The organism is Pseudomonas sp. R4-39-08 (assembly GCF_003852275.1).
GTDB lineage: Bacteria > Pseudomonadota > Gammaproteobacteria > Pseudomonadales > Pseudomonadaceae > Aquipseudomonas.
The window spans coordinates 4,682,419-5,143,791 of sequence record NZ_CP027733.1; the positions used below are offsets into that span (position 1 = coordinate 4,682,419).

General features: G+C 59.5%; 405 protein-coding genes, 5 tRNA genes, 3 rRNA genes, 1 other RNA gene and 9 pseudogenes (2 of these 423 cut by a window edge). 177 read left to right on the forward strand and 246 right to left on the reverse strand.

What is annotated here, in order from left to right; all coding sequences use genetic code 11:
- Together mprF and C4J88_RS21635 are read left to right on the forward strand one after the other, a co-directional pair.
- Positions 1 to 1,136, forward strand: the 3' end of a protein-coding gene (gene mprF, locus C4J88_RS21630) for a bifunctional lysylphosphatidylglycerol flippase/synthetase MprF (protein WP_124408071.1). Its footprint begins 1,507 nt before the window's first position; 1,136 of the gene's 2,643 nt are visible here — the last part of the coding sequence; its start codon lies off the left edge, out of view; it ends in the stop codon at positions 1,134 to 1,136.
- A complete protein-coding gene (locus C4J88_RS21635) occupies positions 1,136 to 2,416 on the forward strand; it encodes a virulence factor family protein (protein WP_124408072.1) in 1,281 nt (426 codons plus the stop codon). The genes mprF and C4J88_RS21635 overlap by 1 nt, the downstream gene beginning before the upstream one ends.
- A 146-nt stretch (positions 2,417 to 2,562) precedes the next feature.
- Here C4J88_RS21635 and recJ read toward each other — a convergent pair whose 3' ends face one another.
- From recJ to C4J88_RS21650, 3 genes are all read right to left on the reverse strand, one after another.
- Positions 2,563 to 4,272 carry a single-stranded-DNA-specific exonuclease RecJ gene (gene recJ, locus C4J88_RS21640; protein WP_124408073.1) on the reverse strand — a complete coding sequence of 570 codons (1,710 nt, stop codon included), beginning with the start codon at positions 4,270 to 4,272 and terminating at the stop codon, positions 2,563 to 2,565.
- A 267-nt stretch (positions 4,273 to 4,539) separates the two neighbouring features.
- Positions 4,540 to 5,082 (reverse strand): YaeQ family protein, encoded by a 543-nt coding sequence (locus tag C4J88_RS21645; RefSeq protein ID WP_124408074.1) that lies wholly within the window; start codon positions 5,080 to 5,082, stop codon positions 4,540 to 4,542.
- 280 nt (positions 5,083 to 5,362) lie between these two features.
- Positions 5,363 to 5,647 carry a DUF3509 domain-containing protein gene (locus tag C4J88_RS21650; RefSeq protein ID WP_124364253.1) on the reverse strand — a complete coding sequence of 95 codons (285 nt, stop codon included), beginning with the start codon at positions 5,645 to 5,647 and terminating at the stop codon, positions 5,363 to 5,365.
- Between the two features lie 312 nt (positions 5,648 to 5,959).
- Here C4J88_RS21650 and C4J88_RS21655 point away from each other — a divergent pair, with 312 nt between their 5' ends.
- Positions 5,960 to 6,160 carry a hypothetical protein gene (locus C4J88_RS21655; protein ID WP_057723913.1) on the forward strand — a complete coding sequence of 67 codons (201 nt, stop codon included), beginning with the start codon at positions 5,960 to 5,962 and terminating at the stop codon, positions 6,158 to 6,160.
- Between the two features lie 87 nt (positions 6,161 to 6,247).
- Here the strand turns inward: C4J88_RS21655 and thrC are convergent, their stop codons facing one another.
- The 4 genes from thrC to xerD all read right to left on the reverse strand — a co-directional run bounded on the left by thrC (position 6,248) and on the right by xerD (position 10,926).
- Positions 6,248 to 7,657, reverse strand: a complete 1,410-nt coding sequence (gene thrC / locus C4J88_RS21660) for a threonine synthase (RefSeq protein WP_124368229.1) — start codon at positions 7,655 to 7,657, stop codon at positions 6,248 to 6,250.
- Between the two features lie 66 nt (positions 7,658 to 7,723).
- A complete protein-coding gene (locus tag C4J88_RS21665; RefSeq protein ID WP_124368230.1) occupies positions 7,724 to 9,028 on the reverse strand; it encodes a homoserine dehydrogenase in 1,305 nt (434 codons plus the stop codon).
- A gap of 129 nt (positions 9,029 to 9,157) precedes the next feature.
- The gene (locus C4J88_RS21670; RefSeq protein ID WP_057723916.1) at positions 9,158 to 9,889 is read right to left on the reverse strand and encodes a thioredoxin fold domain-containing protein; all 732 of its coding nucleotides are present in this window, start codon (positions 9,887 to 9,889) and stop codon (positions 9,158 to 9,160) included.
- A 140-nt stretch (positions 9,890 to 10,029) separates the two neighbouring features.
- A complete protein-coding gene (xerD, locus tag C4J88_RS21675; protein WP_124368231.1) occupies positions 10,030 to 10,926 on the reverse strand; it encodes a site-specific tyrosine recombinase XerD in 897 nt (298 codons plus the stop codon).
- A gap of 108 nt (positions 10,927 to 11,034) precedes the next feature.
- Here xerD and C4J88_RS21680 point away from each other — a divergent pair, with 108 nt between their 5' ends.
- Complete coding sequence (locus C4J88_RS21680) at positions 11,035 to 12,834, forward strand: sodium:proton antiporter (RefSeq protein ID WP_124408075.1); 1,800 nt, start codon at positions 11,035 to 11,037, stop codon at positions 12,832 to 12,834.
- Between the two features lie 75 nt (positions 12,835 to 12,909).
- Here C4J88_RS21680 and rplS read toward each other — a convergent pair whose 3' ends face one another.
- The 5 genes from rplS to ffh all read right to left on the reverse strand — a co-directional run bounded on the left by rplS (position 12,910) and on the right by ffh (position 16,483).
- Entirely contained in the window at positions 12,910 to 13,260 is a 351-nt protein-coding gene (gene rplS, locus C4J88_RS21685; protein ID WP_003175895.1) for a 50S ribosomal protein L19, read from the reverse strand.
- 45 nt (positions 13,261 to 13,305) lie between these two features.
- A complete protein-coding gene (trmD, locus tag C4J88_RS21690) occupies positions 13,306 to 14,079 on the reverse strand; it encodes a tRNA (guanosine(37)-N1)-methyltransferase TrmD (RefSeq protein WP_177412756.1) in 774 nt (257 codons plus the stop codon).
- Positions 14,061 to 14,597, reverse strand: a complete 537-nt coding sequence (gene rimM / locus C4J88_RS21695; RefSeq protein WP_124364258.1) for a ribosome maturation factor RimM — start codon at positions 14,595 to 14,597, stop codon at positions 14,061 to 14,063. The genes trmD and rimM overlap by 19 nt, the downstream gene beginning before the upstream one ends.
- A gap of 5 nt (positions 14,598 to 14,602) precedes the next feature.
- Positions 14,603 to 14,854, reverse strand: a complete 252-nt coding sequence (gene rpsP, locus C4J88_RS21700) for a 30S ribosomal protein S16 (RefSeq protein ID WP_003175899.1) — start codon at positions 14,852 to 14,854, stop codon at positions 14,603 to 14,605.
- Between the two features lie 252 nt (positions 14,855 to 15,106).
- Complete coding sequence (gene ffh / locus C4J88_RS21705) at positions 15,107 to 16,483, reverse strand: signal recognition particle protein (RefSeq protein ID WP_124364259.1); 1,377 nt, start codon at positions 16,481 to 16,483, stop codon at positions 15,107 to 15,109.
- Between the two features lie 234 nt (positions 16,484 to 16,717).
- Here ffh and C4J88_RS21710 point away from each other — a divergent pair, with 234 nt between their 5' ends.
- The 3 genes from C4J88_RS21710 (at position 16,718) to C4J88_RS21720 (ending at position 20,465) form a co-directional block, all read left to right on the forward strand.
- A complete protein-coding gene (locus C4J88_RS21710; protein WP_124364260.1) occupies positions 16,718 to 17,530 on the forward strand; it encodes an inner membrane protein YpjD in 813 nt (270 codons plus the stop codon).
- A 12-nt stretch (positions 17,531 to 17,542) separates the two neighbouring features.
- Positions 17,543 to 18,781: a transporter associated domain-containing protein gene (locus C4J88_RS21715; protein ID WP_124368234.1), complete on the forward strand. Its 1,239-nt coding sequence runs from the start codon at positions 17,543 to 17,545 to the stop codon at positions 18,779 to 18,781.
- A gap of 373 nt (positions 18,782 to 19,154) precedes the next feature.
- Positions 19,155 to 20,465 (forward strand): MFS transporter, encoded by a 1,311-nt coding sequence (locus C4J88_RS21720; protein WP_124408076.1) that lies wholly within the window; start codon positions 19,155 to 19,157, stop codon positions 20,463 to 20,465.
- A 117-nt stretch (positions 20,466 to 20,582) separates the two neighbouring features.
- On the opposite strand, the gene purT is transcribed toward C4J88_RS21720, so the two are convergent.
- The 5 genes from purT to C4J88_RS21755 form a co-directional block, all read right to left on the reverse strand.
- Positions 20,583 to 21,764, reverse strand: coding sequence for a formate-dependent phosphoribosylglycinamide formyltransferase (gene purT, locus C4J88_RS21730; RefSeq protein ID WP_017139720.1), 1,182 nt, complete (start codon positions 21,762 to 21,764; stop codon positions 20,583 to 20,585).
- A 69-nt stretch (positions 21,765 to 21,833) separates the two neighbouring features.
- On the reverse strand, positions 21,834 to 22,301 hold the full coding sequence (locus C4J88_RS21735) for a VUT family protein (RefSeq protein WP_124368235.1): 468 nt from the start codon (positions 22,299 to 22,301) through the stop codon (positions 21,834 to 21,836).
- A 108-nt stretch (positions 22,302 to 22,409) separates the two neighbouring features.
- Positions 22,410 to 22,613, reverse strand: a complete 204-nt coding sequence (locus C4J88_RS21745) for a DUF1289 domain-containing protein (protein WP_124408078.1) — start codon at positions 22,611 to 22,613, stop codon at positions 22,410 to 22,412.
- Positions 22,610 to 23,134, reverse strand: coding sequence for a gamma carbonic anhydrase family protein (locus C4J88_RS21750; protein ID WP_124408079.1), 525 nt, complete (start codon positions 23,132 to 23,134; stop codon positions 22,610 to 22,612). Before C4J88_RS21750 ends, C4J88_RS21745 begins: the two co-directional genes overlap by 4 nt.
- Positions 23,135 to 23,170: 36 nt before the next feature.
- Positions 23,171 to 23,773, reverse strand: a complete 603-nt coding sequence (locus C4J88_RS21755) for a CoA pyrophosphatase (RefSeq protein ID WP_033898592.1) — start codon at positions 23,771 to 23,773, stop codon at positions 23,171 to 23,173.
- Positions 23,774 to 23,919: 146 nt separating this feature from the next.
- Between C4J88_RS21755 and C4J88_RS21760 the strand changes: the two genes are divergently transcribed.
- The 9 genes from C4J88_RS21760 (at position 23,920) to C4J88_RS21800 (ending at position 43,342) form a co-directional block, all read left to right on the forward strand.
- Positions 23,920 to 24,468, forward strand: coding sequence for an NUDIX hydrolase (locus C4J88_RS21760; protein ID WP_124408080.1), 549 nt, complete (start codon positions 23,920 to 23,922; stop codon positions 24,466 to 24,468).
- A 37-nt stretch (positions 24,469 to 24,505) separates the two neighbouring features.
- Entirely contained in the window at positions 24,506 to 25,009 is a 504-nt protein-coding gene (locus C4J88_RS21765) for a murein L,D-transpeptidase family protein (protein WP_124364269.1), read from the forward strand.
- Between the two features lie 261 nt (positions 25,010 to 25,270).
- Positions 25,271 to 26,002, forward strand: a complete 732-nt coding sequence (locus tag C4J88_RS21770) for a GntR family transcriptional regulator (RefSeq protein ID WP_124364270.1) — start codon at positions 25,271 to 25,273, stop codon at positions 26,000 to 26,002.
- 36 nt (positions 26,003 to 26,038) lie between these two features.
- Positions 26,039 to 27,145, forward strand: a complete 1,107-nt coding sequence (gene nagA, locus C4J88_RS21775; protein WP_124408081.1) for an N-acetylglucosamine-6-phosphate deacetylase — start codon at positions 26,039 to 26,041, stop codon at positions 27,143 to 27,145.
- Positions 27,138 to 28,148 carry an SIS domain-containing protein gene (locus C4J88_RS21780; protein ID WP_124408668.1) on the forward strand — a complete coding sequence of 337 codons (1,011 nt, stop codon included), beginning with the start codon at positions 27,138 to 27,140 and terminating at the stop codon, positions 28,146 to 28,148. Before nagA ends, C4J88_RS21780 begins: the two co-directional genes overlap by 8 nt.
- A 36-nt stretch (positions 28,149 to 28,184) precedes the next feature.
- The gene (gene ptsP / locus C4J88_RS21785) at positions 28,185 to 30,698 is read left to right on the forward strand and encodes a phosphoenolpyruvate--protein phosphotransferase (RefSeq protein WP_124408082.1); all 2,514 of its coding nucleotides are present in this window, start codon (positions 28,185 to 28,187) and stop codon (positions 30,696 to 30,698) included.
- A gap of 26 nt (positions 30,699 to 30,724) precedes the next feature.
- Positions 30,725 to 32,431 (forward strand): N-acetylglucosamine-specific PTS transporter subunit IIBC, encoded by a 1,707-nt coding sequence (gene nagE / locus C4J88_RS21790; protein WP_124408083.1) that lies wholly within the window; start codon positions 30,725 to 30,727, stop codon positions 32,429 to 32,431.
- Between the two features lie 78 nt (positions 32,432 to 32,509).
- On the forward strand, positions 32,510 to 38,509 hold the full coding sequence (locus C4J88_RS21795) for a membrane-targeted effector domain-containing toxin (protein ID WP_177412926.1): 6,000 nt from the start codon (positions 32,510 to 32,512) through the stop codon (positions 38,507 to 38,509).
- A gap of 159 nt (positions 38,510 to 38,668) precedes the next feature.
- On the forward strand, positions 38,669 to 43,342 hold the full coding sequence (locus tag C4J88_RS21800; protein WP_124408084.1) for a dermonecrotic toxin domain-containing protein: 4,674 nt from the start codon (positions 38,669 to 38,671) through the stop codon (positions 43,340 to 43,342).
- 65 nt (positions 43,343 to 43,407) lie between these two features.
- Here the strand turns inward: C4J88_RS21800 and C4J88_RS21805 are convergent, their stop codons facing one another.
- Both C4J88_RS21805 and purL read right to left on the reverse strand, forming a co-directional pair.
- Positions 43,408 to 43,719: a YqfO family protein gene (locus tag C4J88_RS21805; RefSeq protein ID WP_124368244.1), complete on the reverse strand. Its 312-nt coding sequence runs from the start codon at positions 43,717 to 43,719 to the stop codon at positions 43,408 to 43,410.
- 4 nt (positions 43,720 to 43,723) lie between these two features.
- On the reverse strand, positions 43,724 to 47,620 hold the full coding sequence (purL, locus tag C4J88_RS21810) for a phosphoribosylformylglycinamidine synthase (RefSeq protein WP_124408669.1): 3,897 nt from the start codon (positions 47,618 to 47,620) through the stop codon (positions 43,724 to 43,726).
- Between the two features lie 287 nt (positions 47,621 to 47,907).
- On the opposite strand from purL, the gene mltF reads away from it, so the two are divergent.
- The 3 genes and pseudogenes from mltF (at position 47,908) to C4J88_RS21825 (ending at position 52,906) form a co-directional block, all read left to right on the forward strand.
- Positions 47,908 to 49,368, forward strand: coding sequence for a membrane-bound lytic murein transglycosylase MltF (gene mltF / locus C4J88_RS21815; protein WP_124369020.1), 1,461 nt, complete (start codon positions 47,908 to 47,910; stop codon positions 49,366 to 49,368).
- Positions 49,369 to 49,537: 169 nt separating this feature from the next.
- Positions 49,538 to 49,712: pseudogene (locus C4J88_RS21820) on the forward strand (UTRA domain-containing protein); the annotation flags it as partial.
- A 65-nt stretch (positions 49,713 to 49,777) separates the two neighbouring features.
- On the forward strand, positions 49,778 to 52,906 hold the full coding sequence (locus C4J88_RS21825) for a membrane-targeted effector domain-containing toxin (protein ID WP_124408085.1): 3,129 nt from the start codon (positions 49,778 to 49,780) through the stop codon (positions 52,904 to 52,906).
- 187 nt (positions 52,907 to 53,093) lie between these two features.
- Here the strand turns inward: C4J88_RS21825 and C4J88_RS27475 are convergent, their stop codons facing one another.
- Positions 53,094 to 53,264: a hypothetical protein gene (locus C4J88_RS27475; protein ID WP_164485270.1), complete on the reverse strand. Its 171-nt coding sequence runs from the start codon at positions 53,262 to 53,264 to the stop codon at positions 53,094 to 53,096.
- A gap of 652 nt (positions 53,265 to 53,916) precedes the next feature.
- On the opposite strand from C4J88_RS27475, the gene C4J88_RS21830 reads away from it, so the two are divergent.
- From C4J88_RS21830 to C4J88_RS28170, 3 genes are read left to right on the forward strand one after another with little or no spacing between them, the layout of a single operon-like run.
- Positions 53,917 to 54,966, forward strand: coding sequence for a DUF262 domain-containing protein (locus C4J88_RS21830; RefSeq protein WP_124408086.1), 1,050 nt, complete (start codon positions 53,917 to 53,919; stop codon positions 54,964 to 54,966).
- Between the two features lie 26 nt (positions 54,967 to 54,992).
- Positions 54,993 to 55,391 carry a hypothetical protein gene (locus C4J88_RS27850; protein ID WP_124408087.1) on the forward strand — a complete coding sequence of 133 codons (399 nt, stop codon included), beginning with the start codon at positions 54,993 to 54,995 and terminating at the stop codon, positions 55,389 to 55,391.
- 20 nt (positions 55,392 to 55,411) lie between these two features.
- Entirely contained in the window at positions 55,412 to 55,663 is a 252-nt protein-coding gene (locus C4J88_RS28170) for a hypothetical protein (RefSeq protein ID WP_372238024.1), read from the forward strand.
- Position 55,664: 1 nt separating this feature from the next.
- On the opposite strand, the gene C4J88_RS21840 is transcribed toward C4J88_RS28170, so the two are convergent.
- The gene (locus C4J88_RS21840; RefSeq protein WP_124408670.1) at positions 55,665 to 56,963 is read right to left on the reverse strand and encodes a DNA methylase; all 1,299 of its coding nucleotides are present in this window, start codon (positions 56,961 to 56,963) and stop codon (positions 55,665 to 55,667) included.
- Between the two features lie 347 nt (positions 56,964 to 57,310).
- Between C4J88_RS21840 and C4J88_RS21845 the strand changes: the two genes are divergently transcribed.
- The 7 genes and pseudogenes from C4J88_RS21845 (at position 57,311) to C4J88_RS21880 (ending at position 62,496) form a co-directional block, all read left to right on the forward strand.
- Positions 57,311 to 57,898 carry a hypothetical protein gene (locus tag C4J88_RS21845; RefSeq protein ID WP_124408088.1) on the forward strand — a complete coding sequence of 196 codons (588 nt, stop codon included), beginning with the start codon at positions 57,311 to 57,313 and terminating at the stop codon, positions 57,896 to 57,898.
- A gap of 497 nt (positions 57,899 to 58,395) precedes the next feature.
- On the forward strand, positions 58,396 to 58,770 hold the full coding sequence (locus tag C4J88_RS21850; protein ID WP_124408089.1) for a TraK family protein: 375 nt from the start codon (positions 58,396 to 58,398) through the stop codon (positions 58,768 to 58,770).
- Positions 58,771 to 58,875: 105 nt separating this feature from the next.
- Positions 58,876 to 59,084, forward strand: a pseudogene (locus tag C4J88_RS21855) (TraC family protein).
- A gap of 2 nt (positions 59,085 to 59,086) precedes the next feature.
- A complete protein-coding gene (locus C4J88_RS21860) occupies positions 59,087 to 59,311 on the forward strand; it encodes a hypothetical protein (RefSeq protein WP_081095871.1) in 225 nt (74 codons plus the stop codon).
- Positions 59,312 to 59,565: 254 nt separating this feature from the next.
- Positions 59,566 to 60,360, forward strand: a complete 795-nt coding sequence (trbJ, locus tag C4J88_RS21865) for a P-type conjugative transfer protein TrbJ (RefSeq protein ID WP_080153553.1) — start codon at positions 59,566 to 59,568, stop codon at positions 60,358 to 60,360.
- A 193-nt stretch (positions 60,361 to 60,553) separates the two neighbouring features.
- Positions 60,554 to 62,173: a P-type conjugative transfer protein TrbL gene (gene trbL / locus C4J88_RS21875; RefSeq protein ID WP_124408091.1), complete on the forward strand. Its 1,620-nt coding sequence runs from the start codon at positions 60,554 to 60,556 to the stop codon at positions 62,171 to 62,173.
- A 2-nt stretch (positions 62,174 to 62,175) separates the two neighbouring features.
- Positions 62,176 to 62,496, forward strand: coding sequence for a hypothetical protein (locus C4J88_RS21880; RefSeq protein WP_124408092.1), 321 nt, complete (start codon positions 62,176 to 62,178; stop codon positions 62,494 to 62,496).
- Positions 62,497 to 63,295: 799 nt separating this feature from the next.
- Here C4J88_RS21880 and C4J88_RS21885 read toward each other — a convergent pair.
- From C4J88_RS21885 to C4J88_RS21895, 3 genes are all read right to left on the reverse strand, one after another.
- The gene (locus C4J88_RS21885; RefSeq protein ID WP_124371595.1) at positions 63,296 to 64,042 is read right to left on the reverse strand and encodes an AAA family ATPase; all 747 of its coding nucleotides are present in this window, start codon (positions 64,040 to 64,042) and stop codon (positions 63,296 to 63,298) included.
- Positions 64,043 to 64,366: 324 nt separating this feature from the next.
- Complete coding sequence (locus tag C4J88_RS21890) at positions 64,367 to 66,010, reverse strand: GMC family oxidoreductase (RefSeq protein ID WP_124408093.1); 1,644 nt, start codon at positions 66,008 to 66,010, stop codon at positions 64,367 to 64,369.
- 256 nt (positions 66,011 to 66,266) lie between these two features.
- Entirely contained in the window at positions 66,267 to 67,226 is a 960-nt protein-coding gene (locus tag C4J88_RS21895) for a LysR substrate-binding domain-containing protein (RefSeq protein WP_256657781.1), read from the reverse strand.
- A 149-nt stretch (positions 67,227 to 67,375) separates the two neighbouring features.
- Between C4J88_RS21895 and C4J88_RS21900 the strand changes: the two genes are divergently transcribed.
- The 3 genes from C4J88_RS21900 to C4J88_RS21910 all read left to right on the forward strand — a co-directional run bounded on the left by C4J88_RS21900 (position 67,376) and on the right by C4J88_RS21910 (position 69,683).
- Positions 67,376 to 68,233 (forward strand): SDR family NAD(P)-dependent oxidoreductase, encoded by an 858-nt coding sequence (locus C4J88_RS21900; protein WP_124367216.1) that lies wholly within the window; start codon positions 67,376 to 67,378, stop codon positions 68,231 to 68,233.
- Positions 68,234 to 68,235: 2 nt separating this feature from the next.
- Entirely contained in the window at positions 68,236 to 68,979 is a 744-nt protein-coding gene (locus C4J88_RS21905) for an SDR family NAD(P)-dependent oxidoreductase (RefSeq protein ID WP_124367217.1), read from the forward strand.
- A gap of 122 nt (positions 68,980 to 69,101) precedes the next feature.
- Positions 69,102 to 69,683, forward strand: coding sequence for an NADPH-dependent FMN reductase (locus tag C4J88_RS21910; RefSeq protein WP_065883890.1), 582 nt, complete (start codon positions 69,102 to 69,104; stop codon positions 69,681 to 69,683).
- A 599-nt stretch (positions 69,684 to 70,282) separates the two neighbouring features.
- Here C4J88_RS21910 and C4J88_RS21920 read toward each other — a convergent pair.
- The 8 genes from C4J88_RS21920 to C4J88_RS21955 all read right to left on the reverse strand — a co-directional run bounded on the left by C4J88_RS21920 (position 70,283) and on the right by C4J88_RS21955 (position 78,873).
- A complete protein-coding gene (locus C4J88_RS21920; RefSeq protein WP_225926956.1) occupies positions 70,283 to 70,870 on the reverse strand; it encodes an ABC transporter ATPase in 588 nt (195 codons plus the stop codon).
- Positions 70,871 to 71,021: 151 nt separating this feature from the next.
- Entirely contained in the window at positions 71,022 to 71,900 is an 879-nt protein-coding gene (locus tag C4J88_RS21925) for a helicase RepA family protein (RefSeq protein ID WP_124408095.1), read from the reverse strand.
- A 3-nt stretch (positions 71,901 to 71,903) separates the two neighbouring features.
- Positions 71,904 to 72,134: an AlpA family transcriptional regulator gene (locus C4J88_RS21930; protein WP_024777066.1), complete on the reverse strand. Its 231-nt coding sequence runs from the start codon at positions 72,132 to 72,134 to the stop codon at positions 71,904 to 71,906.
- Between the two features lie 303 nt (positions 72,135 to 72,437).
- The gene (locus C4J88_RS21935; RefSeq protein ID WP_124408672.1) at positions 72,438 to 73,646 is read right to left on the reverse strand and encodes a site-specific integrase; all 1,209 of its coding nucleotides are present in this window, start codon (positions 73,644 to 73,646) and stop codon (positions 72,438 to 72,440) included.
- A 308-nt stretch (positions 73,647 to 73,954) separates the two neighbouring features.
- The gene (guaA, locus tag C4J88_RS21940; protein WP_124408096.1) at positions 73,955 to 75,532 is read right to left on the reverse strand and encodes a glutamine-hydrolyzing GMP synthase; all 1,578 of its coding nucleotides are present in this window, start codon (positions 75,530 to 75,532) and stop codon (positions 73,955 to 73,957) included.
- Between the two features lie 81 nt (positions 75,533 to 75,613).
- Positions 75,614 to 77,083, reverse strand: a complete 1,470-nt coding sequence (guaB, locus tag C4J88_RS21945) for an IMP dehydrogenase (RefSeq protein ID WP_015885726.1) — start codon at positions 77,081 to 77,083, stop codon at positions 75,614 to 75,616.
- 234 nt (positions 77,084 to 77,317) lie between these two features.
- Positions 77,318 to 77,866 carry a sugar ABC transporter ATPase gene (locus C4J88_RS21950; protein ID WP_124364282.1) on the reverse strand — a complete coding sequence of 183 codons (549 nt, stop codon included), beginning with the start codon at positions 77,864 to 77,866 and terminating at the stop codon, positions 77,318 to 77,320.
- Between the two features lie 257 nt (positions 77,867 to 78,123).
- Positions 78,124 to 78,873, reverse strand: coding sequence for a sulfite exporter TauE/SafE family protein (locus C4J88_RS21955; RefSeq protein ID WP_124408097.1), 750 nt, complete (start codon positions 78,871 to 78,873; stop codon positions 78,124 to 78,126).
- 140 nt (positions 78,874 to 79,013) lie between these two features.
- Between C4J88_RS21955 and xseA the strand changes: the two genes are divergently transcribed.
- The 3 genes from xseA (at position 79,014) to leuA (ending at position 83,222) form a co-directional block, all read left to right on the forward strand.
- On the forward strand, positions 79,014 to 80,393 hold the full coding sequence (xseA, locus tag C4J88_RS21960; RefSeq protein WP_124408098.1) for an exodeoxyribonuclease VII large subunit: 1,380 nt from the start codon (positions 79,014 to 79,016) through the stop codon (positions 80,391 to 80,393).
- Positions 80,394 to 80,396: 3 nt separating this feature from the next.
- Positions 80,397 to 81,218, forward strand: coding sequence for a M23 family metallopeptidase (locus C4J88_RS21965; protein ID WP_124408099.1), 822 nt, complete (start codon positions 80,397 to 80,399; stop codon positions 81,216 to 81,218).
- Between the two features lie 324 nt (positions 81,219 to 81,542).
- A complete protein-coding gene (gene leuA, locus C4J88_RS21975; protein ID WP_124408100.1) occupies positions 81,543 to 83,222 on the forward strand; it encodes a 2-isopropylmalate synthase in 1,680 nt (559 codons plus the stop codon).
- A 144-nt stretch (positions 83,223 to 83,366) separates the two neighbouring features.
- On the opposite strand, the gene C4J88_RS21980 is transcribed toward leuA, so the two are convergent.
- The 21 genes from C4J88_RS21980 to trmJ all read right to left on the reverse strand — a co-directional run bounded on the left by C4J88_RS21980 (position 83,367) and on the right by trmJ (position 102,399).
- Positions 83,367 to 84,158, reverse strand: coding sequence for an amidohydrolase (locus C4J88_RS21980; protein ID WP_124408101.1), 792 nt, complete (start codon positions 84,156 to 84,158; stop codon positions 83,367 to 83,369).
- Positions 84,146 to 85,294, reverse strand: a complete 1,149-nt coding sequence (locus tag C4J88_RS21985; protein WP_124364289.1) for a pyridoxal phosphate-dependent aminotransferase — start codon at positions 85,292 to 85,294, stop codon at positions 84,146 to 84,148. Before C4J88_RS21985 ends, C4J88_RS21980 begins: the two co-directional genes overlap by 13 nt.
- 115 nt (positions 85,295 to 85,409) lie before the next feature.
- Positions 85,410 to 86,879 carry a ribosome biogenesis GTPase Der gene (gene der / locus C4J88_RS21990; RefSeq protein WP_076949869.1) on the reverse strand — a complete coding sequence of 490 codons (1,470 nt, stop codon included), beginning with the start codon at positions 86,877 to 86,879 and terminating at the stop codon, positions 85,410 to 85,412.
- A 272-nt stretch (positions 86,880 to 87,151) separates the two neighbouring features.
- On the reverse strand, positions 87,152 to 88,303 hold the full coding sequence (gene bamB, locus C4J88_RS21995) for an outer membrane protein assembly factor BamB (RefSeq protein ID WP_124368254.1): 1,152 nt from the start codon (positions 88,301 to 88,303) through the stop codon (positions 87,152 to 87,154).
- Positions 88,296 to 88,937, reverse strand: coding sequence for a YfgM family protein (locus tag C4J88_RS22000; RefSeq protein ID WP_124364292.1), 642 nt, complete (start codon positions 88,935 to 88,937; stop codon positions 88,296 to 88,298). The genes bamB and C4J88_RS22000 overlap by 8 nt, the downstream gene beginning before the upstream one ends.
- A 41-nt stretch (positions 88,938 to 88,978) precedes the next feature.
- Positions 88,979 to 90,268: a histidine--tRNA ligase gene (hisS, locus tag C4J88_RS22005; RefSeq protein WP_124368255.1), complete on the reverse strand. Its 1,290-nt coding sequence runs from the start codon at positions 90,266 to 90,268 to the stop codon at positions 88,979 to 88,981.
- A gap of 23 nt (positions 90,269 to 90,291) precedes the next feature.
- Positions 90,292 to 91,401, reverse strand: a complete 1,110-nt coding sequence (ispG, locus tag C4J88_RS22010) for a flavodoxin-dependent (E)-4-hydroxy-3-methylbut-2-enyl-diphosphate synthase (RefSeq protein ID WP_124368256.1) — start codon at positions 91,399 to 91,401, stop codon at positions 90,292 to 90,294.
- A 2-nt stretch (positions 91,402 to 91,403) separates the two neighbouring features.
- Entirely contained in the window at positions 91,404 to 92,375 is a 972-nt protein-coding gene (locus C4J88_RS22015) for a RodZ family helix-turn-helix domain-containing protein (RefSeq protein WP_124368257.1), read from the reverse strand.
- Complete coding sequence (pilW, locus tag C4J88_RS22020) at positions 92,375 to 93,133, reverse strand: type IV pilus biogenesis/stability protein PilW (RefSeq protein ID WP_124368258.1); 759 nt, start codon at positions 93,131 to 93,133, stop codon at positions 92,375 to 92,377. The genes C4J88_RS22015 and pilW overlap by 1 nt, the downstream gene beginning before the upstream one ends.
- Positions 93,134 to 93,145: 12 nt before the next feature.
- Entirely contained in the window at positions 93,146 to 94,294 is a 1,149-nt protein-coding gene (rlmN, locus tag C4J88_RS22025) for a 23S rRNA (adenine(2503)-C(2))-methyltransferase RlmN (protein ID WP_124371765.1), read from the reverse strand.
- A 29-nt stretch (positions 94,295 to 94,323) separates the two neighbouring features.
- Entirely contained in the window at positions 94,324 to 94,749 is a 426-nt protein-coding gene (gene ndk / locus C4J88_RS22030) for a nucleoside-diphosphate kinase (protein ID WP_003175956.1), read from the reverse strand.
- Between the two features lie 91 nt (positions 94,750 to 94,840).
- A complete protein-coding gene (iscX, locus tag C4J88_RS22035; RefSeq protein ID WP_017846180.1) occupies positions 94,841 to 95,041 on the reverse strand; it encodes a Fe-S cluster assembly protein IscX in 201 nt (66 codons plus the stop codon).
- 14 nt (positions 95,042 to 95,055) lie between these two features.
- The gene (gene fdx / locus C4J88_RS22040; RefSeq protein WP_057723961.1) at positions 95,056 to 95,397 is read right to left on the reverse strand and encodes an ISC system 2Fe-2S type ferredoxin; all 342 of its coding nucleotides are present in this window, start codon (positions 95,395 to 95,397) and stop codon (positions 95,056 to 95,058) included.
- A gap of 3 nt (positions 95,398 to 95,400) precedes the next feature.
- Positions 95,401 to 97,263: a Fe-S protein assembly chaperone HscA gene (hscA, locus tag C4J88_RS22045; protein ID WP_124408102.1), complete on the reverse strand. Its 1,863-nt coding sequence runs from the start codon at positions 97,261 to 97,263 to the stop codon at positions 95,401 to 95,403.
- Between the two features lie 51 nt (positions 97,264 to 97,314).
- Entirely contained in the window at positions 97,315 to 97,836 is a 522-nt protein-coding gene (gene hscB, locus C4J88_RS22050; protein ID WP_014719822.1) for a co-chaperone HscB, read from the reverse strand.
- Positions 97,837 to 97,844: 8 nt separating this feature from the next.
- Positions 97,845 to 98,168, reverse strand: coding sequence for an iron-sulfur cluster assembly protein IscA (iscA, locus tag C4J88_RS22055; protein WP_003209680.1), 324 nt, complete (start codon positions 98,166 to 98,168; stop codon positions 97,845 to 97,847).
- A gap of 28 nt (positions 98,169 to 98,196) precedes the next feature.
- Complete coding sequence (iscU, locus tag C4J88_RS22060) at positions 98,197 to 98,583, reverse strand: Fe-S cluster assembly scaffold IscU (protein ID WP_003175965.1); 387 nt, start codon at positions 98,581 to 98,583, stop codon at positions 98,197 to 98,199.
- A 99-nt stretch (positions 98,584 to 98,682) separates the two neighbouring features.
- Positions 98,683 to 99,897 carry an IscS subfamily cysteine desulfurase gene (locus tag C4J88_RS22065; RefSeq protein ID WP_057723964.1) on the reverse strand — a complete coding sequence of 405 codons (1,215 nt, stop codon included), beginning with the start codon at positions 99,895 to 99,897 and terminating at the stop codon, positions 98,683 to 98,685.
- A gap of 50 nt (positions 99,898 to 99,947) precedes the next feature.
- Positions 99,948 to 100,439 (reverse strand): Fe-S cluster assembly transcriptional regulator IscR, encoded by a 492-nt coding sequence (iscR, locus tag C4J88_RS22070; protein WP_003194020.1) that lies wholly within the window; start codon positions 100,437 to 100,439, stop codon positions 99,948 to 99,950.
- Positions 100,440 to 100,843: 404 nt separating this feature from the next.
- Positions 100,844 to 101,626 carry a serine O-acetyltransferase gene (gene cysE / locus C4J88_RS22075; RefSeq protein WP_124408103.1) on the reverse strand — a complete coding sequence of 261 codons (783 nt, stop codon included), beginning with the start codon at positions 101,624 to 101,626 and terminating at the stop codon, positions 100,844 to 100,846.
- A 2-nt stretch (positions 101,627 to 101,628) separates the two neighbouring features.
- Positions 101,629 to 102,399: a tRNA (cytosine(32)/uridine(32)-2'-O)-methyltransferase TrmJ gene (trmJ, locus tag C4J88_RS22080; protein ID WP_124408104.1), complete on the reverse strand. Its 771-nt coding sequence runs from the start codon at positions 102,397 to 102,399 to the stop codon at positions 101,629 to 101,631.
- A 145-nt stretch (positions 102,400 to 102,544) separates the two neighbouring features.
- On the opposite strand from trmJ, the gene suhB reads away from it, so the two are divergent.
- Complete coding sequence (gene suhB, locus C4J88_RS22085) at positions 102,545 to 103,360, forward strand: inositol-phosphate phosphatase (protein WP_003175971.1); 816 nt, start codon at positions 102,545 to 102,547, stop codon at positions 103,358 to 103,360.
- 221 nt (positions 103,361 to 103,581) lie between these two features.
- Here the strand turns inward: suhB and C4J88_RS22090 are convergent, their stop codons facing one another.
- From C4J88_RS22090 to queA, 6 genes are all read right to left on the reverse strand, one after another.
- Positions 103,582 to 104,124, reverse strand: a complete 543-nt coding sequence (locus C4J88_RS22090) for a glycine zipper 2TM domain-containing protein (RefSeq protein ID WP_005791197.1) — start codon at positions 104,122 to 104,124, stop codon at positions 103,582 to 103,584.
- A gap of 123 nt (positions 104,125 to 104,247) precedes the next feature.
- Positions 104,248 to 105,162 carry a protein translocase subunit SecF gene (gene secF / locus C4J88_RS22095; RefSeq protein WP_124408105.1) on the reverse strand — a complete coding sequence of 305 codons (915 nt, stop codon included), beginning with the start codon at positions 105,160 to 105,162 and terminating at the stop codon, positions 104,248 to 104,250.
- 9 nt (positions 105,163 to 105,171) lie between these two features.
- A complete protein-coding gene (secD, locus tag C4J88_RS22100) occupies positions 105,172 to 107,043 on the reverse strand; it encodes a protein translocase subunit SecD (RefSeq protein ID WP_124371768.1) in 1,872 nt (623 codons plus the stop codon).
- A gap of 62 nt (positions 107,044 to 107,105) precedes the next feature.
- Complete coding sequence (gene yajC / locus C4J88_RS22105) at positions 107,106 to 107,444, reverse strand: preprotein translocase subunit YajC (RefSeq protein WP_003175975.1); 339 nt, start codon at positions 107,442 to 107,444, stop codon at positions 107,106 to 107,108.
- Between the two features lie 43 nt (positions 107,445 to 107,487).
- Positions 107,488 to 108,603: a tRNA guanosine(34) transglycosylase Tgt gene (tgt, locus tag C4J88_RS22110; protein ID WP_164487749.1), complete on the reverse strand. Its 1,116-nt coding sequence runs from the start codon at positions 108,601 to 108,603 to the stop codon at positions 107,488 to 107,490.
- Positions 108,604 to 108,608: 5 nt separating this feature from the next.
- Positions 108,609 to 109,658 (reverse strand): tRNA preQ1(34) S-adenosylmethionine ribosyltransferase-isomerase QueA, encoded by a 1,050-nt coding sequence (queA, locus tag C4J88_RS22115; protein WP_124408107.1) that lies wholly within the window; start codon positions 109,656 to 109,658, stop codon positions 108,609 to 108,611.
- Positions 109,659 to 109,766: 108 nt separating this feature from the next.
- On the opposite strand from queA, the gene C4J88_RS22120 reads away from it, so the two are divergent.
- Positions 109,767 to 109,851 (forward strand) — tRNA-Leu (locus C4J88_RS22120).
- Between the two features lie 164 nt (positions 109,852 to 110,015).
- Here the strand turns inward: C4J88_RS22120 and C4J88_RS22125 are convergent.
- Entirely contained in the window at positions 110,016 to 110,324 is a 309-nt protein-coding gene (locus tag C4J88_RS22125) for a DUF3077 domain-containing protein (protein WP_076949885.1), read from the reverse strand.
- Between the two features lie 554 nt (positions 110,325 to 110,878).
- On the opposite strand from C4J88_RS22125, the gene C4J88_RS22130 reads away from it, so the two are divergent.
- Positions 110,879 to 112,393, forward strand: a complete 1,515-nt coding sequence (locus C4J88_RS22130) for a HEPN domain-containing protein (RefSeq protein ID WP_124408108.1) — start codon at positions 110,879 to 110,881, stop codon at positions 112,391 to 112,393.
- 82 nt (positions 112,394 to 112,475) lie between these two features.
- On the opposite strand, the gene C4J88_RS22135 is transcribed toward C4J88_RS22130, so the two are convergent.
- A complete protein-coding gene (locus C4J88_RS22135) occupies positions 112,476 to 112,676 on the reverse strand; it encodes a retron Se72 family effector protein (RefSeq protein ID WP_256659054.1) in 201 nt (66 codons plus the stop codon).
- A 37-nt stretch (positions 112,677 to 112,713) separates the two neighbouring features.
- Positions 112,714 to 113,895, reverse strand: coding sequence for a reverse transcriptase family protein (locus tag C4J88_RS22140; RefSeq protein WP_124408109.1), 1,182 nt, complete (start codon positions 113,893 to 113,895; stop codon positions 112,714 to 112,716).
- 1,087 nt (positions 113,896 to 114,982) lie between these two features.
- Between C4J88_RS22140 and C4J88_RS22145 the strand changes: the two genes are divergently transcribed.
- The 4 genes from C4J88_RS22145 to C4J88_RS22160 all read left to right on the forward strand — a co-directional run bounded on the left by C4J88_RS22145 (position 114,983) and on the right by C4J88_RS22160 (position 120,478).
- Positions 114,983 to 116,110 (forward strand): AAA family ATPase, encoded by a 1,128-nt coding sequence (locus C4J88_RS22145; RefSeq protein WP_124408110.1) that lies wholly within the window; start codon positions 114,983 to 114,985, stop codon positions 116,108 to 116,110.
- A complete protein-coding gene (locus tag C4J88_RS22150; RefSeq protein ID WP_124408111.1) occupies positions 116,107 to 116,787 on the forward strand; it encodes a DUF4276 family protein in 681 nt (226 codons plus the stop codon). Before C4J88_RS22145 ends, C4J88_RS22150 begins: the two co-directional genes overlap by 4 nt.
- Positions 116,788 to 116,940: 153 nt before the next feature.
- Positions 116,941 to 119,298 (forward strand): FdhF/YdeP family oxidoreductase, encoded by a 2,358-nt coding sequence (locus tag C4J88_RS22155; RefSeq protein WP_124408112.1) that lies wholly within the window; start codon positions 116,941 to 116,943, stop codon positions 119,296 to 119,298.
- A gap of 847 nt (positions 119,299 to 120,145) precedes the next feature.
- The gene (locus tag C4J88_RS22160) at positions 120,146 to 120,478 is read left to right on the forward strand and encodes a hypothetical protein (protein WP_124408113.1); all 333 of its coding nucleotides are present in this window, start codon (positions 120,146 to 120,148) and stop codon (positions 120,476 to 120,478) included.
- Positions 120,479 to 120,571: 93 nt separating this feature from the next.
- Here the strand turns inward: C4J88_RS22160 and C4J88_RS22165 are convergent, their stop codons facing one another.
- Complete coding sequence (locus tag C4J88_RS22165; protein ID WP_124408114.1) at positions 120,572 to 121,258, reverse strand: tetratricopeptide repeat protein; 687 nt, start codon at positions 121,256 to 121,258, stop codon at positions 120,572 to 120,574.
- 13 nt (positions 121,259 to 121,271) lie between these two features.
- Complete coding sequence (locus tag C4J88_RS22170; protein ID WP_124408115.1) at positions 121,272 to 121,949, reverse strand: hypothetical protein; 678 nt, start codon at positions 121,947 to 121,949, stop codon at positions 121,272 to 121,274.
- Positions 121,950 to 122,168: 219 nt separating this feature from the next.
- On the opposite strand from C4J88_RS22170, the gene C4J88_RS22175 reads away from it, so the two are divergent.
- Positions 122,169 to 122,537, forward strand: a complete 369-nt coding sequence (locus tag C4J88_RS22175) for a cupin domain-containing protein (RefSeq protein WP_124408116.1) — start codon at positions 122,169 to 122,171, stop codon at positions 122,535 to 122,537.
- Positions 122,538 to 122,755: 218 nt separating this feature from the next.
- The gene (locus C4J88_RS22180) at positions 122,756 to 123,085 is read left to right on the forward strand and encodes a hypothetical protein (protein WP_124408117.1); all 330 of its coding nucleotides are present in this window, start codon (positions 122,756 to 122,758) and stop codon (positions 123,083 to 123,085) included.
- Here C4J88_RS22180 and C4J88_RS22185 read toward each other — a convergent pair.
- The gene (locus tag C4J88_RS22185; RefSeq protein ID WP_124408118.1) at positions 123,047 to 123,694 is read right to left on the reverse strand and encodes a LysE/ArgO family amino acid transporter; all 648 of its coding nucleotides are present in this window, start codon (positions 123,692 to 123,694) and stop codon (positions 123,047 to 123,049) included. The two genes, C4J88_RS22180 and C4J88_RS22185, sit on opposite strands and share 39 nt — an antisense overlap.
- Before the next feature lie 214 nt (positions 123,695 to 123,908).
- Here C4J88_RS22185 and C4J88_RS22190 point away from each other — a divergent pair, with 214 nt between their 5' ends.
- A complete protein-coding gene (locus tag C4J88_RS22190; protein WP_256659055.1) occupies positions 123,909 to 124,652 on the forward strand; it encodes an NBR1-Ig-like domain-containing protein in 744 nt (247 codons plus the stop codon).
- 1 nt (position 124,653) lies between these two features.
- On the opposite strand, the gene C4J88_RS22195 is transcribed toward C4J88_RS22190, so the two are convergent.
- Entirely contained in the window at positions 124,654 to 125,289 is a 636-nt protein-coding gene (locus C4J88_RS22195; protein WP_124408119.1) for a LysE family translocator, read from the reverse strand.
- Between the two features lie 136 nt (positions 125,290 to 125,425).
- Between C4J88_RS22195 and C4J88_RS22200 the strand changes: the two genes are divergently transcribed.
- Positions 125,426 to 125,797 (forward strand): PH domain-containing protein, encoded by a 372-nt coding sequence (locus tag C4J88_RS22200; RefSeq protein ID WP_124405218.1) that lies wholly within the window; start codon positions 125,426 to 125,428, stop codon positions 125,795 to 125,797.
- Positions 125,798 to 125,889: 92 nt separating this feature from the next.
- Here C4J88_RS22200 and C4J88_RS22205 read toward each other — a convergent pair whose 3' ends face one another.
- The gene (locus C4J88_RS22205) at positions 125,890 to 126,351 is read right to left on the reverse strand and encodes a helix-turn-helix domain-containing protein (RefSeq protein WP_124408120.1); all 462 of its coding nucleotides are present in this window, start codon (positions 126,349 to 126,351) and stop codon (positions 125,890 to 125,892) included.
- A 183-nt stretch (positions 126,352 to 126,534) separates the two neighbouring features.
- Here C4J88_RS22205 and C4J88_RS27855 point away from each other — a divergent pair.
- From C4J88_RS27855 to C4J88_RS22220, 3 genes and pseudogenes are all read left to right on the forward strand, one after another.
- Positions 126,535 to 126,803: pseudogene (locus tag C4J88_RS27855) on the forward strand (detoxification); the annotation flags it as partial.
- 52 nt (positions 126,804 to 126,855) lie between these two features.
- Positions 126,856 to 127,143: a colicin E3-like toxin immunity protein gene (locus tag C4J88_RS22215; RefSeq protein WP_124408121.1), complete on the forward strand. Its 288-nt coding sequence runs from the start codon at positions 126,856 to 126,858 to the stop codon at positions 127,141 to 127,143.
- Between the two features lie 145 nt (positions 127,144 to 127,288).
- On the forward strand, positions 127,289 to 127,630 hold the full coding sequence (locus C4J88_RS22220; RefSeq protein ID WP_305955142.1) for a hypothetical protein: 342 nt from the start codon (positions 127,289 to 127,291) through the stop codon (positions 127,628 to 127,630).
- A 48-nt stretch (positions 127,631 to 127,678) separates the two neighbouring features.
- On the opposite strand, the gene C4J88_RS22225 is transcribed toward C4J88_RS22220, so the two are convergent.
- Positions 127,679 to 128,053 (reverse strand): cytochrome c family protein, encoded by a 375-nt coding sequence (locus C4J88_RS22225; protein WP_124364321.1) that lies wholly within the window; start codon positions 128,051 to 128,053, stop codon positions 127,679 to 127,681.
- 223 nt (positions 128,054 to 128,276) lie between these two features.
- Between C4J88_RS22225 and C4J88_RS22230 the strand changes: the two genes are divergently transcribed.
- The 3 genes from C4J88_RS22230 to C4J88_RS22240 all read left to right on the forward strand — a co-directional run bounded on the left by C4J88_RS22230 (position 128,277) and on the right by C4J88_RS22240 (position 131,704).
- Complete coding sequence (locus C4J88_RS22230; RefSeq protein WP_124408122.1) at positions 128,277 to 128,657, forward strand: response regulator; 381 nt, start codon at positions 128,277 to 128,279, stop codon at positions 128,655 to 128,657.
- 192 nt (positions 128,658 to 128,849) lie between these two features.
- Entirely contained in the window at positions 128,850 to 129,464 is a 615-nt protein-coding gene (locus tag C4J88_RS22235; protein WP_124408123.1) for a biliverdin-producing heme oxygenase, read from the forward strand.
- Entirely contained in the window at positions 129,461 to 131,704 is a 2,244-nt protein-coding gene (locus C4J88_RS22240) for an ATP-binding protein (RefSeq protein ID WP_124408124.1), read from the forward strand. Before C4J88_RS22235 ends, C4J88_RS22240 begins: the two co-directional genes overlap by 4 nt.
- Positions 131,705 to 131,722: 18 nt before the next feature.
- On the opposite strand, the gene C4J88_RS22245 is transcribed toward C4J88_RS22240, so the two are convergent.
- Complete coding sequence (locus C4J88_RS22245) at positions 131,723 to 133,042, reverse strand: HAMP domain-containing sensor histidine kinase (protein WP_124408125.1); 1,320 nt, start codon at positions 133,040 to 133,042, stop codon at positions 131,723 to 131,725.
- The gene (locus C4J88_RS22250; protein ID WP_124371787.1) at positions 133,039 to 133,749 is read right to left on the reverse strand and encodes a response regulator; all 711 of its coding nucleotides are present in this window, start codon (positions 133,747 to 133,749) and stop codon (positions 133,039 to 133,041) included. Before C4J88_RS22250 ends, C4J88_RS22245 begins: the two co-directional genes overlap by 4 nt.
- Positions 133,750 to 133,913: 164 nt before the next feature.
- Between C4J88_RS22250 and C4J88_RS22255 the strand changes: the two genes are divergently transcribed.
- From C4J88_RS22255 to C4J88_RS22290, 8 genes and pseudogenes are all read left to right on the forward strand, one after another.
- Positions 133,914 to 134,702 (forward strand): VacJ family lipoprotein, encoded by a 789-nt coding sequence (locus tag C4J88_RS22255; RefSeq protein WP_124408126.1) that lies wholly within the window; start codon positions 133,914 to 133,916, stop codon positions 134,700 to 134,702.
- Between the two features lie 129 nt (positions 134,703 to 134,831).
- Entirely contained in the window at positions 134,832 to 135,038 is a 207-nt protein-coding gene (locus C4J88_RS22260; RefSeq protein ID WP_124408127.1) for a hypothetical protein, read from the forward strand.
- Positions 135,039 to 135,151: 113 nt separating this feature from the next.
- Positions 135,152 to 137,043, forward strand: a pseudogene (locus C4J88_RS22265) (alkaline phosphatase D family protein).
- A 117-nt stretch (positions 137,044 to 137,160) separates the two neighbouring features.
- On the forward strand, positions 137,161 to 138,174 hold the full coding sequence (locus C4J88_RS22270; RefSeq protein ID WP_124408128.1) for a diguanylate cyclase domain-containing protein: 1,014 nt from the start codon (positions 137,161 to 137,163) through the stop codon (positions 138,172 to 138,174).
- Positions 138,175 to 138,279: 105 nt separating this feature from the next.
- Positions 138,280 to 139,530 carry an aspartate aminotransferase family protein gene (locus C4J88_RS22275; RefSeq protein WP_124408129.1) on the forward strand — a complete coding sequence of 417 codons (1,251 nt, stop codon included), beginning with the start codon at positions 138,280 to 138,282 and terminating at the stop codon, positions 139,528 to 139,530.
- A 93-nt stretch (positions 139,531 to 139,623) separates the two neighbouring features.
- On the forward strand, positions 139,624 to 139,878 hold the full coding sequence (locus C4J88_RS22280; RefSeq protein ID WP_124368289.1) for a type II toxin-antitoxin system prevent-host-death family antitoxin: 255 nt from the start codon (positions 139,624 to 139,626) through the stop codon (positions 139,876 to 139,878).
- Positions 139,875 to 140,129, forward strand: a complete 255-nt coding sequence (locus tag C4J88_RS22285) for a Txe/YoeB family addiction module toxin (RefSeq protein ID WP_124408130.1) — start codon at positions 139,875 to 139,877, stop codon at positions 140,127 to 140,129. Before C4J88_RS22280 ends, C4J88_RS22285 begins: the two co-directional genes overlap by 4 nt.
- Positions 140,130 to 140,231: 102 nt before the next feature.
- Positions 140,232 to 140,948, forward strand: a complete 717-nt coding sequence (locus C4J88_RS22290; protein ID WP_124408131.1) for a hypothetical protein — start codon at positions 140,232 to 140,234, stop codon at positions 140,946 to 140,948.
- A gap of 9 nt (positions 140,949 to 140,957) precedes the next feature.
- Here the strand turns inward: C4J88_RS22290 and C4J88_RS22295 are convergent, their stop codons facing one another.
- From C4J88_RS22295 to hmpA, 16 genes are all read right to left on the reverse strand, one after another.
- Positions 140,958 to 142,079 carry an aminotransferase class V-fold PLP-dependent enzyme gene (locus C4J88_RS22295; protein ID WP_124408132.1) on the reverse strand — a complete coding sequence of 374 codons (1,122 nt, stop codon included), beginning with the start codon at positions 142,077 to 142,079 and terminating at the stop codon, positions 140,958 to 140,960.
- Position 142,080: 1 nt separating this feature from the next.
- The gene (locus C4J88_RS22300; RefSeq protein WP_124408133.1) at positions 142,081 to 143,283 is read right to left on the reverse strand and encodes an MFS transporter; all 1,203 of its coding nucleotides are present in this window, start codon (positions 143,281 to 143,283) and stop codon (positions 142,081 to 142,083) included.
- Entirely contained in the window at positions 143,283 to 144,533 is a 1,251-nt protein-coding gene (locus C4J88_RS22305) for an ATP-grasp domain-containing protein (protein WP_124408134.1), read from the reverse strand. Before C4J88_RS22305 ends, C4J88_RS22300 begins: the two co-directional genes overlap by 1 nt.
- A gap of 13 nt (positions 144,534 to 144,546) precedes the next feature.
- On the reverse strand, positions 144,547 to 145,518 hold the full coding sequence (locus tag C4J88_RS22310; RefSeq protein WP_124408135.1) for a proline dehydrogenase family protein: 972 nt from the start codon (positions 145,516 to 145,518) through the stop codon (positions 144,547 to 144,549).
- Between the two features lie 4 nt (positions 145,519 to 145,522).
- Positions 145,523 to 145,708, reverse strand: a complete 186-nt coding sequence (locus tag C4J88_RS27860) for a hypothetical protein (RefSeq protein ID WP_256659056.1) — start codon at positions 145,706 to 145,708, stop codon at positions 145,523 to 145,525.
- Positions 145,708 to 146,586, reverse strand: coding sequence for a fatty acid desaturase family protein (locus C4J88_RS22315; RefSeq protein ID WP_256659057.1), 879 nt, complete (start codon positions 146,584 to 146,586; stop codon positions 145,708 to 145,710). Before C4J88_RS22315 ends, C4J88_RS27860 begins: the two co-directional genes overlap by 1 nt.
- Before the next feature lie 250 nt (positions 146,587 to 146,836).
- Positions 146,837 to 147,550, reverse strand: a complete 714-nt coding sequence (locus C4J88_RS22320) for a helix-turn-helix transcriptional regulator (RefSeq protein ID WP_124408136.1) — start codon at positions 147,548 to 147,550, stop codon at positions 146,837 to 146,839.
- A 197-nt stretch (positions 147,551 to 147,747) separates the two neighbouring features.
- Positions 147,748 to 148,833, reverse strand: coding sequence for a pyridoxal phosphate-dependent aminotransferase (locus C4J88_RS22325; protein WP_124408137.1), 1,086 nt, complete (start codon positions 148,831 to 148,833; stop codon positions 147,748 to 147,750).
- Positions 148,834 to 149,442: 609 nt separating this feature from the next.
- Positions 149,443 to 150,141, reverse strand: a complete 699-nt coding sequence (gene queC, locus C4J88_RS22330; protein ID WP_124408138.1) for a 7-cyano-7-deazaguanine synthase QueC — start codon at positions 150,139 to 150,141, stop codon at positions 149,443 to 149,445.
- Between the two features lie 101 nt (positions 150,142 to 150,242).
- Positions 150,243 to 151,130: a heme o synthase gene (cyoE, locus tag C4J88_RS22335; protein WP_124364341.1), complete on the reverse strand. Its 888-nt coding sequence runs from the start codon at positions 151,128 to 151,130 to the stop codon at positions 150,243 to 150,245.
- Between the two features lie 11 nt (positions 151,131 to 151,141).
- Positions 151,142 to 151,477, reverse strand: coding sequence for a cytochrome o ubiquinol oxidase subunit IV (gene cyoD / locus C4J88_RS22340; RefSeq protein WP_003194051.1), 336 nt, complete (start codon positions 151,475 to 151,477; stop codon positions 151,142 to 151,144).
- Positions 151,477 to 152,103 (reverse strand): cytochrome o ubiquinol oxidase subunit III, encoded by a 627-nt coding sequence (locus C4J88_RS22345; RefSeq protein WP_057723999.1) that lies wholly within the window; start codon positions 152,101 to 152,103, stop codon positions 151,477 to 151,479. Before C4J88_RS22345 ends, cyoD begins: the two co-directional genes overlap by 1 nt.
- A gap of 3 nt (positions 152,104 to 152,106) precedes the next feature.
- On the reverse strand, positions 152,107 to 154,125 hold the full coding sequence (gene cyoB, locus C4J88_RS22350; protein WP_124364342.1) for a cytochrome o ubiquinol oxidase subunit I: 2,019 nt from the start codon (positions 154,123 to 154,125) through the stop codon (positions 152,107 to 152,109).
- 3 nt (positions 154,126 to 154,128) lie between these two features.
- Positions 154,129 to 155,070, reverse strand: a complete 942-nt coding sequence (gene cyoA, locus C4J88_RS22355) for a ubiquinol oxidase subunit II (RefSeq protein WP_124359764.1) — start codon at positions 155,068 to 155,070, stop codon at positions 154,129 to 154,131.
- 791 nt (positions 155,071 to 155,861) lie between these two features.
- Positions 155,862 to 156,368, reverse strand: coding sequence for a disulfide bond formation protein B (locus C4J88_RS22365; RefSeq protein ID WP_124408139.1), 507 nt, complete (start codon positions 156,366 to 156,368; stop codon positions 155,862 to 155,864).
- 220 nt (positions 156,369 to 156,588) lie between these two features.
- Positions 156,589 to 157,770, reverse strand: coding sequence for an NO-inducible flavohemoprotein (hmpA, locus tag C4J88_RS22370; RefSeq protein ID WP_124408140.1), 1,182 nt, complete (start codon positions 157,768 to 157,770; stop codon positions 156,589 to 156,591).
- Between the two features lie 147 nt (positions 157,771 to 157,917).
- On the opposite strand from hmpA, the gene norR reads away from it, so the two are divergent.
- Positions 157,918 to 159,462 carry a nitric oxide reductase transcriptional regulator NorR gene (norR, locus tag C4J88_RS22375; protein WP_124408141.1) on the forward strand — a complete coding sequence of 515 codons (1,545 nt, stop codon included), beginning with the start codon at positions 157,918 to 157,920 and terminating at the stop codon, positions 159,460 to 159,462.
- A 109-nt stretch (positions 159,463 to 159,571) separates the two neighbouring features.
- On the opposite strand, the gene C4J88_RS22380 is transcribed toward norR, so the two are convergent.
- Positions 159,572 to 160,474, reverse strand: a complete 903-nt coding sequence (locus C4J88_RS22380) for a DMT family transporter (protein ID WP_124408142.1) — start codon at positions 160,472 to 160,474, stop codon at positions 159,572 to 159,574.
- 136 nt (positions 160,475 to 160,610) lie between these two features.
- Between C4J88_RS22380 and C4J88_RS22385 the strand changes: the two genes are divergently transcribed.
- Entirely contained in the window at positions 160,611 to 161,486 is an 876-nt protein-coding gene (locus tag C4J88_RS22385) for a helix-turn-helix domain-containing protein (protein ID WP_124408675.1), read from the forward strand.
- Here C4J88_RS22385 and C4J88_RS22390 read toward each other — a convergent pair.
- The 7 genes from C4J88_RS22390 to C4J88_RS22420 all read right to left on the reverse strand — a co-directional run bounded on the left by C4J88_RS22390 (position 161,483) and on the right by C4J88_RS22420 (position 171,248).
- On the reverse strand, positions 161,483 to 163,984 hold the full coding sequence (locus C4J88_RS22390; RefSeq protein WP_124408143.1) for a LuxR C-terminal-related transcriptional regulator: 2,502 nt from the start codon (positions 163,982 to 163,984) through the stop codon (positions 161,483 to 161,485). The two genes, C4J88_RS22385 and C4J88_RS22390, sit on opposite strands and share 4 nt — an antisense overlap.
- A gap of 246 nt (positions 163,985 to 164,230) precedes the next feature.
- Positions 164,231 to 165,589 (reverse strand): DUF1329 domain-containing protein, encoded by a 1,359-nt coding sequence (locus tag C4J88_RS22395; protein WP_124364348.1) that lies wholly within the window; start codon positions 165,587 to 165,589, stop codon positions 164,231 to 164,233.
- A gap of 25 nt (positions 165,590 to 165,614) precedes the next feature.
- Complete coding sequence (locus tag C4J88_RS22400; RefSeq protein WP_124405242.1) at positions 165,615 to 167,396, reverse strand: DUF1302 domain-containing protein; 1,782 nt, start codon at positions 167,394 to 167,396, stop codon at positions 165,615 to 165,617.
- A 483-nt stretch (positions 167,397 to 167,879) separates the two neighbouring features.
- A complete protein-coding gene (locus C4J88_RS22405; protein ID WP_124408144.1) occupies positions 167,880 to 168,791 on the reverse strand; it encodes an SDR family oxidoreductase in 912 nt (303 codons plus the stop codon).
- Positions 168,792 to 168,921: 130 nt separating this feature from the next.
- On the reverse strand, positions 168,922 to 169,824 hold the full coding sequence (locus tag C4J88_RS22410) for an alpha/beta fold hydrolase (RefSeq protein WP_124368306.1): 903 nt from the start codon (positions 169,822 to 169,824) through the stop codon (positions 168,922 to 168,924).
- Entirely contained in the window at positions 169,824 to 170,606 is a 783-nt protein-coding gene (locus tag C4J88_RS22415) for a class II aldolase/adducin family protein (RefSeq protein WP_124408145.1), read from the reverse strand. The genes C4J88_RS22410 and C4J88_RS22415 overlap by 1 nt, the downstream gene beginning before the upstream one ends.
- Positions 170,607 to 170,795: 189 nt before the next feature.
- A complete protein-coding gene (locus C4J88_RS22420; RefSeq protein ID WP_124408146.1) occupies positions 170,796 to 171,248 on the reverse strand; it encodes a flavodoxin in 453 nt (150 codons plus the stop codon).
- Positions 171,249 to 171,377: 129 nt separating this feature from the next.
- On the opposite strand from C4J88_RS22420, the gene C4J88_RS22425 reads away from it, so the two are divergent.
- Positions 171,378 to 171,845 carry a PAS domain-containing protein gene (locus C4J88_RS22425; RefSeq protein ID WP_124364354.1) on the forward strand — a complete coding sequence of 156 codons (468 nt, stop codon included), beginning with the start codon at positions 171,378 to 171,380 and terminating at the stop codon, positions 171,843 to 171,845.
- 57 nt (positions 171,846 to 171,902) lie between these two features.
- Entirely contained in the window at positions 171,903 to 172,508 is a 606-nt protein-coding gene (locus C4J88_RS22430) for a hypothetical protein (protein ID WP_124368309.1), read from the forward strand.
- A gap of 2 nt (positions 172,509 to 172,510) precedes the next feature.
- Here C4J88_RS22430 and C4J88_RS22435 read toward each other — a convergent pair whose 3' ends face one another.
- Positions 172,511 to 173,470, reverse strand: coding sequence for a MerR family transcriptional regulator (locus C4J88_RS22435; protein WP_124408147.1), 960 nt, complete (start codon positions 173,468 to 173,470; stop codon positions 172,511 to 172,513).
- A gap of 211 nt (positions 173,471 to 173,681) precedes the next feature.
- On the opposite strand from C4J88_RS22435, the gene C4J88_RS22440 reads away from it, so the two are divergent.
- The 6 genes from C4J88_RS22440 to C4J88_RS22465 are packed head-to-tail and all read left to right on the forward strand — an operon-like array spanning position 173,682 to position 176,608.
- Positions 173,682 to 174,239 (forward strand): antibiotic biosynthesis monooxygenase, encoded by a 558-nt coding sequence (locus tag C4J88_RS22440; protein ID WP_124371811.1) that lies wholly within the window; start codon positions 173,682 to 173,684, stop codon positions 174,237 to 174,239.
- Positions 174,240 to 174,296: 57 nt separating this feature from the next.
- Positions 174,297 to 175,007, forward strand: coding sequence for a dihydromonapterin reductase (gene folM, locus C4J88_RS22445; protein ID WP_124364358.1), 711 nt, complete (start codon positions 174,297 to 174,299; stop codon positions 175,005 to 175,007).
- A gap of 19 nt (positions 175,008 to 175,026) precedes the next feature.
- Positions 175,027 to 175,587 (forward strand): GTP cyclohydrolase I FolE, encoded by a 561-nt coding sequence (gene folE / locus C4J88_RS22450; RefSeq protein WP_124364359.1) that lies wholly within the window; start codon positions 175,027 to 175,029, stop codon positions 175,585 to 175,587.
- Positions 175,588 to 175,589: 2 nt separating this feature from the next.
- Positions 175,590 to 175,961 (forward strand): dihydroneopterin triphosphate 2'-epimerase, encoded by a 372-nt coding sequence (gene folX, locus C4J88_RS22455; RefSeq protein WP_003194073.1) that lies wholly within the window; start codon positions 175,590 to 175,592, stop codon positions 175,959 to 175,961.
- 16 nt (positions 175,962 to 175,977) lie between these two features.
- A complete protein-coding gene (locus C4J88_RS22460; protein WP_124364360.1) occupies positions 175,978 to 176,274 on the forward strand; it encodes a DUF1244 domain-containing protein in 297 nt (98 codons plus the stop codon).
- Positions 176,267 to 176,608, forward strand: a complete 342-nt coding sequence (locus C4J88_RS22465; RefSeq protein WP_124408148.1) for a HopJ type III effector protein — start codon at positions 176,267 to 176,269, stop codon at positions 176,606 to 176,608. The genes C4J88_RS22460 and C4J88_RS22465 overlap by 8 nt, the downstream gene beginning before the upstream one ends.
- 125 nt (positions 176,609 to 176,733) lie before the next feature.
- Here C4J88_RS22465 and trxB read toward each other — a convergent pair whose 3' ends face one another.
- Both trxB and C4J88_RS27485 read right to left on the reverse strand, forming a co-directional pair.
- On the reverse strand, positions 176,734 to 177,696 hold the full coding sequence (trxB, locus tag C4J88_RS22470) for a thioredoxin-disulfide reductase (protein WP_003194076.1): 963 nt from the start codon (positions 177,694 to 177,696) through the stop codon (positions 176,734 to 176,736).
- A gap of 127 nt (positions 177,697 to 177,823) precedes the next feature.
- Positions 177,824 to 177,991 (reverse strand): hypothetical protein, encoded by a 168-nt coding sequence (locus tag C4J88_RS27485; RefSeq protein ID WP_164485271.1) that lies wholly within the window; start codon positions 177,989 to 177,991, stop codon positions 177,824 to 177,826.
- On the opposite strand from C4J88_RS27485, the gene cysZ reads away from it, so the two are divergent.
- Both cysZ and C4J88_RS22485 read left to right on the forward strand, forming a co-directional pair.
- On the forward strand, positions 177,990 to 178,754 hold the full coding sequence (cysZ, locus tag C4J88_RS22480; protein ID WP_124368314.1) for a sulfate transporter CysZ: 765 nt from the start codon (positions 177,990 to 177,992) through the stop codon (positions 178,752 to 178,754). The genes C4J88_RS27485 and cysZ overlap by 2 nt on opposite strands.
- Before the next feature lie 54 nt (positions 178,755 to 178,808).
- On the forward strand, positions 178,809 to 180,011 hold the full coding sequence (locus C4J88_RS22485) for a glycosyltransferase family 1 protein (protein ID WP_124408149.1): 1,203 nt from the start codon (positions 178,809 to 178,811) through the stop codon (positions 180,009 to 180,011).
- Here C4J88_RS22485 and C4J88_RS22490 read toward each other — a convergent pair.
- From C4J88_RS22490 to rplU, 7 genes are all read right to left on the reverse strand, one after another.
- Positions 179,980 to 181,083, reverse strand: coding sequence for an NADH:flavin oxidoreductase (locus C4J88_RS22490; RefSeq protein ID WP_124408150.1), 1,104 nt, complete (start codon positions 181,081 to 181,083; stop codon positions 179,980 to 179,982). The two genes, C4J88_RS22485 and C4J88_RS22490, sit on opposite strands and share 32 nt — an antisense overlap.
- A 218-nt stretch (positions 181,084 to 181,301) precedes the next feature.
- Positions 181,302 to 181,784, reverse strand: a complete 483-nt coding sequence (locus C4J88_RS22495) for a glutathione peroxidase (protein WP_124408151.1) — start codon at positions 181,782 to 181,784, stop codon at positions 181,302 to 181,304.
- Positions 181,785 to 181,886: 102 nt separating this feature from the next.
- The gene (locus C4J88_RS22500; RefSeq protein WP_124364367.1) at positions 181,887 to 182,351 is read right to left on the reverse strand and encodes a CreA family protein; all 465 of its coding nucleotides are present in this window, start codon (positions 182,349 to 182,351) and stop codon (positions 181,887 to 181,889) included.
- A 15-nt stretch (positions 182,352 to 182,366) separates the two neighbouring features.
- Entirely contained in the window at positions 182,367 to 183,485 is a 1,119-nt protein-coding gene (gene proB / locus C4J88_RS22505) for a glutamate 5-kinase (protein WP_124369024.1), read from the reverse strand.
- A gap of 110 nt (positions 183,486 to 183,595) precedes the next feature.
- Entirely contained in the window at positions 183,596 to 184,819 is a 1,224-nt protein-coding gene (gene cgtA, locus C4J88_RS22510) for an Obg family GTPase CgtA (RefSeq protein WP_124364368.1), read from the reverse strand.
- A gap of 193 nt (positions 184,820 to 185,012) precedes the next feature.
- A complete protein-coding gene (gene rpmA / locus C4J88_RS22515; RefSeq protein WP_003176049.1) occupies positions 185,013 to 185,270 on the reverse strand; it encodes a 50S ribosomal protein L27 in 258 nt (85 codons plus the stop codon).
- Between the two features lie 34 nt (positions 185,271 to 185,304).
- Positions 185,305 to 185,619: a 50S ribosomal protein L21 gene (gene rplU / locus C4J88_RS22520; RefSeq protein WP_003176051.1), complete on the reverse strand. Its 315-nt coding sequence runs from the start codon at positions 185,617 to 185,619 to the stop codon at positions 185,305 to 185,307.
- A gap of 239 nt (positions 185,620 to 185,858) precedes the next feature.
- Between rplU and C4J88_RS22525 the strand changes: the two genes are divergently transcribed.
- The 3 genes from C4J88_RS22525 to C4J88_RS22535 all read left to right on the forward strand — a co-directional run bounded on the left by C4J88_RS22525 (position 185,859) and on the right by C4J88_RS22535 (position 187,774).
- Positions 185,859 to 186,827 carry a polyprenyl synthetase family protein gene (locus tag C4J88_RS22525; RefSeq protein WP_124364369.1) on the forward strand — a complete coding sequence of 323 codons (969 nt, stop codon included), beginning with the start codon at positions 185,859 to 185,861 and terminating at the stop codon, positions 186,825 to 186,827.
- A 188-nt stretch (positions 186,828 to 187,015) separates the two neighbouring features.
- Complete coding sequence (locus C4J88_RS22530) at positions 187,016 to 187,357, forward strand: zinc ribbon domain-containing protein YjdM (RefSeq protein WP_017254008.1); 342 nt, start codon at positions 187,016 to 187,018, stop codon at positions 187,355 to 187,357.
- A gap of 159 nt (positions 187,358 to 187,516) precedes the next feature.
- Positions 187,517 to 187,774 (forward strand): hypothetical protein, encoded by a 258-nt coding sequence (locus tag C4J88_RS22535; RefSeq protein WP_003194088.1) that lies wholly within the window; start codon positions 187,517 to 187,519, stop codon positions 187,772 to 187,774.
- A gap of 29 nt (positions 187,775 to 187,803) precedes the next feature.
- On the opposite strand, the gene C4J88_RS22540 is transcribed toward C4J88_RS22535, so the two are convergent.
- A complete protein-coding gene (locus C4J88_RS22540; protein WP_124364370.1) occupies positions 187,804 to 188,421 on the reverse strand; it encodes an FKBP-type peptidyl-prolyl cis-trans isomerase in 618 nt (205 codons plus the stop codon).
- A 105-nt stretch (positions 188,422 to 188,526) separates the two neighbouring features.
- Positions 188,527 to 189,750, reverse strand: coding sequence for an OprD family porin (locus C4J88_RS22545; protein ID WP_124408152.1), 1,224 nt, complete (start codon positions 189,748 to 189,750; stop codon positions 188,527 to 188,529).
- Between the two features lie 183 nt (positions 189,751 to 189,933).
- Between C4J88_RS22545 and C4J88_RS22550 the strand changes: the two genes are divergently transcribed.
- The 5 genes and pseudogenes from C4J88_RS22550 to C4J88_RS28180 all read left to right on the forward strand — a co-directional run bounded on the left by C4J88_RS22550 (position 189,934) and on the right by C4J88_RS28180 (position 196,296).
- Positions 189,934 to 190,830 (forward strand): LysR family transcriptional regulator, encoded by an 897-nt coding sequence (locus C4J88_RS22550; RefSeq protein ID WP_124371821.1) that lies wholly within the window; start codon positions 189,934 to 189,936, stop codon positions 190,828 to 190,830.
- Positions 190,831 to 190,937: 107 nt separating this feature from the next.
- Entirely contained in the window at positions 190,938 to 192,365 is a 1,428-nt protein-coding gene (locus C4J88_RS22555) for a YfcC family protein (RefSeq protein WP_124408153.1), read from the forward strand.
- Between the two features lie 19 nt (positions 192,366 to 192,384).
- On the forward strand, positions 192,385 to 194,211 hold the full coding sequence (locus tag C4J88_RS22560; RefSeq protein WP_124408676.1) for a CocE/NonD family hydrolase: 1,827 nt from the start codon (positions 192,385 to 192,387) through the stop codon (positions 194,209 to 194,211).
- Between the two features lie 300 nt (positions 194,212 to 194,511).
- Positions 194,512 to 195,393 (forward strand): annotated as a pseudogene (locus C4J88_RS28175) (methyl-accepting chemotaxis protein); the annotation flags it as partial.
- 198 nt (positions 195,394 to 195,591) lie between these two features.
- Positions 195,592 to 196,296 (forward strand): methyl-accepting chemotaxis protein, encoded by a 705-nt coding sequence (locus C4J88_RS28180; protein ID WP_372237510.1) that lies wholly within the window; start codon positions 195,592 to 195,594, stop codon positions 196,294 to 196,296.
- Between the two features lie 47 nt (positions 196,297 to 196,343).
- On the opposite strand, the gene C4J88_RS22570 is transcribed toward C4J88_RS28180, so the two are convergent.
- From C4J88_RS22570 to C4J88_RS22585, 4 genes are read right to left on the reverse strand one after another with little or no spacing between them, the layout of a single operon-like run.
- Positions 196,344 to 196,712, reverse strand: coding sequence for a glyoxalase superfamily protein (locus C4J88_RS22570; protein WP_124408155.1), 369 nt, complete (start codon positions 196,710 to 196,712; stop codon positions 196,344 to 196,346).
- Positions 196,713 to 196,741: 29 nt separating this feature from the next.
- A complete protein-coding gene (locus C4J88_RS22575; RefSeq protein ID WP_124408156.1) occupies positions 196,742 to 198,205 on the reverse strand; it encodes an amidohydrolase family protein in 1,464 nt (487 codons plus the stop codon).
- Position 198,206: 1 nt separating this feature from the next.
- Positions 198,207 to 199,067 (reverse strand): MurR/RpiR family transcriptional regulator, encoded by an 861-nt coding sequence (locus C4J88_RS22580; RefSeq protein WP_124408157.1) that lies wholly within the window; start codon positions 199,065 to 199,067, stop codon positions 198,207 to 198,209.
- 25 nt (positions 199,068 to 199,092) lie between these two features.
- Positions 199,093 to 200,442 (reverse strand): gluconate:H+ symporter, encoded by a 1,350-nt coding sequence (locus C4J88_RS22585; RefSeq protein WP_256657813.1) that lies wholly within the window; start codon positions 200,440 to 200,442, stop codon positions 199,093 to 199,095.
- 245 nt (positions 200,443 to 200,687) lie between these two features.
- Here C4J88_RS22585 and C4J88_RS22590 point away from each other — a divergent pair, with 245 nt between their 5' ends.
- The gene (locus tag C4J88_RS22590) at positions 200,688 to 201,062 is read left to right on the forward strand and encodes a lysozyme inhibitor LprI family protein (protein WP_124408158.1); all 375 of its coding nucleotides are present in this window, start codon (positions 200,688 to 200,690) and stop codon (positions 201,060 to 201,062) included.
- A 2-nt stretch (positions 201,063 to 201,064) separates the two neighbouring features.
- On the opposite strand, the gene C4J88_RS22595 is transcribed toward C4J88_RS22590, so the two are convergent.
- The 4 genes from C4J88_RS22595 to C4J88_RS22610 form a co-directional block, all read right to left on the reverse strand.
- Positions 201,065 to 202,510: a SulP family inorganic anion transporter gene (locus tag C4J88_RS22595; RefSeq protein WP_124408159.1), complete on the reverse strand. Its 1,446-nt coding sequence runs from the start codon at positions 202,508 to 202,510 to the stop codon at positions 201,065 to 201,067.
- Positions 202,511 to 202,882: 372 nt separating this feature from the next.
- On the reverse strand, positions 202,883 to 203,776 hold the full coding sequence (locus C4J88_RS22600) for an NAD-dependent epimerase/dehydratase family protein (protein ID WP_124408160.1): 894 nt from the start codon (positions 203,774 to 203,776) through the stop codon (positions 202,883 to 202,885).
- A 103-nt stretch (positions 203,777 to 203,879) separates the two neighbouring features.
- Entirely contained in the window at positions 203,880 to 204,776 is an 897-nt protein-coding gene (locus tag C4J88_RS22605; RefSeq protein ID WP_124408161.1) for a LysR family transcriptional regulator, read from the reverse strand.
- Positions 204,777 to 204,805: 29 nt separating this feature from the next.
- Positions 204,806 to 205,573 (reverse strand): sulfite exporter TauE/SafE family protein, encoded by a 768-nt coding sequence (locus C4J88_RS22610; protein ID WP_124408162.1) that lies wholly within the window; start codon positions 205,571 to 205,573, stop codon positions 204,806 to 204,808.
- 92 nt (positions 205,574 to 205,665) lie between these two features.
- Between C4J88_RS22610 and C4J88_RS22615 the strand changes: the two genes are divergently transcribed.
- Positions 205,666 to 206,562, forward strand: coding sequence for a LysR family transcriptional regulator (locus tag C4J88_RS22615; RefSeq protein ID WP_124408163.1), 897 nt, complete (start codon positions 205,666 to 205,668; stop codon positions 206,560 to 206,562).
- Here C4J88_RS22615 and C4J88_RS22620 read toward each other — a convergent pair.
- Positions 206,508 to 207,914 (reverse strand): amino acid permease, encoded by a 1,407-nt coding sequence (locus C4J88_RS22620; RefSeq protein WP_124408164.1) that lies wholly within the window; start codon positions 207,912 to 207,914, stop codon positions 206,508 to 206,510. The two genes, C4J88_RS22615 and C4J88_RS22620, sit on opposite strands and share 55 nt — an antisense overlap.
- A gap of 156 nt (positions 207,915 to 208,070) precedes the next feature.
- On the reverse strand, positions 208,071 to 209,321 hold the full coding sequence (gene kynU / locus C4J88_RS22625; protein WP_124408165.1) for a kynureninase: 1,251 nt from the start codon (positions 209,319 to 209,321) through the stop codon (positions 208,071 to 208,073).
- Between the two features lie 143 nt (positions 209,322 to 209,464).
- Here kynU and C4J88_RS22630 point away from each other — a divergent pair, with 143 nt between their 5' ends.
- The gene (locus tag C4J88_RS22630) at positions 209,465 to 209,938 is read left to right on the forward strand and encodes an Lrp/AsnC family transcriptional regulator (protein ID WP_124364384.1); all 474 of its coding nucleotides are present in this window, start codon (positions 209,465 to 209,467) and stop codon (positions 209,936 to 209,938) included.
- Between the two features lie 123 nt (positions 209,939 to 210,061).
- Here the strand turns inward: C4J88_RS22630 and catA are convergent, their stop codons facing one another.
- The 3 genes from catA to C4J88_RS22645 are packed head-to-tail and all read right to left on the reverse strand — an operon-like array spanning position 210,062 to position 212,463.
- Positions 210,062 to 210,991, reverse strand: coding sequence for a catechol 1,2-dioxygenase (catA, locus tag C4J88_RS22635; RefSeq protein ID WP_124408166.1), 930 nt, complete (start codon positions 210,989 to 210,991; stop codon positions 210,062 to 210,064).
- A 41-nt stretch (positions 210,992 to 211,032) separates the two neighbouring features.
- Positions 211,033 to 211,323: a muconolactone Delta-isomerase gene (gene catC / locus C4J88_RS22640; RefSeq protein WP_124368332.1), complete on the reverse strand. Its 291-nt coding sequence runs from the start codon at positions 211,321 to 211,323 to the stop codon at positions 211,033 to 211,035.
- A 12-nt stretch (positions 211,324 to 211,335) separates the two neighbouring features.
- A complete protein-coding gene (locus C4J88_RS22645) occupies positions 211,336 to 212,463 on the reverse strand; it encodes a muconate cycloisomerase family protein (protein WP_124408167.1) in 1,128 nt (375 codons plus the stop codon).
- A 114-nt stretch (positions 212,464 to 212,577) separates the two neighbouring features.
- On the opposite strand from C4J88_RS22645, the gene C4J88_RS22650 reads away from it, so the two are divergent.
- On the forward strand, positions 212,578 to 213,453 hold the full coding sequence (locus tag C4J88_RS22650; RefSeq protein ID WP_124405269.1) for a LysR family transcriptional regulator: 876 nt from the start codon (positions 212,578 to 212,580) through the stop codon (positions 213,451 to 213,453).
- Between the two features lie 130 nt (positions 213,454 to 213,583).
- On the opposite strand, the gene C4J88_RS22655 is transcribed toward C4J88_RS22650, so the two are convergent.
- The gene (locus C4J88_RS22655; protein ID WP_124364389.1) at positions 213,584 to 214,576 is read right to left on the reverse strand and encodes a helix-turn-helix domain-containing protein; all 993 of its coding nucleotides are present in this window, start codon (positions 214,574 to 214,576) and stop codon (positions 213,584 to 213,586) included.
- A gap of 312 nt (positions 214,577 to 214,888) precedes the next feature.
- Between C4J88_RS22655 and antA the strand changes: the two genes are divergently transcribed.
- The 4 genes from antA to C4J88_RS22675 all read left to right on the forward strand — a co-directional run bounded on the left by antA (position 214,889) and on the right by C4J88_RS22675 (position 219,400).
- Positions 214,889 to 216,280 carry an anthranilate 1,2-dioxygenase large subunit gene (antA, locus tag C4J88_RS22660; protein WP_124408168.1) on the forward strand — a complete coding sequence of 464 codons (1,392 nt, stop codon included), beginning with the start codon at positions 214,889 to 214,891 and terminating at the stop codon, positions 216,278 to 216,280.
- The gene (antB, locus tag C4J88_RS22665) at positions 216,280 to 216,771 is read left to right on the forward strand and encodes an anthranilate 1,2-dioxygenase small subunit (protein ID WP_124405272.1); all 492 of its coding nucleotides are present in this window, start codon (positions 216,280 to 216,282) and stop codon (positions 216,769 to 216,771) included. Before antA ends, antB begins: the two co-directional genes overlap by 1 nt.
- A gap of 149 nt (positions 216,772 to 216,920) precedes the next feature.
- Entirely contained in the window at positions 216,921 to 217,928 is a 1,008-nt protein-coding gene (antC, locus tag C4J88_RS22670) for an anthranilate 1,2-dioxygenase electron transfer component AntC (RefSeq protein WP_124408169.1), read from the forward strand.
- A 71-nt stretch (positions 217,929 to 217,999) separates the two neighbouring features.
- Positions 218,000 to 219,400, forward strand: coding sequence for an amino acid permease (locus tag C4J88_RS22675; RefSeq protein WP_124364393.1), 1,401 nt, complete (start codon positions 218,000 to 218,002; stop codon positions 219,398 to 219,400).
- 44 nt (positions 219,401 to 219,444) lie between these two features.
- Here C4J88_RS22675 and kynA read toward each other — a convergent pair whose 3' ends face one another.
- Both kynA and kynB read right to left on the reverse strand, forming a co-directional pair.
- Entirely contained in the window at positions 219,445 to 220,317 is an 873-nt protein-coding gene (kynA, locus tag C4J88_RS22680) for a tryptophan 2,3-dioxygenase (RefSeq protein WP_124408170.1), read from the reverse strand.
- Positions 220,314 to 220,964, reverse strand: a complete 651-nt coding sequence (gene kynB / locus C4J88_RS22685) for an arylformamidase (RefSeq protein ID WP_124408171.1) — start codon at positions 220,962 to 220,964, stop codon at positions 220,314 to 220,316. The genes kynA and kynB overlap by 4 nt, the downstream gene beginning before the upstream one ends.
- Before the next feature lie 336 nt (positions 220,965 to 221,300).
- On the opposite strand from kynB, the gene C4J88_RS22690 reads away from it, so the two are divergent.
- Positions 221,301 to 221,645, forward strand: coding sequence for a cupin domain-containing protein (locus C4J88_RS22690; protein WP_124364396.1), 345 nt, complete (start codon positions 221,301 to 221,303; stop codon positions 221,643 to 221,645).
- A gap of 62 nt (positions 221,646 to 221,707) precedes the next feature.
- Here the strand turns inward: C4J88_RS22690 and C4J88_RS27490 are convergent, their stop codons facing one another.
- From C4J88_RS27490 to C4J88_RS22705, 4 genes are all read right to left on the reverse strand, one after another.
- A complete protein-coding gene (locus C4J88_RS27490; RefSeq protein ID WP_164487730.1) occupies positions 221,708 to 221,881 on the reverse strand; it encodes a hypothetical protein in 174 nt (57 codons plus the stop codon).
- Between the two features lie 212 nt (positions 221,882 to 222,093).
- Positions 222,094 to 222,456, reverse strand: a complete 363-nt coding sequence (locus tag C4J88_RS22695; RefSeq protein WP_124408172.1) for a hypothetical protein — start codon at positions 222,454 to 222,456, stop codon at positions 222,094 to 222,096.
- Positions 222,457 to 222,759: 303 nt separating this feature from the next.
- On the reverse strand, positions 222,760 to 223,647 hold the full coding sequence (mmsB, locus tag C4J88_RS22700) for a 3-hydroxyisobutyrate dehydrogenase (RefSeq protein WP_124364398.1): 888 nt from the start codon (positions 223,645 to 223,647) through the stop codon (positions 222,760 to 222,762).
- A gap of 15 nt (positions 223,648 to 223,662) precedes the next feature.
- Positions 223,663 to 225,180 carry a CoA-acylating methylmalonate-semialdehyde dehydrogenase gene (locus C4J88_RS22705; protein ID WP_124408173.1) on the reverse strand — a complete coding sequence of 506 codons (1,518 nt, stop codon included), beginning with the start codon at positions 225,178 to 225,180 and terminating at the stop codon, positions 223,663 to 223,665.
- 125 nt (positions 225,181 to 225,305) lie between these two features.
- On the opposite strand from C4J88_RS22705, the gene C4J88_RS22710 reads away from it, so the two are divergent.
- The gene (locus C4J88_RS22710; protein ID WP_124408174.1) at positions 225,306 to 226,253 is read left to right on the forward strand and encodes a LysR family transcriptional regulator; all 948 of its coding nucleotides are present in this window, start codon (positions 225,306 to 225,308) and stop codon (positions 226,251 to 226,253) included.
- 147 nt (positions 226,254 to 226,400) lie between these two features.
- Here C4J88_RS22710 and C4J88_RS22715 read toward each other — a convergent pair whose 3' ends face one another.
- From C4J88_RS22715 to mrcB, 20 genes are all read right to left on the reverse strand, one after another.
- A complete protein-coding gene (locus C4J88_RS22715) occupies positions 226,401 to 226,892 on the reverse strand; it encodes an OmpA family protein (RefSeq protein ID WP_124408175.1) in 492 nt (163 codons plus the stop codon).
- A 4-nt stretch (positions 226,893 to 226,896) separates the two neighbouring features.
- On the reverse strand, positions 226,897 to 228,159 hold the full coding sequence (locus C4J88_RS22720) for a diguanylate cyclase domain-containing protein (protein ID WP_124368350.1): 1,263 nt from the start codon (positions 228,157 to 228,159) through the stop codon (positions 226,897 to 226,899).
- Positions 228,156 to 228,722, reverse strand: coding sequence for a YfiR family protein (locus C4J88_RS22725; RefSeq protein ID WP_124368351.1), 567 nt, complete (start codon positions 228,720 to 228,722; stop codon positions 228,156 to 228,158). Before C4J88_RS22725 ends, C4J88_RS22720 begins: the two co-directional genes overlap by 4 nt.
- A 142-nt stretch (positions 228,723 to 228,864) precedes the next feature.
- On the reverse strand, positions 228,865 to 230,934 hold the full coding sequence (gene recD, locus C4J88_RS22730) for an exodeoxyribonuclease V subunit alpha (protein ID WP_124408176.1): 2,070 nt from the start codon (positions 230,932 to 230,934) through the stop codon (positions 228,865 to 228,867).
- A complete protein-coding gene (gene recB / locus C4J88_RS22735; protein WP_124408177.1) occupies positions 230,931 to 234,602 on the reverse strand; it encodes an exodeoxyribonuclease V subunit beta in 3,672 nt (1,223 codons plus the stop codon). Before recB ends, recD begins: the two co-directional genes overlap by 4 nt.
- Positions 234,599 to 238,051 carry an exodeoxyribonuclease V subunit gamma gene (gene recC / locus C4J88_RS22740; protein WP_124368354.1) on the reverse strand — a complete coding sequence of 1,151 codons (3,453 nt, stop codon included), beginning with the start codon at positions 238,049 to 238,051 and terminating at the stop codon, positions 234,599 to 234,601. Before recC ends, recB begins: the two co-directional genes overlap by 4 nt.
- A gap of 135 nt (positions 238,052 to 238,186) precedes the next feature.
- Positions 238,187 to 238,302 (reverse strand): 5S ribosomal RNA (rrf, locus tag C4J88_RS22745).
- Between the two features lie 168 nt (positions 238,303 to 238,470).
- A 23S ribosomal RNA gene (locus C4J88_RS22750) occupies positions 238,471 to 241,362 on the reverse strand.
- A gap of 239 nt (positions 241,363 to 241,601) precedes the next feature.
- A tRNA-Ala gene (locus C4J88_RS22755) sits at positions 241,602 to 241,677 on the reverse strand.
- Positions 241,678 to 241,687: 10 nt separating this feature from the next.
- Positions 241,688 to 241,764, reverse strand: a tRNA-Ile gene (locus C4J88_RS22760).
- A 122-nt stretch (positions 241,765 to 241,886) separates the two neighbouring features.
- Positions 241,887 to 243,423: ribosomal RNA gene (locus C4J88_RS22765) — 16S ribosomal RNA — on the reverse strand.
- The 16S, 23S and 5S rRNA genes sit together here with 2 tRNA genes alongside, the layout of an rRNA operon.
- A 489-nt stretch (positions 243,424 to 243,912) precedes the next feature.
- A complete protein-coding gene (gene msrQ / locus C4J88_RS22775; RefSeq protein WP_124368355.1) occupies positions 243,913 to 244,533 on the reverse strand; it encodes a protein-methionine-sulfoxide reductase heme-binding subunit MsrQ in 621 nt (206 codons plus the stop codon).
- Positions 244,533 to 245,546, reverse strand: coding sequence for a protein-methionine-sulfoxide reductase catalytic subunit MsrP (gene msrP / locus C4J88_RS22780; protein WP_124368356.1), 1,014 nt, complete (start codon positions 245,544 to 245,546; stop codon positions 244,533 to 244,535). The genes msrQ and msrP overlap by 1 nt, the downstream gene beginning before the upstream one ends.
- A 63-nt stretch (positions 245,547 to 245,609) precedes the next feature.
- The gene (pssA, locus tag C4J88_RS22785) at positions 245,610 to 246,467 is read right to left on the reverse strand and encodes a CDP-diacylglycerol--serine O-phosphatidyltransferase (protein WP_070994366.1); all 858 of its coding nucleotides are present in this window, start codon (positions 246,465 to 246,467) and stop codon (positions 245,610 to 245,612) included.
- A 146-nt stretch (positions 246,468 to 246,613) separates the two neighbouring features.
- Complete coding sequence (gene ilvC / locus C4J88_RS22790) at positions 246,614 to 247,630, reverse strand: ketol-acid reductoisomerase (RefSeq protein WP_003212125.1); 1,017 nt, start codon at positions 247,628 to 247,630, stop codon at positions 246,614 to 246,616.
- Positions 247,631 to 247,676: 46 nt separating this feature from the next.
- Positions 247,677 to 248,168: an acetolactate synthase small subunit gene (gene ilvN, locus C4J88_RS22795; RefSeq protein ID WP_003176102.1), complete on the reverse strand. Its 492-nt coding sequence runs from the start codon at positions 248,166 to 248,168 to the stop codon at positions 247,677 to 247,679.
- Positions 248,169 to 248,170: 2 nt separating this feature from the next.
- Positions 248,171 to 249,895: an acetolactate synthase 3 large subunit gene (locus C4J88_RS22800; protein WP_124364410.1), complete on the reverse strand. Its 1,725-nt coding sequence runs from the start codon at positions 249,893 to 249,895 to the stop codon at positions 248,171 to 248,173.
- 431 nt (positions 249,896 to 250,326) lie between these two features.
- On the reverse strand, positions 250,327 to 250,656 hold the full coding sequence (locus C4J88_RS22805; RefSeq protein WP_124364411.1) for a YqcC family protein: 330 nt from the start codon (positions 250,654 to 250,656) through the stop codon (positions 250,327 to 250,329).
- Positions 250,656 to 251,390: a M48 family metallopeptidase gene (locus C4J88_RS22810; RefSeq protein ID WP_124364412.1), complete on the reverse strand. Its 735-nt coding sequence runs from the start codon at positions 251,388 to 251,390 to the stop codon at positions 250,656 to 250,658. The genes C4J88_RS22805 and C4J88_RS22810 overlap by 1 nt, the downstream gene beginning before the upstream one ends.
- 16 nt (positions 251,391 to 251,406) lie before the next feature.
- Entirely contained in the window at positions 251,407 to 253,731 is a 2,325-nt protein-coding gene (mrcB, locus tag C4J88_RS22815; protein WP_124408178.1) for a penicillin-binding protein 1B, read from the reverse strand.
- Between the two features lie 118 nt (positions 253,732 to 253,849).
- Here mrcB and C4J88_RS22820 point away from each other — a divergent pair, with 118 nt between their 5' ends.
- The 3 genes from C4J88_RS22820 to C4J88_RS22830 all read left to right on the forward strand — a co-directional run bounded on the left by C4J88_RS22820 (position 253,850) and on the right by C4J88_RS22830 (position 256,312).
- On the forward strand, positions 253,850 to 255,406 hold the full coding sequence (locus C4J88_RS22820) for a bifunctional aminoglycoside phosphotransferase/ATP-binding protein (RefSeq protein WP_124408179.1): 1,557 nt from the start codon (positions 253,850 to 253,852) through the stop codon (positions 255,404 to 255,406).
- A gap of 92 nt (positions 255,407 to 255,498) precedes the next feature.
- Positions 255,499 to 255,843 carry a pentapeptide repeat-containing protein gene (locus tag C4J88_RS22825; protein WP_124364415.1) on the forward strand — a complete coding sequence of 115 codons (345 nt, stop codon included), beginning with the start codon at positions 255,499 to 255,501 and terminating at the stop codon, positions 255,841 to 255,843.
- Between the two features lie 196 nt (positions 255,844 to 256,039).
- Positions 256,040 to 256,312, forward strand: coding sequence for a TfoX/Sxy family protein (locus tag C4J88_RS22830; protein WP_124364416.1), 273 nt, complete (start codon positions 256,040 to 256,042; stop codon positions 256,310 to 256,312).
- 208 nt (positions 256,313 to 256,520) lie between these two features.
- On the opposite strand, the gene C4J88_RS22835 is transcribed toward C4J88_RS22830, so the two are convergent.
- From C4J88_RS22835 to C4J88_RS22845, 3 genes are read right to left on the reverse strand one after another with little or no spacing between them, the layout of a single operon-like run.
- Positions 256,521 to 257,288 (reverse strand): heme ABC transporter ATP-binding protein, encoded by a 768-nt coding sequence (locus C4J88_RS22835; RefSeq protein WP_124368361.1) that lies wholly within the window; start codon positions 257,286 to 257,288, stop codon positions 256,521 to 256,523.
- A complete protein-coding gene (locus tag C4J88_RS22840; RefSeq protein WP_164487693.1) occupies positions 257,288 to 258,271 on the reverse strand; it encodes an iron ABC transporter permease in 984 nt (327 codons plus the stop codon). The genes C4J88_RS22835 and C4J88_RS22840 overlap by 1 nt, the downstream gene beginning before the upstream one ends.
- Positions 258,272 to 258,321: 50 nt before the next feature.
- Positions 258,322 to 259,200 (reverse strand): hemin ABC transporter substrate-binding protein, encoded by an 879-nt coding sequence (locus tag C4J88_RS22845; RefSeq protein ID WP_124408180.1) that lies wholly within the window; start codon positions 259,198 to 259,200, stop codon positions 258,322 to 258,324.
- 155 nt (positions 259,201 to 259,355) lie between these two features.
- On the opposite strand from C4J88_RS22845, the gene C4J88_RS22850 reads away from it, so the two are divergent.
- Positions 259,356 to 259,673 carry a Rieske 2Fe-2S domain-containing protein gene (locus C4J88_RS22850; protein ID WP_124368364.1) on the forward strand — a complete coding sequence of 106 codons (318 nt, stop codon included), beginning with the start codon at positions 259,356 to 259,358 and terminating at the stop codon, positions 259,671 to 259,673.
- Here C4J88_RS22850 and sfsA read toward each other — a convergent pair.
- On the reverse strand, positions 259,670 to 260,383 hold the full coding sequence (gene sfsA, locus C4J88_RS22855; RefSeq protein WP_124368365.1) for a DNA/RNA nuclease SfsA: 714 nt from the start codon (positions 260,381 to 260,383) through the stop codon (positions 259,670 to 259,672). The two genes, C4J88_RS22850 and sfsA, sit on opposite strands and share 4 nt — an antisense overlap.
- A complete protein-coding gene (locus C4J88_RS22860; RefSeq protein WP_124408181.1) occupies positions 260,383 to 261,555 on the reverse strand; it encodes a pyridoxal phosphate-dependent aminotransferase in 1,173 nt (390 codons plus the stop codon). Before C4J88_RS22860 ends, sfsA begins: the two co-directional genes overlap by 1 nt.
- A 318-nt stretch (positions 261,556 to 261,873) precedes the next feature.
- On the opposite strand from C4J88_RS22860, the gene dksA reads away from it, so the two are divergent.
- The 5 genes from dksA (at position 261,874) to C4J88_RS22885 (ending at position 267,919) form a co-directional block, all read left to right on the forward strand.
- Positions 261,874 to 262,317: an RNA polymerase-binding protein DksA gene (gene dksA / locus C4J88_RS22865; protein ID WP_003194150.1), complete on the forward strand. Its 444-nt coding sequence runs from the start codon at positions 261,874 to 261,876 to the stop codon at positions 262,315 to 262,317.
- Between the two features lie 84 nt (positions 262,318 to 262,401).
- The gene (gene gluQRS, locus C4J88_RS22870; RefSeq protein WP_124408182.1) at positions 262,402 to 263,289 is read left to right on the forward strand and encodes a tRNA glutamyl-Q(34) synthetase GluQRS; all 888 of its coding nucleotides are present in this window, start codon (positions 262,402 to 262,404) and stop codon (positions 263,287 to 263,289) included.
- 62 nt (positions 263,290 to 263,351) lie between these two features.
- Positions 263,352 to 263,528 (forward strand): hypothetical protein, encoded by a 177-nt coding sequence (locus C4J88_RS22875; protein ID WP_003176118.1) that lies wholly within the window; start codon positions 263,352 to 263,354, stop codon positions 263,526 to 263,528.
- The gene (locus C4J88_RS22880; protein WP_164487731.1) at positions 263,512 to 266,466 is read left to right on the forward strand and encodes a sensor histidine kinase; all 2,955 of its coding nucleotides are present in this window, start codon (positions 263,512 to 263,514) and stop codon (positions 266,464 to 266,466) included. Before C4J88_RS22875 ends, C4J88_RS22880 begins: the two co-directional genes overlap by 17 nt.
- A gap of 22 nt (positions 266,467 to 266,488) precedes the next feature.
- Positions 266,489 to 267,919, forward strand: a complete 1,431-nt coding sequence (locus tag C4J88_RS22885; RefSeq protein ID WP_124364425.1) for a sigma-54 dependent transcriptional regulator — start codon at positions 266,489 to 266,491, stop codon at positions 267,917 to 267,919.
- Positions 267,920 to 268,083: 164 nt separating this feature from the next.
- Here C4J88_RS22885 and C4J88_RS27495 read toward each other — a convergent pair whose 3' ends face one another.
- On the reverse strand, positions 268,084 to 268,419 hold the full coding sequence (locus tag C4J88_RS27495) for a hypothetical protein (protein WP_164487674.1): 336 nt from the start codon (positions 268,417 to 268,419) through the stop codon (positions 268,084 to 268,086).
- 193 nt (positions 268,420 to 268,612) lie between these two features.
- On the opposite strand from C4J88_RS27495, the gene C4J88_RS22890 reads away from it, so the two are divergent.
- From C4J88_RS22890 to C4J88_RS22925, 8 genes are all read left to right on the forward strand, one after another.
- The gene (locus C4J88_RS22890) at positions 268,613 to 270,016 is read left to right on the forward strand and encodes a polynucleotide adenylyltransferase PcnB (RefSeq protein WP_124368369.1); all 1,404 of its coding nucleotides are present in this window, start codon (positions 268,613 to 268,615) and stop codon (positions 270,014 to 270,016) included.
- A 2-nt stretch (positions 270,017 to 270,018) separates the two neighbouring features.
- On the forward strand, positions 270,019 to 270,501 hold the full coding sequence (gene folK, locus C4J88_RS22895) for a 2-amino-4-hydroxy-6-hydroxymethyldihydropteridine diphosphokinase (RefSeq protein WP_124368370.1): 483 nt from the start codon (positions 270,019 to 270,021) through the stop codon (positions 270,499 to 270,501).
- Between the two features lie 322 nt (positions 270,502 to 270,823).
- Positions 270,824 to 271,624, forward strand: a complete 801-nt coding sequence (gene panB / locus C4J88_RS22900; protein WP_124368371.1) for a 3-methyl-2-oxobutanoate hydroxymethyltransferase — start codon at positions 270,824 to 270,826, stop codon at positions 271,622 to 271,624.
- A complete protein-coding gene (gene panC / locus C4J88_RS22905) occupies positions 271,621 to 272,472 on the forward strand; it encodes a pantoate--beta-alanine ligase (protein ID WP_124408184.1) in 852 nt (283 codons plus the stop codon). Before panB ends, panC begins: the two co-directional genes overlap by 4 nt.
- Positions 272,473 to 272,696: 224 nt before the next feature.
- Positions 272,697 to 274,361 (forward strand): glucose-6-phosphate isomerase, encoded by a 1,665-nt coding sequence (gene pgi / locus C4J88_RS22910; protein ID WP_124408185.1) that lies wholly within the window; start codon positions 272,697 to 272,699, stop codon positions 274,359 to 274,361.
- A 104-nt stretch (positions 274,362 to 274,465) separates the two neighbouring features.
- A complete protein-coding gene (gene acs, locus C4J88_RS22915) occupies positions 274,466 to 276,403 on the forward strand; it encodes an acetate--CoA ligase (RefSeq protein ID WP_124408186.1) in 1,938 nt (645 codons plus the stop codon).
- Positions 276,404 to 276,527: 124 nt separating this feature from the next.
- A complete protein-coding gene (locus tag C4J88_RS22920) occupies positions 276,528 to 277,544 on the forward strand; it encodes a class I SAM-dependent rRNA methyltransferase (protein ID WP_124408187.1) in 1,017 nt (338 codons plus the stop codon).
- Positions 277,545 to 277,631: 87 nt separating this feature from the next.
- Positions 277,632 to 280,565, forward strand: coding sequence for a DUF748 domain-containing protein (locus C4J88_RS22925; protein WP_124408188.1), 2,934 nt, complete (start codon positions 277,632 to 277,634; stop codon positions 280,563 to 280,565).
- Positions 280,566 to 280,859: 294 nt separating this feature from the next.
- Here C4J88_RS22925 and C4J88_RS22930 read toward each other — a convergent pair whose 3' ends face one another.
- The 16 genes from C4J88_RS22930 to rlmE all read right to left on the reverse strand — a co-directional run bounded on the left by C4J88_RS22930 (position 280,860) and on the right by rlmE (position 297,073).
- A complete protein-coding gene (locus C4J88_RS22930) occupies positions 280,860 to 281,480 on the reverse strand; it encodes a BON domain-containing protein (RefSeq protein WP_124371891.1) in 621 nt (206 codons plus the stop codon).
- Between the two features lie 295 nt (positions 281,481 to 281,775).
- On the reverse strand, positions 281,776 to 283,881 hold the full coding sequence (pnp, locus tag C4J88_RS22935) for a polyribonucleotide nucleotidyltransferase (protein WP_124408189.1): 2,106 nt from the start codon (positions 283,879 to 283,881) through the stop codon (positions 281,776 to 281,778).
- 194 nt (positions 283,882 to 284,075) lie between these two features.
- On the reverse strand, positions 284,076 to 284,345 hold the full coding sequence (rpsO, locus tag C4J88_RS22940; RefSeq protein ID WP_003176135.1) for a 30S ribosomal protein S15: 270 nt from the start codon (positions 284,343 to 284,345) through the stop codon (positions 284,076 to 284,078).
- 114 nt (positions 284,346 to 284,459) lie between these two features.
- Entirely contained in the window at positions 284,460 to 285,377 is a 918-nt protein-coding gene (truB, locus tag C4J88_RS22945; protein WP_003176136.1) for a tRNA pseudouridine(55) synthase TruB, read from the reverse strand.
- Positions 285,378 to 285,380: 3 nt separating this feature from the next.
- Entirely contained in the window at positions 285,381 to 285,776 is a 396-nt protein-coding gene (gene rbfA, locus C4J88_RS22950) for a 30S ribosome-binding factor RbfA (RefSeq protein ID WP_003176137.1), read from the reverse strand.
- Between the two features lie 159 nt (positions 285,777 to 285,935).
- On the reverse strand, positions 285,936 to 288,452 hold the full coding sequence (gene infB, locus C4J88_RS22955) for a translation initiation factor IF-2 (RefSeq protein WP_124364436.1): 2,517 nt from the start codon (positions 288,450 to 288,452) through the stop codon (positions 285,936 to 285,938).
- Positions 288,453 to 288,479: 27 nt separating this feature from the next.
- Positions 288,480 to 289,961, reverse strand: coding sequence for a transcription termination factor NusA (nusA, locus tag C4J88_RS22960; protein ID WP_057725019.1), 1,482 nt, complete (start codon positions 289,959 to 289,961; stop codon positions 288,480 to 288,482).
- A 47-nt stretch (positions 289,962 to 290,008) separates the two neighbouring features.
- The gene (rimP, locus tag C4J88_RS22965) at positions 290,009 to 290,467 is read right to left on the reverse strand and encodes a ribosome maturation factor RimP (protein ID WP_164484568.1); all 459 of its coding nucleotides are present in this window, start codon (positions 290,465 to 290,467) and stop codon (positions 290,009 to 290,011) included.
- 140 nt (positions 290,468 to 290,607) lie between these two features.
- Positions 290,608 to 290,684: transfer RNA gene (locus tag C4J88_RS22970), tRNA-Met, on the reverse strand.
- Between the two features lie 96 nt (positions 290,685 to 290,780).
- A tRNA-Leu gene (locus tag C4J88_RS22975) sits at positions 290,781 to 290,866 on the reverse strand.
- A gap of 21 nt (positions 290,867 to 290,887) precedes the next feature.
- On the reverse strand, positions 290,888 to 291,271 hold the full coding sequence (gene secG, locus C4J88_RS22980; protein ID WP_010206600.1) for a preprotein translocase subunit SecG: 384 nt from the start codon (positions 291,269 to 291,271) through the stop codon (positions 290,888 to 290,890).
- Positions 291,272 to 291,275: 4 nt separating this feature from the next.
- Complete coding sequence (gene tpiA / locus C4J88_RS22985) at positions 291,276 to 292,031, reverse strand: triose-phosphate isomerase (protein WP_003194193.1); 756 nt, start codon at positions 292,029 to 292,031, stop codon at positions 291,276 to 291,278.
- 66 nt (positions 292,032 to 292,097) lie between these two features.
- Entirely contained in the window at positions 292,098 to 293,435 is a 1,338-nt protein-coding gene (gene glmM / locus C4J88_RS22990) for a phosphoglucosamine mutase (protein ID WP_124368380.1), read from the reverse strand.
- A 16-nt stretch (positions 293,436 to 293,451) separates the two neighbouring features.
- Complete coding sequence (gene folP, locus C4J88_RS22995; protein WP_124408190.1) at positions 293,452 to 294,303, reverse strand: dihydropteroate synthase; 852 nt, start codon at positions 294,301 to 294,303, stop codon at positions 293,452 to 293,454.
- Between the two features lie 8 nt (positions 294,304 to 294,311).
- Positions 294,312 to 296,222 carry an ATP-dependent zinc metalloprotease FtsH gene (gene ftsH, locus C4J88_RS23000; RefSeq protein WP_124364440.1) on the reverse strand — a complete coding sequence of 637 codons (1,911 nt, stop codon included), beginning with the start codon at positions 296,220 to 296,222 and terminating at the stop codon, positions 294,312 to 294,314.
- A gap of 200 nt (positions 296,223 to 296,422) precedes the next feature.
- Entirely contained in the window at positions 296,423 to 297,073 is a 651-nt protein-coding gene (rlmE, locus tag C4J88_RS23005) for a 23S rRNA (uridine(2552)-2'-O)-methyltransferase RlmE (RefSeq protein WP_032862906.1), read from the reverse strand.
- Between the two features lie 105 nt (positions 297,074 to 297,178).
- On the opposite strand from rlmE, the gene C4J88_RS23010 reads away from it, so the two are divergent.
- Entirely contained in the window at positions 297,179 to 297,487 is a 309-nt protein-coding gene (locus tag C4J88_RS23010; RefSeq protein ID WP_124364441.1) for a YhbY family RNA-binding protein, read from the forward strand.
- 9 nt (positions 297,488 to 297,496) lie between these two features.
- On the opposite strand, the gene C4J88_RS23015 is transcribed toward C4J88_RS23010, so the two are convergent.
- From C4J88_RS23015 to grpE, 8 genes are all read right to left on the reverse strand, one after another.
- Entirely contained in the window at positions 297,497 to 297,901 is a 405-nt protein-coding gene (locus tag C4J88_RS23015; RefSeq protein WP_124408191.1) for an MFS transporter, read from the reverse strand.
- A gap of 28 nt (positions 297,902 to 297,929) precedes the next feature.
- Positions 297,930 to 298,406 carry a transcription elongation factor GreA gene (greA, locus tag C4J88_RS23020; protein WP_124364443.1) on the reverse strand — a complete coding sequence of 159 codons (477 nt, stop codon included), beginning with the start codon at positions 298,404 to 298,406 and terminating at the stop codon, positions 297,930 to 297,932.
- Positions 298,403 to 301,624 (reverse strand): carbamoyl-phosphate synthase large subunit, encoded by a 3,222-nt coding sequence (gene carB / locus C4J88_RS23025; protein WP_124364444.1) that lies wholly within the window; start codon positions 301,622 to 301,624, stop codon positions 298,403 to 298,405. The genes greA and carB overlap by 4 nt, the downstream gene beginning before the upstream one ends.
- A gap of 105 nt (positions 301,625 to 301,729) precedes the next feature.
- The gene (gene carA / locus C4J88_RS23030) at positions 301,730 to 302,866 is read right to left on the reverse strand and encodes a glutamine-hydrolyzing carbamoyl-phosphate synthase small subunit (protein ID WP_124408192.1); all 1,137 of its coding nucleotides are present in this window, start codon (positions 302,864 to 302,866) and stop codon (positions 301,730 to 301,732) included.
- A 259-nt stretch (positions 302,867 to 303,125) separates the two neighbouring features.
- Positions 303,126 to 303,932 (reverse strand): 4-hydroxy-tetrahydrodipicolinate reductase, encoded by an 807-nt coding sequence (dapB, locus tag C4J88_RS23035; RefSeq protein WP_053137815.1) that lies wholly within the window; start codon positions 303,930 to 303,932, stop codon positions 303,126 to 303,128.
- A gap of 10 nt (positions 303,933 to 303,942) precedes the next feature.
- On the reverse strand, positions 303,943 to 305,067 hold the full coding sequence (gene dnaJ, locus C4J88_RS23040; RefSeq protein WP_124364447.1) for a molecular chaperone DnaJ: 1,125 nt from the start codon (positions 305,065 to 305,067) through the stop codon (positions 303,943 to 303,945).
- A gap of 318 nt (positions 305,068 to 305,385) precedes the next feature.
- Positions 305,386 to 307,302, reverse strand: coding sequence for a molecular chaperone DnaK (dnaK, locus tag C4J88_RS23045; RefSeq protein WP_124364448.1), 1,917 nt, complete (start codon positions 307,300 to 307,302; stop codon positions 305,386 to 305,388).
- Between the two features lie 102 nt (positions 307,303 to 307,404).
- Complete coding sequence (gene grpE / locus C4J88_RS23050; RefSeq protein ID WP_057725007.1) at positions 307,405 to 307,965, reverse strand: nucleotide exchange factor GrpE; 561 nt, start codon at positions 307,963 to 307,965, stop codon at positions 307,405 to 307,407.
- Between the two features lie 254 nt (positions 307,966 to 308,219).
- Between grpE and recN the strand changes: the two genes are divergently transcribed.
- Positions 308,220 to 309,893, forward strand: coding sequence for a DNA repair protein RecN (gene recN, locus C4J88_RS23055; protein WP_124408193.1), 1,674 nt, complete (start codon positions 308,220 to 308,222; stop codon positions 309,891 to 309,893).
- A gap of 86 nt (positions 309,894 to 309,979) precedes the next feature.
- Here recN and fur read toward each other — a convergent pair whose 3' ends face one another.
- Positions 309,980 to 310,384, reverse strand: coding sequence for a ferric iron uptake transcriptional regulator (fur, locus tag C4J88_RS23060; RefSeq protein WP_003194220.1), 405 nt, complete (start codon positions 310,382 to 310,384; stop codon positions 309,980 to 309,982).
- Between the two features lie 98 nt (positions 310,385 to 310,482).
- On the opposite strand from fur, the gene C4J88_RS23065 reads away from it, so the two are divergent.
- Complete coding sequence (locus C4J88_RS23065) at positions 310,483 to 311,010, forward strand: outer membrane protein assembly factor BamE (RefSeq protein ID WP_124368386.1); 528 nt, start codon at positions 310,483 to 310,485, stop codon at positions 311,008 to 311,010.
- A gap of 55 nt (positions 311,011 to 311,065) precedes the next feature.
- Here the strand turns inward: C4J88_RS23065 and C4J88_RS23070 are convergent, their stop codons facing one another.
- Both C4J88_RS23070 and C4J88_RS23075 read right to left on the reverse strand, forming a co-directional pair.
- Positions 311,066 to 311,368, reverse strand: a complete 303-nt coding sequence (locus tag C4J88_RS23070) for an RnfH family protein (protein WP_124408194.1) — start codon at positions 311,366 to 311,368, stop codon at positions 311,066 to 311,068.
- Positions 311,361 to 311,795, reverse strand: coding sequence for a type II toxin-antitoxin system RatA family toxin (locus C4J88_RS23075; protein ID WP_124368388.1), 435 nt, complete (start codon positions 311,793 to 311,795; stop codon positions 311,361 to 311,363). The genes C4J88_RS23070 and C4J88_RS23075 overlap by 8 nt, the downstream gene beginning before the upstream one ends.
- 169 nt (positions 311,796 to 311,964) lie before the next feature.
- Here C4J88_RS23075 and smpB point away from each other — a divergent pair, with 169 nt between their 5' ends.
- Entirely contained in the window at positions 311,965 to 312,447 is a 483-nt protein-coding gene (gene smpB / locus C4J88_RS23080) for an SsrA-binding protein SmpB (RefSeq protein WP_003176160.1), read from the forward strand.
- 37 nt (positions 312,448 to 312,484) lie between these two features.
- Here smpB and C4J88_RS23085 read toward each other — a convergent pair whose 3' ends face one another.
- Positions 312,485 to 313,252 carry a GntR family transcriptional regulator gene (locus C4J88_RS23085; protein WP_124364453.1) on the reverse strand — a complete coding sequence of 256 codons (768 nt, stop codon included), beginning with the start codon at positions 313,250 to 313,252 and terminating at the stop codon, positions 312,485 to 312,487.
- 250 nt (positions 313,253 to 313,502) lie between these two features.
- On the opposite strand from C4J88_RS23085, the gene C4J88_RS23090 reads away from it, so the two are divergent.
- The 5 genes from C4J88_RS23090 (at position 313,503) to C4J88_RS23110 (ending at position 320,425) form a co-directional block, all read left to right on the forward strand.
- Positions 313,503 to 315,197: a lactate permease LctP family transporter gene (locus C4J88_RS23090; RefSeq protein ID WP_124408195.1), complete on the forward strand. Its 1,695-nt coding sequence runs from the start codon at positions 313,503 to 313,505 to the stop codon at positions 315,195 to 315,197.
- Between the two features lie 70 nt (positions 315,198 to 315,267).
- Positions 315,268 to 318,078, forward strand: coding sequence for an FAD-binding and (Fe-S)-binding domain-containing protein (locus C4J88_RS23095; protein ID WP_124408196.1), 2,811 nt, complete (start codon positions 315,268 to 315,270; stop codon positions 318,076 to 318,078).
- Positions 318,079 to 318,213: 135 nt separating this feature from the next.
- A complete protein-coding gene (locus C4J88_RS23100) occupies positions 318,214 to 318,492 on the forward strand; it encodes a hypothetical protein (RefSeq protein WP_124408197.1) in 279 nt (92 codons plus the stop codon).
- Between the two features lie 93 nt (positions 318,493 to 318,585).
- Positions 318,586 to 318,982, forward strand: a transfer-messenger RNA (tmRNA) gene (gene ssrA / locus C4J88_RS23105).
- Positions 318,983 to 319,168: 186 nt separating this feature from the next.
- Positions 319,169 to 320,425, forward strand: a complete 1,257-nt coding sequence (locus tag C4J88_RS23110) for an integrase domain-containing protein (protein WP_042956729.1) — start codon at positions 319,169 to 319,171, stop codon at positions 320,423 to 320,425.
- 101 nt (positions 320,426 to 320,526) lie between these two features.
- On the opposite strand, the gene C4J88_RS23115 is transcribed toward C4J88_RS23110, so the two are convergent.
- Positions 320,527 to 321,981 carry an alpha/beta hydrolase gene (locus C4J88_RS23115; protein ID WP_124408198.1) on the reverse strand — a complete coding sequence of 485 codons (1,455 nt, stop codon included), beginning with the start codon at positions 321,979 to 321,981 and terminating at the stop codon, positions 320,527 to 320,529.
- Between the two features lie 195 nt (positions 321,982 to 322,176).
- On the opposite strand from C4J88_RS23115, the pseudogene C4J88_RS27865 reads away from it, so the two are divergent.
- From C4J88_RS27865 to C4J88_RS23150, 7 genes and pseudogenes are all read left to right on the forward strand, one after another.
- Positions 322,177 to 322,377: pseudogene (locus tag C4J88_RS27865) on the forward strand (integrase); the annotation flags it as partial.
- Between the two features lie 908 nt (positions 322,378 to 323,285).
- Positions 323,286 to 324,653: a YfjI family protein gene (locus tag C4J88_RS23125; RefSeq protein ID WP_124408199.1), complete on the forward strand. Its 1,368-nt coding sequence runs from the start codon at positions 323,286 to 323,288 to the stop codon at positions 324,651 to 324,653.
- Entirely contained in the window at positions 324,637 to 324,996 is a 360-nt protein-coding gene (locus C4J88_RS23130; RefSeq protein ID WP_124408200.1) for a hypothetical protein, read from the forward strand. Before C4J88_RS23125 ends, C4J88_RS23130 begins: the two co-directional genes overlap by 17 nt.
- Positions 324,974 to 325,954, forward strand: coding sequence for an integrase domain-containing protein (locus tag C4J88_RS23135; protein WP_124408677.1), 981 nt, complete (start codon positions 324,974 to 324,976; stop codon positions 325,952 to 325,954). The genes C4J88_RS23130 and C4J88_RS23135 overlap by 23 nt, the downstream gene beginning before the upstream one ends.
- Positions 325,951 to 326,229, forward strand: a complete 279-nt coding sequence (locus C4J88_RS23140; RefSeq protein WP_124408201.1) for a hypothetical protein — start codon at positions 325,951 to 325,953, stop codon at positions 326,227 to 326,229. Before C4J88_RS23135 ends, C4J88_RS23140 begins: the two co-directional genes overlap by 4 nt.
- Positions 326,230 to 326,383: 154 nt before the next feature.
- Positions 326,384 to 328,951, forward strand: coding sequence for a hypothetical protein (locus C4J88_RS23145; RefSeq protein ID WP_124408202.1), 2,568 nt, complete (start codon positions 326,384 to 326,386; stop codon positions 328,949 to 328,951).
- Positions 328,896 to 330,359, forward strand: coding sequence for a hypothetical protein (locus C4J88_RS23150; RefSeq protein ID WP_124408203.1), 1,464 nt, complete (start codon positions 328,896 to 328,898; stop codon positions 330,357 to 330,359). Before C4J88_RS23145 ends, C4J88_RS23150 begins: the two co-directional genes overlap by 56 nt.
- 107 nt (positions 330,360 to 330,466) lie before the next feature.
- Here C4J88_RS23150 and C4J88_RS27545 read toward each other — a convergent pair whose 3' ends face one another.
- Complete coding sequence (locus C4J88_RS27545; RefSeq protein ID WP_218567109.1) at positions 330,467 to 332,278, reverse strand: hypothetical protein; 1,812 nt, start codon at positions 332,276 to 332,278, stop codon at positions 330,467 to 330,469.
- 549 nt (positions 332,279 to 332,827) lie between these two features.
- Here C4J88_RS27545 and C4J88_RS23160 point away from each other — a divergent pair.
- A pseudogene (locus C4J88_RS23160) lies at positions 332,828 to 333,260 on the forward strand (integrase arm-type DNA-binding domain-containing protein); the annotation flags it as partial.
- Positions 333,261 to 333,551: 291 nt separating this feature from the next.
- On the forward strand, positions 333,552 to 334,247 hold the full coding sequence (locus tag C4J88_RS23165) for a hypothetical protein (RefSeq protein WP_124408204.1): 696 nt from the start codon (positions 333,552 to 333,554) through the stop codon (positions 334,245 to 334,247).
- A gap of 822 nt (positions 334,248 to 335,069) precedes the next feature.
- Here C4J88_RS23165 and C4J88_RS28185 read toward each other — a convergent pair.
- A complete protein-coding gene (locus C4J88_RS28185) occupies positions 335,070 to 335,192 on the reverse strand; it encodes a hypothetical protein (protein ID WP_372238025.1) in 123 nt (40 codons plus the stop codon).
- A 158-nt stretch (positions 335,193 to 335,350) separates the two neighbouring features.
- Between C4J88_RS28185 and C4J88_RS23175 the strand changes: the two genes are divergently transcribed.
- Complete coding sequence (locus C4J88_RS23175; RefSeq protein ID WP_124408206.1) at positions 335,351 to 335,563, forward strand: hypothetical protein; 213 nt, start codon at positions 335,351 to 335,353, stop codon at positions 335,561 to 335,563.
- Positions 335,564 to 335,824: 261 nt separating this feature from the next.
- On the opposite strand, the gene C4J88_RS27870 is transcribed toward C4J88_RS23175, so the two are convergent.
- The 3 genes from C4J88_RS27870 to C4J88_RS23190 form a co-directional block, all read right to left on the reverse strand.
- A complete protein-coding gene (locus tag C4J88_RS27870; RefSeq protein ID WP_256659058.1) occupies positions 335,825 to 336,358 on the reverse strand; it encodes a DUF4238 domain-containing protein in 534 nt (177 codons plus the stop codon).
- A 1,068-nt stretch (positions 336,359 to 337,426) separates the two neighbouring features.
- Complete coding sequence (locus tag C4J88_RS23185; protein ID WP_218567110.1) at positions 337,427 to 338,869, reverse strand: hypothetical protein; 1,443 nt, start codon at positions 338,867 to 338,869, stop codon at positions 337,427 to 337,429.
- Between the two features lie 71 nt (positions 338,870 to 338,940).
- Complete coding sequence (locus C4J88_RS23190; protein WP_124408208.1) at positions 338,941 to 339,549, reverse strand: hypothetical protein; 609 nt, start codon at positions 339,547 to 339,549, stop codon at positions 338,941 to 338,943.
- Between the two features lie 1,027 nt (positions 339,550 to 340,576).
- Between C4J88_RS23190 and C4J88_RS23195 the strand changes: the two genes are divergently transcribed.
- From C4J88_RS23195 to C4J88_RS23215, 5 genes and pseudogenes are all read left to right on the forward strand, one after another.
- Positions 340,577 to 340,837, forward strand: coding sequence for a DUF6124 family protein (locus C4J88_RS23195; RefSeq protein WP_124408209.1), 261 nt, complete (start codon positions 340,577 to 340,579; stop codon positions 340,835 to 340,837).
- A 265-nt stretch (positions 340,838 to 341,102) separates the two neighbouring features.
- Positions 341,103 to 342,083 (forward strand): GTP 3',8-cyclase MoaA, encoded by a 981-nt coding sequence (moaA, locus tag C4J88_RS23200; protein WP_372238026.1) that lies wholly within the window; start codon positions 341,103 to 341,105, stop codon positions 342,081 to 342,083.
- Between the two features lie 37 nt (positions 342,084 to 342,120).
- Positions 342,121 to 343,020, forward strand: a complete 900-nt coding sequence (locus C4J88_RS23205; RefSeq protein WP_124408211.1) for a bestrophin family protein — start codon at positions 342,121 to 342,123, stop codon at positions 343,018 to 343,020.
- Between the two features lie 132 nt (positions 343,021 to 343,152).
- Positions 343,153 to 344,048, forward strand: a pseudogene (locus tag C4J88_RS23210) (LysR family transcriptional regulator).
- Between the two features lie 113 nt (positions 344,049 to 344,161).
- Positions 344,162 to 345,601: a glycosyltransferase family 39 protein gene (locus C4J88_RS23215; RefSeq protein ID WP_124408212.1), complete on the forward strand. Its 1,440-nt coding sequence runs from the start codon at positions 344,162 to 344,164 to the stop codon at positions 345,599 to 345,601.
- A 15-nt stretch (positions 345,602 to 345,616) separates the two neighbouring features.
- Here C4J88_RS23215 and C4J88_RS23220 read toward each other — a convergent pair whose 3' ends face one another.
- Entirely contained in the window at positions 345,617 to 346,105 is a 489-nt protein-coding gene (locus tag C4J88_RS23220) for a TIGR00645 family protein (protein ID WP_057724985.1), read from the reverse strand.
- Positions 346,106 to 346,268: 163 nt separating this feature from the next.
- On the opposite strand from C4J88_RS23220, the gene C4J88_RS23225 reads away from it, so the two are divergent.
- On the forward strand, positions 346,269 to 348,074 hold the full coding sequence (locus C4J88_RS23225; RefSeq protein ID WP_124408213.1) for a hypothetical protein: 1,806 nt from the start codon (positions 346,269 to 346,271) through the stop codon (positions 348,072 to 348,074).
- 5 nt (positions 348,075 to 348,079) lie between these two features.
- On the opposite strand, the gene C4J88_RS23230 is transcribed toward C4J88_RS23225, so the two are convergent.
- Both C4J88_RS23230 and C4J88_RS23235 read right to left on the reverse strand, forming a co-directional pair.
- Positions 348,080 to 348,397 (reverse strand): hypothetical protein, encoded by a 318-nt coding sequence (locus C4J88_RS23230; protein ID WP_124368408.1) that lies wholly within the window; start codon positions 348,395 to 348,397, stop codon positions 348,080 to 348,082.
- A 423-nt stretch (positions 348,398 to 348,820) separates the two neighbouring features.
- Complete coding sequence (locus C4J88_RS23235; RefSeq protein ID WP_124368409.1) at positions 348,821 to 351,259, reverse strand: Lon protease family protein; 2,439 nt, start codon at positions 351,257 to 351,259, stop codon at positions 348,821 to 348,823.
- 265 nt (positions 351,260 to 351,524) lie between these two features.
- On the opposite strand from C4J88_RS23235, the gene C4J88_RS23240 reads away from it, so the two are divergent.
- The 4 genes from C4J88_RS23240 (at position 351,525) to C4J88_RS23255 (ending at position 355,177) form a co-directional block, all read left to right on the forward strand.
- Positions 351,525 to 352,013 carry a DUF3015 domain-containing protein gene (locus C4J88_RS23240; RefSeq protein ID WP_124364474.1) on the forward strand — a complete coding sequence of 163 codons (489 nt, stop codon included), beginning with the start codon at positions 351,525 to 351,527 and terminating at the stop codon, positions 352,011 to 352,013.
- A 92-nt stretch (positions 352,014 to 352,105) separates the two neighbouring features.
- Complete coding sequence (locus C4J88_RS23245; protein WP_124408214.1) at positions 352,106 to 353,959, forward strand: DUF4105 domain-containing protein; 1,854 nt, start codon at positions 352,106 to 352,108, stop codon at positions 353,957 to 353,959.
- 291 nt (positions 353,960 to 354,250) lie between these two features.
- Positions 354,251 to 354,607, forward strand: coding sequence for a hypothetical protein (locus C4J88_RS23250; RefSeq protein WP_124405327.1), 357 nt, complete (start codon positions 354,251 to 354,253; stop codon positions 354,605 to 354,607).
- 81 nt (positions 354,608 to 354,688) lie between these two features.
- Positions 354,689 to 355,177: a GreA/GreB family elongation factor gene (locus C4J88_RS23255; RefSeq protein ID WP_124408215.1), complete on the forward strand. Its 489-nt coding sequence runs from the start codon at positions 354,689 to 354,691 to the stop codon at positions 355,175 to 355,177.
- On the opposite strand, the gene gdhA is transcribed toward C4J88_RS23255, so the two are convergent.
- From gdhA to C4J88_RS23290, 7 genes and pseudogenes are all read right to left on the reverse strand, one after another.
- Complete coding sequence (gene gdhA / locus C4J88_RS23260) at positions 355,174 to 356,511, reverse strand: NADP-specific glutamate dehydrogenase (RefSeq protein WP_124408216.1); 1,338 nt, start codon at positions 356,509 to 356,511, stop codon at positions 355,174 to 355,176. The genes C4J88_RS23255 and gdhA overlap by 4 nt on opposite strands.
- A gap of 210 nt (positions 356,512 to 356,721) precedes the next feature.
- Positions 356,722 to 357,612, reverse strand: coding sequence for a phosphoenolpyruvate mutase (aepX, locus tag C4J88_RS23265; RefSeq protein ID WP_124408217.1), 891 nt, complete (start codon positions 357,610 to 357,612; stop codon positions 356,722 to 356,724).
- A 46-nt stretch (positions 357,613 to 357,658) separates the two neighbouring features.
- Positions 357,659 to 358,504 carry a hypothetical protein gene (locus C4J88_RS23270; protein WP_124408218.1) on the reverse strand — a complete coding sequence of 282 codons (846 nt, stop codon included), beginning with the start codon at positions 358,502 to 358,504 and terminating at the stop codon, positions 357,659 to 357,661.
- 23 nt (positions 358,505 to 358,527) lie between these two features.
- Complete coding sequence (locus C4J88_RS23275) at positions 358,528 to 359,757, reverse strand: pyridoxal phosphate-dependent aminotransferase (protein ID WP_124408219.1); 1,230 nt, start codon at positions 359,755 to 359,757, stop codon at positions 358,528 to 358,530.
- 39 nt (positions 359,758 to 359,796) lie between these two features.
- Positions 359,797 to 361,025 (reverse strand): annotated as a pseudogene (locus C4J88_RS23280) (MFS transporter).
- Positions 361,026 to 361,057: 32 nt separating this feature from the next.
- Complete coding sequence (locus C4J88_RS23285; RefSeq protein WP_124408220.1) at positions 361,058 to 361,882, reverse strand: hypothetical protein; 825 nt, start codon at positions 361,880 to 361,882, stop codon at positions 361,058 to 361,060.
- Between the two features lie 34 nt (positions 361,883 to 361,916).
- A complete protein-coding gene (locus tag C4J88_RS23290) occupies positions 361,917 to 363,110 on the reverse strand; it encodes an MFS transporter (RefSeq protein WP_124368418.1) in 1,194 nt (397 codons plus the stop codon).
- Between the two features lie 95 nt (positions 363,111 to 363,205).
- Between C4J88_RS23290 and C4J88_RS23295 the strand changes: the two genes are divergently transcribed.
- A complete protein-coding gene (locus tag C4J88_RS23295; RefSeq protein WP_124408221.1) occupies positions 363,206 to 364,126 on the forward strand; it encodes a LysR family transcriptional regulator in 921 nt (306 codons plus the stop codon).
- An 87-nt stretch (positions 364,127 to 364,213) separates the two neighbouring features.
- On the opposite strand, the gene ettA is transcribed toward C4J88_RS23295, so the two are convergent.
- A complete protein-coding gene (gene ettA / locus C4J88_RS23300; RefSeq protein ID WP_124368420.1) occupies positions 364,214 to 365,878 on the reverse strand; it encodes an energy-dependent translational throttle protein EttA in 1,665 nt (554 codons plus the stop codon).
- Between the two features lie 159 nt (positions 365,879 to 366,037).
- Here ettA and C4J88_RS23305 point away from each other — a divergent pair, with 159 nt between their 5' ends.
- The 3 genes from C4J88_RS23305 (at position 366,038) to glyA (ending at position 372,090) form a co-directional block, all read left to right on the forward strand.
- Positions 366,038 to 366,649, forward strand: coding sequence for a LysE family translocator (locus C4J88_RS23305; RefSeq protein WP_124371922.1), 612 nt, complete (start codon positions 366,038 to 366,040; stop codon positions 366,647 to 366,649).
- A gap of 115 nt (positions 366,650 to 366,764) precedes the next feature.
- Complete coding sequence (locus tag C4J88_RS23310; protein WP_124408222.1) at positions 366,765 to 370,616, forward strand: bifunctional diguanylate cyclase/phosphodiesterase; 3,852 nt, start codon at positions 366,765 to 366,767, stop codon at positions 370,614 to 370,616.
- Positions 370,617 to 370,836: 220 nt separating this feature from the next.
- Positions 370,837 to 372,090: a serine hydroxymethyltransferase gene (gene glyA / locus C4J88_RS23315; protein WP_124408223.1), complete on the forward strand. Its 1,254-nt coding sequence runs from the start codon at positions 370,837 to 370,839 to the stop codon at positions 372,088 to 372,090.
- A 126-nt stretch (positions 372,091 to 372,216) separates the two neighbouring features.
- Here glyA and yjiA read toward each other — a convergent pair whose 3' ends face one another.
- The 6 genes from yjiA to katB all read right to left on the reverse strand — a co-directional run bounded on the left by yjiA (position 372,217) and on the right by katB (position 379,543).
- Positions 372,217 to 373,176, reverse strand: coding sequence for a GTPase (gene yjiA, locus C4J88_RS23320; RefSeq protein WP_124408224.1), 960 nt, complete (start codon positions 373,174 to 373,176; stop codon positions 372,217 to 372,219).
- Between the two features lie 150 nt (positions 373,177 to 373,326).
- A complete protein-coding gene (locus C4J88_RS23325) occupies positions 373,327 to 373,524 on the reverse strand; it encodes a YbdD/YjiX family protein (RefSeq protein WP_003176208.1) in 198 nt (65 codons plus the stop codon).
- 15 nt (positions 373,525 to 373,539) lie between these two features.
- A complete protein-coding gene (locus C4J88_RS23330) occupies positions 373,540 to 375,606 on the reverse strand; it encodes a carbon starvation CstA family protein (protein ID WP_124364489.1) in 2,067 nt (688 codons plus the stop codon).
- A 305-nt stretch (positions 375,607 to 375,911) separates the two neighbouring features.
- The gene (radA, locus tag C4J88_RS23335; RefSeq protein WP_124368425.1) at positions 375,912 to 377,279 is read right to left on the reverse strand and encodes a DNA repair protein RadA; all 1,368 of its coding nucleotides are present in this window, start codon (positions 377,277 to 377,279) and stop codon (positions 375,912 to 375,914) included.
- 35 nt (positions 377,280 to 377,314) lie between these two features.
- Positions 377,315 to 377,863: an ankyrin repeat domain-containing protein gene (locus C4J88_RS23340; RefSeq protein WP_124408225.1), complete on the reverse strand. Its 549-nt coding sequence runs from the start codon at positions 377,861 to 377,863 to the stop codon at positions 377,315 to 377,317.
- A gap of 138 nt (positions 377,864 to 378,001) precedes the next feature.
- Positions 378,002 to 379,543, reverse strand: coding sequence for a catalase KatB (gene katB / locus C4J88_RS23345; protein WP_124368427.1), 1,542 nt, complete (start codon positions 379,541 to 379,543; stop codon positions 378,002 to 378,004).
- A gap of 287 nt (positions 379,544 to 379,830) precedes the next feature.
- Between katB and mscL the strand changes: the two genes are divergently transcribed.
- Positions 379,831 to 380,247, forward strand: a complete 417-nt coding sequence (mscL, locus tag C4J88_RS23350) for a large-conductance mechanosensitive channel protein MscL (RefSeq protein WP_124368428.1) — start codon at positions 379,831 to 379,833, stop codon at positions 380,245 to 380,247.
- Between the two features lie 43 nt (positions 380,248 to 380,290).
- On the opposite strand, the gene C4J88_RS23355 is transcribed toward mscL, so the two are convergent.
- Positions 380,291 to 381,067, reverse strand: a complete 777-nt coding sequence (locus C4J88_RS23355) for a ferredoxin--NADP reductase (protein ID WP_124408226.1) — start codon at positions 381,065 to 381,067, stop codon at positions 380,291 to 380,293.
- 428 nt (positions 381,068 to 381,495) lie between these two features.
- On the opposite strand from C4J88_RS23355, the gene C4J88_RS23360 reads away from it, so the two are divergent.
- Positions 381,496 to 382,206 carry a LuxR family transcriptional regulator gene (locus C4J88_RS23360; RefSeq protein ID WP_124408227.1) on the forward strand — a complete coding sequence of 237 codons (711 nt, stop codon included), beginning with the start codon at positions 381,496 to 381,498 and terminating at the stop codon, positions 382,204 to 382,206.
- Between the two features lie 142 nt (positions 382,207 to 382,348).
- The gene (locus tag C4J88_RS23365) at positions 382,349 to 383,473 is read left to right on the forward strand and encodes a class I SAM-dependent methyltransferase (RefSeq protein WP_124408228.1); all 1,125 of its coding nucleotides are present in this window, start codon (positions 382,349 to 382,351) and stop codon (positions 383,471 to 383,473) included.
- Positions 383,474 to 383,539: 66 nt separating this feature from the next.
- Here C4J88_RS23365 and C4J88_RS23370 read toward each other — a convergent pair whose 3' ends face one another.
- The 3 genes from C4J88_RS23370 to C4J88_RS23380 are packed head-to-tail and all read right to left on the reverse strand — an operon-like array spanning position 383,540 to position 386,168.
- Positions 383,540 to 383,707 carry a DUF2474 domain-containing protein gene (locus C4J88_RS23370; RefSeq protein WP_065886906.1) on the reverse strand — a complete coding sequence of 56 codons (168 nt, stop codon included), beginning with the start codon at positions 383,705 to 383,707 and terminating at the stop codon, positions 383,540 to 383,542.
- Between the two features lie 12 nt (positions 383,708 to 383,719).
- On the reverse strand, positions 383,720 to 384,727 hold the full coding sequence (cydB, locus tag C4J88_RS23375) for a cytochrome d ubiquinol oxidase subunit II (RefSeq protein ID WP_124364495.1): 1,008 nt from the start codon (positions 384,725 to 384,727) through the stop codon (positions 383,720 to 383,722).
- A 1-nt stretch (position 384,728) separates the two neighbouring features.
- Positions 384,729 to 386,168, reverse strand: coding sequence for a cytochrome ubiquinol oxidase subunit I (locus C4J88_RS23380; RefSeq protein WP_124408229.1), 1,440 nt, complete (start codon positions 386,166 to 386,168; stop codon positions 384,729 to 384,731).
- Between the two features lie 318 nt (positions 386,169 to 386,486).
- On the opposite strand from C4J88_RS23380, the gene C4J88_RS23385 reads away from it, so the two are divergent.
- The gene (locus C4J88_RS23385; protein WP_124364497.1) at positions 386,487 to 387,737 is read left to right on the forward strand and encodes an MFS transporter; all 1,251 of its coding nucleotides are present in this window, start codon (positions 386,487 to 386,489) and stop codon (positions 387,735 to 387,737) included.
- A gap of 309 nt (positions 387,738 to 388,046) precedes the next feature.
- Here C4J88_RS23385 and C4J88_RS23390 read toward each other — a convergent pair whose 3' ends face one another.
- The 4 genes from C4J88_RS23390 to C4J88_RS23405 all read right to left on the reverse strand — a co-directional run bounded on the left by C4J88_RS23390 (position 388,047) and on the right by C4J88_RS23405 (position 392,280).
- Positions 388,047 to 390,230: a xanthine dehydrogenase family protein molybdopterin-binding subunit gene (locus C4J88_RS23390; RefSeq protein WP_124408230.1), complete on the reverse strand. Its 2,184-nt coding sequence runs from the start codon at positions 390,228 to 390,230 to the stop codon at positions 388,047 to 388,049.
- Complete coding sequence (locus tag C4J88_RS23395; protein ID WP_124408231.1) at positions 390,227 to 391,216, reverse strand: xanthine dehydrogenase family protein subunit M; 990 nt, start codon at positions 391,214 to 391,216, stop codon at positions 390,227 to 390,229. Before C4J88_RS23395 ends, C4J88_RS23390 begins: the two co-directional genes overlap by 4 nt.
- Positions 391,213 to 391,737 (reverse strand): (2Fe-2S)-binding protein, encoded by a 525-nt coding sequence (locus C4J88_RS23400; RefSeq protein WP_124408232.1) that lies wholly within the window; start codon positions 391,735 to 391,737, stop codon positions 391,213 to 391,215. Before C4J88_RS23400 ends, C4J88_RS23395 begins: the two co-directional genes overlap by 4 nt.
- A gap of 96 nt (positions 391,738 to 391,833) precedes the next feature.
- The gene (locus C4J88_RS23405; protein WP_124368436.1) at positions 391,834 to 392,280 is read right to left on the reverse strand and encodes a DUF4879 domain-containing protein; all 447 of its coding nucleotides are present in this window, start codon (positions 392,278 to 392,280) and stop codon (positions 391,834 to 391,836) included.
- 188 nt (positions 392,281 to 392,468) lie between these two features.
- On the opposite strand from C4J88_RS23405, the gene C4J88_RS23410 reads away from it, so the two are divergent.
- Together C4J88_RS23410 and trmA are read left to right on the forward strand one after the other, a co-directional pair.
- On the forward strand, positions 392,469 to 393,764 hold the full coding sequence (locus C4J88_RS23410; protein ID WP_124408233.1) for an NCS2 family permease: 1,296 nt from the start codon (positions 392,469 to 392,471) through the stop codon (positions 393,762 to 393,764).
- Positions 393,761 to 394,840 (forward strand): tRNA (uridine(54)-C5)-methyltransferase TrmA, encoded by a 1,080-nt coding sequence (gene trmA, locus C4J88_RS23415; protein WP_124408234.1) that lies wholly within the window; start codon positions 393,761 to 393,763, stop codon positions 394,838 to 394,840. The genes C4J88_RS23410 and trmA overlap by 4 nt, the downstream gene beginning before the upstream one ends.
- Positions 394,841 to 394,874: 34 nt before the next feature.
- Here trmA and C4J88_RS23420 read toward each other — a convergent pair whose 3' ends face one another.
- Positions 394,875 to 395,342 (reverse strand): DUF2442 domain-containing protein, encoded by a 468-nt coding sequence (locus tag C4J88_RS23420; RefSeq protein ID WP_124408235.1) that lies wholly within the window; start codon positions 395,340 to 395,342, stop codon positions 394,875 to 394,877.
- The gene (locus C4J88_RS23425) at positions 395,339 to 395,767 is read right to left on the reverse strand and encodes a DUF4160 domain-containing protein (RefSeq protein WP_124408236.1); all 429 of its coding nucleotides are present in this window, start codon (positions 395,765 to 395,767) and stop codon (positions 395,339 to 395,341) included. Before C4J88_RS23425 ends, C4J88_RS23420 begins: the two co-directional genes overlap by 4 nt.
- Before the next feature lie 332 nt (positions 395,768 to 396,099).
- Here C4J88_RS23425 and aroQ point away from each other — a divergent pair, with 332 nt between their 5' ends.
- The gene (gene aroQ, locus C4J88_RS23430; protein ID WP_124364504.1) at positions 396,100 to 396,546 is read left to right on the forward strand and encodes a type II 3-dehydroquinate dehydratase; all 447 of its coding nucleotides are present in this window, start codon (positions 396,100 to 396,102) and stop codon (positions 396,544 to 396,546) included.
- Positions 396,546 to 397,400, forward strand: coding sequence for a shikimate dehydrogenase (locus C4J88_RS23435; protein WP_124408237.1), 855 nt, complete (start codon positions 396,546 to 396,548; stop codon positions 397,398 to 397,400). The genes aroQ and C4J88_RS23435 overlap by 1 nt, the downstream gene beginning before the upstream one ends.
- A 121-nt stretch (positions 397,401 to 397,521) precedes the next feature.
- On the opposite strand, the gene C4J88_RS23440 is transcribed toward C4J88_RS23435, so the two are convergent.
- Together C4J88_RS23440 and quiC are read right to left on the reverse strand one after the other, a co-directional pair.
- Positions 397,522 to 398,187, reverse strand: a complete 666-nt coding sequence (locus tag C4J88_RS23440; protein ID WP_124364506.1) for a TetR/AcrR family transcriptional regulator — start codon at positions 398,185 to 398,187, stop codon at positions 397,522 to 397,524.
- 74 nt (positions 398,188 to 398,261) lie between these two features.
- On the reverse strand, positions 398,262 to 400,160 hold the full coding sequence (gene quiC, locus C4J88_RS23445) for a 3-dehydroshikimate dehydratase QuiC (protein ID WP_124364507.1): 1,899 nt from the start codon (positions 400,158 to 400,160) through the stop codon (positions 398,262 to 398,264).
- A 210-nt stretch (positions 400,161 to 400,370) separates the two neighbouring features.
- Here quiC and C4J88_RS23450 point away from each other — a divergent pair, with 210 nt between their 5' ends.
- Positions 400,371 to 401,705 (forward strand): MFS transporter, encoded by a 1,335-nt coding sequence (locus tag C4J88_RS23450; protein WP_124408238.1) that lies wholly within the window; start codon positions 400,371 to 400,373, stop codon positions 401,703 to 401,705.
- Here C4J88_RS23450 and C4J88_RS23455 read toward each other — a convergent pair whose 3' ends face one another.
- Positions 401,706 to 402,584 carry a DMT family transporter gene (locus C4J88_RS23455; protein WP_124408239.1) on the reverse strand — a complete coding sequence of 293 codons (879 nt, stop codon included), beginning with the start codon at positions 402,582 to 402,584 and terminating at the stop codon, positions 401,706 to 401,708.
- 186 nt (positions 402,585 to 402,770) lie between these two features.
- On the opposite strand from C4J88_RS23455, the gene C4J88_RS23460 reads away from it, so the two are divergent.
- The 3 genes from C4J88_RS23460 to C4J88_RS23470 are packed head-to-tail and all read left to right on the forward strand — an operon-like array spanning position 402,771 to position 405,105.
- Entirely contained in the window at positions 402,771 to 403,184 is a 414-nt protein-coding gene (locus C4J88_RS23460) for a lipoprotein (protein ID WP_124408240.1), read from the forward strand.
- A 55-nt stretch (positions 403,185 to 403,239) separates the two neighbouring features.
- A complete protein-coding gene (locus C4J88_RS23465; RefSeq protein WP_124408241.1) occupies positions 403,240 to 404,130 on the forward strand; it encodes a neutral zinc metallopeptidase in 891 nt (296 codons plus the stop codon).
- Positions 404,131 to 405,105 carry an alpha/beta hydrolase gene (locus C4J88_RS23470; protein ID WP_124408242.1) on the forward strand — a complete coding sequence of 325 codons (975 nt, stop codon included), beginning with the start codon at positions 404,131 to 404,133 and terminating at the stop codon, positions 405,103 to 405,105.
- Between the two features lie 129 nt (positions 405,106 to 405,234).
- Here C4J88_RS23470 and C4J88_RS23475 read toward each other — a convergent pair whose 3' ends face one another.
- Genes C4J88_RS23475 through C4J88_RS23485 form a run of 3 tightly spaced genes read right to left on the reverse strand, consistent with a single transcriptional unit; the run spans position 405,235 to position 407,296 of the window.
- Entirely contained in the window at positions 405,235 to 405,822 is a 588-nt protein-coding gene (locus tag C4J88_RS23475) for an HAD family hydrolase (RefSeq protein WP_124408243.1), read from the reverse strand.
- Complete coding sequence (gene tesB, locus C4J88_RS23480) at positions 405,819 to 406,688, reverse strand: acyl-CoA thioesterase II (protein WP_124364513.1); 870 nt, start codon at positions 406,686 to 406,688, stop codon at positions 405,819 to 405,821. The genes C4J88_RS23475 and tesB overlap by 4 nt, the downstream gene beginning before the upstream one ends.
- Positions 406,689 to 406,726: 38 nt before the next feature.
- The gene (locus tag C4J88_RS23485; protein WP_124405360.1) at positions 406,727 to 407,296 is read right to left on the reverse strand and encodes a GNAT family N-acetyltransferase; all 570 of its coding nucleotides are present in this window, start codon (positions 407,294 to 407,296) and stop codon (positions 406,727 to 406,729) included.
- 75 nt (positions 407,297 to 407,371) lie between these two features.
- Between C4J88_RS23485 and C4J88_RS23490 the strand changes: the two genes are divergently transcribed.
- Entirely contained in the window at positions 407,372 to 408,292 is a 921-nt protein-coding gene (locus C4J88_RS23490; protein ID WP_124408244.1) for a histone deacetylase, read from the forward strand.
- 171 nt (positions 408,293 to 408,463) lie between these two features.
- Positions 408,464 to 409,690, forward strand: coding sequence for a TIGR03862 family flavoprotein (locus C4J88_RS23495; RefSeq protein WP_124408245.1), 1,227 nt, complete (start codon positions 408,464 to 408,466; stop codon positions 409,688 to 409,690).
- A 121-nt stretch (positions 409,691 to 409,811) separates the two neighbouring features.
- Here C4J88_RS23495 and C4J88_RS23500 read toward each other — a convergent pair whose 3' ends face one another.
- Together C4J88_RS23500 and yedA are read right to left on the reverse strand one after the other, a co-directional pair.
- Positions 409,812 to 411,146 carry a DEAD/DEAH box helicase gene (locus C4J88_RS23500; RefSeq protein ID WP_124408246.1) on the reverse strand — a complete coding sequence of 445 codons (1,335 nt, stop codon included), beginning with the start codon at positions 411,144 to 411,146 and terminating at the stop codon, positions 409,812 to 409,814.
- 48 nt (positions 411,147 to 411,194) lie between these two features.
- Entirely contained in the window at positions 411,195 to 412,091 is an 897-nt protein-coding gene (gene yedA, locus C4J88_RS23505; RefSeq protein WP_124405362.1) for a drug/metabolite exporter YedA, read from the reverse strand.
- A gap of 506 nt (positions 412,092 to 412,597) precedes the next feature.
- Between yedA and C4J88_RS23510 the strand changes: the two genes are divergently transcribed.
- Complete coding sequence (locus tag C4J88_RS23510) at positions 412,598 to 412,906, forward strand: DUF3077 domain-containing protein (protein ID WP_124408247.1); 309 nt, start codon at positions 412,598 to 412,600, stop codon at positions 412,904 to 412,906.
- Positions 412,907 to 413,031: 125 nt separating this feature from the next.
- Here C4J88_RS23510 and C4J88_RS23520 read toward each other — a convergent pair whose 3' ends face one another.
- The 3 genes from C4J88_RS23520 to C4J88_RS23530 all read right to left on the reverse strand — a co-directional run bounded on the left by C4J88_RS23520 (position 413,032) and on the right by C4J88_RS23530 (position 415,012).
- Positions 413,032 to 413,643, reverse strand: a complete 612-nt coding sequence (locus C4J88_RS23520; RefSeq protein ID WP_124371950.1) for a PolC-type DNA polymerase III — start codon at positions 413,641 to 413,643, stop codon at positions 413,032 to 413,034.
- Between the two features lie 42 nt (positions 413,644 to 413,685).
- Positions 413,686 to 414,162: an NYN domain-containing protein gene (locus tag C4J88_RS23525; protein ID WP_124364522.1), complete on the reverse strand. Its 477-nt coding sequence runs from the start codon at positions 414,160 to 414,162 to the stop codon at positions 413,686 to 413,688.
- Positions 414,163 to 414,280: 118 nt separating this feature from the next.
- On the reverse strand, positions 414,281 to 415,012 hold the full coding sequence (locus tag C4J88_RS23530) for a DUF2076 domain-containing protein (protein ID WP_124408249.1): 732 nt from the start codon (positions 415,010 to 415,012) through the stop codon (positions 414,281 to 414,283).
- A gap of 180 nt (positions 415,013 to 415,192) precedes the next feature.
- Between C4J88_RS23530 and C4J88_RS23535 the strand changes: the two genes are divergently transcribed.
- Together C4J88_RS23535 and C4J88_RS23540 are read left to right on the forward strand one after the other, a co-directional pair.
- Entirely contained in the window at positions 415,193 to 415,852 is a 660-nt protein-coding gene (locus C4J88_RS23535; RefSeq protein WP_124408250.1) for a YciC family protein, read from the forward strand.
- Between the two features lie 41 nt (positions 415,853 to 415,893).
- Entirely contained in the window at positions 415,894 to 416,982 is a 1,089-nt protein-coding gene (locus C4J88_RS23540; protein WP_124408251.1) for an endonuclease/exonuclease/phosphatase family protein, read from the forward strand.
- Between the two features lie 123 nt (positions 416,983 to 417,105).
- Here the strand turns inward: C4J88_RS23540 and hrpB are convergent, their stop codons facing one another.
- Positions 417,106 to 419,613, reverse strand: a complete 2,508-nt coding sequence (gene hrpB, locus C4J88_RS23550) for an ATP-dependent helicase HrpB (protein ID WP_124408253.1) — start codon at positions 419,611 to 419,613, stop codon at positions 417,106 to 417,108.
- A 247-nt stretch (positions 419,614 to 419,860) separates the two neighbouring features.
- Between hrpB and C4J88_RS23560 the strand changes: the two genes are divergently transcribed.
- Both C4J88_RS23560 and C4J88_RS23565 read left to right on the forward strand, forming a co-directional pair.
- Entirely contained in the window at positions 419,861 to 420,280 is a 420-nt protein-coding gene (locus C4J88_RS23560; RefSeq protein ID WP_124368458.1) for a polyribonucleotide nucleotidyltransferase, read from the forward strand.
- Positions 420,281 to 420,290: 10 nt separating this feature from the next.
- Complete coding sequence (locus C4J88_RS23565; RefSeq protein ID WP_124405367.1) at positions 420,291 to 421,184, forward strand: cation diffusion facilitator family transporter; 894 nt, start codon at positions 420,291 to 420,293, stop codon at positions 421,182 to 421,184.
- Here the strand turns inward: C4J88_RS23565 and C4J88_RS23570 are convergent.
- Positions 421,181 to 422,200 (reverse strand): DUF6515 family protein, encoded by a 1,020-nt coding sequence (locus C4J88_RS23570; protein WP_124408254.1) that lies wholly within the window; start codon positions 422,198 to 422,200, stop codon positions 421,181 to 421,183. The two genes, C4J88_RS23565 and C4J88_RS23570, sit on opposite strands and share 4 nt — an antisense overlap.
- A 418-nt stretch (positions 422,201 to 422,618) precedes the next feature.
- Here C4J88_RS23570 and C4J88_RS23575 point away from each other — a divergent pair, with 418 nt between their 5' ends.
- Both C4J88_RS23575 and C4J88_RS23580 read left to right on the forward strand, forming a co-directional pair.
- Positions 422,619 to 423,098: an Lrp/AsnC family transcriptional regulator gene (locus C4J88_RS23575; RefSeq protein ID WP_003194418.1), complete on the forward strand. Its 480-nt coding sequence runs from the start codon at positions 422,619 to 422,621 to the stop codon at positions 423,096 to 423,098.
- A 197-nt stretch (positions 423,099 to 423,295) separates the two neighbouring features.
- Positions 423,296 to 423,505 carry a DUF2788 domain-containing protein gene (locus C4J88_RS23580; RefSeq protein WP_025999909.1) on the forward strand — a complete coding sequence of 70 codons (210 nt, stop codon included), beginning with the start codon at positions 423,296 to 423,298 and terminating at the stop codon, positions 423,503 to 423,505.
- Here C4J88_RS23580 and C4J88_RS23585 read toward each other — a convergent pair.
- The 4 genes from C4J88_RS23585 to C4J88_RS23600 all read right to left on the reverse strand — a co-directional run bounded on the left by C4J88_RS23585 (position 423,500) and on the right by C4J88_RS23600 (position 429,985).
- A complete protein-coding gene (locus C4J88_RS23585) occupies positions 423,500 to 424,135 on the reverse strand; it encodes a pseudouridine synthase (RefSeq protein ID WP_124408255.1) in 636 nt (211 codons plus the stop codon). The genes C4J88_RS23580 and C4J88_RS23585 overlap by 6 nt on opposite strands.
- Before the next feature lie 71 nt (positions 424,136 to 424,206).
- Entirely contained in the window at positions 424,207 to 425,679 is a 1,473-nt protein-coding gene (amn, locus tag C4J88_RS23590) for an AMP nucleosidase (protein WP_164484569.1), read from the reverse strand.
- A 185-nt stretch (positions 425,680 to 425,864) separates the two neighbouring features.
- Positions 425,865 to 427,517: an acyl-CoA dehydrogenase family protein gene (locus tag C4J88_RS23595; RefSeq protein WP_124408256.1), complete on the reverse strand. Its 1,653-nt coding sequence runs from the start codon at positions 427,515 to 427,517 to the stop codon at positions 425,865 to 425,867.
- A 68-nt stretch (positions 427,518 to 427,585) separates the two neighbouring features.
- The gene (locus C4J88_RS23600; protein ID WP_124408257.1) at positions 427,586 to 429,985 is read right to left on the reverse strand and encodes a hybrid sensor histidine kinase/response regulator; all 2,400 of its coding nucleotides are present in this window, start codon (positions 429,983 to 429,985) and stop codon (positions 427,586 to 427,588) included.
- 275 nt (positions 429,986 to 430,260) lie between these two features.
- Here C4J88_RS23600 and C4J88_RS23605 point away from each other — a divergent pair, with 275 nt between their 5' ends.
- The 4 genes from C4J88_RS23605 (at position 430,261) to C4J88_RS23620 (ending at position 433,813) form a co-directional block, all read left to right on the forward strand.
- Complete coding sequence (locus C4J88_RS23605) at positions 430,261 to 431,058, forward strand: hydroxymethylpyrimidine/phosphomethylpyrimidine kinase (RefSeq protein ID WP_124368463.1); 798 nt, start codon at positions 430,261 to 430,263, stop codon at positions 431,056 to 431,058.
- A gap of 49 nt (positions 431,059 to 431,107) precedes the next feature.
- Positions 431,108 to 431,737, forward strand: coding sequence for a thiamine phosphate synthase (gene thiE, locus C4J88_RS23610; protein WP_124408258.1), 630 nt, complete (start codon positions 431,108 to 431,110; stop codon positions 431,735 to 431,737).
- Positions 431,738 to 431,748: 11 nt separating this feature from the next.
- A complete protein-coding gene (gene hemL / locus C4J88_RS23615; protein WP_124364539.1) occupies positions 431,749 to 433,032 on the forward strand; it encodes a glutamate-1-semialdehyde 2,1-aminomutase in 1,284 nt (427 codons plus the stop codon).
- 226 nt (positions 433,033 to 433,258) lie between these two features.
- Positions 433,259 to 433,813 (forward strand): tetratricopeptide repeat protein, encoded by a 555-nt coding sequence (locus C4J88_RS23620; RefSeq protein ID WP_124408259.1) that lies wholly within the window; start codon positions 433,259 to 433,261, stop codon positions 433,811 to 433,813.
- A 12-nt stretch (positions 433,814 to 433,825) separates the two neighbouring features.
- Here the strand turns inward: C4J88_RS23620 and C4J88_RS23625 are convergent, their stop codons facing one another.
- Complete coding sequence (locus tag C4J88_RS23625) at positions 433,826 to 434,152, reverse strand: DUF1820 family protein (RefSeq protein WP_003194436.1); 327 nt, start codon at positions 434,150 to 434,152, stop codon at positions 433,826 to 433,828.
- Between the two features lie 132 nt (positions 434,153 to 434,284).
- On the opposite strand from C4J88_RS23625, the gene miaB reads away from it, so the two are divergent.
- The 5 genes from miaB to lnt all read left to right on the forward strand — a co-directional run bounded on the left by miaB (position 434,285) and on the right by lnt (position 439,700).
- Complete coding sequence (gene miaB / locus C4J88_RS23630; protein ID WP_124371962.1) at positions 434,285 to 435,613, forward strand: tRNA (N6-isopentenyl adenosine(37)-C2)-methylthiotransferase MiaB; 1,329 nt, start codon at positions 434,285 to 434,287, stop codon at positions 435,611 to 435,613.
- Between the two features lie 216 nt (positions 435,614 to 435,829).
- Positions 435,830 to 436,834 (forward strand): PhoH family protein, encoded by a 1,005-nt coding sequence (locus tag C4J88_RS23635; RefSeq protein WP_124364541.1) that lies wholly within the window; start codon positions 435,830 to 435,832, stop codon positions 436,832 to 436,834.
- On the forward strand, positions 436,827 to 437,318 hold the full coding sequence (ybeY, locus tag C4J88_RS23640) for an rRNA maturation RNase YbeY (protein ID WP_124408260.1): 492 nt from the start codon (positions 436,827 to 436,829) through the stop codon (positions 437,316 to 437,318). The genes C4J88_RS23635 and ybeY overlap by 8 nt, the downstream gene beginning before the upstream one ends.
- A gap of 10 nt (positions 437,319 to 437,328) precedes the next feature.
- Positions 437,329 to 438,168 carry an HlyC/CorC family transporter gene (locus C4J88_RS23645; protein WP_122483878.1) on the forward strand — a complete coding sequence of 280 codons (840 nt, stop codon included), beginning with the start codon at positions 437,329 to 437,331 and terminating at the stop codon, positions 438,166 to 438,168.
- Between the two features lie 8 nt (positions 438,169 to 438,176).
- Positions 438,177 to 439,700 (forward strand): apolipoprotein N-acyltransferase, encoded by a 1,524-nt coding sequence (gene lnt / locus C4J88_RS23650; RefSeq protein WP_124408261.1) that lies wholly within the window; start codon positions 438,177 to 438,179, stop codon positions 439,698 to 439,700.
- A gap of 121 nt (positions 439,701 to 439,821) precedes the next feature.
- Here the strand turns inward: lnt and C4J88_RS23655 are convergent, their stop codons facing one another.
- Positions 439,822 to 440,583 (reverse strand): YdcF family protein, encoded by a 762-nt coding sequence (locus tag C4J88_RS23655; protein WP_124408262.1) that lies wholly within the window; start codon positions 440,581 to 440,583, stop codon positions 439,822 to 439,824.
- 92 nt (positions 440,584 to 440,675) lie between these two features.
- A complete protein-coding gene (locus C4J88_RS23660; RefSeq protein WP_124408263.1) occupies positions 440,676 to 440,993 on the reverse strand; it encodes a hypothetical protein in 318 nt (105 codons plus the stop codon).
- A gap of 261 nt (positions 440,994 to 441,254) precedes the next feature.
- Here C4J88_RS23660 and leuS point away from each other — a divergent pair, with 261 nt between their 5' ends.
- The 5 genes from leuS to C4J88_RS23685 all read left to right on the forward strand — a co-directional run bounded on the left by leuS (position 441,255) and on the right by C4J88_RS23685 (position 447,397).
- Positions 441,255 to 443,861 (forward strand): leucine--tRNA ligase, encoded by a 2,607-nt coding sequence (gene leuS / locus C4J88_RS23665; protein ID WP_124408264.1) that lies wholly within the window; start codon positions 441,255 to 441,257, stop codon positions 443,859 to 443,861.
- 90 nt (positions 443,862 to 443,951) lie between these two features.
- On the forward strand, positions 443,952 to 444,557 hold the full coding sequence (gene lptE / locus C4J88_RS23670) for an LPS assembly lipoprotein LptE (RefSeq protein ID WP_124368472.1): 606 nt from the start codon (positions 443,952 to 443,954) through the stop codon (positions 444,555 to 444,557).
- Between the two features lie 39 nt (positions 444,558 to 444,596).
- Positions 444,597 to 445,634: a DNA polymerase III subunit delta gene (holA, locus tag C4J88_RS23675; protein ID WP_124364548.1), complete on the forward strand. Its 1,038-nt coding sequence runs from the start codon at positions 444,597 to 444,599 to the stop codon at positions 445,632 to 445,634.
- Between the two features lie 210 nt (positions 445,635 to 445,844).
- Positions 445,845 to 446,009, forward strand: a complete 165-nt coding sequence (gene arfA, locus C4J88_RS23680) for an alternative ribosome rescue factor ArfA (protein WP_003176285.1) — start codon at positions 445,845 to 445,847, stop codon at positions 446,007 to 446,009.
- A 62-nt stretch (positions 446,010 to 446,071) separates the two neighbouring features.
- The gene (locus C4J88_RS23685) at positions 446,072 to 447,397 is read left to right on the forward strand and encodes a lytic murein transglycosylase (RefSeq protein WP_124408265.1); all 1,326 of its coding nucleotides are present in this window, start codon (positions 446,072 to 446,074) and stop codon (positions 447,395 to 447,397) included.
- Between the two features lie 128 nt (positions 447,398 to 447,525).
- Here the strand turns inward: C4J88_RS23685 and C4J88_RS23690 are convergent, their stop codons facing one another.
- From C4J88_RS23690 to C4J88_RS23750, 13 genes are all read right to left on the reverse strand, one after another.
- Positions 447,526 to 448,446: an LD-carboxypeptidase gene (locus tag C4J88_RS23690; RefSeq protein ID WP_124408266.1), complete on the reverse strand. Its 921-nt coding sequence runs from the start codon at positions 448,444 to 448,446 to the stop codon at positions 447,526 to 447,528.
- A gap of 151 nt (positions 448,447 to 448,597) precedes the next feature.
- The gene (gene lipA / locus C4J88_RS23695) at positions 448,598 to 449,599 is read right to left on the reverse strand and encodes a lipoyl synthase (RefSeq protein WP_164484599.1); all 1,002 of its coding nucleotides are present in this window, start codon (positions 449,597 to 449,599) and stop codon (positions 448,598 to 448,600) included.
- 25 nt (positions 449,600 to 449,624) lie between these two features.
- Positions 449,625 to 450,272, reverse strand: a complete 648-nt coding sequence (lipB, locus tag C4J88_RS23700) for a lipoyl(octanoyl) transferase LipB (protein WP_124368475.1) — start codon at positions 450,270 to 450,272, stop codon at positions 449,625 to 449,627.
- Positions 450,272 to 450,547, reverse strand: a complete 276-nt coding sequence (locus C4J88_RS23705) for a DUF493 domain-containing protein (RefSeq protein ID WP_048724650.1) — start codon at positions 450,545 to 450,547, stop codon at positions 450,272 to 450,274. Before C4J88_RS23705 ends, lipB begins: the two co-directional genes overlap by 1 nt.
- A gap of 84 nt (positions 450,548 to 450,631) precedes the next feature.
- Positions 450,632 to 451,789 carry a D-alanyl-D-alanine carboxypeptidase family protein gene (locus C4J88_RS23710; protein WP_003237030.1) on the reverse strand — a complete coding sequence of 386 codons (1,158 nt, stop codon included), beginning with the start codon at positions 451,787 to 451,789 and terminating at the stop codon, positions 450,632 to 450,634.
- 177 nt (positions 451,790 to 451,966) lie between these two features.
- A complete protein-coding gene (locus tag C4J88_RS23715) occupies positions 451,967 to 452,971 on the reverse strand; it encodes a septal ring lytic transglycosylase RlpA family protein (RefSeq protein WP_124408267.1) in 1,005 nt (334 codons plus the stop codon).
- Positions 452,971 to 453,981 carry a lytic murein transglycosylase B gene (gene mltB / locus C4J88_RS23720; RefSeq protein WP_124364555.1) on the reverse strand — a complete coding sequence of 337 codons (1,011 nt, stop codon included), beginning with the start codon at positions 453,979 to 453,981 and terminating at the stop codon, positions 452,971 to 452,973. Before mltB ends, C4J88_RS23715 begins: the two co-directional genes overlap by 1 nt.
- A 17-nt stretch (positions 453,982 to 453,998) precedes the next feature.
- Entirely contained in the window at positions 453,999 to 455,102 is a 1,104-nt protein-coding gene (gene rodA / locus C4J88_RS23725; protein WP_065952056.1) for a rod shape-determining protein RodA, read from the reverse strand.
- A gap of 31 nt (positions 455,103 to 455,133) precedes the next feature.
- Positions 455,134 to 457,032 carry a penicillin-binding protein 2 gene (gene mrdA / locus C4J88_RS23730; RefSeq protein ID WP_124364556.1) on the reverse strand — a complete coding sequence of 633 codons (1,899 nt, stop codon included), beginning with the start codon at positions 457,030 to 457,032 and terminating at the stop codon, positions 455,134 to 455,136.
- A gap of 15 nt (positions 457,033 to 457,047) precedes the next feature.
- Positions 457,048 to 457,515, reverse strand: a complete 468-nt coding sequence (gene rlmH, locus C4J88_RS23735; protein ID WP_003176297.1) for a 23S rRNA (pseudouridine(1915)-N(3))-methyltransferase RlmH — start codon at positions 457,513 to 457,515, stop codon at positions 457,048 to 457,050.
- Positions 457,516 to 457,524: 9 nt separating this feature from the next.
- Positions 457,525 to 458,019 (reverse strand): ribosome silencing factor, encoded by a 495-nt coding sequence (rsfS, locus tag C4J88_RS23740; protein ID WP_003176298.1) that lies wholly within the window; start codon positions 458,017 to 458,019, stop codon positions 457,525 to 457,527.
- Between the two features lie 69 nt (positions 458,020 to 458,088).
- A complete protein-coding gene (nadD, locus tag C4J88_RS23745; RefSeq protein WP_124408268.1) occupies positions 458,089 to 458,733 on the reverse strand; it encodes a nicotinate-nucleotide adenylyltransferase in 645 nt (214 codons plus the stop codon).
- Positions 458,733 to 459,998, reverse strand: coding sequence for a glutamate-5-semialdehyde dehydrogenase (locus C4J88_RS23750; protein WP_124408269.1), 1,266 nt, complete (start codon positions 459,996 to 459,998; stop codon positions 458,733 to 458,735). The genes nadD and C4J88_RS23750 overlap by 1 nt, the downstream gene beginning before the upstream one ends.
- Positions 459,999 to 460,173: 175 nt before the next feature.
- On the opposite strand from C4J88_RS23750, the gene C4J88_RS23755 reads away from it, so the two are divergent.
- Entirely contained in the window at positions 460,174 to 460,857 is a 684-nt protein-coding gene (locus C4J88_RS23755; protein WP_124368482.1) for a DNA-3-methyladenine glycosylase, read from the forward strand.
- A gap of 146 nt (positions 460,858 to 461,003) precedes the next feature.
- Positions 461,004 to 461,373: the 5' portion of a bifunctional DedA family/phosphatase PAP2 family protein gene (locus C4J88_RS23760; protein WP_124408270.1), read on the forward strand. It continues 947 nt past the right edge of the window; the window shows 370 of its 1,317 coding nt (coding positions 1–370); the start codon lies at positions 461,004 to 461,006; its stop codon lies off the right edge, out of view.

Consider the following 461,373-nt stretch of genomic DNA (forward strand, 5'->3'; position numbering starts at 1 on the left):
CTTACAGCCATCAACTCTGGTGGCAGTTCACCCTCGATGCCAACGCCCCGCGCGGCTTGCGCTCGTTGCTCGGCGCCGCCGTATTGCTGGTGATCGTGTCGCTGACCTGGCTGCTGCGGACCGCGCGCCCGGTGATCCACCTGCCGACCCCGGATGAGCTGGAACGCGCCAGCAAGATCCTGATGGCCTCTTCCCAACCCGACGGCGGCCTGGCGCTGACCGGCGACAAGGCGTTGCTGTTCCACCCCAACGATGAAGCCTTCCTGATGTACGCCCGTCGCGGGCGCAGCCTGGTGGCGCTGTATGATCCGATCGGCCCGACTCAACCGCGCGCCGAGATGATCTGGCAGTTCCGCGACCTGTGCGACATTCACCACGCACGGCCGGTGTTCTATCAGGTACGCGCCGAGAACCTGCCGTACTACATGGATATCGGCCTCACTGCGATCAAGCTGGGCGAAGAAGCCCGGGTCGACCTGAAACGCTTTGACCTGGAAGCCAAGGGCAAAGAGATGAAGGATCTGCGCTACACCTGGAACCGTGGCACCCGGGACGGCCTGTCCCTGGAGATCTGCGAGCCGGGCACGGCGCCGATGGATGAATTAAAAGTTATCTCGGACGCCTGGCTAACCGGTAAGAATGTGCGTGAAAAAGGCTTCTCCCTGGGCCGCTTCAGCGACGACTACCTCAAGCACTTTCGGATCGCGATCATTCGCTTCGAAGGGCGTCCGGTGGCCTTCGCCAACCTGCTCGAGACGTACAACCATGACCTGGCCAGTCTCGACCTGATGCGCGCCCACCCGGACGCGCCGAAGCTGACCATGGAGTTCATGATGGTCGGCCTGATTCAACATTATAAAAACCACGGCTACGCCCGCTTCAGCCTCGGCATGGTGCCGTTGTCGGGCCTGCAACCACGGCGTGGCGCGCCACTGACCCAACGCTTGGGCTCGATGGTGTTCCGCCGTGGCGAGCAACTGTATAACTTCCAAGGTTTGCGCCGCTTCAAAGACAAGTTCCAGCCTGACTGGGAACCCCGTTACATGGCCGTGCCCGCAGGACTTGATCCGCTGGTGGCACTGGCCGATACCGCCGCCCTGATCGCGGGCGGCTTGACTGGATTGGTGAAACGCTGATGATTCGACGCTCCTGGCGGTATGTATTGGCCTTTGTTGTGCTGCTCGCGCTGATCCTGGGCGGCGGCTATTGGTACTGGAACCGCCCTGCCCCACAGCCGACCCTGGAGCAATTGCCCCAGGCCGACGGTTCGATGATGACCCGCGTGACCCCGGCCAGCGCCGCCAAAGCCCGCGTGGCGGTGGCCGTGATGGCCGACGAAACCCTCACCGACAGCCAACTGATCGCCCTGAGCCAGGGGGGCGCGGCGCAGATCGTGCAAGTGGTGCTGCCTAAAGATGACTGCGCCCTGCAGGAGAAGGCGCTGCAAAGCGCCCTGGCCCAGCTTAAAGGCCCGGCAACCCTGGTCAGCGGCATCGGCCCTGGCGCGGCGCTCGCCTGGCGCTGGCTGGCCACACAGAACGACGACAAGGCCAATGCCATCTCCGTCGGCTTCGCCCTGAAACAGGAAGGCTGCAACGACCCGCTGCCGAAAACCGCCGCCCATGGCAACTGGCTGGTGGCGTGGAACGACAACCCTGACGATGAAAGCGCCAGTTTCGTACGCGACACACCGCGTGCCACCACCAGCATCAGCGACTACGACATTCATTACCCGCAAGTGCTGAACAACGAGCTGCGCAAGCAACTGGTGGGTTCGGACAACGGCGGCCTGGCGATTCCGGTGGTGGAAGTGCCGGCAGGCCAAGCCAAGGACACCGTGACCCTGTTCCTCTCCGGTGACGGCGGCTGGCGTGACCTGGACCGCGACGTGGCCGGCGAGATGGCGAAGATCGGCTACCCGGTGGTCGGCATCGACACCCTGCGCTATTACTGGCAGCACAAGACCCCGGAACAAAGCGCCAAGGACCTTACCGAGCTGATGCAGCACTACCGGCAGAAATGGGGCACCAAGCGCTTCGTGCTGACCGGTTATTCGTTCGGCGCCGACGTCCTGCCGGCCATCTACAACCGCATGCCGGCAAACGAACAGCAACGGGTCGACGCAATCATCCTGCTGGCCTTCGCCCGCACCGGCAGCTTTGAGATTGAAGTGGAAGGCTGGCTGGGCAACGCCGGCAAAGAAGCCGCGACCGGCCCGGAAATGGCCAAGCTGCCAGCGGACAAAGTGGTGTGCATCTACGGCGCCGAGGAAGTCGACGAGAGCGGCTGCACCGACAAGACCGCCGTGGGCGAAGCCATCAAGCTGCCCGGCGGGCATCACTTCGATGAGAACTATCCGGCGCTGGCCAAGCGGCTGGTGGATATCATCGTCAAGCATCAGGCCAAAGCCGAATAAGCAGTACACAAAACCAAATGTGGGAGGGGCGGTGCGACGATTCGACTTGCTCCCGATAGCGGTGGATCAGTCATATGAACAGTGACTGACACTCCGCCATCGGGAGCAAGCCCCCTCCCACATTTGTATCCCGGTGTCAGTTGGATCTAACGCGGTTCGATATGCGCAATCATCAACTGCACCGTTTCATTCCCGCGATACTCGTTCACATCCAGCTTGTAGGCCAACTCCACCCAACGCACCGTCGGGTTCGGCCAGACTTCACGGTCGACCCCAAACGCAATGCCATCGAGCTTCACCGAGCCACATTCGCTCTTGAGCACCACCTTCAAGTGCCGCTCGCCGACCACCCGCTGCTCCACCAACTGGAACACGCCGTGAAACAATGGCTCGGGAAAGTGCTGCCCCCACGGGCCGGCATGGCGCAGTGCGCGGGCCAGTTCCAGGTGAAACTCTTCCACCGCCAGGGTGCCGTCGGAGAGCAGCCGACCGGTGAGGTCTTCTTCGCGCAGTTGCCGACGCACTTCGGCATCGAAGGCTTGCGCAAATAACGGAAAATTCGCTTCGGGCAGGGTCAGGCCTGCCGCCATCGCGTGACCGCCGTACTTGGCGATCAGGTTGGGATGCTGGCTGGCAACTACCGCCAGCGCGTCCCGGATATGAAAGCCCGGCACAGAACGCCCAGAGCCCTTGAGCAGGCCATCACCGGCATCGGCAAAGGCGATGGTGGGACGGAAATAGCGCTCTTTCATGCGCGACGCCAGAATCCCGATCACCCCTTGGTGCCACTCCGGATCAAACAGGCACAAGCCGTACGGCATCGATTCGACCGGCAAATCCTTGAGCTGGGCCAGGGCTTCGCGCTGCATGCCTTGCTCGATGGATTTGCGGTCCTGGTTCATGCCATCCAGTTGCGCGGCCATTTCCCGTGCGGCAGCAATGTCCGTGGTGAGCAGGCATTCGATGCCCAGGCTCATGTCATCCAGGCGCCCGGCCGCATTCAGGCGCGGGCCAAGGATAAAGCCGAGGTCGGTGGAGGTGATACGGGCATGGTCGCGCTTGGCCACTTCAAGGATCGCCTTGATCCCCGGGCGCGCCCGACCGGCACGAATACGTTCCAGGCCCTGATGGACGAGGATGCGGTTGTTGGCGTCCAGCGGCACCACGTCGGCAACGCTGCCCAGGGCCACCAGGTCGAGCAACTCACCAATGTTCGGCTGCGGGCTGTTGTCGTACCAGCCCAGACTGCGCAAGCGCGCGCGCAGGGCCATCAACACGTAGAAGATCACGCCGACACCGGCCAGCGCCTTGCTGGGGAAGGTACAGCCCGGCTGGTTCGGATTGACGATCGCGTCCGCCGCCGGCAGTTCATCGCCCGGCAAGTGGTGATCCGTCACCAGCACCTTCAACCCCGCCGCCTTCGCCGCCGCCACGCCCTCGACGCTGGAGATGCCGTTATCCACGGTGATCAGCAACTGCGGCTCGCGCTGCAGCGCCACCGCCACGATCTCCGGCGTCAGGCCGTAGCCATATTCGAAGCGGTTGGGCACCAGGTAATCGACGTGGGCCGCACCGAGCAAACGCAGGCCCAGTGTGCCGACGGTACTGGCGGTGGCGCCGTCGGCATCGAAGTCACCGACGATCAGGATGCGCTGGCGCTGCTCCAGCGCCGTGACCAGCAGGTCGACAGCGGCATCAATGCCCTTGAGCTGCTGATAGGGAATCAACCGCGCCAGGCTCTTGTCCAGCTCGGCTTCCGATTGCACCCCGCGCGCGGCGTAGAGACGGGTCAGCAGCGGTGGCAATTCACCGAGGAAAGGCAGGACGGCAGGCAAGGGACGGGGTTCGATACGCATACGGTGGGGATAACTTCTCTACTGATTCAACGGATAAACAACAGTTCTTCAAACAACACAAATCACTGTGGGAGGGGGCTTGCCCTAATGCCAGTCAGTTAAGCGTACACCGCCGTCTGTAGGAGCGAGCTTGCTCGCGAAAAACGTCAACGATAACGCGTGCTTTCTGAATGAACGCGGTGCCTGTGAGCTTTTCGCGAGCAAGCTCGCTCCTACAAAAAGCCTTAACTGACTGGCATTAGGGCAAGCCCCCCTCCCACACTTGTTTCAACCGCGCTCGCCAACCAGCCATTCCAGCTGCACTTCATGCTGGCCACGGTCATCGGTGACGAAGATCGTGCCTTCGCTGATCATCACATCCCACTTGATCACGCGCGGCATGTCCTTGGCCAGAACCTCAAGGATTTCCTGGGGCACGGCAGCGATGTGCACGTTTTTCAGGTTTTTCGCCACCGGCACGACCTTGCCTTCCCACACGCGCAGGCTGCCATACGCCAGCAGGCTGGTACGTTCGGTACGGCGCGAGCACCAGGTCAGGCGGTCGGCATCCGGCTGGCCGACTTCGATCCAGTGCAACACCCGGTCATCCAGGCTCTTTTCCCACAGGGCCGGCTCGTCGACGTCCGACAAGCCACGGCCGAACGCCAATTGCTCGTTGTACCAGAGGGCGTAGGCCAGCAGGCGCACGGTCATGCGTTCTTCGGTTTCCGAAGGGTGGCGGGCGATGGTCTGCTTGACGCTCTCGTACACCGAACGGTCAAGGTCGGTGAGGTTGAGTTCGAATTTGTAGGTCGTGGACGGCTGGGCCATGAACGGGCTTCTAGGACAAGGAAAGGCGACCAGTCTAACCGATGGCGAGGTCATTCAACGAATACTGCGCGCCAGCCATGACCCGTTTGCGTTCGCAGGGCGCGCTGTGCCAAATCCCAGGCAAAAAGAAACCCCGAGGAGTGGGGAGACAACTCGGGGTTAAACGTGATCTACAAAGACCAGTACAACAAGCCACAAACACCGGAGCACAATGTTTGCTCTTGCTGTTACAAACTCTGACCGGCCGTGTTGTAGGAAGTTTCGAAGGATAAATAATTCTTCATGCGCAGACCGGGTTTCGTGTCATGGCGGCATTTCGCAAGGCTGCGATGACCGAGGGTTCGAGTCGACCTTCAGCGATTTTCAAATCGCGCAGCAGACAATCCACCACATCCACCAGCGCGCGCTTGTCGGTCAGCTGAGCGCGGTTGACTTCGCGCTCGACCATGATGGCGCCGCCGGGGTTCTTCACGGTCACCAGGCATTCGCCCTGCACACCAGAGGTGGTCAGCGTAACCAGATAAGGGCTCAGTGCTTCTTCGAGCAATAGGCTGATACTTTCCATCTCGATCACCACTCAATAGTTCGGGAACAATCGTTTCAACGGGTGCTGCATCTCTCCTAAGTGACTGGTCGTAACGTAGGAAAGTTCGCTTTTTCGTCTTTCAAGGGTTGTGCGGGGATGACGTATCCAGCATGCGCTTGCAACATGACAGGTAAAAAACGGCAGCACATAACTGCTTACGCAATGGGTTGCGGTTTTGGGGTAAGCCGAGCGCGCAGGCGAGGAGTGAATCCTATACTCGGTGAGCGCTGTTCACCCTGCCGTGCGGGCAGAGTGCATGTCATGAGACCCTTATCACGAAGGATGAAGAGGATGCTGGAACACAATGAACAACAAGCGTCGATCGAGAAAATTCACGCGGACATATCACGCATCTATGCCGAACAACGCAAGTTCAATGCTGAAGTCCACAAGATAACCCGTGAGATCTTCTGGTACCCCGTGGGCATCGCAATAGGCTTCTTTACGGCTGTTGGCACAGTAATGGCGCTGGCCCATAAGCTACTCACGTAGACGATATTACTGGCGGGCCTGCCAGAAACAAAAAAACGCCGCTGACCCTGGGAAGGGAAAGCGGCGTTTTTGTCTATGCGGTGCGCCTTACAGCGGCTTACCCCGATTGCCATGCTGGCTGACAAACGCCTGCACCGCCTTCAGGTCGTTGGCCAACACCGTGTAACGCTCTTCGCGCTCAAACAGATCAGTCAGGTGCTTGGGCAGCTCCAAGGCCTTGCCGACACCGGCCTGCTCCACCGCTTCCGGGAATTTGACCGGGTGCGCGGTGCCCAGGATCACCATCGGGATATCCAGGCTGCGACGGCACTCGCGGGCGGCTTTCACTCCGATGGCGGTGTGCGGGTCGAGCAGCTCGCCGGTCTGGGCATAGACTTCAGCGATGGTTTCGCACGTCTGCGCGTCGTCCACTGCCAAGGAGTCGAACAGCTTGCGAGTTTCGGTCCAGCGCTCTTGCTCGACGCTGAAACCGCCACCTTGCTTGAAGCTGTTCATCAGCTCGGCCAGCGCCGCGCCATTGCGACCGTGCATGTCGAACAGCAGGCGTTCGAAGTTCGACGAGACCATGATGTCCATCGACGGCGACAGCGTGGCGTGCAGGGTTTCCTTGACGTACTGGTTGCCGCTCATAAAGCGGTGCAGGATGTCGTTGCGGTTGGTCGCGACGATCAACTGATTGATCGGCAGGCCCATGTTGCGTGCCAGGTAGCCGGCGAAGATGTCGCCGAAGTTGCCGGTCGGCACCGAGAACGACACCGAACGCGCCGGGCCGCCCAGCTGCAGGGACGCGTGGAAGTAGTAGACGATCTGGGCCATGATCCGCGCCCAGTTGATCGAATTCACCGCCACCAGGCGTGTACCTTTGAGGAAGCTCTGGTCGGCGAAGCTGTTCTTGACCATTTCCTGGCAGTCATCGAAGTTGCCGTCGATGGCGATGTTGTGGATGTTTTCACCAAACAGGGTGGTCATCTGGCGACGCTGCACTTCCGACACGCGCTTGTGCGGGTGCAGGATGAAGATGTCGACGTTTTCGCAGTGCTTGCACCCTTCGATGGCCGCCGAGCCGGTGTCGCCGGAGGTGGCGCCGATGATCACCACGCGCTCGCCGCGTTTCTCCAGCACGTAGTCCAGCAGGCGACCGAGCAATTGCAGGGCAAAGTCCTTGAACGCCAAGGTGGGGCCGTGGAACAGCTCAAGCACCCATTCGTTGCCGTTCAGCTGGCGCAGGGGCGCGATGGCGCTGTGGGAAAATACGCCGTAGGTTTCTTCCAGGATCTTCTTGAAGTCCGCATCCGGAATGCTGCCGGTGACGAACGGGCGCATCACCCGGAACGCCAGTTCGTGGTACGGCAGGCCGGCCCAGGAAGCGATTTCTTCCTGGGTGAAGCGCGGCAGGTTTTCCGGCACGTACAGGCCGCCGTCGGTGGCAAGGCCTGCCAGCAGAACGTCTTCGAAATTCAGGGCCGGTGCCTGGCCGCGGGTGCTGATGTAACGCATGACTGGCTCCTCTAAAACATTCTCGAACAGGGGCCGCCAAACGCTCGGGGCCCCTGGAACAATCGGTTAGTTCAAGTGCTCGACGCGGATACGAACGACCGGGCCCACTACACCTTGCAAGGCTTCCAGTGCAGCGATGGCATCGTTGATATGCTGCTCGAGCACGCGATGGGTCAGCAGGATCATCGGCACCTGGCCGTTCTGCTCCTCGACTTCCTTCTGCATGATCGATTCGATGTTGATGCCGCGCTCCGACAGGATGCTGGCCACCTGGGCCAACACGCCCGGATGATCCTGGGCCTGGATGCGCAGGTAGTAGGCACTTTCGCAGGCTTCGATCGGCAGGATCGGGTGGGCCGACAGCGAATCCGGCTGGAAGGCCAGGTGCGGCACGCGGTTTTCCGGGTCGCTGGTCATGGCGCGAACCACGTCCACCAGGTCGGCGATTACCGATGAAGCGGTCGGCTCCATGCCGGCGCCGGCGCCGTAGAACAGGGTGGAACCGGCGGCGTCACCGTTGACCATCACCGCGTTCATCACGCCATTGACGTTGGCGATCAGGCGGTCGGCCGGGATCAGCGTCGGGTGCACACGCAATTCGATACCGGCCGGGGTGCTGCGCGCCACACCGAGGTGCTTGATGCGGTAGCCCAGGGCCTCGGCGTAATTTACGTCGGCGGTGGTCAGCTTGGTGATGCCTTCGGTGTAGGCCTTGTCGAACTGCAGCGGGATGCCAAAGGCGATGGACGCCAGGATGGTCAGCTTGTGGGCCGCATCGATGCCTTCCACGTCAAAGGTCGGGTCGGCTTCGGCGTAACCCAGGGCCTGGGCTTCGGCCAACACGTCTTCGAAGGTACGGCCCTTCTCGCGCATTTCGGTGAGGATGAAGTTACCGGTGCCGTTGATGATACCGGCCACCCAGTTAATGCGGTTGGCAGACAGGCCTTCACGGATCGCCTTGATCACCGGGATGCCGCCGGCCACCGCCGCTTCGAACGCCACGATCACGCCCTTCTCACGCGCCCTGGCGAAGATCTCGTTGCCGTGCACGGCGATCAGCGCCTTGTTGGCGGTGACTACGTGCTTGCCGTTGTCGATGGCCATGAGCACCAGCTCGCGCGCCACGGTGTAGCCGCCCACCAGCTCGATGACGATATCGATTTCAGGGTTGGTGGCCACGGCGAACACATCGTGGGTAATCGCAATACCGGTCGTTTCGAACTGAGGCTTTGGCGAACGCGTGGCAATCTGCGCCACTTCAATCTCACGCCCTGCACGGCGGGAAATTTCTTCAGCGTTACGCTGAAGTACGTTGAAGGTGCCGCCACCGACGGTCCCTAACCCACAGATGCCTACTTTGACCGGTTTCACTGAAGAACTCCCCATGAAACGGCCGACTCAAGGTCGGCCGTGGAACACAGCCGCCCAACGGCGGCTCTCAATTAATGACCCGTCGACGGTTCGGCGGGCGATGCTCGTCAAAGGCTCGACGATAAATGCTTACTTGGCACCCAGTGCCAGTTTGGCAACTTGTGGTGCCGGCTGGTAGCCCGGAATTACCTGGCCGTCGGCCAAAACGATGGCCGGTGTGCCGTTCACGCCGATGGACTGGCCCAGGGCGAACTGCTTGGAAACCGGGTTGGCGCATTTGGCCGCCTTGATTTCCTTGCCGTCGACCATCTTGTCCATGGCCGCCTTCTTGTCGGCCGAGCACCACACCGCTTGCAACTGCTCATCACCCGGCGAGCCCAGGCCCTGGCGCGGGAACGCGACGTAGCGCACTTCCACCCCCAGCTTGTTCAGCGCAGGCACTTCGGCGTGCAGCTTGTGGCAGTACGGGCAGGTGGTGTCGGTGAACACCGTGATGTGGGTCTTGGTTTCACCGATGGCCGGGTACACCACGGTTTCAGCCACGGGAATACCGTTGATCAGCTTGGACACGCCAAGGCGCTCGGCTTTCTCGGTCAGGTTGACCGGCTTGCCGTCCTTGAGCTGGAACAGGTAGCCCTGGACGATGTACTGGCCGTCGGCACTGGCGTACAGCACGCGGCTGCCCTTGAGCTTGACTTCATACAGGCCGGCCATCGGGCTGGCGCTGATGCTTTCGATGGGAGTGTCGAGCTGCAGGTTGACCAGACTCTTGCGAATGGCCTGCTCGGCTGCGTCATCAGCGACGGCAAAGGTGGAAACCAACGCAATAGCTGCGGCGGCAATAATCTGGGTCAAGCGCATGGGAACTCCTGAAGGCAGATGCAGGGACGGTGCAGGTACGCCGATTGGAAAATGGGGGTGTGACCGTCGCCTTTGCGAACCGACAAAGCCTACCACAGTTGGGCCGCAGGGCAGCCCGTGGCAGGGTAAATTGGGATTTTTCAGCCGCGCGGATGGTGCTTGGCGTGCATATCCTGCAAGCGCGCCCGCGCGACATGGGTGTAAATCTGCGTGGTGGACAGGTCACTGTGCCCGAGCAGCATCTGCACGACACGCAAATCCGCGCCATGGTTGAGCAAGTGCGTGGCGAATGCATGGCGCAGAGTGTGCGGCGACAGCGTCTTGCCGATCCCGGCGACCTTGGCCTGATGCTTGATGCGGTGCCAGAAGGTCTGGCGGGTCATCTGCTCGCCGCGCAGGCTGGGAAACAGCACATCACTGGGGCGGCCACCGAGCAATTCGTTACGCGCATCACGCATGTAACGCTCGACCCACACAATCGCTTCCTCACCCATCGGCACCAGGCGCTCCTTGCTGCCCTTGCCCATCACCCGCAACACACCCTGGCGCAAGTTGACCTGCTCCAGGGTCAGGCTGATCAACTCGGTCACCCGCAGCCCGCAGGCGTAGAGCACTTCGAGCATGGCGCGATCGCGCTGGCCGATGGCTTCACTGAGATCGGGAGCGGCCAACAGGGCCTCCACGTCAGTTTCCGACAAAGATTTAGGAAGAGGCCTACCTAATTGCGGCATATCGACTTGTAGAGTTGGATCGATCGCGATGAGTTTTTCACGCAACAGATAGCGATAAAAGCCGCGCACACCGGAGAGAAATCTCGCGGTGGATCGCGGCTTGTAATGTTGCTCGAGGCGCCAGGCCAAGTGATCGAGGATCAGCTCTCGCCCGGCATTGATCAACTCCAGGTTTTTCTCCTGCAACCAACCGTTGAACAGGGCCAGGTCGCTGCGGTAAGCCTGGCGGGTGTTGTCCGAGAGGCCTTTTTCCAACCAAAGGGCGTCAAGGAAGCGGTCGATCAGCGGGTGGTCAATGGCAGGCATGGTTACTCAGGCGACGCGGCAAGGGGCTTGGCGCCATTTTATTTAGTGAACTGTGGCAAGGGCCACCAGTCTTTCATAGCCCGCTACTTCTAGGAACAGGAAGCTTTAATGAACGAACAACAGATCTTGTTGGCTTTCGGCGGTATCGGTGTGGCCGCGCTCGGCTGCCAATGGCTGGCCTGGCGCCTGAAGTTGCCGGCGATTCTGTTTCTGTTATTGAGCGGAATTCTGGCGGGGCCGGTACTCGGCTGGCTCGACCCGCAGGAAATGTTCGGCCCATTGCTGATGCCATTGGTGTCGCTGGCCGTCGCATTGATCCTGTTTGAGGGTAGCCTGACGCTGCATCTGTCGGAATGGAAGGAAATCGGCAGCGTGGTGCACCGACTGGTGACCCTTGGCGCACTGACGACCTGGGCGGTGATCACCCTGGCAACCCACTGGCTGTTGGGTTTCGACTGGCTGCTGGCGCTGCTGTTCGGCACCCTGACGCTGGTCACAGGCCCGACCGTCATCGTGCCGATGTTGCGCGTGGTACGCCCCAAGGCGTCCATTGCCAACATCCTGCGCTGGGAAGGCATTGTCATCGACCCCATCGGTGCGCTACTGGCCGTGGTGGTCTACAGCTTTATCATCGCCAGTGCTTCGGGCGATGGCCTGAGTCACAGCCTGCTGACCTTTGGCGGCGTCATCCTCTGCGGCAGCCTGTTCGGGATTGTCGGGGGCTGGGTGCTAGGCCTGGTCATGCGCCGCCAGTGGTTGCCGGAATACCTGCATAATCTGGCCACCCTGGCGGCGGTGCTGGGGGTGTTCATCGCCTCCAATCAGGTCATGCATGAGTCCGGCCTGCTGGCGGTGACCCTGATGGGCATGTGGATGGCCAACATGAAGGGGGTGGACGTGCGTCACATCCTGCACTTCAAGGAGAACCTCAGCGTACTGTTGATTTCCGGCTTGTTTATTCTGTTGGCGGCGCGCCTGGACCTGAACGCATTGGTTGCCCTGGGGCCGTTCGTACTGATTCTGCTGCTGATCATTCAGTTCATTGCGCGCCCGCTGAACGTTGCAGTGTCGACCGTCGGCTCGAAACTGAACTGGCGCGAGCGCGCACTGCTGGCCTGGATCGCCCCGCGCGGGATTGTGGCCGCGGCGGTGTCGGCCATTTTTGCGATTCGCCTGGATGAGGCCGGCCACGAAGGTGCGTTGTTGCTGGTGCCGCTGACATTTGCGGTGATTATCGGCACGGTGGTGCTGCAAAGCGCGACTGCGCGTCCTCTGGCCCGCTTGCTGAAAGTAGCCGAGCCCGCGCCAAGCGGCTTTCTGATCGTCGGTGCGAACGGCCCGGCACGCATCCTCGGCAAAGCCCTGCAACAGCTTGGCAGCCGAGTGCTGCTGACCGATTCGAGCTGGGAAAACATTCGGGCCAGCCGCATGGAAGGGCTGCCGACCTACTTCGGCAACCCGGCATCACAGCATGCCGAGTCGCATCTGGACCTGGTCGGTCTCGGGCATTTGCTCGCGCTTTCCCCTTCCGGCGAGTTGAATGCGTTGGCCACCATGCGCTTTCGTCATGACTTCGGGCATCGCCTGTTCGCCTTGGCCAACAGCCAGGAAAGCCGTCGCACCGACAAGCACCGGGCCAGCGGCGAGCATCGCGGGCACTTGCTGGGCAGTCAGCCGCTGAGCTACACCAAGCTTGCCAGCCTGTTGGGGCAAGGCGCCGAACTGTATACCACCCACCTGACCGATGGGTTTGGCTGGAGCGATTATCAGGCACTGCACGGGGAACGGGCGACACTGCTGTTTGCCCGCGATAGCAGCGGCTGGGTGCATGTGGTCACGCCAGAGAGCGATATGAAACCGCTGGCGGGATGGACATTACTGGCAGTCATTCAGCCTGGTCAGGCCTAGCAGGGCGCACTGCACAAATCGCAGGCACAAAAAAGCAGCCCGTAGGCTGCTTCTTTCTGCATCGGGAAGCTGGACTTAAGCCAGTTTTTCCTTGATGCGAGCTGCTTTACCGGACAGGTCACGCAGGTAGTACAGCTTGGCTTTGCGTACGTCACCGCGACGTTTCACAGCCATGCTGTCGATCTGCGGGCTGTAGGTCTGGAAAGTACGCTCTACGCCAACACCGTTGGAGATTTTACGAACAGTGAAAGCACTGTTCACACCACGGTTACGCTTGGCGATTACCACGCCTTCGAACGCTTGCAGACGCGAACGGTCGCCTTCCTTCACTTTCACCTGAACGACAATGGTGTCGCCCGGGGCAAAGGTAGGGATCTCTTTGGTCATCTGCTCTGCTTCGAGTGCAAGGATGATTTTGTTAGTCATGCTGTGCTCCTAAGGTAAGTCAATGGACCTACCATCGATACGTTGTTAACTATCGTCCCGCGCGAGGATGTATTCCTCGAGCAGCTTCTTCTCTTCTCCAGAAAGCGAGCGGCTTTCCAGAAGATCGGCGCGTCGTTCATAGGTCCGACCAAGGGACTGCTGTAAACGCCAACGCCGGATGTGTGCGTGATTGCCACTTAGCAATACGTCGGGAACACGCTGATCCGCATACACCTCCGGACGGGTGTAGTGCGGGCAATCCAGCAAACCATCCGTGAAGGAATCTTCCTCCGCAGAGTCCGCATGCCCTAAAGCTCCAGGCAGCAGTCGTGTAACCGCATCTATCAGGACCATCGCCGGCAGCTCACCGCCAGACAGGACATAGTCCCCAATCGACCACTCTTCATCGACATGAGCTTCAATAAACCGCTCGTCAATGCCTTCATAGCGGCCGGCAATCAGGATCAGTGCTTCCTCATTTGCCAGTTCGCGTACCGCAGCCTGTTTCAGCTGACGGCCTTGAGGGGACAGGTAAATTACCTTCGCCTTCTCCCCGGCGGCGGCCTTGGCCTCAACCAACGCGTCTTCCAGGGGCTTGATCTTCATCACCATGCCCGGGCCACCGCCAAATGGGCGATCGTCCACAGTGTGATGCCGATCCGTCGTGTAGTCTCGCGGGTTCCAACAGGTAAGCTGCAACAGCCCCTGCTTCACCGCCCGACTGGTGATGCCGTACTCGCTGATGGCGGAAAACATCTCGGGAAACAAACTGATCACTTCAATGCGCAAAGTAGCCACGCTTAGAAGTCCGCGTCCCATTCCACCTTCATCTCGCCCGCTGCCAGGTCGACGGCCAACACGCACTGCCCGGTATAGGGCAACAGGCGTTCGCGATCATCCAGGCTGCCAGCGCAAGGCTTGACCACCATTACATCATTGGCGCCAGTTTCCAGAAGATGATCGATTTTCCCCAGCAATTGCCCGAGTTGATCAATAACCTTCAGACCTTCCAGCTGGTACCAGTAGTACTCGCCGTCGGTCAATTCAGGGAACAGGTTGCGCGGCACGCAGATCTCATAACCGGCCAGAAGACGCGCTTCTTCACGGTCATCAAGACCCTTGAGCTTTGCGACCAGGAACTTGTCGTTCCCGCGTCCACTGACCAGCTCGACCTGTTTCACACTACCTTCGCGCTTGAGCGTCCAGGTTTTGTACTGCAACAGGTTTTCAGTCGGATCAGTAAAGGAATACACCTTCACTTCGCCGCGAACGCCATGAACAGAGTAAATCTTGCCGATAACGATCAAATCATCAGCAACAGCTGGCGTCGCGTTCATATTGCTCAGGCTGCGGCCTTAGCCGAGTCCTTCAACAACTTTGCAACGCGCTCGGATGGCTGTGCACCCACGCTCAGCCAGTAGGCTACGCGCTCTTGGTTCACGGACAGACGAACTTCTTGACCACGAGCAACAGGGTTGAAGAAACCAACCTGTTCCTTATGCGAACCGTCGCGCGGGTTGCGGCTGTCGGTTACGGTCAAGTGGTAAAACGGGCGCTTTTTGGAGCCGCCAAGGGCAAGACGGATTGTTAGCATGTGAACATCGTTCCTGTAGTCGGTGCTGCAAATCTAAATGCACAGCGGGCATAGGTGCCCGAAAGGCCGCATATTCTAAGGAATATCCGGACTTTTGCAAATGTCTTTTTCTGGCGCCTATCAGCGTGCCATTCAGATCTGCTATAGAGCCGTCGGTTAAAACGGCAAGTCAGCGCCCGCCAACGGCGGGTTTGCTGGAGATCCCACATCCCTGTGGGTCGGAGCGCAAGCGAAGGCTTGCGCTCGAATACTTTACATTTTCGGCATACCGCCGCCGGGCAACATACCGCCCATGCCGCGCATCATCTTGGCCATACCGCCCTTGGCGGAGAACTTCTTCATCATCTTCTGCATCTGCTTGTGCTGCTTGATCAAGCGACCGATGTCCTGCACCTGGGTGCCGGAACCCATGGCGATCCGACGCTTGCGCGAACCGCTGATCAGCTCAGGGTCGCGGCGCTCGGCCGGGGTCATGGAGTTGATGATGGCTTCCATCTGCTTGAATTGCTTCTCTGCCGCGCCCTGGGCGTTGCCCATTTGCGCCAGGTTCACGCCGCCGATGTTCGGCAGCTTGTCCATCAGGCCGCCGAGGCCGCCCATGTTCTTCATTTGCTGCAGCTGGTCGCGGAAGTCTTCGAGGTCGAAGCCCTTGCCCTTCTTCAGCTTTTTGGCCAGTTTGTCGGCCTTGTCTTTATCGAGCGTGGCTTCGGCCTGTTCGATCAGGCTGAGCACGTCGCCCATGCCGAGGATACGCGAGGCGATACGCTCCGGGTGGAACGGTTCGAGCGCTTCGCTCTTCTCGCCCATACCGATGAACTTGATCGGCTTGCCGGTGATGGCGCGTACCGACAGCGCGGCGCCGCCACGGGCGTCGCCGTCTACCTTGGTCAGGATCACGCCGGTCAGCGGCAGTGCGTCACCGAAGGCCTTGGCGGTGTTGGCGGCATCCTGGCCGGTCATGGCGTCGACCACGAACAGCGTCTCGACCGGGTTGATCGCGGCATGCAGCGCCTTGATCTCGCCCATCATCTCTTCATCGATGTGCAGGCGACCGGCGGTATCGACGATGACCACGTCGATGAATTTCAGCTTGGCTTCTTTAATAGCCGCAGTGGCGATATCAACCGGCTTCTGGCTCAGGTCCGACGGGAAGAAAGTCACGCCCACTTCGCCCGCGAGCATTTCCAGCTGCTTGATCGCGGCCGGACGGTAGACGTCGGCCGACACCACCATCACCGACTTCTTCTTGCGCTCTTTAAGGAAGCGCGCCAGCTTGCCGGCGGTGGTGGTCTTACCCGCGCCTTGCAGGCCGGCCATCAGCACAACGGCCGGTGGCACGGCGCTGAGGTTCAAATCTTCGTTGGCCGCGCCCATCAGGCTTTCGAGTTCGGCCTGGACGATCTTCACGAACGCCTGGCCCGGGGTCAGGCTGCGCGACACTTCAGTGCCGACCGCACGCTCCTTGACCGAGTTGACGAAGTCCTTCACCACCGGCAAGGCCACGTCGGCCTCCAGCAACGCCATGCGCACTTCACGCAGGGTGTCTTTAATATTGTCCTCGGTCAGCTTGGCCTTGCCGGTTACGTGGCGCAGCGTCTGCGAGAGACGGTCAGTCAAGTTTTCAAACATGCGCGATCCTTTCAGGCCCTATTCATCGAAATGCATTGGTAGACCGAGGTAATGGCGGCCCAGGCTGTGGTAAATCGCTATTAAAAACAGCGCTCGGCGAGCCTGCGGCGTGGGCAGGTCGCGGATTATAGCGAAGACTGCGTCCATGCACACCCGCTGTCTGGCCCAGGAGTCTTTCGTGCAGCGCAGGTGTGTGCCAAACTCAGCGCCTTTCGGGCTTGCCTATCAGGATTTATGCTCCCCTTGTCACCCAGTTTGCTACCCAGCCTCGCCGCCGCCATCGTGTATGCCGCTGCGACTCTCTATCAGGGCTCTCGTCTGGCCCAAGGCACCAAAGCGGACAAACGTCTGCTGGTCGGCCTTGGCGTGCTGGCCCTGCTGGCCCATGCGGCCAGTCTGTTCACCCACCTGCTGACCCCGGTTGGCCTGGGCCTGGATTTTTTCAGCGCTGCCAGCCTGATCGCCGCCGCCGTGATCGCACTGACGCTGCTGGCGTGCTACCGGATTCCGGTCGAAAACCTGCTCGTTCTTTTATTCCCGCTGGGCATGCTCACGGTGCTGCTGGCGCAGTTCGCGCCCACCGGCACCGTCCAGGTGATCGATGAAGAGCCGGGCATCCTCGCGCATATCCTGCTGTCGATCCTGGCCTACGGCATGTTCACCATCGCGGTGTTCCAGTCGCTGCTGGTGCTGTTGCAAGACCACCAGCTCAAGCACAAGCACCCGTCGGGGCTGATCAAGAACTTCCCGCCGCTGCAAACCATGGAAAGCCTGCTGTTCGGTTTTCTGTGGGCCGGCTGGACCTTGTTGTCGCTGTCGCTGATTTCCGGCTGGCTGTTCGTCGAAAACCTGTTCGCCCAGCATCTGGTGCACAAAACCTTGCTGGCCTGCCTGGCCTGGGTGGTGTTCAGCGTATTGCTGTGGGGCCGCAACCGCCTCGGCTGGCGCGGGCACAAGGCCATCCGCTGGACCCTGGCCGGTTTCTGCCTGCTGATGCTGGCCTATTTCGGCAGCAAGCTGGTTCGCGAATACATCCTGCATATCTGACGGGCGGCGATCATGGACAACTTGCCCCTTGGGCCGATGCTCGCCGTAATTGCCCTGCTGATTTTATGGGCGGCACTGTTTACCGCCATCGAAGCCGCGCAACAACACCTGCTGGCCCTGCGCCCCGGCACACGCCAGGGTGACAAGGCGGCCGCGCGCCTGAGCTTCCCGCGCCACAGCCTGATCCTGTGCAACAGCCTGTGTCGTGCAGCCGTCGTGATTCTCTGCACGCTGCTGGCGATCTATGCCTGGGCCCAGAACGGGCCGTGGCTCGGCTGGCTGATCTCGTGCGCATTGCTGCTGATCCTCGCCGACTACCTGCCCCGCGCCCTGGCTACCCGTTATCCACAGGCCATACTGGGCTTCGGTAACGCCCTGCTGGGCGTGCCGCTGAAAATCCTCTATCCCGCCGCCTGGCTGCTCAATGGCATCAGCCTGCTGTTGCTGCGCCCGTTCGCGCGCAAGCCGGGCATAGTGAAAAAGAGCGACGAACCTTCGTCCGACCACGACGACGAGCCGCAGCACGACGCCGACCAAGAGCGCATGCCCAGCATGCCGGGCATCCATGCCCTGGACAACATCACCGTCAACGACATCCTGGTGCCGCGCAGCGACGTGGATGGCATCAACCTGGATGACACGATCGAAGACATCATCGAGCAACTGCGCACCTCCCAGCGCACGCGGCTGCCGGTGTTCCACAGCGATATCAACCAGGTCGAAGCGGTGCTCAACACCCGGCAGGTCCAGCATCTGCTGCCCGATGCCAGCCTGACCAAGGAAGCGCTGCTCGCCGCCTGTCACGAACCCTACTTCGTGCCGGAGAGCACGCCTCTGCAGCTGCAACTGCTGAATTTCCACAAGCAGCAGCGGCGCCTGGGCATGGTGGTGGACGAGTACGGCGAAGTGCTGGGCATCGTGACCCTGGAAGATATCCTCGAAGAAATCGTCGGCGAATTCGAAAGCGACCAGGCGGTGGATAACCCCCATGTCGAAGCCCAACCCGATGGCCGCTACATCATCGACGGCGCTGCCTCGATCCGCGAACTGAACAAAAGCCTGGGCTGGCACCTGCCCAGCGACGGCCCCAAGACCCTCAACGGTTTGGTGACCGAAGCGCTGGAGACCATTCCGGACTGCGCGGTGTGCCTGAAGATTGGCCGTTATCGCCTGGAAATCCTCGAGACAGAGGACAACCGGGTGAGCAAGGTGCTGATCTGGCATACCAGCCACGTGCCCGTCGCCGCATAACCTCCTGCTGGACACAGTTCAAACTGTGGGAGGGGGCTTGCTCCCGATAGCGGTGGATCAGTTATAGATAAGCTGACTGACACACTGCAATCGGGAGCAAGTCGAATCGTCGCACCGCCCCTCCCACATTTAGATTTTCAGCGTGTCAGCCCCCTTGTTGTATGTTCAAACCCCTTCCTATAATCCCTGCGGCTTACCCAAGCCCCCGCCCGACCGCGTGCTACCCGCACTCAGCGCGTCCAGGCAGCGCTTCACCCTGTCCGAGCGGTGTTTGCTCCCATCCCGAGCCACCCCGCGCACAACCCTGATCCATGGGTGTTCGACCAATAATAATCCGCGTCCAAACGCGCAATGACCAATCCGGGATACCGCCATGAGCACCACGTATAACGAGGCCGCAACCGCCGCCCCGACCAACTCGACGGCCCGTGTGGCCACCGCGAGCATCGTCGGCACCGCCATTGAGTTCTACGACTTCTATATCTACGCCACAGCTGCGGCACTGGTCATCGGCCCGGTGTTCTTCCCGCAAACGTCCGGCACCGCGCAGATGCTCGCGTCGTTCCTCACATTCGGTATCGCATTCATAGCGCGCCCACTGGGTTCGGCGCTGTTCGGCCACTTTGGCGACCGTATCGGCCGCAAGTCGACGTTGGTGGCCTCCCTGCTGCTGATGGGCGTGTGCACCACCCTGATCGGCTTGCTGCCGGGCTACGACAGCATTGGCGCCTGGGCACCGATTCTGTTGTGTGTATTGCGCTTCGGCCAAGGCCTGGGCTTGGGCGGGGAATGGGGCGGCGCGGCATTGCTGGCCACCGAGAATGCCCCCAAGGGCAAGCGCGGCTGGTTCGGCATGTTCCCGCAACTGGGCCCGTCGATCGGGTTCCTGGCGGCCAACGGCTTGTTCCTGATCCTGGCCATGAGCCTGAACGACGAGCAGTTCCGCAGCTGGGGCTGGCGCATTCCGTTCATCCTCAGCGCGGCGTTGGTGATGGTGGGCCTGTACGCACGGCTCAAGCTGCACGAGACGCCGGTGTTCGCCAATGCCGTGGCCAAGGAAAAACCGGTGAAAGTGCCGCTGGTGGAACTGTTCAGCCAGCATTGGCTGCCGGTGCTGCTGGGCGCTGCGTCGATGGTGGTGTGCTATGCGCTGTTCTATATCACCACCGCGTTTTCCCTGAGCTACGGGGTGTCGACCCTCGGCTACAGCCGTGAAACCTTCCTCGGCCTGTTGTGCTTCGCAGTGCTGTTCATGGGCCTGGCGACGCCGCTGGCAGCGCTGGCCAGCGACCGCTACGGGCGCAAGCCGGTGCTGATTGTCGGCGCGGTCCTGGCAATCCTGTCGGGCTTTACCATGGAGCCGCTGCTGACCCACGGTTCAACCTGGGCCGTGGCGCTGTTCCTGGCGCTGGAGCTGTTCCTGATGGGCGTGACTTTCGCGCCGATGGGCGCGCTGCTGCCGGAACTGTTCCCGACCCGCGTGCGTTATACCGGCGCGTCGGCGGCGTATAACCTGGGTGGGATCGTGGGGGCGTCGGCCGCGCCGTTCTTCGCGACCAAGCTGGTGGCGATGGGCGGGCTGAGTTATGTCGGTGGGTATGTGTCGGCGGCGGCGTTGCTCAGTTTGATTGCTGTGCTGTGCCTGAAGGAGACGCGGGATAATGATTTGAATCGCGTCGCTTGATGATCGTTCCCACGCTCTGCGTGGGAATGCAGCCCAGGACGCTCTGCGTCCCAAAGCATGACGCAGAGCGTCACAAGAGGCATTCCCACGCGGAGCGTGGGAACGATCAAGCTGAGGTTACAGCTCTACCACAACCGCCTTGGAAGCCCGGGTCGCCTTGGCTCGAGCCGCTTCAATCGACTCATCCCGCGCCAACGCCACGCCCATGCGGCGCTGACCATTGACCTCAGGCTTGCCAAACAGACGCAACGCCGTATCCGGCTCGCTCAAGGCCGCGCCCAGATTGGCGAACGCCGTCTGCGTCGACTGCCCTTCCACCAGGATCACCGCCGATGCCGAAGGCCCGAACTGACGGATCAATGGGATCGGCAGCCCCAGGATGGCACGAGCGTGCAGCGCAAACTGCGACAGGTCCTGAGAAATCAGGGTCACAAGGCCGGTGTCATGCGGGCGCGGTGACACTTCGCTGAACCACACCTGGTCACCCTTGATGAACAGCTCAACGCCAAACAAACCACGGCCACCCAGGGCCTCGGTCACCGCTTTGGCAACCCGCTCGGATTCGGCCAGGGCAATCGGGCTCATGGCTTGGGGCTGCCAGGATTCCTGGTAGTCGCCCTTCTCCTGCCGGTGGCCGACGGGCGCACAGAAAGTGGTGCCCCCGATGTGGCGCACGGTCAGCAGGGTGATTTCGTAGTCGAAGTCGATAAAGCCTTCGATGATCACTCGGCCCTTGCCGGCCCGCCCGCCCTCCTGGGCGTAATCCCAGGCTTTCTGTACATCGTCCGCGCTGCGCAGCAGGCTCTGGCCCTTGCCCGAGGAACTCATCACCGGCTTGACCACGCAGGGAAAGCCCAGGTCTTGCACGGCCTTGCTGTAGTCCTCGAAGGTGTCGGCGAAGTGGTACGGCGAGGTCGGCAGGTCCAGCTCTTCGGCGGCCAGGCGACGGATGCCTTCGCGGTTCATGGTCAGCGATGTGGCACGCGCGGTCGGGATCACGGTGAAGCCTTCAGCTTCCAGCTCGACCAGGGTAGCGGTGGCGATGGCTTCGATTTCCGGCACGATGAAGTGCGGCTTCTCCGCCTCGATCACGGCGCGCAATGCGGCGCCATCGAGCATATTGATCACATGGCTACGGTGCGCAACCTGCATGGCCGGCGCATTGGCGTAGCGATCCACGGCAATCACTTCAACGCCCAGGCGTTGCAGTTCGATTACCACTTCCTTGCCCAGCTCACCGCAGCCACACAGCAAAACGCGGGTCGCGGTTGGCGACAATGGAGTTCCGATTCGGGTCATCTCAGGTCCTCAGGGGAGCGGATCAGGGGGAGAAAGGCCGGCATTTTACATGAACTGCACACGTTGGCCTCAATTGGCGACGGCGCGCCGGCGGATGCGCCAGGCCATGATCAGCCACACCACGGTGACACCGGCGAATTTCGACACCAACGCCGTGCCCGCCACGGCCGGCGTCAGCGCACCGATCAAGCCGAAGAAGATAAACGTATCGAGGGGAATGCTCAGCGCCGAACTTATCCACAGGCGGTCGTGCAGCGGGCGCCGGGTGATGCTGAACACCAGCCAGTCGATGCATTCGGACACCGCAAAGGCCGTGGCGCTGGCCAGGGCGATGGACGGGTCGGAGGTGATATACGACAGCACCAGCGCCGCCAGCATGGCGATGATCGCGCCGTGGCCGAAGCGGGTTTGCACCATGTCACGCAGGATAAACACCAGGCCGCCCCAGGCGGACCAGATGACGTCAAGGTGCGGCGCGGTGGAAAAGGCAAAGTTGATCAGCACGACGCTGCTGATGTAGGCGATCAGGAAGAGCATGAGGCGATAGAACCTGTAGGAGCGAGCTTGTCGCGAAAAACGTCAACGATTACGCGGGAAGCCTGACTATACGCGGTGTTCTTGCGTTTTTCGCGAGCAAGCTCGCTCCTACAGAGGCATCATCCACACCACCCCACTCGCCACCGCCCGCTCATGGCACAACCCCAGCACCACCCGGCGCTCGGCATTGTCCATGCGGCTCCACCGCGTAATCTCATCCACGCTGCGCTGGCAACCGGTGCAGATATCGTCATCATCCAGCGCGCAAATGCTCACGCACGGCGAGGCGACCGGGCGTTCAACCGTACTCATTCTGCCTGCTCAACCAGGTCACGCGCATACCGCTGCGCGTTATGCACATAGTGCGCGGCACTGGCTTCAAGCATGCGTTTCTGCGCCTCGGTCAGCTCACGCACCACCTTGCCCGGCGAGCCCATCACCAGCGAGCCATCAGGAATTTCCTTGCCTTCGCCGATCAGCGAATTGGCGCCGATGATGCAGTGTTTGCCGATCTTCGCGCCGTTGAGGATCACCGCGTTGATGCCGATCAGGCTGTAGTCGCCTACCGTGCAGCCGTGCAGCATGGCGTTATGGCCGATGGTCACGCCGGTGCCGAGGGTCAGTGGGTAGCCCATGTCGGTGTGCATCACGCTGCCGTCCTGCACGTTGCTGTTCTTGCCGATCAGGATCAGTTCGTTGTCGCCGCGCAATACCGCGTTGAACCACACGTTGGCGCCCTCCTCCAGCTTGACCTTGCCCACCAGCGTGGCATTGGGTGCGACCCAGCTCTGCGGATGGGTCTCGACGCTGGCATCGCCCAGGCGGTATTTCATGATTTTCCCTCACGGCTTTGCCATTCAAACGACGGCTTAGATATTGATGAAGCTCTTGGGTGGCTGGTGCAGGCTGATCTGGGCATCGTCATAGAGCAGGTTGATCAGCTCGACGATCATGATTGCCGTCAGGCCCCAGATTTTGTATTCGCCGAACCTGTAGCTTGGCACATACCAACTGCGGCCCTGGTAGTCGATGCGGTGGGTGTGCTCGCGCGGGTCCTGGCGGAAAAAATCCAGGGGCACGCTGAAGACCGCTGCGATCTCGGCGTCGTTGGCCAGGTATTCGACGTAGTCGGGGATGACGCCCACGTACGGCGTTACGCGGATGCCGTGCAGAGAGATCAATGGGCTCAATGGCCCGATGACCTCGACCAGCCCCGGCGGCAGGCCGATTTCTTCTTCGGCTTCGCGCAGAGCAGTAAAAATCAGGTCTGGGTCTTCGGGGTCGCGGCGCCCGCCGGGAAAGGCCACTTCGCCACCGTGGGTCGACAGGCCGCTGGCGCGCAGGGTCAGGATCAGCTCGGGTTCGTCACTGCGAGTAATCGGCACCAGCACCGCGGCCTCGGGGAAACGCCCGTCAGTCTCCAGGGTGTGGGGAGTGTGATTGCTTACCCGGCGAAGTAGCTCGTCCAGCATGAGTCATCTCGGTCTGTTGGCTACCTTGCATCATGCACCAAAGCGGGCGGGCGCCCAACCCCAAAACCAGCGGCATGTCGCTAAACGACAACTTGCAGCGTCCTGCCTGCCAAGCCAAGATAGGCCCACTCTCCAGGAACCCCAGCATGAACTTCTGCAGCCAGTGCGGTAAACCGGTTATCCAACGCATCCCCGAAGGCGACGCACGCCTGCGCTATGTCTGCGATCACTGCGCGACCATTCACTACCAGAACCCCAATATCGTCGCCGGTACCCTGCCGGTATGGGGCGACAAAGTGCTGCTGTGCCGCCGCGCCATCGAGCCGCGCCTGGGTTACTGGACCCTGCCCGCAGGCTTTATGGAAAACGGCGAAACCGTGGCCCAGGCGGCCATGCGCGAGACGCTGGAAGAAGCCTGCGCCCGCGTGCGCAACCTGAGCCTCTATACGCTGATTGACGTACCGCACATCAGCCAGGTGCATATTTTCTATCGCGCCGAGCTGGTCGACCTGGACTTCGCCGCAGGCCAGGAAAGCCTGGAAGTGAAGCTGTTCGCCGAAGCCGATATCCCTTGGTCCGAGCTGGCTTTCCGCACGGTCGGGCGTACCTTAGAATGCTTCTTCGCTGACCGTCGGCAACAGCTGTTCCCGGTGCGAAGCGAGTCGGTGCCACCCCTGTCCAAGCCCGCCCAATAACAAGCCGGCCACTCATCGCCAAAGGGAAACCGTTTCAATGCGTTGGTTGCTTGCTCTTCTCTGCCTGTCGTTCGCTACCCTGTCCTCGGCCTCCACGGTGGAAACACTCGGCGGCAAACCCGTCGAAAAAGTCCTGGTGCTCAAATCCGCCCACCAGTTGCAGTTGATCAACGACGGCAAGCCCCTCAAGACCTATCGCATTTCCCTGGGTAAAAACCCCAAGGGCCACAAGCTGTTCGAGGGCGACCGCCGCACGCCCGAAGGCCTCTACTGGATCGACTGGCGCAAGACCAGCGAGCGTTTCAACCTTGCCATGCACATCTCCTACCCCAACATCAGCGACGCGGCCCGCGCCCGTCGCGAAGGGGTGAAGCCGGGCAGCATGATCATGATCCACGGCACCCCGGACACCGAGGATTACCCGGAACAGTGGTTCCACACCCTGGACTGGACCGACGGCTGCATCGGCATGCGCAATGTGGATATGCGTGAGGTCTGGAGCCTGGTCAAGGACGGCACCCTGATCGAGATTCGGCCCTGATCTGCGACCACTCGTAAAATAATTCGAAAATATTTCCTGCCCCGAGCAGCACCTGCCGGTGAATACCAGTTCACCGTGCGGGCTGCGCCGTCGTGCGCGCCATGAAGACCTTTCTAATACCACTTTGTGCCAGGCACCGTTGCGGTGCCTTGATCCATTGAATGCACCGTTGTGGCTGCATTGACATGGTATTTAAGTGGTATTAATTTTTGACCCATACCGGGCGACAACACTCCAATAACCGCATCGGAAACCTGACAGATGAATCCCATTCTGGCCTTGCGCCCCGACGACAAACAATCCACGCCGCTGTACCTGCAATTGGCGCGCAAGCTCGAAGCGGCGATCCATGCCGGCCAGTGGACATCCGAGCAAGCCCTGCCGTCGGAGCGTGCGCTCAGCGAGCAGTTGAGCATTTCTCGGGTCACCGCCCGCAAAGCGTTGGAAGTGCTGTTTGAGCAGGGCCTGATCCGCCGCAGCCAGGGCTCCGGCACCTTTATCACGCCACGCCTGGAACAGCCGCTGTCGCGCCTGTCGGGGTTCAGCGAGATGTTGCGCCTCAAGGGCTTTGTGCCCGGCTCCCAATGGCTTGAACGCGACATCACCCCGCCGACCCATGAAGAACTGATCCGCCTGTGCCTGTCGACCAATGACAAAGTGGCGCGCCTCAAGCGCCTGCGCAAAGCCGACGACACGGTCATGGCCATTGAAATGACCGCTGTCCCCGCTTCGGTGCTGCCACAGCCGCAGGCCTTGGGCAGCTCGCTGTACGAATACTTCGACAGTATCGGCAAGCCCATCGTCCGTGCCCTGCAGCACGTACAGGCGATCAACGCATCGGATGAATTCGCCAAGTTGGTGGGCATCGCCCCCGGCACCGCCATGCTGCTGATGACCCGGGTCGGCTACACGCTCGATAACACCCCCATAGAAATCACCGACACCTATTGCCGCAACGACTACTACGACTTTGTCGCAGAGCTGCGTAGGTAAGACTTGCCGCCGCGTTGCGGCTTTAGAGAACTGCCCATGTCCGAAGACAACATCCTTACGCCCAGCGGCTGGATCCGCGGCCGCCTGGTGCACGAGCACGGCAAGGTCGTCGCCATCGAAGGCACGCCTTGCAATCCGGCCGACAACGACCTGCCCTACCTGCTGCCGGGCTTTATCGACCTGCATGTGCACGGCGGCGGTGGCAAAGACATCATGGAAGGTGTCGAGGCCTTCGAGACCATCACCCGCACCCATGTGCGATTTGGTACCACCTCGCTGCTGGCCACGACCATGACCGCGCCGGCCGACGAAATCTCCCGCGTGCTCGGCCAGCTCGGCACCTTCTGCGAGCAGCGTCCTACCGGCAGCGCCCGCGTGCTCGGGGTACACCTGGAAGGCCCCTACATCAATCCGGGAAAACTTGGCGCCCAACCCAACTTCGCCCACACTGCATTGATGGCCGAAGTTGAAGCCTACCTGCGCCTGGCGCCGATCCGGGTGATTACCATTGCGCCGGAAATCGCCGGCCACGACAGCCTGATCCGCGCCCTCAGCCAACGCGGCGTGCGCATGCAGATCGGCCACACCCTGGGCAGTTATGAAGAAGGCGTGGCCGCCCTCGCCGCTGGCGCCACCAGCTTTACCCATTTGTACAACGCCATGAGCCCGCTGCATCACCGCGAGCCGGGCATCGTCGGCGCCGCGCTGGCCCACGCCACCTACGCCGAGTTGATTCCCGACCTGCTGCACGTACACCCCGGCGCCATGCGCGTGGCGCTGCGCTCGATCCCGTGCCTGTATTGCGTCACCGACTCCACCGCCGCCGCCGGCATGCCCGATGGCGAATACAAGCTGGGCAGCCACACCGTGACCAAGTGCCTGGGCGGCGTACGCCTGGCGGACGGCACCCTGGCCGGCAGCACCCTGACCATGGACCAGGCACTGCGCAACCTGGTGAAGATCGGTCTGCCGATCAGCGAAGCCTCACAACGCCTGTCGCAATTTCCTGCGGACTACCTGGGCCTGGAAGAACGCGGTCGCCTGCAACCCGGCAGCTTTGCCGACTGCGTGCGCCTGGACCGCGCCCTGACACTCACCGACGTAATGGTCGAAGGAGAAACCATTGACTTCAAAAATGCTTGAAGAGGCGCTGGCCTCCTGTGACGCCGTCGCGGCGCAACTGCAACGCCTGGAGCCGATACTCGAAGACGTCGCCGGTCGCCTGCGCCGCCAGCCACCGCAAGTGGCAATGACCGTTGCGCGTGGCAGTTCGGACCATGCCGCCAGCTACTTCGCCTACCTGGCCATGCAGCATGTGGGGATTCCGGTGGCGTCGCTGCCGATGTCGGTGGTGACCTTGTTGCAGGCGCCGATGAAAGTCAGCGGCCAGGTGGCATTTGGTTTCTCGCAATCGGGGCAAAGCCCGGACTTGGTCAACAGCCTGCGCCTGCTGCGCAAACGCGGGGCCTTGAGCATCTCGATGGTCAACGCCGAAGACTCGCCGCTGCAAGCCGCCTGTGAGTTCCATGTGCCGCTGTGTGCCGGGCCGGAACTCAGCGTGGCCGCCACCAAGAGCTTCATCGCCACGCTCAGCGCCAGCGCGATGCTGGTCGGCCACTGGAACCGGGAAGCCGACCTGCTGCAAGCCTGCAACGCACTGCCCGACGGCCTGCGTGACGCGGCCAAACAGGATTGGCGCGCAGCCATCGAGGCGCTCAAAGGCAGCCAGCGCTTGATGGTGATCGGCCGTGGCGCCGGTTTTGCCGTCGCCCAGGAAGCCGCACTCAAGCTCAAGGAAACCTCGGCGATCCAGGCCGAAGCCTTCAGCAGCGCCGAAGTGCGCCACGGGCCGATGGCCTTGATCGACGCAGACTACCCCTTGCTGGTGTTCGCCCCACGCGGCGCCGAGCAGGCCGGCCTGCTGACCCTGGCCGCCGATATGCGCCAGCGCGGCGCCCGCGTATTGCTGGCGGCGCCGGACGATGTCGCCGAACGCGACCTGACCTTGAGCCGCGCCGAACACCCGAGCCTGGACCCGATCCTGGCCATTCAGAGTTTCTACGTGATGGCGGCAGGCCTGGCGCAGGCTCGGGGCATGAACCCCGACCAGCCCCGTCACCTGAGCAAAGTCACTCGCACTCACTGAGTCGATTGCCGTGTTTTCCTGATGAGTACCGTGCCCATGTCCAACAACAATAACCGACTGACCCTTAGCGCCCCCTTGAGTGGGCCGGTGCTGGCCCTGGGCAGCGTCCCCGACGAAGTGTTCGCCAGCGGCGCGATGGGCGACGGTATTGCCATCGATCCGTTGAATGACTGCCTGCACGCGCCGTGTGACGGGGTGATTATCCACGTCGCCCGCACCGGGCACGCGCTGACCCTGCGCGCCGACAACGGTGCCGAAGTGCTGATGCATGTCGGCATCGACACCGTGGAACTCAATGGTGAAGGTTTTGCCTTGCTGGTGAAGGAAGGCGCGCGGGTGAGCCAGGGCCAGGCGTTGGTGCAATTTGATCTGGACCGCATTGCGCGCCAGTGCAAGAGCCTGGTGAGCTTGATCATCCTGACCAACAGCGACCGCTTCGAACTGACGCCCTGCCCGCTCAGCACGGTCAAGGTCGGGGAGCCGTTGATGCAGGTAACGCTGCGCTCGAGCGCCCCCGCTCAAGCGGCTGTGGATAACTCGAGCGCCGAAGCCAGCGCCAGCGTACGCATCACCCATCGCGGCGGTTTGCATGCGCGCCCTGCTGCGCTGATCCGCAAGACCGCCCAGGGTTTCAGCAGCCAGGCGCAACTGCACTTCGCTGACAAGTCGGCATCGTGTGACAGCCTGATTGGCTTGATGGGATTGGGCATTGGCGAAGGTGACGAAGTACGCGTGACCTGCCGTGGCAACGATGCCGATGCGGCGCTGCAAGGGTTGATCGCGGCGTTGTCCGTGGCGATCCGCGAAGATCACCACGCTCCTGCAGTGGCGGCCGTACCACGTCGCGTCAGTGTGGAAACCGATGTGTTGCAAGGCGTGTGCGCAGCCCCCGGCCTGGTGTGCGGCCCACTGTTTCGCCTGACCGGCATCGAGCTGCCGGAAGACACCGGTAACCATTCCGCCGACGAACAAAAGCAGCGTTTCGACACGGCACTGGAGCAGGTGCGCGGCGAAATCCGCAGCACCCTGGACCACGCCCGCCAACGCAAAAACGTCGACGAAGAAGAAATCTTCGCCGCCCACCTCGCACTGCTGGAAGACCCGGCGTTGCTGCAAGCCGCCGCCGACGCCATTGCCCAGGGCAGCGCCGCCACCCATGCCTGGCGCGATGCGATCCAGGCCCAGTGCGCGGTATTGCTGGCACTGGGCAAGCCCTTGTTTGCCGAACGCGCCAACGACCTGCGCGACCTGCAACAACGCGTATTGCGCGCATTGCTGGGTGAAGCCTGGCACTTCGAATTGCCCGCCGGATCGATTGTCGGCGCCCATGAACTCACCCCCTCGGACCTGCTGCAACTGAGCGAGCAGCAAGCCGTGGGGATCTGCATGGCCGAGGGCGGCGCCACGTCCCACGTCGCGATTCTGGCGCGGGGCAAAGGCTTGCCGTGTGTGGTGGCGCTGGGTGCCGAGCTGCTTGAGGTGCCCCAGGGCCAGCGCGTGGTGCTGGACGCCGCCAATGGCCGCCTGGAACTGGCGCCCAGCGATGCTCGCCATGCTGAAGTCCACCAGATTCGCGATGCGCAGAAAGTCCGCCGCCAGCAGCAACAGGCCCAGGCCCGACTGCCGGCGCGCACCCTCGATGGCGTGAGCATTGAAATCGCCGCCAACGTCGCCTCCAGCGCCGAAGCCCGGCTGGCGTTTGAAAACGGCGCCGATGGCGTCGGCCTGCTGCGCACCGAATTCCTCTTCGTCGACCGCCGCACCGCGCCGGATGAACAGGAGCAGCGCCAGGCCTATCAAGCCGTGCTGGATGCCATGGGCGACAAGTCGGTGATCATCCGCACCATCGACGTGGGCGGCGACAAGCAACTGGACTACCTGCCGCTGCCTGTCGAAGCCAACCCGGTGCTGGGCCTGCGCGGTATTCGCCTGGCCCAGGTGCGCCCGGAACTGCTCGACCTGCAACTGCGCGCGCTGCTGCAAGTCAGCCCGCTGCAGCGCTGCCGCATCCTGCTGCCGATGGTCAGCGAAGTGGATGAGCTGCTGCAGATACGCCAGCGCCTGGATCAATTGTGCGAGGAGCTGGCACTGACCCAGCGCCCCGAACTGGGCGTGATGATCGAAGTGCCCGCCGCCGCGCTGATGGCCGAGCAACTGGCCGAGCATGCGGACTTCTTGTCCATCGGCACCAATGACCTGTCCCAGTACACCCTGGCCATGGACCGCGACCACGCGGGCCTCGCCGCCCGCGTCGATGCGCTGCACCCGGCCTTGCTGCGGCTGATCGCCCAGACCTGCGCCGGTGCGGCGAAACATGGGCGCTGGGTCGGCGTGTGTGGCGCCCTCGCCTCCGACCCATTGGCCACGCCGGTGCTGGTCGGCCTGGGCGTCAGCGAGCTGTCGGTGAGCCCACCGCAGATCGGCGAAATCAAGGACCGCGTCCGCCACCTGGACGCGGCGCAATGCCGGCAATTGAGCCAAGGGTTGCTCGACCTGAGCAGCGCCAAAGCCGTTCGCCACGCCTGTCAACACCACTGGCCGCTGAGCTGAAAACAACAAGAATAGGGAGACACGCCATGTATCAACATTTCATCGAAGGCCTGCAACGCCTGGGCCGCGCACTGATGCTGCCGATTGCGATCCTGCCGATCGCCGGCCTCTTGCTGCGACTGGGCGACACCGACTTGCTCAACATCGCGGTGATGCACGATGCCGGGCAGGCCATCTTCGCCAACCTGGCATTGATCTTCGCCATCGGCATCGCCGTGGGCTTTGCCCGCGACAATAACGGCACGGCCGGCCTGGCAGGGGCGATTGGCTATCTGGTGATGATCTCCACGCTCAAGGTGATGGACGCCTCCATCAACATGGGCATGCTCGCCGGTATCGCCAGTGGCCTGATGGCCGGTGGGCTGTATAACCGCTTCAAGGACATCAAGCTGCCGGAGTACCTGGCGTTCTTCGGCGGGCGGCGATTCGTGCCAATTGTCACAGGCTTTTCGGCTGTGGGACTGGGCGTGATTTTTGGCCTGATCTGGCCGCCGATCCAGCACGGCATCAACAGCTTCGGCGTGTTGCTGATGGAAAGCGGCAGCCTCGGCGCGTTTGTCTTCGGGGTATTCAACCGACTGTTGATCGTCACCGGTCTGCACCACATCCTCAACAACATGGCCTGGTTTGTGTTCGGCAGCTTCACCGATCCTGCAACCGGCGCGGTAGTGACCGGCGATCTGACCCGCTACTTTGCCGGCGACCCGAAAGGCGGCCAGTTCATGACCGGCATGTTCCCGGTGATGCTGTTCGGCTTGCCCGCCGCGTGCCTGGCGATGTACCGCAACGCCCTGCCGGAGCGCCGCAAGGTGATGGGCGGGATCTTCCTGTCGATGGCCCTGACCTCGTTTCTTACGGGGGTGACCGAGCCGATCGAATTCGCCTTCATGTTCCTCGCACCGTTCCTGTATCTGCTGCATGCGCTGCTGACCGGTCTGTCGATGGCCATTACCAACCTGCTGAACATTCACCTGGGCTTTACCTTCTCCGGTGGCTTCATCGACATGGTTCTCGGCTGGGGCAAGTCCACCAATGGCTGGCTGGTGATACCGGTGGGCCTGGCCTATGCGGTGGTCTACTACACCGTGTTTGATTTCTGTATCCGCCGCTTCAACCTGAAGACGCCCGGCCGTGAAGACATTCAGGTCGTGCAGACCGAAGCCATGACCGACAACCAGCGCGCCGGTGCCTACATTCGCGCCCTGGGCGGTGCCGCCAACCTGCTCAGTGTCGGTGCTTGCACCACGCGCCTGCGCCTGGACATGGTGGACCGTAACAAGGCCGTGGACGCCGAGCTCAAGGCCCTGGGTGCGATGGCGGTGGTTCGCCCCGGTAACGGCGGCAGCTTGCAGGTGGTAGTCGGGCCGATGGCTGACAGCATTGCCGACGAGATCCGCCTGGCGATGCCGACCTCCGGCAATACGCCGGCCCCGGTCGTGGCTACGCAACCTCCAACCTCGACCGTCGCAACCGCTCAGGCCGAGCAATGGCTGAGCGCCTTGGGTGGCAGCGACAATGTGCTGCAACTGGACTGCGTGGCCATGACCCGTATTCGCTTGCAACTGGCCGATGACCAGGCGCTGTCGGAGCAGCAGCTCAAGGCTCTGGGTTGCCAGGGTGTGAGTCAGCTCGACGGTGGTATCTGGCACCTGTTGGTGGGTGATTCGGCCCAGGGTTTAAGCGCCGCTCTCAAAGCGCTTTCCAGCCGCAGCTCGGTAGGCTCCAGCGTCTGACACCGCTACCTATCTACCGCCCGACCACGGGCACGACTCTCCATGCTGGACTCTTGTCCCAACATGGAGAGCGTTCCTGTGAGCACCACCACCCAGGCCGTTGAAGGCATCAAAGGCAATCTCAACCAGATCGGCAATCACCTGCTCAAGATCGAAAGACCGCTTCTGCCAGAGCAAAAAGCTTCAACCGAACTGGCTTATCTGGAAACACTGAACGGCGTCCTGAAAAGCTATCGGCAGCAGTTTCTGACCAAGAGCCGAGCGTTTTATCAAGCACTGGAGCCGCATGATTTACCGCAAAAACTTGCGCTGCTCAAGACGACGCTGAACGCTCATCTACAAGACCTCGATCTCTCCGAGCAGATCGGCGGTAAGTCACGCAAATCCTTCATGACCTATAACGCAGGCTTCACCGCGCTTGAGCATGAAGCCGCCCTCGGTGTCCGGGATCGCCTGTTACACCCGCTGGAACAGAAAATCCTCGAAAAGGTGTCGCGGGGACCAGCGCTACGTCCCGGCGTTTACGCACTGACTTTCCGCTACCAGGAACAGGTCGTCGAACTGGCCGGCGCCTTTGTACTCACCGAAAAATCCAGCCCGCTGGCGACCGACCTGTCGCCAGGCCAGGCAGTCGGCGCAGTGATGCTGTTCACCCCTGCGCATGGAATCGAATCATTCGACTCGCTGGATAAACTCAACAATCATTTGCTGCAAGGCATGGATGACACGGCTCAGCATCGCGACTTCATGAGTCTGCTGCCTATGCGCTATCACGCCCTGACACCCGCTGGGATCTGGCCGCTGGAACTGTCGCCCATAACCGATGAACCGCTGTTCGAACACACGTACAACGCCCTGATCGACAAACGCACCCAGGACATCGACCGAGCCTTGAGCCTGGTCGACAACCCGACACAAGACGCGGCGCAGTTGATCGATGCCCTTGATCTCGCCATCACCTGCGCCCTGCCCGACCTCAACGCCCGTCTGGAGTGGCGCGCTCAGCGCTTGCTGGAGCGCCACCTGCGCAACAGCGCCCCGGACTGGTATCGCAGCGCCAGCGAAACCCGGCGAGCCACCCTGGCCGAGCATCTGGCCCGCTATAACGAAGCGCGTCAGGACATGCTCGACCTGCTCAACCCTGTCGCCACGCCTGAAACCCTGGCCCGTTATCAACTGCTCGAACGCCTGAGCGATGACTTGGATATTCACCACCTGAACCCGGAACACCTGCAGGTCATCACCCGTCGCCATGTCTCCCCTATCGGCGAGTATGAACACGACCGCAATCTGATCGACCTGGCCCTGCGCGGCCTGCACACCGGTGATGAGCTGCCCGGTTCCGACTTCCTGGAAAAAACCACTCTCCTCTATAATGGCGCGCCCCTGCCCGAAGACTACGACGACCTGACACCGGCCTGGCTGGCGCAGCAGCTGAGCACACTGCAACCGCGCATCGCGTTTGGCGATATACAAATACAACTGCACAAGAAGCCCGAACTCAGACACGCCATCGAACAGATGCTCGATCAGCGGATCAACGCACTGGCCTATACCGCAGTGCTCCAGGGCCACCTGCGCGAGGACGACTTCCAACTGGTTCAAAGCCTGCGCCAGGGCAGCGATAGCCAACTGAGCGCCGCGACACTTTCACTTCATGAGGCACAACTTCAAGACTTGTGGGTATTGCGTCAGAGCGATGCCAGCGGCGTGGTCAAGCGCATGTTGCTGTGTACTCCCGAGGCGCCTCAAGAGCAGCAATTTCAAGCATTTGACAGCGAAATCGCCTGCCAGAACCATATCCTCGGCTGGAGCCTGGACAACGGCCACAGAGAACCGCCAGGCACGCTGACCGACTATCTGATCCAAAGGGTCCCCCTGCGTTTTCGCCCGGCCATGAAACGTGTCTTGAACGGCCTGAGCTTCAAGCCCCACGCCCAGGAATACAACGAGGTGGCTTTCAACAATATCGGCAGTCATGCCGATTGCCTCAAGGCAATGTCAGCCCACGTCTTGGCAACCCGTATCGACGACTACGCACTCGGCACACCGAACTGGTTTCGCTCCACCAGCACCGACAACCGCCGGAAACTGTTGCAACTGGCCGAAGATTCCCGCCACGCCTTGCGCATCTACAACGATTTGCCGTTGTCCGAAGCCCGCTACCCAAGCTTTTCCGACTACCTGCATGAACAGGCGAAAAAGAAGCTGAACGAGCTGCTGGGGCGCAGGCAAAACGATGTTGATCCCGATACGGTGTGGGCCTACTCACCTGCGGCAGTGCTGGGCAAGTTGACCCCACCCCCCCTGACTTACACTGAACTTTATCGCGACGGCTACAGCCACGGCGTGGGTTTTCTCGACCAGAAATTCTCTCGATCAGCCCGTTTCAAAGGCCCGCAAGGCATTGATATCAGCCCACTGACCGCCGAAAAGGTCGCACGCTCGGTCACTGGCGTGTGGATCGGCGCGCGCTACATCAACGAACTCAAAGCGAAATTGCTCGACAGGGCCAGTGCGGGCTACAGCTTTCGGCGTAACGCGACACTGGCCATCACCCAATTGCAGTTGCAAACCGCCGCCCTTGAAAGCCGCCTGCAAGGAGATATTGCCGACGTTGACCTGATATGGCTGAACCAAAGTATCGCCAGCATGGGCGAGACTTCGACACAAACACGCGGCAATTATGCGATCCACCGACTTCTGATCGACGGCGAATGGATCATCAATACCTACCTGTTCAGCCACGGCGATAACCCCGTGCTGCTCTACACACCGCAAGCGCCAGATGGCATCAGCTTTCGCGAGGCCCGGCAGTTCAACTACCTGCTGAAAAAGCTACCCGGCATGATCACCTACCTCACCAGCCGCGTCGGTGTGCCGTCCCGGACACGCGTGCGCACATTCCTGGAGGAAGCGCAAAAACAGCTGCCTGAAAACCTGGATAAAACCACCGCCAGCCCAGCGCGTTACGACTCGACCCGCGCCATACCTCCAGTACTTGACCTGCGCCGGCTGCTGTATGACATGAAGCTGCAGCGCAAAATCGATGACGTGCAAGCAACCACCGTCAATCGTACCCAAATGATCGCCGGCATCCTGTGGACCTGCGTGGAGTGGGTGAGCGCCGTTGCCACGGCCCCGTTTCCGGTGCTGAGCCTGAGTTTGGGGATGCTGCTGGCTTTCAAGGACGGCATGCTGGCCTTGCACGCTTACCATCAGGGCGATGACGCAGGTGCCCTGGAACACTTGATAGGCTATCTGCTCAACAGTGCCGGCGCAGCCTTCACCGATCTGCGCCCGGCCCTCGCATCACTGAAGCAGCTAAGCAAACCGGCCTTGCGCCAGGTCGCGAAAAGAGCCCCACAGAACCCGGTCATGAAGCTGATCCAGCAATTGGAACCTGCGCCACTCCCAACCGCTGACATGCAAAGAGTGCTGTTTGACAGCGAATTCCTTTGGGCCAAAAAGACGCCGGATGAGATCGGTCGCTACTTGTTGTATCGCCTCGACCCGATCAGCGGGCAACTGGTCTCTACCACCCGTGTGGCAGCGCCAAACGCACAAGGGGTCTGGACACGTACCGGCGTCACTGGCGGAGCACCCAAGTATGAAAAACTGCCTGAAGCACCTGACACGCTGAAAAACTATGAGATGCCAGCCAAACACTGGCGCGATGTTGAACGCGTACTGGACCCGGACATCGGTGCCGCCATGCAGCAACGCGCAGATGAGTGGTTCAGCGATCCTGGCCTGCTCCCCAGTGTCGCCGCAGCACAGCTGGCACCTGCACTCAACATTTATAAACAACAAGTCGAACGTTTGACGAAGGACGCCCAGAATTTCTTCAAATACCTCGACCCTCTTGCGCCACGAGCCGACGCCCTTGCTGTCGAGGCCAACACTCAGTTCCCACAATTGATTGCCAGCGATGCCTTTGCCGCAAACCAGAACCTGGTCATCGGCGCGGTCCCCGGCTCTATCGCCAGCAAGCAATTGCTGATTGAGCAGATGGATGCGTTGATCGAAAACGGTTTCAAGCGTCTCTATGTGGAATACCTGCCCGGCGATGTGTTTCGACCCAAGCTGGAGAAGCTTAATCGCGGCAAATCATGGAAGCATATTGAGCGGCACTTGAAGAACTGCGACAAAACCGTGGGCTTCGCCGAGAACGCCGAATACTCCTACCTGGCCCTGGTACGCAAGGCGCGCGAGAAGGGCATCAAGATCAAGGCGCTGGACGCCTCGACCTCCTACCACCTGGAGGATGCCCTGCAAATGGGCGATACCTCCCCGACCACGCCGCGGGACAACGCCATCAGAAACTTCTACTCCCACCGCGCCATCGAAGCGGATGCCCTCACCGAGCCCGACGAGCGCTGGGTTGCACTCGTGGATTCATCCCGCCTGCGTACGTTCAATGAAACACCTGGCCTGGCGGACCTGCAAAATGCCGTCGCCCTGCGGGTTGAGGACGTCGGCCCGAACCAGCCCGTGGGTATCTGGACAGACACCCCCGGATCGATACCGGGTGACCCGTCAGCCAGGGGAGACTATCGGATGACACTGCAAACACCCTACAAAGCGCCCGCCCCTATCGAGCCGAAGGCTGGCGGCGTCAGCGCAGGACAAGTCGACCCGGTGGCCGGCACATCATCCTCGGTGCTCAATGCCAACGAGTTTGACATCCCTGTCTCCATGAGAGATGAAATTATTCGCCTGGATTACAGCAGCCGCCGTGGCCTGGATCCCGTTTACCGTCCTCGTGGCGGGGTAAAGGGGGCTGCTTTCGACACCTTTATCGAGGCGCGAACCCGGCTGCACGCCAAGGCTGAAGAGTTCTTTACCGACTACACGGCCCCCTCTCGACCGACGTTGCCCACCATAACGGACAACACCACACCTGAATCCTTTCTGGAACAGATCAGCGACAGTTCCTTGCCAGGGCTTGTGCTGGGTGAACCCCACGGCATGGAGTCGAGCAAAAAACTGCTGATAACACAGATGGAAACCATCAAGAAATTGGGTTTCAAGACACTCTATGTCGAACATCTGTATACCGACCTTCATCAGGCCGAACTGGAGGTGTTTCTCAAAACCCAACAGCTTCCTGACAACCTCAAGAGATACCTGAAACAACAGGACATAGGCCACATGCACTTCCGTCATGCCGGCCCTCACACCTACACAGAGGTCTACCAAGCCGCCAGCAAATACGGCATCCGTATCAGAGCCCTGGACTGCGTCGCCAGCTATAACCTCAAGGGAATGCCCGACGACGCCCGGACCAAGATGTTCAATTATTTTGCCTCACGGGTCATACACGCTGACCAGGCGGCGCATGGGCCGCATAAATGGATCGCTTTCGTCGGCAACTCACATGCCAATTACTACGCAGGGGTACCTGGGCTGGCAGAGTTACTGGAGGCGGTCAGCCTGAACGTCCGTGATGTCGCGCCTGGCCTGGGCAAAAAAATTCACCTCGGTCACTGGGAAACACTGGATAGCATAAAGGGCCGGAGCGCATTGCGTAACGACTTCAAACTGGAGGAGGTCATTGTCGGACAGCCAGCACGTATCCCCGATGTTCCTGTCGACAGGTCAACGTTGAATGACCCGCGCCACTACCTGATCGAACGCCTATCGGACCCTGAGACCAATCTGCTGCGCTACTCCGACGCGCAGGGCATCATCTCTACGCCTATTCAGATAGACGATACCGGTCTGTTCTTTATTGATCTGGAGGGTATGGCCCATGAGCGCTTCAAATACCAGAAAGACCTGATCTACAAAGTGACAATGGACCTGCAACTGACGCCGGCGCCTGTTGTACCTGCAAAAAGGACATGGTTGAAAAAAACCGGGCACTACGTGATCGAACGGCCATCGGAAACCGAGGCTAATTTGATACACCTCTCCCGTAACGATGGCGTTATGGTCACAGCCATTCAGAAAGACGATGCAGGGAAGTATTTTATTACTCGATGGAATATGGAGCAGCGACGCTTCGACTCCGAGGACGCCCTGATCAAGTCACTCCAAATATATCCAGGTCTGAGACCCGCACCAGCACCGTAACCTGCTTTTTCGATTGCTCTCCGCTGTCTGGAGAGCAATCGTCGGCAACATCGACCCTACAAATATCCGCCATCTGCGCCTTTGCCGAGTATCTATCTACCGCTCGATGCGCTATCCGCCCGTCTACGTTAGACGCATCAACCAACAGGGAAGATTGGCATGCGCACTACGTTAGAACTCTCTCCAGCGATTCAACAGGCCAGCGCATCACGCGACTATCTATCACCATTATTTGCCGCCCGACCGCGGCTGACGGCGGTGGCTCAGTCATTGCTCCAGGAGTGGATCAAGGACTGGGCCATGGGCAACTCGTTACAAGCGAGCGACCTGTGGGTGGGGGTGCAAAGGGAGGGCGAGGGACCAGGCTTCACTCAGCTTCAAACCTTGAGTGATGCCCTGATTCGGCGCTGCATGAGTCGAGAGCCGTTGAATTACACGCCTGGGCACCATCGTTTGCTAGCCAGTTCGACAACCTCGGGACCGGTGTCAACGACGGGGACCGAAGCCGTGTCGATTGACGACATCGAACTCATGCTCAACACCTTGGCACCCGAGTTGGGAAAGGCGTTTACCTCCCATTTGGTAGCGTATTGGAACGCTGCAGTGCCTGCGAATGCCTCACTGACACGCTGGCGGGCCGTAAGCAATCATCTGCACTTGGGTTTACAGCGGGCACGGCAGAATCCGCCGTTAAACGCGTTGGAGCGGGAGATGCTGTTGGGGGACGAGGCGTACGTCACACGTCAGGCAAACCGCACAGGAACGACGTGGGACAGTAACGGGCTGCGGTTCTATCAGGTGTATGCCGCCAGTGAAGGGCAACCCGGCCAGTGGCCTCCCCTGCTGGTACTGCGCCGACAGGTAAACCAGCAGGAGGTTGTCCTCGTCTACATCCCGCCCATTCAGCTGTTGAAACTCGATCAATTGGCGGATGTGGGCGCCTTGCTACCCCGCTATATGAGTGAATACACCCCGGGGCTGTCGATCCAGTGGGTCCTCAAGGAGATTGATAGCAACCCCTTCGATTACCTGGCGCAAAGCCTGTTGGAAAAGCAACTCAGGGACTTGGCCCGCATTGACTGGTCGCAATACGCCGAAATCGCCGACTATGAGCAACTGTTCAAGGACCTCACCGACCCACTGGCCTGGTTCGATCCCGACCGCAACACCCGGTTGATCAATGAGGAGCAACTACCTCTCTGGTTGCAGACCGCCTCGACCGCTGATCGCCTCACCTATGGTCAGTTGCTTTCCCGACTGACTCAGGTGCAACAACGCACAGCCGGGGCCGGATTCATGGATGGGCTTGACCCGATTGATGTGTATGCCCGCAAGGCCCTGCAACGCCAGATGGCGCTGGATTATCCACAGGAAGTACTCATTAACCCGGACGACTACCGGCTGACCTTTACCCGAACCCAGGGTGGGACGGTGGGCTGGACGCAGCAAACTGTTCTGACCCTGACGCAATCTGCGCTGGAAAACCCTTTCGCCACGCCCTATGCCCGTGTAGAGATCAGCAATCAGGCAGAACCCGGTTACGTACCCGATTGGTGGATCAAGCCGACCTACCTCAAGAAACTGATCGAAACCGTCAATGTAGGCCGGCACTATCCGGCACTCCTCAAGGACCGCTTGATTATGAACGCTGTCGAGTCCGGTCGGCGCCGGCGGTTGTTTATCGACCAAATGACCGTCCAGTTGCCCTTGCAGGCGCTGGAGTATTGCCTCAGCAAGCGGCAAGGCGTCACGTTTTCCGGCTTTCAGGTAGTCCGGGCGCTGCTGGCGGATGAACCGGCACAGCGTCAGGTCGACGGCGAAGCCATCGTCGTGCGCCCCCTGGCATTCCTGACCCACGAGGGAAGTGCTGCACACAGGGCCGGCAATATGTTTGTGATTGGCCCCCGTGACAACAGCACGCTGCCGCATATTCTCTATCGCCCTGGCCACACTGAAGCCCTGCGCCAATTTCCCAGCCGGGAAGCACTGCTCCAGGCAATTGCTCAAGGCGATAGCACATTACAAGGGGCGGTATTGGAGAGCTTCTCCGAGCAAGATCGAGCGTTGTTCCGTAACGGCGGGTTTATGCAGCCCCACACCCAGCGCTTTCTGCAAGGCGATGAACATGAGCCGTTATATACCCCCAGCCCGGTATTGCTCAGTGATACACCCGTGTCGGGGGATTTCCTGGCCAGCGTATTTGATGAAAACGCCAGGAGCCTGTGGCAGCGCGCGGAAAAACAGTCGACCTCCAATGAAGCGTTGCGCTGGACACTCTTCACGAATGATCTATGGCAGGTGTTCGGCGCCTTTTTACCGCTGATAAGGGGCCTGGTGGCGACGGCTGGATGGCTGTACACATTGCTGAGCAGCCTGCACACGTACGTGAGATTACCGCAAGAGGCTGATCCAACAGCCCGGGCCGATGCACTGGCAGAGCTGCTCTCCAGTGTATCGGCGTTGCTGCTCAATCATGCACTGACGCTGGACGAGCGCCTGGCGGTGAATCCCGCAAAAATGCCCATCAGGCCCAGACTTATAGAAAGCGACTTCAGTCCGCCCGTGCTTCATAAAAAAACTCCATCGACAATTGCGTGGCAGCCTCTGCATGCAGACATAACAGAAATGAATTTGTCCTGGTCCGATCCATCCGGTCAACCGACGGGGAGGCTGAAAACAGCATTGGAAACCTTCAAGTGGCGACCGGCCGCGGGTGAACAGTCGCCGGACATTCTCAAAAACGTTGAAAGAACCGGGCCACTGAGAGGTCTGGTCAGCAGACCCGTTACCGGAGCTGAGCCGCATCATCTCGCAGTCCTTCAAGGGGCACTGTACGCCGTCAAGAAGTTCGAGGGGTGTTTACGAGTGGTCGACCTCAAACAACCGGGACGCTGGGGCCCTTGGATCAGGCGCAATAACAGGGGGGTGTGGACCATTGATTTGCAAATGCGCTTGCGAGGCGCTGGGCCGAAAAAAACAGTGGCGGCCCGGCGAGCGCAAATCCAGCACTACAATCAAGAGCTGCAAAACAAATACCACGATGTGACAGCCCGGTTGATGACGGCTGAACGGGCCGTGCAGATAGCCTCCACACTCAATGAAAACCCCGCGCTTTCCATACAGCAACGGCCGGCAATCAGGGCAAGCCTCGTCAGCAAGCTCGAGGAACAGATGCGTTTTCAATTTGAGAAGTTGGATCTGCTGTACGCAAAAAACCACAACCAGCCCCTCCCCGGGTTCGAGCAGGAACTGATACAGCAACAGGAAGCCCTGGTAGACAACCTCCGGCATCAAATGGCTGTAGTCATTCAGGAGCGCCACGACGCTGCTCCGTCGAAAGCCGTTCAGAATCAGTGGCTGGCACAACTCGATGAGACCGACGAGGGCACCGCCCAGGCGGCTCATAAAAACATACAGGACTACCTGGGCAAGGTTGCGGGTTTTAACGACCGACTGATTGAGTTGAGCACGCTGGAAAAAAACAACCTGCAGCAGCTGATGTCCGTCCCCGGTTTTGATCTGTCACGCAGCACGTTGGCACAGGATCCAGTACAGGCAGCACCGCTTGACTGGATGTTCGCACAATTGGACGTATACAAGAGCCTGATTTTGAGGCGGCCGCCGCTGCCCGAGGAGTTTGATGATTTTGTGCACCTCAAGCAGTTATGCGACAGCGTGATGCTGGCCACCGCGTCGCAAAAGTACGTGCAAGCCCCTGGCCTCGTCTCGCCTGAGCTACGGATTAGCGGGCTTGAAAAACTCATTCATGAGTACACGGATACCCAGTCCTGGCTGATTTACTATAAGCAGGCCCAATCGGGACTGATAGACCCTGAGCATTTAATGGGGCTCTGGCGCCAGATCGACAAAGTAAGGCAGATGGCGGAACAGAATCTGGCCTTAGCCATCAGTGAGCAATCGCACATCCCTGAACGGCAACCGACACCAACTCCGAGCCTGAGCCCAGGCAAGCGAGTGATACGTGACCGTATACAGCGGGTCTGGGTCGGCCAGGAGCGCGAGCGCACCCCGGAGTTGGACGTAGAAATCATGGATGTTATCGGACCTGTCGATAACCAGCCGGTGATCAGTTTTCGCAAGAACGCTACGACGGAGGAGTGGGAGGAGAATATCGAGCCCAAAAAACCGTCCTTCAGACCCGCTCGGTCGCTGAAAAAACTGCTGGCTGACGCAAGAGATTTGCTGTCCAAGGCCCCCTCCACGATAAGTCGAGAGCAAAAAGAATCACTGAAGTCCAAAACACCAAACAGTACCGAGGCACACCTGGCTCGCCTGGCCGACGCAATGGATGAGGTGGCAGGGAAAATTCGTGACATCTGGGCGCAAGATCCTGCAAGAAAAAAAGCGGCCGACGAACAGCTGGTCGATAAGCTGACCCAGGAGGCCACCGGCCTGCGGGAGCAAGGTCGATTGCTTCGAGTTGCCATCATCGAGCGCAATCTACCTAACGAAGCGGGGATTGAATACTTGAAGGCTCAAGGGGAAATCGACATTTCCCTTATAGAAGGACGGGTCAAACTCAAGTCAGAAAACGACTACCTGCAAGAGTATGTGATTCATAAAAAAAACCGGCAGGTGCTGGCCTATGCTCACTTCCACTATTCAGCGGCTGATACCGCCAACCCTCAGTTCAACGCCGCCCATCTGAAATTGCCGGAACAGCGCTACCTGAGCTTTGCTAGCCTGGCCGTACAACCGAAGGAGAATATTCTCCCAATCTACTACAGCCGTATCAGCCCCAGGCTGGCCGAACCGCTGTTTCTGAGCGTCACTCGTTCAATCAAGCGCCACGGGAGGAAGGACTATTGGTAAATGACGCCTAATAAAAAACCACTGGCCAATCAGGCCAGTGGTTTTTTGTTTTTACAGCTACCGGATCAAAAATCCGCCAACTGCCACACCTCATACGCGGGTGTTTCATAGGGATGATTGAGCTTCAACGCGGCCACTACCGCCACGATCAACTCATCCGCCACTACCAATTCAACTTTCCATTCCTGGACCACTTCAACCTGCCCGACCTGACCGATAAACGGCTGGCTGCCGTCCATTGGCCGGAACTGGCCGCGGCCCAGCACCTGCCAGGCGCAGCTGTCGTAGGTGCCGATGCGCCCGCCGCCGGCGGCGAAGACGGCGGTTTTCACCGTCTCCACATGGCTGTCGGGAACAAAGAAGGCAAGCTTGTACACCGCCTTAGTTCACCCACACGCGAGCGTTACGGAACATGCGCATCCAGGCGCCGTCTTCGTTCCACTCTTCCGGGCGCCACGAGTTCTGCACGGCGCGGAATACGCGCTCCGGGTGCGGCATCATGATGGTCACGCGGCCGTCGCGGCTGGTCAGGCCGGTGATCCCGCGCGGCGAGCCGTTCGGGTTGGCCGGGTAGTTCTCGGTGACCTTGCCGTGGTTGTCGACGAAACGCAGGGCCACGGTGCCGGACAGGTCGGCTTCGAGCAGGGCTTCTTCGCTGGCGAACTCGGCATGGCCTTCGCCGTGGGCGATGGCGATCGGCATGCGCGAACCGGCCATGCCTTGCAGGAAGATCGAGTTGGACTCCTGCACCTGCACCATGGCGACACGGGCTTCGAACTGCTCGGAACGGTTACGCACAAAGTGCGGCCAGAACTCGCTGCCCGGGATCAGTTCGCTGAGGTTGGACATCATCTGGCAACCGTTGCACACACCCAGGGTGAAGCTGTCGTTGCGCTCGAAGAAGCCCTGGAACGCATCGCGGGCACGGCTGTTGAACAGGGCCGACTTGGCCCAGCCTTCACCGGCACCCAACACGTCGCCGTAGGAGAAACCACCGCAGGCCACCAGACCTTTGAACTCATTGAGGTCAACGCGACCGGCGAGGATGTCGCTCATGTGCACGTCGATCGCATTGAAGCCGGCACGGTCGAACGCCGCCGCCATTTCCACCTGGCCGTTGACGCCCTGCTCGCGCAGTACGGCAACCTGTGGGCGAATGCCTTTCTTGATGTAGGGCGCAGCGATGTCCTGGTTGACGTCGAAGCTGAGCATGGTGCTCAGGCCCGGGTTGTCTTCTTCCAGGACCACGTCGAATTCCTGCTCGGCGCAGTCGGCGTTGTCGCGCAGGCGCTGGATCTGGTAGCTGGTCTCGGCCCACTGGCGTTGCAGCAGGCGGCGCTGGCCGGTAAAGACCGTGTCACCGTTGAACGAGATATTCACTTCGCCGTTGTTGATCGGCTGACCGATCACCGCCACGCACTCGGCCAGGCCAGCGGCGCTGAACTGTGCCAGAACGTCTGGAGTCGCGTCCTGACGCACCTGGATCACCGCACCCAACTCTTCGTTGAACAGGATGCCGTTGATTTCGGCAGCATCCTCGGCAACGCTGTCGAGCACGATGTTCAGGCCGCAGTGACCGGCAAACGCCATCTCGACCACGCTGGTCAGCAAGCCGCCGTCGGAACGGTCGTGGTAAGCCAGCAGGTGGCCGTCGGCATTGAGGCCCTGGATCACGGCGAAGAAGGCTTTCAGGTCTTCAGCGTCGTCGACATCCGGCGCGTGCTTGCCGAGCTTGCCGTGGGTCTGCGCCAGGATCGAGGCGCCCATGCGGTTCTGGCCACGGCCCAGGTCGATCAGGATCAGGTCGGTGGTGCCCTTGTCCATGCGCAGTTGCGGGGTCAGGGTCTGGCGAATATCGGTGACCGGTGCGAACCCGGTAACGATCAGCGACAGCGGCGAGGTGACGCTCTTGTCGGTGCCGTCTTCATTCCAGCGAGTGGCCATGGACATGGAGTCCTTGCCCACCGGAATGGTGATCCCCAGTTCAGGGCACAGCTCCATGCCGACGGCCTTGACGGTGTCGTACAGGCGCGCGTCTTCACCGGGGTGGCCGGCAGCGGACATCCAGTTGGCCGACAGCTTGATGTCGGACAGCTTGCCGATGCGCGAGGCCGCAATGTTAGTGAGGGTTTCGCCGATGGCCATGCGGCCCGACGCCGGCGCGTCCAGCAAGGCCAGCGGCGTGCGTTCGCCCATGGCCATGGCTTCACCGGTGTAGACGTCGAAGCTGGTGGCGGTGACGGCAACGTCGGCCACCGGTACCTGCCACGGGCCGACCATTTGGTCACGGGCCACCAGGCCGGTGATGGTGCGGTCGCCGATGGTGATCAGGAAGCTTTTGCTCGCCACGGCCGGGTGGTGCAGCACGCGTTCGATGCTGTCGGCCAGTTCCAGGGCGCTTGGGTCGAAATCATCGCCCAGCTCGGCTTCACGTACCGCCGAACGGTGCATGCGCGGGGCTTTGCCCAGCAGCACTTCCAGCGGCATGTCCACCGGGCTGTTGCCGAAGTGGCTGTCGGTCACCGTCAGCTGCGGCTCGGCAGTGGCTTCGCCGACCACGGCAAACGGGCAGCGCTCGCGCTCGCAGATGGCCTGGAAGCGCGCAAAGTCTTCAGGGCCGACCGCCAGTACGTAACGTTCCTGGGATTCGTTGCTCCAGATTTCGTGCGGGGCCATGCCCGGCTCGTCGTTTGGAATGTTGCGCAGTTCGAAACGGCCACCGCGCTCGCCATCGTTGACCAGTTCCGGGAACGCGTTGGACAAGCCACCGGCACCGACGTCGTGGATGAAGCTGATCGGGTTCTTGTCACCCAATTGCCAGCAACGGTCGATGACTTCCTGGCAGCGACGCTCCATCTCCGGGTTTTCGCGCTGTACCGAGGCGAAGTCGAGGTCGGCCGAGCTGGTGCCGGTGGCCATGGAGGAAGCCGCGCCGCCGCCCAGGCCGATCAGCATCGCCGGGCCGCCGAGCACGATCAGCTTGGAGCCGACCAGAATCTCGCCTTTCTTGACGTGTTCTTCACGGATGTTGCCCATGCCGCCGGCCAACATGATCGGCTTGTGGTAGCCGCGCACTTCGTCGCCACGCGGGGTGGTGATGGATTGTTCGAAGGTACGGAAGTAGCCGGTCAATGCCGGGCGCCCGAATTCGTTGTTGAACGCGGCGCCGCCGAGCGGGCCTTCGATCATGATGTCCAGCGCGGTGACGATGCGCTCGGGCTTGCCGTACGGCACTTCCCACGGCTGTTCGAAGCCTGGAATCTGCAGGTTGGACACGGTGAAACCAGTGAGGCCCGCCTTGGGCTTGGCGCCACGGCCGGTAGCGCCTTCGTCGCGGATCTCGCCGCCGGAACCGGTAGCTGCGCCGGGGAACGGGGCAATCGCAGTCGGGTGGTTGTGGGTCTCGACCTTCATCAGGATGTGCACCGGTTCCTGCACCGCGCCGTACTGGCGGGTTTCAGGGTCCGGGAAGAAGCGGCCGGCGACGGAGCCGACGATCACCGAGGCATTGTCCTTATAAGCCGACAGAACCCCTTCGCTGTGCATCACGTAGGTGTTCTTGATCATGCCGAACAGGCTTTTTTCCTGGCTTTGGCCGTCGATGTCCCAACTGGCGTTGAAGATCTTGTGACGGCAATGCTCGGAGTTGGCCTGCGCAAACATCATCAGCTCGATGTCGTGCGGGTTGCGCTTCAAGCCGATGAAAGCGTTGACCAGGTAGTCGATCTCGTCTTCGGCCAGGGCCAGGCCCAATTCGGTGTTGGCCTTCTCGAGGGCGGCGCGGCCACCGCCCAGCACGTCAATCGCGGTCAGCGGCTTGGGTTCGGCGTGGCTGAACAGGCCGGCAGCCTGTTCCAACTGGCTGACGATGATCTGGGTCATGCGGTCGTGCAGGCTGCTGGCGATCAGCTCGGCCTCGGCGTCGCTGAACTGCCCGGCAACGTAGAACGCGATACCACGCTCCAGGCGCTGGATGCTCGAAAGGCCGCAGTTACGGGCGATGTCGCTGGCCTTGCTCGACCAGGGCGAGATGGTACCGAACCGTGGCAGAACCAGGAACAAGCGGCCGGTCGGCTCTTGAACGGGAACGCTGGGGCCGTACTTCAGAAGGCGTGCGAGCACTTGCTGTTCGTCGGCGGTCAAGACGCCGGCTACGTCGGCGAAGTGAGCAAATTCAGCATACAAGCCTGTAACAGCTGGAACCTTCTGGCTCAGTTGCTTGAGGAGTTTGCTGTGGCGAAAGGCAGAAAGGGCAGGAGCGCCGCGCAGGATCAACATCTTCGGGACAGCCTCGGGAAGGGGGTGTGCTTTGAGGCCGTGCATTCTAGCGTAAACCTTCGCCAACGGCACCCGAAACGCTACCGTTGGCCGCTGCCGAACGTCAGTTGGCACGGTTTGCACGGGGCCCTGGGGTGTTCCCCGGCACCGGGCGCAGATATTTTAACCGTCACAATCGGGCGCCAAGCCACGTTTCTGCGGGGTGCAGCACAGTTTTGGCGGCGCTAGCAGACAAGTCCACCGCTGTCGAGATATGGCGCCGTGGGCCGTTTGCGTATACTGCGCAGATGTTCTCCCCAACTGTTTTGCGCCCGCGATGCGCCAAATGGCTCATCGCCACCGGACTCTTCCTGATGCTCAGCGCCTGTGTTGATAAACCCAGCACGCTCGAGCGAATCAAGGAGGATGGCGTATTGCGGGTGGTTACCCGGAACAGCCCGGCGACGTATTTCCAGGACCGCAACGGTGAAACCGGTTTCGAATACGAGCTGGTCAAGCGCTTTGCCGATGACCTGGGCGTTACGCTTAAAATCGAAACCGCCGACAATCTCGATGACCTGTTCGGTCAGCTGGGCAAGCCCAACGGCCCGGTGCTGGCCGCCGCCGGCCTGGTCAGCAGCGAACAGCGCCAGCAACAGGTGCGCTTCTCTCACCCGTACCTCGAAGTCACGCCGCAGATCATCTACCGCAACGGCCAATCGCGGCCCACCAACGCGGCGGATCTGGTCGGCAAGAAGATCATGGTACTCAAGGGCAGCACCCACGCCGAGCAGTTGGCGGCGCTGAAAAAGCAGAACCCTGCCATCGAATACGAAGAGTCCGACGCCGTCGAGGTGGTCGACCTGCTGCGCATGGTCGACGAAGGGCAAATCGACCTGACCCTGGTGGACTCCAACGAAGTCGCCATGAACCAGGTGTACTTCCCCAACGTGCGCGTGGCGTTCGACCTGGGCAACGCCAGCAACCAGAGCTGGGCCGTGGCCGCCGGTGAAGACAACAGCCTGCTCAACGAAATCAATAGTTACCTGGACAAGGTCGAGAAGAACGGCACCCTCCAGCGTCTGAAAGATCGCTATTACGGGCACGTCGATGTACTCGGCTACGTCGGCGCCTATACCTTCGCCCAGCATCTGCAGCAGCGCCTGCCCAAGTATGAGAAGCACTTTCGCGCCTACGCCAAGGAAGAAAAGGTCGATTGGCGACTATTGGCGGCCATCGGCTATCAGGAATCGCTGTGGCAACCTGCGGTCACCTCCAAGACCGGCGTGCGCGGCTTGATGATGCTGACCCAGAACACCGCCCAGGCGATGGGCGTGTCCAACCGCCTGGATGCCAGGCAAAGCATCATGGGCGGCGCCAAGTACCTGGCCAAGATCAAGGACGAGCTGGACGACAAGATCGCCGAGCCCGACCGCACCTGGTTTGCCCTCGCCGCCTACAACGTCGGCACCGGCCACCTGGACGACGCGCGGCTGCTGGCGAAGAAGGAAGGCCTGAACCCGAACAAGTGGCTGGACGTGAAGAAAATGCTACCGCGCCTGTCGCAGAAGCAGTGGTACAGCAAGACGCGCTACGGTTATGCCAGGGGCGGCGAGCCGGTGCATTTTGTGGCGAACATCCGGCGCTACTACGACATCCTGACCTGGGTGACCCAGCCGCAGCTGGAAGGTAACCAGGTGGTCGAAGGCAATTTGCATGTGCCGGGTGTGGATAAGACCAAGCCGCCGGAAGACACCCCGCAGCTCTGATGATCGTTCCCAGGCAGCGTGTGAGAATGATCAATAAAAATATTGGTTTGGCTTTCTGTAGAAGCGAGCTTGCTCGCGTTAACGATTACGCAGCAATACTGGTTTAACGCGGCGCTCTCAGTTTTTTCGCGAGCAAGCTCGCTCCTAAAGAGCCACGACGCCAACGGCCATCGAAGCCGTGCCTCGCAGCAAGGACGACCAGGCACATTTAGACCTCGATGGCCAAAGCCATGTGATCGTGGTGAGTAACCAGACGTTTTTTGCAGGATGGCCGGCAGTTCGAGTACACCGAATCACGACACACCCTGGATAAGTTCTACTTCTGCGATATCGCCAGGCGATAATTATCTACCCGCCGCCCTTCTGAAGCGCTTGGCATGCTCGGCTCTCCCCCCTCAAGGAGAGCAGCATGCCGCTTACCGACACATCCCCCGCCGCCCAGCAACAACTCAAGGCCCTGGCTCCCGTGGTGCTGGATGCCTACCCGAATATGCAGACGATGGCCATCGAAACCGCCCGTGAGATTCTCGCCAAACATGGCCTGGCGGATCTGGACCCCGATCATGTGTACTGGCACCGCTTCAACGGCGGCTACAGTGACCCGGCGACTTATACCGGTTGGAGCCATAACGAAAAACCGCAGGAGTCGATGACGCTGACGCAGTTGGTCATTCACCGCTTCAATGTGCATGACCAGGACAATGCCGACCTGCTCGACGGCGACGGTGGCTTCTATCTCGACGGGCCCGAGGCGCGGCTGTTCGATCACCACAACGAAGTGCGGCTATCGGCCCGAACAGTGCTCGACGATTTCTGGGCGATCAACTTCTGTGATCGCTACACCACCCGCATGGAGGACTTCTGGAGCGCCCACTTCGACGACTTCCGTACCCTGGCCAAGGTCAACTGCCTGGCCCAGGCGCTGCAAGCCCGCCAGGCCGGGCACCTCACCGAGCCCCAGCTGCAAACGGTCCTCCAGGCTTTGGCCAGCAACTTGCCCTGGCCCCCGACCCTGTCCAATCTGCACGCCGAGTCACCTACGGTGGATGGGCTGCGTGTGGCGGCGCTGGATATCGGTGGGCATATCGCCACGGACATCCTGCGTATCGTCGACCACGCTGGCCGGCAAATCCTCTACGTCCCCGGCGACGCCCAGGCTTTCCATTGTTGCGAGACACCCGCCGACCTGCATTTCTGGCTGCTGAACCAGACCAATCATCCGGACAACCGCGCCCGGTTCATGGCCCACTTCCCGCTGTCAGCCCAAGTCCAGCAGGACGACACCGACGCCGTGACGTGGAAGCAGATGCTGCTCACCCCCGTATTGATCTATCGCACCGCCCAGGCTCTGACGGGTACCCTGCCGCCGGACTGGGTGGACAAGGGCCTGTACCACCAACTCGACCAGCTGTTTATCGACTGGGGCACCTGGAATCACCATCTGATCAACCAGACCGACCAGACGATTGAAGGCGATGCGTTTACCTGGCTGGCACAATCGAGCCAGGCACGCATGCACAACGATGCGGACTTCTCGCTGCGCAGCAACGGCGACCTGCGCAAGAAACTGTGGATCGGTTACTTGAATGCCTTTGGCAAAACCTTCGGCCCGATGGCGGTGGCGGGCTGGCCGGTGGCCTTGGTGGTCGTGGGGGCGAGCGTGGCGAATCTCGGCCTGAATATCGACCAGGCCATCAACGGTAAAACCCTCGCCGAACGCCGCGCCGGGGCGCTGGGCGCGATACTCAGCGCCATCGACACCCTATTCAACCTGGCGCTGCTGAAAGCCGACGGGGTCATGCCGGATATCGTCGAAGCGACCGAAACCCTGGCGGTTGAAACCCCGCTTCCCGCAGCCCCCCTTGCGCCACCGCCGATACCCGAACCTACGGTACCCGCCGCCTACCAGACCAACCTGATACTGGAAGGCGAAACCCTCGATACCGCCCCGGGAAAGTTTCAGCAGGTTTACTCCCTCAGGTCCACAGGCGGCATGCCCCAGCACGCCATCCTGCTGGACGATCAGGCCTATTACGTACGTTATGAAGGCGATCCCAATGGCCGTGGTTACTGGGCCATCGTCGACCCGAACAACCCTCATGGTTTTTCCGGATCACTGCCGGTGCGCCTGAATGAGTTCAATGAATGGGAGCGAGTGTCCGGCGGCACGGGCCTCAAAGGCGGTGGCGGCAACTCCAGTAAAGCGGCAAAGGAAGCGGCACCCTCGCGCCACACACCGCCGCAACCTGTGGCTCAGCCGCCTGACGACGTGCGCAGGGTCACCACCCAATTCGATACCCCGCCATCGACGCGCCCGGAAGTAAAACGCTGGGCAATGGGGCTCAATGAAACTCACGTTCAAAGCCGTTTCGGCCGCATCGACCGTTTCACTCACTATTACGGCGCAACCCACCGCAAACTGCTGCAATTGGCGCAAGACTTCTACAACGAACTGCCCTGGACCCGCTTGCCGGCTCGCCCGAATATTCCTGCCTTTGAACCCACCGCCACCCTTGATGAAGCCCTCGAGCGCCTGCCCGACGAGATACCCGGATACGTCATCGGCGAAACCCTCGATCGTGTCGCCAGCACCCGCCTGGTCATCGAAAAAATGCCACTCTTTGCACGCAAGGGCGTCAAAACCCTGTACATGCGCCGCCTGCTCAATGACTTCGCCCAGGATGATTTGAACCTCTACTTCCGCACAGGGGTTATGTCCGAGGACCTGGAAAATCATCTGAGCCAATTGGGCACTGACCCGTCCGGGCAATTCAACGAACTGGAACTGGTCAAGGTCGCCAGGGACAACGGCATACGTGTTCAGGCAATCGACTGCGCAGCCCATTACAAATACCCCAACCCTGTCGCCGACCTGTCAGAACAAGTCACGAGCAATTACCTCGCCCACACCCTTATCCAAACCGATAGGGCCCTGAACGGTGGCGGTAAGTGGCTGGTACTGACGGGCGCGAGAAACATCAACACCTTCAATGGATTCGCCGGCCTCAGTGAGCTGGAAGGTGGCGGTAAGTGGCTGGTACTGACGGGCGCGAGAAACATCAACACCTTCAATGGATTCGCCGGCCTCAGTGAGCTGGAAGGTGGCATCGGGCTGCGTGTCGAAGAGGTGCTGCCTGGGCAAGGTCACGATGTACGCCTGGACCCCGGTGTCGCCATAGATCGCGACAATGCGCCCCAGCTTGAAAGTACCGACGATAGCTTCGACACCTTCCATGCCGACCTGCGAGTACAAGTAGAGGCGCCTCTGGTGCGGCGCACTGTGCAGCAAAACCATCGGCTGTTGTTTCGCAAGGGCATGTACCTGATAGATGAAAGCCAGGGCAACTACACCCTGCTGCACCACAGCAGAGACAGGGGCATCGTCAGCACACCCATCAATCGGCTGGCCGATGGCAGCGTCTACATCGACCGGCCGGCCTGGGCTGCCGTCCATAACGTGCACTTCCCAACGCTGGAAAAGCTGTCCAGCGCCCTCACTAACATGGGCATGAGCCTGCAAAGCCGGCTGCCCATCTGACAGACAATAAAAAACCTGGCCTCGGCCAGGTTTTTTAGTCACTCAACGCTGGCCATGTCGGCCAATGTTTATTCCCACTCTATTATCAATATTAAATAAAAACCCATATATTTCATATAGTTAAAAATCCAAATGTTACCTATACCATGGAATATACCATTCCATCATACCCGCGGGGATTTGTGAATCAGCTTGACTGGCCCACTTCCGGGACGAACGCCTTGGCGATCTGCCTTAGTAGAATGGCCAGCTCGGCAGGGTCGCCATTACGGCGTACCTCAGTCAGTAACTCGGCCGCATAGTCAGGACAGGACGCGAACAGCTCGGCCATTGCCTCGTCGTGGGATCGATCTTTCATCTGTTACCCCTCTCTCAGCTAAGCATGCGATTCAAGTTTACATCCGCAATCCTGGGGCTCGAGCGGGTCATGGATAAGCGAGCAGTTGAACCAATCCAGCAAGACCTGAGCTTAATCCTACGAAGAGTGCAATTCTGAAACGCTTCTGGTATGGCCGGTAATGAGAGCTCTCGATCTTCTTGAACTCGTCTTCTCCGATTCCAGCGTCGTTCCTCGCGTACAGGGCCATTTGCAAATAACGCTTAGCACTGTCCGGATCACGTTTCGCGTCAATGTAATGTGAATAGTTCCAGTACGAAATGCCAAGCGCTGTCGCGCAAAGCGTCCATGAAACGGCCTGAGCGACCAATCCTGATGTCGACACGTTGTTCTTTCCTACCTAGACAAGCCGCCAATGGCGACGCGAAAAACGCGGCTTTTTTATAGCCTTGGCCCCGCGTTGGACCGAGGGCTTGAGCTTACCTGGGAACGGTGTCAGATCTCCACCGGGGATGTCAAAATGTTCAGATTGGTAACGATTAGCAGGGCGTGCCATTACATCGTTATACTGAGGCGTGAGCAGTCGATATGTGTACGAAAATACATACAGACGCTTGTCTTGGCATCACATAGCTCATGTCAGCTGGACGACTGGTCCACGAAAGGGATAAAAATGGCACTTGCAACGAAAAAACTCGGCTTAATGCAATCTCAGCTTGAGACAAAACGAAAAACTGTTTCGTTTGATAGCTATGACCTGTCAGTTAGACAAGTTTTAGATATGGTCGAGTCTGGAGATATATTCGTGCCACCAGAATACCAGCGACAGTTCATTTGGGACGCTGATCGACAATCAATACTCGTAGAATCTGTACTACTGGGAATTCCCGTACCAAGTCTGTTCATGGCGATGAACTCAGACTCTACTTGGGAGGTTGTTGACGGAGTACAACGACTAGGATCACTCAGCCACTTTGTAGGAAGCCAAGAGCTTTTAGCTAAAATACATCGCGCCAACCCACTCATAGTGAATGGATTAGAAAAGCTGAGCGCATTCAACGGTACAGGTTTTATAGACTTTCCAAAATCTATGCAATTGCAGTTTCTAACTCGGCCAATCCGCGTCACAGTACTAAACGACAGGAGCGATCTTGCAGTACGCTTCGATCTTTTTGAACGCCTCAACACAGGGGGCGTATCGTTAACCGATCAGGAAATCAGGAACTGCGTCTATCGCGGGCCATACAATGACGATCTTAAAACACTATCGACGCTCGCTGACTTTAAGTCTTCAGTTAAAATAACAGCCAAGAACGAATCTAACGGCACTTACGAAGAGCTAGTACTACGGTTTTTTGTTTATCTTTATCGTTACAATGACTTCAACCACGCAGTCAAGGAATTCATGAATGAATATATGAATAGCGTCCGACACAGCGTAATCCCACTGTCAGACAAAAAGCTATTTGGCGACGTGATGGAAATATTAGCAAAGGCCTTCCCTAACGGTATAAACAGAGGCCGAGGCGGGTTGACGCCTGTAAACTTATTTGAAGCACTTTCCGTTGGAGTTGCCTTAGCTTTAAAGCAAGGCAAAAAAATCGACCTTTTGAAGCTACCAGTACTAGCTAATGACGAAAATCTAAAAAAATTTACAGGTGCCGGCTCTAATCAGAAAAAATTTGTAGTTGGGCGTATCGAATACGTACGTGATGCTTTATGACAATTTGCCAACTTGCACGAGAAGGGATGAATGATCGACTATCAGAATCGCGCTTACTTTATTCAAGCATTAAGAATTTAGAAGTGATAGACGGCACACCTCAGCCGATGGGACCTATGTCACTGACGTTACGTGGTTTAATCTATGTATCTTTATATGGCGCAATCGAATATTCAGCAACGCAAGGAGTACAAGCATTCATCAACCACCTTTGTGGCCTCAACATACAGACAAAACATCTCGAACAATCATTATTTACCATCGCCCTTGACTCGCAATTAAGCTCAGCTCGAGCTGGGTCAGAGAAAAAAAATGGGAAGCACGACGAGATATATTTTCACACCAGCAGTCTACGTCTTTATGCGCTATACCTGACACCGTTTTTGGAAGCTACTTACACAATGTCTATCCGAAAACAATCTTAGAAATTTTCTGTTGCTTAGGAATCGCAAAACCGGCGACTCAAAATCCTAGTGAAGTAGGTTACTTCAAAGAGATAACTGAAAAGCGCAACGCGGTTGCTCATGGTCGCGAATCCGCAAGCGAGGCGGGTAGAAACTTATCATTGAATGAGCTGGAAATACGATTAAATGCCGTATATAGCATCTGCTCCTACTTCTTTGATTGCTTGGAAGAGCAGGCAGACAGCTTGAAATTTGTAAAGGCTAGACATCGCGCTATTTACAGACAAGCATAAATCAGTTCTTTTCGAGCACTAATACGCTTTCCACCGTCTGACGTTTTTTAATATAAACTTTTGATTTTTTATTCAAATCTACCATCGAGCGAGCCGCTACGAAATCTGCGTGATAGTTCAGCCCCAAGCCAACATGACGGGCCATCTCTTCGATAATAAGCGCAACATCATTCCTAACCTCTTTATAGTAGGAATTCTGAACAACCAATACAAACGGAGCGCCATGCTTGAGTACACGCGCTGCCTCTGCGACAGAATTATACAAAGAATCAAAATACTGAATGTGACTCTTCAAATAATAAGTACCTGATGCTTTAGATCGATGATTTTTAACTTTATCTAGAAATTCCAAACAAGTCTCCCCCCACTCAACTCTTTCTTCCGAACCGGTTCTCGGAACAGTTGAGCTTCCAGTAAGGTCTCGGCGAAGCTGTGCGAACTTCTGGCCTCCAACCCGAATCACTGCAAGCTCAACGTAGGTAGCAACAGCATAGTCAATACGAGTGCAATATGGCGGAGAAGTCAAAATGGCATCAACAGAATTTTCTGACAATGGCAAGTTTTTCGCATCAGAAAGAATCAACTGTACCTGGTCGAGATTGAGGTCTCTATCCCGAGGAGAGATGGCCTGATGAACACTTAATTGCTCGACCTCCTTGATAAAAAGCCCGAACACCTCCTCCTTTGGCACATACTTTCTCTCCTCTGAGCTCTTACTGACTTTTATCCAAGTAGGATTCGAAGCAACAAAATTTGCAGTTAGCCTCCGCACCACTCTAAATAAGGCTAGATAAAAAAATGCCGAGAGCGGTGTTAGCTTTTGAAGCCCCTCCGAGGTATTCAGCGGAACATAGGTGGCATGAGAGATCAATGTTGAATTTATGCTTTCTTCAACGCGTCGAATATTCGAAGAAGAAGCCGAGTCAAACCAATGGAAAAGGGGGTCAGAATCGAAATCAATCTTCAGACGCTCAGCTTTTTTTACAATAGACACAGCAAGCGGCAACAGACTTTTTAAATCCAGCACGGAAACTAAAGCCGCTTTAGCCACAATAATCATTGCGGGATTTAGGTCCGAGCCAACTACATTAAACCCACACTTCAAAGCTGTACTTGTTGTAGTACCACTTCCGTTCCATTGATCTAATATTACTGACTCTGGGGCAAGATCCAAAACCCCAAGCACACTCTCCACAAATGACTCTGAAAACCCAGCATAATAAGGAAACAGCTTTCGCGCCTCTGCTTCAAGCGGATTCAAATGCCTTTTGGGGTTAGTTATGGATGAGTATTGAGGCATATTCTGCAAAACAACTCTTAATAAATCATGACCGAATCTCCTCACATTTTACATTATCCAAGAACAATATGCGAGCACTATAATAAATAACATTTTTAGCCCAACATAAATAATTCAATAACGGGCGTTAACCGGCCTGCCAACCTGTTCTTAGTTAATTCTTCGAGGTCTCAACGAGTACGTTTTTAAAACGCTTCAACTAATGGAGAAATCATGCTCACCATCACAACTCGGATAGTTCTCGCTCAACCGTAGGTACCTTTCAACTGGCTAGAGACGCATTGCTCATGCACCGAGAGAGTGAGACTCTAAGCCAAAATAACGTGGCACCGAGATCGAGACATAGTATGGATGACGATTACAGACAGTTTATTGCAGACCGGCCGACACTTACTGAGGACAGAAACCACCCGAATCATTGGCGAAACCGTGCTGCGGATCTTAAAGCCTCAGCAGGTGCCCTTTGGCATTCCATGGGTCCGCAAGACTCTGCCATCGCCTCCGAGCTTGGCTATGCACCTGGGTATCGCATGGCTGTTGCTTGCTGGCCCGTTTATCACATGCTCTGCGGGCTCTCTCTCGAACTCATTATGAAAGCTGTTCTTGCCCAACGCGGCTTTTCGCCAACGGAGTTCAAGGGGCACAAATTCGAAAACCTTCATCAGCTGCTTGGCGTGCCCTTGAAAAAAGATCGAGCCAAGTTAATCGCATTCTACGAGGCATCACTGGTATGGGCCGGGCGCTACCCCACACCGCTTTATACGGATGATGAGAAGCTTCTGACCTACTACGATCTCGCCAGTGATGTACTGACGAAGCCAATCGACTTGGGGTCCACTGGCGTTTTGAATTTCAAGACATCGAGTGGCGCAACAGATTGGGAGCATTTTTTAAAACTATGGAATAGCTACGCCATCCTTTTCGACGAAACGTAATTTTTACACCTGGCATCTCCCCAAATTGGGTGCTTAACGCATCGCAATTTAAAGTGCGGATCAATAGCCCAAACCACGACTGGCTTACCGCATCGACGGGCTGGGGCCTTTCTTTGGTGCCGCCTGTCGTGGTTGACCCTGTTTTTGCGCTGCGCTTTTGCCTTTAGACGCGGAAGCGGCTGTGCGCCTCGCAGAGCAAGATCCGTCGAGCTGAAGGCGAGTAAGGGTAGGTGGTGGAGGCCCTAGCTGCGGAGCAGCGTAGGCCTACAACACACATCTTGCCGTCTGATCTTCTGCAATTCTAGGCAACTTGCCCGCCTTAGGTTCGCCTTACCGCACTTTCGGTTATCTCTGACCCAGAATTGCCCTAAATCTCTTTGAGTTGCGTTAAATTGCGTTACAAAGATGAAAAATCTCCTTTAATTTCCTAGAATTTCCTTGAGTTGCCTAAAGCAAATGCTGACCACTAGTGCGACCACATAAACAGGAGACGCCAAATGACAGACGGGCCGAAAAAGGTCTATCGCGGCGCAGGGCGAGTTGCCTTTCTGGCCAGGCTTGATGACTTTCGTAAGCTGATAGATGCAGGGCATCCGCTACGTGCGATCTATGACGATTACGCTGAACAGCTTGGCATTGGCTACCCGCAATTCACCAAATACGTCGGCAGGTATGTACGAAAGGAAAAAGACGATGGGCACCAAAGGAAAGGCTCTGGGCAATTCACATCGCAAAGCCTCTCACCAGCCCCGACAGGAGTCGTAAGAGGACATCCTGAGCACAGCGCCACACCGCCTTCCAAACCCGGCTCAAAACGTGCGGGATTCGACCACAACCCAAATAGTGGAAACACTCGGGACGACCTGATATGACGCTCCACGAAACAGCGAGGCCGTGTAGCCCCTTTAATTTGGGCGAGAAAATGAGGTAGAACTTTTCAGTCTGTCTAAATTTACCTCATTAAAAACGGTGAACCCATGGCTCGAAAAACTCTAGCAGAACGCCGTTCTGACGCCCTTTCAGAGCTGGAAACAGCTAAAGCAAGATTGGCGAAATTGGATATGAGGCGGCTGAAAGAATTGGAAGAATTGCAATCAAATCAGGATTGGTTAATCTTAAAATTACAGACGATCAGATTCGGGAAGAATTCGACAATATTGTAGAAAGGATCAGAAAGGGGGATTGATCATGAAAACCGCTCACCGCATCAGCTCATTGGCCAACCAACTCAACGAACTGCAAGCCTACCTCGGTCAAGCCAGCGGGCGACCTAGTAAAGCCGTTAGAGAAGCCCAACGCATTGCGGCAGAGTTGGCTTCCTCGCTCGAAAACTGGCACCTAGAAACGCTACACATCCCTGAAACGGAGCGTGGTCACTATCGGACCCAGAACCCCTATTACTCAGCTCACTAATGCGTTATGCCATTTCATCAAAAGCCCACTTCGGTGGGCTTTTTTTTGGCCGTGAAAACACATCCCGCTGGAAAGACAGACAGGTCCATGCCTAAAGAAAATGTCAGCAAAATCAGGTTGCTACGTGTCAATCTCACCCAGCCAGCGCCCGCAAGTCATTGATTTCTATGCGGATAGATACTTATCCGCATGTTCCAAACCACCATATCAGCCAATAATCAGACCTCGAACCATGACAAAACGAGGTGTTCGGCATGAATACGGAATTGCTGAAATCGCCGATTTCATCGGCTCGAAAATCGAGAATACGTACTGCCCTTGTTTTAGCAATGAAAAGCACAAGCCTTAGCGTGGGTCTCTACCTGGCACCACCCCCCGCATATGCCATCTACTGCTCAAACTGCTCGACGTTCTATCAACAGATGTTTGAGTACGCCGAGGCAGTCAACACGGCGCTGAACACTGCAGAGCAGCTTCAGACGCAGATTCAGCAGTATCAGAATATGGTCACCCAAGGCACGGGCTTGCCAAGCACCATGTTTGGCAGCATCGCGGCCGATCTTAAAAACGTGGCCAACCTTTACACCCGTTCGCAGTCCCTAGGCCGCCAGATCCAGAATATGGACTCTCAGTTCAACACCGCTTTCCCCGGCTTTCAGTCCTACCTAAATCAAGCCGCGAACTCAGCAGAAGTACCAGCTCATGAGCGCTATCAGAAGTGGTCGGAACAAGGCAGCAACAACGTAAAGACGGCACTCGAGGCGGCAAACCTCAATACCAGCAAGTTCGAGTCTGAAGACATCCAGCTTGATCGCATGGTGGCCCGTTCGCAGTCAGCCGTAGGCCGCATGCAAGCTATACAGGCGGGCAACGAAATCGCCTCCCAGAATGTGCAGCAACTCCAAAAACTGCGCGATCTGATGGCCACCCAAATCAACATGCAGGGCAACTACATGGCTCAGCAAGGCGACCGGAAGGCCGCTAGCGAAGCCGCTGAACAGCAGTTTGAAGCGCGCAAAAATACACGCGGCGGCGTGAAGGAGTACTGAGAATGACTATTTCGAGATGGCTCATCGCGTTGATGTGTGCCGGGTCCGTACTGACCGGTTCCATGGTCACCATGATGGTTCAAAGCAATAGCGAATGTACTGCTGTGGCTGAGCAACAACGGCAACAGCGTGACGCTGATCTCTCATTTGAGGCGCGCCCGAATACTCGCGGCGGCGTGAAGGGGTACTAGCTATGGATCCTCGTCTATTGTTGTTCCTCACCTTGGCTGGTGTGTTCGTGGGCGGAGATGCTGTGGCGGCGACCGACCTCTCCCATGCCGATACATCGATTCAGGGTCTACTCGACCTCGTTTTGCAACAGTCGCACCAGTGGTCAGGGAAGCTGTATGACTATGCGATCAGACTGTTCTGGCTGCTGGCCTCGATCCAGTTCATCTGGACGTTCATGCCTCTGGTCATGAAGCAAGCCGATTTCGGCGAGATTCTCGGCGAGCTGCTGCGCTTCATTCTGGTGATCGGTTTCTTCCTTGCAGTCATGAAGTACTCGGTGGAATGGTCGACGGCCATTGTCGATAGCTTCCGTGATGCGGCGGCATCGGCGAGCGGCCTCGGGCGTGCATTAGAACCCGGCGATATGCTGGCAGTTGCGCTGGATTTTGGCCGCACCATGGTGGAGGGCATTTCAGTGTTTTCTCCAGCCAAGGGACTTCTAATCGCTGTATGCGCAATCCTTGTGTTGGCATGTTTCGCCTTCATCGCTGCATTCATGTTTGTCACGCTCGTAGAGTCTTACGTCATCATCAATGCTTCCGTGCTGTTCATCGGCTTTGGCGGTTCGCAATGGACGCGGGATTTTGCAATTGCGCCGATGCGCTTCACCGTTGCGATTGGCGCCAAGCTATTTGTACTAACCCTGATTGTCGGCCTGATCATACAGTCGGCAAAGCAGTGGTTGTCCGCCTACACCAATGACGAAGCGTCATTGATGACGATGGTCGGTTTGGCCTTGGTGTGCTGTTACCTCACGAAAACAATTCCTGACCTGATCGGTGCCATGATTAGTGGCACGTCAATGGGCGGCGGCTCGGCCATTGGCGGGATGGCAGTGGCCGGTGCTGCCGGGGCGGCGGCTGCGGCGGCCACCATTGCCACAGCCGGGGCCGCGGCTCCTGCTGCCGCCCTCGGAGCTGCCGGTACTGGTAGCGCTGCCGGGGCTGGGGCGGCGGGTATCGGTGGACTGGGCGGCGGCGGTCTGGCGGGGGCGATTAACTCCAGCTTTGCCGGTGCCAACTCCGCAGGCGGTGCCGCGTCGGCTATGGGTGCAGCGGCGTCCTCCGGCGTGGGTGCCAGCACCGGCGGCGCAGCGGTCAAGGGTGCGAGTTCCGCAGGCGCGAAGGTCGGCGGCAGCTCCGCCAATCTTGCCGGGCAGGCGTCGGCCCCTCCGTCTTCTCCAAGCAGCGGCGTACAGCAGGCCGCCAAGCAGGCCGGAAAGACCGCGCGGGGAAACGACAACGAAGACCAGCAGACAACCCCAAACGGGGGAGTTGTCAGCTCCGGCAGCGCACTTGCCCATGCGGCCGACGGTGGCGCAAAGATGCTCGGCGTGATGGCCTCGATGGCAGTGCCAGGTATGGAGAATGCGCACGCCTTGTCTCTTGGTGCAGGATCTCCGCCATCAGTTTCCGACGATACCAACTCGACCACTCCAACCAATGGAGCAGAACCGGTCACGGAAGCTTCACAAGCTGAGCCTAACGTCATCCGTCCGGCCTCGAATACTAACTCTACTTCCGGTCGCCTCGCCTCGCTCAAAGTGCCGGGAATGACCTCGAACGATCAACCGGAGAAATAACCATGATGGACGTTCTGATGTTCGCTGGATTTGTAGTATTTGCCTCGACGTTCGCCATCGGCATGTGGGCGCTCAGCAGATGGCTACGCAGCAAGGGCTATGGGCCGCAACTCGATAGGCTGGATCGCCAATTCACGGCCTTGCAGCTACGAGTAAGCCCGCTGGCCTTGTCGGCTTCTTATCGCATGTTTGCCGGGGCGCATACCATGAATCGTTTACCTCTGCTGGGCAGCAAGAGTAGCGCCACTCTGAACCAGCAGGTGTTGATGGCCATCCAAGCCGCGCAGGAAGCACAGAAGCAAGATAAGCGCGGTGAGCACTGATCGCTGGCCAGCCCCACAGAACCCCGCCTCAGTGCGGGGTTTTGCTTTCTCCCCCTTTGGTGTTACGAACACTCCGCACCTTCGGTGCTGCGCGTCCCGTGGACAACGCTTCGCGTTGACACACCGGACTTGCGGCTACTCGTGATATTTCATCACGGGGCTACTCCCGGCTATGCCGGACAAAATCCCGGGAGGCTTCGCCACTAGTAATACGCACGGACATTGAACACCTGCACCTGGCATTGCCGATACCGATACGGATGGGCTTATGCCAGCCACATGACAACCCTCGAAATCACCGCGAGCGGGGCACCGTCAAAAGCGCGGGGGCTTCTCCATTAGTAATACGCACGGACCTGTCTCAGTTCCGTCTATTACACCCTGTAAGGCCCTGTGCTGTATCAGCACAGCATCCCGTTACCACCCGCTAAAAAGCGCCTTACGGCCTGTCCTGCGGCATTTTGGCGAGCTCGAAAGGCAGGATGTCCAAGGTGGTTGAGGTGGTGTGTATTCGACTGAGCGAATCTGCCTGCGTAATTGCATAGACTTGACCACTCATTTGCATCCGTGCTGACCAGCCGTTTGCATTCGACTTGACCAGCACGCGCCGTTGTGAAGATCGGCAGAGAACGGCCAGAAGCGGCCATTCTCCTCGAAATCGGCGGCATCTCGATCTACGCTAAACAAGGCAGTAATGCCGTCGTATCTATTAAGTCGCGATCGGCAACAATTCATTTTTTTTGCGCCAGCGAACTTGATAAACGCTCTAACCATCGATGTTATTTAGTGCCTGGACTAACTAAAAATCATGCTTTTCATCAAATAGCTTGCTCATAAAGCTTTCAGGGTTAGCAAAGTAACTTTTCATAATTAGGTAGTTTTCAGTTTCTGAATATTCCTTCTCTTCCAATCCACTATTGGTAAACTCCCAAATTCTGGCGCCCGGGTAAGCAATTAAAATTGGTGAGTGAGTTGCAATTATGAACTGCGAATTTTGTTTTGCGAGTTCCGCTATACGTACCAGCAGAGATAATTGGCGTTGGGGAGATAGCGCAGATTCAGGCTCGTCTAGTAAATACAATCCGTTTCCTCCGAACCGATGTAAAATCAGATCCATAAAAGCCTCCCCATGAGACCTCGTATGAAGATCGTTCCCCCCGTATGAGTCCTTAATAGCTGGCCCGCCAGGTCCGCAATCCAACTTATTCATCTCTGTAATTACATTATAAAAACTTTCTGCGCGATAAAAATAGCCATCTCGAGGTCGCTTTGCGGTGCGTGACAAGCGCAATGCCTTGGACAGTAGGGATTTTTCATCGCTGGAAGAAAACTTGAAATTCTTACTGCCTCCCTCATGATTAAAGCCACATGAAACTGCAATAGCCTCTAAGAGGGTTGACTTACCGCTACCGTTTTCTCCAACGAAAAAATTTATCACGGGGTGAAGCTCGATTTTGCTAATTGATTGAATTGAAGGCAAATAGAAGGGGAAATTATTCTCTTCTCTATAGTTCTCTAAGATTTCAATTCTCTTAATGTAAGGCATTAACTTCCTAGCTGTAGTTATCTTATTTAATGGTTATAGCTATATGTATGATAGTTAAGGTAATTATAAATGGTCTTTCTGTGGTTTGACTCTTTTTTATAAGCACTAGATATGTCTGACATAAAAGTAAACCATTCTTGGCTCGCGCCGCAGTTGCGCCGCTGTTTCGGTCAAACTCCTAATCTCCAATTTATCGTCTATTGACTGCGTTTGCTCAACGGTCTCCGTATATTTTATTCAATTTCAGATTGTGGTTCTTATTGCAGAGTTCGGCTTTAGCGATCCAATGATTGATGCTCCAGTTTTACGCTGCGTTCGGGGAAATTATCGAGTCAGGTGGGCACCAATCCGTTCGGCTAGCATGATAGTAGTAAGATTTGTCGCCACCGATGGGATATCCGGGATGATAGAGGCATCCACAACACGCAGTGCCGCTATACCTCGCACCGCGCCCCAATTGTTGACTACGGCGGCCTTGTCACCGTCCGCGCCCATCGGCACGCTCGACGTGGGGTGCTGATAGCCGGCGACATTGTTTACGATGTTTTGTCGCAAAGCCTTGCCTTCAAGTACGCTGCTACCCGGTGTCATTTCATGGTCAACCAAGTCAGCAAACGGTGCACTGCGGCCAATCTTGCGAGACAGTTCTACAGCTTCGACCATGCGATCCAAGTCATTTTCCTGTTCAAAAAAGTTGTACCGGATGTTCGGCGCAACTCGGGGGTCACGGCTGGTCAAGCGTACGCTACCGTTGGATTTAGGTAATGTGACGGCGCATGCCAGCACTATCGCACCGCCGGTAGGGCTTGCCTTTGGGTCGATCAGGTGTGTACCGGAGATATGTAAGTCCAGATCGTCCGGTGCGGCGTGTTGCGAACGAGTCCAGGCGATGGCGCCGCCGGCTGGGGTCATAGCAATTGCGGAGGTCTTCAGCGCGTAGACGTTGAAGAAAAACGGATGTTCTTGCAACCGTTCACCTACCGGTAGATCAGCGACGGTGGCGATTCCCATCTCGCGAAGATGGCCTTGTGGGCCGATACCGGAGCGTAGCAGGATAGCGGGGCTGCCTATGGCACCGGCCGACAAGATCACTTCGCCGGCTGGAACTATCTCGCCGTCTACTAGCAATACACCTATGGCGCGTTCTCGTTCTATCAGGACGCGGTCGGCTTCAGCGTGGCCGCGGATAGTGAGGTTGGCGCGAGCCCGCACGTCTGCACTTAGGTAAGCCATGCCGGTATTGATTCGGGTGCCGTTGATGACATTCAACGGGTAGGGACCTACGCCGTGCTGGCGCGCGCCGTTGAAGTCATCCACGAGCGGCAGTCCAACTGACTCGGCAGCCGCCACGAAAGCACGCATTGAGATAGTATTCTGCGCAGCAGTGCGCTGACGCACTGGAAATGGGCCGGTACGTCCATGCCATGCATCTTCGCCAGTGGGCGTGTTTTCCATCGCTCGGTAGGCGAACAGCACTTCCGGCCAAGCCCAACCTTCGATTCCGCGTCCGGCCCAGCGCGCAAAGTCGGCAGGACGCGCACGCATCGCCACAGCAGCATTGACCGCGGAGCTACCACCGATCACTCGGCCGCGTGGGATGGCTATGTCGTGACCTATCCGAGCTGAGTCGTCACTATGGTAATGCCAGTCGTATTCGGGAGAGGCGGCAACTAGGTCGGCGTTCGTCAGCACTGCTGGATACCGATCGGGCGCAAAGTCGGGACCTGCGTCGAGCAGCAGCACACTGCGCAGCGGGTCGGCACTGAGACGTGCTGCAAGGACGGCACCGGCAGATCCACCACCGACGATCACCACGTCAAACTGCTTGCCAGTCCGAGTGGTCTCTTTAGTTTTACTGGAGCTGCGCGTTGCACCAGAGGCAAACGTAGCAGCGCCTGCCGTCATTGCAACCAGCACTGCCTGTGCTCCCAAAGCTATCGCGCCGCGTCGTGTGATTGTCAAAGTCATAGATTCCAGATCAGGTATCGTTTGTGCCGTCGAGGATGAGAGGCAAGAAACCATGGTAGGAATGCGTACCTGACCCAGCAAGACGGGGTTTCTGGAATCTGTGTCCGGTGGTATGGACGTCGAGAACTCCCCCTATCTTCGGCGCCTACCCGCTCGGTAGTGCCGCCGTAGTTGCTGTATTCGGTAAAAAAATGTGCTGTATTCATGGAGAAGCCGCTGCAACGATTTGCCCAGCGTATTAAGGATGGCTTTACAGCTAGAGGATCTTGGGAAACTCCGAAGCCAAGTGATCCAAGAAAACACGTACTGACGGCAGCAATCCTTTGCGGGAAGGTACCAGTGCAGTGATCCTGGCATCGCCAGCTATCCATTCGGGCAGAACTCGATGAAGCTCACCACGCGCAACGGCCGCCCGCGCGATGTAACTCGGCAGGGCCACAATCCCAAGCCCGCTGATAGCTGCATGTTGCAGGCTGAGCATGTCTTCGCTTTGCAGCCGCGGCATGATGGGCACAGCAATTTCTTCGATCGATAGAGTGACATGGCGCAACCGCCAGTTCATGGGGGCATTAGCTCGCGCAAAGAAAATCGAGGCGTGGCTGCTTAGCTCCGCTGGCGTGGCCGGTGCGCCATGTTCGGCCAGATAGCTTGATCCGGCGAACAGAAACCAGGGAGCGACCCCGAGCATGCGCTGGACAAGATCGGAGTCCGGCAATGGAGCCTCATGCGCCCGGATGGCGACGTCGTAATTTTCGCCTACAATATCGATGGTTCGATCGGCCGCATGAGCGACCATATTGATCTTGGGATAGACACGAAGGAAGTCAGCGATCATGCCCGCCATGGCGAAATTCATGGTCGCGACTCCAGCGGTACACCGGATGGTCCCGACGGGTTCCAACAACCGCTGACGCACTGACATTTCTGCCATCTCCGCTTCTCGCAGCGCGGCCAGCGCGTGCTGGTAGAACTCTTCTCCTGCCTCGGTCATACCGAAGCGACGCGACGTTCGGCTGAGCAAACGCACACCTAATTCGCCCTCCAATTGTTGCATGCGGTGGCTAAGCGTTGACTTGGGCATACCGGTACTTGCAACTGCGGCAGTAAACCCACCGCGATCGACCACATTGACAAAAATAAACAGATCGTTCAGGTCCAGCCGATTCACGTATGGCCCAATCATAGGAAGGCAATTTTTAATCTTGAAGATTTCCAAGGGTACCGTCTAGAACTATGTGGTTATTTGGCAATGTTTCGCTGGGAAGGAGCGTCCAATGAGCGGGAAGTTGAATCTGGACAAACCGGCTTGTTGGGGGGAGGCCCAATACCTAACATCCGGTGAATAACCAAACCCCGGAGCAGAGAATGAAATCAATAAATGGCAAAGTCGTCCTCGTTACTGGTGCCTCATCGGGATTGGGGCGCGAGTTAGTGCATCAACTGCTGGAAAAAGGTGCGCTAGTCGCAGCCACCTTTCGCAAGCAAGAAGAAGTGGATTTCTATAACGGTAAACATGCTGCGCAGGGCATGGGCGTTTTGGTAGACGTGACAGACGATGTGGCGGTCAAAACGGGTGTGGCCCAGGTGCTGGATCACTTTGGCCGTATCGACATTGTCGCCAACTGTGCGGGTGCTGGCACAGTGGGTGCAGTTGAAGAAATGACGGATCGAGAAGCGCGGCGTGTATTCGATCTGAATTTCTTTGGCGGCCTGAACATCATTCGCGCTGTAACCCCTGCGATGCGCAAGCAGCGCAGCGGGCACATCATTCAATTCTCTGCAATCGGTGGCTTCATTGGCTACCCGGGCATGGGCGTGTACTCGGCCGCGAAGGGCGCTACTGACATCCTGGGGGAAGCACTGGCAGGTGAACTTGCACCCTTTAACATCGCCACGACTGTGTTGACCATCGGTGTATTCGAGACCCAATTTGCGGGTCGCTCACTGGCTTACGTCGAGCAAAAAATCGATGACTATGAAGGCACACCCGTCGGTAAGTTCCGTGTAGCTATAGGTGGTCTGCAAGGTAAGCAGCCGAATGTTCCAGGAAAAGGGGCGTTGGCGATTATCAACCTGATGGAGTCGGATCATCCACCCGTACACGCGGCCTTGGGTGCCGATGCGATGGGCGGAATGCGTGCAAAAATGGCCAAAGTCGAGCAGGAACTTGTCCAGTGGCAGGGCAACGCAACCTCTACAGAACGCAGCATCAACGGAATCTGATCATGCGAATGACCAACAAAGTTGTACTGATTACCGGCGCATCGCGCGGGCTCGGATTATCACTGGCACGTCGTTTTGCCAGAGAGGGGGCTTCCGTTGCGTTGACGTACAACACTGACGCTGCCGCAGCCGACCGAAATGTCGAGGCGCTCGTTGCTGAGGGCGCTCAAGCAATGGCCATCGGGGGAGACATCAGCGACCCGGACGCTGTCAAAGCCATATTCGCAGCAGTGCTGGCTCGATTTGGGCGCATCGATATTGTCGTGGCCAATGCTGGGCGGGAGCTTATCGACACACCGATCACGGAAATCGATAACGCGATGTTCGAGGCTGTCACCAAAACCAATGTGTTTGGCACCTTCTATACGCTTCGCGAAAGTGCGCGCCATGTTACCGATGGTGGACGCATCATCGTGATTTCGTCCACTACGACGATCGTACCGAACGCAGGCTTCACCGCGTATGCCGGAAGCAAAGCCGCCGGCCGGCTTTACGTTGAATGTCTCGCGCAGGAAATGGGCAAGCGTAACGTCACGGTGAACGGTGTGGTACCGGGGCCGCTACGTGACGCCGGTGTCATCGCTAACCTTCAGGAAAATGACTATCAGGCATTGGCACAGTTGTCGCCATTTGCGCGCTTGGGCTCTGTCTCCGATGTCGAAGGCGCCGTGCTTTTCCTGGCAAGTGACGATGCAGCTTGGATTTCCGGTCATCACCTGGTTGTCAACGGCGCCGCCAAAGTATAGGGCAGACCCGCATGACCAGGCGGTGGGGCAGTCCTCATCGTTCGGCCACCGTTCGACGTCCGTTTTTTTGTTCTTTTCAAATTGATTACCCCCTTTAAAGCCACTTAAATCAAGGTCCCATCATGTCGCCTAAAAAGATTGCCGTCATTGTCGGCAGCCTGCGCAAAGAGTCGTTGAACCGCCTATTTGCTCAAGAAGTAATCGCGCTTGCGCCACCGAGCCTTTTATTAGAAATAGTCGAGATCAATGAACTGAATCTGTTTAACCAAGACTTGGAAGAAAACGGTAAGAGTGCCCCTGAAGCCTGGACTCGTTTTCGCCAAAATATGGCGTCGAAAGATGGAGTACTGTTTTTCACTCCCGAATACAACAGGTCAGTTCCTGGTGTATTGAAGAACGCCATTGATATTGGTTCTCGCCCTTACGGCGAGTCTGTGTGGGCAGGCAAACCTGCAGCTATCGTAAGCGTATCGCCCGGTGCCAGCGGCGGCTTCGGTGCTAACCATCATTTACGTCAGTCTATGGTATTTCTGGACATGCCACTTTTGCAGCAGCCGGAAGCGTATATCGGTGGGGCGACAAGGCTACTGGGGCCAGGCGGAAATTTGAATGACGACGGAACTACTCAGTTCTTGAAAAAATTCATTGACGCCTTTGCTGCATGGGTCGAAATCAATACCGCCAAGTCAACGGGTTTAATCTAGGGCGCTAGAAACTCTCTGCTTTGGCTGATCTAAGGCGTTATATGAGTCGTCTCAGGTTTCACGTACGGCCTTAGTGTCCGCTAATGGCCGATTGTGTTGAAAAAGTCGGTTTGTCCAAAACGCTCGGATACTGATAGGTAAAAACACCTGTTTTGCGTGCTGCTACATGAAATCCGAGGCGTGAACCTTCTGCCGAAAACACAGATTTCAATCTCGAGCGCGAACTTTTCTACCGTGGAAACCGAAGCCGACCTTTTCAACACAATCGCTCGATGACTGCCTGTCGCCAGCGGCAGCAATGGGCAGCTCTCTACCGATCATGTTTACTAAGCGTGCTGGTCAAATCCGATGCAATCGGTGGTCTAATCGAATGCAAACGCCTGGTCAAGTGGAGTGCAATTTCGCATCTGCCCTTCCTTTTGGTGCTCAACGGCCGTAGGCCGACCGGCAAGGCCGGACCGCGCCTAGGCGCGGTCTTTGCCGCGCAGGACTGAATATCCTGAATATCCTGCTAACTCCGGGCGGGTGTGCGACGTTTCGGGCGAGTGTGGGACGCTATCGGGCGGATGTGCGACGCTTTCGGGCGGGTGTGCGACGCTTTAAGCGTTACCAGGGCCTTTTTTCCTTACCCTAGCGCCGTCGATAATCAGCCCTAGTTCATTCAATTTGTCCGCTTCTTCCCTTAGTCTGAATCGTGCATCGCGGATTGCCTTGCTGAGCACCCTACCGGCGACGGCCACAATAAGCGTGTCGAGATACCATCCGCCTGTTGGCTCTACTTTATGGCTCAAAACGTGCCGAGCTACAGCTTGGCTGATGCCGTGTTCTAGACGCGCAATTTGCGCGGGGTCGTAGTAGAGATGTAAATCGTGCTGAAGTAGCATTACAAGAGCAACGCCGAGCCGCACCTTCCACAGACGCCGCTCCCCCCCCGTCAGGGGATTAGGTCGCGTCTTTTCCGAAGGAACTACGTGGTCAATCAGCCCACCTATAATCGGAAAATCGAATTGGGGTGTTTCGATGGTTATGGTTGCAGCTCGTAGCTCCGCCAATAGCTTTTCAAGCTGGGAGAGACTGTAGCGACTTTCTGACAGCGTTTTCCGCAAGCGGGCAGGGTCTACCAAAAGCTCAATGCCGCCATCGTCGACTACGCGCTTACGTTCTGAGCAATATAAAATCGCATCCATAACGTCGGCGTGTCTCTGGCCTAGTCTGCCTACCACGCGGCAACGCCCAAATGATGTATCGGCCCAATCGCCTGCGCGATGCTGCGGGCGCTGGCTAGGCTGATAAAGCATCACTCGGGCCAGTGCGCTAGTACTGGTGGGGGTCACGACGTTACCACCGCTCATCGTCACTCCCACTTACGATGTGCAGGACGCGTTCTTTCTTAACCGCCTCCAATACCACCGGTACAAGCACGCCGCCATCGTGGCGCTTGTACCATTGTTCGAGCGGAGTGGCATCGTAGTTCTGCTTGCTAACACCGAAACGAACAAAGAAACCTCTTCGGTCGTTACCGATGGGCTGGCGATCATAGGCGCGGTCGCTGAGAATTTTGGCCTGCTCCTCCGTCATCTTTGCGACAAAGCCGCACCAGCGGGCGTTGTCGATTAGAGCGGATGCGCCTCGTGCTGCCTGTTGCTGATCGGTTTGCCCCTCGCGGGCACTGCCCTTGCTGACATGGTGCAGGTACAAGACTGATGCCCCAGTATTGGTCGCGACGTGCTCAAGCGTGGCGACTAGCCGTGACATGTCGCCGTTGCTGTTCTCGTCTCGGTCGTGAATTCGGCTTAGGGTATCCAGCACTATCAACCGGGCACCTTCGCAAAACTCTGTTATACGGGCAAGATGCCGATCATCCATGACGTTCAGTCGTTTACCCATGATCGACTCAAGAACGAGGTTCTTCGCGATGGCCTCGCGTGCCTGCTGATTTAAGTGCTGGCCTATGGCATGGATGCGGCGCACCAATGCGACTTCCGGGTCTTCTCCAGCGAAATAGACGACTCGGCCAGCGCATGAGGGGGCAAGCCCTACCAGATCACCGCCGGCAACGCTGCATGCGATAGCCATCGCCGCTTCCAACGCCCAGAAGCTTTTCCCTGTAGCTCCGGGAGCTACCAATGCTCCCACTGTGCCGGCGAGGAAGCCGGGCCATATGAAGTCCAGTGTGGGCGGTTCGTTCTCGAATGCTGCCCGTAAGTCAATCGCCACAACTCAAGCTCCCATTCCGGGACGCGTGGCCGGGCCGGATTGCCTGCACGTATCAATCCATGTCTCGACCTCTTCCAAATCCCAAACGACCTTCCGGCTGCTAACGGCAATACGACGAGGGAATTTCCCCTGCTTTTCGAAGTTATAAATCGTCCGCTCACACAAGGGGATCATTGCCAGCAATTGCTTTTTGCTGATGAGCACTTTGCTCGACTTCCTCGATTCTTTTTCCACACCGAACTCCTCGTTTTGTCGCATTTGAGGTTCGATTATTGCCCCATATTTCCAGAGCATTCCACTCATATTTATGGATTTATTCCCTTCAAAATCAGCACCTTACTGTCCTACAAACGTATAATTCCGGACAAAAGAGACAACGCGATGTCGTTGTTCTTTCAGGAGTTTTTTCCGTCAAAAACCTCAAAAAAAACGTGTCCCACAAACGGGTAGTTTCCGGACAAAAAAAAACCACGAATGTGGTTTTTTGATAGAGAAAAATAGATCAGATCCCGCTCAATCCAATCACGAAAAACGAAATCAACTCTCTGAACGCGTTCTCTTGCGCGTCCATTCATCAATCATATCCGCCCAATCCTGCAGCATCGCCCGACGCTGATCGCGGTATTCAGCCTTGTTGTAAACGGCCCGTACGCCCTTCTGCTCGTGCGCAAGGCACTTCTCAATCCAGTCTGAGTTGTAACCCGCCTCATGCAGCAGCGTGCTCGCTGTGCGTCTCAAATCATGCGGTCCGAACTTGCTCAACGGCTGCCCTTCTTTCTGCGCAAGCCGGTAGGTTAGCGTCAGCACCTGATTGATCGTCGCGGTGCTCATTGGCAAATCGGAATCGTACCGAGAGGGAAAGACGTAATCCGAACCACCGGCAAACGTCTTCAGAGCAATGAAGAAATCCAGCGCCTGCTGAGATAAGAACACCAAATGAGCATTGCGCCGCTTCATCCGCTCTTTCGGAATGGTCCACAGGGCTTCGCTGAAATTGATTTCGTTCCAGGTAGCGTTGGTCAATTCACTTTTACGAACCATGGTCAGCAACAGCAGCTTAGCGGCGACCCTAACGGATGAGGCGGTGCCGATGCGGTCCAGGTACTGATACATCAACGCGATTTCGTCAGGCCCTAGAGCGCGATCACGTGGCTCGAATTTAGCGATGCTTGCAGGACGCACCAGATCAGCCGGATTCTCAACCTTCTGGCCACGCTCTATCGCCCATCGGAACACCTGCATCACAATCTCGCGGGAGTGCACGGCCGTAGCTGGAGCTCCTCGCTCCACGATTGCATCAGTCAGCGTTCGCAAATCCTCATGATTGATTTCCGCCAGTTTCTGATTACCGAAGTGCGGCTTTAGCTCGCGCTCGTAAACCGATCGGCGCATGTCACGCGTCGAGTCAGCCATCTGATACCCACGCAGCCATTTCTCAGCCCACGCATCAAACGTCTCTGCCCCTTTGGTGCGTGCCTTGGCACGGGCTTTCTCTTTGGCAGGTGACTTACCCGCCGAAACCATCTTTTTAGCCTCACCCAGGCGCTCTCTGGCTTCCGCAAGTGTGATGCCACCCACGCCATAACGACCGAACGTGATGGTTTCCTGACGGCCATTGATTGAGTAGTTGTAACGAAATGAGATGGAACCGGCAGCGGTGACCGCCACGTACAGCCCGTCGCGGTCGTTCACCTTGTAGAGTTTTTCTTGCGGTTTGAGGTTACGCAGCTTGGTATCGGTCAGCATGGCAGTTACGGATTCCATGGAAAAAAATACCATGCTCAGAAAGCACTCATGCACCACGATAAACCCCAATGAAACCGGGCTGATGATGAGATTTGATACCATGCCCTTCCCTACTAGGGCGACATGGTATCGAGCACCGAACATGGCATTTGGCTCAGTCAATGCCCCGTACCATGCCATACAAACACGGTGCTTGGCGATGCACAAAGCTGCCAGAATTTGCCAGACCAAAAAAGCCAAAAGCCCGCAATTACGCGGGCTTCAGGGCATTTCTTGCTAGATCGTGCCGGGCAATGCCGGACGCGGGATCATTCCCACTCAATCGTCGCCGGCGGCTTGCTCGACACGTCGTAAGTCACGCGCGAAATGCCTTCGATTTCATTGATGATACGGCCGCTGACGGTTTCCAGCAGTTCGTACGGCAGGTGTGCCCAACGGGCGGTCATGAAGTCGATGGTTTCCACCGCACGCAGGGCCACGACCCATGCGTAACGACGGCCATCGCCTACAACGCCTACGGATTTGACCGGCTGGAACACCACGAAGGCCTGGCTGACCTTGTGGTACCAGTCGGCCTTGCGCAGTTCTTCGATGAAGATGTGGTCGGCGCGACGCAGCAGGTCGGCGTATTCCTTCTTCACTTCACCGAGGATGCGCACGCCCAGGCCCGGACCTGGGAATGGGTGGCGATAGACCATGTCGTACGGCAGGCCGAGTTCCAGGCCCAGACGGCGGACTTCGTCCTTGAACAGTTCGCGCAGCGGTTCTACCAGCTTGAGGTTCATTTCCTCAGGCAGGCCACCGACGTTGTGGTGGGACTTGATCACGTGGGCCTTGCCGCTCTTGGCGCCAGCCGACTCGATCACGTCGGGGTAGATGGTGCCCTGGGCGAGGTACTTGATGTTGTCCAGGTGTTTGGCCTGGGCATCGAAGACGTCGATGAAGGTACGACCGATGATCTTGCGCTTCTTCTCCGGGTCGGACTCGCCGGCCAGGTTGTTGAGGAACTGCTCCTCGGCGTTGGCACGGATCACCTTGACGCCCATGTTCTCGGCGAACATGGCCATCACTTGCTCGCCTTCGTGCAGGCGCAGCAGGCCGTTGTCGACGAACACGCAGGTCAGTTGGTCGCCGATGGCTTTGTGCAGCAGCGCAGCAACCACGGAGGAGTCAACACCGCCGGACAGGCCGAGCAGCACGTTGTCGGTACCGACCTGGGCACGCACCTGGGCGATGGCGTCTTCAGCGATTTTCGACGGCGTCCACAGGGCTTCACACTCACAGATGTCGAGGATGAAGCGCGACAGGATGCGCCCGCCTTGCTTGGTGTGGGTCACTTCAGGGTGGAACTGCACGCCGTAGTAGCGACGCTCATCGCTGAACATGCCGGCGATCGGGCAGCTCGGGGTGCTGGCCAGGATGTGGAAGTCTTCCGGCATCTTGGTGACCTTGTCACCGTGGCTCATCCACACGTCGAGGCCGAACAGGCCGTCGGCGTCGATGTGGTCTTCGATACCGTCCAACAGGCGGCTCTTGCCGACCACGTCGACCCGCGCATAACCGAATTCACGCAGCTCGGAGCCTTCAACCTTGCCGCCCAGTTGTTCGGCCATGGTCTGCATGCCGTAGCAAATGCCGAAGACCGGTACGCCCAGGTCGAACACCGCCTGCGGGCAGCGCGGGCTGTTGGCTTCGTGCACGGACTCGGGGCCACCGGCGAGGATGACGCCTTTGGGTGCGAATTCGCGGATCGCTTCGTCATCCATGTCGAACGGGTGCAGTTCGCAGTACACGCCGATTTCACGCACGCGGCGGGCGATCAGTTGGGTGTACTGGGAACCGAAGTCGAGGATCAGGATGCGGTGGGCGTGAATGTCGAGGGCCATGAAGTCAGTCTCGTCTAATGAATCAGAAACAACTCGGGGCTGAAAGAACAGCCCCGGTTACTTAACGTTTTGCTGGAAGCCTCAACCTACGCGGTAGTTTGGCGCTTCCTTGGTGATCTGCACGTCGTGGACATGGGATTCAGCCATGCCGGCGCCGGTGATCCGCACGAACTCTGGCTTGGTGCGCATTTCTTCGATGTCGGCGCTGCCGGTGTAGCCCATCGAGGAACGCAGGCCGCCCATCAGTTGATGGATGATCGCGCTCAGGGTGCCTTTGTACGGCACACGGCCTTCGATACCTTCCGGGACGAGCTTCTCGGCGCCTGCCGAGGAATCCTGGAAGTAGCGATCGGACGAACCTTGCGCCTGGGACATGGCGCCCAGAGACCCCATGCCACGGTAAGCCTTGTAGGAACGGCCCTGGAACAGTTCGATCTCGCCCGGCGCTTCTTCGGTACCGGCGAACATCGAGCCCATCATCACGCAGGAAGCACCGGCAACGATGGCCTTGGACAGGTCACCGGAGAATCGGATGCCGCCGTCGGCGATCAACGGCACGCCGGTGCCTTCAAGGGCTGCGGCGACGTTGGCGATGGCGCTGATTTGCGGCACGCCGACACCAGCGACGATACGCGTGGTGCAGATCGAGCCAGGGCCGATACCGACCTTGACCGCGTCAGCACCGGCTTCGGCCAGGGCCTTGGCGGCAGCGCCGGTGGCGATGTTGCCGCCGATCACCTGCACGTCAGGGAAGTTCTGCTTGACCCAGCGCACGCGGTCGATCACGCCTTTGGAGTGACCGTGAGCCGTGTCGACCACCACCACGTCAACGCCGGCTGCGACCAGGGCCGACACGCGGTCGCCGGTGTCTTTACCGGTACCAACGGCGGCGCCAACGCGCAGACGACCTTGGTCATCCTTGCTGGCCAGCGGGTAAGCCTTGGCTTTTTCGATATCGTTGACGGTCATCATGCCCTTGAGGGCGAATTTGTCGTCGACGATCAGCACGCGCTCGATGCGGTGCTTGTGCAGCAGCTCGCGCACATCGTTCTTGTCGGCGCCTTCCTTGACCGTGACCAGACGCTCTTTAGGCGTCATCACTTCGCGGACGGTGACTTCAAGACGGTTCTCGAAACGCACGTCACGGGACGTAACGATGCCGACCAGGTCGCCATCGTGCAGTACCGGAACGCCGGAGATGTTGTGCAGGCGGGTCAGTTCGAACAGGTCACGCACGGTGGCGTCGGCTTCGATAGTGATGGGGTCTTTCACCACACCGGCTTCGTAACGCTTGACCTTGCGCACTTCGGCAGCTTGCTGCTCGATGGTCATGTTCTTGTGGATGATGCCGATGCCGCCTTCCTGAGCCATGGCGATGGCCAGACGGGCTTCGGTGACGGTGTCCATGGCAGCGGAAACCAGGGGAATATTCAGCTCGATGCCACGGGTTAGGCGGGTCTTGAGACTGACTTCGTTAGGAAGCACCTCGGAATAACCGGGCACTAGGAGAATGTCGTCGAATGTCAGAGCTTCTTGGCTGATACGCAGCATCGCGGGGGCTCCCGAGCGGGAAAATGGAAGCGCGCCATTATACTCAGACACCCCTCAGGTCTCAACGTAAAACTCTGACATATTTGGGAATAGTGATAGATGGAGAAATCTGGCTTCGCCTGATCGTTCCCGCGCTCTGCGTGGGAATGCCGCCTTGGACGCTCTGCGTCCGGCCGTTGAGGTGACGCGGAGCGTCACAGGATGCATTTCCACGCGGAGCGTGGGAACGATCACCTACAGCTCGACCTTGACCCAGGCGATCTTCTGGTCCAGCCAATCGGCAAATTCGTCGATAAAGCTTTGCTTGAACCCCGCCTCTGCCCAATTGTTGAAGATAAAGCCCAGGTTGGAAAACCCGCATTCCTGCAGGAACAGGAAGCCGTTGATGTCGTCTTCGTGCCCACACAGCGGGCAGGTGAAGTTGTCGGTGTGGCCGGGCATCCAGTCTTCCAGGCTGTCGAACAGGGCTTCACCGACTTCCTTGCGGCACTCCGGGCAACCGGCTTCTTCAAGAAAACCCTTGGCTGGCGTATAGATGCAGCGTTTGTAGATGATTTCCAGGCCATTGACCGGTTCGTTGAACGGCAGCGCCTGCGGGTGCAGCACCACTGCGCGGGCGCCATCGGCCAAGGCGTAGGCCATGCGATTGCCGGTACGGCCGCAGGTGGTCAGTTCTTCCTTGATGATGTTCTTGCGCACCAGCCAGCGCACGATTGCCCGCGCGCGGGGCTCGTGGACGGGCAAGGTGGAGATTTTCGGGACAAGGATGCTTTGGGAGTTCATGGGAGTCCTGCGGTGTGGCTGCTGACGCTATCGGGGGCGAGCCCTAATACCAGTCAGTTAAGGCTTTTTGTAGGAGCGAGCTTGCTCGCGAAAAACTCACAGGCACCGCGTTCATTCAGAAAGCACGCGTTATCGTTGACGTTTTTCGCGAGCAAGCTCGCTCCTACAGACGGCGGTGTACGCTTAACTGACTGGCATTAGGGCGAGCCCCCGGTGGCGCCCTGAAGGCTGGCAGCTTAATCCCTGCTCCACCCAGGTCAAGTACTCAAATACCGCCCAATCAACGCAATCCCACTGGCCAGCACCAACCACGTCACCACCCGCACAAACGCCTCACGGGACAGACGCATCGTCAACCGGCGCCCGCACCACAGTCCCAGGGCCATCGCCGGCAACAGGCACACCGCCAACATCAGCAGCGGCAAATCGGCATACACGCCGGCGACCAGGAACAGGCTCAGGCGCACCACCGTGCTGCAACTGATCAACGCGCTTTGCGTGGCCCGCGCCGCGTCCTTGGGCAAACGGCTGTTCAGGTAGATCGCATATAAAAAGCCGCCGCTGCCGAACAACGCCCCAAACAAGCCGCCGACCGTGCCCATGGGAATCGACCAGCCCGCCGCCAACTGCGTGGGCCGCGCCTTCACCGCCAGGCTGTAGATCGCGTATGCGCTGATAAACAGGCCCATCAACAACAGCAGCAAGTCCGAATGCAGGTTGAGCAGAAACACCACGCCCAGTGTGCAACCAATCGCCATGCACGGCAGCAGTCGCAGCAATTCCGGTTTGCTCACGTCCCGACGTGTTTGCAGCAGGCCACCAAAGGCTGCGACAAAATCCAACAAGACCAACAGTGGGATGATCTTCGACAACGGCATGAACAGAATCAGCACAGGCCCTGCCACCAGCGCCGTACCAAATCCGGCGATACCGAAAACGATATAGGCCACGACGATACCGAGGCCGATCACCAGCCACTCAACCGCGCCGAACGACCACTGGCTCATCAGCTCAACCACATCATGGGCAATTCCTTGAAAGAGAATGCCGACACTTTAGTCATCCGTGAGCATTGCGCCAGTACGAAGGGGTGCGCTGGTAGAGCAATTCTGCCAAACCTTGCGCGAATGCCTATAAACTGCGGCCCATGATTAAAGATCCTTTTGCCCGACTGGGCCTGGACCGCGAAGTCCTGACTGTCAGCCAGCTCAACGGCCGCGCGCGGGTGTTGCTGGAAGACGTGTTCACCAATATCTGGGTTGAAGGCGAGATCTCCAACCTCGCCCGCCCGGCCTCCGGCCATGTGTATTTCACCCTCAAGGACAGCGGCGCCCAGGTACGTTGCGCGCTGTTTCGAAACAACGCGGCGCGGGTGCGCCAGGCGCTGAAGGATGGCCTGGCGGTGAAGGTACGCGGCAAGGTCTCGTTATTCGAGGGGCGTGGCGACTACCAGTTGATCCTCGACACCGTGGAGCCAGCGGGCGATGGTGCGCTTCGCCTGGCCTTCGATGCCCTGAAGGAAAAGCTCAGCGCAGAAGGCCTGTTCAGTGCCGAGCGCAAGGTGCCATTGCCGGCGCACCCTCGGCGCATCGGCATTATCAGTTCGCCGACCGGCGCGGTGATTCGCGACATCATCAGCGTATTCCGCCGACGCGCGCCGAACATTGAACTGACGTTGATTCCGACCGCCGTACAAGGCCGCGAGGCGATCACGCAGATTGTGCGCGCGTTGAAACTCGCCGACGCCCGCGGCTTCGACGCGCTGATCCTGGCCCGTGGCGGCGGCTCGCTGGAAGACCTCTGGTGCTTCAACGAAGAAGCCGTGGCCCGTGCGATAGACGCCTGTGTCACGCCCATCGTGAGTGCTGTCGGGCATGAAACCGATGTGTCGATCAGCGATTTCGTGGCAGACGTGCGCGCGCCTACCCCGTCCGCTGCCGCTGAATTGCTGGCCCCGGATGCCAGCCATCTGGTGCGCCAGGTGGAGAACCTGCATCGCCGCCTGGTGATGTTGATGCGCAACCGCCTGAGCCACAGCCGCCTGCGCCTGGAAGGCATGGCCCGCCGCCTGCGTCACCCGGGCGAACGTCTGCGCCAGCAGGCCCAGCGCCTGGACGACCTGGACATGCGCCTGCGCCGCGCCTTCGAGCGCAGCCTCAATACCCGTCGCGAACGCTTGATCCGCCTGGAAACCCGCCTCGCCGGCCAGCACCCAGGCCGCCAGTTGGCCCTGCTGCGCCAGCGCCTGGACAGCCTCGCCGAACGCCTGCCCCGGGCCATGCGCGAGGGCCTCAAGGCGCGACGCCTGCAGCTGCAAAGCCAGGTGCAGACACTGCAGGTGGTCAGCCCGCTGGCGACCCTCGGCCGTGGCTACAGCATCCTGCTCGACGAGCGCGGCCAGGCGATCCGCAATGCCGCGCAAACCCACACCGGCCAGCGCCTGACCGCGCGTCTCGGTGAGGGCCAACTGCAAGTGCGGGTGGAAGACAACCACCTGACACCCGTCACCCTTTCGTTACTGGATTGACCGATGCCACGTTTTCTCAGCTTGTTGATGCTCGTTTGCCTGACCTTCAATGTCCACGCCGACAGCTACATCACGCGCCTGCTGAACAAGCCGGTGCCCGGTGGCGTAGCGGTAGTGGACCTGGGGCCTGCGGCAACGGCGCCCAAGGCTACCTACCTGAACAGACCGGTGCTGGTGGTAAAGGAGCAAAACAACTGGCTGGCGATTGTCGGGATCCCACTGACGGTCAAGCCGGGTACCGAACGCATCGTCCACGGCGGGCAGCAACTGCCGTTCGTGGTGGGTTTCAAGAAGTACCCCGAGCAACGCATCACCTTGAAGAACAAAAGCCAGGTCAATCCGGAACCGGCGCAACTCAAACGCATCGAGGCCGAACTGGCCGTGCAGCTCAAGGCCTACCGCAGCTTCAGCCCGACTACGCCGAGCAACCTGCTGCTGGACAAGCCGGTCAACGGGCCGCTGTCGAGTAAGTTCGGGGTAAGACGTTTCTTTAATGGCGAGGAGCGCAATCCGCATTCGGGTCTGGATTTTGCCGTTGGCGCAGGTACGCCGATCAAGACCCCGGCGGCTGGCAAGGTGATCCTGACCGGCAACTACTTCTTCAACGGCAACACCGTGTTCGTCGACCATGGGCAGGGCTTTATCAGCATGTTCTGCCACATGTCGAAGATCGATGTGAAGGTCGGCGACCAACTGACGCGCGGCGCGGTGGTGGGCAAGGTCGGCTCGACCGGTCGAGCAACCGGGCCACATATGCATTGGAACGTCAGCCTTAACGACGCACGAGTCGACCCGGCGATCTTCATCGGCGCTTTCCAGCCCTGAATGGGCCAATTGCGCGCCCAATAAAGGCTGCGCAATTAAAGTCAGCCGCCGCCTGATTTTTAGCCATAAAATCTCTATTCCTACGCGAATAGGAGAACTTATCTCAATTTTTCGCGACTGCTTGCCATCTTTCACCCCGACGGTTAGGGTTGGGCTTATGAAAACCTCTCACACCCTCATTCAGCTTCGTCAGCACCGCAGCCTGTGCCTGGTCAGCGCACGACTGCCAGGCTGAATCGATCTGCCTCGTCTTTAAGCTTTATCCCCAATAACAGTTCTACGGCAGGCCGCCTTTTCTCGGCCCCTACAACAAAGGATTTCCCGATGAGCATGCTCAAAGACCCGTCTTCGAAATACCGTGCGTTTCCGATCATCGATATCCCGGACCGCACCTGGCCGTCCAAAACCATCACCACCGCGCCGATCTGGTGCAGCTCGGACTTGCGTGATGGCAACCAGTCGCTGATCGAACCGATGGACGCCGCGAAGAAGCTGCGCTTCTGGAAGACCCTCGTGGCCGTCGGCGTGAAGGAAATCGAAGCCTCCTTCCCGGCCGCGTCGCAAACCGATTTCGATTTCGTACGCACCCTGATCGAAGGCAACCACATCCCCGAGGACACCACCATCCAGGTGCTGACCCAGGGCCGTGAAGACTTGATCGCACGGACCTTCGAATCCCTGCGCGGGGCCAAGAAAGCCATCGTGCACTTGTACAACGCCACTTCGCCGTCGTTCCGCCGCATCGTGTTCAACCAGGACAAGGACGGCGTCAAGGCCATTGCAGTCAACGCCGCCAAGCTGTTCGTCAAGTACGCCGCGCAACAGCCGCAAACCCAGTGGACCTTCGAATACTCCCCGGAGACCTTCAGCGCCACTGAGCTGGAGTTCGCCAAGGAAGTCTGTGACGCGGTGATCGAGGTGTGGAACCCGACGCCCGAGCACAAGATGATCCTCAACCTGCCGGCCACCGTGGAATGCGCCACGCCGAATATCTATGCCGACCAGATCGAGTGGTTCGGTCGCCATATCAACCGCCGTGACAGCGTGATCATCAGCCTGCACACCCACAACGACCGTGGCACGGGCGTCGCCGCCACCGAGCTGGGCCTGATGGCCGGGGCCGATCGTGTCGAAGGCTGCTTGTTCGGCAACGGCGAACGCACTGGCAACGTCGACCTGGTTACCGTGGCGCTGAACATGTACACCCAGGGCCTCGACCCGCAGCTGGATTTCTCCGATATCGACGGCGTGCGCAAAGTCGTCGAGGAGTGCAACCAGATCCAGGTGCACCCACGTCACCCGTATGTCGGCGACCTGGTGCACACCGCGTTCTCCGGCTCCCATCAGGATGCAATCCGCAAGGGCTTCGCTCAGCAGAAAGACGACGCGTTGTGGGAGGTGCCGTACTTGCCGATCGACCCGGCAGACATCGGCCGCAGCTACGAAGCGGTAATCCGTGTGAACAGCCAGTCGGGCAAGGGCGGTATCGCCTACCTGCTGGAGCAGGAATACGACATCAGCCTGCCACGCCGCATGCAGATTGAATTCAGCCAGGTGGTACAGGCTGAAACCGACCGCGTCGGCCTTGAAATGACCGCACCGCAGATCTACGCCTTGCTGCAACGCGAATACTTGCAGGCCAACACCCCGTACGCGCTGGTCAGCCATCGTCTGCAGGAAGAAAACGGCAACAGCTACGTCGAAGTGGAAGTCTCCGGCAAGGGCCAAGGCGAGACCAACCTGCACTGGAAAGGCAAAGGCAACGGCGCGCTGGAAGCGCTGGTGGCGGGCTTGCCGATTGGTGTGGAGATCATGGACTACAACGAGCACGCGATTGGTGCGGGTACCAACGCCAAAGCGGCGGCGTACATCGAACTGCGCGTAAATGGCGAGCGGCCGGTGCATGGCGTGGGGATTGATGAAAACATCACCACCGCGAGCTTCAAGGCGCTGTTCAGCGCGCTGAACCGCTCGTTGAGCCAGCAGGAAGCGAAAGCGGCGTAAGCACCAGCCCTGATCATTCCCACGCTCCGCGTGGGAATGCAGCCCTGGACGCTTTGCGTCTGCCCTTAAAGTCGTGACGCGGAGCGTCACAGGAGGCGTTCCCACGCAGAGCGTGGGGACGATCTAGCCCCCGATGGCGGTCCGTCAGACAAATTGAAAGCTATCGGCATCCAGGTTCGCCGGAAATCGCGTGCGATACGCCGCCAGTTCAGCCGCATCCAGCTTCACCTGAAACACCCCATCCGCTTCCCCCGCGCTCAGCAACGTCTCGCCCTGGAAGTCCAGCACCTGGCTATCGCCGGTGTAGGCAAAGCCCTTCCCATCCGTGCCCACGCGGTTCACTGCGGCGACGTAGCACAGGTTTTCGATGGCCCGCGCCGGCAATAGTCGATTCCAATGCTGACGCCGCGCCCCCGGCCAATTGGCGGTGTAAAGCAACAAGTCGGTGTCCTGGGCATCGCGACTCCACACCGGGAAGCGCAGGTCGTAGCAAATCAACGGCCGAATACGCCAACCGTTCAATTCGAACTGCGCCTGACGTTCGCCGGGGGTGTAGTGATTGTGCTCGCCGGCCATGCGGAACAGGTGGCGCTTGTCGTAATGCAGCACCTCACCGTCAGGCCGCGCCCAGAGCAGGCGGTTACGGTGGCTGCCGTCCGCCGCCTGGATCATCACACTGCCCGTGATCACGGCGTTGTATTTCGCGGCCTGGGCCTGGAGCCACCGGTGCGTCGGGCCGTTTTCCGGTTCGGCCAGGGAAGCCGATTCCATGGAGAAACCGGTGGTGAACATTTCCGGCAATACCATCAGGTCGACGCCGCTGGCCTGCTCCAGCAACAGCTCGAAATGCTCAAGATTGGCCTGGCGGTCGTGCCACGCCAGGGTGGTCTGGATCAGGGCAATGTTCAGGTCTGGCAAGGTGCTCAAATCACGCATAGTTTTTCCGCCGCCTGTTGCAGCGTTTCCTCGCGTTTGGCAAAGCATAGGCGCACCAGGCGCTGGCCTTGGGGTGGGTTGCGGTAGAACACAGAGATGGGAATCGACGCCACGCCGTGTTCGCGCGTCATCCATTCGGACATGGCGACATCATCCAGGTCCGGGCGAATCCGGGAATAATCCACCAGTTGAAAGTAAGTCCCCGCCGATGGGCTGAAGCTGAACCGCGACGGCGCCAGCAACCGGCAGAACAGGTCGCGCTTGGCTTGGTAGAACGCCGGCAGCGCAGCCACGTGCTCCGGGTGCTCGGCCATAAAGTCGGCCAGCGCGTACTGCAATGGCGTCACGCCACAGAAACTGACGTATTGATGCACCTTGCGCAGCTCCGCCGTGAGGGCCGGCGGCGCAACCACATAGCCGGTCTTCCAGCCTGTGACGTGATAGGTCTTGCCGAACGAGCTGACCACGAACGCACGCGGGTACAGCTCCTCGTGGGCGAGCACGCTGACGTGGGGCACGTCGTCGAATACCAGGTGTTCATACACTTCATCGCTGAGCAGATAGATATCGCGGCCGCGAATCAGCTCGGCCAGTTGGTCCAGTTCCTCGCGGCTGACCAGGGCGCCGCTGGGATTGTGCGGGGTATTGAGCACAATCATGCGCGTGCGCGGCGACAGCGCGGCCTTGATGCGCTCCAAGTCCAGGCTGAAATCCTGCAGGCCCAGCTGCACATGCACGCAGCGCCCGCCGGCCAGCTCTACCGAGGGCGCGTAACTGTCGTAGCAAGGGTCGAAGATGATCACTTCGTCACCGTTGCGAATAACCGCCTGGATAGCGCAGAAAATGCCCTGGGTCGCGCCCGGCGTAATGGTTACTTCACGGTCGGCATCGACGCTGACACCGTAGCTGCGGGCAATCTTCGCCACCACCTGCTGGCGTAGCGCGGGCAAACCGCTCATCGGTGCGTATTGATTATGCCCGTTGGCGACGTGCCGCCCCACAGCGTCGAGCAAGTCTTGAGGGCCATTGAAGTCGGGAAAACCCTGGGACAGGTTGATTGCGCCGGTTTCGGCCGCCAACTGCGACATGCTGGTGAAGATGGTGGTGCCGACATTCGGCAGCTTGCTGGTGATCATGAAAGGCCCCTGCAGGTGAGCCCCAAGTTTTAAGCTGCCTGCCGCATCGGGTCAAGGCGCAAACCGTCACGCACAAAAAAGGGCTCGCAATGAGCCCTTTTTTGACACGTCGATATCAGCGCTTGTCGCGGCGCTTTTTATCGGCTTTCTTGTGATGCGTCATCATCCGACGCTTCTTGTTGACCTGGCGGTCGGTAAGGCTGTTCTTGTTGCCTTCGTATGGGTTCTCGCCGCCCTTGAACTCGATACGGATCGGCGTACCAACCAGTTTCAAGACACGGCGGTAGGTGTTTTCCAGGTAACGCACATAGGACTTGGGCACCTTCTCGATCTGGTTACCGTGGATCACGATAATCGGCGGGTTGGCACCACCCAAGTGGGCGTAACGCAGTTTGATGCGGCGGTTGTTGACCATCGGCGGCGCGTGCTCGCCCACCGCGTCTTCCAGGATCTGGGTGAGGCGGTTGGTCGGCCAGCGGGTGACCGCGGACTTGAACGAGTTCTGTACGGACGCGTAGAGGTTGCCCACGCCAGTGCCGTGCAGTGCCGAGATGAAGTGGATATCGGCGAACTCAACGAAGAACAGGCGACGCTGCAGCTCGATCTTGACGAAATCGCGCTCGCTCGGCGTCATGCCGTCCCACTTGTTGATCGCGATCACCAGCGCACGACCGGCTTCCAGGGCGAAGCCCAGCAGGTTCAGGTCGTGGTCCACCACGCCTTCGCGGGCGTCCATCACGAAGATCACCACGTTGGCGTCTTTGATCGCCTGCAGGGTTTTGACCACGGAGAACTTTTCAACTTCTTCGTGGATCTTGCCGCGCTTGCGCACACCGGCGGTGTCAATCAGCGTGTACTTCTCGTCGTTACGCTCGAACGGGATGTAGATGCTGTCGCGGGTGGTGCCGGGTTCGTCATAGACGATTACCCGGTCTTCACCGAGCATACGGTTGACCAGGGTCGACTTGCCGACGTTAGGGCGGCCGATGATGGCGATCTTGATACCGTCTTTTTCGCTCGGGCCAGGAATGCGCTTGGCTTCCTCGCCTTCGGCGACGATCTCCTCCTCACCCTCTTCTTCCTCATCGTCATCCTTGGGAAAGGTGCTGAGGGCAATTTCCAGCATCTGCGTGATGCCGCGACCGTGGGCACCGGCAACCGGGATCGCATCGCCCAGGCCCATCGGGCTGAATTCGGCACGGGCCGCCTCAGGATCGATGTTATCGATCTTGTTCGCGACCAGGTAGGAACGCTTGTTGCGCTTGCGCAGGTGCTCGCCAATCATCTGGTCGGCAGCGGTGTAGCCCGCACGGGCGTCCACCAGGAACAACACGACATCGGCTTCTTCAATGGCCAGCAGCGACTGCTCGGCCATTTTTTCGTCCATGCCATGTTCGTCACCGGAGATACCACCGGTGTCGACAATAATGTAGGAGCGCCCTTGCCACTTTGCCTCACCGTATTGGCGATCACGGGTAAGACCGGACAAGTCGCCGACGATGGCGTCGCGAGTCCTGGTCAGGCGGTTGAACAAGGTGGACTTGCCGACGTTAGGTCGGCCCACCAGGGCAATTACGGGAACCATGCGGCTCTCCACTTCGTTATTTCAGAAAATACAAAAGCCGCTGCAGGGCAGCGGCTGGTGCTCGACTGTAGGAGCGAGCTTGTCGTGGCGAGGGAGCTAGCTCCCGCTGGGCTGCGTAGCAGCCCCAAAACCATTCGACCGAGATGCATCAGATGCACCTGTTTGACCGGTTTGGGAGCGCTTCGCACTCCAGCGGGAGCAAGCTCCCTCGCCACATGACGCTCGCTCCTACAGGTGAAGCTGCCAGAGGGCTAAGCCCCCAAGCATAGTTCTTACTTGATGGTCAGGGCTTCCAGCTTGCCGCTGTTGCCATACACATAAAGCATGTTACCCACCACCAGCGGACGCGCACGCAAGCCGTCGCTGTCGATACGCTCGCGACCTACGAAGCGACCGTCCACCTGGCTCAGCAGGTGCAGGTAGCCTTCGAAGTCACCGACCGCTACGTAGCTGGAAAAGACTTCCGGGGCCGACAGTTGACGGCGAGCCAGGGAGTCGTTACTCCACAGTGCCGTGGTGGAACGCTCGTCGACACTTTCAACGGTGCCGGACGCCAGGCTCACATAGACGCTGCCAAACCCTTGGGCGACACCGGCGTAGCTGGAAGCATCACGCTGCCAGTTGACACGGCCGCTCTGCAGGTCCAGTGCCGCGACACGGCCCTGATAAGTGGCGACGTAGAGGGTCTCGCCGGACAGCAACAAGCCGCCGTCGATGTCCACCACGCGATCCAGCTCGGAACGACCTTGCGGGATAGCTACGCGGGTTTCCCAGGCCGGCACGCCGTTCTGGGTATTCAGGGCGACCACTTTACCGGTCGACAGGCCCGCAACGGCCAGATTGTTGGTCACAATCGGACCGCTGGTACCGCGCAAGGTCAACACCGCCGGGGTGCTGTCGTACAACCAGCGCTGGTTGCCGGTGGCCGCGTCCAGACCGATCACCCGATCATCCTGGGTTTGCACCACGACGACATCGCCGTTGGTGGCAGGCGGTGCGAGGACTTCACTGGTCACGCGAGCGCGCCATTTCTCTTCACCGGTGCTGGAATCCAGGGCCACGACCTCACCCTTGAGCGTGCCGAGCATGACCATGCCGTAACCCACGCCTACGGCGCCGGAAACAGGCAACTCAAGGTCTTTCTTCCACTTCACGTCACCGGTCATGCGGTCCATGGAGGTCACGATGCCAGTGACGTCAGCGGCCACAATGTTGTCACCGTCGATTGCCGGTACCAGCATGTTGTAGGTTTCACCCTGACCGTCACCGATGGAGCGGCTCCACTGCTTTTGCAGGACCACTTCTTCCTTGAAGCTGGTCAGCTCCGCAGGCGGCAGTTCTTTTTTACTGTTGCTGCTGCAACCCGCGGCCAGAACGGCCAGAGCCAGCAATGCTGCATGTTTCCAACGGATCACGTCACGCATCCCCTTTGGCCAAGTCGTCCAGCTTGATTTGTAAGCCACCGACCGCCGCTTCATCAGACAGCGCCGCCTTGGCTTTTTGGTACGCAGCATTGGCTTCGTCGGTACGACCCAATTGGACCAACAGGTCACCCTTGAGCTCTTCGCGAGTGGCTACAAATGCCTTGTCAGCATCGCCGTCGAGCAGTTTGAGTGCTTCGTCAGCCTTGTTCTGTGCCGCCAACACCTGTGCCAGGCGCTGACGTGCGATTTCACCCAGGGTCGGGTTGGTCGGTTTGTCGGCGATGGCCTTGAGCTCAGTGGCTGCATCATCGAGCTTGCCGGTGTCGACCGCGACTTTCGCGACGAACAGGCTGCCGTACTGCGCGTAGGCAGTACCGCCAAATTCGTTCTTCAGCTTGCCGGCCAGGTCTGCCACTTGGGCAGGGTCGGGCTTGCCGTCCGGCGTCAGGGTAGTTTCCAGCAACTGCTGATAAACGATCGAGGCGCCCTGGGACTGGTTGGCCTGATACTTGGTCCAGGCCTGCCAGCCGAACACCACCACTAAAGCCAGCAGACCGCCAGTAACCAGGGGCTTGCCGTTACGCTGCCACCAGTCCTTGAACTCGGCCAGTTGCTCATCATCAGTACTCGACACCCCAATACTCCTTAATCGCTAAATTCGGCTGTTCGACAGCTTCAACCCTGCACGACGCAGGTGGCCAGGTGCGCAGCGAGCGCATCAAAGGCAATGTTCTGTTGTTCGCCCTGACCACGCAGGGGTTTGAAACCTATCACTTGCTGGGCCAATTCGTCATCGCCGAGGATCAGCGCATACAACGCGCCGCTCTTGTCGGCCTTCTTGAACTGGCTCTTGAAGCTGCCCGCACCGGCATTGATCTGCAGACGCAGGTTCGGCAGCTGGTCACGCACTTTTTCGCTCAGGGCCAACGCAGCCAGTTCGGCGGCCTCGCCAAAAGCACAAAGATACACGTCCACCTGACGGGAAATCTCTTCGGGCACTTGCTCCAGGGTCTCCAGCAGCAGGATCAGCCGCTCGATGCCCATGGCGAAACCCACGCCCGCGGTCGGCTTGCCGCCCATCTGCTCGACCAGGCCGTCGTAACGACCACCGGCACACACGGTGCCTTGGGCGCCGAGTTTGTCGGTGACCCATTCGAACACGGTCTTGCTGTAGTAATCGAGGCCGCGCACCAGCTTCGGGTTGATCACATACGGGATACCCGCCGCATCCAGGCGAGCCTTGAGGCCCTCGAAGTGCGTGCGGGATTCTTCGTCCAGGTAATCGGCCATTTTCGGCGCATCGAGCAGCACGGCCTGGGTGTCGGCGTTCTTGGTATCCAGCACGCGCAACGGGTTGGTCTTCAGGCGGCGCTGGCTGTCTTCGTCCAATTTATCCAGGTGGGCAGACAGGTACTCCACCAGGGCGACCCGGTAGCGGCCACGGGACTCACTGGTGCCCAGGCTGTTGAGTTCGAGCTTGACCGCGTCGCGGATGCCCAACTGGCCCCACAGGCGCCAGGTCAGAACGATCAGTTCGGCGTCAATGTCCGGACCGTCCAGGTTGAAGACTTCGCAACCGATCTGGTGGAACTGGCGATAACGGCCTTTCTGCGGACGTTCGTGGCGGAACATCGGGCCGATGTACCACAGTTTCTGGGTCTGGCCGCCACCGGTGATGCCATGCTCCAGCACAGCGCGAACGCACGCGGCGGTGCCTTCCGGACGCAGGGTCAGGGAGTCGCCGTTACGGTCTTCAAAGGTGTACATCTCTTTTTCGACGATGTCGGTCACTTCACCGATGGAGCGCTTGAACAGCTCGGTGAATTCAACGATCGGCATACGAATCTGCTTGTAACCGTAGTTATCCAGCAGGCGCGCGACCGTGCTCTCGAAATAGCGCCACAGTGGCGTCTGCTCCGGCAGGATGTCGTTCATGCCACGAATGGCTTGCAGAGACTTGCTCACATCAAATCCTTAAATTCGTTCAATCAGCCGCGAGCGATCAGCGCTGCATCAGCGGCGACCTTTTCGGCCGCTTTCTGGCGGATCAGCTTTTCCAGCTCATCCACCAGATTGTCATTCGTCAATTTCTGCGACGGCTTGCCGTCGATATAAATCAGGTTCGGTGTACCGCCGGTCAAGCCCACATGAGCCTCTTTGGCCTCGCCCGGTCCGTTGACCACGCAACCGATCACCGCCACATCCAGCGGCACCAGCAGGTCTTCGAGACGCAACTCCAGGTCGTTCATGGTTTTCACCACGTCGAAGTTCTGTCGCGAGCAGCTCGGACAGGCAATGAAGTTGATGCCACGGGAACGCAAACGCAGGGATTTGAGAATGTCGTAACCGACCTTCACTTCCTCTACGGGGTCTGCCGCCAGGGAGATGCGGATAGTATCGCCAATCCCTTCGGCGAGCAGCATACCGAGACCCACCGCAGATTTCACTGTGCCTGAGCGTAAACCGCCCGCTTCAGTAATGCCCAGGTGCAGCGGCTGTACGATTTCCTTGGCCAGCAGGCGGTAGGCTTCTACGGCCATGAACACGTCGGAAGCCTTTACGCTGACCTTGAAGTCCTGGAAATTCAGGCGTTCGAGGTGTTCAACATGGCGCAGGGCCGACTCGACCAGCGCCGCCGGAGTCGGCTCGCCGTATTTCTTTTGCAGGTCTTTTTCCAGCGACCCGGCGTTAACGCCGATGCGGATGGGGATGCCGCGATCACGGGCCGCATCGACCACAGCGCGCACACGGTCTTCACGACCGATGTTGCCCGGGTTGATGCGCAGGCAGTCCACACCCAATTCGGCTACGCGCAATGCGATCCTGTAATCGAAGTGAATGTCGGCAACCAGTGGCACCTTGACCAATTGCTTGATACGGCCGAACGCTTCAGCAGCGTCCATGTCCGGTACGGAAACCCGCACGATGTCCACGCCGGCCGCTTCCAGACGATTGATCTGGGCGACGGTGGCGGCCACGTCATTGGTGTCGCTGTTGGTCATGCTCTGCACCGCGATGGGGGCATCGCCGCCCACCGGCACCGAGCCGACCCAGATCTTGCGCGATACGCGACGTTTGATTGGAGATTCGCCGTGCATGACTATTGTCCCAACTTGAGGCGAGCTGTCTCGCCACTGGTGAACGGCGCCACGTCCACAGGCTGGCCGTTGTAGGCCACTTGCGCGCCACGGGCGAAGCCCAGACGCAGCGTCAGAGGAGGCTTGCCGCCCTGGTCAAGCGTATCTCCCTTACGCTTGAGGCCGCTGAACAGCACTTTGCCGTTGCCATCGGTGAGTTGCGTCCAGCAGTCGGCAACGAAGGTGATCTGTACGCGCCCGTCACCGGCGATCAACGCAGGCGTGGTGGGCGGCGAAATGGCGGGCGCAGCCGGTGCAGGCGCCTGTGCCGGAGCGGCTGGTGCAGGGGCTTGGGCGACAGGCGCTGCTGGAGCCGGAGCGGGTACGGTCGCAGTCGCAGCAGGTGCGCTGGCGGCGTCTGGAGCCGGCTGTTCGACGGGGGCAGGCGCTTCTGGCGCGGCTTGTGATTCGGCAACCGCCTGGTCTTCCGGCTCATCCAGCGGATGAATCTGGGTGGTGCCATCGGCGCTTTCGACTTCGACGTGTTCCAGCGCGTTGCTGGTCAGGTCTTTATTGCGCTGGGAGGCCTGGTCTTGCCACCAGACGAAGCCACCGCCGATCACCGCAATCAACAGCAACAGGCTGACGATGCGCAAAATCGTGTGGGAAACCCGAGTGGGCTCTTCGATACGCCCGAGGCCATGGACGTTACTGCCCTGGGAGTCGGTGCCGGTGTACTGGTCGAACGCCTGGACCAGCGCGGTCTGGTCGATGCCCAGCAATTTGGCATAGGCGCGGATATAGCCGCGGGCAAACGTGTGCCCAGGCAGCTTGTCGAACGCGCCAGCCTCCAGATTGGCCAGGGAGGTACTGGTCAAATTGAGCTTGAGGGCCACTTCCGCCAGCGACCAACCATTGCTTTCGCGGGCCTGACGCAAGGTCTCGCCTGGGTTGACGCGATTAGCTGCTACAACTTCCGGGTGCGCGGCTTTCATCATTGCTCCGACAGGTATTGCTGATATTCCGGCGTACCGGGATAGAGTCGTTCGAGTTGCTGGCCAAAACGTGCGGCCGTGTCGCGTTCTTCATGAACCGTCGCCAGGCGCACACCGAGCAACAGACTACGTGCATTGTGCCCGCTGAGCCGGCTGAAACGCTCGTAATAGTCGCGTGCCGGCACATAATGCCTGTCTTCGTAAGACAACTCAGCCATTTCAAGCAAGGCACGTGGCTGGCGAGCGTTCAGGAGCAGGGCTTTTTCCAGTTGCTGACGCGCCAGCTCGCGCTGGCCGAGGTGTACCGACGTCACCCCAAGGTTCTCGAAGACGCGCGAACGCTCAGGATAAAGGGTATCGGTACTGGCCTGCCGGAAATAAACGGCAGCCTGCTCATAACGCTTCTGCTCGAACAGGAAGCTGCCGTAGTTGTTCAGCAACCGGGCGTCGCCAGGACGGGAAGCCAGCGCCTTGGTGAAATACTGATCGGCCAACTCGGGCTCGGCCTGCGCCTTGAACACCAGCGCCAGCGCGGCATTGGCATCAGCATCGTCGGCATCCAGCTCGAGGGCCTTTTTCAAGGGCACCTTGGCCTGCTCGTTCATGCCTTGTTGCAGATAGCCCAAGCCCAGTTGCACATAGGCCGCTCGCGCCGCGTCACGGCCCTTGCCGGTTTGCAAAGGGCTGTCATGGCCCGATGAAACACAACCGGTCGCGAGACCGGTAACAAGCAACAGCAGCGCAAGGCGCAAGGGCATAGAGGTCCTCTCTCAGTTTCGATTTGCAGCGCTTTGCGGTGCATCGTCGGCGGCGCTCAACTCACGCACGGCGATGTAACGCTCACTGCGACGGGTGCGATCCAGCACCTGCCCTACCAATTGGCCACAGGCGGCGTCGATGTCTTCACCGCGGGTCGTGCGGACAGTGACGTTGTAGCCGGCCTGGTGCAGTTGATCCTGGAAACGGCGGATGGCGTTGTTGCTCGGCCGCTCGTAGCCAGAATGGGGAAACGGGTTGAACGGAATCAGGTTGATCTTGCACGGGGTGTTCTTGAGCAGCTCGATCATCTCGACCGCGTGCTCGACCTTGTCGTTGATGTCCTTGAGCATGGTGTACTCAATGGTCAGCACACGCTTCTCGCCCAAAGTCGCCATGTAGCGCTGGCAAGATTCGAGCAGCATCTTAAGCGGATACTTCTTGTTGATCGGCACCAATTGGTTACGCAATGCGTCATTCGGTGCGTGCAGCGACAACGCCAGGGAAACGTCGATGTGCTTGGCCAGCTCATCGATCATCGGTACCACGCCGGAGGTCGACAGGGTCACACGGCGCTTGGAAATGCCGTAGCCCAGGTCGTCCATCATCAGGTGCATGGCCGCAATCACGTTGTCGAAGTTCAGCAGCGGCTCACCCATGCCCATCATCACCACGTTGGTGATGGCACGGTCGACGGTCGCCGGGACGCTGCCAAAGGATTTGTTGGCAATCCACACCTGGCCGATGACTTCGGCGGCGGTGAGGTTGCTATTGAAGCCTTGCTTGCCGGTGGAGCAGAAACTGCAGTCCAGGGCACAGCCTGCCTGGGACGAAACGCATAAGGTGCCGCGCTTGCCCTGGGGAATGTATACGGTCTCGACGCAGCTGCCGGACGCCACGCGCACCACCCACTTACGGGTGCCATCGGTGGAGATGTCTTCGCTGACTACTTCAGGACCACGCACCTCAGCAATGGCCTTGAGCTTGTCGCGCAAGGCCTTGCTGACGTTCGTCATGGCGTCGAAATCGTCGACGCCAAAGTGGTGAATCCACTTCATTACCTGACCGGCACGGAAACGCTTCTCCCCGATTGAGTCGAAGAATTTCTCCATTTCCGGCTGAGTCAGACCCAGCAGGTTGGTTTTAACAGTCGATGTTGTCATGGATTCACCCTCACTCTTTAAGCCGATGCTTAGCGAGCGGTTACTTCGGTAGCTGCGAAGAAGTACGAGATTTCGCGAGCAGCAGCGGCTTCGGAGTCCGAACCGTGTACAGCGTTGGCGTCGATGGATTCAGCGAAGTCAGCACGGATGGTGCCGGCAGCAGCTTCTTTAGGGTTGGTAGCGCCCATCAGCTCACGGTTCAGAGCGATAGCGTTTTCGCCTTCCAGAACCTGAACAACAACAGGACCGGAGATCATGAAGGCAACCAGGTCGCCGAAGAAGCCACGAGCGCTGTGCTCAGCGTAGAAGCCTTCAGCTTCAGCCTTGGACAGTTGCTTGAGTTTCGAAGCTACAACCTTCAGGCCGGCTTTTTCGAAACGAGTGGTGATCTCGCCGATGACGTTTTTTGCAACAGCGTCAGGCTTGATGATGGAGAAAGTACGTTGAACAGCCATGGTGTAACTCCAGAAACGGTAATTTACGAAAAATTAAACCCGCGAATTATACGCGGGTTATTGGGTATTGCCTAACTGCGTAAGGGAGGCTTCAGTCCTGTTCTTCTTTCCAGGCAGTCTGGATAGCTTCCAAAACCTTTTCACCACCGCGATCGCGCTCATCATCAAAGCCTGGCAAGGCCATGACCATGTCACGCAAAGCTACAAAGTTCAGGGAGTAGGGATCCATATCCGGGTTGCCGTCGGCCAACAGGATAGCGATCTCTTGCACATCAACCCATTTAAGACTCATGACACTTCCTTGAATCAATGCGGCGCTTCGGCCGCATGGTTGAGCGAATACTTCGGAATTTCGACCGTGATGTCTTCAGTGCCGACCTTGGCCTGACAGCTCAGGCGAGAAGTCGCTTCCAGGCCCCAGGCGCGGTCAAGGAAGTCCTCTTCCAACTCATCGGCCTCTTCCAGGCTGTTGAAGCCTTCGCGGATGATGCAGTGGCAGGTGGTGCAGGCACACACACCGCCGCAGGCGCTTTCGATCTCGATATGATTGTCGTGGGCGACTTCAAGGATGGACTTGCCGGTCTCAGCCTCCACGACCATACCATCCGGGCAATGCTCGGCGTGTGGCAGAAAAATGATCTGCGGCATCAGTTAATCCTCAAGTTCATTCAGGTTGCGGCCCGCCAGGGCGGCTTTTACCGACTGGTCCATACGACGGGCGGCAAAGGCATCGGTCACTTGCGACAGACGCTTGGTCTGCTGCTCGATGGCGTAACCATCGGTGCCTTTCATGAGTTCGGCCAGCTCCTGCATCTGCAGGTCGATGACCATGCGCTCCTCGCTATCCAACAGGCGCTCGCCGTCAGCCTCAAGGGCGCCCTGCACCGCTTCGAGCAGGCGCTGGGCGTCGACTTGCTGCTCACGCAACACGCGGGCGACCTTGTCGTCGCTGGCATATTGGAACGAGTCCTTGAGCATCTTGGCGATTTCGCCGTCAGTCAGCCCGTAGGACGGCTTGACCTGGATGCTGGCTTCAACGCCTGAGGCCAACTCCCGCGCAGCCACGCTGAGCAGGCCATCGGCGTCCACCTGGAAGGTCACACGAATCTTCGCCGCGCCCGCCACCATGGCCGGGATACCGCGCAATTCAAAGCGCGCCAGGGAGCGGCAGTCGCTGATCAGCTCGCGCTCGCCTTGCAGCACATGGATCATCATGGCCGTCTGGCCATCTTTGTACGTGGTGAAGTCCTGGGCGCGGGCGACGGGAATGGTGGTGTTGCGTGGAATCACCTTTTCCATCAGGCCGCCCATGGTTTCCAGGCCCAGGGACAACGGAATCACATCAAGCAGCAGCAATTCGCCACCATCGCGCTTGTTGCCGGCCAGGGTATCGGCCTGGATCGCGGCGCCAATGGCGACGACTTGGTCCGGGTCAATTTCAGTCAACGGCTGGCGGCCAAAGGCTTCGGCGACGGCTTCACGCACGCGCGGAACACGGGTGGAGCCGCCCACCATGACCACGGCACCGACGTCTTCCAGTTCGATACCGGAATCTCGCACCGCCCGGCGGCAGGCTTTCAGGCTGCGGGCGACCATGGGTTCGATCAACGCATCGAAGGCTTCGCGCGTCAGTTGGGCCGACCAGGAGCCGTAGGAAACTTCAACAGTTGCAGCATCCGTCAGCGCTTCCTTGGCGGCGCAGGCGGTTTGCAGCAGGCTGCGCTGTGCACCCGGGTCCAGGTCGGCAGACAAGCCCGCACTGCTGATGATCCAGCTCGCGATGGCGTGATCAAAATCGTCACCGCCGAGGGCGCTGTCGCCGCCGGTGGCCAGCACTTCGAAGACGCCGCCGGTCAGGCGCAGGATCGAAATATCAAAAGTACCGCCGCCCAGGTCGTAAATCGCGACCAGGCCTTCAGCATGCTGATCCAGACCGTAAGCCACAGCAGCCGCAGTCGGCTCATTGAGCAGGCGCAGCACGTTCAGACCGGCTAGTTTCGCCGCGTCCTTGGTGGCTTGGCGCTGCGCGTCATCGAAATACGCCGGGACGGTGATCACCGCACCGACCAGTTCGCCGCCCAAGGTGGTTTCCGCACGTTGGCGCAGCACCTTGAGGATATCGGCTGACACTTCCACCGGGCTTTTCGGGCCTTGGACGGTGTCGATGAACGGCATATGGGATTCGCCGCCGACAAAGCGGTACGGCAGCTGGTCGCCCAATTGCTTGACGTCGGACAACCCACGGCCCATCAAGCGCTTGACCGACAGCACGGTGTTCAAGGGGTCGGTAGAGGCTGCCAGCTTGGCCGACTCGCCCACTTCGATGCGGTCGGCGTGATAACGCACCGCAGACGGCAGGATCACCTGGCCATCGGCATCGGGCAGCGGCTCGGACAGGCCGCTGCGCAAGGCGGCGACCAGGGAATTGGTGGTGCCCAGGTCAATCCCGACCGCCAGGCGACGCTGGTGCGGTTGAGGGCTTTGGCCGGGTTCGGCGATTTGCAGTAGAGCCATGGTAATCAGGTCTTATCTGTCTATCAGGCGTGCATCACGGGCAGCACTGGGTTAATCGTCGAGGCGCTCTTCTAGCTGGCGCACTTCGTAGGTGAGCTTGTCGAGAAACTGCATGCGCCGCATCAGGCGCTCGGCCTGCTCGCGTTGCGCCGCATCATCCCAACAGGCTGCGAAGCTTTCGTTGAGCTCATCCTGGGCGGTTTTCAGACGCCGCTTGAAGACCGCGACGCCAGCCACATCGGCTTCGTCCTGCAACTCTTCAAGTTCTTCGCGCCACTGCATCTGCTGCATCAGGAAGTCCGGGTCATGCACGGTGACTTCCATCGGCAACTCACCGCCCTTCATCGCGAGCAAATAACGCGCGCGCTTGGGGGGGCTTTTCAGCGTCTGATAGGCTTCGTTGAGGCTGGCCGATTGCTCCAGCGCCAGGCGTTGCTCACGCTCGGAAGCGTCAGCGAAACGGTCCGGATGCACGCCACGCGCCAATTCTCGATAGCGCGTGGCAAGCTGCTCGAGGTCCAGCCGAAAGCTCGGTTGCAACTCGAATAAAGCGAAATGACAAGGAGTACCCACAAGAAGCCTCAGATGTTGAAGCTTTCGCCGCAGCCACATTCACCGCGTACGTTGGGGTTGTTGAACTTGAAGCCTTCGTTCAACCCTTCCTTGACGAAATCGAGCTCGGTGCCGTCCAGGTAGGTCAGGCTTTTCGGGTCGATGATCACTTTCTCGCCGTGACTTTCGAACACCTGATCCTCTTCAACCACCTCGTCGACAAACTCCAGCACGTAGGCAAGGCCGGAACAGCCCGTGGTGCGAACACCCAGACGAATCCCCTCACCTTTACCGCGCCCATTCAGGGAGCGGCGAATGTGCTGCGCAGCCGCTTCTGTCATGCTGATAGCCATCGTTGACTCCTTACTCGTCGCCAAATACTTAGATCAAGCCTTTCTTCTGCTTGTAGTCGCGAACGGCCGCCTTGATGGCGTCTTCGGCGAGTACCGAGCAGTGAATTTTCACCGGCGGCAGGGCCAGTTCTTCGGCCAGCTGGGTGTTGCTGATGGTGACAGCCTCATCCAGGGTCTTGCCTTTCATCCATTCGGTCGCCAGGGAGCTGGAGGCGATGGCCGAACCGCAGCCGTAGGTCTTGAACTTGGCGTCTTCGATAACGCCAGCGTCGTTGACCTTTATCTGCAGGCGCATCACATCGCCGCACGCCGGAGCGCCAACCATGCCAGTGCCGACATCAGGATCTTCCGCGTTCATCTTGCCGACGTTGCGCGGGTTTTCGTAGTGGTCGATGACCTTTTCGCTGTAAGCCATGGTACTGAATCCTCACTCATCAGGGCCGCTCTGGAACCCTGTAGAAACGCCTGCGTTGACCGCCACGTTCCTACAGAGCTTGGGTGGCGGCTTCTATATTTAGTGTGCCGCCCACTCGATCTTGGAAATGTCGACACCGTCTTTGTACATGTCCCACAGCGGCGACAGAACGCGCAGCTTGTTGACGGCTTCGCAGACTTTCTGCGCGGCGTAGTCGACTTGCTCTTCGGTGGTGAAGCGGCCGAAGGTAAAGCGGATCGAGCTGTGTGCCAGTTCGTCGTTGCGGCCCAGGGCGCGCAATACATACGAAGGCTCAAGGGACGCCGAGGTACAGGCCGAACCGGACGAAACCGCCAGGTCCTTGAGCGCCATGATCAGCGACTCGCCTTCGACGTAGTTGAAGCTCAAATTCAAGTTGTGCGGTACGCGGGCAGTCATACTGCCGTTGATGTACAGCTCTTCAAGGTTCTCGACCTGCTTGTAGAAGCGATCGCTCAGGGCCTTGATGCGCACGTTTTCGGCCGCCATGTCTTCCTTGGCGACGCGGAAGGCTTCGCCCATGCCGACGATCTGGTGTGTCGCCAGGGTGCCGGAACGCATGCCGCGCTCGTGACCGCCGCCATGCATGGTCGCTTCGATACGCACCCGCGGCTTGCGGCTCACGTACAGCGCGCCGATGCCTTTAGGGCCGTAGGTCTTGTGGGCCGAGAACGACATCAGGTCGACTTTCAGCTTGGACAGGTCGATGTCGACCTTGCCGGTGGACTGAGCGGCGTCGACGTGCAGCAGAATGCCCTTGGAACGGGTCAGTTCGCCAATCGCTTCGATGTCGTTGATGGTGCCGATTTCGTTGTTCACGTGAATCACCGAAACCAGGATGGTGTCTTCACGCAACGCGGCTTCGATCATGGCCGGGGTGACGATACCGTCGGTGGTCGGCTCGAGGTAGGTGACCTCAAAACCTTCACGCTCCAGTTGGCGCATGGTGTCGAGGACAGCCTTGTGCTCAATCTTGGTAGTGATCAGGTGCTTGCCCTTGGTCGCATAGAAATGCGCCGCGCCCTTGATTGCCAGGTTGTCGGACTCGGTAGCACCGGAGGTCCAGACGATTTCGCGCGGGTCTGCGCCAACCAGGTCGGCGACCTGGCGACGAGCGTTCTCGACCGCTTCCTCGGCTTTCCAGCCGAATACGTGGGAACGGGAGGCCGGGTTGCCGAAGTTTCCGTCAACCAGCAGGCACTCGCTCATTTTTTGCGCGACACGCGGATCAACCGGGGTGGTCGCTGAGTAATCAAGGTAAATCGGCAATTTCATGGACTTTCTCCTAAATCAGGCTGGCTGGCGTGCCGTTAGCTCTGCGGCTGTCACTCGACGGCGGACGCTTCGATCTTGTCCAGACGCGGCGCCTTGGTGTTGCAACGGCGCTGGTCCTGACGCTGGGCTACTTCTTGCACCTCACGGCGAGTCACAAGATCAGCCAAGCTGATACCACTCAAAAACTCATGGATCTGCAGGCTCAAATCACACCACAAGTGGTGCGTGAGGCAGGTGTCGCCGGCGTGGCAGTCACCCAGGCCCTGGCATTTGGTGGCGTCGACGGATTCGTTGACCGCATCGATCACCTGGGCTACCTGAATGCCCTGCATGTCGCGGGACAACTGATAGCCACCACCTGGCCCCCGCACGCTGGAAACCAGGTTGCTACGGCGCAATTTGGCGAACAGCTGCTCGAGGTAGGACAGGGAAATGCCTTGGCGCTCGGAGATATCGGCCAGGGACACCGGCCCAGTTTGCGCGTGCAAAGCCAGGTCGAGCATGGCAGTCACCGCGTATCGGCCTTTTGTAGTCAGTCTCATGGACAAGTACCAAGGTGTTTCAGAATGGGAGCAAGTATGCGATTCCCGAGTATTTAAGTCAACTATAAGACCTAGTACTTTAGTCAGGATTACCCGTAAAAAGGGCGCGCGAATCATAGCAGGATGGGGTGGGGAGGAACAGCGGCAGCGGACGGTCAGCAATTCCAGACACTATGAAGACCAAATGTGGGAGGGGGCTTGCCCTAATGCCAGTCAGTTAAGGCTTTTTGTAGGAGCGAGCTTGCTCGCGAAAAACTCACAGGCACCACGTTTATTCAGGAAGCACGCGTTATCGTTGACGTTTTTCGCGAGCAAGCTCGCTCCTACAGACGGTGGTGTACGCTTAACTGACTGGCATTAGGGCTTGCCCCCTCCCACATTGGTTTTGTGGTGGTGGTGAGAACTCAGCCAGCCTTGGTAACGGTTTCGCTCTTGATCTCGGCGAAGTCTTCTTCGCGCAGCTCAGGCAGGTCTTTTGCGCAGTAGCTGCTGCCCAATTCCTTTAGCGCGCCGCACATCCCGTCCAGCTTGCCGTCCACCGCTTGCAGGTGGTCAAGCAACTGGCCGATGGCGCGCGCGACCGGGTCGGGCATGTCTTCACTGACGCCGTAGGCATCGAAGCCGATCTTTTCGGCCATGGCCTTGCGCTTGGCCTCCTGCTCGTCGCCCACTTCCGGCTTGACGATGATCCGTCCAGGAATGCCCACAACCGTGGCACCGGGCGGCACTGCCTTGGTCACCACCGCATTGGAGCCCACCTTGGCACCGGCGCCTACGGTGAACGGGCCGAGTACCTTGGCGCCCGCGCCCACCACCACGCCGTCGCCCAGCGTCGGGTGACGCTTGCCTTTATTCCAAGTGGTACCACCGAGGGTGACACCCTGATAAAGGGTCACGTCATCGCCAATTTCAGCCGTCTCGCCAATCACGATGCCCATGCCATGGTCGATAAAGAAACGACGCCCGACCTTGGCGCCCGGATGAATCTCGATCCCGGTCAACCAGCGCCCGAAGTTCGACATCAGCCGCGCCAGCCATTTCCAGCCCATACCCCACAAGGCGCCGGACAAACGGTGAATCCAGATCGCGTGCATGCCCGGGTAGCAGGTCAGCACTTCAAAGGCGTTGCGCGCCGCCGGGTCACGGTGGAAAACACTCTGGATATCTTCTCGCAAACGCTCGAACATTTTTAATCCTTCCGCTTAAGGAGCTCGCCACGGGCCGCTTTCTGGGTCTCCGTGAGGATGCCACGCAATATATTCATTTCCGCCCGGCTGACCGAGCTGCGCCCGTAAAGGCGACGCAGGCGCGCCATCAAGTGCCGTGGCTTTTCAGGATCGAGGAACTCGATGGCCACCAGGGTGTGCTCCAGGTGCTCATAGAAGCGTTCCAGCTCGTCCATGGTGGCGAGCTCGCCACTTTTGGTCGATGCAACCTCATCCTTCTCCATCTTGCTGGGCTGACCGGCAGCCGCCAGCCAGGCCATGCGCACTTCATAAGTCAGCACCTGCACCGCCGCGCCGAGGTTCAGCGAACTGAACTCAGGGTCTGATGGAATGTGCACGTGGTAATGACATCGTTGCAGCTCTTCGTTGGTCAGGCCGGAGTCTTCACGGCCAAATACCAACGCGATTTCTGCACCGCCCGCCGCCTCTTCCACCACTTTGGTGCCGCACTCACGCGGATCCAGCAGCGGCCAGGGAATGCGACGGTCACGGGCGCTGGTGCCGAGCACCAAGTTGCAGCCGACCAGAGCGTCTTCCAGAGTGGCGACAACCTGGGCGTTTTCCAGGAGGTCATTGGCACCGGATGCGCGGGCATCGGCCTCGTGGTGCGGAAACACACGCGGCTCGACCAGCACCAGGCGCGTCAGCCCCATGTTTTTCATGGCTCGCGCCACCCCGCCGATGTTGCCGGGATGACTGGTATTGACCAGGACGACACGAATGTTTTGCAGCAAGGGAGGCGCTCTCGGACACGGGAAAGGGGAGCAAATCTTACAGAACCGCCCAAGGTTATGCCATGAAAGCTAACGTCGTCCTTCACCTGCAGAAAGTTTCTGCTAGAATGCCCGGCTTTCTTTAACAACCTTAGGTGACACATCCATGCAGCCCATGCTGAATATCGCGCTGCGCGCCGCCCGCAGCGCCAGTGAATTGATCTTCCGCTCTATCGAGCGCCTGGATACCATCAAGGTCGACGAAAAAGACGCCAAGGATTATGTATCCGAGGTGGATCGCGCTGCCGAACAGAAAATCATCGACGCCCTGCGCAAGGCCTACCCTACCCACGGCATCCTTGGCGAAGAAACCGGCCTGCACAAAGGCAGCGGTGAAGGCGAAGACTACCTGTGGATCATCGACCCACTGGATGGCACCACCAACTTCCTGCGCGGCATCCCACATTTTGCCGTGAGCATTGCCTGCAAATACCGTGGCCGCCTGGAACACGCCGTCGTTCTCGACCCGGTTCGCCAGGAAGAATTCACCGCCAGCCGTGGCCGTGGCGCCCAGCTCAATGGCCGTCGCCTGCGCGTGAGCGGGCGCACCAGCCTGGATGGCGCCTTGCTGGGTACTGGCTTCCCGTTCCGTGACGATCAAATGGACAACCTGGAAAACTATCTGGGCATGTTCCGCGCCCTGGTTGGCCAGACCGCGGGTATCCGTCGCGCTGGCGCAGCGAGCCTGGACCTGGCTTACGTTGCCGCTGGTCGTTTTGATGCGTTCTGGGAGTCGGGCCTGTCGGAGTGGGACATGGCGGCGGGCGCCCTGTTGATCCAGGAAGCGGGCGGTTTGGTGAGCGACTTCACCGGCGGCCATGACTTCCTGGAGAAAGGCCATGTGGTTGCCGGCAACACCAAATGCTTCAAGGCAGTGCTGACGGCGATCCAGCCGCACCTGCCGGCTTCGCTGAAGCGTTAAGCGAGCGGGCACAAAAAAGCACCTCGCGGGGTGCTTTTTTTATGCCTGGGATTTGAGCCAGGTCCATGTATCAGCAGCAACACTTAACAAGTGTGGGAGGGGGCTTGCCCCCGATTGCAGTATGTCAGTCAGAATATCTGGTACTGATCCACCGCTATCGGGAGCAAGCCCCCTCCCACATTATGAAGCTCACAAGCTTTGAGGCCTGCGCCAGACTCAGATTACTGCTGGTTCTGACCGAGGATCAGACGCCCTTCCTTGTCCACTGGAATCTGACCACCTGGATCACGCTCCATACGCACCGTACCTTCCTTGCCGTCCAGGTTGTAACGCACGTCGTAGCCAACCACCTTGTCACTGATGTCGTTCACGGTATTACAACGCGTCTGGGTCGTCGTGTAGGTATCGCGGTTCTGCATGCCTTCCTGAACCTTGTTACCGGCATAACCACCACCGACCGCACCCGCTACGGTGGCGAGCTTCTTGCCGTTACCGCCGCCGATCTGGTTACCCAGCAGGCCACCGGCAAGGGCGCCGACCACGGTACCGGCGATTTGATGTTGATCCTGCACCGGACGCTGCCGGGTGACTGTGACGTCCTTGCAGACCTCACGCGGGGTTTTAATCTGGGTTTTTACCGGCTGCACCGCCAGCACTTGCGCATACTCAGGGCCGCTTTTTACCAGGCTGTAGGTGGCAACAGCACCCCCGGCAGTCACACCGACAGCACCCAATACCGCACCAACCAGCAACGACTTGTTCACGTTGAACCTCCTGACCATCACAAACGGACCGAAAGATCCGCGCTATACCCAGCCTTGGAGCCAAAAAAAAGGCGCGAGTTCAATCTCGCGCCTTTCTTGTAACCGCTGATCAACAAACGCCCATCAAGGACGGTCGTCGACCTCCTTGCCAGTGCTGGTCGGAGGGATCAGGTCTTCGCTGTTCAGGTTCAGCCAGATCAGCACCACGTTGGCGATGTAGATCGACGAGTAGGTACCGGCCAGAACACCAATGAACAGTGCCAGGGAGAAGCCCCACAGGTTGTCGCCACCGAAGATCATCAGCGCCGCGATCGCCAGCAAGGTGGAGATCGACGTGGCCATGGTCCGCAGCAGCGTCTGGGTGGTGGAGATGTTGATGTTCTCGATCAACGTTGCCTTGCGCAGTACGCGAAAGTTCTCGCGAACCCGGTCGAATACCACGATGGTGTCGTTGAGCGAGTAACCAATGATCGCCAGCACCGCCGCCAACACCGTCAGGTCGAACGTGATCTGGAAGTAGGCCAGGATGCCCACGGTCACGATCACGTCGTGGATCAGCGACACAATGGCGCCGACACCGAACTTCCACTGAAAGCGGAACGCCAGGTAGATCATGATGCCGACCAGCGCCATCAGCATGCCGAGGCCGCCCTGGTCGCGCAGCTCTTCACCCACTTGCGGGCCGACGAACTCGACGCGCTTGACCGATGCCGGGTTGTCGCCACCGACCTTCTGCAAGGCCTCGGCTACCTGGTGACCCAGTTGCGGGTCTTCGCCAGGCATGCGCACCAGCAGGTCGGTAGTGGCGCCAAAACTCTGCACCACCGCCTCGTGATAGCCGGCCTTGACCAGCTCGTTGCGCACCAGGGTGACGTCGGCCGGCTTCTCGTAGGTCAGCTCGATGAGCGTACCGCCGGTGAAGTCCAGGCCGTAGTTCAGGCCCTTATGGAACCAGCTGAACAAGGCCAGAACGGTAAGGAGCACAGTGGCGCCGAACGCAATGTTGCGAACGCCCATGAAGTTGATTGTACGTAACATGGCAGCCCCTTAAATCCACAACTTCTTGAAGTCACGTCCGCCAAAGATCAGGTTGACCATTGCGCGGGTCACCATGATGGCCGTGAACATCGAGGTAAAGATACCGAGGGACATGGTCACCGCAAAACCTTTGACTGGGCCTGTGCCCATGGCAAAGAGAATCCCGCCGACCAGCAAAGTGGTCAGGTTGGAATCGAGAATCGCGGTAAATGCCCGGCCGAAGCCTTCGTTGATTGCACGCTGTACGGTCATGCCGGCGGCGATCTCTTCACGAATCCGCGAGAAGATCAGCACGTTGGCGTCCACCGCCATACCCATGGTCAGCACGATACCGGCGATACCCGGCAGGGTCAGCGTAGCGCCCAGCAGCGACATCAGCGCCAGCAGCATCACCATGTTGCCCGCCAGGGCCACGGTGGCGATGATGCCGAAGAAGCGATAGATGGCGATGATGAACAAGGACACGAACAGCATGCCCCACAGTGCCGCATCGACACCCTTGGTGATGTTGTCGGCACCCAGGCTCGGGCCGATGGTGCGTTCTTCAGCGAAGTACATCGGCGCGGCCAGGCCACCGGCACGCAGCAGCAGCGCCAGCTCGGAGGACTCGCCCTGGCCGTTCAGGCCAGTGATGCGAAATTGCGCACCCAGCGGCGACTGGATGGTCGCCAGGCTGATGATCTTCTTCTCTTCCTTGAAGGTCTGTACCGGCACGTCTTTCTCGACGCCGTTGACCATCTGCTTGGTGTAGGTGGTAACAGGGCGCTGCTCGATGAAGATCACCGCCATGCTGCGACCGACGTTGCTGCGCGTGGCGCGGCTCATCAGTTCGCCGCCGTGACCATCCAGGCGGATGTTCACTTCAGGGGTGCCGTGCTGCGAATCGAAACCAGCCTTGGCGTCAGTGACCTGGTCACCGGTGATGATCAAGCCACGCTCGATCAGCGCCGGAGGACGGTTACCTTCACGGAATTCGAATTCTTCGGAAGTAGCGCGCGAAGCACCGGGCTCAGCCGCGAGGCGGAATTCCAGGTTGGCGGTTTTACCCAGGATACGCTTGGCTTCAGCGGTGTCCTGAACGCCCGGCAATTCAACCACGATGCGGTTGGCGCCCTGGCGCTGCACGATCGGCTCGGCCACACCCAGCTCGTTGACGCGGTTACGCACCGTGGTCAAGTTCTGCTTGATGGAGTATTCGCGGATTTCCGCGATCTTGGCCGGGCTCATCGCCAGACGCAGCACCGCCTGACCATTCAAGTCGGCTGGCACGATGTCGAAATCGTTGAAGTTCTTGCGGATCAGCGCACGGGCCTGTTCGCGGGATGCTTCGTCAGCAAAGCCCAACTGAATGGCGCCATTGAGCTGCGGCAGGCTGCGATAACGCAGCTTCTCTTTGCGCAGCAGGCTCTTCACGTCGCCTTCATAAACTTTCAGGCGTGCATCGAGGGCTTTGTCCATGTCGACTTCCAGCAGGAAGTGCACACCACCGGACAAGTCCAGACCCAGCTTCATCGGGTGCGCGCCAATGCTGCGCAACCATTGTGGCGTGGTCTGTGCCAGGTTGAGTGCGACAACGTAGTCATCACCCATGACCTTGCGCACGACGTCCTTGGCCGGCAATTGGTCTTCTTGCTTGGTCAGGCGCAACAAGCCGCCCTTCGCACCAGCCGCCAATGTTGCCGCTTTAACCTGGATGCCCGCGTCGTTGAGCGCTTTGCTCGCGCGTTCCAGATCAGCCTGGTTGACCTGCAGCGAAGTGCTGGCGCCAGAGATCTGGATCGCCGGGTCATCAGGATAGAGATTGGGAGCGGAATAAATAAAACCGACCGCCAGCACCGCCAGGATCAGTACGTATTTCCACAGAGGGTATTTGTTCAGCATCACGCCGCCCGCTTATAACGCGGGGCGCCTTGCGCGCCCCGTCGATTGGTAAAGGTTGTTACTTAGATCGCTTTGAGCGTGCCTTTAGGCAGCGTGGCGGCGATGGCGCCCTTCTGGAACTTCATTTCCACGGTGTCGGAGACTTCCAGTACCACGAAAGCATCGGAAACCTTGGTGATCTTGCCGGCGATACCGCCAGTGGTCACGACTTCGTCGCCTTTCTGCAGGCTGCCCAGCAGGTTTTTCTGCTCTTTGGCGCGCTTGGCCTGTGGACGCCAGATCATCAGGTAGAAGATGACCAGGAAGCCGACCAGGAAAATCCACTCGAAACCACCGCCCATCGGGCCGGCAGCGGCAGGCGCAGCGGCGTCAGCCATGGCGTTAGAGATAAAAAAGCTCATTTAGCACTCCAGTTGCAAATAGTGAATCTTAGGGTCGGGAAACTCAGTCCAAGGGCGGCACAGGGAGCCCGCGCTTGGCATAGAAGGCATCGACGAAGGCGGCCAATGTACCCTGTTGAATAGCCTCGCGCAAACCAGCCATCAGGACTTGGTAATGACGCAAATTGTGGATGGTATTCAACATGCTACCCAGCATTTCCCCGCACTTGTCCAGATGGTGCAGATAAGCACGGGAGAAGTTCTGGCAGGTGTAGCAGTCACAGGTGGGATCCAGCGGCGAATCATCATGGCGATGGAACGCGTTACGGATCTTCAGCACGCCTGTATCGATGAACAGATGCCCATTGCGGGCATTACGGGTTGGCATCACGCAATCGAACATGTCCACACCGCGGCGCACACCCTCTACGAGATCTTCCGGTTTGCCAACGCCCATAAGGTAACGAGGTTTGTCAGCCGGCATCAGGCCCGGCAGGTAATCCAGCACCTTGATCATTTCGTGCTTGGGCTCGCCCACCGACAAACCGCCGATGGCCAGGCCGTCAAAGCCGATCTTGTCGAGGCCTTCCAGCGAGCGCTTGCGCAGGCTTTCATGCATGCCGCCCTGGACGATACCGAACAACGCCGCGGTGTTATCGCCATGGGCATTCTTCGAACGCTGGGCCCAGCGCAACGACAGCTCCATGGAAATACGCGCGACGTCTTCGTCAGCCGGGTACGGCGTGCATTCGTCGAAAATCATCACGATGTCCGAACCCAGGTCGCGCTGCACCCGCATCGATTCTTCCGGGCCCATGAACACCTTGGAACCGTCCACCGGCGAGGCGAAGGTCACGCCCTCTTCCTTGATCTTGCGCATGGCGCCCAGGCTGAACACCTGGAAACCACCGGAGTCGGTGAGGATCGGGCCCTGCCACTTCATGAAGTCATGCAGGTCGCCATGCTTCTTGATCACTTCCGTGCCGGGGCGCAGCCACAGGTGAAAGGTGTTGCCGAGGATGATCTCGGCGCCAGTGGCAACGATGTCACGCGGCAGCATGCCCTTGACGGTGCCATAGGTGCCGACCGGCATGAACGCCGGGGTCTCCACGGTGCCGCGCGGGAAAGTCACGCGACCACGACGAGCTTTACCGTCGGTGGCCAATAATTCAAACGACATACGACTCATAAGTTGTCCTCAGGGCCGCGCGGCGCCGGGTTGCGGGTGATAAACATCGCATCACCGTAGCTGAAAAAGCGGTACTCGTTGGCGATGGCCGCTTGATAAGCCGCCATGGTTTCCGGGTAACCGGCAAAGGCCGACACCAGCATCAACAGCGTGGATTCCGGTAAATGGAAGTTGGTCACCAGGCAATCGACCACATGAAACGGCCGGCCCGGATAAATGAAGATATCGGTGTCGCCGCTGAACGGCTTGAGCACGCCATCGCGCGCCGCGCTCTCGAGCGACCGCACGCTGGTGGTGCCCACGGCCACCACACGGCCACCGCGCGCCTTGCACGCGTTAACCGCATCCACAACGTCCTGGCTGACTTCCAGCCATTCACTGTGCATGTGGTGGTCTTCGATGTTCTCCACACGCACCGGCTGAAACGTGCCGGCCCCCACGTGCAGGGTCACATAGGCCGTCTCGACGCCCTTGGCGGCGATGGCATCCAGCAGCGGCTGGTCGAAATGCAACCCGGCCGTCGGCGCCGCCACAGCACCGAGGCGCTGGGAGTACACCGTCTGATAGCGCTCGCGGTCCGCGTCTTCGTCGGGGCGGTCTATATAAGGAGGCAACGGCATATGGCCGACGCGCTCCAGCAGCGGCAACACCTCTTCGGCAAATCGCAGCTCGAACAAAGCGTCATGACGCGCGACCATCTCGGCCTCGCCACCGCCATCGATCAAGATACTCGACCCCGGTTTCGGCGACTTGCTGGAGCGCACATGGGCCAGCACGCGATGGCTGTCCAGCACCCGCTCCACCAGAATTTCCAGCTTGCCGCCGGAGGCTTTCTGGCCAAACAGCCGCGCCGGAATCACCCGGGTATTGTTGAACACCATCAAATCGCCCGGGCGTAAATGCTCAAGCAAATCAGTGAATTGACGGTGTGCGAGGGCACCGCTCGGCCCGTCCAGGGTCAGCAGTCGACTGGCGCGACGCTCGGCCAACGGGTGGCGAGCGATCAGCGAATCAGGGAGCTCAAAAGTAAAGTCAGCAACGCGCATGATGGGGTTCGTCTAGCAGGGCCGGGAAGTCTAGCGGAAATAGTGAAAATTGACCATGAAACGTGATTGACCAACGGTAATCTCATCTCTATACTTCGCCGCCATTGAGCCCTGATGGCGGAATTGGTAGACGCGGCGGATTCAAAATCCGTTTTCGAAAGGAGTGGGAGTTCGAGTCTCCCTCGGGGCACCATCTTAAAAAAAGACCTTGAAATTCAAGGTCTTTTTTTTCGCCTGTAGAAAAGTGGGCGGCCGGCTGATTCATCGCTCACCGCCCACTCCGAGCCTGAAACACAGTCCAAATGTGGGAGCGGGCGCTCGCGAAGGCGCCAGCCCAAACACCCTCAAACCACCTGCCTACACACCCACCGAATCCCCCTCCTCTGTCACCCCATTCGGCAACATCCCATTCGCCAAATCATCCACCACCGCCTTCGCCATTTCCCCCAAATAATGCGCTGCCCAGGCAAAACGGTCCGCGCCTGTGTCCATTGCTGCATCCAATGCCAGCATTTTTGAACAGTGGAGAAGCTCGGAGGCGTGTTCCAGCGCATCGCGGATGGGTACGCCGGAATTGACGCGGAATAGACGGTGGAGGTTGGGCTGTTTGCCGCAGGTGGAAAAGGTGATGACGCCGAGGGTTTTGTTGAGGGGTGGGTTGATCATTGGGCACCTCCGATCTGAGCGGGGGTGTCGATTGCGGTACTGCGAGGGGACGACCTATCAGAAACGCTCATTGCTTAAGCTCCTAATGTAGTGAGCTGCCACGTTCGTTTCTCATGCGAATGGGTGGCAGCTATGCGCGGGTTGAGAAACCGGGACAATAGGAACCCGGCAGACCCGAAGGCCTCCCACGCATAGCCGCCATTACACAGACATGCGGGCACAAAAAAGCGCCAACAGTCTAATGGATGGTGGCGCCTATGCGCCTATTGTTTCTCGGATTCTCAAGTCCGGTCGCTGGGTTGGAAGCGACGGAGGGAAGGTAGCTCAGGAGTGGTTGGGCTGGAAGTCGGGATCTGTGGCGAAAAATTTCCGGTGGGCAGTCTAGAGGGTTGCAAGCGGCCGGAGGGGGAAATCGTGTTTGCCCCTGATTACAGTACAGTGGTGCATACGTACTAATTACTAGCTATCGTAACGAAAGCCCAAGGTGAAAATGTCGACTGAATGCTACTCTCAGGATTGCGGTGCCTACCTATAGTTAAGTTGAGTATTTTTCCATGTCGACAGATGAACAGTACAATGGAGTTTTTATTTCTTCAGATAGCAAGTTTGTCGGCGCACTAAAAATTGCCGGTGCGGACAGTACCCTTAAACTCGTAGGAAAGAGTTACTGGGATCATCCAGCATCCGAACCAGCAGATATTCATGGAATACTAAACAATGGTAAAAAAGTCTCGCTGCTGGAATGCGTGCTTCACGGTACAAAGCGGTATTACCTCGATGAAAAATCACAGTTTGAAAGTATTTTTTTTCCGAACTATATAGTAGTAGGAGAGGATTTCATTAGTTCTGATAAACCGGTTATCCAAGCGATTCGCTACCACTTTCAGAATATAGACTGCCTTCTAAGCGGGCGTGAGACCTTTCAGTCATTACACCCAGAAACTGCGGAGATTCACCAGATTCTGGAGACCGATTACAAGCGTACAGAGAAGATTGCAGAAAAGTATGGATGGGAAAGACGTCCTTTCAAGCCTCAGATCGGTGAGCATCCGCATCTGCTGTATTTTAGCGGTTTGTGGGAAATCGTATCGAGCAACGCGCAGGTTGGGAAAGTCTCCTTGACGAACCGGTCTTCTCACACGTCGGGAAGTGCTGCTGGGATCGGGATTGACAACGAAGTCACCGCAAATATCGAATTCAAGGAGCCTAAGACCCCGGACGAAGCATTCCATCATCTTCGCGCCCTACACGGGTTGTTTGAACTTAGCCTCGGGCATCGTCAGCGCTTCCATTGGATTGAGTTAGAGCTGACTCAACGTTCAGAGGAACTCTCTCCAGTCATACCTAAAACAGCCCGGTTATACTGGAGCTTGTGCAATGAACGCGTCAAGGGTGACCATATAACCAATTTAAATGACACTCTTATTTCCCCAGATCTAAATCCTGAAGAATTTGCCAAAATAGTATCAGGTTGGATGAATAGTGCAGAAACTATGGGTGATCCAAGGGTAAGATTTGCGACCGCATTTTTCGGGAGCTACAGCATCAATCGTATAGTTGGCGCTGCCAATATGTTTGATTTACTGCCAGAGAGCCATGCACCTAAAACGAAGGAAGCTGATGCGTCATTAAAAGAAGCGGTGATACAGTGCCGAAAAATTTTCGCAGACCTGCCGGACAGCTTTGCTAGACAGTCTATTCTTTCGACCTTGGGACGCATTGGTAAGGCAAGCCTGCGCGACAAGATACATCACCGTGCCAACAAGATCATCGAGGTGGCTGGCGATAAGTTCCCGGAACTTTATCTGCCATGCAACCATGCTGTTTTGGCTCGAAATCACTATGTGCACGGAAGTACTAGATCATTTGACTATCAAAAACATTTTGCAGAATTTGCATTTATCATTGACACCCTAGAGTTTGTTTTTGCTACTTCAGACCTACTTGATCTTGGGTGGGACATGAGTCGATGGATGGATCAAGGTACAACAATGACGCATTCATTTGGAGCATATATAATTAATTATTCGCAAAACATTACTCGCCTAAAAAATCTGGTAAGTAGATAGGTATTACAATAAACTTAAAAAATTGGAATTAGATCAGATTTTCGAATTGTGGCCTGCCCCCCGATTTTACATGACCCTTATTTTACAAAACCGGATCTAGTTCTACTTTCTTTACACCTTTCGCTCTTGGACCTTTCGGAGCTTTTTCGATAATGAACGTCACTCGATCTCCTACATTGATGTCATGCCCTTCGTCCTCAATATCATCATAGAAGAAGAATATATCTTTACCTTCTGTCCTCCGGATAAATCCATATCCTTTGAACGCATCAAATGTCGTCACGACCCCTCTACTTATCGTCTGATCATCTTTCGACACATTATCCCCACATTTCAGATTTTGTAGGAGCGTTAATAAACCTAAGCCTCAGCATTTTTTTATAGTGCCTAGCCAAAGGCTTATCCGTCCGAGTCAGAATACCAAGAGAATACAAAGTCTTATTCAAAGAGCTTATGACACCAGGCCTAACATGATGAGCAACTGGCTTTTTAAGTAACTTATCAGCTTCAAATATGATACTCGCTTTCATCTGATTATCATACTCGGGCAAAATCCCTGACATTCGCAATCTTAGATCTTCCGCTTGTGAATGTTCTAAGCGTGTTAGCTTAGCAACCTGCCCGGAAATTCTATTCCACAGTGCATGGTACTCTTCAGAAAATCGACATTTTAAATATTCTTTTTCACAAATATAAACTAGATGCCTAATGTGCCGCCGCTCAGCTTTCCTGAGCTTCGGTATTCCGTGGCCAACCCATACTCCAGTGACCTTATACTCGGCCTTGACGTCGCCTGCTGACTCCTGCTTAGTTTTTTTATTGTTAAGTCTAAGATTATGCTTTTTGAAGATCGCCGCGACTTCCTTAATTAGCTCCGTGCTTTCCTCTTTAGTAATTGGTCGTTTCGAACTCAAAGTGACATCATCTAAAAGACGGGTATAAGAAAATCCTCGCGCCCTCATTCTGCTAACAAGTGAGTATTCTGAATTAAAAAATACCAAATTGGCGACATAGCTCGAAGTGCATGCGCCCTGCGGCACCCTGCCGTCTCTCGTGACCAACTTTGTTAAAATACTCGCCACTGCATCTGGAAAATTAAAAAGCCGAGTAAATATAGGCTTTACACTTTCCTCTTTGATATTATTGTAAAAATCTTTTATATCAATTCCGATCAAATTTTTTGATCCGGCATGAATGGTCCCATTTACAATATAGTCTCTAGGGTTTTTCTGATCTCTTATTCCCCCTTGTAAGTAGGATGGATAGAAAACACCTTCAAACAATCTAGAGTTTATTCTCTTTTGCAAACGCTTAAGCTCAAACTTAGGATCATAGACAATGCGCTCTTTACCTGACTTAGATGTAATACTAAATTCGGTGTAAGAGTTAGATGTATCTTCTGAAAGGTCTTTTAAAAGTCTTGGCGGCAGCCCTAAACATTTCGCAAGGGATTCAACACTTCCAATCGGGTGATGAGGATAGTAAGGCTTGTCCTTTGCCACGACTGCTCCTTAGTAAGCAAAAAAGATGAGAGTCAGTTAGCTATTATCACTTCCAATAAAAATTGAAAAGATCCAACGGATAACCCAACCAAAAACAGCTGAGACAGTCAGTTTTTTTATAGTTGCTCTTAAGTCAATTCCTTTCGTTGCGAGCCTGTCTCCAAGCTTCGTACGAATGCTCTTATTTTTTCTAGTCACGTAGATTACAACATGTAGTTTATACATCGCTTTTCTCCTCGAATGAACAACGCAAAAGTGCGATGTCCGGCCAGACCAAAGAGAGAAACAGCAAGGAATATGTATATTGACTTAAGAGGACTCTCAGCTTTTACGCCAGACAACCCTCGCAAGCGCAAATCGATTTCGCGCATGCCGCGCTATGCGATTCGCACAGGGGTACCGAGGGGCCGGTCATGATCTCTTACGAGATCGCCAAAGAAGGCTTCGATTTCCTTGCAAACGTGACTTTTAAAGAGCGGAACAGGCGTGATACACCTGCAAGATCGATCCTAGGACAGGTCGCATGACCTGTCAATATCGGTATTACTATTTTTATGAACTTTCACTCTAGAAAAAGATCGCCTGCCGTCTGTCTGGATTTTATTCCAAAGCTAAAAAATCCAATAATTTTATCTATGTCTTGCGTGCAGACTACCCAAACACAATCTAACCAACTGTTTTTTAAGCATATATATTAAAAACATAAAAAAGTGACCAAGTTATTTTTATGGAAAGTCGGGGCGAGCGGCCTAGACCAGCCTCCCACAGATCCGGACTTGCGAAATCTAAGCATCCGGCTCCTCAGTAACAGGCTTTGCTGATCCCTGAAGCTGCGCAGCTTTCTCCCCATCCAGCCTTCCCCGCTGCAACCTACGCAATAACCACTTGATCCACACCGCCATGCTGGGCTGCCGTAGCTGCAATACTCACAAGCCAAAGCACCGGTATTAGCTAGTAAAGATTAACGTTAGGATGACCCCATCAACCGGCAAGCCAGCGTCCAAAATCAATGGCAGAATCCGCCACAGCTATCAACGACAGCGGCTTTACACTCAACGAGCAGCGCCGCTAAAGGAATCAAGCAGCAATGAGCACAAAGAACCCGATCAGCCGGCTCACCATCAAAGGTTTCAAGTCCATCAAGAATCTTGAAGACTTGCACCTGGGCAGCCTGAACGTGCTGCTGGGTGCCAACGGTGCGGGCAAGAGCAGCTTCGTTTCCTACTTTCGCATGCTCAGCGAAATGATGGAGTTGCGCCTTAAAAAGTGGACGACTCAACAAGGCTCGGCGGACCGCATTGTCAGCTTCGGCATCAAGGAGACTCAGAAGATCAGTTCCTACGTCCATTTCGGCTTGAACGGCTATGAGTTCGAGTTGGAGCCGACCGTGGAAGGTGACTTCGTTTTTTCCAACGAACGGCTCTTTTTTGACGGCCCCATGTATGGGTCCGAGTGGATTCCGCTGGGCTCCGGGCATCAGGAGACCAAGCTTAAAAAAGCCTACGACATCAAGCAGTTCCAAGCCCCCTACAAAAACAACGTTGTGGCGTACTGCTACGAATCAATTTCCAGCTGGAAGGTTTTCCACTTCCACGACACCAGCGAAACCGCGAGTGTCAAACGCTGGGGACCGGCCCATATCGACGACTATCTGCGTCCAGACGCGTCGAACCTGGCGGCCTATCTGCATCGTTTAGCCACCCAGACGCCTGAGGTGTATGAGCAGATCCGAAAAACGATCCAACTGGCGATTCCATTCTTCGACGACTTTGTGCTCAGGCCTGTGCGACTGGACAGCCAGGAAGAATTGATCAACCTGCAATGGCGTCAGAAGGACAGCGACTACGCCTTCTGGCCGAGCCAGCTCTCGGACGGTTCGATCCGTTTCATATGCCTGGTAACCGCCCTGCTCCAGCCCGACCCGCCATCGACCATCATCATTGATGAGCCGGAACTCGGCCTGCATCCCTACGCCATCACCCTATTGGGTTCACTGCTGCGATCAGCCTCCACCCGAATGCAGGTGATTGTCTCAACGCAGTCAGTTCCCCTGGTGAACGAGTTCTCAATCGACGACCTGATCATCGTCGAGCGGGAAAAAGGCGCAACCGTCTTCAAGCGTCTCGACGAAAAAGCCTTCGAAACATGGCTGGACGATTATTCGGTAGGCGAGCTGTGGGAGAAAAACATCCTTGGCGGGAGGCCGCGTAAATGATTCGAGTCCACGTGATCTGCGAGGGCCAGACAGAAGAGATGTTCATCAACGAGGTGCTGGCTCAAGCCTTCCAGCACCTGGATATTTACCTGATGCCCGCGTTGATCGGAAAGCCCGGCCACAAGGGCGGCAACTTTCGTTTCGAGCGTCTGCTCAGTGATGTTGAAAAGCGCCTGTTAGGTGACCGTCAGGCATATTGCACCACGTTTTTTGACTTTTATGGCCTACCCGAAGAATTCCCTGGCAAGGCGGATGCCGGTGGCAAGAACACCATGGATGAAAAAGCTGAGTGCCTGCTTGAAGCGATGGTGGAGAAGTTGGCGAACAAACTGGGTGATGAAGCCATGCGTCGATTCATTCCCTACGTGCAAATGTATGAATTCGAGGGTCTGCTATTCAGTTGCCCCACAGGGTTAGCTGTCGGGATCAACCAGCCGGCCCTTGAAGAGCGTTTTTTGCACATACGAAATGAGTTTGAAACGCCGGAAGCGATTAACAACAGCCCGATGACCGCGCCGAGCAAAAGACTGCAGAAGCTGTACGCCGGCTATGAAAAACCGCTGTATGGTTCACTTGCCGCAATTGAGATCGGTCTGCCGATCATTCGGCAACAATGCGCTCGATTCGATGCCTGGATCAGGCAGATGGAAGCGCTGCATACAATCGCCCAGCCATGATCGATCCGACCACACCCGCCGCCATTCTGACTGAACCTCCCACCCATCCACCTGGTCGCTAACGCTCGTCGATCAAGCCGAATTCTCCCCACGCGTATGCATCACAACCATACGCACCACGCCTCCACGGCCTTCAACAGGGAGAACCTCGCAATGTCTGAACCCAAAAATCCCCAGCTCCAAGGCTCCCAGTCCGACGGCTCAGCCGCCGGCGGCTGGCCTGCACTCAATGCCGTCAACAAACACCTGCTCCACCAGCACGTCCTGCTCAAGGGCAACCGTACCCTGCTGTCCATGAACAAACCGGACGGTTTCGACTGCCCCAGCTGCGCCTGGCCAGACCCGAAGAAGCCGCACACCTTTGAATACTGTGAGAACGGTGCCAAGGCACTGGCTTGGGAGTCGACCAAAAAACGCGTCACGCCCGAGTTTTTCGCTGAACATACGGTCAGTGAGCTGGCCACTTGGAGCGATCACGACCTGGAAGATCAGGGCCGCATCACCGAACCGATGCGCTACGACGCGGGCAGCGACAAATACCTGCCCGTCAGTTGGGACGAGGCTTTCGCCGAGATCGGGCAGGAGCTGCGCCAACTGAGCGACCCGTGGAAACTGGAGTTGTACACCTCGGGGCGTACCTCAAACGAGGCGGCGTTTCTGTATCAGTTGTTTGGCCGCCTGTATGGCATGGCTAACTTTCCTGACTGCTCGAACATGTGCCACGAAACCACCAGCGTGGCCCTTCCCGAGTCGATCGGCGTAGGCAAAGGCACCACGACGCTGGAAGACTTCGAGAACGCCGACGCCATTTTCATCTTCGGTCAGAACCCCGGGACCAACAGCCCGCGCATGATGTCCGAGCTGCATGCCGCCGCACGCCGTGGCGCGAGCATCATCTCGTTCAACCCGTTGCGCGAAAAGGCCCTGGTGCGTTTTGCATCACCCCAGGACCCGCGCGACATGCTCAGTCGCAGCGGCGTCAAGATCAGTTCCCAGTACCATCAGGTCAGGATCGGCGGCGACATGATTGCCCTGCAGGGCATTTGCAAAGTGGTCATTGAAGCGGACGATGCGGCTCAGCGTGAAGGGCTGCCCCGTGTGCTGGATGTCGCCTTCATCGAAGAACACACCCACGGCCTTGAGCAATTCGCCGATTACTGCCGACAGTTGCCGTGGGAGATCATCGAGCGTCATTCGGGCCTGACTCGTCAGGCGTTGGAAGAGGTGGCGGCGGTGTACATGCGTTCGGAGCGGGTCATCTGTTGCTGGGGCATGGGCATCACTCAACACAAGCGCGGTGGCGACGCGATGCAGCAGATCATTAATCTGCTGCTGCTGCGCGGCAACATCGGCAAACTGGGTGCGGGTGCTTGCCCCATTCGCGGGCACTCCAATGTGCAGGGTGACCGCACCATGGGCATCTACGAAAAAGCTGGCGAGCCGTTCCTGGCCAGTATGAGCAAGGTGTTCGGTTTCGAAGCGTCCCGCAAAGGTGGGCATGATGTGGCCGAAGCCTGTGAAGCGCTGCTGCGCGGCGAGGTCGAAGCGTTTATTTCAATGGGTGGCAATTTCTTCCGGGCCATCCCGGATATCGACGTGGTGTGCCCGACCGTCAAGCGCTTGAAAATGACAGTGCTGGTCAATACCAAGCTCAACCGCAGTGCAACGGTACATGGCCAGAAAGCGTTTTTGCTGCCGTGCATCGCCCGCTCGGAGCTGGACATGCAAAACGGCGTGGCGCAAACCGTTACGGTGGAAGACTCGATGTCGATGGTGCACGGCTCGACCGGCATGCTGGAACCTGCATCGAAACACCTGATCTCCGAAGTGGCGATCATCGCCGGTATCGCCAAGGCGACGCTTGCGCCTAACCCCAATGTGGATTGGGACAGCTACGTGAGCGATTACGCGCGCATTCGCGACAAGATCGAAGCCGTGCTGCCCGAGCAGTTTTATGACTTCAATCAGCGCATCAAGGAGCCGGGAGGGTTCCGCCTGCCCAATGGCGCCAGCGAGCGCAAGTGGAACACCGAGTCAGGCAAGGCTAACTTCCTGTTTCCGGCAGGGGTTTTTGACGAGGACGACACGCCACCGGGCGCTGATCATCTGCAGTTGATGACGATCCGCAGCCATGACCAGTTCAACACCACGGTGTATTCCAACGATGACCGTTACCGGGGTATCTACGGCGACCGCATGGTGGTGATGCTCAATCCGCAGGACATCGAGCGCCTGGGGCTCAAGGCGGGGGATTATGTCGAGTTCCAGACGGCGCTGGACGTGACAACACCGCGTCGTGCGCCCGGTTTCAAGGTCATCCCCTTCGACGTACCGCAAGGCTGTTGCGCCGCGTATTACCCGGAAACCAACGGCTTGCTGCCACTGGCGAATCGGGATAGCCGCAGTAACACACCGGCGGCGAAATCCATCCCGGTGAACCTGGTGCGGATGAATCCAGAGGAGGCGCAAGTGGCTTTGGAACGACGCGGATTGATTGCGGCGGCCAGTTAGGGCTCGTGGTACAGCTTGCGCCCCCCTGACGCTCCGCGTCCTGCTTTCAGCGCAAAATCCGGCACTTGCGCAATGGGGACGCGGAGCGTCACGGGATGCATTCCCACGCGGAGCGAGGGAACGATCACTGTCCCCTTTTCGGGCTATTCAGTAGTAACATCCGTCCGACCCACCAAATCGGGTCTCCCGCAAGCAAACATGCCGCCAGCTATTGAGCACCAGCGGGGCATAGCTGCAAGACGCACCAGTTTTGTTGATAGCGACTTGCACCGACTCCATGTCGTCGCGGCTGACAGGGACGGATATTGCGCAGCAGTCCGGGGTTTTTGAACAGGCTGAAATTGTCGTGTCATTTCGCGTGCGCCCATTCACAGATACGGCCAACGCAGTGCTGTCACAGTGACCAGCCAAACCTTCCCCCGTGACAATAAACGAGGTGGTTGACGGGTTACCAGCACCACCCCCAAACCCTAGCGGAATAAGGAACAGAGAATGAGCGTAGCTTTCCCCGGCACTTACCGTTGAGATCGTGACGGGTGGATTACAGGACTGATTGACCCACGCCACGTGGGACACCGGTTTCCAATCGCGGTCGTCTGTGAGGTTCCAATGCTTGCCACTGCGGTAGTCATAGCAACCGTTCAGGCCTGCGACGGCGGTGAGTACCAGAAGAATTACCGCCCGTGTTGTTTTCATGGTGACCCGCTTTTCCAATAAGGTTTTGATTGCCTGCACTCAGTTAAACCGGACATTAAAAGAGGACGGGGTTTCCGGGAGAAATAATCCGTTCCCTTTTCGGGTTTCCGATTGCGTCCACCGGTCTTTCGACGAAGTAACATAGGAAATCATGGCCTTCACAGCTACCTGCGTTGTGTCCCTGTTTTTTTGGGCTGTTGTTTCAGCAATTACAGGAACCAAGGAGCCTTGGGATCTGGCTAGTTATTGGACCATCATCTATCCCGCCGCGCTTGCTTTGTCAGTGATTCTTGGAGCCGTGCTGAAAAGCGCCCAGTGGTCCGCAGGCGCCGTGGTAATGCTTGCTCAGATCCCGATGATTTTAGTTACTTCTGGTGCTTCCCCGTTGCTGGGTGTCGGTATCCTGTATGCGGCTGTTCTCTCAATTCCGGCGATAACGCTATCTTGGCTCGCCGGCAAAGTGCGGCAGGCTTACACGTCATAAAGCCTTGATGGTTCTTTCTTGAAAATTGGACAAAAAAAGGAACGGATTTATTTCCAGGAAATAAACCCGTCCCCTTTTCGCTTCTGTTTTCTATTACGGCACCGAAATCCCATACTCAGCAAGCTTGGCCGTGTTCTCTTCCTTCACGTACTTTTTTTTGACGATCTGCGAGAACTTCAGGAAATCGGCCTTGGCGTACTCCCTGTCGCCCAAATGGTCGTACGCGATCCCGCGCGCATAAAAGGCCCACGCAAAGTCCGGCTGGCGCTGGAGGCCCGTGCTAAACGCTTCAGCGGCTTCGCGGTACTGACCCAGGTCTGTCAGCGCGAGGCCCAGATGATAGTAGGTCGGCATGTGGAAGCCGGCCCCCTTTCCGGTTTCTCCCAAATTGTTGTCCAGGTTGTATTGCACAAGCTCAAGGGCTTTTTTCGGGTTGCCCACGTCGCGATACATGGCGCTCAAGTCCAGGTTGTCGCGCGGATCAGGCTTGACCGCCAGTTGCATGGATTTTTCCTTGGCGACCACGGCTTCGGGAAAACGCTTGAGGTTGCTGTAGGCGTCGGCCTGAACTGCGTAAATCAAACTTTGCAGCGAGGGGGGCAGCGTATTTTTCTGCAGGCATAAGTCACCTTCCTGCAGCACCAGCGAGTAGTTTTCGGCTTTGGACGCCTTGAACTGATTGGCGCAGTGGGCAAGGTTGGCTTTTTGCGGGTTTGGCGTTCCGGCACATCCGGTGAGGATGAAGATGCCTGTGATCAGTGCGGGCCAGCGAGCATTCATGAAGACTTCCTTGTTAGTCGAACAAGCGAGCGTTGAGGTCAGGGCGATAGACCTGCAAGAGCGGCGCGGTCACGGTGCCTTGCAGCGAGCAGAACACCGTGGTGTGGCCTGCCAGTGGCGGTGACGCGTCACCCGTGTCGACCATCAACACACGGTCTACGAAGCCAAACGGCGTGGCAACGCCGGGGCCGGTCAAGCCTTCGGTGCGCCATTGGCCGATCGGGTCACCGACGCGGCGAATTTCTGCGCGGGTGATGGCTTTGCCCTGACTGACAAAGCGTGTGTTGTCGACAATCAACGGCTTGAGTTTTGCGGCGACCTCTTGCGGCAAGCCGTCGGCTACGAAACCCCAGAACAGAAAATTGCCCACGTCCTTCATGGTTTGGGCCTGGTTGTAATAGCCCACCATACGCACGCCGTTGACGATCAGGGGTGTGTCGAACTGTTGGTAAGTGCCACCTTCCTGCAGCGGATTCAAGATGGTCGGGGCCTTGACCGAGCCGTACTGACTAAGGCGCACGGTATTAGCCGGCAGGCGGGCGTTGCCCAGGCTCTCGAAAAAACGCGCGTCGCAACGAGAAAACTCGGTCAGCAGCTGTTCGGGCGTGGTGACGGCCTGGGTCTGGGCCTGGGCATTAGAGGCCGCGGCGACGGCGAGCAAGGCAATGCCGGAAAAGACGAAGCGGAACATTTCAAATCATCCGTGAGATGGGAACTAAGGCTGTCGGCCCATGGGTAGCGTACTTTAGCAAAACCGGCGTGCCGGAGGTGGCCAGCGTCTTCTTTTAGCTGAAAACAGGCGTTGAACATGGGATGGCGAAATCGTCCACCACCGTCCTGCAAGATCGTACAAGCCCTCCCACGCCGTGCGCCACTAACCTGACCACTCTCCCACATCCGAGCATCCGTCATGGTCCAGCGTTCCCCCATAAACCTCACCCAAAAAGCCTCACTCATCGATCAACAATGGAGCCCACGCGTCGTCGCCGAAATGAACGACTACCAGTTCAAGGTCGTGCGCATCGAGGGCGAATTCATTTGGCACTCCCATCCCGAAACCGACGAGGCCTTCCTGGTACTGGAAGGAACATTGCGTATCGACCTTCCAGGTGGCCCAGTCTATGTGGAGCCAGGTGAACTCTATGTGGTCCCCCGTGGCGTAGAGCACCGCACGGCCGCCGAAGGCGAAGCCAAGTTGATGATGATTGAGCCACGCGGCATTTTGAACACCGGCCATGAAGGTGGTGACCGTACCGCCGTGAATGATCAGTGGATATGAAGGCTGGCATTTACTTGAAGTCCTCACGCTGAGCCCAAGAACGGCTGACCATTGCCCGGAGCAACGATGACTGAGCCGCAAATACTTCAGGGATGGCGACACTTACTCCACGTATCGCATAAGCCTCTAACAACTGCCAAACGCTTCAACATGGGGTCTTTTTTTCACGCGCAGAACAGTGATCATCGCCCTCCCCTAAAGCCCCAGGAACAGAGACCATGGAATTGACGCTGGAAGCGGTTGCGCTCTTTGCATTGAAGCTGGTGCATGAGACAGACGGCGGCAGTTCGGTTTTGCGGGATGATCTGGTGATGCAAGCGTATGACCGCGAGGTGTTTGGGTTGTTGGTGCGCCAGGGGGATGTGGGGACAATTCAGCGCAAAATCGATGAGTGCATCAGGCAGGCGCTGACTGCACTGGGTGGAACCGATACGGTAATGGGGCGCGAACTGCAACGACTGGCAACCGCCGTAAACAGTACGGATCAGCTCGACGCACTGATCGCACCGCTAACCACCCTCAAGGACTACCTGAAAGACATCCAGTGAATCGGTGATCAGCATTCCGGCGAGATACACCATCAACACCGCCACGCCCGCATCCAGCCAGCGCCACACCACCGGCGTCCGAAACAACCCCGTCAAGCGTTGACAGCCAAGCGCCAACACTACAAACCACAGTAGCGACGCGGTCATCGCCCCCGTCGCAAAGAGTGCTTGCTGGCCTGCCGGTTTAGCGGCGCCAATCGAGCCGATCAGCACGACGGTATCGAGCCACGCGTAGGGGTTGGCAAAACCCAGCACCATCGCCGCACGCAACAGCCCTCGTTGCGAATGGCCGACTTGGGTATCCGGCATGGACTGGTCACGCAGGCAAGCCAGCAAGCGCTGGCCACCGAACCACAGCAAATAGGCCGCGCCGGAAAGTAGCAACAGCGCTACCAGCTTGGGACGGCTGTCCAATAGCGAACCCAAACCTGTGATGCCCACGGCGATCAACAGCATATCGGAGACTACGCAGACGGCGACCACTCCCCAGATGGGACCACGGCTGACACCTTGACGGATGACCAAGGTGTCTTTCGGGCCTGGGGCTGCGAACAGACCGATGCCCAGGAGCAGGCCGTCGAGGAATAACGCGTTGAAGTAAGGAAGCATGGAATGTTCGACTCCCGACGGGAAAAGCTCGTCAGTGGCTGTTCCGGCAGATGTAAAGGAATGCAACACACACTAGGTTCGCAAGCATGTGAGAAACCGCGACACTGGATATAGCCAACCAAAAATAGGGACCTATCCATGTCCTTCACAACGTCGCCAGCTGGGAGTAAGTGTGCGTTGCTCATTACACGTAGCGGCGAGCAGGTTGTTCTTTTTGGCGAACAAGGTGAGCAGCCTCACCGAGGACTGGGGATCACAACCGAATATGAGTATCAAGACACGCGACACCCTCCGAGCTCTGGTCGTACGGCGCAGCCGGGAACTGGGTAAGTCCATGACAACCCTGGCCAAGGAGGCCGGCATTTCCCGGACCTACCTATACGGGCTGGCAGGCGGCGCCTCACAAGATCCCTCGGTACGCACATTGATCAAACTGGCCAAAGTGCTGCAGGTTTCCCCGCTGCTGCTGTTCCGTTACTTCGCCGACTTGGCGGGCGCTCCGGTTGACTCCAACTCAATGGCGACCACCAACCGGGCTGTAGGCCTGCGTGATTCAAGCGACATCGCCGTCTTCAACGCAGACGTCACCACGCCCGACCAGACCGTCGTGCTGCCTGGCGAAATTTTTCAGAAAACATGGGAGATCCAGAACCTCGGCACACGCCCGTGGCGGGGCCGAAAACTGGTACGCGTTGACGGTGAATATGTCATAGCCCGACGCACCGCCATGGGCGCGCCATTGGAAGTCGTGATGGACACCCATCTGCGCAGCCTTAACAACGAAACCTCTGTCGCCGATACACTGCCCGGCCAACCGGTGCATATCACCGTAGAGTTCGCCGCCCCCAAGGAGACCTGTACGGTCACTTCCATCTGGCGGATCGAGGATGAACATGGGCAACCGTGCTACGGCCCTGAGTTCATTTTGCATGTGATCGTAAACGTGATGGCGCGCTGATCTACTTACGCCCTTCCACCGCCATACGCACCGCCAAGCCCATCAACACCGAGCCCATCAACCAGCGCTGCACCACCCGCCACCCCGGCCGTGTAACGAAAAATACTGCGATAGACCCCGCCAGCGTAGCAATCACCGCATTCACGCTCACGCTGATGAGAATCTGCGTGAAGCCCAGCACCAGGGATTGCATCAGCACGCTGCCGTGGCCGTCCGGGTCGATGAACTGCGGCAGCAACGACAGGTACATCACCGCCACCTTGGGGTTCAGCAGGTTGGTTACCAGGCCCATGGTGAATAGTTTGCGCAGGCTGTCCTGGGGTAGGCGCTGCACCTGGAACGGCGAGCGGGCACCCGGTTTGATCGCCTGCCAGGCCAGATAAGCCAGGTACAGCGCCCCGCCAAAGCGCAGGGCGTCGTACGCAAAGGGCACCGCCATCACCAGCGCGGTAATGCCCAAGGCCGCGCACAGCATATAAACCAAAAACCCCAACGCAACGCCGCCCAGGGAAATAAACCCGGCGGTGCGGCCCTGGCAAATCGAGCGCGAAATGAGGTAAATCATGTTCGGACCGGGCGTCAGCACCATGCCGAGTGATATCAGCGCATAGGCAAGCCAACTGGACAGTTCAGGCATGGTCGGGCTCCCGAAATATGTGGTCAACGTTGCAGGGTTGGACGCCATGGTAGGGCGTTCAAAATGCGCGCGTTAGATACAGATTCGTGATCAAAACGTCATACACCGACCACACCATTCACCCAAGGGCAGGCACATGATTGATTTCAATAACAAAGGCTTCTTCAAGCTCAAACAAAACAACGAGTACGCCGAACGCGTGGCGTCATTGCTGCTGGATGGCGAAGAGGTAGTGGACGCGTACAAGGCCATGCGCGACGGCGTGGTGTTCACCACCAAGCGCATCATCGCGGTGAACGTGCAGGGGATTACCGGCAGCAAGAAGGACTTCACGTCGCTGCCCTATAAGAACATCGTGGCGTATTCGGTGGAAACGTCAGGGACGTTTGATCTGGATTCGGAGTTGGAGATTTACTTTTCGTCGCTGGGAAAGGTGAAATTCGAGTTCACCGGCAAGACGTCGATTGTGGAAATTTCACGGTTGATTTCCAAGCACTTGCTTATTTGATCAGCGGGCAAAAAAGACCCTGGCGTCCCAGGGTCTTTTTTACTGCCTGCACACGGATTAAACGATGTATTCCGATCAAAATGGGGAACTGGTTACCCCAATCCCAACTCCCGGGTCTGCCGTACCAGTTCCTCCATCGCCTCTTGACCTTCTTCATCGCGGCGCTGTTTGAACGCCATCAAATCGGAAAATCGAATACGCCGATGACGACCGGTCTTCGTAAAGGGAATGGCGCCTTCTTCCAGCATCTTGACCAGATGCGGGCGTGAAACGTTAAGCAGGTCGGCAGCTTCCTGGGAGGTCAATTCAGCATGGACGGGTACAACTTTGACGGCATTACCCAGCGCCAGCTCACCCAAAATATCAACCAGCAGGCGCAGCGCGGATGTGGGGAGTACAAGGGTGTGGGGCTTGTCTTCTTTGTCGAAGATGTCGATGCGCTGGGTTTCGAATTTGGTCGATAGCAACGAAGCCAGCTCGCGTTGGCCTTGCACAGCGGCTTCGACTTCCTTTTCCAGCGGAGGAATTGTTTTGGGAAGGTGATTGGTGATCATGATGCTGCTCCGTCGTAACTTAACTCAACGGGCTCAACCTAAACGAAACAAACGAAAATCGCAATATTCGAAACCCAGTGATATTTTTGTCTACTTTTCCCACGCCCACCGTCGAATACTGCCAATTCCAGCCCCCTGATCCCCCCGTAGGCTCACTTCCTCGCACAAGGAAGTGAGCCGGTCATGTCAGAACGTTTTTATCCACCGACTGAAGAACAGCTACGCAGGCAACGAATCCTGACCCCGCAACCGTCACGCGTGCCCTATTCGCCGGCGATTGTTCCATTTGAGCCATTTCCTGCCCCAACTCCCACGCCAACCAAACCTCCCGCTGCGTCTTCATCAAGCCGTGCCAACTGCCGGACGGCTTCACCCGTTTCGCTGACCCCACTGGTTATTTGCCGCTGAAGTTGTTCAAAGAGTTCGCCCGTTTAAGTCTGTTGGGCGGGCGTGGGCGCGGCTGACCCAAAACGCCGAATTTACCGATAAAGAGGAACATGGAAAATGGTCATGAAAATCAGATTACGGTGGTACGAAAAACACAGTAATAACTTGAAGGCGGATGAGTATTCAGCAGATATCGAGGACTCAGACAGTATTCTCAAAGCGTTGGGTTTAGGCGAGGAAACCGCGATATATGCCGATGTATTCAATATGCTGCCTAACTGGATAACGATTATTCAGCCATATTTCCAGCACATGATCGAACCCGGCCACCTCGACTACCAGATTTCCTTCCGTTACCAAGGCGCGTGGCCACCGCCTCCGAATCAACCTAAGAAGAGGTCTTGATGCAATGAGACCTACACTGCAAAAGCCTCTCCTCTATCGCTCAGTCAACACCCGAACCCATGGCGTACGCCATGGGAGTTGCTGTGCTTACAGATATGAACGACACAGCAAAAGCGAAAAGCGAGCGCTATCAACCCGTGGCTCAATGCACAGCCATCAAAGACATGGGTACGATTACACCCCCCTATTCCGGTTCCTCCTGTCCAAAGTCGGCCACCTCTGGAGCAAGGTTTTCAGCGAAGCCAACGCCCGCCTGGATCGTCCGGAGCCGGTGTTCTGGATGGTTGCGCTGCATGACAGCGACAAGCAGGAATACGTGAGTACGGGCGAGAATAGCTACTACAGCGGCTTGTGGGTAGACGAGGCTGGCCTGCTGCAAAAGGTCAACCCGCAGCTGACGCCCGAGCACATGAACCCCTTCTGCGACTGCTGCACCCAAACGTTCAACGGCGTGGTGTTCGCACAGGCTTTACCGCGCGAACGGTAGGCAGTCGGGCACGACAGCTCCCAAAGGTGTTCCGCCTTGCTTCAGCGATCACTTGGACTGAAACGTCTCCAAATACGCCAATATATTCTCAATCTTCTCCTGATCACTAATGCCCCAGAAGATCATCCGCGTGCCGCTCACCACTTTCTTCGGCGCTTCGATGTAGGCGGCAAGTTTGTCGCGGGTCCAGACCACGCCTGAATTTTTCATCGCGTCGGAATACTGGTAATCCGTAGTAGTGCCCGCAGGCCGGCCGATGATGCCGTTGAGCTGCGGTCCGAACCCACCGCGTGCGCCTTCGCCCACACTGTGGCAGCCACCGCAAGTCTTGGTGAAGAGCTTGCCGCCCGCCTCGGCATCGCCGGCAGCAAAGGCCCCGTGTGTGTTGAAGATCAGGGCAAGGGTCAACCAGGCGTACTTCATCAGAGGGCTCCGCATCGAGTGTTGCCGACAATTATGCCCGTTTAAATGGCCGTTTCCCCAGCCGCTTTACGATAACCGTGCGGGCCTGTGCTATGAACTGGCGCCCCCAACCACGTTCCTGCAGACCACCAAACGACCACCCATCGTTTAAAAAACATCCAATCGAACCTATATGCCCCACCTCCACTCCACCCTACTGAACCCTGATGGTGGAGTAAGGATCATGGCTCAGCCATCGATTTTAGTATTGGAAGACGACGAGATCATTCGGGCGTTAATGGTGGATGTACTGGAGGACTTCGGCGCATTGGTAAAGTCGTTCTCTTCGGCGGATGAAGGGATGATTTATCTGGAGCAGGGCGATGACCCCGTGGACCTGATTGTCAGTGATATTCAGATGCCCGGCTTGCTCAATGGTTATGACTTGAGCCGAGTGGTGGCGCATCGTTGGCCAGAGGTTCAGGTGGTGCTGACGTCCGGCAACACCACGATAGCGTCGCAATTGGGTGGCTCGGTGCGGTTTTTGCCCAAACCCTGGAGTACCGACCACTTGCTTGAGTGCGTGCAAAAAGCATTGACCCAGCAAGGTTCGTCTGTGCATTAATAGCGCGGCGATATCATTCAACCCGAACTTCGTGCCAATGCCTGCGGTCGTTTACCTACAAGGAGTGACTTTTCTGATCTGATGGTCAGCCTTTTCGCTTGTTGCGTAAGCTGACGACAATGAATTGTGTAGAATCGTCGCCCATTTTCATGCGTCATTCATGGCCGAGAGGCCCACAGTTCGAGCTCATTAATGCACTCAGAAGCCCATGACGTTGGTGCGCCATCCTTGTTGGAAACGTTGCGCACAGGCACCGGGCTGTTGCATGTCGCGCTGGAAAAGCGCCTGCCGTTCTTTTCCGAGCGCCTGGATACAGACTGGTACGGGCGCTTGCTCCAGGCCTACTACGGTTTCTATCAGCCGATGGAAGCGGCGCTGTATGACGGCGGCTTGATTCCCCATGGATATGACGCCGCATTGCGTACGAAAACGCCGACACTGGTCAGTGATCTTCGCGTCCTCGGCCTGAATGAGCACACCATCAGCACCCTGCCCCGCTGCACCCGACTCCCGCCTCTGGACACACCCGCCGCCTGCCTTGGCGCCTTGTATGTGCTGGAAGGCGCGACCCTCGGTGGGCAAGTATTGCGCCGCGAAATGGCCCTGCGCCTGGGGATCGATGCCGACAACGGCGGTGCGTTTCTCGATATTTATGGCGCCGAGACCGGCCGACGCTGGAAAGAGTTTCTCGACTACCTGGGTCGCCTGCCGCTGGACGCGACCGCTAGAGAGCGCGCAGTCATGGCTGCGCGCTCCACATTCAGCGGCTTTGAGCAATGGCTCGACAGCCAGGAGGTACTGCTATGAAACCCGACGATTTTGAAGAGCTGCTTGCCAATTGCGCCGACGAGCCCATCCGCTTTCCCGGAGCGATCCAGCCTCACGGTGTGCTGCTAACATTGTCGGAACCCGGCCTGGATATCATCCAGGTCAGCACTAACGTCGGCAGCCTGTTCGGCCATGCGCCCGAAGCGCTGCTCGGCCAGCCGCTGCACAGCTTGATCGGCGCAGAGCATGCCCAGGCGGTGCAGGTCATGGCACAAACCGACACGTTCTTCGACATGCCACCGTTGCACGTCACGCTCAATGGCGCAGCCTTCGAAGGCTTGCTGCACCGCCACCAGAACGTGCTGGTGCTGGAGTTCGAACCGCGGCTCAAGGACTTCCGCCCACGCGCGCTGAACGGTCGCACGAGTAACCTGGGCAAGATGTTGCAACGCTTGCAGGCGGCGAAAACCCTGCAAGCGCTGTACGAAATCAGCGTGAATGAAATCCAGGCCATGACCGGTTACGACCGCGTGCTCATTTACCGCTTCGAAGAGGAAGGCCACGGCCAAGTGATTGCCGAAGCGTCAGCGCCGTCCATGGAGCTGTTCAACGGGTTGTTCTTCCCTGCCTCCGACATCCCGGAACAGGCCCGCGAGCTGTATCGCACCAACTGGCTGCGCATCATCCCCAACGCGGCCTACGAGCCAGTGCCGTTGCTGCCCAAGCTGCGCCCAGACACCGGCGAGCCGCTGGACTTGAGCTTCGCCACCCTGCGCAGCGTGTCGCCGATTCACTGCCAATACATGAAGAATATGGGCGTACTGTCGTCCATGAGCATCTCGTTGATGAAGGGCGACACGCTATGGGGCCTGATCAGCTGCGGCAACCGCGAGCCGCTGCTGGTGCCGAACGAGTTGCGCACCGCCTGCCAGACCATCGGCCAAGTGCTGTCGTTGCAGATCAGCGCCATGGAGACCCTGGAACTGAGCCGTCAACGCGAGGAAAAAGTTCAGGCGCTGGCACTTCTCGATCAAGCGCTGAAGGCCTCCCAGGACAGTGTGTTCGACGGCCTTGCCCAACAAAGTCAGTTGCTGATGGAGCTGACAGAGGCAGGCGGCGTGGCGATCATCGAGGGCAAGCAATTGCACTGCTACGGCCACTGCCCGGAACCGGCGCAGATCCGCGCACTGCACAAGTGGCTGCAAGAGCGCGACGAACCGGTATTCGCCAGCCACAACTTGGCCTCGGTATACCCGCCGGCCGCCGAGTTCCAGCAGTTGGCCAGCGGCGTCCTGGCCCTGCATCTGCCCAAGCCTGTGGATAACGGTGTGTTGTGGTTCCGCCCGGAGGTGAAGGAAAACATCCACTGGAGCGGTGACCCACAAAAGCCGCTGGACCTGGAAAGCTCCCACGCGGGCCTGCACCTTCGCCCACGCACCTCGTTTGAAGTGTGGAAAGTGGTCATGGCGGGCATTTCCACCAAGTGGAGCCATGGCGACCTGTTCGCCGCCAACGACCTGCGCCGCTCGGCCCTGGAAAACGACCTGGCACGCCAGGTAAAGCGTGAGCAGCAGGCCGTGCGGGCGCGTGATGACCTGGTGGCCGTGGTATCTCACGACTTGCGTAACCCGATGACCGTCATCTCCATGCTCTGCGGCATGATGCGAAAAGCGTTCAGCTCCGAGGGCCCGCACACTTCGCGACGCATCTCCTCGGCTATCGACACCATGCAACAGGCGGCCGGGCGCATGAACGTGCTGTTGGAAGATCTGCTCGACACTTCAAAAATCGAGGCTGGGCGCTATGTCGTCAAACCCGTGCCGCTGGAGGTGAGCCAGATGTTCGATGAGGCTTATTCGTTGCTCACACCGTTGGCGATGGAAAAAGGCATTGACCTGTCGTTCGACGCCGAGCCCGGCCTGCTGATCAATGCCGACCCGGAGCGTTTGTTCCAGGTGTTGTCGAACCTGATCGGCAATGCCATCAAGTTCACCCCGCGCCTGGGCTATATCGGCGTCAGCGCCATGAGCAACGGTGCAGAAATCGTGTTCTCGGTGCGCGACTCCGGTGAAGGCATTGCACCGGAGCAGTTGCCTCACGTGTTCGAGCGCTACTGGACACAAACCGAAAACAACCCCACCGGCAGCGGTTTGGGGCTGTACATCACCCAAGGCATCGTCCAGGCCCATGGCGGCGAAATTTCTGCCAAAAGTGAGGTGGGCCAGGGCAGTGAGTTCCGGTTCACGGTGCCCAGGGTGATTGAAGGCTCGCCTATCTGAAGCGTTGCCTGGTAAATCTCATATCGGCAAGATCACCATCGCCTCCAACCCACCCCCCTGGCGCTCGGCCAGGGTCAGGGTGCCGCCATGTTCCAACACGATCGCTCGTGCGGTAGAGAGCCCAAGCCCTACGCCGCCGGTGCTTTTGTTGCGTGACCCCTCCAAGCGATAGAACGGCAGGAATACATCCTCCCGATGCGCTGCGGGAATGCCCGGGCCACGGTCCAGCACGCGAATCACCACCGTATCCTGCTTGTGCTGCAACTCGATTTGCGGCGCCGCACCGTAGTGGATGGCATTGTCCATCAGGTTGGTCATCACGCGTCTGAGGCCCAGGGGCCGGCCGAAATACACCAGACGTGGCGGCCCGTTAAACGTGAAGTCGATGGCCTGGTCGCGATAATCGTCGATCAGGGTCTGCAGCAACTCCGCCAGGTCCAATTGGGTGGCCTGTTCCAGGCGCGCGTCATCGCGGAAAAATCCCAGGGCGGTGTTGATCATGGCCTGCATTTCATCCACGTCGCGAAACAGTCGCTGTTGCTGGTCGCTATCCTCGATGAACTCACCGCGCAGGCGCAGGCGGGTCAGCGGCGCACGCAGGTCGTGGGAGATGGCGGCCAGCATTTGGGTACGGTCCTGGATGAAGTGGCGCAACTGCGCTTGCATGCTGTTGAAGGCAAGAATCGCCTGACGGATTTCGTGAGGCCCCACCGGCTCGATCGGCGGCGCGCGAAAGTCGCTGCCAAAACGCCGCGCACCTCGGGCGAAGTGTTGCAGCGGGTGGGCCAGGCGTCGGGTCGCGACCAGGGTGACCAAGGCGGTGGAGACCAGCACCAGCAGCGCCACAATCAGGCTGCGCACACCATCGTCCAGGCCCCAGCTGCGAGTACCGGTGCTGAACATCAGCCAGGATCGGTCGGTCAGTTGCATCAACAGTACGTACTGGCCGTTGCCGTCGGGCCAGTCGGCAGGTTCATAGGCCTCCATGGGGCGCGTCGGGCCTTCAAGCAGGTGCTTGAACACCTGCTCGCCCGTATTGAAATCCGGGTCAGCCAGCACCGGCAGATTAAACGCCGCCCGCTGCGCCGCCCACGTCACCCTGAAGGACCCATCCCCTATCACCTGGGCAAGATGCGCTCGCTGCGCCGGTTCGGACGCCTCGATCACGCGCACCACCACCGCGACCTTTTCCAGCAGGCCGGTTTCAGCCAACGGTGGCCTGGCCCAAACTCCGGCCAGTTGCACGAACAAGGCGTTGAACGCCAGCGCGGTGATCATTGCGACCAGCACGGTCAGCGCGATCCAGCGTGCCACCGTGTCGCGCGGACGCTGGATCATGAACGGGTCACGCTGGCGGTGAATTGATAGCCGCCATTGCGCACGGTACGGATCATCGCCGGGCGCTTGGTATCGAATTCCAGCTTGCGGCGCAGGCGGCTCACCTGCACGTCGATGCTGCGGTCGAAGGCATCATGGCTATGGCCGCGCGCCAGGTTCAACAACTGTTCGCGGGTGAGCACGCGTTGCGGATGTTCGAGAAACACCAGCAGCAGATCGAACTCGCCGGACGACAGCGGAATCATCACCTGGTCGGGCGAGCGCAGCTCGCGGCGCGTGAGGTCCAGTTGCCAGCCGGCAAAACGGATCAGCGGGCGCGCGGCCTCCCCCATCGGTGGCCGGCTTTCACCCGCCCGGCGCAATACCGCACGCACCCTGGCGAGCAGTTCGCGGGCATCGAAGGGTTTGCTCAGGTAATCGTCGGCGCCCATTTCCAGGCCCACCACGCGGTCGCTGAGTTCACCCATCGCCGTGAGCATGATCACCGGTGTAGCGTATTGCTGGCGCAGGCGTTGGCACAGCAGCAGGCCGTTGTCGCCGGGGAGCATCAGGTCGAGGATAATCAGGTCGGCGGGCTGGCGCTCCATGGCCGCCCACAGCTCAGCGCCACTGGCCGCGGTCTCTACCGAATAGCCATGACGCAGGAAAAATTTCTTCAGCAGGGCGAGGACTTCAAGGTCATCGTCGACGATTAACAGGTTGCTCACCGGCAGGCTTCACTGGACTGGGTCAAGGCGCCATCTAAAACTATTCGACGCGCTCCGTCATATATTTCAATCGTGCAATAAAGCGTCAGCAACGCAATAAAGCAGACATCTTTGCGCAAGGCGGCAATGCCAGCATCGGCCTCCCTTTTGCGGAGACTGTGCCCATGCACGCGTTGACCAACCCACGGCACCTGGCCCGCCACGCCGTGCTGTTACTGACTGTGTCTTACCTGGCGGGCTGTGCGAGCCCCCCACCCGTGACACCCACCACCCGCTGCGCGCAGGTGAACAATCCGGTGTATGACCCTGCCGAACCGGTCAACCGCGGGGTATTTGCGTTCAACCGTGCTGTGGATAACTACGCCCTGGCGCCTGTGGCGCGCGGTTACCGTTACCTGCCGGAATTTTTCCAGGCGGGTGTGCATAACTTCGCGAGCAACTTCAGTGAGCCGCAGGTGTTTATCAACGACCTGCTGCAAGGCAACCCTCGGCGCTCGGTCAACACCCTGGGGCGCTTCGCCGTGAACACCACGGTGGGCGTGGTGGGGCTGTTCGATGTGTCGGATCGCCTGGGCATCCCACGCCATACAGCCGACTTCGGCCAGACATTCGGCGTATGGGGCGTGGGCAATGGCCCCATTGTCGAACTGCCACTGCTGGGCACCCACAACAGCCGGGATGCGGCGGGCAAAGTCTTGAGCTTCCTGGTTTCGCCATTGGGCGACAGCGATACGGTGCAGACCCTGGGTACCATCAGCCTGGTCGGCGGTACTGTCGACACCCGCGCATCGCTGTTGCCGCTCACCGACAGCCTGCAAAAACTCCCGGACTACTACAGCGCGTTGCGTAATGTGGTGGCGGAACATCGCGCGGCTTTTGTGCAGGAAGGCGAGGAAGGCGCGACCTCTGCGGGAATGGACAACTGCGCTAACCGCCCTGCGGATGATTTCTGAAGAGGCTCGTCAGCCACAGTCATATCTTGCAGCAGTGCGTTTATAGCAGCCTCGTTTCTGCCGCTATTAAGGTTGGCCTTACTTCGTCCCGACGGACGAAGCATCCTCTCCTAATAGAAGGAAACATCCATGGTCAGCGGAATCAACCCCTCACTGGGCAGCTTTCAATACCCACCTCTGCAACAGGATGATGCAGAGCCCCAACGTAGGAAACGCAGCATCGACACCCCCCACATGCAGCTCAACGCCGCCGAGCCTGATGGCATGGCGACCAATGACCGACGCAAAAACACAGGGGGTGGGCTCGACAGCCTGGGTCAAGGCAACCTTCTTTAACTAGCCGCGTACGAAGGGCAGTGCACGGCCCTTCGTACATCCCTCCTTAACAAAACCATCACATTCACTCGCTTAAACTCGCCGGTTCAATCCAGCCTGGGGCCACTGTCTGCATGCCGCACTCCGACACACTGCCCGCCGTATTGGCCGGCCCACTGCTACGACGTCTCGAAGCTCGGCGCCTGGTGTTGTGGCTGGTAGGCAGTCGAGCACTGGCACTGACGCTGAAGCTGCACCTGCCGGCGCAAACACTGGAAATCGCCCTGGACCAATGCCAGGTGGTACCCGTGGGGCGCCAGGCGTTTATTCATTTGATCGATGTGGCGCTGGACGAAGCGCTGCCTTTGGACGTGGCGATCAGCTACGACCTGCTGTTTGACGACACCGGCATCGCCGACTGGGCACCGCACCTGCTGTACGCGAATGCTCGATATCCCAGTTTCGTGTTGCATAGCCGTATCCATCAGTTGGTGCACGGCTCATGCCGCAAACCCCATCACAGTGCCGACGAAGGATTGCTGTGCGTCGACCGTCTACTGGCCGAGGCCAAAACCCCGGCCGAACGTCCGGCCTTGTTGATGATGAGCGGCGATCAGGTCTATGCCGACGATGTCGCCGGGCCGATGCTGCGGGCGTTTCATGGGTTGATAGCACGGCTGGGCCTGTTCGATGAATACCTCGAAGGCGCTGTGGTCGATGACAGCGCCAGCCTCTATGGGCATCCGGCCAGTTATTATCACCGTGCCGATTTACTGCCGGCCTTGGACAGTAACGAGACCTTGCGCGAGCGCTTCTTTGGCGGCGTGAAAAAGCCGATTTTCACCAGCAGCACCGCCGACAACCACTTGGTGACCTTTGCCGAAGTCATCGCGATGTACCTGTTGGTGTGGTCGCCCACGCCCTGGGCGCTGACCTCGCTTCAGGGCCCGCCACTGAGCCTGGAACGACAGCAGCGCTACGCCCGCGAAGAGGTCCAGATCGAGCGATTCCGCGACAGCCTGCCCGGTGTCGCGCGGGTATTTGCCCACCTGTCGACCTTGATGATCTTTGACGACCATGACATCACCGACGACTGGAACCTCAGCGCCCAATGGGAAGAAACCGCCTACGGCCACCCCTTCTCCAAACGCATCATCGGCAACGCCCTGCTGGCCTACCTGTTATGCCAGGGCTGGGGCAACCAGCCGGATGCGTTTGTCGAACTGATGAGCCAGACCCAAGCGTTGACCACCCAGGCCCAGGCCAACCACCTGGACGCAGCCGCGCAGGACAAATTACTCGAGGCGCTGCGTAAATTCCAACACTGGCACTACGTACTGCCTACCACCCCCGCGTTGGTGGTGCTCGACACCCGTACCCGACGCTGGCGCAGCGAGTTCACTCTCAAGCAACCTTCCGGCCTGCTGGATTGGGAAGCCCTGAGCGAACTGCAGCAGGAGCTGCTCGACCACCCTTCGGCCATCATCGTCTCGCCTGCACCGGTTTTCGGCGTGAAGCTGATCGAGACCGTGCAAAAGGTATTCAGCTGGTGCGGTTACCCGCTGCTGGTAGACGCTGAAAACTGGATGGCCCATCGCGGCGCCGCCCAGGTGATTCTCAACATCTTCCGCCATTCCCGCACACCGGGTAACTACGTGATTCTGTCGGGCGACGTGCATTATTCGTTCGTCTACGAAGTGTTGATCCGCCACCGAAACGGTGGCCCAGGATCTGGCAAATCACCAGCAGCGGCATCAAGAACGAATTCCCACCACGCCTGCTCGAATGGTTCGACCGTCTCAACCGCTGGCTCTACTCCCCACGCTCGCCGCTGAACTGGTTTACCCGGCGCCGCACCATGCAGGTGGTACCGCACATTCCGGAACATGCCGAAGCCGGCGAGCGGTTATGGAATTCAGCCGGGATCGGCCAAGTGTTTTTCAACGGGCAGGGCCAGCCTGAGGCGATTTACCAGCACAACGCGGATGGCAAGCCTCGGACGAAAATGATTGCGCCGCGCTCCTGAAACAGTCTGCCTGCCCTATTCAAAGGCCGCCAACCACGTTGTACAGTAGCGTCAGCCACGGAGTATCGGCGTCAACGAAAGCTGGCCTTGAAAGCCCGCTCATGCAGGAAGCGTGTAATGGACGATACAGCCGGCACCGAACCGCTGCGTAATGACCTTGCCAATATCAGCACCGACATGTTGCATGCCATCATGGAACTGGTCAGCGACGGGATATGGGATTGGAATGCCAATACCGGGTTCGTCTACCGCAATCCTGGCTGGTACGAAATGCTTGGCTATCCGCGCCACTCCCTGGAAAACAGCGTATTCACCTGGGAAAGCGTGATCCATCCCGAGGATTATCCCCATGTGATGGCCGGATTTGATGACTATGTCTGCCAACGCGCGCCCCTGTACCGAGCCGAATACCGCTGTCGAAAATACGACGGCACGTACCTCTGGATCGAGGACCGTGGCTACATCATTACGCGCAATCCCGACACTTCGGTAGCGCGCATGGTGGGCGCACACCGCGATATCCATGCACGCAAATGCTCGATTGAACGTCTTCAAAAGCGTAACCGCTCCCTTGAGACCTTGGTGCTCGAGCGCACCCTTGAATTGTCGCGCGTCAATCAGCAGTTGCAATTGCAACTGGTCGAAAACCGCTCCCTGGCCGAACGGGATGCCCTGACGCGCATCGCCAACCGTTATCGCCTGGAAAAAGTGATGCTCCAGGAATGCGACCGCTCCGAGCGCTTTCGCTTGCCATTGGCGCTGGTGGCTATGGATATCGATGACTTCAAGCCGATCAATGATCGATATGGCCATGGCGTAGGCGACCAGACGCTGGTCCAGGTAGTGGAAGGCCTGGAAACCTGCGTACGTGCCGGTGATGTGCTGGCCCGCTGGGGCGGCGATGAATTTATGCTGGTCTTGCCCAACAGCACTCTGCAGACGGCGAAGGAACAGGCCGAACGTGTGCGCCACACAATCCAGAACCTGTTCGCCGTCGCTGATCCCAAGATAACCTTGAGCCTGGGCGTGGTGGAACGGCGGGTGGGGGAGTCACCGGCAGCCCTGATGGCGCGCGCCGATCAGGCGTTATATCGATCCAAGGCGGCGGGGAAGAATGGAGTCTCGGAATGAATGATCCCGACTTTTAATAATGACCCGGCGACTTTATTTCGTTTGCGGCAGAGGCGCTCACGCAGCTTAGATAAACCGAGCCCATTACTGCCGAGTCAACGATTCATGAGCCGCGAAACGATCAGCCAATCGATTTCCATCGTCCATCCCATCAACCTCAGCCATGGAAAAAACGCTGAGGTCTGGGACACCGCAGGTAAGCGCTATATCGATTTTATCGGCGGCATCGGCGTACTCAACCTCGGCCATTGTCACCCGGCCGTGGTGGACGCGATTCGCGAGCAGGCGACCAGACTCACCCACTACGCGTTCAACGCCGCGCCGCACATGCCCTACATCGATTTGATGGAGCGCCTGACCGCGTTTATTCCGGTGAGCTATCCGGTCAGCGGCATGCTCACCAACAGCGGCGCTGAGGCCGCGGAAAATGCCTTAAAGATTGTGCGCGGCGCCACTGGCCGCACGGCGGTGATTGCGTTTGACGGAGCGTTTCATGGGCGCACCCTGGCCACCCTCAACCTCAATGGCAAGGTCGCGCCGTACAAGCAAAAAGTCGGCGTATTGCCCGGCCCGGTGTATCACCTGCCCTACCCCAGCGCCGACAACGGCGTCACCTGTGCCGAAGCGCTGAAGGCTATGGACCGCCTGTTCAGCGTGGAAATCGACGTCAACGACGTAGCCTGTTTCATCATTGAACCGGTACAGGGCGAAGGCGGTTTCCTCGCCCTGGATACCGAATTCGCCCAGGCCATGCGCCGTTTTTGTGACGAGAACAACATCCTGTTGATCGCCGACGAAATCCAGTCCGGTTTCGGTCGCACCGGGCAGCGATTCGCCTTCTTGCGCCTGGGCATTGAACCTGACCTGATCCTGCTCGGCAAAAGCATTGCCGGCGGTGTGCCGCTGGGGGCGGTGGTGGGACGCAAGGCACTGATGGACAACCTGCCCAAGGGCGGTCTGGGAGGCACCTACTCCGGCAATCCCATCGCCTGCGCCGCCGCGCTGGCAACCCTCGATGTGATGACCGATGAACACCTGCAGGTATGGGGTTCCCGGCAGGAGGAGGCGATCGTGCGACGTTACCAAGCATGGCGCGCACAGCACCTGTCGCCGTATCTGGGCCGCCTCACCGGTGTCGGCGCGATGCGCGGCATTGAACTGGCGCATGCCGACGGCACGCCCGCCGCCAAGCAACTGACCCAATTGCTGAGCCTGGCGCGGGCTGCCGGCCTGCTGCTGATGCCCAGCGGCAAGTCACGGCATATCATCCGCTTGCTGGCACCGCTGACCATCGAGCCGGCCGTGCTGGAGGAAGGCCTGGATAAGCTCGAAGCGTGCCTCAAGCAGCTGGACTGATGCATGCGTCCACAAATTCGACCGCTGATAAGATGCCTCTTGTAGATATGTACGTATTTCTGTACGTTCAAAGCTTAAAACGAGGATGTTTTCATGGAAACTATCAACTACACCCATGCGCGTGCGCACCTGTCCGAAACCATGGACCGCGTTAATGAAGATCACATTCCACTGCTCCTGACCCGACAAAAAGGCGAACCGGTGGTGATGATCTCGTTGTCAGAATTCAATGCTCTCGAGGAAACAGCCTATTTACTGCGCTCGCCAAAAAATGCCGAACGCCTCATCAACTCAGTCAACAGCTTACGAGCCGGCAAAGCCAAGCCAAGGCAGTTGATTGAAGAATGAAAATACTCTTTACCCCTGAGGGCTGGGACGATTATCTCTGGTTTCAACAAAACGACAAGGCAGGGCTCAAGCGTATAAACCTGCTCATCAAAGCGATTCAAAGAGACCCATTTGAAGGTGTTGGAAAACCTGAGCCCCTCAAACACAACCTGAGCGGCTACTGGTCTCGGCGAATCACAGCAGAGCATCGTCTGGTGTATGGCATCGAGGAGGATGAAGTACAGATCCTCATGTGCCGTTATCACTACTGACCGGGTCCACCTTCAGGAGGCGCCTTGACCTGACTCCCCGGCCCCCTGAAAATGCCCGACGCTTTTTTGTCTCTCCCCGTTTACTGAAGTAGTGAAATTTCAATGTCCGATGCGTACACCGCTGAATCCGCCGAAGCCTCCGTCGTCGTCTCGCACGCCAAAGCCGAGTATGAAAACGCCATCAATCTTTCACAGCATGTGCCAGCGGCCAAGATCATCAGCGAAATGGTGCTGGACGCGTTTCACACTTCCAAGGAAAGCGACCAGATCCGCGAGTTGCGCGTGGCCATTCGTCAGGCCCATGACGCCTTCGACGATGACAAAGCCTACGACCTCATGGGCCAGCTCAAGCAATTGAAGGACGCCGAGGCCGCCGACAATGCCGCCCTGGAAGACCTGAGCAGCAAGTTCTCCATCAGCCGCCTGCTGTCCAGCTTCAAGGACGACCCTGAATTCCAGGAGTTGGTCTACGGCCTGGCCCTCAAGGTGCTGAACCAGTCGCACCAGGCCATCAGCAACCCGAGCGCCGGCAAGGGCAAGGCCGCACGCGCCAAGAAGGAAGCCGAGGTGTTCGTGATCAGCAAGGATGGCATCAGCGTCACCCTGCCGCTGCGCACGCCGCGTTCCAAGCTCAATGTGGACCGCGAAGCGCTGGAGTTCCTGGGCCTTACCTTTGTAGGTGAAGGCAGCGAGGCGGAGCTGGAAAGTGACACCTTCGTTGATAACAGCGGCGTGGAGCAGCCGGTCACGCGCAAGAGCATTGTGACCGCACTGCAACAGCAAAGCGCTTTTGACGGTTACTCCATCGCCGCCCAGTAAGCGCCGAAGCTATAAGCTGCGCAGGATGACCAGCGCCTGCTCGACCTGGGCGAGGGTGATATGCCGGCCCACCGAGGCACGCACGAAGTGGCTGACGCCCAGGTCCTTGAGCAGCAACGGGGTATGGGCGGCAGTGCCTGCCCAGAGGTTGAGCCCCAGCGCGCGGGCCTGGTCAACAAATGCCTTGGCCGGCACGTTGTGTGGCACGAACGAGACAATCCCGGTCTGTTCGAACTGGTCACACATCAGCGTTAACTGCGGCAGGCGCCGCAACGCCTGCGCCAGCAACGCATAGGGCTCCGTGCTCACCTGCCCGCCGCCTACTTGCAGGTATTCCTGCACCGCCGTGTGCAAACCCACCAGGGCCGAAAGGCTCTTTTCTGCGATCTCCAGCACCCGAGCGCCGGACGCATCCACCTGGTTGACCTGGCCATCGGTGCTGGCGGCGTGCAGGTCTGCAAAATTCAGCTGCAATTGGCCCAGCAGGCGTGGCGACACATAAGCAATCCCGCTGCCACGGGGCCCGCAGAGAAACTTGCGCCCCGCGCCTGTCAATAAATCACAGTGCATATCCCGCACATCCAGCGGCAACTGCCCCAGCGATTGGCACGCATCCACCACATACAGTGCGTTCGAACCCTTGAGCAGCGCACCCAGCGCTTCCACCGGATTGATCACCCCGCAGCAGGACGGCAGGTGCGACACGCTGACGAGAAACACATCGTCGTCCAGATGACGCCGCACCCAATCCAGGTCCAGCGGGCTGGTGGCCGTGGTTGGGATCACTTCAACGCGAATCTCACGCGATTGCTTGAGGTAGTTGAAAAAGATCAGGTTCGCGGCGTATTCCGAGGTCGACACCCACACCCGCTTACCTCGGGGAAATTGCAACTTGCCGAGAATGCTGGTCCAGGCCTCGGTGGCGCTGCTGAAAAAGCCAATCTGCGCAGGCTCTGCATTCAACAGCTTGGCCACTAGGCGGTACAGGTCGTCGTTGAGCAACGCCTCGTAGGCCAGCTCGGTTTCATAGCTGCCCATTTGCGCTTCTGTGGCGGTAAAACCCTGGATCGCATTCAGCGTGGCCGGTGACATCAGGCCCGCACCGGCGGTGTTCAAATGAATCCTGTTCATTTCATGCTTCCTTGTTCCACAAGACAGCCGAGCCTTTCATCACGCCTACCGCCACCGCGAACAGTAGCAATATCGTGCCCGCCAGCAGCCACGGCGAAGGCAGCGAGGGCTGTGACACCAGCATGAACGCCAGCGAAGGCGTGATCATCACGCCGATGTTTACCCCCGCCGAGTAATAGCCGAGGTTGCGGTCCACGGTGTGACGGCTGGAGATACTGCTGACGTAATGGGTGATGCCGGGAAAGACGATCATCTCGCCCAGGCTCCAGAGCACGGTGGCCACCAGCAACAGCGCGCCGACCTGGCTGAAGCCCATCAGGAAAAACCCCACGCCGGCTACGAGAAACCCGGCCACCAGCGAGCGGCTGCTCGACAGGTGCGACATACGTTGGTTGATCGGCACTTCGAACAGAATCACCAGCAGTGCATTGATGAAAAAGATGATCCCGACGTAGTACGCCGGCAACTCGGTGTAATTGATGATGTAGGCCGACAGAAACGTCGGCGGCAGCGCATAGGCCACGTGCACCGGCAATGCCGCCAGCAGAATCACCAGCAAGCGCGAGCGCTCGTGCACTGCGCTCTCCGGCAAGCCGTTGCCCTTGCTGACGACGGCAGCCCCTTGGGCCACCGGCACCGCACGCCCGAACCGCAGGCAGGCAACGAAGGCCACCAGGGACAACGCCGCGTTGAGGTAGAACACCGCGTCGGCGTTACTCAAGAAAATCAGGCTGCCCAACAGCGGCCCGATCGCCATGCCGATGTTGATCGCCAAACGGTTGCAAGAGAACGCCACTTTGCGCGATTCACTGCTGCTGTGGGTGACTGTTTCGGAGAATGTCGCCGGCGTGAATGCCTCGTAACAGGCACCCCACAGAAACGACAGCACAAACAGCAACGCCGTGTTATCCACCGACGGAATGATCAGCAGCAGCACCGCGTTAAGCAGCAACGAACCGAGGATCACCCGATTGGCGGAAAACCGTTTGATCACCCCGCCGATGATCAAGTCCACAAACAATGCGCCCGCGCCATAAACGCCCACCAGCAACCCTGCGGTTGCCGCCGACACGGCGTGCTGATGAATCAGGTAAGCCGCATAGAAAGGGAACGCCATGGTGCCCATGCGGAACACCAGGGTGATCAGGAACAGCAACTGCAAGCGAGCGTTGAGCCCGCGCAACGCGCGATAAGTGCCTATCATCAGCGGATCACATAGACGTTGTCTTTGTTCTGGCGGATCTGCTCGTAATCCTGGTCGATAGTGCCCTGGCTATCCGATACCAGAAACACCCGCAGCGGGCTGCTGAGCAGGTCCACGGTCTTTTTCATCAGCTTGCCGGCCTTGTATTTGACGCTCAGCTTGTGCACCGAAGGCAACGCCTCGATCCGGTGGATGGCCGATTCATTGAAGCCGGTGACCTCGCCTTGCAGCGTGGTGTCGGTGTTGATGACACAGGCCTCCTTGAGCTTGTGGTAGCGCTTGCCGGCGTAGTTGGCCTTGAACGCCTCACCGTCGCAGTACGCCAGGTAGGTGAGCTGCGCCTGGTTGCCGCCCAGGCTGATGTCATGGAATCGCGGCTCCATGTTGCCGTTCAGGCGAGCACCGACTTCCACCAGCGCGGGGCCGGCTTCGGTGAGGATCACTTCCGAATGGGCCGGGCCGTTATCGATACCCAGCGCCTTGAGCGCCTTCACGATGTAGTCCACCAGCACGTTGGCCTCGGCGCTGTCCGGGGCAATCAGCACGTCGCGGTCGTAGATGTTCTTGCCGCCGCTGATTTCACGCTTCACATAGCGCCAGATCCCGCACACGTAAGTCTGCCCATCACGGCTGACGGTATCGACGATGTACTCCGGGCCCTTGAGGTAGGACTGGCAAAGAATTTCCGTGTTGGGCAGGCCGAAGATATCCGGGTTGGACACCACCTCTTCACAGGCGCGCTTGACGTCCTCGAGGTTGTGGCAGATCGAAACCCCGTCGGTGGATGCCGAACTCAGCGGTTTGATCACGCAGGGAAACACCTGACCGGCCTCGACCCAGGCCAGCAGCTCGGCGGGGTCCGAGGATTTGATCTGGCGTGCGGTCAACAGGCCTGCGGCGGCGACTTTGTTGATCATTTCAAACTTGTCGCGGCGAGCGCGTGAGCCTGCACTGCCGTTGGAGGTGGACAGTTGCAGCTGTTCACTCAAGTAATCGGCGAATGGCACGCCCGGCTCCTGGCCAGCAATGACGGCGACTACGTTGAACTCACGCAAGCGTCGCACTATATCCTCGGCGTTGTCGTTGAGTGCCAGGTTGTGCTCGAACTCAGACAGGTTCGGCCCGAGCATGCTTGGCATCAGCTCGGGTGTACTCTGTACATGGATCAGGCTGAAACCGGCATCCCGGAAATACTGCGGCAGGAAATTACCGCTCGAGTAGACATCCACCAATGCGACGTACTGCTTCATAAGAATGTCCTTTTCAGTAATGAGTGGCGGTTTCAGAGGCCCGTGGCGACGCCACGTCATCGAGCGCCAGGAAAATGTTCTGCGGAAACTCAGCCACACGGTGCAACAGGTGCAAGTACCAGTTGGTGCCGTAAACCGCCGAAACCCGGGCCTTGACCTGGCCCTGGTCTTTTACCGCCTTGATCAGCTCAGGGCGCACGCCGTGGAGCATCTCCAGCTCACCTCGGTCGGCGATGCGGCTGGTGAGGATTTCTTCAACCAGCAGCGGGTCCTGGGTGGCGAAAGCAAACTGCCCGCGGCCACCATTGATGCGGTCCAGCAGCCCCAGGTAACGCTCGTTGAGCGCCTCGCCACGGGGCAAGGCAATGGCGGCAGGCTCAGCATAGACGCCTTTGACCAGGCGCACCTTGCAGCCGGTTTCCAGCACCGCTCCCAGGTCATCCGGGGTTCGGTTCAACTGCGCCTGGAGGGTGATGCCCACGTTGGGAAAACGCCCGCTCAGGTGCAGGAAGATCTCGAGGATCGAATCCGTCCATTGGGAGCGCTCCATGCTGATGATCACGCCGACATCCTTATCGGCTGCATGGGCCAGGATCTTCGAGCAGTTCTCGACTGCCAGCTCGCGGGAAATGATGGTACCGACGTTCGACAAATCGAACCCCAACTGAGGAGGTTCGCCGAGCTTGGGATGCTGGGCGATCAAGTCGATCAGCTGCAGGTATTCATCGGTTGCCGTGGTCACCTCGGCCAGCGTCGTCGCTTCCTCGCCGACGAACTCGACACCGGTGCGATAGCCTTTGGCCAACAGGGCCCCAAGCTTGTCGAGCATCTCCAGGCGATCTTCGGAAACGATGTAGCGAAGCGCCGCAGGCCGCAGGAAATCACGCAGCGTCTCGCTCTCCAGGAACAAGTCACGGTAGGTCTTGTTCGCCGCCAGTTTCTTCAGGGCCAGGGTTGCCAGCAGGCTGTTATCTGTCGTGTTCATGGCATTAAACCCCGTAGGACTGGTTGAGCATGCGACGTGCGAAACTCGAATCGTCGGTGTGGTTGGCGATCTTGTGGGCGCGGAATTTGGCCGCGTAACTGAGCAGGGTTTCCTTGTGGCGGCTATGCCGGTCACGGGTAAAAATCCCCGCCCACAGGTTGTCCCAGCGTGCGTACTCGGGGTGCGACATCAGCAGCTTATGGGCCTTGCGCATGTCCAATGGGGAATTGACGGGTGCAGGTGATGCACAAGGTGGTAGTTATCGTCGTGGCGGCCGAAAAAGAAGTTTTCCAGCGCGTTGCCTTTACGGTTACGGGTCAGCAGCAGCTTTTCGCTTTCAACGGCGGGCAACGGATAATGCTCGGCCAGCTCGATGATCCAGCCCACAGCCACGGCGGCCGTGAACAGCGGCACGAACCAGAACAGCACCAGTTCAACCGCAAGGCCAAACCAGGCAACCACTGCAAAAATCACTGCCCAGTAGGCCCACATCAGCACGCGTTCCTTGCGGATGCGTGCGTCCTGGCCCTGGAGCCGGTCCTTGACGATGTACTTGATGTATTGAAGGGTGCGGTAACCCGATAACGCCATCACCACGTTCTTCAGGAAGAACTCGCGCTCGCTTTGCTGGAGGTCGTACAGGCCGCACTTGAGATGGAAATTGTAGTCCGGGTCTTTTTCCGGGTGCCCCAGGTGCACATGGTGGTTTTTGACGTGCGAGGTGCTGTAGGACTGGTAAAGATGGAAGATCAGGTACCCCGAGAGAAAGGTACCGGCAAACCAGTTGATCGCCCGGTTTTTCGCCAACAGTTTGTGACTTGACTCGTGCAACACGTTCGCCAGGGCACGTTGAGTGGTGCCGATGAGAAACAGCGAAACGGGATAAAACCAATAGCTGACGCCTACGGACAGATAAATGGCAAAGGCGATGATTGAATAATCCTTACCCAGTGCGATGGCCCAATGGTAGTTATCTTTCTTGCACAGGTGCTTGAGCATCCCGAAGGTTTCACGGGAAATACCCGCAGCGTTTTGGCCACCTGGCTCTTTGTTTTTATCGACCAGCATAATCACTCCATAATTAAGCGGCACGCTGCAACACGCCTATCGCCTAGAGCGACGATGATTTTTTGGGATGTTGCGGCTCTTGTTTTTTTTGCCTGAGCTAAACTCATTGGCTGCAAAAAAACTAAAGCACCGCTTGAAAGTGAACAAGCTGCCCTTTTAGACAGGTAGCGCCAAATCACACGCGCACGCGCACGCCCGCCGGTAATAAATCATCGGCGGGCGTGGCAATGGAAAAAGAAGTACCGGCGAATCAGGCCTGTTCGCGGATATAGCCCAGCTGCAAGGCTTTGCGAATGGCGGACTTGCCGTTGGGCACATTCAGCTTGCTGAAGATATTCTTCATATGGAACTTGACCGTACGCGGGCTCATTGAGACCAGGAGTGCTATTTCGTTATAGGTTTTGCCCTGACTGGTCCAGGACAACACCTGCGTTTCCCGGGGTGTCAGCACGGTTTCCGGTACAACCGGCGGGAGCACGGTGGTGCTTTCCAACGCCTCGTCGTAAACCGAGACCAGCAGCATCTGCAGTTCACTTTTGTTGGCCAGCACTCGCTCGCGAAACTGTTGATGTTCGCCAAAGCTGCACAGGTTGAGGATGGAATAGAAGCCCCGATTACCATGCACGATAAAACTGGCGCCCTCGCCGACGGGGGCACAGGGCCCTGGCACCGGGACCGCGTCTGCAGCGGGCGCAAGGATGTTTTCATCGCTCCAGAAAAACGGTTTTATGCGGCGTTTGGACAAGGACAGCAATTGACCGCGTTGGTAAAAGTCATCTGCAGCGTCACCACGGTCCAGCGCGTCGGGGTAGTTAGTGATGATTTCCGCTTCATCCAGCGTCGGCCCACACTGATAAACCTCGAAATGCCCGAGGCCGCGTCGGCTCAGCTCAACATCGAGCACTTGGCGCACATCGGCGGGCTGCATGAGCGTATTGTTATTGGCTTGACCATCGCTTCGCATGACTATCGTCCCTGATGAGTGACAACGGGTGAGGTTAGCGACCTGACCGGAGTGCTTCAATCCGTAAGCTTCCGATCAAAATCGACCTACACCGTAGGAAAATTCCTCTATACCAGGGAAAGAATGAAACATGCCTACCAACCTTGTCCAGTGCTTCCAGCGCTGAACCGACCGCGAGCAGGCGCAGCAGTGTCTGGTCAGGCTATCTGTGTCGCAAACACCTCGCGAAACCGCTGCATTTGCTGCTTATTGCCTACCGTCACCCGCACCCACTGCGGCCAATCCTTCCAGACACGTCCTACCAGCACATTCTGTGCTGCCAGACGCGCAACCACCTGCTCTGCCGGCTGCTTGACGTCGATCATGAAGCAATTGCTCTGGGAAGCCGTGCAGCTATAGCCCCGGCCCTTCAGCCAAGCGATGGTCTCGTCACGCACGCCGGCATTGAGCGCCTTGCGCTGGCCCAGCAGCTTGACGTCTTCCAGGCTGGCATGGGCACCCAGCAGGCTGGCACCGGCCGGTACATTGTCGCCGCCAAACACCGCGAGGCGCTCCAACAGCGAGGGATGGCCGATCGCCAAACCGAGGCGCGCACCGGCCATGCCGTAAATTTTCGAGAAGGTGCGCAGTACCAGCAGATCGTCATGGTCCTTGATCCAACTCACGCAACTGGGGGCGTCGCAGAAGTCGATATAGGCTTCGTCCACTACCAGCACGCTGCCTTTGGGTTTGTTCTCCAGCGCCTGACGGATAGCCTCGGTCGGCGTCAGGGTGCCGGTCGGGTTATTGGGGTTGCACAGGTACAGCATGCCGGCCTGGGGATCAGCCGCGAGCATCGCCGGTACATCATGGGCATGCTGGGCATCGAGGCTGACTTCGTGTACTGGCGCCTTGTTCGATTCGGCCGCCTGGCGCGGAACTTCGTAGGACGGCGTGGCCATCACCAGGCCACGGGTTGGGTGGGTGAATGCCAATACGGCATAGCGCAACGCGGCCATGGAGCCGGCAAAAACCGCCACATTGTCTTCGCTGATGCCTTGCTGTTGGGCAAACAGCGCAGCCAGCGCGTACATGTGCGGGTAGGGATAACGCCCGGCTGCCGCAATACCACGCTGCATCGCCTCAAGCGCCGCTTTCGACGGCCCATAAGGGCTTTCGTTGTAGTTGAGCAATACATCGTCAGAGGCCGTCGGCGCAGGGCTTGCGACTGCCCAATCGAGATGCCCGAGCACAGGCAAGGCCGCGCCCAGGGCGAGAAGGGATCGACGACTGACGCTGACCATGGTGACTACTCCTTGTAGGCGGACGGGGGATTCGTACGGGTCATACAGAGGAGTATGACGAGAAAAATGCCGCCCGATTTAGCACCACCGGATTAGCCAACCCGCGTTTGCCAGTAACGCGAAACTTATGTGGGAGGGGGCTTGCTCCCGATGGCGGCCTGACAGCCGACCAGGATGTTGGATCAGAGCGAGTACATATCCGTTGCTGCGGTAACGGCGGCTTAGGGTTCCGCCCTTACGGCGGCTCACTTTTGAAAAGCGCAAAAGTAAGCAAAACGCTCTTGCCCCACCACTCGGCACCTCGCTTAGGCTCGGTGTGCCCGTAATCCGACAGTGATTTGGGGGGCCGCCGCCACGCGCCATCCATGGCGCGGGGCGGCTAAACCGGCATCCCTGCCGGTTTACCCCCCAAATCACTGTCGGATTACGGCCAGCGTGGTTTAACGGGGCGCCTAAGATCAAGAGCCAGATCAAGAGCGGCTCGCTTCGCATCGTGGTTACTGTTGGCTGCTATAAAGTTGTGTAGATACCTATGCTCATCGGGGGCAAGCCCCCTCCCACATTTTGATCGTCCTCTATCAGGTAGACCTCACCTGGCTCTGGATCGAATTACTTCAACTGCAACTTGTGCTTCAGACTCTGCATCACATCCGCCTTGTTCTGCAGGTACTCATTCAAACCCCGGGCGCGCAGGTTGCACGCGTCACACTCGCCACAGCCGGTGCCAATGACGCCGTTGTAGCAGGTCAGCGTCTGCTCGCGCACCAGCTCCAGTTGCTCGTGGTAATCGGCCAGGGCCCAGGTCTCGGCCTTGTTCAGCCACATCAACGGGGTGTCGAGACGCACGTCGTATTCCATGCCCAGCTTGAGGGCCTGGTTCAGTGCCTTGACGAACTCGTCACGGCAATCCGGATATCCCGAGAAGTCGGTTTCGCACACGCCAGTGATGACGGTTTCAGCCTTCACTTGATAGGCGTAGATCGCGGCCAGGGTCAGGAACAGGATGTTGCGCCCCGGTACGAAAGTGCTCGGCAGGCTTTCGCCTGAGCTGTTCACGGTCGGCACCGGAATGTTGTCACGGGTGAGGCTGCTGATCGCCAGCTCATTGAGCAGCGACACATCCATCACTTTGTGCACGGTGGCGCCCAATTGCCTGGCCAACTGCTGGGCCACTTCGATTTCCGCCACATGGCGCTGACCATAATCGAAGGTGATGCAGTGCACTTCGTCATACAGCTTCAGCGCCTGGATCAGGCAGGTGGTCGAATCCTGCCCGCCACTGAACACCATCACGGCTTTTTTACTCATTGCTTTGCTTCCTGCCTTCGAAGAATGGGGAATAGTTTAAAGGCCACTCAATAAAAAACCCCGCGCTCTTTCGAAGGCGGGGTTTTTCACTGCCAGACCACTCAGGGCGCGTACGTCAGCAACAGCTCTTTCGGCACTTGGAAATCCAGGGACATCATCACGCTGAGCGCGGTGATGGTGAAGATCGAGAACACGAACAGCTTGCGCGCCCAGACGGTGTCATCCACCGCCTTGTAGCCGGTCCAGGCCATGTACAACCAGTACATGCCCATGGCCGCGGCGACGGCGAGGTAGCTCATGCCGGCGTAGCCACTGAAGGTCAACATCAAGGTCGCCACGAGGAAGGCCAGGATGTAGAGCAGGATGTGTTTCTTGGCCACCTGGATGCCACGCTTGACCGGCAGAACCGGAATCGACGCAGCCAGGTAGTCATTGAAGCGGAAAATCGCGATGGCGTAGGAATGCGGCATCTGCCACAGGCTGAACATCACCAGCAGCACCAGCGCGGCCATGTCGAAGCTATTGGTTACAGCCACATAACCAATCACCGGCGGCATCGCCCCCGACAGACTGCCCACCAGCGTGCCGTGTACCGACTTGCGCTTGAGGTAGAGGCTGTAGAGGCCGACGTAGATGACAAAACCGATTACGGCAAACAGCGCCGCCAACGGGTTGGCCACCTTGTACAACAACACCACGCCCGCGACACCCAGGACGGTCGCGAAAATCAGTGCCAGCTTCAGGGAGATAAGGCCCTGGACCAGCACGCGATTCTTGGTGCGCTCCATCTTGACGTCGATGTCACGGTCGATGCAGTTGTTGAACACGCATCCGGAAGCTACCACCAGGGACGTGCCGATCATTGCAGCCAGGAAGATGGCCAGATCGACATGTCCCTTGGAGGCCAGGAAGAAACCGCCCGCCACAGAAAGCACGTTACCGAAAATGATCCCCGGTTTGGTGATTTGGATAAAGTGCTTAAGCGACATCGGGTCTTACCTCACTTCGCCATCATGTAGGTGTGGATGCTGAACATGATCCACAGCGACAGACCAACCAGCAGAACGATCACCAGGCCTGCGAACACGAACGCAATCACGTTCTCGCGCTGCTCTTTGGAACGATCCAGGTGCAGGAAGTACACCAGGTGAACCAGGACCTGAATCACCGCGAACGCCAACACGATCATCAAGGTGATCGACTTCGGCAGGGTTGGGTACATCACCAGGCCGAACGGGATCAGGGTCAGGATGACCGACAGGATAAAGCCGATGGCGTAAGACTTTACGCTGCCGTGGCTTGAATCGTGGCTGTCATGGGAGTGTGCATTAGCCATTACAGAGTCCCCATCAAGTAAACGACGGTGAATACGCAGATCCAGACCACGTCCAGGAAGTGCCAGAACAGGCTCAGGCAGCTCAGGCGGGTCTTGTTGGTGTTGGTCAGGCCGTGCTTATTGACCTGATACATCATCACCGCCATCCACAGCAGGCCGGCGGATACGTGCAGACCGTGGGTGCCGACCAGCGTGAAGAACGCCGACAGGAAACCGGAACGGTGCGGGCCGTAGCCTTCGGAGATCAGCAGGTGGAACTCGTTGATCTCCATGCCGATGAAGCCCAGGCCGAACAGGAAGGTCAGTGCCAACCAGCTCAGGACGCCTTTCTTGTTGCCCTTGTAGAAGGCCAACATGGCGAAGCCGTAGGTGATCGAACTGAACAACAGCAAGGCGGTTTCGCCGAGCACGTAAGGCAGTTCGAAGATGTCGTGGCCCGACGGGCCACCCGCTACGTTGTTTACCAGTACCGCGTACACCGCGAAGATCGACGCAAACAAGATGCAGTCGGTCATCAGGTAGAGCCAGAAACCGAAGACGGTTATTGGCCCCGAGTCGTGGTGATGGTCATCGTGCCCATGGTCATCGACATGGGCGTGTCCAGCATTGGTCACTAAGTTCGACATGGTTTAAGCCTGTTCCAACGAGGTTTCTACACGGTTGGCCGGGATCTTCTTCTCGGCTACCAGGCGAGCGTGCTGCTCGGCTTCGATGCGTTCGATCGTTTCGACCGGCACCATGTAGCCTTGATCATCACGGGCAGCGTGAATGATGAAGTAACCGATAGTGCCCACCAGGCTCGCGATTGCCAGCCACCAGATGTGCCAGATCATCGCGAAACCGAACACGGTCAACAGCGCACCCATCACCACGCCAGTGGCGGTGTTGTTTGGCATGTGGATCGGCTCGTAGTGCTTGGGTTGCTGGTACGCAGTACCGTCTTCCTTGGCTTCGGTGAACGCATCGATGGTGTTCGCGGTAGGAATCACGGCGAAGTTGTAGAACGGCGGTGGCGACGAGGTCGACCATTCCAGGGTGTGGCCATTCCACGGGTCGCCCGATTCGCACAGGTTCTGCTTGCGATCACGCACGCTGACATACAGCTGGATCAGCTGGCAGGCGATGCCCACAGCGATCATCACCGCACCGAACATGGCGACGTACAGGTACGGCACCCACTCAGGGTTGGTGGTGGCGTTCAGACGACGGGTCATGCCCATGAAGCCCAGTGCATAGAGCGGCATGAACGCGACGAAGAAGCCCGAGATCCAGAACCAGAATGCAGCCTTGCCCCACCCTTCGTGCAGCTTGAAGCCGAACGCTTTCGGGAAGTAGAAGCTGAAACCAGCGATGTAGCCGAATACCGCACCACCGATGATCACGTTGTGGAAGTGAGCGATCACGAACAGGCTGTTGTGCAGCACGAAGTCAGCACCCGGGATGGCCAGCAGTACGCCGGTCATGCCGCCGATGGCGAAGGTCACCATGAAGCCCAGGGTCCACAGGACCTGGCTGGTCATGCGCAGACGACCGTGGTAGATGGTGAACAGCCAGTTGAATAGCTTCACCCCCGTCGGGATGGAAATCAGCATCGTCGCCAGGCCGAAGAAGGCGTTGACGCTGGCCCCCGAACCCATGGTGAAGAAGTGGTGCAGCCACACCATGAAGCCCAGTACCGAGATCGCACCCGATGCATAAACCATCGAGTGGTGACCGAACAGGCGCTTGCCGGTAAAGGTCGAGATCACTTCGGAGAAGATACCGAACGCTGGCAGGATCAGGATGTACACCTCAGGGTGACCCCATGCCCAGAACAGGTTCACGTACATCATTGGATTGCCACCAAGTTCATTGGTGAAAATGTGGAAATCCAGGTAACGGTCAAGCGACAGCAGCGCCATGGTAGCGGCCAGGATCGGGAACGAAGCCACGATCAGCACGTTTGCCCAGGTGCAGGTCCAGGTGAAGATCGGCATGTCCATCAGTTTCATGCCAGGGGCGCGCATTTTCAGCACGGTGGCCAGGAAGTTGACCCCCGTCAATGTCGTCCCGAGCCCTGATAACTGTAGCGCCCAGATGTAGTAGTCCACACCCACGCCCGGACTGTATTGCAGGCCCGACAATGGCGGATACGCAACCCAACCGGTCTTGGCGAATTCGCCGACGCCCAGGGACACGTTGATCAGCACAACGCCGGATACCAGCAGCCAGAAGCTCAGGGAGTTCAGGAACGGGTAGGCAACGTCACGCGCACCGATCTGCAGCGGCAAGGCCAGGTTCATCAAGCCGGTGAAGAATGGCATCGCCATGAAGATGATCATGATCACACCGTGGGCGGTGAAGATCTGGTCATAGTGTTCAGGTGGCAGGTAGCCAGGCGAACCCTCGGTGGCCATGGCCAACTGGGTACGCATCATGATGGCGTCGGCAAAACCACGCAGCAGCATGACCATGGCAACGATGACGTACATGACGCCGATTTTCTTGTGGTCGACCGAAGTCAGCCACTCGGTCCACAGGTAGGTCCACTTCTTGAAGTAGGTGATACCCGCAAACAGTGCCAGACCACCCAGCGCGATCATGGCGATGGTAATCATCACAATCGGCTCGTGGAAAGGGACCGCGTCCCAACTTAATTTACCAAACATCGTTTACTCCTCTGCCCCAGCAGTTGAATGCGCGCCTGTGTCAGAACCTTCAACCACGGCCACTTCTTTCTTCTCGTGCTTGACCGGCTTGCCTGGCTTCATACCTTCGTACTTGTCGACGATTTTCTGAAACAGGTTCGGCTCAAACGCGGAGTACAGGGCGACAGGGTTGTTCTGGCTTGGTTTGGTCAGGGCGTCGTATTCAGCTTGATCAAGCTGTTTAGGTGCGGCCTTGACTTCGGCTACCCAGGCGTCAAATTCTTCCTGGCTCGTCGAGATCGCTTTGAATTTCATGCCGGTGAAGCCAGCGCCGCTGTAGTTGGCGGAGATGCCTTCCATTTCAGCTTTCTGGTTGGCGATCAGGTGCAGCTTGGTCTGCATGCCTGCCATCGCATAGATCTGGCCGCCCAGGGCTGGGATGAAGAACGAGTTCATCACGGCGTCGGAGGTGATCTTGAAGTTAAGCGGAGTGTGCTCCGGGAAGCGGATCTGGTTCACAGTGGCGATACCCAGGTCCGGATAGATGAACAGCCACTTCCAGTCCAGCGCGACCACTTCGATGTTGATCGGCTTGACGTCCGATTCCAGCGGACGGTACGGGTCCAGTGCATGGGTGGACTTGTAGGTCACATAACCCAGGGCAATGATGATGAGGATCGGGACCAGCCACACCGCGATTTCGATCTTGGTGGAGTGCGACCACTTCGGCGCGTAGGTAGCGCTGGTGTTGGACGCGCGGTATTTCCAGGCGAAGGCGAAGGTCATGATGATCACAGGGATCACGACCAGCAGCATCAGCAGGGTGGCGGTGATGATCAGGTTTCGTTCATCCAGACCGACCTGTCCTTTTGGGTCGAGCAAGGTCCACTTGCAGCCTCCCAGCATTAACATCATGCCAAGCAGCGGCAAAAAGCCTAGTAATCGGGGGTACCTGTTTTTACTCATCTCACGACCTCTAAAGCAGCTTGCGCAATGCAGTTGGGTTTTGATCGCCAACACTTCACCCTGCCAAGGGTTGGCATTTCTCTTCGATTGAATAAGAGCCTGCCCGTTACGTCATAGCTGTACGTCGCACGGACCTGCGGTGAGTTCTTATTCGATTTCGTGGCTAAAGGCCTTGTTACAGACCAATTCCATTTGGTGCGGAAAGTTGAAAGGCTGCCGGAACCTGGGATCGCACAGAGCCTTCCATCTGCTCCTCGACCGCTCCAATGCTCAAATATTGAACAGCACCGGACATTCAGTGCGGGCGATTGTAGTTAGCTAGCGATGTATAAACCATGTCTGATAAAGAAATAATTTTTATCGATTACAGCAATAATACTTCACCATTCCTGCAAGGGTTCGCGATGTTATCGCGTTCAATTCTCAACAAAAACCACAAAAATTGCGCTGATATTGGGCAGATTGCCACTCCCCTTACGCTGTGTAAGGGCATGGCAAACGTGGCAAAGTCCCCATAAAACAAGGCATTTGCAGAGCGCTCATCGGCTCAAACCTCACGCGCCCGGCGGTATCTTTCAAACCACAAATTGACAGCACGTTTTGTGCCCCGGATGCAAATTCGGCGGCCGGTTCGGCCATTCAGAAATGCCCTGCGACAGCCTCCGTGTGACAACATGTCGCACGCTGCGCACACTATTCATTGCCGCTCGTCACGGCTCTTTCACAAATCCCTACACACAAAAACGCCCCGGCCTTCACTCAAGGAGACCGGGGCGTTTTAGTGAACGGGTTCAGGCTTTGGGGTGACGATTACGATAGATGCACAGGGGCACCAGGATCGCCGTCAGCACGAACGCAACCAACGCCCATTGCGCCAGGGACAGGCCGAGGATCGGCGGATAGGGCGTGCTGCAGAAACCATCGACCTGAAAGCCCAGGGGAAACACTTTGGCCAGGGGCAGGTCATCGACGATCGGCTGCAGCACATCAATGCCGCAGCTGACCTGAGGGAAGAACTGGGTATACACATGATGACCGGCGGCAGCCACACCGCCCAGGGCGCTGAGGACCACCAGCCCTTCAAAGAACGTAACCGCCCCTTTGCCGCGCATGGCAGCGCCGAGGAACGCGAAGATCGCGATCAACAGCAAGGCATAGCGTTGCAGGATGCACAGCGGGCACGGCGCTTCGCCCAGCACCACTTGCATGTACAGCGCTCCGCCGATCAGCGCCAGGCAGATGATGCCCAGCAACACCAGAAAGCGCCGCTCCCTGCCCAAACGCAATTCGTCACTCATCCCCGTTTTCCTTTGTTTGTGCCAATGGCAACAAGTTTACACACAGGTACCCGTTAAAACAGAGAGGAGTTAACAACGGATTAATCAGGAAAAATGAAGAGCTAAATGTGGGAGGGGGCTTGCTCCCGATAGCGGTGGATCAGTCAGCTTGTCTGTCACTGACATACCGCTATCGGGAGCAAGCCCCCTCCCACACTGGTTCACTGTTGCTGTGAAGAACTTACTCCAGGGCAGCAGCCGGGCCGAAGAATTCGTAGCGGCTTTGTTTCTCGGGTACGCCCAGGGCCTTGAGATGGCGCTTGATCACTGCCATGAAGCCTTTAGGCCCCAGGAAGTACGCATCGATGTCGCGCGCCTCGGGCAGCCACGCCGCCAGTTGTTCCTGATTCAACAGGCCGACCTTGTCCGCCGCCGGGCTTACGCCGTCATCCTCGGCATAGCAGTAGAAGCGCTTGAGCTGCGGGTGCCTCGCCGCCAGCGCGTCTACCCAGTCCCGGAATGCATGCACCGCACCGTTTCGCGCGCAGTGGATGAAATGCACCGGGCGCTCGGTAGCCAGGGCCGCTTCGAGCATCGCCAGGGTCGGGGTAATGCCCACCCCGCCGCTGATCAGCACCAGCGGCTTGTCGCTGGCGGCCAGGGTGAACTCGCCCGAGGGCGGGAACAGGTCAAGGGTCGCGCCGACGTGCAACTGGTCATGCAAATAGTTGGACACTCGCCCACCGGCTTCGCGCTTGACGCTGATGCGGTACAGGCCGTCATTGCTCAGGGCCGACAGGGAATAATTGCGACGGACTTCCTCGCCGTCGAGCACCAGCTTCATGCCGATGTATTGGCCGGGCGCAGCGCTGAGGATCGGGCCGTTGTCCACCGGGGCGAAGTAGAACGAGGTGATCTCGTTGCTCTCCTCCACGCGCTTGACCAACCGGAACGGCCGCGCACCGCGCCAGCCGCCGGGCGCCTGGGCTTTCTCGTCGTAAATAGCCGCTTCGGCACCGATCAGAATGTCCGCCAACTGCCCATACGCCGCGCCCCAGGCGCTCATCACCTCAGGGGTGGCAATCTCGCTGCCCAGCACTTCGGAGATAGCCCGCAGCAGGCAGGCTCCCACGATCGGGTAGTGTTCCGGCAGGATCTGCAAGGCCACGTGCTTGTTGATGATTTTGGCCACCAAGTCGCCCAGCTGGTCCAACTGGTCGATATGCCGCGCGTACATCAGCACGCCATTGGCCAAGGCGCGCGGCTGGTCGCCGCTGGCCTGGTGGGCCTGGTTGAACAGTGGGCGAACTTCGGGGTATTCGGACAGCATCATGCGGTAGAAATGGGTGATCAACGCTTCGCCACCGCTTTCCAGCAGGGGCACAGTGGATTTGACGATGGCACGGTCTTGGGCGCTCAGCATGGGAGACTCCTGGGTCTTTTCATTCGTTGCCCTCAGGTACTCAGTAATCGTGCCAACTAATAAATCCATGTTTTTCAGCAACTTAAATACATCGTAGTCAGAATGACTTCCTACAGTTTATAGTCATAAGGACCACAAGGAGTCATTATGACTGCACAATCGCTGCTCACCACTCTGCTGCCCCTCGTGGCCGACCTGTCACGGGACTTGCCCGAAGGCGAGCGCTATCGACGCCTGCTGCATGCCATGCGCGCCCTGCTGCCGTGTGATGCCGCCGCCTTGCTGCGCCTGGAGGGCGAATGGCTGGTGCCGCTGGCCGTGGATGGCTTGAGCGCCGATACCTTGGGTCGGCGCTTCAAGATCAGCGAACACCCGCGTTTTGCGCTGCTGCTGAGCAGCCCCGGCCCTACCCGCTTTGACAGCGACAGCGAATTGCCCGACCCCTACGACGGCCTGGTGGAGGGTCTGCACGGGCATCTGGAGGTCCACGACTGCATGGGCTGCCCGTTGTTTATCGACGATCAGCCGTGGGGCCTGCTGACCCTGGACGCCCTCGACACCGAGCGCTTCGAACGGGTCGAACTCGACGCCCTGCAAGCCTTCGCCAGCCTCGCCGCCGCCACGGTCAACGTCGCCGCGCGCATTGAGCGCCTGGCGTTGCGCGCCGAAGACGAACACCAGCGCGCCGAGATCTACCGCCAGGCCAGCGGCCAGCAGCACAAGGAAATGATCGGCCAGAGCAAGGCGCACAAGCGCCTGGTCGAGGAAATCAATCTGGTGGGCGGCAGTGACCTGACCGTGCTGATAACCGGTGAAACCGGGGTCGGCAAGGAGTTGGTCGCCCAGGCGATCCACGCCGCGTCGTCGCGTGCCGACAAACCGCTGATCAGCCTCAACTGCGCCGCGCTGCCCGAAACCCTGGTGGAAAGCGAGCTGTTCGGCCATGTACGCGGTGCCTTCACCGGCGCACTGAATGAACGCCGGGGCAAATTCGAACTGGCCAACGGCGGCACGCTGTTTCTGGATGAAGTGGGCGAGCTGTCGCTGAGCGTGCAGGCCAAGCTGCTGCGGGTGCTGCAAAGCGGCCAGTTGCAGCGCCTGGGGTCGGACAAAGAGCATCAGGTGGATGTGCGCCTGATTGCCGCCACCAACCGCGACCTGGCCGAAGAAGTGCGCCATGGCCGCTACCGCGCCGACTTTTACCACCGCTTGAGCGTCTACCCGCTGCAAGTGCCTGCGCTGCGTGAACGCGGGCGCGATGTGTTGCTGCTGGCCGGTTTTTTTCTGGAACACAACCGCTCACGCATGGGCCTGGGCAGCCTGCGCCTGACCAGTGATGCCCAGGCGGCGCTGCTGGCCTACGACTGGCCTGGCAATGTGCGCGAGCTGGAACATTTGATCGGACGCAGTGCGCTCAAAGCCCTGGGGCATTGCCGCGAACGTCCGAAGATTCTCAGCCTGAGCGCGGCGGATCTGGACCTGCCTGATGTCAGCGCAGCCGCCATCGAAGCACCGGCCGCTGTCGCCCGCGACATCACCGGCGACCTGCGCCAGGCCACCGAGCATTACCAGCGCCAGATCATCAACGCCTGCCTGGAACGCCATCAACACAACTGGGCCGGCGCCGCCCGAGAGCTGGGCCTGGACCGCGCCAACCTTGGCCGCATGGCCAAGCGCCTTGGCATAAAATAACCAGGGTCAACCCGGTCAATGTGGGAGGGGGCTTGCTCCCGATGGCAGTGTGTCAGCCAGCACATTTACAGCTGACCCACCGCTATCGGGAGCAAGCCCCCTCCCACATTCAGACTGCCTTTGCCTTGAAGACCGGGCTCACACCCTTGGGCTTGCGAAACACCAACACATTACCCAACATCACCAGCACCAACCCCGCCAGGGCCGGTGCCGTCCACTGATAACCCTCGGCAAAGGCCGATACGTTCAGCGCCACCACCGGAAACAACACAGTGCAATACGCCGCCCGCTCCGGCCCCATGCGGCCGACCAGCGTCAGGTAGGCGGTAAAGCCGATCACCGAGCCTGGAATCACCAGGTACCACAAGGCGCCGATGTAACGCGTGCTCCAGTCCATCTCGAACGGAATACCGCGTACTGCGCAATACGCCGCCAGCATCGCCGCACCATAGGCCATGCCCCAGGCATTGGTGGTCAAGGGCCGCAGCCCGGCCTTCTGTTGCAGGCTCGAGAGCATATTGCCCGCCGAAAAACACAGCGTGCCCAGCAAGGCCAGGCCCAGGCCGAGCAAGGTCTGTGGGCTGGCGGCGTGCCCTGCCAATTCGGGCCAGAACAAACAGCCCAGGCCGAGCAAACCAAGACCGCCGCCCATCAACACATTCCGCGCGACCCGCTGGCCGAAAAACACCCGGGCATTCAGCGCGTTCCACAAGGTCGCCGTGGAAAACACCACCGCCACCAGGCCGCTGGGAATCCACTGGCTGGCGGTCAGAAAACACATGAAGTTGACGCAGAACAGGCACAGGCCCTGAGCCAGGCAAATCAGGTGCCCGCGCCGGTTCATCACCTGCAGCCGGCGGCTGAGCAGCAACAGCACGAACAGCACCAGGGCCGCCAAGCCGAAGCGGTAAACGATCGACACGGGAATCGCCACCACGCCCAACTGCCATTTGAGCGCGATCCAGGTCGTGCCCCAGATCAGTACAGTGAGTACATACAGGAAAAGGTTCATAGCGGGCTCCGGTGAGTGAGCCACAGTGTCGCGTTTTCCCTGTGCGACGCTCTTGCACATTCTTGCGCTTTTTCAGGGGGCGGGGCTCACAGCGCCATGACGGCGGAGTAGGATGCAAAACGTCGGAGAACACACCATGCCAGAGCTGCAATCGCTGCACGTCTTTCAAGCCCTTAACCGCTCGCCCAACGCACGCCTGGAAGCCTGCGCCGAGCTCGGTGACGGTTTGTCTGCGGCGTTGTGGAGCAACCACCACGACTCCCAGGATTACCAGGCGCCCAGCCATCACACTTTGTCGTGCTACATCGGCGGCGGCACCGGCACTTTTCGCCGTGACCAACCGGGCACCAAGGGCGGCCCCGACAAACTGTGCATCCTGCCGGCCGAGCACCAATCGACCTGGGTGATCAATGGCCAGATTCGCCTGGCCCATGTCTATTTCAGCCCCGAACAATTCGCCCTCGGCTGCGTCACTCTGCTCGACCGCGAACCCCGTGAACTGCAACTGCGCGAAAGCACCTTCCTCGAGGACGCCAGCCTGGCCGCGCGCTTTCACCAGTTGATCGCCCTCAACTGGCAGGAGCCCGGTGAGCGCCTGCTGACCAGCAGCCTGGCCCATGAAATGCTCAGTCACACCCTGCTCAGCCAGGTCGGCGCCCGCGAAGGCCTGCGCGTCAAAGGTGGACTGGCCGCGCACCAGCGACGGCGTTTGGTTGAGTACATCGACCATCACCTGCAGGACGCCATCAGCCTCGGCCAACTGGCCGGCCTGTGCGCGCTGTCGGAATACCATTTCGCCCGCATGTTCCGGCAAAGCTTCGGTCTGCCTCCCCACCAATACCTGCTGGCGCGCCGGCTAGCCCGTGCCAGAGCGCTGTTGCGCGACAGCTCCCTGGCCGTGGGTGAGATTGCCTGGCGGTGCGGGTTCTCCAGCGCCAGCCATTTCAACCAGCGCTTCCGCCAAGCCATGGGGGCGGCGCCTGGGGACTATCGCCAGGCCTTTCGCACTTAGCCCATCAAGCCCAGCGTCTTGGCCTTGGCCACTGCCTGGGTGCGCCGCTCTACCCCGAGTTTGCTGTGGATACGCCGCGCATGGGTCTTGACGGTGTGCAGGGAGATATACAGGCGCTCGGCAATTTCCAGATTGGAGTTGCCCAGGGCGATCAACTGCAGCACTTCCAGTTCGCGCAGGCTCAGCGGGTTTTGCGTGGCGCCGACTGGCGCGGCTTGCGGTTCCAGCCCCAACTCACTGAGTAACCCCGGCGCACGTAAACGCAACTCGCGCACCGCCTGCTGCACCTGACAACGCGCCGCCAGTTCCAGGCCGGCTTGCAGGGCCACGCGCGCCCGCGCCGGCTCGCCCAGCCGCCAGGCCACCTCCCCCAGCACCAGCTGCAGTTCGGTTTCCAGGCAGAGCATGCCGCGTTGCCTGGTGCTGTCGAGCAAGGCACCAAGTCGCTCGAGCGGGTGTTCGGCGCAGCCCAGCCTGACCTCGGCCAGCACCAACAGGTACTCAAGACGCGGGATCAATTCCAGCGTGGCCGGCGGCGCCTGCTTGGCGCAGGGCCCATGGAAGTGACGCAACACGCGGCGCATCGCTTGCACCGTCAACTCCGCGCGCCCTTGCTGCAACCAGAAATGCGCGCTGACCAACAACAGGACCGCGCGGTACACCAGGTCGGGGACATGGCGCTGCTGCATCAGCCGCTCGGCATCGCGCAACTGGATAAACGCCTGGGCGTAATCACCGCGATTCGCCGCCAGCAGCGCCAGCCCGAGAAACCCGTAGAGCACCCGCTTGTCCTGGCTGTGCAGGCAGATGTTCAAACCGGCCTCGAAACACTCATGCGCCAAGGCGTCCTGCCCTTGGCGCAAGGCGAGATGCCCGCGTCGCAGGGCGATACGCCCCATCAGCGGCCCAGCCTGCAAGCGTTGCTCGACCAGCATCGCCTGCACGCTTTCCAACAAACTCTGCGCCCGGTAAGGCGCGCCGCGTTGTTCCAGCAATTGGGCGTGATCCAACTCGAGCAAGGCCTCCAGCACCAGCGAACCGTGGGCGCGGGCCAGGCACAGCGCTTCGCGATTCAGCGCTTGGGCCACGTCCAGCTCACCGCGCAGCATGGCTTGCTGGGTCAGGCCCGACAGGCACATCAGGCGTGACGTCCAGGCGCTCTCGGGCAAGGCTTGCAGGGCCTCGAGGAAATGCTCGCGGGAGCGCTCGGCATCGCCGCTCAGGTGCAGTAACCAGCCGGCTTGCGCCTGCCAGCGCGCCACCAGATGACGCTGCGCCGCCGCCGTCGGTCGCGGCGCGAATCGAGCCAACTGGTCGATGCACACCGCCGCCTGCTCGAACCGCCCGGCAAACAGCAGTGCCGCCGTGACCAGGCCCACCAGCGGTGCCGAGCCGAGCATCAGTTCATCGCCATGCTGCTCATGCAGGCGCAACAGCAGCAGAGCATTTTGCCCACGGAACAAGTCTTCGAAACTGAAATGCTGCAACAGGCTCACCGCGCCCTCATATTCCTGCGCCAGCAGCGCCTGTTCGAAGGCCGCCTGCCAGTCCTGCTCGGCGCTGAACCACTGGCACGCGCGCCGGTGCCAGGCGCGCTTGGCCGGCCAGGGTTCTTCGCGCAGCAAACGCGCCAGGGGCGCAAAAATGTGCAGCCAATCGGTGGTGCCTTCCCAGGGTTGGATAAACGCACCGAGCTCTTGAAGCTCGCGCAGGTACTGAGCGCCGTCACCCGAGCCGAACAGGTGTTCACACAGGCCGGTATTGAAGCGCGGCAGGTTGGCCAGCACCCGCCAGGCTTCGGCCAATTCCGCCGGCAAGCTGCTGAACACTTCGTGTTGCAGATAATCGAGCAGGGTTTTATCGGGATGGCCGTCACCGAGCAGCGCAATACGCACCCCGGCGCACCATCCGGCGCTGAATTGCATGATGTGGTCGACGCTCTGCCCTGGGCCGAGCAACGCCTGGATTTCCGTCGCGCTGAACGAAAGTTCGGTACTGCCGCACTCCAGCAATTCGTCATCGAGCAACAGGCGCGGCCAATTGCACGCCGGGCGCCGCCGCGCGCCCAGCCACCAGGTCAGCGCCGGGCTGCTGGCGGTGAGCAACCGGTCCAGCAGCGCGTCCAGCGCAGGCGCGGGCAGCCGGCAAAAATCGTCGAGGAACAGCCACGCCGTGTGTTGCCAACGCCCCAGGTCCAGCAATAACGTCGCTTCATCGGTGTAAGACAGCCCAAGGCTGTGGGCCAGGCGCCGGGAGAAATCCACGGGGCATGCAACCACGCCATTAAGCGCCAACCAGTGAACCTGGCACCCAGGCGGCGCCTGCAACGCGCACTCGGCGAGCAGCGTGCTCTTGCCACTGCCGCCCGGCGCGCACAGCAGCTTCACCCGCGCCGGTGCCGCGAGCAAAGGCGCGGCCAGGCGCGGGCGCAGCAGATGGTGAGCGGACAGCCGGGGCATGAATCCAGGACGGTCCAGGCAGCGTGTCATGGCGGTCATTGCTGCATCCTGCTTTTTTATTGTGATGCAACCCTAGTCCTGTGGTGGGCGGTTGTTGAAGAAGTATTCAGCGGGGTGATTGAAAGATATGCGCAAAACCCAATGTGGGAGGGGGCCCCCGAATGATCATTCCCACGCTCTGCGTGGGAATGCCTCCTGGGACGCTCCGCGTCCCGCAAACCGTCGCGCACAGGTGACGCAGAGCGTCACGGGCTGCATTCCCACGCGGGAGCGTGGGAATGATCTTTAGCGCACGCCTTCAGACCTGAGCGCCGCCGGGGTGTAATCCGCTGCCTTGGCCGCGAAGCCGAAGACGAAGCTGCTTTTCTCTTCGTTCTTCATGCCCAACGCGAGATAACGCCCGGCGATCAGGTCGTACAGGGTTTCCACGGTGTAGGCCGGTACCTGGTGGTCGTAATAGAACTGCGCGTGGCCTTCGGCGACGCGCCACAGTTGGCCGCGACCGTCGTAGTGGTCCACCAGGGCGACTTGCCAGCTGTCTTCGTCAATGTACATGTGGCGCTTGGCGTAGATGTGGCGCTCGCTCGGCTTGACGGTGCCGACCACTTCCCAGACGCGATGCAGTTCATAGCGGGTCAGGTCCTGGTTGATATGCCCGGCCTTGATGATGTCGTCGTATTTGAGGGTCGGCGAATCGAGTTTGTAGCTGTTGTAAGGGATGTACAGTTCCTTCTTGCCCACCAGTTTCCAGTCATAGCGGTCGGGCGCGCCGGAGAACATGTCGAAGTTGTCGGTGGTGCGCAGGCCGTCGGAGGCGGTGCCCGGCCCGTCATACGAAACCTGCGGCGCCCGCCGCACCCGGCGCTGGCCGGCGTTGTAGATCCAGGCCAGGCGTGGCTCCTTCACCTGGTCGAGGGTTTCGTGCACCAGCAGCACGTTGCCGGCCAGCCGCGCCGGCGCCGTGACCGATTGCTTGAAATAGCTCAGCACGTTGGCCGCCTTGGCCTGGTCGATATCGGGGATGGCCTGCGGCACCGCCACTTCCTCTTCGAAGCGGATCGGCGTGTAGCTGCCGTTGGTCTGTGGCGTGGCCTGGGTGATGATGCGGCGCAGGTTGCCGCCGTGGTAACGGGTGATGTGATTCCACAACACCTCCACGCCGTTTTTGGGAATCGGGAACGCGTAGTAACGGTTACCGGTGAAGTTCTCCAGGCCGTTGCCGTCGTTGATCGCCTTGACGTTCAGTGCGCTGCGCTTGATCGACTCGTAGATATCCGCTGGCAGGTTGACCGTACGGTGGCTCGGGTACACCGGGATCTTGTAGGTCTCGGGGTAGCGCTTGAACATCGCCACCTGGCCGTCGGAGAGCTTGTCCTTGTACTTGTCGACGGTGGCGGCGGTGATCACGAACAGCGGTTTTTCACTGGCAAACGGATCGGCGAGAAAGCCCTTGCTGTCCACCGCGCCGGCGTTTTTCGGAATGCCGCCGGTCCAGGCCGGGATCGAGCCATCGGCGTTGCCGGCTTTTTCGGCGCCCACCGGGGTCAGGCTGGTGCCGAGCTTGGCGGCTTCTTCCGGCGATACCGCGGCCATCACGTGGGCGGCCAGCAGACTCAGGGCCAACGCTGCAATTGTCTTACGCATAGTTCTTGTCCTTCTTTAAGCCAGATCAGAAGTTCACGCCGAAGCTAAGGGCGAGGAAGTCACGGTCGGTCAGGGTGTTGTAGTCGCCGCCAAAGAAGTCGGTGTAGCTGAGGCTGGCGGTGTAGGTGCTGCGGTAGTCCGCATCCACACCGACGCTGATCGCCTTGGCGCCTTTATTGAACAAGCCGTTGGGGCCGTAGCCGGCCACGTCATGGGACCAGGACAGGTTGGGCTTGAGGTTCACCCCGGCAATCGCGTTGTTGTAATCAAGGATCGCCCGCGCGCGGTAACCCCAGGAGGTGGAGGTGACGAAACCGTCGGTGTCACCCTGGAACCCATAGGCGCCGTACACCGAGTCACGGCCATAACGCAGTCGGGTTTTGTCTTCCAGGCCGGCGACGTGCACAACGGCCGCTTCGCCCACCAGGGTCAGGCGCTCGGCGCCCAGCACTTGGTCGAAGAACTGGGTCATGGTGCTCTGGATCTGGGTGATTTCCTTGCGACGGTAGCCTTTGTTGTCGGCGCCAAACGAACTGCGGATCGGCGACGCGGTGTTGCCGGCAATCGGGTTGACCAGCGCCAGGGTCAGGTCGGTGGTGTTGAGTTGCACGGGCGCATTGGGCCGATAGCTGATTTCGCCGGTCCACGCCGTGCCGGTGGGCAAGGTGGTGGAGAAGCTGGCACCGAACAGACGGATATCTTCCGGGTAATCCAGGTAGTACTGGCCACGCCCGAGCATGGTGCTCTGGGCCAGGGCCCCACCCAAGCCCGGCGGAGCGGCGGCACCAATGGCGCCGATGGTTGCCAGGTTGGTATTGGCGGTAATCGTGCCCACGGTCGGGGTGCGGCTGTGGTAGTTCATGAAGTACAGGCCGTATTCGGTGTCGTCACCCAGCCAGCGCAAGGCGGCGCCGAACTGGCCGGAGTCACGCGCATCACGGTCCGCAGCGCGCTGCACCACCACACCCTCGCGGGTGACCACAAAGCCTTGGCCGCGTGCCGCTGCAATCGGTTGCAGCGGTGCAATCCCCGGGCTGCCCACCGTGTAGTTACCGGTGCAGCCATCCGCCGCTACGTCGCCGCCGAAGAAGGTGCCGCAGTTGTCCAGTACGGTCTGGTCCCATTCCAGTTGATAGAAACCTTCTACGGTGAGCTGATTGGTCAGGCTCTGGGAGGCGAACAGCATGTTCACCGGGATCAAGCCTTCCTTGATCTCGGCCCCCGGACGACGGAACGCCGACACGTCGATCGGGTTGATGCTGTTGATGGAGTTACCGATGAAGGTACTTTCACCCCAACTGACCACTTGCTTACCGGCGCGCACGGTACCGGGCAGGTCGCCCAGGGAATAGTTGTGGTAGACGAAGGCATCGAGAATCTGCGCACCGCTGGATTTGGCGCCTTCCTTGCGGTTGTGGTCGCTGATCTGCTTGAACTCGCGGTCTTCGTCCTTGAGCTCGAAGTCGTACCAGTACTTGCCGCGCACGAACACACCGGTGTCGCCGTATTTCAGTTCAAGATCATGCAGGCCCTTGAAGATTTTCGAGAAGGTCTCGCCCTTCTTGAAGTTCAGGCGCCCGTCATCCCCGGTGGACGCCTGGCCCGTGCCGCCGTTGACGGTGCCGACCAGGCTTTTGTCGGCATCCCGCGTGCCCCAACTCGCGCCGACCGATAGCGAGGAATCGAATTGCCCTTCGATCTCGCCGATGTTGAACGAAACAGCGTGGGCCTGGGCACAGCAACCCAAGGCAACCGCAGCGGCCAGCGCCTGTGGCGTGAAGATGGCGCGCATTGTTGTTTTTGTCATGCGTCTTCCCCGGTGAGTGACAGAAGGCCCCACCCTACTGCCGCTCAGGAGGAGCGATAAGCGCACCAAGGAGGTATTCGTGTTGTCGCTCGAAAGGATGACGGGCCGCGCGGGCCATGGGTGCGGCGCGCGTCATGGATTGGATGGATGGTGGCCTATCAGAAGCATCGATGGCATGCGCTCAATTATTGCCGTTTTGGTAACAGTCCTTGTCCTGAACCGCTATTACTCATTCTGTTACAACCGACTATGCTTATCTCGCTTTCAGGGCAAACAGCCCGCTCCGAGGTTCTGGAGAAAAGCTTGAATTCAACGGATTGCCAAGACATTCAATCTGTTACCTGTGTTCACTGACGTTGATTTATCGCTCCTTGATCCAACGTCTTACTTCGGCCGCTGCCTGTGCAGCGGCTTTTTTTATGCCTGAAATAAAAACGGGGCGCCATTGACGCCCCGCGGGATTCACTGTTTTTACGGCAACGATCAGAGGCTGAACTTCTGCAAGTTGGCCATCATCTCCTTCAATGCCTCGATCGTGTCGTTGGGGTGCGCCGCCCCTTCGAAGTCGCAGATCTGCTGCCAGTGCGCCGCCACGTCATCCGGCGAAAAGCCCGCTTCGGGGTCAAAGCCTACGCCCAGGCTGCGCTCCCAGCGGGTTTTGCCGATCCAGCCGCCGCCCACTTCGAACAAGCCCGAGGTTTCCTGGCAGGCTTCGCTGCCCAGGTACACCACCAACGGGCTGACCAGTTCCGGCTTGAGACGCTCGAACACCTGTGGCGGGATCAGCCCCTCGGTCATGCGCGTGGCGCCGGTGGGCGCAATCGCGTTGACCAGGATGTTGTTCTTGCGCCCTTCCAGCGCCAGAGTGCGGGTCAAGCCATACAGGCCGAGCTTGGCCATGCCGTAGTTGGACTGGCCGAAGTTGCCGTAGATGCCCGAGGTGGACGCGGTGAAGATCACCCGGCCGTAGCCCTGCTCGCGCAGATGCGGCCAGGCGGCGCGGGTGACTTTGTAGGCGCCTTCGACATGCACCCGGTAAACCAGGTCCCAGTCGCTGTCGTCCATCTTGTGGAAGGTCTTGTCGCGCAGGATCCCGGCGTTGTTCACCACCACATCGATACGACCGAAGGCATCCAGCGCGTTCTGCACGATTTTATCGCCATCGGTGACGGAATCATGGTTGGCGTGCGCAACGCCACCCGCTGCGCGGATTTCGGCCACCACGCGGTCAGCCGCCGAGGCGTTGGCGCCTTCGCCCTGGGTCGAGCCACCGAGGTCATTGACCAGCACCTTGGCCCCGTGCCGGGCGAACAGCAGCGCGTGGGCGCGGCCCAATCCGCCGCCGGCGCCGGTGACGATCACGACCTTATCCTGCAACTGCACTGACTGACTCATACCGAACTCCTTGGGCGACGATGGCAATGGGCAGAGTGTCAGGCACCGGGCCTTGGGTCACAATAAATACGGCCGACGCTGAATGGTGCTCGATAAGGCAGCGGGATGATGCCGCCTTGTGGCGCAAGGCTCAGGAATAGGCCGCACGCGCTGACCGCAGGCCAATACGCTCGCGAAACGCCTGGTAATGCCTGAGCACCTGGACCGGCGCCTCGATCTGTGGGTAATGGCCGATATCGGCCAGCAAGATGGCATCGGCATTCGGCACTAGCTGTTGATAGCGCTCCACCATATGCGCGCCCGAAATGGGGTCGACCTCACCGTCGATGACCCGCAACGGCACGTCGCCGCGCTGCATTGCCGCCACCCAGCGGTCACGCAGGCGACGGCGCTGGGGAATGTAGTTGATCAGCTTGTGCAGGATGCGCGGGCCGTCGTTGTGTTCAATCAAACTCCAGAAATCATCCAGGGCGCTTTCGCTCGGTAGCGTCCGGGGACCAAAAATCTGGTTAAAACTGTTGGCCAGGCTACTTCGTCCAGAGGCTCGGCCGATCATCCAGCCCAGGGGGCTGAGCAATAATTTCTGCACCAAGGTTGCGCGATGGGTTTCGGGGAACAGCCCACCGTTGAGAAACGCACAACTGGCCATCTGGAACCGGCCTTCGTAATGCCGGGCCAGGAGTTCCTGGGCCACGCTGTCGCCATAGTCATGGGCCAATATGTGCACCGGCTCTGCCACCCCCAGGTGTTCAAGCAACGCCTGTTGCAGGTCGGCTTGCTCCAGCAGGCAATACTCGTGATCCAGCGGTTTGGCCGATTCGCCGAAGCCGAGCATGTCGCAGGCGATCACCAGATTGCGCTGGGCCAGGGGCTGCCACAGGTAATGCCAATCCCAACTGGCCGTGGGAAAGCCATGGATCAGCAGCAGCGGCTCGCCCTGCCCGGCCACCCAATAACGAATGGAGCGGCCGCGAAAGACGAAATCCTGGCCGCGTTTGCGCCAGGCGCTGAGCGGTATCTCGGCAAGTGGCATCAGCTTTTATACCCGGGGTCCTGGTTATCCAATGTGCGCAGCAGCGCCGGCCAGGCCAGCGCACCGCCCATACCTTGGGCGCTTTTTGTGACAGCCGCCACCATCGCCTTGGCACCGGCCAGAATCTGCGGCTCGATGGTGATCAACTCGGCAGCGCCGTTCTGCGCCAGTACCTGGATGTCACAGGCACGCTGGAACGTGAACATCATCAGAAAGGTGTCGGCGATGGTCGCGCCGCACGTCAGCAGGCCATGGTTGTGCAGCATCAGAAAGTTGTGTTCGCCCAGGTCCGCCTGCAAGCGCGCCTTTTCATCGTGATTCAGTGCGACGCCTTCATAGGCGTGATAGCCCAGGCTCGACAGCACAAACAGCGACTGCTGGCTGATCGGCAGCACGCCCTGCTTTTGCGCAGACACGGCGACACCGGCGGCAGTATGGGTGTGCAGCACGCAGGTCACGTCGTGGCGCACTTCGTGGATGGCGCTGTGGATGGTGTAGCCCGCGGGATTGATCTCGTAGGGGCTGTCCATGCGTTTGTTGCCGGCCTGGTCCACCTTGACCAGGCTTGAGGCGGTGATTTCGTGGAACATCAGCCCATAGGGGTTGATCAGGAAATCATTGGTGCCCGGCACCTTGGCGGAAATATGCGTGAAGATCAGATCATCCCAACCGTGCATCGCCACCAGGCGATAGCAGGCCGCCAGGTCGACACGGGCTTGCCATTCGGCCGCGCTGACCTGATCTTTGACATTCTGTGACGATAGAACGGGGGCTAGGCTCACAATAATGACCTCCTTGGCGCATTTATTATTATTTTTTAAGTGATGAGCCAGTCTAGTCAGACGCCCTGGCTTGCGGAGTTGCCTTCGCAGCCAGCTTGATGACTGAGCGAGTCAGCCTGGAGAATAGTACAAACGGTGTCAGAGAAGCGCCGTCAATAAAAGTACGCGGACAGCGCCTCACGGGGTCGGTCAGCGCAGTGCGGCAATCAGCTGGGCCAGCCACGGCTCGGCGTCGGTCTCCGGGGTCACGCTTTCGCTGGCGTCCAGGCGCAGCATCGGCAGCACTTCGCGCAGGCCCAACTCACTGAACACTTCGCGCATTTGCTCGCCGCCGCCGCAGAAGGCATCGCCGTAGCTGGCGTCGCCCAGGCCAATGACCGCACCGGGCAGGCCGCGCCAGGCGGCGGGCAGCTGGTCGCGAATGCTTGAGTACAGCGGTTGCAGATTGTCGGGCAGCTCGCCCATGCCGGTGGTCGATGTGACCGCCAGGAACGCCTCGGGCGCGAAGGCCTGCACGTCGGCCAGCGTGGCCCGCGGGTTGTGCCAGGCTTCAAAACCCGCTGCTTTGAGGATTTTTTCGGCGTGGCGAGCGACTTCTTCAGCTGTGCCGTAGACCGAGCCGGAAAGGATGGCGACTTTCATCAATCTGATCCTGTAATTGAGCGAAAGCGTAGGATATTAGCAGCTGGCGCAGTTTTCTCAGCGCGCGCCGTGCAACATTCAAGACGTGTCATAAACTTCAGACCTCAACAACAAGCCATGGACCGCTCAATGATCAACGCCAAGCTGATGCAAATGGTCATCAACGCCTCCAACGACGGAATTGTCGTCGCCGAACGAGAAGGCGAAGACAAGCCACTGATCTACGTCAACCCGGCCTTCGAACGCCTGACCGGCTACACTCTGGACGACATCCTTTATCAGGATTGCCGTTTCCTGCAGGCGGGCGACCGTGACCAGCCAGGCCTGATGGCGATCCGCGAGGCGCTCGACAGCGGTGGCGCGTGCCGGGAAATCCTGCGCAACTACCGCAAGGACGGCACACATTTCTGGAACGAGTTATCACTGTCAACGGTGTACAACGCGGCCGACCAGCAGACGTATTTCGTCGGCGTGCAAAAAGACGTCACCGTCCAGGTAAAAGCGCAGCAACGCGTCGCCCAGCTGGAAGCCCAGGTAGCCGAGCTTAAAGCTGAGCTGGCGGCGCTCAAGGTGACGAGTGGAATTAACAAGCTGTAAAAATGGCGGTCTTTAGAGCGATAATGGCCTTTTAATGCCCAACTTTGAGCTATATCCATGCACCGCGATGCTCTTTTGACCCAGGACGAACTGGCGTTTATCCAGGACATGCAGCACAACCCGCAGCTCAACCTGCGGGATGCATGGTCGAGCCTGACGGTGAATGGCGGTGCGCAGATTCGCGATTTGCTCACGCGGTTGGCCGCTCACGACCAAGTCACCATCCAGGCGCAGTTCGATAACCAGCAACTGACCTTTCCCCTGCACCTGGTGGAAGATGAGTTTCATGCGGTGCATCTGCGCCTGGGTGTGCCGAGTATCTTTGAAGACGGGCCGATGATCCGCCCGTGGCGCCTGGCCCTTGAAACACCGGTGGCCCTGGAGAACATCAAGGGCTACGCCAGTGCGCTGTGGGTGCACGAAGTGTCATTCAAGGGTGTGCTGGTGGAAGGGCGTGGCCGAGCCAGACCGCCGAAAACCTTTTCTTTATGGTTCAGTCCGTCCGGTTACGAACGTATTGCGTTGCGTGGCACGCTGGAGCGGGAAACCGCCCGGGGCCTGTTTGCCTACCGTCTGAATCAGAGTGACGCAGGTGAAATCGAGCGCCTGCGCCAATTCATCCTGCACCAGCATCGTCTGGTGCATCCCCATGTACATGCCTGAGATCAGGTATCCAGACCGCCACTGAGAAACTGCTGCAAACGGCGCTGCATCTGGCGCCCTTCGCTGCCGAGGCAGCCGATGGACGTGCCGGCCAGATCGGCCTGCAACAGGTCCGATGCAGCGCCTGCGAGAAACAGCGGGCAGTCCAGGGTCAACGCCAAGCGGCTCAGACGCGCAGCCAGGTCATGCTTATGCGAGTGATTGGAGAACATGACCAGCGCCTGGGGGCGGATCTTTTCACAGACCAGGGTCAACTCATCGACCGGCTGGTCCAAGCCCAGCACCTTCACGGACAAATCCTCCCGGCTCATCAACAGCGCCGCCACCAGTAGCTCCAATTTGCGGCAATCGCCCGGCAGGGCGCTCAGTAATACCTGGGGAGCGGGCGATGCGCTTGCCACCTGCAGGCGCAGTAAAGTCTGCATACACAGAAAAGAATCGAAAAACAGCCATTCACTGGCCTGGCCGAAACGGCCCTGGTTGCGCAGCAAGTCGCGCCACAACGGCATCAGAATGTCCTGAAACGCAATGCTCAGGGGATAGGTCGAGAACACCTGGCCGTACACGCTCTCCAACTGACGATCGTCGAACGCACTGATGGCATGCATCAGCCGGGCTCGCCACTGCGGCCATTCGCTGTCTTCGGCCGCGTCGCGCTCGGCACGAATCGCTTCGATCTGTTGATCGTCACGCGCCAGAATCTTGCCAACCTTGCTCACTGCTACGCCGCGTTCAGTCCAATCAAGGATACGCTGGACCGTCTCAATATCGGCCGTGGAGTAGAGACGGTGCCCGCTTTCGGTGCGCATGGGCTGGATCAGCCCGTAGCGCCGCTCCCACGCTCGCAGGGTGACCGGGTTTACGCCTGTCAATCTCGAGACTTCCCGAATCGGAAAAAGCTGATCTGAATCTGTCGAAATCGGACGCGAAATGCTATCAATCGGAGCAGTAATCAAGGGCATTGGTGACCAAATGTGGCAATGCTGGCTGAAGGGTATTTAACGCTTATCAACCTGTCTTTTTCAAGGCCGTACTTATCGGACCAACGTCTCTGGTGTATTTCGGCAAAAGAGGAATAATCCTTGCCTGTTTTTTAAGAGAGCGGCCTCACCCGGCCGCCTCTTTGTGCGCCACCTACCCGGTTCAGCGCACCCGTACATTTGGAGATATACCATGTCTACCTCACCCGTCACGTTGATGGTCGCGCGCCGCGTGGCCAAAGGACGCTATGAAGAGCTGATGGCCTGGCTGCGCGAAGGCGAACAACTGGCCACCGACTTCCCCGGTTACCTGGGTTCCGGCGTGCTGGCCCCGCCGCCCAATGACGATGAATTCCAGATCATCTTCCGCTTCGCCGACGAAAAAACCCTGCATGCCTGGGAGTTTTCCGCTTCGCGCAGTGCCTGGCTGAGCCGTGGCAGCGAGCTGTTCGCCGACCCGTCCGAGCACCGCGTGAGCGGCATCGATGGCTGGTTTGGCGCTGTGGGAGCCCGCCCACCCCGCTGGAAACAGGCGGTGGCAATCTGGCTGGCGTTTTTCCCGGTGTCGCTGCTGTTCAACTTTGGGCTGGCACCCTTGCTCGGCGAACTGGACCTGTTCAGCCGGGTGCTGGTCAGCACCTTGGCGCTCACACCGCTGATGGTTTACTTCTTTATTCCGCTGTCGACGCACCTGCTGGCGAACTGGCTGCATCCCACGCCACCGCGCAAGGCCAGCGAAGCCGCTGCCTGAGTACAGGGGAGACGGGTCGCTGGTATAGTTTCCACCTGCCAGCGACTAGAGCCTCCCATGACTGCAACCAACGCCCCGATCCTGATCACCGGTGCCGGCCAGCGCGTCGGCCTGTATTGCGCCGAGCGTCTGTTGGATGCAGGGCAATCGGTCATCTTCAGCTACCGCAGCGAACGCCCAGGTGTGCAACTGCTGCGCGAACGCGGTGCGGTCGGCCTGTTTGCCGATTTTTCCAGCGAAGCGGGGATTGTGGCGTTCATCACTGAGCTGAAGGCACATACCGACTCGCTGCGCGCGATCATCCACAACGCCTCGGCCTGGATCGCGGAAACGCCTGACGACGAAAGCCACGCCTTTACCGACATGTTCAGCGTGCACATGCTTGCGCCGTACCTGATCAACCGGCATTGTTCACCCCTGCTGCAACGTTCGACACCGGCCGATATCGTGCATATCAGCGATGACGTGGTACGCAAGGGCAGCCGCCAGCACATCGCATATTGCGCCACCAAGGCCGGGCTCGACAGCCTTACCTTGTCGTTCGCCGCAGAGTTCGCGCCGCTGATCAAGGTCAACGGCATCGCGCCGGCCATGGTGATGTTCAATGAAGGCGACGACGCGGCCTACCGTGCCAAGGTCCTGGCCAAGTCGGCGCTGGGCATCGAACCTGGGCCTGAGGTGATCTACCAGAGCGTGCGCTACCTGCTGGACAACCCCTATGTCACCGGGACCACCCTGACCGTCAACGGCGGGCGGCATATCAAGTAAGCCGTTTTGAGGATGTTGTATGACCTTGTCCCTGCCCCACCATTACCGCGAAATCCTCAAAGGCCTGGGCGAAGACCCGGAACGCGAAGGTTTGCTCGACACCCCCAAGCGCGCCGCCAAGGCGATGCAATACTTGTGTCATGGCTACGAGCAGAACCTGGAAGAAATCGTCAACGGCGCGCTCTTCGCCTCCGATAATGACGAGATGGTGATCCTCCAGGACATCGAGCTGTACTCGCTGTGTGAGCACCACCTGTTGCCCTTTATCGGCAAGGCCCATGTGGCCTACATTCCGACCGGCAAGGTGCTGGGCCTGTCGAAACTGGCGCGCATCGTCGACATGTATGCCAGGCGCCTGCAGATCCAGGAAAACCTTACGCGGCAAATTGCCGACGCCATCCAGGACGTGACCCAGGCCGCCGGCGTGGCGGTGGTGATCGAAGCCAGGCACATGTGCATGATGATGCGCGGCGTGGAAAAACAGAATTCAACCATGAACACCTCGGTGATGCTCGGCGCGTTCCGCGAGTCGAACACCACGCGCATGGAGTTCCTGCAACTGATTGGACGGAGCAAGTAGCAATGCCACAACTTCAACCAGGCATGGCGCGCATCCGGGTCAAGGACCTGTGCCTGCGCACCTTTATCGGCATCAACGAGGACGAAATCCTCAACAAGCAGGATGTGCTGATCAACCTGACCATCCTGTATGCCGCCCAGGAAGCCGTGCGCGATAATGACATCGACCACGCGCTGAACTACCGCACCATCACCAAGGCCATCATTGCCCACGTCGAAGGCAACCGCTTCGCCTTGCTCGAACGCCTGACCCAAGAGCTGCTCGACCTGGTGATGAGCAACGAGTCGGTGCTGTACGCCGAAGTCGAAGTCGACAAACCCCATGCGCTGCGCTTTGCCGAGTCGGTTTCGATCACTCTGGCGGCCAGCCGCTGATAGTCAAGTGAGCCCTATGAACGACCAACAACGCCTCGAACTCGAAGCCGCCGCCTTTCGCCGGCTGGTGTCACACCTGGACAGCCGCAAGGATGTACAGAACATCGACCTGATGAACCTCGCCGGCTTCTGCCGTAACTGCCTGTCCAAGTGGTACAAGGCCGAGGCCGATGAGCGCCAGATCGAACTGAGCCTCGATGACGCCCGTGAAGTGGTGTACGGCATGCCGTACGCCGAGTGGAAAGCCCAATACCAGAAAGAAGCCAGCGCCGACCAACACGCGGCGTTTGCCAAAGGAAAAGCCCATGACTGACCTGAACACCCTGCGCGCCAGCCTCACCAGCGGTACCCATGCCTTCGCCGACACCTTGGCGTTCGTCGCCACCGGTTATGACTACCAGCCACAAGCATTCACCAACGGCGATGTCGAAAACGCCGCCGGCCAGAACGAAGGTTCGTGCAAGACACTTGGATTGGCGTTGCTGGAAGGGTTGAGCGATCAGGAAGCGTTGCTGGCGTTTGGCGAGCATTACCGCTCAGTGGTGGCTACGCCGGAGGGCAGTGACCACGGAAATATCCGCGCGTTGATCGCCCATGGTCTGGCCGGTGTGAAATTCACCGCACAGCCACTGACGCGCAGATCCTGAGTCATACACAAATCAAAATGTGGGAGGGGGCTTGCCCCCGATAGCAGTGTGTCAGTCAGTACATTGGGTACTGGACCACCGCTATCGGGAGCAAGCCCCCTCCCACATTTGTTTTGCAGTGCTGCTTAGAACGAGGCGTCTTTCAGACCGTCAAGGTAACGCTCGGCGTCCAGGGCCGCCATGCAACCGGCGCCGGCCGAGGTGATGGCTTGGCGGTAGACGTGGTCAGCCACGTCGCCAGCCGCAAAGATGCCTTCGATGTTGGTGGCGGTGGCATTGCCTTCACGGCCGCCCTGCACTACCAGGTAACCGTCTTTGGCTTCCAGCACACCCTCGAACAACGAGGTGTTCGGGGTGTGGCCGATGGCGATGAATACGCCGTCGACTTTCAGCTCGTCGAAGCTGCCGTCATTGTTCTTCAGGCGCGCACCGGTCACGCCCATGTTGTCACCCAGGACTTCGTCCAGCGTGGCGTTGAGCTTGAGGATGATCTTGCCTTCAGCGACACGGGCGTGCAGCTTGTCGATCAGGATCTTCTCGGCGCGGAAGGTTTCGCGGCGGTGCACCAGGGTCACGGTGCTGGCGATGTTGGCCAGGTACAGCGCCTCTTCCACCGCAGTGTTGCCGCCACCGACCACAGCCACTGGCTTGTTGCGATAGAAGAAACCGTCGCAGGTTGCGCAGGCGGAAACACCCTTGCCCATGAACGCTTCTTCCGATGGCAGGCCCAGGTAACGGGCGCTGGCGCCGGTGGCGATGATCAACGCGTCACAGGTGTACACGCCGCTGTCGCCTGTCAGGCTGTAAGGCTTCTTGGAAAAGTCGACCTTGTTGATGTGGTCGAACACGATCTCGGTTTCAAAGCGCTCGGCGTGTTCTTTCATACGCTCCATCAGCACCGGGCCGGTCAGGCCGTGGACGTCGCCCGGCCAGTTGTCGACTTCGGTGGTGGTGGTCAGCTGACCGCCCGCCTGCATGCCGGTGATCAGCAGCGGCTTGAGGTTGGCGCGGGCAGCGTAGACCGCAGCGCTGTAACCGGCAGGGCCGGAACCGAGAATAATCACTCGCGAATGACGGGTATCAGACATGACTCACTCCTATCGACCGCCCGGACAACAAGACGGCTGGAATAAAAAAGGACCGCGAAGCACTTGGGGAAGGCTAGAACTCGCAGATCCTGAAAATAATGGGTGCAGCGTATAGAGGGGGGCAAGATTAAGGAAATACGGAATAACAATCCAGCTCATAGGTGGTCTCTATGCAGTCGACCGGTTTGATCGACCTTCTTGTCCACTCAGGTGTAACCGCTGATGTCGCTACTTTCACCGCCACGGCAAAGCCGGTAAGGTCGGCGCGTTCGCCCTTCTGCTCGGAGTCTTCCATGCCCGCCCCCGCTCTTTCCGGCCCGCAATACCTGCGCGAAGGCCTCAAACTGGTGTTGAGCCCCGGCCTGCGCCTGTTCGTACTGCTGCCGCTGGCGATCAACCTGGTGCTGTTCGTCGGCCTGATCTACTTTGCAGGCCACCAATTCAGCTTGTGGGTCGACCACCTGATGCCCACGCTGCCCGGCTGGCTGAGCTTTTTGAATTACCTGCTGTGGCCGCTGTTCGTGGTGCTGGTGGTGTTGATGGTGTTTTTCACCTTTACCATGCTCGCCAATATCATCGCCGCGCCATTCAATGGTTTTCTCGCGGAGAAAGTCGAGATCGTGGTGCGTGGCACCGACGACTTCCCACCGTTCAGCTGGGCCGAGCTGATCGCGATGATCCCGCGCACCCTGGCCCGGGAAATGCGCAAGCTGGGCTACTTCCTGCCACGGGCCATCGGCCTGTTCATCCTGTCGTTCATTCCCGTGGTCAACCTGATCGCCGCGCCATTGTGGCTGCTGTTCGGCGTGTGGATGATGGCGATCCAATACATCGACTACCCGGCCGACAACCACAAGCTGGGCTGGAACGAAATGCTCGCCTGGCTGCGCCAGAAGCGCTGGCAGAGCATGAGTTTTGGCGGGATCGTCTACCTGGTGCTGCTGGTGCCGGTGGTCAACTTGCTGATGATGCCGGCGGCGGTGGCCGGGGCGACGTTGTTCTGGGTGCGCGAGCAAGGTGCCGAAGCGATGGCGGGGCAACAGGTGGCTCGGTCATAAATCCATCATCCCAGTGACACAATGAAGACATGGCCCGCAGCGACACTGTGGGTCATGACGACAGCTTCGCTCCACATCACCCTGATCACCGAAACCTTCCCGCCGGAAATCAACGGGGTGGCCAATACCCTTGGCCGCCTGTGCGACGGTTTGCGCGCGCGCGGCCATCAAATCGAACTGGTGCGTCCCCGCCAAGGCATCGACCAGAGCCGGCCGAGTGACGATGAGTTGCTGCTGTGCCGCGGCTGGCCGTTACCGGGGTATCCAGGGCTGCAGTGGGGCCAATCGTCGATGCACAAACTCCTGCGCCGCTGGACCCGCCAGCGTCCGGATGTGTTGTACATCGCCACCGAGGGGCCGTTGGGCTTGTCGGCGTTACGCGCAGCGCGACGCTTGGGCATCAGCGTGGTCAGCGGCTTTCACACCAACTTTCAACAGTATTCGAACCAGTACGGCTTGAGCCTGTTGAGTCGCCTGGTCACCCATTACCTGCGCTGGTTTCATAACCGGTCGACGTTGACCCTGGTTCCCAGCGCGAGTCAGCGCCTGGAGCTGGAGCGCCGGCACTTCGAGCGTCTTGGCATGCTGTCGCGGGGGGTCGATAGCCAACTGTTCCACCCGGCCAAACGCGATGATGCTTTACGCGCAAGCTGGGGGTTGGAGAACGACGACATTGTGGTGCTGCACGTAGGACGCCTGGCCCAAGAGAAAAATCTCGGGCTGCTCAAACGCTGTTTCTACACGTTGCAGACCACCTATCCATCGCGGCGGCTCAAGCTGGTGATTGTCGGCGACGGCCCGCAGCGCAGCCTGTTGCAGCGCGATTTGCCCGACGCGGTGTTCTGCGGCGCCCAGCGCGGTGAAGCACTGGCGCGGCATTACGCTTCGGGCGATCTGTTTCTGTTTCCCAGCCTGACCGAAACATTCGGCAATGTGGTGCTGGAAGCCATGGCGTCCGGGCTGGGTGTGGTGGCCTACGACCAGGCAGCCGCGACCCAGCATATTCGCCACGGCTACAACGGTGTGCTGGCGATGCCGGGGGATGAGAACGCGTTTTGCGATGCGGCCGTGTGGCTGCTGGAAGAGCGCGAGACGCTGCGCCGAGCGCGGCTCAATGCCCGGCAACACGCCAGTCGCCAAGGGTGGCCGGCGATCATCGAGCAATTCGAGCGTCAGTTGCGCGATGTATGCAAGGACGGGCCTCCGGTGCCCGCCCTGGCGTCGCTTACACCAGGCTCGTCAACGCCTCACGACTGAACGGCAGAATGTCGGCCTCGCGGCCTTCGCGCACCTTCACGGCCCAATCCGGATCCACCAGCAGCGCACGGCCCACGGCGACCAGATCGAACTCGTCGTTATTCAAGCGCTCCAGCAGGTTCTCCAGGCTGGCCGGCTGCGCGACCTTGTCGGTGTTGACCATGAACTGCAGGAACTCGCCATCCAGGCCGACACTGCCCACGGTGATCGTCGGTTTCCCCGTCAGCTGGCGGGTCCAGCCGGCCAGATTGAGGTCGGAACCTTCGAATTCGGGCTCCCAGAACCGGCGCGTGGAACAGTGGAAAATATCCACGCCAGCGTCGGACAACGGCTTGAGGAATTCGCCCAACGCCTCGGGAGTTTGCACCAGGCGCGCGGTGTAGTCCTGCTGCTTCCACTGGGAAAAACGCAGGATGATCGGAAAATCCGGGCCGACCGCAGCACGGATGGCCTGGATCAATTCGATAGCGAAACGTGAACGGTTGGCCAGGCTGCCGCCGTACTCATCGGTACGCTGGTTGCTGCCTTCCCAGAAAAACTGGTCGACCAGGTAGCCGTGGGCGCCGTGGATTTCCACACCGTCCATGCCGATGCGTTGAGCATCTTTGGCCGCCTGGGCGAACGCGTTAATCACGTCCTTGATGTCCTGGGTGGTCATGCCATGGACGACTACCTTGCCATCCTTGAGCTTCTCCATCGGGCCGTAGGCTGGCACGCTGGCGTCAGGTTCGGTACCGATACGGCGCACGGCGCCCACATGCCACAACTGCGGAACAATCTTGCCGCCTTCGGCGTGGACCGCATCGACCACTTTCTTCCAGCCGGCCAACGCCGCTTCGCCGTAAAAGTGCGGAACGTTGGGGTAGCCGTTTGAGGCTTGATGGCCGACCACGGTGCCTTCGGTAATGATCAGCCCTACACCGGCGGCGGCGCGACGGCGGTAGTACTCGATCACTTGGGCGTTGGGCACGCCACCCGGGGAGAACGAGCGGGTCATTGGCGCCATGACCACGCGGGTCGACAGCTGCAGTGCACCGAGCTGGAAGGGTTTGAACAAGGCTTGGACGGGCATGGAGCACTCCACATAAGACGGATTTATGATGTGGATAATATGGGCGCCGCAACGTGCTGGGTAGCACTATTGATCTGGGTGATTAAGGCGATAAAAGCAACCGAATACCTGTAGGAGCGAGCTTGCTCGCGAAGCGCCTGAGGACGCCGCGTACATCCAGAGCACACGCGTTATCGTTGGCGATTTTCGCGAGCAAGCTCGCTCCTACAGTGGCAGGGTTAGCTCAGGGCTTTTTCGATGGCCTGGATGATCGATGGATCGTCCGGTGGCGTACGTGGCGAAAAACGCGCCAGCACGCGGCCATCTTTGCCGAGCAGGAATTTCTCGAAGTTCCAGGTGATATCCCCAGGAAATTCAGCGCCCTCGCCCGCCAGCAGGCGGTAGAGCTGGTGACGCTCCTGCCCGTTCACCTCGAGTTTGCTGCCCAAGGGAAAGGTCACCCCATAGTTGAGGCTGCAGAATTGCTGGATCTCTTCCTCGGTGCCCGGTTCCTGGCCCGCAAACTGGTTGCACGGCAGGCCGAGCACGGTGAAACCCCGGTCCTTGTACTGCTGATAGAGGTTTTCCAACGCCGCATATTGCGGGGTCAGGCCGCATTTGGAGGCCACGTTGACCACCAGCACAACTTGCCCCTTGAAAGGCGCCAGCGGCAGCTCTTGCCCATCCAACGCTTTGAGTTTCAGGTCGTGGAAAGCACTCATGACGAACTCCAGATATCCTATTTTTCTACGCCTCGCGACGCCTTGAGCTTACAACCCGCAAGCCCGCAATTATAGACGCCCGTAACAAAACCCGCCTGCAGGTTACTGAGCGGTCGGCCACGGCAGGATCGGGATCGCCGTCACCGCGTTCTGCGGGCTGCCTTCGATCAGGCGGTCGCTGTAGACCAGGTACACCAACGTGTTGCGCTTCTTGTCGAGGAAACGCACCACCTGCATGGTCTTGAACACCAGCGAGGTGCGTTCCTTGAACACTTCGTCACCGTCCTTGAGCTCGCCCTTGAAGTGGATCGGGCCGACCTGGCGGCAGGCAATCGAGGCTTCGGCGCGGTCTTCGGCCAGGCCCAGGCCGCCTTTGACGCCACCGGTCTTGGCACGGGACAGATAGCAAGTCACACCATCGACCTTGGGGTCGTCAAACGCTTCGACCACAATCCGGTCGTTGGGGCCGACAAACTTGAACACCGTCGAGACCTGGGCAATCTCTTCGGCCGAGGCCAGCAGTGGCATGGCGAGCAACAGGCCAAGCAATCCCTTCATTACGCGCATCGGGTATTCCTTCGTTTAAACCAGAATGAGGTTATCGCGGTGCACCAGTTCCGGTTCCGCCATGTAGCCCAAGAGTCCGACAATCGCTTCAGACGATTGTCCAATAATCTTCTGCGCCTCAAGGGCGCTGTAGTTGGCCAGGCCGCGGGCGACCTCACGACCATCCGGCGCCACGCACACCACCATCTCGCCGCGGCGGAAGCTGCCTTGCACCAACTTGACGCCCACCGGCAGCAGGCTCTTGTTGCCCTGGGACAACGCCGACACCGCCCCCGCGTCCAGCACCAGGGTGCCACGGGTTTGCAGGTGCCCGGCCAGCCACTGCTTGCGCGCCGCCAGCATGCCGCGCTCGGGCGACAGCAGCGTACCGATGCGCTCCCCGGCCTTGAGACGGTCCAGCACGCGCTCCAGGCGCCCGCCGACGATGATGGTGTGGGCACCGGAGCGCGCGGCCAGGCGGGCGGCGCGTAGCTTGGTCTGCATGCCGCCACGGCCCAAGGCGCCGCCGACACTGCCGGCCACGGCGTCCAGCGCCGGGTCATCAGCGCGCGCTTCATGGATAAGCTGGGCATCAGGGTTGTTGCGCGGGTCGGCGTCGAACATGCCGTCGCGGTCGGTGAGAATCACCAGCAGGTCGGCTTCCACCAGGTTGGCCACCAGGGCAGCCAGGGTGTCGTTGTCGCCGAAGCGGATTTCGTCGGTGACCACCGTGTCGTTCTCGTTGATCACCGGGATGACCTTGAGCTCCACCAGCGCACGCAAGGTGCTGCGGGCGTTGAGGTAGCGCTTGCGGTCGGACAGGTCGTCGTGGGTCAGCAGGATCTGCGCCGTGTGGCGGCCGTGCTCGGCAAAGCTCGATTCCCAGGCTTGCACCAGGCCCATCTGGCCGATGGCGGCGGCGGCTTGCAGTTCGTGCATCGCGCTGGGTCGCGCGGTCCAGCCGAGGCGGCTCATCCCGGCGGCAACTGCCCCGGACGAGACCAGCACCAACTCGACACCGGCCTCATGCAAGGCCACCATCTGCTCGACCCAGACGCTCATGGCTGCGCGATCGAGTCCCTTGCCATCGGCCGTCAGCAACGCGCTGCCGATCTTTACGACCCAGCGCTGCGCACCTGTCACTTTGCTCCGCATCATCTTCAACCTTAGAGTGAGGGCCGCGCGACCCAGCGCCGCCCATAACGTTATACCCGGATACCAAAACGCCGCTCCAGAGGAGCGGCGTTCAAGTTTATCGCAACGAATCAGTCGCGCACGTAAATGATTTCCGGACCGTCTTCATCATCCACGTCTTCCTCGTCCCAATCATCGTCGCCGATGTCATGCACCGACTTCACGCCGCTGCGGCGCAGGGCACGCTGGTCGTCCAGCGCTTGCAGCTGGGCACGGGCTTCGTCTTCGATCTGCTGGTCGAGCTCGGCGAGTTCGGCCTTGAAGACCGGGTCAGCCGCCAGGCGGTCGGCGCGGTCTTCCAGATAACGCATGATGTCGCGGCAAAGGCGCTCGGTGCCTTCTTTGGCGATGGCCGAGATCACGTAGACCGGACCTTCCCACTCCAGGCGGTCGACGATTTCCTTGACGCGCTCTTCGTGCTCTTCTTCAAGGATCTGGTCGCACTTGTTCAGCACCAGCCAACGATCACGCTCGGCCAGGGCCGGGCTGAACTTGGTCAGTTCGCTGACGATCACTTCGGCGGCATCGGCAGCATTGGTTTCGTCCAGCGGCGCCATGTCGACGAGGTGCAGCAGCAAACGGGTGCGCGACAAGTGCTTGAGGAAGCGAATCCCCAGGCCTGCACCATCGGAAGCGCCTTCGATCAGGCCAGGAATGTCGGCGACCACGAAGCTTTTCCAACGGTCGACGCTGACCACGCCCAGGTTTGGCACCAGGGTGGTGAACGGGTAGTCGGCGACTTTCGGCTTGGCGGCCGACACCGAGCGGATGAAGGTACTTTTGCCGGCGTTCGGCAGGCCCAGCAGGCCTACGTCGGCGAGTACTTTCATTTCCAGCTTGAGGTCGCGCTGCTCGCCCGGTTTGCCCGGCGTGGTCTGGCGCGGTGCACGGTTGGTACTGGACTTGAACCGGGTGTTACCCAGCCCGTGCCAGCCGCCCTGCACAACCATCAACTTCTGGCCGGCCTTGGTCAGGTCGCCGATCACTTCCTGGGTGGCCGAGTCGATGATCGTGGTGCCGACCGGTACGCGCAGTACCAAGTCTTCACCTTTTTTACCGGTGCAGTCGGTGCTGCCGCCGTTGGAGCCACGCTCGGCATCGAAGTGCCGGGTGTAACGGTAGTCGACCAGGGTGTTGAGGTTTTCGTCGGCCATCATGTAGATGGAACCGCCGTCGCCGCCGTCACCGCCGTTTGGGCCACCGTTTTCAATGAACTTTTCGCGACGGAAACTCATGCAACCGTTACCGCCGTCGCCTGCTTTTACTCGGATGGAAACTTCATCAACGAACTTCATAACAAAACGCCTCTCGCCGCACGGACGAGCTTAAGAAACCAAGACATAAGACTCTTGCAAAAATGAGCGCAGCGACCTCAAGCAACGACTGCAAAACCTGCTGCCCTCGCCATTACAAACAGCTTTGCAAGAGACTCACTCCACAAACGAAAAAGCCCCGTCGCAAGACAGGGCTTTTCCAGCGATCTCGCAATTAAGCTGCGACAACGCTCACGTAACGGCGGTTGAACGCGCCCTTTACTTCGAACTTGATCACGCCTTCGATTTTCGCGAAGAGGGTGTGATCTTTACCCATGCCAACACCGTAACCGGCGTGGAATTGGGTGCCGCGCTGACGCACGATGATGTTGCCCGGAATGATTTTCTGGCCGCCATACATCTTCACGCCAAGGCGTTTGGCTTCTGAGTCGCGACCGTTACGGGTACTACCACCAGCTTTTTTGTGTGCCATGAGTCAATTCTCCTAGTGAGGAATTAGGCTGAAATTAAGCCTGAATACCGGTGATTTTGATCTCGGTGTACCACTGGCGGTGGCCCATACGCTTCATGTGGTGCTTACGACGACGGAACTTGATGATGCGGACTTTATCGTGACGACCTTGGGAGATCACTTCAGCCACAACGGTAGCGCCAGCAACAACTGGAGCGCCGATGTTCACGTCATCGCCATTGGCGACCAACAGAACGCGATCAAAAGTCACGGATTCGCCAGTAGCGATTTCCAGTTTTTCGATCTTCAGGTATTCACCTGGGGCGACCTTGTATTGCTTGCCACCAGTAACAATTACTGCGTACGACATGGTATTTCTCCGATAATCCTGCTCACCCAGCGCTTTATAAGAAGAGGTATTGGCTGGCATGGCTGCATGGGATGGACGTCCCGAATGCAATTGCGTAAGGCAGGTGCTGCCCAGGAAGTTCAGGGTGCGCGATTGTACGCAAGCAATAGACGCGTTGCAAGAGGCCGTCCATCGCGCCTTGACACCCAGGGGCATGGGTCCTAGCATGCCGCGCAACCCTTCTGGAGCGACTGTCGCTGATGCAACCCCAAGCTTTCTACCGCGCGGTCGCGGACGATTTTAGCGCCGTCGACGGCATCATCAAGCAGCAGCTGACGTCTAAAGTGCCGCTGGTCGCCAAAATTGGCGACTACATTACGTCGGCGGGCGGTAAGCGCCTGCGTCCTTTATTAGTGTTGCTGTGCGGCAAGGCCCTGGGCCGCGAAGGCGATGACCTGCGCCTGCTGGCGGCCACCATCGAATTCCTGCACACCGCCACCCTGCTGCACGACGACGTGGTCGACATGTCCGGTATGCGCCGTGGTCGCGAGACCGCCAACGCAATGTGGGGCAACGCCCCGAGCGTGCTGGTGGGCGACTTCCTGTATTCGCGCTCGTTCGAAATGATGGTCGAGCTGGGTTCGATGCCGGTGATGAAGATTCTTTCACAGGCCACACGCATCATCGCCGAAGGCGAAGTGTTGCAGCTGTCGAAGGTACGCGACGCCAGCACCACCGAAGAAACCTATATGGAAGTGATTCGCGGCAAGACCGCGATGCTCTTCGAAGCCTCCACCCATAGCGCCGCCGCGCTGTGTGGCGCGACCGCCGAACAGGCCGAAGCGCTGCGCACCTTTGGCGACCACCTGGGCGTGGCGTTCCAATTGGTGGACGACCTGCTCGACTACCGTGGCGACGCCGAGACTCTGGGCAAGAACGTCGGTGACGACCTGGCCGAAGGCAAACCGACCCTGCCGCTGATCTACACCATGCGCGAAGGCACGCCGGAACAGGCCGCCCTGGTGCGCAAGGCGATCCAGAAAGGCGGGATCGAAGACCTGGAAGCCATTCGCGCCGCCGTCGAAGCGTCCGGCTCGCTGGAGTACACCGCGCAACTGGCGCGTGACTACGTAGCCCGTGCGATCCAGTGCCTGCAAGCCCTGCCCGCCAGCGAATACCGGGACGCATTGGTTGAGCTGAGTGAGTTTGCGGTCGCGCGTACGCACTAAAATACACGCGGGCCAATGTGGGAGGGGGCTTGCTCCCGATGGCAGTGTGTCAGCCAATGGATAAGTTGGCTGTTACACCGCCATCGGGAGCAAGCCCCCTCCCACATTTGGATTTCATACAACCTGCAAGACCACAATCCCCTATATAATGTGCGACTTTTAGCCATCCTGAATCTCAAGGAGCTTTAGTGAGCACGTTGCCACCCTGCCCGAAATGCAATTCCGAATACACTTATGAAGACGGCGCCCAGCTGATCTGCCCGGAATGCGCCCATGAGTGGTCCGCCAATGGCGAGGCCGAAGCAGCCGGCGATGAAACCGTGAAGAAGGACTCTGTGGGCAATGTCCTGCAGGACGGCGACACCATCACCGTGATCAAGGACCTCAAGGTCAAGGGCACTTCCCTGGTGGTGAAAGTCGGCACCAAGGTCAAGAACATCCGCCTGTGCGATGGCGACCACGATATCGATTGCAAGATTGACGGCATCGGCCCGATGAAACTCAAGTCTGAGTTCGTGCGTAAAGTCTGATCATGCTGCAACCATCCCACGCCCGCCGTGGGATGGCGTTTCGCCCTGTTGCTTGACCCGCCTCAATCTCCACACAGAAAAAAGCGCAAACCGCCAATAGGCACTTGCTATTCTACGAATAAGAATTATTCTCATTGAAACCCATCAAGGAGAACGACCATGACTTATTTGATAGACGCCTGGCTGGACCGCCCACACCCCTACCTGCGGATCCTGCATCGGGAAACCGGCGAAGTCTGTGCTGTGCTGGAAGAAGAAGCGCTGAATGAACTGCAGGATCAGGGCGACCTGGACGTGAATGGCCTGAGCTCCAGTGAGCCTGGGGTACTGAAGGAAGTGGTGAGGAACCTGTTTTTGTTCTGCTATGCCCGAGCGTTGCGCCCGGCGACGGAGCTCAATGGCAAGTTCCACCCATGAACCACCCTACAGGTGATCAACAGCAGGTCTTACAGAACGTCGAGCAGCTCGACGTCGAACACCAGAACGCTGTGCGGCGGGATGCTGCCAACGCCTTGAGCGCCGTAAGCCAGTTCGCTCGGCACGTACAGGCGCCATTTGCTGCCGGCATTCATCAACTGCAGGGCTTCGGTCCAGCCGGCAATCACGCCGCCCACCGGGAATTCTGCAGGCTGGCCACGCTCGTAGGAGCTGTCGAATACAGTGCCGTCGATCAGAGTGCCGTGGTAATGAGTACGCACTTGGTCTTCACGGGTCGGCTTGGCGCCATCACCGGCAGTCAGCACTTCAAATTGCAGGCCCGAAGCCAGGGTGGTAATGCCGTCACGCTTGGCGTTTTCAGCCAGGAATGCCAGGCCGGCGCCTGCAGCGGCTTCAGCTTTGGCCGCGGCTTCAGCTTGCATGATTTCGCGGATCACCTTGAAGCTGGCCGCCATTTGCTCCTGGTCGACACGGCTTGGCTTGCCACCGAACGCGTCGGTCAGGCCGGCCAGGATCGCATCGAGGTTGACGCCTGGTGGCGGGTTGTCGCGCAGTTGGTCGCCCAACTGACGGCCGATACCGTAGCTGACGCGGGTTTCGTCGGTGGACAGATTAACTTCGGACATGAAGAGGCTCCGCTGTAGGACAACACGGTTTCCCGTGCCATCCAAAACTAAAAGGGCCCGCAGACTAGCACACAAGACCGGCCCATGATCAGCCCCCTCCCCCGACTACCAGAGCGCCAGGTCGTAAGTCAGGTACAACCGGAAGTTGTCACGGTCACTGGCATAGGTCGAACGATAAGTGGCCTTGCGCAACTCCACTCCCAAGCCTTTGAGGGTGCTGTTCTGGATCACATAGCGCAAGTTAGTGTCGGATTCCCACTCCCGCGCCTCGCGCCCCCTGACGTCACCGTTTTGTCCTTTGTAGTAACGGGTCATGAAGCTCAAACCCGGCAGTAGCGCTGCGAAGTCATAGTCGTAGCGCAGCATCCAGGTTTGCTCACCCGCCTGGATGAACTTGCCCACACCCGCGTTACTGAAGGAATACACCGTCGACACACTGGCATACGGCACGGCGGTCTCGCCACTGACCTTCTGATAGCCCACACCCAGCGCCTGCGCGCCCAGGCGGTAAGTAAACAAGCCGCTGAACATGTCACTGTCGACCTGACCGTTGCGAGCTTCACCCGCTTGGGTGCTGATGAAGTAGCGCAAGTCGCTGGTCAGCGTGCCGCTGCCCACCGGCTGCTTGTGCACCAGGCCGAAGAACTGCTGCCGATAGAATTCACGCATTTCACCGTAGTACCAGCTACCGCTGAGCTTGGGCGTAAAGGCATATGTGGCGCCGGCAAAATTGAAGTCACTGCCTTTTTTGCCACTGTAGCCCTGGGGATAGATAGCCACGCTGTCGGTGGAGTTGCGCAGCTTGAATTTATCCAGGTGTCCGACATGCAGGTACAGGTCACGAATGCCGCTGTATTCCACTTGGGTGCCCTGGAACGTCTGCGGCAACAGGCGACCATCGTTGTGCACCAGCACCGGAATCTTCGGCAGCAAGGTACCGTTTTTTAGTACGGTGTTGCCCCAGCGTATCTTGGCCGTGACGCCCAGGCTGGAGAACTCGCTGGCCGCATGACCATCATCATGCACGGGCAACAAACCTGTGCCAGCGTGGGTTGGGCTGGAGTCCAGGCGCAGTCCCGCCAGCCCCAGAGCATCCAGGCCAAAGCCTACGGTACCCTCGGTATAACCCGATTGAAGATTGAGCAGAAAGCCTTGGGCCCACTCCTTGCGGTCTTCACCACCGTCGCGGTAGCCGTCGTTGAAGTAGAAGTTGCGCAAGGTCAATCGGCCGTAGGAATCCTCCCAGACCCCCTGGGCCATCAATGCCGGTGACAGGCTCGCCAGCAGTCCCGCCGAAACTATTTCCCGCTTCGTGAAAAGCTCACGCATAAACCTTTCCTCAATGCCATGTTGTGTTTTTTATGGGCGATTGCACGGCGCGGCAGGCTGGACGGCGTGTCGCGTTGGAGCGGACACTAACGGCTCGCCCGCCGCCTCACAACGTTATGCGAGAAGCGCATCAGGCTATGCGTGAAGCACCGGCCGCCCTTCCCAACCGACAGGAAAACCACGGTGAATCTCAAGCAACTCGAAGCCTTCAAGGCGATCATGTCCACCGGCTCGACCATCGGCGCAGCGACGCGCATGGGCCTCTCGCAGTCGGCGGTCAGCCGCCTGCTGAGCCAGTTGGAAGAACACTTGGGTTTTGTCTTGTTCCTGCGTAAGAAGGGCCGCCTGATGGCCACGCCGGAAGCCGAGGAATTGCTTGCCGAAGTCGCCGGGCTGGTGGATGGCATGCAGCGGATCCAGCGCCTGGCCGACGAGATGCGTGCAGGACGCTTACGCAAAAGCCTGCTCAAGGTCGGGGTGCCCACCAGCATGGCCCAGGGACTGTTGCCACGCATCGTGACCGAGTTTCTCAAGGGCCATGACGACATCGTCGTCGAATTGCTGACCGGTTCCTACGACATGATCGAGCGTGCGGTGCTGGACCGTTCCGCCGACCTGGGTTTTGTGCGCCTGCCCACGGAAATCCCCGACTTCGACGTCGAGCCGGTGCTGCAAACCGAAGGCGTCTGCGTGATGCCGGCCGAGCATCCGCTGACCCGTCACGCTTGCATCGAAGTGCAGCACCTGCGCAACGTGCCGCTGGTGATGCTCGGCCGGCAACGGGCACTGCGAGCCGAACTGAACCAGGTGTTCCGCGCGGCCAACCTCACGCCGCAGGTACGGGTCGAGGTGCACTCGGTAGGGGCGGCGTGCAGCTTCGTTGCCGAGGGGCTGGGGGTGTCGATCGTCAACGGTCTGCTGGCCAGTCACTTCCTGCATTTGCCCATCGTCACGCGCCCCTTCCGCCCGGCGCTGCCCTACGCATTCGGCCTGGCGTTTCGCGCCAATGAACCGCGCTCGCAACTGGTGAACGCGTTTGCCGAGCATCTCAAGCAGCGTCTTGCCGAACAAAACGCATAGCCCAACCCACCCTACGCATAACGTTGTCGCCGCGAAAAGTTTGCCCTAGTGTCCGCCCCACACGTGTCACCCCTATAACAATAACGGCGCACGCCGGGGCCACCAGCATGAGTGAATCGCAGAGCACCCCCACCCAAGCAGCGGTAGGGAAAACCACGCAACGCAAACAGATCAATCCCGCCATCATCTTGCTGAGTATTGTCCTGCTCGCGGTGGCGTTTACCTACGCCGTGAATTCGGGCACGTTCCAGCGCCAGAATGGCCTGGTGGTGCCGGGCTCGTATCAGGTACTGGAAAAACACGATTCCCTGAGCCAACTGTTCGCCCTGGAGCCACGCAAAGCCTTCGACACCGTGGCACGTCCGGTGTCTCTGGCGGAAGGTTTCATGGCCATTCCCCAGGGCATCGAGAAACGTGCGGCGCTGATTTTCATGGTGCTGTTCATCGGCGGCATGTTCGGTGTGCTGAACAAGGCCGGGGTGATCGATGCCGGGCTGGAACGCATGCTGGGGCTGACCCGGGGCAATATCTACGTATTGGTGCCGTGCCTGATGCTGGTGTTTTCCGCCGGGAGTACCTTCATGGGCCTGGCCAAGGAATTCATCCTGATCGTGCCCTTGATGGTTGCCATGGCTAACCGGCTGGGGCTGTCGAACCTGATCGGCCTGGCCATTGTCACGATCTCGGTGAAGATCGGCTACCTGGCCTCAATCTCCAATCCTGTGGCGCTGTCCGTCGCCCAGCCGATGGTTGGCTTGCCGATCTTCAGCGGCCTGAGCATGCGCGTGTTGGCCTACTGCACGTTCCTGCTGGTGGGAATTGCCTTCGTACTGTGGAGCATTCGCAAGCACGGTTTCGATGCCACAGCGCAGATCACATTCCAAAGCACACCGCTGCCCATGCGGCACTTGGGCAACCTGATCGTGCTGCTGACGGGCATCGCTTTTTTGGTCTACGCCTCCAACCGCTGGGCCTGGAAATACCACGAGCTGTCGGCGTTCTACTTACTGCTGACGGTGGCCTTCAGTGTGATCGCCGGGCTCGGTGCAAGCGTTGCCGCCAGCGCCTTTGTCGATGGGATGAAGAAGGTACTGATCGCCGGCGTACTGATCGGCCTGGCCACCGCCGTGGAAATTATCCTCAGTACCGGCCAGGTACTGGACACCATCGTCAACAGCCTGGCCAACTTGGTGGGCGATCACGGCCCGATTGTGTCGGCTTACGGAATGTTCTTCGCACAACTGGGGCTGGATGTGCTGATCCCGTCCACCTCGGGCCAGGCCGCCGTGACCATGCCGATTTTCGGCCCCTTGGGCCAGCTGTCCGGGGTCAGCCCACAGACCACGGTGTTCGCATTTTTACTGGGCAATGGCCTGACCAACATGATCACCCCCACTTCCAGCGGCTTGCTGGTGCTGTTGGCTACCGCCAATGTCGGCTGGGGCCAGTGGGCGCGTTTCATCCTGCCTTTATTCTTGATCTACGCCGTGCTGGCGATGGTGTTGCTGGCCATTGCGGTGACGAGCGGGTACTGAATCGATGAGTGTTATCGCCATGCAAGTCCTGCGCAACCAAATGATTGCGATGCGTGACGGCGTCCACCTGGCCACCGATATTTATCTGCCGAAGGAAGGTGATGGACCTTTTCCGGTGGTGATCGAACGCACGCCCTACGACAAGAGCAAGCCCTCGCGCTCGGAAAAACAGCTCGACGGCCAGCACATCTCCCGCGAGCAGATGGCCGGACGGTTTATCGAGCAAGGCTTCGTCGCGATCTTCCAGGACTGCCGTGGGCGCTACGCCTCCGAAGGCACGTTCACCAAATACACCGCCGAGGGCAACGACGGTTTCGACAGCCTGGCCTGGATCGTCCAACAGCCCTGGTGCAACGGCGAGATCGGCAGCATGGGCTTGTCCTACGCTGCCCACACCCAACTGGCGATGGCCTGCCTGCACCCTCCTGGCCTGAGCAGCATGGTGCTCGACAGCGGCGGCTTCGCCAATGCCTACCAGTGCGGAATTCGCCAGGGCGGCGCCTTCGAACTCAAGCAGGCAACCTGGGCTTTTCGCCAGGCCAAGGAAAGCCCGGCGGCGCTGGCCGATCCGCTGATTCGTGAAGCGCTGGAGCAGGAGGATATTTATCAGTGGTTCACTCGCATGCCGTGGCAAGCCGGGAAATCGCCACTGCGCCATGTCCCGGAATATGAAGCCTATGTGCTGGAGCAGTGGGCGCGGGGCCGCTTCGATGAGTATTGGCAGAAGTCCGGCATCTATGCTGAAGGCCACTATGGTCAACTGCCCGATATTCCGGTGCTGTTCATGTCCAGCTGGTATGACGCCTATGTCAGCTCGACCCTCGCCAACTACCGCGCCTTCACACAAAACGGTACCGCCCGCCAACGGCTGGTGATGGGCCCGTGGCTGCATGGCGACCGTAATATCAGCCACAGCGGCGATGTGGAGTTCGGCCCGCAAGCCGCTTTCGATGGGCAGGTCGATCAGGACTGGCTCAGTTGTCGCCTGGCCTGGTTCGAGCAAACCCTGAAGCCGTCGCCCCGCACCACGACGGCCAGCGTGCAGGTGTTTCTGATGGGGGGCGGCAGCGGTCGTCGCGACGAAAACGGGCGGCTGCACCATGGCGGCCGCTGGTTGCACACTACGCAATGGCCACTGCCCGGCAGCCAGACACTGACCCTCTACCTGAATGCATGCAGACAGTTGAGCCGCACCGCACCTGTGGAGATAGACGCCCGCTTGAGTTATCGCGCCGACCCGGCTCACCCGGTCCCGACCATCGGCGGCGCGCTGACCTCTGGCGCCCCCGTCTTCGTCGGTGGAGCCTTCGATCAACGGGAGCGTCCCGACTTTTTCGGCACCCAAGGTGATAACCGCCCCCTGGCCCAGCGTGATGACGTCTTGAGCTTCCAGACCGAGCCACTCGACGAAGACCTGATCGTCGCCGGTGAGGTGCAAATCGAACTGTGGATCGAGAGCGATGCACCCGACACCGACTTCACCGCCAAGCTGGTGGACGTGTATCCACCCAGCGTCGATTATCCCGATGGATTTGCCATGAATATCACCGACGGCATCCGCCGCTGCCGTTACCGAGCGTCGTGGGAGCAGCCCACTCTCCTGACGCCAGGCGAACGGGTCAAGGTGCTGATCGAACCCTTCGCTACCTGCAACCTGTTCAAGCGCGGCCATCGGCTGCGCCTGGATATCGCCAGCAGCAATTTCCCGCGCTTTGACGTCAACCCCAACAGCGGCGAACCTTCAGGCCAGGCCAGCCGGCCTCGGGTTGCCCACAATAGCGTTCACCTGAGCCACACCGCCGCTTCGTGCATGAGGCTAACTGTGGTGCCTACCACTGTGTCCTGAGCCCGGAGGGTCGCCATTGCTGCGCGGTAATAGCGCCCCTTCGTCGCCCCTCAACAAAAGTATTTCAGAATTGCCCTTTGCCGCCGATACAGCCCTACACATCTTGGCTGGCTCAAACAACAACACCCCGTCCAGCAGACAGACATCACTCTCAAGGAGCTTTCGATGAACAGCTGGTTCGGTAACATCAGCGTCAACCTCAAACTCGGCCTGGGCTTTGGCCTGGTACTGGTCCTCACCTCGATCCTGGCACTCACCGGCTGGACCAGCCTGGGCGGCTTGATCGACCGCAGCAACTGGATGAGCGACATCACCCAGCTCAACGCCTCGCTGACCAAGCTGCGCATCGTGCGCCTGCAATACATGCTGGCCAACGGTGACGAAGCCGTGGCGCAGAACGTACAGACCAGCCTCGACGCCTTCGTCGGCCAGCAACAAAAACTGCTGGACAGCTTCAAGAGCCCGGAAAACCTCAAGCTGCTCAATGAACAGAAAGCCGTCATCACGGCCTATCAGCAGTCCTTGAACAAAATGCGCGAGGCCTATCGCAACGGCAATGCTGCGCGCCAGGTCATGGGCGACAAAGCCGACATCGCCAACGCACAAATCAACGCCCTGGACACCAGCGTGCAGCAGATGCCCGACAGCCCGGAGCGTTTCGCTCAGTTCCAGGCCGTGACCGACGCCAAGGAAGAGTTCATGCTGGCGCGCTACGAAGTGCGGGGTTACACCAACACTGTCAACGCAGAAAACGAAGCCCGCGCCGCTGCACAAATCGACAAAGCCATCGCGAGTTTGAAAAGCCTCAACGCCGTCTTCGGCGCCAGCCAGCAAACCGCGCTGGCCGCGCTGGACACCGCACTCGGTGCCTATCGCAGCGCCGTGCAGAGCTACAAGGCCGCCAACGCCAACATCGTTACCGCCCGTGCCGAGATGACCACCCAAGGCACCGATATCGTCACGATCAGCGACAAGCTGTACGACATCCAGCTGGAACGTCGCGACGCCGAAAGCGCCCAGGCCCGTAGCCTGCAATTGATCAGCACCTTGCTGGCCCTACTGGTGGGCATCATCGCGGCGCTGGTGATCACTCGCCAGATCACCCGTCCGCTGCAAGACACCCTGGCGGTGGTCGAACGCATCGCTTCCGGCGACCTGAGCCACAACATCCAGGTCACTCGCCGTGACGAACTGGGCGTGCTGCAACAAGGCATCCAGCGCATGGGCACCACCTTGCGTGAACTGATCAGCGGGATTCGTGATGGCGTGACCCAGATCGCCAGCGCCGCTGAGGAACTGTCGGCCGTGACCGAGCAGACCAGCGCTGGCGTCAACAGCCAGAAGATCGAGACCGACCAGGTCGCTACGGCGATGCATGAAATGACCGCCACCGTGCAGGAAGTGGCACGCAACGCCGAACAGGCCTCACTGGCCGCCGCCGATGCCGACGGCCAAGCGCGCGCGGGCGATAAAGTTGTGGCCGAGGCCATCGCCCAGATCGAACGCCTGGCGGCTGAAGTGGCGCGCTCCACCGACGCCATGGCCCACCTGCAACAAGAGAGCAACAAGATCGGCAGCGTGATGGATGTGATCAAGGCCGTGGCCGAACAGACCAATCTGCTGGCACTCAACGCGGCGATTGAAGCTGCGCGCGCCGGTGAAGCCGGTCGTGGGTTCGCCGTGGTCGCCGACGAAGTACGTGGCCTGGCCCAGCGTACGCAGAAATCCACCGAGGAAATCGAAGGCCTGGTGGCCGGCTTGCAGAACGGTACCCAACAAGTGGCCAACGTGATGAACAACAGCCGCAGCCTCACCGACAGCAGCGTCGAGCTGACGCGCAAGGCTGGCGTATCGCTGGAAAACATCACCCGTACCGTGTCGAATATCCAGTCGATGAACCAGCAGATCGCCGCCGCCGCCGAAGAGCAGAGCGCCGTGGCCGAAGAGATCAGCCGCAGCATTGTGAACGTACGCGATGTGTCGGAGCAGACCGCTACGGCGAGTGACGAGACGGCCAAGTCGAGCGTGGAATTGGCGCGTTTGGGTAGCCAGTTGCAGCAGATGGTCAGTCATTTCCGGGTGTAAAGGAAGCTCACCACAGAGGTAGCCCCGGTCACTGACCGGGGCTGCAATTACTCTTCACCCTCCTCGACAAACACCAGCCGATTCCCAAACGGGTCCTTGATACTCATCTCCCGCGAGCCCCAAGGTGTTTCCTCCACGCCCGGCTTGGCATAACGGTAGCCCTTGGCCTGCAATTGCTGCTGGTACGCGTCTATCCCCTGCGCCTGGATACGCACCGCTGCGCCCGGCGACGCATCGCCATGATGCTCGGACAAATGCAGCACGCACTCGCCCAGCGACACCTGCAGGTACAACGGAAAATCTGCCTCGAAACGATGCTGCCAATCGACCTTGAACCCGAGGAAGTCGACATAGAATTCCAGCGCCTTGGCCTCGTCGAAAATCCGCAGGATGGGGGTGACTTTTCCTAAGTGCATCGCGATGGCTCCCTGTTTGAAAGCACCCACTATAGAGGCGAAAAACCCCGACGCAAATCCCCGTTGCGCGCCAGGAATCGACCCGAGCGCTGCCCCGTCGCCTGCCCTTCGCTGTAGCTCAACACACCGTTGACCCACACGCCATCAATGCCCTCGGCTGCCCGCTGTGGTTCTTTGAAGTCCGCTACATCCCGCACGCGTAACGGGTCGAACAACACCAGGTCAGCCCAGTGCCCTTGACGAATTTCGCCTCGCTCAGCCAGGCCAAAACGCGCCGCCGACAGCCCGGTCATTTTGTGCACAGCGGTGTGCAACGGGAACAATCCGACATCCCGGCTGAAATGCCCCAGCACCCGAGGAAACGCGCCCCACAAGCGCGGATGGGGAAACGGGTCTTCAGGCAACCCATCCGACCCGACCATCGACAAAGGGTGCGCCAAAATGCGCCGTACATCCGCCTCGTCCATCCCGTAGTACACCGCTCCCGCCGGTTGCAGGCGGCGGGCTGCGTCCATCAACGAAACATCCCACTCGGCGGCAATGTCCTGCAGGTCACGCCCGCCCATTTCAGGATGCGGTGTGGACCAGGTGATGGTGATGCGGAACGCATCGGTGACCTGCTTGAGGTCCAGGGTCGAGGAGCTGGCCGCGTAGGGATAACAATCACACCCTACCGGATGAGTTTTCGCCGCCGCTTCAAGCGCCGTCAGCAGTTGCGGACTGCGCCCCCAATTTCCCGCACCAGCACACTTGAGGTGGGAAATAATCACCGGGGCCTTGGCATGCCGGCCGATCAGGAACGCTTCATCCATTGCCTCCAGTACCGGCTCGAATTCACTGCGCAAGTGAGTGGTGTACACCGCGCCATAAGCCGTCAGTTCTTCGCTCAGTTGCAGCACCTCGTCGGTGTCTGCATTGAAGGCGCTGGCGTAGGCAAGGCCGGTGGATAAACCCAGGGCTCCGGCCTCCAGACTCGCCTGCAACTGCATGCGCATGCCCTTGATTTCAGGGGCCGTGGCCGTGCGGTGCAGGTCGTCCATATGATTGCTGCGCAGTGCCGTGTGGCCGATCAGGGCGGCGACGTTGACCGCAGGGTGGGCGCGTTCCACCGCGGCGCGGTAATCGACAAAGCGCGGGTAAGCAAAGGCGTCGGCGTTGCCCAGCAGGTTCATCGGGTCGGGCGGATTGCCGCGCAGGCTGACCGGTGAGGCGCTGATGCCGCAATTACCGACAATCACCGTGGTCACGCCCTGGCTGAGTTTGGGCAGCATCTGCGGATGGCGGATAACCACCGTGTCATCGTGGGTGTGTACGTCGATAAACCCCGGCGCCAATACGCGGCCTGTCGCGTCGATTTCATGCTCGGCCATCGCTGTCGACAAGTCGCCGATCGCCTCGATGCGCCCATCACGTACGCCCACGTCAGCGACATAACCCGCAGTGTCGCTGCCATCAATGATCTGCGCCTGGCGAATCAGCGTGTCGTACTTCATATCAGTCTCCAAGCGGCAGGCTGTCGGGGCCGCCGCGATAGTCGTCCAGGGCCAGCTTGATCCGGCGCAGGCGCTCCTGGTTGGCGTCAGGCATGGCCAGCGCCAGCTCGGTGGCAAGCAGGTCGATAGCCAGCAGCATGCCGTAGCGCGCAGCCGTGGGTTTGTAGATAAAACTGGTTTCAGCCGGTTGCAGCGGCAGCAGCACATCCGCCAACTCGGCCAGCGGGGAACCTGCAAGCGTGATGGCGACAATGCGCGCGTCGTAGCTGCGCGCCAGCGTCACTACATCCAACAGTTCAGGCGTAAGACCTGTCAGCGAGCAGACAATCAACGCGTGTTCCGGCCCCAGGGTCGCGGCGGTCACGCGCATCATCACCGGGTCATGGCAGGCTGCAATCGGATAGCCCAGGCGTACCAGGCGCACCTGTAACTCATCGCTGCACAGGCTCGATGGGCCGCCCATGCCGAACGCGTGGATCATCCGCGCCTTGCCCAGCAGGCTCACTGCGTCGACAAAGCTGTCTTGATTGAACCCCGACAGGTGCTGGCGCAGCGTCGCTTCGATATCCCCGAGAATCTGCCGATGAAACGCCGACTGTTCCGGCAACCCCGCCGGGTCGAGAAAGCGGCTGCCCACGCCGCTGGCCTGGGCCAGTTGCAGGCGCAGGTCACGCAAGTCGCGGCAACCGACACTGCGGGCAAAGCGCGACAGGGTCGCCGTACTGACCTCGGCCCGTTGCGACAACGCTTCCAGGCTGGCCGACGCGGCAAAGCCCACGTCATCGAGCAGCAGCCTGGCGATACGCCCTTCGCCGGCGCTGAAGGACGCCTGGCGGGCGCGGATCTGGTAGAGGATGTCCATGGGGCTCCGAGTGACAGGATGCGGCTCATAAAACCAGAGACAGGCCGTAGGTGAGAGCGAAGGCAACCACCGAAATCAACGTCTCCAGCACGGTCCAGGTCTTGAAGGTCTGGATCACCGTCATATTGAAGTATTCCTTGATCAGCCAGAAGCCGCCGTCGTTGACGTGGGAAAAGATCACCGAACCCGCACCGGTCGCCAGTACCAGCAATTCCGGGTGTGGATAACCCAGGCCCAAGGCAACCGGCGCGACCACGCCGGACGCCGTGGTCATCGCCACCGTGGCCGAGCCCGTGGCGATCCGCATCAGCGCGGCGAACAACCAGCCCATCACCAGCGGCGACAGCTGGAACGCATTGGCCAGGCCAAGGATTTCGTGGGTGACACCGGCGTCCACCAGGATGCGATTCAAGCCACCGCCCGCGCCCACCAGCAGGGTGATGCTCGCCGTCGGCGCCAGGCATTCATTGGTGAACTTGAGGATCGACTCACGGTTGAAGCCCTGGGCCAGCCCCAGGGTCCAGAAACTCACCAGGGTCGCCACGAGCAGCGCGATTACCGAGTTGCCGATGAATAAAAGGAACTGGTTGAAGCCGGTGCCCGGCGTGGAAATCACATTGGCCCAGCCGCCAATCATCATCAGCACCACCGGTAACAGGATGGTGCCCATGGTCAGTGCGAAGCTCGGCAGACGGGTGCGCGGTTCACGCTCGATGAACTGTCGTTCCAGCGGGTTTTCCGCCGGCAGGTGAATGCGCGGCACGATGAACTTGGCATACACGGGGCCGGCGATGATCGCCGTAGGAACACCGACCAGAATCGCATACAGCACGGTCTGCCCAACCGAGGCGTTATAGGCCAGCACCGCCATCATCGCCGCCGGATGCGGCGGCACCAGCGCATGCACCACCGACAGGCCGGCGACCATCGGCAGGCCGACCATCAGGATCGACACGCCCACGCGCCGCGCCACGGTAAAGGCGATCGGCACCAGCAACACGAAACCCACCTCGAAAAACAGCGGCAGCCCCACCAGAAACGCGATGCAGACCATGGCCCAGTGGGCATTGCGTTCGCCGAAACGGTTGATCAACGTGCGCGCCACCTGCTCCGCGCCACCGGACTCGGCCATCATCTTGCCGAGCATGGTGCCCAGCGCCACTACCAAAGCGATATGCCCCAGGGTCTTGCCGACCCCCGCTTCGTAAGAGCCCATGATGGTGTCCGCCGGCATCCCGGCCATCAGCGCCAGGCCAATGGACACCAGCGTGATAACGATAAACGGGTTGAGTCGGTAACGTGCAATCAGCACGATCAAAGCAATGATGGCGATGGCAGCGTATGCCAATAGCCCGAAGCCCGGTGATGCGGCCATGCGGTACTCCTCGGAAAGGGTCACGTCGAATAGGTTGTGAAACTCATAAATCATTACCGAGGAGGATTTTCAATTTATATGAAAGTAATTTTCGCCCAGGGATAAGCGCTGTCGCGGTGGGATATGCCCGACGCTGTCGTATGAAAATTCGAGGAGTGTTCTTACATGAGGATCAGAAAAGGCTGGAAACTCAACCCACTCGGTTGAGTCATAGAATGCACATCCACTGCTGCCAGGAACCGAACATGATGCGTTTCACACTTGCCGCCCTGCTGATTACCCTGTGCGGCAGCGCCGCCGCCGACGATAACCCGACACTGAAAAAATGCATGGACGGCGCCAACACCACCGCCGAGATGGTCGGTTGCAACGTCAAGGAGGCCAAGGTGCAGGATGCCCGGCTGAACAAGGCTTACAAGACCGCGCTGGCCGCTCAGGAAGGCAACCGCAAGGACCAACTGCAAGACCTGCAGCGCCTGTGGATCAAATACCGTGACGCCAATTGCGCCTTTGCCGGCAGTGCCACCGGCGGCACCATCGACCAGGTCAACGGCTCCGGCTGCGTATTGGACATGACCCAGACCCGCGCCCAGGAACTGGAAGACCTGGTTGGGCCGTAACCCTAGTCGTGCTGAACCTTCGCACGCTTGAGCAGCTTCTTGCAGCGCTCCGACAAATGCAGCACGCGCACATGCTTGCCCGCCTTGCGGTAGCGCTCGCGCAAGGTCATCAGCGCGGCAATCGCTGAATAATCGACGAAGCTCAGGTGACGGCAATCGAGCGTCACCTGGGCCGGGTCATTGGCCGGGTCGAATTGGTTCAGGAACGGCGTGGTCGAGGCAAAGAACAACGTGCCGTGCAGACGGTAAAGTTTGCTGCCGTCAGCTTCCAGGTGTTCATCGGCATACAGCTCACGGGCCTGTTGCCAGGCGAAGTTCAGCGCCGCGATCACGATGCCGCACAGCACTGCGGTCGCCAGGTCAGTGAACACGGTGATGACCGTCACCGCCATGATCACCAGCACGTCATTGAGCGGCACCTTGTTGATCACCCGCAACGACGCCCAGGCAAAGGTCTGCTGGGACACCACGAACATCACCCCCACCAGGGCCGCCAGCGGAATCCGCTCGATCAGCGGCGACAGAAACAGAATGAACAGCAGGATCATCACCCCGGCGAACACCCCGGAGAAACGTCCACGCCCGCCGGAACTGAGGTTGATCACGGTTTGCCCGATCATCGCGCAACCGCCCATGCCGCCGAACAGGCCCGAGACCATATTGGCAGCGCCCAGGGCCACGCTTTCGCGGTCGGGGTAGCCACGGGTTTCGGTGATCTCGTCGGTGAGGTTGAGGGTCAGCAGGGTTTCCAGCAGACCGACCATGGCCATCAGGAACGCATACGGCGCGATGATGCCGAGGGTTTCGAAGGTCCAGGGGATCTGCGGTAGGGCGAAGGTCGGCAGGCCGCCCGCGATGTGCGCCATATCGCCCAGGGTGCGGGTGGGCAGGCCGAGCAGGTACACCGCCAGGCCCACGCCGAGGATCGCCACCAGGGCCGGTGGCACGGCGCGGGTCAGGCGTGGCAGCAGGTAGACGATGGCCATGGTCACCACGACCAGCCCGGCCATCACGTACAACGGCGTACCGCTGAGCCAGGTTTCACCGTTCTTGAAGTGCTCCAACTGCGCCAGCGCAATGATAATCGCCAGGCCGTTGACGAACCCCAGCATCACCGGGTGCGGCACCATGCGCACCAGCTTGCCCAGGCGCAACAGGCCGAAAGCGACCATGATCAACCCGCCCAGCAGCACGGTTGCCAGCAAATATTCCACGCCGTGTTGCACCACCAGCGCCACGATCACCACCGCCATCGAACCGGCTGCCCCCGACACCATACCGGGGCGACCACCGAACAATGCGGTGAGGGTGCAAATGATGAAAGCGCCGTAAAGCCCCATCAACGGGTTGAGATGGGCCACCAAGGCAAAGGCGATGCATTCGGGCAGCAAGGCAAATGACGTGGTGAGGCCGGCCAGGGCATCGGCGCGCAGACGGGTGAGCTTCATGGAATACCAGGGAGTTGCGGGGGAAGAGGCGAGGAATGGTACGGAATTGAGCGGCGCTGGGCTAGCCTTCGGGACCGAGGCGCGGCCAATCGGGAGCAAGCCCCCTCCCACATTTGGCCGAGTACAGCCGGTGCGACGCGGTCTAGTGTGGGAGGGGGCTTGCCCTAATGCCAGTCAGTTAAGGCGACACCGAACCTGTGGCGAGGGAGCTTGCTCCCGCTGGACTGCGCAGCAGTCCCATTGTTTGGGGCCGCTTCGCGCCCCAGCGGGAGCAAGCTCCCTCGCCACAAGTTAGTTCTCGCTCCTGCTACTTCTTAACTGACCGGCATTAGGGCTTGCCCCCGATAGCCTCACCTCGATATCAAGCGAACATCACACCATCTCGTGGCGAATCCACTCCACCACCGACGTACGCTTCGGCGCCCAGCCCAGCAGCTCACGGGCATGCTTGCCGCGCACCCGGCTGTTGGAGCCAAGGCCATAGTTGGCCATTTCATAACCCCACTCGGCTTCGGCCTCGGCCAGCGGCCAATCCTGCGGTTCGCCCAGTTCAAGCGCTTGCGCGATGGCCGTGGTCATGTCGATAAACGAGGCTTCGCCGCTTTCGACGAAGTAGAAAGTGCCCGGCACATTCTTTGTCAATGCCAGCAGGTACAGCGCGACCACGTCTTCGATATGCACGTTGGACCAGATGTTCTGCCCCGGTCCCACGTGGCGCACGATTCCACTCTTGCGGGCCTGCTTGAGCAAGCGTGGCAATTGCACGCTGTCGCGCTTCACGCCCAGGCTGTGGCCATAGATCAGGGTGTTACAGATCACTGCCGAATTCACACCTTCCTGGGCAGCGGCCAGGATCAGGTTATCGATCGCCACGCGAGCGGCCTTGTCGACGGTCGGCTCCGGCAGGTAGTCCTCGAAGTAGACGACCTCACTGGCCTTGCCGCCCGACGCATCGCCAACGATGCTCGAACCGCTGGTATGCAGGAACACCTTGTTGGAGCCTTTCAAGGCGGCCAGCAGGGTTTCGACAGCCGCACGGTGGTCGCTGCTGGCGGCATTGATCACCGCATCGGCGTGCTGCGCCTGCTCGGTCAATACAGCGGCGTCATCCAGGGTGCCGATCACTGGAGTGATGCCCAGTGCCGTCATTTGCGCGGCTTGCTCGGCGCTGCGCACCAGGCCGGTGACGGCGTGGCCGGCCTTGACCAGGCCGGTGGCGATGGAGCCGCCGATAAAACCGGCTGCGCCGGTAACGAATACATTCATGGAGAGTGCTCCTGACTGGGTAAGTGATGACCCCAGTATCAAGCACGCCCTGGCGTCGAATAACCCCGTACAGGCCAATTCACTCTTGCGCGCCAGTCACGAATCACACCGCATAACGTGCCAGCTTGGCCTGGATGAAATCCAGGAAACACTGGATACGCAACGCCAGTTGCGAATTGCGGTAATACACCGCATGGATCGGCTGGCGATAGCCACTATTGAAAGCTTCCAGCAGCGGTACCAGGCGCCTGGCCTCGATGTCTTCGTGGGTCATGAAGTTGGACAGGCAACAAATGCCCTGCCCCTGCAAAGCCAGGTGGCGCACGGTTTCACCGCTGGACGCGGCGATGCCCGGCTGGATCAGCCAGCGGTCGCCCTCGCCATGGCGCAGCGGCCAATGGTTGAGGGTGTCGGTCTGGGTGAAGCCCAGCAAGGTATGCTCGGCCAATTCGGCAACGGTGCTCGGTGTGCCGTGTTGCTTGAGGTAGTCGGCGCTGGCCAGGATGTGCAGCGGCGTGCTGCCCAGCGCGCGGGCATGCAGGGTCGAGTCGGCCAGGGTGCCGATACGAATGGCGATGTCGGTGCTTTGCTCCAGCAAGTCGATGATCACGTCGTCGCTGTTGAGCTCCAACTGGATGTCTGGGTACAGGTCACGAAACTCGCCGATGTACGGCAAGATCCCGTGCAGCATGAACGGCACCGCCGCATTGATGCGCAACCGCCCGGCCGGTTTTTTCTGGCGTGACGACAGGCGTTCTTCCAGCGCCTGCATCTGCGCCAGGATCACCTTGGCCTGCTCGAAGAAATACCGGCCCTCCTCGGTCAGGTCCATGCGCCGCGTGGTGCGGTTGATCAGGGTGGTATCGAGCTTGGCTTCCAGGCGCGACAAGGTGCGACTGACCGCCGATGGCGTCTGCCCGACCTGCTCGGCGGCGGCGGAAATCGAGCCGCACTCGATCACGCTGACAAAGATCTGTAGTTCATCGGATCGGGCTTTCACGGGCGGTCCTGGATATCGGCTCGGGCTCATTATTGACCACTCAGCAACAAATGGCCTCCCAACAGCGCCATGCCGGTGAAAAAAACCCGCTTGAACCACAGCGCACTGATGCGCTGGCGCAACGCCTGGCCCAGCCACATGCCCAGCAAGGCCGGCACCAGCGCCAACAACGACGCACCGACTTCACCGCCGCCGAGCGCACCGCGCCAGGCCAGCCCGGCGGCCAACGCCAGGGTCGACACGCTGAACGACAGCCCCAGCGCCTGCACCAGCTGATCACGGCTCAAGCCTAGAGCTTGCAGATAAGGCACTGCGGGAATCACGAACACACCGGTGACCGCGGTGATGAGGCCCGTGATCAGCCCACACAGCGGGCCCAGCCAGCGCTCGGTGCGCGGCCCGACCTGGAAAGTGGGCAGGCATAATCCACTTACCGCATACAGCAACAACGCCCCGCCCAACGCGCGCACCACCCATGGCCCAGCGTCCATGCCCAGCCACAGCGTGCCCAGGCCGGCACCGAGAAAAATCAGCAACAGCATCGGCCACAGGCGCTTGAGCAAAGTCCTCAAATGCCCGCCCAACGCCAGTTGCCAGAGGTTGGTGACCGTCGAAGGAATGATCAGTAACGCGGCAGCCTGTGCCGGCAACATAGCCAGGCCGAGCATGCCCATGGCCACGGTGGGCAGGCCAAGGCCGATCACGCCCTTCACCGTGCCGGCCAGCAGGAAAGTGCCGATCACCAGCACGGTCAGGGCCGGGCCGAGGGTTTGGTAGAAAGCCAATAAAGTCGTCATGAACACAATTGTGCGGTTTTGATGAACCGTTGGAAATTCGCCATATACTGAGGCAGCCTCTTGTTTTGTGTGAGGCAGAGGAAATCTTGAGCATGCACTTTGACCTGATCGACCTGCGCCTCTACCTGCACATACTGGACGCCGGCAACATCACCGCCGGCGCCGCCCGCAGCCATTTATCCCTGGCCGCCGCCAGCGCACGCATTCGGGCGATGGAGGCTTCACTGGGCGTCGAATGCCTGGAGCGTGGCCGCCGTGGCGTCGCCCCGACACCCGCCGGCAAAGCCCTGGGCCGCCACGCCCGCCTGCTGCTGCAACAGGCCGAGCATCTGCAACAAGACCTGGCTGAGTACGCCAACGGCGTCAAAGGCCAGGTGCGCCTGCTGTGCAATACCACGGCCCTGAGCGAATACCTGCCGGAGCGATTGGCGGACTTTCTGTGCTCGCATCCCAACCTCGATATCGACCTGCAGGAGCTGCCCAGCCTGCGGATCACCCAAGCCCTGCGCCAAGGCACGGCCGACCTGGGGATCATCTCCGATGCGGTGGACAGCTCCGGGCTGCAGACCCTGCCCTTTCACGACGATCCGTTGGTGCTGATCATGCCCGTGGAGCATCCGCTGGCAGCCGGCACGGTGAGTTTCATCGACAGCCTGCAACACGACTACGTCGGCCTCGCCGCCAGCAGTGCGTTGGCGGTGTACCTGGAGGAACAGGCGCTGCATGCGGGGTTTCGCCTGCAAACGCGGATCCGCGCCGAGGGCTTCGATGGGGTGATTCGCATGGTCGCCCGGGGCGCGGGCCTGGGCATCGTGCCCAAGGCCGCCCTGGACCGCTGGCCGCCGGACGTTCGCATCAAGGCCCAGCCGCTCAAGGAGGACTGGGCCTGTCGCCACTTGCTGCTCTGCGCACGCTCGTTCGACCACCTGCCGGGTTATGCCAGGGCCTTGTTCGATGCCTTGGCCCTGCCCTTGCGGAAAAACCCGTAGTACACCGCGCTCAGGATCAGCAGGAACGGCACGCCAAACACCAGGGTCATCTTGAACGCCTCGGTAAAATACGTGGTGATCATCACCGCGCCCATCAGCACCAGGCCCAGCAGGGTGCTGTAGGGAAACAGGCGCAGCTCGAAGGACAACTTCGCCCCGCCGTGGCGCTTGCGGTAGCGCCGGAAAAACAGGTGCGTGAGGAAGATCATGAACCAGGTGAAGATCGCGCCGAACATCGAGATCGCCATCATCAGCGTGAACGAGCTTTCCGGGTACACCAGGTTGAGCAAGGTCGCCAAGGCGATACCGGAGCTGGACAGCAGCAAGGCATTCAGCGGGATGCCGCTCTTGCTCAACGCGCCCATGGACTTGGGCGCAAAACCCGCGCGGGACAGGCTGAACATCATGCGCGTGGTGATGTAGAGCTGGCTGTTCATCGCCGACAACGCCGCGATCAGGATCACGAAATTCATCACCCCGGTGGCGCCGGGAATGCCGATGGTCTGCATCACCGTGACGAACGGGCTCTGGGCTTGGCCGGCCTGGTTCCACGGCACGATGGCGAGCATCAGCGCCAGGGTCAGCAGGTAGAACACCACCAGGCGCACGATGGTCGCGCGAAAGGCTTTCTTCACCGCCCGCTCCGGGTCGGCCGCTTCGCCGGCCGCCACCGCGATCATCTCCACGCTCAAGTAGCTGAAGATCGACACGATCACCGCCACCCACATGCCGCTCACCCCATGGGGGAAAAACCCGCCGTGGGCCGTGTAGTTCTGCACGCCGTAATCCGGGTTGCCGGAACCGAACACCACGTACACCGCCAAGATGATGAAGCCGACAATGGCGCTGATCTTGATGGTAGAGAACCAGTATTCGAAGGTGCCGAAGGTCTTCACGCTGATCGCATTGAGCAGGATCAGCACGCTGGAAAACGACACGATCCACACCCATTCCGGCACGTTGGCGAACCAGTACTTCATGTACATCGCCACCGCCGTGACCTCCGCCCCCACCGCCAACACAATTGCCGCCCAGTAGGCATACCGCACCAGGAACCCGGCCAGCGGGCTGATGTAGAACTCGGCGTAGGCACCAAAGGAGCCGGAGGTGGAATGGGCCACCGTCATCTCCGCCAGGCACCCCATCAAGATCAAGGTAATCAACGCCCCGATGGCGTAGCTCAGCAACACGCTGGGCCCGGCATAGCCGATGGCGTAGGCGCTGCCCATGAACAGTCCGGTCCCGATAGCGCCGCCGATGGCAATCATGCTCATCTGGCCCGAAGTGAGCTGGCGCCTCAGGCCCAGTTCGCGGTGGGTAATGTCTGCAAAGCCGTTGTCTGGCGTGGTCACGTGATGTGCCCCTTTTATTATTGTGATTGCTGCTGTTGCCACAAATCCCCTGTGGGAGGGGGCTTGCTCCCGATAGCGGTGTGTCAGGCACTGATATGCCTACTGACACACTGCTATCGGGAGCAAGCCCCCTCCCACATTTGGATCTGGGTGTATTCAGGTGACGCTATGGCGAATCTTGAATTGCGGCTGGTCCCAGGTGGCGTTGTCGAGAATGTCAGCGAGGATTTCCACGGCGTCCCACACGTCGGTAAAGCGTGTGTACAGCGGGGTAAAACCGAAGCGCATGATGCGCGGCTCGCGGTAGTCACCGATCACACCACGGGCGATCAGGGCCTGGATCACTGCATAGCCTTGCGGGTGTTCGAAGCTGACATGGCTGCCGCGCCGGGCATGTTCACGGGGTGTGATCAGCACCAGGTGATGGGCCGCACAGCGCGCTTCGACCAGGGCGATAAACAGGTCGGTCAGGGCCAGGGATTTGCTGCGCAGGCTGCTCATCTCGGTGCGCTCGAAAATCTCCAGGCCGCACTCGACCATGGCCAGCGAGGTGATCGGCTGGGTGCCGCACAGGTAGCGGGCGATGCCGGCGCTCGGCGCATAGTTGGATTCCATCGCGAACTGGCGGGTATGCCCGAACCAGCCCGACAGCGGCTGGCGCACCAGGTCCACCAACGCCGGGTTGGCCCACACGAACGCCTGGGAGCCGGGGCCGCCATTGAGGTATTTGTAGGTGCAGCCAATCGCATAATCGGCGCCGGCCGCGTGCAGGTCGATGGGCACCGCGCCCGCCGAATGGGCCAGGTCCCAGATGCTCAGCGCGCCGCATTCATGGCTCAAGGCAGTGAGCGCACGCATGTCGTACATGTAGCCGGTCTTGTAGTTGACGTGGGTAAGCATCACCACCGCCACGTCCTCATCGATGGCCTGGGTCAGTTCGTCCGGGCTGTTGACCAGGCGCAACGAGTAATCCTGTTGCAGCAACTCGGCGAGACCCTCGGCGATGTACAGGTCGGTGGGAAAGTTGCTCGCTTCGCTGACGATCACCTTGCGCGCCGGCTGGCGCTGGCGCTGCACGGTCAGCGCGGCGCTGAGGACTTTGAACAGGTTGATGGAGGTGGTATCGGTGATCACCACTTCGCCCTCCCGCGCACCGATCAGCGGCGCCAGGCGATTGCCCAGGCGCTGGGACAAATCCGCCCAGCCCGCGCTGTTCCAGCTGCGAATCAAGCCATCGCCCCACTCCTGCGCGATCACCTGTTGCGCCCGCGCCAACGCCGCCACCGGGCGCGCGCCCAGGGAGTTGCCGTCGAGGTAAATCACGCCCTCGGGCAAGGCAAATTCGCGGCGCAATGGCGCCAGCCCGTCCTGAGTATCAAGGGCTTGGCAATGGCTTCGGGTGGTCATGGGTAGTCCTGGTTTTTATCGGGAATATGCAGCAAATAATGAACGAACTTTTACAGAATTTTCGTGCAAAGTGGTGGGTGAAGGGCTATTTAAGCTGTAGGAAATTCGAATTTAACCTGCAAACACGCGGATTTATGCCAACCATGATTCTTGACGCCACCGACCTGCGCCTCCTGCATTTCCTGCAACAGGATGGCCGTATCAGCAACCAGGAACTGGCGGAAAAAGTCGCGCTGTCGCCCTCCGCCTGCCTGCGCCGTTTGCGCCTGCTGGAGAGCGAAGGCGTGATCAGCGGCTACCGCGCGGTACTCAATGCCGAGCAGTTGGGCATTGAGCTTGAGGCCATCGTGCACCTGTCGTTGCGCCAGGATGTGGAAGACTGGCATGAGACGTTCATCCAGAAAGTGCAGGGCTGGCCGGAGGTGGCCAGTGCTTATGTGATCACCGGCGCGAGCAACTATGTGCTGCGGGTACAGGCGCGCAACCTCAAGCACTTTTCGGACTTTATCGTGAACCACCTGAACCGCACGGCGGGGGTGATGGATATCCGTTCGGAGATTGTGCTGCAGAAGATCAAGGATCGGGATGAGGTGCTGGATCTGGTTATTCGCAAATAGCACCTGCAACAAAGTTCAAATGTGGGAGGGGGCTTGCTCCCGATGGCGGCGTGTCAGTTGACCTATCAGTGACTGACACACCGCTATCGGGAGCAAGCCCCCTCCCACATTTTTTTACCGCGTTCAGTCTTCGAGAGCGCGGACTCGCTGCATGCGCTGCTGCTCCATCGGCGCAGTGGCGGGCTGCAATTCAAAGTCAAAATCAATCTGCGCAAACCGCCCCTCCACGCCAAACTCCCGCGCCAGTTGCGGGTCGTCACTGAAGCGAATCTCGGCGATCAATTCATCGCGCGTGGCGTAGGCAAAGTCATCATGCAGGTACGGGTCGTCCGACAGGTTGATCTGGGTGGTCAGGTGCCGATGCCCCGGCGCCGAAATGAAGAAGTGAATGTGCGCCGGACGCTGCCCGTGACGCCCCAATTGGTCGAGCAGCTGCTGGGTCGGCCCGGTCGGCGGGCAGCCGTAGCCGGACGGCACGATGCTGCGAAAACGGTAGTTGCCCTGGGCGTCGGTCTCGATGCGTCGGCGCAGGTTGAACTCCGATTGCGTCGGGTCGAACCACGAATACGTGCCGCCGGTATTGGCCTGCCACACATCGACAATCGCCCCCGCCAACGGCTTGCCGTCGGTGTCGCGCACCTGCCCGCGCATGAACAGCGGCACGGCATCGTCCGTGCCATCATCCAGGCGCGCTTCGTACTTGGACAACGGCGCACCGGCCACGTACAGCGGGCCTTCGATGGTGCGTGGCGTGCCACCGGATTTGCCGGCTTCGATGTCGGCGGCGTCCATCAACAGGTCCAGGTAATGCTCCAGGCCCAGCCCGGCGGCGAGCAAGCCGGCTTCCTGGTGTTTGCCCAGTTCGTTGAGGTAGTTGACCGCCTTCCAGAACTCTTGCGGGGTCACTTCCAGGTCTTCGATGATGTTCACGGTGTCGCGCAGGATCCGGTAGATCAGCGCCTTGGTGCGCGGGTTGCCGCCATCATTGAGATTGCCGCTGGCTTGTTCGAGAAACTGCTGGGCGTGGGCCGTCTGGGACAGTCGGGTGGACATGGTGCAATCCTCATCTTGTAATTATCGGGTGCAAAAAAGGCTCAGCGGTCGTCGTCATGGATCGACGACGGGTGCCGACACAGCGCATTCACTTCGATGGTCATATAGGGAAACAACGGCAGTTGCATCAGCGTGTCATGCAGGTCTTGCACGCTCTCCACATCGAACACGCTGTAGTTGGCGTAGTGCCCGGCGATGCGCCACAGGTGGCGCCATTTGCCCTCTTGTTGCAGGTGCTGGGCCAGGGCTTTTTCTTCGGCCTTGAGGCTGGCGGCGCGCTCGGGGGGCATGTCGAGCGGCAGGTTCACGGTCATTTTTACGTGGAACAACATGGCAGGCGCCTCTTAGTGTTTATCCCGGCGGAAGAACGCCAGGCGCTCTTCATCGATCGCCAGGCCCAGGCCCGGCGCGGTGGAGACATGCAGCTCGAAGTCGCGATACAGCAGCGGCTCGGTGAGGATGTCTTCGGTGAGCAGCAACGGGCCGAACAGTTCGGTGCCCCATGCCAGCGTGTTCAGCGTGAGGAAGGCGTGTGCCGAGGCCTGCGTGCCAATGCCGCCTTCGAGCATGGTGCCGCCGTAGAGGCCGATGCCCGCCGCTTCGGCAATCGCTGCCGTGCGCAATACCGCACGCGGGCCGCCGTTCTTGGCGATCTTGAGGGCGAACACCGAGGCCGCGCCTTCGCGGGCCAGGTTGAAGGCATCCTCGACGCATTCAATGGATTCATCGGCCATGATCGGCGCCGGGCTCGACAGGTTCAGCCGCGCCATGCCGCCTCGGTTGTTACGCGAGATCGGCTGTTCGATCAGGTCGATACCGCTGTCTCCCAGCACCTTGCAGGCGCGCAGGGCCACGGCCTCGTCCCAGGCCTGGTTGACATCGACGCGCACGCTGGCGCGCTCACCCAGCGCGCGCTTGATCGCGAGTACATGGGCCAGGTCACGCTCGATTGCACCGGCACCGATCTTCAATTTGAAGACGCGATGGCGGCGCAGGTCGAGCATCTTCTCGGCCTCGGCAATGTCCTGGGCGGTGTTGCCGCTGGCCAGGGTCCAGGCCACCGGCAAGGCATCGCGCACACGCCCGCCGAGCAGTGCGCTGACCGGCAGGTTCAGGCGCTTGCCGAGGGCATCGAGCAACGCGCTTTCGATCCCCGACTTGGCGAAGGTGTTGCCGCGGATGCTGCGCTCCAGGCGCAACATGGCGGCGTTGATATTGCTCGCGTCCTGGCCGATCAGCAGCGGCGCGAAGTGCCGGTCGATATTGACCTTGATGCTCTCGGGGCTCTCGTTCCCATAGCTCAGGCCGCCGATGGTGGTGGACTCACCGATACCTTCGATGCCATCGGCGCAACGCAGGCGGATGATCACCAGGGTCTGGTTTTGCATGGTGTGCATCGCCAGCGTGTGCGGGCGGATAGTGGGCAGATCGACGATGATCGTTTCGATCGACTCGATGGGACAAATCGGCATGGCAATACCCGTTGGGTTCTTTATAGGTTTGCGTCGATTCTGTGCTGCGTGGTTGGAGGGTTCCAATATAGAATTGGTCTGGTTCAATACCTTGAAGGTATTAAAGGAGCCAACATGGAACTGCGTCACCTGCGCTATTTCCAGATGCTGGGGCAGACCCTCAACTTCACCCGTGCCGCCGAACGCCTGCACATCGCCCAGCCGCCGTTGAGTCGGCAGATCCAGCAATTGGAAGACGAATTGGGCGTGGTGCTGCTCGAGCGCGGCCGGCCGCTGCGGCTGACCGAGGCCGGGCGGTTTTTCTATGAGCACGCCAATGTGCTGCTCGAACAATTGGGCACGGTGTGCGACAACACCCGGCGCATCGGCCTGGGCGAGAAGACCTGGCTGGGCATCGGCTTTGCGCCGTCGACCTTGTACGGCGTGCTGCCGGAACTGATTCGGCGGCTGCGCACCCATGAGTCGCTGGCGTTGGAACTGGGCTTGTCGGAGATGACCACCGTGCAGCAGGTCGAAGCGCTCAAGGCGGGGCGCATCGATGTGGGCTTCGGGCGGATCCGCATCGACGACCCGGCCATCGTCCAGCGTGTACTGGTGCAAGACCGGCTGGTGGCGGTGTTGCCCAGCGGTCACCCATTGCTCGGCGCGCCCGCGAGCCTGGCGCAATTGGCCGCCGAACCCTTTGTGCTGTACCCCGGCAACCCGCGACCCAGCTACGCCGACCACGTGATCGCATTGTTCGACGCCCATGGCCTGAGCCTTGACGTGGCGCAGTGGACCAACGAGCTGCAGACCGCTATCGGCCTGGTGGGCGCCGGCATGGGTGTGACGCTGGTACCGGCGTCGGTGCAGGTGCTGCACCGGGCGGATATCGGCTACACACCGATTGTGGAAGCCACCGCGACCTCGCCAATCATCCTCAGCCGACGGGTGAATGATCAGTCGCCGGGGCTCAGTCATTGCCTGCAACTGGTTGAAGAACTGCTCTGAGTTATCCCAGTCGCTGCAATTCAAATGTGGGAGGGGGCTTGCTCCCGATAGCGGAGTGTCAGTCAGTACATCTGTCACTGATACACCGCAATCGGGAGCAAGCCCCCTCCCACATTGGATCTTCATTGTTTTAGAGACTGCGCAGGCGCTTGCGTTGCAGGGTTTGGCTGGGGGCCTCATCGAACAGTTTGCGGTACTCCGCCGAGAACCGTCCCAAGTGGGTAAAGCCCCAGCCCAGGGCGATTTCGGAGATGGTACGCGTGGCACCCTGTTCGAGGATTTCCTGACGCACCGCCACCAGCCGGTGCTTCTTCAAATACGCCATGGGCGACAGCGCAAAGTACTTGCGAAATGCATCGAACAGCTTGAAGCGCGACACGCCGGCCACCGCCTCCAGGTCTTCCAGGTGCACCGCCTCGCGCGCATTGTCGTGCAGGTACTGGCGCGCCCGGATCAGGTAGTGCGGCAACTTCACGCCCAGCACGTCGCGCAGTTCTTCTGAATAGTTGTTCGGCTGGGCCAGGATCAAACCCTTGATCAGCGAGCTTTCCAGGTCCCGGGTAAACGCCGCTTGCTCGTACAACTCGCTACGGTGCTCAAACTCGGCAATGAAGTAGCGTGCCATGCGCCACCACGACGCCGGGGCGCCGTCCACCGCGTCCATCACCGGTTCGAAGCGCAGCGGCGCCTCGATCGGCCGTTGCAGCAAACCTTCCAGCGACTCGCTCATGGCGGCGCGTGTGATCACCACCTGCAGCTTGCGGCAGTCACCGGAAATCGCCAGCACCTGATGCTCGTTGGGCGCAATGATCACCCCCTGGTCGCGGTTGGAGCTCAGGCGCTCACCGTTCTTGCTCAGCTCCTGTTCGCCGATCAACGGCAGGCTCAGGCTGTAGCTGCTGAAGTGCTCGGCGTCTTCGATGTCGATGGTCACGTCGGTGCCGTATTCGATCACGCCCAGGGTGGTGGCGCGGGACTTGAACACATTGGCGCTGTGGTGAAAGCGCAGGCGTTCCGGCGTGGCCGTCGCCAAACGATGGGGCCCGCAGATACCGCACATCCAGCTGCAGGCACCCTCCAGGTCGAAGCGTTGAATACGGATATCGCGTGTCTGGCTATTCATCAGGTGCACCCACGGCGGTCAGGCGTTTGCGCGCTCTGGCGGCGCGTCGTCAGGGTTCGACAGCAAGTTCCACGCCACGCCAGCGCACTGCTCACTGGGTGGATAGCAAAGGTCGACTAAGTGGATAACGCCCGGCTGTTTTCGGCCCTTACCCGCAATGACAGTAGCGCATCACGTCACCGCTGCGCACCGGGTTGAGTATTTGCCGCCCAACTTTGCGGCCCATCTTCCCCGATTAAGCGGATAGCCCGCACCCTGCACCGCTGCCTCTAATGAACCACCGATTAGCCCTGATCAAACAAGGTGCCTCCCATGAGTGGTGCAAGAAACGTCGAGCAGTGGAAAACCTTTATCGAAAGTTGCCTGGACTTTCGCCCGGCCGATGAAGTGTTCCGCATCGCCCGCGACATGTTCACCGAGCCCGAACTGTTCGACCTGGAAATGGAACTGATCTTCGAGAAGAACTGGATCTACGCCTGCCACGAAAGCGAATTGGCCAATAACCACGATTTCGTAACAATGCGCGCCGGGCGCCAGCCGATGATCATCACCCGCGACGGCGAAGGCCGGCTCAATGCGCTGATCAATGCCTGCCAGCATCGCGGTACTACCCTCACCCGCGTAGGCAAAGGCAACCAGTCCACGTTCACCTGCCCGTTCCACGCCTGGTGCTACAAAAGCGATGGCCGCTTGGTGAAGGTCAAGGCGCCGGGGGAATACCCGGAAGGTTTCGACAAAGCCACCCGTGGCCTGAAAAAGGCGCGCATCGACAGCTACAAGGGCTTTGTGTTTATCAGCCTCGACGTGACTGGAACCGACAGCCTGGAAGACTTCCTCGGCGATGCCAAAGTGTTCTTCGACATGATGGTGGCGCAATCTGCAACGGGTGAATTGGAGGTGCTGCCGGGCAAGTCCGCCTACACCTACGACGGCAACTGGAAGCTGCAGAACGAAAACGGCCTGGACGGTTATCACGTCAGCACCGTGCACTATAACTACGTGGCCACGGTGCAGCATCGCCAGCAGGTGAACAGCGAAAACGGCGCCAGTGCCGGCACTACCCTGGACTACAGCAAGCTCGGCGCCGGCGACGCCAATACCGACGACGGCTGGTTCGCCTTCAACAACGGCCACAGCCTGTTGTTCAGCGACATGCCCAACCCCAGCGTACGCTCCGGCTACGCCACCATCATGCCGCGCCTGGTGGCCGAACACGGCCAGCAGAAGGCCGAATGGATGATGCACCGCCTGCGCAACCTGAATATCTACCCGAGCCTGTTCTTTCTCGACCAGATCAGCTCCCAACTGCGCATCATCCGCCCGCTGGCGTGGAACAAGACCGAGATCATCAGCCAGTGCCTGGGGGTGAAGCACGAGTCCGACGCCGACCGCGAAAACCGCATTCGCCAGTTCGAGGACTTTTTCAATGTGTCGGGCATGGGCACGCCGGATGACCTGGTGGAGTTTCGCGAAGCCCAGCGCGGTTTCCAGGGCCGCCTGGAGCGCTGGAGCGATATTTCGCGCGGCAGCCACCGCTGGCAGACCGGGCCGACACCCAACAGCGAAGCCATCGGTATCCAGCCGGCCATGACCGGCACCGAATTCACCCACGAAGGCCTGTACGTCAACCAGCACCGCAACTGGCAGCAATTCCTGCTCAACGGCCTGGACCAGCAAGCGCTGAAACTGCGGGAGGTGAAGTGATGAATGCGCAGTTGCAGTACCAGATCGAGCAGTTCTTCTACCGCAAATCCGCACTGTGCGACGCCCAGGACTGGGATGCCTATGTGCAGCTGTTCGACCCACAGAGCGAATTCCACCTGCCGCAATGGGACTCCGAACATGTCTACACCCAGGACCCCAAGCGCGAGATGTCGTTGATCTATTACGCCAACCGCTCAGGGCTGGAGGACCGGGTATTCCGCCTGCGTACCGGCAAGGCCGCCTCGGCCACGCCGATGCCGCGCACTCTGCACCTGATCAACAACGTGCGCATTGCCGAGTTGGCGGGCGGCGAGCTGGACGTGAAGTTGAATTGGCACACGCTGTTCTACCGGCTGGCGACTTCGGAGCAGTTCTACGGGCAGGCCACTTACCGCCTCAAGCCACACGGCGATAGCTGGCTGATCACCCGCAAGCACGCGTTATTGCTGAACGACACCATCAACTCGGTGCTGGACTTCTATCACCTTTGACGTTGGCGCATTCCCCTGTAGGAGCGAGCTTGCTCGCGAAGAACTCAAGTACACCGCGTGCATCCAGGCTGCCCGGCGTCATCGTTGACGTTTTTCGCGAGCAAGCTCGCTCCTACAGAAGATCACACTTAACCCACGGAGCACTGTGGATGAATCACAAAGTGGCTTTCAGTTTCGCCGACGGCAAGACCTTGTTCTTCCCGGTGGGCACCCATGAACTCCTGCTGGACGCTGCCTTGCGCAACGGCATCAACATCCCGCTGGACTGCCGCGAAGGCGTGTGCGGCACCTGTCAGGGGCGCTGCGAATCCGGCGATTACACCCAGGATTATGTCGACGAAGAAGCGCTGTCGAGCCTCGACGTGCAACAGCGCAAAATGCTCAGTTGCCAGACGCGGGTGCAGTCCGACGCCACCTTTTACTTCGACTTCGATTCGAGCCTGTGCAACGCGCCGGGGCCGGTGCACGTGCGCGGCACGGTAAGCGAGGTGCAGTTGGTGTCGGCCAGTACGGCAATCCTGCGCCTGCAGGTGGACGCTGCGCTGGATTTTCTGCCGGGCCAATATGCGCGGCTGGCGGTGCCCGGTACCGACAGCTGGCGTTCCTATTCCTTCGCCAACCTACCGGGTAATCAATTGCAGTTCCTGGTGCGCCTGTTACCCGATGGGGTGATGAGCAACTACGTGCGCGAACGGTGCCAGGTGGGCGATGAGGTGTTGATGGAAGCGCCGCTGGGGGCGTTCTACCTGCGGCACGTCACTCAACCGCTGGTGCTGGTCGCTGGCGGCACCGGGTTGTCGGCGTTGCTGGGCATGCTCGATGAGCTGGTCGCCCGCGGCTGCGATCAACCGGTGCACCTTTACTATGGCGTGCGCACTGAGCAGGACCTGTGCGAAGCCGTGCGCATCAATGGCTATGCGTCGAAGATCGCGAATTTTCGCTACACCGAAGTGCTCAGCGACGCCTCGACCCAGTGGACCGGCAAGCGCGGCTACCTCACCGAACATTTCGACCTGGCCGAATTACGGGACAGATCGGCGGATATGTATGTGTGTGGCCCGCCGCCAATGGTCGAATCGATCCAACAATGGCTGGCGGATCAGGCACTTGATGGCGTTCAGCTGTATTACGAAAAGTTTACGCAGAGTAATATCTGACCCTCAGCACTTCTGAGGGGCTGATGCGGCCTGCGCTCACCCTTAAGAAAAACAAGTAGAAGGGAACGTTAATGGCGGATGACATGGTTAACCCGGTGGGCCTCAAGCGCGGCCTGAAAAACCGGCACATTCAACTGATCGCCTTGGGAGGGGCGATCGGTACGGGGTTGTTCCTCGGCTCGGCCGGGGTGCTCAAGTCGGCGGGGCCGTCGATGATCCTGGGTTACGCGATCGCCGGTTTCATCGCCTTCCTGATCATGCGCCAGCTCGGCGAGATGATCGTCGAAGAGCCGGTGGCCGGTTCCTTCAGCCACTTCGCGCATAAATACTGGGGCGGCTACGCGGGCTTTCTCGCGGGCTGGAACTACTGGGTGCTCTACGTACTGGTGGGCATGGCCGAACTGACGGCCGTGGGCAAGTACATCCAGTTCTGGTGGCCGGAGATTCCGACCTGGGTCAGCGCGCTGGTGTTCTTTGTCGCGGTGAACCTGATCAATACCCTGAACGTGAAGTTCTTCGGCGAAGCAGAGTTCTGGTTCGCGATCATCAAGGTGGTGGCGATTGTCGGCATGATCGTGCTCGGCTGCTACCTGCTGTTCAGCGGTACCGGCGGCCCGCAGGCGTCGGTCAGCAACCTGTGGAGCCACGGCGGGTTCTTCCCGAACGGCGGCATGGGGTTGTTGATGTCCATGGCGTTCATCATGTTCTCGTTCGGTGGCCTGGAGCTGGTGGGCATCACCGCCGCCGAGGCCAGCGAGCCACGCAAGGTGATCCCGAAGGCGATCAACCAGGTGGTGTATCGGATCCTGATTTTCTACGTCGGCGCCCTCACCGTGCTGCTGTCGCTGTACCCGTGGGACCAACTGCTGCAAACCCTCGGCGCCTCGGGCGATGCCTACAGCGGCAGCCCGTTCGTGCAGATCTTCTCGCTGATCGGCAATGACACTGCGGCGCACATCCTCAACTTCGTGGTGCTGACCGCGGCGCTGTCGGTGTACAACAGCGGCGTGTACTGCAACAGCCGCATGCTGTTCGGCCTGGCCGAGCAAGGCGACGCGCCCAAGGCGCTGATGAAGCTCAACAAGCAAGGCGTGCCGTTGCGCGCGCTGGCAATTTCGGCGGCGGTGACCCTGCTGTGCGTGGTGGTCAACTACGTCGCGCCGCAAAGTGCCCTGGAGCTGCTGTTCGCGCTGGTGGTTGCCTCGCTGATGATCAACTGGGCGCTGATCAGCATCACCCACATCAAGTTCCGCAAGGCCATGGGCGAGCAAGGCGTGACGCCGTCGTTCAAGACCTTCTGGTTCCCGTTCAGCAATTACCTGTGCCTGGCGTTCATGCTGATGATCATCAGCGTGATGCTGGCCATTCCGGGGATACGTGAGTCGGTGTATGCGATGCCGGTGTGGGTAGCGATTATCTATGTGGCCTACCGCTTGCGGGTACGAAACACGAAACTCGTGACAGCGCAGTAACCCATGTGGGAGGGGGCAAGCCCCCTCCCACATTTGGATTGCGTTTAGAGCGTAGAGCGCACTCGCCACAACTCGGGAAACAGCACCGTATCGAGCATCTTGCGCAAATACCCCACACCTTCGGTGCCGCCAGTGCCTGGCTGGAAGCCGATAATCCGTTCCACCGTGGTCACGTGCCGGAAGCGCCACTGGCGGAACGAATCCTCCAGGTCGATAAACTTCTCAGCCAATTGATACAAATCCCAGTACCGACTCGGGTCGCGGTACACCTCACGCCACGCGGCTTCCACGGATTCATCGTGCACGGTAGCGGCCGTCGGGTCGCGTTCGGCGCGCTTGGGGTCAATCGCCAGGCCCGCCTTGAGCATCAGGTTGATCGCCTCGTCATACAGCGACGGCGTGGCGATCGCCACCTGCAATTGCAGCAATAACTCCGGGCGATGGGCATGGGGCCGCAACAGTGCCGGGCTTTTGTTGCCGAGGATGAATTCGATCTCACGGTACTGGAACGACTGGAACCCCGACGACTGCCCGAGGAACGGGCGGATCGCCTTGTATTCCGACGGAGTCATGGTCGCCAGCACCGCCCAGGCGTGCACCAGCTGGTCGAAGATCCGCGAGACCCGCGCCAGCATCTTGAACGCCGGCGGCAACTCGCCCAGGCGCACATGTTCGCGGGCCGCCTTGAGTTCGTGCAGCATCAGCTTCATCCACAGCTCAGACGTCTGGTGCTGGATGATGAACAGCATTTCGTTGTGATCCGGGGACAGCGGATGCTGGGCGCTGAGGACTTTGCCCAGGTCCAGGTAGTCGCCGTAGCTCATTGACTCGGAAAAATTCAGCTCAGCGTTGTGCCAATCCTGCGGGGCTTGGTCGCCGGCAGGCTTATATTCTGGCGAGAAGGGACATTGGCTCATCGCGTGGGCTCCAAAAGCGGGCGCAGGATTGCGCGGACCGGGCTGGCATCCAGATGGGCAAAGCGCAGCGGCAGCGCGATCAGTTCATAGTCGCCCTCCGGTACGTCATCGAGCACGATGCCTTCAAGGATCGCCATGCCATGGCGCGCCACGGCGTTGTGCGAATCCATGGTCTTGGACTGTTGCGGGTCCAGGGACGGGGTGTCGATACCGATCAGGCGCACGCCAAGGCTGGCGAACAGCTCGATGGTTTGCGGGGCGATGGCGGTGAAGTTCGAATCCCATTGCGTCAGTGGCGCTTGTGGATAAGTGCGCAGCAGGACCCGTTCCGGCAGGTTATCCACACGCCCTTGCAGTTGATGGGGCTGCACCAGAGCACCGCTACCCAGGCAGTGCAATACTCGGCACGGGCCCATGTACACATCCAGCGACACCTCGCCAATCGGCGCGCCGTCGGCGCTGTAATGCAGCGGCGCATCCACATGGGCGCCGGTGTGCGGCGAGAAGGTCACGCGCCCCACATTCACCGGGCACTCAGGGCCGAACTGCCACACGCGCTCTTCCTGGAACGGCGTATCGCCCGGCCAGGTCGGGGTCGCCGCGCTCAAGGGCGGGCTGATATCCCACCACGTTTTTATTGGGTTCATTTCAAGGCTCTCGGCTGTCACTGAGGTGAATGATACGAGGGCCGGCTGTGAATTTTCTTGCGAATTCTGGCGCAAAGCGGGAAATCTTCCGCACTTACTGCGAAGAAACGGTCAATTCAGGCTCGGAAATTCGCAAGATGACCTATGTGGGAGGGGCTTGCTCCCGATGGCGGTGGTTCAGGTAATAAACCACTGACTGACACACCGCTATCGGGGGCAAGCGCCCTCCCACAGTTGACTGCTGCGGTTCTGGGCATCCCGATGTCGAGTTCAGACCACTGGCAAACAGCTCGGCGCTATAGGGTTCAACTTCTGTTTCCTTGCCTCGGAGTCACCATGCCCCAGCCGATCACTGTTCTGCGCGACACCCATCCCCTGCCAGTGCTGGACGCCTGCAAATGGGAAAAACTCGAAGGCGACCCGCATACCGTCAACCTCAACGCCTACACCAGCGAAGACGGCAGCAAGATCATGGGCACCTGGATCTGCACGCCGGGCAAGTGGTATGTGGAATACGTGAAGTGGGAGTACTGCCATTTCCAGGAAGGCTACTGCGTGATTACCCCTGAAGGCATGGCGCCGATCCATCTGCGGGCTGGGGATATCTTTGTGGTCGAGCCGGGAATGAAGGGCACGTGGGAGGTGGTCGAGACGGTGCGTAAGTATTTTGTGTTTGCTTGAGCCACGAAAACTGGGTTCATAACGAAAAAACCGCCCTTAAAGGCGGTTTTCTTTTGTACGAATCAGCGAACTTTACCAGCCAACGGACCTGCTGGCTCCATGTCCCTGCCGTGCTGAATAGCTACGCTGAAAAATCTTTTTTGATTGGCAGATGCCGACTCACCAAGTTTTTTATTAGCCTCGGCACAAAATATCTCGACCAACTGTGCGCTTGCTTTGCGGGTAGCTGTTTTCATAAATTCAAGCCTCCGTAAGCCTTGTAGATGCGCCTCATACTAGGTGGCCTCCACTGAAATCACAAGGCGCTGCTGTTCATCATAATTGAAGCCGAGTCGCTCATAAGTGGGCACGGCATCAGGTCGCGGCTCTTGAATTTCGATGCGAGAACACCCGATGGCACGTGCGTATGCATCGATAGCGCCCAAGGCAAGTGCAGCTATCAAGCCTTTCAAGGGATGTTACTATCCGAGCAGCCCTCGAGGAGCACGATCTTAATCGTGACTTTACTGTCACGAGGCGTCGCATAACAAAGGCCGCATAGTTGTTCATCATGCCAAATCGACAAATCAAAACCTTTGGCATCCAGCGTCTTCCAGGCAGCAACATCCTCCCATGGAAATTGCGCGTCACCTCCCCAGCGATGGCACGCCTCAAGGGCACGGTTATCAATCACGTCGAAACGGACTTTTGTTGGGTCTAGCCATTGGTAGTCCAAGGCAGTCCACTGATCGACGAATGACGCCAGCGCCTTCTTTCTCGATTGAGATTGGAAGATCAGGTACTTGAGGGAGCGCAAGTATCGACGTGCCATAACGATTAAAGTCTTACCCGTGCTGTGGAAACATCAGAAAGCCGCGCTTGCAGCGAATGGGCGCAAACGGTAGCAAGAACGGGGGTAGCCTTGGGCCAATGATGAATTCAAGATTTTTCAGCCGATTCGCCACACACAACGGAGCCACTCCATGACCGCTGACTTCGATAGACGGCGATGAATTCATGCAAGGAAAGGCATCAATCCTGATGCTTACGTGGTGGGACGCTGGCAGGAAAACCAGAAGGCTCGCTGAGCCGCAAAAACCGGGAGCCCACGCATAGCAGGCCCCCGGAGAACGCTCTATTGCGGTTTGCGATAGCTGTTGATAATCGCCGAGAAGTCCTTGCCCCCTTCCCCACGCTGGCTCATCGACTGGTACAACTGCTGGGCCACGGCTCCCAGGATCACGGGTTGCTTGGCCTGCCGCGCGGCTTCAGTGGCCAGGCCCAGGTCCTTGAGCATCAGGTCGGCGCCAAAACCGCCGGTATAGCCGCGCGACGACGGCGCCGTTTCAATCACGCCCGGCCACGGGTTGTAGGTGTCCGAACTCCAGCAGCGCCCGGTGGAGCTGTTGATGATGCCGGCCAGCACCTGGGTATCGATGCCGAGCGCGTCGCCCAGGGCCATGGCTTCACTGACGCCGATCATGCTGATGCCCAGCAGCAGGTTGTTGCAGATCTTGGCGATTTGCCCGGTGCCGACTTCGCCGCAGTGCACGATGTTACGGCCCATTTGCGCCAGCACCGGTTGCAGGGTGGCGAACAGGTCGGGGGTGGCGCCGACCATGAAGGTCAGCGTGCCGGCTTGCGCCCCGCCGGTGCCGCCGGAGACCGGGGCGTCGGCCATCACCACACCTTGCCTGGCGGCGGCGGCAGCCACATCGCGGGCGGTTTGCGGGTCGATGGTGCTGCAGTCCACTGCGGGAATGCCTTCGCCGATGCCGGCGAGCACACCGTCTTCATTCAGCCACACGCTGCGTACATGCGCAGCGGCCGGCAGCATGGTGATCACCAGTTCAGCGCCCTGGGCCGCGTCACGCGGTGAGTCGCTGATGCGGCCGCCCAATTCGGCCAGCTCCTTGAGCACGGTCTGGTTCAGGTCGAACAGATTCAGCGCGTGCCCGGCCTTGATCAGGTTGCGGGCCATGGGTGCGCCCATGTTGCCCAGGCCGATAAATGCAATCTTCATGGTCGTCTCCCGGAGTCAGCGCAGATTGATGGTGGTGTTGACGCCATCGTTGACTGTATCGTCGTCGAACCAGCGGCTGGTGACGGTTTTGGTCTGGGTGTAGAACTGCACCACTTGCTTGCCGTACGGGCCGAGGTCACCGAGCTTGGAACCACGGGAGCCGGTGAAGCTGAAGAACGGTACCGGCACCGGAATCGGAATGTTGATACCGACCTGGCCTACATCGATTTCGCTCTGGAACTTACGCGCCGCCGCGCCGCTCTGGGTGAACAGGCCGGTGCCGTTGCCGAACGGGTTGGCGTTGACCAGCGCAATGGCTTCATCGAGGGTATTGACCTCCAGCACCACCAGCACCGGGCCGAAGATTTCCTCGGTGTAGATGCGCATGTCGGTGGTCACGCCCGAGAACAGCGTCGGGCCGACAAAATTGCCGTGCTCGAAACCCGGCACCTTGATGTCACGGCCGTCCAGCTCCAGCTTCGCGCCTTCTTTCACACCGCTTTCGATCAGCTCCAGGATGCGCGCCTTGGCCCGCTTGGAAATCACCGGGCCCACATCGGTGCCCGCTTCGCTGCCCGCGTTGACCTTGAGCTTCTGCGCCAGCGCCTTGAGATCCGGCAACCATTGCCTGGCCGCCCCCACCAGCACCACCACCGAGGTGGCCATGCAACGCTGGCCCGCAGCACCGAAACCAGCACCAACCAGGGCATTGAGGGTGTGCTCGCGATTGGCATCCGGCAGCACCACCGCATGGTTCTTGGCGCCCATCATCGACTGCACACGCTTGCCGTGTTTACCGGCCAGGTCGTAGACATGCGTGCCCACAGCGGTGGAGCCAACGAACGAAACCGCCTTGATATCCTTGTGGGTGCACAGCGCATCCACCACGTCCTTGCCGCCGTGTACCACATTAAGCACGCCAGCCGGCACACCGGCTTCCAACGCCAGCTCCACCAGTAGCATGGTCGACAACGGGTCCTGCTCGGACGGCTTGAGCACGAAGGTGTTACCGCAGGCGATGGCCATCGGGAACATCCACAGCGGAATCATCGCCGGGAAATTGAACGGCGTGATGCCGGCGCAGACGCCGATGGGCTGGCGCAGGGTGTAGGTGTCGACACCGCCGGCGACGTTCTCGGCGAATTCACCCATTTGCAGGGTGCCGATGGAACAGGCGTGTTCCACCACTTCAAGCCCACGGAAAATATCGCCCTCGGCGTCGGCAATGGTCTTGCCCTGCTCGGCGCTGAGCACCACGGCGATGCGCTTGGAATGTTCGCGGATCAACGCTTGCAGCTTGAGCATGATGCGCATGCGCGCGCCGATCGGGGTCAGCTTCCAGGTCTGGAACGCTCGATGGGCGGCGTCGATGGCGGCATTGACTTCATCGGCGGTGGCAAACGGCACTTTGGCCAGCACTTGCTGGGTAGCCGGGTTGACGATGTCTTGCCACTCGGTGGTCTTGGACTCGACCCACTCACCGTTGATCAGCAACTTGACCTGTTGGACGGAAATATCGGCAGATGCGTTCATGAGGGTCTCCGGAATCTTGTTGTTATGCAGAGAGTGAATCGCCTTGAAGAAGGAGGCGTTCGGACTGTTTTTGGAGTATAGATGTGCAAATCTCTAATAAGAACGCACATAAAAGCCGGTCCAACATGCAAAAAAACATCACATCATTGGGCTCCCTGAACTGGGATGACCTGAAGTTTTTCCTCGAAGTGGCTCGCACCCGCAAGGCCAGCGTGGCCGCCAAGCGCCTGGCGGTGGACTACACCACCGTGTCGCGGCGCATCAGTTCATTGGAAGTGTCACTCGGCACCCTGCTGTTCGAAAAATCCCGGACCAACGGTTTTGTGCTCACCGCCGAAGGCCAGCGCTTGCTGGGCTACGCCGAATCCATCGAAAGCACCCTGCACATGGCCTGCGAGCAAGTCTCCGGCTCCGGCGTGGCGCTGTCCGGGCATGTGCGCATGGGCTGCACCGAAGGCTTCGGCAGTTTTTTCATCACCCCGCAATTGAGTCATTTCGTCGACACCTACCCGGCGATCTCGGTCGACATCCTGCCGCTGCCGCACTTCATCAGCCTGTCCAAGCGCGAAGCCGACATCGTCATTGCTCTGGAGCGCCCGGAACACGGGCCTTATGTGTGCTGCAAACTGTGCGATTACAAGCTGCAGTTATACGCGACCCAGCAATACCTCGACCAACACCCGCCGATCCGCAAATCGGCGGATTTGGCCGAGCATCCGTTTATCAGCTATGTGGATGATTTAGCGTTCAGCTCGGAGCTGCTGTACCTGGCAAATGTAGTGCCCGGCGCCAGCGCCAGCCTGCGCAGCACCAGTGTGATTGCCCAGTACGTGGCGGCGCAGCAGGGGCGGTCGATGGCGATATTGCCGTGCTTTCTGGCGGCGCAGGACCCGCGATTGCTGCCGGTGCTGGGGGAGCAGATCGCGATTACGCGGCAGTTCTGGATGTACTGCCGGGAAGATTTGCGCAAGTTGAAGCGGATTACGTTGTTGTGGGACTACATCCGGGAAGTAACGGAGCAGAATCGGGGGTTGTTGATGGGGGAAACGCGGCAGATGCGGTTTGCCGATTGATAGCACCGCACAAGCGCAAATGTGGGAGGGGGCTTGCTCCCGATGGCGGAGTGTCAGTCACCCGATGTATTGGCTGACACACTGCTATCGGGGGCAAGCCCCCTCCCACATTTGGAGTGCATTTCAGGTTGAGATGGGGGAAATGCTTTAGTCCGCGATGACTACGATCGACACGCGACGGTTCTCGGTGCGCCCCGCCGTGGTTGTATTTGCCGCCACCGGCTCGCTGCTGCCCAGGCCGCGCAGTTGGATGTTTTGTTCTTTCATGCCCACCCGGGTCAGCACCTCGCCCACGCTTTTGGCGCGGCGCAGGGACAAGGTCTGGTTGTAGGTCTCTTTGCCCGACGCGTCGGTGTGGCCGTCGACGCGTACGCGTTCGATGCCTGCGCCCACCAGGGCCTTGCCGATGCGCTCGACGATGTCGGTGCTGGGCTTGTTGAGGCTTTCGACGTCGCTGCCAAACAGCACCTTGCCAGACAGGCCGAAGGCCCAGCCTTCGTCAGTCAGCTCAAAACCCTGCTGTTTGAGCACGGTGACCTGCGCCGGGGTCAGGCCTTTGGCCGGTGGGGTCTGGCAGCCGCCGAGGGCCAGGCAGGCGACGAGCAAGGTGAAGAATAGAACGCGTAGGTTAGAAAACAAGGGATCAACTCCTGTGTTGGACATTGACGACGGAATGCTCCGACTCCGCCGTTTGCTGGCTGCCCGAGGACAGCCGTTTGGCCTGGTACATCGCCGCGTCGGCGGCATTGAGCAGGGTGCCGGGTGTGGCGCCATGCTCGGGATAAATAGCGATGCCGATACTGAGGGAGGTCACCACCTGAGTGTTGCCGGGCAGTGGGATCGGCGCGTCCATGCTGGCAATGATCTTGTCGGCGATGCGCTGTGCATCTTCGGCTTTGTGCAGCGGCGCGAGCAGCACGGCGAACTCATCGCCGCCCAGCCGGGCCACCAAGTCGTCTTCGCGCAGTTGTGCACGCACGCGCTCGGCAACGGCCATCAGCACCGCATCGCCGGCGGCGTGGCCGAAGTTATCGTTGATGTCTTTGAAACGATCGCTGTCGAGAAACAGCACCGCCACCCGCTCATTGGTCTTGGCGGCGCTGCGCAAGGCACGAATCAACCGGCCTTCGAAGAACGCACGGTTGGGCAGGCCGGTGAGGCTGTCGTGGCTGGCCTGGTGGGCAAGGGTTTCGTTTTCGCTTTGCAGGTGGTTCTGCCAGGCTTCCATCTCGCCAAGCAGGGCGTTGAAGTCGCTGCCCAGACTGTCGAGTTCAGCGATCTGCGCCGGCGGCACGCGGCGGTCGAAGTCACGTTCGCTGCGCGCAGCGTGGGCCACGGCGGCGAGGCTTTGCAGCGGCCCGGTGATACCGATCAACAGGCGCCGCGCCAGGTGCAACGCGACCCAGGCGCTGAGCGCGGTGCAGATCACAATGCCCGCCAGGCCGCTGAGCAGAAAGCGCAGCAGGCTGCCGCCATGCCCGGTCAGGTGGATGCTGCCAACCGTTTGCCCTTGATGGAGGATCGGCTGGCTGATGGGCTGCTCGAGCAAGGCATGCGCCAGTTCAAGCTCAACCCGTGACAACATGCCAGTGTTTGGCCGTACCCATTGCGCCAGTAGTTTGCCACCTGCATCGAAAACCTCGGCCTGGGCCACTTCTTCGGTCGACGCAATCAGGCTGAGGGCTTCGGTGGCTGCCGCACTGTCGTCGAACACCACCGCCGCTTCCACGGTGTAATTGATCGAGCGGGCGATCAAATGCAGGTTATGTTCGGCGTACACCCGCAATGCCAGCACGCCGAGCAGGGTCAGGGACACACTCGCCAGGGTCACCGCCACTAACGCCAGAATCAGGTGCCCCCGGCCGATGACCGAACCCAGGGTCGGCCGCGCCTTGGCGGGCCTCATGGCGCCGGCGCTCGACGGCGCGACAGTTGCAGCACGCTGGGATGAATGCGTACGCCGCTGCGGGCGACGGAGTCCAGGTTCACCTCGAACGACACTTGCGCATCACTCACCCGCAGGCAGAACAGGCTGCCCACGGTGCATTGGTCACCGCCTTCGCTGATGCTGAGCACCGGGTGGCCTATCAATGAGGTAAACAATGCGCTGCGTTCGTCAGCGCTGAGTTTGCCGATGTAAACAGCGTCGCAGGCACTGACGATATCGGGATGGCTCGCCAGCAGGCGGCGCACCGTCACCGGACGGCCGGTCGCCTGGGTGGTGCCTTTGATCAGGTCGTCGGTGTATTGGGTGGGCCCGACGATGCACAAGCGCAGTTGCGCAGGCTCCATCGGCCAGCGGGCGTAACTGAGGATACCGAGCACGACCTGGGTCACCGCCTGGGCGCGCTGTTCAGCCAGGCTGGATGTTTGAGCCCATGCCTGCGGGGCGAGCAGGCATAGCACTGCCACCCGCAGCAGGCGTCTCCAGCTCAAACTACGCTCGGTGAGCGAGACAGCCACGTTCATGCAGCAATTCTCTCAAGAAATTTCAAGGTGATGCCGCAACGATAGCACAGCGGCGGAAAATCCCACGACGCAGGGGTTTTCGCGGGGCTGACTATTTATTCAGAAAAATCAGTCATCTGAATCAGAAATCTTACATGACCACTCAGTCAGCTTCTGCGGGCGTGGCGTCCAACTCCAGCATCAGCCCGCTCAAGCGTTTGACCCTGCGCCGTACGGCTTCCTCAAAGACTCCGGCACGGGGCTCGATAAGGCTGAACCAGCGCTTGGCACGCGTGATACCGGTGTAGATGAGTTCTTTGGTCAGCACCGGGTTCAACGCGTCCGGCAGGATCAGCGCGGTATGGGTGAACTCTGACCCCTGGGATTTGTGCACGGTCATGGCATACACGGTTTCCACGTCGTTGAGTCGGCTGGGCAGCACGAAGCGCACGCCCCCCTGGCCGTCATTACGCGGGAAAGCCACGCGCAGCACCTGCGGCCCGCCGTCGCTTTCGGGCAATTTCAAGGCGATGCCAATATCTCCGTTCATCAGGCCCAGGCCGTAGTCGTTACGGGTCATCAACACCGGACGGCCTTCATACCACTGCTCGTCGCCTTCGATCAGCCGCACCTTGCGCAAGGCGGCGGTGATGCGCAGGTTCAGGCCTTCGACGCCCCACGGGCCTTTGCGCACGGCGCAGAGCAGCTGGAACGCGTCGAAGGCTTGCAGCAGTTGTTGCGCCCAGTGGGTCCAGGTGTGATCGTCACGCGGGGTCTCCAATGCAGGCCGCGCCGACTGCAGTAGATTCAGGTAATAGCGATAGCCCTGGGCGCCGGCGCCCTGCCCGTCCAGTACCAGGCGCTCCAGTGCGTGATCATGCTCGCCCTTGAGGCTGAGGCAGAACAGGTCGTCATGACTGCGCGCGGCCAACAGCTGGCGCGCTTGCTCAGCGTTCTGCTGGTTCACCCAGCGCGCCAGTTGGCCGATGCCGCTGCCCTCGCCGAAACGCCGCGAGTAGCGCAGCATCACCACCTGCTGCGCCAGGGGATGAGTGCCGTCGAGGTCCTCCTGCAAACCGCTGTCGGCGAGATTTTCAGCGCTGACCGCTTGCAGCCATTGGCGCGTGGCCGGGCTGTACCAACCGGCCTCGGCATCGCGGCACAAATCGCCGAGCACCGCGCCCGCCTCTACCGAAGCGAGCTGGTCCTTGTCGCCCAGCAGCACCAGGCGAGCATGGGGGGGCAAGGCGTCGAGCAGGTTGGCCATCATTTCCAGATCGATCATCGATGCTTCGTCCACCACCAGCACATCCAGCGGCAATGGGTTGCCGACGTGATGACGAAAATGCCGAGTACCCGGGCGACTGCCCAGCAAGCGGTGAACCGTGGTGACCTGGGTCGGGATTTTTTCACGCACAGTGTCGGGCACTTTCAGCGACAGCACTTGCTGGCTGATGGACTCGGTGAGACGGGCAGCGGCTTTACCGGTGGGCGCGGCCAGGCGGATACGCAAGGGATTGCCGCTTTCCACAGCCGGTGCCTGCAACAGCGCGAGCAGGCGCACCACGGTGGTGGTCTTGCCGGTGCCGGGGCCGCCCGTGACGATGCTGAACGCGCCACGGGTGGCCAGGGCACAGGCCAGTTTTTGCCAGTCGATCACGCCATCGGGCGCCGGTTGATCGAACAAACCATTGAGCCGCTGCGGCAAATCGGTGGCGACGCTTTCGTGGCTGGCCAGCCGCAGGCGCAAGGCGCTGTCGATGCGCCGTTCATACGCCCAATAGCGGCGCAGATAGAGGCGTTTTCCGGACAGCACCAACGGACGGCTTTTGGCCGACTCACTGCCATCGACAGCCAGCGCGACCAAGGGGCTGGCAGCCAGGGCATGACACCAGTGGGCGCCGTCTAAACCTTCGAGCAATTGCGACGGCAACAGCATCGCGCCGGTTTGCAGGTCGCCTTCAGGCGGCAGCGACAAGGCAAAGTCCGGCGCCTTGAGCGTTTCGAACAGGTCGAGGCACACATGGCCGTGACCCAATTGGTGGCTGGTCAACGCCGCCGCCAGCAACACCAAGGGATCGGCTTCTGGGTCAAGCTCATGCAGGAAGCCGACGAAGGCTTTGTCCAGGGCCCGTAACCAACCACGCTCGACCCAACGCTCGAGTAATTGCACCAGGTCGGCGGCGCGACTGAGAGGTGTCAGCTCTTGCGGCAGTAACGGCGACAGGCTCATAGCAGCACTCCTTGTTCCCAGGCGGGCTCGGCTTTGGGCGGGATCGGCTTGCCTTGGAACAACAGGTCCAGCCCTTCGATCAGTTCTCGCGGTGGCCGGGTGAAATACGCGCCCTGGCTCACCGATTGCGTACCGCGCAGGAACAGGTACAGGGCGCCGCCGATGTGGCGTTCGTAGTCGTAATCGGGCAGGCGCGCCTTGAGTTGGCGATGCAGGGCCAGCAGGTAAAGTACGTATTGCAGGTCGTACCGATGCTCGAGGATCGACTGTTCCATGGCTTCCAGGGTGTAGGCCGAATCGTCAGGGCCGAGCCAGTTGGATTTGTAGTCAGCCACGTAATAACGACCGTCGTGCTCGAAGGTCAGGTCGATAAAGCCCTTGAACATGCCGTTGAGCAACACCGGTTCGGCCGCCACGCGGGAGACGCCGTGGTGGGTGTACTGGCACACCAGCTTGTCGAGGGCGAGCACGTCGACTTTATGGCTGGCGAACCAGAACTCCATTTCGATCTGGTACTGCTGCAGGGCACTGAGGCTGACGCGGGCGTCGTACACAGGCAGCGGTGTTTGCAACAAGTGGCCAAGCCAGGCGCTGAGGGTGATGATCCAGCCTTCCCAATGGCGGCGGTTACAGCGGGCGCCGACGGCCCTTTCGATGGCCTCGGGGCTCAGGTTGAAGCCTTCTTCACCGGCCCATTCCAACAAGCCGTGAAGGAAGGTGCCTGGATTGGGACCGCGTGGGAAACGATGAATATCGCCGCCGGACGCCGCCACTTCCCGTGGTGCATCGGGATCAAGGCGTTCGTCATCGAACAGTTTCTGGGCCTGTGGGCTTTCAGGCGCTTCGAGATTCGCGGCGCTCATGCTGTCGCCAATGCGCAAGGCGCTGTAGGAGGCAATCCACCAGTTTTCTGCGGCCTTGCGTTTAGGCAGCAGCGGGGCCAGCAAGGTGGCTTCGTTGCGCGGTGGATGAAACACAGTGTCTTGCGCTTGCGGCACATGGGCATAGCTGATGGTCGGGCAGCCTTCCTGCAGCGCCATCAACCAGCGCGCCAGGTCGGCGGACTCCCCCAGCGGTGCACCGGCGCCGAGCAAATAGCCCAGCGCCGAAAGGTGCAGCACGGAGCTGCTGCTGTTACCGCGCTTGAGGTCGGCGATGCCCAGCCAGCAGGCGTGTTTGGCGCGGGTCAGGGCGACATACAGCAAGCGCAGGTCTTCGGCCAGGCGCTCATCGTCGGCCTGGGCAATCAACTCCGCGGTGGGCCGCAGGCTGACGTGGGATTTGCCCTGCTCGTCGTGGTAATGCAGCGGCAAGCGCGTGCCGTCCACCGGTTTGGCCGAACAGATGAAGGGCAGGAACACCAGGTCGTATTCGAGGCCCTTGGATTTGTGGATCGTCACCACCTTGACCAGTTGCTCATCGCTTTCCAGGCGCAGGATCTGCTCTTCACCGGCCTGACCCGACAGCGCCAAGTGCTCGGCAAGATGGCGAATCAATGCCTGCTCGCCGTCCAGTTCCGACGCCGCCTGCTGCAGCAGTTCGCTGAGGTGCAACAGGTTGGTCAGCACGCGCTCGCCATCGCTGCGGGCGATCAGGGTTTGCGGCAGCTTGAAGTCATGCAGCAGGCGGCGCAGCATCGGCAGCACGCCTTGGGTGCGCCAGATCGAACGGTAGCCACGGAACTGCATCACGCGGCTTTCCCACGCCAGCTCGTCCTGGTTCAGACGCTCCAGTTCCGCCAGTGACAGGTTCAAGGTGACGCAGGCCAAGGCCGCGCGCAGCGGGCGCTCGACGTCCGGTTCGGCGCAGGCCTTGAGCCAGGCCAGCAGATCGTGGGCTTCCTGGGCGGCGAAGACCGAGTCTTTATCCGACAGGTACACGCTGCGCACGCCCCGCGCCGCCAACTCGGCGCGCACGGCCTGGGCTTCCTTGCCGTCTCGCACGAGGATGGCGATGTCTGACGGCAGTACGCCGTTGAAGGTGTTGTCTTTGACAAAACCCGTGCTGCCTTGCTGCCCGCCATTGAGCAACGCGACGATGTGCGTGGCGCAGACGGCGGCCAGTTGCTGGCGATACAGCACATTGGAAATCGGCTGGTCGGTGGGCAGGTGCCAAAGGTTCATTGCCGGCAGCGTTTGGCCGTCGACCTGCAGCTGTTCCTTGCGGCCCTGGGACAGCACCGGGTGAAACGGCACCGGGTTATGGCCGTCGGGCTCACGAAACAGGAAGGCGCCCCGGCCGGTTTCTGCACGCTGGAACACATGGTTCACCGCCTCGACCATCGCATGGCTGGAGCGGAAGTTGGTGCCCAGGGTGTGGTGGCGCCCGGTGGTGGACTGCCGGGCGCGCAGGTAGGTGTAAATATCCGCGCCGCGGAAGGCGTAGATCGCCTGTTTGGGGTCGCCGATCAGGAACAGGCCGCTGTCCAGGTGGTTTTCTTCGATGCGGTAAATGCTGTCGAAGATGCTGTACTGCACGGGGTCGGTGTCTTGGAATTCATCGATCAAGGCCACCGGGAATTGCTCGCGGATCACACTGGCGAGGCGCTCGCCACCGTCGGCCTGGAGCGCGGCGTTGAGACGGATCAGCATGTCGTCGAAGCCCATTTCGGCGCGCCGCCGCTTCTCTTCTTCGAAGCGCTTGCCCACCCAGGCCGCAGCGTGTTGCAACACAGCGGCGTCCGGGGTTGGCAGTGCGTCAAGGGCGGCTTTAAGGCCGGCCATGCCGTCGATGCCGGGATGCCGTGGCGGCTCGCCTTTCCAGGCTTCGGCCATGCCGTCGGGGGTCAGCCGGGTAAAGCCGGTGCCGATATCCAGTTGTTCCAGGGTTTCGTCGGCGGCCCAGGCGCTGATTTTTTCGAACCAGGGCTCGAAGTAACGCGCCTGCATTTTGCGCCCATCGACCGCCTTGGCAGCAACGGCTTGCAGGCACAGCTCGCGCAGCTCGGCGGCCCATTGCAGCCAAGGCGCCTTGATGCGGGTCAACGCCTCGCGGCGTTCCTGCAGGCAGGCGGTGATCATGTCGGCCGGCTCGCGGCTGTCCTCGGCGGGCCGCTCACTGCCGAACAGCGCGCGCACCCGTGGCATCAACGCGGCCGGGCCACCCCAGTTGTTGCGCACCCAGTTGAGTGCGTCGTCGTGCATCGGGTAGCAGAACAAGCGCCAGTAGTCGCGCAGCACTTCACCGAGCAGGTCGCTGTGATCGGTCTCCAGGGTCTGGGTAAACAGGCTGCCGCTGTCGAAGGCGTGCTCGCGCAGCATACGCTGGCACCAACTGTGGATCGTCGAGACGGCCGCCTCGTCCATCCATTGCGCGGCGATGTCCAAGCGATTGGCGCAGGCGGGCCACTGCTCCTCGGGGTATTGATTACGCAGGTCGGCGATCAAGGCGTCAGGCGGCTCGATTTCGCCACGGAAGAACCGCGCCGCTTCGGCCAGGCGGATACGGATACGTTCACGCAACTCCTTGGTGGCGGCGTCGGTGAAGGTCACCACCAGAATCTGCGGCGGCAGCAGTTCGCGGCCGAAGCCGGACTCATCACCACCGTTGCCGAGGACCAGGCGCAGGTACAGGGCCGAAATCGTGAAAGTTTTGCCGGTGCCGGCGCTGGCTTCGATCAGTTGGCTGCCTTTGAGCGGGAAGGCCAGGGCCAAGGGCTTGTTACTCATGCGCCGGCCTCCGCGCTGGACAGTGAACGCCAGGGGGCGCTGATCAGGGGGCGATACAGGGTTTCACACCAACCTTCGAATTCTTCGCTGGCCACCAGCGTGGCGTAGTCGGGGAACTGACGAGTGAGCGCGGGCGTTTCACGGCGCTCACCGTCGGTGGTGATGCCGTCGCCCTCGTAGGCTTTGCTGGCTGCAGCGTGGGCCTTGGCGGGGTCGGTCTGGCCGAGCCAGGCAAAGGCGGTTTTTACCGCGACGGGCAGCGGTTTGCTCATGCCGGTGTGCCAGGCGAGCAGCAGGTCGGCGAGGATGTGCTGCGCGGTGGCGGTGTCCAGTGGGGCCAGGAGCAAGGTGTCGTCACTGGCCACCAGCCCGGTGCTCAACGGCACGCCACACGCACAGGCGACCACGTGATTGACCCAGGGGCGAATCAGCCGGTGCCACTTGCGCGTCTTGATCGAACCGATGCTGTTGGGAATGGTGGTCACGCTTAACAATCCGCCATCACTGCGTCGATGCAGGCCGCTGATCCAGCCTTCGAGCTGGATGCCCTGGTACTCGAAACTGATCGGTTCCGCGCCAGCGTGCGGGGTTGGCCAGAGCGCCAGGAGTTGTTGATAGCGCTGCAACAGGTCCGGCAACGGCTCGATCAGCTCGTTGCGCAGGCATTCGCCGAAACCGACCATAGGCAGCAGGCCACTGCCTTGCAGGCGTAAAGCTTGGGCGTTGAGGGCCTGATCAAGCTGGTCGGGCCGGGCCAGTGCGGCATTCAGCAGACTGTCGCTGAGGCTGTAGCGTTGCAGTGCGTCGAGGACGAAGGGTTCTTCGTCGGCCAGCGGTACTTCGGCAGCTTCGAAGAACACTTTCAAGCGCTGGCTGAAGAAATGCTTTACCGGATTGCGCAGGAAATCCTGCAACTGGCCTAGGCTCAGGGGCTCTTCCTGATGGTGCGGTGCCAGCGCGTGGTCGTGGGCCATTGCGGCCGGCGCTTCGTGCAGCAGCTGCCATTCGCGGGCGTAACTGAACAGCGGGTCGCCTTCATGGAAGTAGCGGGCGCTGAACGGCTGGAGCGGGTGTTCCTGGGTCATCGCTTCGATCAGGGGTTCTTGGCTATCGGCGTTATGCCAGCCGCTGGCGAGATGGTCGCGCAGTTGGCCGATCAGCACCGAGGCTGGGCGCTCACTGTTGTCGCGGATGCTGCGGCCGACCCAGCTGATATAGAGCTGGTCGCGCGCGGAAAGCAGGGCTTCGAGCAGCAGGTAGCGGTCGTCCTCACGGCGGGAACGATCGCCGGGCCGGTAGTCGCTGCCCATCAGGTCAAAGTCCAGCGGAGGCTGGGCACGCGGGTAGTCGCCGTCGTTCATGCCGAGCAGGCAGACCAGCTTGAACGGGATTGCGCGCATGGGCATCAGGGTACAAAAATTGACCGCACCCGCGAGGAAGCGCTGGGACAGACGGCCTTGGTCAAGCCCGGCTAGCCACGCTTCACGGACTACAGTGAGCGGTAATTCGTCCTGCAGGCCGACCGACTCGCAGGTTTCCAGCCAGGTCTCTCTTAATTGTTCGAGTTGGCCCAACAGGTAGTCATCGTGCTCGCTGCTGGGCAGGAAAAACTGCTGCATCAAGCGTTGCAGACGCTCGCCCCACACGTGGGGAGGTGCTGGTTGCGACAGGGCTTGATGCGCGTCGTTTAATGCGTCGAGCAAGGCAACCAGTGGGCCGATCAGCGCTGCATCAAGCCCACCAATTTCGTCGTAGGGCTCGATGCCGTCGCACGCGACACCGGTGCCGACGGCGTAACCCAGCAGCATTCGTCGCAGGCCGAATCGCCAACTGTTCTGCTCCAGCGCCTCGGGCAGCCCCAGGCCGGCACGCTGCTCGGCGTTGAGCCCCCAGCGGATACCCGCGCCTTCGATCCAGCGGTGCAGCGTCGGCAGGTCGCGCTCATTGATGGCGAAACGTTCGCGTAGGGCAGGAACATCCAACAGGTCGAGAATCTCGCTGACGGGGAAGCGGCTGTCGGGGAGCTTGAGCAGGTGCTCGACGGCGATCAGCAGCGGGTCACGGCCGCGTTGACCCTGGTCTGTCAGGGTGAATGGAATGAAGCGTGGGTCGTTTCTTTCCAGTTGGCCGAAAACCGCGCGAATGTGCGGCGCGTAGCTGTCGACATCGGGGACCATGACGATGATGTCCCGAGGGCGCAAGGTGGGGTCGGCGCTGAAGCGTTGAAGCAACTGGTCGTGGAGAATTTCCACTTCGCGCTGGGCGCTGTGGGCGATGTGAAAGCGAATGGATGAGTCGCGCTTCAGGTCGACCGCAGGCCAAAGTTCGCGGGTTTCATCGAGTGGGCGCAGTTCCAGGATATCGTCCTGCAGCTGGTTGAGCAGCGTGGTGGGCTGGCTGTCGCTGAACAGATCGATACGCCCATCACGGAAGGCGGCGCGGTAGCTGTTGGGGTCGTCATAGCTGTCCAACAGGCTGATGTAGTCACGGCCCTGCTTGCCCCAGGCGGCGAGTAACGGATGGGCATGCTGATGCAGGGTTTGTGGGTCGATGGTGACTGGCATGCCCGCTTTGCGCGCTTGGCGCTTGTATTCGTTACGCAGCAGGTCCTTGTCGGCCACGATGTCTGACCAATGATGGCGGCAAGGGTTGTGCACGCACAGCAGCACTTGGCTGAAACGGGCCAGGCCCGCCAGGGCTTCAAGCGCTTGGGCGGGCAGGGATGAAATGCCGAAAACGATCACTCGGGAAGGTAGGCCAGGAGGCGCTTGCTCGAGCGTGTTGATGCGCTCGATAAAACGCTGGTGAACGCCGGCCCGACTCTCGGCCATGCCCTGCGCGCCGACGTCGAGCAGCAACGCGCGCCATAACTCAGCCTGCCAACAGTTCGCAGTGTTAAGGGGTTTGGATTCGCCGCGTCCATTGCGTAACTGATGACGCCCTGCGGCCCAGTCTTCCAGCCAATCGGCGCGATACACCTGGTATTGGTCGAACAGGTCGGCCAGGCGCTCGGCGAGCTGGTAGCGCTTGCGCAGGTCGGTGTCGTGAGTCAGGAAGCGTTGCAGCGGCTCGAAATGGGGCTGGTCGATAAGCTGCGGGAGCAGGCGCATGAGTCGCCACGTCAGCGGTGCCTTATCAAGCAAAGACTTAGGGGGAATTTCGTCACGACCCAGGACCATGCGATAGAGCTGCCACATGAAGCTGCCGGGCAGTTGCACATCGATTGCTGCTGCAATGCCACAGCCGCCCATATCGTCTTCTTGCGGATCTTCGGCCAGGGCAAGCTTGAGCCATTGGGCGATGCCGTTGCTTTGGACCAGAGCGATTTCGTTTTCCAAAGGCGCAAGGGGATAACGGCGCATCCAGCTGACTACCAGGCTGCGCAACTCGTCCAGGCGGTTACCGTGAACCACCATGAATCCAGCGCTGAGGGACGTCGCACCCGGCATAACGGTTTCCTTGGAAAAGCAAGAATCGAGGCGTGGACTTTAGCACTGAAGGCCACTGCAATGAGCGTCTTGGCACTTTTCGACCGCCCAAAACAAAACCCCACCTGCTTTCGCAAATGGGGTTTCGGAATTTAATCTTGACGATGACCTACTCTCACATGGGGAAACCCCACACTACCATCGGCGATGCATCGTTTCACTACTGAGTTCGGGATGGGATCAGGTGGTTCCAATGCTCTATGGTCGTCAAGAAATTCGGGTACTGAGTCGTGGCCATGTGGCCTCGCTTCAGCAAATTGGGTATGGGATAGAAGTCGGTGTTTTGTGAGTATCGAACTTTCGGTTCATTGCGTCTTCACACACCGCAATCTGGCCTCTTTCGTCTTTCAACTAGGAGCAACAAATTGCTTGGGTGTTATATGGTCAAGCCTCACGGGCAATTAGTATTGGTTAGCTCAACGCCTCACAGCGCTTACACACCCAACCTATCAACGTCGTAGTCTTCGACGGCCCTTCAGGGGACTCAAGGTCCCAGTGAGATCTCATCTTGAGGCTAGTTTCCCGCTTAGATGCTTTCAGCGGTTATCTATTCCGAACATAGCTACCCGGCAATGCCACTGGCGTGACAACCGGAACACCAGAGGTTCGTCCACTCCGGTCCTCTCGTACTAGGAGCAGCCCCTCTCAAATCTCAAACGTCCACGGCAGATAGGGACCGAACTGTCTCACGACGTTCTAAACCCAGCTCGCGTACCACTTTAAATGGCGAACAGCCATACCCTTGGGACCGGCTTCAGCCCCAGGATGTGATGAGCCGACATCGAGGTGCCAAACACCGCCGTCGATATGAACTCTTGGGCGGTATCAGCCTGTTATCCCCGGAGTACCTTTTATCCGTTGAGCGATGGCCCTTCCATACAGAACCACCGGATCACTAAGACCTACTTTCGTACCTGCTCGACGTGTCTGTCTCGCAGTCAAGCGCGCTTTTGCCTTTATACTCTACGACCGATTTCCGACCGGTCTGAGCGCACCTTCGTACTCCTCCGTTACTCTTTAGGAGGAGACCGCCCCAGTCAAACTACCCACCATACACTGTCCTCGATCCGGATAACGGACCTGAGTTAGAACCTCAAAGTTGCCAGGGTGGTATTTCAAGGTTGGCTCCACGCGAACTGGCGTCCACGCTTCAAAGCCTCCCACCTATCCTACACAAGCAAATTCAAAGTCCAGTGCAAAGCTATAGTAAAGGTTCACGGGGTCTTTCCGTCTAGCCGCGGATACACTGCATCTTCACAGCGATTTCAATTTCACTGAGTCTCGGGTGGAGACAGCGCCGCCATCGTTACGCCATTCGTGCAGGTCGGAACTTACCCGACAAGGAATTTCGCTACCTTAGGACCGTTATAGTTACGGCCGCCGTTTACCGGGGCTTCGATCAAGAGCTTCGCGTTAGCTAACCCCATCAATTAACCTTCCGGCACCGGGCAGGCGTCACACCCTATACGTCCACTTTCGTGTTTGCAGAGTGCTGTGTTTTTAATAAACAGTCGCAGCGGCCTGGTATCTTCGACCGGCATGAGCTTACGGAGCAAGTCCTTCACCCTCACCGGCGCACCTTCTCCCGAAGTTACGGTGCCATTTTGCCTAGTTCCTTCACCCGAGTTCTCTCAAGCGCCTTGGTATTCTCTACCCAACCACCTGTGTCGGTTTGGGGTACGGTTCCTGGTTACCTGAAGCTTAGAAGCTTTTCTTGGAAGCATGGCATCAACCACTTCGTCGTCTAAAAGACAACTCGTCATCAGCTCTCGGCCTTAGAATCCCGGATTTACCTAAGATTCCAGCCTACCACCTTAAACTTGGACAACCAACGCCAAGCTGGCCTAGCCTTCTCCGTCCCTCCATCGCAATAACCAGAAGTACAGGAATATTAACCTGTTTTCCATCGACTACGCTTTTCAGCCTCGCCTTAGGGACCGACTAACCCTGCGTCGATTAACGTTGCGCAGGAAACCTTGGTCTTTCGGCGTGGGTGTTTTTCACACCCATTGTCGTTACTCATGTCAGCATTCGCACTTCTGATACCTCCAGCAAGCTTCTCAACTCACCTTCACAGGCTTACAGAACGCTCCTCTACCGCATCACTTGCGTGATACCCGTAGCTTCGGTGTATGGTTTGAGCCCCGTTACATCTTCCGCGCAGGCCGACTCGACTAGTGAGCTATTACGCTTTCTTTAAAGGGTGGCTGCTTCTAAGCCAACCTCCTAGCTGTCTAAGCCTTCCCACATCGTTTCCCACTTAACCATAACTTTGGGACCTTAGCTGACGGTCTGGGTTGTTTCCCTTTTCACGACGGACGTTAGCACCCGCCGTGTGTCTCCCATGCTCGGCACTTGTAGGTATTCGGAGTTTGCATCGGTTTGGTAAGTCGGGATGACCCCCTAGCCGAAACAGTGCTCTACCCCCTACAGTGATACATGAGGCGCTACCTAAATAGCTTTCGAGGAGAACCAGCTATCTCCGAGCTTGATTAGCCTTTCACTCCGATCCACAGGTCATCCGCTAACTTTTCAACGGTAGTCGGTTCGGTCCTCCAGTTAGTGTTACCCAACCTTCAACCTGCCCATGGATAGATCGCCCGGTTTCGGGTCTATTCCCAGCGACTAGACGCCCTATTAAGACTCGCTTTCGCTACGCCTCCCCTATTCGGTTAAGCTCGCCACTGAAAATAAGTCGCTGACCCATTATACAAAAGGTACGCAGTCACCTAACAAAGTAGGCTCCCACTGCTTGTACGCATACGGTTTCAGGATCTATTTCACTCCCCTCTCCGGGGTTCTTTTCGCCTTTCCCTCACGGTACTAGTTCACTATCGGTCAGTCAGTAGTATTTAGCCTTGGAGGATGGTCCCCCCATATTCAGACAAAGTTTCTCGTGCTCCGTCCTACTCGATTTCATGACTAAGAGATTTTCGCGTACAGGGCTATCACCCACTATGGCCGCACTTTCCAGAGCGTTCCGCTAATCTCAAAGCCACTTAAGGGCTAGTCCCCGTTCGCTCGCCACTACTAAGGGAATCTCGGTTGATTTCTTTTCCTCAGGGTACTTAGATGTTTCAGTTCCCCTGGTTCGCTCCATACACCTATGTATTCAGTGTAAGGTAACCATCTTATGATGGCTGGGTTCCCCCATTCAGACATCTCCGGATCAAAGTCTGTTTGCCGACTCCCCGAAGCTTTTCGCAGGCTACCACGTCTTTCATCGCCTCTGACTGCCAAGGCATCCACCGTATGCGCTTCTTCACTTGACCATATAACCCCAAGCAATCTGGTTATACTGTGAAGACAACATTCGCCGAAAATTCGATCATACTCAATTAAGAGCGACTCACAAATTTTACCTTAGCCTGAGCCGTTACCAGTGAAAGTAACGTTCAGTCTATCTTTCTATCACATACCCAAATTTTTAAAGAACGATCTAATCAAAGACTAGAAATCAATATTCACAGCGGAATACTCATTTCTAAACTCTAACAGCAGAAACAGTTAATGGTGGAGCCAAACGGGATCGAACCGTTGACCTCCTGCGTGCAAGGCAGGCGCTCTCCCAGCTGAGCTATGGCCCCATAACAAAATTGGTGGGTCTGGGCAGATTCGAACTGCCGACCTCACCCTTATCAGGGGTGCGCTCTAACCAACTGAGCTACAGACCCAATTTCGAGCGCAACTGATTAGCTAAGAGCTATCAGCTTGGAGCTTAAAGCTGCTTCTATCGTCTTCTTCAATGAATCAAGCAATTCGTGTGGGAACTTATGGAGCAGCTGATGTCGTCGATTAAGGAGGTGATCCAGCCGCAGGTTCCCCTACGGCTACCTTGTTACGACTTCACCCCAGTCATGAATCACACCGTGGTAACCGTCCTCCCGAAGGTTAGACTAGCTACTTCTGGTGCAACCCACTCCCATGGTGTGACGGGCGGTGTGTACAAGGCCCGGGAACGTATTCACCGCGACATTCTGATTCGCGATTACTAGCGATTCCGACTTCACGCAGTCGAGTTGCAGACTGCGATCCGGACTACGATCGGTTTTCTGGGATTAGCTCCACCTCGCGGCTTGGCAACCCTCTGTACCGACCATTGTAGCACGTGTGTAGCCCAGGCCGTAAGGGCCATGATGACTTGACGTCATCCCCACCTTCCTCCGGTTTGTCACCGGCAGTCTCCTTAGAGTGCCCACCATGACGTGCTGGTAACTAAGGACAAGGGTTGCGCTCGTTACGGGACTTAACCCAACATCTCACGACACGAGCTGACGACAGCCATGCAGCACCTGTCTCAATGTTCCCGAAGGCACCAATCCATCTCTGGAAAGTTCATTGGATGTCAAGGCCTGGTAAGGTTCTTCGCGTTGCTTCGAATTAAACCACATGCTCCACCGCTTGTGCGGGCCCCCGTCAATTCATTTGAGTTTTAACCTTGCGGCCGTACTCCCCAGGCGGTCAACTTAATGCGTTAGCTGCGCCACTAAGAGCTCAAGGCTCCCAACGGCTAGTTGACATCGTTTACGGCGTGGACTACCAGGGTATCTAATCCTGTTTGCTCCCCACGCTTTCGCACCTCAGTGTCAGTGTTGGTCCAGGTGGTCGCCTTCGCCACTGGTGTTCCTTCCTATATCTACGCATTTCACCGCTACACAGGAAATTCCACCACCCTCTACCACACTCTAGTCAGTCAGTTTTGAATGCAGTTCCCAGGTTGAGCCCGGGGATTTCACATCCAACTTAACAAACCACCTACGCGCGCTTTACGCCCAGTAATTCCGATTAACGCTTGCACCCTCTGTATTACCGCGGCTGCTGGCACAGAGTTAGCCGGTGCTTATTCTGTCGGTAACGTCAAAACAATCACGTATTAGGTAACTGCCCTTCCTCCCAACTTAAAGTGCTTTACAATCCGAAGACCTTCTTCACACACGCGGCATGGCTGGATCAGGCTTTCGCCCATTGTCCAATATTCCCCACTGCTGCCTCCCGTAGGAGTCTGGACCGTGTCTCAGTTCCAGTGTGACTGATCATCCTCTCAGACCAGTTACGGATCGTCGCCTTGGTGAGCCATTACCTCACCAACTAGCTAATCCGACCTAGGCTCATCTGATAGCGCAAGGCCCGAAGGTCCCCTGCTTTCTCCCGTAGGACGTATGCGGTATTAGCGTCCGTTTCCGAACGTTATCCCCCACTACCAGGCAGATTCCTAGGCATTACTCACCCGTCCGCCGCTCTCAAGAGAAGCAAGCTTCTCTCTACCGCTCGACTTGCATGTGTTAGGCCTGCCGCCAGCGTTCAATCTGAGCCATGATCAAACTCTTCAGTTCAAACATCTTTGGGTTTTTAAGAAACCCTAAACTTGGCTCAGCAATCGTTGGTTACATCTTTGATTTCTCGCGGAGTAACTTGTGATGCTGATAATCTTGTTGACTATCAGTCTGACCCCACAAGCACCCACACGAATTGCTTGATTCAGTTGTTAAAGAGCGGTTGGTTAAGAGCTATTCGTCTCAACCGAGGCGCGCATTCTACAGCAGCCTCATTTGCTGTCAAGCGGTTATTTTCAGAAGTTTTCGAAGATTTCTTCAACAACTTCAACCACTTGCGCTTGCGATCTCTCGTAAGCGGGAGGCGAATTCTACAGCGTTACACGCTGCTGTCAACACCTCTTTTTCAACTTCCTTTTGGCTTCGATGGACTGAAGCAACCTGCTATCGAAACCTACTTAACTCATTGTTTACCAAGGAGTTTTCAGTTTCGACTGCGCCGGAAGTGGGGCGAATTATAGGCCCACAGAATCTGCCGTCAAGGGTTAATTACGCTTTTGTTGCTGCCGGTGCCTTTTTAGTAATAAGACGCGGGATCCGACGCATCACTGGCGGTACGCGCAGCAACAGAAGCAGTGCACCTATGGAAGCATAGATAGCCCACTCCTTGAGGTCAGCCCGCACTATCCACAGCATGTGTAGCAAACCGAGCCCCAGAATCACGTACACCAGGCGATGCAATTTCTTCCAGCGACTGCCCAGCCGGCGCTGACTGTAACGATTGGAGGTCAGAGCCAAAACCAGTAGAGACAAAAACCCCAAGGCGCCGACAATTATGTACGGACGCTTACGCAACTCCACGCCCAGCTGCGACCAGTCGAGCCCAAGGACAAATACGCAATAAGCCGCCAGGTGCAGCACCACATAGGCAAAGCACCACAAACCCAGCTGCCGGCGCACTGCGATCCACCCCGGCCAACCGCTGAGCTTCTGCAGCGGTGTCATCGCGAGCGTGATCAGCAACAGGATCAAGGTGCCCAGACCCAAGCGATCCACCAGCACCTTGCCCGGGTCGGGCCCCAGGGCAAAACTCCAGGCTTCATAGAGCCAGAACAACGGCCAGACAGCGGCGGCTATAAAGACGCCGATGCGCCAGATCGGATAGCGCATCAGTAATTCTTCTTCAGGTCGAGATCTGTATAGAGAGCAGCAACCTCATCCGCGTAGCCATTGAACATCTGCGTCTCACGCACATTCGGGCTGAAAAGGCCGCTCGGTAGACGACGCTCCCGTGCCTGGGTCCAGCGCGGATGGTCAACCGTAGGGTTCACATTCGCATAAAACCCATACTCATCGGCAGCAATACTCTGCCAGGTCGTTTTAGGTTGCTCGCTGACAAGACTGATCCGCACAATCGACTTCACGCTCTTGAAGCCATACTTCCAAGGCACGACCAAACGCAGGGGCGCCCCGTTCTGGTTAGGCAGCTCCCGCCCGTACATACCCACGGCAAGGATCGCCAACGGATTCATCGCCTCGTCCAGACGCAGCCCTTCTACATAAGGCCAGTCGATCAAGCCGAAACTGGAGCGCTGACCCGGCATGCTCTTTGGATCCTGTAGCGTTTCGAAGCGGATGAATTTCGCCCTTGAAGTAGGCTCAACCTGCTTGAGCAAGGCGGAAACAGGAAAGCCGATCCAGGGAATCACCATCGACCACGCTTCGACGCAACGCAGCCGGTAGATGCGCTCTTCCAATTCGTAAGGTTTCATGAAGTCTTCCAAGGCGTAGCGCCCCGGCTTCGCAACTTCACCATCAATCACAACACTCCAGGGCTCAGTCTTGAGCGAACCCGCATTTGCCGCCGGATCGCCCTTGTCTGTGCCGAACTCGTAGAAGTTGTTGTAGTGGGTTGCATCCTTGAACGGCGTGATGGCCTCGCCCTTGACCGTCACAGCCTGCCACTTGGTGCCTGGAAGCTTTTGCGTAAACCAGTCAGGCGCCCTGCCCGGCTCGACATCGGCATAACGTGCCGCCTCTTCGGCACTGGCCCAACGTGGCAAGCTGCTCGCGGCAATACCGGCAAGCGCACCACCAAGCAAGCTGCGGCGAGAGAGGTAGAACGATTCAGGCGTGACATCCGATTCGTGGCAATCGGACGCTTTGGGGATCTTGATTAACATGGCAACTCCGCAGCATTGGAGGACAGGTGCACCAATAGACTGCGGAGTATGGGGGAAATTACATTAAGGCAATGTTTTGTCCCGGCGAAGATGCAGCAGGTACTGCACCGGCCCCGACGCCGCGTAGACCAGGAAGGCCAACAATAGAATTCTTGGCGGGTCGCTGAACACCACCGCAAACACCAGCACCACCACAAGAATAGCCACGAAAGGCACACGCCCCTTGAGGTCGAATTCCTTGAAGCTGTTGTACTTGATGTTGCTGACCATCAGCATGCCGGCTGCCGCGACCATCAAGGCTACCAGGAACGACATCTTCGAACCCTGGATGCCATAGTCACTGAACGCCCAGACGATACCCGCCACCACGCCCGCAGCAGCCGGACTGGCCAGGCCAATGAAGTAACGCTTGTCGGCAGTGCCTACTTGAGTGTTGAAGCGCGCCAGACGCAACGCCGCGCCCGCCACATAGATGAAGGCCACCATCCAGCCGACCTTACCCATGTCACCCAGCGCCCAGGCAAACGCCAGCAACGCCGGGGCGACACCAAAGGCAACCATGTCCGACAACGAGTCGTACTCGGCACCGAAGGCGCTTTGGGTATTGGTCATGCGCGCCACACGACCATCCAGTCCATCAAGCACCATGGCGACGAAGATTGCGATGGCAGCAAAACCGAAATACTTGCTGGCACTCGCGGCATCACCCGCCGCCAATGCGCTCTGGGCACTCATCGAGTTGATGATGGAATAGAAGCCGGCAAACAGGTTCGCCGTGGTGAACAGGTTGGGCAGCAGATAGATGCCACGATGCCGGACCTTGCGGCCTTCCGCGTCATGCCCTTCTTCGACATGTTCATCGATTGGCAGCAGGCTTTCGGCGTCAGAAGCCTGGCTTGGCTCTTCGGGACGTTCGCTCATGGATTTTACCTTGCAACGGTGTGAAAAAAATTCGACAGATACTTGCGGCGAGTGTTCGCCCGCAAACGATGCAGCTTTATACCAGAACCCGCTTACCCAAACGAAAAAACGCGGCCGAAGCCGCGTCTTCCCTTGATACGTGCGACTTAATTCTTGGCTTTGTCGACGATCTTGTTGGCACCGATCCACGGCATCATGGAGCGCAGTTGCTCGCCGATGATTTCGATACCGTGGGCGGCGTTGTTACGACGCTTGGCGGTCATCGAAGGGTAGCCGGTCGCGCCTTCGCTGATGAACATCTTGGCGTATTCGCCGTCCTGAATACGTTTCAGAGCGTTGCGCATTGCCTGACGGGACTCGGCGTTGATCACTTCCGGGCCGGTGACGTACTCACCGTACTCGGCGTTGTTGGAGATCGAGTAGTTCATGTTGGCGATACCGCCTTCGTACATGAGGTCAACGATCAACTTCAGTTCGTGCAGGCATTCGAAGTAGGCCATTTCCGGCGCGTAGCCAGCTTCAACCAGGGTTTCGAAACCGGCTTTCACCAGCTCAACGGTACCACCGCACAGGACGGCTTGTTCGCCGAACAGGTCGGTTTCAGTCTCGTCCTTGAAGGTGGTTTCGATGATGCCGGTACGACCACCGCCGACACCGGCAGCGTAGGACAGTGCAACGTTCTTGGCGTTGCCCGAAGCGTCCTGGTAGATCGCGATCAGGTCGGGAATACCGCCGCCCTTGACGAACTCGGAGCGTACGGTGTGGCCCGGAGCCTTCGGCGCGATCATGATCACGTCGAGGTCAGCGCGCGGCACAACCTGGTTGTAGTGGATCGCGAAGCCGTGGGAGAAGGCCAGGGTGGCGCCCTTCTTGATGTTCGGCTCGATTTCGTTCTTGTACAGCGCGGATTGGAATTCGTCCGGGGTCAGGATCATGACCAGGTCGGCAGCTGCCACAGCGGAAGCAACGTCGGTCACTTTCAGGCCGTGGGCTTCAGCCTTGGCAACGGTCGCCGAGCCTTTGCGCAAGCCAACGGTGACGTCAACGCCGGAATCTTTGAGGTTGCACGCTTGAGCGTGGCCCTGGGAGCCGTAACCGATGATGGCGACTTTCTTGCCCTGGATGATCGACAGGTCACAATCTTTATCGTAATAAACTTTCATGAGGTTCCTCTATATATCCAGGCCGTAAGGCCATTCGCTAATTGGGTTAGATGCTGAGTACTTTGTCGCCACGGGCAATCCCGGTGACACCACTGCGTACGGTTTCCAGAATCGAGGCCGTCCCGATCGACTGGATGAAGCTGTCCAGCTTGTCGCTCGTACCGGTCAATTGAACGGTATAAACGCTGGCGCTCACATCGACGATCTGCCCGCGATAAATATCGGTAGTGCGCTTGATCTCGGCACGCTGGGCACCCGTGGCCTTGACCTTGACCAGCATCAGCTCACGCTCGATGTGAGCACTTTCCGACAGGTCGACCAGCTTGACCACTTCGATCAGCTTGTTGAGGTTCTTGGTGATCTGCTCGATCACCTCATCGTGGCCCACGGTGGTCAACGTCAGGCGCGACAGGGTCGGGTCTTCGGTCGGGGCCACGGTCAGGCTTTCGATGTTGTAGTTGCGTTGCGAAAACAGGCCGACAACACGAGACAGAGCGCCGGGTTCGTTCTCCAGAAGCAGGGAGATAATGTGCCGCATGATTAAGTACGCTCCGTCTTGTTCAGCCACATGTCGCGCATCGAGCCGTCTTTGATCTGCATCGGGTAGACGTGCTCGCTGGTATCCACCTGAATATCGATGAACACCAGGCGGTCCTTCATGGCGAACGCCTCTTCCATCTTCGGCTTCAGATCTTTCAGATCGGTGATGCGCATGCCGACGTGGCCATAGGCTTCAACCAATTTGACGAAATCCGGCAACGATTCCATGTAGGAATGGGAGTGACGGCTACCGTAGCTCATGTCCTGCCACTGACGAACCATGCCCAGCACGCCGTTGTTCAGGCAGACGATCTTCACCGGAAGGCCGTACTGCAGGCACGTTGACAGTTCCTGGATGTTCATCTGGATGCTGCCTTCACCGGTGACACAGGCAACGTCGGCATCCGGAAAGCTCAGCTTTACGCCCATGGCCGCCGGAAAACCAAAGCCCATCGTGCCCAGGCCACCGGAGTTGATCCAGCGGTTAGGCTTGTCGAATTTGTAGTACTGCGCGGCGAACATCTGGTGCTGGCCCACGTCGGAGGTCACAAAGGCGTCGCCCTTGGTCACTTCGCACAGGGTTTCGATCACGGTTTGTGGCTTGATGATGCTGCCGTCGCCCTTGTCGTACGGGAACAGGCCGCGGTCACCGCGCCATTCGTCGATCTGCTTCCACCAGCTGGCAACGGATTCCTTGTTCGGCGTTTCGCCGATGTCCTTGAGCGCGGCGACCATTTCGGTCAGCACGCTTTCCACCGGGCCCACGATTGGCACGTCGGCCTTGATGGTCTTGGAAATGGACGCCGGGTCGATGTCGATATGGATGATCTTGGCATTCGGGCAGAACTTGCTCGCGCCGTTGATCACGCGGTCATCGAACCGTGCGCCCACCGCCAGAATCACATCGGCGTGGTGCATGGCGAGGTTGGCGGTATAGCTGCCGTGCATACCGAGCATGCCGACGAATTGACGGTCCGAACCCGGGAATGCGCCAAGCCCCATCAAGGTATTGGTCACCGGCAGGTTGAGCAGCTTGGCCAATTCTGTGAGCGGTGCGGAGCCGCCCCCCAGAATCACGCCGCCGCCGGAGTACAGCACCGGGCGCTTGGCCGCGAGAAGCATTTCCGCCGCCTTGCGGATTTGTCCGGAGTGCCCACGTACGGCCGGGCTGTAGGAGCGCAGCTTGGCTTTCTTCGGGAAAATGTATTCGAATTTCTCGGCCGGGTTGGTCATGTCCTTGGGAATATCCACCACGACAGGTCCCGGACGACCGGATTGTGCGAGGTAGAACGCCTTTTTCATGATTTCCGGAATTTCCGACGCGTGCTTGATCATGAAGCTGTGTTTCACGATCGGGCGGGAGATACCGATCATGTCGGTTTCCTGGAACGCGTCGGTACCGACCATGGTGCTGGCGACCTGGCCGGAAATGATCACCATGGGAATGGAGTCCATATAAGCAGTCGCGATGCCAGTGATGGCATTGGTTGCGCCTGGGCCGGAGGTTACCAGTACCACGCCGGCTTTACCGGTGGCACGGGCATAACCGTCAGCCATATGGGTTGCGGCCTGTTCGTGGCGAACCAGGATGTGGGTAACAGCCGGTTCCTTGAACAGTGCGTCGTAGACATGCAGCAGAGCACCACCTGGGTACCCGTAGATATAGTCGACGCCTTCGTCACGCAAAAAGCGGACGAGCATCTCACCGCCAGATAAAAGCTCCACGTTGTTCACCTCTAAAACGCCAGAATACCGTCCGTTGAAAACCGACGGGTCTTAATAGGTTTACTTCTCAACAGAGCATGAGCGACGGTGGTCGCCGACTACGTCAGCACTGACTGAGCAAGTATTGGGATCGTCCCAAGTGTTGCGGGCTTTTCCCACCCAGCGCGAGGTAACGCGTTGCGGGTGTTACAGGTCGGCGCGGGTGTGCGCCTCATGATCTGCCGAGCGGGCCTGCTTCTGGCAGTCCCGATACAGCGGACTTTGGATTCTTCTGTTTCAGGCCCTTCAAGTCAAGCAATAATTGCGCTTTTTTCCAACTAAGCGCATGAGAACGTAGGAGAAAGGCCTGTGAGGAGGGATAAAACTCGCCTGAATGTCGTCAAGCGGTAGAAATATGCGCAAGACTGCCGGAAAAACCGACAGTCAGGCAATTAACCAGCGTCAGCGATCAGTTGGTCGAACTTTTTCAGCGCATTACGCAAGCCGAGGCTCTCTCGCGGACGGTCGGCGTAGACCATCTCGGCCATTTCCAGAATGCCGGAAGCGTTGGGCAGAGGCAGGTCTTGTTCGAGGATCTGCTTCATGCGTACCAGGAAAATCCATTGCAGCCATTGGTGAAAATCCAATGTGTCGACCGAAAAAGGCTCGACGCTGCTGAGCGCTTCGGCGCTGGGGGGCACTTCATCCCACCAGCCCTGCACGCGCAACTCTCGCTCGATCAATAACAACTGCTCGGCAATCGCCGGGAACCGCCCATCCATCAGAGGCTGACCTTGGCTTTTGCCCGAGCCTGGGCAGCGCCGGCAGCGTCGCCTTGGGCGGCACGCGCGTCACCGATCAACCCCCACAGGCTGGCTTGCAGGTCGGGGCGACCGTTGGCCAGGGTCAAACCACGGCGAGCGAACTGCTCGGCTTGCGGCGCATCACCCTGGGCCAGGCGTACTTGGGCCAGGCGATACAACACTTGTGGCTCGCGAGGGGCAACGCGTTGAGCACGCTCCAGGCTCGACGAAGCGCCATTGAGATCACCACCGGCCTGCTGTTGCTGGGCGGTGGTGAGCAGCGCCAGTACCGGGCCATCCAGTTGTTCGTCAGCCGACAGGCCGCCGGCACTGGACGACGAAGGAATACCGCTCGGCGTCGAAGGCATGGTGTAAGTGCCCTGGTTGACCGGCGCCGTCTGGATCGGCGTGGAATCGATCGGCGCCGAAGTGCCTGGGCCTGGCGTCCAGGGTTCGGCACTGATCGGGGCCGCGGTTGCAGCGCCACTGCCAGGCACCATCACCACCACGCCCGAATCCTGTGGCATTGCCTGAGGCTTGGCCTGTGCCGGACGGTTGGTCACGGTTTGACGAAACCCGCCATTGGCCGAAATCCGGTCGTTATTGGAGACGTTAGTACTCGAATCCACCACCGGAATCGAGCCGCGTTGCACGCTGGAGCAACCGCCGAGCAAAGCCAGAACGGTAATCGCTGGAATCCACAACTTGTTCACTTGAAACCCTCTTTGCTTAATTCATCCAGCCCTTGACCCAATCCATCACCGACTCCGCGTCAGCAGGGGCACTGCCCCCGCATGCGGCACCGGCTGGTGGCTCGCTGCCGCGAATATACGGCATCTGCACCGCACCCGGGCAGTTGGCATCCGAACCCTGGCCCGTGTGCGGATCAATCCAGGCCTGCACGATGTTGTCCGGCTGCGGCATGTTGAGTGGCAACGGGTCTGCCTTGCGCATGAAGCTGGTCCAGACCTGCAGCGCACCGGTCGCTCCGGTGAATGGCGTCTTGCCATTGTCGTCACGGCCCAGCCACACCACGGCCAATACGTCCTGGCCAAAACCTGCGAACCAACTGTCGCGCGAATCGTTACTGGTGCCGGTCTTGCCCGCCAGCGTCAGGTTCGACGGCAGCACGCTGTAGACCGAGCGCCCGGTACCTTCACGCATCACGCGCTGCATGGCGTTTTGGATCAGGTAGATGGAGCCCGCGTCGAAGCGTTGCTGGATCTGGAACGGGTAGCGCTTGAGCGGTTCGCCCTCGGCGGTCAGCACGCTGCGAATACCGCGCATCGGCGTATTGAAGCCACCGTTGGCCAAGGTCTGGTACATGGTGGCCACTTCCATCGGGCTCATGGCCGCCGCACCCAGCAACATCGAGGGGAACGCCGGGAACTCGCGCTCGATACCCAGTCGCGCCAGGGTTTTCAGCACATTCGGCACACCCACTTCCAGCCCCAGGCGCGATGTCGAGATGTTGTAGGAATGCGCCAGCCCCTGATACAGGAACACGGTGCCGTGGGAGTGGCGGTCGAAGTTCTTTGGCGTCCACACCTGGCCATCGGCGCCTTTGATCGACAGCGGGTCATCCGACAGCCAACTGGTCAGTGTGTACTTGCTCGGTTTTTCCAGGGCGGTCAGGTAGACCGCTGGCTTGACCAGCGAGCCAATCGGGCGCACGGCATCCAGCGCGCGGTTGAACCCGGCGAAGCTGGCCTGACGGCTACCGATCATGGCCTGGACCTCGCCGGTTTCCGGGTTGGTCACCACCATCGCGGCTTCTACTTCATCGGAGCCTTTGCGGCCTGTCAGGCGCTTGAAGGTGTCATTGACCGACGCTTCGGCTTTCATCTGCAGGATGGGGTCGAAGCTGGTGAAGATTCGCAGGCCTTCCTCGGTCAAGTCTTCGTCGCGATAGTCCTCGCGCAGTTGGCGTTTGACCAGGTCGATAAAGCCGGGGAATGAGCTATCTGCCAGCTTGCCGCGAGTGGTAACACCCAGCGGCATTTTCTTCGCGGCCGCGACCTGCTCGGCCGTGGCGACGCCCTGCTGTTCCAATACATCGAGTACCAGGTTGCGGCGTTCAAGCGCACGCTCAGGGTTGCGACGCGGGTTGTAATAGGACGGCCCCTTGACCATCCCTACCAGCAGCGCAACCTGGTGCAACTTCAATTCGGACAACGGCTGCCCGAAGAAGAACTGGCTGGCCAGGCCGAAACCGTGCACTGCGCGCTGACCATCCTGGCCGACGAAGACCTCGTTGAGGTACGCCTCGAGAATTTCCTGCTTGCTGTAATGCAACTCCAGCAGCATTGCCATCATGGCTTCGGTGAGCTTGCGGGTGAGGCTGCGCTCGTTGGTCAGGTAGAAGTTCTTCACCAATTGCTGGGTGAGCGTGCTGCCGCCCTGGGTCATCTTGCCGCCGGAAGTATTGACCCACACCGCGCGGGCAATCGACTTCGGCGAAACGCCCCAGTGGCTGTAGAAGTCGCGGTCTTCTACTGCTACCAGGGTTTCCAACAGGTACGGCGGCGCCTGATCGAGCTTGATCAGGATCCGGTCTTCAAGATTCTTCGGGTAGATACCGCCGATCATCAGCGGCTCGAGGCGTACCACTGGCAGCTTGGCGCCGTTGAGCGACGACAACTCAGCCACGTAATCGCCGGAAAAACGCACGCGTACCGGCTGGGCTTTTTCCAGGCCTTCGTAGAACTGGAAGCCGCGGGTGTTCAGGTCGACGGTATTGCCGCTGACGGCCGCCGCGCCCGGGCCGTTGCTCACGGGTTCGCGGCGATAGCCCAGCGCATCGAGTTCGGTGAGGAAGTCCTCCTTGCTCAACTTCTGGCCGGCGAACAATTCCAGCGGACGTGCGTAAACCTTGGCCGGGATGGTCCAGCGCTTGCCGGAGAACTTCTCCTGGACCACGGCGTCGAGATACACCGCCACGCCGGCGAGCGCCACAAGGCCAACCAGGCCGAGCTTGAGCGCCCAGCCCAGCCACGGGCGCAGGCTGCGCGAAGGAGGTTTTTTACGGGAACGGGGAGATCGGGTTCGAGTCATGGCGGCGGATTATACGCACTTTATTGATGATCAACATGAGCCGGACAGCGGTTTGCACGACCGCCCGTAGCGGCCATAATGCTCGCCATGATTTCTCCCAGACTTTGAAGGATCGCCCGTGAGCCAGTCCCTGATTGCCGCCCTGCAAAACCCGGCGTTGTACCCGCATCCGGTGGAAGCGTTTCAAGTCATTGAAACCCACATTTCCTGGGTGATCCTGACCGGTCCCTATGCTTATAAACTGAAGAAACCGATGAACTTCGGCTTCCTCGATTTCACCGACCTGGAAAAACGCGGTCACTTCTGCAACGAAGAGCTGCGCCTCAACCAGCGCCTGACCGAAGATTTGTATCTTGAAGTGTTGCCAATTACCGGCACTGCCGACGCACCGCAATTGGCGGGCGACAGCCCGGTGATCGAGTACGCGCTGAAAATGCGTCAGTTCCCGCAAAGTCAGATGCTGAGCACCTTGCAAGCCAACGGTGAACTCAGCAGCGCGCACATTGACGAAATGGCCAAGCAGATTGCGCACTTTCACCTCACCGCGCCCAAGGTCCCGCAGCAGCACCCGGCCGGCACCCCGGAAGAAGTGATGGCACCGGTCCGCCAGAACTTCGAACAGATCCGCCCGTTCCTGAGTGACAAGGCCGACCTCATTCAACTGGAGGCCCTGCAAGCCTGGGCGCAAAGCAGCTTCGAACGCCTCAAGCCATTGCTGGAGCAGCGCAAGCTCAACGGTTTCACCCGTGAATGCCATGGTGATATCCACTTGGGTAACGCCACGCTGATCGATGGCCATGTAGTGATCTTCGACTGCATCGAATTCAACGAGCCGTTCCGCTTTACCGACGTGTATGCCGACACCGCGTTCCTGGCGATGGACCTGGAAGACCGTGGCCTCAAATGCCTGGCACGCCGATTTATCAGCCAGTACCTGGAACTGACCGGCGATTATCAGGGCCTGGAGCTGCTGAATTTCTACAAGGCTTATCGCGCACTGGTGCGGGCGAAAGTTGCCCTGTTCAGCATGCCGAGCGAAGCCGACCCGGTGCAACGCGCCACCACCCTGCGCCAGTACCGCAACTACGCCAATCTGGCGGAAAGCTACAGCACGATTCCGTCGCGCTTCCTGGCCATCACCCATGGGGTTTCGGCCGTGGGCAAAAGCCATGTGGCCATGCGCCTGGTCGAGGCCTTAGGCGCTGTTCGCCTGCGCTCGGACGTGGAACGCAAGCGACTGTTTGGCGAGCAGCAGGTCGAAAACACCCCGCAAGCCGGCATCTACAGCGAGGACGCCAGTGCTGCGACGTACACACGCCTGAATGAAATGGCCGACACCGTGCTGCGCGCCGGTTTCCCGGTGGTGCTGGATGCCACCTTCCTCAAACGCGCACAACGTGACGCGGCGGCCCAGGTTGCCGAAGCCACCGGGGCCCCGTTCCTGATTCTGGATTGCAATGCCCCTCAGGCCGTCATCGCCAGTTGGCTGGCACAACGTCAGGCAGATAAAAACGATCCGTCCGACGCAACGTTGCTGGTTATTGAAGAACAAAACGCCAGTCGTGACCCGCTGACCGCTCAAGAGCTGCTGTTGAGTAAACGCGTCGAGACCAATGAAAGCGGGACGCTCGATGCATTGGTCGGGCATATTCGTCAACGCTTGCCCGGCCTGTAAGAAATATTTCTTGGTCGTGTCGTCTACTTTGGCGCACGACCCTGCAATAGTGGCACTATAATGGCGCCATAATTCCAACAGGAGTCGCCGTCATGAGTCAGCCCAAGCTTCTTGATACACCGCTCTATGCGCTCCTGCACAAGGACGACATTCGGGGCTTCAACCAAGAGCGCCCCGAAGGCGGCGTTATCGACATGCGCGGCGGCGACTTCCGAGGGTTGGACCTGCGCGAGCTGAACGCTGCGGGGATCGACTTTACCGACGCCTATTTCCGCTCCGCCGACCTGCGCGGGCTGGATTTGCGCGAGTGTTCACTGGAAGGCGCCAGCCTGGCCCATGCGCAGATTTCCGGTACTTACTTCTCACCCGACCTGACGGCTGACGAGATTCTGATGTCGGTGAATTTCGGTACCCGCCTGCGTTACCGCACCAAATAACCTCAAGACTCCGGCTCCCGGCTGCTTTCAAGCTTGCCGGGCGTCTTCCCGTGCCTGACACGTAGGGTCATTCTTATAAGCTTTTCAGCCGTTCTCGAGCAAAGAATCACGCTTTTCCTACTGAGCGCTACACTCATTTTCAGGCTTGCCTGGTCACGATACCCACCGCACCATTCGGCCGTCGCAAGGAGGCTCGATGAACGATGAGCTGCAACACCTGAAGAATCTTGGCAAGACGTCGGCGCAGTGGCTGCATGCGGCGGGCATCCACAGCGCGTCCGACCTGCGCCGCCTGGGCGCGGTCGATGCTTACCGAGCCGTGCGAACTCGCGGGTTCCGGGCATCAAAAGTGTTGCTGTATGCGATTGAAGGCGCGCTGATGGACGTGCATTGGAATGACATTCCCACAGAGCGCAAGGAAGCGTTGAACCGTCAGTTGGAGGCGCTCTCAACACGCCAGAAGATGTAAATCCACCGATTTTCAGGATTTTTGAGAAAAGTAGGGGAATGTTGTTGACTCTCAAATGAGAATCGTTATGATTATCGCAACTGGTCGCGAGATCAGCCGATAACTGAAAGACCATTGGTTCGGACTCTCAGATTATCTCCTCATCAGGCTAATCACGGTTATTTGACCCGGCTCTTGCCGGGTCTTTTTTTGCCTGCAAAACGCCGGTTCAACGCGCGATGATCAACGGATGACCACGCTCCGGATGCAACTGCACCAACACATCCAGACCAAATACCGCCTTGAGCGGCTCGGGGCGCAGCACCTGTGCGGGCGTGTCCAGGGCGCGCGGGCATCCGTTCTCCAGCAACAGAATTCGATCACAGTAACGTGCGGCCAGGTTCAGGTCATGCAGGATCACCAATACCGCTGCGCCACGATCGGCAAAGCGCCGGATCGCCTGCAAGGTCGTGTGCTGATGCAACGGATCGAGCATCGATGTTGGCTCATCCAACAGCAGTGTCTGCCCCGCCTCGCCCGGCCATAATTGCGCCAACACGCGGGCCAGGTGTACCCGTTGACGCTCCCCGCCCGACAAGGCCAGGTAACTGCGACCACTCAAGTGCCCTACATCTGCCGCCTGCAGTGCCGCGCTGATGATTTCCTCATCGCGTACTCGCCCGGTCTGATGCGGCAAACGTCCCAGCCCTACAACCTCTTCGACACGGAACGCGAAGTCCAGGGTCGAGCTCTGGGGCAGTACCGCCAGGCGCTGTGCTCGTTGCGCGCCGCTCCAATGCTTCAACTCTTGCTGATCCAGCCAGACCTTGCCCTGATCAGGCGTCAACTCGCCGCACAGCGCGCTGAGCAAGGTACTTTTGCCTGCACCATTGGGCCCTAATACACCGAGAACTTCGCCCGGCAGCAGCTCCAGGGTGACATCTGCCAGTACGGTTTTACGCCCGCGGCGGATCTGCAACGCTTCCACTCGCAGCATCAGGCGCGCCCTCGCAGTAATAAATAGAGGAAAAGTGGCGCGCCAATAAACGCGGTGACAATACCGATCGGCAGTTCCGCCGGCGCCAATGCCAAGCGCGCCACCAGATCCGCCAACAGCAACAAACTCGCGCCCGCCAGCACCGAAGCCGGCAATAACACCCGATGGTCCGGCCCCGCCAGCAGTCGCACCAAGTGCGGCACCACCAACCCGACAAAACCGATCATGCCCGCCGCTGCCACCGCCGCGCCAACGCCCAGCGCCGTACAGAACACCAGCTCACGCTTGAGCTTTTCAACATCGATGCCCAGGTGGCTGGCCTCGGACTCACCCAGCAACAGCGCATTCAAGGCCTTCGCTCGGCGCGGCAACCACAGCGCCACGCCCGCGCTCACCAGCAGCAACGGCCATAAACGTGAGTAGCTGGCACCGTTGAGGCTGCCCAGGTTCCAGAATGTCAGGGTGCGCAAGGTGGCGTCGTCCGCCAGGTAGGTAAACAGCCCTACCGCGGAACCGGCCAGGGCTGTCAGCGCGATGCCGGCGAGCAACATTGTTGCGACGTTGGTCTGGCCATTGCGTCGCCCCAATCGATACACCAGCGCCGTGACGCCCAGGCCGCCCAGAAACGCGCAAATCGACAAAAGATACGGCCCGAGCGCCTCCGGCAGCCCGCCAAACAACGAGCCGCCGACAATTGCCACTGCCGCCCCCAACGCCGCGCCACTGGACACACCCACCAAGCCAGGATCGGCCAGCGGGTTGCGAAACAAGCCCTGCATCGCCACCCCCGACAAGGCGAGCACACCGCCCACGGCCAGGCCCAGTAACGTGCGCGGCAAGCGAATCTGCCCCAGGATCAACTCTGCCTGTTCGAGCCCCTGGGCCTCAATCGGCACTCCGATCATTCGCAACGCAGCCCTGAGCGTGTCGAACAACGGCAGGCTGACCGGTCCCAGGGCCAATGAAAGCCAGATCGCCAGCAGACATAACAGCGCAAGCCCGATAAACAGCGTTTTCGGTTTGACCAACCGGGTCATGGGGCGGGTTCAGCCTGGGACGGGTAAAAGCCTGCGGACAACTGCGCCAGGCTCTGCGGCAAGCGTGGCCCAAGCCCGCCCACCAGCAGCGTCGGGTCCAACTCCAGCACTCGGCCGTTCCTGGCCGCTGGCGTGGAAGCGAGGATGGGGTTTTCCTTGAACAACGCCACCCGGGCCGCTTCACCACTGAGCGCCCGATCAGCAACTACCAGCACTTCCGGGCTCAACCCGGCCAGCGACTCCGCCGAGAACGGCTTGTAACCACTGTGAGTCGCCAGATTATGGCCGCCGGCCTGCTGCAGCAGCCAGTCAGCGGCGGTGTCTTTACCGGCGATCAACGGCTTGCCGCCGGCGTGCCCGAGCAACAGCAATACGCCTGGCGCTTTTTGCGTTAAGCGGGCCTTGGTCACCCAGGCTTTCTGTTGATCCAGCGCCTGCTCATATCCGGCAAACAATTCGTTGGCCTTAGCCTCGCTGCCCAGCAGCGTGCCCAGGTGCGCCAGGTTGGCTTTCAGGCTGGGTAAGTCCGGCTGTGCCGAGAACATCTCTACCTGCACGCCCGCATTGCGGATCTGCGCCAGCACCGGTGGTGGCCCCATCTCTTCGGTCCCCACCAGCACCTGCGGGCGCAGGCTGAGAATACCCTCGGCCGACAATTGGCGCTGATAACCAATACTGGGCAATGCCTTGAGGGACGCTGGATGCTGGCTGGTGGTGTCCACGCCGACCAGCTTCGGCTCACCTCCCAGTGCCGTCACCCATTCCGATAACGCGCCACCGGCGCTGACCCAGCGTTGCGGCAGGTCCAAGGCTTGGGCCGCGTGGCTGACCAGCAGTCCGGCAACTAGCGCAATAACGCTGGCACTCAGGCGCATAACAGGGTTTCCTTCCAAGGCGGGGCCGCTCAAGCACTCATTGATGTGACAGATAAACCCTGCCCGGCATCGTAGTGAGCACCCGATCAGCTGACGGGTGAAGCGGGCATTTGATAATTGTTTGCATTTGAACGTCAAGGCACTTAAGGATTGAAATGAAGTTTCTCTGCCCCTCCGAGGCTTTAGCGCCCGACAGCAGCCTCGGTTTTGATATCGACGGTTGCAAACTGTTGGCCGTGCGGCGCGCTGGCGTTGCCTACTTCTATGTCAACCGCTGCCCCCATCGCGGCGTCCCACTGGAATGGCAACCGGACAGCTTCCTCGACTCAAGCGCCAGCCTGATTCAATGCGCCACCCATGGCGCGCTGTTCCTGATCGAAAGCGGCGAATGCATCGCCGGCCCGTGCGCAGGCCAAAGCCTCACCGCCCTCCCCGGCCGCGAAGACGCACAGGGCCTGTGGGTGCAACTCTAGCTGCCCAGCAGCACCTTCAACGGCCGGTCGATACAGATTTCTTCAGGCGTGACCCGCACGCCGTACGCCAGCACCTCCACACCCGCTGCCTTGGCCTCACGCAACGCGGCGGCATAACCCGCGTCAATTTCCACCGCTGGGCGCACCGCATCGATCCCCGACAAATTAACGCAGTACAACTGCACCGCCCGCACACCTTCACGCGCCAGGTGGGCCAGCTCCCGCAAGTGCTTGGCACCGCGCTGGGTCACCGCATCAGGGAAAGCCGCCACAGAGGTGCCATCAAAGCCCAAAGTGACACTTTTGACTTCGACAAACGCTGCCCCGTGCGGGTAGTCCAGACGAAAATCGATCCGGCTTCGTTCCTGACCGTAAGGCACTTCGCGTTTCAACGCGGTAAAGCCGTTGAGTTCATTGATCAGCCCGGCCCGCAATGCCTCCTCCACCAACTGATTGGCGCGTGCCGTATTGACACAGGCCAGCCGGCCCTGGGGCGTTTCGGCGATTTCCCAGGTGCCTGGCAATTTGCGCTTGGGGTCGGCGGAACGGCTGAACCAGACCTGGCCACCTTCGACCATGCAGTTGAGCATCGAACCGGTGTTCGGGCAGTGAATGGTGAGCAACTCGCCGGTAACGGTTTCGATATCGGTGAGAAAACGCTTGTAGCGGCGGATCAGCCGCCCTTCTTCGAGGGGAGGATGAAAACGCATCAGCCTTGCCAACTCCGCAGGCCACGGGCAATTCGCTCCACCGCCTCTTGTAGCCGGTCGAGGTTTTGCGTGTAGGCAAAACGCACATGATGACCCGCCTGATAACGGCCGAAATCCAGCCCGGGGGTAAAGGCCACATGTTCGGTTTCCAGGAAATGGCGACAAAATGCGAAGGCGTCTCCGCCGAATGCGCTGATATCGGCATAGAGATAGAACGCGCCTTCGGGCTCTACGGCGATACCGAATCCCAACTCGCGCAGCGCCGGCAACAGGAAGTCACGGCGCCGGCCAAACTCGGCGCGGCGCTCCTCCAGAATGCTCAGGGTTTGCGGGGTGAAACAGGCCAGGGCCGCATGCTGGGCCATGCTCGGCGCGCTGATGTAGAGGTTTTGCGCCAACTTCTCTAATTCGCCCACCGCCGCCGGTGGCGCCACCAGCCAGCCCAGGCGCCAGCCAGTCATGCCGAAATACTTGGAAAAACTATTCAGGACGAAGGCATCGTCGTCGACTTCCAGCACGCTCGCGGCGTCAGTGCCGTAGGTGAGCCCGTGATAGATCTCATCCACCACCAGATGGCCGTCGCGCGCCTTGATGGCGTTGGACAGGTCAGCCAATTCGTCCCGCGTCAGAAGCGTCCCGGTCGGGTTGGCCGGGGAGGCAACCAGTGCGCCGACGCTGTCCTGGTTCCAGTGTTGCGCCACCAGGTCGGCGGTCAATTGGTAGCGCACTTGCGGGCCGACCGGCACCAACTGCGCCGCGCCCTCGATCAAGCGCAGGAAATGCCGGTTGCAGGGGTAGCCCGGATCCGCCAGCAGCCAGTGCTTGCCCGGATCCACCAGCAGGCTGGTGGCCAATAACAACGCACCGGAGCCGCCGGGCGTGATCAGAATGCGCTGCGGGTCGATGCTCAACCCGTAGCGCTGCTGGTAGAAACCGCTGATCGCCTCGCGCAATTCGGGCAGCCCACGGGCGGCGGTGTAGCGGGTCTTGCCGTTGGCCAGCGCGGCCTGGCCAGCCTGGATGATCGGTTCGGCGGTGGTGAAATCCGGCTCGCCGATTTCCAGATGGATCACGTCGTGGCCGGCTGACTGCAGCTCATTGGCGCGCGCCAGCAATGCCATGACATGAAAAGGTTCGATGGCGCGACTGCGCGCACTGTAGGGCTGAGCCATTAGCCTTCCTAGACGGTGAGGACAAAATCAGGATTCTACCGAACCCTCGCGATAAAACATGTTCTATTGCCTGCCCGGCCGACTTCACGGCCAGGCAAGCGCCGGCAAAACGACTAAAATCAACATTCGAGACGAGACATACCCAGCCACGACGGGCCGCTGCAGTTTGCAACCCCCGACGCGACAGGCTCGACAACCGGGAGTGGCGCACCCCGAATCTATCTGGTAAGTTCGCCCGCTTGCAGCCGCAGGGCCGGCAGGTGTCGGTGACGTTGCAATCCTGCGCAATGGATTAGAAGAGTGAGAGGCGGTCTATTCATGTCCACCCAAGCAAAGCAACAGCAGACTCAAGGCCTCGGCGGCTTCGAACCCTATGTGGAAAAAAAGGGCGAGGAGTACATGGGCGAGCCCATGCGCGAGCACTTCACCAAAATCCTGAACAAGTGGAAACAGGATTTGATGCAGGAAGTCGACCGCACGGTTGACCATATGAAGGACGAAGCAGCCAACTTCCCTGACCCGGCCGACCGTGCCAGCCAGGAAGAGGAGTTCGCCCTCGAACTGCGCGCCCGTGATCGCGAGCGCAAGCTGATCAAGAAGATCGACAAGACCCTGCAACTGATCAAAGACGAAGAATACGGCTGGTGCGAATCCTGCGGCGTCGAGATCGGTATTCGTCGCCTGGAAGCCCGCCCGACCGCGGACCTCTGTGTAGACTGCAAGACCTTGGCCGAAATCAAGGAAAAACAGGTCGGCAAGTAATGCTTGTCGAGCTGAACGAATGGGGCGTGCGAACGCCCCATTTTTGTTGCTGGCGTTTACCGATTTTCCAGTAGTATCCGGCCCATGACTGCCTCTACCTATATCGGGCGCTTCGCCCCCACGCCCAGCGGCCATCTGCACTTCGGCTCCCTGGTCGCCGCCCTCGCCTCCTACCTCGATGCCCGCGCCAATCAAGGCCGCTGGCTGATGCGCATGGAAGACCTCGACCCACCTCGTGAAGAACCCGGCGCCCAGACGGCAATCCTGCATGCCCTGGAAAGCTACGGTTTTGAATGGGATGGTGAACTGGTCCGCCAGAGCGAGCGGCACGACGCCTACGCCAAGGTGCTGAATGACTTGTTCAACCACGGCCTGGCCTACGCCTGCACCTGCTCGCGCAGACAGCTGGAGCCCTACAACGGGATTTACCCCGGGCTTTGCCGCAATGCCGGCCACGATCAGCAAGATGCGGCTATCCGTCTGCGCGTGCCCGAGCTTGAATACCATTTTACCGACCGTGTACAGGGCGAGTTCCGACAGCACCTGGGGCGCGATGCAGGCGACTTCATCATCCGCCGCCGCGACGGCCTGTACGCCTATCAATTGGCCGTCGTCCTGGATGACGCCTGGCAAGGCGTTACCGACATCGTGCGCGGCGCCGACCTGCTCGATTCCACGCCACGCCAGCTTTACCTCCAGGAGTTACTCGGATTGAGGCAGCCGCGTTATCTGCATGTGCCGCTGATCGTCCAGCCCGACGGTAACAAACTGGGCAAGTCGTACCGTTCACCACCGCTGACCGCAGACCAGGCCACGCCGTTGCTACTCAGAGCGCTGCGCGCCCTCGGTCAACCGGCCGGTGACGAGCTGCTTTACGCCAGTCCCAGGGAACTGCTGGATTGGGGCATTCGGCAGTGGGATGCCACACGGATCCCGCGCACACTCACCCTGGCCGAAGCGCAATTGAACTGAAGGCGCTTGCAGCTTGCCAGCCATCCGTTACCATCGCCGCAATTCTTGAATCAGAGGCCAACATGTACATCTATCGATTGGTCCTGCTGCTGGTCGTCGGGATCTACCTGTTTTCCCCCGCCATCATGGACTGGTGGATCGATGCCACGGGCGCTTGGTACCGTCCTTATCTGCTCTGGCTGATCCTGATCGTCGTGACCTTCATCCTGCAGAGCCAAAAAGATGCCGATGAGCTTTAGCCTCACCCAGATGCTGCTGATCAGCGCCGCCTACCTGGCGGCGTTGTTCGGCGTCGCCTGGATCAGTGAGCGTGGAATGATTCCGCGGGCGATCATTCGCCATCCCTTGACCTACACCTTGTCCCTGGGCGTATACGCCAGCGCCTGGGCGTTCTACGGTACGGTGGGCCTGGCCTATCAATACGGCTACGGTTTCCTCTCCAGCTACCTGGGGGTGTCCGGTGCGTTCCTGCTGGCGCCGGTGCTGCTGTACCCGATCCTGAAAATCACCCGCACCTATCAGTTGTCCTCCCTGGCGGACCTGTTTGCCTTTCGTTTTCGCAGCACCTGGGCCGGCGCACTCACCACGATTTTCATGTTGATCGGCGTGCTGCCGTTGTTGGCCCTGCAGATCCAGGCGGTGGCCGACTCGATCAGCATCCTCACCCGCGAGCCGGTGCAACATCGCGTTGCCCTGGCCTTCTGCGCATTGATCAGCCTGTTCACCATTTTCTTTGGCTCACGCCATATCGCCACCCGCGAAAAACACCAGGGCCTGGTGTTTGCGATTGCCTTTGAGTCGGTCATCAAGCTGGTCGCCATCGGCGGTGTCGGCCTTTATGCGCTCTACGGCGTGTTCGACGGCCCGCAACAGCTGGAATTGTGGCTGCTGCAAAACCAGACCGCCCTCGCCGCCTTGCACACGCCCCTGCAGGAAGGCCCCTGGCGCACGCTGCTGCTGGTGTTCTTCGCCTCGGCGATCGTAATGCCGCACATGTACCACATGACCTTCACCGAAAACCTCAACCCGCGCTCATTGGTCAGCGCCAGCTGGGGTTTGCCACTGTTCCTGCTGCTGATGAGCCTGGCGGTGCCGCTGATTCTCTGGGCCGGCCTGAAACTGGGGGCCACCACCAACCCTGAGTATTTCACCCTCGGCATCGGCATTGCCGCCAACAGCCCGGCCCTGGCGCTGCTGGCGTATGTCGGCGGTTTGTCGGCGGCCAGTGGCTTGATCATTGTCACCACGCTGGCACTCTCCGGGATGGCGCTCAACCACCTGGTGCTGCCGCTGTACCAACCACCGGCCGAAGGCAACATCTACCGCTGGTTGAAATGGACGCGCCGCGCGCTGATTGTCGCGATCATCATGGCCGGCTATGCCTTTTACCTGCTGCTGGGTGCTGGGCAGGACCTGGCCAACCTCGGCATCGTGGCGTTTGTCGCCACCTTGCAGTTCCTGCCGGGCGTGCTCTCGGTGCTGTACTGGCCGACCGCCAATCGCCGTGGCTTTATCGCCGGGTTGCTGGCGGGCATCCTGGTGTGGCTGGTGACCATGCTGCTACCGCTGGTCGGCAACCTGCAGGGTTTCTACATACCGTTGCTGAACATGATTTACGTGCTGGATGACACCAGCTGGCACATGGCCGCAATCGCTTCGCTGGCCGCCAACGTCCTGATGTTCACCCTGATCTCGCTGTTCACCAACGCCAGCCCCGAAGAAACCAGCGCCGCCGAAGCCTGCGCGGTAGACAACGTGCGTCGCCCGCAACGCCGCGAGCTGCATGCAGCCTCGCCCCAGGAATTCGCCACGCAACTGGCCAAGCCGCTCGGCGCCAAGGCCGCGCAAAAGGAAGTCGAACAGGCCTTGCGCGATCTGTACCTGCCGTTCGACGAGCGCCGTCCCTATGCGCTGCGGCGCTTGCGCGACCGTATCGAAGCCAACTTGTCCGGGCTGATGGGCCCCAGCGTGTCCCAGGACATGGTGGAAACCTTCCTGCCTTACAAGGCGGGCGGCGAAAACTACGTGACCGAAGACATCCATTTCATCGAAAGCCGGTTGGAGGACTATCACTCACGCCTCACCGGCCTCGCCGCCGAACTCGATGCCCTGCGCCGCTACCATCGCCAGACCCTGCAGGAACTGCCGATGGGCGTGTGCTCCCTGGCCAAGGACCAGGAAATCCTTATGTGGAACAAGGCCATGGAAGAGCTTACCGGCATCGCCGCGCAGCGCGTGGTCGGTTCTCGCCTCAATACCCTCGGCGACCCCTGGAAAGAATTGTTGCAAGGTTTTATCAACCTGCCCGACGAGCATTTGCACAAGCAGCACCTGGCCCTCGACGGCCAGACCCGTTGGCTCAACCTGCACAAGGCTGCCATTGACGAGCCCCTGGCCCCCGGCAACAGCGGCCTGGTGTTGCTGGTGGAAGACCTCACCGACACCCAGATGCTCGAAGACAAGCTGGTGCACTCCGAACGCCTGGCCAGTATTGGTCGCCTGGCCGCCGGTGTGGCGCATGAGATCGGCAACCCGATCACCGGCATCGCCTGCCTGGCGCAGAACCTGCGGGAAGAGCGCGAGGAAGACGGTGAAATCACCGAGATCAGCGGGCAGATCCTGGAGCAGACCAAGCGCGTGTCGCGCATCGTGCAGTCGCTGATGAGCTTCGCCCACTCCGGCGGCCATCAACATCAGGACGAAGCGGTATGCCTGGCCGAAGTGGCGCAGGATGCAATTGGGCTGCTGGCCTTGAACCGGCGCAATTTCGAAGTACAGTTCTTTAACCTGTGCGATCCGGACCACTGGGTCGATGGCGACTCACAACGCCTGGCCCAGGTCCTGATCAACTTGCTGTCCAACGCCCGCGATGCGTCCCCGCCGCACAGTGCGGTACGCGTCAAGAGCGAGGCTTTCGAGCATACGGTCGACCTGATCGTGGAAGATGAAGGCAGCGGCATTCCACAGAACATCATGGACCGATTGTTCGAACCCTTCTTCACCACCAAGGACCCAGGTGAAGGTACCGGTCTGGGCCTTGCACTGGTCTATTCCATCGTTGAAGAGCATTATGGACAAATCACCATCGACAGCCCGGCTGACACCGAAAGCCAACGCGGCACCCGTATCCGGGTGACCTTGCCGCGTCATGTCGAAGCGACGTCCGCTGTGAACTGAGACCGTCGAGAGAATTGAATCAATGCCGCACATTTTGATCGTCGAAGACGAAACCATTATCCGCTCTGCCTTGCGTCGCCTGCTTGAACGTAATCAGTACCAGGTCAGCGAAGCCGGCTCGGTGCAGGAAGCCCAGGAGCGGTTCAGCATTCCCACGTTCGACCTGATCGTCAGCGACCTGCGCTTGCCGGGTGCTCCGGGTACCGAATTGATCAAGCTGGGCCAGGGCACTCCGGTGCTGATCATGACCAGCTACGCCAGCCTGCGCTCGGCGGTGGACTCGATGAAGATGGGCGCGGTGGACTACATCGCCAAGCCTTTCGACCATGACGAGATGCTGCAGGCTGTGGCGCGCATCCTGCGTGACCGCCAGTCGGCCAGCAGTGCGCCAGCCGAACCGCGTCCGGCAGGAAAAGCAGCCGACAAACCGGGCGTCGATAACAGTAACGGCGAAATCGGCATCATTGGCTCCTGCCCGCCGATGCAGGACCTGTACAGCAAGATCCGCAAAGTGGCGCCGACCGACTCCAATGTATTGATCCAGGGTGAGTCGGGCACCGGCAAGGAACTGGTGGCCCGCGCGCTGCATAACCTGTCCAGGCGCGCCAAGGCCCCGATGATCTCGGTGAACTGCGCGGCGATCCCCGAATCCCTGATCGAGTCGGAATTGTTTGGCCACGAAAAAGGCGCGTTCACCGGTGCCAGCGCCGGGCGTGCGGGCTTGGTCGAAGCCGCCGACGGCGGCACGCTGTTCCTCGACGAAATCGGCGAGTTGCCCCTGGAAGCCCAGGCGCGCTTGTTGCGGGTGCTGCAGGAAGGCGAGATTCGCCGGGTCGGTTCGGTGCAATCGCAAAAGGTCGATGTACGCCTGATCGCAGCGACGCACCGTGACCTCAAGAGCCTGGCCAAGATCGGCCAGTTCCGTGAAGACCTGTATTACCGCCTGCATGTGATTGCGCTCAAGCTGCCGCCACTGCGCGAGCGTGGCGCCGATGTCAACGAGATCGCCAGCGCGTTCCTGCTGCGCCAGAGCGCGCGCATCAACCGTACCGATCTGAAGTTTGCGCCGGACGCAGAGCAGGCGATCCGACATTACGCCTGGCCGGGCAACGTTCGCGAACTGGAGAACGCCGTCGAGCGCGCGGTCATCCTGTCGGAAAGCCCGGAAATATCCGCCGAGCTGTTGGGCATCGATATCGAGCTCAGCGATCTGGACGACGACGACTTCATCGGCCTGGCGCCACAACAGGGCGCAGGTAGCGCGACCAGCCATGAGCCGACGGAAGATTTGTCCCTGGAAGACTACTTCCAGCATTTCGTCCTCGAGCACCAGGACCACATGACCGAAACCGAACTGGCCCGCAAGCTCGGCGTAAGCCGCAAGTGCCTGTGGGAACGTCGCCAACGCCTGGGCATTCCACGGCGCAAGACCGGTGTTCCCAGCGAGAGCTGAGGTAACACCTGCTAATGTGAAAAAACTGTTACCGCAGATATGTCGCGTAACAAAAGCCGGGGCTTACGGTAACGGAGCCCCGGCTTTTTTTCGCCCGTCAAAACCCTGAAACCGCCTCAACCCCCTGCTTTTGCTGGGCGGCGCAAAAGTTGGCACGCACCCTGCTATATGCTTAGTACAAAAACAATAACAAGCTTTGTACCAGACAATAAAAATAAGACGAATCGACTCACGCATAACAAAAACAACACGGCGGAGGCGCAGCTAACTGATTCTTTTGGAGAGGCGTTGCATTGGGGCTTGCCCCGCAACCAGGCCGAGAACAACAAAAACTGCCCTAAGGCAGAGCCTGAACTGGTTGGATCGTAGATCAGCAACACAGCGACCAAAGCAATCCGTTTGCTCTTGGCTCCCGATTGGGAGTGCCATGAAGGTGAAGCTTCATGGCCAGGGCGATCAACAAAAACAAGAAGCCCGACACCATAATAAAAATAGAGCACGCAACTACTTCTGGGGGAGCTTCGGCTCCCCTTGTAGTTTCCGATAGTTAGCCCCTGGATTTGCCTTTCAAACGCTTATGGCGCAACGCCTGCAGCTTGTTCCTACACCATCCCCTGACTAAATGCTAGAATCCCGGCCCATCATGCGGTCATTCTTCGTTATGGCCGAACATTCCTTCAAACAGTGCATCCCATGCTGAAGAAGTTGTTCCAGTCATTCCGTTCTCCCTTGCGTCGTACGCAACACATTCGCAGCACGCCTGAAGTGCTTAACAGCAATCAGCATTCATTGCAGCGCGCTCAATTCAGCCGTTATGCGGTGAACATCGTCGAACGTTTGCAGAACGCCGGTTACCAGGCCTACCTGGTGGGCGGCTGCGTACGTGACATGCTGCTCAATATCACGCCGAAAGATTTCGACGTCGCCACCAGCGCCACGCCTGAACAGGTGCGTGCCGAATTTCGCAATGCGCGGATCATCGGGCGCCGCTTCAAGCTGGTGCATATTCACTTCGGTCGCGAAATCATCGAAGTCGCGACGTTCCGTGCCGGCCACCCGCAAAACGATGAAGAGGAAGACACCAATCAGTCTTCTCGCAACGAGAGCGGGCGCATCCTGCGCGACAATGTCTACGGCACCCTGGAAGAAGACGCGCAACGCCGCGACTTCACCATCAATGCCCTGTATTACGATCCAGTCAGCGAGCGGATCCTCGATTACGCCAATGGCGTACACGATATCCGCAACAACCTGATCCGCCTGATCGGCGACCCAACGCAGCGCTACCAGGAAGACCCGGTGCGCATGCTGCGCGCCGTGCGGTTCGCCGCCAAGCTCAACTTCGGTATCGAAAAGCACACGGCCGCACCGATTCGCGAACTGGCACCGATGCTGCGGGAAATCCCGTCGGCACGCCTGTTTGAAGAAGTGCTCAAGCTGTTCCTTTCGGGCTACGCCGCCGACACCTTTGAAATGCTTGTCGACCTGCAGTTGTTCGATCCACTGTTCCCGGCCAGCGCCGAGGCGTTGGAACACAACCCGACGTACACCCACACGCTGATCAGCGAAGCGTTGATCAACACTGACTTGCGCATCAAGCAGAACAAGCCGGTGACCCCGGCGTTCCTGTTTGCCGCGCTGTTGTGGCCGGCCCTGCCCAAACGCGTACTGCGCTTGCAGGACCGTGGCATGCCGCCGATTCCTGCCATGCAGGAAGCCGCCCACGAATTGATCACCGAGCAGTGCCAGCGCATCGCCATTCCGAAGCGCTTCACCCTGCCGATCCGCGAAATCTGGGACATGCAGGAGCGCCTGCCGCGCCGCAGTGGCAAACGCGCCGACCTGTTGCTGGACAACCCGCGCTTTCGCGCCGGCTACGACTTCCTGTTGCTGCGCGAAAGCGCCGGCGAGCAGACCGACGGCCTGGGCGAATGGTGGACCGACTATCAGGATGCCAATGACAGCCAACGCCGCGAGATGATTCGCGAGCTCGGCAGCAAAGGCGATAGCGTCGGCGAAGGGCCAAAAAAGCGCCGCCGCAGCTCCAGCAAGCGCAAACGCAGCGCCGCCGATGCCTCGGGCGCAACCGGCGAATAATCGTGGAACGTATCTACATCGGCATGGGCAGCAACCTGGCGGCCCCGCAGCAGCAACTGCGCGACGCTATCGAAGCCCTGGCGCACTTGCCCGGCACGGCCCTCGTCGATGTATCCGCCTTTTATCAAAGCGACTCCCTGCTGCCAGGCCAACCGCGCTACACCAACGCGGTGGCGGCCGTGGACAGCAACCTCACGCCGCTGGGCCTGCTCGACGCACTGCAAACCATCGAAAACCACCAGGGCCGCGAGCGCACTGAGCGTTGGGGCCCACGCACCCTGGACCTGGATATCCTGCTATTCGGTGATCGCCTGATTGATGAGCCGCGCCTCAAGGTGCCGCATTACCAGATGCACCTGCGGGCGTTCGTGCTTTATCCCTTGGCTGAGCTGGTGCCTGCCGACTTTCAGTTGCCCGAGGGCCAAACGCTGGGTGAACTGCTGACAGCTTGCCCATTCGTCGGCCTGGAACGCTTGCCTCTGTAGGAGCGAGCTTGCTCGCGAAAATCGTCAACGATTACGCGCTCAGCCTGATTGAGCGCGGTGCCCTTGGATTCTTCGCGAGCAAGCTCGCTCCTACGATCGCGTCAGTAACAGCGGTAACACCGCCATCGTAACAAGGCGGTAACACATCCAATTGACTTCCCGTGTCCTCCTCACGACTATAGGCGTCCCGCCGCCGCCAACCCGGCGCTGAAGGGCGCAATCCAGGCCATATAAGCACTGCTATCAAGACGGTGCGCCTGTATAAACGAAGACTCACGCGCGTTACTCGCTGTTTCCAAGCGCCTGAACGAGGACCCTTTTCATGCCAGACATTACCCTGACCACCTTGCAGAGCCTCAAGCTCAAGGGTGAAAAAATCACCATGCTGACCTGCTACGACGCGACCTTCGCCCACGCCTGTTGCCAGGCCGGGGTCGAGGTGTTGCTGGTAGGCGACTCCCTGGGCATGGTTCTGCAAGGGAATGACAGCACGCTCCCCGTCACCACCGATGAACTCGCGTACCACACCGCCAGCGTCAAGCGTGGCAATGACGGTGCGTTCATCATCGCCGACCTGCCATTCATGGGGTATGCCACGCTCGAACAGACCTTCCAGAACGCCGGCAAACTGATGCAGGCGGGTGCGCACATGATCAAGGTCGAAGGTGCCGTATGGCTCGCCGAGTCGATCCGGCTGCTGGCTGAGCGCGGCGTGCCGGTGTGCGCGCACATGGGCCTGACGCCGCAGTCGGTCAACCTCCTGGGTGGCTATAAGGTCCAGGGCCGCAATGAAGCCCAGGCACGCCAGATGCGCGCCGATGCCATCGCCCTGGAACAAGCCGGCGTCGCGATGATTCTGCTGGAGTGCGTACCCAGTGAACTGGCCGCCGAAATCACCCAGGCGGTCAAAGTACCGGTGATCGGCATCGGGGCTGGCTCCGCCACCGACGGCCAGGTGCTGGTGCTGCACGACATGCTCGGCCTGTCGATCAGCGGCCACGTGCCCAAGTTCGTGAAAAACTTCATGGCCGGCCAGCCCAGCATTCACGCCGCACTGAGCGCTTATGTCAGCGAAGTCAAGGCCGTGACCTTCCCTGGCGCCGAACACGGATTCTCTGCATGAACACCGTTAAAACCCTGCGCGAACTGCGCGCCGCCGTGACCCACGCGCGCAACGCCGGCAAGCGCATCGGCTTCGTGCCGACCATGGGCAACCTGCACAGTGGCCACGCGACCCTGGTGAGCAAGGCTGCGCAGCAATCGGATTTCGTGGTGACGAGCATTTTCGTCAACCCGCTGCAGTTCGGCGCCGGCGAAGACCTGGACAAATACCCGCGCACCCTCGCCGCCGATCAGGAAAGGTTGCTGCAAGCCGGTTGCAACCTGCTGTTCGCGCCAACGGTGGAGGAAATGTACCCCAGCGGCATGACCGGCCAGACCCGCGTCAGCGTGCCCCAACTGTCCGAAGGCCTGTGTGGGGCCAGCCGTCCAGGGCATTTCGAAGGCGTCGCCACGGTAGTCAGCAAGCTGTTCAACATGGTCCAGCCGGACATGGCCGTATTTGGTCAGAAGGACTATCAGCAACTGGCGGTGATCCGCGCCATGGTGCATGACCTGAACATGCCGATCCAGATCATCGGCGAGCCGACCGTCCGCGCAGCCGATGGCCTGGCGCTGTCATCGCGCAATGGCTACCTCACCGAAGAGCAACGCGCGATTGCACCGGTGCTGTACCGCAGCCTCAGCCAGATTGCCGCCGCCATCAAAAGCGGTGAGCGTGATTTCGCCAGGCTGCGCGCCGAGCACACCCAGCAGATCGAAGCCGCTGGTTTGCGCATGGACTACCTGGAAGTGCGCCAAGGCATACACTTGAGGCCAGCCACGCCTGAGGATCGGGACATTGTGATTCTGGTGGCGGCCTATCTGGGCGCGACTCGCCTGATCGACAACCTGCATCTGACCCTCGACTGACCCTGCCAACACCCCGCAATTGCCCTAAACGCTGCGCCGGTATAAAAAAGTACCGGCTACAGCGCAGACAAAGCCAAGACATATCGACACGCTAGGTTTAATGTAATCGCCCTGCGCGTATGGTTAGCGCTGTCCGGAACCCGTGGCCAGTTAAAAGACTGGACGTTCCGGATTTTGAAGTGTCCTAAAAGGCAGTCCCTGTAATAAAAAGGAAACCCGCAGCGATGGCGTACTACCGCACCCCTCATGACGTTACCGCGCTGCCCGCCTGGCAAGCGCTCAATCAACATCGCCAAGCCATGCAGGATTTCAGCATGCGCGAGGCCTTCAATGCCGACCCCCAGCGTTTTTCAGAATTTACCCTGAGCAGCTGCGGGCTTTTCCTCGATTACTCGAAAAACCTGATCACCCGCGAAACCCGCGACCTGCTGGTGGGCCTGGCCAACGAAGTCGGCCTCAAAGACGCGATCGACTCGCTGTATGCCGGCGAGCCGGTCAACTCCTCCGAAGGCCGCCCAGCGTTGCATACCGCCCTGCGCCGCCCGGTAGGCGACAAGTTGTCGGTCAACGGCGTGAACATCATGCCGGACGTGCACAAAGTGCTGAACCAGATCACTGACCTAGTTGGCCGCATCCACGACGGCCTGTGGCGTGGCTACACCGAGAAGCCGATCACCGACGTGGTGAATATCGGCATTGGTGGTTCGTTCCTCGGCCCGGAGCTGGTCTCCGAAGCGCTGCTGTCCTACGCCCACAAAGGCGTGCGCTGTCATTACCTGGCGAACATCGACGGCAGCGAGTTTCACGAGCTGACCATGAAGCTGCGCGCCGAGACCACGCTGTTTATCGTCTCGTCCAAATCCTTCAATACCCTCGAAACCCTGAAGAATGCCCAGGCCGCCCGCGCCTGGTACTTGGCGCAGGGCGGCTCGGAAGCCGAGCTGTACCGCCACTTCATCGCCGTGTCGAGCAACAACGCAGCGGCCGTGGCGTTCGGTATCCGCGAGGAAAACATCTTCCCGATGTGGGACTGGGTCGGCGGTCGTTACTCGCTGTGGTCCGCGATCGGCTTGCCCATTGCCCTGGCGATCGGCATGTCCAACTTCAAGGAACTGCTGTCCGGTGCCTACACCATGGACCAGCATTTCCAGAACGCGCCGTTCGAAGCCAACATGCCGGTGCTGCTGGGCTTGCTGGGCGTGTGGTACGGCAATTTCTGGGGTTCGCAGAGCCATGCGATCCTGCCGTACGACCACTACCTGCGTAACATCACCAAGCATTTGCAGCAGTTGGACATGGAATCCAACGGCAAGAGCGTGCGCCAGGACGGCACGCCGGTCGCCACCGATACTGGCCCGGTCATCTGGGGCGGCGTGGGCTGCAACGGGCAACATGCTTATCACCAATTGCTGCACCAAGGCACCCAACTGATCCCGGCCGACTTCATCGTACCGATCGTGAGTTTCAACCCGGTGTCCGACCACCATCAGTGGCTGTACGCCAATTGCCTGTCCCAGAGCCAGGCACTGATGCTCGGCAAGACCCGCACCGAAGCCGAAGCCGAGCTGCGCGAAAAAGGCATCCCTGAGGCCGAGGTGCAGAAACTGGCGCCGCACAAGGTGATCCCGGGCAACCGCCCGAGCAACACCATCGTGGTTGAACGCATCAGCCCACGTCGCCTCGGCGCGCTGGTTGCCATGTACGAGCACAAAGTGTTCGTCCAGAGCGTGATCTGGGGCATCAACGCTTTCGACCAATGGGGTGTCGAGCTGGGCAAGGAGCTGGGCAAAGGCGTCTACAACCGCCTGACCGGCGCCGAAGAAACCTCGGCCGAGGATGCTTCGACCCAGGGCCTGATCAACTACTTCCGCGGCCGTCACCGCGGCTGATCCGGCGACTTCAAGGCCAATGTCCGTTTGGACGTTGGCCTTGAACCCTCTCTCCTCAGGGTGCATCTTTATGACTTGTCGCAAAACAAGAATAAGGAGCGCTCATGTTCGATATCAGCCAATTCCCCCGCGCCGATGCCGTCCGTCGGGCTGCGCAACTCAGTCAAGAGGACTATCAGCGCCTCTATCGCCAATCCATCGAACAGCCGGATACCTTCTGGGCCGACCAGGCCAAGAGCTTTCTCGATTGGATGGCGCCATGGCACACCGTTCATAGCGCCGACATCAGCACCGGTGCTGCGCAATGGTTTGCCGGTGGTCAACTGAACGTCAGCTACAACTGCATCGACCGTCATTTGCCACAGCGTGCCGATCAGCCGGCCTTCATCTGGGAAGGCGATGATCCGACACAATCGTCCACCATCACTTACCGCGAACTTCATCAACACGTCAGCCGCCTGGCCAACGTGCTGAAGAGCCGTGGCGTAAGCAAAGGCGACCGGGTGTGCATTTATATGCCAATGATCCCGGAAGCGGCCTACGCCATGCTGGCCTGCACACGCATTGGCGCGGTGCATTCGGTTGTATTTGGCGGGTTCTCACCGGACGCCCTGCGCGACCGCATACTGGATGCCGACTGTCGCACGGTCATCACCGCCGATGAAGGCGTACGCGGCGGCAAACCGGTCGCGCTGAAACACAACGTGGATAAAGCCCTGGCCAATTGCCCGAACGTCAGCACCGTCCTGGTGGTCCAGCGCACCGGCGCAAGCGTGAACTGGAACGAAGGCCGCGACCTCAAGTACCAACACGCCGTGGAGGCCGCGAGCGACGATTGCCCGCCCGAGCCAATGGACGCCGAGGCCCCGCTGTTCATTCTTTATACCTCCGGCAGCACGGGCAAACCCAAGGGCGTCTTGCACAGTACCGGCGGCTATCTGCTGCAAGTGGCGATGACCTTCAAGTACGTACTGGACTACCGCGAGGGCGAAGTGTTCTGGTGCACCGCCGATGTGGGTTGGGTTACCGGCCACAGCTACATCGTCTATGGCCCCCTGGCCAATGGCGCTACGTCGTTGATGTTCGAAGGTGTGCCAAGCTACCCGGACAGCTCGCGCTTCTGGCAGGTCATCGACAAACACCAGGTGAACATCTTCTACACCGCGCCAACCGCATTGCGCGCCCTGATGCGTGAAGGTCACGGCCCGCTGCAAAGCACTTCCCGCGCCAGCTTGCGCCTGCTGGGCAGCGTCGGTGAGCCGATCAACCCGGAAGCCTGGGACTGGTACTTCAACGCCGTCGGCGAACAGCGCTGCCCGATTGTCGATACCTGGTGGCAGACCGAAACCGGCGGCATCATGCTCAGCCCTCTGGCCAGCGCCCAGCTTATCAAGCCAGGGTGTGCCACCCAGCCGATGTTCGGCGTACAGCCGGTGTTGCTGGATGAGCAAGGCAAGGAAATCAGCGGTGCCGGCAGCGGCGTGCTCGCGATCAAAGCCAGCTGGCCGGGGCAGATTCGCAGCGTCTATGGCGATCCGCAACGCATGCTCGACACCTACTTCAAACCCTACCCCGGTTACTACTTCACCGGCGACGGCGCGCGGCGCGATGAGCAGGGCGATTACTGGATCACCGGGCGAATCGACGATGTCATCAACGTATCCGGCCATCGCATCGGGACTGCCGAGGTAGAAAGCGCCCTGGTGCTGCATGACCTGGTCGCCGAGGCCGCGGTGGTCGGCTACCCCCACGACGTCAAAGGCCAGGGCATTTATGCGTTCGTCACGCCAATGAACGGTGTCGAACCCAGCGATGCGCTGAAAAAGCACCTGCTGGAGTTGGTCAGCAAGGAAATCGGCAGCTTCGCCAAGCCGGAATTGATCCAATGGGCGCCCGCCCTGCCAAAAACCCGCTCCGGCAAGATCATGCGCAGGATTTTGCGCAAGATTGCCTGCAACGAGCTGGACAGCCTGGGCGATACCTCGACGCTGGCCGACCCGAGCGTGGTGGATGGCCTGATCGACGCACGCCTGAACCGATAGCAACGCTTGAACGGATAGCAACACCTGAACGATAGCCTCGAAATAACCCCCGGCCTGTTCAGGCCGGGGCTGTTAAACTGCGCGCCCCCTTTGTACTCATTTACCCGCAAGCAAGGCGCGCTCCATGACTCCCTTGAACCAGGCGCTGCGCGCCGCTCTCGATCATCGCCAAGACCTGATCAGTGAACTGCATGCCCAAGGTACCGATTGCTACCGTTTGTTCCACGGCAGCCAGGAAGGCGCCGGCGGCCTGACAATCGACCGCTACGGTCCGCAATTGTTGGTGCAGAGCTTCCACCAATCCCTGCAAAGCGCTGATCTGTTGGACCTGCACCAACTGATCAACCACTACATGGGCCTGGAGTTACTGCTGGTATACAACGACCGCTCCCGTGGCAATTCGCGCATCGACCGTGAAGACGCGGTATACCGCGCCGAACCTGCCGCACTGGAAGACCTGGTCGGTCACGAATGGGGCCTTAATTACCGTGTGCGTGGACGGCATGCCGGGCAGGACCCGCTGCTGTTTCTCGACCTGCGCAACACTCGCGGCTGGGTCAAGGACCACAGCGCCGGTAAAAGCGTGCTCAACCTGTTCGCCTACACCTGCGGCGTCGGCTTGAGCGCCGCTGCCGGTGGCGCACGCGAGGTCTGCAACCTGGACTTTGCCGAGGGCAACCTGGCCGTAGGGCGCGAGAACGGCCTGCTTAACCCGCATGTGCCGACGATGGAATTCGTGCAGTCCGATTATTTCCCTGCCATTCGCCAGCTGGCCGGCCTTGCGATTACCCAGCGCCGTGGCCAGAAACTGCCGAGCTATCCGCGCCTGGAACAGCGTCAATATGACTTGGTGCTACTCGATCCCCCCGCCTGGGCCAAAAGCGCGTTCGGCACCGTCGACCTGTTGCGCGACTACCAAAGCCTGCTCAAGCCGGCATTGTTAGCCACCGCTGATAATGGGGTGCTCATTTGCTGCAACAACCTGGCGAAAGTGAGCATGGAGGACTGGCGCGAACAGGTGCTGCGTTGCGCGGAAAAAGCCGGCCGCCCTGTGCGCGATTGGCAGGCCATGGCGCCGGGAGCGGACTTTCCGTCGAAAGATCAGCAACCTCCGCTGAAGACCCTGATCCTGCAATTGTAGGAAGTTTCCCAAGCCCCGCGGTTCTTCGGAACCGAAATCCCGTGCCATACTCCAAGGCACTCTCGTTCGACATAGATGGCGTCACCCATGCTCAAAGGATTGATCCGCGCCCTAGGCGCCTTGTTGACCGCCCTTGCGTTGTACAGCTTGCTGGGCTTCCTGATTCTGCCCGGCATTGCCCTGCGCATTGCCAACCAACAGTTGGCCGATTACGCGACGGTACCGGCGCGTATCGAGCGTATCGAGCTCAACCCGTTCAGCCTGGAGCTGACGCTATGGGGCCTGAAGATTGGTGAACCGGGCAAGGAACAGTTGGGTTTCGAGCGCCTCTACGCCAACCTGCAGATCGACAGTCTCTGGACCCGCGCCCTGCACCTGGCCGATGTACAACTTGATCAGCCCAAGACCGAACTGCTCTTCGACAAGTCCGGCCAACTGAACCTGGCGCAGTTGTTCAAGTTGCCGCCGAGCGAACCAACCCCCGCCGACCCCGATGCCAAGCCTTTCCCGCTGCGTATCGACAGCATCAAGCTAGCGCGCGGTTATGTGCACTTCCAGGATCTGCGCCCCAGCGAACCCATCGAATTTCTCTACGACACACTCGACTTCGAGCTGAAAAACCTCAGCACCTTGCCGGAAGATAACGCCGACATGACCCTGGTGGCCGCCGGTCCCGAGGGTGGGCAGATCGACTGGAAAGGCAACTTCAGCCTGGTACCGATCACCTCCGAAGGCTCGCTGAAAGTCACCGACGGCAAGATGAAAGCCTGGTGGCCGTACGTGCGCGATGCGTTGCCGCTGGTGCTCGAGGACGGTGTGCTCAATTTCAGCACCGACTATAAATTCAGCCTGGCCAAAGAGACCGAACTGAACCTGACCAACACCACCGCCAGCATCGCGCCCTTTGCGATCAAGGCGCCGGATGGCCGGCCCTTGGCACGCCTGGAACGCCTGGACGTCAGCGAGACCACGGTGGACCTGGCCAAACAGAAGGTGGTGATCGGCAAGATCCGCAGCAACAAGCTGGAAACCTGGGCTGCCCGCGAAGCCGACGGCCAACTGGATTGGCAAAAGCTGTTCGCCAGCCAACCCGGCAAACCGGCCAAGCCCCCTGAGCCCGCCTCCGCGCCAGCCACGGCCGATTCGCCAGAAGCGCCACCGGCGGCGCCGAACAAACCCTGGCAAGTGCTGCTCAAGGATGTGCAACTGCGCAATTACCAGGTGCACTTGGCTGACCGTCAGGCCAACCCTGCGGTAGCCCTGGAGCTGGGCCCGTTGAACGTCGACGTGCAGAACTTCGACAGTCTCAACCAGAGCCCTTTTAGCTTGAAGGTCGACACTGGCCTGGGCAAGCAAGGCAAGATCCAGGCAACCGGCGAGGTCAACCTGAACCCGGTCAGCGCCAAGCTGAAGGTGAACACCCAGGACATCGACCTGCGCGTCGCCCAAGCCTACATCAGCCCGTTCATCCGCCTGGAGCTGCGCAGCGGCATGCTCGGCAGCAACCTGGACGTGAACCTGAAAAGCACCGAGCCGCTGGCCCTCCAGGTCACCGGCCGGGCGCAGATAGATCAGCTGCACACCCTCGACACCCTCAAGTCCCGCGACTTCCTCAAATGGCAGCGGCTGGTGCTGGAAGGCGTCAATTACCAGCATGGCGACAGCCTGACGATCGACAAGGTCAACCTGCTGCAGCCCTATGCGCGCTTCATGATCAACGATGACCGCACCACCAACATTGACGACCTGCTGATTCCACAGCCGGCCGACAGCGGTACCAAGCCAGCGGCCAAGTCGGCATCAAGCAAAGACAAGCCGCTGGGCATCCGCATCGGCCAGATTGCGATCAACGACGGCTCGGCCAATTTCGCCGACTTCAGCCTCACACCCAACTTCGCCACCGCGATTCAACAACTCAACGGCCAGATCGGCACCATTGACAGTCGCCAGGCCAAGCCGGCCAGCGTCGACATCAAGGGCAAGGTAGACCGTTATGCGCCAGTGACCATCAAGGGCAGCGTAAACCCGTTTGACCCCATGGCAGCGCTGGACATCGCAACCAGCTTCAAACGCGTCGAGTTGACCACCCTGACCCCGTACTCGGGCAAATTCGCGGGTTTTCGAATCCGCAAGGGTCGCCTCAACTTGGACTTGCATTACATGATCACCAAGGGCCAGTTGAAGGCCGAGAACAAGGTGGTGGTCGAGCAGCTGCAACTGGGTGAGAAGGTCGACAGCGCCGATGCCGTAGACTTGCCGATTCGCCTGGCAATTGCCCTGCTCAAGGACAGCGACGGCAAGATCTCCATCGAATTGCCAGTCACCGGTGACCTGAACAACCCACAATTCAGCGTGATGCCGATTGTGTGGCAAACCCTGCGTAACCTCGTGGTGCGCGCAGCGACGGCACCCTTCAAGTTCATTGGCGGGCTGGTTACCGGCGGGGGCTCGGAAGACCTGGGTAATGTGTCGTTCGCCGCAGGCTCAAGTGAATTGAATAAAGACGCCGAAGGCGCCCTCAACACGCTGGCCAAGGCACTCAAGGAACGCCCTGCCCTGCGCCTGGAAATCGAAGGGACCGCAGCGGCCAGCAGTGACGGCCCGTTGCTGGCCGCACAACGGCTGGAGCGTGAGTACCAGTACAACTACTACAAAATCCTGCAGCGTCGTGGCGATAAAGTCCCGGCCCAGGCGTCATTGCTTGTCGTGCCGGAGAAGGAAAAGCCGCCTTTGCTGGAGGGCATCTACCGTACCCGTCTGAAACAGCAACCACCGGCCGAATGGAAAGACCTGAGTAACGATGAGCGCACAGCGAGGCTCAAGGGCGGCGTGATCAAGTTCTGGAGTGGCAGTGACGTGCTGCTGCGCCAGCTGGGCCAGGACCGCGCCAGTACCATCAAGGACTATCTGGTGGATAAGGCGCAGCTGGAAGACGACCGCGTGTACTTCATTGATGCGCAGTTGGGGCAGGCTGAGAAGGATGGTCGGGTCGTGACGCCGATGCACTTGGATGCCGAGTAACCCTAAGCTCACCTAAAACAAGATGTGGGAGGGGGCTTGCTCCCGATTGCGGTGTAACAGTCGACATATCATTGACTGACCTACCGCTATCGGGAGCAAGCCCCCTCCCAAATTTTTTAATCCTCGTCTGGCCGGCAAATTATTGCGCATCAAATAGAACAGGCCCCGACACAAGTGCCGGGGCCTGTAATGACCACATCCGTGTGGTCCGTCGCATGAACTCCAGAGGTGCATGGGATGGATAACTAACTCACCCCACGCCGCCGCCATTCAGTCCAGACGAAACCTGCAGCGTTACTCTGCTTTCAGGCCATCAGCCGATACAGCTTTAACGCCTTTGATTTTCTTGGCGATCGCAACAGCCGTTTCTTTCTGCGAAGCGGTTACGGCGGTAGGGGACGACAGGGACACAACGCCTTTGTTGGTTTCAACCTTGATGTCGGTGCCAGGAATACCTTTCTCGGTAACCAGGTCAGCCTTCACTTTGGTGGTGATCCAAGTGTCGCTAGTCGCCTCTCCAGCGTTATGGGCTGCGCCTTTGGTTTTGTCGATACCGTCAGCCTTGGTAGCGCCGCCGGCCAGCAGGCCGTCTGCAGAAACAGCAGTCACGCCTTTGATTTTCTTGGTGATCGCTACAGCTGTCGCTTTCTGCGAGTCCGAGATAGCTACGTCGGAAGACAGGGAAACCACGCCTTTGTTGGTTTCAACCTTGATGTCCGAACCTGGGATGCCTTTTTCAGTCAGCAGGTCAGCTTTGACTTTGGTGGTGATCCAAGTATCCGAAACGCTTTCCTTAGCCTGGGTCGCTTCACCAGCCGCCAGGGTCATAGGGGCTTGGGAAGTCTGAGCAAAGGCTACGTTAGCACCCATGGCCAGAGTCAGAGCGGTAGCAGTAGCGAGAGCGAACTTCTTCATACGAGTAACTCCTGTTTTATTAAAAGACTGCAGTACGTAAATCTTGGTGCTGCAGCGCTACCAGGGATATTGCAGGCAGTGTGCCAAGTCGCCAAGTAGCTAAAACCCCTTATAAAACAATGAGTTAAAAAATAGCGTAATTTTCGGAATCGTGCAACTTGCATGAAGGTCATCGTGCCTGCATGCAAGTTGCGGCTTTTGGGAGGGGCTAAACAGCTGATTCCGCTTCACTTTCTCGCACGCATAAAAAAAGGACTCCGTAGAGTCCTTTTTTCAGCGTAAAGCTTGCGGGTGATTAAACGCCCGAAGCCTTGGCTGCTGCTACGTCCTTGATGGACAGTTTGATACGGCCGCGGTTGTCCACGTCCAGTACCAACACTTCCACTTCCTGGCCTTCTTTGAGAATGTCGGTCACTTTCTCGACGCGAGCGTCGCTCAGCATGGAGATGTGAACCAGACCGTCTTTGCCCGGCAGGATGTTGACGAAGGCGCCGAAGTCGACGATGCGCTCAACCTTACCGACGTAGATCTTGCCGATTTCGGCTTCAGCGGTGATGCCCAGGACGCGCTGACGTGCAGCTTCAGCCGCTTCCTTGGTTTCGCCGAAGATCTTGATCGAACCGTCGTCTTCGATATCGATCGAGGCCTTGGTCTCTTCACAGATCGCACGGATCGTCGCGCCGCCTTTACCGATGACATCACGGATTTTGTCGGTGTCGATTTTCATCGCGATCATGGTCGGAGCATTTTCCGACAGCTCGGTACGCGACTGACCAATGATCTGGTTCATCTGGCCGAGGATGTTCAGGCGCGCTTCCAGGGCTTGGCCCAGAGCGATTTCCATGATCTCTTCGGTGATGCCCTTGATCTTGATGTCCATCTGCAGCGCGGTCACGCCTTTGGCGGTACCGGCTACCTTGAAGTCCATGTCGCCCAGGTGGTCTTCGTCGCCCAGGATGTCGGTCAGGATGGCGAACTTCTCGCCTTCTTTAACCAGGCCCATGGCGATACCGGCAACCGGCGCCTTCATCGGCACACCGGCGTCCATCAATGCCAGAGAAGCACCGCAAACGGAAGCCATGGAGCTGGAACCGTTGGACTCGGTGATTTCCGATACAACACGAATGGTGTACGGGAACACGTCAGCGGCCGGCAGCATGGCCTGGACCGAACGACGGGCCAGACGGCCGTGACCGATTTCGCGACGACCAGCGCCACCCATGCGACCACATTCGCCCACCGAGAACGGAGGGAAGTTGTAGTGCAGCATGAACGGGTCTTTCTTCTCGCCTTCCAGGGTGTCCAGCAGCTGTGCGTCACGGGCGGTGCCCAGCGTCGCGACTACCAGGGCCTGGGTTTCACCACGGGTGAACAGCGCCGAACCGTGAGTCTTCGGCAAAACGCCGACTTCAATGTTCAGTGGGCGTACGGTGCGGGTGTCGCGACCGTCGATGCGCGGTTTGCCGTTCACGATGTTTTCGCGAACGGTGCGGTATTCGATTTCGCCGAAGGCTGCTTTGACTTCGCTGGCGGAAGGCTGGCCTTCTTCACCGGACAGCTTGGCCACGACCTGGTCCTTCAACTCGCCCAGGCGAGCATAACGGTCGGCCTTGACGGTGATGGTGTAGGCATCGGAGATGGCAGCGCCGAATTCTGCGCGGATAGCGCCCAGCAATTCGGTGGCTTCAGGCTGTGGAGCCCAGGCCCAGGTTGGCTTGGCGGCTTCGGCAGCCAGTTCTTTAACGGCGTTGATCACAACCTGGAACTCGTCGTGAGCAAACAGTACGGCGCCCAGCATCTGGTCTTCGGTCAGCTCTTTGGCTTCCGATTCAACCATCAATACCGCTTCCGAGGTACCGGCAACGACCATGTCCAGGCTCGAGGCTTTCTGTTGCTCGTAAGTCGGGTTCAGCAGGTAGCCGGTGCTTTCGTGGAACGCAACGCGGGCAGCGCCGATCGGGCCATCGAAAGGAATGCCGGAGATGGCCAGTGCAGCCGAAGTACCGATCATCGCAGCGATGTCCGGATCGGTTTTCTTGCTGGTGGAAACGACGGTGCAGACAACCTGCACTTCGTTCATGAAGCCTTCTGGGAACAGCGGACGGATCGGACGGTCGATCAGTCGGGAAGTCAGGGTTTCTTTCTCGGAAGGACGGCCTTCGCGCTTGAAGAAACCGCCAGGGATCTTACCGGCAGCGTAAGTCTTTTCCTGGTAGTGAACGGACAGAGGGAAAAAGCCTTTGCTCGGGTCAGCGGTCTTGGCGCCAACAACGGTCACCAGTACGGTAACGTCGTCGTCAACGGTAACCAGCACTGCGCCGGAGGCTTGACGGGCGATACGGCCTGTCTCGAGGGTAACGGTCGACTGACCGAACTGGAATTTTTTGATAACCGGGTTCACGGTGTCCTACCTTCTTTGTGGCTCTTGGGGAACTTGTTTTCTTGCGAAATTCTTGGGCAACGTCGGGAATCGGCCCAACCTTTGTCCAGGGTAAAACGTGTATCCAGATAAAACTTGAGGCTGGGAGCCTGCCATGGGCCAGCGGGAATCCCACTGACACACGGCAGACAACCAACCTCTAGCGCAATCGCTGATTAGCGACGCAGACCCAGGCGACCGATCAGAGCCTGATAACGACCCAGATCCTTGCCTTTCAGGTAGTCCAGCAGCTTACGGCGCTGGTTTACCATGCGGATCAGACCACGACGGGAGTGGTGATCTTTACCGTTGGCCTTGAAGTGACCTTGCAGTTTGTTGATGTTGTGGGTCAGCAGTGCAACTTGCACTTCTGGCGAACCAGTGTCACCAACAGCTTGCTGATAGTCAGCTACGATTTGTGCTTTTTCTTGAACGTCGAGAGCCATGAGGCAATCCTTTTTTCAGGAAACCACCCAGGGGTAGTTTCAACAGGCCAGGGACAAATCCCTGTATCTAAAAATGAGTGTTGACCATGCCTGTTAACAGCCACACTCGTTCGGTCATTCTGACCGAATCAGTCGACGCGGCGCGATGCGCCCGTCTTCGCTCACTTCACCGATACCGATAAAGCGACCGTTATGATCCTGTACTCGCACCATGCCGAACTTCGGAGCATCCGGGGCGCGTACCGGCTGGCCGTTGAGCCAGTAGAACGCGCTGTGTTCCGAGAAGTGCAGCAATGGCCAATCCAGCAAACCGCTGTCCGATGGCATCAGGAAGCGATCTACCGCTTCGTTGCCGCCTTCGGCGTGTACCGCTTCGAGCTCTTCCAGCGTGACCGTCTGGGCCAGGGTGAAAGGGCCGGCCTGTGTACGTCGCAGTTCGGCAACGTATGCGCCACAGCCCAGTTGCTCACCAATATCTTCCACCAGCGTACGGATATAGGTGCCTTTGCTGCAGTCCACGGCCAATCGGGCGGTGTCACCTTCACAGGCGAGCAATTCCAGCCGGGCAATAGTAACAGAACGCGGTTCACGCTCCACCACTTCACCCGCACGTGCCAGCTTGTAAAGAGGTTGCCCGTCACGCTTGAGAGCCGAGTACATCGGCGGTATCTGGCTGATTTGCCCACGGAAAGCGGGTAAGGCAGCCTCGATATCGGCACGACCAACGGTCACGTCGCGAACTTGCAGAACATCACCTTCGGCGTCGGCCGTGGTGGTGGTCTTGCCCAGTTGCATCAGGGTTTCATAACCCTTGTCGGAATCGAGCAGGTATTGCGAGAACTTGGTCGCCTCGCCAAAGCACAACGGCAGCACGCCGGTAGCCAGCGGATCGAGGCTACCGGTGTGCCCGGCCTTTTCGGCGTTGAGCAGCCAGCGAACCTTCTGCAACGCGGCATTGGAGGTAAAGCCAATGGGCTTGTCGAGCAGAATGATGCCACTGACGTTACGGCGGATACGTTTGACCTGAGCCACCGCTTACTCCTTGGCGTCTTCAGGTGTGGACGGATGCTGGCTGTCTTCAGCCACGGCGCGCTCGATCAGTGCCGACAGGTGTGCGCCACGTACGACGCTTTCGTCGTAGTGGAAGTGCAACTGCGGAACGCTGCGCAATTTCATTTCACGGGCCAACTGCATGCGCAGGAAACCTGCGGCCGAGTTGAGCACCTTGATGCTTTGCGCGATTTCTTCGCTGTTGTCCTGGCCCATCACGGTGATGAAGATTTTGGCGTGACCCACGTCACGGCTCACTTCAACGGCGGTGATGGTGACCAGGCCAACGCGCGGGTCTTTGACTTCGCGACGGATCAGTTGGGCCAGCTCGCGCTGCATCTGATCGCCGATACGTTGGGTACGGCTGTATTCTTTTGCCATGTCTTGTTACCTGTTGCTGCCACACGGTGAAACCCGTGGGGTCTGAAAGCGGCAAACGCCCGGCCTGACAAAAGCCAGACCGGGCGTTGCGTTTAGAGTCCGTACGCTGCGCGGGGCATTTGCATGCCCACACGCGGCGTGGCTCCGGAAGTGCGCGAGTTAGAGGCTGCGAGCAACCTGGACCTTCTCGTAGACTTCGATCTTGTCGCCAGGCTTGACGTCGTTGTAGCTCTTGACGCCGATACCGCATTCCATGCCGGCACGTACTTCGGAAGCGTCATCCTTGAAGCGGCGCAGGGATTCCAGCTCGCCTTCGAAGATAACGATGTCTTCACGCAGTACACGGATTGGACGGTTACGGTGCACAACACCTTCAATAACCATGCAACCGGCGATCGCGCCGAATTTCGGCGAGCGGAACACGTCACGCACCTCGGCAACACCCAGGATATTCTCCCGAACGTCGCTGCCAAGCATGCCGGTAAGGGCCTTCTTGACGTCTTCGATGATGTCGTAGATGACGTTGTAGTAACGCATGTCCAGGCCTTCCTGCTCGACGATCTTGCGAGCGCCAGCATCGGCACGCACGTTGAAGCCGAACAGTACAGCGTTGGAAGCCAGTGCCAGGTTGGCGTCGGATTCGGTGATACCACCGACACCGCCACCGACAACGCGCACTTGCACTTCGTCGTTACCCAGGCCGTTCAAGGCGCCGTTCAACGCTTCAAGGGAACCGCGTACGTCAGATTTGAGGACGATGTTAAGCGTCTTCTTCTCTGCCTGGCCCATGTTCTCGAAGATGTTTTCCAGCTTGCCGGCGTGAGCACGAGCCAGTTTGACTTCGCGGAACTTGCCTTGACGGAACAGAGCCACTTCACGGGCTTTCTTCTCGTCGGCAACCACGCTCATCTCGTCGCCAGCGTCCGGGGTACCGTCCAGGCCGAGGATCTCGACAGGGATGGAAGGACCGGCTTCCTTGATTGGCTTGCCGTTCTCGTCGAGCATGGCACGCACGCGGCCATAGTTCGAACCGACCAGCACCATGTCGCCTTGGCGCAGGGTACCGTCTTGAACCAAGACGGTTGCAACCGGGCCGCGACCTTTGTCGAGACGCGATTCAACCACAACACCACGACCTGGAGCCGATGGAGTTGCTTTCAGTTCGAGTACTTCAGCCTGCAGCAGGACTGCTTCGAGCAGTTCGTCCACGCCAGTACCGACTTTGGCCGAGACCGAAACGAACGGCGTATCACCGCCCCACTCTTCGGATGTCACGCCGTGAACCGACAGTTCGCTACGGATGCGATCGAGATCGGCGCCCGGCTTGTCGATTTTGTTCACTGCAACAACCAGTGGAACGCCAGCGGCCTTGGCATGCTGGACAGCTTCAATGGTCTGCGGCATCACGCCGTCGTCCGCTGCAACGACCAGGATCACGATGTCAGTCGCCTTGGCACCACGGGCACGCATTGCGGTAAACGCGGCGTGACCTGGGGTGTCGAGGAAGGTGACCATGCCGCGCTCGGTTTCAACGTGGTACGCACCGATGTGCTGGGTGATACCACCGGCTTCGCCAGCAGCTACCTTGGCACGACGGATGTAGTCGAGCAGGGATGTCTTACCGTGGTCAACGTGGCCCATTACGGTCACAACTGGCGCACGGGAGAACGTCTCACCTTCAAACTTCAGGGACTCGGCCAGGGAATCTTCCAGGGCGGTGTCGCTGACCAGGGTCACTTTATGGCCCAGTTCTTCGGCTACCAGCTGAGCAGTTTCCTGATCAAGCACCTGGTTGATGGTCGCTGGAGTACCCAGTTTGAACATGAACTTGATGATTTCAGCAGCCTTGACCGACATCTGATTGGCGAGATCGCCAACGGTGATGGTCTCGCCGATCTGCACATCACGCACGACAGGGCCGGTTGGGCTCTGGAAACCGTGGGCGTTGCGTTTTTTCAGCTTGGCCTTGCCGCGACCACCGCGACGGAAGCTATCGCTCTCTTCGTCGGTAGTACGTGGGGCAACGCGTGGAGCAGGCGCTTTCTCTTTGACCGAGGCACGATGCGGAGCGTTTTTACGCTCGCCATCGCCACCACCACCGCGACGATTGTTATCGTCGGCACGCGGTTTGTCCGGACGACGAGGTTCGTCGCGCTTGCGGGCATCTGCTGCAGGAGCAGGTGCGGCAGCCACCGGAGCGGCCTCACGCACAGCTTCAACAGGAGCGGCAACCGCGTCAGTGTTAGCAGGTTGCGCAGCAGTAGGCTGGCGACGCGCTTCTTCTTCGGCGCGACGCTTGGCTTCTTCTTCAGCCTTCTGACGAGCAGCATTTTCTACTGCGCGACGCTCTTCAAGTTCGCGTTTGCGCTCGGCTTCGATTTCTTCCGGGCTGCGCTGTACGAAGACTTTCTTCTTGCGTACTTCAACGCTGATGCTCTTGCTACCCGCTACACGCAGGGTGCTGGTGGTTTTGCGCTGCAATGTAATCTTGCGCGGTTCTTCCACTTTCGCCTTGTGGCTGCTCTTCAAGTGAGTCAGCAAAGACTGCTTCTCACTATCGCTCACACCTTCATCGGCGGCGGTGTGCGGCAGACCTGCCTCACGCATCTGCTGCAACAGGCGCTCTACCGGTGTTTTGACCTCATCGGCCAGTTGTTTCACCGTGACTTGCGTCATGCACTTCTCTCCTCAGGCCGCGCCTAATTACTCGAACCAATGGGCTCGGGCGGCCATGATCAACTTGCCGGCACGATCTTCGTCAATGCCGTCGATGTCGAGCAGATCGTCAATAGACTGCTCGGCCAGGTCTTCGCGGGTAATTACGCCGCGCACCGCCAGTTCCATCGCCAAATCCTTGTCCATACCCTCAAGCGAGAGCAGGTCTTCGGCCGGATGGGCGTCTGCCAGCTTTTCCTCAGTAGCGATGGCTTTAGTCAACAAACGATCCTTGGCCCGAGCGCGAAGCTCGTTGACGGTGTCTTCGTCAAAGCCGTCGATGTTGAGCATTTCTTCCAACGGTACGTAGGCAATCTCTTCCAGGCTGGTGAAGCCCTCATCTACCAGCACCTGAGCCAGGTCTTCATCGACTTCCAACTCTTCGATAAAGTTGCGCAGGATGTCGCCGGTTTCAGCTTGCTGCTTAGCCTGGATGTCCGATTCGGTCATTACGTTCAGGGTCCAACCGGTCAGTTGGCTGGCCAGACGCACGTTCTGACCACCACGACCAATGGCCTGAGCCAGATTGTCTGCGCCAACGGCGATGTCCATTGCATGGGCATCTTCGTCAACGATAATTGCCGCCACTTCAGCTGGCGACATGGCGTTGATCACGAACTGCGCCGGGTTATCGTCCCACAGGACGATGTCCACACGCTCACCGCCCAACTCACCCGACACTGCCTGGACGCGCGAACCGCGCATACCAATGCAAGCGCCCTGCGGGTCGATGCGTTTGTCCTTGGAGCGGACCGCGATCTTGGCGCGCGAACCCGGATCGCGGGACGCAGCCATGACTTCGATCAGGCCTTCGGCAATTTCCGGCACTTCGATACGGAACAGCTCGATCAGCATTTCCGGCGCGGTACGCGACAGGATCAACTGAGGGCCGCGGTTCTCGGTGCGGATTTCCTTGAGCAGCGCACGCAAGCGCACGCCGACACGGAAGGTTTCGCGAGAAATGATGTCTTCACGGGCCAGCAACGCTTCAGCGTTGTTGCCCAGGTCGACGATCACGTTGTCGCGGGTGACTTTCTTCACGGTGCCGGAGATGATTTCACCCAGGCGCTCGCGATAGGCATCGACGACTTGAGCACGCTCGGCTTCGCGAACCTTCTGCACGATGACCTGCTTGGCGGTCTGTGCAGCGATACGGCCGAACTCGATCGATTCGATCTTCTCTTCGACGACATCACCGACGTTGGCGCCAGGGTGCGTTTGCGCAACCTTGCTCGGCCAGGTTTCAATCGCCGGATCATCAAGATCGGCTTCTTCGACGACCGTCCAGCGACGGAAAGTCTCATAGGCACCGGTGTGGCGGTTGATTTCCACACGCAGATCAACTTCATCTTCGAAACGCTTTTTGGTCGCAGTGGCCAGGGCCAGCTCCAGCGCTTCAAAAATCACGTTTGCCGGTACGCCCTTTTCATTGGATACCGACTCAACAACCAGCAGTACTTCTTTGCTCATCGTACGCCTCGCCTTTCGCAAGCCATTGGATCCGCGGGATCCGCGTCTCAGCCAAAACTGGGAATAATGTTGGCCTTGTCGATCATATCGATCGGCAACAGGAACTCATGGTCTTCTACCTGCACCACGACATCCTGCTCTTCTACACCGCGCAGAAGGCCCTGAAAGTTGCGTCGCCCCTCGAAGGGGGAGCGCAACTTGATCTTCACTTGTTCACCGGCAAATTTTGCAAACTGCTCAATAGTGAACAGTGGGCGTTCCATGCCTGGCGAGGAAACTTCAAGGGTGTATTCAACGGCGATTGGATCTTCAACATCCAGGACACCGCTGATCTGACGGCTGACAATGGCACAATCGTCCACCAGCACGCCGCCCTCTTTATCGATATAAACGCGCAACATTGAGTGGCGACCTTGAGCCGAAAACTCAATACCCCAGCATTCATAGCCTAGGGCCACGACCACCGGGGCCAGCAAGGCCTGCAACTCTTCTAGCTTGCTCGACACCTGAACCCCCTCGTGCATGTATGTGCATGCTGTGCAAAATAAAAAAATGGGCGAAACGCCCATCCTTGAAACGCCGTCGAACAGCGGCGTTGAAAGTGTCCAGCTAACAAAAAGCCCCTTAAAAGGGGCTCCGCTAAAACTGGTTGCGGGGGCCGGATTTGAACCGACGACCTTCGGGTTATGAGCCCGACGAGCTACCAGACTGCTCCACCCCGCGACAAAGCTGGGGCGGAAGTATACGACCGATCCCTTACAGGGTCAATGTAACCTTCCACCTACAAGAAAGCCCGCAACAGCGGGCTCTCCTGATAATTGGTACCGAGAAGGGGACTCGAACCCCTACACCCTATGGGCACAACCACCTCAAGGTTGCGTGTCTACCAATTCCACCACCTCGGCAATACAGCGCTTACAACCTTCTTACTTCTGCTCTTGAGCTGGAGGCACGTCAGTCGCTGGAGTAGCCGACTTTTGCTCTTGAAGCACCGGGACATCATCAGAAGCCGGTTTTGCTTTTGGTACTTCCAACACTGCTGGGTTTGGCAAACCTACTTGAGTCAGCACATGAGCTTTCTCTTTAGCAAAGTAACCTAACCCTAAGCTGGTTATGAAGAAACCGGCGGCAAGTATAGCAGTAAACTTACTAAGAAAGGTAGAGGAACCTTGGCTTCCGAATACAGTATTTGAAGCACCTGCACCGAAAGACGCACCAGCATCCGCACCTTTGCCCTGTTGCAACAAAACCAGGGCAACTACGCCCAGGGCAGCCAACAGATGAAAAACGACTACGACTGTTTCCAGCATTTTTTCAGTTTCCCGCGGCGCGACAGATCGCACCGAACTCATCTGCATTCAGGGAAGCTCCACCAATGAGCCCCCCATCGATATCCGGCATGCCGAACAGTTCGACCGCATTGGCCGCCTTCACGCTGCCGCCGTATAGAAGACGCACACCTTGTGCGACTTCAGAATTCTCTGCCGCCAACTGCGCGCGGATGGCTGCGTGCACATCCTGCGCCTGTTGCGGTGTAGCAGTCAGCCCGGTGCCAATGGCCCAGACCGGCTCGTAAGCAATGACCGCTTTTGCAAATGCACCGACACCCAGCTCTTCGATGATGCTGCCCAGCTGACGCGAGACAACTTCAAGTGTCTTGCCCGACTCACGCTGCTCAAGGGTTTCCCCAATGCACAACACTGGAATCAAGCCACAAGCCTGTGCCGCTGCGAACTTGCGGTTGAGGGTTCCATCACGCTCGCCCATCATCTGACGACGCTCGGAGTGCCCGACAAGCACATAGGAACAGCCCGCATCAACCAGCTGACTCGGCGAAATCTCACCGGTCAACGCACCTTGCATGGGCTCCACCGCAGAGTTCTGCGCGCCGACCTGAATCGACTTACCCTTCAAGCCATCAACCACTTGGTTGATATGCAAGCAAGGCGGGAACACCGCGACATCAACACCGCTAGGCAAGGCCAAGTGACGAAGGCCATTGATCAGCTCAGCGACACTGGCGCGGGTACCGTGCATCTTCCAGTTACCAGCTACCATAGTGCGACGCATGCTGTACCCCGTCGGTCAAAGTGGGCGCAGATGTTACCCAACCACATCACCACTGGCAAGCCGAATTCAGGCGCAAACTTCAGTTACCAGTTTTGCCAGGTCTTCGGCATGGCCGCGAACCTGTGTTTCGTCCTCGCCCTCGACCATCACCCGCACCAGAGGCTCTGTGCCGGACTTGCGCAATAACACACGCCCACGCCCGGCCATCGCCTGGGTCACGCGCTCGCACGCTTCTTTGACAGAAGGGTGCTCGATCGGGTTTGCGCCACCGGCGAAACGCACGTTGAGCAGTACCTGCGGACACTTGCGCAGCGCCTGTCGCGCTTGGGCCAGGCTTTCCTGACGGCGACGCAAGGCCAGAAGCACCTGCAGCGCAGCGATGATAGCGTCGCCCGTAGTGGTGTGCTGGAAGCACACCACGTGCCCCGAATTCTCACCGCCCACCAGCCAGTTGCGCTCCAGCAGCTCGGCGATCACATAACGATCGCCGACATTGGCCCGAATAAACGGAATGCCCAGCTCCGCCAACGCCAACTCAAGCCCGAGATTACTCATCAGGGTGCCAACGACGCCGCCCTGCAGCTTGTTACGCTCATGCAAGTCTCGGGCAATGATGAACAGCAGATCATCGCCATCCACGATCATGCCGGTGTGATCCACCATGAGTACGCGGTCGCCATCGCCATCGAATGCGATGCCCAGGTCCGCGTGCTCAGCCAGAACGGCCGCCTGCAACTGCTCCATGTGCGTGGAGCCGCAGTTGTCGTTGATGTTCAACCCGTTAGGCTGGGCCGACAGCACGGTGACCTGCGCACCGAGCTCCTTGAATACGCTCGGCGCCACTTTGTAGGTCGCACCATGGGCGCAATCGACGACGATCTTCAGCCCGGCAAAACTGGTGCTGCTCGGAACGCTGCTCTTACAAAACTCGATGTAGCGGCCGGAGGCATCATTGATGCGCGACACCTTGCCCAGCTTGCTGGACTCCACCACCGTCATCGGCGCATCCAGCAGCTCTTCGATCATCAGCTCGATCTCGTCCGGCAGTTTGGTGCCCTGCCCCGAGAAAAACTTGATGCCATTGTCGTCATGGGGATTGTGCGAAGCACTGATCACGATACCGGCTTCAGCGTGAAAGGTACGCGTCAGGTAGGCGATCGCCGGCGTCGGCATGGGGCCTAGCAGCATTACATCGGCGCCGGCAGCGGACAACCCGGCCTCCAGCGCGGATTCAAACATGTAGCCCGAAATACGCGTGTCCTTGCCAACCAGGATGCGGCACGCGCCCATGCTGCGGAACGCCATACCTGCCGCCCAACCCAGCTTGAGCATGAAATCCGGCGTAATCGGGTATTCACCGACCCGACCACGGATACCGTCGGTGCCAAAATATTTTTTAGTCATGAGTGCTCCATCATTCTTATTCGGCTGATTCTACAGCGGCAATCATGCGCACCACGTCCATCGTCTCGGCGACGTCATGCACACGCAAAATACGAGCGCCCTTGGTCACGGCAAGCGCAGCCAGCGCGAGGCCGCCAAACAAGCGCTCACCCACCGGGCGATTCAAGGCCTGCCCTATCATGCTCTTGCGCGAAACGCCGACCAACAGGGGCCGACCGAGGGCATGCAGGGCTTCCATATGTTTGAACAGGCTTAAATTATGTTGCAGGGTCTTGGCGAAGCCAAACCCCGGATCAAGGATGATCTTTTCAGGACCAATGCCCACGCTGGCGCACTGAGCGACCCTGTCGGCAAGAAAACCACAGACTTCGCCCACCAGATCGTCGTAGTGCGGATTATCCTGCATATTGCCGGGTTCGCCCAGCATATGCATCAGACATACCGGCAGGCCAGTCGCCGCAGCAGCGTCGAGAGCACCGTCACGCCGCAACGCACGCACATCATTGATGAGCCCCGCCCCCAGGCGCGCAGTCTCACGCATCACTGCCGGCGTTGATGTATCCACGGAGATGATCACATCCAGCTCCCGGGCAATGCGCTCGACAATCGGCGCCACCCGCTCCAGTTCCTCCACAGGAGAAACGGCGCGAGCCCCAGGCCGAGTCGACTCGCCGCCGACATCGATCAGCGTTGCACCGGCAGCCACCATCGCCTCTGCATGACGCAACGCGGCATCCTGCTGGCTGAAGCGGCCACCATCGGAAAACGAGTCTGGAGTGACATTAAGAATGCCCATGACATGTGTATGGGCCAAATCAAGAACCCGGTTGCCGCAAGGCAACCGGGTGGAGGACGACGCGAAAATCATTTCAAACCTTAGTGGTCAGCTGCAGGGCCGCCGATCGGGGCTTCAGGACGCTCATTCTGCACCACTGGCGGAGTGCCCGAGGTACCCGAACCACCTTCCCAATCGCGCGGCTCCCGAGGGGTACGACCGGCCATGATGTCGTCGATCTGATCGGCATCAATGGTCTCGTACTTCATCAGCGCATCTGCCATCGCGTCCAGCTTGTCGCGATTGTCGGTGAGGATCTGCCTGGCCGTGCCGTAGCACTGGTCAATGATGCTGCGCACCTCGGAGTCGATCAGCTTGGCTGTCTCACCCGAGAAACTGGCGCTTTGACCGCCACCGCCACGGCCCAGGAATACCTCGCCTTCTTCCTCGGCATACATCAATGGACCGAGTTTTTCCGACAAGCCCCACTTGGTCACCATGTTCCGTGCGATCTGGCTGGCACGCATGATGTCGTTGGAAGCGCCGGTAGTCACCCCATCGAAGCCCAGGGTCATTTCTTCTGCGATTCGACCGCCGTACAGCGAGCAGATCTGGCTGATCAGCGCACGCTTGGAGAGGCTGTAGCGATCCTCTTCCGGCAGGAACATCGTCACACCCAACGCACGACCGCGTGGAATGATCGACACCTTGTAGACCGGATCATGCTCAGGCACAACGCGGCCAACAATGGCGTGACCGGCCTCGTGATAGGCGGTGTTCTGTTTTTCTTTCTCGGACATGACCATGGATTTGCGCTCAGCGCCCATCATGATCTTGTCCTTGGCCAACTCGAACTCTTTCATTTCAACGATGCGCTTGCCGGTGCGGGCCGCGAACAACGAAGCCTCGTTCACCAGGTTGGCAAGGTCGGCACCGGAGAAGCCTGGCGTACCACGGGCAATCACGCCCGGAGCCACGTCGTCGCCCATCGGTACTTTGCGCATGTGAACTTTAAGGATCTGCTCGCGACCACGGATGTCCGGCAAGCCCACGACCACCTGACGGTCGAAACGGCCTGGACGCAGCAGCGCAGGGTCCAATACGTCCGGACGGTTGGTTGCGGCAATGACGATAATGCCGTCATTCATCTCGAAACCATCCATCTCCACCAGCAACTGGTTGAGGGTCTGCTCACGCTCGTCATGACCGCCGCCCATGCCGGCGCCACGGTGGCGACCAACAGCGTCGATTTCGTCAATGAAGATGATGCATGGCGCGTGCTTCTTGGCCTGCTCGAACATATCGCGAACACGGCTGGCACCGACGCCGACAAACATCTCGACAAAGTCAGAACCGGAAATGGTGAAGAACGGCACCTTGGCTTCGCCGGCAATCGCCTTGGCCAGCAAGGTTTTACCGGTACCCGGCGGGCCGACCATCAGCACGCCGCGAGGAATACGCCCGCCCAGGCGCTGGAACTTGCCCGGATCGCGCAGGAACTCGACCAGTTCACCCACTTCTTCCTTGGCTTCGTCGCAACCGGCGACATCCGCCAGGGTCGTTTTCACCTGGTCTTCCGAGAGCAGACGTGCCTTGCTCTTGCCGAAGCTCATCGGCCCGCCCTTGCCTCCCGCACCACCTTGCATCTGGCGCATGAAGAACATGAACACGGCGATAATTACCAGGATCGGGAAGCTGGCTACCAGGAGCTGGGTCCAGATGCTCTGCTGCTCAGGCTGCTTGCCTTCCACGACGACCTTGTTGTCTACCAGGTCGCCGATCAGACCGTTGTCCTGAATGGCCGGACGAATGGTCTTGAAGCTGTCGCCATCGACACGTTTGCCGGTAATCACATAGCCATCAACCGCTACGCGCTCGACCTTGCCATCCTTAACTTGCTGGATGAAGTCGGAATAGTTGAGGGTCTGCGGCTCGTTAGGGCTGGAGAAGTTGTTCATCACCGTCACCAGGACAGCCGCGATGATCAACCACAGGATCAGATTCTTTGCCATATCGTTCAATTAACTACCCTCTGAAGCAAGCTCCGCTACTGGCGCGCGCTTCGCATGATATTCACCGGCCTAACTTACTACATTACCTACACCACTGGCAGGCGCCGTCTGTAACCCTTTGTGAAACTTTAACTACACAATATTCGTAAAGCTTCGTGACGAAAGCGATATAAAAAAACCTATCGCCCTCCTCCAATTCCTCAAAAACGCTCTTCGCTCGCCGCGCCTTCCACACCGCGAAAGCCGCGGCAGAGCAGGTATTGCTCACGGGACCTGTCCCGGGAAGAGTCAGGTTTACGCGTTTGAACCTTGTCAAACAGCTTGCGGATGTTCTTGTGGTACTCATCAAACCCTTCGCCCTGGAAGACCTTGACCAGAAAATCACCACCCGGACGCAACACCCGTCCAGCCAGATCCAGTGCCAATTCGCACAGGAACATGGCGCGCGGCATATCAACAGCCGGTAATCCACTCATATTGGGGGCCATGTCGGAAATCACAAGGTCTACCTGCGAATTTCCGACGGCCTCGAGGATCTGCGCGAGCACGGCGTCCTGAGTGAAGTCCCCGTGAACAAAGGTCACATCGGGGATGCTGTCCATTTCCAGGATGTCGGAAGCGATCAACCGGCCCTGCCCACCAATCAGACGACTGGTCACCTGGGACCAGCCTCCGGGAGCAGCGCCCAGGTCGATAACGCTCATGCCAGGCCGGATCAGTTTGTCCTTGTCCTGGATCTCCAGCAGCTTGTAACTGGCCCGGGAACGGTAGCCGTCCTTCTGCGCCTTTTTGACGTAAGGATCGTTGAAATGTTCTTGTAGCCACTTAAGGCTGGTTTTGGAACGGGCCACGGGCCACCTCGAAAATAAAACGGGTCGTGATTAACTGGGCGGTCCCGGACTCGCTCGGGTAAACTGGCCGCCGCTTTTTACAAGATCAGACGCAGGGGTCAGATTATGCCGCTCACTCAAGAGCAGAAGAAACAGTACAAATCCATTGGCCACCATTTGAAACCAGTTCTGATTGTGGCAGACAACGGTTTGACTGAAGGTGTGTTAGCCGAGTTCGAACGCGCACTCAATGATCATGAACTGATCAAGATCAAGGTCAATATCCTTGATCGCGAAGCGCGCCTGGCCGCCATTGCAGAACTGTGCAAGGTTGGCAAAGCGGACCTGGTTCAGGTTATCGGCAAGATGGCGCTGCTGCATCGCAAGAACTTCAACGTCAACAAGCAACTGTCGAACGTTCATCGCTTCAAATGATGACAAGGGTCAAGGGCGTGCTTCGCGCGCCCCGCCGCTCCATCCCGGCGCAGGCTGTATCGCCAGCACCAAGCCAGAAAACCCTAGCACAAGATAGCTGAACAACTGCCAGCGCAACGCTTGCGGCAGCCACACATGCACAATGCAATAAATTGCGCACGCATACAGCGCCATCAACAGCAGTTGGCCGCGAATATCCCGCCACAAACTCCCCACGCCTTCAGCCTTGACCAGCACCAATGCCTGGAGCGTCACGCACGCTGCGGCAAACGCCACCAGCAACGCACTCAGCAATCCGTCGATCTCATCGATCAGCAGCGGTGCCAGGCCGATCAAACCCAGCGCTGGCAGCACGCCAATGTGCAACAACCACAGGCCGCCAACCCAAAGCATCTGGGAGAGCTGCCAAAGCATGGCGCCCGCACGAAGCGGGCGCCGTCTTTCAGATGTGACGAACTTCGACAATCTCGTACTCGATCACGCCGCTCGGCGTTTTTACGGCAACCACGTCGCCTTCTTCCTTGGCGATCAGGGCGCGGGCCAGCGGCGAACCAACAGAGATCTTGCCGAGTTTGAAGTCAGCCTCGTCTTCGCCCACGATTTGGTAGACAACGCGCTCATCCGTCTCGACGTTGGCGATTTCCACCGTGGTGCCGAAAATCACCTTGCCGGTGTGCGGGATGGTCGTGACGTCGATGATCACCGCATTCTGCATACGGCCTTCGATGTCACGGATCCGCGCCTCGACCATACCCTGCTGCTCGCGAGCAGCGTGGTATTCGGCGTTTTCCTTCAAGTCACCCAGCTCGCGGGCCGTACCGATGTCCTGGCTCAGCTTTGGACGTACGACCTTGGTCAGATGGGCGTGCTCCTCTTCCAGGGCCTTGGCGCCCTGGACGGTCATTGGATATTTGATCATGCCTTCAATCCTGCGTGTAGATCCTGCAAGCGACGCACGGTCTTTTCCGGACCGAACTTGAGCGCTTCGCAGATGGCTTCGCCTGCAGCAATGGTGGTGGTGCAGTAGATCTTGTGCTGCAAGGCATTACGGCGAATCGAGTAGGAGTCCGCGATCGACTGGCGACCTTCGGTGGTGTTGATGATCAGCGTGACTTCGTCGTTCTTGATCATGTCGACCACGTGCGGACGACCTTCGGTCACCTTGTTCACGCGGCGCACTTTCAGGCCGGCAGCTTCGATCAGCTTGGCGGTCCCGGCGGTAGCCACGACTTCAAAGCCCAAGTTGATCAGATCACGGGCTACACCCGCAACCAGTGGCTTGTCGTCATCACGCACGCTGATGAACGCAGTACCGCCGGTCGGCAGCACTTCGCTGGCGCCCATCTGAGCCTTGGCGAACGCTTCGCCGAAGGTGTCACCCACGCCCATCACTTCACCGGTGGACTTCATCTCTGGGCCGAGGATCGGGTCCACGCCAGGGAACTTGGCGAATGGGAACACCGCCTCTTTCACGCTGTAGAAGTTCGGAATGATTTCCTTGGTGAAGCCGATTTCCTTCAATGTCTTACCGGCCATCACGCGGGCAGCGATCATAGCCAGGGACACACCGATGCACTTGGACACGAACGGCACGGTACGCGAAGCGCGCGGGTTGACTTCGATGACGTAGATGTCTTCGCCTTGCAGCGCCAACTGTACGTTCATCAAGCCGACCACACCCAGCTCCAGGGCCATTTTCTTGACCTGTTCGCGCATCTCGTCCTGGATATGCGCAGGCAACGAGTAAGGCGGCAGCGAGCAGGCGGAGTCACCGGAGTGAACGCCAGCCTGCTCGATGTGCTGCATGATCGCGCCGATCACGACGTCAGTACCGTCACACACCGCGTCCACGTCCATTTCGATGGCGCAGTTGAGGAAGTGGTCGAGCAACACAGGACTGTCGTTGGACACTTTCACCGCGTCACGCAGGTAGCGCTTGAGTTCGTCTTCTTCGTAGACGATCTCCATCGCACGGCCGCCCAGTACGTAGGACGGACGCACCACCAGCGGGTAGCCGATCTTGCTGGCTGCGCGGATGGCTTCGTCTTCGCTGCGCACGGTGGCGTTCGGCGGCTGGCGCAGGTTCAGGCGCTCAACCATTTGCTGGAAGCGCTCGCGATCTTCAGCGCGGTCGATGGCGTCCGGGCTGGTACCGATGATCGGCACGCCAGCCGCTTCCAGGGCACGCGCCAGTTTCAACGGGGTTTGCCCGCCGTACTGGACGATCACGCCTTTTGGCTTCTCTACGCGGCAGATTTCCAATACGTCTTCCAGCGTTACCGGCTCGAAATACAGGCGGTCGGAAGTGTCGTAGTCAGTGGAAACAGTTTCCGGGTTGCAGTTGACCATGATGGTCTCGTAGCCGTCTTCGCGCAGTGCAAGGGCGGCGTGTACGCAGCAGTAGTCGAACTCGATGCCCTGGCCGATACGGTTCGGACCACCGCCCAGGATGATGATCTTGTCGCGGTCCGACGGTGCGGCTTCGCACTCTTCCTCATAGGTGGAGTACATGTACGCGGTGTCGGTGGCGAACTCGGCTGCGCAGGTGTCAACGCGCTTGTAGACCGGGAAGATATCCAGCTTGTGACGATGGGTACGCAGGTTCTTCTCGGTTACACCCAGCAGCTTGGCCAGGCGTTGGTCGGAGAAGCCTTTGCGCTTGAGGCGGAACATCAGGTCGCGGTCGATAGACGAAAGACCGAGGGTCTTGACCTTCTCTTCTTCCTTGATCAGGTCTTCGATCTGCACCAGGAACCACGGGTCGATCATGTTCATGCCGAAGATATCTTCGACGCTCAGGCCGGCGCGGAAAGCGTCAGCCACGTACCAGATACGCTCGGCGCCCGGCACGGTCAGCTCGCGCTTGAGGATGCTCATGCTTTCCGGGTTGCTCAGGTCGAGCTTTTCGTCCAGGCCGCAAACACCTACTTCCAGGCCGCGCAGGGCTTTCTGCAGGGATTCCTGGAAAGTGCGGCCGATTGCCATGACTTCACCGACAGACTTCATCTGGGTGGTCAGGCGTGCATCAGCCTTGGGGAATTTTTCGAAGGCAAAGCGCGGCAGCTTGGTCACAACGTAGTCGATGGACGGCTCGAAAGAGGCCGGCATGGCGCCGCCCGTGATTTCGTTTTGCAGCTCGTCCAGGGTGTAACCGATCGCCAGCTTGGCAGCGATACGCGCAATCGGGAAACCGGTCGCTTTCGAGGCCAGCGCCGAAGAACGCGATACACGCGGGTTCATCTCGATCACGACCATGCGGCCTGTGTCCGGGCAGATGCCGAACTGGACGTTGGAGCCACCGGTTTCAACGCCGATCTCACGCAATACCGCCAACGAGGCGTTACGCATGATCTGGTATTCCTTGTCCGTCAGGGTCTGCGCTGGAGCAACGGTGATCGAGTCACCGGTGTGCACGCCCATTGGGTCGAAGTTTTCGATGGAGCAGACGATGATGCAGTTGTCCTTCTTATCGCGGACAACCTCCATCTCGTATTCCTTCCAGCCGATCAGGGATTCGTCGATCAGCAGCTCTTTGGTCGGCGACAGGTCCAGGCCACGGGCACAGATTTCTTCGAACTCTTCACGGTTGTAGGCAATGCCGCCACCGGTGCCGCCCATGGTGAAGGACGGACGGATAATGCACGGGAAGCCGAGCTTTTCGAGAACGGCGTTGGCCTCTTCCATGCTGTGGGCGATACCGGAGCGCGGGCAATCAAGGCCGATGGACTTCATCGCCTTGTCGAAACGCGAACGGTCTTCAGCCTTGTCGATGGTGTCGGCGTTGGCACCGATCATCTCTACGCCGAACTTTTCCAGGACGCCTTCGCGCTCCAGGTCCAGGGCGCAGTTCAGTGCGGTCTGGCCACCCATGGTCGGCAGCAGCGCGTCCGGACGCTCTTTCTCGATGATCTTGGCAACGGTCTGCCATTTGATCGGTTCGATGTAGGTGGCGTCGGCCATGGCCGGGTCGGTCATGATGGTGGCCGGGTTGGAGTTCACCAGGATGACGCGGTAGCCCTCCTCGCGCAGGGCTTTACAGGCCTGGGCGCCGGAGTAGTCGAATTCGCAGGCCTGGCCGATCACGATCGGGCCAGCGCCGAGAATCAGGATGCTTTTTATGTCTGTACGTTTTGGCATGGGTTTGTCACTCAAATCCGCAGGTCAGTCGGCAAGCCGTCTTGAACAATCCTTGAAGAGCCCGCGGGGGCCACCGAAGTCAGGGGCCGCCCGCACGCCGCTCAGTCAGCGTCGCTTGGCCATCTCATTGATGAAACGGTCGAACAGCGGCGCTACGTCGTTCGGGCCCGGGCTGGCTTCAGGGTGGCCCTGGAAGCTGAACGCGCTCTTGTCGGTGCGCTCGATGCCTTGCAGGGAGCCGTCGAACAGCGACTTGTGAATGGCGCGCACGTTAGCCGGCAAGGTCGCTTCATCCACCGCAAAACCGTGGTTCTGGCTGGTGATCATTACAACGCCAGTATCCAGATCCTGCACAGGATGGTTGGCGCCGTGGTGGCCGTGCCCCATTTTCAGGGTCTTGGCGCCGGAAGCCAGGGCCAGCAACTGGTGGCCCAGGCAGATGCCGAATACCGGGATCTCGGTTTCCAGCACTTCCTTGATCGCCTGGATGGCGTAGTCGCATGGCTCAGGGTCGCCTGGGCCGTTGGACAGGAACACACCGTCCGGCTGCAGGGCGAGCACTTCACTGGCCGGGGTTTGTGCAGGCACCACGGTTACGCGGCAGCCCCGCGCAACCAGCATGCGCAGGATGTTGTATTTGACGCCGTAGTCGTAGGCAACCACATGGTACGGAAGCTCGGCCGCGTCGATGGTCGCGTGACTGTCGGTCTTCAGGTCCCAGACAGTGGAGCGCCATTCGTACTTTTCTTTGACGCTGACGACTTTCGCCAGGTCCATGCCCTTCAGGCCAGGGAACCCTTGCGCCGCGGCAATCGCCGCCTCTTCGGAGATATTGTCACCGACCATGATGCAGCCATTCTGCGAGCCTTTTTCACGCAGGATGCGCGTGAGGCGGCGCGTATCGATACCGGCGATCGCCACCACGTTGTTGGCTTTCAGGTAATCGGACAGCGACATCGTGTTACGCCAGTTGCTCGCAACCAGAGGCAGGTCACGAATTACCAGACCGGCCGACCAGACACGATCAGACTCGACGTCTTCCGGTGTAGTACCGGTGTTGCCGATGTGCGGATAGGTCAGGGTGACGATCTGTTGGGCGTAGGAAGGATCGGTAAGGATTTCCTGATAGCCGGTCATGGCAGTGTTAAACACCACCTCTCCAACGGTTTGACCGTCGGCTCCAATGGCTTCGCCGCGAAAAATGCTGCCATCAGCAAGGGCGAGTATGGCTGGCTTAGTCAAGAAGACCTCCCGTAAATAAAGCCTGAAAGGGCGATCGCAGGTTGTAAAAAAGCGGAGTGACGTATGGACACGTCACCCCGCTTCTTCACCGAATAATTCTGCGCGCTTTTAGTGGACACACTAAAGCTGTAGCTTACAGAAAAAGGCTTTTTGGGTCCACCGCTAATGAGCCTTAAAGGCAGGAGAATGCGACAGGGCGTCGCCTAGCGGGTAAAAACGGGGCCCAAGCATAAGCTTGAGGCCCTGTTTAAGCTACTGATTAGTGCAGGTCGAGCACGTCGCGCATGTCGTACAGCCCAGGCTCGCGCCCCTCCAGCCAAAGCGCAGCACGTACCGCACCCTTGGCGAACGTCATGCGGCTGGAAGCCTTGTGCGTGATCTCAAGGCGCTCGCCTTCAGTGGCGAACAGCACGGTGTGATCACCCACCACATCACCACCGCGCACTGTCGCAAACCCAATAGTGTCGCGCGCGCGAGCACCGGTGTGCCCCTCGCGGCCATACACCGCCACTTTCGACAGGTCACGCCCCAATGCATCGGCGATAGCCTCACCCATGCGCAAAGCAGTTCCGGACGGCGCATCGATCTTGTGACGATGATGGGTTTCGATAATCTCGATATCCGCCTCATCACCCAATACGCGAGCGGCCATGTCCAGCAACTTGAGAGAAAGGTTCACGCCCACGCTGAAGTTAGCAGCGAAGACCACAGGGATATCCTTGCCCGCCTCTACCAGCAATTGCTTCTGCTCAGCCGTCAAACCGGTGGTACCGATCACCATCGCCTTGCCTGCCTTACGACAGAACGCCAGGTTTTTCAGCATCACCTCGGGCAGCGTGAAATCGATCAATACGTCAAACTCGTCAGCCACCTGCTCCAGGTTGCCGGACAACGAAACGCCGATACGGCCCAGCGAGGCCAACTCACCGGCATCCGCACCGATCAACGTGCTGCCCGGGCGAACGATCGCCGCGGTCAGCCCGGACGCCGGCGAGCGCTGCTGCACCGCTTCGACCAGCGTCTTGCCCATGCGCCCGGCAGCGCCCATTACGGCTATACGTCGCATACTCAATTCCTTACAGGTCGCCGAAGAAGCGCTTCACGCCATCGAAAAAGCCCGTGGTTTTTGGCGAGTGGGAGTCATCACCCGCTAACGAACTGCGGAACTCTTCAAGCAGCTCGCGCTGACGGCGATTCAAATTGACGGGCGTTTCTACCGCCACACGACACATCAAGTCGCCCGCCCCACCACCGCGCACTGGCGCAACGCCTTTGCCACGGATGCGGAACTGCTTGCCGGTCTGCGTGCCCTCAGGGATCTTGAGCTTGACCCGCCCGTCAAGGGTCGGAATTTCCAGCTCGCCACCCAGGGCCGCATCGACAAAGCTGATCGGCACTTCACAGAACAGATGCTTGCCATCGCGCTGGAAGATCGAGTGCTCGCGCACATTGATGACCACGTACAGGTCGCCCGTGGGCCCACCCTGGGCACCCGCCTCCCCCTCGCCCGACAGACGAATGCGGTCGCCGGTATCCACGCCCGCCGGCACTTTCACCGACAGCGTCTTGTACTCTTCGACACGGCCTTCGCCATGGCAGGAGTCGCACGGATCGGAGATGATCTTGCCCTGGCCATGGCAGCGCGGGCAGGTTTGCTGCACCGAGAAGAAGCCCTGCTGCATACGAACCTGACCGATGCCGCCGCAGGTCGGGCATGTGATAGGCGAAGAGCCTTTCTTTGCACCCGAACCGTCGCACGGCTTGCAGTTGACCAGCGTCGGTACACGGATATTGACGCTGGTGCCGCGCACGGCTTCTTCCAGGTTCAGCTCCAAGGTGTAGCGCAAGTCGCTGCCACGCTGGGCACCGCCACGCTGGCCGCCACGGCCACCACCAAAGAAGTCACTGAACACATCACCGAAAATATCGGAGAAGTTCTGCCCACCAAAACCGGCACCGCCGCCGCCCATGCTTGGGTCGACACCGGCATGCCCATACTGGTCGTAGGCTGCACGCTTGTTCGGATCAGACAGACATTCGTAGGCCTCATTGGCCTCTTTGAACATTTCTTCGGATTCTTTGCTATCCGGATTACGGTCCGGGTGGTGCTTCATTGCCAGACGGCGGTAAGCCTTTTTCAGGTCCGCGTCGGCGCAGCCACGCTCCACACCCAATACTTCGTAATAGTCACGCTTTGCCATAAGTCTTTGCACTCTTAAGGACGTTCAGCCAGACCCTCCTGAGCCTCGCCAAACTCGTTGAGCCCCAATGCAGGCCCGGACCCAACTCACGTCAATTCAACGATCCTGGTCATTACTACTTTTTAGCCGGCCACCCGACTAAAAACGCGGCATTTACTGCTCGGAAAGCAGGAGCATTCCCGATCACACCGCCAGCATCCGAACGCTGTCGCATACTGTAAAAATTCGCATACCCCAGACACGCCAACGCGGGAGCAAGCTCCCGCGCGGCGACATCCTACCAGTCACCGCTTGTGAGCGGTCAACCGGGCGACCAAGTTACTTCTGGTCTTTGACTTCTTCGAACTCGGCATCGACCACATCGTCGTGCTTGGCTTCAGGCTCTGCTTGTTGTGCAGCACCTTCGGCCGGCTGGCCTTGCTCGGCGTACATTTTCTGAGCCACTGGCGCGGACACCTTCGACAGCTCTTCAACCTTGGCTTCGATAGCGGCCTTGTCGTCGCCTTTGATAGCGGCTTCCAGGGCAACCACGGCAGCTTCGATTGCAGTTTTCTCTTCGGCAGTCACTTTGTCGCCAGCGTCAGCGACCATTTTGCGCGTCGAGTGAACCAGCGCGTCACCCTGGTTACGGGCACCAGCCAGCTCAGCAAACTTGGCATCCGCATCAGCGTTGGCTTCAGCATCACGAATCATCTGTTGAATTTCTTCATCAGACAGGCCGGAGTTGGCCTTGATGGTGATCTTCTGCTCTTTGCCGGTAGCCTTGTCTTTGGCACCAACGTGCAGGATACCGTTGGCGTCGATGTCGAAGGTCACTTCGATCTGCGGCACACCACGTGGAGCTGGTGGAATCTCGGCCAGGTCGAATTTACCCAGGGACTTGTTCTGGGCAGCTTGCTTACGCTCGCCTTGCAGCACGTGAATGGTCACGGCGCCCTGGTTGTCATCGGCAGTCGAGAACACTTGGGATTTCTTGGTAGGAATCGTGGTGTTTTTCTCGATCAGCGCAGTCATTACGCCACCCATGGTTTCGATACCCAGGGTCAGCGGGCTGACGTCCAGCAGCAGCACGTCTTTCACGTCACCGGCCAATACCGCGCCCTGGATGGCAGCACCCATGGCAACCGCTTCGTCCGGGTTCACGTCTTTACGTGCTTCTTTACCGAAGAACTCGGTTACTTTCTGCTGTACCAGCGGCATACGCGTCTGGCCACCGACCAGGATCACATCGTTGATGGAGCCAACGTCGATACCGGCGTCTTTCAGCGCAATGCGGCAAGGCTCGATGGTGCGCTGAACCAGGTCTTCAACCAGTGCTTCCAACTTGGCGCGAGAAATCTTCACGTTCAAGTGTTTAGGGCCGGTTGCGTCTGCAGTGATGTACGGCAGGTTCACGTCGGTGGACATGCTCGACGACAATTCGATCTTGGCTTTCTCAGCAGCTTCTTTCAGGCGCTGCATCGCCAGCGGGTCACCCTTGAGGTTCATGCCGCTTTCTTTCTTGAATTCGTCAACGAGGTAGTCGATCAGACGGATATCGAAGTCTTCACCACCCAGGAAGGTGTCGCCGTTGGTGGCCAACACCTCGAACTGGTGCTCGCCGTCAACTTCAGCGATTTCGATAACCGAAACGTCGAACGTACCGCCACCCAGGTCATAAACGATCACAGTGTGGTCGCCTTTGGCCTTGTCCATACCGTAAGCCAGGGCAGCTGCGGTAGGTTCGTTGATGATACGTTTTACGTCCAGGCCCGCGATGCGGCCGGCGTCTTTGGTCGCCTGGCGCTGGCTATCGTTGAAGTAGGCCGGAACGGTGATCACCGCTTCGGTCACGGTTTCACCCAGGTAGTCTTCGGCAGTTTTCTTCATCTTTTTCAAGACTTCAGCCGAGATCTGCGGCGCAGACATCTTGTTGCCATTTACCTCAACCCAGGCGTCACCGTTATCAGCCTTGGCGATTTTGTAAGGCACCATTTTGATATCTTTCTGTACGACTTCTTCGTCGAACTTACGACCGATCAGACGTTTTACCGCGTACAGGGTGTTGTGCGGGTTGGTAACAGCCTGACGCTTGGCCGACTGACCGACCAGAATCTCGCCGTCGTTGGCGTAAGCGATGATCGACGGCGTGGTACGCGCGCCTTCAGCGTTTTCGATAACCTTGGCTTTGCCGTTTTCCATGACCGAGACGCACGAGTTGGTGGTCCCCAGGTCGATACCGATAATTTTGCCCATGATTCACTCTCCCGAAACTTGAATTTGGATGCCGCAGCAGTTGTGGCTAACTGCGGTAGCACTTAAACGCTTGACTTATAAATGGGGGCCTTGCGGCGGATTTCAAGCCTGCTCGTCAATAGAAGGCGAAACGGGTGCAGGCGCCTTGCTCACCACGACCATCGCCGGGCGCAACAAGCGGCCATTGAGCAGGTAGCCCTTCTGGAACACTTTCAATACGCTGTTAGGCTCGAGGTCATGACTTTCCTGCATCGCCATTGCCTGGTGGTGCTCCGCGTTGAACGGCTCACCGCCTTGCGGATCGATGGCTTCCAACTGATAACGCTTCAGGGTGTCCTGGAACATTTTCAGGGTCAGTTCGATCCCTTCGCGCATAGGGCGGATGTTTTCGTCGTCCGGGTTGGACAATTCAAGGCCACGCTCCAGGCTGTCAATAATCGGCAGCAGGTCGTTGGCGAATTTTTCCAACGCGAATTTGTGAGCCTTTTCTACGTCCTGCTCGGCACGACGGCGGACGTTCTGCAGATCGGCGGCAACACGCAACGACTGATCCTGCGCTGCGGCCAGCTGCTCTTCGAGCACTTGCACACGAGTTCCCAGTTCATCACCGGCAGCCGAATTGGCGTCTGGCGTTTGCGTATCCTGCGTCTGTTCGTCAGCCATAGATTTCTCCTTTCAAAATCATGCGCGAACTCAACTCGCGCTTCTGTTCCGGTATATGGGGCCACAATTTTCAGGTTCAAGGGCGCAGGCGTTACCAAAAGTCTTTCGCATGTCTTGGATCATTTCCTGCCTCTACATTCCTAATCGCGCTAAGAAAACACATAGATCAAGCAAATCGAGCTAAGCGCCAGGATTGTCAGCCCAGAACAAAACACTGTATAAATAACCAGACCTAAAGCCTGGGAGCGACCTTCATGCTCGTGCACCTGTCCGTACATAACTACGCCATCGTTGAACATCTGGATCTCGAACTGGATCGCGGCATGAGCGTAATCACAGGCGAGACCGGCGCCGGCAAGTCGATCATGCTCGACGCCCTGGGCCTGACACTCGGCGACCGCGCCGACAGCGGCGTGGTGCGCCCCGGCGCCGATAAGGCCGATATCCTGGCCACCTTCGACCTGGTGGACATTCCCGAAGCCGAAGCCTGGCTGGCCGAGCGCGACCTCAATAATGACGGGCCGTGCATCCTGCGCCGGGTGATCACCGCCGAAGGACGCTCACGCGGCTACATCAATGGTACGCCCTGCCCCCTTGGCGACCTCAAAGCCCTGGGCGAATTGCTGATCGATATTCACAGCCAGCATGAACACCAATCCCTGCTTAAAACCGACACCCATCGCCGCTTGCTCGATGAGTATGCCGGTGCCACCGAACTTGCCCGCCAGGTTCACCTGGCCGCTCAACGCTGGCGGCAGACGCGCCAGGAACTGGAGCGCCTTTCCAATTCCGGCGACGAGCAACGCGCTCGTCACCAACTGCTCAGCTATCAACTCGAAGAGCTGGAAAGCCTGGGCCTGGGCGAGACCGAACTGGAGCAGCTTGAGCAGGAACACAAGAACCTGACCAACGCCGAAACACTGCTGGGTATCTGTCGCCAGGTGATCGAGCAATGCAGCGAAAGCGATTCCGGCAATGTGCTTAACGCACTGACGGCGAGCCTCAATCGGCTGTCCAGCGTGAATAACGCGTCCGGCTCACTGAGTGAAGCCACCACGTTGCTGACCAGTGCGCAAATCCAGGTGGAGGAAGCGGTCGGCGAGCTGAATCGCTTTCTGGATCATTTCGATGCCGACCCGGCGCGCCTGCAGGAAATAGAAGAGCGCCTGGACACCATCTACACCCTGGCGCGCAAGCATCGAATCCAGCCAACCGAAGTGGCGGCGATGCAGCAAAAACTGCTGGATGAAATCGAAACCCTGAACGCGAACGACGAGTCCATTGAACGCCTCGGCGAAGAACTAGCCTCCTTCGCTCGCCATTATCAGGAAAAGGCTCGCGAGCTGAGCGACCTTCGCCAGCAGGGCGCCACCCGCCTGGCCGGTGCCGTGGAACAGGAAATCCAGCGCCTGGGCATGCCCGGTGGCCGTTTCACCATCCAGTTGAACGCCAACACCAGCCATGAGCTGCAACCCCACGGGCTGGAACAGGTGGAGCTGCTGGTCAGCGCCAACCCGGGGCAACCGCTCAAAGCCCTGGCAAAGGTCGCCTCCGGCGGCGAGCTTTCACGGATCAGCTTGGCCATCCAGGTCATCACAGCGCAAACCTCGCGCGTACCGACATTGGTGTTCGATGAAGTGGACGTAGGCATTGGCGGGCCAACTGCAGAGATTGTTGGCCAGTTGTTGCGACGCCTGGGGGACCGAGGCCAGGTGCTTACGGTGACCCACTTACCGCAAGTGGCAGCCCAAGGGCATCAGCATTTGTTCGTGCACAAGGTGCGAGGCAGCGACGCGACGCGCACGGCCGTGTCCAAGCTGAACAAGTCGGAGCGCGTAGAAGAAGTGGCGCGGATGCTTGGCGGTATTGATTTGACCAAGGAGTCTCTGGCTCATGCGAAGAAAATGGTCGTCGCCGCGAAGGCTTGAGGCGAGCATTTTGCTTCTTATATAAAGCACGAAGGCGACCCTAGGGTCGCCTTCAATCGTTTCGCAAAGCAACTCTGCGTCGATTTTTACTTTTTCTTACGGATGTACAGCACCAGATTATGGTCGACCAAATCGAAGCCATGCTCCTCAGCGATCTTATGCTGCAGCGCTTCGATCTCAGGGCTGGTGAACTCGATTACCTCATTGGTATCCAGGTCAACCATATGGTCGTGATGCCCGCCGTCGGCCAACTCAAACACTGCATGACCGCCGTCGAAATTATGACGAACCACCAGCCCTGCGGCTTCAAACTGGGTCAGGACACGGTAAACCGTGGCCAGGCCGACGTCTTCATTAGACTCCATCAGCGCCTTGTAAACGTCCTCGGCACTCATGTGGCGCTGCTCAGCAGAATCGAGCATTTGTAGAATCTTGACTCGGGGCAGAGTCACTTTGAGACCGGCTTTGCGTAGTTCGCTATTTTCAACCATGGTTAGCTTTCTCGCGGATGCTGCTTCGCAGCTTCTCTTAATACGGGTATGATCGGCGTTTACGTTGTCCCAGCCAAGATAGTGGAAGTCGCCCACCGATGCAAAACACCAAGCTCTTGCTAACCAGTTTCACCTTTGTGGGACTGCTCGCACTCGCCGGTTGTTCATTCCCCGGGGTTTACAAAATCGACATCCAGCAGGGCAATGTCGTCACGCAGGACATGATAGACCAGTTACGCCCCGGAATGACCCGACGGCAAGTACGGTTTATCATGGGCAATCCCCTGCTGACCGACACTTTCCATGCCGATCGCTGGGATTATCTCTACAGCATCCAGCCTGGCGGCGGTGAGCGCCAGCAGGAGCGCGTCAGTGTCATTTTCAATGGCAGTGACCAGCTTGTCAGCCTGTCAGGTGACTTCATGCCCGGCGTAAGCCGCGATGAAGCGCTGATGGGCAAGGACAGCGGTACCAGCGTGACCGCCCCCGCACAGGAAGCCGAGAAGCCGAAATCCGAGGTGCCGGCCAAGCCAGGCTCCTTGCTGGACCAGATCCAGAAAGACGTCGATGGCGTGGAAACCGTGCCAGTCCCGACGCCACAGCCTCTGGACACCAGCCCGCAGTAACAAGGCGACACTCAACAAAAAGCCCGGCATGCCGGGCTTTTTGTTGTTTGCTGATTTATGCGCCTTGCTGTCTGGCCTTCGCCGCTTTGGCCGCACGCTGCCTGCGCACTTCCTTGGGATCTGCCAGCAACGGCCGGTAGATTTCAATTCGATCACCTGGCTGCACCGCACGCGTATCAGCGTCGGCAACCACCTTACCGAAGATTCCCAACGGGCATTCAGCCAGTTCCAACTGCGGGAATTGCTCAGCAATCCTCGACATGTGAACCGCCGCCCTCAGGCTTGTGCCCTCCGGCACCGCCACCGCCAGTAACACCTGGCGCTCAATGGCGGCATGCACCACTTCAATTTCAACCATGCAGTTGCTTGGCTCGCTGGCAGAACGCATCCACCAGCGTATTCGCCGCCTGGTTGAACAAGGGTCCCAGTGTCGCCCGGACAATGGGCCCGGCGTAATCGAACGACAGATCCAGGCTGATCTTGCAGGCCTTGTCCGTCAGCGCCTTGAATACCCATACCCCATGCAACTGGGTGAACGGCCCCTCCTGCAGATTCATCTCGATGGATTTTCCAGGTACCAGCACATTGCGCGTAACAAAATGCTGACTAAGCCCACCCTTGGCTACGCCGACGCTGGCCACCATGTACTCATCACCGCCCTCCAACACCTCGGCAGTCGAGCACCACGGCAGGAATTCCGGGTAACGCGCCACGTCGTTGACCAGATCATAGAGCGCCTGCGCGGGATAGGGCAGCAGGGCCGAACGTTGAATATGCGTCGTCATGTGAGCGTTATTTCCACAGCTGAGCGGGCAAACATCGCGAAAGAACAGCCAGATCCGCGAGAGAAAAAAACCAAAGAACTGCCGGCATTGTCCGGGATTCATTGAACACGCTCAAGCACGCAGGTTGACCGTAGCCGACTCGCTCGCAACTCCCTATAATGCCGCCCCTATGGCTAAACAAAAGAAACACCCCACAGGGACCATCGCGCAAAATAAAAAAGCGCGACACGATTACTTCATCGAACATCGGTTCGAGGCTGGTCTGGTCCTGGCCGGCTGGGAAGTAAAGAGTCTGCGTGCCAGCAAGCTGCAGCTGGTCGACAGCTATGTGCTGCTCAAGGATGGCGAGGCATGGCTGCTTGGCAGTCATATCACCCCGCTGACCACCGCGAGCACCCACGTGATTGCCGACCCGGTACGCACGCGCAAGCTGCTGCTCAACGCCCGCGAGCTGGAAAAACTCGCTGCGGCAGTGCAACAGAAAGGCTACGCCTGCATCTGCTTGTCCTGGTACTGGAGCAAGCACCTGGTCAAGTGCGAAATTGCGCTGGGCAAGGGCAAGAAGGAATACGACAAGCGCGATACCGAACGCGAGCGCGACTCCAATCGCGAATTGCATCGCGCGGTGCGCAACAAGGGCAAGGAAGAATAACCTTGTGACCATGCAGCTTCGGGCAACTCGCCCGAGGCTACATGCCTTTACGTCGCTCCGCCCGGGCTACGCGCTGAACTTCCTGACGCACCTCCTCCAGCACTTCCTGCACATACAGCAGGTGACGTGTTGAAATTTCGCGCGCCTGCTCGGCTCGCCCTTCGATAATTGCCAAATACAGATCGCGGTGCTGACTGATCAGCATGTCGCGGGTTTCGGTGCGCTGCTGATACATGCCGCCAATGTTGGTCACCACGTTACGCTTGAGCAAATCGAACAGTCCACGAATGGTGTGCAGCAACACGGCGTTGTGGCTCGCTTCCGCAATGGCCAGGTGAAACCGCGCATCTGCGGCGCCCTCCTCCACTCGACTCACCTCATCGGCCCGCGCATAACAATCCTGCAACGCTTCGAAAGCCGCCGTCAGCCGCTCACGGTCAACTTCCGTTGCTCGTAATGCCGCGTAATACGCGCAAGAAGCTTCCAGTGTCTGGCGAAACTCCAACAGGTCCCGTTGAGCTTCAGGGTTGTTTTCCAACAGATTCAATAGAGGATCGCTGAAGGTCGACCCCAGGGATTCCACGACATAATTGCCACCGCCCTGACGACTGACCAACAACCCTTTGGCCGCCAGCTTCTGGATCGCTTCTCGCAGCGATGGCCGTGACACGCCAAATTGCTCAGCCAAAGCACGTTCGGCCGGCAAGCGCTCGCCCGACTTCAACGTGCCCTCAAGGATCATGCCCTCGAGCTGCTCGACGATATCGTCAGACAAACGGCGCTGACGCACCTGATCAAACCCCATAACCCACTCTCCACCATCCCGACCACTCGCCGGGGCTTCTATTCTGGCCTATCGCCGCGCTCGCGGCACCTATCAGAACGCCTTCGATTCACCCCATCAGAACAGCCACGCCCGGCTGTACGACCAAAGTTTCGCGGGCGGCAAATTGACACACCCCCAACAAGCCTCTTAATCTAGCCCACAGCGACTGTAAATTGGTATTACCAATTACCCAAGCCATACAAACAACAACAATCAGGGGCCACCCCATATGCAAACCTGGCAACAGCTCTACAGCCCTCTCGGCAGTCTCGGTGTATCCGCACTGGCCGCCGTTATTCCCATCGTGTTTTTCTTCCTGGCCCTGGCCGTATTCCGTCTCAAAGGGCATGTGGCCGGCAGCATCACCCTCGCGCTGTCGATCCTGGTCGCCATCTTTGCCTTCCAGATGCCGGTCGACATGGCCCTGGCCGCCGCCGGTTACGGCTTTGCCTATGGTTTGTGGCCGATTGCGTGGATCATCGTGGCCGCGGTATTTCTCTACAAGTTGACGGTCAAGAGCGGTCAGTTCGAAGTGATCCGCAGCTCGGTCCTGTCGATTACCGACGATCAACGTTTGCAGGTACTGCTGATCGGCTTCTGCTTCGGCGCGTTCCTCGAAGGTGCGGCCGGTTTCGGTGCGCCCGTGGCAATCACCGCCGCATTGCTGGTCGGCCTGGGTTTCAACCCGCTCTACGCCGCCGGCCTGTGCCTGATTGCCAACACCGCCCCAGTCGCCTTTGGCGCGCTGGGCATCCCGATCATCGTTGCAGGGCAAGTCACCGGCATTGACGCGTTCAAGATCGGTGCCATGACCGGCCGCCAACTGCCGCTGCTGTCGCTGTTCGTACCCTTCTGGCTGGTGTTCATGATGGACGGCCTGCGCGGCGTTCGCGAAACCTGGCCCGCAGCCCTGGTGGCGGGTCTGAGTTTCGCCGTCACCCAATATTTCACATCCAACTTCATCGGCCCGGAACTGCCGGACATCACCTCGGCATTGGCCAGCCTGATCGCCCTGACCCTATTCCTGAAAGTCTGGCAGCCCAAGCGCAGCGCCGGCGCGCAGATTGCCGGCGCCACCTCGAGCACAGCGGTTACTGCCAGCGCTGGCGGCTTCGGTTTGCCACGCAACACCGTTGTTTCGCCGTACAGCCTGGGGCAGATTTTCAAGGCATGGTCACCGTTCCTGATCCTCACCGTGCTGGTCACCATCTGGACGCTCAAACCCTTCAAAGCGATGTTCGCCGCAGGCGGCTCGATGTACAGCTGGGTCTTCAACGTTGCGATCCCGCACCTGGACCAACTGGTGATCAAAGTCGCACCGATCGTAACGAACCCCACCGCCATCCCGGCCGTATTCAAGCTGGACCCGATCTCAGCAACCGGTACCGCGATTTTCTTTTCTGCGCTGATCTCGATGGCAGTCCTGAAAATAGGCTTTAAAACTGGTCTTACCACTTTAAAAGAAACCTTCTACGAACTGCGCTGGCCAATCCTGTCCATCGGTATGGTGCTGGCCTTCGCCTTTGTCACCAACTACTCGGGCATGTCCTCCACCATGGCCTTGGTCCTGGCCGGCACCGGCGCTGCCTTCCCCTTCTTCTCACCTTTCCTCGGCTGGCTTGGGGTTTTCCTGACAGGCTCGGACACCTCGTCCAACGCGCTGTTCAGCTCGTTGCAAGCCACCACCGCGCACCAGATCGGCGTTAACGACACCTTGCTGGTAGCGGCCAATACCAGTGGTGGCGTGACCGGCAAAATGATTTCGCCGCAATCGATCGCCGTGGCCTGTGCGGCGACCGGCCTGGTGGGCAAGGAATCCGACCTGTTCCGCTTTACCCTCAAGCACAGCCTGTTCTTTGCCACCCTCGTCGGGTTGATCACCCTGGCGCAGGCATATTGGTTCACCGGTATGCTGGTGCACTGAGACCTGCACGCAAAAGAGTAAAAACCGACGCCGGGCAACGGTTCCGGCGTCAGCTATTTCTGGAGGACCGATGAGCCTGCCTGCAGCATTCCTGAGCGACGTCGCACAGCTGATTCCGAAGGATCGGCGTTTCGACGATCCACTTTCCACCCTCGCCTTCGGCACCGATGCCAGCTTTTACCGATTGATCCCACAGTTGGTGATTCGGGTTGAGTCGGAAGACGAAGTCGTCACGCTGCTGCAACTGGCCCAGCGCGACCGCGTCCCCGTGACCTTCCGCGCGGCGGGCACCAGCTTGTCCGGCCAGGCCATCAGCGACTCGGTGCTGATCGTGCTGGGGGATCAGTGGAATGGCCGCGAAATACGCGGGCATGGCACGCAGATCCGCCTGCAACCGGGCGTAATCGGCGCTCAGGCCAACGCCTGGCTCGCGCCATTCGGGCGCAAGATCGGGCCGGACCCGGCGTCGATCAATGCCTGCAAAATTGGCGGCATCGTCGCTAACAACGCCAGTGGCATGTGCTGCGGTACGGCACAAAACACCTATCACACCCTGGCCGGTATGCGTCTGGTGCTGGCCGACGGCAGCCGCCTGGACACCGAAGACCCCACCAGCGTCCAAGCCTTTCGCCAGACCCACGGCGCGCTGCTCGAACGCCTGGCAACACTGGGTCGCGAAACGCGGGCAAATGCCGAACTGGCCGCAAAGATCCGCCACAAATACCGTCTGAAAAATACCACTGGCCTGTCGCTAAATGCCCTGGTGGATTTCGACGACCCACTGGATATCCTCAGCCATCTGCTGGTGGGCTCCGAAGGCACGCTGGGGTTTATCAGCGCGGTGACCTACGACACGGTGATCGATCACCCGAACAAGGCCTCGGCGCTGGTCGTGTTCCCGGATGTCGAGACCTGCTGCAACGCGGTAACCGTGCTGAAAACCCAACCGGTCTCGGCGGTTGAGCTGCTGGACCGGCGCAGCCTGCGCTCGGTACAGGACAAACCGGGTATGCCGGCGTTCGTACAGCACCTGTCGGACAATGCCTGCGCGCTGTTGATCGAATCCCGCGCTGCCTCCCCTTCATTGCTGCATGAACACATGGCGCTGATCATGGCCTCCCTCGCCTCGTTTCCGGTGGAGAAGCAGGTCGACTTCACCGAGGACCCGCTGGAAAACGCCCGGCTCTGGGCGATCCGCAAAGACACCTTTCCCGCCGTGGGCGCCGTGCGCAAAACCGGTACGACCGTCATCATCGAAGACGTCACCTTCCCGGTTGAACAACTGGCGATTGGCGTTAACCGTTTGATCGAACTGTTCGACAAGCATCACTACGACGAAGCCATCCTTTTCGGACACGCGCTGGAAGGCAATCTGCATTTCGTCTTCACTCAAGGCTTCAACAGCGCGGAAGAAATCGCACGCTATCAGGCGTTCATGGACGACGTTGCACAGCTGGTGGCAGTTGAATTCGGCGGCTCGCTGAAAGCCGAACACGGCACTGGTCGCAACATGGCGCCGTTTGTCGAGCTGGAATGGGGCAGCGATGCCTATCAACTGATGTGGCAGCTCAAGCGCCTGCTCGACCCCAACGGCATCCTTAACCCGGATGTGGTGCTCAGCGATGACCCGCAGATTCATCTCAAGCACCTCAAGCCCCTGCCCGCCGCCGACGAGCTTGTGGATAAGTGCATCGAATGCGGTTTCTGCGAGCCGGTGTGCCCGTCCAAAGGCCTGACCTTGAGCCCGCGCCAACGCATTGTGATCTGGCGCGATATCCAGGCCAAACAACGCGCCGGCGTCGACACCACTGAATTGGAAGCGGCCTACCACTACCAAGGCATCGACACCTGCGCCGCCACCGGGCTGTGCGCCCAACGCTGCCCTGTGGGCATCAATACCGGCGACCTGGTGAAAAAGCTGCGCAGCCGCGACGCCGACCGTACGAAAACCGCCGAATGGCTCGTCACTCATTTCGCCACTGCGCTGCAAGGTGCGCGCTTTACCCTGCATGTCGCCAACGGCGCGCGCATGCTGCTGGGAGCGCCGCGCCTGGCGAAGTTATCGGCCACCGTCACCCGGCTGTCCAAGGGCCAGATCCCACAATGGACCAACGCCATGCCGCAACCGGAAAAAGCCATTCGTTTCAGCCCGGCCGTCACCGACGAGCGCCCACGAGTAGTCTACCTGGCGGCCTGTGTCTCACGCGCCATGGGCCCGGCGGCTGGGGATAAAGAGCAAATGTCGCTGTACGACAAAACCCGTGGTCTGCTGGAAAAAGCCGGTTACCAGGTAGTCTTTCCCGACCATCAAGACAACCTGTGCTGCGGCCAACCCTTCGCCTCCAAAGGCTATGCCGAACAGGCAGAGCACAAGCGCCAGGAACTGCTCGGCGCCCTGCTCCACGCCAGCCGTGGCGGCCTCGACCCGATCTATTGCGACACCAGCCCCTGCACCCTGCGCCTGATGCAAGACCTGGGCGAGACACGCCTGGACCTCTACGACCCGGTACGCTTTATCCGCACCCACCTGCTGGACCGCCTCGACTTCACGCCGCAGGAAGCGCCGATTGCCGTCCATGTGACCTGCAGCACCCAGCACCTGGGTGAAAGCCAAGCGCTGATCGACCTCGCCCGGCGCTGCGCCAAAACCGTCGTCATCCCCGAAGGCATCCACTGCTGCGGTTTTGCCGGCGACAAAGGCTTTACCACCCCAGAACTCAACGCCCATGCACTGCGCACCCTCAAGGACGCGGTGCAACAGTGCAGCGAAGGCATCTCCACCAGCCGCACCTGCGAGATCGGCCTGAGCCAGCACGGCGGCATCGATTATCACGGGTTGGTGTACCTCGTAGACCGCGTGACCCAGGCCCGCGCCCACTAGCCTGCAAAAAAACCGAACCCCTGCGCGCCGGCGTAGTCATCTGCATAGGCCTCGACAAACGAGGCTCATCCGTGATGTCGCTGGCAGGCCCCCAACGCCGGCAGCGTCGAGCCCAATTGTGCAAGGAGATACCCTATGAAGCGTTCCGCTCTTGCTGGCTTGTTCATTACCGCTGCGATGCTGGCGTCCCCTGCTTTTGCGGCCGGTGATAAAGACCTGTGCCAGATCAACCTGGACAAAATCAACAACGGTAAGGCGCTGCTCGCCACCGACACCAGTGGCAAAAGCGGCGAAATCGACACCGCCGTCTCCCAGGCGAAAGCAGCCAGCGCCGCCGGCGATCACAAGAAGTGCATCGAAATCACCTCCAAGGCCCTGCAAGACCTGCAGAACAGCGACAAAGGCGGTCAGTAAGCGATAGGGCCGACCTTCGGGTTGGCCTTTCGTGAAGGTTTGGCGTACACTACACAAGCTTGTCACTCACTAGAAACAACGAGTTACAAGCACGGGGCCGTTTAGGATTCGACGCCGGTCGCGAAACTTTAGGTGCATGCCGAGTTGGTAACAGAACTCGTAAATCCACTGTTGCAACTTCTTATAGTTGCCAATGACGAAAACTACGGCCAGGAATTCGCTCTCGCTGCGTAAGCAGCCTTAGCCCTGAGCTTCTGGTACCTTCGGGTCCAGCAATCACCAGGGGATGTCTGTAAACCCAAAGTGATTGTCATATAGAACAGAATCGCCGTGCAGTACGTTGTGGACGAAGCGGCTAAAACTTACACAACTCGCCCAAAGCACCCTGCCCTTCGGGTCGCTGAGGGTTAACTTAATAGAAACGGCTACGCATGTAGTACCGACAGCGGAGTACTGGCGGACGGGGGTTCAAATCCCCCCGGCTCCACCAATTCATCATCTAAAGACGTCCATGGACGTCTTTTTTGTGCCTGAAATCCAGCAAAATCAAGGGTTTAAGCGCTACTGGGCTCTGCAGAGGTTTTTTGAGTTCCAGCCGTTTGGGTATTCCAAATGGTATTCCAAGCCTTACGGTGCTATTTTTTGGAATACCAAAACGGTGTCAGAGGTAGCTCTCATGCCTGCTCTAGCCCTTCGCCTCTCCGACCGCCAGCTCAAGGCAGTCAAGGCAAAAGACAAGGATTACGTCCTCAGCGATGGTGATGGCCTTCAGCTCCGAGTCAGGAGCAACGGCTCGATGCTGTGGAACTTCAACTACCGCGAGCCGGTAACCAAAAACCGTATCAATATGGGGCTGGGCACGTACCCAGAGCTCTCACTAGCGAACGCCAGGAAAAAAGTGGTTGAAGCGCGCGAGCTGCTGGCACAAGGCATTGACCCCAAGGTGCAACGCAATGCACAGGACGAAGCCAAACGAGCGGAGACGGAACACACGTTCGAGAACGTGGCCACCGCCTGGTTCGAGCTGAAGAAGGACTCCGTCACGCCAGCGTACGCCGAGGACATTTGGCGATCGCTCACGCTGCACGTATTTCCAGACCTGAAAACAACGCCGGTCTCGAAAATTACCGCACCGATGGTCATCGAACTGCTTCGCCCGATCGAGGCCAAAGGTAGTCTCGAGACAGTGAAGCGATTGAGCCAACGGCTCAACGAGATTATGACCTACGGGGTCAATTCAGGACTGATCTTTGCGAACCCCCTCAGTGGCATTCGCGCAGTATTCAAGAAACCCAAGAAACAGAACATGGCCGCGCTACGACCCGATGAACTTTCCGAGCTCATGATCGAAATCGCAAACGCCAGCATCAAGCGGATAACCCGCTGCCTGATCGAATGGCAACTGCACACCATGACCCGCCCTGCCGAAGCGGCTACCACCCGATGGGCAGACATCGACTTCGACAAACGCATCTGGACCATCCCGCCGGAGCGCATGAAGAAGCGTCGTCCGCACACCATCCCGCTGACCGAACAGGCACTCGCGTTACTGGAGGCGCTCAAACCCCACAGTGGTCACAGGGAATACGTGTTCCCGGCAGATAGAAATCCGCGCACCCACGCCAACAGCCAGACCGCCAACATGGCGTTGAAACGCATGGGCTTCCAGGACCGCTTGGTCAGCCACGGCATGCGCTCCATGGCAAGCACCATCCTGAACGAGCATGGGTGGGATCCGGAGCTGATCGAAGTCGCGCTGGCGCATGTCGACAAGGACGAAGTCCGAAGCGCTTACAACCGAGCGGACTACATCGAACGCCGGCGACCGATGATGGCTTGGTGGAGTGAGCACATCCAGAAAGCGGCCACTGGCAACCTGTCGGCATCTGCGATTAATCAAACCAGAGATCACAACGTGGTGCCGATACGCTGAGCGCTACAAGGCTTCTTCTAGAACAAGCCCAGGAGTACTGGAAAGCCAAGCCTTGAGGCTCTTGCCTCAATATAGTGAGTGGTCGTCGACACCAACTCTCTTCATGTCAATTCCCAATGACCCTGCTTTGTTTTCTTGATTCCAGCACGGCTATCCGGAGTAAGCCCATCTTGGATTATGTAGTACAGATCGCGGAACACTTTGGACGTAGTTGCAAAGTAACTATGTCCCAGTCCGAACATCTCTCTTCCTACGGCGGTGACGTCTACCGTAGAGAGGTGATTCATCACGATCGGAGGGGATGAATCTCCAGCGCGCTCGAGCGAGCGCAGATTACGAGATAGCCGAATCGCTCTGTCATTTTGAGAGGAATAAAGCGTCACTTGGGCGTAGTCGCTGAACACTCGGCCAATTTGCTTGAATCGTCCTGCATCTATGTCGGGAGCGGCAAGCACGACCTGGCTGATAGGGGTTGCGCCCGGCAGGTTTTTCCAGTTTTCCAGCACTGAAAGCAATGCACGATTACCCATGCTGTGGGCGATGATATGGAGACGCGTGAGGCCCAGGTTTCGCGTGACCTGTTTCAGAAACTCTTTCAGGTGCGTAGCCGACCAATCGACCGTTGCTTCATCAGACATGTAACTGACTACCTTCCCGCAGGACGCCCAGGAATAGCAAAGCTTGATGCCGGTGAATTTTAAGTCATGGCAGATTTGAGCAGCACGCCAAATAGCCTCGTCAAACGTCACGTTAAACCCGTGAATAAACAGTAAGCCATCGCTTGCGGGAAGACTGGCGCTTTCGAGCCATGCAGGTAAATCCAGCTCTGTGATTTTGTGAATGACGATGTGCTTGTTTAATCTCTGAGAGTGGTCACGCCAGATCATCCACGCTGCTGGAGGACGCTCAATGTAACCCTCCTTGTGAATATGAGGCACTGATACCTGGGCGTGGCCGTAGGTGACCTTATCGTCACCTCGAAAATCGGTAAACCGAGTCGAGCCACGGCCAGGTTCCGACAAGCGATCAGTACCAAAATGGATAATGTGCCTAGTAAAGTTCTCGATCACATGCTCGGGAACGCGGGAAGCCATCCTGTCTGCGGATATCGGCTCCCTGCTCCATCCCACCAAATAATCCGGCTGCCCCAACCGCGAGGAGGGCTCTTCAAAGCTGTTGTCCACTACACCATGGCGGCGCACAACGTCTGGCGGCAACAAGACGGATTGAAAAGCCAAGTTTCGAAAAGCCGAGCTGCGAGCTAAATTTGGCGACACCCCCCGCTTGTTGTGGGGCGTATTCATCATGCCTTCCACCTCTTGGGCTGAAGACAGCATCACAAAACGTGCGCTCTGCGCGATCAGCTCGCGAAAAGCTTCTTTTGAAGACAAGGAAGATACTTCGCTCCATAGATAGTCAACAAAAGTGCCTGCCGGAGCCTTCCTCCAACACAAGAGCAATCGTGAAGTAGCAATGATGCGCTTGCCTGACTGCGCCGTTCCAAAATTAATGACAAGCAAGGCGAGGGCGAGCTTCAGCTCGTGAGCAGTCCTCATTTGGATTCCTTTCGATATGTAGGGCATGCGGACTTCCGGTCTCATCCAAGGTCGGAGATCTTTACTAGATTTTGCAGCGCGGTGCTAGCGGAGCACAACGGCCAGTAGCAAAGTGCGTAATGAACGCCAAACAATGTTCACTTACGCCCAACCAGCACGATCAGGAATGTAGAGATGACGCGACTATGCTGGCGTGACAGGGAGCTGATGAGAGTCGCCCTCGCCCACGTCGACAAAGATGAAGTCTGAAGCGCTTATAGCTGAGCGGACTACATCGAACGTCGGCGGCCGATGATGGCCTGGTGGAGCGCGTACATCCAAAAAGCAGCGACAGGCAATTTGTCGATGACAGCCATTCGTGAAAACAAAGGCGGAAACGTCATCCCGATTAGTTAATCAGTTCCTGCTGGCGACTGCGGCGACAGTGGCGACAACCCAGGTATTTACTAGCTTGGCGTGCGGCGACAAATCGGCGACAGTCGCCACCACCCACGTCGCCCTTGAGCTTTACCGGCCAAGCCCCTGAGGGCAGGAAGGCTTCGCCTTCCCGTCCTCAGGGGCTCACTTAAAAAAGCCGACGAATGGTCCATCGCCCACTCAATGCCACCCTCTTCCATACTTGTACATCACACAAAAACCACACCTCATCCGAGATTGACCACCCGCCGAGCACGCGCTACATCAGAGTCGTAACGCGCTGTCATCGACAGCATGCCCAGGTGGCCAGGGACCTTTAAGGCTACGCCACGTAGTGGTGGTCCCAGCCCATGCGCGCTCGCTTCCAATAAGGCGCGCAGTCACGCCCAACGTGATCGAAGCCAACTTATCCACATTGCAAATGCGGCAACCCACGCCCGTCTCTTTCTCCCGGAAAGAGACGGGCGCCAAACCCACTGCCGCAGCCCTTACCAGGCAACGCATTGCAGCTTTTGTCCCAGTGACAATCGGCATGACAACCCCCGATGTCACTCGCAGCAGCGATGCAGATGATGGTGCCGCAGCCTATGGAATGGACTGCACCTGACTGACAGTCAGGCACGCCCCGCTCATCGCATCACTGCCTGCAACCGAGTCAGGATCTCGCGGCGCTGGTCTCGTCAGCCAACGCAGCCTCCACCCGCCCACTTCAGCCGAAGTGCTCAGGAGGCCAGATCATGAGATGCCCAAGCTCCCGGTCGTAAGGAGCCGCCAGTCCCACGTTAGTGGACAACCCTCACAGGTAGCAGGGGCCTTGATCCCTGATAACACTCAACAACCGTGGCGGGGAGAGTGAGGGAAAAATTCGAAGCACCAGGAGAATGACGATGCAATTGTGCGAAGCGTTCGACCTGCCCCGGCCGCTGCTGGAATACCGGCCCGAGCCACTGACGTATCCGGTCGAAGCGTTGGGACAGATATTGGGGCCAGCGATAGAGCGAATGGCCGAAGTCATCGGCGTGCCCTGCGCCATGGCCGCGCAATCGGTGTTGGCCACGTCAGCCCTGGTGAGTCAGCCGCACGCCAATGTGCATCTCGATGGCCGTATCTATCCACTGTCCCTGTACATGCTGACGGTGGCGTCGTCGGGTGATCGCAAAAGCGCGGTGGACCACTTGGCGCTGACAGCGGCGCGCGAATGGGAGCGCCAGCAATGGGCCTTGTACTCGGAACAGCTGAAAGCCTACCGCGCAGCCATTCGTGGAAAGCCTGAAGTCCGTGAGCTTTCCGAACCCGTACCGCCCAGGTTGATCATCGCCGAACCCACCATCGAGGCTTTGATCAAAAGCCTGTGCCATGGCTTGCCCAGCATGGGGTTATTCAACGATGAAGGTGGCCAGTTCCTCGGCAGCAGCACCATGAGCAAAGAGAACCAACTCAAGGCCATTACTACCCTATCGTCGCTCTGGGATGGCAGCCCAATCGACCGAGCGCGCTCCATGCCCGGGGAAAGCTTGCGTGCCTATGATCGCCGTCTAAGTCTGCATCTGATGCTTCAGCCTTACCTGGCCAACCAGCTACTCAAAGATCCGGTAATCAATGGTCAAGGCATCCTCGGCCGCTGCCTGATCAGTTGGCCCGAACGCCTGGTCGGTCGGCGCCTGTACAAGGCAATCGACCTGACGCGAGATGCAAAGGTCCAGCGCTACCAAGCACGCATCACTACCCTGCTGGATAAGCCGTTGTCGCTGCATAAGGACGGTTCACTTAACCCAGCCAGGCTGGAACTGACGCCTAGCGCCCGCGCTGCCTGGATTGATATTCACAACACAATCGAATGCCAGTCTGGCGAGTTCGGCGAACTGGCCAGCATCCAATCCGTCGCAGGAAAAGCGGCAGCCAATGTGCTGCGCGTTGCCGGCGTACTCGCGGTAATTGAAGACGCCAAAGTGGTAGGCGAAGCCCATATTCAGCGCGCCTCGACGCTGATGGATTACTACCTGGCTGAGATCCAGCGCCTGACAGAACAAGAACCCATCAACACGTTACGCGAAGAGGCGGACCGACTGCTGCGCTGGCTGACGCAAAAAGGCTGGACCCACTTCACCATTCGCGACCTCAATCGCAATGGCCCACGCTTTGCCCGCAAGAGCAGCCATCACACCGCCACGCTACTGGTCGAACTGATCACGCATAACTGGCTGAACAGTCTCGATGCCAAAACTTTCGAGGTGCGCCATGTTCCGCCTCAATGACGCAGTGCGCCGTTATCAGGCGCAGCATCAAACACGACCTGCGCTGCGGTGTGTCGCCACTTCTGTCGCCGCCTTGTCGCCGGGTCCCAGGCCGGCAACTGCGGGCGTTGTCGTCACTGTCGCCGTTGTCGCCACACCCACCTTAGGTTCCGCCGACATCGACCTGCTTATCCAGCAGTTGCGCGAAGAAGGGGTCATGCTGCGGCACCAGCAAAATGCCCTGCTAATTCGCCCCACACACTGGCAACAGGTGGACAAGATCAGCACCCACTGGAAAGCCGTGCTGCGCTTTCTGCAAGACAATGAAAACGGTGACGCAGATGGCGTTGGTCGGTCGGCGTGATGGGCGAAACTTTGGCTACGGCCGCCAATTGAGCTATGCCGGCCCGCAGGCACTGAAAGATATGTTTGCGGGCGGACACTTCGCCACGGTCAAAGCACACAGCGATCGCTGGCAGGCGTTTGTGAAATGGTGTCGGTCTACGGACGGCCCAGGTTACAACGATGCCCGCCAGATAGATCGCAGTACCTTGCAAAGCTACGCCGCGCACCTGCGCCAGCAGATCCAGCAAGGCGAACTCTGCATCGCCACCGCGCAGAACCGCCTGAGTAGCGTCAACCGCACCCTCGCTGCGCTACGCGGTGATCAGTACGTGAAAATCGCCAGCCCGAGCAAGGCACTCGGCATGCAGCGATCAAGCGTACGCACCCGAGCACCGGATGGCCAAGACCACCAACAACTGAGTCGAGTGATTGAAGCGCTTCGCGAACAGCAGCACCACCGCGTAGCCGCGATTGTCTGCTTGGCCCGCGCAACCGGCATGCGCCTACGCGAAGCCATCCTGGCTGACTTGCCACGCTTGCAACGTGAGGCTAAGTGCTTAGGTCGCATCAATATTCAGGACGGTACCAAAGGTGGCAGGTCCGGGGCTTCGGCACCGCGCTGGATCGAGGCCAATGAAGAGGTGAAGGCGGCGCTGCTGATCGCTTGTCATACCTCGCCGACCGGCAGCCGCAATTTGTTAGCCCGAGACGAAAGCTACGCCAAGTTCCTGCAACAGACAGTGCGCCCTGCTCGTGAATTACTTCAGGAACAAGGGTTGAAGGGGTTTCATGAATTGCGAGCAGCGTACGCCTGCGAACGTTACACACAGCTCACGGGCCACCCCGCGCCCATCAATGGTGGCCGATGCTATCGCATTGACCGCGGTCTTGATCAGAAGGCACGACGGCAAATCAGCATTGAGCTTGGGCATAACCGAATTGATGTGGTTTCGGCCTATGTAGGAGGAAGAACGTGACCAAGCCCTTCGAAATGGAGATGTTTCTGAGTGGTGCCCTGACCGGCTCGCAGATCACACAGCGACGACACCTACGCCAAGCTCGAATCATGCAAGCTGCCATCCAGCAGCAATGGCAGCGCGAAAACCCTTGGACCTGGCAATGCAAACATGTGCGTTGCTTCTTGGCTCACTACTTGAAGGATCGCTCCGAGGCTACTCGATATTACTATCAACTCACCGCCATCTTGATCTGGCAGCGAATGGGTAAGCCGGCTTTGCGCATCACCATGTGATCTACATATCCTGGACGTTCCATTGGTGCCCAGCGTTGGGATATTATCTTGCTACTGAAGAAACACCGAGCCCCCACGTTTTTTCCTGTGCCACATCACGAGAAAGTAGAGGGTTGCCAACCAACCGAGGCTGACAAAAGGCCTGGAAATCGCTATGGAAAACTTCGACGATGAGATTGGCAGAGCTATAGAAGCAGGCCAGGCCAATCTCCGGGCAATGACACTTGTACGTAACTGGTGTTTCCACGCCGAAATCACAAGGAGTGGTGGCAGGGGGATGATAGAAGAAATGACCAACCTCCCTATTGGTCACATGGGCATGCAATGCAAATACTCCAAATCGCACTCAATGCAAAGTTGGCGACTAGAAGATGCTGCTTATGACTTCTACATAAATAACTGCAAAGGGTGTACAAAACGTGTTCACGTAGGGCTCCCTAACATATCTGCCTTCATTGGACCAAGGGAACAAGCTGCTGAGCTCCGAAAAAAAGAACGTGAGAATGAAGAAAATTTAAGAAAACAAAACCAAGATCTTAGACGCCAAGCACGGGCAAAACTACGTCACGAGTCCTCATTAGAAGAAAGCTTCGTCCTTGACCTGCTGGACGAACTTGATCAGGACTCAATCGATAGCGAAGATCCTCGCCTCGAACAGCTTGCAAAGCTAGCACCTGAGACCTTCACTAGAAATATCATCCTACATGTACTGCCCGATGTCTTATGTGGAAACTTACCTTATTCAATTTCAGCAGGTAAAGCATTACTCAAAGCCTCGCTGGAAGACGAGGAGCGGCTCCTAATCGCTATCCGATTGATAAAAGCGGGTGAAATGTCAACCTATGCAGTTGATATTGTTCTGTCTAAATCTGAGGCGATCCCCTCAACGGATCTCCCAATGATAGTACGCCGTTTTGCAACACTAGCCTTAGGTGCTCCCCCTGGACAAATATTCGGATCCGTAGTTCGAGAAAGCCTCGACAGCAGACCTATTCGTCAACTTTTCGCATCCAAATCAACAGAAATCAGCTCAAAAATAAAAGAGTTATTAAGTGATCCAAGATCGGACGCGGTGCAGGATGCCTTAGAGATTATACTTGCCACCAACGATAGTGACTTACTCTTGTTGCACGCAAGAACAATCATTTCGAAACTTATGCGCAGGCGAACATTATTCCCTAACGAGAAGAAAGACAGCGCAACCATTTATTATTTACGTAAGGCTGCAGAAAAACTTCTAGAATTTTCTCCGGCCAGTACCGACCTGCTTCTTGAGTCCTATCTCGCGGACAATGACGAAATAGGGCGGAAAGAATACTGCAAAGTCTACTACTCAGTTCTTAATCAACCCTATGATGAAGCTCCACGTATCGGCCAGGCACAACGAATAGCATTCAGAAGGCTACTATGGAGCGCTGTTCAAAGCCCTACAGACTCAGGAAGTGAAGCCGCCCATTTCTTTCTTAATCCACGAGAGCGTTTTGAAGAGCTGGCCGCTTTTCACTTCGACGATATGATTGGGGCCGCTGCCACGCTGGGGAGAATACATGATGACGAACGAGAAAAAGGACTTGTTGATGTTCCCGAAAATCTATTCTCTGGAATAGACAAAAGGAACAAACTTTCGGCAATTGATAGGTTACAAGGAGCACTAATCAGTTGGGCAGCGAAAGGCGCAAACTATAAAGGTGTCGAAGGCATCGAAGACTTTCTGCGACTTTACCGAGGTTTGCCCAACGACCAAATTCTATTACGCGGGAAGATGATCGGCGCTATCTCTTTACTCCTCACGGATGTGCGAAGTATAAATCTTATACTATCGGATTGGTACCGCGCGATTTTGGACGAACATAGCTTCATCCGGGCCTCCGCCATTGAGGCATGGGAGAAAGTCCCAAGAAAATTAATCGAAAACTTCCCTAATCTCTTCATAGAATCAGTGGCCGTTCTCTTAACAGACCCTTATATAATTGTCCACAAGGCTGCCGTTCGCACCTTACGACACAACCCCTTACCCAAAGAACACTCTTCCATCATACAAAATAAGCTTTGGAGCTTAATCCTCCACTATTCAAATACAAACAAACAGGATGAGTTCACGGTCGACTGCATTGAAACACTTATATCCACTGGCATATCAGCAGAACAAATAGAGGGATCAACGGGCAAGTTTTTATCAGAAGTTACTTTAAGGCTTGAACAGGGTGCACTATACCGCGCAATCGAACACCTAGGGCGCAGCTTAAAAAACGCTCCGAATTTTACAAAGGTCGCGACTAAAGCAATTCAAGATAATTATATCCGATCTATCTCTATCGACTCCGCTTCTACCATTATACTACGCGCGAGCAAAAACGAACTCAGGAACTGTTCAGACGATTTAATTTCAGCATTCAACAACCTTGACCTCTCCAACCCAACGAACTTCAGCGAGGCTTTGCTGTATGTCGCCTCACTAAGCAGCGCCGGACTACAGGAACTTGCTGAGGGCTGCCTATTAAAAATAACAGAAAACATTCCTAATGAAGACAGAGCGACACATTGGCTACTACAAGCTAGTTTAGTTTCCACATCCAGCCGCATTGAAAAAACCATCAAAAGCGGAATCACCAACAAAGAATTATTCAGCAACTGGAAAAAACTAACATCTGACCTGGAGAAAGAGAATGAGGCAAGAGCCAAAACTAGAAATTTTCCACCAGATTTTTTCTTTGAGAATTGAAATTTGGTCGGCACTTGAAGATATTCTACAGCCAACACACAGAGAATTCTCCGAATTAAATACGGCCTGTACCAAGTTGCAAGACAATCTTGCAACATTCACATCCTCAGGCACAGTGGACGATTACAAGGCTCATTGCACTGCGGCTACAATATTCATACTGTTAGCAGAGTGGCGACACAGTATTCGCGTTGCGGCACCTGACTCCCAACGTTTCTTGCAGTCAGCGAAGCTTCACGTTTCCGATATAGATCGCAGTTTAAGTTTCACAATGAATGACCGGTTACTAAAATTCTTTTCCACAGTGGAGAACCTTGTCAATCCAAGCGACTTATTTGCCATACAGAAAGATTTGCTCAACTGGCCTCTCCCTCTACCGCTTTTTTTGAAAAGCCGGAGCAGCGGCTTATCGATTCCACACACTAAACTACCAGATCAACCCGCTGAAAATCTCGATTCCACGATCGCCTTTCTAAAATTTGATATCGATGGCCAACCTGCAAAAAACTGGAATTATTTGAAACCAGGAATATCATACGATCTGGCCATTGAGGTCAGAGTGTCGAATTGGCCAAACGACGCACACTCACTTTCTCTCTCTCCAGTGACAATGGACTCAAGAGAGAGAAATTGGCTTCCGAGCTTTAGATTCTCGAAACCTGATGGCGTACACCCATTCACATTTACGGCGACTGGTCGAGCAGTTTTAGAAGTCGCACACTCATTTGGCTCACGGCCCTATGAGTTTCTCTACGCAGCTGAGTTTGACCAAATAAATGGTCGGCAAAAGGTCACTACGATAGGCCATAGACGACTTTTGCTAGAAGGCTGCGATGTTGTAGCCAACCCGCTTACCGGTTTCTCAAATATCGACCAATATCTTCTTAAAATAAGGAACGAGTTAAGAAGCCAACCAGGGATTAACCCTGACGACATTTCCAACGCTATGGTTTTACTCTCAGGGATTGGGAACATTGCTGGCCAAGCCCTGAGAGATGCAATCTTTGAGACTGGGACTTCTGAGCGTGCTTTTCAAAGCAAGGTGACCGAAATGCTGCGAAACCGCAGCGATATTGGAGAAAGCCTTCAAGCTCATGGCGAGGCCGCTGGAGGTATAACCGACCTGAGCTTTCACAGCATTCCTCTGGAATTGAAGGTGGAGCACAAGAAAGCTTTACTGCCAGAACACTTTTCGAAATATTTTGAACAAGCGGCCGCATATGCAATTGGGTTTGGCAAACGGATCGCTATACTTTCCGTACTTGAAACCTCTGAGAAATTGACCCCCATCGGAGTTATCGAAGACGATATAAAAGTCTTTGCCCATCAATCAGGCCAATCAATTATTCTGATTATAGTGGCCGTTATTAGAGGCGGCTTTCCTAAACCAAGCTCATACTCACGTTGAAACAAATTACATCCTACTACCAAAAAAAGCTGGCTCCCCCATTAGGCGATCAAGACCCAGACTAATAAAAAAGGGCAACGGCCACCTCGCCTCGAGTTTCTCTGGGATCACTCTTGGCAAATCACACAACCGAAAGCCCCTACCTCAGCACACGCGGCAAAGTAAGACGAGAGGAGCCAATAGAGCTGCACAAAATAGGGGTCAACCCGCCCTCCGACGTTCATCCTGTCAAATTCTGCCGCTACGGCAGCTTTGCTGAGCGATGACGTCACAATCGCTACCCTCTTCATGGTATGCGGAGCACTACGACACTGGGTAACAGCGGCTTGGACGGCGGCCATGGTCCCTCTACAGACTCGCTGGATCCTAGTTCTTTGTCTGTCGTTGTTGTAACAGCGGTCCCATACCCCAAATTTCGCTGCCATTTTCGGTTCTGGAAGTGCCAGGTTTCCCAGGTTTTTCAGCGCCTGGCTGACCGAAATATGGAACGGGCTGGCACCCAGTGAAAGCGCCCCATGCTTGGCATGATAAAAGGTGATCCGAGGGGAAGCTGGGTCTGTTCTGAATCCGATGAAGTCAGCCCATTCTTCGTTGAGATCGTCACACACGATGACATCATCCTCTGCCGCAATAGGGCCAAGAATTGCCCCAAAGGTTGAAGTATCATCAAATGTCGTATGCGCTGCCGAGAACGTCCCCTTCTCACCCGTGACGTGAGCAAGCTCTTCACTTGCGAATAGGTAACCCAAGAAAGTAGCCCCTCCGCTCGTGAGGGAGTCGTCCTGGTACACGCTTCCGTCGATATAGGCGTACTGAGGTTGATCGAACAACACAATGAAGGCGTCGTTTTGATCGATGAAGCGTCTAAGCGGCAGGCGGTTTTCATCTGTTCCCAGTACATACTGTGTACTCTCGACAGAGACGTCCGAGATCGAAGGGACGTCCAGGCTCCTCAATGCGATTCGAGTTTTGTTCAGCGCGATTCCGCCAACCTCATCTCCTGTCACAGGATGCTTCAGCAACGCCTTTCCCCCTGCCTGCTCAACAGTAAGAACATGCGTCAGATCCTGAATGATGGCTTCAACCTCTACGCGTCCCAGCTCCCGATAGCCCGCACCGTTCGGCTTTACGAATCGTACGGAGGCATCATCAAAAATGCTCTCCTGCAAGAGTGCAGTGTCTACCGCAAATTGTGTCGGCAGTGCACTGAGTTGGGATAGCTCTAAAGGTCGGGCAAAGGTGCTCAGGAAGGCTGAAGAATCGGCGCCGGCATTGACCGTAATCTGGTCGATAATTGCGGTGGCAAAATCCACCAGATGCTCATGGCCAGATCGGTCAGACCGCTGGGAAATGCGTCCCGTCCGTGGGGTGGTGGAGAAATGCTCTCCGTCGTGGCGGAAGCTGTACCCGAGCGGCGCGAAACGGCTGGATGAAGTCAATCCAACATTGTTCAGAAGGTTCTCCCCTTCAAGCGTCTTCCCTCGCAGGGCTAGTCTAGAGGTCGTCATATGCCGGAGCCGAACTCGACCGAATACAGAGCTCTCGGTGGTTATCCCGGTATCGATATCCTGAGCATTGATACGTAAGAGATGCGCTTTGACAAACGCCGGGGTGAGATCCAGTTGGGATTTGAACACCGCAATGTGATCGCTGTACTCGACAATCAACAAGTAGCCACTCACCTTTTCAAACACTTTGGTGGTATCGGCCAAGAAGGCTGGCTTACGATCAAACTGGAAACATACAGCCGACCAAAGGGCGTCACCATGCGGCTGGCGGACGTAGCAAAAATGGTTATTAGAAGGGGTAAACTGACCTTGCCGCACCGCTCGAAAAAGCTGATTAACTGCTTTAGCTGTGAGAGGGGCGCTTTGTTTGTAGAAATAGCAGGACTTGCTGGCTTGAAGCTCAGTGATCATAACCGTATCCCTACCGAGGCGTGGTGGCCTGTTGTCGATGCACAAGCCGCCAAAGTAGCCCAATGCCATTAAAGGTGTCTAGCCGAGCAGGCATACCTACTTGCCTTCTTGAACTCCCCTCTCCTGACCGCTTCTGCCCCACCTATGCCTTAGGTTGCACAAAGCATCTTGAGAAGAAAAATAGAGGCGAAAAATTTACTACTCCGAATTTTCCTTCATGACATTGACTCATAGAGAAAACCTGAACAGAGCAGTTTTCACTAAAACCGTATTCCAATCGGTATTCCACAAACAAAATATGCTAACTATTATTAATACAAATCATATATATACAGCAGCAGTTCAACTTACCCCGGCCCACCAATTCAACAAAAAAAGACGTCCATGGACGTCTTTTTTTGTGTCTGAAATCCAGTGAATACGGGGTTTCAGGGCCACGGGAGGCTTTCCAGGCTTTGTGAGTTCCAGGCAGTTTGGTATTCCCAATGGTATTCCCGGCTACCCCGGCGCTAATCTTGGGAATACCAAAGGTGTCATGGAGTACTTCTCATGTGCACTCAAACCATCCGCCTCTCCGACCGCCAGCAAGGCGGTCAAACCGAAAGACAAGGATTACGTCCTCACAGATGGCGACGGGTTCCAACTGCGAGTCAGGGTCAATCGCTCGATGCAGTGGAATTTCAACTACCGGCATCCCGTCACCAAAAATCGAATCAACATGGCACTCGGCTCTTATCCCGAGGTTTCTCTTGCGCAAGCGAGGAAGAAAACCGTTGAGGCCAGAGAGCTGCTTGCACAGGGCATCGACCCAAAAGCTCAGCGTAATGAGCTACAGGAGGCCAAACGAGCGGAAACGGAACACACCTTCGAGAACGTGGCCACCGCCTGGTTCGAGCTGAAGAAGGATTCCGTCACGCCGGCGTATGCCGAAGACATTTGGCGTTCCCTCACACTGCATGTTTTTCTGAGCATGAAATCAACACACATGGGTCTAGGTTGCTCGAAAAATGGTCCTTCTTCCGTTAAGTTCCAAGCTCGGTGCAGGCTGTTTCGATTTGCAAAACAGTCCGATGCCCCATAGGTACTCTACATCAGCCGTCAGCGAATAGAGCTGTATGAATAGGGGATTAGACACACTAGGTATAGTAATTGCCTGCTAGGGCCCCATTAATGAGTCACTACCTAGCTCCAAGTGAAGTTGATATGCTTGTCAACGGCAAGCAACGATCGTAGTAAGTATTCGCTCACATGGCATATCAAGGATTCACTAATCATGAACAAAGTTGATCTTGAAGCGGCAGACCCAAAAGTCGAGCCGTTTGATGAGAAGTTACACCGCATTGGAAGAGCTACTATAGGTGCGATCCCAGTTGTGGGAAGCCCGTTATTGGAGATTTTTAATTCTTTACTCGAGGCTCCTTTAAATAGGCGCCGCACGGAAACAATGCTTGCCATTGGGGCTGCTCTTAACGACCTCATAGAGCAAGGAATTGTAACGGAGGCAGGTCTACAGGAAAATGAAGCCTTTGTCAGCACTGTTGCGGAGGTTTGCAATATCTCCCTGAGAAATCATCAAGCAGAGAAACTCGAAGCATTGCGCAACGCTGTAATAAATTCTGCGATGCCTACATGTCCAAGCGATGATTATCGCCAGGTATTTCTCAATTTTGTAGACGTATGCACAGTTTCTCACATTAGGCTGCTAAAGCTTTTCGAGAATCCTGATCGGTGGTTTGCGGATAACAACCGAGCAAAACCGTACCAAACCACAGTTTCTTTATCCCAGATTATCGCAAGCGCCATGCCCGAACTAATTGAAAACCATGAAATTCTCGATAGCATATGGGCTGACCTCTATCAAAAGGGATTGGTTGAAGTAAAGCAGCTTGAAATGATTCTAAGCGCGGATAGTTGTTTATCAAAACAGACCACACAGTTCGGCAGCAAACTCGTGACTTTTTTGAGTTAACTGCCAGGAGAGCGAGATAATCTTTTGAAGCAGATCTTTTACGCTGGCAACGATCGTCAACCGTGCGCTGCCGAATATGCAATAGTCATGGATGGCTCCGGCTCTATCCAACGTGCTCACATTGTCGTGGTCCAGTCGTCACAGAAAGGTGTGTGGACCAGTTTGTACAATACTGACGAGGGAAGAGACAACGTATTAAACAGGATTTTGGCACAAGATCTTCTTGGGGTCAGAGTAGAGTTTCTGACGTTTAATATTATCTTAGATCTATCCACCCGAATGGAAGGTTTCCGACTGCCTATAAGGCTAAATTGGGAGGATTATATGATCAAGGGGAACGTTTACAAATCTAAATTTTCTCCGACACTTAATTTTAAAACTTTACTGCTTCAGGTTTTTCGTAAAGAGTACAGGGAAACCTGCATTTGGAGTGGTCATGTGGTAGGTGGCTGCGCAAATTTCTACACTGATCTGATGGATCCGGAGCGGCACCCACTAGACATTATTGAGGCTAGTAAACTCCTCGAACAAGCCGGATACAGTCGCCCCAAACGTCGCGGCTAACTCAAAGCCAACGAACGTATCTCAATGGAGGGATGGTGCAGCACAAGTGACAGGAAGCCAAGTGAAAAGCATAGCAGAGGCCCCCCATCGCTTTTGGCTCATTACTGCCGGTTGTTAGGGGCAGCAACCGGCCAGAAGCGGTCACTCGCGCTTAGCTTCCACAGCGGTCATTTGACTCAAATTCGGTATCGAGAACACGTATTTAGGTTCAAGTTGTGGGCGAAGCGTTAGTAACTCCCTCAGCCGGTTCGCACGCGTTTAGAAGCGGCCAACGAACACCAGAGGCGAAATTTGGTGACGCGGTTCGTCTTCAGGCAGCCCGTGTAGGTCTCTGATTTCATCAATTGCTCGCAGGTATCGTGCAGCCAGTCCGTATCTCACCAGGTCGGGCTGGATGGCGTGAGTCAGCAATCATTGCTTGGCAGGAAAATCCTGGCAAGTGGTGCTCCACAGATGCCCTGTGACTCATCCTTCCAGATAACTTCGCCCCAGCTGCAGCGCCAGGCTGCCTGTGGCCCTTCACATATGAGGTATACGCTATGAGTTCCCACGTGGACAACGTCTTGGTATTTGCAGATCTCCAACGTATTACCAGCTACCAGCGCCGCTATGATGTCGAGAAGACACTTGCCGAACAGGGCATCCGATTCTTCCGAGGTCGATGTGGGCCATGGACAACGATTGATCTCATTAACTACGCTGGCGGCATCACAGCGACCAACAGCGAACGCTATAACGCCGATATTTTATGAGGCAACAAGGGAAACCATCCTATGCGAATTACACAGCCCTCCCCCTGATCAGGGAAAAGCGTGCGGTCGGTCAGACCGTAACACGCCCCTCAAAAGTTCTCCGATACCGCCTCCCGATGTGCGTTTGGAAGGGATGAATGGCCTTCTCGGTATCACCGATAATATGCACCATCGATTGAGCTGCAACCTTGGCATTGAGCTCCACCACGGTGTCTTCATCAACCCAATTCTTGCCCGATGTGAACCGTTCGGAATCGCAAATCATGTAGGCGATTCGCGGAGAGATCGGATAGTGAAAATCAGCATGTTCAGGTGCGACGAACTCTGTCTCTGAGACACACGGTGCACGTTGACGACAGGATGGTCTGACGTAATGAAAGGCACATTGGTGTCGTTTACCAATAACGCATGCCTATCATTCTGGCGACTCGCATACAGGTTGAATCCGATACTCATCCCAAACATGTAGCTTAGAAACCACCAGGCGTGCGCCATCGCGTCGGCCACTTCAATCTCTAGAGCGTTGCGTCGGGGTTGAGCCTTGATCACGTCATCTCGGAAAGGCTTCGTGCGGGAGATCTGGTGTCCAAAGAACATCATGAACTCAATCATGTGCTGGTCATCTTGCAGCACATCAAGTTGCTCATCAGCAAGCGCGGACAACACAGTGAGTGCCCCTTTTTCGTGGGATGCGTGAAGATTCTCCAGTAGGTTGCACTTCATGGCATGAAGATGCAGCTCGGCTTCTTGATTCTGCACACCAGACTCACGATAGATAGCCTCAGCGTGCTGCATCCTCAGGAAGTCATTGAGGTATGACACATGCTACTGATGAAGACGGTCAGGGCTTTTTCTGGAGAAGCCGTTAATCACTTCCACGTGCATGTTGGTAAGCGCAGTGGTCTTGTAGAAATAGTCGTCAGCAACTATGGCTCGCACGCTGTCGTGGGCAATCTTGCCAGTCTTCATGGTGTAGAAAACTTTATTCGTGCCGCTTCCCCAGCGGGTCAAATATTTCCGCCCAAACGTAATGGTGACGCTTCTTGGCTTCGAGGCCTTTGCGCGACATGGGCGTCCGTTCCATAGGGTGTTGGCTCGCAAGCTCTCAGCCTACGAAGCTCCCGTCAAGCCATTCGTTGTACCTACCTGGGGATGACAGCTCGCCTGCAGACTAGCCAACTTAGCGTCGGTGTCAGGCCGCTCTCTGCTAGTCATTACTACCGCGTGTTCTCGTTAAGGAGATGCAAAGGGTTGACGCCACGAATGCAATTGACTGGTCAGTGAAAACGCAAATATGCGATCACGTCCATGCAATGACGCAAACGCCCCCGCAAGCACTTGCATGTCGAGAAGTGAAAATGAAATAACCAGCCAGACCAAGCTGGAAGCTTTGCATCACAAGGCCTGCACGCTTTCCGTGAGCTCCCACTTCATAAGCATGAACCCCAAGAAAACAAGCCGTTCAATTTGAGAAAACTCTGCCACCCCCCTATTGCCATTGGTTTGGTGACTTGAAACGCCGCCTTGAAGGGGGCGCTGTCTGCGCAATGGTTTGTCATTTCTTTCAAAACTTTGCACAAAATGAAATTGACGATTGCCTGGGAGGCCCCACGGCCCGCCTGGGCTGGAGGATGGTTTGCACTACACCTGTGTTTGCAATAAAAACGCATACGAAGCGCGTCGGCGGGAGGGGGATAAGTGCTTTTTCATGGCGTTTTTTTAAGCATTCAATTGCAGCTGTTGCAGTGAGTGCCTTTTACATCCCTCCCCGGCGTAAACATAAACAGCTACGGGATGCTCATCAACATCATGAACATCCCGCGTCAAGCGATTACATGCCGCATGTTGCGGGATCTACTACATTCAAGACATTATTATTCGATTTTTTATATCGTTCAATATATCTTCAAGAGGAGTTTTCTTTTCAAACTTGAGGCCTTCAAGTGCAACAATCAAATCAGCGTCAGTTAACGGCATTATCAAGCCATGACCATTCTTGAATGAGTCCCTGCACCTTTCAATGAACAGATCCTTTTTAGATATTTCCCTACAAGTTATGATCCCAAGCATGCCGCGATTAACAGTCAACCTTCCGATCATCTGATCGAGCTCAGGATTTTTTATATCCTTAGTATAATTCTTGCATTCGACGATCACATACGGACAGGGGATTTTATTAATCATATGGAGATTGTAGAAAAAGCCTTCCTTAGCACAATTTTCAAAATATATATCGATCCTCTTCCTACCTTGATTGATCTCGGCCTCAAGAACTGGAGAAGATGCACTCGGATAAAACAACATCTCCAGCACGCCAACTATGGTCTTGTGGTACTCCGAAGCAGTTGCAGCACCTTGCTTGATAGCGTTAAGTCTAGAAATCAAGTGATCAACCACAACATTTAAATTCAACTCAGTATCAATTGAGTCAGATGGCAGAGGTCTTACCTTTTCCGCTTGCTGCTCTCTGAACGACTGAAAAACCAACGGATGATTTTCTGTAAACTCAAACAACCACTCTTTGCTGAACTCCTTAACGAAATTCGCTTTTAAGCTCTTTTTGGATATATAGGGAGTCCCATCTTTACGGTGCTCAACCCATATACTGCCAGACCTTATATGCTCGTGCTGAAGATACTCCAACACGTGCATATTGTAGTAGTTCTCAGGGGCATAAGCCTTGCTATAAGAAACGATACCTTTCGGTGTTAGAAGGATCTTCTTCCCCTCCACCAGTAATGTATCCTCATGAGAAAAAGTCCATTTTTTCTTAGAGGCATCCCAGATCGGCCCCGCAGACACACCAGCAGTCAAAGCAATGCCGTGTAATTTGCACTGAGCTTGCGTGTAGGCAATGAGACTCCCCCTAATGAGGTTGGTAGTCATGTCAGATACCTTATCTTTCCCAATGCCTGGGATGAATAACCTGAAGTCCTCTAAATCAGTAATTTTTCCAGACTTTATCGCCTTGCTACCCATGATGCTTTCAAATAATTTTTTTGCATCTTCACTTCCGATGCCATTACCTCTAGGCTTACCCGAAGAAAGCCCCAAGCAAGTTTCATTTGGTTCATGAAGATGTGAAAACAACTCAAAAGCATCTTCATCCTTTCCTTCACGAACAAGATCTAAAAAATGTGAGAAAAAAGATCTCACAGAACTAGAGGCCTTCATTGACCAGCGATCCGGCCTAAGTCCTAACAAATAAGGATCAACAAATAGCCTAGTATCAAGATCAGTATCAATATCCACAAAATCGAGTTCAAACTGAGTTTTTGAAAGACTGAAGCGCTTCGATAATTTCATAAATCCCTTAATCCACCAGAAAACACTGACCGTTTTTTGAGAACTCATCGACTACTGAATAATCTTGAGAACTATATTTGATCCCAAAGCGCAGACACGTATGCCAGCTCCGCATTAACCATCTTCATTAGTTTCGCTTGCGAAACCGAGTCATTAGAACTGCAAAATAACTTGCCATTTCTGACATCAAGCACCGCCATTTTACAGCCTGCAACTGCCCCCCCAGATAGTGCGGTCACCATCAACGCCAGGACAATATCTATGCGGAGCTTTTGCAGAGGCTCATCTTTGAGATACAGTTTTATTAGAAACGGCTCGCCTTCAATGACGAGACCTAGCTCCGGATTAATTCCAATATCAATACCTTGAAAGCTATAATTCGAACTGAACGGCGCACTCCAAGCAATATTCTTTTTCCCCCACCACCTCTCGTAACCTTGGATGGCTTTCGGATAATTTTTTATCTTTTTTTCATCAGTGAGAAATCTCAGAATTTCGTAAAGTTCTTTTTTCGAATGACTGTTCTGGTGAACTGAAACAATGCCTTCCCTGAGAGCCTTATAGAAGTCAGTCTGAGGAGAATAAGATTGGCGATATTTTATTTGACTGACTTTTGTTGCCTTGGGAGTCCCCGACTTGGAAATGATATCTACAACGTCGGTGAGAGAAATTCTTGGCATCCTTGACCCCCTAGACAAAAAATCGCTTTTTTTGCTCGATTTATGAACTCTAGACCAATAGAGGCTTTTTGCAATCACAAGAAGGAAGGATCAGGCGTTTTGTAGGGTAATGCTGTCAATCCGCAACAAGCTGCGAAGCGCGCTCTTTGTTTATCCCGCTACGGCGCAGAAGGACTGATTCAATTTCAGCGTCGTCAGGGTCTGAGAGCTAAAAATAGGGAAGAAATCTCAGCAGAAGTATAGAGAGGAGTAACCAGGAGCATCTAGTTTGCTGTCACGCTGCTGTCACCGCATGAGAAGAAAACGACCTTCCTGGTCCGAAAGCATTGAAAAATATGGTGTCCCAGGGCAGGTTCGAGCTGCCAACCTTCCCCTTAGGAGGGTGGAGGTCCGCTTCTGACCGGGTTCTGCCGTTCACCACCTTCAGCCTCCTATCAAGCGCAACCTGTATCCCGAGAGAGGCAGGAAGATCCCCCCAAAATCAAAGATGAGAAGCAAAGATGTAAAATCGGTTACAAGCTCCAGGCCAGAGCGTGGATATCTCGTGGGGTATTCCCGTTGGTATTCCAATCAAAACAAAAAAATTTATCTCAAATAATCAATGCCAAAGGATGCCAATTCAGATTACCCCGGCCGACCAATTCAAAGCATCGACAAAACCCGCCTTATGCGGATTTTGTCGTTGCTGAGGTTTTAAAACGCCCGACTGACAGACCTTCAGAATTTTCCCGCAAGAAGTAGCGCCCTCGATGAACTCCCCCTTCAACCCCCACGCCGCTAATCTCCCACAGTCGCTGCAAAATCAGCGACCGGGTTTAGCAGCTCGGTTAATATCAAGGCCTGCAAAGCCACCTTCCTTTCAAGCGATGCTTTCAGCATCCGCTGGATTGCGTTATGGCGGCTGTGCGTGGGGCACTTTCGGGTGCGCTGGGTTCCTTGATTCCTGGTCTGCTAACCCGCGTACAGTCGCCACCCTTTTCGTTTAGCAGCGATGTCTGGCGACTCCATCAATCAAGGAGTTTCAGTCATGAAAAAAATCACCCCCAATCCCCCAACAACACTCTTCACCCTCGCCCCAGACATCCCCGCCGAAACCCTCCTTATCCAAGCCAGTGAAACCCTCGCCTCGCTGAACGCCATGACCACCGATCTGGCCTTTGAACTGGAAGGCTCGCACCGCCAAAAGCTGCTGGGTGCTCAGCAACTGATCGTGCTGGGTGAGTTGCTGCTGGAGCGGATGCTGGACGCTCAGTTATTCACCATGCAACCACTTGGCGAAAATCCATAAAACATCCCCGTCAGTTGAACGACCAACCCGTACCTATGGCGAGCAAGCTCCCTCGCCACAGGTACGCTATTGAACCCCACCGCTCCGCCGCCTCCTGTGCCCCGTCAACTAACCGCTCATAGACCCCATCGATCAACCGGTCGCTAAGAGTGATTAGACGCCCGCAGAAAACACCGTTAGCCTCGCCTGAATCACCCGCCTATATAAGCGCCAGGGTATATACCCAACGTCGCCGCCGAGGTTTTTAGTGACCGATCAAATCCTGATGGATAGTTTTTCCCGCCGGGTCGACTACCTCCGGATGTCCGTAACCGACCGTTGCGATTTCCGTTGTGTGTATTGCATGGCCGAAGACATGGAGTTCCTGCCGCGCCAGCAGATTCTGTCGCTGGAAGAGCTGTACCAACTGGCGCAGAGTTTTGTCGCGCTGGGCACGCGCAAGATCCGTCTGACCGGCGGTGAACCCTTGGTTCGTCAGGGCGTGGTGGACCTGTGCAAGCGCATTGCCGCGCTGCCCGGTCTGCGCGAGTTGTGCATGACCACCAACGGTTCGCAACTGGGCAAACTTGCCGCGCCGTTGTTCGATGCCGGGCTCAAGCGCTTGAACATCAGCCTCGACAGCCTGGACCCCAAGCGCTTTCGTGAACTGACGCGCACCGGTGACTTGGCCAAGGTGATCGAGGGTATCGATGCAGCGAATGCCGCGGGTTTTCAGCGCACCAAGCTCAATTGCGTGGTGATGAAGGGTCGCAACGACCACGAGATCAACGACCTCGTGGCCTTCGCCATCGATCGCGGCCTGGATATTTCGTTTATCGAAGAAATGCCATTGGGCGTGATCAGCGAGCACAGCCGTGCCGAGGCGTTTTATTCCAGTGCGCAGGTACGCGAGCGTATTACCGAACGCTACACGCTGATCGACTCTGCAGAATCCACCCAGGGGCCGTCGCGCTATTGGCGCCTGGCCGAAGCGCCGCATATTCGCCTGGGCTTTATTTCCCCCCACAGCCACAACTTTTGCGGCACCTGCAACCGCGTGCGGTTGACGGTCGAAGGCCGGCTGTTGCTGTGCCTGGGCAACGAGCATTCGGTCGACCTCAAGGCGGTACTGCGGCGCTATCCGGGCGAACCGCAACGTTTGGAGCGCGCGATTGTGGAGTCGATGAAACTCAAGCCCTATCGGCACAATTTCACCCTCGACGATGAGGTGCAGGTGGTGCGCTTCATGAACATGACGGGCGGCTGATCGACCCGGTTTCAACCCATTGCACTAGGCTATTTCCATGATCGTCAGAGCCAAACCCAACCTGATCGGTGTATTGACGTCGCTCAAGGGCTCCGTGGCCCGGCGCATCGCACTGCGCAGCCTGCTGGTGACACTGCTGGCCTCGGTGATTGTGCTGGTGGAGACGCTTCATCCAGCCTACTTCTCCAAGGTCAACGCCACGCCGTTCACGCTGTTGGGCTTGTCACTTTCGATCTTCATGAGTTTTCGCAACAACGCCTGCTATGACCGCTGGTACGAAGGGCGCAAGGCGCTCGGCGCCATGCTGATGGATGTGCGCGCCATGATCCGGGAAACCCAGGTGATCCAGGATGCTCGCCAGCGCAGCGAGATCCTGCGCAACCTGTGCGGGTTCGCCCACGCGTTGAACGCCCGGCTGCGCCATGAGGACGAGCCCAGCGTGGCAGCGCCCTGGCTCGACAGGCTGCCGGCGGCCAACACGCCGAATATCCCGGAAAGCATTGTCGGCCGCGTCACCCAACAATGTTCGGCGCTGGTCGAATCCGGGGGCCTCAGCGAGTGGCGCTATCAGCTGATGGCCGGGCACTTGAGCAGCCTGACCCGCACGCAGACCATTTGCGAGCGCATCAAAAGTACCCCGCTGCCCTTTCCCTATACGCTCCTGTTGCACCGCACCAGCTACATGTTCTGCATCTTGCTGCCCTTCGCCATGGCCGAACCCTTGGGTTGGCTGACGCCGGTATTCACCGCCATCGTGAGCTACACGTTTTTTGGCCTGGACGCGATTGGCGACGAGTTGGAAGACCCCTTCGGCTATGACGAAAACGACCTGCCGACCAACGCCATCGTGCGCACCATCGAACGCGAAGTGCTGCACGCCAACGGCGCGACAGAACTGCCGCCCGTCCTTGAACCCGTCGACTGTGTACTCAATTGAAGCCGTACACACGACGCATCCGACGTTACGTTCATGTCTTTCTCCAGCAGGCCGCCATCAATCGATTGCCATGAGGCTAAAGCGCCTAAACAATGACTGTCTATTTGTTACGGCTGACTGGCAGGTGACTTGATGGACATAAAGCAACTCAAATTCCTGATCGCGCTGGAGCAGACCCGTCATTTCGGCCAGGCGGCTGCGCGCTGCCATATCACCCAGCCGACGCTGTCGATGCGCCTGCGCAATCTGGAGGATGAACTGGGCCTGGAATTGGTCACCCGGGGCCAGCGTTTCGAAGGGTTCACCGAGGCCGGTGAGCGTGTGCTGGCCTGGGCCAGAACCCTGCTCGCCGCCCATGACGGGCTGTTCGCCGAAGCGGCGGCGTGTCGCGGCCAGTTGGTGGGTAACTTGCGCCTGGGCCTGGTGCCGCTCAGCGGTTTCAACCCGATCAGCTACATCCAGGGCCTGTCCCACACCTTCCCGGAACTCAAGTTCAGCCTGACCTCCATGAGTTCGGACAAGATCATCGAAGCGCTGGGCACCAATCAGCTGGACCTGGGGTGTGTTACCTGGACCACGTAAACTCCAGCTACCTGGATTTTTTCGAACTGGGCGAAACCCGCGTCGGCCTGCTGTACGACACACGCCACTTCCACTTCGAAGGCACCGAAATGAGCTGGGAAGACGCCGCCCAATTGCCCCTGGGGATGATCAGCACGGGCATGCACTATCGAAAGTCCATTGACCTGAGCTTCCGCAGCCGCGGCCTCGCCCCCCAGCCCATGCTTGAAAGCGATTCAACCTATCAGTTGTTCCAGGCGATCCACGAAGGCTTTTGCTGCGCAATCATGCCACTGGACAGCGCCCTGGAAAGCCCAATCGAAAACCTCGCCTTTATCAACCTGCCGGACGCCAGCGTGCTTGCGCCACTGGGCATGGTGATGCGCAAGACCGAACCGCGCTCGGCGATCGCTGAGAAGTGTTTTGCCCACGCCAAGCAGTTGTTTGCCGCCAAGACGCAAGCTTAACCCGACCGCACAAAAACCCCACACTCGTTCACGAATCGTTAAGAAACCCATCCCTATACTGGCGGGCAGCCACGGTCGCTCTCCCGAGCGGTCTCCTGCCCGGTAGCCACCCCATGACGCGTCCCGTTCCCCTGCTGCTCCTGCTCGCTGCGCTGCTGTTCTTCTTCGCCCTGGGCAACCATGAACTGCAAGGCTCCACCGAGGCCCGCGTCTCCGGGATCGCCATGGCCATGCACCTGGACAATGACTGGGTGGTGCCGCGTCTGTTTCGTGAGCCTTTCCTGGAAAAACCGCCGCTGAGCCTGTGGCTGGATGCCGGGGCGATTCGCTTGTTTGGCGCGAGCACCGGGGCCGTGCGGCTGGCATCGGCCTTTGCCGGGTTGTTCAGCGTGATGCTGCTCTACGGCATGCTGCGCCGGTTCGGGCGGCCAACCACGCTGGCGTTCAGTGCCGCGTTGATCCTGGCGACCATGGCCAGTTATTGGGGCAATGTGCGCGGGGTGGGTGAGGATTCGTTGCTCAGCCTGGGCGTGACCGCTGCGTTGCTCGGGTTCTACCAGGCGATGCGCCCCGCGTCCGAACGCCACGGCTCCTCTGCCTGGGCATGGGCATTGTTTACGGCGGGGATGGTCGTCGCGACGTTGAGCAAGGGCGTGCTGGGCCTGGCGATGCCAGGGAGTGTGATATTCGTTTACCTGGCCTGCACCAGCCTGATGGATAAACGCCTGCGCCTTGGCGACTGGCTCAAGCCCGCGCTATTCACGCTGCTGGCCTTGGTGCCGTTGTTAATTTGGTTGGGGTTTCTGTTTCAACGCGGCGGCATGCAGGCCGTCGGCGAGGTGCTGTGGACCAACAGCGTCGGGCGCTTCAGCGGCTCGTTTGTCGAAGCCGGGCATTACGAGCCGTTCTACTATTACCTCGCCAAACTGCCCGAGGCCTTCCTGCCGTGGAACATTCTGGTGTACCTGGGCCTGTGGCACTTTCGTAAAAGCCTGGTGCGCAACCGCTACCGCCTGTTTTTCAGCGTATGGCTGGTGGCGCAGTTCACCCTGCTGACACTGGCCTCGAGCAAACGCACCGTCTATTTGATGGCATTGACCCCGGCCGCCGCCGTGCTGGCCGCAGAATATGCGCGGGTGCTGCTGGAGTGGGTGGAAGCCCACAAACCGGCGCTGTACCGCTACCACCGGCGCATTATCTTCGGTGTGTTCACCCTGGCCATCGCCTGCTACCTCAGCGCAGCCTTCTGGTTCGCTCCCAAAGCCGATGTGCGTCAGTCATTCGTGCCCGTAATCAGTCAGGTCCAGGCACTGCAAGACGAAGGTAGGGAGGTGGCGCTGTTCCAACCCAATGAGCGCATCGCCGGCGCCAGCGTGTTCTATCTGCAGGCCTATTTGCCGATTTTGCAGACCGAGCCGCAATTACGTGCATTTCTCGGCGCCAAACCCGGCAACGTTGCGCTGCTGGACCACACGGACCGACTGAATGAGAAAGTGACAGTGATCAAGGAAATGGCGATCAATCGCCAGCCTTACTACTTCGTCGAGCAGTAAGGCGAGCGCGCGCCATCAGTGCTTGGTCAGCTTGTCCAGGTAACCCATGGCAAACGCCGAGACCACGAAGGTCATGTGGATGATCACGTACCACATCAGGTGCTGTGGATCGACGTTCTTGGCGTCCATGAAGATGCGCAGCAGGTGGATGGAGGAAATCGCCACGATGGAGGCCGCTACTTTCATCTTCAGCGACGAAGAGTCCATGGTGCCCAGCCAGTTGAGCTTTTCCTTGTTTTCATCGATATCCAACTGCGAGACGAAGTTCTCGTAGCCGGAAATCATCACCATCACCAGCAGGCCACCGACCAGGGCCATGTCGATCAACGACAGCAACAGCAGGATCACCTCCGACTCCAGCAAGCTGAAAATATTGGGGATCACATGAATGATTTCCTGGAAAAACTTGATCGCCAGGATCAGCAACCCCAGGGATAAACCCAGATAGATCGGCGCCAGCAGCCAGCGCGCGGCATACATCGTGTTTTCGATAAAGCGTTCCATTGAATCTCACACAGCTTGGCTAAAAATGGAGCCGAGTATACCAGCCGCTACCGGGCACCTGTCACCGCGAGAAAACTGACTTGAAGTGGCATCTGCAAGGGCGTTTTTCTGCTAGTGTCGAGCCCCTCAACTCGGCTCGATGCTGTCGGACAGGAAGACTCTGATGATGGATGTGCGATCCCCTTTGGCCACTCTCGGCCTGTGCGCGGCGTTGCTGATGACCAGCGGCTGCTCCCCCAAAGAAGAGCAGAAGCAGGCCACCCTCGAAGAGAAAACCAGCCAGTTCGAACAGTCCCTGGACAGCATTCAGGACCCCAAGCTGCGCGGCGGCTCGCTGCTGTTGCTTGAACGTGCACGCCTCAAGCTCGCCGCCAAGCCCATCGAAGCCGAATACGGCGAAGACACGCTGGCCCTGCTCAAGCATTACCCCACACCCCAGGCCTTGGTGGACACCTATATCAACGGCCTGTTCGTACTGCGCAGAGCCTCTCATTCCGACTACCTGACGGATCTGCAGCCGGTCTTCCCGTTCACCTTCAACGCCCCTGACCAGTTCCCCTTCCCCCATGGCCTGGAATGGCAGTCGGTGACCTTGAGCAACAACAAAGTCATTCCCTTCCAGCCGGAATGGTCGGAAACGGACCCCGGCATCCAGCTCAGCCCAAGCAGCTCCAACCTGACCAACCCCGACGACCTGACGGTGACCTACCCGTTCATCGAGGGCATCGAGACGGAAAACAAGAGCCAGCCGCAGCCCGTCAGCCTCAAAGGTGCGATTGAGGTTGCCGCGCCAGGCAAGGTGCTGACCTTCGACCTGTCGAAAAAAGACCTCGGCCACCCGCGCACCGAGGGCAATATCACCCTCAACCTGCTGTCGCTAGACAAGAATTACGCCGAGCTTGAACTGACCAACAGCGCGCCCCTGGCCGCAGAGCTGGGCGACGACTCGCCCAACCCGCTGCTGGTACAAGCCCGGGACGGTACCGGCCAATTTCTCACCCGCTCAGGCTCGATCAACGAAAATGCCGCGCAAGTGGCGTTCTATGAAAAGCAGCTGGCCGAGATGCAAAAGCACAAGGCCTGGTCCGAGGCGCTCGAAAAACAACTCACCGACGCGCAAAAAGCCTTCGAACACACACAGAAGAGTCACTACGCCAAGGTGTACTTCAACGGATTGATCGACACCCTGCAGGTCAATGTGCTGGATTTTTCCAAGACCACAGTGACCCGCAAGGAGCTGGACCTGCCTGTGATGCGCTTCGACAAAAACAGCCTGCAACACACCGTGCAACCCTTGCCGATGCCGGTCACGGTGTATGACGACGCTGCGGCCAGCTGGCTCAAAGACGCCTCGCTGACGGAAGAACAATTGAAAAGCAGCGTCACCATCAGCCAGTCCACCGACGACGCCAGTGCCGCGAAAATCGTGTTCGACCACCCTTTCACCTTCAATGACGACCTGGTCGGCGCCGAGCGCAACAACAGCGACGCGCCGATCACGTTTTTCACGGCCGACGATAAAGGCGAGCGCGGCGAACCCATCGAGTTGCCCACCGAGGCGTTCGAGATGAATGCGGCAAGTGGCACGCTGACCTACGACCTCAACCTGTTCCCGGAAACCCCGGCGTTTGTGGTCGGCTCGGTACCCTTGTTCCTCGCCACCATCGAGAAGGCCTCGATTGACACCAGCAAACTGCCCAAAGGCCTGGTGCTCAAGGACAACGCGTTGATCGTCGACCAGCGCGCGTTTCCCGCCGACAGCTGGCGCTTCTACGCCAAGGACGGCAGCGGCAACTACCTCAAGGAAATTCTCGGCGTGAGCCACCGCGCCGAGGAGTACGGCACGGCGCTGTTTGACGTGCATTATTTCTACGGCCAGCCGACCACCCTGGAAAGCTACCAGCGCACCGACCTCGACACCGTGCAATATGGTTTCGAGGTCAAGCTGGACAAACCGGAAAGCAAATAGCCCGATTACAGGGCCAGTTGCTCCTGGCCGCCGTTGAGTTGGCGCAGATGGGCCTGCAGGTGCAGGCACCAGATCTGCGGCTCGTCCAACTGCTCGTAGCCGTGCAGGGTCAGGCTGTCGACGATGGAGCCCAACATGGTTTCTGCCACGAATGGCCCATGAAACGGGCCTTGGGACTTGACCGTGGAAGGCTGTTCGCCCGACATGCCGGCGGCGAACAATAATGTCCACAACCCGTTTTCCCCGGCGAGCGGGCGAATGGAGCATTCGATACGGGTTTCCAGGCCCAGGCACTGGCGGGTAAGGCAAAGGTTGCGCGGCATGGCGGCGACCCTCGGTAGATCGGTGTTCAGCCCCAGCGCAAAGGCGAGGCTGTTTCTATCCTGCGACTCCTGTGGATATCCCTGATTCTCAGAATAGAATAAAAACGCGACAGACCAAGGTGGTAGGGACCAACGGCATTGGATTGCGGACGGTCGTCAATTTAATGGCATCCGCAGATCTAAATGTGGGAGGGGGCTTGCCCCCGATAGCGGTGTGTTTGATCGTTCCCACGCTCTGCGTGGAAATGCCTCTTGGGACGCTCCGCGTCCCGCCACCGCTGCAAGTTTCGGTAATTACGCACAAGTGACGCAGAGCGTCACGGGTACATTCCCACGCGGGAGCGTGGGAATGATCGTATCGTATCTAAATGTGGGAGGCGGCAAGCCCCCTCTCACATTTTTGCTGCAGGTGGCTTTAAGAAATCAGCTGGGCTTGGCCTCAGCCAGCGCCTGCTGCGCCAGTTCCTTTTCTGCTTCCTTCAGGTCTTCCTCGCTGATCATCTCCGCAATTGCGCGCAAACGCTCCACCACGCGGGCATTGACCGTACCTTCCGGGAACTGCCCCTCTGCGTCCGGTTCACCGGCATCCTCGCCCACCAGCAGGCTCAACGCTTCATCCGCCTGGCGTACCGCATAAATATGGAATTGCCCGTCACGCACGGCCTGCAATACCTTCTCGTCGAGCATCAGCGTGGCCACGTTGGCCTTGGGAATGATCGCGCCCTGTTCACCGGTCAAACCGCGCGCTTCGCACAGGCGGAAGAAGCCTTCGATCTTCTCGTTAACCCCACCCACGGCCTGCACTTCACCAAACTGGTTGATCGAGCCGGTGATGGCAAAGCACTGCTTGAGCGGCGTTTTCGATAAGGCCGAGATCAAGGTGCAGGCTTCGCCCAGGGACGCGCTGTCGCCATCCACGTAACCGTAGGACTGTTCCAGCGCGATGCTCGCCGAGATCGCCAGGGGGAATTCCTGCGCATAACGGCTGCCCAGGTAACCGGTGAGGATCATCACGCCCTTGGAGTGAATCGGCTGGCCGAGGTTGACCTCACGTTCGATATCGACGATACCGCTGCCGCCGGGGTATACCGTGGCGGAAATCCGCGCCGGTACGCCAAACGCCGAATCACCGACCTCCAGCACCGTCAGCCCGTTGCACTTGCCCACGGCGGCGCCGGCCGTGTCGATGAGGATGACCCCGGCGAGCATGTCGTCGAGAATCCGCGCCGACACGCGCCCGGTGCGCGTGGCCTTGGCCTTGAGCGCGCGCTCGATATGCCCGGCATCGGTCATTTCGTCGCCTGCCAGGTGGCGAATGAAGTCCGCCTCGCTGACCAATTGGAACAAATCGCCAATGCGCGCCGACAAACGGCCCTGATGTTCCGCCAGGCGTGCGCTGTAGGTCGCCAGCCGCGCCACCGCATCCGACGTCAGCGGCGCCATGCCTTCTTCCGAGGTGCGGGTTTTGAGCAACTGGGCGAACTGCTCCAGGCTTTCGTCGACCATCGGGATGTCTTCGTCGAAGTCCACCAGCACCCGGAACATTTCCTGGAAGTCCGGATCGGCATCCTGCAACGCGTAGTACAGCTGGCGCGAACCGATGATGATCACCTTGACCTGCAACGGGATCATTTGCGGGTTGAGGGTCACGGTGGCCAGGCGCCCGAGTTCGCCAAGCGGCGACTCCATCTTCAATTTGCGCGATTGCAAGGAACGCTTGAGCGCATCCCACACAAACGGCTCGCTGAGCATTTTTTCCGCTTCCAGGATCAGGAAGCCACCATTGGCACGGTGCAACGCGCCTGGGCGCAGTTGACGATACGTGGTGTACAGCGCGCCCTGGTCGGTGCTGTATTCGATACGGCCGAACAGGTTGTCGTAGGTCGGGTGCGGCTCGAAGACCACCGGCGCGCCGCCGTTGACAGGATGGCCCACCACCAGGCTTGGGCAGTACTGCTCTTCCAGCAGCTTGCGGGCCTGGGCGTCGGTCTTGGCGTCGTCGACCAATTGCTCGACCACGGTTTTGAGCAGATACACCTGCATGGCCTGCAGATAACCGCAGACGGCGGCATTTTCTGCGTACTTTTCCGACAACGGTGCGAGCAAAGGCTGCAGGGCGAGGGTGATGGTTTCTTCGTTGAACTGGCGCAGTTGATTGTTCGACTCACGCTTCCATTGCGGCAGGCTCGCCAACTCTTCGTTGAGGCGCTCTTCCAGCTCGGAAATATCCGTGTGGAAACGCTCGCGGTCGATTTCCGGCAACTGCGAGAACTCGGCCTCGTCCAGGGCCTTGCCATCGAGCATCGGGGTAAACGCGATGTTGGAGCTGTCGCGGTACAGCGCCACGTCTTTTTCCAGGGCCAGGCGCTCGATCACATCCAGGGCCTTGTCGTAACGCTGGTTGAATGCCCGGTCGATGGCGCTTTTGCGCTGTTGATACGTCGGGTGTTCGAAGACGGCCGGGAAGGTCGCCACCAGGTTGTCGACCAACCCGTTGATATCGGCGATGAACGCCGCCGCAGCGCCGCCTGGCAATTCCAGGGCGCGCGGTTCGCGCGGCTCATCGAAATTATTCACGTACACCCAGTCCGACGGGGTTTGCAGGCGCTTGCCTTCGGCCCTCAGGTAACGTTTGACGAATGAAAAGCGACCGGTACCGGGCTCGCCCATGACAAACACGTTGTAACCGGGACGTGGCATTGCCACGCCGAACTGCAATGCTTCAACTGCACGTTCCTGGCCAAGCACACCGCGAAAGGGCTCCAGATCATTGGTGGTCGAGAAGCTGAACTGTTCAGCGGAAAAAGGGCGAGTCAGCGCTTCGGGCGCTAGACGCAAGCTGGCAGCAACAGGATCAGGCATCGGGCTTCCTTACATCAGGCGGGGCAGATGGGGGCATTCTGGCTCTCGGTTGCGCGCTCTGGCAAGGCGCGCTTTTGGGAAAGCATAGACAGCCCGCGCGGCGTACAAAAAAATCGTTCGAGACTGAATGTTTTATAAAAAATCACGGAACCCCTGGAACGTGCCTAAACTCCAAACTGCGCGGGTTGGACTAATAACTGGCCCCTAGGTGCTGCGAAGCGCCTGAACCCTTGTCCATTGGTTTGCACACAAAGAGAACAAAGCTATGAAACGGATCCTTCTTGGTACTCTCTTCACCGTCGTCTCCCTCAATGCAATGGCAGAAGCACCAGGTGGCCCGAACTGCGGTTGGGGCAACATGTTGTTCGAAGGCCAGCGCGGTACTCCGGCCCACTTCCTGGCCTCCACCACCAACGGCACTTCAGGTAACGCCACCTTCGGCATGACCTCGGGCACCAACGGTTGCAGCACCAACAGTTCCCTGACCTACGGCGGCAAGTCCTGGATTGCCATGAATGGCATGATGAACGAGCTGTCCGAAGACATGGCCAAGGGTAACGGCGAAGCGCTGACTACCTACGCCGTGGTACTGGGCGTGGCGCCGGAAGATCGCGAGCACTTCGCGGCCGTGACCCACGAGCACTTCCAGCAGATCTTCAGCAAGGCTGACGTGACCGCTGACGACGTGCACAACAACACCATTGCCGTACTGAAAAGTGATGCCCGTCTGGCGAAATACGCTACCCAGGCTTAAGCTCGACCCACCCGCGCCTTTCGAGGCGCGGGTTTTGTTTTTTCGACCTGCCCCCCTTGGGTCTTTTTTTCAGTCCGACTTAAGTAGCCCCCATGCTCAAACGCCTCGCTTGCCTGGCTCTCTTCGCCTGCGCCCCGCTGCATGCGGCACCGCACCTCGACGATCAACGTTTGCAGCAACTGGCCAATGACCCGTTCTGGCTGTCGCTGGGCCATTACGAAGCTGGCAAGATCAGTGGCTGGCGCAGCTATGTCAGCGACAAGAAATTCTTTCTCGCCACCGACGGGGCGCATCATCCGGACGCCGAACTCAAGGCCACTGTGGATGCGTTGTATGCACCGGCCAGCCTGGGTGAAAAGCACGCCCAATGCGTTTATCCCGCACGCACCCGCTGGCTCAAGGACCAGTTGCAACTGACCGACCTGCCGGCGGTGGACTGCAAGGAATTCAAGCAATGGTTCACGGACGTCGCGCCCCACAGCGCGGTGATGATTTTCCCGGCGGCGTACCTCAACAGCCCGTCGTCGATGTTCGGTCACACCCTGCTGCGCATCGACCAGGCCGACGTGCAAAGCAACAACACCGCCCTGCTCAGCTACGCGATCAACTTCGGCGCCTATATCGAAGGCTCGGACAACAGCATTCTGTACGCCTGGAAGGGCCTGATGGGCGGCTACCCCGGCCTGTTCGCCCTGGTGCCCTACCAGGAAAAACTCTCCGAATATCGCAGCCTGGAAAACCGTGACCTGTGGGAATACCGCCTGAACCTCACCGAAGTCGAGACCAAGCGCATGGTCGAGCACGTGTGGGAACTCAAGCAGATCCAGTTCGACTACTTCTTCTTCGATGAAAACTGCTCATATCGCCTGCTGGAACTGCTGCAAGTGGCGCGCCCCGGCCTGCGCCTGACCGAGCAGTTCCCGCTGACGGCGATCCCCACCGACACCGTCAAGGCGGTCAAGGAAGCGGGCCTGGTGGAAAAGATCGACTATCGCCCCTCCCGTGAACGCGAACTACTCGAACGCGCCAAACCGCTGGACGGCGATGAGCAACAATGGGCACTCACCATCAGCGATGACCAGCAGCAATTGCAGGCGCCGGCCTTCAAAGCCCTGCCCCGCGAGCGCCAGGCACTGATCATCGATGCCGCCTATCGCCTCGGCCGCTACCGCGCCAACGGCCTGGAGCGCGACACCGCACGCTCTCAGCGCAGCTTCGAACTGCTGCGTGCGATCAACCAGAACCCTGCGCCCGACCTGAAGATCACCCCGCCCGGCCTGCCCGAGAACGGCCACGAATCGCGCACCTGGCAGGCCGGCATCGGCACCCGCGGCGACAAAGCCTTCGGCGAATACGGCCTGCGTATGGCCTATCACGACCTCAACGACAACGCCGAAGGCTTCCCCTTGGGCGCACAAATCGAAATCCTGCAGATGAAACTGCGCCAGTACGAAGGCAATCACTGGCAGTTGCAGCAACTGGACCTGGCCACCATCCGCTCCCTGACCCCACGCAACGCCCTGCTGCAACCCTGGTCATGGCAAGTCACCGGTGGCCTGGAACGGGTGCCGGGTAAACACGACGACGAAACCCTGGTCGCCCACGTCAACGGCGGCGCGGGCGGCACCTGGCAGTTGAGCGACGACATGCTCGGCTTCGCCCTCGGCACGGTGCGCGTGGAACACAACAATGACTTCAGCGAAGCCATCTCCCCCGCCGCCGGCTTCAACACCGGCCTATTGTGGAAGAACCCGCTGGGCAACCTGAGCCTGGAAGCCAAGGGCGATTTCTTCACCAATGGCGAAGTGCGGCGCAGCATCAGCCTGAACCAACAGTGGGAATTGTCGCGCAACCTGGGCCTGCGCCTGAGCGCCCAGCGCGAGTACAGCCACTTGTCGACACCGGTGAATGAAGTAATGCTCGAAGTGAAGTGGTACCACTACTGATTCATACCCCCTCCCACACTTATTTGTGCATGAAGAAAATTTGCCGGAGAAGATCGTTCCCACGCTCCCGCGTGGGAATGCAGCCCGTGACGCTCCGCGTCACCTGTGCGCAGTAATCCAAACGTGCAGCGGTTGGCGGGACGCGGAGCGACCCAGGAGGCATTCCCACGCAGAGCGTGGGAACGATCATTTTGCACAGCCCACATCCCGCCGACTTCTCTTTCACACACATCTGACAAATCCCTGACTAGACTTCCCCCTATCAGCCGTAAATCGGCCAGGGAGTACGCCATGTGGCGGTCTGCGCTAATGCTGTGTGTAGTGGTGGGGTTGTCAGGCTGCCAATCGACCCACCAAGACTTATTGGCCAAAGGTTATCCGCCCGCCTTTGCCGATGGCTTCGACGACGGTTGCAGCAGCGGTCGCCAGGCCGCTGGGGTGATTACCGGGGAGTTTCGCAAGAACGTGCCCCGCTATCTGAAAGACCGGCAGTACGCCGAAGGCTGGGAAGATGGTTTCCGCCAGTGCAAGGCCATGCGCGAGAACGAGGAGCTGCGGGACTACCAGGACAACCGCAGGGATGACCGCGAGCACGAATGGCAGCAGGAGAAGGATCGCGATGCGGCCAAGGCTTATCGCTCGCAATAGCGCGCCGCGTTAGAAGCGGACGCAGAGCGTGGGAACGATCGCGCGGCGAACATGGCCCAAACTCCATTGAAGGAGAACATCATGAGCCGAGCTTTTGTAAATGAAGATAACGCCGCCGCCCAGGCTGATCAGCCGGTGGAGCGTCAAGTCAGCGAGCAACCCAATCGCTTGACCGCGCAAGGGTTGGCGCAGTTGCAGGCCAAGGTTGCGCAATTGCAGCAGGAATACAGCACCGAATCCGCCAAGGGCAATAAACAGCGCCAGGCCGATCTAGAGCGGGATTTGCGCTACTTCAATCAGCGGGTACAAAGCGCCCAGGTTGTGGCGCCGGCCACTTCTACCGATAAAGTACAGATCGGCAGCTGGGTGACCTTCGCCAATGAGCAGGACGAGCAGCAGCGCATCCAGTTGGTCGGCGAAGATCAGGCCGATGCCAACGCAGGCTTGATCAACTGGGGTTCGCCCCTCGGGCGCGCGTTGCTCGGCGCCCAGGTGGGGGACGAGGTGCTGTGGCAGCGCCCCGTCGGCGATCAGTTGATCGAAGTGTTGCGTATCGAGCCCGGGGTCTAGACGATGCCCTGGGCCAGCATCGCTTCGGCAACTTTGACGAAGCCTGCGATGTTTGCGCCCTTCACATAATTGACCCGGCCATTTTCTTCGCCGTAATGCACGCAGGCATGGTGGATTGACTGCATGATGCTGTGCAGTTTGCTGTCCACCTCGCCGGCGGTCCACAGCAGGCGCATAGCATTCTGCGACATCTCCAGGCCACTCACGGCCACGCCGCCGGCATTCGACGCCTTGCCCGGCGCGAACAGAATGCCTGCCTCGATAAAGATATCCACAGCTTCAAGGGTGGTCGGCATGTTGGCGCCTTCGGCGACGCAGATGCAGCCGTTGCGCAGCAGCGTGCGGGCAGCGTCGGCGTCGAGTTCGTTCTGGGTGGCGCAGGGCAGCGCGATATCGCAAGCCAGCGCCCAGGGGGTTTGGCCTTGGCGAAATTCCAGGCCAAAACGCTCGGCCAGTTCGCTGATGCGGCCGCGCTGCACGTTTTTCAGCGCCAGCAGGGCTGACCATTGTTCCTCGGTCAACCCGCTCTCGGCGTACAGCGTGCCTTCGGAGTCCGACAGGGAAATCACCTTGCCTCCCAGGTCCATCACTTTGCGCGCCGCGTATTGCGCCACGTTGCCCGAACCGGAGATGGCCACGCGCTTGCCTTCGACCCGCTGGCCGTCGCGCTTGAGCATTTCTTCAGCGAAGTACACACAGCCAAAACCCGTGGCTTCCGGGCGGATCAGGCTGCCGCCGTAGGTCATGCCCTTGCCGGTCAACACCGAGGTGAACTGATTGCTCAGGCGCTTGTACTGACCGAACAGGAAGCCGATTTCACGGGCGCCCACGCCGATATCACCGGCTGGTACGTCCACGTCGGCGCCGATATGGCGGTACAGCTCACTCATGAACGCCTGGCAGAAACGCATCACTTCGGCGTCGCTCTTGCCCTTGGGGTCGAAGTCCGAGCCGCCTTTGCCACCGCCCATGGGCAGCGAAGTCAGGGAGTTCTTGAAGGTTTGCTCGAAGGCGAGGAACTTCAGCACGCCCAGGTTCACCGAGGGATGAAAGCGCAAACCGCCTTTGTAAGGGCCAATGGCACTGTTCATCTGGATACGGAAACCGCGATTGACCTGGACCTTGCCCTGATCGTCCACCCACGAAACCCGAAAGCTAATCGCACGTTCCGGCTCGCAGATGCGCTCCAGAATGCCCGAGGTCAGGTAGTGGGGGTTGGCTTCAAGAAACGGCCACAGACTGCGCAGGACTTCTTTTACGGCCTGATGGAATTCCGGTTGGTCGGGGTCGCGTTTCTTGAGGCGGGCAAGGAAGGATTCGACGGATTCGTGCATGAAAAGTCTCGGCAAAATGATTGTTGTTAAACAGAGATTGAGCCGGACTTTATCAATTCATTTCGCACCGTGACAGGGCAAAATGTCGCTTTTATGAATTTAAATGGTGCATTTCTATAAATAACTGGCGTATTTCGCCCTGAAACAGGGATTCCAACCCGCCACATGCACCAATGAGTGAAAGGTTGGACGACAGCCCCGCGTGTCGCATTACCGCGTCCCGGGCACCAGATCGAGTATCTCGTTGATGCCCAGACAGCGCGGCTCCAGCTCCAGCGTCCTGCCATGGGCGAGTATGCCCAAAGCGGTATCGCGCATGGCCAGGTAGGCACTGCGCAACATATGGTTGGCATAAATCACCGCGTTGAAACCTGCCTGCTCCAGCACCTCGAATTTCAGGTGAACATAACTGGTCGGCACGCAAATCAGCGGAACCTTGGGCCGTTGCAGACGAAACTGCCTGGCGAACTCAAGGATTTCCAGGCCATCCTGCCTGCGACTGTGGATCATGATGCCATCCGCCCCCGCCCCCACATACGCCAGGCACCGCGCCATCGCTTCCTCCATGCCGCGATCCAGGATCAGGCTTTCACACCGCGCAATCAGCATCAGCCCTGAGCCAGTGCGACTGGCGCAGCCGGTCTGGAGCTTGGCGCAAAATACCTCGATGGACTCCTGCGCCTGGTCGACCTCGGTGCCGAACAATGAGTTTTTCTTCAAGCCGCACTTGTCTTCGATCACCACCGCCGAGACGCCCGCGCGCTCCAGCATCTTGATATGAATCGCGAGATGCTCGGCCTTGCCGCCGGTATCGGCATCGAATATCAGCGGCAGCGAACACACATCAAATATTTCGCGGATCCCGGGCAAGCGGTTGCTGGGCGAAAGAATCTCGATATCGGGTAACCCCCGCTGGGTCGAGTCGGTCAGCGAACTCGACCAGATGGTGTCATACCCCACCGTATGCCCTGGGCTGATTTCCAGCCGGGCGCGCTGCGCGAGCAATGCCGATATCGGGCTATGGGCTTCGAGTACGCGCAGGCAACGATTGCTATCCAGTAGCGCCGACAGAGGGCGTCGGCGCGCGTCGGTATCCATCATAGGTTCAGGCTCCATGTCAGCGGCACAACGGGAGTTATCGGACAGCTCAATCCCAGGCGGGCTGTTCACACTTGAGTACCGATGCCATTTTCTGCAGATGTTCACAGGCCCTGGCCACGTACTCCCTGGATAGCTGCGCGATACGGCTGTAATCCACGGCCTGCCCGGTGGCGCTGGCGTAAAGCCGTAACGCCTCTGCCGCGTGCCTGAAATGGCGCGCTTCCACGCTGCCGCAGTGCACGCTGAGAAAGCTCGCCACGCGGCTGGCCTCACCGGCGCTGTACCCGCGCACATCGCGCAACCATTGTTTCCATAACGGCGTCATCAGGTTGTACTCGCCAGTGTTGAACAACTCCGTCATGGCCATCATTTCCAGCGCTTCGATGAGCTGCGGCGCCAACGGGCGTTTTTCCCCGACCCAACCGGAAAACTCCTTGGTGATCGGGTCCAGGAACTTGTCCTGCAGGCGCCATTCATCCGAGCCGCAGATCGCCGAAGCCATCCGGTAATACAGCTTGGAGTGGTGCGGATGCCCGTGCATTTCGCCCAGTCCGATGTCCTCGACGATGATCTCCCCACAGTGGGCCGCCGCTTCGAGCATCTTCAGCCGAGCGTCATCGGCCAGGGATGCCGACTCCTGAAGGATGCGCACGATGATGCTCGAGACGGCATGGGCAGCGCCGTCCGGGCTGCGCCAGCCACAGAAGAACGTACACAGCGACGACTCGCTCCAGTTATTGGATGTCATGTCGACATAAGTCTCGCAGTACCTGTCCAGCTCGGCGGGCTGGCTGTTGAAACCGCTGAGCAGGGCCTGGGCCAAATGTCGGTCCTCGACATCCACCAGTGCCTGGTTCACGTACCCGATAAATTGGCGGCTCAGATTTTCCACGGCTCATATCCTTTTGGGTGGGGTTAATGCACAACGACTTCTGACATGAAGCGGGCAAAGCGCGTAAGGCCTTCGATCAACGCTTCATGCTCAACGGCGTAGGAAATGCGGATGCTGTTGCGGTCGCCACAGCCGGAGCCGGGCACCACCGCGATATGGGCCTCGGTCAATAACAGATCGGCCAGGTGGTCGACGTCACGGATAACGGTGCCCAGGTAGCGGCCACCCAATTTGCGTGACACATCGATAAACAGATAGAACGCGCCCTCCGGCGGGGCGCAGGTAATGTCATCCACATGCCCCAGGCAAGTGCAGGCTGCGAGCAACTGCCGGTCGAGGAAGGCATTGACCTGCTGGGTAAAGTGCGGCGCGTCAGCCATCAGGCTGCCGAGTGCGGCGTATTGGGACAGACTGCTGGGGTTGGACGTCGTGTGCCCTTGCAGGTTGTGCATGGCGGCGATGACCGGGGCGGGTGCGCACGCATACCCTACCCGCCAGCCAGTGACCGCGTGGCTTTTGGAAAACGAATCGACCAGCACCGTCTGGTGCTTGAGCGGCGCAAACAACGACACGATGTTGTGATGTTCATGGGGCGTGCGCACCAGCTTGCGGTAGCACTCGTCGAACACCACCCAGAGCCGGTGTTCGAACGCGAGTCGGGCAATCCCCAACAGTTGTTCACGCTGATAAACCGTGCCCGTCGGATTGTTCGGGGTGTTGATCACAATCATGCGGGTGCGTGGGGTCAGGGCGTTTTCTACGGCCGCGCAGGTGAGGCGGTAGTCATCCGCAGCCGTATCGACATAGACCGGAACGCCACCGGCCAGCTGGATCTGGGTGGGGAAGGTTTCCCAGTACGGCACCGCAACGATGACTTCATCCCCCGGATCGAGCAGCACCATCGCGGCGTTATACAGCGCCTGCTTGGCACCGGCGGTCACCGCCACTTCATCGGCGGCGTAATTCACCCCGCAGCGCTGAGTGACCTGCTGCGCCAGCGCTTGGCGCAGTTGGGGAAGGCCGATGGGCGGCGTATAGCGGTTGCGGGCATTGGCCAGCGCATCGCTCACCGCGGCTTTCATGGCCGGGCAGGCATCGAAGGACAATTCCCCAGCGGCAAAATTGATCACGTTGACGCCGGCTTCTTTCAAGGCATTGGCTTTGCTGCGCATGCTGGACGTGCCCGGTGCGCGCAGACGTTGCGCACGCCGGGACAGCGGCAATGACACGGCAGACGGTTCACTGTTGTTCATTGTTATACCTGCCAGAACACGCTGAAAAATTCGTTCGCCCTACCGGGCCTGAGCCTCCAGCCCTCGTTGAACCCGCCAGGACAGCGGCAAGGTGAGCAACAAGGTGGCGGCCAGCAGCAAAACGGCCAGGGGCACGCCGGTGGCATCCCCCAGGCTGCCGAACAGCACCGGCGCCAAGGCGCCGCCGCCGATGGTGCCGGTGTAGAACACTGCAAAAGCCTGGTCGCGCCTGCCCGGCCCCGCCAGGTCCGGCACCGCGCCGTAGAGCACCGACGACGTGCCATTGAGCACCAGCCCCAGCAGCGGCAACATCACCATCAAACCGGCGTAGGGCAGGTATACCGCCATGACGATCAGCAGCGCCGTGGTGAACTCCGTGACCCACACCGTCTTCATCATGCCGATGCGCGCACCGAGGTAACCGCACAACAGTTTGCCGAAGGCGCCCCCACGAACAGCATCGTCAGCGCCAGACCGATCCCCGCAGGCCCGGCCCCCTTGGCCTTGAGCAAAAACGGCAGGAACGTGAGAAATCCCATGCGCACCGCGCTGTCCAGCGTGCCGGTCAGGATCAGCGCACGCAGCCCGCTCACGGAGCCGGTGCCGCCGCCCGCACGGGTGGCTTTGGGCGGCGCCGCCAAACCCTCGGTGCGCGCCGGAATCAGCCACCACAACAAGCCTGCCGCCAGCAGCCCGAGTACACCCAGCAGGGTGACACTGGCGCGCCAACTGATGACCGCCAGCAACAGGCCGATCAACCCGGGGATCAGGGTTTTGCCGATATCTCCACTGAAGTTGTACTGCGACAGCGCTTGCTTGACGCCCCCGCCCGCCTCCCCGCCCGCCTCGTAGGCATCGGTGATCAACGACGAGGCCAGCGGGTGCTGCGTACTTGCGCCCAGCCCGCCCAGCAGCAGCGCCACCAGCAGCACCGCCAGCCCACCGGCCTGGCCCGCCAGCAGATAGGCCAAGCCCGCCAGCGCAGTGCCGCCCACCAGCAAGCGCTGGCGCCCCCAGCGTGCCGCAGCGCGACTGGCCAGTAACTGGAAGCCGGCCATCATGCCCGCATAGGCGCCGCGCAACAGGCCGACCTGGGCGTAGCTGAGGCCGAACTGCGCCTGCCAGATCGGCAACAGCACATAGATCACATCGGTCAGGCCGTCGTGCACAGCATGCGCGCCACAACCGGCCACCAGGGAGCGGCGGCGCACAGTTGCCTGGTCAGGCGGTGACAACGACGGGACTGCGGTTTGCTTCAGGGTGTTCATCCGGATCAGTGGCTCTCAGGCAAAACGCCGGGTCAACCCAGCAATTGCGCGCAATCGTTCATCACGCTGGCTTTACGCTGCAGGTATTCGGCAAAAATACCGCGCGCCGTGGCGGGGTCCGCTTCAATCTGCAGGGCGGCGGTGAACTCGTTCACCGCCGCCACCGCATGGGCGAAATGGTCGCTCTCGGTACCGCCGGTGTGCACGGTGACCCAGGCCACCGTCGCACGCGATCTCTCCGGCGGCACGCCCATGTCGCGCACAAACCACTGCGAGTACAACGGATGGATGAACTCCACTTCGCCATGGGTGTACACCTCGTGGATCAGCGTGGTCAGCAACCCCTGCAGCAGGTCGCGATCACGCAGGCGACGGCTGTCGGTCCAATCCTTGAACGCCTGCGCCGAGGGCAGGCAGTTGTCCTTCAACATCCACTGGTCATCGCCGCACAACGCGGTCGCCATGGTGTAGAAAAGGTCCGCGTGCACGATGTTGCCCAACGCGCCCAAGTCTTCATCGGTAATGCGCTGCAGGCTGCCGCAGGCACGGTACAGCTGCGCCGCGGCGGTGGAGCCGGCGTCGGAACGCGCCAGCAAGGTAATCCGGTTGGCCAGGCCGGACACACTGGCCGCCGAATTATTGGTCTTGGACCAGCTGGCGAAGAACTTGCGCAGCACCGCCGGCGAATGCCGACGCGAGGTGAGTCGCGCAAAAGCCTCTTCGATAACCATCAGCGCCTCTTCCTGAGCCCAAAAGGTTTCGAACAGGGCATGCCGCAAGGTACTGGCCGGCATGTCATTCAATACCGGTTCGACGATCTTCAGCAACTGGCTGCGCTTGATCACAGTGTCAGTCATATTCACCTCTCATAGTCCATTATTGGATGAAACATCAGGCCGGTTTGCCGCGTTGGCCGGCGATCAGCGCCTGGGTGTCTACCGGTTTCCAGCCCAGCAGGGCGATTGCCAGCGACAACAGTTGAAAGCCTGCGATCAATGCCACGCAGCCCGGCCAGCCCCACTGCTCCCAGAGCAGCGCCGGCGCCACTGCACCGGCGCTGCCGCCCAGGTAATAGCCGGTCAAGTACAGGCCCACGGCGCCGGACTTGTCCTGCCCGGCCGTGGTGGCGATGTACGCATTGGCGCAGGCCTGGGCAAGGAATACGCCGGTCGAGCTCAGGGCCAGGCCCAGCACGATCAGCCACAGGGACGGCAACAAGGTCAGGGCCGAACCGCAGAGGCCGAGCGCCACGGCGCCGCTCAGTAGCTGCGATTGCGGTCGCGATTTGCTCAAACGACCCGCAATGGGAATGACCACCAGCGCCAGCAGGAACACGGCATACAGTGTCCCCAAGGCTGCTGCGCCCAGGTTGAACGGTGCCTGGCTGAGATACAGCCCGGCATAGGTAAAGGTCGCGACTTGTGAGAACAGCACGCAGAAACCGACGCCATAGGCCGCCAGCAAGGGCTTGCGCAGCAGCCACCGTACCCCGCGCGCGCCCACGCCCCCGACGCCGGGACGCGCCACTGGATTGGCCGGCAGCAGCAACAGGATCAGCAGGCCGACCGCCAGGCTGATCACCGCCAGCAGCTCGAAGGCTTCCCGCCAACCGACATACTGGGTCATGACCCCCGAGACAAAGCGCCCGGCAAACCCGCCGAGTACCGTACCCGCGACGTAGAGACTGGTGATCTCCGTGACAGTCGCTGCGCGCCAGCGGTCGCCGATATAGGCCACGCTGGTGGCGAATACCACCGGGATCAACATACCCTCGATAAACCGCCACACCAGCAGCTCGGCAAAACTGTCCACATAGGCCGTCAGCAGCGCCGGCAGCGCCAACAGCAACGCGGCCACGACAATCACGTTGCGTTGCTCGAAACGCCCGGTCAGGCGCCCGACAAAAGGTGCAGCCAAAGCCACTGCCAGGGTGGTCACCGTAATGCTCCACCCGGCCTGCCGGGCGCTCACCTGGAAGCTTTCGGCAAACACAGGCAGGATGCTCTGGGTCGCGTAGAGATTGAGAAACGCCGCACAGCCACACAGAAACACGGCAAAGCGGGCGTGATGCAGGCGCGGGTTCATGGGACCTCTCGTCTTCTTGTCGAGGATCTTTATAGAATGCGCAGCGTGGCGAATACCAATACCGAATTCGGACCGATCAATACCCAGGAAACAGAATGCTTGATCTACGCAAGTTACGTTACTTCCTGACGGTCGCCGAAGAGCTGCACTTCGGTCGCGCAGCCCAGCGCCTGCACCTTGCCCAGCCGCCCCTGACCCGGCAGATCTCGGCCCTGGAAACCGAGCTCGGCTTTCGCCTGTTTGACCGCACCAGCCGCACGGTCACGCTGACCGCACAGGGCCGGCACTTTCTACCCTATGCCCGCGCGGCGCTGGAGCACGCCCGGCTTGCGCAGGACATCGCCGCCAAGCTGGCCGCCGGCTCGACCGGCCAACTGGTCGTGGGGTATGCCAGCTCGATCGCGCTGTCGGAGCTGTTCAGCCAAACCCTGCAAGCCTTCGCCCAGCGTTTTCCCGAGGTGCAACTGACCCTGGTGGAAAGCGCTTCCGGCAGCCTGCACGCGCATGTGCTGGACGGCCGCATCGACATCGGCATGAGCCGCCTGCTGCCGGAGCCCGGGCAAACCGACGTCGAGGTGTTGTCGTTGGGGCAAGAACCCCTGGTGGCGGCGCTTTGCAGCGACAACCCATTGGCTGGCCAGGCCGAAGTCACCCTCGCCCAGCTCAGCGAGTTCCCGTTGATTCTGTTCCCCAGCGATTACGGTTCAGGCCTCAACGGTTCCATCGAGCACCTGTATCAACGCCACGGCCTGGCGCTGCGCCCGGGCCCTGCGGGGCGCCAGATCACCTCGATCATCGCCCTGGTGGCGGCAGGCCAGGGTGTCTCGCTGGTGCCCCAGTGCACCCGCACCCTGGCCAGGCAAGGCGTGGTCTACCGACCGTTGGCAGACCCCGAAGCCTGGGTCCACCTGCTGATCCTCACGCGCTCACAGTCACGCTCGCTGTTGGTCGAGGCGTTCATGGGGGTGGTCGGTGAATTGCTGCAAGGCCGGCCGGCGCTGGCGCCGCTGGCATAATCCGGGCAAAAAAATACCCCTGCGCGAGGGGTATTTTTCTACAGGCTGCTCCATACAGGCGCTGCCGAGGCGGCGCCTGTTGCCGAATCAGGCCAGTTTCTTGTGGCGTACCCGGTGCGGCTGGGCCGCCGCGTCGCCCAAACGCTTCTTGCGGTCGGCTTCATACTCGGTGTAGTTGCCTTCGAAGAACACCGCCTGGGAGTCGTCTTCGTACGCCAGGATGTGGGTCGCGACACGGTCAAGGAACCACCGATCGTGAGAGATCACAATGGCGGCGCCCGGGAAGTCCAGCAGGGCTTCTTCCAGGGAGCGCAGGGTTTCAACGTCGAGGTCGTTGGACGGTTCGTCGAGCAGCAAGACGTTGCCGCCTTCTTTCAAGGTCAGGGCCAGGTGCAAGCGACCACGCTCACCACCGGACAGGTCCTTGACGAACTTCTGCTGGTCGCCGCCCTTGAAGTTGAAGCGGCCGACATAGGTGCGCGACGGGATTTCGTAGTTGCCGATACGGATCTGGTCGGAACCGTCGGAAATCTGCTGGAACACCGTCTTGCTGCCGTCGAGGTCGTCGCGGCTCTGGTCCACACAGGCCAGTTGCACGGTTTCGCCGATCTCGATGCTGCCGGAGTCCGGGGTTTCCTTGCCCATCAGCATGCGGAACAGTGTGGATTTACCCGCACCGTTACCGCCGATAACGCCGACGATTGCGCCTTTTGGCATAGAGAACGACAGGTTGTCGATCAACACACGGTCGCCGTAGCCTTTGCTCACGTTTTTGAATTCGATGACCTTGTCACCCAGGCGCGGGCCGGCGGGGATGTAGATCTCGTTGGTTTCGCTGCGCTTCTGGAATTCCTGCGACTGCATTTCTTCAAAGCGCTGCAGACGGGCCTTGGATTTGGACTGGCGGGCCTTGGCGCCTTTGCGCACCCACTCCAGTTCTTCCTTCATGGCTTTTTCATGGGCCGATTGCTGCTTGGATTCGGCGGCCAGACGGTCGGACTTGGCTTCCAGCCAACCGGAGTAGTTACCCTCGTAAGGGATACCGGCGCCACGGTCGAGCTCGAGGATCCAGCCGGCGACGTTGTCCAGGAAGTAGCGGTCGTGCGTGATCGCAACCACGGTGCCTGGGAAGTCGTGAAGGAAATGTTCCAGCCAGGCGACGGAATCGGCGTCCAAGTGGTTGGTCGGTTCGTCGAGCAGCAACATGTCGGGGGCCGACAGCAGCAGGCGGCACAGGGCCACACGGCGTTTTTCACCGCCGGACAGGAATTCGACCTTGGCGTCCCACGCCGGCAGGCGCAGTGCGTCGGCGGCGACTTCCAGCTGGCGCTCCAGGTTGTGACCGTCGCTGGCCTGCAGGATCGCCTCGAGCTTGGCCTGTTCAGCAGCCAGCTTGTCGAAGTCGGCATCTTCCTCGGCGTATGCGGCGTAGACTTCGTCCAGGCGGGCCTGGGCGTTCTTGATCACAGCGACCGCTTCCTCGACCACTTCACGTACGGTCTTGGTCGGGTCCAGGATCGGCTCCTGGGGCAGGTAACCGATGTTCAGTTCGGGCATCGGGCGGGCTTCGCCTTCGAACTCGGTGTCGACGCCGGCCATGATTTTCAGCAGCGTGGATTTACCCGAACCGTTAAGGCCGAGCACGCCGATCTTGGCGCCCGGAAAAAAGGACAGTGAAATGTTTTTCAGGATTTCCCGCTTCGGCGGAACAACTTTTCCCAGCCGATGCATGGTGAAGACGTATTGAGCCAAAATGTGGACCTCGTGGAAATGTGAGAACAGGCCTACGTAGCGTCATGGCGCTGTACATAGCATTCGTAATCCTCAAGGTTAACCTAACTGACCGAGCGTATCGAAATCTATCTGTTAGATTAGCCGGCCATGCCCACCAGGTTCCAGGAGACCACGTCCATGCTTGGTGCCATATCCGCACTAGGATTGCTGCTATTAATGCCGGGGCCCACCAACACATTGCTGTTGCGCTCGGGGATACTCACGGGGTTCAGGCGTGCCTGGCCGCTGAGCCTGCTGGAATGCCTGGCCTACTTGGCGCAAATCTCCTTTTGGGGCTACCTGTTCAGCCATATCGGCGACAGTGCGCCGTGGGGGCTGAAAGTGGTGCAGTTCGCCTCGGTCTGTTATTTGATCAGGACTTCATACCTGCTGTGGCGCCACCCCGACGAAACACTCAAATCCGCGCCTGAAGCACGTGTGTCCAAACTGCATTTCTTTATGCTGACGCTGATCAACCCCAAGGGTTTGCTGATCGTTTCGTTCATCGTGCCGATCCAGACGTTTGTTGATTTGTCCTTGTACGTGCAGTTCGTCGCTCAGTTCACACTGGTGGTGATACCGGTGGGATGCACGTGGGTGCTGTTCGGCGCCCGCATCAAACGGGGCGGGTACGCCTGGTTGACATCGCATATCATCAACCGCACGGCTTCTGTGGTTATCAGCCTGTTCACCCTTGCAATCCTGACCCGGCTGGCGGACAGCGTGTTCCACGCCAACGCTGTACTTTAGTCCCGCCAGGCGGGACTGGCACTTTGCCACAACTCAAGGCATGCTAGCCGCCCTTCGGGCGTCCGGCTTATAGTGCACGTCGCGCGCCAATCCAGCCAAACCGCAGGATCACAGCTTGTCCAAAGTCACGCCGCCCACGCCCTTGCGCGCTGCTCATATAGCGCCGGGAGCGCCCCTGCATGGCACCCTCAAAGGCGCATTGGCGACGCTTGTGCTGATGTTGCTCGCGTTATTGTTCTGGCAACTGCTTGATCAATTGCAGCAAAACCAGAAAAACCAGCAGCAATACACCATCGACTACAGCGCCGACCTGGCCGAGCAGATCAGCCAGAACATGGCCTTGAGCGCACAGATTGCCCTGAATCTGCTGCCGATCGTCGAGCCGCCGCGCAACGCCGAACAACACCAGGCCCTGATCCTCACGTTGCAGCGCTCATTACCCGAACTGCGCAGCGTCGCCCTGCTCGCCCCCAGCGGTGCCCTGATCAGCGACACCGCCAACGACAGCCAGGACAGCGCCCTGCTCCAGGAACTGGTCAAGCGCAGCCACGCCCAATCCTATTACCTGAGCAACGACAACGACGGCAACGTCATTTATCTGTTGCTGCACCAGCCCAGCGGCGGCTCGAAGATGTACTGGGCGCTGCGCCTGGCGCCCACCTACCTGTCCAACCTGACTCGCCAGGATGCCCAGGGCCAGCGCCCGATGTGGGCGATCGAGAACCGCCTGAACCAGCGCGTGGTCAGCCGTGACAACGGCATGCCGGCACCGTGGGCCGGTGCGTTGACCCCGGACGAATTGAATAAAAGCGTGCTGGTCACGCCGTTGAGCAAGAGCGACTGGCAACTGCGCGGGCTGTTCGACCGCAGCGCGGTGCTCGAACAACTGCTGCCGGCGTTCATCGGCAAATGCCTGCTGGGCCTGGCTTTTTCGCTGATCCCGGTGATCGTGTTGCTGAACATGCGCCGTCGTCAGCGCCAGGTGCACGAAGGCCGGCGGCGTTATCAGGATATTTTCGAAGGCACCGGCGTGGCCCTGTGCGTACTCGACCTTTCGGGGTTTAAGGCGTTCTGCGACAAGACCCAGGTGCAGGGCCGCGAGCAATTGCACGCCTGGCTGCGGGCCAACCCCGCTGAGCGGCGCAAACTGCTCAAAGAGCTGCGCGTGACCGAGGTCAACCAGATGGCGGTGCGCCTGTTGAACGTGGCCTCCTGCGAGCAGGCCTGGGAGCGCCTGATTGACGATTGCCCAAGCAATGCCACGTCTATCGGCCACCAGGTGCTGGAAGCCGTACTGACCCGGCAAAAACAGCTGGAGCTGGAAATCCAGCTCAACGATGTGGCGGGCAATGACCAGTACCTGTGGCTCGTGATGCGTTTGCCGGAACAGCAGGATGACGTCAAGGCGGTGATCCTCAGCATCAGCGATATCACCAGTCGCAAGCTGATCGAGCTGTCGCTGGTCGAGCGCGAGAGTTTCTGGTCGGATGTGGTACGCACCGTGCCCGACCACCTGTATGTGCAGGACGTGATCAGCCAGCGCATGATTTTCAGCAACCATCACCTGGGCCATACCCTCGGCTACGACAAGGCCGAACTGCAGAAGATGGGCGAGTACTTCTGGGAAATTCTGCTGCATCCCGAAGACGCCGAGCATTACCACGACTTGCGTCAACAGCAACGCCAGGTGGCTTACACCACCCAACTGCACTGCCAGCTGCGCTTTCGTCACCGCAATAACCAGTGGCGACGCTTCGACATCCGCGAACAGGCCCTGGCCAGGGACACGTCGGCGGTGGTCACCCGGATCATCGGCGTGGCCAAGGACATCACCGACCAGATCGAGGCCAGCGAATCCCTGCGTGACAGCGAACAGCGCTACCGCATGCTGGCCGAAAGCATCAGTGACGTGATCTGTTCCACCGACAGCCAGTTGGCCCTCAACTACGTCAGCCCCTCGGTCAACGCCGTGCTGGGGTATGACGTGGACTGGGTGTTCAAGAACGGCTGGCAGTCGATCATTGCCAACCCGCAACAGCTCAGCGGTATTTATGGGCTGATGGAACAGGTCAGCCGCGCGGTGGGCAACCCCGAAGCGCTGAACAGCCTGCGCGACGAGGTGCAGACCCAACTGTTCCTGTTCGACTGCCTGCGCGCCGATGGGCGCAAAGTGCCCATCGAGCTGCGCGTGGTGCTGGTGTGGGACGAACATGGCGCGTTTGAAGGCATCCTCGGCGTAGGCCGCGATATCAGCCAACAGCGCCGCGCCGAAAAAGACCTGCGCATGGCGGCCACGGTATTCGAGCACTCCACCTCGGCCATCCTGATCACCGACCCGGCCGGCTATATCGTGCAGGCCAACGAGGCCTTCAGCCGGGTCAGCGGTTACGCCGTGAGCGATGTACTCGACCAGCTGCCGAACATGCTCACCGTCGACGAACAGCAAGAAGCCCACCTGCGCTACGTGCTCAAGCAACTGCACCAGCACAGTACCTGGGAAGGCGAAGTGTGGCTCAAGCGCCGCAATGGCGAGCACTATCCGGCCTGGGTCGGCATCACGGCGGTGTTCGACGATGAAGGCGACCTGGCCAGCTACGTGTGTTTCTTCAGCGATATCAGCGAGCGCAAGGCCAGTGAACAGCGCATCCACCGCCTGGCCTATTACGACGCCCTGACCCACCTGCCCAACCGCACCTTGTTCCAGGACCGCCTGCACACCGCGTTGCAGTCGGCGGAGCGGCAAAAGTCGTGGGTGGTGTTGATGTTCCTCGACCTCGACCGCTTCAAGCCGATCAACGACTCCCTGGGCCACGCCGCCGGCGACCGTATGCTCAAGGAAATGGCCACGCGCCTGCTCGGTTGCGTGGCCGAAGACGACACCGTGGCGCGGATGGGTGGCGACGAGTTCACCTTGCTGTTGCAACCGCGCGTCAGCCGTGAACTGGCGCTGAACCGCGCGATCACGGTGGCCGAGCAGATTCTGGCCAGCCTGGTGAAGCCATTCGTGCTGGAGGGTCGCGAGTTCTTCGTAACCGCTAGTATTGGCATCGCCCTCAGCCCCCAGGACGGCAACGAGCTGAGCCAGTTGATGAAAAACGCCGATACGGCGATGTATCACGCCAAGGAGCGCGGCAAGAACAACTTCCAGTTCTACCAGGCCGACATGAACGCCAGCGCCCTGGAACGCCTGGAGCTGGAAAGCGACCTGCGCCACGCCCTGGAACAGAACGAATTCGTGCTCTATTACCAACCGCAGTTCAGCGGCGACGGCAAACGCCTGACCGGCGCCGAAGCCCTGCTGCGCTGGCGCCACCCGCGCCGGGGCCTGGTGCCGCCGGGGGATTTCATTCCGGTGTTGGAGGAACTGGGGCTGGTGGTGGACGTGGGCGACTGGGTGATCAGCGAAGCCTGTCGTCAGCTCAAGACCTGGCACCAGAACAAAGTGCGGGTGCCGAAAGTCTCGGTCAACATCTCGGCGCGACAGTTCTCCGACGGGCAACTGGGCACGCGCATCGCCACCATCCTCAAGGACACCGGCCTGCCGCCGGCGTGCCTGGAGCTGGAGCTGACCGAAAGTATCCTGATGCGCGAAGTCAACGAAGCCCTGCAGATCCTCGCCAGCCTGAAAAACCTGGGGCTGAGCATTGCAGTCGATGACTTCGGCACCGGTTATTCGTCGCTCAACTACCTCAAGCAATTCCCTATCGACGTGCTGAAGATCGACCGCACGTTCGTCGATGGCCTGCCCTCCGGCGAGCAGGACGCGCAGATCGCCCGCGCCATCATCGCCATGGCCCACAGCCTGAACCTGGCGGTCATCGCCGAGGGCGTGGAGACCCATGAGCAGCTGGACTTCCTGCGCGAGCATGGCTGCGATGAGGTGCAGGGTTACCTGTTCGGCCGGCCGATGCCGGCGAACCGGTTCGAGGCGCAGTTCAGCAATGATGCGCTCTTCATGTTCGACTGAGATTTTGTGTGGGGCTGGTGGCCTCATCGGGAGCAAGCCCCCTCCCACATTGAAATGCATTCCAAATGTGGGAGGGGGCTTGCTCCCGATTGCGGCGGCACATTCACTCACGATTCCAGATGAGCCCCGCTTGTCCGCGACATGATGTCCTTTCATATGCCATCTAAAACCCATTGGGTTAGAATGCCTTCCTTTTCTGCCCCGATCCTTGAGGACCGCCATGTTCAGCCGTGATTTGACTATTGCCAAGTACGACGCCGATCTCTTCGCCGCCATGGAGCAAGAAGCCGTGCGCCAGGAAGAGCACATTGAGCTGATCGCTTCGGAAAACTACACCAGCCCTGCGGTGATGGAGGCTCAAGGTTCGGTTCTGACCAACAAGTACGCCGAAGGCTACCCAGGCAAGCGCTACTACGGTGGTTGCGAGTACGTCGACGTGGTTGAGCAACTGGCCATTGATCGTGCAAAAGAGCTGTTCGGCGCCGATTACGCCAACGTCCAGCCGCACGCCGGTTCCCAAGCCAACAGCGCGGTGTACCTGGCCCTGCTGCAAGGTGGCGACACCATCCTGGGCATGAGCCTGGCCCACGGCGGTCACCTGACCCACGGCGCCAGCGTTTCTTCCTCGGGCAAGCTGTACAACGCCGTTCAATACGGCATCGATGCCAACGGCCTGATCGACTACGACGAAGTCGAGCGCCTGGCGGTCGAGCACAAGCCAAAAATGATCGTGGCCGGTTTCTCTGCCTACTCACAGATCCTGGACTTCCCGCGCTTCCGTGAAATCGCGGACAAGGTCGGCGCCTACCTGTTCGTCGACATGGCCCACGTGGCCGGTCTGGTTGCTGCTGGCGTTTACCCGAACCCGGTGCCTTACGCTGACGTGGTCACCACCACGACCCACAAGACCCTGCGCGGTCCACGTGGCGGCCTGATCCTGGCGCGCGCCAACGCCGAGATCGAGAAGAAGCTGAACTCTGCGGTATTCCCGGGCGCCCAGGGTGGCCCGCTGGAGCACGTGATCGCCGCCAAGGCGATCTGCTTCAAGGAAGCGCTGCAGCCTGAGTTCAAGACCTACCAGAAACAAGTGGTCAAGAACGCCAAGGCCATGGCCGGCGTGTTCATCGAACGCGGTTATGACGTGGTGTCCGGCGGTACTGAAAACCACCTGTTCCTGCTGTCGCTGATCAAGCAGGACATTTCCGGTAAAGATGCTGACGCTGCCCTGGGCAAAGCCTTCATCACCGTGAACAAGAACTCCGTGCCGAACGATCCACGCTCGCCATTCGTCACCTCCGGCCTGCGCTTCGGCACCCCGGCTGTGACCACCCGTGGCTTCAAGGAAGCCGAGTGCAAGGAACTGGCCGGCTGGATCTGCGACATCCTGGCGGACCTGAACAACGAAGCCGTGATCGACGCGGTACGTGAGAAGGTCAAGGCTATCTGCAAGAAGCTGCCGGTGTACGGCGCGTAATACTAAGAAGCCCACTGTAGGAGCGAGCTTGCTCGCGAAAAACGTCAACGGTAACGCGTGCATCCTGGAAGCACGCGTTACCTGTGAGTTCTTCGCGAGCAAGCTCGCTCCTACAGGTGGGCTTTTTTATGCCTGGTAGACCCTGGCAAAGCCTTCGCGGATCTTGTCCTCCGGCAACTCATCGGCAATAAACACAATCACGCTCTCCCGTGCCTCGCCTTCGGCCCATTCGGTGTCCCAGTCGAAGCCATAAAGCTTCAGCACGCCCTGAAACACCATGCGCCGCTCTTCCCCGGCAATGTTCAGCACGCCCTTGTAGCGCAGCAATTGTTTGCCGTGGTCTTCCAGCAATTCGTTCATGAACTCACTGAGGCGGTCGATATCCAGCGGCTGGTCGGTGCGCAGCACCAGGCTGGATATGCGGTCGATGGACGGCGCCGCGCTGACCGGGCGCAGGCTCATGCCGGCGTTGAGGTTGAAGCCTCGCACATCGAGCAGTTCGGCCAGGTCGATGGCGCCATGGTCCACCACCCGAATCGGGGCGCGGCGGTTGATGCGGGTCAGGCGTTCGCTGAGGGCGTCGAAGGTGGCATCGTCCACCAGGTCGCGCTTGCTCACCAGCAGGCAGTCGGCAAAGCCGATCTGTGCCTGGGCGATGGTCTGGGCCAGGTGTTGCTCGGCGTGGGCGGCGTCCACCAGCGTAATAATGCCGTCGAGGATGTAACGGTCGCGCAGTTCCTCGTCGATGAAGAACGTCTGCGCCACGGGCGCAGGGTCCGCCAGGCCGGTGCACTCGATCACCAGGCGGTCGAAGGCGATCTCGCCGCTGTCCAGGCGCTCAAGCAGCAGGTAGAGGGCTTTGGTCAGGTCGGTGTGGATGGTGCAGCACACGCAGCCGTTGGACAGGGTCATGACTTGCACCGGCTCGGCGCCCAGCAGTTGGGTGTCGATGCCGGCGTCACTGAATTCGTTTTCGATCACGGCAATCTTCAAGCCGTGTTCGGCCTTGAGCAGGTGGCGCAGCAAAGTAGTTTTGCCGGCGCCTAGAAAGCCGCTGAGAACGGTGACAGGAATGGGAGAGGACAAAAGAAATTCTCCTTGAAGAAACACAGAAACAAATGTGGGAGGGGGCTTGCTCCCGATAGCAGTGTGTCAGGCACTTATCTGTCACTGACACACCGCTATCGGGAGCAAGCCCCCTCCCACATGGGGATCACCGCCAGCCCGAATACCGGGTCAGCAGCACTTGGGCCCACCCTTGCCGCCGTAACGGGCTTCCTGGCGTTCCCGGAAGAACGCCTTGTAGTCCATCATCGGCTTGTCCGGGTGTTTGGTTTGCATATGCTCGACGTAAGTGTCGTAGTCGGGCATGCCGACCATCAGGCGCGCAGCCTGACCGAGGTATTTACCGAGGCGACTGATGTCATTGAACATGGGTGCAATCCTCGTTTATGCGTCCGGTACAGCCTGGAACGGGGCTTCTTTATCCGTACGCTCTTTGTTACCCCAGGCGGCAATGCCGACCTTGAGCGCATAGAACAGGATGCTGAACACCACGAACAGGAACAGCGCCGTCAGCGTGGCGTTGGTATAAGCGTTATAGATCACATGCTGCATCTGATCGATGCTCTTGGCCGGGGCCAGGATCTGGCCGTTGGCCAGGGCATCACTGTATTTCTTCGCCAGCGACAGGAAGCCGATCGCCGGGTTGGCGTCGAACAGCTTGATGAAGCCTGCGGTGGTGGTGCAGATCAGCAGCCAGACCGCCGGCAGCAAGGTCACCCAAATGTAGCGCTGGCGCTTCATTTTGATCAGCACAACCGTGGCCAGCATCAACGCGATACCCGCCAGCATCTGGTTGGAGATACCGAACAGCGGCCACAAGGTGTTGATGCCACCCAGCGGGTCGATCACGCCCTGGTACAGCAGGTAACCCCACATCGCCACACAACCGGCGGTGGCGATCAGGTTGGCGGTCCAGGATTCGGTGCGTTTGAGTGACGGCACGAAGGAGCCAAGCAGGTCCTGCAGCATGAAGCGACCGGCACGGGTACCGGCGTCAACCGCCGTCAGGATGAACAGCGCTTCGAACAGGATCGCAAAGTGGTACCAGAACGCCATGGTGTTTTCACCCGGCAGCACACTGTGCAGGATCTGCGCGATACCGACCGCCAGCGTCGGCGCACCGCCGGCACGCGCCAGGATGGTGGTTTCACCGATGTCGTGGGCCACGGCCGACAGCGCCTCGGGGGTGATTGCAAAGCCCCAGCTGCTGACGGTCTGCGCCACGGTAACAACGTCGCTACCGACGATCGCCGCCGGGCTGTTCATGGCGAAGTACACGCCAGGCTCGATCACCGACGCGGCAACCATCGCCATGATGGCCACGAATGACTCCATCAGCATGCCGCCGTAACCGATGTAACGGGCGTGGCCTTCATTGGCCAGCAGCTTGGGCGTGGTGCCCGAGGAGATCAGCGCATGGAAGCCGGAGACCGCGCCACAGGCGATGGTGATGAACAGGAACGGGAACAGGCCGCCTTTCCACACCGGGCCGGTGCCGTCGATGAACTGAGTGAGCGCCGGCATTTTCAGGTCGGGCATGGTGACCAGGATGCCAATCGCCAGGGCGATGATGGTGCCGATCTTCAGGAAGGTCGACAGGTAGTCACGCGGTGCCAGGATCAGCCACACCGGCAGCACTGCCGCGACGAAACCATAGCCGATCAGCATCCAGGTGATCTGGATCCCGGTGAAGGTGAAGGCCTTGGCCCAGACCGGGTCAGCGGCAATCTGCCCGCCCAGCCAGATCGAACCGAGCAGCAACAGCACGCCGATGATCGAAATTTCACCGATGCGGCCCGGGCGGATGTAGCGCATGTAGATGCCCATGAACATCGCGATCGGGATGGTCGCCATCACCGTGAAGATGCCCCACGGGCTCTCGGCCAGGGCCTTGACCACGATCAGCGCCAGCACCGCGAGGATGATGATCATGATCAGGAAGCAGCCAAACAGCGCAATGGTCCCCGGCACGCGGCCCATTTCTTCGCGGACCATGTCGCCCAGGGAACGGCCGTTACGCCGGGTGGACAGGAACAGGATCATGAAATCCTGCACCGCACCGGCCAGCACCACGCCGGCGATCAGCCACAGGGTGCCGGGCAGGTAACCCATTTGCGCTGCCAATACCGGGCCGACCAGAGGGCCTGCGCCGGCAATCGCCGCAAAGTGGTGACCGAAAAGGATGTGTTTGTTGGTCGGCACATAGTCCAGACCATCGTTGTTGATCACTGCGGGGGTGGCCCGCCGTGGGTCCAGTTGCATCACGTTATTGGCGATGAACAGACTGTAGTAACGGTACGCAACCAAGTAGATGGCCACTGCAGCGACTACAATCCACAAGGCGTTGATCGCCTCGCCGCGGCGCAAGGCCACTACGCCAAGGGCGCACGCTCCTACGATTGCCAGCACCAGCCAGGGTAGATGGCGTAGCAGGCTATTATTATTTTTCATTTTTATATTCCAGCCAGGGTGGACAGAAAGGACAGCCAGCCCGAGTTTAGCGCTGTTGGCCTTAAAGGCCACCCCCCTACGTTGGTCTAGAGCCTTGCCGGCGCAAAAAAAGCAGAAATAACTGCCGAATGATGGCGTAGGGCTACAATTTGCCTATTCGGCATTGCTGGAAATCTAAAATCCAACACAGACCAAAATGTGGGAGGGGGCTTGCTCCCGATGGCGGTGTATCAGTTACCTATAAGTGCCTGACACACTGCTATCGGGAGCAAGCCCCCTCCCACATTGGTTTTGTGGTGTGGGCGCTACTCAAACAAGGCATCCAAGGCTTGCTCCAGGCGCGTGACCCCAATCACCTGCAACCCCGGCGGCATTTCCTTTGGCGCATTGCCCTTGGGCACGATCGCGCGTTTGAAGCCGTGCTTGGCCGCTTCCTTCAAGCGCTCCTGGCCGCTGGGCACCGGGCGCACTTCGCCCGACAGGCCCACTTCACCAAACACCAGCAAATCATGGGGCAAGGGCCGGTTACGCAGGCTGGACATCACCGCCGCCATCAGCGCCAGATCAGACGCGGTCTCCAACACCTTGACCCCGCCGACCACGTTAAGGAACACGTCCTGGTCGTGGGTCGGAATACCCCCATGGCGGTGCAACACTGCCAGCAGCATCGCCAGGCGGTTTTGATCCAGCCCAAGGGTGACCCGGCGCGGGTTGGCCAGATGGCTGTCATCCACAAGCGCCTGGACCTCCACCAGCATCGGCCGGGTGCCTTCCCACGTTGCCATCACCACGCTGCCTGGGACTTCCTCCTGGGCGCGGGTAAGAAAAATCGCCGATGGATTGGAGACTTCTTTCAGCCCCCGGTCAGTCATGGCGAACACCCCCAACTCGTTCACCGCGCCAAAGCGGTTTTTCACTGCCCGCAGCAACCGTAGGCGGCCATCGGACTCACCCTCAAAATACAAAACGGTATCCACCATGTGTTCCAGCACGCGCGGCCCGGCCAGCGCGCCTTCCTTGGTCACGTGGCCGACCAGGAAGATCGCCGTACCGCTCTGCTTAGCATAGCGCACCAACAGCGCCGCACTTTCACGCACCTGGGATACGCCGCCAGGGGCCGATTGCAGTTGCTCGGTGAAAATTGTCTGGATCGAGTCAATCACCATGACCTTTGGCTTCTCGATCCGCGCCGTGGCGATGATGGTTTCGATGCAGGTTTCGGTCATGACCCGCAGTTGGTCCTGGGGCAAGCCCAGGCGACGAGCACGCATCGCCACTTGTTGCTGGGATTCCTCGCCGGTGACGTACAGCGCCGGCATGCGGCTGGCGATGCTGCACAGCGTTTGCAGCAGGATCGTGGACTTACCGATGCCCGGGTCGCCGCCGATCAACACGACGGAGCCGTCCACCAGGCCACCGCCCAATACCCGGTCCAGCTCACCGGAGGCCGTGGAGAAGCGCGGCACCTCTTCGACGCTGACTTCGGCCAAGGTCTTGATTTGCGCTTGTTGCCCGGTCCAGCCGGTGCGCCCGGCAGGGGCCGCAGCGCCACCGCTTTCAATCATGGTTTCAGTCAGGGTGTTCCACGCACCGCACTCGCCGCACTGGCCCGCCCATTTGGGAAAGGTCGCGCCGCACTCCGTGCAGCCGTACATGCGCTTGGCCTTGGCCATTCGAGAACCTCCAACCGAAAAACCGCGATGATAGCTCAGCGCGGCGCCGGGGTCCGGATTTCGCCATTGGCCAAGCGTGAAGCCGTGTTACCGATGGGGTCTTGGGCGTTGAGGTCAGCGCCTTTGGCCTTGAGTTCACCGAGCAGTTCGACCCGCTTGAACAGCCCGGCGTACATGGCGGCGGTCTGCCCCGCGCCGTTGCGTTGGTCGGGGTTACAGTCGGTTGCCAGCAAGCGCTGGGCGATGCTCAGCTCGCCTTTGAAGATGGCCCCCATGAGCGCAGTGTTGCCGCGTTTGTCCTGCACGCACGCGTCGGCGCCGGCGGCGAGCAAACGCTCCACGTAGGCACCTTCGCCATGATAGGCGGCCAGGATCAGGGCAGTGTAGCCTTTGTCGTCCTGGGTGTTGAGGCTGTAGCCGGACGCAATGAAGGTCTCGAGCATGTCGAGGTCGCCACGGCGGGCAGCGTCGAAATAGTAGTCCTGAAGCTGCGCCTTGAGCGCACCAGGGTCATTGGATGGGGGTTGTTCGGCCAGCACACTGAACGAACAGCAGGCCAGCAGTGCCCATATGAACGTACGCATGATCAAGATCCTTGAGAAAGATCCCCTTGTAGGAGCGAGCTTGCTCGCGAAAAACGTCAACGATAACGCGTGCATCCTGGATAAATGCGTTGCCTTTGAGTTCTTCGCGAGCAAGCTCGCTCCTACAGGAGGGCGCGGTTAGTCAGTCAGTTTTTCAGCCAGTGCTTTCACACGAGCCAGGTCGCCCTTGGCCACCTTGGCCACGCCGGTGCCGTATTCCGGATCGGCCTTGTAGAGGAACGAGAGAATGATGTGCTTGCTCTCATCATCCGTGGTCGCCAGGGAGCCGCCGAAGTTGTCGATCAGGTCCTGACGCTCTTTCTTGCTGTAGGAGCGATACAAGTCACCGGCCTGCTTGAAGTTCTGCTCACGCTGGATCTTCGCCTGCTGGGTGCTGCCCGACAGCGGCGACTGGCTGTAGCGCGCAGTCTGCGGCTCTTCCCGTGGCAGCAGGCGGCTTGGCTGGTAGTTCACGCCGGTGGTGGTCTTGCCGAAATTCAGCGCGCCGTCCTGGTTACCGTTGTTGACGGTCACCCGTGGCGCGTTGATCGGCAGTTGCAGGGCGTTGGCGCCCAGGCGGTACATTTGCGTATCGGCGTAGGAGAACACCCGCCCTTGCAACAGGCGGTCTTCCGACGGCTCGATACCCGGCACCAGGTTGGCCGGGGCCATCGCGACCTGTTCGGTCTCCTGGAACACATTGGCCGGGTTGCGGTTGAGCACCATTTGCCCGACCTTGCGCTCCGGCACATTCGGCCAGATCTTGGTGGCGTCCAGCGGGTCGAAATCGAACTTAGCCAAGTCTTCGGGTTTCAACACCTGCACATACAAGTCCCACTTGGGGAAGTCGCCCTTGTTGATGTGGGTGACCAAGTCGTTGGTCATGTGGCTGTAGTCACGCCCTTGCACTTCGGTGACTTGCTTGGGATCAAGATTCTTGATGCCTTGCAGGCTCTTCCAGTGGAACTTGACGTAGTGCACTTCGCCCTTGGCGTTGATCAACTTGTAGGCATGTACGCCATTGCCGTCCATTTCCCGATAACTGGCCGGTGTGCCGGAGTCCGAGTACAGCTCGGTCAGTGTACGAGTGGATTCTGGAACATGGGAGAAGAAGTCGAAACGACGCGAGTCGTCGTCCAGGTTAGTGCGCGGGTCCGGTTTGAACGCGTGGACCATATCCGGGAACTTGATGGCATCGCGAATGAAGAAGGTCGGGAAGTTATTGCCGACCAGGTCCCAGTTGCCTTCTGCCGTGTAGAACTTGGTCGCGAAGCCCCGTGGGTCGCGCAGGGTTTCGGGGGAATGGTTACCGTGGACCACGGCCGAGAAGCGCACGAACACCGGCGTGGCTTCACCGGCGGCGAACACCTTGGCCTTGGTCAGGTCGCTGAGGTTGTCGGTGACGGTGAACGTGCCATGGGCGCCCGTACCACGAGCGTGAACCACGCGCTCGGGGATGCGTTCGCGGTCGAAGCGCTGCAGCTTCTGAATCAGTTGGACATCCTGCAGCAGCACAGGGCCATTGGCGCCGGCGGTCTGCGAATTCTGGTTATCCCCAACGTTGGCGCCGTTATCGCGGGTCAGGTTGGCGGCCTGTACGGAGAGGGTCAGCAGGCTGGCGGTCACCAACACCAGCGCATGGCGCGCGGACACGGGCCTGCGGTTGATTGAAATGTTCATCAAGGTTTCCTCTGGTTTTTTTAGTGCACATTCAGTTGTGCTTGCCAGAGGCTAGTGACCTGCGGGTCAGAAGATAAATAGAAAAACACCACAAGGCCGATTGAGAAAAAAATATGGTAACCCGCTGAAATACGGCGTATTTCGCGCGCGATTGGTGGCACTTTGCAAACTAATTGCGATTTAATGTGTCGATAAAAACCAACAGTGTTAACGGTTGTGTCGCGCGAGCCCGCTACGACTGACTTACACTGACCTCCACCCTTCTCATCTGTAACAAGGAATAACTTATGGGCGTGATCAGTGAGTTCAAAGCCTTTGCGGTCAAAGGTAATGTGGTCGACATGGCCGTCGGTATCATCATCGGCGCCGCGTTCGGCAAAATTGTTTCCTCATTTGTAGGGGACGTGGTGATGCCGCCGCTCGGCCTGTTGATCGGTGGCGTGGACTTCGGCGACCTGGCAATCACGCTTAAAGCCGCGCAAGGCGATGTACCCGCCGTGGTGCTGGCGTACGGCAAGTTCATCCAGAGCGTGGTCGACTTTTTGATCGTCGCCTTCGCCATCTTCATGGGTGTAAAGGCCATCAACCGCCTCAAGCGCGAAGAGGCCGTAGCCCCGAGCTTGCCGCCGACGCCGACCAAGGAAGAGGTGCTGCTGGGCGAGATCCGCGATTTGCTCAAGGCACAGCATGACAAACCGCTCTGAGCTGCGGCTCAAAGCAAAAGGCGCCTCATGAGGCGCCTTTTTTTTACCAGTAGTTTTCCACCGCCACCTGGCCCGGGCGTCGGCTCAGGCTCAGTTGCATATCGCGCTGCTTGAGCAACTGGCGAGTGTCGTCGACCATCTGCGGGTTGCCGCAAATCAGCACCCGGGAGTACTCCGGGGCCAGCGCGACGCCGGCTGCGCGCTCCAGTTCGCCGTTCTCGATCAACGTGGTGATGCGCCCGTTCAACGCGCCCGGATGCCGTTCACGGGTGACGATAGGGATGTAGATGAGCTTGTGGGCATAGTCGGCCAGGTATTCACGCTCGCCCAGTTCAGTGATCAGCGATTGGTACGCCAGCTCCTTGGCCTCTCGGGCGCTGTACACCAGGACGATACGCTCGAATTTCTCCCATACCTCGAAATCCTGCAGGATCGACAGGAACGGCGCCACACCGGTACCGGTGCCCAACAGCCACAGATCACGCCCGTCTACAAAGCGGTTCAAGGTCAGGAAACCGGTGGCCTGGCGCTCCACCAGCAAGGTATCGCCCACCTTAAGACGGCTTAACTCACTGGTGAACTCGCCCCCCGGAACGACAATGGAAAAGAAATCGAGGTGTTCGTCAAACGGCGAAGACACGATGGAGTAAGCGCGCCATACGGTACTGCCATCCGCCCTGGTGACGCCCAGGCGCACGAACTGGCCGGCGGTAAACCGAAAACCGGCGTCGCGCGTGGTACGCAGGGTGAAGAGGCTGGGGGTCAGCGATTGCACGTCGAGCAAGGTCTGGCGGGTAAATTTCTCAGCACTGGCCGTCATGGGAGGCTCCGTTTTGCACAGGGCCTTAGTGTCCCTCAAAGCAGGCCGCGCAAACACCGTTGATTTGTACTGGCATTACCGCGATCCCAACGCCGACGATGTTTCAGCGCTATGAAAAAAGTGGCAAATCAGCGCCGCGCTGCATTGAACTAAATATTTTGCTATTACCGCACTTGGAGTACACCACAAGTTGAAGTAGAGCCTGCAAGAGATGTCATTTTGATAGCACTTACAAGCTCTTGAAAAAACAAGCCCTCCACACTAACGCCTACAAAAGCTGACTCCGTATTCAGCGTTGAAGGCCTAAAACAAGCCAACAAATGAAAATATTTCAAGGCTCATTTGTAGGACCTCTCCTACACTTGGTTTCGAGCAGCACTGGGATCTGGGCGTACCCAAGGCACATGGAAACCTGTGGAGAGTTACCGATGGTCAGATGGCGCAATACACGGCTGCCCAAGCTGGAAGGCGAGAGCGAAATCACCAGCGTGTTTGATGTGGTGGTCAATCATACCTATGAGTTGGGGTTCCAATATTGCTCATTTACGATGAGTACCCAAGCCCATAGCAATCAAACAGAGCCTGTTTATCTTAGTAATCATCCAAATGAATGGAGGAGTCTTTACCAACAAGCGCACTTCTTCGATATAGATCCCGTTGTATCCCATTGTAAAAATAGTGTGCTGCCCGTTGTCTGGGACAAGAAGACCTTTAAGAACGCCCCTCATTTGTGGGACTTGGCCCGGTCGTTTGGCGTTCACTTAGGCTGGACCCAAGCGGTTCATGACTTCCAGGGCGTGTTCAGCATGCTGACCCTGGCGCGTGGCAAAGACGAGGTCAGCCCTGAAGAGCTTTACGAAAAAGCCGGGCAGGTATTGTGGCTCTGCCATGCGATGCATGCGGTCGTGGCAAAAAAATACGCCGACGAAACCCATGTCAACGCGCCCAGCAAGTTAACGGCACGCGAAACGGAAGTGCTCAAGTGGTCCGCCATGGGCAAGACCGCTTCCGAGATCGCCGCCATTCTCTGCCTGTCCGAGCGCACGGTGGGCTTTCATATCAGCAGCACTTTCAAGAAGTTAGGGGTTCACAATAAGATCCAGGCCGTACTCAGCGCCTCTAAAGCAGGACTGTTTTAGCCCTGACCAGAAACACCGCATGTCATCACGGTCAAAAAAAAGTAACATTTGCGGCCAATTCTGAGTGTTGATGCTGCCCTTTCAGAGGTTGCTTCGCTGTTCACTCAGACGGTTCCGTCGATTACCCAGAGCCTCCCCCGCCATGCCCCTGCTTGACAGCCCCTTCGCTCAACTCGATTTGATTCGTCAGCCCGAGCAATCCAATGACCCGCTGCAAGCCTTCGATGCCGCCGATGAGTACCTGCTCAGCCACCTCGCCAGCCAGCAACCCAACGCGGCGACCCGTGTGCTGGTCCTTAATGACAGCTTCGGCGCGCTTGCGGCCAGCCTTGAAGGCCAGGTGCAGGTGACCACCAGCGGGGACTCGTTCCTCGCCGCCCAGGGCCTGGAGAAAAACCTGGTGCGCAACGGCAAAGCGTTTGATGCAGTGGCGTTCGTGCCGTCCAGCCAGGTGCCGGTCGGGCCTTTCGATCGGGTGCTGCTGCGTGTGCCAAAAACCCTGGCGCTGCTGGAAGAACAGTTGATTGGGCTGCAGGGGCAGCTGGCGCCGGGCGCCGAAGTGATCGCCGGGGCCATGCTCAAACACCTGCCACGCGCCGCCGGTGAATTGCTGGAACGTTATATCGGGCCGATGCACGCCACGCTTGCGGTCAAAAAGGCACGGCTGCTGATCGCCACCGTTGCCGATCGCCCTGCGGCAGTATCGCCCTACCCTACCCGCTACACGCTGGATACGCCGGCCATCGAACTGCTCAACCACGCCAACGTGTTCTGCCGCGAAGGCCTGGACATCGGCACGCGCGCCTTCCTGCCGCACCTGCCGAACAACCTGGGCAGCGCCCGCGTGGCGGACCTGGGCTGCGGCAACGGCGTATTGGCGATTGCCAGCGCGCTGCACAACCCCGACGCGCAGTACACCCTGGTGGATGAGTCGTTCATGGCGGTGCAGTCCGCCACCGAGAATTGGCAGGCCGCCCTGGGTGAACGCAACGTGACCCTGCGTGCCGACGACGGCCTGGCCGGCCAGCAAGCGCAGTCGTTGGACGTGGTGCTCTGCAACCCGCCGTTCCACCAGCAGCAGGTGGTGGGCGATTTCCTCGCCTGGCGCATGTTCCAGCAGGCGCGGGAAGCCCTGGTGGTGGGCGGCGCGTTGTATATCGTGGGTAACCGTCACCTGGGTTATCACAGCAAATTGGCGCGCCTGTTCCGCGGCGTCGAACAGGTGGCGGCCACGCCCAAGTTCGTCATTCTCAAGGCGCGCAAATAAAAAAGCCCTGCCTTCTATAGAAGAACAGGGCCGAAAGAGCCGGGCCGCACGGCCCGGATCGGGATGTCAGTGCGTGGTAAGGCCCGCTGCATTCATGAACATGCGCATCAGGCTGGCGACGATGAACAGGGCCAGCACACTGCCGGTCCAGATCATCGCCAACCACCCAAGACGCCGCCACAGCGGCTGTTTCTCGGCCTGTTCGATGTCGTGCAACGAAGGTTTGCCCGCCATGTCGCGACCCTCCTAGTGATAACCGTCTTCGTGGGTGACCTTGCCGCGGAACACGTAGTAGCTCCAGAAGGTGTAGCCCAGGATGAACGGGATGATGAACAAGGTGCCTACCAGCATGAAGCCCTGGCTTTGCGGCGGTGCGGCGGCGTCCCAGATCGATACCGACGGTGGGATGATGTTCGGCCACAGGCTGATCCCCAGGCCGCTATAACCCAGAAAAATCAATACCAGCGTCAGCAGGAACGGCGTGTAGTGCGCATTGCGTGCCACGGCGCGGATCAGCCCGTACATGGTCACCAGTACCAGCACCGGTACCGGCAGGAACCAGAACAGGTTCGGCAGGGTGAACCAGCGCGAGGCGATTTCCGGGTGGGTCAGCGGTGTCCAGATACTGACGATACCGATCACGGCCAGCACCACGAAGGCCAGCGGCCGCGCCAGGTTATGCATCTGTTCCTGCAACTTGCCTTCGGTCTTCATGATCAGCCAGGTGCAGCCGAGCAGCGCATACGCCACGATCAATGCCACGCCACAGAACATCGTGAACGGCGTGAGCCAGTCCAGCGAGCCTCCGGCGAACTGGCGGTTGACCACCGGAATCCCATCGATAAACGCCCCCAGCGCCACGCCCTGGAAGAACGTGGCCGTCAGCGAACCGCCGATAAACGCCTTGTCCCACAGGTGACGCTTGTGGTCCTTGGCCTTGAAGCGGAACTCAAAGGCCACGCCACGAAAGATCAGCCCGATCAGCATCAGGATCAGCGGCAGGTACAACGCCGACAACACCACCGAATAGGCCAGCGGGAACGCACCAAACAGTCCCGCGCCGCCCAATACCAGCCAGGTTTCATTGCCATCCCATACCGGTGCCACGGTGTTCATCATGACGTCGCGGTCGGTCTTGCCCGGTACGAACGGAAACAGGATGCCGATCCCCAGGTCGAAACCGTCCATGACCACGTACATCATGATCCCGAAAATGATGATCACAGCCCAGATCAGCGGAAGATCAATGCCCATCTCAATTCCCCTTGTGCTGGATGTCGTCGTGGTCGTTGTCGGTGCCATCATCGGCAGCGGACAGCGGACGGGCCGGTGTGCGTTTCTGGCCAGGACCGCCATGAGTCGGCTCAGTGACCTCGTGAATCACAGGCCCTTTGCGTACCAGACGCATCATGTAACCCAGGCCCGCACCGAACAGCGCGAAGTACACCACCACAAACAGCACCAGGGTAATGGTCATCTGCGCCAGGCTATGCCCGGAGGACGCATCCGCCGTGCGCATCAGCCCGTAGACCACCCACGGTTGGCGACCGATTTCGGTGGTGAACCAGCCGGCGAGAATCGCGATCAGGCCGGACGGGCCCATCCACAGGGCCAGGTACAGGAACGGCTTGGACGTGTACATCTTGTCGCCCCGGCGCAGCCATAGGCTGAACAAGCCGGTGAAGATCATCAGGAAGCCCAGGCCGACCATGACCCGGAACGACCAGAACACCACGGTCGAATTAGGACGGTCTTCAGGCGGGAATTCCTTGAGCGCCGGCACCTGTTTATCCAACGAGTGGGTCAGGATCAGGCTGCCAAGGTAGGGAATTTCCACCGCGTACTTGGTTTTTTCAGCCTTCATGTCCGGCCAGCCGAACAGGATCAGCGGCGTGGGTTCATTGCCGATGTTTTCCCAGTGGCCTTCAATCGCGGCGATTTTTGCCGGCTGGTGCTTCAAGGTGTTGAGGCCGTGGAAGTCGCCGATCACCGCCTGGATAGGCGCGACGATCAGCGCCATCCACATCGCCATCGAGAGCATCTTGCGGATCGCCGGGTTGTCCTTGCCGCGCAGCAGGTGCCAGGCCGCCGACGAGCCGACGAAGAACGCCGTGGCCACGAAGGCCGCAGTAGCCATGTGCGCCAGGCGGTAGGGGAACGATGGGTTGAAGACCACGGCGAACCAATCGGTGGGGATCACTCGGCCATCGACGATTTCAAAGCCTTGGGGCGTCTGCATCCAGCTGTTGGATGAGAGGATCCAGAAGGTCGAGATCAGCGTACCGATAGCCACCATCACGGTGGAGAAGAAGTGCAGGTTGCGCCCCACCTTGTTCCAGCCGAACAGCATCACGCCGAGGAAACCCGCCTCGAGGAAGAAGGCCGTGAGCACTTCGTACGTCAGCAGCGGCCCGGTGACGGCGCCAGCGAAGTCGGAGAAGCGGCTCCAGTTGGTGCCGAACTGATACGCCATGACCAGGCCCGAGACCACGCCCATGCCGAAGTTGACGGCAAATATCTTCGACCAGAAATGGTAGAGGTCGCGGTAAGTGTCGTTACGGGTCTTGAGCCACAAACCCTCCAGCACCGCAAGGTAACTGGCCAGGCCGATGGTGATCGCCGGGAACAGGATGTGAAACGAGATGGTGAACGCAAATTGAATTCGGGCGAGATCTAGCGCCTCCAAACCGAACATAAGTCTTCCTCTGTCAGGTAATACCGGTTGCGGGCTCGGAGCCTGCACCCACTGCCCCCACGGATATGGAGTGTGACGAATTTCAATTCGTTTCTTTTTTTACCCGTCACGTAGGGAATCTGGCCTTTCGGCCGCCAGAACAATCCCGGTGCGGGTGTTGATCTGGATCAAGCATCGTTGAAAGAGTAGTCCCATTTGCGCTGCCCGGTTGTGTGGTCTTTTGCCGCGTGACAGCTTGCCTCACCAGGGTTATTGCAACTATTTGTTACAACACAATGCTAATCTCGCCATTCCTTTCGGTCTCGACCTTTACTCCCAATGCCTAGTGAACCTGCGTTGCTGTTACGTCACCACCGCCCCTTCATCGCGTTCTGGCTGGCGCGGATCTTTACCGCCAGCGGCTTCCAGATGCTGACCGTGGCCATCGGCTGGAACCTCTACCAACTGACTGGCAATGTGCTGGACCTGGGGCTGGTCGGCCTGGTGGAGTTCGTGCCGCGCGTGCTGTTCATGCTGCATACCGGGCATGTGGCCGATCGCTATGAGCGACGCAAAGTCGCCGCCATCTGCCAGACCGTACAGGCGCTGATTGCCCTGTCCCTGGCCATCGGCGGTCTGACCGGCAACGTGACCCGCGAGATGATCTTCATCCTCGCTTTCCTGCTGGGCGCCGCGCGTTCATTCGAAATGCCCACCACCCAGGCGCTGCTGCCGAGTATCGTGCCCAGCGCGCTGTTCCCCCGGGCCGTGGCCTCGTCGCAATCGGCCCAGCAATTGGCGACGATCGTCGCCCCGGCCCTCGGTGGTTTGCTCTATGCGTTCGGCAGCGTTTGGGTGTACGGCCCGACGGTGGTGCTGTACCTGATCGCCTGCGGCTTGACCCTGAACCTGCCTGCGCGCCAGACGCCGCTGAACAAAGGCAAGGCCACCCTGGATTCGCTGCTGGCCGGGATTCGCTTTATCCGCAGCCGGCCGGACATCCTCGGCGCCATTTCCCTGGACCTGTTTGCCGTGCTGCTGGGCGGCGCCACCGCGTTGTTGCCGGTGTTCGCCAAGGACATCCTGCTGACCGGCCCCTGGGGCCTGGGCCTGTTGCGCTCGGCACCAGCGGTGGGGGCGCTGTTGATGTCGTTGTGGCTGGCGCGTTTCTCGGTGGACCGCAAGGTCGGCCGCGTGATGTTCACCGCAGTCGGGGTGTTCGGCGTGGCAACCATCGCGTTCGGGCTGTCGACCTCGTTCTGGTTTTCCCTGGGGGTACTGGTGGTGCTGGGCGCGGCGGATATGATCAGCATGGTGATCCGGGCTTCGTTCGTGCAGTTGGAAACGCCGGATGAGATGCGCGGCCGGGTGAGCGCAGTCAACGGCTTGTTTATCGGTGCATCCAATCAATTGGGTGAGTTCGAATCGGGGATCACCGCCCATTGGTTCGGCACCGTGCCCGCCGTCGTCATGGGCGGGATTGGTACGCTGGTGGTGACCGGGGTGTGGATCAAGCTGTTCCCGACCCTGGCGAATCGGGACCGGATGCATGTGCCGGTAGAAGAGCCCGGGCTGAAGCCCACCGCATAACCTGAGCCTTGAACAAGATAAATGTGGGAGGGGGCTTGCCCTAATGCCAGTCAGTTAAGCGTACACCGCCGTCTGTAGGAGCGAGCTTGCTCGCGAAAAACGTCAACGATAATGCGTGCTTTCTGAATGAACGCGGTGCCTGTGAGTTTTTCGCGAGCAAGGGCTAGCCGCCCGCCTCGTTCCTACAAAAAGCCTTAACTGACTGGCATTAGGGCAAGCCCCCGATAGCGGTAGATCAGTCACATCATCCTCGACTGATACTCCGTCATCGGGAGCAAGCCCCCTCCCACATGAGTTACGCGGTGTGTTTTAGAGCACTTTGTCCAGGGTGATCGGAAACTCCCGAACCCGCTTGCCAGTGGCGTGGTAGATCGCATTCGCCACCGCCGCCGCCACCCCGACAATGCCGATTTCGCCCACGCCCTTGGACCCGAGCGCATTGACGATCTCGTCGTGCTCTTCGACAAACACCACGTCAATCTCACCGATATCGGCATTCACCGGGATGTGGTACTCGGCCAGGCTGTGGTTCATGTAGCGACCCAGCTGATGGTCGACCTGGGTCTCTTCGTGCAGCGCCATGCCGATGCCCCACACCACCCCGCCGAGGATCTGGCTGCGCGCCATTTTCGGGTTGACCACGCGCCCGGCCGCAATCGCGCTGACTACGCGGCTGACCTTGATGGTGCCCAAGTCTTCATCTACCCGCACTTCGACATACACCGCCGAATGGGTGGCCGTGGCATAGCCCTCGCGCTTCTTGTCGGGCTCGCTGTCGACCTGCACCTCAAGCCCGTCCTCGCCGCTGTCCTTGACCAGTTGGGCCAACGACACACTCACGTCGCCGGTGTGCAGGTGGCCGTCTTCAAAGCGCACGGACTCGGCATCCTGGAACACCGGGTAAGTCTGCCGGGCAACGGCCAGCAGTTTGGCGGTCAAGGCCTCGCAGGCTTGCTGCACGGCGGTGCCGACGGACGACACGGTAAACGAACCGCCTTGCAGCGGCGCGGTAGGCAGTGAGGAATCACCGAGCAAAAACACTACGTCCTCCACCGCCACACCGCTGGCCTGCGCCGCAATCTGGGTCATCACGGTGTAGGTGCCCGTGCCGATATCGGTGGTGGCGCTGCTGACGGTGAGTTTGCCGCTCGTATCGAGGCGCGCCTTGGCGCTGGCTTTCATCTGCATGGCTTCCCATACACCACCGGCCATGCCCCAGCCGATCAACTGGCGGCCGTCGCGCATGCTGCGCGGTTCGGGGTTGCGCTGGCTCCAGCCAAAACGCTCGGCACCTTCGCTGTAACACTCGCGCAGGGCTTTGCTTGACCATGGCTTGTCTTCATTCTGGTTACGTTCGGCGTAGTTGATCAGGCGCAGTTGCACCGGGTCGATGGCCAGGGCGCAGGCCAGTTCGTCCATGGCGCATTCCAGGCCGATCACGCCCAGGGCGGCGCCGGGAGCGCGCATGTCCAGTGGGGTGAAGACGTCCAGCGGCACCAGCTTGTAGGTCAATTGCACGTTATCGCAGTGGTAGAGCATGCCGCTCCATTCCACCACGTGTTCGCTGAAATCCTCGAAGCGCGAAGTCTGCCCAATCGCGGTATGCCCCAGGGCCAGCAAGCGCCCGTTGGCGGCGGCGCCCATCTGCAAGCGCTGCAAGGTGCGCGGGCGGTAGCCGAAGGTGAACATCTGTTGGCGGGTCAGGGTCACGCGCACCGAGCGCTTGAGCGCCAGCGATGCCATCACCGCCAGCGGCAATTGGTACTGCGGGCGCAGGCCCGAACCAAAGGCGCCACCGACGAACGCGGCGAAGATGCGTACCTGGCTCTTGTCCAGGCCAAAGACTTTTTGCACATACGCCTGGCAGTTCTGCGGGCCCTGGGTTTTGTCGTGGATATGCAGGGTGCCGTCGGGCTGGTACAGCACGGTGCTGGCGTGGGGTTCCATCGGGTTATGGTGTTCGATGGGCGTGCTGTAGTGCAGATCGAGGCTGATAGCGGCACCCGCCCATTCAGCCTGGAAGTTGCCGCGCGGCCCGGGCGGTGTCTGGGGCGAAGGGTGAGCCGATTGCTGCTGGGCGATCAGGTCGGTTTCAAAATCTTCCGCCGCGTATTCGATGTCGACCAGCGAGCCGGCATGCCGCGCCAGCTCCAGGTTATCGGCGATCACCAGGGCCAGGGGCTGGCCGCTGTAGAGCACGCGGTCGTTATACAGCGGGCGAAATGGCGAGCCGTCGGCAGCATCCGCATCGGCGAACGCATCGTCGTAGCTGGCAATTTTCGGGCGATTGAGGTGATGGATGACCTCCACCACGCCCGGCAGCGCCAGGGCCCTTGAGGCATCGATGCGCAGGACACGGCCTTTGGCGATCGTGCTCGAGACCACGCTGCCATGCAGCAGGCCGTCCTCGGGAAATTCACCGGCATAACGCGCTTTGCCGGTGACCTTGAGCAGACCGTCGACACGGTCCAGGGGTTTGCCGATGGCGCTCATGGCCGTTCTCCTGCGACCGCAGCGTCGCTCAGTGCACGAATGATTGCGCGGCGCGCCAGCTTGATCTTGAAGCCGTTGTGTTGCAGCGGCTCGGCATCCTGCAGCAGGGCATCGGCAGCGTTACTGAAGGTTTCGCGGCTGACGCGGCGGCCTATCAGCGACGCCTCTACCGCGCGGTCGCGCCAGGGTTTGTGCGCCACACCGCCAAGGGCCAGGCGGGCGTCGATGATCTCGTCGCCGTTCAATTCCAAGGCGGCGGCAACCGACACCAGCGCGAATGCGTAGGACGCACGGTCGCGAATTTTCAGGTAATGGCTGTGGCGGGCCAGGTTATCGGCAGGCAATTCAATGGCGGTGATCAGTTCGTCGTCGGCCAATTGGTTGTCGCGTTGCGGTGCATCGCCGGGCAGGCGGTGGAAGTCGGCGAACTCGATGACCCGCGCCCCGCCGCGCCCTTCGACATGCACCCGCGCCTCCAGCGCCGCCAGGGCCACGCACATGTCCGAAGGGTGGGTGGCGACGCACTGCTCGCTGGCGCCGAGGATCGCATGGATGCGGTTCAAGCCGGTGCGCGCCGGGCAGCCGCTGCCGGGCTCACGCTTGTTGCACGGCACCGTGGCGTCATAGAAATAGTAGCAACGGGTGCGCTGCAGCAGGTTGCCACCGGTACTGGCCATGTTGCGCAGTTGCGGCGAGGCTCCGGCAAGAACGGCTTGGGACAGCAATGGGTAACGCTGCTCAATCAGCGGGTGCCAGGCCAGGTCGGCATTACTGACCAGCGCGCCGATACGCAGGCCGCCCTCGGCGGTTTCTTCGATGGCATTGAGCGGCAGCCCGGTGATATCGATCAGGTGTTCGGGCCGGCTGATGTTCTCTTTCATCAGGTCCAGCAGGTTGGTGCCCCCGGCAATGAAGCGCGATGCCGCGCTGCTCAGGTGCACCGCCTCGTGCACGTCTGCCGGCTTGCTGTAATGGAAGGGGTTCATTGCTCACCTCCCCGGTTGCCGCACGCCGGCAGCGCCTCTTCGATGGCCGCGCGGATATTGCTGTAGGCACCGCAGCGGCACAGATTGCCGCTCATCAATTCCTGCACCTGCGCACTGTCGTGGGCGCGGCCTTCGTTGGCCAGGCCGACCGCCGAGCAAATCTGGCCGGGGGTGCAGTAGCCGCACTGGAAGGCATCGTGCTTGATGAAGGCTTGCTGCATCGGGTGCAACTGGTCGCCGTCGGCCAGGCCTTCGATGGTGGTCAGCTCGGCGCCGTCGCACATCACGGCCAGGGTCAGGCAGGCGTTTACGCGCTTGCCGTCACGCAAGACGGTGCACGCGCCGCACTGGCCGTGGTCGCAGCCCTTTTTGCTGCCGACCAAATCCAATTGTTCGCGCAGCAGGTCGAGCAAGGTGGTCCAGGGCAACACACTCAATTGGCGATCCTGGCCATTCAAGGTCAAGCGTATCGGGTGGGCGACGAACGGCTGGGCCGTGGCGCCATTGGGGGTCGCGCTCATAAACACCTCACGGGTTGATGTACATCCGCGGCGTTCAGGGAAATCGCCGTCTCAGGGGTACGACTTCCCAGGGTTTTGAGCGTTCAAGCCAATTGATCAGCGGATATTGAGCTGGGCTTTCAGGGTGTTTTGCGGAGGATTGATCGAGGTATTGGTGAACTCGAACCAACCCTGGGCTTGCACGTTGAGGTCAAACACATAGATGTAGCCCATCAGCGTGCCCACGCCGTTACAGGCCTCACTGATGTTGCCCACCTGGCACACCGCCGTGCGTTGCCCGTTCAACTCGGCGCCGTTGAAGCGGCCCATCGGGCTGTTGCCCAGGCCGACTTCCATTACCGAAACCTTCGTCGGCCCACGGTGCTCGCACATCTGGGTGGTCTGCACACGGTCCGGGATGGCCTCGCTGCACTTCGCCGATTCGACCTTGAACACCCGCACCTCGCTCAAGGCCGGTGCAGCCGCGCCCCACACCGGTGCCGCGCCGAGCCACAGGCTCAGACAAGGGATCAGAGCTAGACTCCACGCGTTGGCTTTTTTCATGCTGTCGATGACCTGCTGTTGAACGTCGGCGCAGTATGCCTCAAGGCCATGCGCCACACAGCCTCGGCTGCTGGTATGATGCGCCGCTTTTTCCGATCCTCTCTGAAGCCACAAGCGCTTGGCGCAGTTTGTGCTTTGACTTAGAGGTCAACAAATCACGACGCAAGATAGCGTCACAGGGAGCCGGCATGCTGGAAAAGCTGTTTCAACTCAAAGCCCACAACACCAACGTGCGCACCGAGATTCTCGCGGGTATCACGACATTCCTGGCCATGGCCTACATCCTGTTCGTGAACCCGAGCATCCTCGGCGAAACCGGCATGGACAAAGGCGCGGTGTTTGTCGCGACTTGCCTCGCGGCGGCCATCGGTTCGATCGTGATGGGCCTGATCGCCAACTACCCGATCGCTCTCGCGCCGGGCATGGGCCTCAATGCTTTCTTCACCTACACCGTGGTCCTGCACATGGGCCACACCTGGCAGGTGGCATTGGGCGCGGTGTTCATTTCGGCGGTGCTGTTCTTCCTGCTGTCGATCTTCCGTATCCGTGAGTGGATCATCAACAGCATTCCCCTGCCCCTGCGCTCGGCGATTGCCGCCGGTATCGGCCTGTTCCTGGCGCTGATCGCCTTGCACAACGCCGGTATCGTGGTCGCCAATCCGGCCACGCTGGTGGGCCTGGGCGATCTGAAACAACCGGCGCCGATCCTGGCCACCCTCGGTTTTGTGCTGATCGTGGCCCTGGAAGCCCTGGCCGTGCGTGGTGCGGTGCTGATCGGCATCCTGGCGGTGACCATCGTGTCCATTGTGATGGGCTTCACCCCGTTCGGCGGCGTGACCTCGATGCCACCGTCCCTGGCCCCGACCTTCCTGCAACTGGATATCAAGGGCGCGCTGGACATCGGCCTGGTCAGCGTGATCTTCGCGTTCCTGTTCGTCGACCTGTTCGACAACTCCGGCACCCTGATCGGCGTCGCCAAGCGCGCCGGCCTGATGGGCAAGGACGGCCACATGCCGAAAATGGGCCGTGCGCTGATCGCCGACAGTACGGCGGCCATGGCCGGCTCGCTGCTGGGTACTTCGACCACCACCAGCTACATCGAATCTGCCGCTGGCGTGAGCGCCGGTGGCCGTACCGGCTTGACCGCCATCGTGGTCGCGATCCTGTTCCTGCTGGCGCTGTTCTTCTCACCGCTGGCGGCCAGCGTACCGGCCTTCGCCACCGCGCCGGCGCTGCTGTTCGTGGCCGTCTTGATGACGTCCGGCCTGGCCGAAATCGACTGGGATGACATTACTGTGGCCGCGCCGGTGGTAATCACCGCCCTGGCGATGCCCTTCACTTACTCCATCGCCAACGGCATCGCCTTCGGTTTCATCGCCTGGACCGCCATCAAGCTGCTTTCGGGCCGCTACCGTGAGCTGAACCCGGCCCTGGTGATTCTGTCGATTCTGTTCGTGATCAAGCTGGGCTGGTTCAACGCATGACTTTCGACGCCGCACACTACACCGCTCAACTGCAAGACAAGGTCACGCGCCTGCGTGACCTGCTGGCACCGTTCGACGCCCCCGAGCCGCAGGTCTTCGACTCGCCGCTGCAGCACTTCCGCCTGCGCGCGGAGTTTCGCCTGTGGCGCGAAGGCGGCGAGCGCCACTACGCGATGTTCGCCCAGGACGACAAGCGCACGCCGATCCTGATCGAAGCGTTTCCCATCGCCAGCCAGCGCATCAACCAGTTGATGCCGCAGCTCAAGGCCGCCTGGCAAGCCAGCGCCGCCCTGAGCCACAAACTGTTCCAGGTGGAGTTCCTCACCACCCTGGCCGGCGACGCGATGATCACCCTGTGCTATCACCGCCCGCTGGATGAACACTGGCACACCGCAGCGAACAAGCTGGCGGCTGAGCTGAACGTGAGCATCATTGGCCGTTCCAAGGGCAAGCGCGATGTGATCGGCCGCGACTACGTGGTGGAAAAAATCGAGGTCGGTGGCCGCACATTCAGCTACCGCCAACCCGAGGGCGCCTTCACCCAGCCTAACGGCACGGTGAACCAGAAGATGCTCAACTGGGCGTACGACGCCCTGGGTGATCGCCCGGACGACTTGCTGGAACTCTACTGCGGCAACGGCAACTTCACCCTGCCGCTGGCGACCCGCGTGCGTAACGTGCTGGCCACCGAAATCAGCAAGACCTCGGTGAATGCGGCCCTGAGCAATCTCGATGAAAATGCCGTGGACAACGTCACCCTGGTGCGCCTCTCCGCCGAAGAACTCACCGCGGCCCTGAATGAAGTGCGCCCGTTCCGCCGTCTGCACGGCATCGACCTGAAAAGCTACGCATTCGGCAGCGTCTTCGTCGACCCGCCCCGCGCCGGCATGGACCCGGACACCTGCGAACTGACCCGGCGCTTCGACAACATCCTGTATATCTCCTGCAACCCGGAGACGTTGGCGGCGAACATCGCGCAGCTGCACGACACGCACCGCATTACCCAGTGCGCAATGTTTGACCAGTTCCCGTGGACGCACCATATGGAATCGGGTGTGTTGCTGACCCGTCGATAACTCTGTCAGGCATCATCAGCTCCCACACTGAAATTCATGTGTCCGTCGGGTCGCCAGGTTCCAACACTTCCTTGCGCGGCCGGCCGCCCTTCTTGCCATTGGCCCGGGCGGCGGCCGATTTGGCGGCGCTGCGTTTGCGACCGTTTCGGGAGGCTACCAGGCTTGTAGCGAGGTCCATCAGAGGCTGGCTTGTGGCGATGAGGCCAGTGATCGAAACGTCCAGATCCTGGGCCTCACAGCAAAGCGCCTTGCCGCCGAAACCGACCTCCAATTGCTGGAAGTCCTGCTGGGAAAACTTCTCGAACTCCGGCAGACCGGCCACCGGCAACATGATACGGCTGCCATCGCTGAAGCCAATGGAGATGCAGTCGTCTTGATAGCGCACGTTGCTGGCGTTGGCATACAGACGCTTCAGCTTGCGCCCACGGGCGATTGCCTTGTCAACGTCGGCATCGCTGAGAGGCACGTAGGGTTTGACTTTGGCTTTTACGATTTTTTTCATAATTCAATCTCCACAGACCCCGGTGCCCTGACCAGGCTCAAAATTGTTTTTTGCCCTGCGACATCGTGCCGGGCACGTGCAATCACATAAACACCCCGCTGGATGATCAACCCCGGCAACAACTCACTGGTTTCCCAATTCCAGGAATGGTTCTCCAGGCAAACCGTTTGCAGGTTTTCCCACCAGATCCTGCGTGCCCGCGCCAAGTAGTGCGGCTGCATTATTGCCTTGCGTAACTCCTCCAAGACCGCCTTGGGTGGTCGGCAGCGCTCAGGGTTTACATCCCACAGCTCCACGTCCCCATCCAGAAAGCTGAAACGAAAACGCGCATCCCACGCCCTTCCCCTGACATGCACATGGGGCGGGCAATGCTCATCCCTGAGAAATACCGAGATTACATATCCCTTGTAAGCACCTATTCTCATAGTAACCCATCCGTTAGGTTATTTTCCGTCAGGTAACAATTTCCCCGTGCCACCCGACAACCGGCTTCGTGCTCACGAAGCTGCTTCAAAGATTAGTAACGACGAACAAACCGGCGAACGCCGGGTTGTAACCACTCATGCCGACAGCTGGGGTGACTCCGGCCACGCCCGTCACTCGTGTTCGCACTGCAATCCGGCGTAACACTTCATCAACAGCTGCCCCTGCTGATTAACGGTTCGATAATCGAACAGATCCAGTGACTTCATTTGACCAAACTAACCATTCAGTACATTTTGTCTCCACAACCAATAAAAACTGTGGAGACCCCTCTATGCCGCCTATCGTGCTGGTGCTCAACGGCCCCAACCTCAACCTGCTCGGTACCCGCGAGCCTGCCACCTATGGCCACGAAACCCTGGCCGATATCGCCGCCCTGTGCGGGCGCAGCGCGGAAAAGCTCGGGCTGACCATCGAGTTTCGCCAGACCAATCACGAGGGTGAACTGCTCGACTGGATCCACGCCGCCCGCGCCCGTTGCGCCGGGATCGTGATCAACCCGGCGGCCTGGACTCATACCTCGGTGGCGATTCGCGATGCGCTGGTGGCCAGCGAAGTGCCGGTGATCGAAGTGCATTTATCCAACGTGCATGCCCGTGAGGCGTTTCGTCATCACTCCTTTGTCTCGCCCATCGCCAAGGCGGTGCTGGCCGGGTTTGGCAGCCATGGCTATCACTTGGCCCTGGAACATTTCAGCCACTCGTTGAAAGGATGCGCCTGATGAAACCGCGCGTTCTCGCCGGCCTGATTGGCGCCGGCATCCAGGCCTCCCGCACGCCCGCTCTGCATGAACAGGAAGGTGACGCCCAGGGGCTGCGCTACCTGTATCGCCTGATCGACCTGGAAGCGCTGCGCCTGGACAGCCACGCCCTGCCCGAGCTGCTGCGTGCCGCCGAGCAGATGCACTTCACCGGCTTGAACATTACCTACCCGTGCAAGCAGGCGATCCTGCCGTTGCTCGATGAATTGTCCGACGAGGCTAAGGGCATTGGCGCGGTCAACACCGTAGTGTTCAAGGATGGCAAGCGCATCGGCCATAACACCGATTGCCTGGGGTTTGCTGAGGGTTTCCGACGCAACTTGAGTGATGTGCCACGCCAGCGCGTGGTGCAGATGGGCGCCGGCGGCGCAGGCGCGGCAGTGGCGCATGCGCTGCTGGCCGAGGGCGTTGAACAGCTGAGCATTTTTGACTTGGACAGCCTCCGCGCCCGCGAGCTTGTGGATAACCTCGCTCGGCGTTTTGGCAACGGTCGTGCCCAGGTCGGCGGCGACTTGACCAACGCCATGGCGCAGGCGAACGGCCTGGTCAACACCACACCAATGGGCATGGCCAAGCTGCCCGGCACACCGGTGCCCGCCGCGTTATTACATGCAGGGTTGTGGGTGGCGGAAATCGTGTATTTCCCATTGGAAACCGAGTTGCTGCGCGACGCACGCGCCTTGGGTTGCCGCACGTTGGATGGCGGCAATATGGCGGTGTTTCAGGCAGTGAAGGCGTTTGAGTTGTTCAGTGGCGAAGCGGCAGATGCTGGCAGGATGTTGGCGCATTTTCAGAGTATGAACAGCCAGCAGTAGAAACCGGACCGAAAATGTGGGAGGGGGCTTGCCCCCGATAGCGGTGTATCAGTCAGCACATGCTCAGCTGACAGACCGCAATCGGGGGCAAGCCCCCTCCCACAATGGTCACTCGGTGTATTCAAGCTTGCAGGTAACGCAACACCGATTCGCAGATCATCTCGCGATGCCGCTGCTTGATCGCCTCATCCGACAGTTCAATCTGAAAAATCTCACTGAAGGTATGCCGGTTGGAGACACGGTAAAAACTGAACGAGTTGATCAACAGATGCACATCCAGCGGCTCCAACCCTTCGCGAAACAGCCCCATTTCAGCGCCGCGACGCAGGGTCTCACCGAGCCCCTCGAGGATTTTGCTGTTCATGTCCTTGATCGTACTGGTGCGCTTTACGTACTCGGCATTGTGGATATTTTCGATGCTGACAATGCGCACGAAATCCACGTTCTGGTCATGGTGGTCGAAGGTGAACTCCACCAGCCGGCGGATCGCTTCGCGCGGTTCCAGGGCCGTGAGGTTCATGCGGGTCTCGGTGTTGCGAATATCGCCGTAGAGCTTCTCCAGCACCTCGACGTAGAGCTGCTCCTTGCTGCCGAAGTAGTAATAGATCATGCGCTTGGAGGTGTGGATGCGCTCGGCGATGGCGTCCACGCGGGCGCCGGACAGGCCCTGCTGAACGAACTCGACAATGGCTTCCTGGAGAATATTCTCGCGGGTCTTTTCCGGATTGTTCTTGCGACTCTTGCGCGGTGCGTCTGACACGGCAGAGAGGTCGGGAGTCAGGGTCATGGTGCGCTCACGGCGTTTTTATGCAGGCCCGATTATGGGCCGAGGCGCTCCCCGAAGGAAGCACCTCCCCACCGTTATAAACGTGCCTGACGCACCGCACCGCTGCGCGACTTGGCCATTGCCGCCAAACGCACCGCCACGTTGGCCGCGCCGTACCCGGCATAGCCGTTCTTGCGCTGGATGATCTCGAAGAAAAACCGGCCCTCGAAGGCTTCGGTGTAGACATGAAACAGCTCACCGCCCTGGGCGTCGCGGTCGTACAGCACGTTGTAGTACGCCAGTTCGCTGAGGAACTCATCGTCGAAATCAAAGCGTGCGGCCAAATCGTCGTAGTAGTTGAGCGGGATATCCAACAGCGGCACCCCGGCCTCCTTGGCCCGGCGCACCTCGGCGAAAATATCCGCGCAATCGAAGGCAATGTGGTGCACGCCCGAGCCGCGATAACTCGAAAGCGCGTGGGAAATGGCGGTATTGCGGTTCTCGGAAATATTCAGCGGCAGGCGAATCGAACTGCAGCGGCTGCGCAGTGCGCGGCTTTTGACCAGGCCGTAAGGATCGGGCAGCACCACTTCGTCATCGGCTTCAAAGTCCAGCAAGCTTTTGTAGAACAGCACCCAGCTGTCGAGGCTGTCGGCCGGCAGGGCCATGGCCATATGGTCGATGCGCAGCAAGCCGCCGCTGGCGGTGACGGGTTGCAGGTTGAAATCGGTGTCGTATAGCCCGCCTTCGCTTTGGTCCACCAGGTAAATCAAGCTGCCATCCGGCGCCCGTACGGCCGCCAACTCCAGTTCATTGGGCCCGACCAGGCCGCGATAGGGCTGGCCCTTGTAGGCCACCGCCCGCTCCAGCGCCTTGGCGCTGTCCTTGACCCGAATCGCCGTGGCACACAACGACGGCCCATGGGCCTCGAAAAAGTTGTGGGCAAAGGAATAAGGTTCGCAATTGAGGATCAGGTTGATATCGCCCTGGCGCAACAGGCTCACGTTCTTGGAGCGATGCTGGCCGGCCTTGGCGAAGCCCAGGCGTTCCAACCAATGGGTCAGCTTGGCGCCGAGGCTTTCATCCACCGCAAATTCGAGGAATTCGATGCCGTCGTACTCGCTGGCCGCCGGGGTCTCGAACAGGATATCCACGGGCGCGGCGGGTTGTTCCGCCGCCAGGCGCTGGCGGGTTTTCTCTTCCAGATACAGCAGCGAGCGCAAACCATCCGCCGCATTGGCCCGAGTCGGTGCGGCGCGAAAGCCGTCGTTGAAAATCTCCAGGGACAACGGCCCGGTGTAGCCACTCTGGATGATCGGCGCGAGAAACCCAGCCAGGTCGAACTCACCCTGGCCGGGGAAGCAGCGAAAATGCCGGCTCCACTCCAGCACATCCATGGCCAGGATCGGCGCGTCGGCCATTTGCACGAAGAAGATTTTGTCGCCGGGGATCTCGGCGATGGCACTTGGGTCGCCCTTGAGCGACAGGGTGTGGAAGCTGTCGAGCAGCACACCCAGGCTGGGATGATCCACCTGACGCACCAGGTTCCACACCTGCTGCCAGGTGTTCACATGTTTGCCCCAGGCCAGCGCTTCATAGCCGATTCGCAAGCCACGGCGGCCCGCGTGTTCGGCCAGCAGGCTGAGGTCGTCCAGCAGGATGCGTTCATCGCCCACGCAATCGGCCGAGGCATTACTGCACACCAGCACCAGGTCGGTGCCCAGCTCCTGCATCAGATCGAATTTGCGCTCGGCGCGCTCGAGGTTGCGTGCCAGACGATCACGGCGGCAGCCCTCGAAGTCTCGAAACGGCTGGAACAAGGTAATGGCGATGCCCAAGTCGGCGCACATTTGCCGGACTTCACGCGGGCTGCCGTCGTAGTACAGCAGGTCGTTTTCAAAGATCTCAACGCCATCAAACCCGGCGGCGGCAATGGCTTCGAGCTTTTCCGGCAGGGTGCCGCTCAACGACACGGTAGCGATGGAACGTTGCATGGGTCACTCCCGGCAATTGTTGTTTATGGCAAATTATTCGCCCACAGCCTACACGCGGCAATTAAAATGTACGAACCGGTTAGTTTTTGGTGCGATTATCGAACACTATGCCCCTTTGATGAATTGACGACTTTTTAACCACTGCGCACCATCGACCTTGCACCAAGACCCAGATCACACCATAAAAATTTCAAAAACGGGTACGACCTCATGCCTCTGCAAAATTCCGCCCTGGCCGCGCGCCCCGGCACCCCGCACGCCGGCATCGGCGACAAGATCCGCGGCGCCCTGGCCGTGGGTAAAACCCGCTGGGGCATGCTGGCCCTGGTGTTCTTCGCCACCACCCTCAACTACATCGACCGCGCCGCCCTGGGCGTGATGCAACCGATTCTGGCCAAGGAAATGAGCTGGACGGCGATGGACTACGCCAACATTAACTTCTGGTTCCAGGTCGGCTACGCCATCGGCTTTGTGCTGCAAGGCCGCTTGATCGACCGGGTAGGCGTCAAGCGCGTGTTTTTCTGCGCGGTGCTGCTGTGGAGCCTGGCCACCGGCGCGCACGGCCTGGCTACCTCAGCTGTCGGCTTCATGGTCTGCCGGTTTATCCTCGGGTTGACCGAGGCCGCCAACTACCCGGCGTGCGTGAAAACCACGCGCCTGTGGTTCCCGGCCGGCGAGCGCGCGGTGGCAACCGGTATCTTCAACGCCGGCACCAACGTCGGCGCGATGATGACGCCCATGCTGCTGCCGTTGATTCTGCACGTGTGGGGCTGGCAGGCGGCGTTCCTGTGCATGTCGGCGCTCGGGGGTATCTGGCTGGTGTTGTGGGGCTTGAAGTACTACAACCCGGAAGAGCATCCCACCGTTAAACAATCCGAATTGGACTACGTGCAACAGGAAGTCGAGCCGGAACAACCCCGCGTACCGTTCAGCCGCATCCTGCGCATGCGCGGCACCTGGGCCTTCGCGCTGGCGTACTCGCTGACCGCGCCGGTGTTCTGGTTCTACCTGTACTGGCTGCCGCCATTCCTGAACCAGCAATACAACCTGGGCATCAACGTGACGCAGATGGGCATTCCGCTGATCATCATCTACCTCACCGCCGACTTCGGCAGCGTGGGCGGCGGCATTCTGTCCTCGTTCCTGATCGGTCGCGGGATGAACCCGATCAAGGCACGGCTGCTGTCGATGTTCTTGTTCGCCTGCTGCATCGTCGGCGTGATCATGGCGGCCGGTTCCAGCCAGCTGTGGGTCGCGGTGTTCGCCATCTCCCTGGCCATCGGCGCGCACCAGGCCTGGACCGCCAACATCTGGAGCCTGGTGATGGACTACACGCCCAAGCACATGATGAGCACGGTGTTCGGCTTCGGCGGCATGTGCGCGGCCATCGGCGGCATGTTCATGACCCAGATCGTCGGCCATATCCTGACCGTGACCAACAACAACTACACGCTGTTGTTCACCCTGATTCCGGCGATGTATTTCATCGCACTGGTGTGGATGTACTTCATGGCGCCGCGCAAGATTCCTACGGTAGAGGTGTAATCAACGCCGCCGCTGCTGCCAGGCAGCGGCCAAGCCGCTCATGCAGATCACCCCGATACCGACCACCGTGGTCATGTCGGGGGTATGACTGAACACCAGCCAACCCAACAACCCCGCAAACACGATCTGGCAATAGCCGAACGGCGCCAGCAAGGCCGGCGCCGCGAAGCGGAACGCCTGGGTGAGCATCAAGTGCGCGGTCATCCCGCAGGTGCCCAGCGCCAGCATCATCACCCCATGCCACAGGGTCGGCACCTGCCAGAAGAACGGCACCATCGCGCTCATCACCAGGGTGTTGCACAGGCCGGCGAAGAAGTTGCTGGTGGTGGGGCTGTCGTATTGGCTGAGGATGCGCGTGAGCAGTTGGTAGAAGCAGAAGAACAGTGCCGAGCACAGCGGCAACAGCACCGCCGGGGTGAACAGCTCGCCGCCCGGATGGATGATGATCACCACGCCGATAAACCCGCAGATCACCGCCAGCCATTGGCCGCGCGTGACGTGCTCGCCGAGCAGGGGCACCGAGAGCGCGGTCACCAGGATCGGCGCAAGGAAGTTCACCGCCGTGGCTTCCGCCAACGGGATGTAATGCAGCGCCGTGGTGAAGAACAGGCTGGTGCCCAACAAGCACAACGCCCGCACCACCTGCATCCCCGGCCGCTTGCTGCGCAGCACGCGCAGGCCCGATTGCGGCAGGAAGATCCCGGCCATCAGCAGCGTGTGCACCATGTACCGCGCCCACACCACCATCACGATCGGGTAGAACCCGGCCAGGTATTTGGACAGGGCGTCGTGGCTGGAGAACAGGAACGTCGCCAGCACAATCAGCAGGATGCCTTTGAAGGGATGATTGACGCCGGAAAGCGGGGTACTGACAGTCATTGAATTCTCTTGTGTGGCGAGCTGAACACGGTGGCACTCAACCGAAGTAATCTAGCAGCCGGGCATGCGTCTGCCCCAAGAGCATAACCAAACACCGGGCGAACAGCGCACTAAATCAGTGGATTTGAGTCCAACCCAGCACGCGCGCCCCGGCGTTGCACACTTTTTAATCAAGGCCCTGCCGCTATGAAAAAAATCCTGTTTGCGCTGTCTGCCCTCGCCCTGCTCTCTGCCTGCGATAAAACGCCGAAAGAAGGCCCCAAGCCCGCCCCCGCGTCTGTGCAGGCGACCCTGGTACCGGAAACCCCACCCACCGATAAATGGGTGGGCAAGTGGATCGGCGTCGAAGGCTTGAACCTGAACATCGCCAAGGACGACAGCATCGGCCGCGGCCACTACCTTCTGACCATGCAGTATGGCCTGGATGCCGACGCTTCGGGCACGTTCAAAGGCCAGGCAACCGATGATGGCATCGCCTTTACCCGCCCTGACGGCCCGCAGGTGCTGCGCGCCGGGGATGGCGCAGCCACTGGCTTGAAATGGCTGGCCGATAAAAAAGACTGCCTGATTGTCGCCAGCGGCGAAGGCTATTGCCGCTAACTACGACCATACTCCATCCATATTTTTGCCGGACCGTTAACAAGAGGATTGCCCCATGCTATGGAAAAAAGGCCGACGCAGCGACAACGTGGTGGATGCCCGCGATGACAGCGGCGGTGGCGGCGGTGGCGGGATGCGCTTCGGTGGCGGCAAGGGCCTGAGCCTGACCGCTATCGTGCTGATCGTCGGCATCGGCTGGCTCACCGGCCAGGACCCGATGCAGATCCTCGGCCAATTGACCGGCCAGATGGAGCAGGCGCCGTCGGTCAGCACGCAATCGCGTCAGGCTCCGCCGGCCAACGACGAGCAGGCCGACTTCGTGCGCGCGGTGCTGGGCGATACCGAAGACACCTGGGGCCAGGTGTTCCAGGAGAACGGCCTGGCTTACAAGAACCCGAAACTGATCCTGTTCCGTGGCCGGGTGAACTCCGCCTGCGAAGGCGCCACCTCGGCCAGCGGCCCGTTCTATTGCCCGGCTGACCAGCAGGTGTACCTGGACCTGGATTTCTTCCGTGAAATGTCGCAACGCTTCCAGGCCGCAGGCGATTTCGCCCAGGCGTATGTGATCGCCCACGAAGTCGGGCATCACGTACAAACCCTGCTTGGCATCTCGTCCAAGATCCAGGCCGCGCGCCAGCAGGGTCGGCCGATGCAAGGCGACGGCGGCCTGCTGGTCCGCCAGGAGCTGCAAGCCGACTGCTTTGCCGGCGTCTGGGCCAACCGCGCGCAAAAGCGCCTGAATTGGCTGGAACCCGGCGATATCGAAGAAGCACTGAATGCCGCCAACGCCATTGGCGACGACCGCCTGCAGCAACAGGGCCAAGGGCGCGTGGTGCCGGACTCGTTTACCCACGGCACGTCGGCTCAGCGCGTGCGCTGGTTCAAGACCGGCTTCGCCCAGGGCCAAATCTCCCAATGCGACACCTTTACGGCCAAGAGCCTTTAAATGCATAAACGCGTGGGCTGGCTGCTGGCGTGGTTGATGTCCTGTTCAGCGTTGGCTGGCGAACACGGCGTCAACCTGGTCAGCCCTGACCGTCTTCATGTGGATGCGGGCGATCTCAGCCTGGGCTTGAGCCAGGATTGGCGCCAGCCGCTGCCGGAGGTCACGCGCGCGCTGATTATCGTGCATGGCCGCCTGCGCAATGCGCAGACCTATCTGAAAAGCGGTATCGATGCCGCCGCCCATGCCGGGGTTGGGGGACATGTGCTGGTGATCGCGCCGCAGTTTCTCAACCAGGCGGACGTGAAACGTCACCACCTGGATGACCAGGTGCTGCGTTGGAAGGGCAATGATTGGATGGCCGGCGCGCCGTCCATCGGTCCGGGCGCGGTCAGCTCTTTTGGCGCCCTCGACCAGATCATCCAACACCTGGGCAACCGCGCACTGTTCCCGCACCTGAAAGAAATCGTCGTCGCCGGCCATTCCGGTGGCGGCCAGGTGGTACAGCGCTTCGCGGTCACCGGCCACGCTCACCCAATGCTGCAGACCGAAGGCATCCGCCTGCGGTATGTGGTGGCCAACCCATCGTCCTACGCCTACTTCAGCCCACAACGCCCGGTGAAGTTCGAAACGGCCGGTTGCCCTGATTTCAACGACTGGAAGTACGGCATGCAAGGTGTACCGGACTACGCCAAGGGCCAGGGCGCCGAGCAACTGGAGCAGGCTTATGTTTCACGCGATGTCACGTACCTGCTGGGCCAACAAGACACCGACCCCAACCACCCGGCGCTGGACAAAAGCTGCGAAGCCGAAACCCAGGGTGCGTATAGGCTGATTCGCGGGCACAACTATTTTGACGCCCTCAAGCAGCGGCATCCGCAGTTGGGTCACAGGCTGGTAGAAGTACCGGGAGTGGGGCATGACGGGGATAAAATGTTTACCTCGCCGCAGGGTCAGAACGTGCTGTTCCCGCACTGACTGAAGAAACCGGCTCAAAATGTGGGAGGGGGCTTGCCCCCGATGGCGGTCTGTCAGCCAGCACATATTTAGCTGACAGACCGCTATCGGGGGCAAGCCCCCTCCCACAGTTGATCTTCATTGCCTGGGCTAGATCATTCGGCGCAACGCCGCACAATCCTCGGCATGCCAATCCGCCAACTCCGGCCACGGGTTCTGCGGCAAATTAACCAGCACCGTCCGCGTCCCGGCCGCCCGGCCGCAATCCAGGTCGAAGCGGTAATCGCCAACCATCACCATCTCGCTCGGTGCGACATCCCAGGCCGCCGCCAGCTTCAACAGGCCGCCCGGATCCGGCTTGGGCGGTGCGTCCTCACGCCCCAGCACGTCATCGGCGGCAAAACAGTCCGCCAAGCCAATCGCTGCCAGGGTGACATGCGCCAGTTCCTGCGCATTACGCGTCAAAATTCCCAGGCGATAACCGCGTGCGGCCAGCTCGCGCACCAGTTCCACCGCGCCCGCGGCGGCGACCGAACCCAGCGCCAGTTCGCGCTCGTGTTCCAGCAACCAGGCATGCTTGGCCGCCGCGATATCCGCCGGCAATGCGGCAAGGTGCGTGAGAATATCGTCTTCAGCAGGAATCTCCAGCGCAACCCGGATGGCCGCAAAATCATGCACGGCCACCGTGAGGGTGCCGTCCATATCAAACACCCAATGCCGGACGTCGGCCAGGCTCATGCCCAGTCCTTGCGATGGCGAATCAAGCCTTCCTGGGTCACCGACGCCACCAGTTGCCCGGCGCGGTTGTACACGCTGCCCCGGGAAAAGCCCCTGGAATTGCCAGCCCATGGGCTGTCCATGGCATACAGCAACCAATCATCGGCGCGCAGATCAGCGTGGAACCACAGCGCGTGGTCGAGGCTGGCGACCTGCATATCTTTGTGCCACACGGTCTTGCCATGGGGCAGCAGCGAGGTGGTCAACAGGCCGAAGTCCGAGGCGTAGGCCAGCAGGTATTTATGCAACGCCGGCGCATCGGCCAGGGCGCCGTCGGCACGAAACCACACGTACTTGACCGGGTCGGACGGCTGCGGGTTGAACGGGTCTTTTTCGGTAACAGGCCGCACTTCGATGGGCTTGGGGCACAGCAGCTTGTCGCGCATATGCTCCGGGATCAGGTGCGCACGCTGTTGAGTCAGCTCCAGCTCCGACGGCAGGTTCTCCGGGCCGACCACCACGGGCATGGTGGTCTGGTGTTCGAAGCCTGCTTCGTCGTACTGGAACGAAGTGGTGCAGGTGAAAATCGGGTGGCCCTTCTGGATCGCCGTGACGCGGCGCGTGCTGAAACTGCCGCCGTCGCGCACACGGTCCACCGAATACACCACCGGCAACGCGGCGTCGCCTGGGCGCAGGAAATAACCGTGCAGCGAATGTACGTGGCGCGCTTCTTCTACAGTCTGGCTGGCCGCCGACAGCGATTGGCCAAGCACCTGGCCGCCGAACAGTTGACGAAAACCCAGGTCCTGGCTGCGGCCGCGAAAGAGGTTTTCCTCGATCGGCTCCAGGGTCAGCAAGTCCACCAGATCTTCCAATACTTGGCTCATAGAGCAACTCCTAAACTCGATAGGGCATTCCGGGCTGCTTATCCGTGCAGCGTGTCCAACCATTGGGCGCGGGTGATGCGGTATAAAACATGCGGACGCAGCGGGTCATCGGCTGCGACTTTGGGGTGTTCGAAATCTGCCTGCGGATCGTAATGCATACCGATGGCCTGCATGACTTTTTGTGATGGCAGATTGGCTTCGGTGGTGAAGGCGACGACCTCATCCAGGCTCAAGCGATCGAAACCACAGCGCAATGCGGTCCAGGCCGCCTCGCTGGCGTAACCCAGGCCCCAGTGCTCGCGGGCCAGACGCCAGCCGATTTCCACCGCCGGGGTGAAATTCGCTTCAAAACTGACGTTCTGCAGCCCGGTGAGGCCGATGAATTCACCGGTGTCCTTGCGCTGCAAAGCCCAAAAGCCAAAACCATATTCGGCGAAGTGGCCGCGGATCCGGCCAATCAGTGCAGCGCTTTCCAAGTGGCTCAATTTAGCCGGGAAATAACGCATCACCTGCGGGTCGGCGCACATCTGCGCAAAGGCCAGCAGGTCGCTGTCACGCCATTGGCGCATGATCAGGCGTGCGCTTTCCAATTCCAGTATCGGCTCCATGGGTCCCCTCCCTTGCCATGTGCGTGAGTGTACAGCGCTGGTAAGATCCGACGCAGATTCCAGTCAGAAAATCCCATGCCCTTGCCATTGATCTACCACGATGACTACAGCCCCGAGTTCCCGGCGGACCACCGCTTCCCCATGGACAAGTTTCGCCTGTTGCGCGATCACCTGGTGGACAGCGGCCTGACCGAGGACAGCCGTTTGCTGCGCCCGCAGCTGTGCACGGCAGAGATTCTGGGCCTGGCCCATGAACCTGGGTATATCGAACGCTATATGAGCGGCGAGTTGTCTCGCGAGGACCAACGGCGCCTCGGCCTGCCGTGGAGCGAAGCCCTGGCGCGACGCACCGTGCGTGCGGTGGGCGGCTCGATCCTCGCGGCTGAGCAGGCGCTGGAACACGGCCTGGCCTGTCACCTTGCCGGTGGCACCCATCACGCCCACTACGATTACCCGGCGGGCTTTTGCATCTTCAATGATCTGGCCGTGATCAGCCATTACCTGCTGGCCAGCGGCCGGGTCAACCGTGTGCTGATCTTCGACTGCGACGTACACCAGGGCGACGGCACCGCGCGCATCCTGCATGACACGCCGGACGCCATCACCGTATCGCTGCACTGCGAAAAAAACTTTCCGGCGCGCAAGGCGCAGAGCGACTGGGACATTCCGTTGCCGATGGGCATGGGCGATGCCGACTACCTCAAGGTGGTCGATGACGCGCTCAACTACCTGCTGCCGCTCTACCAGCCGGACCTGGTGCTGTACGACGCCGGCGTGGATGTACACAAGGACGACGCACTCGGTTACCTCAAGCTGACCGATGCCGGCGTCGCCGCTCGCGATGAAAGCGTGATGCGTCACTGCCTGGGCCGCGACATTCCGCTGATGGGCGTGATCGGTGGCGGCTACAGCAAGGACCGCCCTGCCCTGGCCCGCCGCCACGGCATCCTGCACCACAGCGCGCAGCGCGTGTGGACGTCATCAGGTTGTCATTGAACTGTGGACGTTACCCACAATGCCTGTGGAACCAGCTGTGGATAACTTGAGCGTAACGGTCTGAAAGCGTTTAGCCGTATGGCTTGTAGGAAAGTGTACGTTTTTTGATCAGGCAGCTACGCCTTCGTCGGGTAGAATGCTCGGCCTATTCACAGCACCGTAGCCCTGCCCATGCCTCAGACTTCTCCTCACCCTGTCTCCATCATCGGCGGCGGCCCTGCCGGGCTGATGGCCGCAGAAGTCCTGAGCCGGGCGGGCGTGCGCGTGGAGCTGTATGACGGCATGCCTTCCGTGGGGCGCAAGTTCCTGCTGGCCGGCGTGGGCGGCATGAATATCACCCACTCCGAAGCCTACCCGGCGTTCCTCTCGCGCTATGCCGACCGCGCGCCGCACATGGCGCCGTTATTGCGCAGCTTCGGTGCCGAAGCATTGTGCGAGTGGATTCACGGCCTGGGCATCGAAACTTTTATCGGCACCTCCGGCCGCGTATTTCCTACGGACATGAAGGCCGCGCCGCTGCTGCGGGCCTGGCTCAAGCGCCTGCGTGAACAAGGTGTGGTTATCCACACCCGGCATCGTTGGCTGGGGTGGAATGCCGAAGGTGACTTACTTATCCACAGCCCGGAGGGCGAGAAAACCGTGCGCAGCGCTGCGGTGCTCCTGGCTTTGGGCGGTGGCAGCTGGTCGCGCCTGGGCTCCGATGGCGCCTGGCTCAATTTATTCGAAGAGCGTGGCGTGCCTTATGTGCGCCTGCAGCCGAGCAACTGCGGTTTCGAGGTGTCGGCGTGGAGCGACTTGATGGTCAGCAAATTCGCCGGGGCGCCGTTGAAAAACGTCGCCATTGGGCTGGGCGACGCTAAACCTCGCCTGGGCGAATGCGTAGTGACCGCCACCGGTATCGAAGGCAGCCTGATCTATGCGCTGTCGGCGCCGATTCGGGAAACGATCAACCGCGACGGCGCCGCCACCGTGCATATCGATCTGCTGCCGAGCAAGCCGTTGCACAAGGTGCAGGCGGCACTGGCCAAGCCGCGCGGGTCGCGGTCGATGAGCAAGCATTTGCACAGTCAATTGGGCCTGGATGGGGTCAAGGCGGCGCTGTTGCGCGAGCTGGCTCCTGCTGAGCACTTCAATGACCCGGCGCAGTTGGCGGTGGATATCAAAGCGTTGCCATTGAAACTGGTCAGGACGCGGCCACTGGATGAAGCCATCAGCACGGCCGGCGGTGTGCCGTTCGAAGCGTTGGATGAGCGGCTGATGCTCAAGCAAATGCCGGGCGTGTTTTGTGCCGGGGAGATGCTGGACTGGGAGGCGCCGACCGGCGGGTATTTGCTGACGGGGTGTTTTGCCAGTGGCCGGGCGGCTGGGCTTGGGCTGTTGGAATGGCTTAATAGCTGAGCTGTGTGGTGGAATCAAAGCCGCCATCGGGAGCAAGCCCCCTCCCACATTTTGATTTGTGAATACAGTCAAGTGTGGGAGGGGGCTTGCCCCCGATGAGGCCATCAGCCACACCGCAAAATCACTTCTTCTTACGCGGCCCGGTGTTGAAAACCGGCACTTTGCGCACCGGCTTGATCGAAGGCTCCGCCGGCGCCACGTCGCCGCTGTCCACCCACTTGCCCAAATTGCGCTTACCACCGCCACCCGACAACTTGGGCTTCTTCGGCTTTTTCGGCTTCTTTACCACCTGCCCGCTGGCATCGGTATCCGGCACGCGGTGTTCCGGCTCGAAGTCCGGTTCCATCTTGCGGGTCAGGGTCTGGCGGGTCAGCATCTCGATCGCCGAGAGCATGTTCACTTCATCGGCGCACACCAGCGAAATCGCCTCACCGGTGTTGCCCGCGCGACCGGTGCGGCCGATGCGGTGGATGTAGTCTTCCGCGACGATCGGCAGGTCGAAATTGACCACCAGCGGCAAGTCTTCGATGTCCAGGCCACGGGCCGCCACGTCGGTGGCTACCAGAATCTGCACGTCGCTGGCCTTGAAGCGGTCCAGCGCACGCTGGCGGGTGGCCTGGGGTTTGTCGCCATGGATGCCGTCGGCGTTGATGCCCAGCCCCTGCAACTTATCCACCAGCGCATCCACGCCGTTGCGGGTTTTGGCAAACACCAGCACCTGTTTCCAACGGCCCTTGCGCATCAGGTGCACGAACAGCTCCGCCTTGCGCTTTTTATCCACCGGCACCACCCACTGTTTCACGGTGTTGGCGGCGACGTTGCGCGGGCTGACTTCGATGCTCAGCGGGTCGTTGAGCATCTGCCCGGCCAGCAGGCGGATGTCATCGGAGAAAGTGGCGGAGAACAGCAGGGTCTGGCGCTTTTTCGGCAGCATGCGATAAATGTTCGCAAGCTCTTCGGAGAAGCCCAGGTCGAGCATGCGGTCGGCTTCATCCAGTACCAGGGTTTGCAGCTGATTGAGTTTCAGCGCGTTCTGGCGGAACAGGTCGATCAGGCGACCGGGCGTGGCAACCAGGATGTCCACGCCCTTGCGCAGCTTCATCATCTGCGGGTTGATGCTCACGCCGCCATACACCGCGTAAGTGGTCAATGGCAGGTGTTGGGCGTACTCGGCGACGCTGGCGTGAACCTGCTCGGCCAGTTCACGGGTGGGGCACAGTATCAGCGCACGCGCCGAATTGGCGGCGACTTTCGGCCCTTCCATCGTCAGCAGCTGCAGCAGCGGCAAGGCAAAGCCGGCGGTCTTGCCGGTGCCGGTCTGGGCCGCGGCCATCAGGTCACGACCGGCCAGCACCGCCGGAATGGCTTGCGCCTGCACCGGCGTCGGGGTCTGGTAGCCAAGCGTCTCAAGGGCGCGCAGCAAGGGTTCGATCAGGCCAAGGGAGGCGAAAGTCATGTGTTTACCGTAGGAAAAATTCAGCGCAAGGGCGTAATGCGCCGCAGTTTACCTTATTTCCGCCTTCGGCTTGCGCCACTGCGGCAGGCTGATCAGCAATACGGCACTGATGATCACCAGCATTGCCAGGGCTTCTTCCAGGCCGATGGACTCGCCGACGAACACAATCCCCAGCAACACCGCCACTGCGGGGTTCACATAGGCATAGCTGGTGGCCGCCGCCGGGCGCACATGCTTGAGCAGGTACATGTAGGCGTTGAAGGCGATGATCGAGCCAAACACCGTCAGATAGGCCAGGGCCAGCCAGCCTTCCAATGGCGGCATCGCCTGCAAATGCTCACCCGACACGCCGCTGACGATCAACAATGCCACGCCAGCCACCAGCATCTCCGCAGCGCTCGCCATCGCGCCCTGGGGCAGCGGCAAGTGGCGGCTCCACACCGAACCGAACGCCCAGGAAGCCGCCGCCATCAACAGCAACACCGCGCCCATCGGGCTCGATTGCAGAGTGCTGCCCATATTCAGCATGGCGATGCCGATAATCCCCAGGATCACCCCGGCCCATTCCAGCCGCGTATTACGCGCGCCCCAGAAAAAACCGAACAACAAGGTAAACAACGGTACCGTCGCCACCGCCAACGCGGCCACGCCAGACGACACGCCCATATGTTCCGCCACGCTGACGCCGCCATTGCCCACGGTGAGCAGCAAAATGCCGATCATCCCGGCCGCCTTCCACTGCGCCCACGTCGGCGCAGGCGCGCCACGCCACCTGAGGTAGCCATACATCAACGCGCCCGCCGTGCAAAACCGAATCCCCGCCAGCAACAACGGCGGCCAGTACTCCACGCCGATGCGAATCACCAGGTAAGTGGAACCCCAGATCACATACAACGCAAAAAAAGCGGCGATCAACGGTAAGGGAAAGCGACGTGGGCCAGGCATTGGGCGGCTCTATGGCAGGAGATGGGAGGCTTATTCTAGAAAGGCAGAGGGATAAACATAAGTTACAAAACCTGTTTAAACCGCCCGTACACTTGGTCGCTGAGCTGATCGCAACGCGGAGCGTCGCAAGAGGCATTCCCACGCAGAGCGTGGGAACGAGCTGAAAAAAGGCCGATATTCCATAGCCAGCAAGACCGATCTCTTTCATTTGCGGGACGATTCCTAGAGAATCCCACGGCCTTGTTTCCGTCGGATTCGGTAGCTAGTCTCGCCCTGTCATCGAATGTTCGGTGACCGGACGTGCAAGTCCGACGACGGTAATACGCATAGCCTTTACTCTCTACGCCTGGGTTTATCTCAGGCGCTAAGTGTCATGGCAGCTGTACGCGGGAGATCTTCGGATCTACCGGACTCCGTCTCGGTCTTGCACACCTGCGTACTGCTGCCACCCTAATTCGTGTGCAAGCGAACGGGTGCAGCTTCTTACCTGACGGAGAAGTTTCACCATGGTCAAAGTCACCCCCGATCCACCCAAGTCCAAAGCCGACTTCCTCAGCGAAGACGCCCTGCTCCACCGTCGTGCTATCGACTACTACCTCAAAGCGTCCGCTCCGGATGCGCCCACTTTTATCCTCAATGACAACCTGAGCTTCGAAGACGCCCTGGCGCACGCGGCGGATTTGTTGCATTGCGCGGTGGAGACGGCACATGCGTCGGGTGAGGTAATGAAGGCGCCGCAGCGGGCGGTGATGCATTTGGTGGAGATGGCGAAGGGGGTGGTGGACCAGGCGTTGGCGTGCACACAGCCTCGATGAACAACACATAACTAATGTGGGAGGGGGCTTGCTCCCGATGGCAGTGGGTCAGCCAGTACATCTGGCGACTGACACTCAGCTATCGGGAGCAAGCCCCCTCCCACATTTTGAACGGCGTTGTTCTGTTAAAACCCGCGATGTTTCTTCAGGTGCTCATTGATCTTCGCCGCCGGCACTTTTTGCAAGGTGCACAGCAAATCGTGTGACAGCTCACGCAGGCCATGGGTCTGGCGCAGTTCCTGGGCCAGGTGCGCGGTGAGGTTGGCGGCCATTTCCGCATCCGCCAGCGCCCGGTGAGCCTTGCCGGTGTGGGGCAGTTGGGCGTAGGTGTTGAGGGTGCCGAGCTTGTGGTTTGGCGCCGAAGGCATCAGCCGACGAGCCAGCAATAAAGAACAGGCGAATTTCTGCAGGCGGGTGCGGCGGATCAGGCTCAGCTCAAAGTCCCAGAACTTCTGGTCGAACGCGGCGTTGTGCGCCATCAACGGCGTGGTGCCGACGAATTCGTTGACCTCGTTCATCACCCGCTCGGCCGGCGGTGCGCTGCGCAGCATGGCGTTGCTGATGCCGGTGAGTTGTTCGATAAAGCCCGGCACGCGTACGCCGGCATTCATCAGGCTCTGGTAGCGGTCGACGATTTGCCCGCGCTCAAGGATGACCACGCCAATTTCCGTGGCCCGGCAGTGGTTGCTCGGGGTGATGCCGGTGGTTTCAAAGTCGATGACCGCTATACGTTCCAAACCTGTTCCAACTCCGTCTGACAATTGAGTGAGCCACAGCGCTTATTTAAGCAGCAACGCGCCTTCGATCGGCACGTAGCGGCTGGCGGCGCGTATCAGTGAGTTGGCCGTCAGCCCCGGCACGCCGTAGGCCACGGCCTGCACGCCATGCTTGTGGATGATGCGGTCGAGCAGCATGTCGAAATCGCCATCGCCGGAGGCCAGCACCACTTCGTCGACGTTCGCGGCGGCGTCCATGATGTCGATGGTGATGCCCACGTCCCAGTCGCCCTTGGCCGAGCCGTCACTGCGCTGGATGTAAGGCTTGAGCTTCACGGTAAAGCCGAGGTTGCGCAGGATCTGCTGGAACTGCTGCTGTTTGCTGTCGCCACGGTCGATGGCATAGGCGTACGCCTCCACGATCTGCCCATGGGCACTGATATCCGCCCACAGCGCCGCGTAGTTGAAGTGGCAGCCATAGGCCTGGCGAACGGTGTAATAGAGGTTTTGCACATCGGCGAACACTGCAATTTTCTTCACCGCACTTCCTCAATGACAGCCAGGCGCCAGCGCCCGGAAAGGGTGCCAGTATGCCAGCCAAGGGAAGGTTTCCGGGAAAAAATCAGACCGGAGCGCCGTAGCGCCCCGGCCGGGCGTGTCAGACGAAGGAATCGTCATCGCCAAAGGAGGAGGAATCGTCGGAATAATCGCTGTCGGCGAAGCTGTCCGCGTTGTTGCTGCCCCAGCTGTCATTGCCTGCGAATTTCTGATCATCGTTGCCCCAACCACCTTGATCACTGGCGGGCGCCGGTTGTTCGATGATCTCTTCCACCACCTGCGGCTGCTGGTTGTGGTGGAACAGGCTGCTGATGCCTTCGGCGAGCAACACACCACCGGCCACGCCGGCGGCGGTTTTCATCGCGCCACCGAGGAACCCGCTACCCGCTGGCGCGGCGGCGGCCGCTGGTTGCGGCTGTTGATAATTCTGTTGCGGTGCCGGCTGGTTGAAGGCTGGCCGCGCCGGTTCACGCCAGCCGCCGCCCGCGTTGCTCGGCGCAGGCTGTGCATCCCGCGAACCGCCGCCGCCAAAGATGCTCGAGAGAAACCCGCCGCTGCTCGCCGGGGCCGCTGGCGCGGACTTGGCGCGCTGCAGCTCTTCCTGCAATTGCTGGATCTGCTGGGCCTGCTGCTTGTTTTGCGCATCGAGGCTCTGCAGCGCGTGTTCCTGCACCAGCAGCGACTGGGTCATGTAGTAGCCGGCGGCCGGTTGGCGAGTCATGTGTTCCTTGATCCGCGCTTCGGCCTGGGCGTCGCGGGGGGCTGAGTCCGTTTCGGCTTGCTGCAACCGTGAAAACAGTCCGTCGATCAGGGTTTGTTCTTCGCTGTTCATGGCGACCTCGTTAGATTGCCGGTAAAAATCAGGGTCCCGCCTGGCGTCAGGCAAGGTACGCCCTAGTTATGGGGCTGTTACCAATTGTTTCAATGGTCTTTACGCAAGGTTTACGTTTGCTTGCCCACGCCCGCTATCGGTTAAAGTGTGCCTCTGCTTTTTCGGCCTGTGATGACTCTGATGAATCCGCTAGACGTACTGCGCGACTCCTTGCGCTTCACCCAACGCAACCTGGGCGCCATCGTCCAGCTGTGCCTGCCGCTGGTAATCCTCGAAGCCCTGCTGCAACAGGTGCTCGACCACACGCTGGGCCCGGATGCCTTCAGCGGTTACAGCGTGGTGGTGGGATTACTCGTGTACCCGTTGTACACCGGCGCGCTGATCCTGTTTCTCGACGCGCGCACCCGTGGCGAATCGCCACGCACCAAGGACGTGTGGGCCATGGCGCTGGCGATGTGGCCGCGCTTCGCCCTGCTGACCGCCATGAGCACGCTGCTGATTCTGCTCGGGCTGTCGCTGTATTTCCTGCCGGGCCTGTGGCTGATGGTGGTGCTGGCGTTCGCCGAGTACCTGCTGGTTTTGCGCGGCATGTCGGCGCTTGAAGCGATGAAGGAAAGCCTGCGCCTGACCCGTGGGCACTTCTGGCGAATCCTGGTGTGCCTATTGTGCGTGATGACCCCGCTGTGGCTGCTCAAGGGCGCCAGCGTGGCGGCCTATCCCGAACCCGCGCCATTGCTGGGGTTGTTGATGGACAGCGCCCATAGTTTCCTGCAGCTGTTCACCAGTGTGGTGCTGTTCCGTTTATTCATGTTGATCGGTGGCGACGCCGACGTGCGGTGATATGCTCCGTGCCCATCCTGAAACGCACATAAGCCGAGCCGATGACCCGTTTATTGCGCATCACCCTGTTGAGCCTGCTGCTGATTGCGGGCTTGCTGACGGCCCTGGTCTACAGCCTGACCTGGCGCCCCGTCGCCAAGGAAACCCTGCCCGTCAGCTGCGTCGCGCCGCGTGCGCCGACCCTGCTGCCGGGGCAGGCACTCAAGGTGATGACCTGGAACGTGCAATACCTGGCCGGCAAGAACTACGTGTTCTGGTACGACACCGCCGACGGCAGCGGCCCGGACGAGCGCCCCACGGTTGAAGACATGGCTTTCAGCCTTGACGAAGTGGCACGGGTGATCCGCGACGAACAGCCCGACATCCTGCTGTTGCAGGAAATCGACGAAGGCGCAAAGCCTTCCCACTATCAGGACCAGCTTGCCTTACTGCAGGAGCGCCTGGTCGACCTCTACCCCTGCAGCGCCCAGGCCTTCGACTGGAAAGCTGACTTTGTGCCCAACCTGCATATCTTCGGCAGCGTCGGCCGCAAATTGGCGACCCTGAGCCGCTACCAGATCGAACACGCCGAGCGCCTGCAATTGCCGACCCCGCAGGCCAACTTCATCAGCCGCCAGTTCCAGCCCAAGCCCGCCCTGCTGTTGACTTACCTGCCCCTGAGCGACGGTGGCCAACTGGCGGTGCTCAACACGCGCCTGGACGGCGGCATGCCTGGACGCAGTGCCGTGCAGGAGCAAGTACAGGCGACCGTAAAGCTGCTGGACAAACTGGAAGGTCGTGGCACGCCCTGGGTGATTGGCGGGGATTTCAATGCGCTGCCGCTGGGCCAATTCCTGCGCCTGGATGCGCAAAAACGCGGCCAGTATTCGCCGGACAGTGAGCTGCACCTGCTGTGGGACAAATACCCGATGATCCCGAGCAACAGTGAATCCAGCGGGATCGACCGTGAGAAATGGCTGACGCACTTCCCCAACGACCCAAGCCTCGACGGGCCGGACCGTACGCTGGATTATCTGTTCTACAGCTCGCGGATCAAGCGGGTGGCGGCCAAGGTAAGGCAGGAAGACACGTTGCGTATTTCCAACCATTTGCCGGTGATCGGCCGGTTCCTGCTGCCTGCCGCGCAATAACCAACACTCTAAAACCCTGTGGGAGGGGGCTTGCTCCCGATAGCGGTCTGTCAGCTAAGAATATGCTGGCAGATGCACCGCTATCGGGAGCAAGCCCCCTCCCACATGGGATTCTCATCGTTGCTACTTTCGGGGTTTGATCCGCGCCGTCGCTTCGGCCACCAGCGGATCATCCGGCCAGTAATGCTTGGGGTATCGCCCCTTCAAATCCTTCTTCACCTCGGCATAGGTACTGCGCCAGAAGTTCGCCAAATCCTGCGTCACCTGCACCGGCCGCCGCGCCGGCGACAACAGGTGCAACTTCACCACCTGGCGCCCGCCGGCAATCCGTGGCGTATCCGCCAGCCCGAACAGCTCCTGCAAGCGCACCGCCAGGATCGGCGGGTGCTCGCTGTAGTCCAGGCGCACCGATGAGCCAGACGGCACTTTCACATGCTGCGGCGCCAGTTCGTCGAGGCGCTGGGGCAGTGGCCAGGGCAGCAGGTTGTGCAGGTAGCTGGATATATCCAGGTGGGCGAAATGGCTCAAGCGCGAGACTTTGCCCAGGTAGGGCATCAGCCAGTGTTCCAGGCCCGCGAGCAAAGCGCTGTCGCTGACGTCGGGCCATTCGCTGGTTTTGCCGGTATCGAGCTGGCGCAGCAGCAGGACGCGTGCCTGCCATTGGCGCAGCTCCGGTGTCCAGGGCAACAGCTCCAGGCCCTTGCGCCGGACCAGATCAACCAGGGCCTGGCTGCGTGTGGCCTCGTCGAGGCCGGTGAGCGCTTCACGACTGAGGACCAGCTCACCGACCTTGCGCTGGCGTTCGGCGCGCAATACGCCTTCGCGCTCGTCCCAGTCGAGCTGGTCGACGTTGCGCACTTGCTCGGCCAGCACCGTGTCGAACAGCGCCGGGTCGAAGGCCGCCGCCAGGTAGATGCGCTCTTCACGCTGGCCCTGGCGGCTGCCCAGATCGGCGATCACCAGCCAGGCGTGTTTCATCAAACTGTCGGCTTCGGCAAACAGTGCGGCGCGCCCATTGGCCAAACGGTATTCGGCGCCACCGGGGCGACGCTGTTGGGCGACGCGGTCCGGGTAAGCCAACGCCAGCAAGGCGCCGAGCCAGCGCGGATGGTCGGGGTCGGCCACCGGTTGGGTGGCCTTGCCTCTTAAATAGCCGCGATATTGGCGGGCCAGCTGCTTGGCCCGTTGCACACCACCCTGGGTACCACGGGCGCGCTCTTCGCCGGACAACAGCGCCAGGCGGCTGTGCAAGTCGGCACCGGCGCCGCGCAGGATATCGCGCTCACCCAACAACGCCGCGACATCACAGGCCATGGCGGCGAGGCCCAGGTCCTGTCCGCGCAACAGCAAGTGGGCGATACGCGGGTGGGCCGGCAACTCGGCCATTTTCTGGCCATGGGCGCTGAGTGTGTCGTCATTCAAGGCGCCGAGGCGCACCAGTAAATCCTGGGCCTGGGCGTAGGCGGCGGTCGGTGGCCGGTCCAGCCACACCAACTGCGCGGGCGTGACGCCCCAGCGCGCCAGTTGCAAGGCCAGGCCGGCGAGGTCGGCGGCGAGAATTTCCGCGCTGCCATAGGCGGCCAGCCCTTCATGCTGGTCCTCGGACCACAGGCGATAACACACCCCCGGTTCCAACCGCCCTGCCCGACCGGCACGCTGGGTGGCGCTGGCGCGGGAGATGCGCTGGGTGTCGAGGCGCGTCATGCCGCTGCCGGGGTCGAAGCGCGGCACCCGCGCCAGCCCGGCGTCGATGACCACGCGCACGCCGTTGATGGTCAGGCTGGTCTCGGCAATGTTGGTGGCCAGTACCACTTTGCGTTGACCGGCGGGCGCGGGGTCGATGGCGGCGCGTTGGGCATTGAGGTCGAGCTCGCCGTGCAGCGGGCACAGCAAAACGCTGGGGTGATCCCCCAAGGCGTCGGCCAGTTGCTGATGCACCCGACGAATCTCCGCCTGCCCCGGCAAAAACACCAGCACGCTGCCGGTCTCGTCATGCAGGGCCTCAAGGATTGTCTGCACCACGCGCGGCTCGATAAATTCCCCGGCCTGATACGGCCGCCCCCAGCGCATCTGCACCGGGAACATGCGCCCTTCGCTGCGCAGGATCGGCGCATTATCCAGCAGCTCGGCCAGGCGCTCGCCTTCAAGGGTGGCGGACATCAGCAGGATTTTCAGCGGTTGGTCGTCGCGAAACAGCTCGCGGCCGTTGAGGCTCAGGGCCAGCGCCAGGTCGGCGTCGAGGCTGCGCTCGTGGAATTCGTCAAAGATCAGCAGGCCCACGCCGTCCAGCGCCGGGTCGTCCTGCAAGCGCCGGGTTAGGATGCCTTCGGTGACCACTTCTATGCGGGTAGTGGGGCCGACCTTGCTGTCGAGGCGAATGCGATAGCCGACCGTTTCACCGACCTTCTCGCCCAACTCGCTGGCCAGGCGCTCGGCAGCGGCCCGCGCGGCAAGGCGCCGGGGTTCGAGCATCAAGATGGTTTGCCCGGCGAGCCACGGCTCATTCAACAAGGCCAGGGGCACGCGGGTGGTTTTACCGGCGCCGGGGGGCGCTTCCAGCACGGCTTCATGGCGAATCGCCAAGGCGTCACGCAGGGCGGGTAAAACATCATCAATCGGCAACGAATTCATACTGGCTCCAAAGCAGAGCGGCGAGTATAACGGCGAACTGCCGGATGCTTGCGCGGGTCTGAATAACATCGTTCCCATACTGAGATCGTTCCCACGCTCTGCGTGGGAATACCGCCCGGAACGCTCCGCGTTCCAATACCTGCGCAAGTTGACGCAAAGCGTCACGGCATGCATTCCCACGCAGAGCGTGGGAACGATCAGGCAGTGCGATATAGTCATTTATCAATTGTGTTCAGGAGACTTTTTCATGCGTATCGCTTCCCGTGTCATTGGCGGCGTCTTGGCCGTCACCCTGCTGAGCCAACTCACCGCCTGCGGTTCGATTTTCTACCCGGATCGCCGTGGCCAGATCGACGGCAAGATCGACCCGGCGATTGCCGTGCTCGATGCGGTCGGCTTGCTGTTCTATGTGATCCCCGGGCTGATCGCGTTCGGCGTCGACTTCGCCACGGGGGCGATCTACTTCGAACCAGGCAAGACCGCCCAGGTCGCGCCGGAAAAACTGCACGAAGCCATCGGCGCCGACGGCACGGTCGACAACGCCAAGCTGCAAGGCATCATCCAGAAGGAAACCGGGCACACCCTGCCGCTGGACGATCCACGCCTGATCCAATTCAAGGGCAGCGTGCAACAACTGGCGTCCCTGGGCCTGCAGCCTGCAGCATAAGGACAGCGCCATGACCAGCAGTCCCGAACACGCCAGGCTCCTGCGCCTGGCCACCCGCGCCTCGGTGGGCGTGGCCAGTGCGTTGATCATCACCAAGGCCATCGCCTGGTGGTTCAGTGGCTCGGTGGCCATGCTCGCCGGGTTGACCGACTCGCTGCTCGACGGCGTGACCTCGCTGCTCAATCTGCTGGCGGTGCACTACGCCCTGCGCCCCGCCGATGACGATCACCGTTACGGTCACGGCAAGGCGGAGTCGCTGTCGGGCATGGCCCAGGCGCTGTTTATCGGCGGCAGCGCGGTGTTGATCGCCTTTCAGGCCTACCAACGCTTGCAACACCCGGAGCCTGTAGGCGCGCCCTGGCTGAGCATCGGCGTAATCGTGTTTTCACTGGCGCTGACCGTGGCGTTGTTGATGCTGCAACACCGGGTGATCCGCGAAACCGGCTCCAACGCGGTGCGCGCCGATTCGCTGCATTACCGCTCCGACCTGATGCTCAACGGCAGCATCCTGGTGGCGCTGGTGCTCGCGGGTTTCGGTTTCCATCAGGTGGACGCCTGGTTCGGCCTGGGCATCGCCGCCTACATCTTGTGGAGCGCCATCCAGATCGCCCGGGAAAGCTTTGCCGTATTGATGGACGAAGAACTGCCGGCGGATATCAGCCAGCATATGCTCGACCTGGCCCGCAGCGTACCGGGCGTGCTGGGCGCCCATGACTTGCGCACGCGGGTTTCCGGCAACCACTGGTTCGTGCAGTTGCACCTGGAGTTGCCGGGAGAACTGACGCTGTCGGTGGCCCACGGCATCAGCGACCAGGCCGCCGATGCCATTCATCAGGCCTACCCGAAGGCCGAGGTGCTGGTGCACGCCGACCCGCAGGAAGTGGTCACCGGCGCCAGCGCTTAATATTGGACCTGATAGCCGCGACTGCTCAGGCAGTTGCCCTGGGCTTGGCGGTAGGTTTGCACCACCGCCGGGTCGGGGGCATAGGTGGCGGTCTGCGGGTCAAAGCCGCTTTGCTGTGCAGCCCAGCGATAACAATCGTAACCGTCCTGCTGCACCTGAGCCGGGGATTGCCCGTTGGCCGGGTAGGCCACCACGTTATAGCCATTGCCTTGCGGCGCTGGCTGAGGCGCCGGCACCTGCGCCGGCGGTTCCACCACCACGTATTGCTGGGTGTTCTGTTCGTAGGCGTAGTAGGCGCCAGCCGCCAGGAACAATAGCGAACCGCCCACCCACACTTCACGCGCGTAGTCCGGCAGATACTGCACCCGGATGCCATACGGTGGCCTCACCACCACATAGCGCGGGCCTTGCGGGCGATACCAGTAGCCGCCGGAGTAGAAGTAGTCCTGGCCACGGTACGGCACGCGGTAATTGCGGTCGGGGAACCGGTCGACGATATAGCCTGGACGATATTGCGGGCCCGAACCCCAACCGTTGCCGTGCCCATCGGGACGCCCCGGCCAGCGGTTGTCGCCGGGACGGCCATGGTCACCAGGCCGCGAACCTGGACCGCCCGCCTCCCAATGTCGGTTGTCGTCGTCGTTACGCCGTGGGATATCGCGGTAATAGCCCTGGCGCGGCTCCTGGGTCTGGCGCACGGTATCGGGCCGCCCCTGGATCGGCAGGTTGTTCGACGGCTGTGGCTGCGGTTGCGGCCGCCCCTGTTCATTCGCCTGCGGGCGCCCCTGCCATTGACCGCCGCCATTCTGGCCGCCGCGATCAATATGCGGATTCTGCGGGCGTGGCTGGTTGTTCTCCGAACGCCCGCCGCCTTCCGGCCCGCGCTCATGCTGACCGCCGCCGCCCTGTGGGCGCTGCCCCTGGCCCGGTGAGTTATCGCGTTCGTCGGCCACCGCCTGGGCGCCAACGCTGGCCACCAGCAAACCAACACCCGCCATACGCCAGATGCGCTTCATGCTTTTCCTCACTGCGGATTAGGGCTCGATCATGAGACTGGAAAAGCCTCGACCGGTTCTGAGACAGGTTATCAGTCACGAGAACTATTTTCTTGAACGCAAAAGAAAAGGGGTGACCCGTCGGCCACCCCTTGAGAATTTCGTCCTGGCTCAACGCTTTTGACGTTGGCTCACCTCACGCCGTCTTGTGGACAGTGTGCAGCCTGGAGGCCGGCTCAACCCTGCTCGGGTGGCGGCCGCAGCGGGCCTGATTGGGCTTGCTGCGAGTGGACTGTTGTCCAGGCGGTGATTCTGTTGATAAAGATACAGGCCCGCGCCTGACGGATGATTGCGAAGATTGCGTCAATAAACAGTGCTTGCGCAATTTTTAACCCTTCATGGATAATTCACCGCAATAGTTACGACAAAGGCCAACCCAATGAGCAAGCTTGACCGATACGACCTGAGTATTTTGGCGGAATTGCAGCGTGACGCACGGATCTCCAACCAGGAGTTGGCCGAGCGCATCGGCCTGTCGCCTTCGCCCTGCTCGCGCCGGGTCAAGCAATTGGAAGACGACGGCTACATCGCCCGTCAGGTCGCGTTGCTCGACCGCAAGATGCTCGGCCTGAGCCTGACCGCCTACGTGTTGATCGGCATGGACCGGCACACTCCGGAACGTTTCGAAAATTTCGAAGCGGCCATCCGCACCTTGCCCCAGGTGCTGGAATGCAGCCTGGTGACCGGGATGGATGCCGACTATCAGTTGAAAGTGGTGGTGCCGGATATGGACCACTATCAGAAACTGCTGCTGGGGCATCTGACCCGGATTGAAGGCGTGACCAGCGTGCGCTCGAGCTTTGTGCTGAACCAGGTGCTCAATAGCACCGAACTGCCCCTGACTCACCTGCGCACCTGAGAACACTGAGATCCAAATGTGGGAGGGGGCTTGCTCCCGATAGCGGTGGATCAGTTGATAAATATACTGACTGACACTCTGCTATCGGGAGCAAGCCCCCTCCCACAGTTTGATTGCACTTCGATCCAGGTCAATGTTGTGCCTGTGACGCTGCCTTATACTTGCCGCCTGCCTTAGTAGGAAGCCCCATGAACAACATCGACCCCGCCCTGTTCGAAGAATGGATGATGACCGGCCTGGTCACGATCCTGATTATCTTCATGGGCTTTATCGTCTGGGACCTGGCGAAAAAGTCCAAGGCCGGGCGCTTTGGCTCGTTCATTCTGTTTTTCGTGCTGGGCCTGGGCGTGGCCGCGTTCATCATCAAGAGCGTGGTGATCGGCCTGATCGAGTCCGGTGCCTTATAAACGTGGCGGTACTGCCTTCCACTGGCCCTGATCGAGGCCTTCGATAGACCAGTCGCCAATCCGTACGCGCACCAGGCGCAACGTTGGCAAGCCCACCGCGGCGGTCATGCGCCGCACCTGGCGGTTACGCCCTTCACGAATCACCAGTTCCAGCCAATGGGTGGGCACGCTTTTGCGAAAGCGCACCGGCGGGTTGCGTGGCCATAAATCAGGCTCCTCCAACCGCCGGGCCTCGGCGGGCAGGGTCATGCCGTCGTTAAGCTCCACGCCGTCGCGCAGACATTGCAGCTGTACTTCGGTGGGTTCGCCTTCGACCTGCACCCAGTAGGTTTTCGCCAGCTTGTGCCTGGGGTCGGCAATGCGCGCTTGTAGCTGGCCATCGTTGGTCAGCAGCAACAGGCCTTCGCTGTCGCGGTCCAGGCGGCCTGCCGGGTAGATGCCGGGAATATCGATGTAGTCCTTGAGGGTCGCGCGCCCGCCTTCGTCACTGAACTGGGTCAGCACATCGAACGGCTTGTTGAACAGGATCAGCTTCGGCTCGGCCGGCGGTGCCTTGGCGACACGGCGCGGGCCCGCATGCGGGGGTTTCACGCCAGGGCGGCGCGAATCGGGACGGGTAGGACGGGACATGGCGAAGGAACATCTAACGGTCAGGACCGACAATGCTAGTGGCCTGACCGCTAAATGACCATCCCCACCGCTTAGCGGAACGGCGGCTCGTCGAAGCTGCGCAGTTTGCGCGAGTGCAGCGCATTGAGTTCGGTGCGCAGCAGGTCGACCGCTTCGATGCCGATCTTCAAGTGCTGGCTGACGGCCCGCTCATAGAACGCGTTGGCCGAACCCGGCAACTTGATCTCACTGTGCAGCGGTTTGTCCGACACACACAACAATGTGCCGTAGGGCACGCGCAGGCGGTAACCCTGGGCGGCGATGGTGCCGCTTTCCATGTCCACCGCCACCGCGCGGGACAGGTTGATCAGCGGTCGCTCCTGGGCCCAGCGCAGCTCCCAGTTGCGGTCGTCGTAGGTCAACACGGTGCCGGTGCGCAGGCGTTTTTTCAGTTCTTCGCCTTTTTCGCCGGTGACGTTGGCCGCCGCTTGCTGAAGCGCCAGCTGCACCTCGGCCAGGGCCGGGATCGGGATGTTCGGCGGTACCACACGGTCGAGAATCCCGTCGCGACGCATATAGGCGTGGGCCAATACATAGTCGCCGATGGTCTGGGATTGGCGCAGGCCGCCGCAGTGCCCGATCATCAGCCAGCAATGCGGGCGTAGCACTGCCAGGTGGTCGGTGATGTTCTTGGCGTTGGACGGGCCCACGCCGATATTCACCAGGGTCACGCCGTGGCCGTCAGTGGCCTGCAGGTGATAGGCCGGCATCTGGTAGCGGTGCCAGACCACGCCTGCGGCAATCGCCGACGCTTCGCCGTGGTCCATGCTCTTGTCGATCACCACGTTGCCCGGCAGCACCATGCGGATAAAACGCGGGTCGCTGCGCAGTTGCTCCAGGCCATGCACGATGAACTGGTCAACGTAGCGATGGTAGTTGGTCAGCAGAATCCACGGCTGCACATGGCGCCAGTCGCTGCCGGTGTAGTGCACCAGGCGGCGCAGGGAAAAGTCCACACGGGCCGCGTCGAACAGGGCCAGGGGCAGCGGGTCGGTGTTTTCCCAGTCATAGAGGCCGTCGGCGATGCCATCGGTGGCGGCCGACAAGTCAGTGCTGGGGAACACGCGGGCCAGGGTCGCGGCAGTCACACCGGAACCGGCCAGCTCATCGCCCTGCTCCACCACGTACGGGTACGGAATGTTCTGCTGGCTGACGCCCACTTCCACCGTCACGGTGAAGTCGTGCATCAGCGGCACCAGTTGCTCCAGCAGGTACTTACGGAAGGCCGCCGGATGGGTGACGGTCACGCTGTAGGTACCCGGCAACTGCACCTTGGCATACGCCCGGGTGGTCTGTGGGACTTCGCCGTGGCAGTGGTAAGTCAGGCGCAGTTCCGGATAGCGAAACAGCGCACGTTGTGCGGCGTCGGGTTCGACGCGGTCCTTGAGGTATTGCTTGAGGGCTTGATTGAGCGCGCCAGTCGCACGCTCATGCAGGGCCGCCAGCCGATCCACGGCCTCTTCAGCGGTTTGAACGACAACAAAAGCTTCGGTCACGGTAAGCATCCTGTGTTCTGGACTTGCAGGCCTTTATCTTGCCTGTATCCCTGCCTCACTGAAACACCAGAGTTGGAATGCCCTTTAAAATGTGGGAGGGGGCTTGCTCCCGATAGCGGTGTGACAGTCACTGGATTCTTGGCTGACATACCGCTATCGGGAGCAAGCCCCCTCCCACACTTGACCGCGTTTATTCAAGGAGATAACGGGGTTGAACGGGCGACAAGGGCCTGCACATCCACCCCGCGCGGCAAGGCGCCGTAGACCCGCCCCGATGACTCACCCAGGCGACTGGCAGTGAAGCCATCGCTGACCGCCGCATTCCCCGCCTCCAGCAACAACTTGGCCTGCAGCGCCAGGGCGATATCCTCGGTCAGTTGACGGGCGCGGTATTGGATATCCTGGGTGTCCATGAACGCTGACTTCAACCCCTCGATATGCCGCGCCAGCCGGGGGTCGCCATGCCCATCGCCCAGTTCGACAAACAACGCCTCCAGCACACCCGGTTCCTTGGACAATGCCCGCAGCACGTCCAGGCATTGCACGTTGCCGGAACCTTCCCACGTTGAATTCACCGGCGCCTCACGGTACAGACGCGGCAGGATGCTGTCCTCGACATACCCGGCGCCGCCCATGCATTCGGCGGCTTCATTGATCATGGCCGGCGCGCGTTTGCAGATCCAATACTTGCCCACCGCCGTCACCAGCCGGGCGAATTTGGCTTCCTGTTCATTCCCCAGGTGATCCAGCGCCCGCCCCATGCGCAGGCTCAAGGCCAAGGCCGCTTCGCTTTCCAGGGCCAGGTCGGCGAGCACGTTCTGCATCAACGGTTGTTCGCTCAATACGCGGCCGCCGACCGAACGGTGGGCGCAGTGGTGGCTTGCCTGGGTCAAGGCCTGGCGCATCAGCGCGCTGGAACCGACCATGCAATCGAAGCGGGTCATGGCGACCATCTCAATGATGGTCGGCACGCCGCGCCCCTCTTCACCGATCATCCAGGCCAGGGCGCCACGGAACTCCACCTCGCTGGAGGCGTTAGAGCAGTTGCCGAGTTTGTTCTTCAACCGCTGGATGTAGAACTCGTTGCGCGTGTCATCCGGGCGATGCCGGGGCAGCAGGAAACAGGTCAGGCCCTTGTCAGTCTGGGCCAGGGTGAGGAAGGCGTCGCACATGGGCGCGGAGCAGAACCACTTGTGGCCGACCAGTTCGTAGGCCTGCCCCGGCCCACCCGCGCCCACCGCGTAGGCGCGGGTAGTGTTGGCGCGCACGTCAGTGCCGCCCTGTTTTTCGGTCATGGCCATGCCGATGGTCGCACCGGCCTTGTGGGCGATGCCGACGTTGCGCGGGTCGTATTGGGTACTGAGGATCTTCGGCAGCCAGAGGTCCGCCAGCTCCGGTTGCAAGCGCAGGGCCGGGACGCAGGCGAACGTCATGGTCAGCGGGCAACCGGTGCCCGCTTCGGCCTGGCTGTGCAGGTAAGTCATCGCCGCGCGCGCCACGTGGGCGCCGGATTGCGGATGGGCCCACGGCAGCGACGGCAGGCCGTGCTCGACGGCGGTGCGCATCAGTTCGTGGTACGCGGGGTGAAACTCCACCAAGTCAATTCGATGACCATAACGGTCATGGCTGCTGAACACCGGCTTGTGCTGGTTGGCCAGGAACCCGGCCTCCATCAACGGCCCGCCGGCCAGGGCACCATAGGCCTCGATGCGCGACTCGGCCCAGCCGGCGCCAAAGCGACGCGCCCACTCTTGCAGGGGCAGGTCGATACGGTACAGGTTGGTGCCGTCCAAAGACGGTGGCTGGTTGGTGACGTCGTGGGTTTCGGCAAACCGGTGCAGGTTCATGACGGGCCTCTTGGAAACAGGCCACGTGACATCGAGGCCTTGATTTCAGTTAAGCACCGACCCAGGCCTTAAAAAAGTGGCATACGCGCCGAATGTTCGGCGCTTTCGCCCTCTGGTGGACACAGCACGAGCCGCTCCAGCGTCGCCTGCAAAGCCTCGAAACGTACTGGCTTGGCCAAGTGATCGCTCATGCCGATGCCATGGCAGCGCTCACGGTCCGCGACATTGAGCGCGCTGCTCAGGCCGATCACCGGTAACTCACCGCAGCCCGGCAAGGCACGGATCTGACAGCACAATGAGAAGCCGCCCTCAGGCACATCCAGCACTACCGCGTCGAACCTGTGCTCCTGCAACGCTGCCAATGCCGCCGGGCCGCCATCCACGGCCTTGACCCGATAACCCAGCTTGAGCAGCATGCCGCGCACCGCCAATTGCGCCACGCTGTTGTCGTCCACCAACAACACCGTGCAATCCTGCGGCGCTCGTTGTGCAGGCCGCAACTGTGCGCTGGGCTTGGGCTCGGGCGGCACCGGCTTGACGTCCATTTCCAGCTGGAAGCGACTGCCCCTGCGTGGCTCTGAATGATGGGTGAGGCGACCGCCCATCAGCTCGATCAACTGCCGACAAATTGCCAGGCCAATGCCCAGGCCGCCGTATTCGCGGGTCATCGAGCCATCGAGCTGGAAGAAGCGCTGGTACAGCGTGGCCTCGTCAAGGAAGGCGAAGCCGATACCGGTGTCGGTCACGATAAAGCTCAGGCGCAATCCGCCATCCGCCTGGGGGACGCCCACCACGCGTATGCGCACCGCGCCGTCGTGGGTGAATTTCAATGCGTTGTCCAGCAGGCAATCCAGGCACTGGATCAGTTTGTCGGCGTCGCCGATCACGCGGTCCGGCACGGCATCGGCGACGTCAATGGAAAACGCCAGGCCCTTGGCCTGGGCGCTGGCCGCGAACTGTTGACGCACGGTTTCCAGCACGCCGCGCAGGCCGAACACCTGCGGGCGGGCAGCCAGGCGGCCAGCCTGCAACTCGGTCAGGGTGAGAATGCCGTTGACCATGCGCATCATGTCCCGCGCCGAACCGGCGGCGGTTTGCTGGTACTGCGCCAGGTCATCGTCCAGGGACACGGTTTGCATCAGTTCAAGAGAGCCGATCACGCCGTTCATCGGCGTGCGTAATTCATGGGTCAAAGTGGCAAGGAATTCATCCTTGAGCCGATTGCTGCGGGCCAATTGCTGGTTGAGCACTTCGAGTTTCTGGCTGGCGTCGAACAGGATCTGCGCCTGCTGCTCGCGCATGCCGTTGATGCGATCGGCCAGGGCCAGGGACAGCAGCGCAACTTCAATGGCCGAGCCGATCTGGCTGGCATACATCGTGAGGAATACGTTGGGCAAGTAGCCCAGCACCATCAGCGTGTTGACTACCCCGCCGAGTAAAAACGCCGACCAGGCGATGATGAAATAGCGCGCCATGCGCTGGCCGCAATACCAGGCCTTGATCGCAGCCACGAAGATGGTCACGGTAAACACCAGGGCCAGGCCGGTGGCCAGGCGCAGCGCCACCGCGTAGCTGGTCAACAGCGCCAGCGCCATGACCACCCCGCCACAGGCCGCCAGCCCCAGCAGGATGCGGTCGAGCCAGCGGCTGTGCTGTGCGGTGTGCAGGAAGCTGCGCGCGAACAGGCTGCCGAACAAGGCGGCCGAGCCGATCAGAAACGGCACCGCCGCGTTCGCCCACCACGGGTTGTTCGGCCAGAAGTACTCCACGGCCACGCCATTGACTGACAGCTGGTACAGGCCGAACGAGGCGATGTAGAGAATGTAATAGAGGTAGCTGGTGTCGCGCACGCTCAAATAAATGAACAGGTTGTAGACCAACATACCCAGCAACACGCCGTAGATGGCGCCCAGCACATACAAGCGCAGCGGCTGTTCTTCCATATAGGCCGTGCCTGCCCAGAGGGTCAACGGCGCCTGGATCGAGCCTTGGCTTTGCAGGCGCAGGTACATCGTCTGCTGCTGGCCGGGCAGGAAATTGAGCTTGAACAGGTAGTTGGCCTGGCGCACTTCACGGCTGGAAAACGGTAACGCGCTGCCGGTGCGAGTGGTGAGCCGATAGCTGCCGGTGCCGTCGTTCTGGTACAGCTCGAGGCGATTGAGTGGCGGGTAGGCCAGTTCCACAAACCAGGTCCGCGGGGAGCGGGGGTCAACAGCGGTGTAATGCAGGTTGACCTTCAACCAGAACACCGAGTGCGAATAACCGGCATTGAGGGTGGGTGTGTCATGGGGTTTGAATTGAGCGGCATAGGCAGGGGAACTGACGTCGGCGATGGTGAGGGTGCCGGTCGGGTCTTCGAGCACTTGCATGACCCGGCCCAGTGGCAGGCTTCGGGTGCTCTGATTGAACTCGGCGGCGCCGGCCAGCAGCGGCAGCCCGCACAATAATAAAATCAGCAAATAGCGCATAGAGCCCCAGCGTGGCCTGTCCGGTTATGGCAAAAAGCTCCCCCGTTCCTTTTGAGAAGACGTACACCGGCGATACAGTAAGTTGTTTGGATCCACTCTAGCATAGCCGGTAAAGGCCATTGGACACTATGGTAACTATTTTTCAGATGGCCCTAGGACGAGGCTTTCAGCGTATTTGCAGAGAATTTCAGCCACACAGAAGCCTTATCCCAGGGCAACATTCCCTCATCGCCGGACGGCCACGCAAAAAGCGTTTGGTGGTAAGCTCGCGCACCATGAATATCTACAGCTCTCGCCCCGTTGTTCTCTGTCTCTCCGGCCACGACCCCAGTGGTGGCGCCGGCTTGCAGGCCGATATCGAAGCCCTGCTCGCCCAGGGCTGCCACGCCGCTGCGGCCGTCACCGCGCTGACCGTGCAAAACACTGTCAACGTCAGTGACTTTCGCGTGCTCGACCGCGAGTGGGTGCTGGCCCAGGCCAATGCGGTGCTCAGCGATTCAGAAGTCGCGGCGGTCAAGCTGGGCATGCTCGGCTCTACCGCGATGGTCGACACGGTGGTCGAACTGCTGCAGGCGCACCCGCACCTGCCGGTGGTGTGCGACCCGGTACTGCGCGCCGGCGGCGGTGGCAGCCTGGGCAAGGATGAAGTCGGTTATGCGATGCGCGAGCGGCTGCTGCCCCTGGCGCTGATCGCCACACCCAACTTGCCCGAAGCCCGCATCCTGGCCGAATTGCCTGACGGCAGCGCCGACGAATGCGCCGAGAAGCTGTTGCCCTACATCAAGCATCTGCTGATCACCGGCGGCCACGGCGACGAGCACGAAGTGCACAATCGCCTGTACAGCCGCGATGGCAGCCGCCATACCTACACGTGCCAGCGTTTACCCGGCAGTTATCACGGCTCGGGGTGCACGCTGGCCAGTGCGCTGACGGGGCGGCTCGCCCAGGGCGAAGGCCTGGTCAGCGCCGTGCAGTCGGCGCTCAACTACACCTGGCGCACCCTGCGCGATGCCGAACGACTCGGCCAGGGCCAGTTCGTACCGCGTCGGTTGCCACTGGATTTCTGCTCGTAGTTCACCTTTCATCACCACTTACCGCTCGTCACAGCAAGGGGCTTGCCCGATGAAACTACGTGGCCTTTACGCCATTACCGACAGCCAACTGTTGGCCGGCAAATTCCTCGCCTACGTCGAAGCGGCGTTGGACGGCGGCGTGACATTGCTGCAGTACCGCGACAAAAGCAGCGACGAAGCGCGCCGCCTGCGTGAAGCCGAGAAACTGCGGGAACTGTGCTCGCGCTACAAGACCCATTTGATCATCAACGATGACGCCGAACTGGCCGCGCGCCTGGGCGTGGGCGTGCACCTGGGCCAGACCGACGGCCCGCTGACCCCGGCGCGAGCGCTGCTCGGCTCCAAGGCGATCATTGGCGCAACGTGCCACAGCCAGATTGAGCTGGCCGAACAGGCCGCTCGGGAGGGCGCCAGTTATGTCGCCTTTGGCCGCTTCTTCAATTCCACCACCAAACCCGGCGCACCGGCCGCCAGCCTTGAAATGCTGGCCGAGGCGCGCCAACGCCTGCACCTGCCGATCTGCGTGATCGGCGGCGTCACCCTGGAAAACGCCGAGCCGCTGGTGGCCCACGGCGCCGACCTGCTCGCCGCGGTGCACGGCCTGTTCGGCGCCGACAGCACCCAGGAAGTCACGCGCCGCGCCCGTGCGTTCAACGATCTTCTTAAATCTTCAGTGTAGAGAGCCCGATCATGTCCCGTTCCGAAACCCTGTTTGCCAATGCCCAGAAACACATCCCCGGCGGTGTGAACTCCCCCGTGCGTGCGTTCAAGAGCGTGGGCGGCACGCCGTTGTTCTTCAAGCATGCCGAAGGCGCCTATGTCACCGACGAAGATGACAAGCGCTACGTCGATTACGTCGGCTCCTGGGGCCCGATGATCCTCGGTCACAGCCACCCGGACGTGCTGGACGCCGTACGCCAGCAGCTGCAGCATGGTTTGTCCTACGGTGCTCCAACCGCGATGGAAACCGAGATGGCCGACCTGGTCTGCTCGATCGTGCCGTCGATGGAAATGGTGCGCATGGTCAGCTCCGGCACCGAAGCCACCATGAGCGCAATCCGTCTGGCCCGTGGTTTCACCGGTCGCGACAGCATCATCAAATTCGAAGGCTGCTACCACGGCCATTCCGACAGCCTGCTGGTAAAAGCCGGTTCCGGCGCGCTGACCCAGGGCGTACCGAGTTCGGCCGGCGTACCGGCGGCGTTCGCCAAACACACCCTGACCCTGCCGTTCAACGACATCGCCGCGGTCGAGCAGATGCTCGGTGAAGTCGGCCAGGACGTGGCGTGCATCATCGTCGAGCCGGTCGCCGGCAACATGAACTGCGTACCACCGGCCCCAGGCTTCCTCGAAGGCCTGCGCGAGCAATGCGACAAGCACGGCGTGGTGCTGATTTTTGACGAAGTGATGACCGGCTTCCGTGTCGCCCTCGGTGGCGCCCAGGCCCATTACGGCGTTACACCGGACCTGAGCACCTTCGGCAAGATCATCGGTGGCGGCATGCCAGTGGGCTGCTTCGGCGGCAAGCGCGAGATCATGCAGCACATCGCCCCACTGGGCCCGGTCTACCAGGCCGGCACGCTGTCCGGTAACCCGCTGGCGATGGCCGCCGGCCTGACCACCCTGCGCCTGATCAGCCGCCCTGGCTTCCACGCCGAGCTGACCGACTACACCACCCGCCTGCTGGACGGCCTGCAAGTGCGGGCCGACGCTGCCGGCATTCCGTTTGTCACCACCCAGGCCGGCGGCATGTTTGGCCTGTACTTCAGCGGCGCCGACGACATCGTCACCTTCGATGACGTGATGGGCAGCGACGCCGACTTGTTCAAGCGCTTCTTCCACCTGATGCTCGAAGGCGGTGTGTACCTGGCGCCCAGTGCGTTTGAAGCCGGCTTCACCTCGATCGCCCACGGCGATGCCGAGTTGAAGCTGACCCTGGACGCTGCCGAGCGCGCCTTTGCGGCCCTGAAATAAGTGACGGCATCCTCTGACGTTTGCCCGTGCCAACGTCAGATTTGCTACCTTGCTTACAGACATTTCTCGCTTTTTTCGAGAATTGCCCTGCAATCCGGCAGATAACTTGCCCAAGCAGCAGAAAAACGAGTAAAGACTTTGTAAGCAGAGGCCTGCTTATTTCATAATGCGCGCTTATTGGACCCCGCGAGGGTCCGCGCGCCCCGTCAGAGGTAAGTCGATTCCCATGAAACGCACCGGCCGCACCCTGGTTCTGGGCTGCCTGTTGCTCCTTCAGCCGCTGCTGGCACATGCACAAGCAGGCGGCAACTCGTTGTTAATCCCAGCGATGGGTCGTTGCACCCTCAATACCCAGCCCGACACCCAGGCCGAAGCCCTGAGCGCGTGCCAGAAACAGGCTAATGAAGGGGATGCGCAAGCGCAATACGAGTTGGGCGAGTACTACCACGACAGCAAGAACCCGGCCGTCGACCTCAACAAAGCGTTGAGCTATTTCGAGAAGGCTTCGCTGCAGGGCCACGCCCAGGCGCAATTCCAGCTGGGCAACATGTTTTTCCGTGGCGAAGGCGTACCGGCCAATAACGTCCAGGCCTACATCGTGCTGAAAATGGCTGCGGTCAACGGCGCCGAAGACGCGCTGGACACCGCCGACGAAGTGGCCGAGCACATGCAGCGTGATGAACTGGAAGTAGCGACCCAGGTGCTGGGGCAGATTTTCCGCAATTACCTGCAGGAATTGCAGAGCGCCGATGGGCGTTCGCCCTTTTCACCCCTTCCCTGATTCAGCGTTGCCTTACTTCTCAGGCATTGGCATCGGAAACGGCATCACATTGCTGGTGCCCCGCGCCTCGCTGATCTTCGGCGTGCCCAGGCGCTCGACTTCGTCGATGCGCACAATCGAATGCATCGGCACGAAGCTGCGCACTACGCCTTCAAACTGCGCCTTGAGCTTTTCCTCGCCTGGATCGACGACCAGCTGCGTGCGCTCGCCAAAGACGAACTCTTCCACTTCCAGGAAGCCCCACAGATCACTCTGATAGATCTGCTTGGCGTACATTTCGAACACCTGGCCCTGGTTAAGGAAAATCACCTTGTAGATTGGAGCTTCACGTTTGGTCATGGGGGGCGGGCAGCACATCGGCGGATATAAATGAGGGCGCGAACTATAGCATGGCACCCGATGCACAGTGCTAGGAACCAATGGACATGCCCCCTATAATGCGCGGTTCTTTACCACCAGTTGACGATTCCCATGGCCAAGAAGCTTTACATCGAAACCCACGGTTGCCAGATGAACGAGTACGACAGCTCGCGCATGGTCGATCTGCTGGGTGAACATCAGGCCCTGGAAGTCACGGCTCGCGCCGAAGATGCCGACGTGATCCTGCTCAATACCTGCTCGATCCGCGAACGGGCCCAGGACCGGGTCTACTCGCAACTGGGCCGCTGGCGCGAATTGAAACTGGCCAACCCGGACATGGTGATCGCCGTTGGCGGTTGCGTGGCTAGCCAGGAAGGCGCGGCCATTCGTGACCGCGCGCCCTATGTCGACGTGGTCTTCGGCCCGCAGACCCTGCACCGCCTGCCGGAAATGATCGACGCCGCACGCGCCACCAAACTGCCGCAAGTGGACGTGTCGTTCCCCGAAATCGAAAAATTCGACCATCTGCCCGAGCCGCGCATCGACGGGCCAAGCGCCTATGTGTCGGTAATGGAAGGCTGCAGCAAGTACTGCACCTTCTGTGTAGTGCCCTACACCCGTGGCGAAGAAGTCAGCCGGCCGTTTGACGACGTGCTGGCGGAAATCATCCATCTGGCCGAAAACGGCGTGCGTGAAGTGACCCTGCTGGGCCAGAACGTCAACGGCTACCGCGGCCAGACCCACGACGGACGCCTGGCCGACCTGGCGGAGCTGATTCGCGTAGTCGCCGCCGTCGATGGCATCGAGCGCATCCGCTACACCACCTCGCACCCGCTGGAGTTCTCCGACAGCCTGATCCAGGCCCACGCCGACGTGCCGGAGCTGGTCAAACACCTGCATTTGCCGGTGCAATCGGGCTCAGACCGCATCCTCTCGGCGATGAAGCGCAATCACACGGCCCTGGAGTACAAGTCCAAGCTGCGCAAACTGCGCGCCGCCGTACCAGGCATCTGCATCAGTTCGGACTTTATCGTCGGCTTCCCTGGCGAAACCGAGAAGGACTTCCAGCAGACCATGAAGCTGATCGAGGACGTGGGTTTCGACTTTTCCTACTCGTTCGTCTATAGCCAACGTCCCGGCACCCCAGCGGCCGATCTGCTGGACGAAACCCCGGAAGCGTTGAAAAAGGAGCGCTTGAATGCGCTGCAACATCGGCTGAATCAGCAGGGTTTCGAGATCAGCCGACAAATGGTCGGTTCGATCCAGCGCATCCTGGTAACCGATTACTCGAAGAAAGACCCCGGCGAATTGCAGGGCCGCACCGAGAACAATCGCATCGTCAACTTCCGCTGCGATAATCCGACCCTGATCGGCCAGTTTGCCGATGTGCACATTGATGCGGCGCAACCGCACTCGTTGCGTGGCTCGTTGATCCAGTAATTCCCAGGTCAACACATATCCAATGTGGGAGGGGGCTTGCTCCCGATAGCGGAGTGTCAGCCACCGCATGTACTGACTGATACACCGCTATCGGGAGCAAGCCCCCTCCCACACTGAGACCGTGCAACATTCCGATGACGTAAGTGCTTTCGCACACCGGCGCGTGGCGTTATTCTCTCTTTCACCTCAACAGCCAAAGGGCGGCTAAAAGCGACCTTGAACGCACCTACAGTAGAACCCCATCGTTTTCTCCTCGAGCCGTTTGAGGCTCGCCGTTTCGCCAACCTGTGCGGACAGTTCGACGAGCACCTGCGGCTGATCGAACAACGCCTGAGCATCGAGATCCGCAACCGCGGCAATCAGTTCGAGCTCATTGGTGAACCCCAACACACCACGTCTGCGGAAAACCTGCTGCGCCGTCTCTACCGCGAAACCAAGGGCAGTGAGCTGTCGCCGGAAACGGTGCACCTGTACCTGCAGGAATCCGCCGTGGAAGACCTGGCCAACAATCCGGTGGCCGAAGCCAGCGTGGCCCTGCGTACCAAAAAAGGCATGATTCGCCCACGCGGCTTGAATCAGCAGAAGTACGTCAAGGAAATCCTCGGTAACGATATCAATTTCGGCATCGGCCCGGCCGGTACCGGCAAGACCTACCTGGCCGTGGCCTGTGCGGTGGATGCCCTGGAGCGCGAACAGGTTCGTCGCATCCTGCTGGTGCGCCCGGCCGTCGAGGCGGGCGAAAAGCTCGGCTTCCTGCCCGGCGACCTGGCCCAGAAGATCGACCCGTACCTGCGCCCCCTCTACGACGCGCTCTACGAAATGCTTGGCTTTGAATACGTGGCCAAGCTGATCGAACGCCAGGTGATCGAAATCGCGCCGCTGGCCTACATGCGCGGTCGCACCTTGAACAACAGCTTCATCATTCTCGACGAGAGCCAGAACACCACGGTCGAGCAGATGAAGATGTTCCTCACCCGTATCGGTTTCGGCTCCACGGCCGTGATCACCGGCGACATCACCCAGGTCGACCTGCCCAAGGGCACCAAGTCGGGCCTGGGCCAGGTGATCGAAGTGCTCAAGGACGTGCCGGGTATCAGCTTTACGCATTTCATGCCCAAGGACGTGGTGCGCCACCCGCTGGTGCAGCGCATTGTCGAGGCCTATGAGCGCTTCGAACATCGCGACGACGGCCTGTCCAAAGACGTGCGCCGCGATGCTTGAGCTTGACCTGCAACTGGCCACCGAAGCGGCCGCGCCCAGCGAAGCACAGTTCCGTCAGTGGTGTGAGCTGGCCCTGCGCCAGCGCACCGCCGATTCGGAGCTGACCATTCGTCTGGTGGACGAGCCCGAAGGCCGTGAGCTGAATCACACATGGCGCCAGAAAGACTACGCGACCAACGTGCTGTCTTTCCCCGCCGATGTGCCGGACGAGTTTCTGGATATCCCGCTGCTGGGCGACCTGGTGATTTGTGTCGCGGTGGTCGAGCGCGAGGCGCAGGAGCAAGAAAAGGAACTTGAGGCCCACTGGGCCCATCTAGTCATCCACGGCTGTCTGCATCTCTTGGGTTACGACCATATAGACGATGACGAAGCCCTGGAAATGGAAGCACTGGAACGAACGTTGCTTGCAGAACTGGGCCATCGCGACCCGTATGCCGACGACGAAAAACCAATCGACACTCAACTGAAACAATCAAGGATTTAGAGTAATCGCTATGAGCGAAGACCGATCGAGCAACGGGCAAAAGTCATGGCTGGGTAAACTGACCCAGGCTTTTGCCCACGAGCCGAAAAACCGCCAGGAGCTGCTGGAGCTGCTGCGCGAGGCCCACCAGAACAAGTTGCTGGACAGCGAAGCGCTGGCCATCGTCGAAGGCGCCATCCAGGTGGCTGACCTGCAAGTACGCGACATCATGGTGCCGCGCTCGCAGATGATCAGCATCAGGGCGACCCAGACCCCGCGCGAATTCCTCCCAGCCGTGATCGACTCGGCGCACTCGCGCTACCCGGTGATCGGTGAAAGCCATGACGACGTCATGGGCGTCCTGTTGGCCAAGGACCTGTTGCCGCTGATCCTCAAGGAGAACGGCGACAACTTCAACATCAAGGACCTGCTGCGCCCGGCCACCTTCGTGCCTGAGTCCAAGCGCCTGAATGTGCTGCTGCGCGAATTTCGCGCCAACCACAATCACATGGCGATCGTGATCGACGAATACGGTGGCGTGGCGGGCCTTGTGACCATCGAGGACGTGCTGGAGCAGATCGTCGGCGACATCGAAGACGAGCACGACGTTGAAGAAGACAGCTACATCAAGCCACTGCCCAGCGGTGACTTCCTGATCAAGGCGTTGACGCCCATCGAGAACTTCAACGAGTTCTTCGACAGCGAATTCTCCGACGACGAGTTCGACACCGTCGGCGGCCTGGTGATGAGTGCGTTCGGGCACCTGCCCAAGCGTAACGAAACCACCGAGATCGGCGCGTATCGCTTCCGCATCCTGAATGCCGACAGCCGCCGGATTCACTTGATCCGTTTGACCCCTATTGCCCGTTAAGGACTGAAATGCGCCGTCTGATCGCACCCGGCTGGCCCGGTAATCTGCTGGCCGTGGTGGCCGGCGCCATCACCACCCTGGCGCTGGCGCCGTTTGATATCTGGCCGCTGGCGCTGGTGGCGGTCGGTGTGTTCTATATCGGCCTGCGCGAGCTGACACCCCGCCACGCCCTGGGGCGCGGCTGGTGTTTCGGTTTCGGCCTGTTTGGCGCCGGCACCAGTTGGATCTACTACAGCATCCACCACTTCGGCGGCGCTTCGGTGCTGCTGGCGGGTTTCCTGATGCTGCTGTTCACCGCCGCCATCGCCTGGTTCTTCGCCCTGCCCGCCTGGCTGTGGGCACGCTGGCTGCGCCGCAATGAAGCGCCCCTGGCCGATGCGCTGACCTTCGCGGCGTTGTGGGTCGGCCAGGAAGCCTTTCGTGGCTGGTTCCTCACCGGTTTTCCGTGGTTGTACTCCGGCTACAGTCAACTCGACGGCCCGCTGACCGGCCTCGCGCCCTTGGGCGGGATGTGGCTGATTTCGTTCGCCCTGGCGCTGACGGCTGCCGTGCTGTGCAACCTGCCGCGCCTGTTGGCGAGCAAGCGCAACAGCTTCATCGCCGCCGGCCTGGTGCTGCTCGTTGCGCCATGGGCCATTGGCCTGGCGCTCAAGCACCATGCCTGGACCTCGCCCTCCGGCCCGCCTTTGAGCGTGGCCGCCATCCAGGGCAACGTCGAACAAAGCATGAAGTGGGACCCCGAGCAGCTCAATGCGCAGCTGGCGCTGTACCGCGATATGAGTTTGAGCTCCAGGCGCGTTGACCTGCTGGTATGGCCGGAAACCGCCGTTCCGGTGCTCAAGGAGTCGGTCGAAGGCTATCTGGGCATGATGGGCAAGTTCGCCGCCGAGCGTAATACCGCGCTGATCACCGGGGTACCGATTCGCCAGGAAGTACGCCATGAGAAGCGCTACTTCAATGGCATCACCGTGGTCGGCGAAGGTGATGGCACCTACCTCAAGCAAAAGCTGGTGCCCTTTGGTGAATACGTGCCGTTGCAGGACATGTTGCGCGGGTTGATCGCCTTCTTCGACCTGCCCATGTCGGACTTCGCCCGCGGCCCCGCCGACCAGGCGATGCTCCAGGCCAAGGGTTACCAGATTGCGCCGTTCATCTGCTATGAAGTGGTGTACCCGGAGTTCGCCGCCGGCCTCTCGGCCCAGAGCGACCTGCTGCTGACCATCAGCAATGACACCTGGTTCGGCCGCTCCATCGGCCCGCTGCAGCACCTGCAGATGGCGCAGATGCGCGCGCTGGAAGCCGGCCGCTGGATGATCCGCGCCACCAACAACGGCGTGACCGGCCTGATCAACCCGTTTGGGCAGATCACCGCACAAATCCCGCAATTCGAGCGCGGCATTCTCTATGGCGACGTGGTGCCGATGCACAATCTCACGCCTTACCTGCAATGGCGTTCGTGGCCGTTGATCATTGTGTGCGTGCTGTTGTTCGGCTGGGCGCTGCTGGCAGGTCGAATGGCCAAAACCGTCTGACAGCCGACACATAACCAATGTGGGAGGGGGCTTGCTCCCGATAGCAGTGTGTCAGTCAGTACATTTGATACTGATACACCGCAATCGGGAGCAAGCCCCCTCCCACACTGGGCCTGCGGTGCTACTTGTAGAACAACCGATACCCCACCTGCCCCACCGCCTCATTGATCAACTGCCCGCTCTGCCATACCGCCTTGACCTCCGGCATCCAGCCGCCCAGTGGACGCGCGTTATCCACGCCCAGGAACCCCACTGGCGCGGGTACCACGGTAAAGCCGGCCTTTTCGAAGCTCCACACCGAACGCGGCATGTGCCAGGCTTGAGTCACTACCACCACGCGCTTGATGCCTTGAGGCAACAGGATCTCGGCGCTCATCTGGGCGTTTTCCCAAGTGGTGCGGCTACGCTCTTCTTTCCAACGCACCGTCACGCCGAAGTCATCCTGCATCGACACCGCCATCAACTGCGCCTCGCTGGGCGGCGTGCCGTAATGCAGGCCACCGGTGGTCAGCACCGGCAACCCGGACGCCTTGGCCAGCCGCGCCGCATAACGCTCACGCTCCAGGCCGATGCCGGTGGGTTGGTCAGTGCCCCAGGCAATGTCGCCGCGCTCGCGCCCGGAACCCAACACCACGATCGCATCGGCGCGCTGGACCAGGTTTGCCCAGTCTTCACGGGCCAAAGGCGGCGCCGTCTCCAAGGCGTGCGCGCCCCACTGCACCATTACCGGCAGGCTGATCAGCCACATCCCGCCCAATCCCAAGGCAAAGCAACACCCCGCCAGGCGCGGGCGACTGCGGCGAAACCACCAGGCAAGCGCCAGCAACAGCAAGAAAATACCGGGCGGCAGCAACAATTGTTTGATGAAATAACGAAAAGGCATCGGGCATCTCCAAAGATGCCCGAAGCCTAGATGCAACGGGGTTCGGCAACAATCCTTACCAGCACATTTTGTAAAGTGGCGGATAACGCGGGTTACTTACACCGTACGGATCGGAAACGTTCCGGGCCGCAGCCGGCCGGCAGGTCCTTCAGCCAGATTACCTTGGCCGAACGGGAAGGCGCCTGGAGTGGCGGGGAGGCCTGCCCATCAGAGGCGCGTTGGTGGTGCAACGCCAGATAGTTCTCGATCAGTTCAAGCTCTGCCTGGCTCAAGCCTTGCAACTCCAGCTCCAGAGGCCGTTCACCACGCAATCGGCCTGCGGTTCTTGCGGCATCCAATGCCCGACCCAAACGGTCGATCAATCCTTCATATAATTGCGGTTTCGTTAAAGTTCGCTGCGATTCAGCCATCCCCTCACCTCATTGAAGAAATACATGCTCCCCAATAAACAGCGTAGCCCCCGTGGCTGCGCCTGCCCGATGCCGCGACAGACGGCCCTGCCTGCGCAATCAGGGTTTCCCTCGATAGAGTGGGGTCATGTATGCTACGGCGCTTCCTGTAACTCCACTTCCCGCAGGGTTTGGGCACGGACGCGCCGCTTTCTGGTGTCGAACAACCCGGACACTGCACCGAAGAGGAATAGGCCACCCTTATTCAGTTCAAAAGTAGCCATGCACGAACAATATCAGCCCCGTGAAATAGAAAATGCCGCACAAACCTTCTGGGACGAGCAAAAGTCCTTTGAAGTCAGCGAACAGCCAGGCAAGGAGACTTTCTATTGCCTATCGATGTTCCCTTACCCCAGCGGCAAACTACACATGGGGCACGTGCGTAACTACACCATCGGCGACGTGATTTCCCGCTACCAGCGCATGCTCGGCAAGAACGTCCTGCAACCCATGGGTTGGGACGCGTTCGGCATGCCGGCGGAAAACGCCGCGATGAAAAACAACGTAGCCCCCGCCAAGTGGACCTACGAAAACATCGCCTACATGAAGACCCAGCTGCGCAGCCTGGGCCTGGCGGTGGACTGGTCTCGCGAAGTGACCACCTGCAAGCCGGACTACTATCGCTGGGAACAATGGCTGTTCACGCGCCTGTTCGAAAAAGGCGTGATCTACAAAAAGAGCGGCACCGTGAACTGGGACCCGGTCGACCAGACCGTGCTGGCCAACGAACAGGTGATCGACGGCCGCGGCTGGCGCTCCGGCGCGCTGATCGAAAAGCGCGAAATCCCGATGTACTACTTCAAGATCACCGCCTACGCGGATGAACTCCTGTCGAGCCTCGACGACTTGCCGGGCTGGCCCGAACAGGTCAAGACCATGCAGCGCAACTGGATCGGCAAATCCAAGGGCATGGAAGTGCAGTTCCCGTACAACGTCGACTCGATCGGCGAAGCCGGCGCACTCAAGGTGTTCACCACCCGCCCCGACACCCTGATGGGCGCAACTTACGTCGCCGTGGCCGCTGAACACCCGCTGGCCACCCAGGCCGCACAGAACAACCCTGAGCTGCAGGCGTTCATCGCCGAATGCAAAGGTGGCAGCGTGGCTGAAGCCGATGTCGCGACCCAGGAGAAGAAAGGCCTGCCGACCGGGCTGTTCGTCGAGCACCCGCTGACTGGCGAGAAGCTGCCGGTCTGGGTCGCCAACTACGTGCTGATGCACTACGGCGACGGCGCCGTCATGGCGGTGCCGGCTCACGACGAGCGCGATTTCGAATTCGCCACCAAATACAACCTGCCGATCAAGTCCGTGGTGCGCACCAGCGCGGGCGAGACCAACCAGGCCCCGTGGCAAGACGCCTACGGCGAGCACGGCACCCTGATCAACTCCGGCGAATTTGACGGCCTGGACTTCCAAGGCGCGTTCGATGCGATCGAAGTCGCGCTGATCAAGAAAAACCTCGGCGCCTCGCGCACCCAGTTCCGCCTGCGCGACTGGGGCATCAGCCGCCAGCGCTACTGGGGCTGCCCGATCCCGATCATCCACTGCGAAAGCTGCGGTGACGTGCCGGTCCCGGAAGACCAGTTGCCGGTCGTCCTGCCCGAAGACGTCGTCCCGGACGGCGCCGGTTCGCCTCTGGCACGCATGCCCGAGTTCTACGAATGCAGCTGCCCTAAATGCGGCGCGCCGGCCAAGCGCGAAACCGACACCATGGACACCTTCGTCGAGTCCTCGTGGTATTACGCCCGTTACGCCTCGCCGCACTATGAAGGTGGCCTGGTCGAGAAATCCGCGGCCGACCATTGGTTGCCGGTGGACCAGTACATCGGTGGCATCGAACACGCCATCCTGCACCTGCTCTACGCGCGCTTCTTCCACAAGCTGATGCGTGACGAAGGTCTGGTCAGCTCCGACGAGCCGTTCAAGAACCTGCTGACCCAGGGCATGGTAATCGCCGAGACCTACTATCGCCGCGAAGCCAATGGCGCCTACACCTGGTTCAACCCGGCGGACGTCGAGCTCGAGCGTGACAACAAAGCCAAGGTCATCAGCGCCAAGCTGAAGTCCGACGGCCTGCCGGTGGAAATCGGCGGCACCGAGAAGATGGCCAAGTCGAAGAACAACGGCGTCGACCCACAATCGATGATCGATCAGTTCGGCGCCGACACCTGTCGCCTGTTCATGATGTTCGCCTCGCCGCCCGACATGAGCGCCGAATGGTCCGATTCCGGCGTCGAAGGCTCGCACCGCTTCCTCAAGCGCGTCTGGCGCCTGGCCCATGCCCACGTCAGCCAGGGCTTGCCGGGCAAGCTGGACGTCGCCGCCCTGAACGATGAGCAGAAGGCCATTCGCCGCAGCACCCACCTGGCTATCCGCCAGGCCAGCCAGGACGTAGGGCAGAACCACAAGTTCAACACCGCCATCGCCCAGGTGATGACGCTGATGAACGTGCTGGAAAAAGCCCCGCAGGCCACGGAACAGGATCGCGCATTGATCCACGAGGGCCTGGAAACGGTTACCCTGCTGCTGGCGCCGATCACCCCACATATCAGCCACGAGTTGTGGAACCGCCTGGGCCACAGCGGTGCCGTCATCGACGCCCGCTGGCCGCTGCAGGATGACAGCGCGCTGGTACAGGACACGCTGCAACTGGTGATTCAGGTCAACGGCAAACTGCGCGGCCAGATCGACATGCCGGCCAGCGCCAGTCGTGAAGAAGTCGAAGCGGCTGCACGCTGCAACGAGAACGTGCTGCGCTTTACCGAAGGCCTGACGATCCGCAAAGTGATCGTAGTGCCCGGAAAACTGGTCAATATCGTCGCCAGCTAAATCGGATCGGGCGCAGGGCTTGAGCCCTGCGCCGAACTAAACCTTCAGGGCCTCGATACGGCCCGCCTGGTTTCAAGGGGAGCAACAAACATGATCAAACGCAATCTGCTGGTAATGGGCCTGGCCGTTCTGTTGAGCGCGTGCGGCTTCCAGCTGCGCGGCACCGGCACCAACGAATTGTCGCTCAAGGAACTCGACGTCAGCGCACGCAATGCCTACGGCGAGACCGTGATTCAGCTGCGCCAGGCCCTGGAAAACAGCGGTGTGCGCGTCTATACCGGCGCCACCTACAAACTGGACCTGGTCGATGAGCGCGAAACCCAGCGCAACATCAGCTACGCCAGTGCGGGCCGCGCGTCGGATGTCGAGTTGACCACCACCGTCAACTTCGAAGTACAGGGCCGCGATCACTTGCCGCTGATGGGTGACAAGGTTCAGGTGCAGAAAGTCGTGAGCCACGACGGCAACAACCTGGTGGGCTCGGACTCCGAGACCCTTCAAGTGCGCAAGGAAATGCGTCGTGAGCTGGTCCAGCGCATGATGACTCGCCTGCAACTGCTGACCCCGGAAAAACTCGCGGAGCTGCAGCAAATCGCCGACAACAAGGCCAAGGCTGACGCCGATGCCCTGAAAGCCGCGCAAGAGTATGAAGACAACACGCCGAAACAGTCGCCTGTTGAAGTACCTGTCGAGTAAGCCAAACGGGGCGCTCCTGGCGCCCCGTTCGCCCTGCCTATGAAACTCGCCCCCGCCCAACTCGCCAAACACCTGCAAGGTGGCCTCGCGCCTGTCTATATTGTCAGCGGCGATGACCCGTTGCTGTGCCAGGAAGCGGCCGACGCCATTCGCACGGCGGCGCGCCAGCAAGGTTTCGATGAACGCCAGGTGTTCAGCGCCGATGCCAGTTTCGACTGGGGCACGCTGCTGCAGGCAGGTGCGAGCATGTCGCTGTTTGCCGAAAAACGCCTGCTGGAACTGCGCCTGCCCTCGGGCAAGCCGGGCGATAAGGGCGCGGCGGCGTTGATGGAATATTGCGCGCGCCCTGCTGAAGACACGGTGCTGCTGGTCAGCCTGCCCAAGCTCGACGGCAGTGCGCAGAAAACCAAATGGGGCAAGGCGCTGGTGGAAGGCCCGCAGACCCAGTTCATCCAGATCTGGCCGGTGGACAGCAGCCAGCTGCCGCAATGGATCCGCCAACGCCTGTCACAGTCCGGCCTGTCGGCCACGCAAGACGCCGTCGAGCTGATCGCCGCCAGGGTCGAGGGCAACCTGCTGGCAGCCGCCCAGGAGATCGAAAAGCTCAAGCTGATGGCGGAAGATGGGCAGATTACCGTCGAAACCGTGCAGGGCGCGGTGGCTGACAGTGCGCGGTTCGATGTCTTCGGGCTGGTGGACGCGATCCTCAACGGTGAGCCGGCACACGCCCTGCGCATGCTCGAAGGGCTGCGCGGCGAGGGTGTGGAACCGCCGGTGATTCTCTGGGCCCTGGCCCGGGAACTGCGGGTGCTGGCTAACATCGCCTTGCAATACAGCCAGGGCACACCCCTGGACAAATGCTTCAGCCAAGCCCGACCGCCGGTGTGGGACAAGCGCAAGCCGCTGATGAGCAAGGCCCTGCAACGGCACTCGGCGCAACGCTGGGCGCAGCTGCTGCTGGAAGCGCAGCGCATCGATGCACAGATCAAAGGCCAGGCGGCCGGGTCACCGTGGATGAGCCTGAGCCGTTTGTCACTGTTGATGGCCGGCCAGCGCCTGGCGTTGCCTGCCGAGTAACCCATCTATCAGCAACACCGCGGAACAATGTGGGAGGGGGCTTGCCCCCGATAGCGATGTAACAGTCGATAAATCTGGTGACTGACACTCCGCCATCGGGAGCAAGCCCCCTCCCACATTTTGATTGTGTTTACAATTCTCAGGCTTTACAGCGCCGCAATATAGGCAGATTATTTTCGCCGCTCCACCCACCCGAACGAGAGAAAGATCATGAGCAAAAAGCCATCCAAGCATGGCCCGAACAAGGCCAAATCCATCATCGCCCAGCCACTGTTCCGCAGCCGTCAGGAACGCGCCGGCAAGGGCAAAGGCAGCTACCGCCGCGAAGCCTTCCAGTCTAATAGCTGGGAGGCTTCTTACTTTCTGGCTGCCTGAAGGCAAGCGCCCCTCTGGCATGATAAGGTCTGCACTGGATTTGTAACCCCCTGGACCTGTGCATGCCCTCTAGTCTTTCCCGTCGTTGGCACCTTCGCCAATTGATCGCTGCCTCCAGCCTCATTCTGCTTGTCGCCTGCGCGGAAAAACCCACCGCCGCGGATGCTCAACCCCTGCCCACGGTCAAGACCGTACCGGCCGTCGCGCCTGCCGTCGTTGCGCCGTTGGCGGTAGACAACCTGAACATCCAACCGACCCAGACCTTCGCCGAATGGCAGGCCGGTTTCCGTGCGCAGGCCCTGCAAGCCGGAATCACCGCCGACGTCTTCGATAATGCTTTCGCCGGGGTCAGCCCGGACATGGCGGTGATTCGCGCCGACCGCAGCCAGCCGGAGTTTTCCCGCCCGGTGTGGGAATACCTCGACGGCGCGCTGTCGCCGCTGCGCGTGCGTAATGGCCAGGCCTTGCTGGTCAAGTACGCCGATATCCTGCAGCGCATCGAAGAGCGGTATGGCGTCGATCGCCAGGCACTGGTCTCGGTGTGGGGCATGGAAAGCAACTTCGGCCAGTTCCAGGGCAATAACTCGGTGATTCGCTCCCTCGCGACCCTGGCTTATGAGGGCCGTCGCCCGGCGTTCGCACAGGCGCAACTGCTGGCGGCGCTGCAGATCATCCAGCACGGCGATATTGCGGCCGACCAGATGAAAGGTTCCTGGGCCGGCGCAATGGGCCAGACCCAATTCATCCCCACCACCTACAACACCCATGCCGTGGATTTCGACGGCGACGGCCGCCGCGATATCTGGAACAGCCCCGGTGACGCCCTCGCGTCCACTGCCCATTACCTGCAAAGCTCCGGCTGGCAAAAAGGCCAGCCGTGGGGCGTTGAGGTGCAGCCACTGCCAACGGGCTTCGACTACTCCCTGGCCGATGGTGGCATCCGCAAGACCGTCGCCGAATGGCTGCAACTGGGCATCCAGCTGCCGCCTGGCGCAAGCCTGCCAGCCAATGTCGACCAACTGTCCGCCGCCCTGCTGTTGCCGGCCGGCTACCGTGGCCCGGCGTTCCTGGTACTGGATAACTTCCGTGCGATCCTGAAATACAACAACTCGTCGTCCTATGCGCTGGCCGTTGGCCTGCTGTCGGAGCGATTTGGCGGCGGTGGCGTGATTCGCGGGAGCTGGCCGAAGGATGAGCTACCGCTGAGCCGCTCGCAACGCATCGACCTGCAGACGGCGCTCAGCGCCAAGGGCTACGACGCGGGCAATGCCGACGGGATCATTGGCGCCAACACACGCAAGGCGATTCGAGCGGCGCAGCAAGCGCTGGGCTGGCCGGCGGATGGGTATCCGACGGTGAAGCTGCTGGAGTCACTGCAGGGCCGATAGATTGGTTTATGGCGACTATCGCCATCGGGGGCAAGCCCCCTCCCACATTTGACCGCATTCCAAAGGGTGTACAGGTCCAATTGTGGGAGGGGGCTTGCCCCCGATGCGGTTTAGCAGGCGCCGAAAACTCAGCGGCTAAACACGACATCCTGCTCCAACACCACCCGCTGCTCCCCCGCATCCAAACGCACCAAAGCCCCCATCGGCAACGTCAGGTTCGGATCACAATGCCCGCTGCGCCAGCCAGACAGCACCGGAACGCACAGCGGTTCGAAGGTCTGTTTCAACAGTCTTTCAAGCCCCACCTGATCCACACCGGCCACATCCCCCACCAACACCCCCGCGACCTGGTCGAGTTTGCCTGCCAGGCGCAGGTGCGTCAGCAAGCGGTCGATGCGATAGAGCGGCTCGTTGATGTCCTCGATAAACAGAATGATGCCTTCAGCGTCAATGTCGTAGGCGGTGCCCATCACCGCCGCGATCATCGAGAGGTTGCCGCCCAACAAACGCCCGCAGGCGATGCCAGGCTCAATGGTGGTCAAGGGGTAGGCCACCGGGTGCGTCAGCAGGCTGCCGGCGCCAAGCTGGCCACGCAGCAGGCTGAACAGCGATGATTCGGTGGGGGGTTGCTTGCCACCGAGCAAGTCGGCATTGAGCATTGGCCCGTGGAAGGTGACGAAGCCCGCGTAGCGGTTGATCGCCAGGTGCAAGGCGGTGATATCGCTGTAACCCACGAACGGTTTGGGGTTGGCACGCAACAGGTCGAAGTCCAGCGCGTCGAGCAGGCGTGGCGTGCCGTAGCCGCCGCGCAGGCAGAAAATCGCGTCGATTTCGGGGTCGGCGAAGGCAGCATGCAGGTCGTTGAGACGCACTTGATCACTGCCGGCCAAGTAGCCGTCGCGCTCATACACACCCGGGAAAATGCGCAGTTCGTAGCCACGGGCGCGCATCCATTGCCCAGCTTTTTCAACGTCCAGCGCGGCAGGGCCGGCGGGAGCGATCAGGCCGATGGTGCCTTCGGGGCGCAGAGCGGGTACGGCGGCGGTCATGCACAATTCTCCTTAATATGACGCATAACGAAATGTGGGAGGGGGCTTGCTCCCGATGGCGGTGTGACAGCCAATACAGGATCGACTGATGTACCGCAATCGGGGGCGAGCCCCCTCCCACATTGGACCTGCGGCGTTACATAGCTCGGTGTTACGACACCAGGCTCGCCTTGACCAGCTTGGCCTGCTCGTCGGCGTGGTACGAAGAGCGTACCAACGGGCCCGAGGCCACGTTTTTGAAGCCCATCTTGTACCCTTCCTCGGCGAACCAGGCGAAGGTATCCGGGTGCACGAAACGCTGCACCGGCAAGTGGCTACGGGACGGTTGCAGGTACTGGCCCAGGGTCAGCATATCGATGTCGTGCTCGCGCATGCGCTTCATGACTTCGATGACTTCTTCGTCGGTTTCGCCCAGGCCCAGCATCAAGCCGGATTTGGTCGGAATGTGCGGCATCATCTGCTTGAACTTCTGCAGCAGGGTCAGCGACCACTGGTAATCCGAACCCGGACGCGCGGCCTTGTACAGGCGCGGAACGGTTTCCAGGTTGTGGTTGAACACATCCGGCGGCTCGGCGGCGGTGATTTGCAGCGCCACATCCATGCGGCCACGGTAGTCGGGCACCAGGGTTTCAAGCATGACGTTTGGCGACAGTTTGCGGATTTCGCGGATGCAATCGGCAAAGTGCTGGGCACCGCCGTCGCGCAAGTCGTCACGGTCGACCGAGGTGATCACCACATATTTGAGTTTCAGGTCGGCGATGGCGATAGCCAGGCTTTCCGGCTCGTTGACGTCCAGGGGTTTCGGACGGCCGTGGCCCACGTCGCAGAACGGGCAACGACGGGTGCAGATGTCACCCATGATCATGAAGGTGGCGGTGCCGCCGGAGAAGCATTCGCCCAGGTTCGGGCAGGACGCCTCTTCGCACACGCTGTGCAACTTGTGTTTGCGCAGCAGGGCCTTGATACGGTCGACTTCCGGCGAGACCGGGATGCGCACGCGAATCCAGTCAGGCTTTTTCGGCAGTTCGGTGGTCGGGATGATCTTGACCGGGATGCGTGCAACCTTCTCGGCGCCGCGCAGCTTGACGCCGGCTTCCACCTTGGCACGCGGGGCCGGGGCTGGACGCTCGGTAACGTCCAGCGTCGGGATCATGGTTTGCACAACATCAGTAGTCATATCAATCGATTCCGCCCGTCAGGGTCGTCTGCTCAGCATAGTCGAGGTGTTTGACGAGCTGCGCGCGCAGCCGGGCACTTACCTCGGCAAATTCTATGGGTGTTGCATGGTCGCTCAACTGGGTCATCGCCAGCCCGGCGTAGCCGCACGGGTTGATGCGCCGGAACGGGGCCAGGTCCATGTCCACATTCAGGGCCAGGCCATGAAAGGAACACCCGTGACGAATGCGCAATCCCAGGGAAGCGATTTTCGCGCCATCCACATACACACCCGGTGCATCAGGCTTGGCCGCAGCGGTCACGCCGTAACTGGCCAACAGCTCGATCAGGCAAGCTTCCATGCGGCTTACCAGGTCACGCACGCCAAACCCCAGCTTGCGCACATCCAGCAACAGATAGGCGACCAGTTGGCCAGGCCCATGGTAAGTCACTTGACCCCCTCGGTCGACCTGCACCACCGGAATATCACCCGGAAGCAGCAGGTGCTCGGCCTTGCCGGCCTGGCCCTGGGTAAATACCGGCGGGTGTTCGACCAGCCAGATTTCATCCGCAGCCGAGCTGCCGCGTTCGTTGGTGAAGCGTTGCATGGCGTGCCAGACCGGCTCGTAGGCCATCCGGCCGAGCTCGCGAAAGCCCAGGACCTGTGGCATCACAACACCATGTGCACGAAGCCGGTGGCCCGCAGTTCGCTGTTGATGTCGTAGAGCTGGTCTTGACCGATTGCAACGATGTGCAATTGGATCGTGGTGTATTTGCCTGTGGAGCTGGATCGTTCGTCCACACGCTGATCATTGATCGTCGCGTGCTTGCGCACAATCTCGAGGATCAAGTCTTTGCGGCCTACACCGGTATCGCTGATTATCTTGATGGGGTAGTCCACCACCGGGAATTCGATCTTTGGCGCCTTTACTTCGGTATCGGTCATGGCGTAACGGCCTCGTAAGCGGTAAGCCGTGGCGACGGCAAAGCCCCGCGTCGGATCAACGCGGGGCTTTGCAGGTGCACACAATCAGTTGAACAAGCCGTAGAAGAATAGACGGATGCTATCCCACACGCGGCGGAAGATACCACCTTCGTCGACGGCATCCAGTGCGATCAGGTCGGCGCTGTGCACCACCTTGTCGTCCAGTTTGACTTCGACTTTACCGATCACGTCGCCCTTGGCGATTGGGGCAACCAATTGCGGGTTCATGGTCATGCTGGCAGCGAGCTTTTTCAGCTGGCCTTTGGGCATGGTCAGGGTCAGGTCATCAGCCAGGCCGGCCTTGACCTGGGAGGTTGCGCCCTTCCATACCGGCGCGGTCGCCAGCTCCGTACCCTTCTGGTAGAAGGTCTGGGTTTCGAAGAAGCGGAAGCCGTAGGTCAGCAGCTTTTGCGTCTCGGCCGCACGGGCCTGCTCGCTGTTGGTGCCGAATACCACGGCGATCAGGCGCTGGCCATCACGTACGGCGGACGACACCATGCAGTAGCCGGCTTCGTCGGTGTGGCCGGTTTTCAGGCCATCGACGGTCTTGTCGCGCCACAACAACAGGTTGCGGTTAGGCTGCTTGATGTTGTTCCAGAAGAACTCTTTCTGGGAGTAGATGGCGTAGTGCACCGGGTCGACACGGATGATCGCGCGGGCCAGGATCGCCATGTCGTGTGCCGACGAATAATGCTCCGGATTCGGCAGGCCGGTCGGGTTCATGAAGTGGCTGTTGGTCATGCCCAGGTCGCCGGCCGTCTTGTTCATCATGTCGGCGAACGCGTCTTCGCTGCCGGCGATGTGCTCGGCCAAGGCGACGCTCGCGTCGTTACCGGACTGGATGATGATGCCGTGCAGCAGGTCGCTGACGGTGACTTGCGAGCCGACCTTGATGAACATCCGCGAACCACCGGTACGCCAGGCGTTCTCGCTGACGGTCACTGGATCGTTTTCGCCGATCTGGCCGCGACGGATTTCCAGGGTCGCGATGTAGGCGGTCATCAGCTTGGTCAGGCTGGCTGGCGGCAAACGCACGTCACCGCCGTTTTCGACCAGCACGTTGCCACTGGCGGCATCCATGAGGACCCAGGCCTTGGCGGCCAGTTGCGGGGAAGCCGGCACCATCTCAACCGCCCAGGCGGCCGGAGTGATGATCAGCGAGATAAGCAGGCACGTACGTTTGGCTAAGGTGGTGATGTTCATCCGTCTCTCGAAATTGCTTATGGAAACTTGCCCTCGCGGGCAAAACTATTCAGACAGCCCGCTTCCAGACTGTCACGTGTTCGGTTGCCCGCTCACCCCTTGCCCCTGGGTTTTATTGTTCAACGAGCCAACAACCAGGGCCCAGGCATGCGCCTGAACCTGCAGTCCTTTATTGCCTTATTCTGCGGTCACTACGCTGGGTTGCCCCAGGTTCGCCAGGCGTACGCTGTTCTGCACTTGCGCCACCTCGCTCGGCGAGCCGATCGGCCCCATGCGCACGCGGTGCAGGGTTTGCTGGTTACGCACGATGGAGCTGATGAACACTGGCGCGCTGACCATGCCGCTGAGCTTGGACCTTAACAGTTCTGCCGCATCCGGGTTGGCGAAAGCGCCCACCTGCAGGTACTGCCCGCCCACGGTGGAGGCACCGGGCGCGGCACGGGGCACGACGACCGTATCCGGCGCATGCTGCGCGGGCGGCGGCGTCCATTGTTCGATCTTGCCGGTCGATGCGGTCACTTGTGGTTGCGGGGTTTGCGGTTCGTTGAGCATCAACGGCGCCGGCTTGCCACGCTGGGCCCAGTATTGCGCCGGGTCGATGCCTTCGACCTTGACCCGTGCGGTACCGATTTCGGCGTAGCCGAGTTTCTTCGCGGCGGCGTAGGACAAATCGATGATCCGGTCCGAATAGAACGGCCCACGGTCATTGACCCGCAGGATCACCGTGCGGTTGTTGTCCAGGTTGGTCACGCGAACGTAGCTGGGCAGCGGCAGGGTCTTGTGCGCCGCGCTCATGCCGTACAGGTCATACACTTCGCCGTTGGCGGTGTTCTGGCCATGGAACTTGGTGCCGTACCAGGACGCCGTGCCGGACTGCACGTAGGTCTTGGAGTCCTGCAGCGGGAAGTAATTCTTGCCCAGCACGGTATAGGGGTTGGCCTTGTAGGGGCCGGAGTGCAAGGTCGGCGTGGCATCGGGGATCTTCGACACATCCACATCCCACCACGGCGCGCCATCTTTGTGCGCACGGTTGATGTCCAGGCCCGGCTGGGCGCGAACCACAGCGCCACCGGCCTTCTTGGCCGGCGCACGGTTCGGGCTGGTGGAGCAACTGGCGATCAGCAGGGACAACGCGGCGAACGCCACCAGCTTGAGCGGTTTTTTGAACGGCGATACCCGCATTACTTGTTGCCCCGTGCTTGAACCAGCTCGTCTGACAGCTGATGCACGGCCATGGCGTACATCACACTGCGGTTATAACGCGTGATTGCGTAGAAATTCTTCAGGCCCATCCAGTATTCCGGGCCATTTTCACCTTCAAGGCGGAACGCCGTCACCGGCATGTCATCGCGTGGCGCATTCTGACTCGACCAGCCCAGCGCTCGCAACTCCCCGACGGTCTTCACCGGGTCGATACCCTGGGTCAGGCCTTCGTCGGCACGCTCGCCCGTCACATCGGCGCGGACGACCACCGGTTCACCGCCGACCCAGCCGTGACGCTTGAAATAGCTGGCCACGCTACCGATGGCATCGTCGGGGTTGCTCCAGATATTGATATGCCCGTCGCCGTCGAAATCCACGGCGTAGGCGCGAAAGCTGCTCGGCATGAACTGCGGCAAGCCCATCGCCCCGGCGTACGAGCCCTTGAGAGTCATCGGGTCGACCTGTTCTTCGCGGGCCAGCAGCAGGAATTCGCGCAGCTCCTTGCGGAAGAACTCGGCGCGGGGCGGGTAATCAAAGCCCAGGGTCGACAACGCGTCGATCACCCGGTAACTGCCGGTATTGCGCCCGTAGAAGGTTTCAATGCCGATGATCGCGACGATCACCTGGGCCGGCACGCCGTATTCCTGCTCGGCGCGAGCCAGTACCGCCTCATGCTGGCGCCAGAAATCCACGCCCCTGGCCACGCGAGCGTCGGTGAGAAACATCGGGCGATATTCCTTCCACTGCTTCACACGTTCGGCGGGGCGCGAGATGGCGTCGAGGATCGCCTGCTTTTTCTGGGCTTCGCGAAACACGCCCATCAGTTGTTCACCGGCGAAACCGTAGTCGCGGGTCATCTCACCGACGAATTCGGCGACCTGAGGTGAGCCATCGTAGTCACCGGCCTGCACCTCTTGCGTTGCGCCCAGCAGCCCAATCAGGCCCATCCAGGACGCATGCCGAGTTGCCCAGCCGCGCATTACTTGCATTGACATCTTCACCTTATTCAAACCTGTGCGATCCATTTGCGATGCGTATGAATCGACATCAAAACCCCAAACGCTGACAGCAATGTCACCAGCGAAGTTCCGCCGTAGCTAATGAATGGCAACGGCACACCTACCACCGGCAGCAGGCCACTGACCATACCGATGTTGACGAAAACATAAACAAAAAAAGTCATGGTCAGGCTGCCGGCCAGCAACTTGCCGAACAGCGTCTGCGCCTGCGCGGTGATCACCAGGCCGCGCCCGATCAACAGCAAATAGATCAGCAGCAGCGCGCAAATGCCGACCAGGCCGAACTCTTCGCCCATCACCGCGATGATGAAGTCGGTGTGGCTTTCCGGCAGAAAGTCCAGGTGCGACTGGGTGCCCAGCAACCAGCCCTTGCCGAACACGCCGCCGGAGCCGATCGCTGCCTTGGACTGGATGATGTTCCAGCCGGTGCCCAGTGGGTCGCTCTCCGGGTCGAGGAACGTCAGGATCCGTTGCTTCTGGTAGTCGTGCATAAAGAAGAACCACATGGCCACGGCCACGGGCACGGCGGCGGCCAGCACGCTGAGAATCCAGCGCCAGCGCAAGCCCCCCATGAACAGCACGAACGCGCCGCCCGCCAGGATCAGCAACGAGGTGCCGAGGTCCGGCTGGCGCACGATCAGAATGAACGGCACGCCGATCAGCACCAGGCTGATCCCCACATGCTTGAGCTGTGGCGGCAACGTGCGCTTGGACAGGTACCAGGCGATGGTGGCCGGCATGAGAATCTTCATGAATTCCGACGGCTGGAAGCGAATCACCCCAGGGATGTTGATCCAGCGGGTCGCGCCCATGGCGTTGTGGCCCATCACGTCCACCACCACCAGCAGCAAAACCCCGGCGACATAACCAAGCGGTACCCAGCGCGCCATGAAGCGCGGCTCGAGCTGGGCGATCACCACCATCGACAACAGGCCCAGGCCGAACGAAGACGCTTGCTTGATCAGCAGGTCCCAGTTCTTGCCGCTGGCCGAATACAGCACGAACAGGCTGCCCGCCGCCAGGATCAGCAGCAGCACCAGCAGCGGGCCATCGATGTGCATGCGTTGCAGCAACGTCGCACGGCGACGCATCACATCTTCGCTGGAGAGGATGCGGTCAAAATTACTCTTCACGGGCCGTAACCTCGGGGCTTGAAGGGGGGCCGCCATATTCGGGCTTGAGCTTGCCATCGGCGGTCAGCAGCCAGGCGTCCATCACTTGACGCACCACCGGGGCCGCGACGCCGGAGCCGGACTCACCGTTCTCCACCATCACCGCCACCACGATTTTCGGGTCATCGGCGGGGGCAAAACCGACAAACAAGGCGTGGTCGCGGTGGCGTTCCTGAACCTTGGAGCGGTCGTACTTTTCACCCTGCTTGATCGCGACCACCTGGGCGGTACCACTCTTGCCGGCGATGCGGTACTGCGCACCGATCGCCGCCTTGCGCGCGGTGCCACGGGCGCCGTGCATGACCTGCTGCATACCGTGATTGACCTTGTTCCAGTCGGAAGGGTCGCGCAGCACGATGTCGGGGATCGGGTTCTCATCCAGCGGTTTCTCGCCCTCGATGGTCCTGGCCAGGTGCGGACGGTTCCAGATGCCCTTGTTCGCCACCAGCGCCGTCGCCTGGGCCAGTTGCAGCGGGGTGGCCTGCATATAACCCTGGCCAATGCCGAGAATCAGGGTTTCGCCGGGGAACCACGCCTGGCGGCGCGTCGCCCGCTTCCATTCCCGCGACGGCATCAGGCCTGGGGACTCTTCGAACATGTCCAGGGAGACTTTCTGACCGAGGCCGAACTTGCCCATGTAGGTCGACAAACGATCGATACCCAGCTTGTGGGCCAGGTCATAAAAATAGGTGTCGTTGGAGCGCATGATCGCGGTATCCAGGTCGACATAGCCGTCACCGGTGCGGTTCCAGTTACGGTATTTGTGATCGTAGTTGGGCAGCATGTAGTAGCCGGGGTCATAGACCCGACTCGACGCCGTGACCACACCCGAATCCAGGCCGGCAATCGCCACCGCCGGCTTGATGGTCGAACCCGGCGGGTACAGGCCGCGCAACACGCGGTTGAACAGCGGCCGGTCGATGGAATCGCGCAGCTCGGCATAGGCCCTGAAGCTGATGCCGGTCACGAACAGGTTGGGGTCGAAACTCGGTTGGCTGACCATGGCCAGCACTTCGCCGGTCTTCGGGTCCAGCGCCACCACCGCACCGCGACGACCGCCCAGCGCCATTTCGGCGGCTTCTTGCAGCTTGATATCCAGGCTCAGCACGATGTCTTTGCCCGGCAACGGATCAGTGCGCTTGAGCACGCGCAACACGCGGCCGCGGGCGTTGGTCTCGACCTCTTCGTAACCCACCTGGCCGTGCAGCTCGGGCTCGTAGAAACGCTCGATGCCGGTTTTGCCAATGTGATGGGTGCCGCTGTAATTGACCGGATCGAGGGTTTTCAGCTCTTTCTCGTTGATGCGCCCCATATAGCCGACCGAGTGCGCAAAGTGCGGCCCCTGGGGGTAATGCCGCACCAACTGCGCCACCACCTCCACGCCCGGCAAGCGGAACTGGTTCACCGCGATCCGTGCAATCTGCTCTTCGTTCAGCTCGAACAGAATCGGCACCGGCTCGAAAGGTCGGCGCCCCTGCTTCATGCGCTTCTCGAAAATGACTCGGTCTTCCGGCGTCAGCTGCAGCACCTCGACGATCACATCGAGCACCTGTTGCCAGTCGCCGGAACGCTCGCGGGTCATGCTCAGGCTGAAGCTGGGCCGGTTATCCGCCACCACCACGCCATTGCGGTCGAAAATCAGCCCACGGGTCGGCGGGATCGGCTGCACATGCACCCGATTGTTTTCCGACAAGGTGGAGTGATATTCGTACTGGATGACCTGCAGGTAATACAGGCGCGCGATCAGCACCCCGATCAGCGCCACCACCATGATCGCGCCAAATACCACGCGCGCACGTACCAGACGTGCGTCTTTCTCGTGGTCCTTGATGCGGATCGGCTGGGTCATCGGGAATGGCGCAGATTATTTGTGATAAGGATGCCCGGACAGAACTGTCCAGGCGCGATACAGCTGTTCACCGATCAGAATCCTTACCAACGGGTGCGGCAGCGTGAGTGCCGACAGCGACCAGCGCTGATCGGCCCGCGCACAGACTTCCGGCGCCAGCCCTTCGGGGCCGCCGACCATGAAGTTGACGGTGCGCGAATCCAGGCGCCAGCGGTCCAGTTCCACCGCCAACTGCTCGGTGCTCCAGGGCTTGCCGTGCACTTCGAGCGTAACGATGCGCTCGTTGGGCCCGACCTTGGCCAACATGGCTTCGCCTTCCTGACGGATAAAGCGCGCCACGTCGGCATTCTTGCCCCGGGTATTGAGCGGTATTTCCACCAGCTCCAGCGACAGCTCGGCAGGCAGACGCTTGGCGTACTCGTGCCAGCCCTCTTCCACCCACTTGGGCATGCGTGAACCGACAGCGATCAGACGCAGGCGCACAGCCGTTCCTTATTCCTGGTCTTTGTTGAGCTTGTCGAAGTGCGCGTGGCCCACTTCCGGGCTGTGGTGCTTGCCATCGGCGGCACGGCTCTGCTCGGCGCCTTTCCACAGACGCTCCAGGTCATAGAACTGGCGGGCGTTGGAGGTCATCATGTGAACGATCACGTCGTCCATGTCCAGCAGCACCCAGTCGCTGTCGCCCTTGCCTTCTTCACCCAGTGGCTTCACGCCTTGGGCTTTGACCGCTTCGCGAACCTTGTCCAGCATTGCGCCGATCTGGCGGTTGGAGGTACCGGTGGCGATGATCATGAAGTCGGTGATGCTCTGCTTGTCGCGCACGTCGAGCACCTGGATGTCCTGGGCTTTCACGTCTTCCAGGGCAGCCACGGCAACTTTTACCAGCTCTTCGCCAGCCAGTTCCGGACCAACGTGGGCTTCTACCGGCAGCGGCGCGCTCTTGAAGGTGCCTTTGCGCTTAACTTTGCTTACGTCTTTGTTCGTCATATAAAACTCGTTTTGCTCGTATGTTCGGGCGCTCGCTGCACGACGGTGCGTAGCGACAAGCGCGCCTTTTCAGTTCGACGCACGGTAAAATCCGTGCGCATCGATGTAGGCCAGGACCGCGTCAGGCACCAGGAAACGTACCGACTTACCGCTGGCCAGCAGTTGACGGATCTGGGTGGCGGACACCGCAAGCGGGGTCTGCCAGACGAATGCAATATTCCCGTTCGGCCCGGTCAGGGCCAAGGGGTCACTCACCGACCGCGCAGCCAGCAGGTTGCGCAAGGCATCCGGCGGTTCGCTGTCGGCATCCGGGCGTTGCAAAACCAGGATGTGGCAATGCTGGAGGAGTTCCTCCCAGCGGTGCCAAGAGGGCAGGCCGCAAAATGCGTCCCAGCCCAAAAGCAGAAACAACTGGTCATCGGCGGCCAGCTCGGCGCGCATCAGTTCCAGGGTGTCGACAGTGTAGGACGGTTTATCGCGCTTGAGCTCGCGATCGTCCACCACCAGCGGCGATATACCCTCCACGGCAACGCGCACCATTTCCAGGCGCTGTTGCGCTGACACCTGCGGCGTATCGCGATGAGGCGGCCGGAAATTAGGCATCAGGCGCAACTCGTCCAGCGCCAGGGCATCCGCGACTTCCAGGGCACTGCGTAAATGGCCGATGTGCACGGGGTCGAAAGTACCGCCGAGCAGCCCGATGCGTTTAGCCATCAAGTGCGCACGTGACCGTCGCCGAACACCACGTACTTTTCGCTGGTCAGGCCTTCCAGGCCAACCGGGCCACGGGCATGGAGCTTATCGGTGGAGATGCCGATTTCCGCCCCCAGGCCGTACTCGAAGCCATCGGCAAAGCGCGTCGAGGCGTTGACCATCACCGAAGCGGAGTCCACTTCATTGAGGAAACGCCGGGCATCGCTGAAATGCTCAGAGACAATGGCGTCGGTGTGCTTGGAACCGTATTTATTGATGTGCTCGATGGCCTGGTCCAGGTCGTCGACAATGCGGATCGACAGGATCGGCGCCGTGTACTCGGTGTACCAGTCCTGCTCGGTCGCCTCGATCACATCCGCGCCCAGCAACGCGCGGGTACGCTCACAACCGCGCAGCTCGACGCCCTTGTCGCGATAAATGGCGGCCAGCGGCGGCAGCACGCGCTCGGCGATGCCGGCGTGCACCAACAGGGTTTCCATGGTGTTGCACGGCGCGTAGCGGTGGGTCTTGGCGTTGTCGGCGATGCGGATCGCCTTGTCGAGGTCGGCGGCGATGTCGATGTAGACGTGGCACACGCCGTCCAGGTGCTTGATCACCGGCACCTTGGCGTCGCGGCTGACGCGCTCGATCAGGCTCTTGCCACCGCGCGGCACGATCACGTCGACGAATTCCGGCATGGTGATCAACGCACCAACCGCCGCGCGGTCAGTAGTTTCCACCACTTGCACCACCTCGGCGGGCAACTCGGCCACGGCCAGGCCCTGCTGAATGCAGGCAGCGATGGCACGGTTGGAGTTGATGGCCTCGGAACCGCCGCGCAGGATGGTGGCATTGCCCGACTTGAGGCACAGGCTCGCGGCGTCGATGGTCACGTTCGGGCGCGACTCATAGATGATGCCGATCACGCCCAGGGGCACGCGCATCTTGCCGACCTGGATGCCGGACGGCAGGTAACGCATATCGCGGATTTCACCGATGGGGTCAGGCAGCTTGGCCACCTGACGCAAGCCTTCGATCATGTCGTCGATACGCGCCGGGGTCAGCGCCAGGCGATCCAGCAGGGCCGGCTCCAGGCCATTGGCGCGGCCGTTGGCCAAGTCCTGTTCGTTGGCGGCGGTGAGCGCTGGGCGCGAAGCATCCAGAGCGTCGGCGGCGGCCAACAACGCGCGATTCTTCTGCGCAGTGCTCGCACGGGCGATCAACCGCGAGGCCTGACGGGCAGCGCGACCCAGGCGGGTCATGTAGTCAAGAACGGACTCAGTCATGGGTCAGGTAGTCTTGGCAAAGAGGAAAGCGGCAGATTATAGCTGTGACGCCGCCCGACTGACAGCGGTGAGGGGCGGATGGTCGAAATGAACTGTAAAAACCTGGGGTTCAGCGGTAATTAAGGTGGGAGTTGTTATGATTCCGTCACATTTAGCCGTAATTACCTTGAACGTTATGCCCACAATGACGCCCGAACTCCCTGCCAGCGCCCTCCCCGACAGCTTCTTCGACCGCGATGCACAGTTGCTCGCGCAAGAACTGCTCGGAAAAGTCATCCGTCATCGTGTCGGCGGAATTTGGCTTTCAGCCCGAATTATTGAAACCGAAGCCTATTACGTGGCCGAAAAAGGCAGCCACGCCTCACTCGGCTACACAGAAAAGCGTAAGGCTTTGTTTCTGGATGGCGGGCATATCTATATGTATTACGCCCGTGGCGGTGATTCGCTGAATTTCAGCGCCCATGGCCCGGGCAATGCCGTGCTGATCAAATCGGCGTATCCCTGGGTCGATGAAATTTCCGGCCCGGCGAGCCTGGCGCAAATGCTGTTGAACAACCCGAACCCCGACGGCAGCCCGCGCGCCGCGCAGAAACTCTGTGCGGGCCAGACGCTGCTGTGCAAGGCGCTGGGCCTGAAGGTGCCGATGTGGGATGCCAAGCGCTTCGATCAGGAACTGTTGTATGTGGAAGACGTAGGCCAAGTACCGACGCAGATCATCCAGACCACACGACTGGGCATCCCCAGCGGGCGCGATGAGCATTTGATGTACCGTTTCGTCGATGCTGGCTATGCGCCTTATTGCACACGGAACCCGCTGCGGCGGGGACAGGTCGAAGGCCGCGATTATTTTTTGATTTGATGCTCCATGTGGGAGGGGGCTTGCTCCCGATAGCGGTGTGTCAGTCAGACCATCTGATACTGACCCACCGCCATCGGGAGCAAGCCCCCTCCCACAGTTGATCATCAGCGTTTCAGCATATGCATTACAGAAATGGAGTGGAGTGTATGGGCCAATGGCTCGATAGCATTACCGGCTGGCTGACCCTGAACCCACAATGGCTGGCGGCGGCGGTGTTTATCGTTGCGTGCGTGGAATGCCTGGCCATCGCCGGACTGATCGTGCCAGGTACGGTGCTGCTGTTCGCGATTGCCGCACTGGCCGGCAGCGGCGCGCTGTCGTTGAGCGAAACCCTGCTGCTGGGATTCCTCGGCGGCTTATTGGGCGATGGGGTTTCCTACTACCTGGGCCGGCATTTCCACCAGAACATCCGACGCCTGCCCGGCCTTCGTCAGCACCCCGAATGGATGAATGGCGCTGAAACCTACTTCCATAAGTACGGCATCGCCAGCCTGTTGGTCGGGCGCTTCATCGGCC

Excerpts from the sequence above, each read along its gene's own strand:
- C4J88_RS23465 (WP_124408241.1), top strand. The coding sequence starts at position 403,240 with ATGCTATGGAAAAAAGGCCGACGCAGCGACAACGTGGTGGATGCCCGC.
- C4J88_RS23385 (WP_124364497.1), top strand. The coding sequence starts at position 386,487 with ATGCCTAGTGAACCTGCGTTGCTGTTACGTCACCACCGCCCCTTCATC.
- C4J88_RS23010 (WP_124364441.1), top strand. The coding sequence starts at position 297,179 with ATGCCGCTCACTCAAGAGCAGAAGAAACAGTACAAATCCATTGGCCAC.
- C4J88_RS22305 (WP_124408134.1), bottom strand. The coding sequence starts at position 144,533 with ATGAAGCAGTACGTCGCATTGGTGGATGTCTACTCGAGCGGTAATTTC.
- lnt (WP_124408261.1), top strand. The coding sequence starts at position 438,177 with ATGCGCCGTCTGATCGCACCCGGCTGGCCCGGTAATCTGCTGGCCGTG.
- sfsA (WP_124368365.1), bottom strand. The coding sequence starts at position 260,383 with ATGCGTTTTCATCCTCCCCTCGAAGAAGGGCGGCTGATCCGCCGCTAC.
- C4J88_RS22155 (WP_124408112.1), top strand. The coding sequence starts at position 116,941 with ATGTCTGAACCCAAAAATCCCCAGCTCCAAGGCTCCCAGTCCGACGGC.
- rodA (WP_065952056.1), bottom strand. The coding sequence starts at position 455,102 with ATGCGTCGCCGTGCGACGTTGCTGCAACGCATGCACATCGATGGCCCG.
- ilvC (WP_003212125.1), bottom strand. The coding sequence starts at position 247,630 with ATGAAAGTTTATTACGATAAAGATTGTGACCTGTCGATCATCCAGGGC.
- holA (WP_124364548.1), top strand. The coding sequence starts at position 444,597 with ATGAAACTCGCCCCCGCCCAACTCGCCAAACACCTGCAAGGTGGCCTC.
- C4J88_RS22255 (WP_124408126.1), top strand. The coding sequence starts at position 133,914 with ATGCACGCGTTGACCAACCCACGGCACCTGGCCCGCCACGCCGTGCTG.
- panB (WP_124368371.1), top strand. The coding sequence starts at position 270,824 with ATGCCAGACATTACCCTGACCACCTTGCAGAGCCTCAAGCTCAAGGGT.
- C4J88_RS23715 (WP_124408267.1), bottom strand. The coding sequence starts at position 452,971 with ATGCGGGTATCGCCGTTCAAAAAACCGCTCAAGCTGGTGGCGTTCGCC.
- C4J88_RS23205 (WP_124408211.1), top strand. The coding sequence starts at position 342,121 with ATGATCGTCAGAGCCAAACCCAACCTGATCGGTGTATTGACGTCGCTC.
- C4J88_RS23435 (WP_124408237.1), top strand. The coding sequence starts at position 396,546 with ATGAAACCGCGCGTTCTCGCCGGCCTGATTGGCGCCGGCATCCAGGCC.
- C4J88_RS21755 (WP_033898592.1), bottom strand. The coding sequence starts at position 23,773 with ATGCTGGACGAGCTACTTCGCCGGGTAAGCAATCACACTCCCCACACC.
- C4J88_RS21710 (WP_124364260.1), top strand. The coding sequence starts at position 16,718 with ATGCTCCCCTTGTCACCCAGTTTGCTACCCAGCCTCGCCGCCGCCATC.
- kynA (WP_124408170.1), bottom strand. The coding sequence starts at position 220,317 with ATGAGCCAATGTCCCTTCTCGCCAGAATATAAGCCTGCCGGCGACCAA.
- C4J88_RS23110 (WP_042956729.1), top strand. The coding sequence starts at position 319,169 with ATGCCTGCTCTAGCCCTTCGCCTCTCCGACCGCCAGCTCAAGGCAGTC.
- C4J88_RS23420 (WP_124408235.1), bottom strand. The coding sequence starts at position 395,342 with ATGAAAAAAATCGTAAAAGCCAAAGTCAAACCCTACGTGCCTCTCAGC.
- C4J88_RS22380 (WP_124408142.1), bottom strand. The coding sequence starts at position 160,474 with ATGAACCTTTTCCTGTATGTACTCACTGTACTGATCTGGGGCACGACC.
- C4J88_RS22365 (WP_124408139.1), bottom strand. The coding sequence starts at position 156,368 with ATGAGTGACGAATTGCGTTTGGGCAGGGAGCGGCGCTTTCTGGTGTTG.
- C4J88_RS23755 (WP_124368482.1), top strand. The coding sequence starts at position 460,174 with ATGCCCACAATGACGCCCGAACTCCCTGCCAGCGCCCTCCCCGACAGC.
- C4J88_RS23690 (WP_124408266.1), bottom strand. The coding sequence starts at position 448,446 with ATGACCGCCGCCGTACCCGCTCTGCGCCCCGAAGGCACCATCGGCCTG.
- C4J88_RS28180 (WP_372237510.1), top strand. The coding sequence starts at position 195,592 with ATGACCGCCACCGTGCAGGAAGTGGCACGCAACGCCGAACAGGCCTCA.
- ilvN (WP_003176102.1), bottom strand. The coding sequence starts at position 248,168 with ATGCGGCACATTATCTCCCTGCTTCTGGAGAACGAACCCGGCGCTCTG.
- C4J88_RS23360 (WP_124408227.1), top strand. The coding sequence starts at position 381,496 with ATGGTCAGATGGCGCAATACACGGCTGCCCAAGCTGGAAGGCGAGAGC.
- hemL (WP_124364539.1), top strand. The coding sequence starts at position 431,749 with ATGTCCCGTTCCGAAACCCTGTTTGCCAATGCCCAGAAACACATCCCC.
- smpB (WP_003176160.1), top strand. The coding sequence starts at position 311,965 with ATGGCTAAACAAAAGAAACACCCCACAGGGACCATCGCGCAAAATAAA.
- C4J88_RS22345 (WP_057723999.1), bottom strand. The coding sequence starts at position 152,103 with ATGTCGAACTTAGTGACCAATGCTGGACACGCCCATGTCGATGACCAT.
- C4J88_RS23325 (WP_003176208.1), bottom strand. The coding sequence starts at position 373,524 with ATGTTCAATGACATCAGTCGCCTCGGTAAATACCTCGGTCAGGCTGCG.
- secD (WP_124371768.1), bottom strand. The coding sequence starts at position 107,043 with ATGCTGAACAAATACCCTCTGTGGAAATACGTACTGATCCTGGCGGTG.
- C4J88_RS22215 (WP_124408121.1), top strand. The coding sequence starts at position 126,856 with ATGGTCATGAAAATCAGATTACGGTGGTACGAAAAACACAGTAATAAC.
- katB (WP_124368427.1), bottom strand. The coding sequence starts at position 379,543 with ATGAACATTTCAATCAACCGCAGGCCCGTGTCCGCGCGCCATGCGCTG.
- C4J88_RS22285 (WP_124408130.1), top strand. The coding sequence starts at position 139,875 with ATGAAAATACTCTTTACCCCTGAGGGCTGGGACGATTATCTCTGGTTT.
- trxB (WP_003194076.1), bottom strand. The coding sequence starts at position 177,696 with ATGTCTGATACCCGTCATTCGCGAGTGATTATTCTCGGTTCCGGCCCT.
- C4J88_RS23660 (WP_124408263.1), bottom strand. The coding sequence starts at position 440,993 with ATGGCTGAATCGCAGCGAACTTTAACGAAACCGCAATTATATGAAGGA.
- C4J88_RS22705 (WP_124408173.1), bottom strand. The coding sequence starts at position 225,180 with ATGAACGCATCTGCCGATATTTCCGTCCAACAGGTCAAGTTGCTGATC.
- C4J88_RS22590 (WP_124408158.1), top strand. The coding sequence starts at position 200,688 with ATGATGCGTTTCACACTTGCCGCCCTGCTGATTACCCTGTGCGGCAGC.
- C4J88_RS21720 (WP_124408076.1), top strand. The coding sequence starts at position 19,155 with ATGAGCACCACGTATAACGAGGCCGCAACCGCCGCCCCGACCAACTCG.
- msrQ (WP_124368355.1), bottom strand. The coding sequence starts at position 244,533 with ATGCGCTATCCGATCTGGCGCATCGGCGTCTTTATAGCCGCCGCTGTC.
- C4J88_RS21935 (WP_124408672.1), bottom strand. The coding sequence starts at position 73,646 with ATGCTGACCGATACCAAGCTGCGTAACCTCAAACCGCAAGAAAAACTC.
- C4J88_RS22930 (WP_124371891.1), bottom strand. The coding sequence starts at position 281,480 with ATGAAGAAGTTCGCTCTCGCTACTGCTACCGCTCTGACTCTGGCCATG.
- C4J88_RS21850 (WP_124408089.1), top strand. The coding sequence starts at position 58,396 with ATGACAGACGGGCCGAAAAAGGTCTATCGCGGCGCAGGGCGAGTTGCC.
- C4J88_RS23085 (WP_124364453.1), bottom strand. The coding sequence starts at position 313,252 with ATGGGGTTTGATCAGGTGCGTCAGCGCCGTTTGTCTGACGATATCGTC.
- C4J88_RS22165 (WP_124408114.1), bottom strand. The coding sequence starts at position 121,258 with ATGAATGCTCGCTGGCCCGCACTGATCACAGGCATCTTCATCCTCACC.
- C4J88_RS23440 (WP_124364506.1), bottom strand. The coding sequence starts at position 398,187 with ATGACCCTGACTCCCGACCTCTCTGCCGTGTCAGACGCACCGCGCAAG.
- cysE (WP_124408103.1), bottom strand. The coding sequence starts at position 101,626 with ATGTTCGAGCGTTTGCGAGAAGATATCCAGAGTGTTTTCCACCGTGAC.
- C4J88_RS22420 (WP_124408146.1), bottom strand. The coding sequence starts at position 171,248 with ATGAAAGTCGCCATCCTTTCCGGCTCGGTCTACGGCACAGCTGAAGAA.
- radA (WP_124368425.1), bottom strand. The coding sequence starts at position 377,279 with ATGGCCAAGGCCAAGCGCATGTACGGCTGCACGGAGTGCGGCGCGACC.
- C4J88_RS23175 (WP_124408206.1), top strand. The coding sequence starts at position 335,351 with ATGAGTTCCCACGTGGACAACGTCTTGGTATTTGCAGATCTCCAACGT.
- fdx (WP_057723961.1), bottom strand. The coding sequence starts at position 95,397 with ATGCCGCAGATCATTTTTCTGCCACACGCCGAGCATTGCCCGGATGGT.
- ptsP (WP_124408082.1), top strand. The coding sequence starts at position 28,185 with ATGTCCAACAACAATAACCGACTGACCCTTAGCGCCCCCTTGAGTGGG.
- C4J88_RS22690 (WP_124364396.1), top strand. The coding sequence starts at position 221,301 with ATGCCCCAGCCGATCACTGTTCTGCGCGACACCCATCCCCTGCCAGTG.
- C4J88_RS23115 (WP_124408198.1), bottom strand. The coding sequence starts at position 321,981 with ATGAGGACTGCTCACGAGCTGAAGCTCGCCCTCGCCTTGCTTGTCATT.
- C4J88_RS22850 (WP_124368364.1), top strand. The coding sequence starts at position 259,356 with ATGAAGTTTCTCTGCCCCTCCGAGGCTTTAGCGCCCGACAGCAGCCTC.
- cyoA (WP_124359764.1), bottom strand. The coding sequence starts at position 155,070 with ATGAGTAAAAACAGGTACCCCCGATTACTAGGCTTTTTGCCGCTGCTT.
- C4J88_RS23645 (WP_122483878.1), top strand. The coding sequence starts at position 437,329 with ATGAGCGAAGACCGATCGAGCAACGGGCAAAAGTCATGGCTGGGTAAA.
- secF (WP_124408105.1), bottom strand. The coding sequence starts at position 105,162 with ATGTTACGTACAATCAACTTCATGGGCGTTCGCAACATTGCGTTCGGC.
- dapB (WP_053137815.1), bottom strand. The coding sequence starts at position 303,932 with ATGCGACGTATAGCCGTAATGGGCGCTGCCGGGCGCATGGGCAAGACG.
- C4J88_RS23090 (WP_124408195.1), top strand. The coding sequence starts at position 313,503 with ATGCAAACCTGGCAACAGCTCTACAGCCCTCTCGGCAGTCTCGGTGTA.
- antC (WP_124408169.1), top strand. The coding sequence starts at position 216,921 with ATGAATCACAAAGTGGCTTTCAGTTTCGCCGACGGCAAGACCTTGTTC.
- C4J88_RS22875 (WP_003176118.1), top strand. The coding sequence starts at position 263,352 with ATGTACATCTATCGATTGGTCCTGCTGCTGGTCGTCGGGATCTACCTG.
- C4J88_RS23290 (WP_124368418.1), bottom strand. The coding sequence starts at position 363,110 with ATGAACCCGCGCCTGCATCACGCCCGCTTTGCCGTGTTTCTGTGTGGC.
- C4J88_RS21655 (WP_057723913.1), top strand. The coding sequence starts at position 5,960 with ATGCTGGAACACAATGAACAACAAGCGTCGATCGAGAAAATTCACGCG.
- folP (WP_124408190.1), bottom strand. The coding sequence starts at position 294,303 with ATGATTTTCGCGTCGTCCTCCACCCGGTTGCCTTGCGGCAACCGGGTT.
- C4J88_RS22015 (WP_124368257.1), bottom strand. The coding sequence starts at position 92,375 with ATGAAAGCCGCGCACCCGGAAGTTGTAGCAGCTAATCGCGTCAACCCA.
- C4J88_RS27850 (WP_124408087.1), top strand. The coding sequence starts at position 54,993 with ATGAATGATCGACTATCAGAATCGCGCTTACTTTATTCAAGCATTAAG.
- C4J88_RS22485 (WP_124408149.1), top strand. The coding sequence starts at position 178,809 with ATGACGACAGCTTCGCTCCACATCACCCTGATCACCGAAACCTTCCCG.
- C4J88_RS21770 (WP_124364270.1), top strand. The coding sequence starts at position 25,271 with ATGAATCCCATTCTGGCCTTGCGCCCCGACGACAAACAATCCACGCCG.
- C4J88_RS22130 (WP_124408108.1), top strand. The coding sequence starts at position 110,879 with ATGTCGACAGATGAACAGTACAATGGAGTTTTTATTTCTTCAGATAGC.
- guaB (WP_015885726.1), bottom strand. The coding sequence starts at position 77,083 with ATGCTGCGTATCAGCCAAGAAGCTCTGACATTCGACGACATTCTCCTA.
- C4J88_RS27475 (WP_164485270.1), bottom strand. The coding sequence starts at position 53,264 with ATGAAAGATCGATCCCACGACGAGGCAATGGCCGAGCTGTTCGCGTCC.
- C4J88_RS23705 (WP_048724650.1), bottom strand. The coding sequence starts at position 450,547 with ATGACCGATACCGAAGTAAAGGCGCCAAAGATCGAATTCCCGGTGGTG.
- rbfA (WP_003176137.1), bottom strand. The coding sequence starts at position 285,776 with ATGGCAAAAGAATACAGCCGTACCCAACGTATCGGCGATCAGATGCAG.
- C4J88_RS22175 (WP_124408116.1), top strand. The coding sequence starts at position 122,169 with ATGGTCCAGCGTTCCCCCATAAACCTCACCCAAAAAGCCTCACTCATC.
- C4J88_RS23485 (WP_124405360.1), bottom strand. The coding sequence starts at position 407,296 with ATGGAGCCGATACTGGAATTGGAAAGCGCACGCCTGATCATGCGCCAA.
- ftsH (WP_124364440.1), bottom strand. The coding sequence starts at position 296,222 with ATGGCAAAGAATCTGATCCTGTGGTTGATCATCGCGGCTGTCCTGGTG.
- C4J88_RS22595 (WP_124408159.1), bottom strand. The coding sequence starts at position 202,510 with ATGAAGCTCACCCGTCTGCGCGCCGATGCCCTGGCCGGCCTCACCACG.
- C4J88_RS22805 (WP_124364411.1), bottom strand. The coding sequence starts at position 250,656 with ATGGATGGGCGGTTCCCGGCGATTGCCGAGCAGTTGTTATTGATCGAG.
- C4J88_RS22720 (WP_124368350.1), bottom strand. The coding sequence starts at position 228,159 with ATGAGGCCCGCCAAGGCGCGGCCGACCCTGGGTTCGGTCATCGGCCGG.
- C4J88_RS23065 (WP_124368386.1), top strand. The coding sequence starts at position 310,483 with ATGCAAAACACCAAGCTCTTGCTAACCAGTTTCACCTTTGTGGGACTG.
- nusA (WP_057725019.1), bottom strand. The coding sequence starts at position 289,961 with ATGAGCAAAGAAGTACTGCTGGTTGTTGAGTCGGTATCCAATGAAAAG.
- C4J88_RS21715 (WP_124368234.1), top strand. The coding sequence starts at position 17,543 with ATGGACAACTTGCCCCTTGGGCCGATGCTCGCCGTAATTGCCCTGCTG.
- catC (WP_124368332.1), bottom strand. The coding sequence starts at position 211,323 with ATGTTGTTCCACGTAAAAATGACCGTGAACCTGCCGCTCGACATGCCC.
- C4J88_RS22925 (WP_124408188.1), top strand. The coding sequence starts at position 277,632 with ATGCTCAAAGGATTGATCCGCGCCCTAGGCGCCTTGTTGACCGCCCTT.
- thrC (WP_124368229.1), bottom strand. The coding sequence starts at position 7,657 with ATGCGTTACATCAGCACCCGCGGCCAGGCACCGGCCCTGAATTTCGAA.
- guaA (WP_124408096.1), bottom strand. The coding sequence starts at position 75,532 with ATGGCCCTCGACATTCACGCCCACCGCATCCTGATCCTCGACTTCGGT.
- fur (WP_003194220.1), bottom strand. The coding sequence starts at position 310,384 with ATGGTTGAAAATAGCGAACTACGCAAAGCCGGTCTCAAAGTGACTCTG.
- grpE (WP_057725007.1), bottom strand. The coding sequence starts at position 307,965 with ATGGCTGACGAACAGACGCAGGATACGCAAACGCCAGACGCCAATTCG.
- C4J88_RS22555 (WP_124408153.1), top strand. The coding sequence starts at position 190,938 with ATGAGTGAATCGCAGAGCACCCCCACCCAAGCAGCGGTAGGGAAAACC.
- C4J88_RS22235 (WP_124408123.1), top strand. The coding sequence starts at position 128,850 with ATGCACTCAGAAGCCCATGACGTTGGTGCGCCATCCTTGTTGGAAACG.
- C4J88_RS21680 (WP_124408075.1), top strand. The coding sequence starts at position 11,035 with ATGAACGAACAACAGATCTTGTTGGCTTTCGGCGGTATCGGTGTGGCC.
- moaA (WP_372238026.1), top strand. The coding sequence starts at position 341,103 with ATGGATAGTTTTTCCCGCCGGGTCGACTACCTCCGGATGTCCGTAACC.
- C4J88_RS23195 (WP_124408209.1), top strand. The coding sequence starts at position 340,577 with ATGAAAAAAATCACCCCCAATCCCCCAACAACACTCTTCACCCTCGCC.
- C4J88_RS22585 (WP_256657813.1), bottom strand. The coding sequence starts at position 200,442 with ATGGCCGCATCACCGGGCTTCGGGCTATTGGCATACGCTGCCATCGCC.
- C4J88_RS21650 (WP_124364253.1), bottom strand. The coding sequence starts at position 5,647 with ATGGAAAGTATCAGCCTATTGCTCGAAGAAGCACTGAGCCCTTATCTG.
- nadD (WP_124408268.1), bottom strand. The coding sequence starts at position 458,733 with ATGGCTAAACGCATCGGGCTGCTCGGCGGTACTTTCGACCCCGTGCAC.
- C4J88_RS22650 (WP_124405269.1), top strand. The coding sequence starts at position 212,578 with ATGGAACTGCGTCACCTGCGCTATTTCCAGATGCTGGGGCAGACCCTC.
- quiC (WP_124364507.1), bottom strand. The coding sequence starts at position 400,160 with ATGCAACGTTCCATCGCTACCGTGTCGTTGAGCGGCACCCTGCCGGAA.
- C4J88_RS23490 (WP_124408244.1), top strand. The coding sequence starts at position 407,372 with ATGCCCTTGCCATTGATCTACCACGATGACTACAGCCCCGAGTTCCCG.
- rimM (WP_124364258.1), bottom strand. The coding sequence starts at position 14,597 with ATGAACGCGACGCCAGCTGTTGCTGATGATTTGATCGTTATCGGCAAG.
- C4J88_RS22400 (WP_124405242.1), bottom strand. The coding sequence starts at position 167,396 with ATGACAAAAACAACAATGCGCGCCATCTTCACGCCACAGGCGCTGGCC.
- C4J88_RS23225 (WP_124408213.1), top strand. The coding sequence starts at position 346,269 with ATGATGGATGTGCGATCCCCTTTGGCCACTCTCGGCCTGTGCGCGGCG.
- C4J88_RS23185 (WP_218567110.1), bottom strand. The coding sequence starts at position 338,869 with ATGAAATTATCGAAGCGCTTCAGTCTTTCAAAAACTCAGTTTGAACTC.
- carB (WP_124364444.1), bottom strand. The coding sequence starts at position 301,624 with ATGCCAAAACGTACAGACATAAAAAGCATCCTGATTCTCGGCGCTGGC.
- C4J88_RS21830 (WP_124408086.1), top strand. The coding sequence starts at position 53,917 with ATGGCACTTGCAACGAAAAAACTCGGCTTAATGCAATCTCAGCTTGAG.
- C4J88_RS21890 (WP_124408093.1), bottom strand. The coding sequence starts at position 66,010 with ATGACTTTGACAATCACACGACGCGGCGCGATAGCTTTGGGAGCACAG.
- C4J88_RS22440 (WP_124371811.1), top strand. The coding sequence starts at position 173,682 with ATGTCTACCTCACCCGTCACGTTGATGGTCGCGCGCCGCGTGGCCAAA.
- dksA (WP_003194150.1), top strand. The coding sequence starts at position 261,874 with ATGTCCACCCAAGCAAAGCAACAGCAGACTCAAGGCCTCGGCGGCTTC.
- C4J88_RS22160 (WP_124408113.1), top strand. The coding sequence starts at position 120,146 with ATGGCCTTCACAGCTACCTGCGTTGTGTCCCTGTTTTTTTGGGCTGTT.
- C4J88_RS23190 (WP_124408208.1), bottom strand. The coding sequence starts at position 339,549 with ATGCCAAGAATTTCTCTCACCGACGTTGTAGATATCATTTCCAAGTCG.
- C4J88_RS23390 (WP_124408230.1), bottom strand. The coding sequence starts at position 390,230 with ATGAGCGCCATCGGCAAACCCCTGGACCGTGTCGACGGTCTGCTCAAG.
- trmA (WP_124408234.1), top strand. The coding sequence starts at position 393,761 with ATGACTTTCGACGCCGCACACTACACCGCTCAACTGCAAGACAAGGTC.
- msrP (WP_124368356.1), bottom strand. The coding sequence starts at position 245,546 with ATGTTAATCAAGATCCCCAAAGCGTCCGATTGCCACGAATCGGATGTC.
- nagA (WP_124408081.1), top strand. The coding sequence starts at position 26,039 with ATGTCCGAAGACAACATCCTTACGCCCAGCGGCTGGATCCGCGGCCGC.
- C4J88_RS22435 (WP_124408147.1), bottom strand. The coding sequence starts at position 173,470 with ATGCCCTTGATTACTGCTCCGATTGATAGCATTTCGCGTCCGATTTCG.
- rpmA (WP_003176049.1), bottom strand. The coding sequence starts at position 185,270 with ATGGCACACAAAAAAGCTGGTGGTAGTACCCGTAACGGTCGCGACTCA.
- C4J88_RS23500 (WP_124408246.1), bottom strand. The coding sequence starts at position 411,146 with ATGACTTTCGCCTCCCTTGGCCTGATCGAACCCTTGCTGCGCGCCCTT.
- C4J88_RS23570 (WP_124408254.1), bottom strand. The coding sequence starts at position 422,200 with ATGAAGCGCATCTGGCGTATGGCGGGTGTTGGTTTGCTGGTGGCCAGC.
- purT (WP_017139720.1), bottom strand. The coding sequence starts at position 21,764 with ATGACCCGAATCGGAACTCCATTGTCGCCAACCGCGACCCGCGTTTTG.
- trbJ (WP_080153553.1), top strand. The coding sequence starts at position 59,566 with ATGAATACGGAATTGCTGAAATCGCCGATTTCATCGGCTCGAAAATCG.
- C4J88_RS22500 (WP_124364367.1), bottom strand. The coding sequence starts at position 182,351 with ATGCGCGTAATGAAGGGATTGCTTGGCCTGTTGCTCGCCATGCCACTG.
- rpsO (WP_003176135.1), bottom strand. The coding sequence starts at position 284,345 with ATGGCTCTCGACGTTCAAGAAAAAGCACAAATCGTAGCTGACTATCAG.
- suhB (WP_003175971.1), top strand. The coding sequence starts at position 102,545 with ATGCAGCCCATGCTGAATATCGCGCTGCGCGCCGCCCGCAGCGCCAGT.
- C4J88_RS23135 (WP_124408677.1), top strand. The coding sequence starts at position 324,974 with ATGGCGTTGGTCGGTCGGCGTGATGGGCGAAACTTTGGCTACGGCCGC.
- C4J88_RS22580 (WP_124408157.1), bottom strand. The coding sequence starts at position 199,067 with ATGGACATCCTCTACCAGATCCGCGCCCGCCAGGCGTCCTTCAGCGCC.
- norR (WP_124408141.1), top strand. The coding sequence starts at position 157,918 with ATGACTGCACAATCGCTGCTCACCACTCTGCTGCCCCTCGTGGCCGAC.
- pssA (WP_070994366.1), bottom strand. The coding sequence starts at position 246,467 with ATGAGCGAACGTCCCGAAGAGCCAAGCCAGGCTTCTGACGCCGAAAGC.
- C4J88_RS22490 (WP_124408150.1), bottom strand. The coding sequence starts at position 181,083 with ATGCCCGTCCAAGCCTTGTTCAAACCCTTCCAGCTCGGTGCACTGCAG.
- trmD (WP_177412756.1), bottom strand. The coding sequence starts at position 14,079 with ATGGGACGCGGACTTCTAAGCGTGGCTACTTTGCGCATTGAAGTGATC.
- C4J88_RS21910 (WP_065883890.1), top strand. The coding sequence starts at position 69,102 with ATGTCGCCTAAAAAGATTGCCGTCATTGTCGGCAGCCTGCGCAAAGAG.
- der (WP_076949869.1), bottom strand. The coding sequence starts at position 86,879 with ATGGTTCCCGTAATTGCCCTGGTGGGCCGACCTAACGTCGGCAAGTCC.
- C4J88_RS23575 (WP_003194418.1), top strand. The coding sequence starts at position 422,619 with ATGAGCAAGCTTGACCGATACGACCTGAGTATTTTGGCGGAATTGCAG.
- C4J88_RS23410 (WP_124408233.1), top strand. The coding sequence starts at position 392,469 with ATGCTGGAAAAGCTGTTTCAACTCAAAGCCCACAACACCAACGTGCGC.
- C4J88_RS21900 (WP_124367216.1), top strand. The coding sequence starts at position 67,376 with ATGAAATCAATAAATGGCAAAGTCGTCCTCGTTACTGGTGCCTCATCG.
- mrcB (WP_124408178.1), bottom strand. The coding sequence starts at position 253,731 with ATGACTCGAACCCGATCTCCCCGTTCCCGTAAAAAACCTCCTTCGCGC.
- C4J88_RS22290 (WP_124408131.1), top strand. The coding sequence starts at position 140,232 with ATGTCCGATGCGTACACCGCTGAATCCGCCGAAGCCTCCGTCGTCGTC.
- C4J88_RS22655 (WP_124364389.1), bottom strand. The coding sequence starts at position 214,576 with ATGAATAGCCAGACACGCGATATCCGTATTCAACGCTTCGACCTGGAG.
- C4J88_RS21985 (WP_124364289.1), bottom strand. The coding sequence starts at position 85,294 with ATGATCACCAGCAAGCTGCCGAATGTCGGCACCACCATCTTCACCAGC.
- C4J88_RS23235 (WP_124368409.1), bottom strand. The coding sequence starts at position 351,259 with ATGCCTGATCCTGTTGCTGCCAGCTTGCGTCTAGCGCCCGAAGCGCTG.
- C4J88_RS22260 (WP_124408127.1), top strand. The coding sequence starts at position 134,832 with ATGGTCAGCGGAATCAACCCCTCACTGGGCAGCTTTCAATACCCACCT.
- C4J88_RS22425 (WP_124364354.1), top strand. The coding sequence starts at position 171,378 with ATGATCAACGCCAAGCTGATGCAAATGGTCATCAACGCCTCCAACGAC.
- C4J88_RS22880 (WP_164487731.1), top strand. The coding sequence starts at position 263,512 with ATGCCGATGAGCTTTAGCCTCACCCAGATGCTGCTGATCAGCGCCGCC.
- C4J88_RS22615 (WP_124408163.1), top strand. The coding sequence starts at position 205,666 with ATGCACTTTGACCTGATCGACCTGCGCCTCTACCTGCACATACTGGAC.
- C4J88_RS23625 (WP_003194436.1), bottom strand. The coding sequence starts at position 434,152 with ATGACCAAACGTGAAGCTCCAATCTACAAGGTGATTTTCCTTAACCAG.
- C4J88_RS21920 (WP_225926956.1), bottom strand. The coding sequence starts at position 70,870 with ATGGATGCGATTTTATATTGCTCAGAACGTAAGCGCGTAGTCGACGAT.
- C4J88_RS21735 (WP_124368235.1), bottom strand. The coding sequence starts at position 22,301 with ATGCTCTTCCTGATCGCCTACATCAGCAGCGTCGTGCTGATCAACTTT.
- C4J88_RS23750 (WP_124408269.1), bottom strand. The coding sequence starts at position 459,998 with ATGACTGAGTCCGTTCTTGACTACATGACCCGCCTGGGTCGCGCTGCC.
- C4J88_RS22525 (WP_124364369.1), top strand. The coding sequence starts at position 185,859 with ATGCAACCCCAAGCTTTCTACCGCGCGGTCGCGGACGATTTTAGCGCC.
- C4J88_RS23425 (WP_124408236.1), bottom strand. The coding sequence starts at position 395,767 with ATGAGAATAGGTGCTTACAAGGGATATGTAATCTCGGTATTTCTCAGG.
- C4J88_RS21980 (WP_124408101.1), bottom strand. The coding sequence starts at position 84,158 with ATGCGTGATTTGAGCACCTTGCCAGACCTGAACATTGCCCTGATCCAG.
- C4J88_RS23600 (WP_124408257.1), bottom strand. The coding sequence starts at position 429,985 with ATGCGCTATTTGCTGATTTTATTATTGTGCGGGCTGCCGCTGCTGGCC.
- dnaK (WP_124364448.1), bottom strand. The coding sequence starts at position 307,302 with ATGGGCAAAATTATCGGTATCGACCTGGGGACCACCAACTCGTGCGTC.
- C4J88_RS23285 (WP_124408220.1), bottom strand. The coding sequence starts at position 361,882 with ATGACTGACACTGTGATCAAGCGCAGCCAGTTGCTGAAGATCGTCGAA.
- recN (WP_124408193.1), top strand. The coding sequence starts at position 308,220 with ATGCTCGTGCACCTGTCCGTACATAACTACGCCATCGTTGAACATCTG.
- C4J88_RS21845 (WP_124408088.1), top strand. The coding sequence starts at position 57,311 with ATGGATGACGATTACAGACAGTTTATTGCAGACCGGCCGACACTTACT.
- C4J88_RS22195 (WP_124408119.1), bottom strand. The coding sequence starts at position 125,289 with ATGCCTGAACTGTCCAGTTGGCTTGCCTATGCGCTGATATCACTCGGC.
- C4J88_RS22725 (WP_124368351.1), bottom strand. The coding sequence starts at position 228,722 with ATGAACGTGGCTGTCTCGCTCACCGAGCGTAGTTTGAGCTGGAGACGC.
- glyA (WP_124408223.1), top strand. The coding sequence starts at position 370,837 with ATGTTCAGCCGTGATTTGACTATTGCCAAGTACGACGCCGATCTCTTC.
- C4J88_RS27860 (WP_256659056.1), bottom strand. The coding sequence starts at position 145,708 with ATGTCGCACCCCGAGTACGCACGCTGGGACAACCTGTGGGCGGGGATT.
- miaB (WP_124371962.1), top strand. The coding sequence starts at position 434,285 with ATGGCCAAGAAGCTTTACATCGAAACCCACGGTTGCCAGATGAACGAG.
- C4J88_RS21745 (WP_124408078.1), bottom strand. The coding sequence starts at position 22,613 with ATGAGTACGGTTGAACGCCCGGTCGCCTCGCCGTGCGTGAGCATTTGC.
- mltF (WP_124369020.1), top strand. The coding sequence starts at position 47,908 with ATGTTCTCCCCAACTGTTTTGCGCCCGCGATGCGCCAAATGGCTCATC.
- C4J88_RS22395 (WP_124364348.1), bottom strand. The coding sequence starts at position 165,589 with ATGCGTAAGACAATTGCAGCGTTGGCCCTGAGTCTGCTGGCCGCCCAC.
- folX (WP_003194073.1), top strand. The coding sequence starts at position 175,590 with ATGCCACAACTTCAACCAGGCATGGCGCGCATCCGGGTCAAGGACCTG.
- C4J88_RS23450 (WP_124408238.1), top strand. The coding sequence starts at position 400,371 with ATGCCTCTGCAAAATTCCGCCCTGGCCGCGCGCCCCGGCACCCCGCAC.
- C4J88_RS23365 (WP_124408228.1), top strand. The coding sequence starts at position 382,349 with ATGCCCCTGCTTGACAGCCCCTTCGCTCAACTCGATTTGATTCGTCAG.
- C4J88_RS23145 (WP_124408202.1), top strand. The coding sequence starts at position 326,384 with ATGGAAAACTTCGACGATGAGATTGGCAGAGCTATAGAAGCAGGCCAG.
- C4J88_RS22495 (WP_124408151.1), bottom strand. The coding sequence starts at position 181,784 with ATGAGTGCTTTCCACGACCTGAAACTCAAAGCGTTGGATGGGCAAGAG.
- C4J88_RS22185 (WP_124408118.1), bottom strand. The coding sequence starts at position 123,694 with ATGCTTCCTTACTTCAACGCGTTATTCCTCGACGGCCTGCTCCTGGGC.
- yedA (WP_124405362.1), bottom strand. The coding sequence starts at position 412,091 with ATGCCTGGCCCACGTCGCTTTCCCTTACCGTTGATCGCCGCTTTTTTT.
- C4J88_RS22645 (WP_124408167.1), bottom strand. The coding sequence starts at position 212,463 with ATGCCGATTTGTCCCATCGAGTCGATCGAAACGATCATCGTCGATCTG.
- C4J88_RS21800 (WP_124408084.1), top strand. The coding sequence starts at position 38,669 with ATGCGCACTACGTTAGAACTCTCTCCAGCGATTCAACAGGCCAGCGCA.
- cyoB (WP_124364342.1), bottom strand. The coding sequence starts at position 154,125 with ATGTTTGGTAAATTAAGTTGGGACGCGGTCCCTTTCCACGAGCCGATT.
- panC (WP_124408184.1), top strand. The coding sequence starts at position 271,621 with ATGAACACCGTTAAAACCCTGCGCGAACTGCGCGCCGCCGTGACCCAC.
- kynB (WP_124408171.1), bottom strand. The coding sequence starts at position 220,964 with ATGAACCCAATAAAAACGTGGTGGGATATCAGCCCGCCCTTGAGCGCG.
- tpiA (WP_003194193.1), bottom strand. The coding sequence starts at position 292,031 with ATGCGTCGCACTATGGTAGCTGGTAACTGGAAGATGCACGGTACCCGC.
- hscA (WP_124408102.1), bottom strand. The coding sequence starts at position 97,263 with ATGGCTCTACTGCAAATCGCCGAACCCGGCCAAAGCCCTCAACCGCAC.
- C4J88_RS23685 (WP_124408265.1), top strand. The coding sequence starts at position 446,072 with ATGCCCTCTAGTCTTTCCCGTCGTTGGCACCTTCGCCAATTGATCGCT.
- C4J88_RS23475 (WP_124408243.1), bottom strand. The coding sequence starts at position 405,822 with ATGAGCCTGGCCGACGTCCGGCATTGGGTGTTTGATATGGACGGCACC.
- C4J88_RS23710 (WP_003237030.1), bottom strand. The coding sequence starts at position 451,789 with ATGAACATCACCACCTTAGCCAAACGTACGTGCCTGCTTATCTCGCTG.
- C4J88_RS22230 (WP_124408122.1), top strand. The coding sequence starts at position 128,277 with ATGGCTCAGCCATCGATTTTAGTATTGGAAGACGACGAGATCATTCGG.
- C4J88_RS22825 (WP_124364415.1), top strand. The coding sequence starts at position 255,499 with ATGAGTCAGCCCAAGCTTCTTGATACACCGCTCTATGCGCTCCTGCAC.
- mscL (WP_124368428.1), top strand. The coding sequence starts at position 379,831 with ATGGGCGTGATCAGTGAGTTCAAAGCCTTTGCGGTCAAAGGTAATGTG.
- C4J88_RS23605 (WP_124368463.1), top strand. The coding sequence starts at position 430,261 with ATGAATATCTACAGCTCTCGCCCCGTTGTTCTCTGTCTCTCCGGCCAC.
- C4J88_RS23215 (WP_124408212.1), top strand. The coding sequence starts at position 344,162 with ATGACGCGTCCCGTTCCCCTGCTGCTCCTGCTCGCTGCGCTGCTGTTC.
- C4J88_RS21885 (WP_124371595.1), bottom strand. The coding sequence starts at position 64,042 with ATGCCTTACATTAAGAGAATTGAAATCTTAGAGAACTATAGAGAAGAG.
- C4J88_RS23220 (WP_057724985.1), bottom strand. The coding sequence starts at position 346,105 with ATGGAACGCTTTATCGAAAACACGATGTATGCCGCGCGCTGGCTGCTG.
- C4J88_RS27545 (WP_218567109.1), bottom strand. The coding sequence starts at position 332,278 with ATGATCACTGAGCTTCAAGCCAGCAAGTCCTGCTATTTCTACAAACAA.
- C4J88_RS23655 (WP_124408262.1), bottom strand. The coding sequence starts at position 440,583 with ATGCCTTTTCGTTATTTCATCAAACAATTGTTGCTGCCGCCCGGTATT.
- C4J88_RS27490 (WP_164487730.1), bottom strand. The coding sequence starts at position 221,881 with ATGAAAACAGCTACCCGCAAAGCAAGCGCACAGTTGGTCGAGATATTT.
- C4J88_RS22540 (WP_124364370.1), bottom strand. The coding sequence starts at position 188,421 with ATGTCCGAAGTTAATCTGTCCACCGACGAAACCCGCGTCAGCTACGGT.
- C4J88_RS21950 (WP_124364282.1), bottom strand. The coding sequence starts at position 77,866 with ATGAACTCCCAAAGCATCCTTGTCCCGAAAATCTCCACCTTGCCCGTC.
- queC (WP_124408138.1), bottom strand. The coding sequence starts at position 150,141 with ATGAGTAAAAAAGCCGTGATGGTGTTCAGTGGCGGGCAGGATTCGACC.
- C4J88_RS23395 (WP_124408231.1), bottom strand. The coding sequence starts at position 391,216 with ATGAACCCCTTCCATTACAGCAAGCCGGCAGACGTGCACGAGGCGGTG.
- catA (WP_124408166.1), bottom strand. The coding sequence starts at position 210,991 with ATGTCCACCCGACTGTCCCAGACGGCCCACGCCCAGCAGTTTCTCGAA.
- leuA (WP_124408100.1), top strand. The coding sequence starts at position 81,543 with ATGAGCATGCTCAAAGACCCGTCTTCGAAATACCGTGCGTTTCCGATC.
- lipA (WP_164484599.1), bottom strand. The coding sequence starts at position 449,599 with ATGATCCCGACGCTGGACGTTACCGAGCGTCCAGCCCCGGCCCCGCGT.
- C4J88_RS23585 (WP_124408255.1), bottom strand. The coding sequence starts at position 424,135 with ATGTCCCGTCCTACCCGTCCCGATTCGCGCCGCCCTGGCGTGAAACCC.
- C4J88_RS22220 (WP_305955142.1), top strand. The coding sequence starts at position 127,289 with ATGCACAGCCATCAAAGACATGGGTACGATTACACCCCCCTATTCCGG.
- C4J88_RS21780 (WP_124408668.1), top strand. The coding sequence starts at position 27,138 with ATGCTTGAAGAGGCGCTGGCCTCCTGTGACGCCGTCGCGGCGCAACTG.
- C4J88_RS22460 (WP_124364360.1), top strand. The coding sequence starts at position 175,978 with ATGAACGACCAACAACGCCTCGAACTCGAAGCCGCCGCCTTTCGCCGG.
- xseA (WP_124408098.1), top strand. The coding sequence starts at position 79,014 with ATGATTAAAGATCCTTTTGCCCGACTGGGCCTGGACCGCGAAGTCCTG.
- rplS (WP_003175895.1), bottom strand. The coding sequence starts at position 13,260 with ATGACTAACAAAATCATCCTTGCACTCGAAGCAGAGCAGATGACCAAA.
- cydB (WP_124364495.1), bottom strand. The coding sequence starts at position 384,727 with ATGGGCATTGATCTTCCGCTGATCTGGGCTGTGATCATCATTTTCGGG.
- C4J88_RS23370 (WP_065886906.1), bottom strand. The coding sequence starts at position 383,707 with ATGGCGGGCAAACCTTCGTTGCACGACATCGAACAGGCCGAGAAACAG.
- iscR (WP_003194020.1), bottom strand. The coding sequence starts at position 100,439 with ATGAGACTGACTACAAAAGGCCGATACGCGGTGACTGCCATGCTCGAC.
- tesB (WP_124364513.1), bottom strand. The coding sequence starts at position 406,688 with ATGAGCCAAGTATTGGAAGATCTGGTGGACTTGCTGACCCTGGAGCCG.
- iscX (WP_017846180.1), bottom strand. The coding sequence starts at position 95,041 with ATGAGTCTTAAATGGGTTGATGTGCAAGAGATCGCTATCCTGTTGGCC.
- C4J88_RS22300 (WP_124408133.1), bottom strand. The coding sequence starts at position 143,283 with ATGATAGGCACTTATCGCGCGTTGCGCGGGCTCAACGCTCGCTTGCAG.
- C4J88_RS23340 (WP_124408225.1), bottom strand. The coding sequence starts at position 377,863 with ATGCGTACGTTCATATGGGCACTGCTGGCCTGCTGTTCGTTCAGTGTG.
- C4J88_RS23165 (WP_124408204.1), top strand. The coding sequence starts at position 333,552 with ATGAACAAAGTTGATCTTGAAGCGGCAGACCCAAAAGTCGAGCCGTTT.
- cyoD (WP_003194051.1), bottom strand. The coding sequence starts at position 151,477 with ATGGCTAATGCACACTCCCATGACAGCCACGATTCAAGCCACGGCAGC.
- C4J88_RS22675 (WP_124364393.1), top strand. The coding sequence starts at position 218,000 with ATGGCGGATGACATGGTTAACCCGGTGGGCCTCAAGCGCGGCCTGAAA.
- C4J88_RS22310 (WP_124408135.1), bottom strand. The coding sequence starts at position 145,518 with ATGAACACGACAGATAACAGCCTGCTGGCAACCCTGGCCCTGAAGAAA.
- C4J88_RS23130 (WP_124408200.1), top strand. The coding sequence starts at position 324,637 with ATGTTCCGCCTCAATGACGCAGTGCGCCGTTATCAGGCGCAGCATCAA.
- C4J88_RS22630 (WP_124364384.1), top strand. The coding sequence starts at position 209,465 with ATGATTCTTGACGCCACCGACCTGCGCCTCCTGCATTTCCTGCAACAG.
- ffh (WP_124364259.1), bottom strand. The coding sequence starts at position 16,483 with ATGTTTGAAAACTTGACTGACCGTCTCTCGCAGACGCTGCGCCACGTA.
- C4J88_RS22410 (WP_124368306.1), bottom strand. The coding sequence starts at position 169,824 with ATGCCACTTGCCGAGATACCGCTCAGCGCCTGGCGCAAACGCGGCCAG.
- secG (WP_010206600.1), bottom strand. The coding sequence starts at position 291,271 with ATGCTGGAAACAGTCGTAGTCGTTTTTCATCTGTTGGCTGCCCTGGGC.
- C4J88_RS21965 (WP_124408099.1), top strand. The coding sequence starts at position 80,397 with ATGCCACGTTTTCTCAGCTTGTTGATGCTCGTTTGCCTGACCTTCAAT.
- rsfS (WP_003176298.1), bottom strand. The coding sequence starts at position 458,019 with ATGACGAACAAAGACGTAAGCAAAGTTAAGCGCAAAGGCACCTTCAAG.
- C4J88_RS22315 (WP_256659057.1), bottom strand. The coding sequence starts at position 146,586 with ATGCTGGTCGATAAAAACAAAGAGCCAGGTGGCCAAAACGCTGCGGGT.
- C4J88_RS23405 (WP_124368436.1), bottom strand. The coding sequence starts at position 392,280 with ATGAAAAAAGCCAACGCGTGGAGTCTAGCTCTGATCCCTTGTCTGAGC.
- proB (WP_124369024.1), bottom strand. The coding sequence starts at position 183,485 with ATGCGGAGCAAAGTGACAGGTGCGCAGCGCTGGGTCGTAAAGATCGGC.
- leuS (WP_124408264.1), top strand. The coding sequence starts at position 441,255 with ATGCACGAACAATATCAGCCCCGTGAAATAGAAAATGCCGCACAAACC.
- pilW (WP_124368258.1), bottom strand. The coding sequence starts at position 93,133 with ATGCCCTTGCGCCTTGCGCTGCTGTTGCTTGTTACCGGTCTCGCGACC.
- acs (WP_124408186.1), top strand. The coding sequence starts at position 274,466 with ATGTTCGATATCAGCCAATTCCCCCGCGCCGATGCCGTCCGTCGGGCT.
- C4J88_RS23095 (WP_124408196.1), top strand. The coding sequence starts at position 315,268 with ATGAGCCTGCCTGCAGCATTCCTGAGCGACGTCGCACAGCTGATTCCG.
- C4J88_RS22920 (WP_124408187.1), top strand. The coding sequence starts at position 276,528 with ATGACTCCCTTGAACCAGGCGCTGCGCGCCGCTCTCGATCATCGCCAA.
- C4J88_RS21905 (WP_124367217.1), top strand. The coding sequence starts at position 68,236 with ATGCGAATGACCAACAAAGTTGTACTGATTACCGGCGCATCGCGCGGG.
- C4J88_RS23535 (WP_124408250.1), top strand. The coding sequence starts at position 415,193 with ATGAATCCGCTAGACGTACTGCGCGACTCCTTGCGCTTCACCCAACGC.
- C4J88_RS22465 (WP_124408148.1), top strand. The coding sequence starts at position 176,267 with ATGACTGACCTGAACACCCTGCGCGCCAGCCTCACCAGCGGTACCCAT.
- recB (WP_124408177.1), bottom strand. The coding sequence starts at position 234,602 with ATGAGTAACAAGCCCTTGGCCCTGGCCTTCCCGCTCAAAGGCAGCCAA.
- C4J88_RS21825 (WP_124408085.1), top strand. The coding sequence starts at position 49,778 with ATGCCGCTTACCGACACATCCCCCGCCGCCCAGCAACAACTCAAGGCC.
- C4J88_RS22240 (WP_124408124.1), top strand. The coding sequence starts at position 129,461 with ATGAAACCCGACGATTTTGAAGAGCTGCTTGCCAATTGCGCCGACGAG.
- C4J88_RS21860 (WP_081095871.1), top strand. The coding sequence starts at position 59,087 with ATGAAAACCGCTCACCGCATCAGCTCATTGGCCAACCAACTCAACGAA.
- C4J88_RS22430 (WP_124368309.1), top strand. The coding sequence starts at position 171,903 with ATGCACCGCGATGCTCTTTTGACCCAGGACGAACTGGCGTTTATCCAG.
- hmpA (WP_124408140.1), bottom strand. The coding sequence starts at position 157,770 with ATGCTGAGCGCCCAAGACCGTGCCATCGTCAAATCCACTGTGCCCCTG.
- C4J88_RS23275 (WP_124408219.1), bottom strand. The coding sequence starts at position 359,757 with ATGAACAACAGTGAACCGTCTGCCGTGTCATTGCCGCTGTCCCGGCGT.
- purL (WP_124408669.1), bottom strand. The coding sequence starts at position 47,620 with ATGTTGATCCTGCGCGGCGCTCCTGCCCTTTCTGCCTTTCGCCACAGC.
- recJ (WP_124408073.1), bottom strand. The coding sequence starts at position 4,272 with ATGCGTATCGAACCCCGTCCCTTGCCTGCCGTCCTGCCTTTCCTCGGT.
- C4J88_RS23530 (WP_124408249.1), bottom strand. The coding sequence starts at position 415,012 with ATGAACAGCGAAGAACAAACCCTGATCGACGGACTGTTTTCACGGTTG.
- C4J88_RS22295 (WP_124408132.1), bottom strand. The coding sequence starts at position 142,079 with ATGAACAGGATTCATTTGAACACCGCCGGTGCGGGCCTGATGTCACCG.
- C4J88_RS22890 (WP_124368369.1), top strand. The coding sequence starts at position 268,613 with ATGCTGAAGAAGTTGTTCCAGTCATTCCGTTCTCCCTTGCGTCGTACG.
- C4J88_RS23595 (WP_124408256.1), bottom strand. The coding sequence starts at position 427,517 with ATGAACCTGCACCGGTTTGCCGAAACCCACGACGTCACCAACCAGCCA.
- hrpB (WP_124408253.1), bottom strand. The coding sequence starts at position 419,613 with ATGAATTCGTTGCCGATTGATGATGTTTTACCCGCCCTGCGTGACGCC.
- C4J88_RS27870 (WP_256659058.1), bottom strand. The coding sequence starts at position 336,358 with ATGCAGCACGCTGAGGCTATCTATCGTGAGTCTGGTGTGCAGAATCAA.
- C4J88_RS21635 (WP_124408072.1), top strand. The coding sequence starts at position 1,136 with ATGATTCGACGCTCCTGGCGGTATGTATTGGCCTTTGTTGTGCTGCTC.
- C4J88_RS22535 (WP_003194088.1), top strand. The coding sequence starts at position 187,517 with ATGACTTATTTGATAGACGCCTGGCTGGACCGCCCACACCCCTACCTG.
- yajC (WP_003175975.1), bottom strand. The coding sequence starts at position 107,444 with ATGAGCTTTTTTATCTCTAACGCCATGGCTGACGCCGCTGCGCCTGCC.
- C4J88_RS21670 (WP_057723916.1), bottom strand. The coding sequence starts at position 9,889 with ATGCGCTTGACCCAGATTATTGCCGCCGCAGCTATTGCGTTGGTTTCC.
- C4J88_RS22325 (WP_124408137.1), bottom strand. The coding sequence starts at position 148,833 with ATGGTCAGCGTCAGTCGTCGATCCCTTCTCGCCCTGGGCGCGGCCTTG.
- C4J88_RS22275 (WP_124408129.1), top strand. The coding sequence starts at position 138,280 with ATGAGCCGCGAAACGATCAGCCAATCGATTTCCATCGTCCATCCCATC.
- thiE (WP_124408258.1), top strand. The coding sequence starts at position 431,108 with ATGAAACTACGTGGCCTTTACGCCATTACCGACAGCCAACTGTTGGCC.
- C4J88_RS22835 (WP_124368361.1), bottom strand. The coding sequence starts at position 257,288 with ATGCTGCGAGTGGAAGCGTTGCAGATCCGCCGCGGGCGTAAAACCGTA.
- folE (WP_124364359.1), top strand. The coding sequence starts at position 175,027 with ATGACCTTGTCCCTGCCCCACCATTACCGCGAAATCCTCAAAGGCCTG.
- C4J88_RS22830 (WP_124364416.1), top strand. The coding sequence starts at position 256,040 with ATGAACGATGAGCTGCAACACCTGAAGAATCTTGGCAAGACGTCGGCG.
- gluQRS (WP_124408182.1), top strand. The coding sequence starts at position 262,402 with ATGACTGCCTCTACCTATATCGGGCGCTTCGCCCCCACGCCCAGCGGC.
- kynU (WP_124408165.1), bottom strand. The coding sequence starts at position 209,321 with ATGACCACCCGAAGCCATTGCCAAGCCCTTGATACTCAGGACGGGCTG.
- greA (WP_124364443.1), bottom strand. The coding sequence starts at position 298,406 with ATGATCAAATATCCAATGACCGTCCAGGGCGCCAAGGCCCTGGAAGAG.
- C4J88_RS22570 (WP_124408155.1), bottom strand. The coding sequence starts at position 196,712 with ATGCACTTAGGAAAAGTCACCCCCATCCTGCGGATTTTCGACGAGGCC.
- arfA (WP_003176285.1), top strand. The coding sequence starts at position 445,845 with ATGAGCAAAAAGCCATCCAAGCATGGCCCGAACAAGGCCAAATCCATC.
- tgt (WP_164487749.1), bottom strand. The coding sequence starts at position 108,603 with ATGTCGTTTGAATTATTGGCCACCGACGGTAAAGCTCGTCGTGGTCGC.
- C4J88_RS22575 (WP_124408156.1), bottom strand. The coding sequence starts at position 198,205 with ATGAAGTACGACACGCTGATTCGCCAGGCGCAGATCATTGATGGCAGC.
- nagE (WP_124408083.1), top strand. The coding sequence starts at position 30,725 with ATGTATCAACATTTCATCGAAGGCCTGCAACGCCTGGGCCGCGCACTG.
- C4J88_RS23255 (WP_124408215.1), top strand. The coding sequence starts at position 354,689 with ATGAGCCGAGCTTTTGTAAATGAAGATAACGCCGCCGCCCAGGCTGAT.
- C4J88_RS22885 (WP_124364425.1), top strand. The coding sequence starts at position 266,489 with ATGCCGCACATTTTGATCGTCGAAGACGAAACCATTATCCGCTCTGCC.
- infB (WP_124364436.1), bottom strand. The coding sequence starts at position 288,452 with ATGACGCAAGTCACGGTGAAACAACTGGCCGATGAGGTCAAAACACCG.
- C4J88_RS22225 (WP_124364321.1), bottom strand. The coding sequence starts at position 128,053 with ATGAAGTACGCCTGGTTGACCCTTGCCCTGATCTTCAACACACACGGG.
- C4J88_RS23560 (WP_124368458.1), top strand. The coding sequence starts at position 419,861 with ATGCGTATCGCTTCCCGTGTCATTGGCGGCGTCTTGGCCGTCACCCTG.
- iscU (WP_003175965.1), bottom strand. The coding sequence starts at position 98,583 with ATGGCTTACAGCGAAAAGGTCATCGACCACTACGAAAACCCGCGCAAC.
- C4J88_RS22545 (WP_124408152.1), bottom strand. The coding sequence starts at position 189,750 with ATGCGTGAGCTTTTCACGAAGCGGGAAATAGTTTCGGCGGGACTGCTG.
- C4J88_RS23150 (WP_124408203.1), top strand. The coding sequence starts at position 328,896 with ATGAGGCAAGAGCCAAAACTAGAAATTTTCCACCAGATTTTTTCTTTG.
- C4J88_RS23075 (WP_124368388.1), bottom strand. The coding sequence starts at position 311,795 with ATGACGACGCATATTCAACGTTCGGCCCTGCTGCCCTATCCCGCGCAG.
- C4J88_RS22695 (WP_124408172.1), bottom strand. The coding sequence starts at position 222,456 with ATGGCACGTCGATACTTGCGCTCCCTCAAGTACCTGATCTTCCAATCT.
- C4J88_RS21765 (WP_124364269.1), top strand. The coding sequence starts at position 24,506 with ATGCGTTGGTTGCTTGCTCTTCTCTGCCTGTCGTTCGCTACCCTGTCC.
- C4J88_RS23380 (WP_124408229.1), bottom strand. The coding sequence starts at position 386,168 with ATGTTCGGTTTGGAGGCGCTAGATCTCGCCCGAATTCAATTTGCGTTC.
- C4J88_RS21750 (WP_124408079.1), bottom strand. The coding sequence starts at position 23,134 with ATGAAATACCGCCTGGGCGATGCCAGCGTCGAGACCCATCCGCAGAGC.
- C4J88_RS22320 (WP_124408136.1), bottom strand. The coding sequence starts at position 147,550 with ATGCGAAGCGATGGTCAAGCCAATAACAATACGCTCATGCAGCCCGCC.
- C4J88_RS22610 (WP_124408162.1), bottom strand. The coding sequence starts at position 205,573 with ATGACGACTTTATTGGCTTTCTACCAAACCCTCGGCCCGGCCCTGACC.
- rlmN (WP_124371765.1), bottom strand. The coding sequence starts at position 94,294 with ATGACAACATCGACTGTTAAAACCAACCTGCTGGGTCTGACTCAGCCG.
- C4J88_RS21840 (WP_124408670.1), bottom strand. The coding sequence starts at position 56,963 with ATGCCTCAATACTCATCCATAACTAACCCCAAAAGGCATTTGAATCCG.
- glmM (WP_124368380.1), bottom strand. The coding sequence starts at position 293,435 with ATGACTAAAAAATATTTTGGCACCGACGGTATCCGTGGTCGGGTCGGT.
- cyoE (WP_124364341.1), bottom strand. The coding sequence starts at position 151,130 with ATGTCGCTTAAGCACTTTATCCAAATCACCAAACCGGGGATCATTTTC.
- C4J88_RS23495 (WP_124408245.1), top strand. The coding sequence starts at position 408,464 with ATGCCTCAGACTTCTCCTCACCCTGTCTCCATCATCGGCGGCGGCCCT.
- C4J88_RS21760 (WP_124408080.1), top strand. The coding sequence starts at position 23,920 with ATGAACTTCTGCAGCCAGTGCGGTAAACCGGTTATCCAACGCATCCCC.
- aepX (WP_124408217.1), bottom strand. The coding sequence starts at position 357,612 with ATGATGGATACCGACGCGCGCCGACGCCCTCTGTCGGCGCTACTGGAT.
- C4J88_RS23125 (WP_124408199.1), top strand. The coding sequence starts at position 323,286 with ATGCAATTGTGCGAAGCGTTCGACCTGCCCCGGCCGCTGCTGGAATAC.
- C4J88_RS22170 (WP_124408115.1), bottom strand. The coding sequence starts at position 121,949 with ATGTTCCGCTTCGTCTTTTCCGGCATTGCCTTGCTCGCCGTCGCCGCG.
- C4J88_RS23240 (WP_124364474.1), top strand. The coding sequence starts at position 351,525 with ATGAAACGGATCCTTCTTGGTACTCTCTTCACCGTCGTCTCCCTCAAT.
- recD (WP_124408176.1), bottom strand. The coding sequence starts at position 230,934 with ATGAGCCTGTCGCCGTTACTGCCGCAAGAGCTGACACCTCTCAGTCGC.
- ybeY (WP_124408260.1), top strand. The coding sequence starts at position 436,827 with ATGCTTGAGCTTGACCTGCAACTGGCCACCGAAGCGGCCGCGCCCAGC.
- C4J88_RS23540 (WP_124408251.1), top strand. The coding sequence starts at position 415,894 with ATGACCCGTTTATTGCGCATCACCCTGTTGAGCCTGCTGCTGATTGCG.
- C4J88_RS23250 (WP_124405327.1), top strand. The coding sequence starts at position 354,251 with ATGTGGCGGTCTGCGCTAATGCTGTGTGTAGTGGTGGGGTTGTCAGGC.
- C4J88_RS22600 (WP_124408160.1), bottom strand. The coding sequence starts at position 203,776 with ATGAATGTATTCGTTACCGGCGCAGCCGGTTTTATCGGCGGCTCCATC.
- C4J88_RS23100 (WP_124408197.1), top strand. The coding sequence starts at position 318,214 with ATGAAGCGTTCCGCTCTTGCTGGCTTGTTCATTACCGCTGCGATGCTG.
- C4J88_RS23230 (WP_124368408.1), bottom strand. The coding sequence starts at position 348,397 with ATGCCGCGCAACCTTTGCCTTACCCGCCAGTGCCTGGGCCTGGAAACC.
- C4J88_RS23620 (WP_124408259.1), top strand. The coding sequence starts at position 433,259 with ATGAAACGCACCGGCCGCACCCTGGTTCTGGGCTGCCTGTTGCTCCTT.
- bamB (WP_124368254.1), bottom strand. The coding sequence starts at position 88,303 with ATGCGTGACGTGATCCGTTGGAAACATGCAGCATTGCTGGCTCTGGCC.
- C4J88_RS27485 (WP_164485271.1), bottom strand. The coding sequence starts at position 177,991 with ATGGAAGACTCCGAGCAGAAGGGCGAACGCGCCGACCTTACCGGCTTT.
- C4J88_RS22405 (WP_124408144.1), bottom strand. The coding sequence starts at position 168,791 with ATGAGTCAGTCAGTGCAGTTGCAGGATAAGGTCGTGATCGTCACCGGC.
- queA (WP_124408107.1), bottom strand. The coding sequence starts at position 109,658 with ATGCGCGTTGCTGACTTTACTTTTGAGCTCCCTGATTCGCTGATCGCT.
- C4J88_RS22860 (WP_124408181.1), bottom strand. The coding sequence starts at position 261,555 with ATGGCTCAGCCCTACAGTGCGCGCAGTCGCGCCATCGAACCTTTTCAT.
- C4J88_RS23295 (WP_124408221.1), top strand. The coding sequence starts at position 363,206 with ATGCTTGATCTACGCAAGTTACGTTACTTCCTGACGGTCGCCGAAGAG.
- C4J88_RS22385 (WP_124408675.1), top strand. The coding sequence starts at position 160,611 with ATGCCAGAGCTGCAATCGCTGCACGTCTTTCAAGCCCTTAACCGCTCG.
- C4J88_RS21880 (WP_124408092.1), top strand. The coding sequence starts at position 62,176 with ATGATGGACGTTCTGATGTTCGCTGGATTTGTAGTATTTGCCTCGACG.
- antA (WP_124408168.1), top strand. The coding sequence starts at position 214,889 with ATGAGTGGTGCAAGAAACGTCGAGCAGTGGAAAACCTTTATCGAAAGT.
- C4J88_RS21645 (WP_124408074.1), bottom strand. The coding sequence starts at position 5,082 with ATGGCCCAGCCGTCCACGACCTACAAATTCGAACTCAACCTCACCGAC.
- aroQ (WP_124364504.1), top strand. The coding sequence starts at position 396,100 with ATGCCGCCTATCGTGCTGGTGCTCAACGGCCCCAACCTCAACCTGCTC.
- iscA (WP_003209680.1), bottom strand. The coding sequence starts at position 98,168 with ATGGCTATCAGCATGACAGAAGCGGCTGCGCAGCACATTCGCCGCTCC.
- C4J88_RS22150 (WP_124408111.1), top strand. The coding sequence starts at position 116,107 with ATGATTCGAGTCCACGTGATCTGCGAGGGCCAGACAGAAGAGATGTTC.
- C4J88_RS22245 (WP_124408125.1), bottom strand. The coding sequence starts at position 133,042 with ATGATCCAGCGTCCGCGCGACACGGTGGCACGCTGGATCGCGCTGACC.
- C4J88_RS23015 (WP_124408191.1), bottom strand. The coding sequence starts at position 297,901 with ATGCTTTGGCAGCTCTCCCAGATGCTTTGGGTTGGCGGCCTGTGGTTG.
- C4J88_RS22390 (WP_124408143.1), bottom strand. The coding sequence starts at position 163,984 with ATGACCGCCATGACACGCTGCCTGGACCGTCCTGGATTCATGCCCCGG.
- C4J88_RS22200 (WP_124405218.1), top strand. The coding sequence starts at position 125,426 with ATGATTGATTTCAATAACAAAGGCTTCTTCAAGCTCAAACAAAACAAC.
- mrdA (WP_124364556.1), bottom strand. The coding sequence starts at position 457,032 with ATGACCCAGCCGATCCGCATCAAGGACCACGAGAAAGACGCACGTCTG.
- lptE (WP_124368472.1), top strand. The coding sequence starts at position 443,952 with ATGATCAAACGCAATCTGCTGGTAATGGGCCTGGCCGTTCTGTTGAGC.
- pgi (WP_124408185.1), top strand. The coding sequence starts at position 272,697 with ATGGCGTACTACCGCACCCCTCATGACGTTACCGCGCTGCCCGCCTGG.
- C4J88_RS23400 (WP_124408232.1), bottom strand. The coding sequence starts at position 391,737 with ATGAGCGCGACCCCCAATGGCGCCACGGCCCAGCCGTTCGTCGCCCAC.
- C4J88_RS23330 (WP_124364489.1), bottom strand. The coding sequence starts at position 375,606 with ATGAAAAATAATAATAGCCTGCTACGCCATCTACCCTGGCTGGTGCTG.
- C4J88_RS22710 (WP_124408174.1), top strand. The coding sequence starts at position 225,306 with ATGCAAAAAAACATCACATCATTGGGCTCCCTGAACTGGGATGACCTG.
- C4J88_RS23565 (WP_124405367.1), top strand. The coding sequence starts at position 420,291 with ATGACCAGCAGTCCCGAACACGCCAGGCTCCTGCGCCTGGCCACCCGC.
- dnaJ (WP_124364447.1), bottom strand. The coding sequence starts at position 305,067 with ATGGCAAAGCGTGACTATTACGAAGTATTGGGTGTGGAGCGTGGCTGC.
- C4J88_RS22065 (WP_057723964.1), bottom strand. The coding sequence starts at position 99,897 with ATGAAATTGCCGATTTACCTTGATTACTCAGCGACCACCCCGGTTGAT.
- recC (WP_124368354.1), bottom strand. The coding sequence starts at position 238,051 with ATGCCGGGTGCGACGTCCCTCAGCGCTGGATTCATGGTGGTTCACGGT.
- antB (WP_124405272.1), top strand. The coding sequence starts at position 216,280 with ATGAATGCGCAGTTGCAGTACCAGATCGAGCAGTTCTTCTACCGCAAA.
- C4J88_RS22125 (WP_076949885.1), bottom strand. The coding sequence starts at position 110,324 with ATGATCAACCCACCCCTCAACAAAACCCTCGGCGTCATCACCTTTTCC.
- ndk (WP_003175956.1), bottom strand. The coding sequence starts at position 94,749 with ATGGCTGTTCAACGTACTTTCTCCATCATCAAGCCTGACGCTGTTGCA.
- trbL (WP_124408091.1), top strand. The coding sequence starts at position 60,554 with ATGGATCCTCGTCTATTGTTGTTCCTCACCTTGGCTGGTGTGTTCGTG.
- C4J88_RS22280 (WP_124368289.1), top strand. The coding sequence starts at position 139,624 with ATGGAAACTATCAACTACACCCATGCGCGTGCGCACCTGTCCGAAACC.
- amn (WP_164484569.1), bottom strand. The coding sequence starts at position 425,679 with ATGCTTACCGTGACCGAAGCTTTTGTTGTCGTTCAAACCGCTGAAGAG.
- C4J88_RS21955 (WP_124408097.1), bottom strand. The coding sequence starts at position 78,873 with ATGAGCCAGTGGTCGTTCGGCGCGGTTGAGTGGCTGGTGATCGGCCTC.
- folM (WP_124364358.1), top strand. The coding sequence starts at position 174,297 with ATGACTGCAACCAACGCCCCGATCCTGATCACCGGTGCCGGCCAGCGC.
- rplU (WP_003176051.1), bottom strand. The coding sequence starts at position 185,619 with ATGTCGTACGCAGTAATTGTTACTGGTGGCAAGCAATACAAGGTCGCC.
- C4J88_RS23355 (WP_124408226.1), bottom strand. The coding sequence starts at position 381,067 with ATGACGGCCAGTGCTGAGAAATTTACCCGCCAGACCTTGCTCGACGTG.
- ispG (WP_124368256.1), bottom strand. The coding sequence starts at position 91,401 with ATGCACGGCGAATCTCCAATCAAACGTCGCGTATCGCGCAAGATCTGG.
- gdhA (WP_124408216.1), bottom strand. The coding sequence starts at position 356,511 with ATGCACGAATCCGTCGAATCCTTCCTTGCCCGCCTCAAGAAACGCGAC.
- C4J88_RS23070 (WP_124408194.1), bottom strand. The coding sequence starts at position 311,368 with ATGGTTGAAATTGAAGTGGTGCATGCCGCCATTGAGCGCCAGGTGTTA.
- lipB (WP_124368475.1), bottom strand. The coding sequence starts at position 450,272 with ATGCCACAGGTCCTGGGCTTTCGCGAGCTCGGCCGGATGGCCTACGAG.
- C4J88_RS23470 (WP_124408242.1), top strand. The coding sequence starts at position 404,131 with ATGCATAAACGCGTGGGCTGGCTGCTGGCGTGGTTGATGTCCTGTTCA.
- xerD (WP_124368231.1), bottom strand. The coding sequence starts at position 10,926 with ATGCCTGCCATTGACCACCCGCTGATCGACCGCTTCCTTGACGCCCTT.
- C4J88_RS23460 (WP_124408240.1), top strand. The coding sequence starts at position 402,771 with ATGAAAAAAATCCTGTTTGCGCTGTCTGCCCTCGCCCTGCTCTCTGCC.
- mmsB (WP_124364398.1), bottom strand. The coding sequence starts at position 223,647 with ATGAAGATTGCATTTATCGGCCTGGGCAACATGGGCGCACCCATGGCC.
- C4J88_RS23245 (WP_124408214.1), top strand. The coding sequence starts at position 352,106 with ATGCTCAAACGCCTCGCTTGCCTGGCTCTCTTCGCCTGCGCCCCGCTG.
- C4J88_RS23455 (WP_124408239.1), bottom strand. The coding sequence starts at position 402,584 with ATGACTGTCAGTACCCCGCTTTCCGGCGTCAATCATCCCTTCAAAGGC.
- C4J88_RS22205 (WP_124408120.1), bottom strand. The coding sequence starts at position 126,351 with ATGATCACCAATCACCTTCCCAAAACAATTCCTCCGCTGGAAAAGGAA.
- cgtA (WP_124364368.1), bottom strand. The coding sequence starts at position 184,819 with ATGAAGTTCGTTGATGAAGTTTCCATCCGAGTAAAAGCAGGCGACGGC.
- C4J88_RS22180 (WP_124408117.1), top strand. The coding sequence starts at position 122,756 with ATGGAATTGACGCTGGAAGCGGTTGCGCTCTTTGCATTGAAGCTGGTG.
- C4J88_RS22145 (WP_124408110.1), top strand. The coding sequence starts at position 114,983 with ATGAGCACAAAGAACCCGATCAGCCGGCTCACCATCAAAGGTTTCAAG.
- cysZ (WP_124368314.1), top strand. The coding sequence starts at position 177,990 with ATGCCCGCCCCCGCTCTTTCCGGCCCGCAATACCTGCGCGAAGGCCTC.
- C4J88_RS23510 (WP_124408247.1), top strand. The coding sequence starts at position 412,598 with ATGGTCAAAGTCACCCCCGATCCACCCAAGTCCAAAGCCGACTTCCTC.
- C4J88_RS22845 (WP_124408180.1), bottom strand. The coding sequence starts at position 259,200 with ATGCGCCTGAGTGCCAGCGTTATTGCGCTAGTTGCCGGACTGCTGGTC.
- rpsP (WP_003175899.1), bottom strand. The coding sequence starts at position 14,854 with ATGCTAACAATCCGTCTTGCCCTTGGCGGCTCCAAAAAGCGCCCGTTT.
- C4J88_RS23305 (WP_124371922.1), top strand. The coding sequence starts at position 366,038 with ATGCTTGGTGCCATATCCGCACTAGGATTGCTGCTATTAATGCCGGGG.
- mltB (WP_124364555.1), bottom strand. The coding sequence starts at position 453,981 with ATGCAAGTAATGCGCGGCTGGGCAACTCGGCATGCGTCCTGGATGGGC.
- C4J88_RS22560 (WP_124408676.1), top strand. The coding sequence starts at position 192,385 with ATGCAAGTCCTGCGCAACCAAATGATTGCGATGCGTGACGGCGTCCAC.
- C4J88_RS22270 (WP_124408128.1), top strand. The coding sequence starts at position 137,161 with ATGGACGATACAGCCGGCACCGAACCGCTGCGTAATGACCTTGCCAAT.